Below are 461,373 nucleotides of genomic sequence, written 5' to 3' on the forward strand. Positions count from 1 at the left end.
CGACGGGGTGCGCGCCTACATCCTCGACGACCATCTGCTGCCGGTCGCCGACGGCGTCGACGGCGAGTTGTACCTCGCCGGTGCCGGGCTGGCCCGCGGCTACCTCGGCCGTGGTGAACTGACCGCCGAGCGGTTCGTCGCCGACCCGATCGCCGGCGACGGCACCCGGATGTATCGCACCGGCGACGTGGTGCGCTGGACGACCGCAGGTGTGAACGGACCGGGCGAGGCGGCGATCGAGTATCGCGGTCGGGGCGACGATCAGGTGAAGATCCGCGGGCACCGCGTCGAACTCGGCGACGTCGAGGCGGCGATGCTCGCCGATGCTGACGTCTCGGCCGCGATCGCGGTGGCGCGGGCCGGTCATCTGATCGGGTACGTGGTGCCGGCCCGGGATCGGGCACCCGAGGCCTCCGTCATCCGCGCGCGGCTACGGTCCTCACTACCCGACTACATGGTGCCCACGGTCGTGGTCGTGTGCGCGGCCTTCCCCACTCTGAGCAACGGCAAGATCGACCGTCGATCGCTACCGGAGCCGTCGTTCGATCGGGTCATCCGCACCCCGGAAACACCCGAGCAGCACCGCATCTGCGAGGCCTTCGCCGAGGTGCTCGATCTCGCCGCGGACGAGATCGGCATCGACGACGACTTCGCCGAACTCGGCGGTGACAGCATCGTCGCGATGCAACTCGTCGCACGATTGCGCGCGGAGGGCTTCGTGGTCGGCCCCCGTGACGTGATGACCCACCGCACCCCGGCCGAGCTCGCCGCACGCCTGGGTACCGCCGCGGCGGGGCAGGTCACCGACGCCGCGGCCCTGCCGCGTCTCGAGTCGGGCCCGGTCCCGGCCACCCCGATCGTGCGCTGGCTGCAGTCGGTCGCCGGATCCGATGCCCGGACCATCGCCGGATTCCATCAGTCCGCACTGCTCACCGCGCCCGTCGGACTCGACGTGGAGGCCCTCTCCGCGGCGCTGGCGGCACTCACGGCGCGGCACGCGATGCTGCGGGCACGACTCGTCGCTGACGAAAACCCCTGGCGTTTCGACATTCCCGCCGATTCGGCACCCGTTCCGGTGCGCCGGGAGACCGACCGCGATGTCATGGCGGTGGCGCAGCGGGCACGCGAGCACCTCGACCCGGAAGCCGGGGTGATGATGTCGGCGGTGTGGCTGGACTTCGGAGATGAGCCCGGACGTCTGCTCCTGCAGATCCACCACCTCGTCGTCGACGGCGTCTCCTGGCGTGTGGTCGTCCCCGAACTGATCGCCGCCTACACCCAGATCGTCGCCGGTGAGTCGGTCTCCCTCGGCCCCGTTCCGACCGGATTCGCCGGTTGGGCAACCGAACTGGTGGCAGCCGATCGCCGCGACGAACTCCCCCTGTGGCAACGGCTCACCGGCTCGGCGACCGCGACGGTGTTCTCGCGGCCACCGGCCCCGGACACCGATCGCGAGGCCCACGCCCACCGGCATCGGGTCACGGTCGACACGCCGGTCGCGCAAGCGGTGCTGGGTCCGTTGCCGGCGCGCCTGCGGGTGGGTGTCGACGACGTGTTGCTCGGCGCATTGGGTGCCGCACTACCCGCGCCAACACTGGTCGACCTCGAGGGGCACGGCCGCGAGGAGCAGGCCGTCCCCGGTGCCGATCTCACCGGCAGCGTCGGATGGTTCACCGCCGTGCATCCGGTTGTGGTCGGTGGCGGATCGGATGCCGCCGGACAGGCCCGCGCGCTGGCCGCCGCCCGCGCCGAGATCCCCGACGGGGGACTCGGTTACGGCCTGCTACGTCATGTGGCCGGAGTCGATCTGCCGACCGCGGCCATCGAATTCAACTATCTGGGCCGCTACCGGTCCTTCGAGTTCGACGGATGGGCCATGGCCCCGGAATCGGCGGAGATCGGCCCCGGCGAGCTCATGCCCGCCGCCTACGGCCTCGTCGTCAACGTGGTCACCCACGACGGACCCGACGGTCCGCAACTGAGCGCCACGTGGGTGTCGCAGCCCGGCGTGGTCGACGACGATACGGTGGCCGCACTGGCCGATCGGTGGGTTGCCGCGCTCACGACACTGACCGACAACGACCCGACCCCGACACGTGGAGAGAACTGATGGCCGCAGCCGTACGAGCAGTGCTCATCGACATCACCCCGCTACGGGTGAGCGTGCCCTTCCGACGGATCTTCGTGGCCCGGCTGATCTCCCTCGTGGGGATCGGCATGCTGCTGGTCTCGGTACCGGTCCAGGTCTACGACCTGACCGGATCGTCGATGCAGGTCGGCGCCGCCACCGCGGTCACCGGCCTCGCGACGTTCCTCGGCATGCCGCTCGGCGGTGTCCTCGCCGACCGGTTCGACCGGCGATCACTGATCCTCATCGGGCGCAGCGCGGCCGCGCTCGCCTTCGTGGGGTTGGCGGCCAACGCCTTCGGCGTCTTCGGTGAGTCCGCGGCGCTACCGGTGCTCTACGCGTTGGCGGTGACCGACGGGCTCATCGGAGCGCTGTCCATTGCCGCGCTGATGGCGGCCATCCCGACGCTCATCGACAGGAGACATCTCCCCTCGGTCGGTGCGCTCGGGGCGTTCAGTGTTCGCCTGGGATCGGCGGTCTCCCCCGGCGTCGCCGGATTCATCATCGGCGCGGCCGGCGTGCAGTGGGCCTACGTCACGGCCGCGGTGCTGGCCACCGTGGCGGTGCTCATCCTTCTCGGATTGCCGAGTCTCCCACCGGATGCCGCGATTTTCGGCGACCGATCGGAGCGCGCCTACGACGAGCCCGCCGACCGCACCCCGGACGACCCGACGACCACCGAATCCGCCCCCACCACGACACCGTCGCTCTGGCGGTTCCTGCGCACCCAGCGGGTGATCACCGCGGTGATGGCGGTGGGCACGCTGGCGATGTTCGCGCCGGGCATCGTCGCTCTGCTACCGGCGCTCGTGGCGCAGCGTTTCGACGGAAACGCCTCGATCACCGGCCTGCTGTTCGCCGCGGTGGCCACCGGCGCGATGCTGGGCGCGATCACCAGCGGCTGGCTCGGCGGACTCCGCTGGCCCGGCGTGGTGTTGCTGGCCGCGCTCACGCTGACCTTTGTGATCATGATCGCGTTCGGACTCGCGCCCTACGCGTGGCTCATGCTGGGCTTGCTCGTCGTCGTCGGGTATTTCGAGTCCATTCAGGAGGTGTTGCGCTACACCTTGATCCAGCAACACACCCCCGGTCCGCTGCTCGGGCGGGTCAATGGGATCTGGATGGCACAGGAAGTGGGCGGGGTGACGGTCGGCTCGCTGGTCGCCGGAGCATACGGAGCGATCTGGGTGGCCTCCGACGCCGTCATCTACTTCGGGTTAACGCTGCTGGTTCTGTCGCTGCTCTGCGCGGTGCTCCTGCGCTCGCTGATCCGCGTGCGCGGCGAACACCCGGCCGCGATCCCCGTGTCCTGACTTTTCGCGGTCAGCGGGTGAGCAACTCCCGCAGCTTCTTTCGGCTGACCTTGCCCACCCCGGTCTCGGGGAACGCGTCGATCACCTCGATGGCGTCGGGGAGCTTCCATTCGGCGAGGCCGGAGTTGCGGACGAAGGCGCGCAGGCCCGCCAGGGTGGGCGGGTCGTCGGTGTCGGCGGGCACCACATAGGCACAGGTGCGTTCGCCCAGGTACGTGTCGGTCGCGGCCACGACGATCGCGTCGCGGACCGACGGGTGGGCCAGTAGATGCTCCTCGACCTGTTCGGCCGAGACCTTCTCACCGCCGCGGTTGATGCGATCGGCGGCCCGGCCCCGCACCACGAGGTTGCCCTGCGCGGTCAGCTCGACGACGTCACCGGTGCGATACCACCCGTCGGCGGCGAACGACTCGGGGCTCGCGTCGCGCCAGTAGGAGCGAATCGTGTAGGGCCCCTGCGTTTCCAGGAAGCCGGGACCGTCGGTGACCGGCGCCCCGTGCTCGTCGACGAGCCGCAGCTCGTCCAGTGACGACATCGGTCTGCCCTGCGTGGAGGTGATCTGGTCGTCCGGGTCGTCGAGCCTCGTGTAGCAGACCAGACCCTCGGCCATCCCGAACACCTGCTGCAGCCGCACCCCCAGAGCGGGGCCGATCCGCCGCGCCAGCTCGTCGGGGCACCGCGCACCGCCGACCTGCACGGTCTGCAGACTCGACAGGTCCAGCGAGGTACCGGCCTCGGCGGTCTCGGTCCACAGCCGGGCCAGCGGCGGCACCAGGCCCACCATAGTGACCCGTTCGCGTGCAACGAGTTCCCAGGCGATCGATGGCGTCGGGCTCGGCGAGAGCACCACCGTCGCGCCGGCGTACAACGCACCGAGGATTCCCGGTGAACTCATCGGGAAATTGTGCGCGGCGGGCAGCACGACGAGATAGACCGTGTCCTCGTCGACACCGCAGACCTCGTTGCTGCGCCGCACGCTGTACAGGTAATCGGCAGCCGTGCGCGGAATCAGCTTGGGCACACCGGTACTGCCGCCGGAGAGCTGCAGGAAGGAGAGTTGCTCGGGATCGGCGCGGCCATGCTCGACCGGTGGCGCCCAGAGCTCCTCGAGAGTGTCGGAGTCGATGAGCAGTCGCACCGAGTCGACCTCGTCGGCGACGCGCTGCGCCAGGGCTCGGTAGTCGACGCCGCGACCGCCCGCCGGAGAGATGATGGCCACCGCTGCGGCCGACCGGGCGATGCCGACCAGCTCGGTCTCGCGGTGGGCGGGTAGCCCGAAGACGGGCAGGGCGCGTGCCCGGAACAAGGCGAACACCGCCTCGACGTAGGCCACGGAGTTCGGGATCTGCACGATCACCCGGTCGTCGGCCGCAATACCCAGGCCGACCAGTCCGGCCGCCAGCCGATCGACGCGTTCGTCCAGCTCGGCATAGGTCAGCGAGCGGTCGTCGTCGACGACGGCGATCTTCTCCGCGAAACGCGGATCAGCGGCCCGTGCGGTGAGGATGTCATCGAAGGTCTCGCCCGACCAGGTACCCGACGTGCGGTAGTTCTCGGCGAGTTCGGGGGGCCAGGGTGTCACATGCACAAGGTGAGGCTACCCTAATGCCGTGGCCATTCCCCCGATCGCTCCGTACCAGATACCCGAGGGCCCCTTCCCCGCCCGCGTGGAATGGACGTTGCAACCCGAACGTGCCGCGCTGCTGATCCACGACATGCAGCGCTACTTCATCGATGCCTACCGGCTCGACCACGAACCGATGGCCACCGCGCTGCCCAACATGATCGCGATCCGCGAAGCATGTTCGGCGGCAGGTGTTCCGGTGGTCTTCACCGCCCAGCCCGGCGATCAGCATCCGTCACGACGCGGCATCCTCTCCGACTTCTGGGGCAAGGGACTCGCCTCGGGACGCGACGAGGAGGTCATCGAGCAACTCGCGCCCCGTGACGGCGACATCTGTGTCACCAAGTGGCGATACTCCGGATTCCAGCGCACCGACCTGCGTCAACTACTCGCCCATCACGGCCGGGACCAGTTGATCGTGGTGGGCGTGTACGCGCACATGGGCTGCATGATCAGCGCCACCGATGCGTTCATGAGCGACGTCGCCCCCTTCTTCGTCGTCGACGCGATGGGCGACTTCTCCCGTGACGAGCACCGCATGGCCGCCGAGTACATCGGCAAGCGCGCCGGACGGGTCGTCCGCGCCGCGCAGGTGCTGCGCGCCGTGCAGGGAGCGGCCACAGAACACGCCTCTGGCGGTGTCGGCACGGATCGGTCCGGGGTCACGGCGTGACCGCAGGATCCACCGCCGGGGTGGCCGGGGTGGCCGGTCAGGTCGCCCTGGTGACCGGCGCCGCCGGCGGCATCGGGTCTGCCGTCGCCGGCGCCCTGAAGGCCGCCGGAGCCACCGTCATCGGATGGGATCGTCAGCCCGACACCGATGTTCGTGCCGTCGACGTGAGCGATCAGGATGCGGTGCGCGCCGCCTGGGACGAGCTCGACACCGAACACGGTCCGATCGGTGTGGTGGTCGCCGCCGCCGGGGTGATGAGCGACGACTGGGACACCTGCATGGCCGTCAACGCCGGTGGCGTCCGCAACCTCCTCGACGTGGCACTGCCCCCGATGACCGCACGTCGACGAGGGTCGGCGGTGGTCGTCTCCAGCAACGCAGCAGCCGTGCCGCGGACCGCGTTGCCTGCGTACGCGGCATCCAAGGCCGCCGCCACCTCCTACGCACGGTCACTCGGGCTGGCCGCGGCGCCCTCCGGCGTACGCGTCAACATCGTCTCCCCCGGGTCCACCGACACCCCCATGCTGCGCGGGATGTGGACCTGCGACGCCGATCGCGACGCGGTGCTCGGCGGGGACGCCGCGCACTTCCGATTGGGCATACCGCTCGGCCGGATCGCCGACCCGGCCGACATCGCCGAGACCGTCGTCTTCCTCGCCTCGGATGCGGCGCGCCACGTGACGCTGCACGACCTGCGGGTCGACGGAGGTGCGACGTTGGACATGTGACCCCGTCGCCGCGAGCAACGCCGCACCTGATGGCACCGCGCTCGCCCCACCGCTGACATCGCGACCGCTGAAATCCCCGACCTGCTGACATCCTCGACTGTCGATATCCCGACTGTCGAAGTCTCACTCCACTCCTCCTACACAACCGATTGGATTCTCGTGAAGAACACACGACCGATGCTGCGCGGCCTGGTGGTGGCCGTCGCAGTGGGCCTGATCGCCTTCCTCGGCGCCTGCTCCTCCCCCGACGACGACTCGGCGCAGAGCAGTTCGTCGTTCACCCCGGTGACCATCGATCACGAATACGGCTCGACGGAGATCACCGCCAAGCCCACCCGCGTGGTGACACTGCTCAGTGACTGGACCGATACCCTTGCGGCACTGAATATCCCGATCACCGCGGCGTTCGTCCCGAAGGGCACGCCGACGTTCTCGTGGACCCCCGCCAACAACGCACAGGTCGTCGAGGTCGCCGACCCGACCCAGGTGACCGTCGCCGAACTGGCCAAGTTCAACCCCGACCTCATCCTGGCCGGCTACCTCGGCAGCGAGGACCAGTACAACAAGCTCAAGGGGATCGCCCCGACGATCCCGGTACTGACCAAGGGCGCCACCGCCGACACCTGGGAGCAGCTGGCCACGACGGCCGGCAAGATCTTCGGCGTCGGCGATCAGGCACAGAAACTGATCGATGCCACCAATGGTGAGATCTCGACGTTCAAGTCGAACAACGCCAAGGCACAGGGCAAGACCTTCACCTTCGCGCAGGTGGGCCCGACCGGTCAGGTCGGGGCGATCAACTCCACCAAGGATGCCGCTGCGGGCCTGATCGCCCAGCTCGGCTTCACCCTGAACCCGCAGGTGGCCGCACTGCACAACGGTCAGTCCACCCGTGCGCTGATCTCGCCGGAGCGGATCGACCTGCTGAACTCGGATCTGCTGGTCGTCTATGTTCCCGGCGGCAACAACGCCGTGGTGAACCAGGTACCCGGCTGGAGCAACCTCACGGCCGTCAAGAACGGTACGGTCGTCTACCTCGACGACAAGACCCAACCCGCGTTCAGCGTGCCCAGTGCGCCGTCGGTCGGGTTCGTCATCGACACCCTGAATCCGGTGGCCGCCAAGCTCTGACCCGCGTGCGACCGACCCGCTGAAGAACACCGGCGCCGCACCTCGAAGGTGCGGCGCCGGTGTGCGTTCGGGGTGTCGGGTCAGCGGTTGTCGAAGGTCTCGATGATGCGCTGCGCGCCGAGCGCGGGGGTCAGCGTGGCCTCGCGCACCTGCTGCTCGACCTCGGCGCGCACCGACTTGACCTCGGGGGAATCGGCGAGGCGTGCCAGCACGGTCTCGCGCGCCATCTCCCACATCCACTCGATCTGCTGGCGGTTGCGTCGGGCCTCGAATTCGCCTGCGGCGAGCAGGGTCTCGCGATGACGCTCGACCGCCGCCCAATACTCGTCGACACCGGTGTTCTCCAGCGCGCTCATCGTCTGCACGGGTGGGAACCACAGTGCGTCGTGCGGATAGATCAGCCGCAGGGCGTTCTTCAGCTCGCGGGCCGCCGCGTTGGCCTCGGTGAGGTGCTTGCCGTCGGCCTTGTTGACGATGATCACGTCGGCGAGTTCGAGGACACCTTTCTTGATGCCCTGCAACGAATCCCCGGTGCGGGCCAGGGTCAGGAACGAGAACGTGTCGACCATGTTGGCCACCGCGACCTCCGACTGGCCGACGCCGACGGTCTCCACCAGCACGACGTCGAAACCTGCGGCCTCGACGAGGACGATCGACTCGCGGGTGGCCTTGGCGACCCCGCCGAGCGTGCCGGACGTCGGTGACGGCCGGATGTAGGCGCGCTTGTCCATCGACAACCGGCCCATCCGGGTCTTGTCCCCGAGGATTGACCCGCCGGTGCGCGTGGAGGACGGGTCGACGGCGAGTACCGCGACCTTGTGCCCCTGCTCGATGAGATGCAGTCCGAGTGCTTCGATCGTGGTGGACTTGCCGACCCCCGGGACGCCGGTGATGCCGACCCGAAACGACTTGCCCGAGTGCGGAGTCAGACGCAGGAGCAGCTCCTGCGCCGCGGCGCGGTGATCGGGCCGACGCGACTCGACGAGGGTGATCGCGCGGGCGAGGTCCGCGCGACGGTCGTCGAGGATGGCCTCGGCGAGCGCATCCACGTCCACCCGCCGGCGCACCGCTGCCCGTGTGCCGCTCTGGTCGGTCACTCGGAAGCGACTCCGGCGAGTTCGAGCCCGAGGTTGTCGGCGAGCTTGCCGACGAGTTCGACCGCCGAGTCGGCGATGACGGTGCCGGGCGGGAAGATCGCCGCGGCGCCTGCCTCGTAGAGCTCCTCGAAATCACCGGGCGGGATCACCCCGCCGACAACGATCATGATGTCGGGGCGGCCGACCTCCTCGAGCGCCTTGCGCAGCGCGGGCACCAACGTCAGGTGCCCGGCCGCCAGCGACGACACACCGACGACATGGACGTCATTGTCGGCGGCCTGCGTGGCGACCTCCTCGGGGGTGGCGAACAGCGGGCCCACGTCGACGTCGAAGCCGAGGTCGGCGAACGCGGTCGCGATCACCTTCTGCCCGCGATCGTGTCCGTCCTGGCCCATCTTGGCGACCAGCACGCGCGGACGCCTGCCCTCGGCCTCGGCGAACTGCTCCACGATCTCCGTGGCCGCCTCGACGCCGGTCACCGCACCCACCTCATGTCGATACACCCCGCTGATGGTCTTGATCTCTGCCTGATGGCGACCATAGACCTTTTCCAGCGCCGCGGAGATCTCACCGACGGTCGCCTGCTGCCGCGCGGCCTCGATGGCCAATGCCATCAGATTGTTCTCCATGCCGCCGTCGTCGCTGGCCGCGGCGCGTGTCAGATCTGCCAGCGCCGCCTCCACCGCCGCCGAATCCCGGCCCGCGCGAAGGCGATCGAGCTTCTCGAGTTGCTCGGTACGCACCTTGGAATTCTCGACCTTGAGGACCTCGATCTCCTCGTCGTCCTCGACGCGGTACTTGTTGACGCCGATCAGCGGCTGCTGACCGGAGTCGATCCGCGCCTGCGTGCGCGCGGCGGCCTCCTCGATCCGCAACTTCGGCAGACCCTCGTTGATCGCCTGCGTCATGCCGCCGGTCGCCTCGACCTCGGCGATGTGCTCGCGCGCCTTCTGGGCGAGCTGATGGGTCAGCCACTCGACATAGTTGCTGCCGGCCCACGGATCGATGGGGCGTGTGGTGCCCGATTCCTGCTGCAACAGCAGCTGGGTGTTGCGGGCGATGCGGGCGGAGAAATCCGTCGGCAGGGCGATCGCCTCGTCGAGGGCGTTGGTGTGCAGCGACTGGGTGTGGCCCTGGGTGGCCGCCATCGCCTCGACGCAGGTGCGGGCGACGTTGTTGAACACGTCCTGGGCGGTCAGCGACCACCCCGACGTCTGCGAATGTGTGCGCAGCGACAACGATTTCGGGTTCTTCGGGTCGAACTGGACGACGAGTTCACTCCACAGCAGACGCGCGGCGCGCAGCTTGGCGACCTCCATGAAGAAGTTCATCCCGATGCCCCAGAAGAACGAGAGCCGCGGGGCGAACTTGTCGATGTCGAGACCGGCGTCGAGACCGGCACGGATGTACTCCACACCGTCGGCGAGGGTGTAGGCCAGTTCGAGATCGGCGGTGGCCCCGGCCTCCTGGATGTGATAGCCGGAGATGGAGATCGAGTTGAACCGCGGCATCTTCTGGCTGGTGTACTCGAAGATGTTGGAGATGATCCGCATCGACGGCTTGGGCGGATAGATGTAGGTGTTGCGGACCATGAACTCCTTGAGGATGTCGTTCTGGATGGTCCCCGCCAGCTTCTCCGGCGGTACGCCCTGCTCCTCCGCGGCAACGACATAGAGCGCCAGGATGGGCAGCACCGCACCGTTCATCGTCATCGACACCGACACACTGCCGAGATCGATCCCGTCGAAGAGCTGGCGCATGTCGAGGATGGAGTCGATCGCCACGCCCGCCATGCCGACGTCACCGGCGACCCGCGGGTGGTCGGAGTCGTAGCCGCGGTGGGTGGCCAGGTCGAAGGCCACCGACAGGCCCTTCTGCCCGGCGGCCAGGTTGCGGCGGTAGAAGGCATTGGATTCCGCCGCGGTGGAGAAACCCGCGTACTGACGGATGGTCCACGGCTGGTTGACATACATCGTCGGATACGGGCCGCGGATGAACGGCGCGGCACCGGGCACCGAGTCCAACGGATACGGGTGGGCGCCGTCGGTGGTGACCGCATCGCGGTCGGCGCGGGTGTAGACCGGCGTGACGTCGATCTGCTCGGGGGTGCTCCAGGTGACCTGCTCGGTGCTGTAGCCGTGGGCGGCCGAGAGGTTCCCGATCACCTCCGCGGCTGCGTCGGCCGGTACCGCCGGCACCTCGACGGCGAGGTCGACGTCGGCGAAACTCGGTATCACGGTTGTCTGTTCGGTGTTGGTCATGCGCTGGCTCCCGAGGTGGCGGGGACGGAGGGGACGAGCCGGTCGAAGAGGTCGGTGAGGGTGGCCACCGCATCGATGCCCACACGCAGCGAGCCGTCGGGACGGTCGTCACCGGCGGGCCATTCCTTGTCCGGACCGGCGAGCAGCACCTGCGCCAGACCCGCTGCCCGTGCGGCGGCCAGCGCCGCCGGACCGTCCTCGGCGTAGCGCGCCTTGGTGCCGCACAGGACCGCGATCGGCGTGCCGGTCTCGGCGATCGTGGTTCCGATGGTCGACGCGTCGAGCGGCCCGGGATTCACCGCCTCGATCCCGCCCGCCGCGAGCAGATTCGCGACGAAGGTGGTGCGGCCGTTGTGCTCGGCCACACTGCCCAACGGCAGCAACAGGATTCGCGGACGGGTTCCGGTGTCGGCGAAATGGGCGTCGGAGCGATCCCGCAACTGCTCGAAGGCGCGGCCGACACGAGCCAGCCGTGGAGTCGAACCGACGAGGTCGGTCGTCGTGGCGGGGGCGCCAGCGATCGGCTTCTCGGCGAGATTCGGGAACTCGTTGACCCCGGTCACCGATTCGCGACGATGGGCGACCTCCACATCCCGGGTGTGCAGCGATTCGGCAACCCGCTCGGCGATCCATCCCGAATCGAGGGCGGCGCGATACCCGCCCTGCTTCTCGATGTCGCCGAAGACCGCCCACGCGTTGGCCGCGAGGTCGTCGGTGAGCGATTCGACGAACCACGATCCGCCGGCCGGGTCGAGCACGCGTCCGATGTTGGACTCCTCGAGGAGCAACAGTTGGGTGTTGCGGGCGATCCGCCGGGAGAACGCGGCTCCGGAGGTGCGCGCGTCGGCGGGCAGCGCGGCGTCGTACCGCAGGACGGTGACCTGGTCGGCACCGCCGACGCCGGCACCGAAGGCGGCGATGGTGCTGCGCAGCATGTTGACCCACGGGTCGCGCTGGCTGTACATCGAGAGATCGGTGACCGCATGGGTCAGTGCGCCACCGGAGGTCGGCGCGCCGATCACCTCGGCCACCCGGGCCCAGAGACGCCGCAGCGCACGCAGTTTCGCGATTCCGGCGAACTGATCATCGGCGACCGAGACGGCAAAGGTGATCTGCTCCAGCGCTGCTGCCGAGTCGAGTCCGGCGGCGGTGAGATCACGCAGGTGTGCCACCGCGGCCGCCACCGACAATGCCAGCTCGAGTCCGTTGTCCGCGCCGGCGGTGGCGAAGTCGGTGCCGTCGACCCGCAGGGTGCGAACCGCGGCGCCGTGTGCTTCCGCGACCTCGACCGCCAGGGCCGTGGCCGCCTCGGATGCCACCGTGGGCCGACCCGAGTATGCGGCGGTCAGCGGTGAGAGTCCGAGGGACAGCGTCGTCGCCGCGGTCGGTGCGGCGGTGTCCGCGGTCGCGGGAGCACCGTCGAGGACGGCGAGCAGGGCGCGGGCGGCCTCGATACCCGAGGCGCCGGCGTCGAGGGTGATCGGTACCAGGTCCAGATAGACCCCGGACAGTGCGGTGGCGAGGTCGTCGGCCGACAGTGCACCCCCGACCGCCAGCCACAGTCCGCTGGTCCCGTTGTTCATCGCCTCGAGGATCTCGGCGTTGACCTGTTCGGCCGCTGCCGGGTCGTCGCCGAATCGTTCGGTCACCCGCCAGCCCGTGAGGACGTCGCGGTGCGGGTCGGCACCACGGACATAGGGAAAGCCGCCGGGGACACCGGGTTCGGTGGTCTCGTCCCGGCGCGTGTAGAGCGGGCGGACGGTCAGCCCGTCCCGGGTCTGCGTGGACAGCAGCGCCTCGGGAGTGTCGGGGAGATCGTCGACCTCGACGCGTCGTGACTTGGCGAGCACTCCGGCCGCGGCCCGCGACCATGTCTCGTATGCTTCGTCGAGCGCCTGTCGGGACTGCTCGGGCTGTTCACTGTGCTCGGGCATCGTGCTGCACACACCTCCATCATGCGCTCGGTCGAGAGCGTAGTTGACCTTAGCCGATCGCTCGCTCGGTACCGCACAGTAGGCCCGTGTCGTGACGTATGCCACGTCCGTCCCGCGTGACCGTGTGGCGGATCACGCGTGACCGTGCGGCGGAACGGTCGTGATCGCGCGAGGGCCGGCCGGGCCCACGCCCTACAGTGGAGCGGTGCGTAACGATCGCGGTGGTTCCGGCGAGTCCGTGGCGCCCACCTCGCCGAGTTCGCGTCGAGAAGCGATGGGCACCGCATCGCGTCACAGCATCCGCAATGCGATCATCGGGCTTGTCGCGGTGTGCGCTGTCCTGGCCATTTCCTACCTCGCCCCCATCCCGTCGGTCGGCAGTGTGCGCGACTGGGGTGAGAACCTGGGGCCGGCGTTCGTCTGGGTCTTCTTCGGCGCCTATGTGGTGTGCACGGCACTGCCGATCCCGCGCACGATCTTCACCGTCATGTCGGGAATCTTCTTCGGTCCGGTGGTCGGCGTGATCGGTGCGATGACCTCGGCAACCCTGGCTGCCTACCTGGCGTTCCGGGTGGCACGTGGCGTCGGGCGGTCCCGCATCCAGCCCTTCCTGCAGAGGCCGGTGATGCGAGCGGTCGAGTACCGGCTGGCTGCGCGCGGCTGGCTCGCCGTCGGGTCGCTCCGGCTGATCCCGGTCTGTCCGTTCTGGCTGCTGAACTACTGCGCGGGACTCTCGTCGGTGCGCACCGGCCCCTATCTGGCCGCGAGCGTGGCGTGCATGGCCCCGGGAACGGTGGCGGTCGTACTCCTCGGTGACGCGTTGACCGGTCGGCAGAATCCGTGGTTGCTGGGTCTGAGCGCCACGTTCTTCGCCATTGGTGTCATCGGACTCATCATCGACGTGCGGACACCCCTTCGATCATCAACCCCTAAAACTTGACTTCTTCATATCAAGTCATTGTGCTTGATTATCCGAGAGCAAGTCGCCATACTTGACCGCCATGAGGGTGCGTGCGCCGCACGGCGCTGCCGCAACCGCCCTGTCGGTGGCGGGTGATCTGCTGTGTTCGTGATGACGATCGACCAGCGCCGGAGCCGGACGGATCGCGACCGGGTTCCCGACCTGCTCGCCGCCGTCGCCGACACCCCGGTGCTCCGCCCCTTCGACCGCACCGCCGGCGACGAGGTCCAGGCCGTACTCACCGACCCCGACGCCGTCGTCGCAGTCACCCTGCTGCTGGCCGACGAGGGGCACTGGAGCATCGGCATCGGCATCGGCGCCGTCGAGACACCGCTGCCGGCGCAGACCCGGGCGGGCCGGGGCGAGGCGTTCGAACAGGCACGAGCGGCGGTGGAGTCGGCCAAGGCCGCGCGGCCACCACTCGCGGTGCGCGGAGCGTCCCGGTGGGCCGAGCACGCCGACACCGCGCTGCGTCTGCTCACCGAGATCGTGACCACCCGCTCGGCCGCGGGCCGGGAAGCCGTGGCGCTGGTCCGTGGCGGTCTGCGCCAGACCGCGGCGGCCGAGGAACTCGGCATCACCCCGCAGGCCATGTCGCAGCGATTACGGGCGGCGCGCTGGGAACTGGAGTCGCCCACGCGAGAGCTCGTCGTCGATCTCCTCGCCCGGGCCGACCGACCTGCCGAGGATCGGCGATGACGGTCACCGCCATCACCCTGCTCGTCGTGATCGCCGCGCTCCCCGGTGCGGCGATGGCGGTGCACCGTCGGCTCGGCAACCGGAAGTGGCTCGACCCGGCGTCGGGCGTCATCTCGTTGCTGCTCGCCGCGGCGGCCGCACTGTGCGCCTGGTCGGGCAACGCACCGACGACCGAGGCCGTGTCCGTCATCGGATCCCTCGCGGCGGCAGCGGCCGCGGTCACCGCCGGCGGCGCGATCGTGCGATCGGTACTCATCGCCGGTGGGGTCACCACCGCCCCGGTCGGCACCACACCCCCCGCGGGCGGGCCGGCCGACCCCGAATCCGGTCCGCTGCGCGGCGGCCGGGTGATCGGCTACCTCGAACGGCTCGCCGTCGTCGGAACCCTGTTGCTCGGTTGGCCGGAAGGGCTGGCGATCATCCTCGCGGTCAAGAGTCTCGCCCGCTTTCCCGAACTACGCGCGCCGCATGCCAGCGAGCAGTTCATCATGGGCACCTTCGCCTCGGTGCTGTGGGCGTGCGGGATGGCCGGGGTGGGCCACCTCCTGGCCGTATGACGGTCCGATACGCCGGACTGGTCGGTTTCTCGAGCCCGAAATGTCAAGCGCTGAGCGGACTCTCAGCTAATTGACGGCGAAGTGCCAGATCCGGGCCGCATACTCGCGCGAGTGGGTTCGCAGACTTACGGACACGGCGTCTCCCTGCTCGACGGCTGGCTGCCGCTGACCATCGAGATCGTCGCCATCGTCCTCTTGATCCTTGTCGTCGCACGCCGGTCGCGACGATGGTGGCTGCTCTGGATTCCGGTCAGCGTCGGGGTCGGCGCACTGACGGTATGGGCCGCATACGAGTACTGGTCCTCAGAGGGTATGTCCTCCGACCCCGCGCCGCAGCTCTTGTGGTGGTGGATCGGCGCGCTGGGTGCCGCGGTGGCGCTGCTCGTCGTCGGTGCGCGACGCACCCAGTGGTGGCGCCGGGTGGCATCGCTGTTGTCGGTGATCGCCGTGCTCGCCGCGGCAGCACTCAGCGTGAACCAGTGGGTCGGCTACTTCCCGACCGTTCAGGAGGCGTGGGCACAGCTGACCGCCGGACCGTTACCCGATCAGATCGACAACTCGACACTGGCCGCCGACCGCAACACCGTGCAGACCACCGGCAAGGTGGTCTCCATCGACACCGGTTCGGCGCACAGCGATTTCACCCATCGCACCGAATACGTCTACCTGCCCCCCGCATGGTTCGCCGGCCCCACCCCGCCGACCCTTCCGGTCGTGATGATGATCAGCGGCGAATTCAACACCCCCGCCGACTGGATGCGCACCGGTCATGCCGTCCAGATCATCGACGCCTACGCGCGAGCACATCACGGACAGGCTCCGATCCTGGTCTTCCCGGATGTGGGCGGCAGCTTCAACAACGACACCGAATGCGTCAACGGTCCGCGCGGCAACGTCGCCACACATCTCACCGATGAGGTCCGTCCAGCGGTGATCTCGCAGTTCCACGCATCACCCGCCGCCGCCAACTGGGGTGTGGTCGGCTGGTCGATGGGCGGTACGTGCGCGGTGGACCTGGTGACCATGCACCCCGATGAATTCACCTCGTTCGAGGACATCGCCGGGGACGCAGCCCCCAACTCGGGCACCACGAGCCAGACGGTCAGCCGCCTCTTCGGCGGCAGCACCACGGCCTACGCCGACTTCGACCCGGCGACGGTCATGGCGCGCCACGGTCGCTACACCGGGGTCTCGGGGTGGTTCGACGAATCCTCCGGCGGCGGCTGGGGTCCCGGGGGTCCGGGACCCCACGGCGGGCAACACCCGGGACAGGGCGGCCGGGGCCAGGGACAGTGGGGTCAGGGGCATGGGGGCCAGGGTCATGGCGGTCAGGGTAAGTGGGGCGGTCAGGGCCAGGGCGGCACCGGACTCGGCGGCCGCGACGGCGGAGGGCACATCACCCCGGGGTCGGAGCTGACTGCGGCCCGAACACTGTGCGCCGACGGTGAGAAGGTCGGCATCGCCTGTTCGATCCACCTGCAATCAGGTGGTCACACATGGCAATTCGCCGAGCAGGCCTTTACCGACGCGCTGCCCACCATGGCCGCCGAGATCGGCGTCCCCGACGCCGGTCCGGTCCCGGCCACCGCGACACCGGCGCCATCGGGCACAGCGACACCGGCGCCATCCAGCACAGCGACACCGGGCACTCCGGCGGCGTCGGTGAATGCGATGTCCGCGCCCTCGACACCGCCTCCGGCGTGAGACCGCCCTCGACACCGCCTCCGGCGTGAGACCCCGCCCCGCGTGGAGCCCGGCGCCGCGGACCTACGAGCTCGACTCGGGGGTGTCGGTCGGGGCGGCCGACTCGACCGCGGGTGCCGCCGCGAATCCCGGTGCCGCATCGAGCGCGCCGGTCGGAGCGTTGGTGGACGGGGTGGTGTCGGCGGTGATGGAGCGCCGAGTGGCCGCACGCAGCGGCGCATCGGGTTCGACGGGCTGGCGGGCAACCGCCTCGGCCTCGGCGACCGCACGCGCCACCCGCGGGTCGGTGGTCATGTCGAACCAGCCCTCGGTGTCGGATTCGTCGACGTCGGCCGGGATGTCGTCGGAGGGTTCGTAGCGGAACACCCCGTCGTCGCCCTGGACGCCGAACGACTTCGCGAATCCCTGGAGGGCCGAACCGAAGTCCGTCGGCAACACCCACACCTTGCTGGCCTCGCCCTTGGCCATCTCCGGGATCTGCTGCAGGTACTGGTAGGCGAGGATCTCCGGTGTCGGCCTGCTCGCCTTGACCGCGGCGAAGGTCTTCTGGATCGCCTTGGCCTCGCCCTGCGCCTTGAGGTAGGTCGCCGCGCGGTCGCCCTGGGCGCGCAGGATGCGCGACTGCCGTTCGGCCTCGGCGGAGAGGATCGCGGCCTGCTTGGCACCCTCGGCGGACAGGATCTGGCTCTGCTTGGCACCCTCGGCGGTCTTGATCGCCGACTCGCGCTGTCCCTCCGCGGCCAGGATGGTCGCGCGCTTCTCACGGTCGGCCTTCATCTGCTTTTCCATCGATTCCTGGATCGACGGCGGCGGCATGATCGACTTGAGCTCCACGCGCGCCACGCGCAGTCCCCATCGCCCGGTCGCCTCATCGAGTACGCCGCGCAACTGGCCGTTGATCGAATCCCGGGAGGTCAACGTCTCCTCGAGGGTCATGCCACCGACCACGTTGCGCAGTGTGGTGATGGTCAGCTGTTCGACGCCGGCGATGTAGTCGTCGATCTCGTAGACCGCCGACCGCGGATTGGTGACCTGAAAGTAGACGACGGTGTCGATCGACAGGGTGAGGTTGTCCTCGGTGATCACCGGCTGCGGGGGGAAGGACACCACGCGTTCGCGGATGTCGACGCGCGCCCGGATGCGGTCGATGAACGGCACCAGCAGGGTCAACTGCCCTGACACGGTGCGGGTGTAGCGCCCCAGGCGTTCGATCACCGCTGCTTCTGCCTGCGGGATGAGGGCCACCGATTTAGCGAGGGTGACCACCACCAACACGATCACCAGGACGGCCACCACCAAGCCGATGTACTCCACGACTCTCACCCCTTCCATACGACGGCGGTCGCGCCGTCGATCTGCATCACGGTCACCTGTTCGCCCGGTTCGAAATGATCGCCGGGGGTCATCGCGCGGGCGGACCACTCCTCGCCGTCGATCTTCACCCGGCCGCGGTGTTCGTCGACGGACGCGAGGACCGTGGCGTGCTTGCCCTCGAGCGCCTCGACGTTGGTCAGCAATGCCGGTCGGGACATCAGATGCCGTTTGGCCACCGGCCGCACGAACGCCAACAACGCGACCGCCACCACTGCGAACACCACCACATCCACCCAGATGGGCGGTGAGACAAAGAAATCCACGCCCGTGGCGGCGAGCGCGCCACCACCGAGCATGAGCAGCACCAGGTCTCCGCTGACCATCTCGCCGATCAGCAGCACGATCACGGCCACCAGCCAGATCAGGGTGCTCATGCGTCCAGTCTGCCAGAATCACCATCCGGGCAGCGGCGATCCGGACCGCGCCTGACTCCCCGGAGCGATCGCCGACTCAGCCGTCGCCGTCCGCGGCCGTCACGAAGTCGATGAGTTCCTCGACCGAGCGCAACAGATCCACCTCGAGGTCACGGAAGTCGGTGACCTTCGAGAGCACCCGACGCCAGCCGTCTTGCGTTGTGCCCCAGCCCAATCGGGTGCACACACCGGTCTTCCACTCCTCCCCGCGCGGCACCGTCGGCCAGGCCCGGATGCCGACGGAGGCCGGTTTGACCGCTTCCCAGACATCGATGAACCGATGCCCACGAACGAGGACGTGCTCCCCCACCTCCGCGGTGAGACGTTCCTCCTTGGATCCCGCAACGAGGTGGTCGACCAGCACACCCGCGCGGCGATGGGCGGCAGGGCCGAAATCGGCGAGTACGGCGTCGAGGTTGTCGAGGCCGTCGAGTCCGACGACCACCACGCCCTCGGCGCGCAGATCCGATCCCCAGACGCGTTCGAGAAGAGTGGCGTCGTGCACGCCCTCGACGAAGATGCGGCTCGCCCGGGCGGTGCGGGCACGCGCCGCGGGCGCCACCCGCGATCCCGACGCGGTCCGCTGCGCCGCGACCGGGCCCCGGGTGCGCGGTCGGACCAGGGTCACCGGCGAACCGTCGATGAGGAACGCCGCGGGATGCATCACGAACACCCGCGTACGCCCGTGGCGGTCCTCGAGTCGAACCAGGTCGCCGGCATAGCTCTTCTCGAGTCCGACGACGGCGCCACAGAATCCGCTCGCCGCGTCCTCGACGACGAGGTCCCGCTCGGCGGCCACCTCGGGGGTGCGGGGCGCGGCGCGGCGCGGGGCCGCCAGTACATCTCGTCCGTAACGATCGTCGGTCACACCCGTCACGCTAACCAACTCCCGCCCCAGCCGCGGAGAGCCACGCCGGGCGCCGAGGCGTGAACCGGAAGGTATCGTGGACGACCTATGACCAGTATCGACCATGTCCTGCAACACGCCTGGCCGGCCAGCGCCCTGGGCGCGTGGTCTGCGGCGTGGATCGCCGGCCGCTGCTCCCCCGACGACGTCGTCGACACCCTCGCCGGGGCAGCCGATCTGCACATCCTCGACGATCGGACGGACACACCGGGTACGACCCCGGCCGGTGTTCTGGGAATGCTCTCCCTGCTCCGCGACGCCGGGCGCCTCTCGGTCCGACTACCCGGCGCCGGTGACCCGCAGGGCCTGCCCCCTGACGAGGCCACCACCGCGGCCCTTGCCGCCGGCGAGGTCCTACTGATCGACGACGGCCCAGCGACGCCGCTGGCACTGATCCCGACCGAACACGACGGATCGTGCCGATGGCGGGCGATGCGCTACCGATCCGAAGTGCCCAGTGGGTCCGGCGGCCTCGCCGGGGACATCGAATACGAACTGCGGCAGGCGATCTCGACGACAGCCGAGATGATCGCGAAGATGGGTGGCCGGACGGCGACGATGCCCGCCGACCTCCGCGGAACACTGCGCGCGCAGACCCACCGCCACCTCGTCGAGGTGCCTCCGCACGACGACGTGCGCGCGACGCGCATGATCGAGACCGCCGCGCAGGTGGAGTCGATCGCGATTCTCGCCGGTGAGGCCGGGGCCGGATTCGGGGCGACCGCCGCACAGTGGTCCTCCGGTGATGGGGAGCTTCGTCGGCTGGTCGGACTCGCGCATGCCGCGCGCGCCGCCGCAGTGAACCGGATCATCACCGAATTCCTCGGCACCACATGGTGATCGGCGTTCGCCGACGATACTGATCCCCGGTGAGGGTGATCGCCTGGCGTCAGCGGCGGGTCGGTCGGGCCACCGGGACACAGCAGCGGTCCCGGCAGATCGCCCCGTTGTCCCCGCACCCCATCGGCCGCTCGGCCGCCGGGGTGGTCGCGACACCGGCAAGGCTGTCGGCGACGAGGTCGGCGATCAGGGCCACGAAACGTGCGTCGGTACCGACCGTGTCGGCGCGGACGTAATCCATTCCCAGACGCCGCGCGGTGTCGGCCGCCTCGTTGTCGAGATCCCAGATCACCTCGAGATGATCGGAGATGAATCCCACCGGGTAGACGATGACCTGCGTGACGCCCTGCTCGGCCAGGGCTTCGAGATGGTCGCAGATGTCGGGGTCCAGCCAGGGCACCTGGGGCGGCCCGGACCGCGACTGCCACACCTGGTCGTGGTCGTCGAAACCCGCTGCCCGCGCGACCATCTCGGCCGCGCGAGCCACCTGACGTGAATAGAGGTGGCCGCCATCGGCGGCCGGCCCGGAGTTCGCGTCGGCGGCGCTGGGCACCGAGTGTGCCGTGCACACCAGACGCGGTGGGCGAGCTGCGGCCGGGAGGAGGCCCGCCGCACGCGTGATCGCGTCGCGACCGGCCGCCACCATGGCCGGATGGTCCCAATACTGTGGGAGTTTGCGCAGCAGCACGGGATCCGACGAGGCCGCCGCCGGCCGGCGCAGTGTCAGCTCGGTCACCGCATGCTCGATGTCCTCGTGGTATTGCCGGCAACCGGAATAGCCACCCCAGGCCGACGTCGGGAACACCAGAATCCGCCGATGACCCGCGTCGTACATCTCGGTGACGGTGTCGGCGATCATCGGATGCCAGTTGCGGTTACCGAAGAAGACCGGCAGGCCCTCGTGCCCCCGACGGTCCAGTTCGCCGCGCAACGCCTCGATCATGTCGAGATTGAGCCGGTTGATCGGCGAGACCCCACCGAAGTGCAGGTAATGCTGCGCGACTTCCTCGAGACGTTCCCTGGGCACACCGCGCCCCCGGGTGACGTTCTCCAGGAACGGGATCACGTCGTCGGGCCCGTCGGGCCCACCGAAGGACAGGAACAGTACGGAATCGAACGGCCGGCGCTCACCGGTCGGATCGAGGTCCCCGCGTTCGACCGCGACGGTCACCGACACACGCTCACTTGATGAAGTCCGCCGGGAACCAGGTGTTGTGGCTCGCGCCGCCGTCGACGTAGACGATCGATCCAGTGGTGCCCGGCAGGTAGTCGGAGAGCAGTGTGCACACACTGGTCCCCACCACGCCCGGGTCGTTGGCGTCCCAGCCGATCGGCGACGCACCGTTCCAGTACTCGTTGAGCATGTTCAGCTTCTTCGCGTCATCCGTCGCCGTACCCGAAATCGCCTTGGCGGCAAGCGTTTTGATGGGTCCGGCCGCAACAAGGTTGGACCGGATCCGCTTGGCGTAGCCGACCTCGCGCGCGACGTAACGATTCACCGACTCCAGCGCGGCCTTGGCCACCCCCATCCAGTTGTAGTCGGGCATGGCGGTTCGCGGATCGAAGTCCATGCCGACGATCGAGCCGCGCTCGTTCATCACCGGCAACACCGCGCGCGCGAGCGAGGCGTAGCTCCACGCCGAGATCTCGAAGGCCTTGGACACATCGGGGCCCGGGCCGTCGAGGAACGGCACGGCGTCGGGGCCCATCAGGGTCTTGGGGGCGAACGCGATCGAGTGCACCACTCCGTCGACGCCCTCGGGCGCCAGTTCGCCGACCTTGTCGGCCAGCGCGGCGAGCGACTCCTCGTCGGTGACGTCGAGCGGGATCGCCGCCGGCACCTCCTGCGGTAGCCGCTTGGCGATGCGGTCGATCAGCCGCAACCGCTCCGGGATCCCGGTGATGATGACCTTCGCGCCCTGTTCCTGGGCGACCTTGGCGGTGTGGAAGGCGATGGAGGCATCGGTGATGATGCCGGTGACGAGGACGGTCTTGCCGTCCAGGATTCCGCTCACGGCGAGAACTCCTCTGCTGTGCGGGGTCGGGGTAATGGGGAAAATCGATGGTGGGAGAACGGATCTGGAGGTTCTAGTGGCCCATTCCGAGGCCGCCGTCGACGTTGATCACGTTGCCGGTGACATACGACGAGTCGTCGGAGGCCAGGAACGACACCACCGCGGCGACCTCCTCGGGCTGTCCCATCCGTTTGGCCGGGATCGCCTGGTCCACCGCGGTCTTGGTGTACTCCTCGGGCAGCGCTCGGGTCATGTCGGTGTCGATGAGCCCGGGAGCGACCACGTTCGCCGTGATGTTGCGGCCACCGAGTTCGCGGGTGACCGACCGTGCGAGGCCGATCACGCCGGCCTTCGACGAGGCGTAGTTGGCCTGGCCGGGGGTACCCATCAGACCGACGACCGAGCCGAGATAGATGAACCGTCCCCACCGTTTGCGCAGCATGTCGCGGGTGGCCGCCTTGGTCACCCGGAAGGCGCCGGTCAGGTTGGCGTTGATGACCTTCTCGAAGCTCTCGACACTCATTCGCATGAGCAGCGTGTCCTCGTTGATGCCGGCATTGGAGACGACCACCTCGACGGGACCCTGATGGTCGGCGACCTCCTTGAACGCCCGATCCACCGAGTCGGTGTCGGTGACATCGCACACCACCCCGAACAACCCGTCGGGCACCCCGGATCCGCGATGGGTCACCGCGACCTTGTGCCCGTCGGCGAGGAGTCGCTTGGCGACGGCCAGACCGATTCCACGGTTGCCGCCGGTGACCAGTACCGATCGTGAGACCCGACCGGCGTCGGTCGTTTCGTTGCTATCAGCCATGCGCCAAACCTATCGGTTGGATCGGTGACACTTGCTGCCAGGTCGGCCCTGGGCGCGCACGCACACACCGACAGCTCCGGTGCACCGGCTACGGCAGGCGCTGGTTGATGACCAGCGAGCCGATGACCGCGACGATCGCGAGGATCGTGCCGGAGAGGATCCAGGGACGCGAGTTGTCGCCCTTGCGGATCTCGTAGCCGATGTCCTGCTGCAGCGACTCGTAGACCTTGTTGAGCTCATCGAGACTCGACGCGGTGAAGAACCGGCCGCCGGAGAGGTTGGCGATCTGACGCAGGGTGTCGTCGTCGACGGGCACCGGTACCTGATCTCCGTCGAGATCCACGGTGCCGGTCGCGGTACCGAAGGAAATCGTCGACACCGGGATGTTCTCCTCCTTGGCCTTGCGGGCCGCGGTGAAGGCGCCGCGCGGGTCGTCGGGGTCGTCGGGCACCGTCTGCTTGCCGTCGGAGAGCAACACGATGCGCGCCGGCGGCGCACCGGAGTCGCCGCCGAGGACGGCATTGAGCGTCTGGATCTGCTGGATGGCGGCGAAGATACCCTCGCCGGTGGCCGTCTTGTCGGCCAGTTGCAGCTTGTCGACGGCGGCCTTGGTCGCGCCGTGATCCGGTGTGGGCGTGACGAGACTGGACGCCGTCCCGGCGAACGAGATCAGGCCCAGGTTGATACCGTCGGTGAGGTCGTCGGCGAACTTCTTCGCCGCGGCCTGCGCCGCCTTGAGTCGGGTCGGCGCGACGTCGGTCGACTCCATCGAGCGAGAGACGTCCATGACCAGGATGACGGTGGCCTTGTTGCGCGGCACCTTGCGATCGGCCTGCGGACCCGCCGCGGCGACGACGAGCAGGAGCAACGCGACGATCAGCAACGCGATCGGGGCGTGCCGAGCCCACCGCGTCCATCGGCCGTCGGGCGTGGTGACCCGGTCGAGGACCTCGGTGTTGGCGAACTGCAGGGTTCGCCTGCGACGAGCCCGCAGAACATAGACGTAGCAGGCCACGACGCCGGCGACGAGCAGGGCGAGCAACAGCCACCAGGGGTTGGAGAACACTCCGCGATCACCCGACCCCGGCCGCGAGGCCGCGGCGGCGCCGGCCGACGAATTTCACGACATCGGTGAGCCAGTCCCGGTCGGTCCGCAACGACAACACCGGGCCACCGCAGCTGCGGATGGTGCGCCGAACCTTGTCCTCGTGGGCGTGTGCCGCGACCGAGAAGTCATGGCGCAGACGGTCGGTGATGGTCACCTCACGCACCTCACCGGATTCGGCGTCGGCCAACCGAACCTCACCGATCGGCGCCAATTCCATATCGCGCGGATCGAGCACCTCGACGGCGAGCAATTCGTGATGGGCCGCGATGGCGCGCAGGGATCGCTCCCAGGTGATCGGTCCGAGGAAGTCGCTGATCACCACCGCCAGGCCGCGGCGTTGCTGTGGCCGACGGAGCGCTTCGATGCCGGCATCGAGGTCTCCCCGAACGCCGGGCGCGCCACGGGTGGTGGTGGCAATCGTCTTCAGCACGTGTTGGGCGTGGACTCGTCCGGCCCGCGCCGGGATGCGGACCACCTGGTCGCCGGTCACCACGATCGCCCCGTGCCGGTTGCCGCCACCGGAGGTCAGGTGAACGATCGCAGCCGCCGCCGCGACCGCGAGATCGCGTTTGGTGCAGTTGACGGTGCCGAAATCCAGACTCGCCGAGGCGTCGACCACGAGCCAGGTCTCGAGCTCGCGGTCGGCGATCATCTGACGGACGTGCGGCTGGGTGGTGCGTGCGGTCACCGACCACTCCATGCGCCGGATGTCGTCGCCGGGCTGATAGGGGCGGGCCTCCCCAGGCTCGGAGCCGGGCCCGGGGATGAGGCCGAGGTGCTCGCCCTGCAGCACGCCGTCGAGTTTGCGCCGCACGGTGAGCTCGAGCATCTTCAGCGCCGCGGTGAGCTGCGGCTCCTCGAGCAATCCCGCACCGAGCGACGGCAGATCGCTATTGGCCGCCATAGTGCGCGGTCGCCTGGTTGGGTGCGTGCTGACCCGGCTGGGCGGTGACCTGCTGGCCGGCGCTCGGCGGCGCCCCGATCGGAGGTGCCGGCGGGTTGGGGTGGTCCTGACCCGGCTGCTGGGGTCCCGGCTGCTGGTTGGAGGGCTGCGGCTGGTTCGAGGGGTACGGGGCGGCCATCGGTTGTGCACCGACCTGCGGCAGGCCGACGGTCTGCAGGATGCGGGTGATCACCGTATCCGCGGTGACCTCGTCGGCCATCGCGTCATAGCTGAGCACCAGACGGTGCCGCAGCACGTCCGGGATGATCTCGACGATGTCCTGCGGGATGACGTAGTCGCGCCCGCGCACCAGCGCGAGTGCCCGGGCCGCGGCGACGATACCGAGGGTCGCACGCGGCGAGGCACCGTAGGACAGCCAGCTCGCGGCATCGGTCAATCCGAGTTCGGCCGGGCGCCGCGTGGCGTTGATGACGCGCACGACGTAGTCGACCAGCGCGTGGTGCACGAAGACGTTGGCGGCGGTCCGCTGCAGACGGATGGTTGCCGCGGGGTCGAGGATCTGCGACGCCTCGGGGGCGACATTGCCCATCCGATAAACGATCTCGCGTTCTTCCTCGACCGATGGATAGTCGACGAGCACCTTGAACAGGAATCGGTCCCGCTGCGCCTCGGGCAGGGGGTAGACGCCCTCGTTCTCGATCGGGTTCTGGGTGGCCATCACCAGGAACGGATCCGGCATCGGATAGGTCGTTCCGCCGATCGAGACGTGACGTTCGGCCATCACCTCGAGCAGCGCCGACTGGACCTTGGCGGGCGCGCGGTTGATCTCGTCGGCGAGTAGGAAGTTCGCGACCACGGGACCGAGCTCGGTGTCGAACTCCTCGCGTCCCTGCCGGTAGATGCGTGTGCCGATGAGGTCGGTCGGGACGAGGTCGGGGGTGAACTGCACACGGGAGAAACTGCCGCCGATCACCTTGGCGAAGGTCTCGACCGCGAGTGTCTTGGCCACACCGGGAACACCCTCGAGCAGGATGTGGCCGCGGGCGAGCAGGCCGACGAGAATGCGCTCGACGAGCTGGTCCTGACCGACGATGACCCGCTTGACCTCGTAGATCGCCCGTTCCACGAGCTTGACGTCGGCGTCACTCAGTTCGAAGCCCGCCGCGCCGGCCCCCTGCGCCGTCGACTCGACTGTGGGATGTGAGGTCAACCCTTGCTCCTGTCGTTGCTGATCCGGCGACGGACGTACCCCCGCTCTCGTCGTTGTCAGCCTAGCGGCGCCGACTGAGAACATGCCACGAAGGGCGCGGGTGCCGAGGACGCCGGTAGGTCGGATGAACGAGCGTGGCGCCCGCCGACCACCGGGTCAGAGGAGGCGGACGACGTTGGGCATCGCGCCGTCGGTACGCACCGGCGACACCTTCACCACGTCGCCCGACTGCGGTGCCTCGACCATCTTTCCGTCGCCGAGGTAGAGGGCGACGTGCTCGCTGGCGTTGGGGCCGTAGAAGATCATGTCGCCGCGCTGCATCTGCGCGAGCGGGAACTGGGGCCCCGACGTGTACTGATACCCGGTGTAGTGCGGCAGCTCGATTCCGACGCCGGCGAAGGCGTAGACCATCAGACCCGAGCAGTCGAACCCGATCTTGTTGTAGTCGCCGTAGCTGTCGGCGACGCCGCCGTCGCGGATGCCCTGGGTCGGACCGTTGGCGTCACCACCGCCCCACGCATAGGGCACGTTCAGCTGCGACAGTGCGCGGTTCACGACGATCTCGACGGCCTGCGGGCCACGCAGACCCGGGCGGACCACTCCGCCCCCACCGCCGGAGCTGCCGAACAGTTGACCGAGGCTGCCCGAACCCAGGCGCGAGCTCAGGGTGTCGCCGCCGTCGCTGCCGAGCCCCGCTCCGCCGAGGCCGAGTTCGTCGAGCAGTTCCGAATGCGGCACCTGCTGCTGGCCCACCAGCCCCGAAAGCACCTTCTGCGTCACGTCGAGGGCCAGTCGCGCCGCGGCCTCCGCGGCGACCTGCATGGCGTCGTTGTCGCCGGCCGCCTGGTTGGGAGTGACGGTGACCGGGCCGGGTTGCGCCTGACCGGGCAGATCGCGGAACAGGCCGGTCAGCAGATCCGCGGGCGCCGGGGCGTCGACCTGGGTCGGGCGCGCCGTGCCGCGCAGTTTGTCGAGTTGGGTCTGGACCGCGTTGCGCTGTTGGACCAGGGTGGCCCGTTTGCGTTGTTGGTCGGCGATCGCTCCGCGAGCCGCCGACACCGCGGCGACGGCGTCGTCCCGTCGGGTCTGGGCGCTCTGCGCCGCGTAGGCGGTCTGGCGCTTCGTCGCCTGGAGTGCCGCCACCTGGTTGGCCTGCTGATTGCGCGCCACCTGCAGGCGCCGGATGGTCTGCTGCTGGTCACGCCCGAGTTGATTGATGACGGTGACGCGGTCGAGCACCTTCTGCGGGTCCGACGACGAGAGGTACTCGGTCAACGTGCCCTCGTTACCGCCGGTGCGATAGACCGAGCGGACGAATTGGTCGAACTCACGCTGGGCGGCCTCGGTGGCCCGGGTCGCGCGGCCCAGTGACTGCTGGGCGTCGTCGGCGGCCACGGCCGCGAGCCGCTGCGCGGCGACGGCGTTCTGGTAGTCGACGACAGCGTGGTTGGCCGCCTCCTGTCGGGCGGCGACCGCGCTGTCGAGGTCGCTGAGATTCTGGTTGACCTGGGCGATCTGATTGATCAGCGCCGACACCGGGGAACTCGAGGTCGTCGGGGCGGCCCCCGCCGGCCCCATCACGGCGACCACCCCGACGGTCGCCGCGACGAGCGACGTCGCCAACGACACCCATCGGCGCGCCGCCCTGCGGCCCACTCCTGTGGTCCCTCGCCTCACTGGCACTCCCTCGCCGTCTGTCAGCGGATGTGGTCATCCGTGGCACGAACAGCGCTTGCAACCCCCGTACGGCGCACGGCGCCGACGATGCAACACGCATCACATATGACGCATTGATGGACATCTACACCACACGTGACATTGGAACCGTACGTCACATTTGCCACAGGAGAAAACGGGTAGAACGAATTACAAAGACGTGATTACCTGCGTCGATGCTGTGAACTGCTCAAAGTCCGACAGGTTGCGTTGGTATCGAATTGGCAACGGACACCGTCGCCGCGGCGTCAGCCCATCAGGTGACATCGGGGCTGCACCGCGGGACGCCACCATGAACGCGCCGAGACAGGTCGGCGACGGTGAGAACGACCTCCGAGACGGCCCTGGGAGTGCGACCTAGGAGCGATTTGTCGAGCCGGGCGCGGCAACGCCGGCCGGGTCCTTGTCGTCCGCGCCCGTCTCCGAGCCTGCCGTGCCGCGAGCGGGATCGGCTGCCGACGTCAGCGGGTCGCGGTCCCGGCGGCGCAGACTCCGGATGCGGCCGACGATCGCCCCGACGACAACCACGGCGATCAGCACGATCGTGACCAGCGTCCAGTCGACCCCGGGCTTGGTGATCGCGTCGACCATCTGCTGTGCGGCCTGCGGAGGGTTGGACAGCGTCAGATTGTCGGTGGCGTCCTCGAGATTGACCCGGCTGAATTCCGGCGAGGCGCTGCCCACCGAATTGGGGCCGAAGACCAGGACCGTCCCGCCGACGTGTTGTTGCAGTTCGGTGGCGATGTCGCGATACATCGTGAACGTGGGCATCTGCTGCTTGAGTACCACCAGGTTGATGTCATGACCATCGGCCTGGGCATGCGCCACGACCTGCTTGAGGGCGCCGATCTGCGCGGGGTCCTCGCTGTAGACATGATCGTCACGGAGGTCGGCGGCGATCGCGGTCAGGTCGACGCCACCGGGGGCGGTGGTGGCGGTGACGCCCTGGGTGTCGTAGTACGAGGCGGGCGCCGCGAGGACGGTCCGGGCGGGCGCGGCGAGTATCTGGGTGCCATCGGTGGCCGGACCAGGATTCATCGTCTCCGCTTCCTCGAACAGGGCCGGCGCACCGGTCAGGGTGGCCACCACGTTTCGCGATCATTAAATGTGAGGCGGTCGGTGGATGCTCACCGAACCCCGATCAGAACGGTACGACAGAATAAAGAAGTCGTGAGCATCCGGGGGGCCGCGTCGCACGCGCCGGGCATGGTCCTTGTTAGCAGTACGCCCGTACTGTTAGACTGGATTACGTCACCGCGGAAACCCCGCGGTCGCTGGATGAAACGTCGCTGGATGAAGCATCGAGCACGACCCCGACGCAGCCCGTCGGGTGGATGGTCAGAGTCGACGAGCCGGTCAGTTCGCCGATGAAGTACGCAGCCGTCCCGGAGACCGTCGCCCGGGACGGCACGCACACGCCGGCGCAGCCCGCCGGCCAGAGGAGAGTGGATTACACGTGAGTATCAATTCGTTCGGCGCGCGCGGCACCCTCGAGGTGGGCGACAACTCCTACGAGATCTACCGGCTCGGCGCGGTCGAGGGCACCGACAAGCTTCCCTACGCTCTCAAGGTCCTCGCCGAGAACCTGCTGCGCACCGAGGACGGCGCGAACATCACCACCGAGCACATCAACGCGATCGCCAACTGGGATCCCTCGGCGGAGCCGAGCATCGAGATCCAGTTCACCCCGGCGCGTGTGATCATGCAGGACTTCACCGGCGTCCCGTGCGTGGTCGACCTGGCGACCATGCGTGACGCCGTCAAGGAACTCGGCGGCGACCCCGACAAGGTCAACCCGCTCGCACCGGCCGAGATGGTCATCGACCATTCCGTCATCATCGAGGCCTTCGGCAACGCCCAGGCCTTCGAGCGCAACGTGGAGATCGAGTACCAGCGCAACGAGGAGCGCTACAAGTTCCTGCGCTGGGGCCAGGGCGCATTCGACGACTTCCGCGTCGTGCCGCCGGGCACCGGCATCGTGCACCAGGTCAACATCGAGCACCTCGCCCGGTCGGTCATGGTGCGCGACGGGGTCGCCTACCCCGACACCTGCATCGGCACCGACTCGCACACCACCATGGAGAACGGCCTCGGCGTCCTCGGCTGGGGCGTCGGCGGTATCGAGGCCGAGGCCGCGATGCTCGGCCAGCCGGTCTCGATGCTCATCCCCCGTGTCGTCGGATTCAAACTCACCGGTGCCGCCAAGCCCGGGGTCACCGCCACCGACGTGGTGCTGACCATCACCGACATGCTGCGCAAGCACGGCGTGGTCGGCAAGTTCGTGGAGTTCTACGGCAACGGCGTCGCCGAGGTACCGCTGGCCAACCGCGCCACCATCGGCAACATGAGCCCCGAATTCGGTTCGACCTGCGCGATCTTCCCGATCGACGGCGAGACCATCAACTACCTCAAGCTCACCGGCCGGTCCGCGGAGACCCTCGCCCTCGTCGAGGCGTATGCCAAGGAACAGGGCATGTGGCTGGAGAAGGACGCGCCGGAGGCCCAGTACTCGGAGTACATGGAGCTCGACCTGTCGACCGTCGTCCCGTCGATCGCGGGCCCCAAGCGCCCGCAGGACCGTATCGAGCTGTGGGACGCCAAGAACGCCTTCCGCAAAGACATCCACAACTACGTCGAAGAGGGCAACACCCCGCAGCTCAACGGCGTCGACGAGGCCAACGAGGAGAGCTTCCCCGCCTCGGACTCGCCGTCGACCTCCCCGGAGGCGGCCAAGCTGTCGTTCTCCGACGAGCCCGCCCACAACGCTTCCAAGGGCGCCGAGGGACGTCCGTCGAAGCCGGTGACGGTGGAGTCGGCCGAGCGCGGAACCATGATCCTCGACCACGGCATCGTCACCATCGCCTCGATCACCAGCTGCACCAACACCTCCAACCCGTCGGTGATGCTCGGAGCGGGTCTGCTCGCGAAGAAGGCCGTCGACAAGGGACTGACCTCCAAGCCGTGGGTCAAGACCTCCATGGCCCCCGGGTCGCAGGTCGTGACCGGGTACTACGACAAGGCGGGACTGTGGCCGTACCTGGAGAAGCTCGGCTTCTTCCTCGTCGGCTACGGCTGCACCACCTGCATCGGCAACTCGGGTCCGCTGCCCGAGGAGATCTCCAAGGCGATCAACGACAACGACCTCACCGCAACCGCGGTGCTCTCGGGCAACCGCAACTTCGAGGGCCGTATCAACCCCGACGTCAAGATGAACTATCTGGCGTCGCCGCCGCTGGTCATCGCCTACGCGCTGGCCGGGACGATGGACTTCGATTTCGAGTCCGATCCGCTGGGCCAGGACCAGGACGGCAATGACGTCTTCCTCGCCGACATCTGGCCGACCAACGAGGAGATCGCCGAGACCATCGCGAGTTCCATCTCGGCCGAGCAGTACGCCGAGGACTACGCCGATGTGTTCAAGGGTGACGAGCGCTGGCAGAACCTACCGACCCCGGACGGCAAGACCTTCGAGTGGGACGACGAGTCGACCTACGTGCGCAAGCCTCCCTACTTCGAGGGCATGACCCCCGAGCCGGAGCCCGTCGCCGACATCAAGGGCGCGCGCGTGCTGGCCAAGCTGGGTGATTCGGTCACCACCGACCACATCTCCCCCGCCTCGACGATCAAGCCGGGCACCCCAGCCGCGCAGTATCTCGACGAGCACGGCGTGGCACGCAAGGACTACAACTCGCTGGGCGCCCGTCGCGGCAACCACGAGGTGATGATCCGCTCGACGTTCGGCAACATCCGCCTGGCCAACCAGCTCGTGGACGTCACCGGCGGCTACACCCGCGATTTCACCCAGGAGGGTGGACCGCAGTCGTTCATCTACGACGCCGCCCAGAACTACGCGGCACAGAACACGCCGCTGGTGGTCCTCGGCGGTAAGGAGTACGGCACCGGCAGCTCGCGTGACTGGGCGGCCAAGGGTACCCGTCTGCTGGGCGTCAAGGCGGTCATCACCGAAAGTTTCGAGCGCATCCACCGCTCGAATCTGATCGGTATGGGCGTGATCCCGCTGCAGTTCCCCGAGGGCGAGTCGCACAAGTCGCTCGGGCTCGACGGCACCGAGACCTTCGACATCACCGGCATCGAGGCACTGAACTCGGGCGACACCCCGGAGACCGTGCATGTGACGGCCACCAAGGAGGACGGCACGGCGATCGAATTCGACGCCAAGGTGCGCATCGACACCCCCGGTGAGGCGGACTACTACCGCAACGGAGGCATCCTGCAGTACGTGCTGCGGAACATGATCAAGGGCTGAGGCACCCGCTCGAGAACGAGGAGCAACTCAAGTGCCCAAGGTCAGCGATGACCGACTTGCCGCGCGTCGTCGGGAGATTCTCGACGGCGCGCGGCATTGTTTCGCCGAGTACGGATACGACGGCGCCACCGTCAAGCGCATCGAGGAATCGACGGGCCTGTCCCGCGGTGCGATCTTCCATCACTTCCGTGACAAGGAAGCACTGTTCCTGGCACTGGCGTCCGAGGACGCCGAGCGAATGGCCGATGTGGCCGCCGAGCAGGGCCTCGTGCAGGTGATGCGCGATGTGCTGGCGCGTCCGCAGGATTTCGACTGGCTCGGAACACGGCTCGAGATCGCCCGAAAGTTACGGACGGACAAGAGCTTTCGTGATGCCTGGATGTCACACTCGGCGGATGTGGAGAAGGCCACGCTTGCCCGGCTCGAACGCGGGCGGGCCTCGGGCCGTCTTCGTGACGACGTGCCCGCCGAGGTGCTGGTGAAGTACCTCGACCTCGTGCTGGACGGGCTCATCACCCGGCTGGCGACCGGTCAGCCCACCGATGACCTCCACGACGTCCTCGACCTCGTCGAGGAGTCGGTCCGCGTGTCGCGGGGCGCCACCTCCGGCCCCGCCGGCAACGCGATGTGAAGTAGATCACCCACGGTCGACAAAGGTTTGCCTGTCCTAATTTTCTCGCTATCTTCACAGGATGCGTTCAGATTCTTCTTCGGCTGCGATCAGCCGCCGTTCCTTGCTGCGCGGTGCCGGGGCCGGCGCGCTCGGCGCCGCCGTGCTCGGCCCCGCGGGTCTCGGTGCCCCGTCGGGGACACCGGCATCGGCCGCGCCCGTAGCACCCGCTTCCGGCGCCACCGCGATCGTCATCGGAAGCGGTTTCGGCGGTGCGGTGGCCGCATTGCGCCTGGGTCAGGCCGGGATCACGACCACCGTGTTCGAGCGCGGTCGGCGCTGGCCGATCCGGCCCGACGGCAACACCTTCGCGACCTTCGACCGGCCCGATCGCCGGGCCGCCTGGTTCGACGACACCGCCGGAATCTCGAGCGTCGGCCGGGTACCCACCCAGCGGTATCCCGGTGTGCTCGACACCATCCGTGGCAACGGCATCGAATCGGTGCACGGCGCAGGCGTCGGCGGCGGCTCCCTGGTGTTCGGGGCGTTCACCCTGCAGCCCGACAAGGCCGATTTCGAGACCGTGTTCCCGGGCGGCACGGGCTACGACGAGCTCGCCGCCGAGTACTACCCGCGCGCCCGGAAGATGCTGAACACCTCGGGCCTGCCCGACGACATCCTCGCCCACCCGAACTACGTGGGCGCGCGTTCCTGGTTGAGAATCCTCGAACGCTACGGAATCGCACCGCAATTCGTGGAGTACGCCATCGACTGGGATCGGGTGCGTGCCGAACTCGCCGGACGCGCTAAACCCGGCGTCTCGATCGGCGACCTGTCCTACGGCGTCAACAGCGGCGCCAAGAACTCTGTCGATCACAACTATCTTCCCGCCGCCGAGCGGACCGGATTCGTGACGATCAAACCCATGCACGAGGTCTTCGAGATCCGGGAACGCTCACGGCGGCCCGGCTATATCGTGCGGGCCCGGCTGATCGACGACGCGCGGCGCACCGTCCGCATCGTCACCGCCGAAGCCGACCATCTCTTCATGGCCGCGGGCTCCTACCACACCACCTCACTGTTGGTCCGGGCCCGCGCACAGGGCACGCTCCCCCGGCTGTCGCCGAAGATCGGCAACGGTTTCGGCGGCAACGGCGACTTCCTCATCGTGCGCACCGCGCTCCGTGACCAGCACGGACCGATCCAGGGCGGTCCCGGCTATGCCCGCATCCGTGAGGACCGGCTGCCCGGTGGACCGGCCACGATGATCTATCAGGCCAGCCCCTTCCCCGCGCCCGCGGGCTCGTTGGCGACCACACACCTGATCCAGGTGCACACCGATGAGCGCGGCACCATCGACTACGACCACGCCACCGGCGCGACGCAGCTGAACTACCCGTACCCCGAGGGTTCCAGTGTCCTGGACCGCCGCGCGATCGCCTTCGCCCGGCACTTCCATCAGCGGACCGAGACGCGGTTCGGCCACCCGGCCAACGGCATCCCGATCTACGACCGGCTCTCCGGATTCGGTTCCGGCGCAACGTTCCACGGGCTCGGCGGAGTCGTCGTCGGGCAGGCCGCCGACGCCGACGGCGCAATCCGCGGCTACGACAACCTCTACGTCGTCGACGGCTCGTTCGCCCCGGGCGCGGTGGGATTGGTCAATCCGTCGTTGACCATCACCGCACTCGCCGAACGCACCATGGACCGCTTCCTGAGCACTCGCTGACACCGTGACCAGTCGATGTCGGGGCCGCAGGGTCGCCGACCACATCGTCGAGCGCATGGACGCCGAAGGGATCACCTCGATCTTCGGTGTGCACGGCGCGAACATCGAGGAGCTCTTCGACGCAGCCGTCCGCGCCGGCCGGACTCCTCCGGTGATCGCCAAACACGAGTTCGCTGCGGCGGCGATGGCCGATGGCGTCGCCCGGATCTTCGCGCGTCCCGCGGCGGTGTTCGCCACCTCCGGTGGCGGCGCACTCAATGTGGTTGCGGCGCTGGCCGAATCGTACGACAGTCGGGTGCCCGTCCTCGCCGTGATCGGCGCGCCGGCCACCTCGACCGTCGGACGCGGAGCTTTCCAGGACATGCTCGATCCCCCCGACACCATCGATCTGCGGGCCACGTTGTCCGGCGTCGCCGGAAGTGTCGGTGTCGTCGTGCGGGCCACCGAGATCGACGCCGTGCTCGACGAGGCCACGCAGACACTGCGGCGATCGCTGCCCGCGGTGATCGTGGTTCCGAAAGACGTTGCCGCCGAGCACCACCCCGACGGTGGCCCGCCGCCGCGTCGACCGGTGGAAACACCGGCTGTTCCCGACCTCACCGCGACGATCGATCGCCTGGTGGCCGATCGCGGTCGGGTGTGCATCTGGGTCGGGGACGAGGCCTCGCGTGCCGGTCTGTCGGCTCCGGTCCACACGCTCGCCGACCTGCTGGGCGCCTCGGTGGTCGTCGCCCCGGGCGGACGGGACATCGCGAGACCCGGATGTGCCGGTGTGACCGGGGTGATGGGCCATCCGTCCGCGTTGCGAGCGATCGCCGACGCGCGCACCTGCCTGGTGCTCGGCTGCCGGCTGACCCTGACCGACCGTGCCGGCCTCGACGAGCTCCTTGCCACCCGCACGGTCGTCCACCTCGGCGCCCATGCCCCGAGACTTCCCGGCACCGAGCACATCCCGTGCGGGCGTCTCGCCGAGGGCGTGTCCGACCTCGTCGAGCAGCTACGCCGTCGAATCGGTACCCGGCACGGTCCGGCCGACACTCGATTCGATCGGCGGGCCGTGGAGTTCCTCCCCGCCCTCGACCCCGGCTCTGAGCTGCCGCGGATGAGTGCGGTCGTCGATGCCGTCGGCAGGCATCTGCCCGATGACGCAGTCGTCTTCGCCGATGCCGGAAACATCGGAGCGGCTGCGGTGCACCATCTTCCGTTCGGGCGCGGGCGATTCGCGATCGCCCTCGGTATGGGCGGCATGGGTCATGCGATCGCGGCGGGCGTCGGGGTGGCAATCGCCGGCGCCGACGATGTCGGGAGTGCCCCACGCACGGTCGTCATCACCGGCGACGGATCATTCCTGATGCACGGCATGGAGATCCACACCGCAATCGAACACCGGGCACCGGTGACCTTGATCGTCGCGAACAACAATGCACACGGCATGTGCGTCACCCGGGAGCGGATCTTCTTCCCGGATACGCCGGGGCTCAACACCTTCGGTCCCACCGACATCGCCGCCGGGCTCGCGGCGATGTTTCCCGACCTGCCGGTCCGGCGGGTCACCGATCCGCGCGACCTCGACGCCACCACCCGTGACGTGCTCACCCGGCCCGGGCCCGCGTGCCTCGTCGTCGACACCGATCCCGACGAGATCCCGCCGTTTCATCCACTACGCAGAGGATTTCGATGACCACCGATCCCACGGGCGCTCTCTCCGATCTCGATCCCGCCGAACCGCTGCCCGGCGTCATCCGGGTCGAGACGCATTCGCGTGCGCAGAGCACCCCGATGCTCGTCGACCGGGTGCGGTCGGTGTATCCGCACGATCAGATCTACGGCGAGTTCTGCACCGTGCACGGTTACGTCGATGCACCGCCGCGAGAGCTGTTCGAGTGGCTCTCCGACACCCGGTCTCTGGAGGAATGGACCTACAGCACAAGGGATCTGCGCCGGACCGAGGCCGCCGAGCTGTGGGTGGGTACCGACCGGCTCAACACCGACACCGCGATCTATGTCCGCACCGTCGCCGACCCGGGAGCGATGACCGTCGACTACCACTGCGCCTGGGACCAACCCGATCACCTCTGGATGATCTATCTGATGCGGGTCGTCGACGCCCAACTCGTGCTGAACCGGCCGGGATCAGTCGTGCTGTGGACCAATTGCCGGCATCCGTTCTACGACCGCAATCCCTTCCCCGACACCGTCCCGGCCGGTCGTGAGGAGTGGGTCGGCGATCTGTGGGACATGTTCGCCGCCGGCCATCAGGTCGAACTCGACAACCTGACCGCCATCGCCGAACACCGCCATCGCATCGGCCTGCCGCTGACCCCGGACTGGATGACATCATGATCGCCGCAAACGGCCCCGGCGGACTGTGCCTGGGCGACATCGCCACCTATCGACCCGAGAACCGGGTACCGGCAGCCTATTTCGCGCAGTTCGCGCAGGACGACGAGCTCGCCGACAACGTCATGTTCCGCGCACCCGCCCACCGCCATCATGCCGGCGCCGACGAGTCCAACGCCGACATGATGATGGCCGCGGCGCAACGACTCATCGCCCGTCACGGCGCCGGCCATCTCGACGACGTCGACATCGTGGTGACCCACAGCCAACTGCCGGAGGTCCCGGTGCGCGGATGCGCGGGCGAACTGGCCCACCGTCTGGGTCTGCGCCCCACCACGGTCCTCGATGTGCACAACGGTGGTTGCGCCGCCTTCCTGCACATGATCGAGGTCGGCGGAGCGCTGCTGCGTGCCCGCGGCGGCGGCACGGCGCTGCTCGCCCTGGCCCAGAACAGTGCCGGACAGATCTTCACCCAGGAGCAGGTGCGCGCCAAGGCACAGGCCGCGATCCCCGGCGACGGCGCGGCGGTCGCGACCCTGATGCTCGGCGACGGCCCCAATCCGGTGCTGACCACGCTGTGCCGCTCGCACGGTGAGTATTCGGCGGATATGACCGCGGTGTCCGAGCCGGCCCGCAAGTACTGGGAATCGGGACCCGGGCAGATCCACGTCGGCTTCACCGAGTCCAAGATCGCCAAGGTGCTCACCCGCGGCAATCGGCTCGTCCCCGAGGTGGCGATCGATGCCGCCACGGCCATCGACGTCCGACCCCGCGATCTCGACTGGTTGATCACCAACCAACCCAACCGCATCTTCTTACGCAATTGGCGTGAGGCACTGGAACTTCCGGCCGAGCGGCATCCCGACACCTTCGACGAGTGCGGCAACCTCTTCGCCGTGGGCATCCCGATGACACTCGACGCACTGATCAATAGCGACCGCCTGCGCGACTCGGATGTCATCATGATGGCGGCCTTCGCGCACGCCGGCGATTTCGCCGCCGCGGCCGCCGTACGGTGGTCGGGCCGCTCGTGATCCGCTGCGATCTCAACGAGTCACACCTGCCGCCACCGCCCTCGGTGGTGGCGGCGATCGCCGCGGCGTCCGAGACCGTCCATCGCTACCCCGAATTCGGTGCCGACACCACACGCCGCGCGATCGCCGCGCACATCGGACTCGAGCCCACTCAGGTGAGCGTCGGGCCGGGCGCGACCGCCGTGGTCCACGCCATCCTCGCCGATGCGGTGCAGCGCGCCCGCATGCGCGGGATCTCCTCACCGGAGATCCTCACGCCCGCACCGACTTTCGACGGATTCGCACTCCTGGCCGGCATGATCGGTGTCGGCCTGCACACCACGCCGCTGCACGCCGACGGTCGACCGGATCCGGAGGCGCTGAGCACCGCGATCGGACCCGACACGGCGGCGGTGATCGTGTGCTCACCGCACAATCCGACCGGACGGACCGTCGACGCGGAGGCCTTGTCCGATCTGTTCGCCCGCATTCCGCCGTCGACCCGGGTGGTGCTCGATCAGGCGTACGTGGAGTACTGCTCGTCGCCACCCGACGTGCTCGACCTGATCTCGCGTTTCCCGGGGCTCGTGGTGGTGCGGACGTTCTCCAAGGCCTACGGTCTGGCCGGGCTGCGTGCGGGTTACGCATTCGGCGGGCGAGAGACGATGGCGGGGATCCTCAGCCGCGAGTTGCCGTTCGCGGTGAGCACCACCGCCGCCGTCGCGGTGTCGGCGGTACTCGCCGCCGACGCTGAGATCCGCGACCGGGTCCGCACCGTGCGCGCCGAACGCACCCGGGTGGCCGCGCGACTCGAGCAACTGGGCTACCCCACGCCGGCCGGTGAGGCCAACTTCATCTACGTCCCCGGCCCCGACGGACTCGCCCTCGACCACCTGCTGACCCGATCGGGTATTCAGGGCAAGGTCTGTGGCACACATGGTTTCCGGCTCACGGTGGGCGACCCCACGGCCGGCGACGCCATCGAGGCAGCACTGCGTCGCAGCGTCGCCTGATCCTCGCCGCCCGTGCGGGAGTCACCGGTCGTGTGACAACGCGGTCGACGCTGTTCGTCCCCGGGCGGGCCGCGCGACGAGGAGCCCGCCGAGGACCCCGTACCCGAGCACCATCTGCGCACCGCCGAGAACGGAACCGACGAACCCCAACGCCGACAACGGGATTCCCCACACCAGCCAGCTCTGAGCGAACAGCGTCTGCCACCGCAGAACGCCACGCCAACGGCCGGCGATCGCGACTCGAATGCCGATGATCAGCATGCCGAGCATCGACAACGGCCAGCACATGTCGAACACCGTCCAGACGGGCGATCCCTGGATGAGCCAGAACGCGTCGAGCGTGGTCGAGACCATCGCTCCGGTGAGTACGACGGCCTGCGCGGTGTATCCGATACGCGCCACCCGCGCGGTGCCACCCTTACCGGTCATCGCCCGATCGCGGTACTGCACTCGCAGCAACCCCAGCAGCGAGACCTGGAACAGCATCGCCGCGATCCCGGTGAGAACCGAGGCGACACCGAATCCGTCCACGCCGTCGAGGCACAGGAGTGCGGCTCCCCAGCTCATCGCGCCGATCACGAGGGCCGACCCGACCATCCGCACCCCACCGATCGGCGGCGGCGCGGGCTCGTCAGCGGGAGTGTCGGTTCTCCGACGGGCGGGGTCGGCGCCCGTCGACTCCTCGGATGGTGAGTTCTCGATGGTCATGGCTGTGTCCTCGGCGGATCGGGGCTCTCCGGATGACGGAGAACTCGGTGCCGACAGCATGATCGGGGGCACTGGTAAAACACTTGGAGAGCGTTCGGGCCACGGTGAACCCGGCCGGTGAGAACCCCTTGCCGCCGGGCATCCGCGATCTACCCGGTCTTCGGTGTCGTCCCGCCCACCGATGCGACACGTTCGCGGATCAGCACGGCCACCGCGGCACGATCGAGCGCGCGACCGGTCGCCATCCCCTTGTCCAGCACGTGCGCGTCGATCCGCTCGGTCATCTCCCGTCCGTACGAGGCGAGATCGATGACGTCCATCCGCTCCGGCCGATATCCGGTCACCTCACCGTGGTGGTCGGCAACCCCGAGCAGGCGGGCAGCGGCCTCGTGTTGGCCCCGGACGAACTCGACGTAGGCGAGCGTGAACACGGCCACCATCCATGACGTCAGGTCGTCGATCCGCTCGCAGGCCGCGATCATCTCGGTCAGCTTCTCCTGTGCCGGGCCGTGCACCCGGCCGCGCGCGATGTCGTTCTTGGCGCCGATCCACAACGCCGAGGCGACCAACCAGTCGTATCCGCACTCACGCCCGAGCTCGACCGCCACGGCCAGTTCGTCATCGGCCGCATCGTGGTCACCGGCGCGAAAACACGCGCTGCCGAGCGCCATTCGCGCTTCCGCGGCGATCTGTGGCAGCCCGTCGCTCGTCGCCACCGACAAGGCGCCGCGAGCCAGGGCGATGCCGGACTCGACCGCACCGGCACCACCCTGGAAGAATCCCAGGGTCACCGCGGCATCGGCGTGGGCAAGACGGTCGTCACGTCGTGTCATGTCCAGTGGCGCGTTGGACAGAGTCGCCTCAAGACGCCCCATCGAATCCAGCAGCACATCGAGATCACCTGCGAGATAGGCGATCACGAGCACACCGCACAGCGCACGCAGCCTGTCGACAACGGGAATGCCGGGGTCGTCGGCCACCGTCAGGGCCGGTCGCAGCATTCGCAGACCCTCGTCGACGCGGCCGCGACGGTACCAGTACCAGAAGATGCCACCGACGATCTGCGTGTAGGCCGCCGGATCGGCGTGGCGGCACCGTGACAGCGCCGCATGAATGTTGGGCATCTCGGCATCGAGACGACGCGTCCAGGCCAGGGTGTCGGGACCGCGCAGTCCCGCATCGACCTCCGCGCTCATCGCGCGCACCCACCGCAGGTGCGCTGCCTGCAAGGCGGCCGAGCGGGATTCATCGAGATGGTCGACGGCGAACTCGCGCAACGTCTCCAGGATGCGGTAGCGCCGCGGGTCACCGCCGACGACGGTCACCATCGAGGAGTCGATGAGCGCCTCGAGATCGCCGAGCAATCGCGCCCCGTGACCGGTCACCGCCTCGGCTGCGGCATGGTCGAACCCGCCTGCGAACACCGTCAGCGCCTCGAACAACCGGCGTTGTGAGTCATCGAGTGCACGGTAGGACCCCTCGATGGCGGCGTACATGCTCGAGTGGCGCTCGCCTGCCGCCCCCGGCAGCGCGGCTCGCGCGGTGCGCAGCAGCGCGAAGCGGTCGATCAACAGGTGGTGCAGTTGCCGCACCGACAACATCGAGGTGCGCGCGGCCGCGAGTTCGATTGCCAGGGGCAGATTGTCGAGGGCCCGGCACAGGGTGACGATGTCGGCCGGGTCCTCGGTGCGCGCGGCACGAGGGGCGCGTTCGGTGAACAGTGTTGCGGCCTCGTGCAGCGGTCCGACGACGTGGACGTGCTCACCGGGAACACCCAGCCGCACCCGGCTGGTGGCGAGCACCTGCACGCCGGGGCATGCGGTCAGCAGCGCCAAAACGAGCTTCGCGGCATCACCGGCCACATGCTCGCAGTTGTCGAGTACGAGCAGCGTCCGGCGCGTGCTCAGCAGTGAGGTGAGCACGTCGACGCCACCGCGCGCGGTGAAGCCGAGCACGCGCGTCGTGGCCTCGACGAGCGAGTCGTGATCCCGGGTGCCCGAGGCCTCGACGAACCACGGACCGTCGTGGTCGGAGCGTGCCGCGGCGACTGCCATCGCCAGCCGGGTCTTGCCGATGCCGCCCGGTCCGGTGAGCGTCACCAGTCGATCGGTTCCGAGCGCGTGCTCGACGTCGGCGAGGTCCTCGTCCCGGCCGACGAAAGAGGTGAGCGCGACCGGGACGTGACGTCCCAGACGCACGTGGGCGTCATGCTCTGCGTCGACGATGAGACCGGGATCGTGTCGCAGGATGGCATCGTGCAGGGCCACCAGCGACGGTCCGGGATCGGCGCCGACCTCGTCGGCGAGCACGTTGCGCGCAGTCCGCAGGCTCTCCAGCGCCTGCGCCTGACGCCCCGCGCGGTACTGCGTCAGCGCGAGCAGTTCCCAGCGCCTCTCCCGCAACGGATCCGCACGCAGCAGGGCCGACAGGTCGACGATGACGGATTCGTGGTCGCCGCAAGCGCTCGACGCGGCGAGGTGGTCGTCGACGGCCGCGGCCCGCACCGCCTCGAGGCGCGTGGCCTCGATCTGGGCGAACTCCCAGCCCTCGATGTCGGAGTACGCCGGTCCGTGCCATTGGGCCAGCGCCTGTGCGAGGATCTCGCGTGCCCCGGCCACCTCACCGGAAGCCGGCAGGGCGCGCCCCCGCTGCGCCTGTCCGACAAAGACATTCGCATCCACGGCGTCACGAGGGATGAGCAGTCGATAACCGCTTCCGGTACGGACGAGCACTTCCGGCGACTTCTGTGCGTGCGCCGGCTCGAGAACGCGTCGCAGCGTCGAGACATAGGCCTGCAGGGTCCCGGTGGCCGTCCGCGGCGGACTCTGATGCCACAGGTCGTCGATGATGGTCGACGCCGACACCACCTCGCCGCCCGCGATCAGCAGACGCGAGAGCAGGGCTCGCGGCAGCGGACCCCCCAACGGCACCTCGACCCCGTCCACCCGTACCGCCAGCGCGCCCAGAACACGGACCTCGAATGGCATGTGACGACGATAAACGGATCCGGGCGATTCGGACAGAATCTCACCTGCCGAGTGAGCGCTCGCTATAGCCTGGCTCACAGTTGTCATCGCCGATGAGGAGAGATCGTGTTCCCTGGAGTGTTCGCCGCCCGTACCCCCGACAAGCCCGCCGTCATCCGCCCCTCGACCGGCGAGCAGTTGACCTACCGAGAACTCGACGAGAACTCCACGCGTCTGGCCAATCATCTGGAATCGCTCGGCCTGCAGCCCGGGGATGCCATCGCCGTGGTCTCCGAGAACGACCTGCACATCTTCGAGGTGTACTGGGCGGCCCTGCGCAGCGGCATGTACATCACCGCCATCAACCATCACCTGACCGCCGAGGAGACCAACTACATCCTCACCGACTCCAATGCGCAGGTCGTCTTCGCCGGTGCGTCGGTGGCCCACGCCGTCGAACGCGCGGGTGAACTCCCTGCGCTCGCCGCGCCCGGTCATCGTCTCGTGTGGGGCGGCGACCTGCCCGGCTTCGACTCCTACGAGAAGGTCCTCGCGAGCGCGTCACCGCAACCGCGCACCGATCAGCCGCGCGGCACCGACATGCTCTACTCGTCGGGAACCACCGGGCGGCCCAAGGGAATTCAGACCCCTCTGCCGCAAGGTCAGGTCGATGAGATCCCCGACGCGTACACCGCCATCTTCGCCCCGATGTACGGCTTCGACGAGAACTCCGTCTATCTCTCCCCCGCACCGCTGTATCACGCTGCGCCACTACGTTATTGCGGCACCACCAATTCGGTCGGCGGAACCGTGGTGATCATGGACCGCTTCGATCCCGAAGAGGCCCTGCGGCTCATCGAGACCTATCACGTCACCCACAGCCAGTGGGTACCCACCATGTTCATCCGCATGCTGAAGCTGCCCGAGGAGGTCCGTTCCCGGTACGACGTCTCGAGCATGAAGGTCGCCGTTCACGCCGCCGCACCGTGCCCGGCCGAGGTCAAGCGCGCCATGATCGAGTGGTGGGGCCCGGTGATCCACGAGTACTACGCCTCCACCGAGGCGGCCGGTGCCACGTTCATCGGCCCCCAGGAGGCACTCGATCACCCGGGCTCGGTGGGTAAGCCGCTCCTCGGCGTGGTGCACATCTGTGACGAGGACGGCAACGATCTGCCCACCGGAGAGGTCGGCCTGGTCTACTTCGAGCGCGAGGAGGCCGTCTTCGAGTATCACAACGACCCGGAGAAGACCGCGCAGGCACGGCATCCCGCGCACGACAACTGGTCGACCACCGGCGACGTCGGGTACGTCGACGAGGACGGCTACCTCTACCTCACCGATCGCAAGGCGTTCATGATCATCTCCGGCGGGGTCAACATCTACCCGCAGGAGGCCGAGAACGTTCTCGTCACCCATCCCGCCGTGTTCGATGTGGGGGTGATCGGCGTCCCCGACCCGGATCTCGGCGAGGTCGCCAAGGCGTGCGTCCAGCTCGCCCCCGGGTTCTCGCCGTCCGACGAGCTCGCCGCCGAGTTGCTCGACTTCACCCGAGACAAGATCGCGGCCTACAAGGTGCCCCGCTCGGTCGACTTCGTCGACGACCTACCCCGGACGCCCACCGGCAAGCTCGTGAAAGGGATTCTCCGCAAGGCGTATTGGCCGTCGAACGTCTGACGATCGACCGTCTGACGATCGTTCGTCTGTGGATCGGTCGGGGTGACCCCGGCCGATCTCAGGCGAGTTCGATGAGTTCCTGATACTCCTCGGACCAGTGATCCTCGGTGCCGTCGGGCAGCAGGATCACGCGCTGCGGATCGAGCGCTGCGGCGGCACCTGGGTCATGGGTCACCAGGACCACGGCCCCGGTATAGCTGCGCAGGGCGTCGAGGACCTGTTCCCGCGAGATCGGGTCGAGGTTGTTGGTGGGCTCGTCGAGGAGCAACACGTTGGCCGCCGACGACACCAGTCCGGCCAGTGTCAGTCGCGTCTTTTCACCACCGGACAGGGTGCCCGCCGGCTGGTCGAGTTGAGCACCGGAGAACATGAACGCACCGAGCAGGCCACGCAGGTCCTGTTCGCCGGCGTCGGGGGCGGCGTGCCGGATGTTCTCCCACACCGACGCCCCGTCGTCGAGGGTGTCGTGTTCCTGCGCGAAATAGCCGATCTTGAGCCCGTATCCGGGTTCCAGTGAACCCCGATCGGGTGTCTCGACCCCGGCGAGCAGTTTGAGCAGGGTGGTCTTACCGGCACCGTTGAGACCGAGAATGACCACGCGGCTGCCCTTGTCGATCGCGAGATCCACCCCGGTGAAGATCTCCAGGGAGCCGTAGTTCTTGGTCAACCCCGACGCCATCAACGGCGTCTTCCCACAGGTGGCGGGGTCGGGGAAGCGGATCTTCGCCGTCCGGTCGGCCACCCGCTCCTCCTCGAGCGAGTCGAGCATGCGGTCGGCTCGTTTGAGCATGTTCTGGGCCGCGGTGGCCTTGGTCGCCTTCGCGCCGAGTTTGGCGGCCTGTGTGCGCAGCGCCGACGCCTTCTTCTCGGCGTTGGCACGTTCACGTTTGCGTCGCTGCTCGTCGGTGGCACGCGCGTCGAGGTAGCGCTTCCACCCCATGTTGTAGACGTCGGCCTCACCACGCACCGCGTCGAGGAACCACACCCGGTTCACCACGTCGGCGAGCAACTCGACGTCGTGACTGATGACGACGAGCCCACCCTCGTGGTTCTGCAGGAATCCCCGCAGCCAGGTGATCGAGTCGGCGTCGAGGTGGTTGGTCGGCTCGTCGAGCAGGAGCGTCGTATCCGACTTGCCGGCACCGTCGGAGGCGGCGAACAGGATGCGCGCCAGCTCGATTCGCCGTCGCTGGCCACCGGACAGGGTGCGCAGGGGCTGACCCAGAACGCGATCGGGCAGGCCGAGGGAATGGCAGATCCGTGCCGCCTCGGACTCGGCGACGTAACCGCCGAGCGCGGAGAACCGCTCCTCGAGTTGCCCGTACTTCACGACCGCCTTGTCGCGCACCTTGTCATCGGCGGCCTCGGCCATCAGCGCCTGCTGCTTTTCCATCTGACGCATGATCGAGTCGAGTCCGCGCGCCGAGAGCACCCGATCACGGGCGAGCACCTCGAGGTCGCCCTCCTTGGGGTCCTGCGGCAGGTACCCGATCTCGCCGCTGCGCACGACGGTGCCGGCATAGGGCTCGGTCTCCCCGGCCAGGATGCGCAGCGTCGTGGTCTTCCCGGCGCCGTTGCGTCCGACGAGCCCGATGCGGTCGCCGGGTTGGATGCGCAGCGCCGAGCCGGGCGCCGACAACAGGGTCCGGGCGCCCGCTCGGACTTCGAGGTCGGTCGCGGTGATCACGACGGTCCAGTCTAATGGCCGAGCGACATCAAGACCGCATCGCCGGGATTCGTCCACGTCAGCGACGCGGAGCGGGGGCGCGGCGACGACAGGCGACGGCCGATTGGGGACGCCGGGTTAGGGTCTACTACACTAGCTTAGGCTCACCTTAGCGGCACCGAATTCCCGTGCATTCCCGTGCGGCACGGAACCCGCGAGCCCGACCCGACCGGATTCGAGGGAGTACACCCGGTGACCTCACCCCATCCGCATGACCCCCATCCGCATGTCCACAGCATGTGCGTCGTCATCTGCTGCTACACCGACGATCGCATGGCGCTGCTGACACGCGCGATCGATGCGGTCACCTCGCAGCTGTGTCCTGCCGATCGTCTCGTGGTGGTCACCGACCACAACGACGTGCTCGGGGACCGGGTGACAACCCTGGTGCGCGACCTTCCCGCACGCATCGATGTGGTGCTCAACGGGCAGACCCGTGGCCTGTCCGGTGCGCGCAACAGCGGCTTGCGGTGCGCGACGGAGGATCTCGTGGTGTTTCTCGACGACGACGCGGTGCTGCGGCCGGGCGGTCTCGCCGAGGTGCGTCGAGCCTTCCGCGACCCGTCGATCCTCGCCATCGGCGGGCGCGTGGAGGCCGCGTGGTCGGGCACCGGCGCTCCCGGCTGGTTTCCCGACGAGTTCGGATGGGTGGTCGGCTGCGACTATCGGGGTATCGCCCCCGACGGTGCCGACATCCGCAATCCGATCGGCGCCGCGATGGCCGTCCGGCGTGCCGAGCTGGTCGAGATCGGGGGCTTCGCCGGTGAACTCGGGCGCGTCGGCGACCTGCCCGTCGGTTGCGAGGAGACCCTGATGGGCATCGAGTTGCACCGCCGGTTCACCGACGGCCGCATCGTGCGGCGCACCGGTTTCGCGGTGGACCACTCGGTCACCGAGTCCCGCGCGACTCTGCGGTACTTTCTGCGACGCTGTCTGCACGAGGGCCGGTCGAAGGCCGTGTTGCGCCGGATGGCCGGCGCGACCGACGCGTTCTCGGCGGAGACCTCCTACGTCCTGCGGACCATCCCCACCGGGGTCCTGCGTTACCTCGCTCAGCTGCTGCGCGGCGATCTCGGGGCGCTCGCGCGGGTACTCGTGATGGTGCTCGGCGTGGCGGTGACCGCAGTCGGTACGGTGTCGGCCCGGCGAGGCGGTGGCCCGGTCGTGGCCCGGCGTGACGGTGGCCCGGTGTCGGCCCGGCGAGGCGGTGGCCCGGTGTCGGCCCGGCGTGGCGGTGGCCCGGCACCGGCCACGCGGGCACCGTTCACCGGCTCCGACTTGGTGTCGGTCGTCATCCCGACGATCGGACGAGACCTCCTCGCCGGCACCGTGAAAGCGGTGCTGGCCCAGCACCATTCACCGCTCGAGGTCATCGTCGTGGACAACCGTCCGGCGTCCGGGCGGACCCGGCAGATCCTCGATGACTTCGACGATCCGCGGCTGCGGGTGGTCGACGAGTCGTTTCCGGGCATCTCCGCAGCCCGCAACGCCGGTATCGCCGCGGCTACGGGACGGATCATCGCGTTCACCGACGACGACGCCCAACCCCGCCCCGACTGGGTTTCGACGATCGTGGAAACCTTCGTGCGCGATTCCACCGGCACCATCGGTGCGGTGACCGGCCGCGTGATGGGCGTGGAATCCCTCACCGAGCTCCAGCAGATGTTCGAGGACGCCCGGGTGTTCGACAAGGGCGAAGACCTCACGGTGTGGTCGCTGCGCCCGCATCCGACTCACGTCGCGGCGGGCGTTGCCGGCGAGCACAACTTCTTCTTTCCCTACACCGCGGGCCAGTTGGGCAGCGGGAACAACCTGGCGCTCGCCGCCGAGATCCTGCCGCACACCGGGGTGTTCGACGAACGCCTCGGCACGGGCACCCCATCCCGCGGTGGTGAGGACCTCGACCTGATGCGTTCGGTCATCCTCGCCGGATGGGCGATCGCCTACCGACCCGACGCCGTGGTGACCCACTACCACCGCGACAACATGGCCGAGTTGCGCACGCAGAGTTACGGATACGGCACCGGGATGTCCGCATCGCTGACCAAGCTGGCGTTGTCCCGGCACGGCCTGGCCCTGGCCTGGCGCATTCCCGCGGGTCTGCGCGCACTGTTGGTCCCCGGTTCGGAGAATGTCTCGGCCTTCGCCCGGGAACAATGGCCCGACGAACTGCGAAGGCTCGAACGGCGCGGCTATTTCGCCGGACCAGTACTGTTCCTGCGCGGCCACCGTCGCTGCCGCGGACGGGCGATGCCCGGCACCGGCGTACGCGGCCCCGGTGCACCCCAACCCGAAGCACCCCGACCCGAGGCACTCCGACCCGAGGCACTCCCGACGGGATCGCTCGAATGACACTCACTGCAGACCGATCCGAGGCCGGCCCCGAGACCGATCGACGCTCGGTCGGGTACGGATTCCCGCCGCGGGCGGCACTGTCGGTGGCTGCGATACTCGCCGTGGTGCTGCTCCTCCTCGACGGTGCCGCCGCAGCCGACATCAACATCGCCGGTGCCGGGGTACGCGCCGCACTCGTCTTCCTCGGCGTCCTCACCCTGCCCGGCCTGCCACTGGTCATCGCGCTGCGGATTCCCGGCCGCGCATTGTCGACGGTTCTCGCCGCGGCGATCTCGTTGTCGGTCACCGTGCTCGCAGCGCAGACCACGATGATCGCCGAATGGTGGAGTCCGCTACGGACGCAGGCGATTCTGATGGTCGCCACGCTCGCGGTGTGCCTGTGGACGTGGCGCACCCTGCCCGCGGCGACCCGATCGGGCACCTGGCGGCTGGATCGCCGGACGTGGACCCGCGCCCGGGCACGCAGCCTCGTGGCGCTGCTGGGCGCGCTGGTGCTGCTCGTCGTGGCTGCCGAGTCGCTCGACGTGTTGCGGGTCGGTCGATTCGGTGTCGTCGCCGGTCTGGACGCCTATTACTTCGTCGGGCTGGCTCTGCTCGCGGTGGTGATCGTCACCGCCCTGCGCGCCCGCCGCCTCGACCCGCTGGTGCTGTCGGCCTCGACGGTGCTCGCCGTCGTCTACAACGGGATGCTCGTCGGTGCCGCCACCGGCGAGACATCGATTCCGACGTCGTTCGTCCACCGCGGTTTCATCAGCATCCTCGCCCAGGGGCACGCACTCCCCGACCAGATCGACGCGCGCTTCAGCTGGGCCGGGTTCTTCAGCATGGCCGCCCACGTCCAGACCGCGGCCAGACTACCGGATGTCACCGGCGTTCTGGTGTGGGCACCCCTGGTGTCGGGTGTGGTGATGTCCTTCGGCGTCTACGCCATCGCGATCGCAGTGACCGGCCGCGCCCGCCTGGCGTGGATGTCGGTGGTGCTCTACCACGGCTTCAACTGGTATCAGCAGGACTACTTCGCACCGCAGGCGATGGCCCTGATCGGCTACACCGCCATCCTCGCGACCCTGCTGTGGCAGCTGCGCCGGGCACCGCTCCCCGACCTGGAAGACGGCCGAATTCAGCGTGTGCTCAACGCCTTTGCGCGCACCCCGGGTCGCGTACCCGGCGTCGGCGCGGGACGCACCCTGGCCATCGAGGCGATACTCGTCGTCATCGTGGCGGCCGGCACCGTCTCCCATCAGATGACGCCCATCCTCACGATCGTGGCGTTGGCTGCATTCGCGGCGACCGGAACCACGCGCTACCGCACCCTGTGGCTGGCGGCCGGTCTGATCTTCGCCGCGTGGTTCTCCTACGGCGCCACCGACTTCTGGCTGGGTCACCTGCAGTCTCTCGTCGAGGAGGTCGGCAAGGTCGGCCAGTCGGTGGAAGCCGGGGTCGGTGATCGCCTCAGCGGTGACCCCACCTACACCCGAATGCAGTATCTGCGCATGATGGCCTCCGGCGGATTCGCTCTCGTCGGTCTTGTCGGCTGGTTCGTCTGGCGGACCAAGCGAACACGGCTGATCGCCGGTCTCCTTTGTGCTGCACCGTTTCTGCTCGTGGCACTGCAGAGTTACGGCGGCGAGATGATCATCCGATGCTTCTTGCTCGCCTCACCCGTCCTGGCGCCGTTCGTCGCCCTGACCCTTGCGTGGGCGGGCCACCGGATCTCCGTGGCCCGCCGTCGACGACCGGCGTCGCCGCGGCTGACCGTGCTGACGTCGGTGGTGTTGTGCGTTGCGGTGTTCGCCGTCGGTGTCCTGGAAACCACCAACCGCGGATTGAACACCGCGTTCGAGGCGTCCACCCGCGACGAGGTGGTGCTCACCGATGAGTTCATGGCGACGATCCCCCCGGATTCGCTGGTGATGAGTTTCAGCCACGCGCCACACTCGGTCGGCATTCGTCGCACGCTGGACCCACACGGCCCGAAGTTCGCGTTCATCGATTCCTATCCGTGTTTGAACAACATCGCACTGTGCACCGAGCAGCGCGATCCCGACTTCGTCTACATCACCAATCAGGGGATCCAGATGCTCGTACTCCAGTACGGCCAGGACCCGGCATGGCTACGACACCAGATCGACGAGGTCGTCGACACCGGACGATTCCGGGTCACGGTGAACACCCCGAGCGTGCAGATCCTGCGCAACGTCGAGAACGGACCGAGATCATGAACCTCACCATCGCCGCGTTCGTCGCCGGCGCCGTGCTGCTCGTGGTGGGCGCGGCACTTCGCGAATTCCAGGTCGCCGCATCGGGTGCGACGGGCCGGGGTCGCCTGGCACATCGGGTGACCATCCTGGTGGCCGCGTGCACCGTGGTCGCCGCCTGCCTGACCGTGCAGCGCCTCGCGGTGATGGCGCTGTGACACGGCCCCGGCGGAAACGACCAGGTTCACCACGCCCGCGGCTGCTGCCGATTGCGTTGGGCGCCACGCTGATCGCCGGCGTCGCCGCGTGCGCACCGGCATCGGGCGATCCGATGCACAACGCCGCGCAGACGAGCAACTGTGTCGGCGCCGGGGTCGACGGCGCGGGCACCGCACCGGCCGCCCAGGACAGCCGATTGTGGAAGCGCGTGTTCGTCGACTCCTTCGACCGATGTGACCTCGGCGACCGCTGGGGTACCTATTCCGGGTCGCCGGGCGGGAATCCCGTCGGCCGGTGGGATGCGTCGATGGTGCGTGTGCACGACGGCGTTCTGCGACTGTCCGGCGAGAAGACCGCGACGGGGTGGACGACCGGAGGCGTTTCCAACTATCCGGTCACCCAGACCTACGGGCGGTGGGAGGTGCGGATGCGGGCCACCGACAGCGCCGATCTCTCCTATCACATGCTGTTGTGGCCCAAGGACGAACAATGGCCACCCGAGATCGACTTCGCCGAATCCATCGCCTCCCGGCGCGATCAGATGTCGGCGTTCGTCCACTGGGTCGACGCCCGAAACGGGGACGGGGACAACAAGAAGGCCCACGCCGAGGTGAGCGGCGACTTCGGCGACTGGCACACCGTCGGCGTCGAGTGGCTGCCCGGGCTGATCCGGTACCTGCTCGACGGCCGGGTGTGGGCGGAGGTCCGTGATCCGGTGATGGTGCCGACGGTGCCGATGTGGCTCGGCTTGCAAGTCGAGGCCGGAGCGTGTGAGCGTCGCGCCGACTGGGGTATGGCACCATGCTCGCCCGACGAGCCTCGTCCAACACATGGTGAGGTCGAGATCGACTGGGTCGCGGTGTATTCACCCATCGACGACGTCGCCGCGTTCACCAGTGCCGGATATCTCACGCCGACACCGGGAGCCGTTCAGCTCGGAGCGAGCTGAGCGCGCCCCGTCACCGCGCGTGTGAGCGGCACCGCGACGAGTAGGGCCGCGGTGCCCTCGGCGATGATCATCGCCCACCCCGCGGCGATCAGCCCGTGATCGCCGATCCACGCGGCGGTCAACGACAGCATCGTCACGGCACTGATCACCTGAACCGCCAACGCCGGACCGAGCCGGCACCGCACACGGCAGATGCCGACGTAGGCCAGGCCCACCGCCGCGAGCGGGAGTGCGGTGGCACCGAGCCGCAGCAGGACGGTGCCGTGTGCGGCGTAGTCCGGTCCGGCCAGCCGCAGGAACACCGGGCCGATCACGATCAGGACCAGCGCGGCCATCGTCGCCCCGCCGACGAGAATGGCCACGAACTGCCGCGTACGACGCAGGGCCACTTGGGTATCCGGTGTCGCTAGGGCATTCGCGGCCCGCGTCGCATCGTCGGCACTCATCGCCGCCACATACGGTCCCAGCAGCATGGTCAACAGCACCAGCACCGCGCTCACCAGAGACCAGACAATCGAGAAGTACGCATTCGGATCGGCCCCGACCCGCGCGATCACCACCGGCGGCAGGATCAGCGGGGTGATCGCGCCGGCCACATAGACGCCGTAATTGCCGGCGAGAAAACGTCGTTGGGTCTGCCACGGGGGCAAGGCGGTCGGCGTGAACGCGACATCGGCGGCACGCAGACGGAGTTCACGGCGGGCGACCCACCACAGCAGAGCGGCCGCGACAGCCGCCGTCACCACCCAACTGCCGACGAGTCCGAGCCGGTCGGCGGACAGGGCGAGCACGGCCGCAGCGGCGAGTTTCGCGACCGCGTGCCCGATGTTCTTCTGGGCCGACCAGTCGGCGCGTCCCATCGCGATGCTCACGTGGTCGAGCATCGCGAACGACGACAGGACCACCACCACGATCGGGAACATCCACATCTGCGCGGCGCCGTCGAACATCTCCGACGTCGGGCCGACGATCAGGAAACCGCAGCCGAGCAGAGCGCCGCAGCTCGCGCCGATCAGCAGGCCTCGGCTCGGAAGTGTCAGGCTGCGTTCACCGGCAATCGGCAGAAACCGTTCGAGATAGGCGCCGATTCCCAGATTGCCGAACGCCGAGAGCATGGTGGCGGTGGTGATCACCGCAGCAGCGGCTCCGACCTCCGACGCCGGATACATGCGCCCGGCGAGGACCCAGTAGACCAACCCGAGAACCGCGGTTCCCAGACCCGAGACCACCAGCGCTGCAGAGCTTCTCGCGATCGTCTGACCGGTCGGCGCAGGCCCGTCGGACAGATCGGCGCGAGCGGCGATCACCCCGCGAGTTCGTCGGATGCGAGTTCGATCGCCGCACCCGCGCGCACTCCGTGACGCGTCGCCGACCGGTGCGAACGCCAGTGCTTGAATTCCTGGTTGATGGTGCGCAGCACGCGCATGCCATCGCTGTAGGCGTTGAGATTGCTGCGCCCGTGCAGTCGTGGCCCCTCGAAACTCCCGACCTCGGTGATCCGCAGACCTGCGGTCGCCAATCGAACGTTGATGACGGTTTCGATCTCGAACCCGTCACCCCATTGCGCCCGACGATATCCGGTGGGCGGCAATTCGATCTGCTCGGCGTGACGCGCCCAGAAGGCGTTGTAGCCGTAGCAGAGATCGGTGAACTTCGTGTGGAAGTAGACGTTGACGATGGTGTTGAGGGCCTTGTTGCCGATCCGGCGCAGTGCGGTGATGTCGGTGCTGCCGCCGGCGCCGACGAATCGACTGCCCTTGGCCAGGTCGGCGCCCTCGACGAGCGCCTGCACGAACAGCGAGATCTCCGCCGGATCGGTGGAGCCGTCGGCATCGATCGTCACGATGATGTCGCCGGTGCAGGCCTCGATCCCGCATGCAAGTGCATTGCCCTTGCCCGAGCGGGTCTGGGTCACGAAAGTGGCTTCGGGCCACAGTTTTCGGGCCACGGCCACGGTGTCGTCGGCCGAGTTGCCGTCGACGAAGACGATCTGATCGATGCCCTCGGGCATCCGGAAGGCCACATAGGGCAAGTTCTTGGCCTCGTTCATCGCCGGGATGATCACCGAGACGCTCGGACGGGAGCCCGACGCGTCGGAGATGGGCGAGATGTCACCATGCCCGATGGGCGAAATGTCACCGTGCCCAATGATTCCCGGTCGTGCGCTGTCCTGCATGGGTCCCCACTCGTTGCGGTTCGAACTACCTGAAGTTAGGCTTAGCGTAGACTAAAGGTTAGCCTAACCAAAGCCCGGTTCGCCGGAGTGCCGCACTTCACACCTTCTGCGCCGAATTGCGATCAATGCACAGGCTAGCCTAACCTAATTAATCGTTCCACCCAGGCCTGCCAGGAGACCCGATGAACACCTTTCCGGACGGATATCGCCGTCCACATCCCACGGGCGGCAAGGCTATTCGGCTCTCCCGCATCGCCGACCCGGTGACCATGCGGTCCCAGATCGTGCCGATGGACCATTCGGTCACCGTCGGTCCGCTGGGCCCCACGCACCACACCGAACGCATGGTCCGGCTGCTCGCCGATTCCGACTGTGATGCCGTGGTGCTCCACCGAGGTCGCGCCCAGCAGGTCACCTCGGCCGCATTCGCCACCATGGGGTTGATCGTGCACCTGTCGGCGAGCACTTCTCTCGGTCCCGATCAGGACGCGAAGGTTCTCGTCGGGGGTGTCGACGCCGCGTTGCGGATCGGCGCGGACGCGGTGAGCGTGCATGTCAACGTCGGCTCCGCGACCGAGACACGGCAACTGCAGGACTTCGCTGCCATCTCCCGAGAGTGCGACGCACTCGGGGTGCCACTGCTGGCCATGATGTACGCACGGGGTCCGGCCCTCCCGGCCCAGCCGACGGGCACGACACTGGCCCATCTCGCGGCGATCGCCACCGATCTCGGTGCCGACATGGTCAAACTCGACTACGCCGGCTCCGCTGAGGTCATGCGGGCCGTCGTCGACTCCACCCCGGCACCGATCTACGTCGCCGGCGGGCCCGGCCGCACCGACGACGAGGCCATCGAATTCGGCGCAGAGGTGCTCACCAGTGGAGTCGCCGGACTGAGCTTCGGCCGCAACATCTTCGACGCCGCCGACCCGTTCCGGGTCGCCAGCAGCCTGGCCGATCTGGTGCACCGCCGTGCGGCGACCACGGCGATGGCGCGCGCCGGAGCGGCCGCCGACGTCACCGCACTCGAATCGGCCTGAGCCGAGTTGGACAGGTTCGAGTCAGCCCGGTCCGACAACGTCCACACCCCAGCCCGACGCGCGCAGGTCGCGCGTCATCCCCGTCAGCAGAACAGGAATCCATCCGTGTCCACCACCGACATGTCCACCGCCACCGGCGACGTCGTCGTCACCGACCAGATCGTGCCCGCCGCCACCACCACCGGCGCTGCGCGTGCCACCACGCATTTCGGCTGGATCGACGTCCGGGGACTGAACTCGACGGTGCGCGACGCGGTCATCGCCGCCGCCCTCAACCAGGGGCTGGACGGAATCGTCGCCGACGACCCGCAGGTGCTGAGCGACCTACCGCCGACCGTGCGCCGAATCCTGTTCGCCGCCAACGGCGAATCCGCATCGGAGGCCGACCTCGTCCTCATCGACTCCGCGGCGCTCGATCCCGCCGACCCCACCGGCATCCCGAGCGGCGTGCACATCACCGTCTCCGATGCGCCCACCCTGGCGCAGGCGTGTGACGCGGTGCGCGTCACCCCGTGGACCGTCCTGACCTTCACCGATCCCACCAAGATCCCGCTCGAGATCGTGATCGCCGCCGCCGAGAACTCCGGCGGCAAGACGGTGACCGTGGTCCACGACATCACCGACGCCGAGATCGTGAAACTCGTCCTCGAGCACGGCTCCGACGGGCTGCTCCTCGCACCCCGGCACGCCGACGACGTCCTCGCTCTTGCGGCGATTCTGTCGCCGACCGCCGACCGCGTCGAGTTGTCCCACCTGACGATCACCGGTGTCGAACACATCGGCATGGGCGAACGCGCGTGTATCGACACGTGTTCACTGCTCGAACTGGACGAGGGCTGTCTCATCGGTTCGTTCGCCAGCGGAATGTTTCTGTCCTGCAGTGAAACCCATCCACTCCCCTATATGCCGACGCGACCGTTCCGATGGAATGCGGGCGCCGTGCACTCTTATGTCCTGACCCCCGACAACCGGACCCGATACGTCAGCGAACTGCGGGCGGGTCAGCCGATCCTCGCGGTGCGTTCGGACGGTTCGGCCCGCGAGGTGCGGATCGGGCGAGTGAAGATCGAACGTCGCCCACTGATCTCGATCACGGCGACGAGCCCGGACGGCAAGACGATCAACGTCATCGCCCAGGACGACTGGCACGTGCGCCTACTCGGCCCCGGCGGCAGCGTCAACAACGTCACCGAACTCACCCCCGGAGACGTGCTGCTGGGTTACGTCCCCACCGAAGCGCGCCACGTCGGGCTGCCCATCACCGAGTTCTGTGAAGAACGCTGAGCGCCTTGCCGATCGGTTCGCCGCGGCCGTCGCCGCCCACGCCGACCGATCCGCGCTGCGCATCGGCGACCGGTGCTGGGATTATCGCGAGCTCGACGACGAGCTGAGCCGTCTCCGGGCAACTCTCGCCGAGTTCTGTACCGATCTCGACCGGCCGGTCGCGGTCATCGTCGACGGTACGGCGGCGACCTTCCTGCCGATGCTCGCCGTGCTCTTCTCCCCGCATCCGTTGATTCCCGTCGATGCCGCCTCCCCGCGGTCACGGGTGTCGACCGTCCTCGCCGACACCGGAGCACTGCTCTGGAGCGCCGACTCCGGGACCGACACCATGTCCACAGCCGACCTCGTGCCCGGCCATCCCCGGGTGGACTGCGCGGTGCTCGCCTTCACCTCCGGTTCCACCGGCACCCCGAAGGCCGTCCGGCAGGGCGACGAGCTGTGGCTGCATCAGGCGACCGAACTCGCCCACGAACTGGGCATCGGTCCGGGAGCGATTGTCGCACAAGCACTTCCAGCCGCCTTCGGTGGTGGACTCGACATCACCGTCACCACCCTGCTCGCCGGGGCGCTGCTGTGGACCCTCGATCCGCGAATCGACGGCGTGGGTGATCTGGTGGCCTCGCTGCGCCGTGGCCGGGCACAATCGCTGCACCTGTCGCCCGCGTTGTTGCGCGCGATCCTCGACACCGACGGCGCCGGCGAGGCTCTGCGCGGTATCGACCTGGTGGCCACCTGCGGTGAGGCGCTCGATGCGGCCGAGGTCAACCGGTTGCGCGCACTGACGCCCGAGGTCACCTTCGTGAACCGATCCGGCTCCTCGGAGACCGGCAACCTCGCCTTCAACTCGTTCGCACCCGACCGGGAGCTGCCGACCGGGACACTGCCCGCGGGCCGCATCGCGGCGGGCAAACACATACGCGTGCTCGATGAGGACGGCACGCCGCTCCCGGACGGGGCTGTCGGCGCCATCGAGGTGCACTCGCCCCATCTCGCACGCGGATATCTCTGCGGCGGTGAGCTCGTCGACTTCGCGACGCACGACACCGGTGGCGGGCAGCGGCTCGCCGCAGTGCCGGTGCGCAGTCACCGGACCGGCGACGTGGGGCGGGTCGACGGTGACCGGCTCACGTTGCTCGGTCGCAGTGACGACACGGTGAAGATCCGCGGCTACCGGGTAGACATCGGCGAGGTGACCGCTGCGGCCCGCGCCGCCGACGGCGTGGGCGACGCCGTGGTCATCGCCCACAAGTCGGACGGCCGAACCGAACTCGTCGCCTACGTGGCACCGCCGCGGGCCGCCCGTGCCCCGGCTGTCGCGACGGTCCGCACCGCCATCGGCCGGGCCGTGCCGTCGTGGATGGTCCCCGCCCACATCGTCCTGCTACCCGAACTGCCCCGCACCGAGCGCGGCAAGGTCGACCGCACCGCGCTGCCCGCCCCCCGGCGACGCCCCGCCTACACGCCACCGGCCACCGGTACCGAAAAGCTCCTGGCAGCGATCTATGCCGACCTGCTCGGGATCGGGTCAGGGGGGATCGGGACGGGCGGGATCGGGGCGGATGGGATCGGGTCAGGCGGGATCGGGTCAGACGACGACTTCGTCGCGCTCGGTGGCGATTCACTGACCGCGGTGACCCTGCTGCAGCGGGTCGAGGAGACCTTCGGGGTGAGCCTGCCCCCGTCCGCACCGATCGCCGACCCGACGGTGCGAGACCTCGCCGCGCGCATCGATGCAGCCGCACCCGTGTGCGCCGACGGCGTGGTGGTCCATCTGCCGGGAACGCACGAGCCCGGCGCAACGAATGATCCCGATGGAATGCCCGCACACTCCCCGATCGTGTTCGGCTTCGCCGGGGCCGGCGAGTCGGCACTGGCCTTCGCTCCGTTGGCGCGGCGCCTGTCCGGGTATCGCCTCATCGGTCTGCACGCACACGGTCTGGAGAACCGTGGTGTTCCCGATCCGACGATCCGGCGGGCCGCGCGACGCTTCGCCCGCCAGGTGCGCCGGCTCTGTCCCCACGGTCCCTACCGATTCGTCGGGCACTCACTGGGCGGGGTGATCGCCATGGAGGTCGCGCGCGTCCTCATCGCCGACGGTGAGGTCGTCGAGCACATCGTGTGTCTCGACACGGTGCTCACCGGCCCGCTACAACGTCGTCTGCCGGTTCACCTGCCCGCCTCCACCGCCGACACCACCCACGCCGCAACCGGATCCGATGTCGTCGACGCCGAACAGGTTGCTGCAGAGCACCGTTCGACGTGGGATCTGTGGCGTACCCGGGCGGCGTTGCTGACCGCCGGATGGTGGCCGCGGCCCGCCGATGCCCAGTGGTCACTCTTCCACGAACTCGGTCGACGTTCGGCGTTGCTGCATCGGTTACACCCCTGGTCGGGCCCGGCCACGATCGTCCTCGCCGAGGACAACCCGGACCCCGGTGAGTGGTGGGAGGTGATCGCGCCGGAACACCATGGCGTGCACCGCATCAGCGGTGACCACAACGGCATCCTGCGCGCGCCGCACGTCGATGTGACCGCGGGAATCGTCGCCGATGCCCTTGCCGGGGCGCACGTATGACCCCCCGGTTCGCGGTGTACATCGTCGCGCACGACAAACCCGCGTTGTTCGCCGATCTGGTGGCCTCGCTGCACCATCCGCAGATCGACGTCTACGCCCACATCGATCGCGCCGTCGACAGTCGTCCGTTCCACGAGGCGGTAGGTGCGGCACTGCCCGAGGCGGTGCATCCGGTGCGCTTCGTCGCCGACCGCGACCGCATTCGGGTGCGCTGGGGTGGCATCAGCCTGGTGTCCGCCGGCCTACGGCTGCTCGCTTCGTCCATGGCGACCGGCCGTGTCTACCATCGTCATTCGTTGCTGTCGGGGACCGACCTGCTGCTTCGGCCGCTGCCCCAGCTGATCGACGCGTGGTCCGGGGACGTCGAATTCCTGCGCGTCGACTGCGCACTGGATTCCGGACCGCACCGCGCGACCGTCGACCGTTATCACTTTCCCGACCATCCGGGCCTGCGCCGGCTGTCCGGTCGCATTCCCCGCCCACCGGTCGAACGGCGCCTCTACCGCGGGTCCAACTGGTGGTCGCTCACCGACGAGGCGATCGGGATCATCGCCCGCACCCTTGCCGACGACCCGGGCTGGTTGCGGGATCTGCGGTTCGCCTCGTGCCCCGACGAGATCGTGTTCCACTCGATCCTCATGGGATCGGCTCGCGCATCGGCCATCGGGCAGAACTACGCCGAGTGCGTCCACGACAATTATCGGCATCCCGAGTCCGACTGCGTACACAGCGACGTGACCATCCACGGGCAGCACTACATCGACTGGACCGATCCCGCCGGCGTCTCGCCACCGGATCTCGATGTCGAGGCGCTGCGACCCGCTCTGGACGGCCCGGCCCTGTTCGCCCGCAAGGTGCCCTCGGGCTGGACGTGGCGCACCGGGCCGCTGCCCGGCCCGTCAGACAGCGACTCGACAGACAGCGACCCGACAGACACCGCTCGGCCCGCTCGGGTGCGCACGTGATCGGCCGGTTCGCCACCCGGGATCGGTTGACGATCAACGCTTCTGCCCTGATGGCCAGCTCGGTGGGTACCGGGTTGCTGGGGCTGGTGTACTGGATCGTCGCCGAGCACCACTTCCCCACCGCCGAGGTCGGTCGGGCCTCCGCCGTGATCAGCTCGGCGACCGTGCTGTCCTCACTGGCCTGTCTGTCCCTCGGCGGTGCATTTCAACGGTTCCTGCCGGTCGCGGGCGGCGCCGCCCTGCGCTACATCGTCGGCGGGTATCTGCTGACCGCGGCCACCGGTATCGTCCTCGCCATCGGATTCGTCGTCGTCGGACTCGGAGACCGAATCCTGCACAGCACCGGTGAACGAATCGCCTTCGTGGCGATGGTCGTCGTGTTCGCGCTCTACGCGTTGACCGACCCCATCCTCACCGGCCTGCGGCGCGCTCCGGCCGTGGCGGTCAAGAACATCACGCTCTCGGCGATCAAGATCGTCCCCATCATCGTTCTGGCCGGTGTGCCCTCGGCACTGGTCATCTCCGGATCCTGGGCGCTGCTGGCGGCCGTGGTCACCGCCGTCTTCGTGTTCGGTGCCTGCCGTACCGCGATCGCTCGCTGCGGCCAACGCCCGGATCTACCGGCCGGGCGCGAGTTGTTGTCGTTCCAGGGAGCGTTCTTCTTCCTGATGCTGGTGTCGTCGGTGACGCCGCTGGCGTTGCCGCTCGTCGTCGTCGCCAAGACCGACACCACCCAGAACGCCTATTTCAACCTGGCGTGGACGATGTGCTCGGCGGCCGGCATGCTGCGCGCGTCGATCGGTTCGGCGTTCATCGTCGAGGCCTCCGCGCCCGGCGCCGACCGCCCGGCCCTGCTACGGCGACTGGGCCGGATGCTCGGACTGGTCACCGGGGTGGTGGCGGCGGGACTGGCGGTCGGGGGGCCGGTCGTGCTGGTGCTCGCCGGCCGCGACTACTTCCACGCGGCAGGGCCGCTGATGGTCGTCATGGCCGTCGAATCGATCGTGGAAACCGTTGTCGTGACCTACTTCTTGATAGCCCAGCTCCAACGAAGGATGCGGTGGATGGTCACCGCGCAGGTGATCATGGTGATCACCACCGTCGGTGGTGCGTGGGTGCTGCTCGATCCGCTCGGGCTACTCGGCGTCGCGGTGGCCTCGCTGCTCGCGGCGGTGATCACCCTCGCGGTGGTGGCCCGGCCGCTGATCGTCGGGGTGCGCACGATGCTGCACGACGCACCGTCGGACACTTCTCGCACCGACGACGATCCGCGGGTCGCGACGCTCGGCGGCTTCGGCGCCGGTGTCACCGACGTCGGGCAGCCAGCGTCGCCTCGATGACGCGACGCGAACAGAAACGGGCGGACTGGACTCCCGGTTTCCGCCGGAATGCCCGCGCTGCGGCCGCCGAGGTGATCACCGCGGTCCGCAGCACCCCGGCGTCCTCGGGCCACAGCAGGTCGCCGACGACGTGATCCGGCAGGGCGCGCACACCGGTGCGGTGCGCGTGCGCCGCCGCGATCGCCAGGTGCGCCTCCCGCTGCTCGGCACTGTGCCGGTTGCTCACCTGCGACGGATGAATCCGGTACCGATAGCCCACCGATGCGACGTTGCCGATCCGTCCGAACGCCGAGAGCCGTGCGTAGAACTCGTAATCCTCGGCGTGGGTGAACTGCGGATCGAACCGCAGAGCGGCCTCCGTCACGACGTCACGGCGCATCATCACCGAAGCGCCGCACAGACTTCCGGCCAGCAGCAGCCGCTGACGGCACGCCCTGTCCGAGCGCGGCATCCGCACGCGGCCGGTCATCGATCCGAACATCTCGTAGTCGGTGCCGCAGGCGATCCCGTCGGGATGCCGGCGAAACCACCGTAATTGCGAACGCAACCGACCGGGGGCCGAGATGTCATCGGCATCCATACGCGCCAGATACCTGCCGCGGGCCTCGTCGAGACCACGGTTCAAGGCGGCCACGAGTCCCGAATTCGGTTGTCCCACCACACGTATGCGTGGTTCGTCGAGTGCGCGCAACACCTCGGCGCTGCCGTCGGTGGAGCCGTCGTCGATCACCAGGAGTTCCAGATCGTCGACGCCCTGCTCGAGAATCGACCGCGCGGCCACCTCGATGTGGTCGGCGGCGTTGTACACCGGCATCAGAACTGTCACCAGCGGCGGGTCCGCCCGCCCGGTCAGCGCCATCGCAACACCGCCGAGTAGAGGCCGGGCACGAACTTCATCAGCATCGCGAACCTCGCCTCGCGCAGATGGCGTCCGGCCCACAGGGCCGGCAGATCGTGCAGGGTGATGTCGGCGCGGACCCGACGGATCGCCGTGCGATACAACGGCGGTTCGGCCCGGCCGTGATGCGCCGACCGCATCGCGACGTGGGCCACCGACGTCAGCACCTCGCGGTAGCGGAAGCCCACGAAGTCGCGGGCCCAGTCCACCCCGCGGTCGGCGCCGCAGATCAGCTCTCGCACATCGGCTTCGACGCGGAAGAGGTCGAGCGTCGAGGGACTCAGGGCCGTCGACAACGAGCCCTCCCGATACAGATAGCGATACAGCGGCTCGGTCACGGTGGCCACCCGGTCCACCGACAATGCCAGCCGCACACTGGTCGCGACATCTTCGTAGGCCTGATCCTGTGCCCACGGGTGGGTTCCGAGGATCTCGCGGCGGAACATCTTGGTACAGGCGTACGCCTTCGCGCGGCCGCGGAGGATCTCGCGGGCATAGTGCTCTCCGGTGAGCACCTCGGCTGGTGGCGGCGCCTCGTCGATCTGCAGGACGTTGCCGTCGACGTCGACGCGCCGGGTACGGGTGACGGCGAATGCCGCGTCATGCCGCTCGATCGCGTCGACGAGGCGTTCCACGAAGTCGGGGTCGGCCTGATCGTCGCTGTCGAGGAACCAGACCAGATCGGTGTCCAGTTGCGCCAGGCCGGTGTTGCGGGCCCGCCCCAGGCCGCCGTTGCGGGGTTGGCGAATGAGCGTATGCGGACGCTCGTGCTCGGCCAGTACCCGCTGGGCCAGCGCAACCGAGTCGTCGCCGCCCCGGTCATCGACAAGTACGATCTGGTCGACGGGAAAGGTCTGCGCCAGAACCGATTCGAGGCAGCCGCGAACATAGGGCGCGCACCGGTACACAGGGATCACGACGCCGACGGTCGGCCTCACCCTCATGCACCCCTCTCCCAACCTTGCCCACACTCCGTGATGAGGATAGCCTAAGCAAATTCCCAGGTGCCGGCGGTGCCACACAGACGGCTGCCGACCCGAAGTCGATAAGGTGACTCCTGTGACCGCCACCACTTCATTTCCCGCACCCGACCTCACGGGTCGCTCCGCCCTCGTCACCGGCTCCAGCCGGGGAATCGGACTGGGCATCGCCACCGAACTGGCCCGCCGCGGAGCCGCGGTCGTCATCACCGGCCGCAAGCCCGACGCCCTCGAGGACGCCGCCCGGCAGATTCGCACCTCCGTCGCCGATGCGCGGGTCACCGCGGTGCCCGGCAACACCGGAGACCCCGCGCATCGGACGGAGGCCGTCGCGGCGGCCGTGTCGAACGGAGGAATCCACATCCTGGTCAACAACACCGGCATCGCACCGACCGCGGGACCGCTGATGGACGCCGATCTCGACGCCGTCCGAAAGACGTTCGACACCAACGTGGTTGCCGCGCTGGGCTTCGTCCAGGAGGCCTATCGGGCGGGTATGGCCGAGCACGGCGGCGCGGTGATCAACGTGGCGTCGGTGGCCGGCCTGCGATCGACCGGCGTGATCGCTGCCTACGGCGCATCCAAGGCCGCATTGATCCGGCTGACCGAGAAACTCGCCTGGGAGCTCGGACCGTCCGGGATCCGGGTCAACGCCATCGCCCCCGCCATCGTCCGGACCAAGTTCGCCGATGTGCTCATCAGCGGTGACAACGAGGCCAAGGCGATCGCGCGGTACCCGCTCGGTCGCCTCGGCGAAACCGAGGACATCGCCGCCGCAGCGGCGTTCCTGGCCGGCGACGGCTCGTCGTGGATCACCGGCGAGACCCTGCGGATCGACGGTGGCCTCCTGGCCACCGGTGCTGTGTGAATGACGCGGCGCGGGCCCGGGGAGTGAAGGTGCCGCAGTGAGGGTACCGGGGTGAGGGGGCTGGGGTGAGAGGCCGGACGGCGATCGTCGTCGGTGCGGGACCTGCCGGTCGGGCGCTGGCCCATCGGCTCGCCCATCACGGCGTACCGGTGACGCTCATCGATTCGCGCGTCGAACGACGCTGGACGGCAACGTATGCAGCGTGGACCGACGAGCTACCGGCCTGGCTCGACGACTCGGTGATCGCCGCGCGGACGGCGTCGGTGGCCGCTCATGCGATCCACCGGCGTCACATCCCGCGCGATTACAGCGTCTTCGACACGGTCGGGCTGCAGCGACGCCTGCACCTCGACGGTGTCGACGTCGTCGAGGCACGAACGCGCCACGTTGCCGCCGACCGGGTGATCACCGACGACGGCAAGGTCCATCGGGGAGCGACGGTGTTCGATTGTCGTGGCGCGGCGGCCGACGGCCCGTCGGCCCGGGCGGCCCCGCGCCAGACCGCGTTCGGCATCGTGGTCGGCCGCGACGAGGCGGCGCCGGTCCTCGACGGCGCCGAGGCGGTCCTCATGGACTGGCGAGCGCCGCGAGAAGGTCCGCCGTGGAGCCCCCGCGGAGCGGCGCCGTCGTTCCTCTACGCCGTACCCGTCGGCGACGACGCGATCCTTCTCGAGGAGACCTGCCTGATCGGCCGCCCGGCGCTGCCGGTCGCCGAACTCGCCGACCGCCTCACCACCCGCCTGGCCGGCCACGGCATCACCGGTGAGGGGGCACGGCACCGGGAGCGGGTGTCCTTCCCGGTACTCATCGCCTCGCCCACCCCGTGGCGTCTGGAGCCGCTGCGATTCGGCGCCGCAGGCGGATTCGTGAACCCGACCACCGGATACGGTGTGGCGACCGCGCTGCGTTGGGCCGATACCGCGGCACGGGCGGTCGCCGATGACGAGGACACCTCGGAGGTGTTGTGGCCGTGGCGGGCACGGCAGGTGTGGCGTCTGCGCCTGCGCGGGGCCGCCGTCCTGCTGGGTCTCGACCCCGTGCAAACCGTTCGGTTCTTCGACGCCTTTCTCGCGTTGCCGCTCGAGTCACAGCGCAGCTACCTGAGCGAACGCACCGACCTCACGGGCACCCTCGCCGCGATGCGCCGGGTGTTCGCGGCCCTCGATCAACCCACCCGCACGACCCTGGTCCGACGAACGATGCGCGGCCGCGCCTGATCGGCGCCACGGAGAGCGCGTCGCCGATTCCGCGGGACTTTGGTCCCGTGTTGCGGGTGCGGATTGAGGGCGCCCGATAACTAATGTTAGCCTCGCCTAACACCAATCCGGTGCCGGGTGTCGGCGGCAGTGCCCCGACTCGCATCTCGAAGGACATCCCATGAAGGTCTGCGTGGTCGGCGCCGGTCCGTGCGGTCTCACGACCATCAAACAACTCCTCGACGAAGGCCATGAGGTGGTCTGTTTCGAGAAGAACCCGGATGTCGGCGGAATCTGGCTGCGCGACGCCGATGGTGCGGATGCCGAGCAGATGAAGGCCTACGACACCCTGATGCTGACCATCTCGATGAAGCTGATGGCCTACTCCGATCATCCCCACGCCAGCGACGGTAGTCGTGGTGAGCGCGAGTTCTATTCGCGCGCGCAGTATTTCGACTACCTGAAGGGGTACGCCGAGCGTTTCGGTCTGTTCGAGCACATCCGTGCCGGTCATGAGGTCGTCGATGTCACCCGTGACGGCGCGACGTGGCGGGTCGATGTGCGCGACGGCGGAGACGCCGCGGGAGCCGTCCGTGCCGAGAGGTTCGACGCGGTCGCGGTGTGCTCGGGGCCGTTTGCCACACCGAATCGCGACATCGCCGAGCTCGAGGGATTCACCGGAGAGATCGTGCACTCCAGCGAGTACCGCAACAACGAACGTTTCCGCGGCAAGCGCGTCCTGATCGTCGGGCTCGCCGAGTCCGGTGCCGACATCGTGCGCGAGGTGGGCGACGTCGCCGCCGAGGCGACGCTGTCGATCCGCTCCTACAACTACCTGCTGCCCCGAATCATGAACGGCGACCGCACCACCGACCACGGAACCGTCCGGTCTCATCATCACGAGATGCTGCGCCGCTCGAGCGACGAGCCGTTCGTCCTCGACACGTTCTGGGGAACGAGCACGATCGCCAAGGCCGTGTTCCTCGCGTTCTCGGTCGTCCTCGGGGTGGTGACGACGGCGCTCGGCGCGGTCCGGGTGGCGAGCGAACGACTCGTTCCCGCCCGCCGCCGACCGAAGTCCGCACTGAATCCGATGGGCGAGCCGATGTTCCCGCCCAAACTCGACGTGAGCACCGTGCACGACGACGCGAATTTCGAACTGATCCGGACGTGGAATCGACGGTCCCATCCCGATGGCAGCTGGGCACAACGCACCATCTTCTGCAAGAACGTCAGTTTCATCCCGCACCTGGTGAGCGGCCGGGTGACACTCAACGACCGCGGGCTCTCTCACTCGGAGGGCACCACGATCACCTTCGGCGACGGCACCTCCGCCGAGTACGACACGGTGGTGCTGTGTACCGGTTTCACCAAGGAGTCGTTGTCGATCGGCGACCTGCAGGTCAAGGACGGCAACGTGCGCAACCTGTACAAGCACTTCCTGCATCCGGAGCATCAGGGCACGGTGGCCTTCATCGGCTTCGTGCGTCCGTTCTCCGGCGGGATCCCTGTGTGCGCGGAGATGCAGGCACGCTACTTCGCCCGGGTGCTCAGCGGCGCACTCACCCCGCCCGCCGACATCGACGAACGCATCGGGCGTGAGAAGGAGTGGGAGGAGTACTGGACGGCGTTGAGCCCTCGGCACACCGAAGCGATCCCGTCCCAGGTGCTCTACCTCGACGCGCTCGCGCGTGAGATCGGGTGCCTGATCCCGATGCGGATGATGCTCACCAACCCGAAGCTGTTCATCCAGTTGTGGTTCGGCAGCTTCAACCCTTCCTGTTATCGCGTGGTGGGGCCGCACAATCTCGGCGACGCCGCCCTCACCGACCTGTATTCCGAACTCGTCGACAACCGCCGCGAGATGGCGTTTCGGATGTCGATGCTGCAGTTGATGCCCACCCACGTCCATCCCGAACACATGATGTGAGTGCTCACAGGCGGGTGTCGACGGGCTCGGATTCCAGCGCCAGCACCCCGAAGACGCACTCGTGCACCTGCCAGAGCGGAGCCCCAGCCACGTGACGGGCGAGGGCCTCACGGCCCAGCCGATATTCACGCGCTGCCATCGACCGCTTGTGCCGCAGATCGCGAGACCGCAAGCGCGCCAGGTCATCGAGGTACGACGGCCCATAGACGATCCGCAGGTACTCGCGGCCGCGGACCTTGACCCCGGCCGGCGGCACGCGTCCAGCATTGTCGCGCACCGCATTGGCGTACGGTTTGACGACCATCCCCTCGCCACCCGCCGATGTCAGATCCGCCCACCACTGCTCCGCAGCCGCACACGAGCGCCGGTCATCGACGTCGACGACGCGGTGGCGGGTTCGGGTGAACAGTCCGTCGTCGGCGTCGACCAGTGTCGCGATGGTGTCAAGATGCCATGCGTGCGAACGAGACTCGAGGGTCATCTCCCCCGCCGAGCCACCCCCGCAGGCCAGCACCTCGAATGGCGCGATACGAACGTCGTCGATTTCGGCGCCCGGGTGCACATGGCCCGCGTAGGCGTCGGTGAACGCGCCGAGGTCGGCACGGCGACGCCCGAGGGCATCGAGCTCGGCGTCCACCGACAGACCGCGGGCCAGTGCGCGGGATAGTTCGTCGTGCAACATCTCGGTCTCGGCTCGGCCGGCCGCGGCGACCTCCGCGAACTCCTCCCGAACCAGACTCTCGCCCTTGATGTTCCACGGCAGCAGTTCGGCGTCGAGGATCAGCCATGTCGCGTCCAGCCGGTCGAACAACTCCGCCACCGCGGTGCGTGCCCGCGCCAGGAGCGCGTGCTCGTCGGAGCCGTCGAAGAAGGGCCGACCGGTGCGCGTGTACATGGCGCCGCTGCCACCGCGCACCCCGAAACAACGCAACGCGGTGTCCTCGTCAGCGGTGAGCACCATGATCGCGCGCGACCCCATGTGCTTCTCCTCGCACATCACGGTCGAGATGCCCTGCTCACGGAAGAACGTGAACGCGGCGCCGGGACTCTCCAGGAGATCGTCACGATCCGAGCCGATCGGACTCATCGTCGGCGGCAGGTAGCGCAACCATCGTAGGTCGACGGAGTATCGCGACATCACCTCGAGAGCGGCCGCCGCGTTCTCGGCACGAATCGACACCGGTGGCCCGTATCCGGTTCGGATGGAGCGCTTTCCGAGGACATCGGCACGGTGCAGCCGTGCGCGCACGCGGTCGTCGGCTGCGCTCTGCCCGTAGCCGAGCGGACGACCGGCGTCGAAGTACGTCGCCCGCGCCGGCACCGACACGACCTCCCGCTCCGGGTAGCGCAACGCGGTCAACGCGCCGCCGAACACGCATCCGGTGTCGATGCAGATCGTGTTGTTGACCCACGCCGCCTGCGGCACCGGGGTGTGTCCGTACACGACCTGTGCCTGCCCGCGATAGTCCCGGGTCCAGTCGATCCGCACCGGAAAACCCCAGCGGTCGGTCTCACCGGTGGTCTCACCGTAGAGCGCCGCGCTGCGAACCCGCCCCGATGTGCGTCCGTGATAACGCTCGGCGAGCCCTGCGTGCGCGACGACGAGTCGTCCGTCGTCGAGCACGAGCTGGGTGATCAGACCGTCGAGGAATTCTGTTGCCTCCAAGCGGAACTCGTCGGTCGTCTGTGCGAGCTGCGCCAGCGTCAGATCGGCACCGTGTCGCGCGCGGATCTCCGCACCACCTGCCCCGCGCCCGGTGCCCGCTCCGGCGCGGAGCAACCGCACCAGCTTCTCCTCGTGATTGCCGCGCACGCAGAGTGCGCGGCCGGCATCGACCATCGCCCGGACCACCGCGATGACCTGTGGACTGTCCGGACCACGGTCGACGAGATCGCCGACGAAGACCGCCGTACGGCCCTGCGGGTGTTCGGGGACGCCGCGGACGCGGCCGTCGTCACCCACCTCGACCACCCACTCGAGGGCGCGCAGCAGGTCGACGAGTTCGGTGGCACATCCGTGGACGTCGCCGATGATGTCGAACGGCCCGTGCAGATCGCGCTTGTCGTGGTACATGCGGGTTCGGACGACCTGGACGGCGTCGATCCCGGCGACTCCGTCGAGATGATGGACGTACCGGAACCCTTCCTTGCGCAGCACTTTTCGGCTGTTGCGGAGCAGGTTGTACTGCCGTGCGAGAACACCCTCGTCGGCGCCGGTGACCGACGCTCTCCTGGTGAGTTCGCCGCGCGGGACGTCGAGGAGGATCGCGACCGCGAAGACGTCTGCCTCGCGTGCGAGGTCGAGCAACACCCGACGATCCTCCGGACGCAGCGAGGTCGCGTCGACCACGGTCAACAGGCCACGGCGCAGACGCCGTCCGGCGACGTCGGAGAGCACCGCGAAGGCATCGGCGGTGGCCGACTGATCGGTGGGGTCGTCGGCGACCATGGCGCGCAAGGCATCCGACGACAGCACCTCAGTGGTGTCGAAGTGACGGCGAACGAAGGTGGACTTGCCGGATCCGGACACTCCCACCATGACCACCAGGCACAGGTCGGGGATTTCGAGGACGGTCATCGTGTCACCCCTTCCGGCGACGGTGTGCGATCGGTGCGGGTGAACACGGCGTACTGGGTCGGCGACCCCGCCTCGGCATCCCGGTCACCGATTCCGCCACGAACATGGGTGTAGGCGAACTCCGAGGAGACCGCGGCGCACCAGTCGGCGAACTCGGTGCGGTCGAACTCGAAACGGTGGTCGGGGTGACGCAATTCGCCGGCGGCCAACCCGTAACGGGCATTGAACTCTCGATTGGGCGTGGTCACGACGACGGTGGCCGGTGCCATGTCGTCGAACACCGAGGCCATCGCCACCGGCAGCCGCCCGCGGTCGATGTGCTCGATGACCTCCATCAGCACCACGGCGTCGTATCCGGAGCAGCGTGGATCGGCATACATCAGCGACGATTGCCAGAGCTCGACCTGCCGTACGAGCTCCAACCGTCGCGCCGCACGGTGCAGTGCATCCGCCGCGACGTCGACTCCGGCGAGTCGCGGGATCGGGGTGCGTGCCGCCAGTTCGGCCAACAGTCGCCCCTCCCCGCAACCGACATCGAGGACAGAACGTGCGCCGGATGCCGACAGGAGACCGACAACCTCCTCTGTCCTGTTGTGCGACAGACGTTTCCGTGTATCTGTGACGCCTGCGGCCGGCGCATCCGCTCCGGACACCATGATGATCGCCCGCTCGGCAAGGCCCGGCAGGTTCTTCAGATACGCGCGGGTGATGGCCGCGGCGTGGGGGTGGGCGGGCAGCCACGAGTCACCGAGCCGCGCCAACTTCTCTATCTCGGCGTCGTCGACGAAGTAGTGCTTGTCGCGGGCGAGAACCGGGACGAGAACGGCGAGATGCCGCAGGGCGTCGACGACGCGAAACGATCCGCGCACGGTGAGCACCCCGTGGTCGGAACTGCCCCACTCCGCCGGCACCAGCGCCTCGCGTGTCATCTCGACGGTCCAGCCGAGTGGCTCGAAGAGATCCTCGGCACTCAGGGTGTCGGTGGCTCTGGGGTTGTCAGGGTCTCTGGGGTTGTCAGGGCCACCGGGGCACGGGACCGCGGCGGCGCGGATGGTGAGATCCCATGTTCGGTCGACCAACTCGGGCCGCTGGTGGCAGCGTCCGGCCAGTGCGTCACCGAACACCTTGCCCAGTGCGACCACCATGCGGGTGGACGCCTCGTACGGCGCGGCGGTGACGTATCGCGATGTCCCGGAATCGCGCGTCGGACGGATACCGGTGCCGTCGACGTGCATGGCGACCCGGCACCGGTCGTCGTCGGCGATCGGGTAGAAGACGGTGGCCACGCCCTGGCTGGTCGGGAATCGCTGGACCCGATCGGGATGCTTGTGCAGCAGGTAGCCGACATCGGTCGCCGGGCTCGCCGGCCCGCCACGTACTTCCACGGTCATCAACACGCCGACCACACTATCGGTGGGGGCAAACGGTTTTGGCCGGTCAGCTGTGTCGCGACAACCGCCAGCGTTGCACCATCTCCTCGACGTCGACGGTGCGGCACACCAGATGTGAGGCCGGGCCGACGCTCGGACGCAACCGGTCCTGCTTCACCCGGGTGTTGAAGTCGGTCAGAATCGTGCGGACCAAACCTTCGTCGGCGATGCCGCGCAACGACTCCGGGAAGGTGTCGCGCTCCTTGCGCAGTTGCAGGGTGGGTGGCAGCAGTGCGGTCGAGTCGAGGTCTTCGTCGCGGATCTTCTGCTTGGCCCACCAATCGGGGTCGTCGAGTCCGGACAGGTTGAGCGGCTTACCCATTCCGGGCAGATTGTCGAACTCGCCACGCTCGGTCGCCTCGCGGATCATCTTCTCGACCCGTGACTCGTGACGCTGCGGACGCCACCGCCGTACCCGTCGGAAGTGTCCCTCGGGTCCGGTGGATGCGGGGTCGCCGCCGTCCGGTCCGGTCACCGGCCGCTAGACGGTGAACCCGAGGGCGCGCAGTTGCTCGCGGCCGTCGTCGGTGATCTTGTCCGGGCCCCACGGCGGCAGCCAGACCCAGTTGATCTCGACCTCGGTGCACAGTCCGCTGTTGACCAGTGCCCCGCGGGTCTGATCCTCGATCACATCGGTGAGCGGGCAGGCCGCCGAGGTCAGCGTCATGTCGAGTTTCGCGACGGCATCGTCGGTGATCTCGATGCCGTAGACGAGTCCGAGATCGACGACGTTGATCCCCAGTTCGGGGTCGACGACATCGCGCATGGCCTCTTCGACGTCGTCGTACTGCGGCAGCGACGTACTCGGGCCGGTCGGCGCCGGGACACCGGCTGTGGTGTCGACGTCGGCCGCGTCGGGATTGATGCTCATGCTGTCTCCGCTCCTTGCGATGCTGGTTGCGATTCGAGTGCCTCGACCGATCGTGCCAACGCGTCCTTGAACGCCAACCATCCCAGGAGGGCGCACTTGACCCGCGCCGGATACTTGCTCACCCCGGCAAAGGCAATGCCGTCGCCGATGACGTCCTCGTCGCCGTCGTCCTTGCCACGCGAGGTCATCATCGTGGAGAACGAGTCGACGGTCGCCAACGCCTGCTCGACCGGCAACCCGACGATCTGGTCGTAGAGCACCGATGTCGAGGCCTGCGAGATCGAACAGCCCTGCCCGTCGTAGGAGACGTCGGCGACGGTGGTGCCGTCGTCGCTCAGGGCGACCCGCAGGGTCACCTCGTCCCCGCAGGTCGGATTGACGTGGGCGACCTCGGCGCCGAATGGCTCGCGCAGACCACGGCCGTGCGGATGTTTGTAGTGATCGAGGATCACGTCCTGATACATCTGCTCCATGCGCATCAGGCGTTCACCCCGAAGAAGTTCTGCGCCTTGCGGATCGCTGCGGCGAGCGCATCGACCTCGTCGAGGGTGTTGTATGCGGCGAACGACGCGCGTGCGGTTGCGGCGACACCGAACCGCTTGTGCAGCGGCCACGCGCAGTGGTGACCGACACGAATGGCGACTCCCTCGTCGTCGAGGATCTGCCCGAGATCGTGGGCGTGGATTCCGTCGACGACGAACGACACCGCTCCCCCGCGGTCTGTGGTGGTGCTCGGACCGATGATGCGCAGGCCACCGATCTCGCCGAGCTGCGACAGCGCTCGCTCGACCAGTGAGTGCTCGTGTGCGGCAACAGCGTTCATGCCCAGCAGCCGGAGATAGTCGACCGCCGCGCCGAGTCCGACGACCTGTGAGGTCATCGGTACCCCGGCCTCGAACCGTTGCGGTGCGGGCGCGTACGTCGACACCTCCATCGACACGGTCTCGATCATCGAACCACCGGTCAGGAAGGGCGGCAGCGCATTCAACAGCGCCTGCTTGCCGTAGAGCACACCGACACCGGACGGTCCGAACATCTTGTGCCCGGAGAAGGCCGCGAAATCGACGTCGAGTGCGGTGAAGTCGACCGGCATGTGCGGCACCGACTGGCAGGCGTCGAGGACCACCAGCGCGCCGACCGCACGCGCCCGGCGCACCAGTTCGGCGACGTCGGCGACCGCACCGGTCACGTTGGACTGATGGGTGAACGCCACCACCTTGACGGTCTCGTCGAGGTCCAGTGAGTCCAGATCGATCCGGCCCGCATCGGCCGAATCCCCGCCGGTGACCCCGTACCACTTCAGGGTGGCACCGGTGCGTCGGCAGAGTTCTTGCCAGGGAACGAGATTCGCGTGGTGTTCGAGCTCGGTGACGACGACGGTGTCACCCTCACCGAGTGCGCGGCCACCCAGGATCGCTGCGCTGCGGTCGTCGCCGAGGGTGTAGGTCACCAGATTCAGCGCCTCGGTGGCGTTCTTGGTGAACACGATCTCGTCGGGTGCGGCGCCGACGAAACCGGCAATGGTCTCCCGTGCCGCCTCGTAGGCGTCGGTCGCCTCCTCGGCGAGCTGGTGCGCACCGCGGTGGACCGCGGCGTTGCGGGTCGTCAGGAACTCACGCTCGGCGTCGAGAACCTGCAGTGGCCGTTGCGAGGTGGCCCCGGAGTCGAGGTACACCAGCGGTTTGTCGTCGCGGACGTTGCGCGCCAGGATGGGGAAATCCGCACGCACCGCGGCGATGTCGAGGCCGGTGGTCCCGGTCTCGACGGCGTCTGCGGAGAGAGTCACGAGTGCTCCTTTCACAGACCCGGCGTCGTGCACCGGGTCAGCGGCTCGCGGCCGCCGAGGTGAAACGTACGTAGCCGTTGTCCTCGAGTTCGTCGGCGAGTTCCGGGCCCGCCGATTCGACGATGCGGCCGCCGACGAACACGTGGACGTGATCGGGCTTGATGTAGCGCAGGATTCGGGTGTAGTGCGTGATCAGCAGGATGCCACCGTTCTCGGCCTCCTTGTAGCGGTTCACGCCTTCGCTGACCACACGCAACGCGTCGACGTCGAGGCCGGAGTCGGTCTCGTCGAGGATCGCGATCTTCGGCTTGAGCAGGTCGAGCTGCAGGATCTCGTGGCGCTTCTTCTCGCCACCGGAGAAGCCCTCGTTGACACTGCGTTCGGCGAAGGACGGGTCGATCTCGAGGGCGGTCATCGCCTCCTTGGTCTCCTTGACCCAGTGGCGCAGCTTGGGTGCCTCGCCGCGCACCGCGGTCGCCGCGGTTCGCAGGAAGTTCGACATCGACACGCCGGGCACCTCGACGGGGTACTGCATCGCCAGGAACAGTCCGGCGCGCGCGCGTTCGTCGACACTCATCTCCAGGACGTCCTCACCGTCGAGGGTGATCGAACCCTGGGTCACCTGGTACTTCGGGTGCCCGGCGATGGCGTAGGACAGCGTCGACTTGCCGGATCCGTTGGGCCCCATGATCGCGTGCGTCTCGCCCGAGCTCACGGTCAGATCGACACCCTTGAGGATGTGGATGGGTTCGGCGTCGGCATCGCTCTGGGCGACGTCGACGTGCAGGTCACGGATTTCCAGTGTGCTCACGATTCATTCCTTGATGGGTGTCTGTGGGTGCGTATGGGCTGATGTCCGGTGCGAGGCTTCTGCGTCGGCCGGTCAGGCGCCGGCGATCTCGAGTTCGGCCTCGACGGCCGCCTCGAGTCGTTCGCGGAGCTCGGGAACCGCGATCTTGGCGATGATCTCGCCGAAGAATCCGCGGATGACCAGCCGTCGGGCCTGATCCTCGGGGATGCCGCGGGCCTGCAGATAGAACAGTTGCTCGTCGTCGAATCGGCCGGTGGCACTGGCGTGTCCGGCGCCGATGATCTCGCCGGTCTCGATCTCCAGGTTCGGCACCGAGTCGGCGCGTGCGCCGTCGGTGAGCACCAGGTTGCGGTTCAACTCGAAGGTGTCGGTGCCCTCGGCCTCGGGGCGGATCAGCACGTCACCGATCCACACGGTGTGTGCCTCGCGCGCACGGTCGGTCGCATCGCCTTGCAGCGCACCCTTGTACACCACGTTGGAGCGGCAGTTGGGCTGGCTGTGATCGACGAGCAGACGCTGTTCGAGGTGTTGGCCGGCGTCGGCGAAGTACAGACCCCACAATTCGACGTCGCCGCCGGGTGCGTCGTAGTGCACCACCGGCGACAGGCGAACGAGGTTGCCGCCGAGGCTGATCGCGAAATGGCGAACCGTGGCGTCACGTCCCACCCGTAGGTGGTGGGCGGCCACGTGCACGGCGTCGTCGGCCCAGTCGTGGACGTTGACGACCGTCAGTGCGGCGGAGTCACCGACGACGAACTCGACGTTCTCCGCGTACGTGCCGCTGCCCTTCTGATCGAGGACGACGACGGCACGCGCGAACGGTTCGAGGCGAATCTGCAGGTGACCGAACGCCGTCTGACCCTCGCCGGGTCCGGTGACCTCGATGGTGACCGGCTCGCCGAGCTCGACCTCTCGTCCGACCGTCACCACGGTGGCCTCGGTGAACGACGAATATGCTTGCGCGGCAATGCGATCGAAGGGAACGCCACCCTGGCCAAGACGCTCGTCGGCGCGCCCGACGCTGTCGACGGTGACCCCGTCGCCCGCGCCACTGACCGTCACGGTCGCCTCCGCGGTGCGCTCGGCGGTGCCGTCATGCAGACCGCGTAGGCGGCGGAACGGGGTGAACCGCCACGCCTCCTCGCGCGGGCTGGGTACCTCGAAGGCGTTGACGTCGAACGACGTGAACTGCTCGCCTTTGTTGACCGGTCCGGCGGAGACCACCGGCAATGTCGGATCGGCCATCAGCCGACGGCTCCTTCCATCTGGAGTTCGATGAGACGGTTCAATTCGAGCGCGTACTCCATCGGGAGTTCTTTGGCGATCGGCTCGACGAAGCCGCGGACCACCATGGCCATCGCCTCGTCCTCGGTCAGTCCGCGACTCATCAGGTAGAACAGCTGATCGTCGCTGACCTTCGACACGGTCGCCTCGTGCCCCATCGTGACATCGTCCTCGCGGATGTCGACATACGGGTAGGTGTCGCTGCGCGAAATGGTATCGACAAGCAGCGCATCGCATTTCACCGTCGACCGGCTGCCGTGCGCGCCGTTGTTGATCTTGATCAGACCGCGGTAGGAGGCGCGGCCACCGCCACGCGCGACCGACTTGGAGACGATGTTGCTCGAGGTGTTGGGCGCGAGATGCACCATCTTGGAGCCGGTGTCCTGATGTTGCCCCTCGCCGGCGAAAGCGACCGAGAGCACCTCGCCCTTGGCGTGCTCACCGGTGAGCCACACGGCCGGGTACTTCATCGTCACCTTGGACCCGATGTTGCCGTCGATCCACTCCATGGTGGCGCCGGCCTCGGCCTTGGCGCGCTTGGTGACCAGGTTGTAGACGTTGTTCGACCAGTTCTGGATGGTCGTGTAGCGGCACCGACCACCCTTCTTGACGATGATCTCGACGACAGCGGAGTGCAGCGAGTCGGTCTTGTAGATCGGTGCGGTGCACCCCTCGACGTAGTGCACGTAGGCACCCTCGTCGACGATGATCAGCGTCCGCTCGAACTGGCCCATGTTCTCGGTGTTGATCCGGAAATAGGCCTGCAGCGGGATGTCGACGTGCACACCCGGCGGGACGTAGATGAACGAGCCGCCCGACCACACCGCGGTGTTCAGCGCGGAGAACTTGTTGTCACCGGCCGGGATGACCGACCCGAAGTACTCCTGGAAGAGCTCCGGGTGCTCCTTGAGACCGGTGTCGGTGTCGAGGAAGATGACGCCCTGCGCCTCGAGATCCTCCCGGATCTGGTGATAGACCACCTCGGACTCGTACTGCGCGGCCACGCCGGCGACGAGCCGCTGCTTCTCCGCCTCGGGGATGCCGAGCCTGTCGTAGGTGTTCTTGATGTCCTCGGGCAGTTCCTCCCACGAGGTGGCCTGCTTCTCGGTCGAACGCACGAAGTACTTGATGTTGTCGAAGTCGATGCCGTCGAGTTCGGCACCCCAGCGCGGCATCGGCTTGCGATCGAAGATCTTGAGCGCCTTGAGACGCTGATCGAGCATCCACTGCGGCTCGGACTTCTTGCCCGAGATGTCGGCGACGACCGCCGGGGACAGACCACGCTGGGCGCTGGCGCCCGCGACGTCGGAGTCGGCCCAGCCGTAGCCGTACGTGCCCAACGACGCGATGGTCTCTTCCTGCGTGAGCGGCGCCGCCTTACCAACCGGGGTGGACTCGCCGGCGGTGGTGACCGTGGGATCGGTGACTGTCATCGCGAAGCCTTTCGACTCTGGGGGTGTCGAGCGGATGCGGGCTGTGCATCACTCGTCGGGGTCGTGCTGTGCTGGTGTTCTTCGGGATCCGGCTGCTGTTCTTCGGGATCCGACTGTTCGGTGGCATCCGGGGGTGGATCGGGATGCGGGAGCGGAACATGGGTGGTGCACGCGCAGTCGCCGTTGGCGATGGTCGCCAGTCGCTGCACGTGCGTGCCGAGCAGCTCAGTGAATACCGCGGTCTCCGCTTCGCACAACTCGGGGAACTCGGTGGCCACGTGCGCCACCGGGCAGTGGTGCTGACAGATCTGCATACCTGCGCCGACCTGCCGGGTGTTCGCGGCGTATCCGGCACTGGTCAGTGCCTCGGCGATCTCGGTGACGGTCCCGGCAACCGTGGACGGATCGGTCGCGGGATCGATGCCGTCGACGATGCGTTCCACCCGTTCGCGGGCGAAGTCCGCGACCGCTCCGGAACCGCCGAGGTCACGCAGCTTGCGCATCGCCGCGCCGGCGAGATCGTCGTAGGCGTGGCGGAGCTTGCCCCGGCCGACCGCGGTCAGCTGGAACCACTTCGCCGGACGTCCTCGACCGCCTCGCTGGCCGAACGCCGGGGATGCTTCCTCGACATCGCCCGCCGCGGTGAGCGCGTCGAGATGACGACGGATTCCGGCAGCGCTGATCCCGAGCCGGTCGGCGATCTCTCCTGCCGTCAACGGCCCGTCCTCCACGAGCAGGGAGATGACCGCAGCCCGCGTCTGCCCATCGGCGTGGACACCATGATGGGCGGCGTCGGGCACGGTTTCGCCCCGCACAACATCACCGCGCATGGTTTTCACAACACGAGTGTGACGTAATTGATTCCCTCGTGCCAGCAAGGGTGCCCTTAGCGCCGACCTCGCGCGCCCCGCCCCGACGCGATCGCGGCCGGTCACCCACTACAGTCGTCGTGTGTCGGAATCACCCGCGTCAGAGGCCTCGGTGCTGCGCCGAACCCTGGACTACGTCGGGTTGAGCGCACCAGCACGGCGGACCAGGCGCGATCCCGATCGCCGCGGCGATTACGGCATCACCGTGGCCAAACTCCACGACCCCGAACACGAGGTGGGTCCCCTCGACGCCGCCGAAAACCGCCGCCTACTGCGCATCAAGTTGTTCGGGGCCACCGGCACCATCCTGATGCTCGTCGGGTCGCTGGGCACCGGACAGATCCCGGTACTCCAGAACCCGGTGGCCGGGATGCGCGTGCTATCACTGCCCTCGCGCATGTGGAGTACCGCGCTGACCCTGTCGATCGGCGGCACCATCATGCTCGTCGTCGCATGGCTGTTGATCGGGCGGTTCGCGGTCGGACGTTTCAGCGTCGAGGTCCTGCACGGCCGCAGTCCGGCGCGCCGGATGACCCGCCAGCAGGCCGATCGCACCCTTCTGTTGTGGATCGCGCCGATCATCGTCGCGCCTCCCCTGCTCAGCAAGGACATCTACTCCTATCTCGCGCAATCGGCGATCGCCTACCGCGGGATGGACCCCTACACGGTCAGCCCGCTGCACGGACTCGGCGTGGGCAACGTCCTCACCAGATCGGTGCCCAACCTGTGGCGTGACACACCAGCGCCGTACGGTCCGTTCTTCATCTGGATCGGCAAGGGCATCACCGCGGTGACCGGCGACAACATCACCGCGGCGATCTTCCTGCACCGACTCGTGGCGCTGGTCGGTCTGGCGTTGATCGTGTGGGCGCTGCCGCGGCTGGCCCGGCGCTGCGGGGTCTCGCCGGTCGCCGCATTGTGGTTGGGGGCGATGAACCCGCTGGTCATCCTTCACCTGGTGGGCGGCATCCACAACGAAGCCCTCATGCTCGGACTGATGCTGGTCGGCATCGAGTTGTGCTTCCGCGCGATCTACGGTGCGCAGCGGCTACGGACGCCCGGATCGTGGCGTCCGACCGGTGCGGGGTGGCTGTTGCTCGCCGGAGCAGCAGTGATCGCGACCAGTTCACTGGTGAAGTTCACCTCCGTCCTCGCGCTCGGGTTCGTGGGGATCGCATTGGCCCAACGGTGGGGTGCATGCCTGCCCGCTTTGCGTGGGGCACCGATTCGCCAGTGGTGGGCGAGATCACGCGCCACGGTGTGGGCGTTGGCCGCCTCCGCGGGCCTGCTCGGTGCCGTGCTCGCCGTCGTGATGGTGGTCATCTGCGTGGGCACCGGCCTCGGCTTCGGCTGGACCTCGACACTGTCGACCGGAGCAGTCGTGCGGTCGTGGATGTCGATGCCGACGTTGCTGTCGGTGTCTGCCGGGCGGGTCGGGGTCTTCCTCGGGCTCGGCGACCAGACCCAGGCGATCCTCGACGTCGTCCGTCCCCTCGGACAGATCATCGCCGCGGTCTTCGTCGTCCGCTGGATGCTCGCGACGTTGGCCGGACGCCTGCACCCGCTGGGGGCGTTGGGGGTATCGATGGCGACGGTCGTCGTCTTCTTCCCCTTCGTCCAGGCCTGGTATCTGCTCTGGGCGGTCATCCCGCTCGCGGCCTGGGCGACCCGGCCGTGGTTCCGTATCGCGACCATCACCGTCTCGGCCATCATCGCGATCGTCGTGATGCCCACCAGCTCCAATACCAGCGGCGTGGTCCTCGCCCAGGGGTTGCTGGCCGGTGTGATCATGGTCGCGGTGATGACGGCACTGTTCTTCGAGGACTGGCCCCGATGGCGTCCGAGACGGCGCTGGTCGAAGCACCCGACCCCCGAACACACCGACACCGCGGCGTGATCGACGGCGTTCACGCCGATGCGAGTGCACGGGGTCGACGGTTTTTTACCTGTGCGCACGAAGGCATAGTCTGACCAGTGTGCGCAGCGCGACCTCCTCGCCGTCGAGCGACGATCCGATGACGGACCGTCACCTCGCCGGCCCGTCCCCCGAAGCGCGGGCCGTCATCGGCGTCGACGCCCCCGCCCTTCAGGTCTGCGGACTGGTCAAACGCTTCGGCGACCGGACCGCGGTCGACGGTCTCGATCTGGAACTCCCCGCAGGGTCGATCCTCGCGCTCCTCGGCCCCAACGGCGCGGGCAAGACCACCACGGTCGAGATCTGTGAGGGCTTCTTGAGCCCCGACGCGGGAACGGTCACCGTGCTCGGCCTCGATCCCCGGCACGACAACGATCAACTACGCCGGCGCGTCGGGGTGATGCTGCAGGGTGGCGGCGCCTACCCCGGCGCGCGCGCCGAGGAGATGCTACGGCTGTGCGCGTCGTATTGCGCCGACCCGATCGACCCGGACTGGCTGCTCGACGCGCTGGGTCTGCGCGATGCCGCCCGCACACCGTTTCGCCGCCTCTCCGGTGGCCAACAGCAGCGGTTGTCGTTGGCGTGCGCCATCGTCGGGCGCCCCGAACTGGTGTTCCTCGATGAGCCGACCGCAGGTCTCGACGCGCATGCCAGGCTCGTCGTGTGGGAGATCATCGACCGCCTGCGCGGCGACGGGGTGTCGGTGCTGCTGACCACCCACCTGATGGACGAGGCCGAGCACCTCGCCGATCACGTCGTCATCATCGACAGCGGTCGGGTGGTCGCGGCCGGTACGCCCGCCGATCTCACCAGCCGTGGTGCCGAGAACGAACTGCGGTTCAGCGCTCCGCGCGGACTCGACCTGGCGTTGCTGACGCTGGCGCTGCCCGAGGGGTATGTGTGCTCGGAGACCGCGCCCGGCAGCTATCTGGTCGTCGGGTCGATGACCCCACAGGTATTGGCGACGGTCACCGCGTGGTGCGCCAAGATCAATGTGCTCGCGACCGATCTGCGCGTGGAGACACGCAGCCTCGAAGACGTATTCCTGGATCTGACCGGCAGGGCGTTGCGATGACCGATTCGACAACCGTGGGATCGACCGCGGGCCCGGTGCGTTTCCCGCCGGGCACCTTCACCCCACGTGGCGGGGCGGCGCCGCTCGTGGCGATGCTCGCCGCGCAGACCCGTCTCGAACTTCGGCTGTTGTTGCGCAACGGCGAACAGCTACTCCTCACCATGTTCATCCCGATCACGTTGTTGATCGGATTGTGCCTGCTTCCCCTCGACACCGACCTCGGATCGAGCACCGCCGAACGCGCGGCGACCTTCGTCCCGGCCATCATGACCGTCGCGGTGATGTCGACGGCATTCACCGGGCAGGCCATCGCCGTCGGCTTCGACCGGCGCTACGGAGCACTCAAACGCCTTGGGGCGACCCCGATTCCGCGGTGGGGCATCATCGTCGGCAAGTCGCTGGCGGTGGTGGCCGTGGTGGTGTTGCAGTCGGTGATCATCGGCGCCATCGGCGCCGGCTTCGGCTGGCGTCCCGGCCTCGGCGGACTGGCGATCGGCGCACTCGTGATCGCCTTGGGCACCGCCGCCTTCTCGGCGATGGGCCTTCTCCTGGGCGGCACGCTGAAGGCCGAGGTGGTGCTCGCTCTCGCCAATCTGCTGTGGTTCGCGATGGTCGGCATCGGCAGCGTCGTCGTGATGCAGTCACGGATCCCCGACGCCGTGTGGTGGGTGGCCCGATGTGTGCCCTCCGGTGCGCTCACCGAAGCCCTCGAGCAGGCCACGCACGGCAGCGTCGACGCCGTGGGCATCGTGGTGCTGCTGGCGTGGGCGGCGGTCAGCGGCGCCCTCGCGGTCAGGTGGTTCCGATTCGAGTGACACCGACCCACCTGCCCACTCCCCCGACAGCCCTCACGATCCCGGGACCCCGATGACGACTTCAGAGAAGACCCCTGCGGCAGCCGACCGGCCCGCGCCCGTGGCGACGACGCGCTCCGGCCTGGCCCGTGTCCCCGGCTTCGGCCGCCCGACGATCCGTTTCGTCCATCGCTGGGCGATCGCTCTGCTGGTCGCCAATGTGGGCATCGTCGTCACGGGCGGTGCCGTCCGACTGACCGGCTCCGGGTTGGGGTGTCCCACCTGGCCGCAATGCACCGACGGCTCGTTCGTCCCGCATGAGGCGATGGGCTATCACGCGGCGATCGAATTCGGTAACCGCATGCTCACGTGGGTGCTCACCATCATCGCGATCGCCGCGGTCGTCGCGGTGTGGCGTCAAGCGTCGTCGCAGCGCCGCAACCGCGTCCTGGTGGTCCTGCTCGCGCTCGGCATCCCCTTTCAGGGTGTCGTCGGCGGCATCACCGTCCTGACCGACCTGAACCCATGGGTGGTCTCCCTGCACTTCCTGCTGTCGATGCTGTTGGTGTCGGGAGCCACGGTGCTCGTGTTCCGCACCAGCCCGTATCCACGGGAGTCCGCGGTGACGGGCATCGCCGCACGCGTCGGCCTGATCATGGCGTGGCTCGTGTACGCGGTGACGTGGATCGCGATCTATCTCGGCACCGTCGTCACCGGTTCCGGCCCGCACGCCGGCGACGTCCATGCCCACCGCAACGGCCTGACCCCGTCGCAGACGACGCAGCTCCACGCCGACTCGGTCTTCGTCCTCATCGGTGTGGCAATCGCGATCGTGGTCATCACGCGGGTCATGCGGATGCCGCAATCCCGGGCGGCCCTCACCTACGCGGGGCTGCTGGTCCTGCAGGGGATCATCGGCATGGTGCAGTACTTCACCGACCTGCCCATCCTGCTGGTGCTGCTGCACATGCTGGGCAGCGGGCTGCTGCTGATCGGAGCCACCTGGTTGGTGCTGTGGTTCCGGTTGTCGGACAGCCCATCTGGAGACCCGGTACCCCTTACCTGAGGCACTGGGCACTGGAGCCCACGCGACCTCACCGCACGAGCCAGCGCCGAATGTGCCCGATGAGTTCCTCTGTGCGTTCCAGAGGTGCGAGGTGCCCGACGCCGTCGAGCAGCGTGACGAGGACATCGCCGGGCAACGCGTCTCGAAGGCGGCCGGCCTGTTCGACCGGCAACCACGGATCGTTCACTCCCCAGCCGATCTCGACACGACATGTGACGTCCGCCAGTCGCGCACAGATCGGTTCGGTGTGGTCCTCCGACAGCTGCGCGACCTGTCGATAGAACGCAGCTTGGCCCGCCTCACCGAGCCACGGTTCGACCAGCCCGCGCACTGTGTCGTGCGGCAGATCGACGACGGCGGCACCGGCGATGTAGCGATGCACGAGCGCCTCGTGCAGATCCGCGGGAAGTTGTTGGAAAACCTCGGCGTGCTTGCCCACCAGCGCGAAGAACGCAGAGCCCCATGGGCGCAGCGTCACCGCGTCGAGCAGGTAAAGACCGCTCATCGCGACTTCGTTGAACAAATGCGCGCCGAGCGCGACCGCCCCGCCGATGTCGTGCGCGAGTACGTGGGGGCGGGACGGGTTCCAGATACGCACGAGTTCGGCGAAGCGTTGCCGTTGCGCGATCAGATCAACCGGCACCTCCGGGCTCTTGGTTGACCGACCGTAGCCGGGCATGTCCCACAGGAAGACACGATGGCGATCGGCCAATCGCCGGGCCACCGGCCACCACACCTCCGCCGACCACGGAGTACCGTGCATGCACACCACATCGGGGCCTTCCCGCCGGCTCCGAGGGGGCTCGAGGACATAGGTCGCGATGGCGGCGCCGTCGATCTCGACGATGGCGGGCGCGGGCAATGCATCGGCTGTGACAGGCATTCCCGAACCGTAGGACCTCAGGTCGACCTGAGGTCAAGGCATGATGTGGTGATGCGCATCGCCGAGGCGGCCGCACTGGTCGGCGTCGAAGTACATGTCCTGCGTCACTGGGATGACATGGGCGTCGTCGTGCCCGACCGCACCCCGGCCGGGCATCGCGAGTACAGCGCCGAGCACGTGAGCCGTCTACACGTACTACGCGCGTGCCAGCACGTCGGAATGAGCTTGCGAGAAATACGCGTCGTGCTCGATCGCGGCGCAGCCGAGCGCCGCCAGATCATCGATCGACGGATCGACGAGATCCGGGTGCAGCGCCGTCGATTGGCGGACGCGGAGTCGTTCCTCGTCCATGTCCTGGAATGTCGGCACGACCTGTTGACCCGGTGCCCGGAGTGCAGTGTCTTCGCCGGGTCGGACCCGGTCGGGCCCGAGGAAACCGGCTGAATCCCCGGTCACCCCGGCTTCCAGTCCCGGGATACCGGCTCAGAGAATGGCTTGATTACGCGGCTTGGGAAAGTGCTTTTGTCCGGCGACCCAGCCGGCCATCTTGCGATAGTGCGACGGATCGACGGTCGTCGACGACGTCAGATCGCGATCCCACTCGGCGGTCTCGACGCCGGCCACCGCATCCACGACCGCTGTGGCGGTCGCGAGGTCGGCGACCACGCGATCACCGAGGATGCCCCCCTGCTCGCCCACGAGCGTGATCCGCACGCCGGCCGCGCCGATCGGCTGCAAGACGGCCTTGGCCGACCCGCCTTCCCGGCTGACGAACTTCTCGATCGAGGACACCACGTCACGTGGTACCGACACGGTCGGGGCGTCGGCAGGGGTCTCGGAGTTCTCGGCTGCGGGCTGCTCGCTCATGGTCATCGAGCATACCGAGGTGGGGCCGCCGGGTAGACACGCGCCACCAACGCGCTCGACATGTGCCGTCGCCCGAAACTTGGCAGAGTCACTGCCATGAACGCCTCCGCCACGACCCCGCCGGCTCCCGACGAGCGCGAAAAGCTGACCTGGGAGATGAACGGCCGGGCATGCCGCGACCTCGCCCAGCAGATCGCCGACGACGGCTTCGTCCCCGACATCATCCTGGGCATCGCCCGCGGAGGCCTCATCCCGGCCGGCGCGATCGCCTATGCGCTCGACTGCAAGCTGATGATCTCGCTGAACGTGGCCTTCTACACCGGCATCGGCGAGACCCTGGCCGAACCGGTGATGCTGCCGTCACTGCTGGAGAGCAGTGGACTGCACGATCAGAAGGTGCTCGTCGTCGACGATGTCGCCGACTCCGGCAAGACCCTCGCCCTCGTCGACGACTTCTGCGAACATCAGGGCCGCGTCGCCGAGGTCCGCAACGCGGTGATCTACCAAAAGCCGCACACGATCACCACGCCCGACTACTGCTGGCGCACCACCGCCAAGTGGATCGATTTCCCGTGGTCGGTGGAACCCCCGGTCACCGGAGCCGCCGAGAAACCGTGATGATTCCGACGTCTCGGCCGGGGTGTAGAAACGACTCATGCGCGCAATTCAGGTCACTCGACACGGCGGTCCGGATGTCTTGAGCTACGGGACGGTCGACGATCCGATCCCCGCTCCCGACGAGGTTCTCGTTCGCGTCACCGCCGTCGGCGTCAACTTCATCGACACCTACCTTCGCCGTGGCCTGTACCCCTCACACCCGCCATATGTGCCCGGTACCGAGGGCGCCGGTGAGATCGTGTCGGTCGGCTCGGAGGTCTCCGATCTCGATGTCGGCACCCGTGTCTGCTGGTGCGACGCCCCGGCCAGCTACGGCGAGCTCGTGGCGGTCCGTGCCGCTCGCGCGGTGCCGATCCCCGACGGTGTCTCCGACGAGGTAGCCGGGAGTTCGTTGTTGCGTGGGCTGACTGCGCACTATCTGCTCGACGGCAGCGCGCATCCCGCCGAGGGCGACGCGATCCTGCTGCACGCAGGCGCCGGCGGCATTGGACTGATCCTCACCCAGCTGGCCAAGCGCAAGGGTCTGCGGGTCATCACAACGGTGTCCTCGGACGAGAAGGCCGAACTGTCGTCCGCGGCCGGCGCCGACCACGTGCTCCGCTACGGCGACGACCTCGTCGAGCAGGTACGAGGTCTCACCGACGGCGACGGGGTGCGGGTCACCTATGACGGGGTGGGCGCCGACACCTTCGACCAGTCGGTGGCAGCGACCGGCATCCGCGGATTCGTGGTCCTCTTCGGCGCGGCCAGCGGCCCGGTGCCACCGTTCGATCTGCAGCGTCTTAACAGCGCGGGCTCGTTGTCGGTGACCCGACCGACCCTGGCGCATTTCATCGCCGATCGCGACGAATTGGCGTGGCGCGCATCGGACTATCTCGGAGCACTCGCCGACGGCGTCGAGGTGCGCGTCGGTCAGCGGTACCGTCTCGCCGATGCCGAACAGGCTCACGCCGATCTCGAGGGCCGGCGTACCACCGGGACGTCGGTTCTCGTGCCGAACTGACGAGGTGTTTCGGCGACCTAGAAGACGTGCGTGATGACCGGGAGGTTCACGACGGCGTCGATCGCCAGTCCGCAGAACAGGATCGCCAGGTACTCGTTGGACTGCAGGAAGATCTTGAGCGGCGTGACCTCGGCACCCTGCCGGGTGTCGCGGTAGAGCTTGTGGACCCGGCTGAGGAACCAGGCGCCGGCCAGCACAGCGACCGCCGCGTAGATCCAACTCGCCGCCGGGATCAGCGCCAGTGACGCCAGCACCGTGGCCCACGTATAGAAGAGCATCTGCCGGGTCACGTGCTCGTCGGAGGCGATCACCGGGAGCATCGGCACGCCGGCCGCCTTGTAGTCCTCGCGATACCGCATGGCCAGCGCCCAGGTGTGCGGTGGCGTCCAGAAAAAGATGACGAGGAACAGCACCACCGGCTGCCAACTCAGGCTGCCGGTCACCGCCGCCCAGCCGACCAGGGTCGGCATGCAGCCCGCGGCCCCGCCCCACACGACGTTCTGCCAGGTACGCCGCTTGAGGATCATCGTGTAGACGCCGACGTAGAAGCCGATGGTCGCCGTCACCAGCAGCGCACTGAGCAGGTTCGCGGCGAAGAACAGCACCAGGAACGACGCCACCCACAACACGATCCCAAAGATCAGCGCACTGCGTGTGGCGACCGCTTTACGGGCCAGCGGCCGGCGCGCGGTGCGTCGCATCTTCTTGTCGATGTCGGCGTCGGCGACCATGTTCAGCGTGTTCGCACTGCCGGCTCCGAGCCAGCCGCCGAGCAGGGTGAACAGGATGACCGCGATGTCGACGTGGCCGCGGTTGGCCTGCAGCATGACCGGGATCGTGGCGACGAGGAGCAATTCGATGACGCGCGGCTTGGTGAGCGCGATGTAGGCCAGAACGGTGGCCCGGATGCGCTGAGGCCACGTCGCGCCGGTGTCCTCGACGACGCCGTCGGTCGGCTCTGCGACGCCGGACTCACGGGACTGGGTGTGCCGAGCGGAGGTGGATCCGCCGGGAGCGGTGCCTTCTCCGCTCACACGTTCCCCAATCCTCACGTCCACTCCTACCTGCCCGAAGGACGCGCTCAGGGCAGTTGACCGGCTCTCGAACAGCGCGCCACGGCTACTACACAGCATGGTAGACGCTGCCCCACCCGATCGAAGAATTGCGTGCGCCGAGCAGGCCGCGAGCCCGACGACGCGCCGCGATACGCGCCGCAGACAAAGGTTGCCGGGCATGGGCGGGCGGTGGCCGATTACTCTGGGAGCAGTGAGGCACCTCCGACGTCCACCACATGTGACGGCTCGCGTTCCGTCCGGCGTGGCGTCGACCCTCGAATCCCCGCTGCTCGAATCCCCGCTGCGGCGAGCGCACGCACCCCGATAGGTACAGGAGACTGCAGAACAGTGGCAGACACAGACGAGATCCGCGAACTCACCACTGCGGCCCACCCCGAGTGGTGGACCGAGGTCGATTCGCGCGCCGTGGACACCGTTCGGGTCCTCGCCGCGGATGCGGTCCAGAAGTGTGGCAGTGGCCATCCGGGCACCGCGATGAGCCTCGCCCCGTTGGCCTACCTGCTGTATCAGCGGGTGATGCGCCACGATCCGACCGACACCCATTGGGTCGGTCGCGACCGGTTCGTGTTGTCGTGCGGGCATTCCAGCCTCACCCAGTACATCCAGCTCTATCTCGGTGGCTTCGGACTGGAGCTGTCCGACATCGAGGACCTGCGCACCTGGGGATCGAAGACCCCCGGTCACCCGGAGCTGCATCACACACGTGGCGTCGAGATCACCACCGGTCCGCTCGGGCAGGGACTGGCCTCGGCGGTCGGCATGGCCTACGCCGCACGCTACGAGCGTGGCCTGTTCGACCCGGACGCCGCGGCCGGCGCCAGCCCGTTCGACCATCACATCTACGTGATCGCCTCCGACGGTGACATCGAGGAGGGCGTCACCTCCGAGGCGTCGTCGCTGGCCGGCGCGCAGGAACTCGGCAACCTGATCGTCTTCTACGACAAGAATCACATCTCCATCGAGGACGACACCCAGATCGCGCTGACCGAGGACACCGCCGCCCGCTACGAGGCCTACGGGTGGCATGTGCAGCATGTCTCCGGCGGCGAGAACGTCACCGCGATCGAGGCCGCGATCGAGACGGCCAAGCAGGTCACCGACAAGCCGTCGCTGATCGTGCTGCGCACCATCATCGGGTACCCCGCCCCGGACAAGATGAACACCGGCGCAATCCACGGGTCCGCGCTGGGCGCCGACGAGGTCGCCGCGACCAAGAAGGTCCTCGGCTTCGATCCCGACAAGAACTTCGAGGTCTCCGACGAGGTCATCGCCCACACCCGCGCGCTCACCGAGCGCGGCGCCGCCGCCCACGCGCAGTGGCAGAAGGACTTCGACGCCTGGGCTGCGGCCAACCCCGAGCGCAAGGCGCTCTTCGACCGTCTGTGGTCGCACGAACTCCCCGACGGCTGGACCGACGTGCTGCCGAGTTGGGAGCCGGGCAGCAAAGCGCTGGCCACCCGCGCCGCCTCGGGCAAGGTGCTCTCCGCGCTCGGACCGATCCTGCCCGAATTGTGGGGTGGCTCAGCCGATCTCGCGGGCTCGAACAACACCACGATGGACGATGTCGACTCGTTCGGACCGTCGTCGATCAGCACCAAGACCTGGACGGCCAACCCCTACGGCCGCACCCTGCACTTCGGTATCCGCGAGCATGCCATGGGCTCGATCCTGTCCGGGATCGTGCTGCACGGCCCCACCCGTGCCTACGGTGGCACCTTCCTGCAGTTCGCCGACTACATGCGGCCCGCGGTCCGGCTGGCGTCGCTGATGGCGATCGACCCGATCTACGTCTGGACCCACGACTCGATCGGTCTCGGCGAGGACGGTCCGACCCACCAGCCGGTCGAACACCTCGCTGCGCTGCGCACCATCCCGAACCTCGATGTGGTCCGTCCGGCCGATGCCAACGAGACCGCCCACGCCTGGCGCCACCTACTCACCCGGCGTGACCATCCGGTCGGCCTGTGCCTGACCCGTCAGGGCGTGCCGGTCCTGGAGGGCACCTCGTACGAGGGTGTCGCCGCCGGTGCGTACGTGCTGTCGGAGGCCGACGGCGAGCCGCAGGTCGTGCTGATCGGCACCGGCTCCGAGGTCCAGCTCGCCGTGGAGGCACAGAAGACCTTGGCCGACAAGGGTATCCGCGCACGTGTGGTGTCCATGCCGTGCTTCGAGTGGTTCTTCGAGCAGGACGCGGAATACCGCAATTCGGTGCTTCCGCCGTCGGTGCCGCGCGTCTCCGTCGAGGCCGGCATCGCCATGCCGTGGTACCAGGTCGTCGGCGACACCGGGGAGATCATCTCCCTCGAGCACTTCGGTGCCTCGGCCGACTACAAGGTGCTCTACGAGAAATTCGGCATCACCGCCGACGCCGTGGCCACCGCCGCGCAGCGCGTCGTCGGCGCCTGAACCCGCGCCCGAACGCCTTCCACCACAACCGAACACACCGAGATCGCGTGCCCCACAAGGACACCACGCGATGCACGCAAGGAGAGAACCGTGACCCAGAACGCCAAGCTCGCCGAATTGTCCGCCGCCGGTGTATCGGTGTGGCTGGATGACCTGTCCCGCGACCTGATCTCCTCGGGAGGTCTGCAGGAGTTCATCGACACCCGCTCGGTGGTCGGCGTGACCACCAACCCGTCGATCTTCCAGGCCGCGCTGTCGAAGGGCAACGCCTACGACGAGCAGGTCAACGAGCTCGCCGCCCGTGGCGCCGACGTCGATGCCACCATCCGCACCGTCACCACCGACGACGTCCGCAACGCGTGCGACGTCCTCGCACCGGTGTTCACCGAGTCCCACGGTGTCGACGGTCGGGTGTCGATCGAGGTCGATCCCCGACTCGCCCACGACACCGACAAGACGGTGGCCCAAGCCATCGAACTGTGGAAGATCGTCGATCGCCCGAACCTGCTGATCAAGATTCCCGCCACCAAGGCCGGGCTGCCGGCGATCACCCGGGTACTCGCCGAGGGCATCAGCGTCAACGTCACCCTGATCTTCTCCGTCGGGCGCTACCAGGGCGTGATGGACGCCTACCTGTCGGGCATCGAGGCCGCCGCGCAAGCCGGTCACGATCTCTCGACGATCCACTCGGTCGCCTCGTTCTTCGTCTCCCGCGTGGACACCGAGATCGACAAGCGTCTCGACGCCATCGGTACACCCGAGGCGACCGCGTTGAAGGGCAAGTCGGCGCTGGCCAACGCCCGGTTGGCCTACGCCGCCTACCAGGAGATCTTCGAGGTCGAGTCACGCTTCCACGGTTTGGTCGACAAGGGCGCCAATCCCCAACGGCCGCTGTGGGCCTCGACCGGCACCAAGAACGCCGACTACCCCGACACCCTCTACGTCAGCGAGCTCGTCGCGCCCAACACCGTCAACACCATGCCGGGCAAGACGATGGAGGCCTTCGCCGACCACGGCTGGGTCAACACCGACTCGATCATCGGTACCTCGGCAGCTTCGCAGGAGGTCTTCGACAAGGTCGCCGGCCTCGGCGTCGACCTCGACGATGTCTTCGTCGTCCTCGAGGACGAGGGCGTCAGCAAATTCGAGGAGGCCTGGAACGAATTGCTCGCGGCCACCGCCGAGCAACTCGACGCCGCGAAGAAGGCCTGAACACGTGCCTACCGGCGGTTCCGCGAAATGGCGTAACCCACTTCGGGATCCACGTGACAAGCGGCTGCCGCGCATCGCCGGCCCGTGCAGTCTGATCATCTTCGGCGTGACCGGTGATCTCGCGCGCAAGAAGTTGATGCCCGCGGTCTACGACCTGGCCAATCGTGGTTTGCTGCCACCGTCGTTCGCTCTCGTCGGCTTCGCCCGGCGTGATTGGGGCGACGAGGATTTCGCCACGGTGGTGCACGACGCGGTACGTCAGCATGCCCGCACCGGGTTCCGTGAGGAGGTCTGGGAGCGGCTCGCCGAGGGATTCCGCTTCGTGCAGGGATCATTCGACGACGACGAGGCGTTCGCCCGGCTCAAGTCGACGCTGGCCGATCTCGACAACAAGCGCGGAACCGACGGCAATCATGCGTTCTACCTGTCGATTCCACCCAAGGCCTTCCCGACGGTGTGTGAGCAGTTGCAGCGCAGCGGTCTGGCCGACGAACGCGATGACCACTGGCGTCGGGTGGTCATCGAGAAGCCGTTCGGCCATGATCTGCAGTCGGCGAAAGAGCTCAACGGCATTGTGAACGCCGTCTTCCCGGAGTCGTCGGTGTTCCGCATCGACCACTATCTGGGCAAGGAGACGGTCCAGAACATCCTGGCGTTGCGGTTCGCCAATCAGCTGTTCGATCCGTTGTGGAGTTCGCACTACGTCGACCACGTGCAGATCACCATGGCCGAGGACATCGGCCTCGGTGGACGCGCCGGCTACTACGACGGGATCGGTGCGGCCCGCGACGTCATCCAGAACCACCTGCTGCAGCTGATGGCACTGGTGGCGATGGAGGAGCCGATCTCCTTCGAGCCCAAGCAATTACAGGCCGAGAAGATCAAGGTGCTGTCGGCGACCCGCAACATCCTGCCGATCGAGGAGAACACCGCCCGCGGTCAATACGGCCCGGGCTGGCAGGGCAGCGAGAAGGTCCCCGGCTTGAAGGACGAGGAAGGCTTCGCGGCCGACTCGACCACCGAGACCTATGCGGCGATCGCCCTGGAGGTCGACTCGCGTCGCTGGGCCGGTGTGCCGTTCTACCTGCGGACCGGAAAGCGGTTGGGCCGCCGGGTGACCGAGATCGCCTTGGTCTTCAAGCGGGCGCCGCACCTACCGTTCGACAAGACCATGACCGAGGAGCTTTCGCAGAATGCACTGGTGATCCGGGTGCAGCCCGACGAGGGCATCACACTGCGTTTCGGGTCCAAGGTGCCGGCGTCGAGCATGGAGGTCCGCGACGTCAACATGGACTTCAGCTACGGCACGGCCTTCACCGAGGCATCACCGGAGGCCTACGAACGCCTCATCCTCGACGTGCTACTCGGTGAGCCGTCATTGTTCCCGGTGAACGACGAGGTCGAATTGGCTTGGGAGATCCTCGATCCCGTCCTCGAGAACTGGGCGGAGTCGGGTAAGCCCGACACGTACGAAGCCGGGACGTGGGGCCCGAAGTCGGCTGAGGACATGATGGCCCGGACCGGCCGCGCGTGGCGCCGACCGTGACGACCGATGTGAGAGGACCCCGATGATCATCGAGATGCCCGAGACCTCGACCAACGACGTCGCCAAGAAGATGGTCGAGATCCGCGAGTCCGGTGGTGCGATCAGCCTCGGCCGCGTGCTGACCCTCGTCGTGGTGGCCGAACACGGCGAACCCACCGAGGCGGCCGTGGAAGCGGCGATCGGCGCCAGCAGCGAACACCCCAGCCGGGTCATCGTGCTGGCGTGCGGCTCCCGAAAGGGCGCGTCGCTGCTCAACGCGCAGATCAGGGTGGGCGGTGACGCGGGCGCATCGGAGGTGGTGATCCTGTCGATGTCCGGGCCACTCGCCGATCAGCCGCACAGCGTCGTAACGCCGTTCCTGCTGCCGGACTGCCCGATCGTGGTCTGGTGGCCGGGCGCGGCACCGGAAGATCCGTCCGCCGACCCGATGGGCCGGATCGGTCGCCGACGCATCCTCGACGCCAGCAAATCCGCTCATCCCGAGAGTGTTCTCGAGCGCAGGCTGGCGACCTACTCCCCCGGCGACTCCGATCTTGCGTGGACCCAGATCACCCATTGGCGTGCGCTGCTTGCGTCGGCGATCGATCGCCCGCCGCACACACCGATCCAGTCGGTGGTGGTCACCGGGCCGGCCCAGTCCCCGGGCATCGAATTACTTGCGGGCTGGCTGTATTCGGCGCTCGGCGTACCCACCACGCGGTCGATCGGGAGTTTCGAGGTCCGCCTGCTGCGCGACCACGGCGCGACGGTCCTGTCGATCGACCAGAACGGCAACGCGGTGATCTCGGTGCCCGGCAAGCCCGATGGTCGGGTCGCGATGACCAACCGTGACCTGCCCGTGTATCTCGCCGAGGAACTGCGCCGCCTCGACACCGACGAGGTCTTCGAGCAGGCACTTCGTGGCGCCGTCGAACTCAGCCAGCAAGGACAACCGGCATGACCACCGAGACACTGGTTTTCGACGACAAGCAGATCCTGGTCGACACCGCCGCGCGGCGGTTCGTCGATCTGATCGGTGCCGCACAGCGCGCACGCGGGGTTGCGTCGGTGGTGCTGACCGGCGGTAGCAACGGCATCGCGATTCTGGCGTCCCTCGCCGCCGACAGCGGTGGTATCGACTGGTCCAAGGTCGACATCTATTGGGGCGACGACCGATTCGTCCCGACCGACGATCCGGAACGCAACTACGGACAGGCCCGGGACGCGCTGCTCGACCATGTGCCGGTCGATCCGGCTCGGGTACATCCGATGGCACCGTCGGACGGCGAGTTCGGTGACGACATCGACGCCGCGGCAGCCGATTACGCCGCCACTCTGTTGGCGAACGCGGGAGCCGATGTGTCCCCGCATTTCGATCTCCACCTGCTCGGCATGGGCGGCGAGGGACACATCAACTCCCTGTTCCCGCACACTGCCGCCACCGCAGAGACGCAGAAGACCGTTGTCGCCGTGGAGGACTCCCCCAAACCACCGCCGCGGCGGATCACCCTCACGCTGCCGGTGGTCAACCGCAGCAAGGCTGTGTGGTTTCTCGTCGCCGGTGAGGACAAAGCCCAAGCGGTCGCCGCAGCTCACGCCGGCGCCGATCCTGCCGACTGGCCCTGCGCCGGTGCCCACGGCACCGAGGAGACCGTCTGGTTCCTCGACCACGCCGCGGCCTCCACTCTCCCCGACGCCTGAACCCGTCAGGGCTGGAGCGACGTTTCCGCCGTCCGATGTCCGCCCCTTCCCCGATGGTCGAGGTGCTCGGCGCCCAGGCGCCGGGCCTCGAGACCGCCTGCGCCGGTGCTGGTTCGGCTCGACGGGTGGTGCGGACACCTGTCGGCGAGCGGGGTCTCGAGGCTCGTCGCTATCGCTCCTCGGCACCTCGACCATCGGATGGAAAGGTCCGGAGTAGAACGACGGAACATTCGCTGGCCGAAGCTTGCCCTTCCCCCGGTGGTCGAGCGCTTCCATCGCGGATGCTTGGCCGTCCCCCCGATGGTCGAGGTGTGAGCCGCGTGCGGCGAGCCTCGAGACCCTGGTGAGATGACAAGCATCGCAACCACATCGGCGCCCAATCGACGCGCTCGAAAAGAGTTGTCCACAGATTTCTGGAGCCGCGCGTTCGTCGGACCAGTTTTGTCGGTACCCCTTCGTACACTTGTTCTCATCAAGTCCGATAGCGGGAGGGGAGGTACTGGTGTCGAGTGTGTTGACGTTCACCGATCCGGATGCCGACGCCACCGCGATCACATCCATGACGCGGGATGAGCTCACCGAGACAGGCCCGGACCTGCTCCGCCAGTCCCGCAAATACGAGGCCCGGACAGTCCTGACTGCCGCCGCTCTGGCGGAGCGGGTGTTTCGTGAGCATCTGGCCGGGCGGCCCGAGACCGGTGTGTGGGGGTCGGTGGTCGAACATGCCGAGAGACTCGGCCGGGCCGAAGTGTCGTTGCAATTCAAGGTCTCCCGCAGCAAAGCCGGCAACTGGATAGCGCTGGCGGACCTCCTGGAGAAGTTCCCACTCATCCGCGCCGCCTACCTGAATGGGGAACTGTCGACGAATCGGGCCTCGATCATGGCGCGCGCCGCCCAACGTGGCGGAGACACCGACACCGACAGCACCGAGGGTGACAGCACCGATGGTGACGAGTCCGGGCTGTCGTTCGAGGAGATCGTCCTGGATTACGGGTCTCGGGCCACCACCGACCCGGTGCTATCGCAACAGCTTGACGCCGCGTTGATTTCGATGAACCCCGACAGTGTGATCGAGGACCGCGACACCATCACCGATCTGGTGGGAAACGTCACCATCACCCCCGACGTCGCCGGGCACTCCGCTCTGGATGCGGTGGTACCCGCGCACTACGGAGTATTTCTCACGACGCAGATCAACGCCCTCATTGATGAACGGACCTGCCGCAAGGACCCGCGTCGCGTGGGATCGCTGCGGGTGATCGCACTTGGGGAGATCACCGGCGTGCCCGGCGCCCGGCTCGACTGCGCATGCGGACAAGATGATTGCCCGAAACGAGGTAGCGGCACCGACAGCAACGGGTCGGCCGAAACACCCGCTGACGCCGACGCTCCCGACGTCGAGTTGGTGGAGCCGGTCGTCGAACCCGACGTCACCGACCCCCTGGATGAGCCGACCCCGGATGAGGTGCCGGTGGCGTTCGGGCGTGCCCTGGTCGTACCCGGCGCACCCGTACTGACGGTGGTCACTGACCCCGACGGTATTCTCGTACCCCGATTGCAGGGATACGGGCCCATCGACCCCGACTACGCCACCACCCTCGCCGAGATAGCGAAAACCATCCACTACCCCGAATCCGCCCGTACGGCTGGACCACTCATCCCGCAGATCTCCGACCGACCCCAAGCCCCACCAGCAGATCCGACCGGACACGGTGGTCACACCGTGCCACCACCTGGGGCATTGACGTATGCACCCAGCGCGACCTTGCGCGCTGAGGTGTTGGCGAACGATGTGTGGTGCCGATACCCGTACTGTGGGATGCCGTCACACCGGTGCGACCTCGACCACTGGCGACCCTTCAACCATGCCGACCCCGAAGCCGGAGGATGGACAGTGCTCGGTGACCTGATCCCGCTGTGTCGGGCCGATCACCAACGCAAACACCTCGCCGAGTGGCTGCCGACGCTCCTCCTGGATCGGCAGGTGGAGTGGCGGAACCGACGGACAGGGCAAGTGATTGTCACATATCCGCGGTGACAGGGTTCTGCTGTGGGGTGGAACCAGCTGTGGCTCACCGGGTATCGAGGCTCCTCGCTAGCGCTCGTCGCACCTCGACCACCAAGAAAAAGCACCTCGACCATCGGGGAAAGGCACTTCGACCACCAGGGAAAGCACCTCGACCGAGGACCTAGCCGCTGTTGCGTAGCGCGGTCGCCAAACCGTTCATCGTCAGCTGGATACCACGACGGATTCGGGCTGAATCGTCACCGGCGCGGAAGCGACGCAGAAGCTCGACCTGCAGCAGATTCAGCGGCTCGAGGTACGGGAAGCGGTTGTACACCGACCGTTTGAGCGCCGCGTTGTCGGCGAGCAGATCGTTGGTGCCGGTGATCTTCGAATACATCGCGATGGTGCGCTCGTGCTCGTCGACGATCATCCCGAAGACGGTGTCGCGCAACTGCTCATCGGGGACGAGCTGGGCGTACCGATGTGCGAGCCCCATGTCGGACTTGGCGAGAACCTGCGCCATGTTGGACATGACTGTGCGGAAGAACGGCCACTTCTCGTAGTACCGCTGCAGGGTGGCCAGGCGGACGGGGTCGTCGCCGACCCACTGCTCGAACGCGGCGCCGGTACCGTACCAACCCGGCAGCATCACGCGAGACTGCGTCCACGACAGCACCCACGGGATGGCCCGCAGATCGGAGATCTTCTCGGTCTGCTTACGCGACGCCGGACGGCTGCCGATGTTGAGTGCACCGATCTCCGACAGCGGCGTCGACGTCGTGAAGTACTCCACGAACCCCGGTGTCTCGTGCACCAGCGCGCTGTAGGCCGACCGGGCCAGCGCCGCGATCTCGTCGAGAGTGGTGTAGGCGTCCTCGGATTCGTCTCCGAGTCCCTCGACGTCGAGCAGCGACGACTCGATGGTCGCAGCGAGCAACGTCTCCAGATTGCGTTCCGCGCTGACGGGTTCGGCGTACTTCGCTGCGATGATCTCACCCTGTTCGGTGATGCGCAGCGACCCCTGGACCGCGCCCGGCGGCTGGGCCAGGATGGCGTCGTAGCTCGGTCCCCCACCACGGCCGACGGTGCCACCACGACCGTGGAAGAGCCGCAACCGGATTCCGGCCTTGGCCGCGGCCTCGACCAGATCGAGTTCACCGCGATAGAGCGCCCAGTTCGCGGCCATGTAGCCGCCGTCCTTGTTGGAATCGGAATAGCCGAGCATGACCTCCTGCATGCCCGACTGCCCGTCGACGAGGTCGCGGTACAGCGGGATGTCCAAGGCGGCCAACAGGGTTTCGGCACCCTGCTGCAGATCCTCGATGGTCTCGAACAGTGGGACGATTCGAACCGTCGAGGTGAGTTTCCCGGTGTCGCCGTCGATGTCGATCAGCCCGGCTTCTTTCAACAGGATCATGGGCTCGAGCATGTCGCTGACTGAGGTACACATGCTGATGATGTAGTTGGGCACCGACTGCGGTCCGAACCGCGCCACCGCAGCGGCGGCCGCACGGACGATGTTGAGTTCCTTGGTTGCCAACTCGGACAACTCGGCATCGGGCCGGGTGAGCGGCCGCCGGGCGGCGAGTTCATTGGTCAGGATCTCGACCCGCTCGGCCTCGTCCAGCGATCGGTAGTCCGGGTGCGCGCCGGCCCACGCCAGCAGTTCGGCGATGACGTCCTCGTGCATGTCGGAGTTCTGTCGCATGTCCAGCCCGGACAGGTGGAACCCGAAGGTGCGCACCGACTCCCGGAGTCGCAGTAGCCGGTCGTCGGCGATGATGTCGTCGTTGGCGGCGCGGAGTCCGGCATCGATGACGTCGAGGTCGGCGAGCAGTTCGTCGGCGGTCGAGTAGGCGTCGGCACCGTCGAGCAGGAACAGATCCGAGGTCTTCATCACCTCCTCACCGAACAGCCCGGTCGCGGTGGCCACCAACCGAGAACGGATGTGGCGCAATGCAAGACGGAACGGCTCGTCGGCGGCCGCGTCCTCGCGGGGCACCCCGGCAAGCCCGTAGACCGCGTCGGACGTCGTCATCAGTCGGGTCGACATGCTCAGTTCCTGCGCGAGCGCCTCGAGCTCCGACAAATGATTGCCGATCGCGGTGCGCGCCGCGAGAGTCGTTGCCATCTCCACGATCTCGTCCGTGACAAACGGGTTGCCGTCGCGGTCACCGCCGATCCACGAACCCATCCGCAGCATCGGCTCGTCGGCCAGGCCCGCGTTCGGATACGCCGACCGCAACGCGGCCCGCACCGAGGTGTTGATCTTGGGCACGACCTCGAAGAACGACGCGTCGTAATAGCGCAGACCCGAACGGATCTCGTCCTGGATGGTGAGCCGCTCGAGGCGGATCAACGCGGTCTGCCACAGCGTCAGGATCTGCCTCCGGATTCCCTCGGTGACCGCGGCCTCCTCGGCGGGGGTCAGCTCGGTCCGCGACCGGTATCGCATCAGTTCGGTGATCCGGTTCTGCGCCTCGAACACCGACCGCCGACGGGTCTCCGTGGGATGGGCGGTGATCACCGGCACCACCGTCGCGTCGGCGAGCGCATCGCCCACCTCGTCATCACCGAGACCGGCCTCGGCCAGTTTGGCGTATGTGGCGTCCAGGCTGCTGTCCTGTGGCGGATCCCCGGCCCGCACATGGATCATGCGTCGGCGTTCACGGTGGATGTCCTCGGCCAGGTTGGCCAACAGCGCGAAACTGCTGAACGCGCGGATGATCGGCATGGCGACCGCGATGTCGAGATCGACGAAGAGGTCGGCCAGCTCGTCGCGATCGATCTCGGCCCGCCTGATCTTGAATGCCGCGACCCGCGCCGACTCGACGAGGTCGAAGACCTCCGACCCGGAATGTTCGCGCACCATGTCACCGAGGATGCCGCCGAGTAGCCGGATGTCCTCACGAAGCGGTTCGGTGAGGGTGCGGCCCTCGTCGTCGACGACGATGTGGTCGACGATCGAGATGGAAGGACGCCAGTCCGGGGCACCGCGCGAAGGAGAGGTCATGGCCCCAGTATTGCGGCTGTGCGTGACGGTGGCATCTCGGGTGGGCATCTCGGTGCACAGAAAGTCCGGTACACAGAAAGCACTCGACCCGATGCGGCCGTGGCCGCACCGGGTCGAGGGAAAAATGTGTCAGGTCAGGCGGACAGCTTGATGTCGACGCCGATACCGATGATGAAGATGAACCACACCAACCCGACGAAGATCGTCAACCGGTCGAGGTTGCGCTCGACGACGCTCGAGCCGGACAGACTCGATTGCACACCGCCACCGAAGAGCGACGACAGGCCACCGCCCTTACCCCGGTGCAGCAGAACCAGGATCACCAGCAGCACACTGGTGATGATCAGGCCGATGTCCAGAACTGTTTCGAGCACGTCAGGCAGATCCTTGTCGGTTGGAATCGAGTCGCGTCCGGCCAGGGGCCCGACGACATGGTCGAGCCGGTCACTTCCACGAGCAATGCAACCGGCTCGACCAGTGTACGCGTTTGAGCGATCGCTCAGGGCAGGGGGCCGCCCGCGGCGATCGCCGACAACGTGGAGAACTCGTCGGCCTTCAGCGAGGCGCCGCCGACCAGTGCCCCGTCGACGTCGGTCTGGCCGACGATGTCGCCGACGTTCTTGGCGTTCACCGATCCGCCGTAGAGCACGCGCACCGAGGCGGCGGTCGACGCACCGGCGATCTCGGCGAGCGTGGCACGCACCGCCGCGCAGACCTCCTGCGCGTCGGCGGCACTGGCCACCCGACCGGTACCGATCGCCCAGACGGGCTCGTAGGCGATGACGACCTTCGCGATGTCCTCGGCCGACAGTCCCGCCAACGAACCCTTCAACTGCGCGACGTTGCAGGCGACGTGCTCCCCGGACTCGCGGATGTCGAGTCCCTCACCGATGCAGACGATCGGCGTCAGACCGTGCTTGAGCGCTGCCTTGGTCTTGGCGAGCACCACCTCGTCGGTCTCGGCGTGCATCGTGCGTCGCTCCGAGTGCCCGACGACGACGAAGGTGCACCCGAGCTTGGCGAGGAACGCGCCGCTGATCTCGCCGGTGTAGGCACCGGAATCGTGCGCCGACAGATCCTGGGCACCGTAGGTCAACAGCAGCTTGTCGCCATCGATGACCGTCTGCACCGAGCGGATGTCGGTGAACGGCGGGATCACCGTCACGTCGACCTTCTCGAAGTACTTCGCGGGCAAGGCAAATGCGATCTTCTGCACCAGGGCGATGGCCTCGAGATGATTGAGGTTCATCTTCCAGTTGCCCGCGATGAGGGGCTTGCGGGATCCGCTCATGACTCCAGCACCTTCAGTCCCGGCAATTCCTTGCCCTCCAGGTATTCCAGCGACGCACCGCCGCCGGTCGAGATGTGCGAGAAGTCGTCGTCAGGCAGCCCGAGCGTGCGGACCGCGGCCGCGGAGTCGCCGCCGCCCACGACGGTGAACGCACCGGCCTTGGTGGCGCCGGCGATCGCCTCGGCGACGCCCTTGGTGCCCGCGGCGAACTTCTCGAACTCGAACACGCCCGACGGCCCGTTCCAGAAGATCGTCTTGGCACCCGAGAGCAGGGCGGCGAAGCGCTGCACCGACTCCGGTCCGATGTCCAGACCCATCCATCCGTCGGGGATGGCGTCGGCCGAGACCGTTTGCGACTGCGCGTCGGCGGCGAACTTGTCGGCCACCACCACGTCGGCAGGCAGCCGGATGACGTCGCCGAATCGCTCCAGCAGGCCCTTGCAGACCTCGATCTGGTCTTCCTGGAGCAGCGAGGTGCCCACGCCATGACCCTGGGCGGCCAGGAACGTGAATGCCATACCGCCGCCGATGACCAGCGTGTCGACCTTCGGTGCCAGCGCCTCGATCACGCCGAGTTTGTCGGACACCTTGGAGCCGCCCAGCACCACGGCGTAGGGCCGCTCCGGGTCCTCGGTGAGTGCCGAGAGCACCTTGACCTCGGCCGCCACCAGCTCACCCGCGTAGTGCGGGAGGAGTTTGGCGACGTCGTACACCGAGGCCTGCTTGCGGTGCACCACCCCGAACCCGTCGGAGACGAAGGCGCCGTCGGGACCGACGAGTTCGACGAAGGCCTTGGCCAGCGCCTCACGCTCGGACTCGTCCTTGGACGTCTCGCGCGGATCGAACCGCACGTTCTCCAGCAGCAGGACATCACCGTCGGTAAGTCCCTCGGCGCGCGCGAGCGCGTCGGAGCCGACGACATCACCGGCGAGCTGGACGTTGCGGCCCAGCTCCCGACCGAGACGCTCGGCGACCGGCGCCAGTGAGTACTTCGGATCCGGCTCGCCCTTGGGGCGGCCCAGATGCGCGGTGATGATCACCTTGGCGCCGGCGTCGATGAGCGCGTTCAGCGTCGGCAGGGAGGCGAGGATTCGGCCCGGATCGGTGATCGTCGACCCGTCGAGCGGGACGTTGAAATCCGATCGAACCAACACACCGCGACCCGAAACGCCTTCGTCGAGAAGGTCTTTCAGAGTGGGTACACCCATTGCAGCATTGCTCCGTAACGGTTGGGTTCGTCAGCGACCGGTCGGTCAGAGAGACTTGCCGACCAGGCCGGACAGGTCGACGAGGCGGTTGGAGTAGCCCCACTCGTTGTCGTACCAGGAGACGGCCTTGACCTGGTTGCCGATGACCTTGGTCAGCCCGGCGTCGAACAGCGAGCTGTGCGGGTCGGTGACGATGTCGCTGGAGACGATCGGCGCGTCGTAGTACTTGAGGATGCCCTTGAGCGGACCCTCGGCGGCGGCCTTCATCGCGGCGTTGATCTCGTCGGCGGTCGCGGACTTCTCCAGGATCGCGGTGAGGTCGGTGACCGAACCGGTCGGGATCGGCACGCGCAGCGCGTAACCGTCGAGCTTGCCCTTGAGCTCAGGAAGGACCAGGCCGATGGCCTTGGCCGCGCCGGTCGAGGTGGGCACCACGTTGATGGCCGCGGCGCGGGCGCGACGCAGATCCTTGTGCGGGCCGTCCTGCAGGTTCTGGTCCTGGGTGTAGGCGTGCACGGTGGTCATCAGACCCGAGACGATGCCGAACTCGTCGTTGAGCACCTTCGCGAACGGGCCGAGGCAGTTGGTGGTGCACGAGGCGTTGGAGATGATGTTCTGGCTGCCGTCGTACTTGTCGTCGTTGACACCCATGACGATGGTGATGTCCTCACCGGAGGCCGGTGCGGAGATGATGACCTTCTTGGCGCCGGCGTCGAGGTGGCCCTTGGCCTTCTCCGCGGCGGTGAAGATACCGGTGGATTCGACGACGACGTCGACGCCGAGGTCGCCCCACGGCAACGCCGCCGGGCCTTCCTTGACCTCGAGGGCCTTGATGCGCTGGTCGCCGACGACGATGAAATCGCCGTCGAGGGAAACCTCCTGCGGCAGGCGGCCCAGGATCGAATCGAACTTCAGCAGGTGTGCCAGGGTGGCGTTGTCGGTCAGATCGTTGACGGCGACGATCTCGATGTCGGTGGTACCCAATGCTTTTTGTGCTTCGACGGCGCGGAAGAAGTTGCGGCCGATCCGGCCGAATCCGTTGACGCCTACCCGAACAGTCACTGGTGTGCTCCTTAGCGGTTGTCTCGGCACGGGGTCATCTGCCCGCACCGCTCCTGGTGGCCGATCGGCTCATGGCCAACCGGCGTCGGGTCCAGCCTAGTAGGACGCCTGATCGTGGGCAGCGCTACGGGTGCACTGGCACACCCGTACCGCCGACCGAACGATCGGGTCGGCAACCGTCGATCAGGCCTCGTCGAGCAGATCCGAGGTGACCGCCGACTCGGTGTCGGGGATGCCCTCGGCATGCGCCTTCTTGTCCGCGGTCGACAGCAGTCGGCGGATCCGGCCGGCGACGGCGTCCTTGGTCATCGGTGGATCGGCGAGCTGGCCGAGTTCCTCCAGCGAGGCCTGCCGGTGGGTGATGCGCAGATGTCCGGCGGCGGCGAGGTGGTCGGGGACCTCGTCGCCGAGGATCTCCAGTGCGCGCTCCACCCGGGCGGCGGCCGCGACCGCGGCGCGCGCCGAGCGTCGCAGGTTCGCGTCGTCGAAATTGGCGAGGCGGTTGGCCGTCGCCCGCACCTCCCGGCGCATCCGGCGTTCCTCCCAGACCAGGCGCGTGTCGTGTGCGCCCATCCGTGTCAGCAGTGCGCCGATCGCCTCACCGTCGCGGATGACGACGCGGTCGGCGCCGCGCACCTCGCGGGCCTTCGCCGACACCCCCAGTCGCCGGGCTGCCCCGACGAGTGCCAGAGCGGACTCCGGACCGGGGCAGCTGACCTCCAGCGCCGACGACCGGCCGGGCTCGGTCAGTGACCCGTGCGCCAGGAACGCACCGCGCCAGGCGGCCTCGGCGTCGGCGACACTGCCGCCGACGACCTGCGCGGGCAGCCCGCGGACGGGTCGGCCGCGCAGATCGAGCAGGCCGGTCTGCCGGGCGAGGCCCTCACCGTCGGCGGTGACCCGCACGATGTAGCGCGCCGACTTGCGCAGTCCGCCGCCGCGCAGGACATGGACCTCGGAGGTGTATCCGTACAGGTCGTGGATCTCCCGGCGCAGCCGTCGCGCCACGTTGCCCATGTCGACCTCGGCCTCGACGATCACGCGCCCGGCCACGATGTGCAGGCCTCCCGCGAACCGCAGAAGCGCCGACACCTCGGCCTTGCGCGGACTCACCTGCGTCACGGCGAGCCGACTCAATTCGTCCTTCACCGCCGCGGTCATCGCCACCGGTCCCTGTCCTCCTGTCATCGCCGGGTCCTCCTGTCATCCGCGGACCCCATGTCTGTACTCCCAGGGCGCGCCCTGGCCTCCCCTGCCCGCGCAACCACGTTGAGCCAGCCTAACGGGTCGGTTCACGCGAACACAGTTGCTTGATCAGGCCCGCAACTTTCGCCGGGTCGTGGACGTGGCGCCCGGGAACGGCGAGATCGCCGATCTCCAGGGTCGCGCCGAACATCCCGGCGGCCCGCTCGAGGTGATCGCGCTCTCGTCCGGCGGGTACCGATGACTCGTCGACCACCACATGATCGATCGCGAACGTGTCGGCGTGGGCGTGCAGCACATGCAGGTGCCGCTCCACCGAGAATCCCGGGGTCTCCCCCGGCTCCGGCGCCAGGTTCACGATCAGCACCTTGCGAGAAGTGCTGCGCTGCAACGCCTCCAGCAGGTCGGGCACCAGGACGTGCGGGATGACACTGGAGAACCACGAGCCCGGACCGAGGACCACGAGATCGGCCTCGTCGATGGCGGTGATCACCGGCTCGCACACCGGGGGCTCCGAGGGCAGGAGCCGCACCCGACGCACCTTGCCGGGGGTGGTCGCCACGGCCACCTGACCGCGGATGACCCGGGAGATACGCGGATCGGATTCCAGCCCGGAGACGTCGGCCTCGATCTCCAACGGGACCGACGACATCGGCAGCACCCGGCCGTCGACGTCGAACACACGCATCATCTCGTCGAGGGCGGCCACCGGGTCGCCGAGGACCTCGGTCAGCCCGGCCAGCAGCAGGTTGCCCACCGGATGTCCGGCGAGCGCACCGTAGCCGCCGAACCGGTGTTGCAAGGTCTCCGCCCACAACTCGTGGTGCCGCCGGTCGGCGTCCGGGTCGGGACGACCAGCCAGACCGTCGAGGGCTGCGGGCGCACACATCAACGCCGCCATCGCCATTCGCAGATCACCCGGTGGGATCACCCCGAGTTCCGAACGCAACCGGCCCGACGACCCGCCGTCGTCGGCGACGGTCACGACGGCCGTCACGTGCGGGCTCAGATAGCGCATCGCGGTGAGCGTCGCATACAAACCGTGGCCGCCGCCGAGCGCGGCGATTCGCATGGCACTCATTCGCGCCCCAGATCCCGGTGCATGACCCGCACGTCGTAGCGCGCGGCGCCCGCCTCGTCGGCGGCGACCCGCAGGCGACGCGCCAACTCCTCGGAGATCGCGACACTACGGTGCTTGCCGCCGGTGCATCCGATGCTGACGGTCATGTAGCGCTTGCCTTCTCGGAGATAGCCCTTGCCCACGACACCGATCAGTTCGGTGTAGAGATCGACGAAGCGCCCGGCGTCGTCCTGGCCGAGGACGTATTCCCGCACCGGCGCGTCGCGACCGTTGAGCTCCCGCAGATCGGCCACCCAATACGGATTCGGCAGGAACCGGACATCGGCGACGAGATCGGAGTCGATCGGTAGCCCGTACTTGAATCCGAAGGACTGCACGGCCACGCTGAGCCGCGAACTCGCGTCGTGCGGATACGAATCCTCCACCACCTCACGCAGTTTGGCGACGGTCAGCGTCGAGGTCTCCACGACGAGGTCGGCGGAATCCTTGAGGGGCGCGAGGATCACCCGCTCCCGAGCGATCCCCTCGACCAGGGTTTCGCTGCCCTGCAGCGGATGGCGACGGCGGACCTGCTCGAAGCGGCGGACCAGCACCTGATCGCTGGCGTCGAGGAACAGCAGTCGCGTCTGGGTGCCGGTGGTCGCGAGTTGTGCGCGCAGCGTGCGCAACTGCTCGCCCAGGCTCTCGTCGGAAGCGCGTAACACCATGGCCAGCCGCAGGATCGGCGGATCGCTGTCGGCGACGAGGTCGACCATCGTCGAGATCAGCGCGGGCGGCACGTTGTCGGCGACGTACCACCCGTCGTCCTCGAGCACGTTGGCCACCGTGGAGCGGCCGGCGCCGGACATGCCCGCGACGAACAGGACGACGAGTCCGTCGGTGCTCACACCGGAGGCGCCTCCTCCCGGTGCCCCGTGCGCGGGATCGCTGTCGGTCATGTCCGTGCCTCCGCTCGTGCTCATGTCCATCCCGCCGTCACATCGTGAGGGGTCTCGGCCGGTCCGGCCACCGAATCGCCGGTGGCCTGTGGCGTATCGCCGGCCAGCGCGTCGTGCACCACCCGGGCGGTCCCCGGGCCGATGCCCGGGACCGCGGCAATGTCATCGACGGTGGCCTCCCGCAACTTGGCGACGGAGCCGAAGTGGGTGACCAGCGCGGTGCGCCGGGAGCGTCCGAGCCCGGGAACGCCGTCGAGTACCGACTCGGTCATGCGTTTGCTGCGTTTGCTGCGGTGGAAGGTGATCGCGAAACGGTGCGCCTCGTCGCGCACCCGCTGCAGCAGGAACAGCGCCTCGCTGGAGCGGGGGAGGATCACCGGTTCGTCGTCACCGGGCACCCAGATCTCCTCGAGTCGCTTGGCCAGACCGATCACCGCCACGTCGGTGACGCCGAGCTCGTCGAGAACGGTCGCCGCGGCATGCACCTGCGGCGCACCACCGTCGACGACGAACAGATTCGGCGGATAGGCGAATCGTCGCGTCTTCTTGGACTCGGGGTCGGCGGCCACCTGCGCCGCCACCTGGGCGGCGACGCCGTCGGCCTGATCGGCACGATGGCGCAGGAAACGTCGGCGGGTCACCTCGGCGATCGAGCCGACGTCGTCGGAGCGGCCGTCGCCGGCCGCCTCGCGGATCGAATAGTGCCGATAATCGGACTTGCGGGGCAAGCCGTCCTCGAAGACGACGAGCGAGGCCACCACGTCGGTGCCCTGCACGTGCGAGATGTCGACGCACTCGATCCGCAGCGGGGCCTGGTCGAGTCCGAGGCCCTCCTGCAACTCGGTCAGCGCCGCCGACCGCGTCGTCAGGTCACCGGCACGGCGTAACTTGTGCTGCGTCAACGCTTCTCCGGCGTTGCGGGCGACCGTCTCGAACAACGCCTTCTTGTCGCCGCGCTGCGGTACCCGCAGACTGACGCGGCTGCCGCGCAGATCGGAGAGGAACTCGGTCAGTTCCTCGTGCTCGGCGGGAAGCGCGGGGACGAGGACCTCACGCGGCACCGACTCACCGCGTTCGCGGTCCTCGCCGACCTCGACGGTCGCGTCGAGATCGGCCTGGGCGCCGTAGAACTGTGTGAGGAACTGCCCGACCTGCTCGCCGATGTCGTCGTCGTCGGATTTCTCCACGACCCACCCGCGCTCACCGCGCACCCGACCGTCGCGGACGTGGAAGATCTGCACCGACACCTCGAGTTCGTCGCCGACCATCGCGATGACGTCGGCGTCGGTGCCGTCGCCGAGGACCACCGCCTGCTTCTCCAACGCGCGCCGCATCGCCCCCACGTCGTCGCGCAGACGCGCCGCCCGTTCGAAGTCGAGTGCTTCTGCGGCCGAGGCCATCTCACGCTCGAGACGCTTGATCATCTGGTCGGTACGGCCGGCCAGGAAGTCACAGAAATCGTTGACGATCTCGCGGTGTTCGATGGCGCTGACCCGGCCGATGCACGGCGCCGAACACTTGTCGATGTAGCCGAGCAGACACGGCCGGTCGATCTGCCCGTGCCGCTTGAACACCCCGGCCGAGCAGGTACGGGCCGGGAACACCCGGGTCAGCAGGTCGACGGTCTCCCGGATGGCCCACGCGTGCGAATACGGACCGAAATAGCGCACGCCGCGACGCCGCGGCCCGCGATAGACGAACAGCCGCGGATACTCCTCGTTGAGGGTGACCGCCAGCATCGGGTAACTCTTGTCGTCGCGATAACGGACGTTGAACCGGGGATCGAACTCCTTGATCCAGTTGTATTCCAGCTGCAGCGCCTCGACCTCGGTGCCGACGACCGTCCACTCCACCGACGCCGCGGTGGTCACCATCTGACGAGTACGCGGATGCAGCGAGGCGATGTCGGCGAAGTACGACGTCAGACGCGAGCGCAGGTTCTTGGCCTTGCCCACATAGATGACGCGGCCATGGGAATCACGGAATTTGTAGACCCCCGGATCGGTGGGGATCGTCCCGGGCGCGGGACGGTAGGTACTCGGGTCGGCCACGTGTTCCAGGCTAGTCGGCGCGGCCGACGGATCGGGATGCGTACCGGCCGGCGAGCAGACTCGCCGACGGTCGTGGCGAACCGTCGTCGACGGTCCCCGGGCCCGCGAGCTCGGCATCGATGGCTCGCCCCGCCGCGGCGAGTACCGAGACGGTGTCGGTGAGCTCACACGTCCATCCGGTGTCGGCGAAGCGCCCGGCGATGCCCGGATCCTCGTGCCAGAGCGCGGCCACCTGCGCGAAGGGGCCATCGGTACTCGTGCGACGGGTGGAGCGGACCGTGACGCCGACCCGTGATCCGGGTGCCGACGCCGCCCCGATGGTGTCGATCACCCGCCGCGCGATCTCCGGTTCCAGATAGACCAGGAGTCCTTCAGCGAGCCAGCATGTCGGCTCGTCGGTGCGCAGACCGGCCTCGATCAGGGTGGGCAACCAGTCGGTGATCAGATCCGCCTGTACGACCCGGCGTCCGGTGGTGGCGAGCAACCCGTGCTCGGCGACGAGAGCTTCCTTGACCTCGACCACCGGCGGGCGGTCCAGCTCGTAGACCACCGCCGCGGGCCCCAGGTCCAGGCGGAAGGCCCGCGCGTCGAGTCCGGACCCCAGGATGACGAACTGCTCGATCCCGTCGCGCGCGGCCGATCCGAACAGGTCGTCGAGGAACAGGGTGCGGGCGACGATCCAGTGGTACATGCCGCGACGTTCGCGACCCGCGGCGTCGGTGACCGGCGGCATCGGAAGCAGGGTGCCGTCGGGATCGGTGACAGCGGATTCGAACAATGCAACGGCCAACGGGTCGGTGAACAGCGCATCACGACGCAGCGACTCGTAGGCGCGGACATAGGCCACCCCGAGTGCGGTCTGCCCCACGGCGTCGAGATCGATCATCGCGCGTCCCCCACTCAGCCGCGACGGTAGCGCTGCTCGATCTCCCGGTAGCGTTCCATCGCCTCGATCGCGCGGGCACCGTCACCGGCCTGGATCGCCAGCACCGGGACGTGCTCGTCGGCGGGAAGCTCGAGCTGACCGCCAAAACCCTTGTCCGGGTAGTTCAGTCCACGTACCTGATCCCAGCCGAAGAGCCGCTCGGTGGCCAGATTGCGCACCGACACCCCCCGAGCGCCGACCCGAAGGCGGGGCCGGGCGAGCAACATGATGGCGCACGCCTCGACGAGGCCGATACAGATGAGCGCGGCCTGATCGGACCACCCGATGTTGTCCGGACCGGTGTTGGAGATGGTCAGCAGCAGACCGAAGGTGACGTGGATGACCACCACCACCGCCGCGGCGACGATACCGATCAGCCGCAGGCGCCGCGACCGGTACTCCATGTCCCACTCGGACGTCGACGCATCGGACACCGCGGACTCCGGTCGCGCCTCGCTCACGACGCCGCGGCCGTCGTCACCGACCCGGGATAGGCCTCGCCGCGACTCAGCGCGCGCAGGGTCAGGGCCGAGGCCAGCGCCGCCGTCGTGGCCTGAGCGCCCTTGTCCTCCTTGGACTCCGGCAATCCGGCCCGATCCAGGGCCTGCTCCTCGGTGAACGTGGTGAGCACCCCGTTGCCCACCGGGGTCGACTCGTCCAGCGACACCCGGGTCAGGCCCGCGGTGACCGCGTCACAGACGTAGTCGAAGTGCGGGGTCTCCCCCTTGATGACCACGCCGAGCGCGACCACCGCATCGTGGGTACGCGCCAACGCCTGCACGATCACCGGCAGTTCGATGGCGCCGGCCACCTGAACGATGGTCGGATCGTCGACCCCGTGCTCGGCCGCGGCCCGCACCGCACCGTCGAGCAGTGCCCGACAGATCGTCGCGTGCCACTGCGACGAGACGATCGCCAGGCGCAGTTTGCCCGCATCCCCCAACTCGAGGGTGGGTTCACCGTGTCCGCTCATAGAGGTCCTCCGCTCTCACAGATCCGCAGCTCGTGCCGGTGAGCTGCTCATGCCGGTCCGCCATCTCCAGCCGCCGAATCCAGTGTGCCGTGCGGATCCCAGTTGTCCGGACCGTCCCAGTTCTCCAGACCGTCGAGGTCGTGACCCATCCGGTCACGCTTGGTCCGCAGATACCGCAGATTCTCCTTGTTCGCCCGCACCGGCATCGGCACGCGCTCCACGATATGCAACCCGTACCCGTCGAGTCCCACCCGCTTGGCCGGATTGTTGGTGAGCAGGCGCATCGAGGTGACCCCGAGGTCGACGAGGATCTGGGCGCCCAGACCGTAGTCGCGGGAATCGGCGGGCAGACCGAGCTGCAGATTCGCATCAACGGTGTCCGACCCCGCGTCCTGCAACTGGTAGGCCTGCAACTTGTGCAGCAGACCGATGCCGCGCCCCTCGTGACCGCGCATGTAGAGCACCACACCGCGTCCCTCGGCGGCGACCATCTCCATCGCGGCATCGAGCTGCGGACCGCAATCGCAGCGCAACGAACCGAAGACGTCGCCGGTGAGGCATTCGGAATGCACCCGCACCAGCACATCACTGCCGCTGCCGTCGGCTCCGGCGAGATCACCCATCACCAGTGCCACGTGCTCGACGTCGTCGTGGATGCTGGTGTATCCGACGGCGCGGAAATCCCCGTGCCGGGTGGGGATGCGGGCATCGGCGACGCGGACCACATGCTTCTCGTGACGGCGTCGCCACGCGATCAGGTCGGCGATCGAGATCAACGCGAGATCGTGCTCGTCGGCGAAGATGCGCAGCTCGTCGGTCTGGGCCATCGACCCGACGTCCTTCTGCGACACCACCTCACAGATCACGCCCGCCGGCGCGAGACCGGCCAGCCGGGCGAGATCCACGGCCGCCTCGGTGTGCCCGGGCCGGCGCAGCACGCCACCCTCCTTGGCGCGCAACGGAACCACATGGCCCGGACGGGTGAAATCCCCCGCGGTGCTCGCCGGGTCGGCGAGCAACCGCATCGTCGTCGCCCGATCCGAGGCGCTGATCCCGGTGCCGATGCCCTCCCGCGCGTCGACGGTGACCGTGTAGGCGGTGCCGTGCTTGTCCTGGTTCATCGAATACATCGGCGGGAGTCCCAGCCGATCACAGTCGTCACCGGCCAGCGGCACACACAGGTATCCCGAGGTGTAGCGCACCATGAACGCCACGAGCTCGGGGGTGGCCTTTTCCGCGGCGAAGATCAGATCGCCCTCGTTCTCGCGATCCTCGTCGTCGACCACCACGACGGCCCGGCCGGCCGCGATGTCGGCGATCGCCCGCTCGACGGTATCCAGATGCACTGCCGCACTTGCCGATTCATTCACGGTCTCGTCGCTGACGGTCTCGCTCATCACTTCACCTCTGCTGTGCCGGACGTCGCGCCGGACGTTTTCGGGGTTCGGGTCGTCTCGGCGCGGGTCGCCTGGAGTCGTTCGACGTATTTGGCGAGGACGTCGACCTCGAGATTGACCACCGCGCCGACCGACGCCGACCCCAGGTTGGTCTCCTGCAAAGTGGTGGGGATCAACGAGATCTCGAACCAGTCGCCGTCGCTCGCTTCGCTCCCGGCGCCGATGTCACCCGGCCCGCTCGCTTCGCTCCCGGCGCCGATCGCCGAGACGGTCAGCGATACACCGTCAACGGTGATCGAGCCCTTCTCCACGAGATAGCGACTCAGACGCGGATCGACGCCGATGCGTACGACCGTCCAATTCTGGGAGGGAGTGATCGCCACGACGGTGCCGGTGCCGTCCACGTGCCCTTGTACGATGTGACCGCCGAACCGGCCGTCGGCGCGCATGGCGCGTTCGAGGTTGACCGAGCTGCCCGGTCCGAGTCGATCAAGCGAACTGCGGCGGAGGGTTTCGGCCATCACATCCACCGTGAACTGCTGGTCGTCGAATTCGACGACCGTCAGACACACGCCGTTGACCGCGATCGAATCGCCGAAGCCGGCGTCGGAGGTGACCCGTGGGCCACGAATGGTGAGTCGGGCCGCGTCGGCGAGATCATCTCGCCCGACGATGGTGCCCAGCTCCTCGACGATGCCTGTGAACACCTTCTACCTCCTGTCGAGCTCGCTCGGAGCAGACAGGACGGTGTAGGGCCGTCTTGTTCTCTCGCATCCGGACTATGACCGTCGGCTCCGGATTCACACCGGAATCTGCTGTCCCCGTCCGAGTGGACGGGCGCTCGCGGGCTCGGTGTCGCCTGTGCCACACCATCACCGCCGGTGGGGAGTTTCACCCCGCCCCGAGAACGTACGTATCGACGCTAGCACGAGGTCGCGGACCCAACCAGTACGGCGGTCCACTTACGCGGGGAGGCGAGTCCCATTGCCGCCCGGCGGCGAGCGCCGCTGCGCTAGGATTCGCCACACCCGAGTCCGATTCTCGGACCCGGTAGAAGGCGAAAGGCGACGCCAGCATGGCCGACAAGTCGACGCGGACGTCCGCCGGACCCGCAGCCCGAACACCCGGCGACATGGTCCTCGGACTCCTGAAACGCTTTTGGCTCCCGCTGATCCTGGTGATCGTCGCGATCATCTTCATCGCCCAGAACACCCAGCACGTGCAGGTGCGCTTCCTGATGTTCTCCATCAGCTCGTGGCAGTGGCTGATCCTCACCATCGTCGCGCTCGGCGGCCTGCTCGCGGGCTGGATCCTGGGCCGCAACGGCGCCCGCAAGCGCTCACGGCAGTAACCGGTCGGACACACTCCGGATCAGGACGTCGTCACCGAGTTGTTCGACGCCGGCCAGATGTAGTTCGGTCGCGTCGGCGAGCGTGATCGTCGCGGTCCGTTCGACCGCGGACGGCCCAGCACCCAGGATCTTCGGCGCCACATAGCTGTCGACCTCGTCGACCAGGTCCGCGTCGAGGAACGCACCGATGATCCCCGGACCGCCCTCCACCAGCACCCATGTCGCCTCGTGCAGCGCCGCGAGTACCTCGACCGGATCGTGGGTGCGGACATGCCGGAAACCGCCCACCGTGCTGTCACGAATCCGGGCATCGTCGGGAATCTCGCGCTCTCCCATGGCAACCCGGGTGGGTTGGTGTGCGTGTAGCGTGCCGTCGGGCAGCCGCGCGGTCAGTGCGGGGTCGTCGGCGACGACGGTCCCGGTGCCGACGATGATCGCGTCGAGTTCGGCACGCTGCCGATGTGCCCGGGCACGCGCCTGCGGCCCGGTGATCCACTGGCTCGTGCCGTCCGGTGCGGCGATGCGACCGTCGAGGGTGGACGCGACCTTCGCGGTGACCAGCGGACGTCCGAAGCGTTGGCGAAACAGCCAGCCGCGCAACGGCCCCGACCGCGCGTCGAGGGCACCGACACCGGCGATCACCTCGATTCCCGCCGCGCGCAGCCGCTCCGCGCCACCCGCCGCGGTCGGATTCGGATCGCCGACGGCGTAGACCACCCGGGCCACACCCGCCTCGATCAGCGCCTGTGCGCACGGACCGGTGCGTCCGGTGTGATTGCACGGCTCGAGGGTGACCACCGCGGTCGCGCCTTGCGCCGCATCCCCGGCGCGGCGCAGCGCCTCGATCTCGGCGTGCGCACCTCCCGGCGGCTGGGTGTGACCGCGCGCGATCTCGGTACCGTCCGGCGTCAGCAACACGGCGCCGACCGCCGGATTCGGCGAGACCCCACCGAGTGCCGCCCGCGATTCGGCGACGGCCTCACGCATCGCGGCGATCAGGACCGCCTCGTCGGGGATCATGGACGTCAGTGTGCGTGAGCCCGTGCGGCCGTTGCCTTCTCACGCAACGCCGCGACGGCGGCACCGGCGTCGGCGGGACCGTAGACCGCGGACCCGGCGACGAAGCAATCGACGCCGGCCTCGGCGGCCTCCGCGATCGTCCCGTCGTGGATGCCCCCGTCGATCTCCACGAGCAGCCGCAACTCACCGGCGTCGACGATCGTGCGGATCTCGCGCACCTTGTCGAGTACCTCGGGCATGAACTTCTGGCCGCCGAAACCCGGTTCGACGCTCATCACGAGCAGGGTGTCGAAGTCACGCAGGATCTCCAGGTACGGCTCGAGCGGGGTGCCCGGCTTGAGGGCGAGGCCGGCTTTTCCGCCCGCGGCCCGGATGTCCTTGGCGACGGCGATCGGGTCGTCGGTCGCCTCGGCGTGGAAGGTGACGTTGTAGGCACCGGCCTCGGCGTACGGCGGGGCCCAGCGACCGGGATCGTCGATCATCAGATGACAGTCGAGCGGGATGTCGGTGGCCTTGAGCAGGCTCTCCACGACCGGCAGCCCGAGGGTGAGATTGGGGACGAAGTGGGCGTCCATCACGTCCACGTGCAACCAGTCGGCGCGCGAGGGTCCCGGTCCGGAGACCGCGTCGGCCTCGGCGGCGAGGTTGGCGAAGTCGGCCGAGAGGATCGACGGGGCGATCATCGGGGCAATCGGGGAACTCATGGCAGACAACTTACGCGGCCGACCGGCACCGACGAAGTCGGGTTTGGCGCCGGTCGATCACCGCCGGTGCGACACTCGATACCATGGACGGTGAGGTCTCGAGCAACGGCATCGGCGGGTTCCCGGGCGTAGACATCGGTGGAGCCGCCGAGGCCCTGTGGCGGCGCGAACCGATCTTCCACCGCTGGGAGCGCGGCTTCTCCCGCGCCGAATTCGACCGGATGACCGATGTGGACTTCTCGGAGGTCGGCGCCTCGGGCAGCCGCTACGACCGCGAGTACGTGTGGTCGGTACTCCTCCGGCGTCATGCCACCGCCTCCTCCACCACAGCCTCCGCCGACGCCGAAGAGACCTGGCGCGTCGAGGATTTCGCGGTGCGCAGCATCGCCCCCGACACCCATCTGGTCACCTACACGCTGCACCAGGACGATCGGGTGTCGCGCCGGGCGACCATCTGGCGCCACGAGGGTGGGCACGACGACAGTGAGCGCGACGACGGTGGGCACTGGGTGGCGCTGTATCACCAGGGCACCCTGGTGCCGGACCGGTGACTCCCCCGATCGGTCACGACCCCGGATCGGTCACACCACGGTGAGGATGCGTGGTCCGTCGTCGGTGATCGCCACGGTGTGTTCGGTGTGGGCTCCGACGCGTCCGTCGGCCAGACGCAGGGTCCATCCGTCGGGGTCGACGACGAGTTCGTCGGTACCCAGACCCCACCACGGTTCGAGGGCGAGCACCATCCCCGCCTTGAGTCGCATGCCGCGGCCGGCGCGCCCGGTGTTGGCGATGTGCGGATCCTCGTGCATGGTTCGTCCCAGGCCATGTCCGCCGAAGTCGGTGTTCACGCGGTAGCCGTCGGCGTGCGCGACCGCGCCGATGGCAGCGGAGATGTCACCGAGACGGCCCTTCGGCACCGCTTTTTCGATTCCCGCGGCCAGCGCACGGCGCGTCGAATCGATGAGCGCGCTCACCTCGTCGTCGGCGGTGCCGACCTGGGTGGTCACCGCCGCATCGGCGACCCATCCGTCGATCGACACCGCGAGGTCCATGGTTAACACGTCCCCGTCGGTGAGGACGTGGTCGTGTGGAAGACCATGGAGCACAGCGTCGTTCACCGACAGACAGATCACGTTGCGGAAGGGGCCACGACCGAACGAGGGCGCGTAGTCCCAGTAGCACGACCGGGCACCCCGCGCGTCGAGCATCGTACGGGCGTGCGCCTCGAGGTCGAGCAGGTTCACGCCGGGCCGGGCCCGCCCGCCGAGCTCGTGCAGGACTTCGGCGACGAAGCGGCCGGTGACCGCGATCTTGTCGATCTCGGCCGGGGACTTCAGTTCGATCATTGCACTCCACTTCAGGTCACACCAGGGGGAACCGCACCGGTATTGTTATACCAATCGAGGCTATCATGGTTCGGTACAGTAATACCGGCTAGGATGGCTGCCATGGTGCGCGTTCCATTGACCCCCGAACAAGTCGCGGCCGGCCGCCGGCTCGGCGCTCTGCTCCGCGGCGCCCGCGCCGGACGCGACCCGGAAACGATTGCGCGAGATGCGGGTATCTCCCCGGAAACACTGCGCAAGATCGAGGTGGGCCGGATCGCCACTCCCAGCTTCGGCACCGTGGTGGCCATCTGCGACGCGCTCGGGCTGCCGGTCACCGACGCCGTCGAGGTGTGGCGGTCGGCGACGGCCGAGGACGTCGCCGTCTGATCTGTCTCGCCTGCTCCTCGGTCCGCGCGTCTCAGTCGCGTGTCAGCGCGGCGAGGAACATCGCGTCGGTGCCGTGGATGTGTGGCCACAGTTGCACGTGCGGACCGTCGCCGAGCTCGATGGCGCCGACGAGCGGCCGCGCATCGAGTTGGCGTGCGGCCGTGACCGATTCGAGCACCCCCGACACCAGGTCGGTGGTCTCCGCCGGATGCGGGGAACACGTGGAGTACAGCACCACCCCGCCGGGACGAACCAGCCGCAGCGCCTCGGTCAGCAATTCTCGTTGCAGCGCAACGAGTTCGGGAACGTCGGTCGGCTGCCTGCGCCACCGCGCCTCGGGTCGGCGGCGCAACGATCCCAGGCCGGTACACGGGGCGTCGAGCAGAATCCGGTCGAAGCCGGGCGCGAGTCCGGTGTGGGCGGTGACATCGCGCGCATCGGCCACGTGGACGTCGACCGGGAGATCGCGCACCACACCACGGATGAGGTCGGCGCGATGCTCGCTGACCTCGATGGCGTCGAGGTGCGCGTTGTCGATGTCGGCGAGCGCGCCGATCAGGGCGGCCTTGCCGCCGGGCCCGGCACACATGTCGAGCCACCGACCGCCGTCGGTGCCGATGTCGGCCACGGTCACCGCCCGCGCCACCAACTGGCTGCCCTCGTCCTGTACGCCGGCGTAGCCCTGCCGGATCGCCTCCACGTCACCGGGATCGCCGCCGGGCAGGTAGACGCAATACGGCGAGTATCTGCCGATCTCTCCCCCGCTGGTCAGCGCGAGTTCCTCGGCCGTGATGAAACCGGGCCGCGCGACGAGGTGCACCGGCGGTCGCTCGTCGTCGGCGGCGAGCGCGGCCTGCAATTGTCCGAACGACCCGCCGAGGGCGTCGTAGAACACCTCCGCGATCCACCGGGGATGCGCATACCGGAAGGCCAGGTGACCGATCAGGTCGTCGGCCATGGACGGGGCGAGCTGGTCGACCCACAGCTCCTCGTCGCGCTGGGAGACCTTGCGCAGCACCGCGTTCACGAATCCGGCGGGGCCGATGCCGGCTTCGGAACGGACCAGGTCCACCGAGGTATCGACGGCCGCGTGGGCACCGACCCGGGTGCGCAGCAGCTGGTAGGTGCCCAGCCGGAGCACGTCGAGCAGCTTGCCGTCGATCTCGTCGACCGGGCGGTTCGCGGCGGCGGCGATGACCGCGTCGAGGATGCCCTGCGCGCGTGCGGAACCGTAGGTCAGTTCGGTGGCCAGTGCGGCGTCGCGACCGCTGATGTGGCGCTCCCGCAACATCTTCGGCAGCACCAGGTTGGCGTAGGCGTCGCGCTCACGGACCGCACGCAACACGTCGCGGGCGGTCTCGCGGACCGGATCGACTGCCTTGTCCCGCACCTTCGGGTCGTTGCGGGAGCCGCGTCCCGGACCGGAACGATGGTTGCCCCGGTCGGTCCCGCGGCGGCTGGATCCGTTGCGGTCTCCGCGTGGTCTGCTCATCCGAGCACGCTCCCCTCGTCGAGGCGGGCGCCCCGCGCCCAGTCGGTTGCGGGCATCGGTTTCTTGCCGGGTGCCTGCACCGGGCCCAGACGGACCGGGGTGGTGCCCGTCCCGACGAACACGGCCTTCTTCGTCACGTATACCTCACCCGGCGCCAAGTTCCCGGGTGCAGCCGAATCCGCGATCGTGACCGGCCCGAGTTTGAGCCGGAGGTCACCGTGGGTGGTCCAGGCGCCCGGCGCCGGGGTGTGCGCGCGGATACGGCGATCGACGATGTGCGCGGGCAGTTCCCACCGCACCCGGGCGTCGTCGACCTCGACCTTCGGGGCATGGCTGACGCCGTCGGCCGGCTGCGGAACCGGGGTCAGCGCACCCGCCTCGATGCCCGACAACGTGTCGACGAGCAGACCCGCGCCGGCGTCGGCGAGACGGTCGAGGAGTTCACCGCTGGTGTCGGTGTCGCGGATGGCCTCGGTCAGCACCCCGTAGACCGGGCCGGTGTCGAGGCCCTTCTCGAGCCGGAACGTGCTGGCTCCGGTGGTGGCATCACCGGCGGCGATCGCCGCCTGGACCGGCGCCGCTCCCCGCCATGCGGGCAGCACCGAGAAATGCAGGTTGATCCAGCCGTGGGTGGGCAGCTCGAGCAGGGACGGCGGCACGAGCCCGCCGTAGGCCACGACCGCCCCGGCGTCGGGCGCCCAGCCCTGCAGCGTCTCGGCGACCTCGGGTTCACCGAGACGTCGTGGGGTGATGACCGGGATGCCGTGGGTGTCGGCGAGTTCGGCGACCGGCGCCCGGTGCACCTTGCGGCCGCGTCCCGAGACCGCATCCGGACGGGAGATGACTCCGACGACGTCGTGCTCGGAACCCTCGATGAGCCGTCGCAGCGACGGCACCGCGACCTCCGGTGTTCCTGCGAACACGATTCTCACGCCGGTTTCCTCCACTCGCTCGACCATCTCGACCCACGCACGACGTGCGCGGCGTTCATCCGATCGTAGGCGGATCGATCTGGACCCGGATCGGTCCGGTCTCGCGTTGCGCGTTGCGCCGGATGTGCGCGGCGCGCAGGGCCTCGGCCAGCCGGCGACCTTCGCGGCGGTCGGTGCGGATCAGCACCCGTTCGATCTCGTCGGGAGCGCCGTGCCCGCCCGGCCGGTCCCAGTCGGCGCTGCCCGCGGGCGGACGGACACCGTCGGGCAGCGGGACCGGGCCCAGGGTGTCGGCGCCGTCGGGCAACTCGATCTGGTCGACGAAACCGGTGACCAGCTCGGCCGGACCGTCGATCGAGGCCATCGTGACCGCGGGCGGGAAGCCGAGCTCGACGCGACGCCCGAGTTCGGTCTCGGCGAAACCGACCGGGTCCCAACGGATCAGGGCTTGTACCGGATGCAGCGTCGAGTCGGCGACGATGACCATCGTCCCGCCCTGTCGCCGTGCCCGGACCAGCGCGCCGACGGCCATCCACCGGCGCACGGCATCTTCTTCGGCGCGCAGATCGGCGCGGTCGAGCTGAGCCCAGGTGTCGAGGATGACCGCTGCCCCGTAACCGCCCGGCGCCACCGGCTCGGCCCCCGGTGTGGCCACCACCACGCGCGGGCCCGGCTCCACCTCGTCGACGACGCCGGTCCCCCCGCTGGTGACGACCGGCACGCCGGCGAAGGCCCGGCCGAGTTCTTCCGCGGTCCGTCGGGCGCCGACGGTGAGGGCGCGCACACGGGTGCCGCCGCACTCCGGGCATCGGAAGTTGGTCTCGGGACGCCCACACCACCGGCAGGACAACGATCCGTGGGCGTCCATCTGCAACGGTCCGTGGCATGCCCGGCAGCGGGCGTGTTCGCGGCAGCGGGCGCAGGCCAGCGACGGGATGTAGCCGCGCCGCGGGACACTGAACAGCACCGGCGCGTCGGCGGCCAGCGCGCGCCGCGCGGCATCGAAGGCGACCGCCGGGATACGTGCGGTGTGCGCCAACGGATCCCGCGCGACGCGGACGTCCTCGTCGTTGATGGCCTCGATCGCCGCGCCGCGTTCGCGGATGACGGCGCGGTCGGCGACGAGATCGTGCGCCCAGCCCGACGCGACGAGCGCCTGTGCCTCGGCGGTGCGCGCGTAGCCGCCAATCACCAGCCCGGCCTGCTCGTGATGGGCGCGCAGCACCGCGACCTCCCGGGGATGCGGATATGGTGCGCGCGGTTCGTTGAGGCTGTCGTCACCGTCGTCCCAGACCACGATCAGCCCGAGATCGTGCACCGGCGCGAAGATCGCGCTGCGCGTACCGAGGACGACGTCGGCTCCTCCGCGCCGTACCGCCAGCCACCGCCGGTAGCGGGCGGTCGGCCCCAGACCGGCGGCGAGGGTGACGCAGCGATCGCCCAACAGCGGCTCGCAGGCCGCCGAGAGGCGATCGAGGTCGCGTTGGTCGGGAACGACGATGACCACGCCACGACCGGCGGCGGCGGTCAGCGCGGCGAGATCGGCGAGCCGATGCGGCCAGCTCTCTCCCGGGGTGGCCTGCCATACCGCGCGCGGATTCGACGACGCCAACGACTCCAGGAACGCCGCGCCGGTGCGATAGGCCTGCCAGGCGCTGCGGTCGGGCACGACCACCTCCGTACTCGGCGTCGGGGTCGGTTGCGCCTCGGTGCGGGCGTGGCGTGGGGGCACGGCCAGGCGCAGGACATCGGACATCGTGCCCGCGTACCGGTCGGCGACGGCGCGACACACGTGGGCGATCTCGGCGGAGAGCACCGGCTCCGCGGACACGATCCGTTCGATCCAGCCCAGGCGGCCCTCATGATCGGATTCGTCGATCCGCTCCAACAGGAACCCGTCGACGAGCCGCCCGGCGAAGCGGACCCGCACCCGCACACCCGGTACCGCGTCGCCGTCCTGCTCGGTGTCGATCAGATAGTCGAAGGGCCGGTCGAGGTGGGCGAGCCCCAGCATCGGCAGGACACGGGCGATGGGTGCGGTGTGTGCACGCTCACGGGCCCCGGCGCGCTCACCACCGGCCGCCAATGCGGGGACTACAGTCCGGCGGCCGCGCGGAGCTTCTCGGCGCGGTCGGTGCGCTCCCACGGGAGGTCGACGTCGGTGCGTCCGAAGTGGCCGTAGGCGGCGGTCGGACCGTAGATCGGGCGCAGCAGATCCAGGTCGCGGATGATCGCCAGCGGACGCAGGTCGAACGTCTCGGAGATCGCTCGCCGGATGACCACCGGGTCGGTCTTCTCGGTGCCGAAGGTCTCGACGAACAAGCCCACCGGTGCGGCGCGGCCGATGGCGTAGGCGACCTGCACCTCGACGCGGTCGGCCAGGCCCGCGGCGATCGCGTTCTTGGCGACCCAACGCATCGCGTAGGCGGCGCTGCGGTCGACCTTCGACGGATCCTTGCCGGAGAAGGCGCCACCACCGTGACGTGCCATACCGCCGTAGGTGTCGACGATGATCTTGCGGCCGGTCAGCCCGGCGTCGCCCATCGGCCCACCGAGGACGAACTTGCCGGTCGGGTTCACCAGCAGCCGGTAACCGTCGGTGGTCAGACCCGGCAGATCGAGTTCGGCCAGAACCGGGTCGACGACCTGGCTCTGGATGTCGGGGGTGAGCATGTTGTCCAGGTCGATGTCGGCGGCGTGCTGGGTGGAGAGCACGACCGTGTCGAGACGGACCGGCGTGTCACCGTCGTATTCGATGGTGACCTGGGTCTTGCCGTCCGGACGCAGATACGGCAGCGCACCGGACTTGCGGACCTCGGTCAGGCGGCGCGACAGGCGATGAGCCAGGGCGATGGGCACCGGCATGTACTCGGGGGTCTCGTTGGTGGCGTAACCGAACATCAAGCCCTGGTCGCCCGCGCCCTGGGCGTCGATCTCGTCCTCGGAGATGCCGCTGCGGTTCTCGTGGGAGTTGAACACGCCGCCGGCGATGTCCGGCGACTGCGCGCCGATGGCCACGTTCACACCGCACGACGCGCCGTCGAAGCCCTTGGTCGACGAGTCGTAGCCGATGTCGAGGATCTTGCCGCGGACGATGCCCGGGATGTCGACGTAGGCGCTGGTCGTCACCTCACCGGCGACGTGTACCTGCCCGGTGGTGACCAGGGTCTCCACCGCGACGCGGGCCTTGGGGTCCTGATCGAGGATGGCGTCGAGGATCGAGTCGCTGATCGCGTCACAGATCTTGTCCGGGTGTCCCTCGGTGACGGACTCGCTGGTGAAAAGGCGGGACGCAGAGCTGGACATCGGATCCTCTCGAGGTCGTGACGGCGACGTACGGACGTCGCCGGTGATCGTAGACAAAACTACACAGGGGTCATGACGTGTGCGTGGCGGGCGTTGCGGTGCCCGATCCATCAGGCACCAGTGAGCGGACCGCGTCAAGGATCCGGCTCGCCATGAGTGTTTTGGTCCCCATCGGCAGTGCGGTCTCCTCGCCGTGCGCCGACAGCAGCCACCCGGTGTTGTCCTCGGTGCCGAAAGCCTTGCCGTTGCCCACGGCGTTGACCACCAGCAGATCGCACCCCTTGCGCTTGAGTTTCGCGCGACCGTGGTCGAGGACCCCACCCGTCTCGTCGCCGGTCTCGGCGGCGAAACCCACGATCACCGTTTCGACCGGGATGGATCCGGCGTCACGGGCCTCGACGAGTCCGCGCAGGATGTCGGGGTTGGTGGTCAACTCGACCGGAGCGGGCCCCGCGTCACCCTTCTTGATCTTGGACTCCGCGGTGGACACGGGCCGGAAGTCGGCGACCGCGGCCGCCATGATGACGACGTCGGCGTCGGCGGCGCGGCGGGTCATCTCCGCGGCCAGTTCGCGCGCGCTGTCGATCGGGACGACCTCGACGGCGGCGGGCTCGCCGGCCCCGGCGGTCGACCCGGCGACCACGGTCACCTCGGCACCGCGCTGTGCGGCCGCGCGGGCGAGTGCGAAACCTTGTTTGCCGGAGCTGTGGTTACCCAGGAAGCGGACCGGATCGAGAGGCTCGCGGGTGCCGCCGGCGCTGATCAGTACGCGTACCCCGACAAGATCGTGCGGCAGGGCGTCGGCGCGGTCGAGCAACAGCTCACCGATGAGGGCGATCTCCTGAGGCTCGGGCAGACGTCCGGGTCCGCTGTCGGTTCCGGTGAGCCGGCCCGACGCCGGCGACATGACGATGTTCCCGCGCTCCCGCAGCGTCGCGACGTTGGCCTGGGTGGCCCGGTGGCGCCACATCTCGGTGTGCATCGCCGGCACGAACAACACCGGGCACGTCGTCACCAGCAGTGAGGCGGTGAGCAGATCGTCGGCACGGCCGGTCGCGGCACGCGAGAGCAGATCAGCGGTCGCCGGGGCGATGATCACCAGGTCGGCACCCTGGCCGAGCCGTACGTGCACGACCTCGTCGACGCCGTCGAAGACCTCGGTGCTGACCGGGTTACCGGAAAGCGCCTCGAAGGTCGCGGCGCCGACGAATTCCAACGCGTTGCGCGTGGGCACGACCCGGACGTCGTGGCCGTCCTCGGTGAAATGCCGGATGAGCGAACACACCTTGTAGGCGGCGATCCCACCGCCCACCCCGATCAGGATGCGCTTGCGGCCGCGTGCTGCCGGGCCGGTCGTCGCTGCGGTCATCTGCGGACCTGCGGGGTTTCTTACTCGCCCTCGGTGTGCTCGAGCAGGTCGGAGTGGATCTCGCGCATCGCGATCGACAGCGGCTTCTCCTGCAGACCCGGCTCGACGAGCGGGCCGACGTATTCGAGGATGCCGTCGCCGAGCTGGTTGTAGTAGTCGTTGATCTGCCGGGCGCGCTTGGCGGCGTAGATGACCAGCGCGTACTTCGACGACGCGCGCTCGAGGAGGTCGTCGATCGGGGGGTTGGTGATACCCAGCGGGGTGTCGTAGGCCGGTGCGTCGGCGATCTCGGTCATCTCGAAGTTGGTCTGCGTGCTCACGCGAACTCCTGGGAGTTGTGGGGTGGAAAGTCTGTCGGGGTGGAAGTCTGCGGGGTTGGAATCTGAGGGGTTGGCATCTGGGCGGGAACCGGCGACATGGTCGCCGGCGGCGGTCAGCTCGCCGCTGATTCGGGTCCGACCAGCAAGGATACCAATTCATCGGCGGCGCGGTCGACTCGGGAGTTCACGATGACGTGATCGAACTCGTCCTGAGCAGCCATCTCGGTGCGTGCGGTGGCCAATCGGGCATCGATCGCCTCGGGCGTTTCGGTGCCGCGACCACGCAATCGTGACTCCAGTTCGTCCCAGCTCGGCGGAGCCAGGAACACCAGGTCCGCCTCCGGAAGTCGGCGTCGCACATTGCGGGCGCCGACCAGATCGACCTCGAGCAGAACCGGCACGCCGGACTCCAGCGCCTGCTCCACGGGGCGCAACGGTGTGCCCGAGCGCTGCAGCCCGCCGTGGATCTCGGCCCATTCGAGCAACTCGCCGTCGGCGATCATGCGGTCGAAGTCGGCGCGGGAGACGAAGTGGTAATCGCGTCCGTCGACCTCGCCGGGGCGGGGATCGCGGGTGGTCGCCGAGACACTGAACCACAGGTCGGGAACCAGCTCCCGAACCCTGCCGACGACCGTCGACTTGCCCACAGCAGAGGGGCCGACCAGTACCACCAGTCGGCCCCTCGTACGTGTGGGCTGGCCCATCACGCTGCTGTGTTCGTTGTGCTCGGTCAGGAGCTGAACTTCTCGAGCAACGCCTTGCGCTGACGATCGCCGAGACCGCGCAGGCGGCGCGTCGGGGCGATCTCCAGCTCGTTCATGATCTCCTGCGCCTTGACCTTGCCGACCTTCGGCAGGGCTTCGAGCAGGGCCGAGACCTTCATCTTGCCCAAGATCTCGTCATCTTCGGCATCCTTGAGCACCTGCTTGAGGTCGGTGCCACCACGCTTGAGACGCTCTTTGAGCTCGGCGCGCGCTCGGCGGGCGGCAGCAGCCTTCTCCAACGCAGCGGCGCGCTGCTCGTCTGTCAACTGGGGAAGCGCCACGGGTTCCTCCGTCTTTCGTTATCGATCTGGACTGCACCGGCACCGTGTGGTGCCCGGTGGCGTGTGGCCGCTCGTGAGCGGGTGCGGTGGGTCGCTGCGACGGATCGCCACGACCGGCACTCACCGATTTGGTGCGGCGAAAGCGACCGTACCCACGTGAGCAGGCATTTGCGAGGGCCACCCCTGCCAAGCGCCGCGTGGGCGGTGCTGTAGGTTGCCCGCGGACCGCCCGCCGGTGGGCGGGTCGATCGGGCATCACCGTACCCCATCAACCCGGATGGTTGCGACCATAACCGCAGGTGAGCGGGGTGTGTCGAGACCGACACCAGAATGCGGCGATCTCGCCGGGCGACGACCGACTCTGCCCACGGCGACAACTCTGGGACTGGTGTGACGGGTGTGGTCACGTCGAATTGCTCCGAACATTCCCCGCACGTTGCGCGTGTCGTGGGACCCGAACGGCAAACGGAGGACCGGCTCGGCGGATCGGCTCAGCGGTCTGTCGGGACCGTCGCGATCGCCACGGTCCCGCCGCCGGGGCGGGCCCGGACCGTCAGGGATCCGCCGGCGGCGGCCAGCCGAACCCGACGTGAGGCGAGCCCGAGGTGGCCGGTGGCCATCTGGGCGTCGAGTCGCTCGCCCGACACGTCGTCGTCGGTGACGCCGACACCGTCGTCCACGACGATCAGCCGCGCCTGCCCGTCGGTGTGCTCGAGCGTGAGCTCCACCCGGTGCGCGCGGGCATGTTTGACCACGTTCATGTCGCGTCGGAGGCGGCGGCGAAGGACGCGACGGTGGTGAGGGCCACCAGATCGACCAACAGCGCCAGCCACGCCCAGTACAGCGTCCGCCGGCCGGCACGTCGTGCGGGCACGATGCTGGCGACCGCCCACACCACGTAGGCGCCGACGACCGCCCAGGTCGGCACCAACAGGTGCGCGGGTGGATCGAGGGCGACGACAAGCGTCGTGAACACCGCCAGCGTCAGCCGCACCACCACCTGCACACGCAGCCCGAGCAGGGCGTGTTCGTAGAGGATGCGGTCGAGTGCCGGCTCACCGAGACCCGGTGCGGAAAACCCGCGTGGCCGCCACCGCCCGAGAGGCTCCCGACTCATTCGATGAGGTGTTGCCGCATGCCCTCGGCGACCGCGGCGGCACGATCGGAGACACCGAGCTTCTGATAGAGGTTGCCCGCGTGGGTCTTGACGGTCGACGCACCGATGTAGAGCTCGGCGGCGATCTGCGGAATGGACAGGCCTCGCGCGAAACCGTTGAGCACCTGGCTTTCTCGCTCACTGAGTGTCGGTACACCGGGAGCGGCGTGCGCCCGGATCTGGGTGACGAGACCGGCGGCGAGCTCGGGTGGCACGACCGTCTCGCCGCGCGCGACCCGTTCGACGGCTCCGACGATGGCGTCGCGGTCGGCGTCCTTCGACATGTAGCCCGCCGCACCCTCGCGCAGCGCGTCGAACACGACCACCGAATCGGTGACCGCCGAGAGCAGCAGCACCTTGGTGGAGACACCGTCCCGGGTCACCGCGTGGACGAGATCGATACCCGTCATGCCGGGCATCTGGTAGTCGACGACGGCGACGTCGGGCTGCAGTTCGCCGATCGTGGCGATCCCCGACCGCGCATCCCCGGCCTCCCCGACCACCCGGATGCGACCGCTGGCCGACAGTCCTCGCAACAGACCGTCCCGGAAGAACGGGTGATCGTCGACGACCACGACGCTGATGGTCCGGTTCATGCGGCCTCCTCGGGCGCCGGCCTCACGACAGCGCTGATTCCACCTCATCACGCGCGGCCTCGAACGACGCGCGCAACGCGCCGATGTCGGGGCCGGCGCGCAGCACCCCGCGTGAACTCGCCGGCAGCAGCCAGGCGAGGTCGGCCTCGGCGAAGACCGAACCGAGATCCTCGGCGCGTGCTCCTTGGGCGCCGAGGCCCGGGGCCAGGACGGGACCGGCGAGTGCGGTGAGATCGAGGCCGTGCGCACGGGTCGCACCGACCACCACGCCCACCGTGCCCGCGCCGTCGGTGTTGACCGCGGCGGCCGCGTCGACGATCCGCTGCCCCACCGTTCGCCCGTCGGCATCGGCCAGTTGCACCGACGCACCCTCCGGGTTGGAGGTGCGGGCGAGGACGAACACGCCCCGCCCGGCCGGGCGTGCCGCGTCGAGTGCCGGTGCGAGGGAACCGAATCCGAGGTACGGGGAGACGGTGACCGCGTCGGAGGCCAGCGGCGACGAATCGTCGAGCCACGCTCGCGCGTAGGCGGCCATCGTCGATCCGATGTCACCGCGTTTGGCGTCGGCGAGCACGAGCGCCCCGGCGTCGCGGCATCCGGCGATGACCCGTTCGAGGGTCGCCAGGCCGGCCGCGCCGAACGGCTCGAAGAACGCCACCTGCGGTTTGACGACCGCCGCCACCGACCCGAACGCCTCGATACAGATGTCGGCGAAGCGGTCCAGCCCGGCCGGGTCGGCTCCGAGTCCCCAGGATTCGAGGAGTTCGACGTGCGGGTCGATCCCCGCGCACAGCCGCCCCCGTGCGGTGACGGCGGTGCGGAAACGGGGACCGAAGCCGGTCACTTCTCGGTCCCGCCCGGCTCGTTCACCAGGGCCGCGTGGCGCCGCTGCAGCGCCTCGACACCCATCTGGTTGCCCCGCGCGGCCTCGATGCCCTGCACTGCCGCGCTGGCACCCTGCACCGTGGTGATACACGGGATTCCGGCGGCCACGGCGGCACTGCGGATCTCGTAGCCGTCGACCCGCGGGCCGGACTGGCCGTAGGGCGTGTTGATGACCATCGCCACCTCACCGGCGCGGATGGCGTCGAGGATGGTCGGCTCCCCCGGCTGTGCCTCGAAGTGCTTGCGCACCGTCTGCGACTCGATGCCGTTGCGCCGCAACACCTCTGCGGTTCCCTCGGTGGCCAGGATGGTGAATCCGAGGTCGGCGAGGTGTTTGACCGGGAACAGCAGCGCCCGCTTGTCCTTGTTGGCCACCGACACGAAGACGGCGCCGTCGGTGGGCAGCGAGCCGTAGGCGGCGGTCTGCGACTTGGCGAAGGCCCGCCCGAAATCGGCGTCGATGCCCATCACCTCACCGGTGGACTTCATCTCCGGACTGAGCAGCGAGTCGACCCCGGTGCCGTCGTGGCGGCGGAACCTGTTGAACGGCAACACCGCTTCCTTCACCGCGATCGGTGCGTGCACCGGGGCGTGGCCACCGTCGCCGTCGGCGGCGAGGATGCCCTGATCACGCAGTTCGGCGATGGAGGTGCCCAGCATGACGCGGGCACATGCCTTGGCCAGCGGTATCGCGGTGGCCTTGGAGACGAACGGCACCGTGCGGCTCGCGCGGGGGTTGGCCTCGAGCACGTAGAGGATGTCGTCCTTGAGCGCGTACTGGACGTTGAGCAGTCCGCGCACCCCGATCCCCTTGGCCAGTGCCTCGGTCGACTCGCGCACCATCTGCAGGTCCGCGCGACCGAGGGTGATCGGCGGCAGCGCGCACGCCGAGTCGCCGGAGTGGATCCCGGCCTCCTCGATGTGCTCCATGATCCCGCCGATGTAGACCTCGGTGCCGTCGCACAGCGCGTCGACGTCGATCTCCACCGCGTCCTCGAGGAACCGGTCCACCAGCACCGGGTGATCGGGGGTCAATTCGGTTGCGCGCGAGATGTAGTCGGCCAGGGACGACTCGTCGTAGACGATCTCCATGCCGCGCCCGCCGAGCACGTAGGAGGGACGCACCAGGACCGGGTAGCCGATCCGGGCGGCGGTCTCGCGTGCCTCGTCGAAGCTGGTGGCCGTCCCGAACGCCGGCGCGGGCAGTCCCGCGGCGGTCAGCACCTTGCCGAATTCGCCACGGTCCTCGGCGAGGTCGATGGCCGCGGGGCTGGTGCCGACGATGGGGACGCCCGCGGATTCGAGCCGGTCGGCCAATCCCAGCGGGGTCTGCCCGCCCAGCTGGACGATGACGCCGGCGACGGTGCCCGACTCCGATTCGGCGTGGAACACCTCGAGGACGTCCTCGAAGGTCAACGGCTCGAAGTACAGGCGATCGGCGGTGTCGTAGTCGGTCGAGACGGTCTCCGGGTTGCAGTTGACCATGACCGTCTCGTAGCCGGCCTCGCTGAGCGTGAGCGCGGCGTGCACGCACGAGTAGTCGAATTCGATGCCCTGCCCGATGCGGTTGGGTCCCGAACCCAGGATCAGGACCTTGGGCCGATCGGGCTGCGGCGCGATCTCGCTGGTCGCCGCCGGATCGAGCTCATAGGTCGAATAGTGATAGGGCGTCTTGGCCTCGAATTCGGCCGCGCACGTGTCGACGGTCTTGTAGACCGGGCGGACACCCGAGGCGTGCCGGAAGGCGCGGACCGCGTCCTCGTCGGCGAAATCCGAACGCAGCGCCGCGATCTGGCGATCGGAGAAGCCGGTCGACTTGGCCTCGCGCAGCAACTCCGCCGTCAGCTGCCCGGCGTCGCGGATCTCGGTGCCCAGCGCCGCGATCCCGCCGATCTCGGCGAGGAACCACGGGTCGATCGCGGTGGCCTCGTACAACTGCTCGACGGTGGCGCCGGCATCGAAGGCCAGCATGATGCCGTAGAGCCGGCCGTCCTTGGGGGTGCGCAACTGCTCGAGGAGCGCCTCGAGGTCCACCGTCGACGGGTCGGACCGGTTGGGCTCGGTCCAGAATCCGGCCGCCTTGGTCTCCAGCGAGCGCATCACCTTGCCCAGCGCCTCGGCGAACGACCGGCCCAGACTCATCGCCTCGCCCACCGACTTCATGGTGGTGGTCAGTGTGTCGTCGGCGCCGGGGAACTTCTCGAACGCGAACCGCGGAGCCTTGACCACGACGTAGTCGAGTGTCGGCTCGAAGCAGGCCGGAGTCTCCTTGGTGATGTCGTTGGTGATCTCGTCGAGGCTGTACCCGATCGCGAGTTTCGCGGCGATCTTGGCGATCGGGAATCCCGTCGCCTTGGAGGCCAGCGCCGAGGACCGCGAGACACGGGGATTCATCTCGATGACGACGAGACGACCGTCGGCGGGGTCCTGCGCGAACTGGATGTTGCAGCCGCCGGTGTCGACGCCGACCTCGCGCAGGATGGCGATCGAGAGATCGCGCATCTTCTGGTATTCGCGGTCGGTGAGGGTCATCGCCGGCGCCACGGTCACCGAGTCACCGGTGTGCACCCCGACCGGGTCGACGTTCTCGATGGAGCAGATGACGACCACGTTGTCGCGGTTGTCACGCATCAGCTCGAGCTCGTATTCCTTCCAGCCGAGGATCGACTCCTCGATGAGCACATTCGCCGTCGGCGATGCGGCCAGGCCACCGCCGGCGATGCGCTCGAGGTCGTTCTCGTCGTAGGCCATGCCCGATCCGAGGCCGCCCATGGTGAACGACGGCCGCACCACCACCGGATAGCCGAGTTCGGCGACGGTCTCGCGCACCTCGGCCATGGTGTGGCAGACGGCCGAGCGGGCGCTCTCGCCGCCGACCTTGGCGACGATGTCCTTGAACATCTGCCGGTCCTCGCCGCGCTGGATGGCATCGAAGTCGGCGCCGATGAGCTCGATGCCGTATTTCTCCAGCGAACCCCGATCATGCAGTGCCACAGCCGTGTTCAGCGCCGTCTGACCACCGAGGGTGGCCAGCACGGCGTCGATGGGATGCCCGGCGTCGCGTTCGGCCTCGATGACCTTCTCGACGTATTCGGCGGTGATCGGCTCGATGTAGGTGGCATCGGCGAACTCCGGGTCGGTCATGATCGTGGCCGGGTTGGAGTTCACCAGGCTCACCCGCAGGCCCTCGGCCTTGAGGACGCGGCACGCCTGGGTGCCGGAGTAGTCGAACTCGCAGGCCTGGCCGATGACGATCGGTCCAGAACCGATCACCAGGACGTGCGACAGGTCGGTGCGGCGCGGCATCAGGCCCTCGTTCCGTTGGCGCGGTCACCCTCGAGCAGGGTGACGAATTTGTCGAAGAGATACGCGGCGTCATGGGGTCCGGCCGCGGCCTCGGGATGGTATTGCACCGAAAACGCACGGCCCGAGAGCAATTCGACGCCCTCGACGGTTCCGTCGTTGGCGCAGGTGTGGCTGACGCGGGCCCGGCCGAAATCGGTGTCGAACTCCTCGCCGGCCTCCCCCTCGAGGGCGAACCCGTGGTTCTGGGAGGTGATCGACACCGTGCCGGTGGCGTGGTCGATGACCGGGATGTTGATCCCGCGGTGCCCGAAGGTCATCTTGTAGGTGGAGCGGCCCAGGGCTCGTCCGAGGATCTGGTTACCGAAGCAGATCCCGAACAGCGGCAGATCCGCTCCGAGGACCTCGCGGGTCAGTGCGACGGCGGCATCGGCGGTCGCCGGGTCGCCGGGACCGTTGGACAAGAACACCCCGTCGGGCCGGAGTTCGCGGATGGCCGCGAAGGACGTGTCGGAGGGCAACACGTGCACCGCCACGCCGCGCTGGGCGAACATCCGAGGGGTGTTGGTCTTGATACCCAGATCGATGGCGGCGACGGTCAGTCGCGCCTGCTGCGCGGGCTCGACGAGGTAGCCCCGGTCGGTGGACACCTCCCCGGCGAGGTCGGCGCCCTTCATCGACGGCTGGCTGCGCACGCGGCCGAGCATCTCCTCGGTGGAGGCGAGCGCCGGACCGGAGAACACACCGGCCCGCATCGATCCGTGATCACGCAGCACGCGCACGACGGTGCGGGTGTCGATACCCGCGATGCCGACCACACCCTGGCGGACGAGTTCCTCCTCGAGGCTCGTCGTGGCCCGCCAATTCGACACGCGCCGTGTGGGATTGCGGATCGCGTAACCGGCCACCCAGATCTTGCCGGAGTCACCGTCGATGCCGTCGCTCCCGGCGCTGCCGGTCGATTCGCCGTCCTCGGGGTTCCAACCGGTGTTGCCGATCTGCGGTGCGGTCGCGACCACGATCTGGCGGTGATAGCTCGGGTCGGTCAGCGTCTCCTGATATCCGGTCATCGCGGTGCAGAACACGGCCTCACCGAGTGTCTCGCCGGTGGCGCCGTAGGGCTGCCCGGAGAACACCTGACCGTTCTCGAGCACCAGAACCGCTGCGGTCATTGATCTTTCCCCTGTTCGCTATCGGTCAATGTCTCAGTGTGGGCCGGGGTCTCGGAATCGGCCGGTGCCGCGGAGAATTCGGCGATCCACGGCGGGTAGACGGCCTTGTCGTCGGCGCGGAAGCCGGAGTCGATCTCGGTTCCCGACGGCAGCGTCCACCGGATCACCAGCACACCGCCGCGGCCCATCACCTTTCCGGCATGGCCGTTCTCGGTCCGGATCGCGGTGATCGACGACCGCGGAATCCAGATCGTGGAGGCGCCGGCGCGCTCGATGCCGATACCGTCGGTGAACGCGGAGATGTCGGCGGCGGCGCGATCGCCGAAATCACCGACGGCGACCCGGTTCTGCCAGCTCGGGGCGAGCGTGGCGCCGAGATAGAGCCCGGAATCCGGGCCGAGGAGCGCAGCACCCGGATCGTCGGGGAAGCCCGGGATCTCGCCGATCGCCTCGGCCTGGCGTCGGCCTCGATTGCGCCAGCCCCGCAGCAACAGGGCCACCAGCGCCAGCCACGCGGCCAGGACGACGATCACGATGATCAGGTCGAGGAAGATCTCACTCATGCGCTCGCCCGCCCGTCCCGGGCGGTGACGACACCCCGTAGCAGCGTGGCGCTCACCCGCGCGGGCATCGTCATCTCCTCGTACGGCGTGTTCGACGACAGGCTGGCCAGCTCGTCACCGCGGACCACCCAGGGCGAGGACGGGTCGACCAGGGTCAGGTTGGCCGGTTCGCCGACGGCGATGGGGCGTCCCTGATCGGTGAGTCCGACGATCTGCGCGGGTCGTTCGCTCATCACCCGGGCGACCCCGCGCCAGTCCAGCAATCCGGGTTCGACCATGGTCGCCACGATGATCGGCAATGCCGTCTCGAGCCCGAGCATGCCCGGCTTGGCCTGGGCGAATTCGCAGCATTTGTCCTGCGAGGCGTGTGGCGCGTGATCGGTGGCCACGCAGTCGATGATGCCCTGGGCCAGTGCCTGCACGAGCGCTGCGGTGTCGCGGGCCTCCCGCAGCGGCGGGTTCACCTTGTTGACCGCGTCATAGGTGGCCAGGCGCTCGTCGGTGAGCAGCAGGTGGTGCGGGGTGACCTCGGCGGTGATGGAGATTCCCTGCTCCTTGGCCCAACGCACGAGCTCGACGGTGCCCTCGGTGGAGGCGTGACAGATGTGCACCCGGGCCCCGGCGTCGCGGGCCAGCAGCGCATCGCGCACAACGATCGACTCCTCGGCGGCGCGCGGCCATCCGGTCAAGCCCAGCCGTGCCGCGTTCGGTCCCTCGTGGGCGACGGCACCCTTGGTCAGTCGCGGCTCCTCGGCATGCTGGGCGATCAGCACGCCGAGTCCGGTGGCGTATTCGAGGGCGCGGCGCATGATCAGCGGGTCGTGGACGCATTTGCCGTCGTCGCTGAACATGCGCACACCCGCGACGCCGGCCGCCATCATGCCCATCTCGGCGAGTTGCTCACCGCCCAGGCCGACGGTGACCGCCCCGACCGGGTGGACGTCGACCAGACCCACGTCGCGCCCGATCCGCCAGACGCTGTCGGTGATCGTCGAGTTGTCGGCGACGGGATCGGTGTTGGCCATGGCGAACACTGCCGTGTACCCGCCGAGCGCCGCCGCCCGCGAGCCAGTGCGGATGGTCTCGGTGTCCTCCCGGCCCGGCTCCCGCAGGTGGGTGTGCAGGTCGACGAAACCCGGCAGCAGCACCGCACCGGCACCGTCGATGCGCTCGGCTCCGTCGGGCACCGTCACCGACGTCCCGATTTCGGTGATCACCCCGTCGACGACGGCCACGTCGACCGTGTCCTCGCCGTACGGCCGAACCTGTTGCAGGACAACAGTTCCGATGTTCCTCGGGGCGCTCACTGCGATACTCCTGACTGTTCGGTCCCGACGAGCAGGCGGAACAACACCGCCATCCGCACATGGACTCCGTTGCGTACCTGTTCGAGGACGGTGGCTGCGGGGGCGTCGGCGACCGAGAAGCCGATCTCCATGCCGCGCAGCATCGGTCCCGGATGCAGGATCACCGCCTTGTCACCGAGCAGTCCCAGGCGGCGCTCGGAGAGCCCGTAACGCACCGAGTACTCGCGCGCGCTGGGGAAGAAACCGCCGTTCATGCGTTCGGCCTGCACGCGCAGCATCATCACCGCATCGACGGCCGGCAGTTCGGCATCGAGGTCGCTCGACACGGTGACCGGCCAGGTGTCGACGCCCACCGGCAGCAGTGTCGGTGGCGCCACCAGCACCACCTCCGCGCCGAGGGTCGAGAGCAGATGCGCGTTGGAGCGGGCCACCCGGGAGTGCAGGACGTCGCCGACGATCGCGATGCGGCGACCGTGCAGTGAGCCGAGTCGCTGACGCAACGTCAGGGCATCGAGGAGCGCCTGCGTGGGGTGTTCGTGCATGCCGTCACCGGCGTTGATCACCGACGGGCCGATGCCGTCCTGTCCCTCGGTCCATTGCGCGATCTGTTGTGCCGCACCCGAAGCCGGATGCCGGACGATCAGCGCGTCGGCTCCGATGGCGCGCAGGGTCATCGCGGTGTCACGCAGCGACTCTCCCTTGCCGACCGAGGAACTCGACGCCGAGACGTTGATCACGTCGGCGCTCATCCATTTGCCCGCGGTCTCGAAGGACACCCGGGTGCGGGTGGAGTTCTCGTAGAAGACCGTCATGACGGTGCGCCCGCGCAGGGTCGGCAGTTTGCGGACCTCACGTCCGGCGAGCGCCTGCTCGAAGCGTTCGGCCTCGTCGAGCAACTCGGTGGCCTCGGCCGCCGACAGGCCCTCGGTCGACAGCAGGTGTCGCATCAGCGCTCCCCTGCGCCGGCCGCGCTCAACACGACCTCGTCGAGTCCGTCGTGCTCGACGAGGTGCACGGCGACGCTCTCGTCACGTGAGGTCGGAATGTTCTTGCCGACATAGTCTGCGCGCAAGGGCAATTCGCGGTGGCCGCGGTCGATGAGGACGGCGAGCTGCACCGCGTCGGGGCGGCCGAGGTCGCGCAGGGCGTCGAGGGCGGCCCGCACCGTGCGACCGGAGTAGAGGACGTCGTCGACCAGGATCACGATCGCGTGGTCGACACCGCCGGGCGGTACCACCGTCCGTTCGAGGGGGCGGTGGGGTTTGTCGCGCAGATCGTCGCGATACAAGGTGATGTCGAGGTAGCCGACGGGGATGTCGCGTCCGGCGAACTCGCCGATCTTGGCGGCCAGCCGGTCGGCGAGAGTGGTTCCGCGAGTGGGAATCCCGATGATGATGACGCGCGGGGCGTCGGGGGCGTCGAGAGCGTTCTTCTCGATCACCTGGTGTGCGACGCGGGCAATGGTCCGCGAGACGTCCCCGGCGTCGAGGAGAACTCGTCTACCTGAGGGTGCACCGTCGGTGGGCGTGACCACGCCGACCTCCTTCTCCGCCTCACGGGACGGATCGTTAAAGGATGTCTGTCGCGGCCAAGACTACACGCCGGAATCGTGTGCGCCGAACCGGACTCGGCCGGCTCGGCTCAGTGGACTCGGCCGGGCCGGCTCAGTGGTTGTCGCGGTCCGAACCCGCCGCCTGCGCGGCCCGCACCTGCGGGGCGAGGTCGGCGATCGTCTGCAGCACCCCGTTGACGAAGGCGGGCGAATCGTCGGTGGACAGTTCCTTGGCGAGTTCGACCGCCTCGTCGACCACGACGACCGGGTCGACGTCGGTGGCGTTGAACAACTCCCAGGTGGACAGGCGCAGGATCGCCCGGTCCACCGCGGGCAGACGGGCCAGGGTCCAGCCCTTCAGGTGCGAGGAGATGACCGCATCGATCTGCGCCTGGTCGACCACCAGACCGTCGATGACCCGCGCGGTGTAGGGGTGGATCTGTCCGACACTCTCGTCGGTACGGACCAGCTCCCGCCGTTCGGCGACGAGTTCGGCCGGGCTGACGGCCTTGGCTTCGGCCTCGAACAGCAGGTCGATGGCGCGGCGACGCGCCTTGTGTCGGGTTCCGGGCTGCTTCACGTGTGGGGATCTCGCTAGTTGTTGACGCGGCCGAGGTAACTGCCGTCGCGCGAGTCGACCTTCAGTTTGTCGCCGGTGTTGATGAACAGCGGAACCGCGATCTCGGCACCGGTCTCCATGGTGGCGGGCTTGGTGCCACCGGTGGAGCGGTCGCCCTGCAGGCCCGGATCGGTGTGGGTGACCTCGAGCTCGACGGTGACCGGCAGCTCGACGAACAGCGGGGTGCCGTCGTTGAGCGAGACCTGCACGGTCATGTTCTCCAACAGGAACCGGGCGCCGTCACCGACGGTTGCCGGTGCCAGCGAGTACTGCTCGTAGTCCTGGGCGTCCATGAAGACGTAGTCGGTGCCGTCGTTGTAGAGGTAGGTCATGTCACGACGGTCGACGGTCGCGGTCTCCACCTTGACCCCGGCATTGAAGGTCTTATCGACGGTCTTTCCCGACAGGATGTTCTTGATCTTGGTGCGCACGAAGGCCGGGCCCTTGCCAGGCTTGACGTGCTGGAACTCCAGGATCTGCCAGAGCTGGTCGTCCATGCGGAGCACGAGGCCGTTCTTGAAATCGGCGGTGGTCGCCATATGTGTCGTCTCTTCCTTACTTGACGTCGAGAACCGTCAGATGACGGTGAATGTCTTGTCGCTGGCGGTCAGCAGCTCCGGTTCGCCGTCGGTGACGACGAGGGTGTCCTCGATCCTGACTCCACCTCGGCCCGGGAGGTAGACCCCGGGTTCCACGGTCACCGCTGCGCCGCAAGGCAGTGTACCCGTTGCGAGCTTGCCGATTCCGGGCGCTTCATGGATCTCGAGGCCGACTCCGTGCCCGAGACCGTGCACGTAGTTCTCCGCGTGACCGGCGTCGGCGATGACCGACCGGGCCGCGGCGTCCACCCCGCGTAGGTCGGCACCCGGGTGCAGTGCCGAACGACCGGCGGCCTGCGCGGTGGCGACGAGTTCGTAGATCTCACGTTGCCACGACGCGGCGCGGCGGAGCACGAAGGTCCGGGTCATGTCGGAGTGGTAGCCGCCGAACACCGCGCCGAAGTCGATCTTCACAAAGTCGCCGTCGGCGAGCACACCGTGGGTGGGGCGATGGTGCGGAATCGCCGAGTGGGCGCCTGCGGCGACGATGGTCTCGAAGGCCACCGCGTCCGCGCCGCGCCGGAACATCTCCCACTCCAGGGCGCGGGCGACCTCTCGCTCGGTGGCTCCTGCCCGTAATCCCCCGCCTTCGATCAGTGCGGCAAGTGCCTCGTCGCCGATCCGGCAGGCCCGCCGCAACAGCGCGATCTCCCCGGCATCCTTGATCTCCCGCAAGCCCTGCACCAGGCCGGTCCGACCGACGAGTTCGACTCCGCCCGGCGCGTCCGCGCCCAGAGCCCGGTGCGCGGCGACCGTGAGCGCGTCGGCTTCGAACCCGATCCGTCGCGCCCCGGCGTCGGCGGCGACGCGGAGCAGAGCCGGTGGGCAGTCGCGGGCGATGACGGGTTCGAGATCACCGGCCTGCTCACCGACCTGGGTGAGATAGCGGCCGTCGGTGCAGATGCGATCGCCCGCCGGACCCGACGCCGAGATCAACACCGCACCGTTGGAGCCGGTGAATCCGGTCAGGTAGCGCACGTTGGTGAGATCACCGACCAGGAATGCGTCGACGGCGAGGTCACCACCACCGATCAGGTCACGCAGCCGGTCACGACGACCGGCATGGTCATGTGTGAAGGTCATGGCTTCACGGTAAGGCCTCGAGCCCGACCGTCCGCGCCGAGACGCACCCTGCGTCGAGCCGCGAACTGTGTCCAAGAGCACTGAATGCGCCAACCCTCTAGTAACGTGTTCGGCATGTTCTCTTCCTGGTTGCTGCGCGGAGTGGTCATGACCGCGGTGCACGTCGTGGCCCGAGTGGTGCTCGGACTGGCCATCATCCACGCTCCCCTGCACTCCACGGTGTGGAAGACGATCGCGGTCGCCGTGGTCGTGCTGGTGTCCCTGCTCTGGGGCGGTATCGACGGCATCGCCGACGCGCGGGCCAACCCCGACCCCGACGACTATGAGGACCTCACCGTCCGCTGGCTCAAGGCCGGCGTCTTCGCGGGTGTCGTCGCCGGTCTCATCTCCTGGATCCTGGGCAGCTTCGTCTTCGCCGGGATCGGCCAGGCCAGCCTGTGGGTCGAACTGATCGCCGGTGGCTCGTTCACCGCGCTCCTGATCTTCGTCCCCGCGTTCGTCGGCGCCGCGGTGGGTCGCTGGCTGATGCGCCGCGATCAGCGCAAGAACTCCCACGACGACGACTGGTCGGTGCACCCCGACGCGCAGCCAACCGAGCAGATCGAGCGGGTCTGACACACCTCGCCCAGTCCTCGGCCAGCGTGCGGCGATTCACTGTCGGCAGAACGGCTCGCCAGGCAACGGGTGCCGCCCGATAGTGGCGTCGAAGGGCAGATCGCGCACCAACTCGGGCCGCTCATCGTACGGATCGACCTCTGCAGGCGCGCTGCGAAGATAGTCACCCAGGTAGTCGAAGAACCAGATCTCGAAAACGCCGTCACGAGCACGTTCGTAGCCGCAGTGGGCGGCGGCCGTCACCAGATCGAAGCCGTCGTTCGGTGAGCACGCACGGAAAGCGGAGAGGAAGTCCGCGCACCGTTCGTCGGTGGCCCAGAGTTCGCGTTCGACCTCGGGGTCCTGCGCTGCGAGGTCCTGGTGCCCCCCAGACCGTTCGGCCCACCACGCGTCTTCCTCGTCCTCCGACATACCCCGCGTCGGACTCGGTGTCGGGGTGGTCCACCACACGAAAGTCGGGTCGTCCGCGCGGATCAGTCCCCACTGTCCCTGGCGCCAGTCGGCCACCGGTGATTCCAGCCGGGCGCGCGCCAGCGTCCACCCGGGTAGCGGTTCGCCGAAGTAGACGGGCGAGACGACACACTGTTCACACACCGACGCCGTCCCTCGTCATCCGGCCCGGATTCATCCAGCTCAGAGCAGGGTCGCCCCGCCCGGCGCCGCTTCTGCGGCAACCGCCGAGTACGCGGCGGCGACCAGGGAGGGGTCGGGGCCCTCGAGGCGCCCGGGTTTGGCGAGTCCGTCCAGGACGACGAAACGCATGACGCCGGAGCGGTTCTTCTTGTCACCCGCCATCGTGGTGAGCAGATCGCCGAGGGCATCGGCATCGTAGGTCGTCGGCAATCCGACGAGGGACAGGATCGCCGCGTGGCGATCGGCGGTCGCGTCGTCGAGCCGACCGGCCAGCCGCGCGAGTTCGGCGGCGAAGACCAGTCCCACCGACACCGCCGCGCCGTGGCGCCAGCGGTAGCGTTCGCGACGCTCGATGGCGTGGCCGAGCGTGTGACCGTAATTCAGGATCTCCCGCAGCGACGACTCCTTGAGGTCGGCGGATACCACGTCGGCCTTGACCTGCACCGATCGACGGATGAGCTCGGGGAGGACGTCGGCAGTCGGGTCGGTGGCCGCGACCGGGTCGGCCTCGATGATGTCGAGGATCGTCGGGTCGGCGATGAATCCGGTCTTGATGACCTCCGCCAGACCGGCGATCACCTCGTTGCCCGGTACCGTCTCGAGGGTCGCGATGTCGATGAGCACCGCATCGGGCTCGTGGAAGGCCCCCACCAGATTCTTACCGGCATCGGTGTTGATGCCCGTCTTGCCGCCGACCGCGGCGTCGACCATCGCCAACAGGGTCGTGGGGACGTGGATGACCCCGATTCCCCGCATCCACGTGGCCGCGACGAATCCGGCCAGGTCGGTGGCGGCGCCGCCACCGAGCGAGATGATCTTGTCGTTGCGTTTGAGCCCGATTCGGCCGCACACATCCCAGCAGAATGCGGCCACCGCGAGATCCTTGCCGGCCTCGGCGTCCGGAATCTCCACACGATGTGCGTCGAATCCCTTGTCGGACAGGTATTCCCGGATCTGTTCCGCGGTCTGGGCGAGCGTCGGCTGATACAGAATCGCGATCCGATCGGCACCGGCGGCGGCGTCGGCGAGTTCGCCGAGCAGACCTCGTCCGATGATCACGTCGTAGGGCGACCCCGCGTTGACGCGGATACGTACCGGCTCGGTGGTCGTCGGGTCGCTCATGTGGTCCTCTCGGGTACGAGTTCGCGGGCGATCGCGGCGATGATGACGTCGGCGACGTCCTGCGCATCACCGTCGGCCGCGTCGACCTCGATGGTCGCGACGCCGCTGTAGATCTCGGCGCGTTCGGTCAGCAGTTCACGGTAGCGAGCGGCCGGATCACCGGCGGCCAGTAGCGGCCGATCCGATCCGGAGACACGCGAGAAGCCTTCCTCCGCACCGATTTTCAGGTGAACGACTCGGTGACCGTCGAGCGCGTCACGGACCGCTTCGGTGGTCACCGCACCCCCACCGAGGGCCACCACGCCGCGGTGGTTCTCCAGGACGTCGGCGACGACGTCGCATTCGATCTGCCGGAACCGAGTGGGCCCGGCCCCGGTGAAGATCTCCGGGATGCTCTGGCCGGTGCGCGTCACGATCTCGGCGTCGGTGTCGACGAAGTCGACGCCGAGCTTGTCGGCGAGTATCCGCCCGACCGTGGACTTTCCGGCACCCATGAACCCGACGAGCACGGCGACCGGACGATCGGGGCCGCCGGTCACCGGCAGTGGTGTGCCGGTCATGAACGCGGGGGCCGGGACTCGACGTGCTTGAGGTAGCCGCGCAGATTCTCACCGGTCTCGGTGGCCGAATCGCCACCGAACTTCTCCAGCGCCGCCTGGGCGAGAACCAGCGCGACCATGGCTTCGGCCACCACACCCGCCGCCGGCACCGCGCACACATCCGAACGCTGGTGGATGGCGCTGGCCTGATCACCGGTGCTCATGTCGATGGTCGACAGGGCGCGCGGCACCGTCGAGATCGGCTTCATCGCCACCCGCACCCGCACGTCCTCACCATTGGTCATGCCGCCCTCGAGGCCACCGGCGCGGTTGGTCGACCGCAGCACGCCGTCGGGTCCGGGGACCATCTCGTCGTGTGCGGCGCTGCCACGCCGGCGCGCGGTAGCGAAACCGTCACCGACCTCGACACCCTTGATCGCCTGGATTCCCATGAGCGCACCGGCGAGCCGGGCGTCGAGACGGGTCTCCCCGCTCACGTGTGAGCCGAGCCCCACGGGCACATTCGTCGCCACGACCTCCACCACGCCACCGAGGGTGTCGCCGTCCTTCTTGGCCGCCTCGATCTCGGCGATCATCGCCGCCTCGGCGTCGGAGTCGAAGGCACGGACCGGGCTCGCGTCGATCGCCTCGAGGTCGGTGATCCGGGGCGGCGGACCGACATAGGGCTCACTCGCCCCGATGGAGATCACGTGCGAGACGATGTCGATCCCGAGCACCTGTCGCAGGAAGTTCCGGGCGACCGTGCCCGCGGCGACCCGGGCCGCGGTCTCGCGGGCACTGGCCCGCTCGAGCACCGGCCGCGCGTCGTCGAAGCCGTACTTGAGCATCCCCGAGTAGTCGGCGTGCCCGGGACGCGGACGCGTGAGCGGCGCATTGCGCGCGCTGCCGTCGAGTTCGGCGGCATCGACCGGATCGGCCGACATCACCGTCTCCCATTTGGGCCATTCGGTGTTGCCGATCTCCACCGCGATCGGCCCGCCCATCGACAGACCGTGGCGCAGACCGCCGATCACCGTCACCTTGTCGGCCTCGAACTTCATCCGGGCCCCGCGTCCGTATCCGAGACGACGACGAGCCAACTGTTCGGCGATATCCGACGAGGTGATCTCAACTCCGGCGACCATACCCTCGACGATCGCCACGAGTGCCGGGCCATGCGACTCTCCGGCTGTTATCCAGCGCAACACAAGAATCCATTGTTCCATGCGGGCCACACGCCCCGCGAACAGCCTTGACGAGGCCCGGCCGCCGACACCGGCGACCGGCGCGCGAGACTCAGCCGAGCGCCAGGACGAGGACCGCGGCAAGGATCAGCGTCGGTCCGTGCGGGCGCCGCACCGGGCCGGCACGCCGATGCCCGATCAGTACTCCCACCTGGGCGAGCGCGACCATCAGCAGCGCCGCGAGCGGGTGCGCGAGGAGTCCACCGAGGACGAACCCGAGCTTGACGTCGGCGCCACCGCACCATCGTCGGGCGAAGGCGAGCAGATAGGGACCGGACCCGGCCAGGGCCGCGATCAATACGTGCGGGACAGTCAGCCCGCTAACGAGCACCGCGAGCACGCCCGGCACCAGCAACCGATTCGGGATCCGCGCGGTGCGCCGGTCGCACTCGGCGATCACCGCGAGCCAGATCATCACCACCAGCGCCGCCGCAACCATGCCGCCAGTGTGATCGGTGGCGTCGGCGTCCTGCGTCGCCGGATGGCTCGGGGACCTACGGCTGTGAACGGTCCCGAGTCTGTGGACGCGTCAGCGGGCCGCGTCGGCTCCGGCGAACACCTCGGCCATCACCGTGCGCGGTGCCGGCAGTCCGGTGAACTGCTCGACCTGACTGAACGCCTGGTTCAGCAGCATCACCAGTCCACCGACCACCCGACCGCCCGCGGCCCGGACCGCGGCCGCAAGTGGGGTGGGCCATGGGTCGTAGATGACGTCGACCAGACGTGCGGAGCCCGACACGGCGTCGAGCACCGGCGTGGTCGCCGACGCCGGGACCGTGGAGGCGGTGACCGCGGCGTCACGGCACCGCCGGTGCAGGTCGTCGGTGCTCTCGAACTCGGCCAGCTGCACCGACATCCCGAGATCGCGCGCCAGGGTGAGCACATCGGCGGCGCGCTGGGCACTGCGGGCGACGACGGTGAGTTCGCCGATCCCGACGGCGGCGAGCGCGGCAACGGTCGGCAATGCGGTACCCCCGGCCCCGACGAGCACTGCGGTATCGGGCAGGTCACCGCCGACGGTGCTCGCGTCGACACCGATGTGCTCGAGTGCGCCGGTCATGCCGTCGATGTCGGTGCAGTCCGCACGCCAGCCGCCCGCAGTGCGCACCAGGGTGTTGGCCGACCCCACCAGGACCGCACGCTCGGTGCGCTCGTCGGCGACGGCGAGCGCGGCGAGTTTTCCCGGCATGGTGACCGAGAAACCGACCTGCTCGGCCGGTGCCGCGGCGACGACTCCCGGCAGATCCGCTGCGGTGCACTCACGCCGCGTGTAGGTCCAGTCCCCCAGCCCCAGCGCAGCGTAGGCGGCCAGGTGCAGGTCCGGGGACCGCGAATGCGACACCGGGGAGCCGAGGACCGTGGCACGACGGGCTGTGCGCCCGCCCACCGGGGCGCACAGCGGTGGACGCGCCAACAGCCGGCCGGCCTCGCCGAGCGGACCGGTCATCGGCACGTGATGAACTTGTTCTGGCATGCGGTGGCGATGTTGCGTCGATGCTGATCGAAATCGTCGGTGAACAGCGTCGTCCCCTTGGAGTCGACGGTCACGAAGTACAGCCAGTCACCGTCGGCGGGCTGCTCCATCGCCTCGACCGACGGCTCGGCCACCGCGCCGATCGGTGTCGGCGGAAGGCCCTGGCGCACATAGGTGTTCCACGGTGTATCGGCCTTGAGCGCATCGTCGTGCAGGTTCAGGTCGACGACGCTCGCGGTGTAGTTGGCGGTCGAATCGAACTCCAGCCGTTGGCCTTTGGCGAGCCGGTTCAGGATCACCCGCGCCACCTTCGGGTAGTCGTCGGGTTGCACCTCGCCCTGCAACAACGAGGCGGCGACCAACGTCTGATACGGAGTGAGCCCGGACTTGTTGTTGCTCACCAGACCCCAGCCCTCGTCCATGGCGGCGCTCCTGGTGATCAGGGTGTTCAGGATCTGCGTGGCGTTGTCGTGGGGATCGATGTCCTCCCACGTTACGGGGGCGATCAGGCCCTCGATGCGGCGATGGTCGCCGTTGAGCGCCGTCACCGACTCCTGCGCCCAGCTCGGGACACCGAGTTCGGTGATACTGGCGTTGGCGGCCGCGTCGGACAGTTGCTGCTCGGTCACCCCGAGGCGTTGTCCGTTGATCTCGACGCCGGTCTGATCGGCGATCATCGCGAAGATTCCGGGGGTGACGCGCCCCGAGGTATCGCGTTTGGTGTCCAGCGGGGTGCCGGGGGGTATGACGATGCGCCCGACGCGGTTGGTCGAGTCGGCGTCGGTGATCATCTTCACCGCCTCCGCCGCCGGGATCTGGGTGCGCAACTTGTAGTAGCCGCTGGACAGGGACGCTCCGTCGGCGGCGTCGACGAACGCCCGGACGCTGCCGACGACGTTGTCGTCGACGAGAATGCCGCCGATCTGTTTGATCGACGCGTTCGCCGGGACGTGCACGAGCACGTCGGCGGTACCCGCGGCATTCGAGTAGTCCTTGCGGGAGTCGAAGAGCCCGGCCTTGTCCGCACCCCAGTAGCCCACTCCGGCCACGAGCGCCAGCATCACGACGGCGACCACGGCCATGCCGATCCGGCGTCGGCGCCGGCGGGCGACCGCCGCCGGACGACGTTCGGGATGGTCGTCGAGGTCTGGGTGGGAGTCGTCGGGAACGGATGCAAGGACGGTGTCGTCGGCGGGAGGCGAGACGACGGGGTCGTCGGCGGGAGGCGAGACGACGGGGTCGTCGGCGAGAGGCGAGACGACGGGGTCGTCGGCGGGCTCGACCAGATCGTGCGGTTCGGTCAGATCGTGATCGACACGGGCATGAACGTCGAGAGAGTCGGTGTCGGGGTGATCGGCGACGCGCGCATCGGCCTGCGAACCCGTGAGCGTCGGTTCGGCCAGTGCGGCCAGCGCGCCCGGAGCGACACCGCTGTCCCGTCTTCGCTGCGACGACCGGTCACCGACCACCGACCGGCCCGTGGCCGCCGGGGCGGACGACACGTCTGGTTCGATCCGCTCCGGCTGCGCCCGCCGTGGTTCGGCCCGCCGTGGTTCGGTGCGCGGTGATTTGGTGCGCTGTGGTTGGGCCGGCTGCGACACCGGGATGGGAGCGGTGCCGGGATCCGACCGTTGTGCGCGCGAGCGCAGCGTCGGTTGCGGCGCCGACGGGGTCGTGTCGGCCGCGGGCCGCTGTGCGGGGGCCTGGGGTGCAGGCGTCTGGGGTGCCGATGTCTGGGGTGCGGTCCCGGGCCCGGGCAGGCGACCATCCGGTGATGCCGGCGCGGCCGGCCACGATCCCGACGGGGTGTCCGCCGTACCGGTGCGGCGGCGGCGATGCCGGGTGTGGGGTCGCCCGTCCACCGGCTGTGTGAAATAGCGCAACCGGTCGGGGTCCATGCCCTCGGCGGGGCGATCCGCTCGGTCCCGATGGCGATTCCGATGCCGTTCGTCGCTCACCGCGGTTACCCTCCCTGGTTCCGGTTCGACGGCGCGGCGGCATGAACCCCACCCGTCCCCCGACACGTGCGCATGTCGCGCATCACACTGGACCTGAACCGATCGGACCCTCCGATCGGCGGACGAAGCGACGGCGCCAACGAACTCATCGTCGCGCGTCCAGCCATCCCTGCAGGATAGCGACCGCGGCAGCCTGATCAATCACCGAGCGCGACGCCTTCGCCGACCGGCCACTCGCCCGCAACGCCTGCGCCGCGGTCACCGTGGTGAGCCGTTCGTCGACGTACTCGACGGGCACCGGGGCAATCGCGGTGGTCAGGGCGTCGCCGAACTCCCGTGCCGCGGCCACGGCCACTCCGTCGGTGTTCCGCAGCGTCTTCGGCAAACCGATGACGATCCCGACGACCTCGTACTCTGCGGCGAGTTCGGCGATCCTCGTCACATCCGACCCTCCGGACGTGTCCCGTCGGACGGTTTCGACCGGGGTCGCCAGAATCCCGTCGGGGTCGCACACCGCGACTCCGATCCGCACGCTGCCGACATCGATGCCCAGACGCCGGCCCCGCCGCGTCCGCTGGTCGTCGATCCCCGAATCCGGCATCAGTGCAGGAGCTCGGAAATCCGTCGGATCGCCGGGTCCACGCCCGCCGGATCGGATCCCGATCCCTGCGCCAGATCGGGTTTACCGCCGCCGCGGCCACCGAGGATGGGCGCGATCTCCTTCACCACATCGCCGGCCTTGAGTCCGGCCGAGCGGGCGGCCTCGGTGGTGGCGACGACGAACGGCACCTTGGCCTGCTCGGCGTCCTCACTCGGGGAGAACAGTGCGATCACCGCGGCACGATGGCTGATCCGGCCACGCAGATCCCCCGCCACCGACCGCAATCCGTTGGCATCGAGCCCGGGCAGCGTGCCCGAGACGAGCAGCGTCGACCCCACCGTCACCGCCCGATCGAGCAACGTGGCCGCCGATGCGCGAGCCGCCTCGGCACGCATTTTCTCCAGCTGCTTCTCGGCGTCGCGCAAACGCGTGACGAGTTGCTCGACGCGGGCAGGCACCTCGTCGGAGGGCACCTTCAACGACGACGCGAGACCGGCCATCAGTGCGCGTTCCTTCGACAGATGGCGGAACGAGTCCATGCCGACATAGGCCTCGACGCGGCGCACCCCGGAACCGACCGAGGACTCGCCGATGAGCGTCACCGGCCCGATCTGCGCCGACGACGCGACATGGGTGCCGCCGCACAGCTCCATCGAGAACGGGCCGCCGATCTCGACCACCCGCACCTCGTCACCGTAGTTCTCCCCGAACAGAGCCAACGCGCCCATGGCCTTCGCCTCGGCCAGACCGGTCTCGAAGGTGTTGACCCGGTAGTCGGCCTCGACGGCCTCGTTGGAGATCTCCTCGATCTGGGCGCGCTGCTCGGTCGACAGTGGTCCCGACGCGTGGAAGTCGAAGCGCAGGTATCCGGGACGATTCAACGAACCCGCCTGTGTCGCACCGGGTCCGAGGACCTGACGGAGCGCCGCATGCACCATGTGGGTACCCGAATGTCCTTGCGTGGCACCGTGGCGCCAGCTCGTGTCGACGCTCGCGAGGACCTCGTCGCCTTCGACGATCTCCCCGGCATCGACGATGACGCTGTGCAACCACACCGACTTGCCCACGCGCTGAACATCTTTGACGGTCAACCGGGCGCCGGCACCGGTGGTGATCGAGCCGGTGTCGGCCATCTGCCCACCGGACTCGGCGTACAACGGGGTGCGGTCGAGGATCACCGTCAGTTCCTGACCGGCAGCGGCACTGCGGACCCGCACGCCGTCGGCGATCAGACCCAACACACGGGCCTCGGACACGAGCTCGCCGTATCCGGTGAACTCGGTGGGTCCACGATCGAGGAACTCCCGGTACACCCCGGCGTCGGCGTGCCCGGTCTTGCGGGCGTTCGCATCGGCCTTGGCCCGCTGCTTCTGCTCGGCCATGAGTTCGGTGAAGCCGCCCTCGTCGACCGTCAACCCGGCCTCGGCGGCCATCTCGAGGGTCAGATCGATCGGGAAGCCGTAGGTGTCGTGCAGGGTGAATGCGTCACTGCCCGAGAGCGTGCCCCGGTTGGCGGCCTTGGTGGCCGCTGCGGCGTCGGCGAACAACTTCGACCCGGCGGCGAGCGTCTTGGCGAACGAGGCCTCCTCGCCGACCGCGACACTCACGATGTGGTCGCGCTTGTCGGCGAGCTCCGGGTACGACGGCGCCATCAGATCGATCGCGGCACCGATGAACGCCCCCATCGTCGGGGCGTCCGCGCCGTTGACATTCGGCCCGCTCGCTCCGCTCCCGGCGCCGTTGACATTCGGCCCGCTCGCTCCGCTCCCGGCGCCGTTGACATTCGGCCCGCTCGCTGCGCTCCCGGCGCCGAGCAACCTCGCCGAGCGCACCACGCGCCGCAGCAACCGGCGCAGCACGTAGCCGCGGCCGTCGTTGCCCGGCAGCACGCCGTCGCCGATGAGCATCGCGGCGGTGCGGGTGTGGTCGGCGATCACCCGGAACCGGACGTCGGCCTCGTGGTCGCCGGCACCGTAGGCGCGTCCGGTCACACTCGCGGCGAGGTCGATGATCGGTTTGAGTAGATCGGTTTCGTAGACGTTGTCGACACCTTGCAGCAGGCAGGCGACGCGCTCGATGCCCATACCGGTGTCGATGTTTTTCTTGGGCAGCGGGCCGAGGATCTCGTAGCCCTCCTTGCCGCCGCCCGGGCCGCGCACGTTCTGCATGAACACGAGATTCCAGATCTCGATGTAGCGGTCCTCGTCGGCCTCGGGTCCACCTTCGATCCCGTATGCCGGACCGCGGTCGTAGAAGATCTCCGAACACGGTCCGCACGGACCGGGGACGCCCATCGACCAGTAGTTGTCCTTCATGCCGCGTCGCTGGATGCGCTCGGCGGGCACGCCGATCTCGTCGCGCCAGATCGACTCTGCCTCGTCGTCGTCGAGATAGACCGTCGGCCACAGCTTTTCGGCCGGAATGCCGTATCCGCCGTCCTCGACGCTGTTGGTCAGCAGTGTCCAGGCGAAGGTGATCGCCTCGCGCTTGAAGTAGTCGCCGAAGGAGAAGTTGCCCGCCATCTGGAAGAAGGTGTTGTGACGGGTGGTGATGCCGACCTCGTCGATGTCGAGGGTGCGCACGCACTTCTGGACGCTGGTGGCTCGATCGAACGGCGGGGTCTGCTCGCCGAGGAAGTACGGCTTGAACGGCACCATCCCGGCGTTGACGAACAGCAGGTTCGGATCGTCGAGGACCAGCGAGGCGCTGGGCACCTCGGTGTGCCCGGCCTTGATGAAGTGATCCAGGAATCGCTTCCTGATGTCATGCGTCTGCACTGGGTGAGTCCTCGAAAGATCGGCGATGAGCGTATCTGCGGCTTACCAGCCTACCGTCGGCGGGACACACGCTCGCCGAGAGCGTCGGGTATCGCGGTCGTCGCCGGCGCGGGCATACTCGGCCCATGTCCGGCGAACACCACTATCGCGTCACCACCACGTGGATCGGCGACCGCGGCACCGGGACGTCCGGGTACCGCGACTACGACCGCACCGTCCGCATCCGCGTCGACGGTAAACCCGATGTGATCGGTTCGGCGGATCCGGCGTTTCGCGGCGATGCGACGCACCACAATCCGGAGGATCTGCTGCTCATCGCGATCTCGCAGTGTCACCTGCTGTCGTATCTGCACGCCTGTGTGACCCGCGGCGTCATCGTCACCGGCTACACCGACGAGGCGACCGCCGTTATGGCACAGAAGGGCAACGGCGGCCACTTCACCTCCGCCACCCTGCGCCCGACGGTCACGGTTGCCGAGGAGTCGATGGTCGCCGGCGCCCACGATGCCCACCACGACGCCCACGAGTGGTGCTTCATCGCGAACTCGGTGAACTTCCCGATCGACCACCACGCCACCGTCACCGTCGGCTGATTGCTTCCTGTCACCAGCAGTGCCAGGAACAATCCGCGCCACGCGGTCACCATGGAGTCATGACCAACGCATCGCTGCCCGTCGACCAGCTCGCGAACTTCCTTCGCTCTCGGCGTGCCGCGGTCGCGCCGGATGATCTCGGGATGGTGACGAACGGCTTCCGCCGAGTGCCGGGCCTGCGGCGAGAGGAACTCGCCGAACTGGCCGGTGTCTCACTGACGTACTACACGCGACTCGAGCAGGGTGCGGCGACCAATCCGTCGACCCAGGTGCTCGACGCACTCGCAAGAGCTCTGCGGCTCGACGACACCGAGACGAGTCATCTGTATCGGCTGGCGGGCGCGACAACGCAACCGTCGAATCATGCGCGGACCCTCCGACCGGGTTTGGCCACTCTGCTCGACGCAATGCCCGACGTCGCGGCGATGGCCCTGTCTCCAACTCAACACATCGTCGGATGGAATCGCCTGGGGCATGCCGTCTTTGCCGGACATCTCGAACCGTCGGCACCATACGGCCCGACGCCTCCGAACAAGGTCGCGATGTTGTTCAACGATCCGGCAACACGTGCGCTCCATCGCGACTGGGAGCATGAGGCGCGCCTGGCGGTGGCATCCTTGCGGTTTGTCGTCGCCCCGCTGGCGGCGCGGCCCGAGGCCATCGCACTGATTGACGAGTTATCCACAGCCAGTGAAGATTTCGCGCGCATTTGGGCGCAGCACCCGGTGCAGGCGTGTTCGAGTGGAGTGAAGTATTTCAACCACCCTGTGGCGGGTGCGCTGGAATTGCGCTACGAGATGCTGCACCTGCCCGAGGACGACGGTTACCGGCTGATCCTGATGCATGCCGTTCCCGGCTCCGCCGACGATGACGCACTGCGCATGCTCGCCAGCACCACTCACCCGGGATAGCACCGGCCCAACTCATTCGTATCCGCGCGGCCATCACCGACCGCGTGCTCATTTGTCGCGTCGTCAGCCTCTCATGGCACCACGCGTTCCCGATGGTTCAGGAGACACACATATGTCCGACCTCACCGACCAACACGTCGATCAGGTGGCCAACAAGCATCGAAGAGTGCAGTCGCACAACCACTTCCACTCCCCCACGCCTCGACACCCGGGCGCCGCTCTGGCGGCGCTGGCACTCGGCGGTTTCGGCATCGGTCTGACCGAGTTCATCATTTCCGGCCTGCTCACCGACGTCGCCGACGACCTGCGCGTCAGCGTGCCCACCGCGGGCGCACTCATCTGGTCGTATGCCCTCGCCGTAGCAGTGGGCGCCTTCACCGTCACCGCCCTTCTGAGCCGACGCCCACCCAAGTCCGCACTCCTGTTGTTGCTGGGCTTCTTCATCACAGGCAGTGTGCTCACCGCGCTGGCACCGACATTCCCGATCGCGGTACTCGGCCGTGTCCTCACCGCCATGTGCCACGGGGGCTACTTCGGAATCGGTGCCGTCCTGGCCGCCGAGCTCGTCCGCCCGGACCGCAAGGCCCGCGCCATCGCGGTGATGTTCGGCGGACTGACCCTGGCGAATGTGGTCGGCGTACCGTTCGGCACGGTGGTCGGGCAGCATTTCGGATGGCGGGCAGCGTTCTGGGTGGTCAGCATCGTTGGTGTCCTTGCCTTGCTCGCCATCCTCGCGTTGGTGCCCGCGCGGCCCGCACCACCGGCGACTTCCGGTTCGTCCTACCGCGTGCTGGCACGTCCCCAGGTGATCGCGTCGATAGTGTTGACGATGACTCTCTTCGGCGGCCTCTTTGGTGCATTCATCTACATCGAACCGCTGGTCACCCACATCAACGGCTACTCCGATGCGGCGGTGCCATGGCTGTTGGTGCTGTTCGGTGCAGGTCTGTGCGTCGGCAACGCCGTGGGTGGGTGGGGCGCCGACCGCTCACTGACCATGACGTTGCGCGTGTTGGCTGTGTCGCTCACGATCACCCTCACCGTCTACGCGCTCGTCGTGCCCTGGCCGATACCGGTCGCGATCCTGCTGTTCGTGATGGGTTTCGTCGGTTTCGCGACCAGCCCAGCACTGCAATTGCGGGTGATGCGCAGCGCCCCCGCTGCACCGACGATGGCGTCGGCGGCCAACATCGCAGCCTTCAACGTCGGCAACGCGATCGGAACCTTCCTCGGCGGACTCACCATCGGCGCGGGACTGGGCTGGGTGTCGCCGGTGTGGGTCGGCGTCGGAATGGCCACGGTGGCAACCGTGCTCACCTTCACCGTTCGGAATCCGTGAGAACCACCCCACGCCGCCGGGGCATCGCGAACGACACCACCGCGCCGACGACCACCAGCGCGACCATCGCGATCATCGCCGCGCGGTATCCGGCGTCCATGGACGTCGCGGAGGTGAAGATCGTCCCGATCACCGCGGCACCCACCGCGACCGACAACGCCTGCACGGTGTTGAACACACCCGAGGCGGCGCCGGCCCGATGCACCGGAACCTCGTCGAGCACCAGCAGACCTGCCGACCCGACGACGAGCCCGAAACCGGCGCCGGCCAGGACCAAGGCCGGCACCAACCACCAGTAGGGATCGTCGGTGCGTGCCGCGAGCATCATCGTGACCACGCCGACGGCGAATACCAGTGCGCCGCATCGCAGCACCGAGGCCCCGAACCGGGGTGCCAGCACTGTCGCCGATATGCCTGCGGCGACGAACACCGTCACCGAGAAGGGCAGCCACATCAGGCCGGTGCGTAGCACCGAGAAGCCCAGCGCCGATTGCGCGTAGAGCGACTGGACCAGGAAGAAACCGCCGGTCGGCACCATGAAGGCGGCGAATGCCGCGAGTCCGGCGGTAAACGACCGGGTGGCGAACACCGCCGGGGGCACCATCGGCTCCACACCGCGCCGCGCCGAGGCCCACTGCCGACGGCCGAACTCGGCCAGCAACCCCACCCCGAGCGCCATGCATCCGAATCCCCATGCAGGCCAGCCATGTTCGGGACCCACGGTGATCGGAACCATCAGACTCGCAAGCCCCGCGCCGAGCAGCACCGCCGACGTGACCACGATCGGGGCGGGCACCTGCGCCTTGGACTCCGGAAGGAACGCGCGAGCGGCCAGGATCGCCAGGACGGCGATCGGGACATTGATGAGGAAGATCGGCCGCCACGACATCCCCCACCAGTCACCTGCGGTGATGACGCCGCCGAGCAGCGGGCCCGCCACGGCGGCGAACCCGATCACGGAGGTGAACATCCCCATGGCGGTACCCCGCTGCGCGGGCGGATACAACACCTGGATGCAGGTGAGCACCTGCGGAACCATCAGGGCCGCGGAGAGTCCCTGAAGGAATCGGAAGGCGACCAGAGATGCCGGATCCGCGGCGAGGCCACACGCCAACGAGGCGGCACCGAAGGCGGCCAGCCCGACCACGAACATCCGGCGACGCCCGTACCGATCGCCGAGTCGCGCACCGAGCACCAGACCCGACGCATATGCCAGCGGGTACCCGGCGGCGATCCACTGCAACGCCGCCGCGGACAGCCCGAGATCGGACTGCATGGTGCGCAGCGCGACGTTGACCACGGTGGCGTCCATCAATTCCATGAACGACGCGGTCAGCAGGCACAGCAGGGCCACGGTGCGGGCGCGAGCGCTCAAGACAGGTGGGCCCTGCACTCCCCCAAAGGTTTCGGTGATCGACATCGTGGGTGTTCCTTCGGCTCGTCTCGGTGGGGAGATCCCCTGTGACGACGACGGTAGGAACCATTGCGGTCAGAACCGGTCCGCGAATCAGCGTCGCTTCGAGGTTGCCCGCCGAATGATCGATCGCAATTTGCCCACCCGCGGCCCGATTTCGCGTTCGAAGCCGTGGTCGGTCGGCTGGTAGTAGTCGACACCGACCAGCTCGTCCGGCGGATACTGTTGCGGCACAACACCATCGGGGTCATCGTGCGGATAGCGATAGCCGACGCCGCTGCCCATCTTCTTCGCGCCGGCGTAGTGGCTGTCCCGCAGATGAGGCGGTACGGCGCCGGCCTTACCGGCCTCGACGTCGGCCAGCGCGGCTCCGATCGCGCCGACGACGCCCGCCGACTTCGGTGCGGTCGCGAGATGGATGGTGGCTTGTGTCAGGGCCAGTTTCGCCTCGGGCATCCCGACCAGCGCCACCACCTGCGCGGCGGCAACAGCGGTCTGCAGGGCCATCGGGTCGGCCATCCCGATGTCCTCGCTGGCATGGATCATCAGCCGCCGCGCGATGAATCGCGGGTCCTCCCCCGCGGCGATCATCCGCGCCAGATAGTGCAGCGCGGCGTCGACGTCGGACCCTCGGATGGACTTGATGAACGCCGAGGTGACGTCGTAGTGCTGGTCGCCGTCGCGGTCGTAACGCACCGCGGCCTTGTCGATGGCCGCTTCCACGTCGGCGAGATCCACCGTCGGGATCTCGCTCGCGTCGCCCTGCGCATCGGGATCGGACCGATCCTGGGACACGACGTCGGCGGCGGCCTCCAGGGCGGTCAGGGCACGTCGGGCGTCGCCACCGGCAACGGCGACGAGGTGATCGTAGGCGGCGTCGGTCACGCGAACCGCCCCGCCGAGACCACGCTCGTCGGTGACCGCCCGGCGAAGAACCTCGCGGATGTCGTCGTCGGTCAGCGACCGCAACCGCAGCACCAGCGAGCGCGACAGCAGCGGCGAGACCACCGAGAACGACGGATTCTCCGTCGTGGCAGCCACCAGCAACACGATCCGGTTCTCGACGGCGTCGAGCAACGCGTCCTGCTGGGTCTTGGAGAAGCGATGGACCTCGTCGATGAACAGAACGGTCTGCTCGCCGTCGACGAGTCGTCGGCGGGCCACCTCGATGACCGCCCGCACCTCCTTGACCCCGGCCGACAGCGCCGACAGCGCCTCGAACCGCCCGCCTGCCGCGGTGGAGATCAGCGACGCCATGGTGGTCTTGCCGGTGCCCGGTGGGCCGTAGAGCAGCACCGACGCCGCACCGGAACCGTTGATGAGCCGACGCAACGGCGACCCCGAACCCAGCAGATGGGTCTGCCCGATGATCTCGTCGAGTGAGCGGGGCCGCATCCGGACGGCGAGCGGTGCCGAGACGCCGACGGCGGGTCCGCTGCTGGGTGACGCGGGATCGGGAGTGTCGAAAAGTCCGTTCATTCCCGCGTCAGGACAGCCAGACCCGGTGCAACGCAACGCCGATCGCGGCAGCGAAATCGGCGACGTCGGCGTTGACCGACCGCGCCGACGCGGCCAGATCCGACCACCTCGCGACGATCACGCGCGGATCGTTGGAATGCAGTGCCCAGTCGTGCGCGTGGTCGGCGGTGTCGAACTCCTGCAGACCTGCCGGGTCCGGCGATGCGACGTCGGTGTCCTCCTCGGGCAGCAGCCACACCGTCGACAGCCACGCCCACAGCAACCGGGCGACGACCAGCTTGCGCTGCAGATCGCCGTCTCGGCGCAGCGCCGGCCAGATGGTGTGCACCTCCGAACGCCACGCGTCGACCATCGCGGTCTCGAGTTGGTCGCGATGTTCGAGTGCGTGCGGGCCGAGTTGCGCCGGGAAGGTCACGAGGGCATAGGCGATGTCGAGGGTCGCGTCGCGGAATCCACCCCACTCGTAGTCCATGAACTGCACGCCGGCCTCGTTGAGCAGGATGTTCTCCGGACCCACATCCGACGGGCTGAACGCACGATGATCGCCCTCGTCGAACAGGGTGCACGCCCCCTCGAGCGCGGCGCCGACCGAGCAGCCCATCTCGACCCCGAGGTCGCCGGCTCGCGACCGGGCGATCCGGACCGCACGCCGGGCCTCCTCGCCGAGCAGGTCGCGCCCCTCGGTGCCCGAGGGCCCGCGGCGGACCAGGGCATCGAAGTCGACCTCGCCGCCGACGGTGGCCGCGTGCATGCGACCGAGCGCCTGACCCCACGCACTGACCGCGCGGGAGATCTCGACGACGTCGACACCGCCGAGCAGCGTGGTCATCGCATTGCCGCGCCCGAGGTCGGAGAGCACCATCAGCCGCACGTCCGGGTCGGAGGCGATCAACTGGGGCCCCGGTCGGGACTCGGTGGGCAGCGCCGTCGCGTACTTGTACGAGGCGATCTCGCGGTGGAACGCGTGCGGATCCTCGTCTTCGGGGAGCGCTTTGATGACGAGGGTGCGGTCCATCGACAGGGGGTTCTGGGCGACGCGTACGCGCACCACGATGGTGCGTCCGCTTCCTCCGAGATCCTCCGGTTCGGCGAGCACGACCGGCGAACCGGCTCGATGCGACAACAGGGCCTCTGCGGCACGCACCACGCTGGTGATGCGGCTTTCTGTGATGACCGTCATGGCATCCCCCACGGTACCGAATGCCACCGACAGTCGTCACCGGCCGTTGGGGATTCGTGACCGATCGGGGGACATCCGTGCACATACGCGCGGTACCGGGCCTCGCCGATCCTCACGCGGATCCGGTGTCGGCGGCGACGCCCGGCCGGGTCGGGGCCGGCGGCGCGTCGGATCCCTCGTCGAGGGGGCTGACGTCGACCGATACCTTGATCTCGCTGCGTGTGGCATCGGTGTAGATGACCCCGCGCAGCGGCGGCACATCGTCGTAGTCGCGACCCCAGGCGACGGTGACATGCCGCTCGTCGACCAGTTTGTCGTTGGTCGGATCAAAAGGCAGCCAGCGGCCGTCGGGGATCCAGACCGCCGCCCAAGCGTGGCTCGCGTCGGCACCGAAGATGCGTTCGCGCCCCGGGGGCGGGTCGGTCGCCAGATACCCCGATTCGTAGCGGCCGGCGAGCCCGACCGAACGCAGCGCGGCGATGGCCACGCGGGCGAAGTCCTGGCACACACCTTCGCGGCGGGCCATGACGGTGTCGACGCGGGTACTGATCGCCGTCGATCCCGATTTGTAGGTGAAGTCGCGGTAGATGCGGGTCGTCAGATCGGTCACCGCCTCGATGAGCGGCCGGTCCGGGGTGAACACGGTGGCCGCGTACTCGGTGACCGCCTCGGTGATCTCCGGCGGATCGAGATCGAGGGTGAACTCCGTCGCCAGCTGCGGGCCGAGGGTCGCCGGGCGGGCCTGCTCCCAGGGCGCCCGCGCCGCGGGGCTGACGATCAGGCCCGGATCGATCGGATCGACCTCGACATCGGAGATACCGGTCACCACCAGTTCGGTGTGCGGGGTGTGCACGTGGAAGTAGGTGTCGGTGTTGCCGTACACGTCGAGTCCGGTCGAACGATCGTCCGGTTCGGGTTCGACGCTGACATCGTTGCGCAACACCCGCTGATGCGGCAGGTCACGCGGGATGAGGTAGCACCGCCCGTACGACGAGGAGACCTCCGCGTCATAGGTATAGACGGTGCGGTGGGTCACCCGGTAGCGACGGGTCGTCGGCGCTTCGGGTTGGGGGCTGCTCACGTGTCACCTCTCCCGAAGCCCCAGATGGGCTGCGCCGGGCGTGGCAGCGCAAACCTGCTGCGCGCCAGCACCTCCGACAACTCGCGTGAACCCTCTCGCAGGGTGGTCATCAATTCGACGAGGTCACCGCGCCTGCCGTCGTCACCGACGGCGCCGAGATCGGCGGGATCGATACGCCGCAGTTCGGCGGTCATCTCCTCGACGAGTCGTTCGGCAGCCGCCGACCGCAAGGCGTCGGGCAGGTCGCTCAGGTCGGCGCGCATGCGGTCGAGCTGGTAGATCATCGCGCGCGGATTGGTCTCGTCGAACAGCAACAACTGCGCCACCGGGAGCAGTCGGTAGAGGCCACGGCTGCGCCTGCGGTAGATCACCGCCGACTCTCCGGCGATCAGGTAGGACTCCAACAGCGCCTGTTCGACGGCGGTCTCGTGGGGTGTTTCGAAGAGCGCCGCGGTCAGATCGGCCAGGGTGATGACCCGTTCGATCCGGCGTCCGACGTCCATGAACAGCCACGCCGCGTCGTGGACCATCGACTCGGCCTGCAACCCGACCAACCCCAGCACCCCGTGCATGATGTCCTCGTGCGTGCGGGCCAGGTCGGGTCCGAGATCCAGCGATGCGTCGCCGAAGATGCCCGCGGTGCGCGCGCCGGTGGTCTGGTCGACCTCGGCGGACCTGGCCACCTGCCGGGCCAGCGATTCCACCGCCCGTTCCATCGAGGTCAGCACCATCCAGGTACTCGTCGACATCTGATCACGCACCGCGCGGGCCGCCGCGACGAGCCGGTCCACGGCGAAGGCGACGGTGCCCGGCACCGTCGCGTCGACGGTGAGTTCGGCGATACGCATGATCGCGGCGTTGACCTGCTCGGGCGAGCGTTGCCCGTCGTCGACCAACAGGTCGGCGGTGTGCAGGTGCTCGGCGGTACCGGTGACCGTGGCCACCGCGTGCAGGAACAACGGAACCGCCGAGGTGCCCTGCATCCACGGTCGGTACTGGAAGTCCTGGCATCGTTCGCGAGCGACCTTCGTCAGGCGTGTCACCAGTTCGGTCCGCTCGCCGTAGCGGCCGAACCAGAACATGTCGGAGAGCACGCGCGGGCTCGCCGCGACGGCGGTGTCGACGTACTCGGCCGCCGACGGACGCGGCGAGCGGATCTCGATGACCTCTTCGGCCGGCTCCCCTCGGGTTTCCGAACGACGCGAGACATGACCGCCGACCTCCGGGTTGGTCACCCAGACGTCCTTGGCGGCCACGGTCTGCAGCGCGGCCCCGCCGATCCCGTCGGCCAGCACCGACCCGAGTCCGCCGGGCATCACCGCATAGGTCGGGCCCTGCGCGACGCTGAAGGCACGCACCGAGACCGGCGCGGCGCGGACCGCGCCCGGACGCCCGGTTCCCCCGGGGGTGATGGTCGGCGCCACCGAGTACGCCTCCAGCGAGCGCGCGACCCACTCCGCGCCGTGCGCGGTGATGCGGCGCGCGAGGTCGTCGCGGGTGCGCGCATCGGTGAGTGGACCGACGAACTCCTCGCCGGTGCGCACATTGGTCACCGACAGATCCGCCAGCTCGGCGAGCACCTTGGATCGCTGTAGCGCCTCACCCGCCCAGAATGTGGGGATCGACCCGAGCGCCAACTCCTCGTCGAGCAGCATCGGCGCGGCTGCCTCGAGGACGGTGTGCAGGGCCGGGTTCTCGCAGACACCGCTGCCGAGGGTGTTGACGACGGTCACCGTGCCCCGCGAGATCGCCTCGACGAGACCGGCGACGCCCAGGCGTGAGTCGGTGCGCAGGTCGAGTGGATCGCAGTACGCGGCGTCGATGCGGCGCAGCAGCACGTCGACCCGCTTGAAGCGGCCCAGCGAACGCATGTAGACCGCACCGTCACGCACCGTCAGATCGGCGCCCTCCACCAGCGGGAAGCCGAGCATCGACGCGAGATACGCCTGGTCGAACGCGGTTTCGGACATGCTGCCGGGGCTGAGCACGGCCACCGTCGGGTCGTCGACCCCGGGCGGTGCGTAGTCGAACAGCGCCAGGCGCAGCGTCCCGGCGAAGGTCGCCATGGGGCGCGGTGCGCACGACTGGAACAGTTGCGGGAAGGTCCGGGAGACCAGTCGACGGTCGACGGTCGCAAAACCGATTCCCGACGGCGCCTGCGTCCGGTCGGCGTGGGCGACGAAACGTCCGTCGGTCAGCCGAACGAGATCGATGGCATGCAGGAACAGTGCGTGCGGACCGGCGACCTCCAGGCGCGCGGCCTTGCGGACGTATCCGGGATGGGCGAAGACCATCTCCGGGGGGATCAACCCGGAGGTGATCAGTCGCTGGTCGCGATAAAGGTCGCGCAGGATCAGATCCAGCAGCATCGAGCGCTGGGTGATCGCCTTCTCCAGGGCCGTCCACTCGACGCCGTCGATGATCAGCGGGACGGCGTCCACCGACCACGGTCGGGCGACGGTCGTGCTGCCCTGCACGGCGTTGTAGACCACGCCCTCGTCCCGGGTTGCCGACGCCAGACGGGCGGCGGCGGTCCGCAACCGCTCGTCACCGCGCATGCCGTAGCCGGCCACCAGCTCGTCCCAGGCCGGACGCACCGCGCCGCCGACGTCGAGCATCTCGTCATGGTGGATGGGGCCGGCTGCGGCGCGCAGGACCCCCTCGTCGATCTGTGCGAGATCGAACAGCGCGTAGCCGTCGGAGCGATACCTGTCGAACACCGCGGGCAGTGGGCCACCCGCAGAATCGGTCACCGGAGAACTGTACGTGCCCGACGTAGGTCGAGGATCGCCGGGACCCCGGCGTCGATGGCGGCCCGGGCCAACCGTTCCCGCAACAGCCCGGTGTCGAGGGTGCCGGTGGTGTGTCCGGTGGCCTCGAACCGGCCGTTACGGCGCGATTCGGCCTCGACCGCGTTCACCGGCGGCCGCTCGTAGGCGCGCCCGCCCGGATGCACCACGTGATAGGTGGCACCGCCGACCGAGCGGCCGTTGACGGTGTCGACGAGATCGAAGGTCAGCGGGGTGTCGATGCTGATCGTCGGATGCAGCGCACTCGGCGGCTGCCAGGCCCGGAACCGGATACCCGCCACCCGCTCACCGGCCCGGCCGGTACCGCGCAGGGGAACCGGGAAACCGTTGCAGGTCAACACGTATCGATCGTCGTCGCCTCCGGCGACGCGTACCTGGACCCGCTCGATCGAGGAGTCCACATAGCGTGCGGTGCCGGTGCCGGTGGCCTCCTCGCCGAGCGTGTTCCACGGCTCGATGGCGCCCCGCAGTTCGATCTCCTGATCGCGGATCTGCACCGTCCCGAGTCGCGGGAAGCGGAACTCGGTGAACGGGTCGAGCCACGCGGTGTCGAACGGATAGCCGGCCTCGCGCAGTTCCTCGGCGACCGACGCGATGTCGGCGATGATGTAGTGCGGCAACAGGTATTTGCCGTGCAGATCGGCGCCGTGCCGGATCAGCCGCGCCCGATAGGGCTGCTCCCAGAACCAGGACACCAGCGAACGCACCAGCAGCGACTGCACCATCGCCATCCGGTGATGCGGGGGCATCTCGAATCCGCGCAATTCCAGCAGCCCGAGCCGGCCGCGCGCCGAGTCGGGACTGTAGAGCTTGTCGATGCAGAATTCGGCGCGGTGGGTGTTGCCGGTGATGTCGGTGAGCAGATGACGCAGGGCGCGGTCGGTCACCCACGGGTTCGGCGCGACGCCGACCGTCGGCGCGTGCGGCTCGCCCTTGGCGTGTTTGACCGGGACCGGTGTCTTCTCGGCGAGCCGATCGATCTCGGCGAAGGCGATCTCGAGTTCGTAGAGCGCCGATTCGCGCCCCTCGTCCGCCCGCGGCGCCTGCGAGGTTGTGCCGATGAACTTGCCGCTGAACAGATATGACAGGGCCGGATGGCGCTGCCAGTAGGTCAACATCGACACCAGCAGGTCCGGGCGGCGCAACAACGGCGAATCCGCCGGCGTGGGACCGCCGAGTGTGATGTGGTTGCCGCCGCCGGTACCGCCGTGCGAGCCGTCGAGGTCGAAGGTCTCGGTGCCCAACCGGGCTCGGCGCGCGTGATCGTAGAGCGACTCCAACAACTCCGATTGTTCGGCGAAACTCGACGTCGGCTGGATGTTGACCTCGATCACCCCCGGATCGGGGGTGACGGTCAGTGTGGTCAGACGCGGGTCGGCGGGCGGGCCGTAGCCCTCGATGACCACGGCGGTACCGGTCGCCTCGGCGGCGTCGGCGATCATCTCGATGATCGCGAGGTATTCCTCGAGCGCCGCGGTCGGGGGGATGAACACGAACAGGGTCTCACCGCGCTGTTCGGCCACCACCGCGGTACGCGGCACGAACTGCGCCGGGTCCATCTCCAGCACGGTGAAGCCCAGGTCGTCGGAGGCCTTGTCGGGCAACGCTTCATGAGGCGCCGACGGATCGGACACGAACACCGCGGGAGCCGGCCCCCACGACAGCGAGTTCAGCGGCAGCCGCAGTCCCGCCGGGGAGGTGCCCGCGGTCAGTACCAGGCGGCCGCGTCGGGTGGTCCACCGCGCGCTGTGCCAGGCGGTTTCGTCCTCGGATCGGCTCAGCGGCAACACATATGCCGTCGGGTGCACGACGTTGGCGTCGAGCCGGTCGAGCAGTTCCCGGCGCGCGGCGGTCGAGTCGGCGGGCGGTTCGAGGTCGGTCTCCGGGTCGTCGATCTCGACGGCGGCCTCGGCTCGCGCGAAGGCGCGTGCGGTGGGCGTGGTGGGGTCAGTTCCCGGGTCACCCGGTGGCAGCGCGGCGAGTTCGCGCATGCGGACCAACGGATCCTCGAAGGCCGGCATCACCTGCGACGAAGGCACGCCCAGACGGGAAGCGAAGGTCAGCAACAACTTCTGGGCGCGTTCGGCACCCTCGGCGGTGGGCACCGGGCCCGCGGTCTCGATGGCGATGGACTCGGCGGCGCGCGCGGGGCTCGACCACGGATCGGCGAGCAGCTCCGGCCGATCCCAGATCGGCTGCCCGTCGGTGCGCCACATGATCGCGATCTGCCAGCGCGGCAAGGGCTCTCCGGGATACCACTTGCCCTGGCTACGCTGGACCAGCCCGGTCGGGGCGTAGTCGCGGTGCAGGCGCTCGGCGAGGTCGGAGGCGAGCAGTCGTTTGTGCGGGCCGTCGGCGGCGGTGGTCCACTCCGGATCGGTCTGGTTGTCGATGGAGACGAAGGTCGGTTCGCCACCCATGGTGAGCCGGACGTCGTTCTCGGCCATCGTCGCGTCCACGCGGGCACCGAGTTCACAGACCCGATCCCACTGGGAGGCCGTGTAGGGCAACGTGACCCGCGGGTCCTCGTGAAATCGCGTGACCGTGTTGGAGAAGTCCAGGGTGGCGTGGCAGGGACCGGTCGATCCGGTGATGGGTGCGGCGGCACCGGGACTCGGGGTCGCCGCGAGCGGGATGTGTCCCTCCCCCGCGAACAGTCCCGATGTCGGATCCATGCCGACCCACCCGGCGCCGGGCAGATACACCTCGGTCCACGCGTGCAGGTCGGTGAAATCGGCGTCGGGGCCCGACGGTCCGTCCAGCGACCGGATGTCGGAGGTCAACTGGACGAGATAGCCGGAGACGAATCGGGCGGCGAGACCCAGTTCGCGCAGCAGCGCCACGAGCAGCCACGCCGAGTCACGGCACGATCCGATCGCACTGGACAGGGTGTACTCGGGGCTCTGCACGCCCTGCTCGAGACGCACCGTGTAGCCGACGGCCTGCTGCACCGCCTGGTTCAGCCCGACGAGGAAATCGATCACCCGGATCCTCGAGGTGGGCCGGTGCGCGGCGGCGAACTCGGCGATCGCCGGATGGACGGGCGCGCCGGCGAATTCACCCTCGGTGACCCCGACCGGCCGCAGGTAGGCCTCGAGGTCTTCTTTCAGATCCTCGGGGTAGTCGAATCCGTAGTGCTCGGCCCAATCCTCGATGAAGAAGTCGAACGGATTGATCGCGGTCAAATCGGCGAGCAGGCTGACGGTGATCGTCAACGACGTCGACGGCTCCGGGAAAACCAGTCGCGCAAGGTAATTACTGAACGCGTCCTGCTGCCAGTTGAGGAAGTGCTCACCCGGTTCGACCTTCAACGAGTAGGCCTCGATCGGCGTCCGCGAATGCGGTGCCGGCCGCAGCCGGACCACGTGCGGGAAGATCTTCACCGGCCGGTCGAAGGCGTAGCTCGTGCGATGTTCCAGCGCGACCTTGATGGTCACAGCAGCCCACCTACCTTTCACGTCACCTCGGCGCGGGTGCGGGCGCCACAGGTGTCCGTGAACCGCGGGTCCCGCCTGCGGAAAATCACATCACAGATGTGACCTGTGCGCCCGTCGTGCGATCGGGCTCACCCCGACGGCCACCCCGGATGGGCGGCCACCGGGGTCGGCGGTCAGGCCGTGGGCTCGGCCGACCCGGGAGCTGGGGCGTCGGGCCCCTTCTTCGGTGCGGGCTTGGCGTCTATACCGGACTCCTTGCGCTGCTGTGCGGTGATCGGCGCAGGAGCGTCGGTCAACGGGTCGACGCCGCCACCGGACTTGGGGAAGGCGATGACCTCACGGATGGACGACTCGCCCGCGAGCAGCGCGGTGATGCGATCCCAGCCGAAGGCGATCCCGCCGTGTGGCGGGGCGCCGTAGGCGAAGGCGTCGAGTAGGAAGCCGAACTTCTCCTGCGCCTCCTCGGGCCCGATGCCCATGATCTCGAAGACCCGTTCCTGTACGTCGCGGCGATGGATACGGATCGATCCGCCACCGATCTCGTTGCCGTTGCACACGATGTCGTAGGCGTAGGCCAGCGCCGCACCGGGATCGGATTCGAGGTGCTCCAACGATTCCGGAGTGGGTGAGGTGAAGGCGTGGTGCACAGCGGTCCAGGCTCCGGAGCCGACGGCGACGTCACCCGCGGCACTCGCCTCGTCGGCCGGCTCGAACAATGGCGCGTCGACGACCCAGGTGAAGGCCCAGTCCGCGGTCGCGGGGTCGATCGGCTCGCCCGGTGCCGGGATGAGTCCCAGCCGGGTCGCGATCTCCGAGCGCGCGGCACCGAGCAGCGCTCGCTGCGCCTTCGCGGGCCCGGCGGCGAAGAACACGCAGTCGCCCGGCGCGGCCCCGACATGTGCTGCCAAACCGTCGCGTTCGGCGTCGGAGAGGTTCTTGGCGACCGGTCCGCCGAGGGTGCCGTCGTCGTTGACGAGCACGTAGGCCAGGCCCTTGGCTCCGCGTTGCTTGGCCCACTCCTGCCAGGCGTCGAGGGTGCGTCGCGGCTGCGAGGCTCCCCCGGGCATGACGACGGCGCCGACGTACGGTGCCTGGAACACCCGGAACGGTGTCTCGGAGAAGTACTCCGTGCATTCGACGAGTTCGATGTCGAAACGCAGGTCGGGTTTGTCGCTGCCGAAACGGCGCATCGCGTCGGCGTAGGTGATGCGCGGGATCGGCGTGGTCAGCTCCACCCCGATCAGGCGCCACAACGCGACGAGGATCTCTTCGGCGAGCGCGATCACGTCGTCCTGGTCGACGAAGCTCATCTCGACGTCGAGCTGGGTGAACTCCGGCTGACGATCGGCGCGGAAGTCCTCGTCGCGGTAGCAGCGCGCGATCTGGAAGTACCGCTCCATGCCTGCGACCATCAGCAACTGTTTGAACAGCTGCGGACTCTGCGGGAGCGCGTAGAACGAACCCGGCTGCAGGCGCGCGGGCACCAGGAAGTCGCGGGCGCCCTCAGGGGTCGAGCGCGTCAGCGTCGGGGTCTCGATCTCGACGAAGTCGCGGGCGAGCAGCACCCCGCGGGCGGCGGCGTTGACCTTCGAGCGCAGCCGCAGCGCCGATCCGGGACCCTCGCGGCGCAGGTCGAGGTACCGGTGGCGTAGGCGTGTTTCCTCACCGGGGTTCTCGTCGAGCTGGAACGGCAGTGGCGCCGCCTCGTTGAGCACCTCGAGGTGCCCGGCGTTGATCTCGATCTCACCCGACGGCAGATTGGGGTTCTCGCTGCCCTCGGGGCGCACCTCGACGACACCGGTCACGGCGATGCAGTACTCGGCGCGCAGCCGGTGCGCGGCCGCGGCGACCGCCTCGTCCCGGAAGACCACCTGCACGAGTCCGGAGCTGTCACGCAGATCGATGAACACCACGCCCCCGTGATCGCGGCGGCGGGCGACCCAGCCGGCGACGGTGACGGTCTGCGTGGCATCGGCGCGGCGCAGGGAACCGGCGAGATGTGTGCGGAGCACGAAGGTCCTTCCTCAGGGGTGGAGACGTCGAGAACGGTGGGCGCGTCGGCCCGTGACAATCGTAGGCGTCCACCGCACGCAGGCGGCCACCGCCCGGGCGGTTGTCGCGCACGGCTGCGCGTCGGCGAGTCTCGAACTGTTCGACCCGATCCGGGTGGTTCGTCTCGTTACGCTGTGGCCATGACTTTTCAGGGCAGCGGGCCGCTCGACACCGGGAACGTCTCCGGCGGCGGAGGTGGCGGAGGCGGCGCCGGGCGGATCGCGCTCGGCGGCGGTGCCGGACTGATCATCACCATCGTGGCGTTGTTGTTCGGGGTCAACCCGGGAGACATCATGGGCGGCGGGACCACCGGAACCGGAAGCTCCAACTCGGCCTCGTCGTCGGTGATCGACGAGCACATCCGGTCCTGCACCGTGGAGATGGCCAATCAGGGTGACGCGATCTGCCGGATCGTGGCCACCACCAACAGTCTCGACCACGTCTGGCCGACGCTGATGTCGAACTACACGCCGCCGAAGACCACGATCTTCAGCGGATCGGTGAACACCGCGTGTGGTGCGGCGACCTCGGCGACCGGTCCGTTCTATTGTCCCGCGGACAAGACCGCCTACTTCGACCCGGATTTCTTCGACACCCTCGTCCAGATGGGTGGCAGCAACGGCGCCCTGGCGCAGGAGTACGTCGTGGCCCACGAGTACGGCCATCACGTACAGAATCTGACCGGGGCGCTGCGCAAGGGCCAGCAACTCGGTTCGCAGGGGCCGCTGTCGGGATCGGTGCGCGTCGAACTGCAGGCCGACTGTCTGGCCGGTGTGTGGGCGCACCACGCCAGTGACGAGGGATATGACAATCGGTTGCAGCAACTGACCCAGCAGGACATCGCCGGGGTCATCCAGACCGCCAAGGCCATCGGTGACGACACCATTCAGGGCGCCAACTCCAACCCGGAGGGCTGGACGCACGGGTCGGCGCAGCAGCGTGCCCGGTGGTTCACCATCGGCTATCAGGGCGGCGACCCCAAGCGCTGCGACACCTTCGCCACCAACGACCTGTGATGCCGCCCGCACGCACCAGCACCGCCGTCGACGCGATCGCCGACGCCCATCTGCGCACGATGGCCGCCGACGACCCGATCCTGGCCACCGAACTCGGGATCGATGACGCCGCGGCCGACCGACTCACCGACTTCTCCCCCGACGCGGTCGCCACCCGCGCCGACCACGCCCGGGCAACGCTGGCCGCGCTCGGCGCCGCCGAGGTGTCCGACGACGTCGACCGGGTGACCGTCGCGACAATGACGGCGTCGCTGCGCCGCGAGCTCGCCCTCGCCGATGCGGGAGAGCTGACCGGTGTCTGCAACGTCATCGCCTCTCCGCTGCAGGCGATCCGCGACATCTTCGATCTGATGGACGTCGACTCGCCGACGGGGCGGGAGACGATGGTGCGCCGGATCGCGGCGATCCCGGACGCTCTGGCCACCGCGATCGCCGGCGTCGAACAACGACGCACAGCCGGCCCGCCGTTCGCCCGCCGGCAGGTGGAACTCGTTGCCGCGCAGGCAGATCAGGCCCTCGCCGCGATCTCGGCGAACACCGGGACCATCGTCGCCGACCCCGGATTGGCCGCCGACCTCGAATCCGCCACCACCGCAGCGGGTTCGGCCCTCGCCGAGTTCGCCGCCCTCCTGCGCACCCGGGTGGCGCCCGACGCCGTCGACGACGACGCCGTCGGCCGGGATCGGTATCTGCTGCATCTGCCGCACTACCTCGGTGCCGACGCCGATCCCGAGGAGGCCTACGCCTGGGGTCTGGCCCATTTACGCGAGATCGTCGCCGAACAGCAGGCCATCGCCGCGCAGCTGGTACCCGGCGGAACGGTCGCCGATGCCCTGGCCGCACTCGATGCCGATACGCGGTATCAGATCCACGACAAGCAGGCGTTCGTCGACTGGATGCAGGCGACCTCCGACGCCGCGGTCGACGGACTGGCCGGCACCCACTTCGACATCCCGGCCCGCCTGACCCGTCTGGAATGCCGGCTCGCGCCGTCGTCGACCGGCATCATCTACTACACCCAGCCCACCGCAGACCTGAGTCGGCCGGGCCGCATGTGGTGGGCGGTTCCCCCGGGGCAGACCGTGTTTCACACGTGGCAGGAGAAGACCACCGTCTACCACGAGGGTGTGCCCGGCCATCACCTCCAGCTGGGGTCGGCGATCGTCGACGACGACCTCAACTCGTGGCGCAAACTGGCGTCGTTCACCTCCGGGCACGGCGAGGGCTGGGCGCTCTACGCCGAACGCCTGATGGCCGAACTGGGCTGGCTCGATGACCCGGGCGACCGGATGGGCATGCTGGATTCGCAGCGGCTGCGCGCGGCACGCGTCGTCGTCGACATCGGCGTGCACTGCCGATTGCGTGCCCCCGAGTCGGTGGGCGGCGGCATCTGGGACGCCGGGAAGGCCTGGACGTTTCTCACCTCGTCGGTGGCCATGGACCGCGCGGTGCTGCGCTTCGAGCTCGACCGCTACCTGGGTTGGCCCGGCCAGGCGCCGTCCTACGCACTGGGACAACGGGTCTGGGAACAGACCCGCGACGCCGCCCTCGCCGCACATCCGGGGTGGACGCTCAAGGAGTTCCACACCCGTGCGCTGGCGCTCGGTGGGGTGAGCCTGGACGTCCTCGCCGATCGGATGAGCCGGGTGGAATGAGACCGATCCGTATGACATTTCCTCCGGTTTCCGGGGGAAATGTCATACGGATCGGCGTGCGCCTTAGCCCAGCAGACCCCGCACCTCGTCGACGAGACCGTCGAGCGAGGCCCGATGCTGGTCGCCGGTTGCCAGGTTCTTGATCTCGATGGTGTGCTCGGCGAGTTCACGATCACCGAGGACGAGTGCGAGCCGTGCGCCGGACCGGTCGGCGGCCTTCATCGCACCCTTGAGACCGCGATCGCCGTAGGCGAGATCGACGCTGATCCCCGCGGCCCGCAGTGTCCCTGCGACGGATACCAATTCGGCTTTCGCGTCGGCGCCGAGCGGAACCCCGAAGACCTCGACGCGCGCGGCGTCGGCACCCGCGACGCCCTCCGCCTCGAGGGCGAGCATCGTGCGGTCGACGCCGAGCCCGAACCCGATCCCCGACAGATCCTGCTTACCGCCGATCTGCTGCATGAGGCCGTCGTAGCGTCCGCCGCCCCCGATCCCCGACTGCGCGCCCAGTCCGTCGTGGACGAATTCGAAGGTGGTCTTGGTGTAGTAGTCGAGTCCGCGCACCAGCCGCGGATTGATCTCGTAGGGCACGCCGAGCCGGTTCAGGTGGGCGAGCACCGTGTCGAAGTGCGCCCGCGCGTCATCGCTCAGATAGTCCAGCAGCAGCGGCGCGTCGGCGGTGGCGGCCTTGATCTCGGGGCGTTTGTCGTCGAGCACACGCAGCGGATTGATCTCGGCGCGTTGACGGGTCGGCTCGTCGAGGTCGAGCCCGAAGAGGAACTGCTGCAACGCTTCCCGATACCGTGGTCGGCTCTCGTCGTCGCCGAGGGAGGTGATTTCCAGTCGGAAGCCGCTGAGCCCGAGGCGTCGATAGCCCTCGTCGGCGATCGCGATGACCTCCGCGTCGAGAGCCGGATCGTCGACGCCGATGGCCTCCACGCCGACCTGCTGCAGCTGGCGATAACGACCGGTCTGCGGCTTCTCGTACCGGAAGAACGGACCCGCATAGCAGAGTTTGACCGGCAGCTGGCCACGGTCGAGGCCGTGCTGGATGACCGCGCGCATCACACCGGCGGTGCCCTCCGGGCGCAGCGTGACCGAGCGGCCACCGCGGTCGGCGAAGGTGTACATCTCCTTGCTGACGACGTCGGTGGACTCACCCACCCCGCGCGCGAACAACGCGGTGTCCTCGAAGACGGGCAACTCGATGTGGCCGTAACCGCCGCGCCGCGCCGCCTCGGTGAGCGTGTCGCGCACCTTGCGGAAGTCCGCGGAGGCCGGCGGGTAGTAGTCCGGGATACCCCGAGGTGCGGCGAAATCGTTGGTCACAGGCCCATTCGTCCCTTCTTCACGGTGCCGGCGCCCTCGGCGTCGCCGGCAAGACCGACGAGGAACGGATTGCTCGCACGTTCGGCGCCGATCGAGGTCTGCAGTCCGTGTCCGGGGAGCACCTGTGTGTCGTCGGTGCGGGTCAGCAGCCGGGCGGCGATGGAGTCGAGCAGTTGCTGGTGGTTGCCCCCGGGCAGATCGGTGCGGCCGATGGACCCGGAGAACAATACGTCACCGGAGAAACACACCGGGACGGTGTCACCGGCACCGCTCTCGTCGATCGGCACGTCGAGGGTCAGCAACACCGAGCCCTGGGTGTGACCCGGCGCGTGGTCGACGGCCAGGCACAGTCCGGCGATCTCCACCGTCTCGCCGTCGACGAAGTCGATCACCTTGTCCGGCTCCCGGAACTGCAGCGACCCGATCACCGAGGAGAGCGCGTGGCCGAGGCCGATGCCCGGGTCGGCGAGCATCGACCGGTCCTCGGGGTGGATGTAGGCCGGGATCGAGAATTCGTCGCAGAGGTCCGCCGCGGTCCACGTGTGATCGAGATGACCGTGGGTCAGCAGGACCGCCACCGGGGTGAGATCGTGCTCTGCCAGCACCTTCTTCGCCATCGGCGCCGCATCCTGTCCGGGATCGATGACGACGGCGTCGCCTCCGGGCGCCGGGGCGAGGATGTAGCAGTTGGTCTGGAACATGCCTGCGGGGAAGCCGGTGATCAGCATTGCTCCATTGTGTCTCATACGAATCCGGCGGCCTCGACCACGGTCGACTCCAGTGGCACCGCCCACGGTCGGCGTACCAGCTCGTTTGTCGACGCAGGCCTCGCCACGCCCGGCTGTGTCCTCGACCCGGTGCGGCGAGTTCACAGGAGATACTGGCACACTGCATGGGGTGTCCGGCGGGAGTCGGACGACGAGCAGAGTGCACACGACACCAAGCGCACACCGAGGAGGGGTCACAGCGTGGCGAGCAACAAGGAACCCGAGAAGCCGGGTGCCCACAACGATGCCGACAACGATGACCCGGCCACCTCGACTCCGTCGGGGCCGAACCCGAGCAAGAATCCCTCCGATTCCGCGGCCGATGGTCCGGCGACGTCCGACCGCGCGCTGACCAACGAGCAACGGCGCGAGGCCGCCAAGCGCAAGCTCGAGGACCGGCTGGAGCGCGAACGCGCCGCGGCCCGCAAACGCAAGGTCCTCATCGGTTCGGTCTCGGGTGTGGTGGTCATCGCGGTGCTCGCGACCGCCACCTACTTCATCGTCGACAAGATCCAGACCGATCGATTCAACGCCTCGCACACGACGTGCGATTACGTCGCCAAGGACAGCAACTTCAAGCAGATCCCGACGACGGTTCCCGCCGAGATCACCGATCCCGCCCAGCGCGCGCTCTATCAGGAGCAGATCGACAAGGTGAAGGCCGGCGAGTCCAAGCAGAAGACAGCGCCGATGCCCGACAAGACGCAGGCCAAGGACGGCACGTCCACGCTCACACTGACCACCACGCAGGGTGTCGTGCCGGTCGATCTCAATCGCACCGGCGCTCCGTGCAACACCGGCGCGGTCATCTCGCTCGCCGATCACGGCTACTACGACAACAGCCCGTGCCACCGGATGACGACCGCGGCCCTGAAGGTCCTGCAGTGCGGTGACCCGACCGGCACCGGTCTCGGCCAGCCCGGCTGGACGAGCCCCGACGAGCCGCCGACCGATCTCAAGCCGTCCGGTCAGGCCAACCCGATGACCGGCCAGCAGGCCGTCACCTACCCGCGCGGGACCGTCGCGATCGCCAACAGCGGTAGCGCCCAGCAGGGTGAGGCGAATTCCGGCGGGTCGGCGCAGTTCTTCATCCTCATCCAGGACGGCACCCTGCCGCCGAGTTACGCGGTGGTCGGCACCGTCGCACCCGACGGTATGAAGGTCATCGACAAGGTGTTCGCCGGTGGCGTGAATCCCGGCATCGGACCCAACCAGACGACCGGTGCCTACGAGCGCACCGCCGACGACGGCTCACCGAAGCTGCCGATCACCATCGAGACCGCCAAGGTCTCCTGACGCGTAGGTCTCGCCACGGCCCGGCCGTGGCGAGACCGATCAGGCCGTCGATTTCTCAGGCAGCCGAGGTGACGCGGTACACGTCGTAGACGCCTTCGACGTTGCGGACGATGTTCAAGACGTGTCCGAGATGCTTCGGGTCGCCCATTTCGAAGGTGAATTTGCTGATCGCGACGCGATCGCGGCTGGTGGTGACCGACGCCGAGAGGATGTTCACCCGTTCGTCGGCGAGCACCTTGGTCACGTCGGAGAGCAGGCGGTGACGGTCGAGCGCCTCGACCTGGATGGCGACGAGGAAGATCGATTCGGGCGACGGCGCCCAGGAGACGTCGATGATCCGCTCGGACTGATCACGCAAGGCGGTGGCGTTGGTGCAGTCGGTGCGGTGCACACTGATCCCACCGCCGCGCGTCACGAATCCCATGATCTCGTCACCGGGTACCGGGGTGCAGCACTTGGCGAGCTTGATCAGCACATTGTCGACGCCCTCGACGACCACCCCGGCGTCGCCGCCCTGCCGGGAACGGCTGGGCATGGTCGACGGCGTGGATCGCTCGGCGATCTGTTCGGCGGCCTCGTCGATGCCTCCGAGTGCGGCGACGAGACGGTTCACCACATGCCGAGCGGAGACGTGGTTCTCCCCGACCGCGGTGTAGAGCGCGCTGACGTCGGTGTAGCGCAGCTCCTTGGCGACCGCCGCCATCGAGTCGGCACTCATCAGCCGCTGCAGGGGCAGTCCCCCGCGGCGGACCTCCTTGGCGATGGCGTCCTTGCCCTGCTCGAGCGCCTCCTCGCGACGCTCCTTGGCGAACCATTGGCGGATCTTGGCTTTCGCGCGTGGTGAGACGACGAAGTTCTGCCAGTCCTTGCTCGGTCCGGCCGTGGGCGCCTTCGAGGTGAACACCTCGACGACCTCACCGTTCTCGAGGGTGCGTTCGAGGGCGACGAGACGACCGTTGACACGTGCGCCGATGCAGCGGTGGCCGACCTCGGTGTGTACCGCGTAGGCGAAATCGACCGGTGTCGACCCGGCGGGCAGCGTGATCACATCGCCCTTCGGGGTGAAGACGAAGATCTCCTTGACCGCGAGGTCGTAGCGCAGCGACTCGAGGAACTCCCCCGGGTCGGCGGCTTCTCGCTGCCAGTCGAGGAGCTGGCGCATCCACGCCATGTCGTCGACCTCGGCGACGTCGGACTTGCGGCCCTTGCGGTCCTTGTAGCCGCTCTCCTTGTACCGCCAGTGTGCGGCGATGCCGAACTCGGCGGTGCGATGCATGTCGTAGGTACGGATCTGCACCTCGAGGGGTTTGCCCTCGGGACCGATCACCGTGGTGTGCAGGGACTGGTAGACCCCGAACCGCGGCTGGGCGATGTAGTCCTTGAACCGGCCCGCCATCGGCTGCCACAGCGAGTGCACCACGCCCACCGCGGCATAACAGTCGCGCACCTCGTCACACAGGATGCGCATGCCGACGAGGTCGTGGATGTCGTCGAACTCGCGGCCCTTGACGATCATCTTCTGATAGATCGACCAGTAGTGTTTGGGCCGGCCCTCGACCGTCGCGGTGATCCGGGCCGAGGACAGTGCGTTGTTGATGTCGGCGCGCACCCGCGCCAGGTAGGTGTCGCGTGAGGGTGCGCGGTCGGCGACCAGCCGCACGATCTCCTCGTACCGTTTGGGGTGCAGGATCGCGAACGAGAGGTCCTCGAGCTCCCACTTGACGGTCGCCATACCGAGCCGATGAGCAAGGGGCGCAATGACTTCCAGCGTCTCGCGGGCCTTGCGGGCCTGCTTCTCCGGTGGCAGGAAGCGCATCGTGCGCATGTTGTGCAACCGGTCGGCGACCTTGATCACCAGCACGCGCGGGTCGCGGGCCATCGCGATGATCATCTTGCGGATCGTCTCGGCCTCCGCGGCGCTTCCGAGTGCGACCTTGTCGAGTTTGGTCACCCCGTCGACGAGGTGGGTGACCTCCGCCCCGAACTCCGATTCCAGTTGCTCGAGGCTGTATCCGGTGTCCTCGACGGTGTCGTGCAGGAGCGCGGCGACCAGGGTGATGGTGTCCATACCGAGGTCGGCGAGGATCGTGGCCACCGCGAGCGGATGGGTGATGTAGGGGTCACCGGACTTGCGGTTCTGCCCCTGATGACGTTCGTCGGCGACGTCGTAGGCGCGCTGCAGCAAGGCGACGTCGGCCTTCGGGTAGATCTCCCGGTGCAGGGTGACCAGCGGCTCGAGCACCGGTCGCACCGGGCTGCGGGTCGCGGTCATCCGGCGAGCGAGCCGGGCACGGACCCGCCGCGACGCCGACGAATGTTGGGGCAGCGCGTCGTTCGTGTCGCCGGCGGGCCCAGACTCGACAACCCCGGACTCGACAACCGCAGACTCGCCCGCTGCGGACTCGGCCGCTCTGGACTCGACCACTGCTGCGGAGTCCACCTCGGCGGGTCCGGCATCGGTGATCGGGCCCGCGGTACTCGGCTCGTCGGCCATCAGACCCTCCCTCGTCCTCGGCGGTGGACGCGGTGGGAGCACCGGATCGTTGCCTCACACCACCGGTCCGTCCCACCACACATGTCACAAGTCTAATCCGCGCTTTCGGGAGCACCGTCGGTCCGGCCGGAATGTGACGGGCCAGGTGTCGGGGAACCACCATGGGCTCACCGATCGCCGCGGACCCGCTTGAGCCGTGCCTTGCCGAGATTGGTGCGCACCACCCAGGCCACGTCGGGGTCCGGATCCTGTGCCAGCGCGTCGAACACCGGCAATCCGGCGTCCGGATCGGCGGCCACGGCGACGCTCCACCCATATCCCAGTCCCTTGCGCAGGGTGCGGGTGTCCGGCGCGCGCCGTCGCGCGTCCGGGACCGCGCGCAACACCTCGGTGGCTCGTCCGCACACGTCGATCGCGTGGGCGGCCATCTCGGGGGTCCGCAGCAACCTCGGTTCGCAGATCGCGGCGACAGCGGCGCGGGCGAGCAGGGGGCCGGGTCCGTCCGCCCATTCGCGTGCCACCGCGGCCATCGAGGCGGGATCGTCGTCGCCCCACCGCTGCAGCGCCATCGCCACACCCTCGCGTACCCGCCATCGCTCGTCGGCGGCGAGTTCACGCAGCCGGGCAAGACCTTTCGAGCGGTCCTCGGCCGAACACAGCAGACGTCCGATCCCGGCGGCCCCGCAGGTGGCCCGGTACTCGTCGGTGGCATCGGCGGCGTGCCAGATCGTCGTGGTGGACGCCTCCTCGACGAAGGCGGCCAGCAGGGTCAGGTTCGCCCGCGGCCCGGGCAGACCCGAATGCGCGTCCAGGTAGGCCAACCACCGCTCCGGCGCGTCACCCAAGGCGACGAGTTCGCGCCGATACTCTTCAACACCCATGTCCGCCAACGATTCTCATCGGTCGATCAATCGATGGTGACCGCGTGCACCGGAATGTCGGCGAAGCCGTCGGCGATGCGGGCCCGCCCGCCGAGCGCCGCGATCTCCATGATCACCGCGACACCCGTCACCTCGGCGCCGGCGCGACGCAGCAGTTCGGCCGCCGCCACCACGGTGCCACCGGTGGCGAGGACGTCGTCGACGAGCAGCACCCGCGATCCGGTGATGTCGATTCCGCTCGCCGGGATCTCCAGTCGCGCGCTGCCGTATTCGAGGTCGTAGTCGATCGAATACACCGGTGGCGGGAGTTTGCCGCCCTTGCGGACGGCGAGGATTCCGACGCCCAGTTCTCGCGCGACGGCCCCGCCGAGTAGGAAGCCGCGGGCGTCGATGCCCGCCACCAGGTCGACCGACCCGCAGCCGTGGGTCAGCGCGGTCACGATCGTCGACAACCCGTCGGAATCGGCCAGCACCGGCGTCAGATCCTTGAAATCGATTCCCGGCGCCGGGAAGTCGGCCACCATGCGGCCGTGCTCGGCGATCGCGGCCCGCGCCCGGGCCAGGGCGTCGCCAGTCGGGGTATCGGGGGTCGGGGTCTCACTGTCGTTGCTCACCGGCTGCGTACCCATCGGTCCATGTTCCATCCCGTTCCGTTTCGTCCCGCACCTGCGACGACGTTGGTGATCTGATCCTTCCAGCCATGCGCGCGGGGAGCAGCGAACAGTGGGATCGACGGCACCTGAGCCCACGCACCGTTCTCGATGGTCCGGACGAGCGCGAGGCGCTCGGATTCGAGATCGGTGACCGCCAGGGCGTCGATCGCATCATTGACCTGCGGGTTCGAGAAGTTCGGCAGATCGAGCGGGTCGTCTCCGCGCAGCTGATAGGCGTCTCGGGTCTCGTCCGCGGCACCCGCCGCCGCGAAGGCGGCGCCGTTGGCCACCAGCAGCGCGTCGGCCGACGAGCCGAGTGCTCCGACCCCGGTGGTGTCGGCGCCGACGTCTCTGACGGTGATCCCCGCCGGGGCACATGCGGAGGTGATGGCCGCGACCATCTCTTTCCACCGCTCGGTCGGTGCGGCATATCCGATACGCACCGTCTTGGCCGGGCGGCCACCGGTATCACCGGCCGCCTGGGCCAGCAGGTCACGGGCGCGCGGAAGATCGGGACGCGCGTACTGAGTGCCGAACTCGCCGTTCAGCGATGCGGCCAACTCGTCACCCGGCGCGAGTACCCGCATGTTCCACATCTGGGCGCCATATCCGAACTGCCGGGCGAGCGCATCGCGCGGCACACAGGAGGCGAATGCCCGTCGCACCCGGACGTCGGAGAACACCCCGCGCCCGGACAACACGAGCCCCTCGACGCCGAGTGCCTGACCGGGGGCACCGACCCGGAGTCCGGCACCGGCGGTGGCTGCGGCCGAGGTCGCGCCGGAACGCGTTTCGTCGGTGCCGGCGACGAGACCCGCGGTGACGTCGGCGACGTCGTAGTCGTCGTTCGCGATGCGTCGCGCGGCATCGCTGCCGCGCCCGAAGATCGCGATCCGTGAGGTGGCCGGCGGATCACCCCACCACTTGTCGTTGGCCACCAGCACCACGCCGCCGGATGCGGAGTAACTCGCGATCTTGTAGGGGCCGGCGGACGGGAAACGCGTGGGGTCGAGGTCTCCGGGGGCGAGATCGAAGCCGGTGTTCCAGGCCTTGGCGATACGCGCGATGGCGGTGCGGTTGCCAGTGCGGATCGGTTCGGCCACGTCGGGGACCCCGGCGGCGCGGGCCACCACCTGCGCCGGCAGTAGCGTGCCGGCGCCGAACAGTGACGCCCAGTCGGAGGGGTCGCGTCCGGCGGCGAAGGTGACGGTCGCCGACTTGTCGCCGGGCGCACAGTCGACGGAGTCGATGTCGCGGTAGCCCGCGGTGGTCGCCGGGGTGAACTGGCCGAATCGTCCGCTCATCGCCGCCCAGGCCAGCACGAGGTCGTCGCAATCCATCGCCGTGCCGTCGGAATATGTTGCGCGCGGGTTGAATTGGTACTTCAGGGTCAGCCGGTTGCCGGGCTCACGGGTGACGGTGCCGATATCGCGGTCAGGGGTGACCTGTCCGGAGTCGCCGAGATAGCTGAAGCCCGGGAGCACGCGGGTGAACGCCATCAATACGCCGTCGGCGTTGCCGTTCTCGGTGTTCGCGTTGTAGCTGCGGATGTCGGCGTCGACGACGTAGTCGATCGTCGGGGGCGCAGCGTCCCGGGAACAGCCGGCGATCAGCCCGGCACCCACCAGCAGGCTCACCACCAGGACCGCGGACCTCATCGCCGGTGTGGTCGTACCATGCCAACACCTGGATTGCCGACCTCTCGATGCCACGACTGCCGAGACTATCGCGCGCGACGCCGTTTCCCGCTCGGTGCTGTCGGGGTGTCGTCCTCGGCTACGCCCCGACCGGTCGACGCCCGCGACGGGCGGCGGCGCGGCGGTGTGCTGCCCGCGTCCGGGTCCTGGCCGGCGGCGATGGCCGCGCGACGGTCGAGCACCCGGGCGGTGTGGCGGGCGATCTCACGACGCCGTTCCTTGAGGGTCACCAACAGCGGGGTGGCGAGGAAGACCGACGAGTAGGTGCCCACCACGACGCCGACGAGCTGGATCAGCGCAAGATCCTTCAGCGTGCCGACCCCGAGCAGCCACACGGCGATGACCATCAGCGCGATGATCGGCAACACCGAGATGATCGTGGTGTTGATCGAGCGCATCAGGGTCTGGTTCACCGCGAGGTTGGCCTGCTCGGCATAGGTGCGGCGCGACGTCTGCAGCACCGACCGGGTGTTCTCCGAGACCTTGTCGAACACGACGACGGTGTCGTAGAGGGAGAAACCGAGGATCGTCAGCAGACCGATGACGGTCGCCGGGGTGACCTCGAAGCCGACCAGCGAATACACCCCGGCCGTGCAGATGATGTCGAAGAACAGGGTCGCCAGCGCGGCGATCGACATCTCCCGGTCGAAGCGCACCGCGATGTAGACGAAGACGATCACCAGGAACACGGCGAGGGCGAGCAACATCTTCTCGGTGATCTCGCGTCCCCACGTGGAACTCACCTCGGAGATGCTGACGTCGGCGGCCTTGAGTGTCGGCGCATACGCATCGGTGAGCGCGACGGTCACCGCGCGTGCCTGCTCGGCGCTGAGCGCGTCGGTACGCACCTGCACGGTTTCGCTCGACCCCGATCCGGCGGTCTGTACCGAATCCGGGGCAGTGCCGAGCGCCTTGCCGACGACGTCCTCGACGGATTGGCTGGTGATGCCCTGCGACACCGGGATCGAGATCTGCGTGCCGCCCTCGAAATCGATACCGAAAGTGAACTGGCGCACGCCGATCGAGATGATGCCGACCGCGAGGATCAGCGCGGTGACGAGGTACCACATGCGGCGTTTGCCGATGACCTCGAAGGCGCCGGTACCGGTGTAGAGGCGCGAGAGGAACGACCGGGAGGTGTCGGCGTGGAAGTTGGCGTCACTGCCGGCGATCGTCACCGTCGTCGCCGTGCTCGGCTCGTCACCCGTCGTCGTGCTGCCGGTCGATGCGCCGGTGGTCCGATTGCTGCCGGTCATTTCGCCGATCCCTTCGTCGGACCAGAGGGGGTCGAGTCGGTCGATGTAGCGCCTGTCGATGCAGTGGTCGTCGTGGACGAACTGAGGTTCGATACCCGTTCGGCCCGTGACGTTCTGCGCGCTCGCGCCACCTCGCTGACCGCCCCGAGTCCGTTGACCCGCGGCCGCGACAGGAACTCCGAGCGGCTGGCGAGCACGACGAGCGGATGCGTGACCAGGAACACGACCACGATGTCGAGGATGGTGGTCAGGCCGAGGGTGAAGGCGAAGCCGCGCACCTCACCGACGGCGAGGATGTAGATGACCGCCGCGGCCAGGAAGCTGACGGCGTTACCCGACCAGATCGTGCGTCGCGCGCTCGCCCAGCCGCGCGGGACCGCGGACCGGAAACTTCGTCCCTCACGCATCTCGTCCTTGATGCGTTCGAAGTACACGACGAACGAGTCGGCGGTCATACCGATACCGATGATCAGACCGGCGATACCGGCCAGATCCAGGGTGAACCCGATCCAGCGGCCGAGCAGCACGATGATGCCGTAGACCATCGCCAGCGACAGCAGCAGCGACGCCACGGTGAGGAAGCCGAGCATGCGGTAGTAGGCCAATGCGTAGATCAGCACCGCGATCAACCCGATCGCCCCGGCCAGGAGGCCGGCCCGCAGCGAGGACAGACCCAGCGTGGCCGAGACGGTTTCGGCGTCGGAGGTGGAGAACGACAGCGGCAACGAGCCGTACTTGAGCACGTTGGCGAGGTCGGTGGCCTCGGCTTCGGTGAACGGCGAGCCGGTGATCTGGGTGGCTCCGCTGATCGCCTGGTTGATCACCGGTGCCGACACCACGCGGGTGTCGAGGGTGAATGCGGTCTGCTTGCCGATGTTGTTGGCGGTGTACTCCGGCCAGGTCGTCGCGGCGGCACCCTTGTACTCGAGGCTGACGATCCACTCACCGGTCTGCGGGTCGGTGCCCGCGCTGGCCGATTTCACATCCCGCCCGTCGATGATCTCCGGCCCGAGCAGGTACACCGTCTTGCCGTCGGTGGAGCAGGCGACCAGATACTGCTTCGGGTCGTCGTTGCCGAGTAGGGGGTCGTTGGCGCCGTTGGCGCAGTTCATCTTCGACATGTAAGCCTGCAGCGCCTGGGTGTTGGCGCCTGCGGGAGCCTGCCGGTTCTTCTTCTCCTGGGTGATCTGCCCGGCGACCTGATCGGCGGGGAGTTCGTTGGAGTCCTCGGTGCGCGTGGTGTTGGGCGGCTGCGGCGTCGCCGGTGCCGAGGTCTCGACCGGGCGCACATACAGACGAGCGGTCTGCCCCAGCGATTTCGCCTGGGAGCCGTCCTGTCCGGGCACGGTGATGACCAGGTTGTTCCCGCTGACCACGACCTCCGAGCCGCTCACGCCGAGCCCGTTGACTCGCTGCTCGATGATCTGCTTGGCCTGGTTCAACTGATCGCGGGTCGGTGCCTGGCCGTTGTCGGTGCGGGCGGTCAACGTCACGCGGGTGCCGCCCTGCAGGTCGATGCCCAGCTTCGGTTCGGGCGAGCCGCCACCGGTGAGGAAGACGAGGAGATAGACGAGGGCCAGGAGCGCGACGAACGCCGTCAGCGGCTGCCACGGCGGGATCTCGATCGACGACGAGCGACCCGGCGGGCGTCGCCGGGTGCCCTTCTTCGATCCCCCCGCCGACCGCTTCCGGGTCGATTGGCCCGGCGCCTTCCGACCGCCGGGACCCGCCGTCCCGGTCGAATCGGCGGCAGCTCCCTTCGATTCGGCCCCACGCGAAAAACTCACGTACTCGATCTCCTTTGATGAGCGTCGACCGGCGCACCTGGGCGCACTCATCGACGCGGACTACGCGGCGCGAACAGCCCGAGGGCCCCGATCGCGCGATCGAGTGGCCACTCTACTGCCCGGCCCGCGCACAGCAGCACGCCACCGCCCCCGACGGCCCGGTGTCCATCGGGCCACGACCCTCCCCTGGTGGGCCGACGGTCGGTCGAGCGGCCTGCGGTCGGTGTCGGGGTGTGTCTACTTGTCCGAGTCGGCCGACGCGTCGCCGCCGGACTTGTCGAGATTCGGCCGATCGGTGGTCACATCGGTGGGGGTGATCGTCTCGGGCGCCTCGTCGATGGACTCGGCGTCGGCCGCGGCGAACGGCGGGGTGTAGCCGGGGTAGGTCGCGGCGGCCTCGTCGGTGGGTATCACCCGCATGACGGCCAGGCGGTTCCAGCGGGTGACCAGACCGGTCGCGATCTCGACATCGATGTACTCCGACGAGGTCGCGTCGATCACGGTGCCGAAGAGACCGCTCGACAGCTGGATACGGGTCCCGGTCTGGACGGAGTTCTGCATTTCCTGCGTCTCGGCGGCACGCTTCTTCTGCTTGCGCACCGAGAAGAACATGAAGCCGACCATGAGGACCAGCAGAAGTGGGAGAAACAGAGATTCCATCGAGGTGTCGTCGTCCTTGTCGTATCGAGATCGTCACCCGCGGCGCGACGCTGATGTCACGCTCGGCGGGTTGCCGGTGAGGGGCTCCGGCGAGTCACGCGCCCGCGACCCGTCGCCCCGGGGTGAGGACCACCGGTGACGTCGGCGCCGAGCGCACGCACTCCCTCCAGTGTGCCATGCGGGGCAAGTCCGCTCCCAACGCCGGGAATGTCGGCTTTGCGCGTATATGAGCGACGCAGAGGGCGGGCCCCTGGTCGTCGTGCTCCCCTAGATGTCGTCGAACAACGACGGGCTGCCCATCTCGCGCGGGCGGACCCCGAAGGTCGCGTTGAGAGCACCGGCGGGTGGTGTGAGCCCCAGGTGATGCCACGCCGCTGCGGTCGCCACGCGTCCTCGCGGTGTGCGTGCGACCATCCCGGCGCGCACCAGGAACGGTTCGCACACCTCCTCGACGGTCGCCGGTTCCTCGCCGACGGCCACCGCCAGTGTCGACACCCCGACCGGCCCGCCGCCGAACGCCCGGATCAACGCGTCGAGGACCGCGCGGTCGAGGCGGTCGAAACCCAGTTCGTCGACGTCGTAGACGGCCAACGCCGCGCGTGAGATGTCGACGGTGATCACCCCGTCCCCGCGGACCTCGGCGTAGTCACGAACGCGCCGCAACAACCGGTTGGCGATGCGGGGAGTGCCCCGGGAGCGGCTCGCGATCTCAGAGGCGGCGTCGGCCTGCATCTCGATGCCCAGGATTCCCGCCGACCGGCGCAGCACCCGGACCAACTCGCCCGTCTCGTAGAACTCCATGTGCGCGGTGAACCCGAAGCGGTCACGCAGCGGACCGGTCAGCGATCCGGATCGGGTGGTGGCCCCGACCAGCGTGAACGGAGCCACGTCGAGCGGAATCGAGGTCGCCCCGGGCCCCTTGCCGACGACCACGTCGACCCGGAAGTCCTCCATCGCCAGGTACAGCATCTCCTCGGCGGGCCGGGCGATCCGATGGATCTCGTCGATGAAGAGCACGTCGCCTTCGACCAGATTGGACAGCATCGCCGCGAGGTCTCCTGCGCGTTCGAGAGCGGGCCCGGAGGTGACCCGGATCGCCGCACCCATCTCGCCGGCGATGATCATCGCCAGCGACGTCTTACCCAGACCGGGCGGCCCCGACAACAGGATGTGATCGGGAGTGCTGCCACGTTTCTTGGCGCCGTGCAGCACCAGCTCGAGCTGTTCACACACCCGCGGTTGGCCGATGAACTCGGCGAGCGACCGCGGACGCAACCCGGCGTCGAAGTCCCCATCGGAACGCACCGGGGTGGCGCTGACCTCCCGCTCCTCCTCGAGTCCATCCTCGGTGAGGCGGTCGTCGGGGTTCATGCGGACTTCCCGAGCAGGGCCAGCGACCGGCGCAGCGCCATCGACGCGTCGGCGTCGGGCTCCTCGGCGAGCACCGCGGCCACCGCCTTCTCCGCCGGTGCCGCGGTGAAACCGAGTCCGACGAGCGCCTCGGCGACCTGACCGGCCACGCCGACCGGCCGCGATCCCGCACCGGTGGCGGCGTCGGCGACCGGCCGATCGACCTTGTCGCGTAGTTCGACGACGAGGCGCTCGGCCACCCGCTTCCCGATACCCGGCACGCTCGTCAGCGCCTTCACGTCGGAATCGGCCAGAGCCCGCCGTAGGGCGTCGGGTTCGAGCACCGCCAGCGTTGCCATCGCCAGCCGTGGACCGACGCCGGTGACCGTCTGCAGCAGGGCGAACAGCGCGCGGGCGTCGGGTTCGGTGAACCCGTACAGCGTCATCGAGTCCTCGCGGACGATCATCGAGGTCAGCAGCGTCATCTCGTCGCCCCGTCGCATTCGCGAGAGCGTGTCGGGGGTCGCCAGCACCCGATAACCCACCCCCGCGCAGTCGATGACGACGTGATCGAGGGCGACCTCGACCACCGGTCCGCGTACCGACGCGATCATGAGCCTGTCCCCTTCCGCCCGGCCGGTACCGTCGCCGATCGCGCCGCGGCGACCCGCTGTCGGTGCACCCGGGCCATCTGTTCGGCGCGCTGTTGAGCCTGCGCCATCCGTTCGATCATCGGTCCCCGCCAGCAATGGCAGATCGCGAGCGCAAGGGCGTCGGCGGCATCGGCCGGACGGGGTTTGGTCTGCATCCCGAGGATACGGGTCACCATGGCGGTGACCTGCGCCTTGTCTGCGCGTCCACTTCCGGTGACCGCGGCCTTCACCTCCGACGGGGTGTGAAACCGCACCGGCACGTCGCGCTGGCCTGCTGCGAGCGCGATGACCCCGCCGGCCTGCGCGGTCCCCATCGCCGTCGACACCTGGTTCTGGGCGAAGACACGCTCGATCGCCACCACATCGGGCTGGTGGATGTCGAGCCAGTGGCTGGCCGCGGTGTACACCGCCAGCAGGCGCTGGGCGAGTTCCATGTCGGTGGGTGTGCGGACCACATCGACATCGAGGGCGGTCACACTGCGACCACTCCCCGACTCGACCAGCGCGATCCCGCACCGGGTCAGCCCCGGGTCGACGCCCATCACCCGCACTCGACACTCCTCCACCGACGGCGAACAGTTGTTCGAGATTCTAGCGACGCCGACCGACAGAGGGTGGGATCGACACGGCAACCCGTGGCGAACGGATCCGGCCGAACCGTGGACAATACGGCCGTGCCCGCCTACCGCCCGATCGACCCCGAGGGCCTGGTCGTCACGTGCGCCGAGAAGTGCGCGGCGCTGCCCGGTCAGCCGGTGGTGGGAATCGACGGCGCGGTGGCGGCCCGACCCGACCAGGTCGCGCTGCGGGTCGCCGAGGTGCTGCGCTCGCGCGGCCGCGCGGCCGAGGTCGTCCGGGTCGCCGATTACGTCCGGCCGGCCTCGCTGCGGCTCGAATGGGGACCGCACGACGCCGAGGCGTTCACCACCTCGTGGTACGACTTCGCGGCGCTGCGCCGCGAGGTGCTCGACGGCCTCCGCGACCGCCAACGATGGCTACCACGGCTCTGGGATGAGCTCTCCGACAGGTCATTTCGCGATCAACGACGCGAGGCCGCCCCCGGCCAGGTGACCTTGATCGCCGGCGAGATGGTGCTGCGCGACGACCTCGACCTGGATCTGAGGATCGCGCTGCGGATGGGTCGCGCGGCACTGGAACGCAGGACGCCGGCCGACCGACGATGGACGATCGATCCGCTACTCGACCATCAACGCACCGCACCGGACCCCGACGTCGAGATCCGCTACGACCATCCGGACCGGCCGGCGCTGCGGGTTTGAGGCTGAACGATTGACGGCTGCGTAGGCGGGGCCTCAGCTGTCGAGTTCGGCGAGCACCTCGTCGCTGACGTCGACATTGCTGTACACGTTCTGGACGTCGTCGGAATCCTCGAGCGCGTCGATCAGTTTGAACACCTTGCGCGCGCCCTCGGCGTCGACGGGAACCTCCACCGACGCACGGAAGTCCGCCTCGGCCGATTCATAGTCGATGCCGGCCTCCTGCAATGCGGTTCGCACCGCGACGAGATCGGTCGGTTCGCTGACCACCTCGAACGTCTCGCCGAGGTCGTTGACCTCCTCGGCGCCGGCGTCGAGCACGGCCATCAGGATGTCGTCCTCGCTCTGACCGTTCTTCTCCAGCGTCACCACACCCCTGCGGGTGAACAGGTAGGCCACCGACCCCGGGTCGGCCATGTTTCCGCCGTTGCGGGTCATCGCGGTCCGTACCTCGCCGGCGGCGCGATTGCGGTTGTCGGTGAGGCACTCGATGAGGATGGCGACACCGTTGGGTCCGTATCCCTCGTAGGTGATGGTCTGCCAGTCGGCGCCACCGGCCTCTTCGCCGCCGCCCCGCTTGCGGGCCCGCTCGATGTTGTCGTTGGGCACCGACGACTTCTTGGCCTTCTGGATCGCGTCATAGAGAGTCGGGTTGCCTGCGGGGTCACCACCACCGGTGCGCGCGGCGACCTCGATGTTCTTGATCAGCTTGGCGAACATCTTGCCGCGCTTGGCATCGATGACGGCCTTCTTGTGCTTGGTGGTCGCCCATTTGGAATGGCCGCTCATACGCTCTTCCGATCCTTCCCGTGCACCGGAGGAGCCCCTGACGGGGAGATCCGGGCATGACTTCTGTGGAACACGTCACTACTCGTCGAACACGTCGGAGATCGATTCTACCGACGCACCACCCGCCTCAACCGCGCACCATGTCGACGAAGTGCGCGTGCACCCGCCGATCACCGGTCACCTCGGGGTGGAACGAGGTGGCCAGCACGTTGCCCTGCCGCACTGCGACGACCCTCTCGGCGGCCGGACCGCCGGGCACCCGGGCGAGTACCTCCACGTCGGCGCCGACCTTCTCCACCCAGGGCGCGCGGATGAACACCGCACGCATCGACGGTCCGCCCTCGGTGATGTGCTCGACGTCCAGGTCGGTTTCGAAGGACTCGACCTGACGGCCGAAAGCATTGCGGCGCACCGTGATATCGAGGGCATCGAGATGCCGGGCGTCGGGGCGCGTGTCGAGGATGTGGGAGGCGAGCAGGATCATCCCGGCGCACGAGCCGTAGGCGGGCATGCCCTCGGCGAGCCGCTCGCGCAGCGGTTCGTACAACTCGAAGATCCCCAGGAGTTTGCTCATCGTGGTCGACTCGCCACCGGGGATCACCAGCCCGTCGACCCGGTCGAGTTCGGTCGGGCGTCGGACTGCGGACGCCTGCGCGCCGGCACCGGTCAGCGCGGCGAGATGCTCGCGGACGTCGCCTTGGAGCGCGAGCACCCCGATCCGAGGTCGGGCGCCGCTCACCGGTTCTGCCGGGCGTGCTGATCGGCGGGCATCACGCGCCCGGTCCGGCTCAAGCCCTCTTGGGTCACCGCGGCCACCATCCGTCCGGCCCGGTCGAAGATGCGGCCCTGGGTCAGAGTGCGCCCGGCACCCGCCGACGGCGAGGTCTGGTCGTAGAGCAGCCACTCGTCGGCGCGGAAGTTTCGCATGAACCACATCGCGTGGTCGAGGGACGCCGATTGGGGTTCGACGCCGGGATGGGGCACCTTCGAGGACCCGAGCAGGGTCATGTCGCTCATGTAGGCCAACGTGCACACGTGGATCGTCTGATCATCCGGCAACGGTTTGCGGTATCGGAACCACACCCGTTGCTGGGCGACGAAGAACGGTGAGGTGACCAGTTTGTCGGCCGGAACGATGCGGATGTCGAAGTTATCCCACTCCTTGAACACCGCTTTTTCGTCGTCGCCGGCCAGGACGTGCCGGTCGGGCAGGTCCTCGGGGGCCGGTGCGGGCGGAATGGGGTCCTGATGTTCGATGCCTTCGTCGGTGGTGACGTGGAACGACGCCGACATCGTGAAGATGGCCTCGCCGTTCTGGATTCCGGTCACGCGACGGGTCACGAAGGAACGGCCGTCACGGATGCGGTCGACGAGGAAGACCGCGGGAATGTCGGGGTTGCCGGGCCGCAGGAAGTACCCGTGCAGCGAATGCACCGAGAACTCGTCGGAGACGGTCCGTGTCGCCGACACCAGCGCCTGGCCGGCAACCTGTCCACCGAAGGTGCGTTGGAGCTGACTCTCGAAGGCCCCGCCCCGATAGATGTCGGTCTCGATGCGCTCGACCCTGAGGACGTCCTCGATCTCTGCCACCCGACCAGTATCCCGTATGGGTTCCGTCGACACTCGAAAGGGCCTGCGCAGACGGCTCGCCGCGCGGACGCCGTGGGCACCGGGTGCCCGGAATTCTCACAGCTCGTCGAGACGAACCAGACCATCCTGCACTGCGCGCGCGACGAGTGCCGCCTTGGTCGGCGCGGTACGGCCGATCTCGGCGTACTTGGCGCGGATGCGGGTCAGGTGGGTGTTGACGGTGCCGAGCGAGATGAACAGCTCTTGCGCCACAGCGGGTTTCGAGTCCACCATCAGCCAGGTGCGCAGCACCTCGATCTCGCGGTTGGTCAGGCTCGGCCGGGGCAGTTCGGGAGCGGCGGCCTCCTCGACGGGTTGCGGCGCCTCGGGAACCAGGCGCATGTGCGGGCCGGCCGGCGTCGGCTGCTGACCGGGCAACGGCATCCGGCGGGCGGCGAGGCGCGCGAGCGCCTCGGTACGCCGACGGTCGGCCTCGGCGCGGCGACGAGCGGCCTGGGCGAGCTGACTGGTGGGGATGTGGGAAACGACTGCGGTCATGGTGTCCTCCTGGATTCGCGTCATGCGTTGGGCTCCGTTGCCCCGATGCAGAAGACGTTATGAGCGATCCGGCGGGAGGTCGATGGGGAGAACTCCCCTGCCCATGGGTAGAACTACCCATGGAATAAGTGCAGGTCAGAAGGGGTAAATCGGAGCCGATGGGGAGTCGCCGACACGACTACCCATGCGCCGTTCCCCGCAATGGGGGAACGGGCCCCGCACTCAGCTCGCGGCGTTGCGCGCAGCCTCGGCGTCGATCAGCGGGAGATCCTCACGCGTGACGATGCGTGAGGCGACCGCGTACTCGACCAGGCGGGCCCGACGATTGCTGGCGAGTTTGCCGCCTCCGGCGCGCATCCCGCTGACCCCGAGTTGATCGAGCTTGTCGCAGACGTTGTCGAGTTTGCGGTTGAACTTCGTCAGCGGCCACCCCAGCCGGGCGGCCGCCTTCGCCGACGACGGGATCGCGCTGGCCCCGGTGCCCTCGCGCCGCAGGATCTCTTCCGCGAGCACGACGATGAGCAATTTCTGGCTCTCGGTGAGCATCGGGACGCCCTGGGTGGTGCGACCGCCGATGAAGGACTGCTCGGTGAGCGGGCGCACCTGTGGGGCCGTGGCGTAGACGCTGAGTTCGTAGGTGGTCGGGCCGGCGGTGAACACGATCGTCGTCTCACCGAACACCAGCGGCATACGTGCACCCGGGCCGAGGGTCGCCGAGAACCCGACGTCGCCGGCCGACACGCTCGCCGAGAGGTGGGTGCCCAGGTTGGTGAGCCACCACAGCCCGTTTTCGTTGTGCAACACCAGGAATCGGCGATGCAGATAGGGGTTGTTGTCGACGGAGAGGTCGGCCTCGCGCCCGACGGTGAATCGTCGGTCGCCCATCAACGGATAGCGCTCACCGCAGTATTCGACGTAGGTCATCCCCGGGGGCACCGGAGTGCTCCCCGAATGCTCCGACCCCGGATGTCCCGGTTCAGGAATCATTCATCCGACCCCGATCACTTCTCCGGCGTGGGCTCCGCGTCGCCCCCGTCGGTTGCGGTCCCGTCGGCCACGGTCGTCTCGTCCGCTGTTGCTTCGGCGTCCTCGGCCCCTGCCTCATCGGCCCCTGCGCCGGCGGTCCCTGCGTCAGAGCCCGTTGCTCCGTCGATGGCGGTGCCGTCCACCCCAGCACCGTCCACCACAGCGCCGTCCGCATCACCGTTGACGGCGGGCATCCGGATGGTCGGAACCGATTCGTGGACCTCGACGACGATGACGGTCACGTTGTCGTGGGCACCGAGTTCGAGTGCGGCGTCGACGAGTTGGTCTGCGGCATCGACCACTCCGTCGGCGTCACCGAGGATGCGGGCGATCTCGTCGTCGGGCAGTTCCCCGGTCAAGCCGTCCGAGCACATGAGCAGGATGTCGCCCGGTAACGCGACGGTGCTGAAGTAGTCGGCGACGGGTTCGATCATGCCCGCGCCGAGCGCTCGGGTGATCACGTTGCGACGCGGATCGGTGCGGGCGTCCTCGGGAGTGAGGAACCCGGCGTCGATGAAGTCCTGGACCTGCGAGTGATCGCGGGTCAGTTGCTGCAGGGTGCCGTGCTGGAAGCGATAGGTGCGCGAATCACCGATGTTGAGGATCAGCCAATGCGGCTCCCCCTCGACGGTGACGAGCACCGCTCCGGTCGTCGTGGTTCCCGCGCGGCGCTCCGAGGAGGTCTCGATGTCGGAGATCCGGGCCTGCGCCTCGTCGAGGAGGTCGATGAGGGCCTTCTGCGTCTCGATCAGCTCGCCGGCACTCGTGGCAGCCGACAGCGTCAGCAGCGCCGCCTCACTGGCGAGTTCCCCGCTGTCGTGCCCGCCCATACCGTCGGCCAGCAGGTACTTTCCCGGCATGGCCAGAGCAGCGTCCTCGTTGGTCTCACGCACCCGGCCGACGCTGCAACGCACCGCCCACTCCAGACGCAGATCCTCCACGAAGTGGGTGCCCGAGGTCGCCTCGTCGCGGACGATGCTCACCGAATCCATGGTCAGCAGATCCTACCGGCGAGACCTCGCCGGACAGCGTCGGACCACACCGGAAAACAGCCGTTCGGTCGACGGATACTCGCGGTCAGGACGGTCACCAACCTCGTTCGGCGAGCCGGTGCGGCGCCGGGATGTCGTCGACGTTGATCCCGACCATCGCCTCACCGAGTCCGCGCGAGACCTTCGCCAGCACGTCGGGGTCGTCGTGGAAGGTCGTCGCCTGCACGATCGCGGCCGCACGCTGCGCCGGGTTGCCGGACTTGAAGATGCCCGATCCGACGAACACGCCCTCGGCGCCGAGTTGCATCATCATCGCCGCATCGGCCGGGGTCGCGATGCCACCGGCGGTGAACAAGGTGACGGGCAGCTTGCCCGCCCGCGCGACCTCGGCAACCAGCTCGTAGGGCGCCTGCAGCTCCTTGGCGGCCACATACAGCTCGTCGGTCGGCAGCGAGGTGAGCCTGCGGATCTCGTCGCGGATCTTGCGCATGTGCGTCGTCGCGTTCGAGACGTCGCCGGTGCCGGCCTCACCCTTGGACCGGATCATCGCCGCTCCCTCGGTGATACGGCGCAGCGCCTCACCGAGATTGGTGGCACCGCAGACGAACGGCACCGTGAACGCCCACTTGTCGATGTGGTTGGCGTAGTCGGCCGGGGTCAGCACCTCGGACTCGTCGACGTAGTCGACGCCGAGGCTCTGCAGGATCTGGGCCTCGACGAAGTGGCCGATACGGGCCTTGGCCATCACGGGGATCGATACCGCGGCGATGATCCCGTCGATCATGTCCGGATCACTCATCCGCGAGACGCCACCCTGGGCACGGATGTCGGCGGGCACACGCTCGAGCGCCATCACCGCGACCGCGCCGGCGTCCTCGGCGATCTTGGCCTGATCGGGGGTGACCACGTCCATGATCACGCCGCCCTTGAGCATCTCGGCCATGCCCCGCTTCACCCGCGCGGTGCCCTGTCCGGACTCGGGGGTGCCGTGGTGTCCGTTGATCGCGGACGTCGCATCAGACCCGGGGGTGGTCCCGGACTGGGGTTGGCTCACTGGAGGTCTCCTGATTCGCGGTTCTTCGAGTCTCGGCGACGGCGCAGCCCTCGGCTGCGCAGCGCGTCCCACCAGGATAGGTGAGGTGTCCGGCGCACTCGCCACACACCTCGGTTTGGCCGACTCCGCTCAGTCGGCGGTGCCGGGGGTCACCCGCTCGACGATCTCGAAATACTCGGGTCGCTGTGCGCGTCCGCCCAGGCGCAACAACCGCACCAGGAAGCGGTCGGCGAGGCTGAGGGTGTCGCGGACGGCGTCGTTGTAGAAGCGGCGGGCCATCATCACCCGGGTCTCGGCGTCGGCCAATTCGGCGATCAGTCCGGGTGGACGGACCGACGGGTCCACCCTGCTCAGCGCCGTGGACAAGGCATTCTCGGCATCCTCGCGGGAGGCGCGCGGAGCGTGCTCGGCGGTGTCGGCACAGGCGGCGAGGTGCCGTGCGGCGGTGGCGATCTCCGGATCACCGGAGTCCTCCATCCACGCGGTGAGTACCCGCACCACCACGGTTCGACGCTCCAGTGCCGCCTCCAGCGCCTGCCACGCCAGGTCGACGCGGACGTTGAGCCGGTCGAGTCGATTCGCGCGACTGTAGGCCCAGGCACCGATGATCACCAGGATCGCCACGATGATCACGACCACCACGATCGTCAACGCCGACATCTCCTCCACCCCCTCGGTTCGTGCGGCACGACGTCAGTCCGACACCACGACCGGGCCGGCACCGACGGTGACGGTCTCGTACACGCGCATGATCTGATCGGCGACCCGCGACCAGTCGTAGCGGGCCGCGCGGGCACGTGCGGCCCGCACCTGGTCGGCGCGGGCGTCGTCGTCGGCGAGTAGTTCGATCAGTCCCGACGCCAGTTCGTCGGCGGCGCCGACCGTGAACAGCCGGCCCGCCCGGCCGTCGTCGAGCACGCGCCGGAACGCGTCGAGTTTGCTGGCGATCACCGCCGCGCCGGCGGCCATGGCCTCGACGAGCACGATGCCGAAGCTCTCGCCGCCGAGGTTCGGCGCGCAGTACACCTCGGCCGAGGCCAGCGCGCGGGCCTTGGTGGCGTCGTCGACCTGACCGAGAAACACGAGGTGGTCGGCGAGATCTCCGGCGCGGCGCCGCAACGCTTTCTGGTTACCACCGCCGACCACGAGCACCCGCAGGTCGCCGAATCGCTCCACCACCGTGGGCAGTGCGCGCATGAGGATGTCGATACCCTTGCGGGGCTCGTCGTAGCGACCGAGGAACAGCACCGTACGCCCCGGCCACGGATAGCCATCGAGGGGTTCGGCGTCGGCGAACGATCTGACGTTGATGCCATTGGGGATCTCCACCGCGTCGGAACCCAGCGACTCCATCTGCCATCGTCGTGCCAGTTCACTGACCGCGATCTTGCCCGAGATGCGCTCGTGATAGGGCCGCAGCATGCCTTGGAAAGTGCTGAGCCACAACGATTTCGACGTAGATGTGTGGAATGTCGTGACGATCGGCCCGGAGGCCACCATCAGTGCCATCATCGACAGGCTCGGCGAATTGGGTTCGTGGACGTGCAACACGTCGAAGTGGTTGTCGGCGATCCAGCGACGCAGTCGTCGATATCCGTTGGGGCTGAAGTTCACCCGCGATACCGAGCCGTTGTAGGGAATGGCGAGCGCCGGGCCGCCGGAGACGACGTAGTCGGGTAGGTCGGTGTCACCGTCGGCGGGGGCGATCACGCTGACATGGTGTCCGCGTTCGATGAACACCGCGGCGAGTTCGGCGACGTGCGCCTGCACTCCGCCGGGGACGGAGAACGAGTACGGGCACACCATGCCGATCCTCATGTGCTCTCCCCGGCCCCGTGCACCCGATCACGCTGGCGCGCCGACCAGTCGGCTTCCCACAGGGGCTGCAGCATGTGCCAGTCGGCGGGGTGTGCGGCGATGTTCTCGGCGAAGGTGTCGGCGAGCGCCTGGGTCGCGGCCTCGACACCGACGGATACATCGATCTCGTTGCTGACGGTGATCTGCGAGCCGGGCGCGTCGGTGAACCAGTGGTGCACCGGCAACAAGCCGGCTCCGGTCTCGATGGCCAGCCGCGCCGACCCCGCAGGCATGCGGGTGCGTTCGCCGAAGAAGGTGACCGGGACGCCGTGGCGCGCGATGTCGCGTTCGCCGAGCAGGCACACGATTCCGCCGGCGCGAAGGCGCTCGGCCAACAGACCGAACGGTGGCTGCTCGCCGCCGGAGAGCGGAAAGATCTCGAATCCCAACGACTCCCGGTAGTCGACGAACCGACGGAACAGCGATTCCGGTTTGAGGCGTTCGGCGACGGTGGCGAAACTCCCGCGGTTCTGCACCAGCCAGACGCCCGCCATGTCCCAGTTGCCCGAGTGCGGCAGCGCCAGGACCACACCCTTGCCGCGGTCGAGAGCCGCATCGAGTCGTGCCTGATCAGGGGGTGGGACGACGACGGTCTCGGCGGTGGCCGCCAGGTCCTGCGCGGGCAGACGGAAGGCCTCGTACCAATACCGCGCATAGGAGCGCATCGCATCGGCGACGAGGTCGTCGGGGACCTGGGCGCCGGTGGTGCCGAGTACCCGGGCGAGATTGCGGCGCAACTGCTCCGGTCCGCCATTGCGGCGCCCGGCGAAGGCACCGGCCCGGTCGAAGGCGGCGCGCGCCGGTCCGTCCGGAGCATGGCGGACTCCGGCCCACCCGGCCCGATAGCCGAGGTCGGCGGCACCCGCGGACAGCCGCTCGAGTGCTGACCCCACCCTCGTCGACCCGCTCACCGGGCGTCCGCGCCGGGTTCGGTTCCGGCCCCGTCCGGCCCGTCGGAATCGGCGGCTGCCGCGGCCATCGGGATCAGTTCACGCGCGCCGGGTGACGCCGCGATCGACCACATGCGCTGACCGACGGTGATGACCGAGCCGACCGCGAGCAACCACATCGCGACATGGATGGCCCACCACAGACCCAGTCCGGTCAATCCGGCCCCGACGAGCACGATGATGAGCCGGTCGGGCCGCTCGATGAGACCGCCGTCGCCGTCGAGGCCGGCAGCTTCGGCGCGGGCCTTCGCATACGAGATGACCTGAGAGGTCACCAAACAGATCAGGGTGGCGACGAAGAGCAGCTGGTGCGGGTGGGTCCAGGCACACCACCAGGCCAGTCCGGCGAAGATCGCGCCGTCGGCGATCCGGTCGCAGGTCGCGTCGAGCACCGACCCGAAACGGGTGCCACCACCGCGGGCTCGCGCCATCGCACCGTCGAGCATGTCGAACATCACGAACAGCCAGATGACCATCGTGCCCCAGAACAACTGCCCCATCGGGAACAGCGTCAGCGCCGCGGCCACCGAGGCCACGGTGCCGATGAGCGTCATCATGTCGGGGGTGAGTCCGGTGCGCAGCAACGCCCGCCCGATGGGCAGCGTCACCTTCGACACCGACGCGCGGCCCCGGATGCTCAGCACCGATGCGCTCCTTCTCCCCGATCGAGATTCACAGCTCGCCCCGCCCCTCACCGAAGCGTTCCCACGCCTCCGCGAGGAGGTGACGGGTATCGCGCAGCAACTGCGGCATGACCTTCGCGCCGCCGACCACCGTGATGAAGTTCGCATCCCCCACCCAGCGCGGAACGATGTGCTGGTGCAGGTGTTCGGCCAACGATCCCCCCGCGGCGTAACCGAGGTTCAAACCGACGTTGAACGCGTTGGGGTTCGAGACCGACTTGATGGTGCGGATCATCCGCTGGGTGAAGGCCATCAGCTCGGCCGACTCCCCCGGCGTCAACGCCTCCAGGTCGGCGACCTGCCGATACGGCACGACCATCGTGTGCCCGGGGTTGTACGGGTACAGGTTGAGCACCGCGTACACGCGCTCACCGCGCGCGACGATCAACCCGTCCTCGTCGGTCATCGTCGGGATGTCGAGGAACGGATGCCCGGTGGACTTGGTCGCCGGCGGGTCGGCGGTGATGTAGGTCATCCGATGCGGACTCCACAACCGCTGCAACCGATCCGGATCGCCGGTGCCGCAGTCCCGGATCTGCTCGTTGGCGCTCGGCTCGTCAGCCATCGTGGTCCCCACCCGGCCCGGCGACGACGAGCTCCCTGGTCGGGGAATCGTTGCGGCGGGCGGCGATCCATTGGGCGATCGTCTCGACCGCCTGTGCCGTGGGCACCCCGTTGACCTGGGTTCCGTCACGGAAGCGGAAGCTCACCGCGCCTGCGGCGACATCGCGTTCGCCCGCGAGCAGCATGAACGGCACCTTTCCGGTGGTGTGGGTGCGGATCTTCTTCTGCATGCGGTCGTCAGAGTAGTCGACCTCCGCGCGGATTCCGCGCTTCTTGAGGTTGTCGACGACGCCCTGCAGATGATCGGCGAAGGTGTCGGCGACCGGGATGCCGACCACCTGTACCGGCGACAACCACGCCGGGAACGCACCGGCGTAGTGCTCGGTGAGTACGCCGAAGAATCGTTCGATCGAGCCGAACAACGCACGGTGGATCATCACCGGACGCTTCTTGGTGCCGTCCGGCGCGGTGTACTCGAGCTCGAAAAGCTCCGGCTCGAAGAAGTCGAGCTGCAGGGTCGACATCTGCCAGGTGCGGCCGAGTGCATCCTTGGCCTGCACCGAGATCTTCGGGCCATAAAAAGCCGCTCCGCCCGGATCCGGCACCAAGTCGAGTCCCGACGCCTCGCCGACCTCGCGCAGGGTCTCGGTTGCCTGTGCCCACAGCTCATCCGAACCGACGAACTTCTTGGGGTCCTTGGTCGACAACTCGAGATAGAAGTCGTCGAGGCCGTAGTCGGTGAGCAACTGCAGGACGAACTCCAGGGTGGTGGTCAGCTCTTCGACCACTTGCTCTTGCGTGCAATAGATGTGTGCATCGTCCTGGGTGAAGCCCCGAGCACGCGTGAGCCCGTGAATCACGCCCGATTTCTCGTACCGATAGACCGAACCGAACTCGAAGAGCCGCAACGGAAGTTCCCGATAGGAGCGACCCCGGGACCGGAAGATCAAGTTGTGCATCGGGCAGTTCATCGGCTTGACGTAATAGTCCTGCCCCGGCTTTCGGACAGTACCGTCCTCGTTGTACTCGGCATCGAGGTGCATAGGCGGGAACATGCCGTCGGCGTACCAATCGAGGTGCTTGGAGACCTCGAACAGGTGCCCCTTGGTCAGGTGTGGCGTATTGACGAACTCGTACCCCGCCGCCACGTGACGGGCCCGGGAGAGGTCCTCCATCTCCTTGCGGATGATCCCACCCTTGGGGTGAAAGACGGGCAGCCCGGAACCGAGTTCGTCGGGAAAACTGAACAGGTCCAGTTCGGCGCCGAGCTTGCGGTGATCGCGTTTCTCGGCCTCGGCGAGCATCTCCAGGTACGCGTCCTGCGCCTCTGCAGACTCCCAGGCGGTGCCGTAGATGCGCTGCAGGTCGGCGTTGTCCTGATCGCCGCGCCAGTAGGCCGCCGAGCTGCGGGTGAGCTTGAACGCCGCGATGTACTTGGTGGTCGGCACGTGCGGACCACGGCACAAATCGCACCAGATGCGTTCTCCGGTTCGGGGATTGAGGTTGTCGTAGGCGGTGAGTTCGGCGCCGCCGACCTCCATCACCTCACTGTCGGCGGCCGCGCCCTTGTCGTCGATGAGTTCGAGCTTGAACGGCTCGTTCGCCAGTTCCATCCGGGCCTCGTCCTTGGAGGCGTAGACCCGACGCGAAAACCGTTGGCCCGACTTGATGATCTGCTTCATCTTCTTCTCGAGGGCGGTGAGATCCTCGGGGGTGAACGGCTCGGCGACGTCGAAGTCGTAGTAGAAGCCGTCCTTGATGGGCGGACCGATGCCGAGTTTGGCGTCGGGGAACAGTTCCTGCACGGCCTGCGCGAGGACGTGGGCGGTCGAATGCCGGATCACGCTGCGACCGGCTTCGGTGTCGGCGGCGACGGGCTCGACGTCGGTGTCGAGTTCCGGGGTCCACGACAGATCGCGCAGGTCGCCGGCCGCGTCGCGGACGACGACGATCGCCTGCGGCCCCTTGTTGGGCAGATCGTGCTCACGCAGCGCGGTGCCCGCGGTGGTCCCAGCAGGCACACGGATCGTGGCTGGGTAACTCACCTTGAGATCGTCGGGCACGGCGAACGCTCCTCACACATGTGGCGGCACCGGTCGCCGGTGCCGCCGAATTATCGATTTCGTGGTCGATCGTATCCGCGCCGGGTACGCGGGCGTGCCGGAGGATGGGCCGCGGGTCACAGGATCGGGCTCTGGGCCCAGTCGGCGTGGACGTCGAACCATCCCGCGACCGTTCCGAACACGCCCAGCACCCACAGTGAGGCCAGCACCACCACACACGTGGCCAGCCCGAACATCCCCTGCACCGACCAGTGCCGGCGCTTCATCCACTCCAGCCAGGCGTCGTAGCGGCCGCGGGCGAAGCGCAGCAACCGATGCGCCCACTCGAACTCCGACGCGAGGATGCCCAGACCGAGGAAGACGATGAGCCAACCGGGCCCGGGGTATGGGATGGCGATGATTCCGCCGGCGAGAACGATCGCGCCAACCACGCCGACGCCGATCCGGTAGGTCAGATTCAGTCGGGGGTCGCGCCGGACGATGTAGCGGCGTTGCCGTCCCCAGATGCGAAGTCGTTCCCACGCCCGCACTGTCGGCTCCCGTCATGCTCTGGTCGATCCCGATTGTCGGTTCGATCCGTGTGATCGCCGGAGTCGTCGTCGTCCGGCGTGCCGCCAGGATACCGACCGATGTCGGGTTCGTCGTATACCGAGCGTCGGGAGAGGCCCACGACAAGCGTCACCGCAATGGTGACGAGCAGCACCGCGACGTAGGCACCCGAATAGAAGACGACGGCCGCACCGTCGTACCAATGCACGTTCGGCCAGCGCGGCATCATGAACACGCCGATCGCGATGGCGTGATCGGAACTCTGGTAGCGCCCGCTGGTCCACCAGTTGTACGACCAGGCGAACGTGGCGAGAACCAACGCGACCGGCAGTACCCACCACCACAGGCGCCGGCGGTCGGCGAGCGTGCCGCGGTAGGCCACGTCGATCACGACGATCAGCAACGGCACGAACCACACCCAGTGGTGGCCCCACGAGAACGGCGATGCCGCCGCCGCGGTCATGCCGGTGATGGTGACCGACAACAACCGCCAGCCCCGGCGATAGGCGAGGACCGCAGCGCACAGGCCCACCACCACGACCACCGCGGCGACCGGCACCCACATCCACGCGGGCGCCTCGAACACGGTCCCGCCATCGGGATACGGGTGACGGAAGGAGGTCGCACCGAAGTAGGCGAGCAACTGCGAGAGAAAACCGTTGATCGACTGGTTGGCCGGTGAATCGACGCGACCCACCCGGTCGGCCGACCCGAGGTAGGTGGTCCAGTAGTCGCGGGAGTCGCCCGGAATGACGACGAAGGCAACCGCGACGGTCACCGCGAAGCCCACGACCACCCCGATCGCGGCGCGCCAGCGACGGAGCGCGAGCAGATAGAGAACGAAGAATCCGGGGGTGAGTTTGATCCCCGCGGCGATGCCCACCCAGAAGCCCCGAACACGGGAATTCGGCCGCTTCAGGTCACAGAAGACGAGGTCGGCGAGGATCAGGAACATCAGGAACACGTTGATCTGGCCGAGCCAGATCGTCGTGCGCACCGGCTCGAGCGCGGTGACGGCGACGGCCAGCAGCACCGACAACGTCCACAGTCGCGCGTCGGCTCGGTAGCCCAGACTGCGGAATCCGAGGAGCACGGTGATCACCAGGACGACGCCGATTGCCGCCCACCACAACAGTTTTGCGCCTGCGAAACCGACGAGGGACAGCGGCGCGAAGATCACCGCGGCGAACGGCGGATAGGTGAAGTCCAGATCGGAGATCAGCGAGTGGTGATAGAGCGGCGCCGAGGTGAGCACGGTGTGCCCACCGGCGCGATAGACGCGCAGATCCACTCCGTTGTGCAGCAGGCCGTAGAAGGGATTGTGCATCGGGATGACGGTGATCTGCCAGACGAACACCGCGATGGCCGCAATTGCGGCAAGCCCGACCAGCCCCCACCCGACGGAGCGGGGTTGCCGCCCGACGAGGGTCGCGCTGCTCGGCATGGGTAACACCGTACGACGATCCTCGGTCGATCAGAGGACGGCGTGCCCGGACACGCCGACGATGTGAGCAGGTTACGTATTCAGGCGAAACGGTGGATCTCGCCGCCCGTACCGTACGGCGACCATCCGGGATCGCCTGAGGTGGCGAACCGCACCCAGGTGGCGTGCATGTCGTCGGCGATCTTCTGGTCGGGTTCGGGGCCGACGAGCGCGTGCGCCTCGTCGAGGTGATCGAAGACGAACGGGATCTCGACCGCGTGCCCGGCGCGGATGTCACCTTGCGGGCTCTCGTATCCGAACTCGTAGAGATGGGTGGAGGCGCGGTCTCCCTGAGCACTGCCGCGCACCTCGGCGAGAGTGGTGGTCGGGCCGGAGAACGCGGCCCGGCTCAGGGCCTCGCTCAGCGCGTCGCCGGCGCTGACGCCCGCGTCGAGGCGGTCCCGCAGGAACTCGGCACCACCGTCGGTCGAGCCGAGCATCGCCGCCGCCCCCTCCTCCGTGACCGCCGACGCCCCACCGGTGGCCACCATGAAGAACCGGAACTCGTCGGCGTTCCAGCCGGCCAGCAACGGCACCGAGGCGCCGGCCCCGGCCGCGATGGCGTCGACCGGCCGGGCGGTGAGCACGTCGTCGTCGATCACCGGGAACTGCGACATGATGCCGAGGCCGACCTTCACGATCGACTCGCCCCACACCTGCGGATCGGGGGCCAGCATGAGTTCAAGTGCGACCTGGGTCTGCGCCTTGAGCAGCTCGTCGCCGGAGACCTGACCGAGTGCGTCGGCGGTCGCGTCCACGCGCAGCAGCGCCGCGAGCCGGTCGGTGACCTTGCGCGCGTCGGCAGGGTCGGCGGCCGCATTACCGTTGCCGCTTTCCATGATCGCCCGTCCGAACAAACCGTCCGCGCGCGGCGAGGACAGCAGCGAGGCGACGCTCATCGCGCCGGCGGACTCGCCGAAGACGGTGATGTCGTCGGGGTCGCCGCCGAATGCGGAGATGTTCTCGCGCACCCACCGCAGCGCGGCGATCTGATCGAGCAGCCCGCGGTTCTCCGGAGCGCCCGCGACCGAGGCGAATCCCGGTGTGCCGAGCCGATAATTGATGCCGACGCAGACGACGCCGTCACGGGCGAAGGTGTCACCGGCGTACATCGTGATCCGGTTGGAGCCACGGGTGAACGCGCCCCCATGGATCCACACCATCACCGGCAGTCCGGCGCCGCCCGGGTCCGGGGTCCAGACGTTGAGGTTCAGGTAGTCGTCGCCGTCGACGATGACGTTGTCGAGCAGTGCGGCGATCGGTGCGGGGTACGGCGCCTGCGGTGCGGTCGGGCCGTAGGCGGTGGCGTCCCGAACCCCGTCCCACGACCATGGAGGCTTGGGTGCGGCAAACGCTGCGGGCCCGACCGGCGGTGCGGCGTAAGGGATTCCGAGGAATGCGGAGATCCCATCGGTGGTGCTGCCGGAGAGTGCGCCGCCGGCGATCGAGACGACGGGGGCGTGAACATCAGCGCGGGTCATACTCGCCGACGCTACGCCCATGTCCGGGGTCGGCTCGGCAGAACCGCATTCGCGATACCGATGCGCTGGTGAGTGCCCGGACGCGGCACTACGCTCCAGCAATGGACATCGAGAGGGTCTTCTCCGGAGTCGCGGTCACCCTCGAGGTGATCGGCGCGGTGGCGATGATCGCCGGGTTCGTGGTGGCGGTGGTGCTCAGCGTCCGATCGTTGCGTCGCGACGAGGGTGGTGCGACCGCATTCGCCACCCTGCGCAATACCCTCGGTTCGGCGATCCTGCTCGGCCTCGAGATCCTCGTGGCCGCCGATCTGATCCGCACCATCACGTCCAAACCGTCGATCACCGACGCCCTGATCCTCGGCATCGTGGTGCTGATCCGAACGATCCTGTCGATGTCGATCCAAATCGAGATCGAGGGCGTGTTGCCTTGGCGGCGTGCGCTTCTCACCAGTGGTGGCCAGTTGATGGGACATGCGGTCGCCGCGGATGCGCGCGCATCACGGGCGCATGCGGCGCGGGCGGATGAACCGGGGCCGTGACGAGGTGCGGCGCAGTCTCGGGTCGTGATCGTGCACCGAGCGGCGGGCGCCATGGTGACAGGCGTGCGACGCTGATCCGGTGACGACATCGGGTGACGACGCAACGCAGCAATTCCACGGGGTCCGCAGGGGCACCGTTCACGGGCTCGACGCCCACATCATCGAGACGCCGCACGCGCAGGCGGCGATTTCGGTGTTCGGCGGGCAGGTCGTGTCGTTCCGCCCCGCCGGATCGGTCGACGACGTGTTGTGGGTATCGCCGGCGCTTGCCGATCTGCCCACACCCATCCGCGGCGGAATCCCGGTCTGCTGGCCCTATTTCGCTCGCGAAGGTCAGACCGGCGACGTCCCTTCGCACGGCTACGCGCGTACCGCTCGATGGGCGATCACCGGCTCCGTGGTGACCGGGACCGGCGAGGTCGAGATATCGCTGGCACCCGAAGGACTCGATCACCTCGACCTGCGACTGTCGATGACCGTGCGGGTCGGCGCAACGCTGGAGCAGGGCATCCACACCCACAACCCGGGCACTGCTCCTGTGCGGCTCACCGAGGCGCTGCACAACTACTTTCGCGTCTCCGACGTCGCCGATGTCCGCGTCGAGGGGTTGGCCGGGCTGACCTATGCCGACAAGTTCGACGGCGGCGCGATCCATCCGCAGCACGGCGAATGGGCGTTGCCGGGTTCGCCGGCGCGCAGCGACCGCCTGTACCCGGGTGCGGGCGGCACCTATCGGATCGTCGACCCCGGCTTCGGTCGGGTCATCGAGATCCGTGGACGCGAGGCACGCACGGCCGTCGTCTGGAATCCCGGCGCCGACGTTGCCGCGGGCATGGCCGACGTCGGTCCACACTGGCGCGGGTTCGTGTGTGTCGAGACGGCCAATGCCGGCCCCGACGTCGTCGAGGTTCCCGCCGGGGCCACCCACTCCATGTGGCAGACCATCTCCGTCACGCCCGTCTCATAACTCCGGGTATCGAATCTCGTAAGTCTCAAAACTTGTTGGAACGTCGTCAGGGCCCAATAGCCGGAAGTTTTCCTCAGGAACGCGTTATCGAACCGACGATCGCCATCGTGCTCGTTCGTCTCAAATCTCACCGCGTGTCTCATCTCAGTAGCCCACCTTTTGAGATATTCTCGTCGGCATGGCCACCACCGATCCAGGAGCGCAACCCGGGATGCTCCTCGGTTACGCGCGGGAGAGTTCGGACTCCCCTGCGCTCGATGAGCAGATCGATCTGCTCATCGACAACGGCGTCGACCCAGAGCGCGTGTACTCCGACCATTCGCGCCACGACTCCCCCACCGCGCACCGGCCGGGGCTCGACGCACTGCTCGGTTATGCCCGCCCCGGTGACACCGTCGTGGTCGTCGGGATGGACCGGCTCGGACGCAGCACCCCGGAGTTGCTCTCGACCGTGCGCACCCTCGACGACCGCAGTATCGGTGTCCGCTCGATTCGCGAGCGATTGCGTACCGACGACGACGTCGGAGCGACGCTCGTCGGCGTCCTCGCCTCACTGGCCGTGGTGAACGACGAGGCCGCCCGAACACGCCAACGAACCCAACCCCGGCCGTCCCGACACAGCGGCAACTCCCCGCTCGGACGCCCCCGTGCGCTGACCGACGACCAGGTCGAACTCGCACAACGCATGCGGGACAACGGAGATCCCGTTCCGACCATCGCCACGACCCTCGGGGTCAGCCGCGCCACCCTGTACAGAACTCTCGCCGAGAAGAGGACCACCCGATGACCACCAGCAACTCCCGCGTACTCGCCTTCCCGACCGCCATTCCGCCGGAGTCGGCGATCAGCGACCCGACTCTCGACGAGGCGGCATTCCAGCGCGGATACGACGAGGCATCGGACTACCTCGCGTCCTTGCCGCGTGCCTGGGCCGCCAATCACGCGACGGCGGCGTTGGCCGCCGGCGAGATCCCTCAGATCACCCAAAGCTACGAACGTGGTTATCGCGCAGCGCTATACGGTTACAGCCGGCATCCGCGGGAATAGCTAGATCTTTTCCTGCCTGCTATTCGGCCCCAATGAACTCCTCGAGCGTGGCTTGTACCCGCGCCTGGATAGTCGCAACCTGGCTTTCGGCAGAGAGTGCACCTACGCGCGCCTTCCTCGCCTTGGCCACCTCCTCGGCGATGATCTTCGCCTGCTCGGCGGAAACGATGTGGAACTTGCGGCGGGTGAAGTGTTCGTGCACCTCTCCGGCGATCCCGCCCTCGAGAGCGAGCTTGCCGAGCAGATCCAGTCTCGCTTCCCCGGAGCCGTCACTGAAGTCGAGATCCTTCAGGTCCACCCACACGGTGTTGGGTCGAGTTGTGGATTCGAACACGTAGCGAAGGTTCGTCAAGTCGACCACCACTTGCCACAGGGTCTGCGAAGCGTCCGGCTTGCCGGGGTCCGGGATACGGGAAGGCTGGGCCGCGTTTCGAATGATGCTGAGCATCGCCCCGATCGCCAGTACCTGCGACGTCGGCTGCGGCTGGACGCCGACGTAATAGAGCGCCCGCGCGAAGCGATCCTGGGCACTACACGTGCCGGGCAAGGGGTCGTCGCCACCGAGGCCGTGGAACTTTTTCACCAGCTCCAATTGCTGGTCGTAGCTGGGGGAATTGGTCATTACCAGGTAATCGAGGCTGTGGTAGATATGCAGGGCGCCATCGATGTACTCGAAGATCGCCGAGTCGCCGGACGCATCGTCGAGAGCAAGGTGCACGGCGGGGGTGCTTCCGCCTGTGGGATCCACCACGGGCGCCACGCGGGGCCGGTTCTCCTGGGTCCACGCCACCGCCTCGCCGACGCTGGCGAAGTTGTCCAGGTAGAACTGCAGCCACACCGACATGGCCAGCTGTGGTCGCGACTCGTCGGGTGATCCGTACTCGGACTCCGCCAGCCAGAGAATGTGCCCTGCCAGTCCCTTCTCGTTGACTCCATCGGTCGAGAGGATGTCAAACACACCTGCGGTGAGGCTGCCGTATTTGGCGGTCCACTTCAACGCTCCGGTTAACCGGTCATCACGGCTGATGCCGCGGGGCAATTTCCACAGGTTGGTATGAAGGTTCTGATGAAAATCCATTGTGCGGCCGACGACGACCGATCCGTCGGCATCCGGCCACATCACACGAGTGCACATTTCCGCGTCGCTTTCCCGAGGCAGTCCCCGACGTTGACGAGTTCACCGTCACGCGCGGATTGGCGATCGAGCAGGCTGTCGGATATTCCTGATCAGAAGTGAGAGCGCCCCATCACGGTCCGTGATCGGCGCGCACTCGCCGCCACGAGATCCTTGCGCATCAATGGCTTGTTCACTTTCTCGGTGAAGGTCTCGATCAGTGGGCCTGTGAAGAACGCGGTGACCACAGTGCCCGCTCCGATCGTTCCGTGAAAGATGACCGCCAATACCACAAAGAGCAGGTCTTGAATCACGCGGACCACTCGATACGGCGTACCGGTGTGATCGACAATCATCGGTGCCACCGCATCGTAGGGCGAATTGCCCAGCGCCGACGTCATGTACAGCGACGCGCCAAAACTGAACAGAGTGATTCCGATGGCAAATGTCACCATCTTCTGCCACGCTGCCGGATTGTCGGAGAAGTAGGGATCGAGGAGCGTGGTGAACCACTGCACGAAGTAGCCGACGAGCACCATGTTGAGAATCGACCCGATCCCGATGTATTTGCGGCCCCACATCAGCATCGGGATGAACAGCACCGCGTTGCTTATCAATTGATAGGTGCCGAGATCCATCCCGATCGTGTTGGCGATCCCGATGTTGGCCGCCGTGTACGGGTCGACGCCCACCCCGCCGACACGCAGTGTCGCCGAACCCAGTCCGAGGACGGCGATACCGACCAATGACCAAAGGGTGCGCCGGATATAGAAGCCGTTCAGTAACGTGCGGTCCGCCGCGGCCATGCCAGACGATGTGGAATCGGTGTGACTGTCGCGTGATTCCGCTGGGCTGCCGGACCGATGGGGTGTGCCGTTGTCACTGTCGTCCGGACCGATCATCACCGCACCACCGCCTCATATGGTCCTCGACTCCGTCTCGCCCAAGAGTGCCACCGGAATGCACGGATAGCAGGCGATTTCTGCCAAGCCGACACCGCGCCGCCGATCGAGGTCGCCGAACCAGGCAAGTGACGCCGGCACTCCGCGAAGTCGGGCCGTCGCCGACTTCGTCGCAGCGTTCCCCTTCCGCCGCCAGTCACCGGCGCCCTTCGCCGCGGTAGTTCACGTTCAACGGGGGGATCCACGGGGCGTGCTGGCAAGCGGCGGCCCCGGCGACACCGACGCGATCAAGGCGGCGTAGGCCATCCACGACGGCGGGCAAACTCCACGGCCTTGCTGCGCCAATTGCCGTCGAGTGGGGGGTGGCGTGAGTGACGTCGAGTTCGCTGAGCAGGCCACCGCCCTGCTCGCCCGACTGGAGGACTCGACCGCCGTCCGCGCTGAATTGCGGGCGACCGGCGCAGGAGCGGCCGCAAGCGCGCACCCGTGCACGCCGTGGTGCTCTCTGACGACCGAACACCGGCACCCGAGTGTGGGATCGGCCCACCGCGCCGTTACATGCCGCGACACGCGCACACAGCACCGAAAGCGACAATGGCGGCGAGGAACAATACTCGATGAGATCCATTCGGCGACAGAGGAAACCACCGACACAGTCAAGAAGGCGACCATGACAACGACGATTCTCGACAAGGCCGAGCAACGCACGCGGCGGCGCAGAACACCTGCCCGTCATCTATACCGGCACGTTCGACCTCACTGCCGAGATCGACACCGTCCGCACGACGTTGGCGGACCTGGTCAGCTCGACGCCGAACCCTGCACAGTTCGCCCCATACGTCGATGACACCGGGCTCGTGCACGGTGGCGGGCTGGTCGGGTGCCGACGCTCCCGGAAATCAGGGAAGCTCTCGGGGAGCTCGGTAGCCGGGACCGGTGCTCTGCTGGCCAGCGGCGGGCCGCTCCCCCCGTGGCATCGAACAACACATCGAGAACACCTGGCCCGCCATCGTGTCGGTGGCGAAGTTGCTGCACCGACAGGGCGAAGTCCGACATGCCGAGGTGTGCGCTGCCCTCCAGATACCCGAGACCGGCAACGGGCATCATCTGTCGGTGATCCGGTCGGGCACGTGGCCCGCAAGAGTCACGTTGCCCGGCACCCCGACGCCGTAGTCTGTCGACGTGGGGATGTTCCCCACCGAAAGATCGGGAATGCGTTCGATCTCGGGTTGTCCACTCACGTCGCCCGCCGTCCCGGACGAACACCGCCGCCCTCCTTCGAGGCCATCGAACGGGGCGGCGGTGTTGTCTGTTCTAGGTGCCGAGGTCCGCCCAGTGTTCGGGATGCTTCACCACGTCAACGCGCACTTGATTGCCAACGTCGTTTAGCTCCAGGCAATCTCGCACCCGGTCCGGCAACCCGCGTTGCATGCAACGGCACGACCACCCAAGGGTGCGCACTGCCCGGATAATCAGCTGGAGTTTGTTGATTGCCTGGTAGATGTCGCTTGCCGTGATCCCGAGGTCGGTACTGCGTGGCACCTTGTCCACGGTCTTGATCCTGAGCGCGGATGCCGCCACTGGCTCACCCGTGTCTTCATCCACCCACCCGACCGACCATTCGGCGTGCAGTAGATCGTTGCGGAACGCGACCTGATCTGCGACGTCCCGGCGAAGTGCCTTCAGCATTCGTTGCTCATCGTCGTCGAGAGACGCGACGTGGATCGACAGCCCGAAGAATGCGTCGGCCATGGGCTTAGCCGTCATCGTCGCGAGCAAAATGTCGAGACGGGCGTCCCCAAGGACTATCCGCTCATCAACTGGAGCAAGCAGAGCGTGAATTGCGGTCCGCATGGTCGAGATCAGCTCTGAGAACACCGTGACGTACCCACCGATCGCCCGGTGAAGCTGCATCACGTCTGGGAGTTCGTTATATGGCGTCGGTCCCCGCTTGTGAAGCTCGACTTCGTGGTCGTCAGACATAGGCCACCCCTATGGAAACGAGGCGACTGGTGCACAGTTGGGGCACGTTGACCAGCAATAACGCCCTGACCTTGTGGTCCCGGCTGGGATCGAACCAGCGACCTTCCCGGTGTGAACGGGACGCTCTTCCACTGAGCCACGGGACCGTGTTTCCGGCGCTCGGGGCGCCGGTGCACGAGGCAGAAGATTACACGCCGGTGACCCGGTTGCCAAAATCGCTTCCACCGCGCGTCCCGTCCCCGATCCATCGAACCCGCACACGCACCCGCGTCCGGCCGACAACCCCACCGGCATGCACGCTCACCTCCCCGACCAGGCGATTTGGTATCTCCGTAACGTTCGGATAATGTTCTGTCCCGCATCGCGAGCACAAGGTCCACAAGATCGCTCGCGAAGCGTGCGGATGTAGCGCAGCTGGTAGCGCATCACCTTGCCAAGGTGAGGGTCGCGGGTTCGAATCCCGTCATCCGCTCGGTGCGAGTCGACTCGCCTCTGGTGGTGTGGCCGAGTGGTGAGGCAACGGCCTGCAAAGCCGTGCACACGGGTTCGATTCCCGTCGCCACCTCCACCACCAATTTCATATCCCGCGCGATTAGCTCAGTGGGAGAGCGCTTCCCTGACACGGAAGAGGTCACAAGTTCAATCCTTGTATCGCGCACCACGAGAAGCCCGCCGGAGCCCCGGCGGGTTTTTTTCGTCGTCATGACTCTTTTCGCCTGCGCATTTGGCGTATCGGCGAACGATCGAATATGGTTGCGCAGCACGTCGCGAGTGGCCTGGTCCACTCGACGAGCATGCGGATGTAGCGCAGCTGGTAGCGCATCACCTTGCCAAGGTGAGGGTCGCGGGTTCGAATCCCGTCATCCGCTCGGCGCGGGGCAACTCGCATAGGGTGGCGTGGCCGAGTGGTGAGGCAACGGCCTGCAAAGCCGTGCACACGGGTTCGATTCCCGTCGCCACCTCCACCACCAATTTCATATCCCGCGCGATTAGCTCAGTGGGAGAGCGCTTCCCTGACACGGAAGAGGTCACAAGTTCAATCCTTGTATCGCGCACCATCACCAGAACGACACGACGGCCGCTGCACCCCAGCGGCCGTTTCTTTTCACGCCTGGCCGCAAGCCGTGCACGGCCCCGGTCCTTGCCTCGCGGGCGCGCATACGATCTGATGACTCTCGAACACGGGGTGCCGGCAATCGGTCGGTTGAGATCAGACCCGTCGAACCTGCTCCAGCTCGCACTGGCGAAGGGATGGTCATGTCTGGCGCACTTCCGATCTCCGAGCACGTGGTCGTGGTGACCGGCGGCGGTCGCGGCCTCGGTGCCGAGATCGTCCGCGCTGTCGCCGGGCAGGGCGCGCGGGTCGTCATCAACTACCGCAAGAGCGCCGACGCCGCGCATGCGCTGGCCGACGAGATCGGCGATCGGGCGGTGGCAATCGCCGCCGACGTCACCGACAGAGCTGCCGTCGACTCCATGATCGAGTCCGCCACACACCATTTCGATCATCCGATCACGGCGGTGGTCGCCAATGCGCTTCCCGACTACTCGTTCAACGGCGACGCGCGATCCCACGCCGACGACCTCACCTGGGCCGAACTCGACGCGCAGTTCCGCGGCATCGTCGGCGGCGCACTGACCACCGTGCAGGCCGCTCTGCCCGGGCTGCGCGCATGCGGTGCGGGTCGTGTCGTGACCGTCGGAACGAATTTGGTGCAGAACCCGGTGGTCCCCTACCACGACTACACCGCCGCCAAGGCGGCACTGCTGGCCCTGACGCGCACGCTCTCACACGATCTCGGCCCCGACGGTATCTCGGTCAACATGGTCTCCGGCGGCCTGCTGCGCACCACCGACGCCAGCTCCGCGACGCCCGCGGAGGTCTTCGACGCCATCGCCGCTTCCACGCCGCTGCGGTCGGTGACCACACCCCGCGAGTTCGCCGACGCGGTGCTCTTCTTCCTCTCGCCATGGTCGCGTGCGGTGACCGGGCAGAACCTGGTCGTCGACGGCGGGCTCGTCAAGAACTGAACCCCACAGTGACCGACCAACCCGGCTACGACGTGCTGGCGTCGCTCTACGCCACGACGTTTCCCACGGCCTTCACCACTGCGCTCGAACGGCGCGTCGTCGAGTCCTTCATCGATACCGTGCGCAGCCGCGTCGAATACCCACGGGTCGTCGATGTCGGATGCGGAATCGGCCATGTGACAGCGCATCTCGCGGCCTCGGGTTGTCTGGTCAGCGCCGTCGACCCCAGTCCGGCTATGCTGCGGATCGCACGCGACACCCACCCGCACATCGACTTCCGGCACGGTGACGCACTCCTCGCCGACGTCGACCTGTCGGGGGTCGACGCACTGGTCGCGCGATTCAGCCTGATCCATCTCTCCCCCGACGAGGTCGGTGAGATCCTCGACTCCTGGCGTCGTCGGCTCCCACCGGACGCACTCGTCCTGGTCGCGGCGCAAAGCTCCGATGACCAAGGGACACACGAGTTCGACCACGCGGTGGCACTCGCCTGGCGCTGGCACCCCGACACGCTGGCCGGCGCGCTCGTCGACGCCGGCTTCGTCGAGCTGTGGCGCACCGTCTCCCGCCCCGGACCCGGACATCGGTTTCCGGAGGTGCACCTCGTGGTGGCAGTCCCACCCGACGGAAGCCCCTAGTCGCAGCTCGTACCGCGGTCTAGGGTTGTATGCATGATGAGCAATATGACTGCCCCCGCCTGCGACAATCCCGATTGCACCTGCGGCCCGGACTGCAAGTGCGGCGAGAACTGCACCTGCGGAAAGAAGTAGCCTGAGCAAGTCGACCCCTTGCGCGGAGAAGCCGCGCAAGGGGTTGCGTGGTGCCCGGACCCGATGGCGTTCGGTACATCTCACGCACCCGAGAGGAGAAGTCGGCCGGTGTCTGCCCAACCAGAACCCGTGACGGTGACCGTGCAACTGGTCACCGATCGCCGATTCGCCGACGAGGTGGCCGCGCTCGCCGCCGCTACCTTTCCACTGGCCTGTCCCCCACACTCGGCCCCGGTGAACATCGCCGCATTCATCCGCGACAACCTCGCCCCCGCCGACTTCGCCCGGTACATCGACGCGCCCGAGTCCGACGTGCTGCTGGCGCGAACCGACGACGACATCCCGGTCGGCTATGCCCTCGTGCATCACCGCGAACCCACCGACGCCGACGTCGCCGCCGTCATCACCGATCGACCGTCCTCGGAGGTCTCCAAGATCTACGTGCTGCCCGATCATCATGCGCGCGGTCGCACGCAGTCGCCGTCGAGGTTGTTGATGGAGACAGCAATCGAACGTGCCCGGGCTCGCGGCGCGGCGTCGATCTGGCTGGGCGTCAATCAGGAAAACGCTCGGGCGCAACGGTTTTACGCCAAGATGGGATTCACCCGTGCCGGGGTGAAGACCTTCGACCTCAATGGCAGCGTCGAACACGATTACGTGCTGAGCCGACCCGTACTGAGCCGACCCGTGCTGAGCCGACCGCTGGACGCCTGAGCCGGACCGGTCTGACGCGCTGATCGCCCGATTCGGGTCGCCGGGGTCGCGCCGGACTCTAGACTCGACCAATGTCCTCCTCTGCCGCAACAACTCCCGACCCCGACCCGGGACACGCCGATGACCGGGTCGCCGCGGGGCTGGCCGACGTTCTCCGGGAGACCACCGGTGCGGGATCGATCGAGATCGATGATCTCGTGCGTATTCCGGCAGGGGCGTCCCGGCAGACGTGGTCATTCGTCGCGACGATCGACGGCGAACCCCGACGGCTGGTCCTGCGCCTCGATCCACCGGGGGGACGCGACGCGTCGTCGCTGCTGCGCGAGGCCGCACTCATGCGCGCCGCGGGTGCCGTCGGGGTGCCCTCGCCCACGGTGATCGCCGAGGGCGTCGACCACGCCGACATCGGCGGTGATTTCGTCGTGATGAATCACATCGACGGCGCAACCATTCCGCGAAAGATTTTGCGCGACCCCGAATTCGCCGGCGCACGCGCCGCGCTCACCGGTCAGCTCGGGGCGGCGTTGGCGGCGGTGCACTCGATCGACGTCGATGCGGTTCCCGGGCTGCCCGAAGACGATCCGCTGGCCTCCTGGCGTCCCGAACTCGACGCCGCCGACCGGGTCTTTCCGACATTCGAGTTCGCACTGTCCTGGCTCGAACGCCACCGACCCCCGACCGCCGGACGCACCGTCACCCATGGCGACTTCCGTATCGGCAACGTGATCGTCGACCACAATGGGCTTGCCGCGGTTCTGGATTGGGAGCTCGCCCACATCGGCGACCCGCTCGAGGATGTCGGCTGGATGTGCGTGAAGGCCTGGCGATTCGGCGGCGCGGCAATGGTCGGCGGGCTCGGTGGCCTCGACGAGTTCATCGGCGCCTACGAGGCCGCCGGCGGAGCCCGCGTCGACCGGGACGCGCTGTTCTGGTGGCAGGTCTACGGCACGCTGCGCTGGGGCATCATCTGCCTGCACCAGACCCAACGGCACCGCACGGGGACCAGCCGGTCGGTGGAACTGGCCGCCATCGGCCGCCGGGTGTCGGAGAACGAGTGGGAGCTGTTGTCGCTCATCGGATGAGGCGAAAGACAAGCCTCCTCAGCGCAGTCCGAACTCCCAGTTCCCGCCGTTGCGGTACTCGGTGAGGATGCGCCGCCCCACCGTGGAGATGTGCACCTCGTCGGCGCCGTCGTAGATCCGCGCGAAGCGGGCGTTGCGATACATCTTGCCCAGCGGGGTGTCGTCGGTGACGCCCGCCGCCCCGTACACCTGTACGGCACGGTCGATCACGTTGTGCAGCATGTGCGCACCGAAGACCTTGACCGCCCCGATGTCCACGCGTGCCTGCTCCCCGCGGTCGATCTGCTCGGCCGCCTTGAGGGTCAGCAAACGGCTTGCCTGGATCTCGGTGTAGGAGTCGAACACGTGCTTCTGCATCAGTTGTTTGTCGGCGAGCGGTTCGCCGAAGGCGCTGCGTCCGATCAGCCTGCGGCACATGAGGTCGAAGGCCCGTTGTGCCTGACCGAGCCAGCGCATCGCGTGGAAGATGCGACCGGGCCCGAGCCTCTCCTGCGCGATGACGAAACCATTGCCGCGCTCGCCGAGCAGATTCTCCGCGGGCACCCGCACGTCGTCGTAGTCGACCTCGAAGTGATGCCCGGAGAACCCGAGAACCGGTGTGTCACGCACGATCCGGTACCGCGGATGATCGGTGGGCACGATGATCATGGAGAACGCCCGATGGCCGGGGGCGTCGGGCTCGGTACGGCACATCACGGTGGTGTAGGCGGCCTGGGCGGCGCCAGTGGTGAACCATTTGCGGCCGTTGATGACCCACTCGTCGCCGTCAAGGACCGCGGTGGTGCGCAGTCCGGTCGGGTCGGATCCGGCGACGTCGGGTTCGGTCATCCCGAAGCTCGGCGAGATCTCGCCCCGCACAAGCGGTTCGAGGTGGGCGTCACGCCACCGGGCGGACGCGTGGCGGTTGAGCATGATCGAGTCCTGCAGGGTCCAGGTCCCCAACGCCAATTGCCCGTACTCACTACGGCCCTGGACCTCGTTGACGTAAACGTAGTCGAGGAACGGCAGACCACCACCACCGATCTCGGTGGGATGCCCCAGTGCCCAGAGGTTTCGGCGTTTGGCCTCGGCGCGCAACTCGGCCATGATCGCGTCCGCGTCGGCGCCGCCCACGTCGAGTTCGGGCTCGCGCGGCTCGACGAGTTCGACCATGAACTCGTACACCTCATCGCGCAGTGGGCGTACGTGTTCGGGCACTTCGAAGGTCATGCATCTCCGATCAACGAGGGATTGTCCACGCGCAGTTTGGCTTCCACCGCAGCGCGCAGAACGGCGGGAATCCGCGGGTCCTCCGGTACGAATCGTCCTTCGCGTAGCCCCGCGACGAGTTCGGTGGCATCGGCGCATCCGAGGGTGGCGAGGTCGGCGCGGAAGCGTTGCGCCGGCTCGGCACCGGCCGCGAGTTGACGTTCGACGATGGCCAGCACGTTGCCGGCGACACGTGCGTGGAATCGGGTACTGCCCGATGTCTCTGCCATCACCTGTCCGTGCAGGAACTCCCGCACCGACTCGAGAAGCTCGGCGATGGTGGGCAGATCGTAGAAGTCGTCGGCGGACGCCGCGTCCGACGACGACTCACCGAAGGTGTCGACAGCGGCCTCGGCGTGCTCGAAATCCTTGTTCTGCAACGCCTTCGACCTCTTCCCCGTCGGTGGACCCAGGCCCTTGTCATGCTAGCCACGTCGGCGGGGTGTGGTCAACGACACACTGGAACAAAGATGAAGAAATGTTCCAATGCGGTTTCCGTCACGGCCTGTGTCGGACCCTTACTGTCACACCGCCGACTCGGCGAACCGCGACAGCGCCAACAGACGTGAGGTCGCGCGCAGGTACTTCTTGCGATAGCCACCGGCCAACATCTCGTCGGTGAAGATCTCGTCGAGCTTGGCGCCGGACACCGTCACCGGGATGTTCGCGTCGTAGAGGCGGTCGGCGAGCACCACGATGCGCAGCGCCACCGACTGGTCCTTGGCCGGATGCACGCCACTGATGCACACGAGCGAGACACCGTCGACGAGCTCCTTGTACTTCGACGGGTGCAGCTTGGCCAGGTGCGCGCACAGCTCGTCGAAGTCGTCCAGCGTCGCGCCCTCGGTCGAGTCGGCCAGCGCGGTGAGATCTTCGGTCGAGCGCGGCTCGGGTGCCGGCGGCAGGTCGCGGTGTCGGTAGTCGGGGCCGTCGACGCGGATGGTCTCGAAGATCGCAGAGAGCTTCTTGATCTCGCGCAGGAAGTCCTGCGCGGCGAATCTGCCCTCGCCGAGCTGGCCCGGCAACGTGTTCGACGTCGCGGCGATCGAGACGCCCTTGGCGGTGAGCTCGGTGAGCAGGCGCGAGACGATCATCGTGTCCCCGGGGTCATCGAGCTCGAACTCGTCGATGCACAGCACGTTCTGCTCCGAGAGGCGCTCGACGGCGTTCATGAAGCCCAGGGCGCCCACCAGGTGTGTGAGTTCGACGAACGTGGCGAACGATTTCGGCGCGGGCATGGCGTGGTAGATCGATGCCAGCAGGTGGGTCTTGCCGACGCCGAAACCGCCGTCGAGGTAGAGGCCCACCCCCTGCGAGGTCTGCTTGCGGGAGAACAACCCCTTCTTGCCGCTGCGCGACTTCTTGGCCCGCTCGACGAAGTCACGGGCCTTGGCGACCGCCTCGGCCTGTGACGGTTCGTTGGGGTCGGGGATGTAGGAGTCGAAGCTCACCGCGTCGAAGGTGGACGGCGGGACCATCTCCTCGATCAGCTGCTCGGGAGAGACCACCGGGTTCCGGTCAGACAGACGTGCCACCATGGAGGGCAGCCTAGTCACTGCCGACCATGAGGAATGATGCTCTACCAGCATAAAGCGACCCAGGTCACATCCGGAGCGCCCGACGAGGACCAGAATCTGCGCGAACTCGCGCGCTTCTACCCGTACCCCGACACGCTCGATCGCCCGTTCGTGCGCGCCAACATGGTCGCCTCCGTCGACGGCGCCTCCTCGGTACAGGGCCGTTCGGGCGGGCTCGGCGGCCCCGGCGACCGGGCGATCTTCCGCCTCCTGCGCGGGCTCGCCGACATCGTGGTGGTCGGCGCCCGCACCGCGCTGACCGAGGGATATCGGCAACCCACTCCCGACGAGGCGTTCGGGCCGATGCGCGCCGACCAGGGCCAATCGCCGGCCCCGATGCTGGCTGTGGTCAGCAATTCACTGTCGATCGACCCCGACTATCCGCCGTTGGCCGATCCCGCGACCGTGGTCCTGACCTGTTCCGACGCGCCGGCGCAGCGTCGTCGCACATTGACCGATCGTGGGGCGACGGTGGTCGACTGCGGCAGCGAGGCCGTTCATATCGGTCGGGCACTCGATCACCTCGCCGCGCTCGGGCTGCCCCGCGTGCTCTGTGAGGGCGGACCCAGCCTCCTCGGAGCGGTCGTCGCCGAGGATCTGCTCGACGAACTGTGCCTCACGACGAGCCCGACGATCGTCGCCGGCGACACCGCGCGGATTGTCACCGGTCCCGCCCTGCCCGAGCTCGCGCAGATGCGCCCGGGCCATCTCCTCTCCGACGACGACGGGTACGTCTACACCCGCTGGACCCGGGCGAGCTGACCGATTGGCTACGCTCGCCGTCATGGCCCTGGCAAGACGCGGCCCGGTGTTCCGGGGACGGTCGCACACCGCACCGGCACGAATCACACCGACGCACACCGGCAGGCCGTGGCGACGGTCCGGCGTGTCCGTCGCGGCTCTCGTGGCCGCGGTGACGATCGGCATCTCCGCGTGCGCCATCGGCCCCGATCCCGGTCCGGCCCTGGTCCCCGGCGGTGGCGGCAACGGTGGTCAGTCCGCGCCCGCATCCTCGAGTACCCCGGCGAAGGCACCGGAGCTGCGCGCCCCGGCCAACGACCTGCCGTGGCAGGATTGTGCGGCCAAGGTCTCCGGCGATTACGGCATCCCCGCACCGAACGGGCTGACCGTCCAGTGCGCCACGCTGGCCTCCCCGGTCGACCCGGACCGGTCGCAGACGACGCTCTCCCTCGCCCTGACCCGCATCACCTCGCCCAAGACGCCCGCGGACGCCGCACCCCTGGTCCTCACCTCCGGGACCGACATGCCGTCCTCGCGCGCACTGTTGCTGCTGGCCTCCGGTGCCGGCCGCAGCCTGCTCGACACACATCCGGTGGTGGCCGTGGATCGGCGCGGAATCCCGCAGAGCACTCCGTTGGACTGTCTGACCCGCGCCGATCGCGCCACCTACGCCGACAACGGCCTGACCCGCGGAGCGTCCGAGGATCGCCGCATCGGCGACCTGGCGTCGGCGGCCTCCGACGCCGCCGACGCGTGCACCGAGACCCTCGCCCCCGACCAGCTGGCCTTCGGCATCGGCGCCGCCGCCTCCGACCTGGAGACCCTGCGCAAGCGATGGAACGTTCCCCAGCTCGGTCTGATCGGCGTCGGTGAGGGCTCCGACGTCGTGATCGGCTACACCGCGCTCTACGGCGGCCGGTCGGGGCGCATCATCCTCGACACCCCCACCCCGTTCGGCGCCAACGCCCGCGACACCGCCGCCGCGGCGGCCACCGGGGTCCAAGCCGCACTCACCACCTTCACCCAACGCTGCGCCGCGCTGGGCAACGCATGCGCCCTGGGCTCGGGCGGCGCCGCCACCATCGCCGACGTCCTGACCAAGGGACGCAGCGGTGACCTCGGGGCACTCTCGGACACCCAGGCGCTCGCCGGGATCACCACCGGGCTCGCACTGGCCGCCAATTCACCCGACGGCATCGGTGGCGTCGCCTCGGCAATCGCCGCCGCCGATCGCGGCGACACCGGCGCACTGTCGGGCCTCGCCGATCAGGCACAATCCCTGCGCCTGACCGACGGCCAGATCGTCGGCGACTGCAACGACGTGTCCGGGCCGGTCAGCCAGAACGAGATCGGCGGCCTGATCACCACCTGGTCCAAGGACAATCCGCTCACCGGCACCGACGCCGCGCTGTCGCTCATGCGCTGCAACGGCTGGGCCGCGGGCGAGGCGGTGGCTCCACCGACCGGTTTCCCGGTCGCACCACTGGTCCTGGACAACCCGGGCGACCCGATCAACGGCGGCACCGGCGCCGACGCCCTCGGCGCACTGTTCACCCGCGCGTCCACCTCACCGGTGACGGTCAGTTGGAACGGTCTGGGCTATTCCGCACTCGCCCGCAGCAGCTGCGTCGCCGATGCCGTCGCCGAGTACGTCGCCTCGGCACCGCTGGGCGGCCCGTCCGAACGAGGCTGCCCGAGCTGACCCCGCCGCCGCCCCGCACCGACACCACCACCGGCCGGTCGAGACCGGCACCACGCGCGTAGTACGGTTCGCGGGTGGCCTTTCTCGACAGGTATCTCTACCCGCAGATGCCGGCTCAGCGCATCATCCCGATGGTGCTGTGGCCGATCACCCTGATGATGATCTTCCAGCGGTCGGTGATCCTCGGGGTCAACGGTGACCGCACCGACGACTTCAAGCCGGTCTACAACGCCGCCCTGGCGTTCCTGAACCGCCGGGCGGTCTACGGCGAGAACCTCAACACGGTCGATCCGCACTATCTGTATCCGCCGTCGGGAACCCTGCTGATGTCCCCGCTGGCGGTCATCGACCCGGAACGCTCGCGGTGGCTGTTCATCGCGGTCAGCGTCGTCGTGCTGATCCTGTGCGCCTACCTCATCACCCGACTGTTCGGCTTCGGCGCCACAACCTGGGTGATGCCGACCGTGCTGTTCTTCTTCTTCAGCACCGAAACCGTCGCGCACACACTGATCTTCACCAACTTCAACGCCTTCGTGCTGCTGGGCCTGCTCGGCTTCCTGATGTTGATGCTGCACCGACAGGACTGGTGGGCCGGCGTGCCCATCGGGCTGACACTGGCGGTCAAACCGGTGCTCGCTCCCCTGCTGTTGCTGCCGCTACTGGTGGGTCGATGGCGAATCCTGGTGACTGCCATCGGGATTCCGGTGGTGCTGAATCTGGTGGCGTGGCCGGTGTCGGCGGATCCGATGTCGTTCATCACGCGCACGGTGCCGTACCTCGGCGAGACCCGCGACTACTACAACAGTTCGATCGGCGGAAACGGCGCGTACTTCGGTGTCGCCGACTGGCTGGTGCTGCTCCTGCGGATCGCGTTCACGCTGATGGCGGTGTTCGCACTGTGGTTCCTTTACCGCTACTACCGCCGCACCAATGAGCTGCTCTGGCTCGCCACGTCGTCCGGGGTGTTGCTGTGCACCACCTTCCTGGTGAGCTCACTGGGCCAGGGCTACTACTCGATGCTGCTGTTCCCGCTGTTGATGACCGTGTTCATCCCGGGCTCACCGATGCGCAACTGGCCGGCCTGGCTCGGTGTCTACGGCTGCTTCACCTTCGACGCGTTCTATTCGGTGCGCTGGGATGCCCTTGGCAGACAGCTCGAATACAACAAGGTCACCTGGGGGTGGTCGCTGCTGATGATCGCGGTGTTCTGCTCGCTGCTGTTCCGATATCTGGACATGCGTCGCGACGGCGTGGCCGGTGGCTGGCGGGACTTCTCCGCGCCGGAATCGCCCGCCGACGATCAGCGCGAACAGGTCGGTGCGCCGACCCCGTCGGCAGCCCGATAGATCATCCGGCCGACCGTGCTGGCGGGCGGTGGCCGCAGCTCGTACGGTGGAATCATGACCGACACCCCCGCCCGCAAGGACGTGCAGGACCCCGCCGAACTGGCCGATCTCACCGATGACCAGTGGCGCGAGCGCCTCACCCCCGCCGAGTACCGGGTTCTGCGCCAAGCAGGTACCGAGGCGCCGTTCACCGGCGAGTACACCGACACAAAAAGTGTCGGGGTCTACCGTTGCCGGGCCTGCGGACACGAATTGTTCCGCAGCGAGCAGAAATTCGAGTCGCACTGCGGCTGGCCGTCGTTCTTCTCGCCGCTGGCCGGCGACGCGATCATCGAGCGTTCCGACGACTCGCTGGGCATGCGCCGCACCGAGGTGCTGTGCGCCAATTGCGGCAGCCACCTCGGCCACGTGTTCGCCGGCGAGGGTTATGACACCCCCACCGACCTGCGGTACTGCATCAACTCCATCAGCCTGACACTCGAACCGGAGGACGGCGGGGCCTAACGGTCCCGCCGGTCGGCGGACCGGCGCGCGATTCGGCGAGCCATGGCCTGATCGGCCGCGATCGGTGAGCGTGACAGGTGCTCGATAACGCTGTCCCGATTGCGTTCGGGCTGGTTCTGCGACATCTTGGCCTTGCCCTCCCACCGAGTGATCGACAGCTCGACCCCGACGATGGCGGACAGCTGCTTGTCGACGAACTCCGCGGGTGCATCGGTGACCGCCCACGGTTGGTCCCGTGAGCCTTCGTGCAGATCGGTCAGCGCGCACACCTGCCGGTACAGCCAGTCGCGATCGGTGTGGAATCGGAGCTGCCCGTGCGCGTGCACGGTCTCGTAATTCCAGGTCGGCACCACCCGGCCGGTCTCGGCCTTGGTGGCATACAGCGACGGTGAGATGTAGCCGTCGGACAGCGCGAAGATCGCGACGGACTCGGTCTGTGTGGCGGCCTCGCGCCAATGCGGGTTGGCCTTGGCCATGTGCCCGAGCAGCCGGGCGTTGGGCCGGTCGTAGATCAGGGGCAGTGGCGTCACGACGAGACCGGAGGCACCCACCGACACGAGCTGGGCCAGTCCGGGGTCACCGAGAAGCTCGGCGATCTCCTCGTCGGAGAGGGCGAAACCGGTTGGGACGTACATGACCTCGGACTACCGCGTTGTCAGCGCGCGCTCAGGGCAGCGCGTCGACGAGGGCGCCCGGCTGGACGCGGGGTCCGGTGAAGAACGGCGTCTCCTCACGCACGTGCATGCGGGCCTCGGTGGCGCGCAGATCGCGCATCAGATCGACGATGCGGTGCAACTCCGGTGCCTCGAAGGCGAGTAGCCATTCGTAGTCGCCGAGCGCGAACGACGCGACGGTGTTGGCGCGGACGTCCTTGTAGCCACGGGCGGCCATGCCGTGGTCGGCGAGCATCTTGCGGCGTTCCTCGTCGGGCAGCAGGTACCACTCGTAGGACCGGACGAACGGGTAGACGCAGATGTAGTTGCCCGGTTCCTCCCCGGCCAGAAAGGCCGGGACGTGACTCTTGTTGAACTCGGCCGGACGGTGCAACGCGACGTTGCTCCACACCGGATCGCTTGCCCGGCCCAGCGGGGTCTCGCGTCGGAATCGGTTGTAGGCGGCCTGCAGATCCTCGAGTTTCTCCGCGTGCCACCAGATCATGTAGTCGGCGTCGGCACGCATCCCTGACACCTCGTACACACCGCGCACGACGACGTCGGAGTCCTCGAGGGACTTGAAGAAGTCCGTCACCTCGGACTTGACCGAGTCGCGCTCGTCGCCGAGCTCACCCGGGCGCACGGCGAACACCGAGAACATCAGATAGCGGATCGTCGAATTCAGTGCGGCATAGTCCAAGCGGCTCATGCACCCCATGGTGCCACCGCGGGCGGGGCCGTCGACACCCAGGTCGGAAGGCCCGCACGACCCTCAGCCGAGAGCGGCGAGGATCACCTCGGCGGCCCGACCGGCCGTTGCGATGCAGGCCGGCACGCCGACCCCGGCGTAGGAGGAGCCGGCCAGCGCGAGTCGCGGCGGCAGCGCGGCGAGGACCCCGGCCATCCGGGCCAGGTGTCCGGGCGCGTACCGGGGCAGCCCGCCGTCCCATCGCTGCACGCGAGCCTCGAGCACGTGCGCCGAGGGGGCGGCCACTCCGGCGTCGGCACAGATCCGATCAAGATCGGTCAGCGCCCACGACCGTAGGGACTCGTCGATGCCAGGATCGTCGGCGGGATCGGCCACCGGGTCGCCGTAGCGGCCGAAGGAGGCGCGCACCGACACCGGCGCACCGTCACCGCCCACGTGCGCCCACTTCTGGGAGGACAACGTGAATGCCTTGGGACGCAGATCTTCTCCGGTGGCCACCAGCACGCCGGAGTGATCGGGCAGAGCCGTGCCCGGCGTCAACGCGATCGAGACCACCACCGACGACGCCGGCTCGACCGCCCCCAGGGTGGCGACGAGCTCACCGCCGGTCTTGGCGAGCAGACGGGCGGCCGTCCATGCGGGAACAGCGAGAACGAGGCAGTCATAGTCGGTGTCGGTTCCGGACTCGGTGCCCACCCGCCACCGATCGCCGTCGGCGTGGACGGCCACCACCTGTCGATCGGTGCGCGAGGCCGGACGCGCGGCTGCGGTGAGCGCATCGACGAGCACCCGATAGCCACCGACGAGCGTCCCGAACACCGGGCCACCGGTACCGACCGGGGTGAGCAGCCCGCCGACAGCCGCCGACAGGTTCGGCGCACCCGCGTCGAGTCGCGCGGCCAGCGCCGGGATAGCTTCGCGCACACCGATGTCGGCGGCCAACGACGAGTACACGCCACCGAGCATGGGATCGACGCTGCGCGCGACGACCGACGCGCCGAACCGGTCGGCGACGAGATCGCCGACAGCGACGTCGTCACCGGGCCGCCACGCCAGGGCGCGGTCGGGTTCGGCGGCGATGCGGGCGAGGTCGGCGGGATCGGCGAGGCCGGCCATCACCTCTGCCGTGGCCGGGATACCCATCAGGGCGGGAGCGGGCATGGGATGCAGCCGGCCGCCGGCCCAGATCGCGGGGCGGCGGGGCGTCGGCGAGACGACCCGATCGGCCAGACCGAGTTCGTCGACCAGCGCGACAGCTTCCGGCCGGCGCACGATGAACGCTTCGGCTCCGACGTCGGTGGCCTGCCCGGCGACGTCGACGGTGTGCAGCACGCCGCCGAGCCGCTCGCGCTGCTCATACAGGTCGATCGTGGCGTCCTCGCCGAGCGCACGACGCAACCGGTAGGCCGCGACCAGGCCGGAGACTCCCCCGCCGACGATCGCGACCCGCGCCGGCATCAGAGGGTGTGAATCAGCTCGACGGCGCGGGTGAGCACGTCGGGATCGGTGTCGGGAAGCACACCGTGACCGAGGTTCACGATGTGGCCGGCCGCACCCGCGGCCACGGCCCGGCGGCCGTCGTCGAGGACGCGCTGGATCTCCTGCTCGACGACGGCGGGGCCGGCGAACAGGACGGTGGGATCGAGGTTGCCCTGCACCGCCTTACCCGGCCCGACGCGGTGTACCGCCTCCTCCAGCGGGACCCGCCAGTCGACGCCGATGACGTCGGCGGGTTCGGCCATCGCCGCGAGCAACTCACCGGTGCCGACACCGAAATGGATTCGGGGAACACCGTATTCGGCGAGCTCGGCGAAGACGCGATCGACGTGCGGCGCGACGAAGGTGCGGTAGTCGGCCTCCGAGAGCGCACCGGCCCACGAGTCGAAGACCTGGACGGCGTCGACCCCGGCGTCGAGTTGCACCTGAAGGAAGGTGATCGTGATGTCGGCGAGGCGGGCCATCAGCGCATGCCACGTGTCGGGGTCGGAGCGCATGAGCGCCTTGGTGTGGACGTAGTTACGACTCGGACCACCCTCGATGAGGTAGGAGGCCAGGGTGAACGGGGCACCGGCGAAACCGATCAGTGCGGTGGTCTCGTCGAGCTGATCGAGGATCTTGGTGACCGCGCGCGCGACCGCACCCACCGCGGCCGGATCCAGACGTGGCAACGCCGCGACGTCGGCGGTGCTGCGGATCGGTGCGGCGATGACCGGGCCGGTACCGGCGACGATGTCGAGATCGACCCCCGCCGCCTTCAGCGGCACCACGATGTCGGAGAACAGGATCGCCGCGTCGACGTCATGGCGGCGGACCGGCTGCATGGTGATCTCGCAGACGAGATCCGGGTCGAAGCACGACTCGAGCATTCCGATCTCGGCGCGGATCGCCCGGTATTCGGGCAGCGATCGACCGGCCTGCCGCATGAACCAGACCGGGCGGCGGACGGGCGACTCCCCCCGTGCGGCGGCGACGAGCGGCATACGGGAGTGACTGCGGCGGGTACCTGGTGCGTGCGACATCACCGATCACTCTGCCATGCGGGGGCCCGTCGGCATCGCGCGGTCGGACGTGCTTGCCGGGCGCCCGGTGGTGACCATCACCACGGCGCGCCTCCGACGCCCGACGTGGTCTCCGTCATACCGTCGGGGGCGTGACCTCCTCCGGAGCTCCGATGGAGCCTGCTGACTTCCGCACCGCGGTCGAGTCGCTGCATTCCGCGCGCATCCGGCGCGAGATCGAGGTCGGGCCGATCCGTCCCCCGCAGCGCCTCGCCCCCTACAGCTACGCCGTCGGCGCCGAGGTGCGCCCTCCGGACTCACCCGACGACCTCGACATCGACGCCGACGGCCAGGGCAGCGCATTCGGACGGCTGATCCTGCTCTACGACCCCGACGGCCAGGACGCCTGGAACGGGACAATGCGGCTCGTCGCCTACATCCAGGCCGAGGTCGAGGCTGCACTCGCGATGGACCCGTTGCTCCCGGAGGTCGCGTGGAGTTGGTTGTCCGACGCGCTCGGCGTACCGGTCGGCCAGACAGCCTCCGACGGCAGTGTGCACGCCAGCTCCGGCGGCCGGGTGGAGGTGACCGCACTCGGCGGCACCGTCACCTCGACGACGTCGGTGCGCTATGGCGACATCGCCGGTCCCCCACGAGCTCATCAACTCGAGTTGCGCGCCTCCTGGACCGCACCCACCTCCGACGGCCTCGGCGGTCATCTGGAGGGATTCTGCGAGGTCTTGTCGTCGGCGGCGGGCCTGCCGCCGGTCGGGGTCACCGAACTCGGGTCGGCGTGAACGACGCGGACCCGACCGGAGCCGCCGAGGATCCCGAGTCGGACTCGCCGCCCGTCACCCCGCTGTTGGCACCCCGGGAGGGCGTGCCGCCGGTCCTGTCGTCCGCCGCCCACTTCGCCGATGCGGCACAACGATTGGCCGCGGGCAGCGGTCCGGTCGCACTCGACACCGAGCGGGCATCGGGCTATCGGTACTCGCAGCGGGCCTATCTGATCCAGATCCGCCGCACCGGCGCGGGCAGCTTCTTGCTCGACCCGATCGAGGAACCCGAGGCGCTGCAGCCGGTGATCGACGCACTCGCCGAACCCGAGTGGATTCTGCATGCCGCCGACCAGGACCTGCCGTGCCTGCGCGAGCTCGGATTCCGGGTCACCGCACTCTTCGACACCGAACTCGCCGGCCGATTGCTCGGGCTGACGAAGGTCAATCTGGCCGCGATGGTCGAGCAGTTCCTCGGACTCGGTTTGCAGAAGGGCCATGGGGCGGCCGATTGGTCGAAGCGCCCGCTGCCGCCGGAGTGGCTCAACTATGCCGCGCTCGACGTCGAGGTACTCGTCGAGTTACGCGATGCGATGGACGCGGCTCTCCGCGACGCCGGGAAAAGTGACTGGGCGGCTGAGGAATTCGCGTATGTACTGCGCCGTCCGCCGTCGCCGCCGCGCACCGACCGCTGGCGGCGGACCGCCAACATCCACACCGTCAAGACTGCCCGCGGGCTGGCCGCGGTCCGCGAATTGTGGTCGGCGCGTGAGGAGATCGCGCAGCGACGCGACGTCGCGCCCGGTCGGGTACTGCCGGACTCGGCGATCATCACCGCTGCCGCTGCGGCTCCCTCGACCACCGACGAGCTGACCCGCCTGCCAGTCTTCGGCGGGCCCCGGCAACGACGACAGGCCGGGATCTGGCTCTCGGCCCTGCTGCGCGCACGCGAGCTGCCCGACGCCGAACTCCCGCCACGCAAGACCCCGGCCACCGGTCCCCCGCCGATCAGCCGCTGGGATCAACGCAATCCGGAGGCCGCGGCGCGCGCGAGCACGGTCCGACCGCTGGTCAAACAGATCGCCGAGGAGCATACGCTCCCGCCGGAAAACCTGCTCACACCCGACCTGGTGCGCCAGTTGTGTTGGGAGGGAATCGATCCGCCGATCACCGAGGCTGCGGTCGACGCCCGCCTGGCGGCCGGCGACGCCCGCCTCTGGCAGCGTGCGCTGACGGTCGGCCCGATCACCGCAGCGCTGAACGAGGCCGCGTCGAGCGACTCACCGTCGTCGGACCGGAGCTGACCAGCGGGGACCGATCTCGCGTCGAAAGAACCCGTGCGACAGCGATTGTCGCCGCAGTGAGGACGGTCCCGGACACGGCCGGTCGAACGACTCCGGTTCGACCTATTCCGGCTCGGTACCGTCGACCTCACGCAGCGAACGATCCGCACGCGACGCATCGAGTCCGGTGTCGGCGAACTCGTGACGGTCGAGCCCCGGTGTCACGTGCATGCCGGAGACGGTCGCGGTGATCGAACGCGCCAGATCCTGCGCGGTCAGCCCCAGCTCGGTGAGGATCTCACCTCGTGAGGCGTGCGCGATGAATTGCTGTGGGATGCCCCGGTTCTGCACCGGAACGGTGACCTCGGCGATACCGAGCGCGGTCGCCACCGCCGACCCCACACCGCCGTGCACACCACTGTCCTCGAGGGTGACTACCAACCGGTGCCGACCGGCGATCTCGGTGATCGACGCCGGAACCGGGAGCACCCACCGGGGGTCCACGACGGTGGCCTCGATGCCCTGACTACGCAGCCGTTCGGCGGTGTCGAGGGCCAGCGAGCAGAACGCCCCGACCGCGACGATGAGGACGTCACCACCGATCGGTTCGGCCGACGGGGTGCCCCGACGCAACACGTCGACTCCGTCGTCCAGCCGCACCACAGCGCGGATATCTTCGGGCACAGCGCCTTTGGAGAATCGCAGCGCGGTGGGCGCGTCGTCGACGGCGAGCGCCTCGTCGAGTTCCTCGCGGAGCCGCACGGCATCACGCGGGGCGGCGACCCGCATCCCGGGAACCATCGCGAGCAGCGAGAGATCCCACATCCCATGATGACTCGGCCCATCGGGTCCGGTGATGCCCGACCGGTCGAGGACCAGCGTGACCGGCAGCTCGAGCAGCGCGACGTCCATGAGCAGCTGGTCGAACGCGCGGTTGAGGAAGGTGGAGTAGATCGCGACCACCGGATGCAGACCGCCGAGCGCCAGCCCGGCCGCCGAGGTCATGGCGTGCTGCTCGGCGATCCCGACGTCGAACATGCGGTCGGGGAACTTCTCGCCGAAGGGGGCCAGACCCGTCGGTCCGGGCATTGCGGCCGTGATCGCGACGACGTCCTCACGGGCGGTCCCCGCCTCGACGAGAGCCGTGGAAAACACCGACGTCCAGTCCTGCGGCGCCACGGACTTCGCCCGGCCGGTCACCGGATCGATGACACCGGTGGAGTGCATCTGGTCGGCCTCATGGTTCTCGGCGTGCGCATACCCCATGCCCTTTCGGGTGACGGTGTGCACGATCACCGGCCCGCCGAAGGAGCGAGCCCGCGTGAACGCCGATTCGAGGGCCTCCACGTCGTGGCCGTCGACCGGGCCGACGTACTTGAGACCGAGATCGGTGAACATCTCCTGCGGCGCGAGAAGGTCTTTCAGACCGCTCTTGACACCGTGCAGAACGGCGTACGCCGGGTCGCCGACCACCGGCAGCCGCTTGACCACGCGTCGGCCCTCATCGAGGACCCGCTCGTAGCCGGGCTGCAGCCGCAGACCCGACAGATGCCGGGCCAGCCCGCCGATCGTCGGCGCGTAGGACCGGCCGTTGTCGTTGACGACGATCACCACACGACGATCGGCGGCGGCGATGTTGTTGATCGCCTCCCAGCACATCCCGCCGGTCAACGCGCCGTCGCCGACCACCGCGACGACCGTCCGGTCGTCCTGCCCGGTCAGCGCGAACGATTTCGCGAGCCCGTCGGCGTAGGACAGCGCCGCCGAGGCGTGTGAGGACTCCACCCAGTCGTGCGGGCTCTCGGACCGCTCCTGATAACCGGTCAACCCGCCGCGTTGGCGGAGCGAATCGAAGCCGTCGCGGCGCCCGGTGACGATCTTGTGCACATAGCTCTGGTGGCCTGTGTCGAAGATCACGGGGTCGATGGGCGAATCGAAGACGCGGTGGATGGCCAGGGTGAGTTCGACGACACCGAGATTGGGCCCGAGGTGCCCGCCGACCGCCGACACCTTCTGGATCAGGAACTCGCGGATCTCGCCCGCCAGCGAGGTGACCTCTGCGTCCGACAGCGTCCGCAGGTCGGCTGGTGAGTTGATGCGCTCCAATTGGCCCATCTGATCCTCCATCACTGATCGTTGCACTCCCCGGTGACGTGGTGCGTACCCGGCGGGCCACCCGGCGCACCGACGGGTGCGCGCGGGAGCATGTGTGTCAGTCTACGGTCGCCGCCGGCGCACCCCGGTCCGCCGAGCGCGGCAGCGGGCGTGAGTTCGACCGCACGAGCACGGCGATCGCCTCGATGTGGTGGGTGAGCGGGAACGCGTCGAATCCGCGGATCTCGCGGACGCGATAGCCGTTCTCGGCGAACAGGCCGAGGTCACGGGCGAACCTGGCGACGTCGCAACCGACGTGCACCACCACGTCCGGACCGGCCGCGGCGAGTTGCCCGATCACGCGTGCACCGGCCCCGGTCCGCGGCGGGTCGAGCACGACGACCCCGGCGGCGGGGAGTCCGCCGATGGCTGAGGCGACCTCACCACGGTGCACCTCGATGCCGTCGTCGTCGGCGAAGGTCGCTTCGGCGGCGGCCAGTGCCGCGGCGTCGGAATCCACGACGTGCACCGCCTGCGCATGCAGGGTGTCGGTCAGTGCGGCGGCGAAGATCCCCGCGCCGCCGTACAGGTCCCAGCACGTCGCGACCGAGTCGGTGTGGCGCGCGACGAGGTCGGCGACGGTCTGCGCATACACTCCCGCGGCGGCGCGGTGACCCTGCCAGAACCCGGTCACCGGGATGTCCCAGGTGCGCTCGCCCACCCGGTGGCGCGCGGTGGGGAGTCCCTCGACCACTCGCGTCGTCCGTGCCCGCTCGTGGCGTCGCCGACGCTGCTGCGCGGCCCGCCGAGCACCACCGGCTCGACCACCGCGTCCGCGCGCGGCCGTGCTGTCGGCGGGCGCGATCTCGGTGAGGTGCCGCGAGCCGTCGTCGTCGAGCACGAGCGCGAGTTCGGCGTGCGGGGTGAACCGACCGTCGAGAGCCGTGAGGTCGCTCAGACGCGGATCGGGCTGGGCGCAGGGGTGTCCGACGACGAGGCCGGCGGAGCCGCGCCGGTGCAGACCGGCACGCCCGTGGGCATCGACGGCCATGCGTGTCCGGATTCGCCAGCCGGTCTCGGCATCGTCGAGCGCGGCGACCGTCGGCGGCCCGCCGTCGAGCGCGGACAGCGCGACGTCGGTGAACCCGCCGATCCGCCGCAGGACGTCGGTGAGGATCTCGGTCTTCAGGGTGCGCGCGTGCGCGACGGCGACATGCGCCAGATCGCAACAGCCGGCGCCGTGTGCGGCAGCGGCGCACAGCGGATCGCGTCGATGTGTCGAGGGCTCCAGTACCTCGACCACCTCGGCGACGAGGAATCCCGACTTGTCCTCGACGATGGTCGCGGTGACCAGTTCGCCCGGGATCGCGCCTCGCACGAACACGACCCGGCCGTCGTCGGCGTGGGCGATGGCGGACCCACCGTTGGCGGGCCGTCGGACGCGCAGCGTCAGCGCGTCGGAGGGGGCACTCGTCACTCGGGGCCACCGCCCAGCGCCCGGCGGGTGTCACCGGGTGCGTGGTAATCGAGGTCGGCCTTGCGGCGATCGGACGACGTGAGCTGCCATGGCACCGAGGTCACCATCACGCCGGGTTCGAACAGCAGACGGGTCTTCAACCGCAACGCCGACTGGTTGTGCAGGATCTGTTCCCACCAATGGCCCACCACGTATTCGGGGATGAACACGGTGATCACGTCGCGCGGCGATTCCCTGCGCACGCGCCGGACGTAGTCGATGATCGGTCGGGTGATCTCGCGGTAGGGCGACGCGATCACCTTGAGCGGCACCCGCAGATCGCTGTCCTCCCATTCCGAGACCAGTCGGCGGGTGTCGCGGTCGTCGACGTTGACCGTGACCGCCTCGAGCACGTCGGGGCGGGTGGCCCGGGCGAACAGCAACGCACGCTTGGTGGCCAGGTGCAGCGTCGAGACCAGCACGATCGAGTGGGTGCGGCTCGGTAGTACGGCCTCGTCATCGGCCGGGGTGCGCTCGAGTTCGCGCTGCACGGTCGCATAGTGGTGATGGATCGCCTTCATCAGCACGAACAGGATGACCATCGCCAGGATCGCGATCCATGCACCGGCGGTGAACTTGGTGATGAGCACGACCACCAGCACGGTCGCCGTCATGACCAGACCCACGGTGTTGATCACCCGCGACTGCATCATCCGGCGGCGCGCCTTCGGGTCGGTCTCGGTGCGCAACAACCGGGTCCAGTGGCGCACCATGCCGGTCTGGCTCAGCGTGAACGACACGAACACGCCGACGATGTAGAGCTGGATCAGTGAGGTCACCTCGCCGCCGAAGGCGACGACGAATGCGATCGCGGCGACCGCGAGGAACAGGATGCCGTTGCTGAAGGCCAGCCGGTCGCCTCGCGTGTGCAGCTGTCGGGGCAGGTAGCGATCCTGGGCGAGCACCGAACCGAGAACCGGGAATCCGTTGAAGGCGGTGTTGGCGGCCAGCATCAGGATCAGCGCGGTGACGGTCGCGACGAAGTAGAAACCGGCCGGGAAGGTGTCGAACACCGCGTGCGCGAGTTGGGCGATCATCGCCTTCTGCTGGTAGCCGGGGGGCGCCCCGATGAGGTCCTCCGCCGGGTTCATCACGTATTTCGCGCCGATCCGCTCGGCGAGGAAGACGATGCCCAGCAGCAGGACGATCGCGATCGACCCGAGCAGCAGCAGGGTGGTCGCCGCGTTGCGGGACTTGGGTTTCCGGAATGCGGGCACACCGTTGCTGATGGCCTCGACCCCGGTCAGCGCCGCACACCCTGAGGAGAATGCCCGCGCGATCAGGAAGACGAAGGCGATGCCCATCAGGTGGCTGTGTTCGGCCCGGATCTCGAATCCCGCGGTCTCCGAACGAATCTCGCGTCCGAGGATGAAGATCTCGGTGAATCCCCAAATGAGCATGCCGAGCACACCGATGATGAACGCATAGGTCGGAATGGCCAGCACGCTGCCCGATTCCTTGAGTCCGCGCAGGTTCACCGCGGCCAGGATGATGATCGCGGCCACACAGAACCACACGCGATGTTCGGACACGAACGGGATCGCCGACCCGATGTTCTCCGCCGCCGACGAGATCGACACCGCGACGGTCAGCACGTAGTCGACCAGCAGCGCACTGCCGACGGTCAGACCGGCCGTGGGCCCGAGGTTGACCGTGGCGACCTCGTAGTCGCCGCCACCGGAGGGATAGGCGTGCACGTTCTGCCGGTAGCTGGCGACGACCACCGCCATGACGATCGCGACCGCGATCGCCACCCACGGGGTGTAGGCCAACGCCGAGAGCCCGGCAACGGAGAGCACCAGGAAGATCTCCTGAGGCGCATAGGCGACCGACGACATCGCGTCGGAGGCGAACACGGGAAGCGCGATGCGTTTGGGTAACAGCGTGTGGCCGAGACTGTCGCTGCGAAACGGTCGTCCCAGAAGCAGGCGTTTTGTCGCAACGGGCACCTTTGACACGGTGGGCACCACGCAACACTAAGACCTCGGTCAGATGAAGGCCACCAGGACCCGCGTCACGGCAGGCCCCCTACGGGTAGGTTCATCTCTGCGTGGACCGATACCGGTCCGCGGCCGGCTCCCCGGCGACGCGTCGCCTCCCGGTGGCATGCGCCGGGAAGGAAGGATCGATTTTCTTGCGGGTAGTCATCATGGGCTGCGGCCGCGTGGGCTCGTCGTTGGCTCGCGCGATGGTCAAACGCGGCCACGAGGTCGCGATCATCGACCGCAACCCCTCGGCGTTCACCCGACTCGGCGACGAGTTCACCGGTCAGCGCATCGTCGGGGTCGGGTTCGATCGTGATGTGTTGATCAAGGCCGGGATCGAGCAGGCCGACGCCTTCGCCGCGGTGTCCTCCGGCGACAACTCCAACATCATCGCCGCGCGTGTCGCCCGTGAGACCTTCGACGTGGAGCGGGTGGTCGCGCGAATCTACGACGCCAAACGTGCCGCGGTCTATGAGCGGTTGGGCATTCCGACGGTGGCCACCGTGCCGTGGACGACCGAACGGTTCGTCTCCGCGCTCGGCGAGGTGTCCACCACCACCGAGTGGCGCGACCCGTCGGGCACCCTCGCGATCGCCCAGCTCCAGATCGACGAGTCGTGGATCGGGACGACCGTGGTGAAGTTCCAGGAACTGACCGGAGCGCGTATCTCGTTCATCAACCGGGTAGGCAATCCCGTTCTGCCGGAGGCGAAAACGGTCTTGCAGCAGGACGACGTGGTCTTTGCCGCGGTGTTGCTCGAGCGCCTCGCCGAGACCCGTACGATCGCCGCGTCGCCGATCGACGCCGACTGAGGAGTATCAGAATGAAAGTCGCCATCGCCGGGGCCGGCGCGGTCGGTCGTTCCATCGCCCGCGAACTCCTCGTCAACTCCCACGAGGTCACCCTGTTCGAGCGCAATGCCGAACACATCGACACCGACGCGGTGCCCGGCGCGCAGTGGCTGCTCGCCGACGCGTGCGAGTTGTCGAATCTGGAGTCGGCGGAGCTGCAGTCCTTCGACGTCATGATCGCGGCCACCGGCGACGACAAGGCCAATCTCGTCGTCAGCCTGCTCGCGAAGACCGAGTTCGCGGTCAATCGCGTGGTCGCGCGGGTGAATGATCCCCGCAACGAGTGGCTCTTCGGTGAGGAGTGGGGCGTCGACGTCGCCGTCTCGACGCCACGACTGCTCGCCTCTCTCGTCGAGGAAGCGGTGTCGGTCGGAGACCTGGTGCGGCTCATGACATTTCGACAGGGTCAGGCAAATCTCGTGGAGTTGACGCTGCCTGCCAACACTCCGCTGGCCGGTCGGCCGGTCCACAAGCTGAGCCTGCCGCGCGATGCGGCACTGGTGGCGATACTGCGGGGCGGCCGGGTGATCGTGCCCGAGCGCGACGACCCGATCGAGGGTGGCGACGAACTGGTGTTCATCGCGCCTGCCGAAACCGAGCCGGCGTTGCACGAGGCGATGCGCGTCCCGCAGTGACCGCTGCGGTGCCGGGCGGATCGGATCGGTGGATCTACTCTTCCTCCGAGCCGTACAGCTCGTAGTACGGGTTGTACACCACCTTGACACCGTCATGTTCGGCCAGTCGGCCTCGGACGGTGAGTTTGCGCCCGGGTTCGATGCCGGGAATGCGGTTACGTCCCAACCATTTCAGAATGACCGTGTCGGTCCCGTCGAAGAACTCGGCCTTGACCCCGCTCTTGGCGGCACGCGAACAGGTCTCCACCGCGCGCAGCTCGCCGTGCATGGTGACCTCGTCGCCTCGACAACATTCGACGGCGCGCTGGGCCCCGGTCGCCTCGGACTCGGCGGCGATCTGCTCGGCATCGGCATTGCCAAGATCTTCGGTCAAGCGCTTCGTCAGCCGCTTGAGATAACCGGCCGTCGGCATCACAACCTCCAGAAGAGACTTCGTTTCCGCTCGGAGGGCACGAGCCTGCTGGGCTGTGGTTCTCGGCCTTCTCGTCTTCCGACGCGGGTACTTTCGGCTCAGCGTAGACCCATGTCCTCACCGCATACAACGCGCGGCATGATCTGTGCATGCCCGCGAATGACAACCGAATCCACGCCCGCGGTGTGACCGGCGCCGGGAGCGATAGCGAGCGGGCCGAATGTGCCGGCGCCGGGAGCGATAGCGAGCGGGCCGAATGTGCCGGCGCCGGGAGCGATAGCGAGCGGGCCGGGTGTGGTGCCGCCGACGTCCTCATCGTGATGCCGGGAACGGGTTCGGACGCCGACTTCGTCCGTCGCGCGTTCGGTCCCGCGGCCCGTGAGATCGGTGTCGACCTGATCGCCCTCGACCCGACCGATGATCTCATCGGCGGACACCGTGATGCGTTGCGACGGTTCGCCGCCGACCATGCCCGGGTGCTGGTGGGCGGGTTCTCCATCGGTGCGGCCCTGGCGTTGGAGTGGGCGCTCGGGCCGGGGCGGGAGCGATGCGTCGGGGTGTGGGCGGCGATGCCGGCGTGGAGTGGCGAGCCGAGCACCGCATTCGCCGCGACCGGCGCGGCGATGACCGCGTCGGCGCTGCGCGCCGACGGTCTGGAGGCGACGATCGATGCGATGTCGTCGACGAGTCCGCCGTGGTTGGCGCATGAGCTGACCCGCTCGTGGCGGGCCCTGTATCCCGGACTCGTCGTCCAACTCGAGCGGGCGGCGGCGTATCGCGCACCGGACCTCGGCCGGATCGCCACCCTGTCCGCGCCTCTGGCGGTGGTCGCCGCCGACGACGACCCGCTTCATCCGTGGGCCGTCGCGCAGTCCTGGTACGACGCAGCGCCCCGCTCACGGATCGAGCGGATTCACCTGGCGCAGTGGGGTGCCGATCCGGCCGTGTTGGGGCGCGCGTGCGCGATCGGATGGCGGTCGCTGGTCGACGAGTGTGTCGAAACAGGCGAGAGTGCCGAAACCACCGACAGGTGAGCCCGCTCGGTACGGGGTGCGCGGGTGGTCAGCGCTTGCCGCGGCGACGACGGAAGCGTTGCATCGCCGAGCCCGCCGACGGCGGCACCGGGTCCTCGGCGTCGGCTGCGCTCTCGACTGCCCCACCGTCGTCGGCTGGGGGTACCTCGCGGATGACGGTCGCCTGCTCGATCTGATCGAGGGCACCGCCGGCGACGCGCTCGGTCTCGGCGGTCGGCTGCTCGGGGGGCTGTGCGGGGGTGGGGGTTTCGCCCGTCGCGTCCGCCGTGGCGAGGTTGTCGGCGGCGAGGTTGTCGGCGGCGAGGTTGTCGGCGGCGAGGTTGTCTGCGGCGGTGTTCTCGCCGGGGCCGGAGGACGCACCGGCGGCCGGGTCGTTGGCGAACATCTGCTGCTGCGCGGCGGCGACCTGCTCGGCGAGGACCGGAGGCAGGATGATCGGGAGCATCTCGCGGGGCGGCGCCGGGTCCTTGCCGCGCCGCACCACGGACTCGGCGAGGACGGCGCGCGCGAGTTGTGCGAGTGGGGCCGCGGATTCGGCCGGTCCGCTGGCAACGCATCGCACCATCCACCGGGGACCGTCGACACCGATGAACCGGTGCGCGCCGCCCGGCACCTCGGCGAGCACCTCTCGGCCCCAGTGCCCGTCCTCGACGCTGGTCGTCGCGCCTTCATCACGGAGGGAAGCCGCGAGTTCGCGCACGACCTCACGCCACAGTCCGGGAGACCGCGGCGCCGCGAAGGCGGTCACACTGATCCGGCCGTGCGGGGTCACCAGATACACGGCTTCGGGTTGGTGATCGGGCGACATCTCGACGGTGACCTGCCCGCCCTCGACGACCGGGACCAGCACCGAACCGAGATCCAGGTGCGAGTTGGCCAGTTCCTCGGCCGGGGTGTCGAGCAACTCCATGTCGTACGGGCCGCGTGCCTGGCCGACCCGCAACTCCTCGTCGCCCGAGTCCCCGGTCCCCCGCTCCTCGTCAGCCATCAGTTCGTGTCTCCCATCGCCGTTTTCACGGTTGGTACCGCGTCACCCTCGCCACTGCAGGGTAGTCCAGGACCGGGCGCACGCCTCACAGGATCGCGTGGCCGCCGCTGGACCCGTATCCGCCCGAGCCACGGCTCGTCTCGTCGAGTTCGGTGACCTCGACGAACTCGGGCAGTTCGACGCGCTGGATCACCAATTGCGCGATGCGGTCACCGCGCGAGATGTGGATGGTCTCGGTCGGATCGAGGTTGATCAGACACACCTTGATCTCGCCACGGTACCCGGCGTCGATCGTGCCGGGGGCGTTGACGATCGACAGACCGGCACGCGCGGCGAGTCCGGAGCGCGGGTGGACCAGGCCGACGGTGCCGTGCGGCAGGGCGATCGCGATACCCGTGCCCACGAGCCGGCGATGCCCGGCCGCGAGTTCGAGGTCGATGGTGGAGCACAGATCAACCCCGGCGTCACCGGGATGAGCCCGTGCGGGCAGTGCGATATCGGGGTCCAGCCGTTGGATGCGGACCGGTCCGATCGAATCGGACGAGAGCGAATCGGACGGGTCGGACCCGGTCGCAGGGGGGAATTCTGAGGCCACGGGGGAAGACTACGCTGAGGGGTGTGAGTGACCCGGAACCCCGCAGTGCCGCCGAACCCCGCAGTGCCGCCGAACCCAGCACCCACGAACCCCGTACGGAGGCTGCCGGCGAGTCCGACGCCGTGGCCCCCTCTGGTGCGGTGTCGGGGACTGCTGAGGCCGGTGCCGGCGGCGGCGATCGATACGCCGAGCGGCTGTCCGTGCCGTGGTGGTGGTGGCTGGCCGCGGTGGTGGTGACCGGTGTGGTCGGTCATGAGATCCAACTGTCGGCCCATGACTCACAGTGGGGTCTGCTCGGCTACCTCGGCGCAGCGATCGTGTGTGCGCTGGTCCTGGTGTCGATGGGGCACACCCGGATTCGCGTGACCGCCGACGGCGAGTTGCACGCCGGCAAAGCTCGGCTGCCACGGTCGGTCATCGCACGCGGGGCGTCGGTGCCGGCATCGGCGAAGAGTGCCGCCCTGGGCCGGCAGCTCGACCCCGCGGCGTTCCTCATCCATCACGCGTGGGTGAAGACGATGGTGTTGCTCGTTCTGGACGACCCGGACGACCCGACCCCGTACTGGTTGGTGTCGACGCGCAGGCCCGCAGAAGTGTTGAGTGCGTTGGGTGTTGCCGACGCAGCCGCCGGCAACGGGTGAACATCCCCACGAGCAACCGGTGACGGGATGACACCCTAGGCCCCACCACGATCCGCCCGGTGGGCGGATTCGTCGGGTGGGGTCGATCAGGCGCAGTCCACGCAGATCATGCTTGCGCCGTTCTCACGGGCCAGACGACTGCGGTGGTAGACGAGGAAACAACTGGTGCAAGTGAATTCGTCGGCCTGCTTCGGGATGACCCGAACCGAGAGTTCTTCTCCGGAGAGATCGGCGCCGGGCAGTTCGAACGACTCGGCGGTATCGCTTTCGTCGACGTCGACAGCAGCCGACTGCGCCTCACTGCGCCGTGCCTTCAGCTCCTCGAGCGAGTCCTCGTTCAGGTCCTCGGACTCCGTGCGCCGTGGGGCGTCGTAATCAGTAGCCATTGTGTGCCTTACCTGGTTGAAGGAGCGCGACCTTGGGTCGTCGGCTCGTGACCTGGACCGCTGGGGCGCTAAGTCGCCGGGATTGTCTTGCCGGCGTCACTACAACGTCATGACCGGTGTGATTCGTTACCGATCATCGACCAGACAGTTGTGATGTTGATCACAGTTGGTTGCCAGAACTCCAGCGGACTCGGGAGTGCGGGCGCCCGAAGCCTAGTGCACGGCCATCACAGAGTCAACAGTGTGTGCACGACGGATGAAACCGGCCCGACGCGGTGGCCGCCACCGCGATCCCCCACTCGGCGGCGCCTGCGTCCCGTCGCGGCGACCACCCTCTACAGTTGGGCCAGAATTCGGCGGTCGGGCCCGGCATTCATCGCCGGCGCGCCCGACCCTTCCCTGGTGAAGGAGCGCAGTTCACGGTGGTCTCGCAGATTACGACCGGCTATCCCACCGACCACAACGGTCGGCCCTACAAGCGTCGGAACGCGCGCGCGATCCTCATCCTCCTGGCCGTTCTGGTGGTGCTCGGCATCATCGCGTGGTCGGTCGCCCTGGCCGGTTCCGATTCCGACACTACGCCCACCGCCTGCAACGAGCCGACACCGGCGAGCACGTCGGCCTCGGCGACCGCCGCCGCACCACCCGCCGCGCCCGCGGGCGCGAGTGCAACCCCCTCCCGAACCGTCGTGAACCGGGATCAGATGCTGACGGTCGCACCGGCCGCGCTGTCAACCTTCCAGGTGCGCGTCCTCAACGCGTCCACCCAGCGCGGCGAGGCCCAATCGGTCTCCAACGACCTCACTGCCCAGGGGTTCACCCCCGCCAGCGACACCGCATTCGGTGACGATCCGGTCTACCCGAACCACGATCTCGATTGCGTCGCCCAGATCCGCTTCGGACCCGCCGGACAATCCGCCGCGGCGTCGGTGTGGCTGGCGATCCCGTGCGCCCAGCTGATCAACGACGGCCGTCGGGGTACTGACGTCGACGTCGCCCTCGGTGAGTACTACAAGCCGCGCGAGCAGTCGCAGGACGCGCAGGCCGCACTCGAGGCGCTGCGGTCGGCCGATCCCAAGAACCCGCAGGCCGGCGTGGATCCGGGGCTGGTGAAAGCGGTACACGCCCAACCCTGCTGAGCAACACCCATCCCGTCCGCGGGGGCGTGACGGTCCGCGGGAGTGTGACGTCCGCAGGAGCGTGTCAGTGACGGGCCGGAAGTGCCCGTCGCGCACCGAGGTCGTCGAGCAGCGCGACGAAGTCGGCGGCGATCCCGGGAGCCACCGCGATCGTCGCGTGCCCGTCGCAGGACCGCGAATCAGCCGGTGGCAGATGGACGACCGCCCCGGCCTCCGCCGCGATCAATCCGCCCGCCGCCCAATCCCAGGGACTCAGCCCGTGCTCGATGTGGGCATCGACCGCGCCACTGGCGACCATGCACAGATCGAGTGCCGCCGCGCCGATGCGTCGGAGGTCGCGTACCCGGGGCAGCAGTTGCGCCACGATCGCCCCCTGCTCCCGTCGGCGCGCCGCGTCGTATCCGAAGCCGGTGGCGACGAGGGCGAGCCCGACCTGTTCGATGTCGTTGCAGCGCAACGGCACCGTCTGACCGTCGGCGCGCAGGAACGCGCCGCCGCCCTCGGCCGCGTGATAGGTGACCCCGCGCGCGACGTCGACCACCGCGCCCGCCACCGAACGGCCGTCGACCTGCGCGGCCACCGACACCGCGTACGCCGGAATGCCGTACATGAAGTTGACGGTCCCGTCGATCGGATCGATGACCCAGCGCACCCCGGTCGGCACATCGACGGCGCCACCGGATTCCTCGCCGAGGATCTCGTCGGCCGGTCGGGCCGTGCGGAGACGATCCCGGATCAACTGCTCGGTCTCGGTGTCCGCCAACGTGACCGGGTCGGTCGGTGTCGACTTGGTCGCCACCGCGTCGACGCCGTCAGCGGCGGTCTGCGATCCCGGACCGCCGAAGAGTTCCGGGCGCCGCCTGCGCACGTGGTCGGCCGCGGCCTCGGCGATGTCGACGGCGAAGTCGGCCAGTACGGCAGGACTCTCGACTGTCACATTCGCCGACGGCACATCCTCGGGTGCGACGTTCCGGCCGACGGGATCACTGCCTTGTTGCTCCACCCGTCCATGTCAACACATCCGGCGCCGTGAACGGGCGTTCGGGCGGGCGGTGAGACCGGGCTCACCGCGCTCGCCGACACGCGCCGAGACGGTTTGCCCGTCCTCGCTGCACCACGATGCGCGCCTGGATAGCCTGGAGACGCGTCATACCCGATCAGCATCGATCCCGTATCGAGAGGACCCGCCATGACCGAGTCCGGCACGCCCGGCTCCCCCACTCCCTCCGCGAGCGCAGGAGAGCAAGCCCCGGGCGAAAAGACTTCGACGGCAACCAATCTCGCCTTCGGCGTGGACGTCGGCGGCTCCGGCATCAAGGGCGGGATCGTCGACCTCGACACGGGCGCCCTGGTGGGCGAACGCTTCAAGGTGCTCACGCCGCAGCCGGCCACCCCCGAGGCGGTCGCCGGCGGCGTCGCCGAGGTCGTCGCGCATTTCGACTGGCAGGGACCGGTCGGCATCACCCTGCCCGGGGTGATCACCGGCGGGATCATGCGCACCGCGGCCAACATCGACAAGGGCTGGATCGGCACCGACGTCTACGAGCTGTTCAGCAAGAACCTCGACGGCCGGAAGGTCTCGGTCCTCAACGACGCCGACGCCGCCGGGATGGCCGAGGACGCCTACGGGGCAGGCAAGGGTGTCAACGGCGTCGTGATGCTGCTGACCTTCGGAACCGGCATCGGGTCGGCGATCCTCAACGACGGAAAACTGGTGCCCAACACCGAACTCGGCCACCTGCAAGTGGGCAAGAAGGAAGCCGAGCACCAGGCATCGTCGAAGGTGAAGGAAGACAAGGGCTGGTCGTATGAGAAGTGGACCGAAAAGGTGTCCGAGGTCCTCAAGACCTATGAGGCGCTGTTCTGGCCACGGCTGTTCATCGTCGGCGGGGGGATCAGTCGCAAGTCGGCGAAATGGATTCCGCTGCTGACCAACTCCACCCCGGTCGAGGCCGCGGCCCTGCTCAACACCGCGGGTATCGTCGGGGCGGCCATGGCCGTCGATCAGGGTCTCCGCGTGTAGATCGTGACCTTCCAACACTGCCGTTGACCTGGCCTTTGTCACATCAGCGGGGGTGGTGTCGTTACAATGGTGCGCACCGGTGCCATGTGCGCCGCACCAAGCCCTCATCCGCGACGGCCGACGCTGCCGCGAGGACAGTCAAGTTTCGCATCCGAAAGGTTGTACGTGGCAGCCACCCAGACCCGCCAGAACGACGCAGAGGTCTCCGACCCGATCACGTCGACCGTTCCCACGGCTGACAAGGCACCCGCGAAGAAGACCGCCAAGAAGGCGGCCAAGAAGGCCACCGCTCGCAAGACCGCCAAGAAGGCTCCTGCCCGCAAGACCGCCGCGAAGAAAGCCGCCCCGAAGGCCGCCGGTGACGCCGACTCCCCGGACGACACCGATGCCGAGCCCACCTCGATCGAAGAACTCGACGGACCCGATGCCGAACTCGACGACGTCGAGATCGACGCCGACGACCTGACCGACGACGACGAGGAGGACGCCGAGGACTCCGCCGACGACGAGGAGGACGAGGAGTCCGAGGGCACGCCCGCCACCGCAGCGGCGGCCAAACCCGCCACCGCAGCGGCCAACAAGGCCGCGGCGGCCGACGACGCCAAGACCGCCGGTGACTTCGTCTGGGACGAAGAGGAATCCGAAGCCCTGCGCCAGGCCCGCAAGGACGCCGAGCTCACGGCATCGGCCGACTCGGTGCGCGCCTACCTCAAGCAGATCGGCAAGGTCGCCCTCCTCAACGCCGAGGAGGAGGTCGAACTCGCCAAGCGCATCGAGGCCGGTCTGTTCGCGACCGAGCGGCTGCGCCGGATTATGGAGTCCGGCGAGAAGATCAGCACCGCCCAGAAGCGTGATCTCAACTGGATCTCACGCGACGGCAACCGCGCGAAGAACCACCTTCTCGAGGCGAACCTGCGTCTCGTGGTGTCACTGGCCAAGCGCTACACCGGTCGCGGCATGGCCTTCCTCGACCTGATCCAGGAAGGCAACCTGGGGCTCATCCGTGCGGTCGAGAAGTTCGACTACACCAAGGGTTACAAGTTCTCGACGTACGCCACCTGGTGGATCCGGCAGGCCATCACCCGCGCCATGGCCGATCAGGCCCGTACCATCCGCATCCCGGTGCACATGGTCGAGGTCATCAACAAACTCGGTCGCATCCAGCGCGAGCTGCTCCAGGATCTGGGCCGTGAGCCCACGCCGGAGGAACTGGCCAAGGAAATGGACATCACGCCGGAGAAGGTGCTGGAGATCCAGCAGTACGCGCGTGAGCCGATCTCGTTGGATCAGACCATCGGCGATGAAGGCGATTCGCAGCTCGGCGACTTCATCGAGGACTCCGAGGCCGTCGTCGCCGTCGATGCGGTGAGCTTCACCCTGCTGCAGGACCAGCTGCAGTCGGTCCTCGAGACGCTCTCGGAGCGCGAGGCCGGCGTGGTGCGCCTGCGTTTCGGCTTGACCGACGGTCAGCCGCGCACGCTCGACGAGATCGGTCAGGTGTACGGCGTCACCCGTGAACGCATCCGCCAGATCGAGTCCAAGACGATGTCGAAGCTGCGCCACCCCAGCCGGTCCCAGGTCCTGCGCGACTACCTGGACTGACCAGGCCCCTGATTCACCTGCTGCCCCGGCCGACGGCCGGGGCAGTCGGCGTCTGCGGGGTGATTTCTCTGCTGTGTCAAGGGTTTCGGGCGCGCTGAGCCGGACGCGCCCACCGATGCCGGGGTGCGCGGGCACCAGCCCTACGATGTCGGACATGCCGCTTTCGCGTGATGTACCCGGAACACCTCTGGTGCGGCGCCGTGTCGTCGACCTGGTGCGGGTCGCGTCGATGCTGTGTCGCGTCGGGCTCCACGCCGCCTGACCCCACACCTACCTGATTCGACCACAGATCCGATTCGATTCCGATCTCTGCACCGAAAGACACTCCTGATGCGCACCATCGTCCTCATCGGCCTGGTCGGGTTTGCCGCCCAACTGGTCGACGGCAGTCTCGGCATGGCCTACGGCGTCACCACGACGACGCTGCTCCTGGCCATCGGCACCAATCCCGCCGCCGCGTCGGCAACCGTCCACCTCGCCGAGATCGGCACCACGCTGGTCTCAGGCGTCTCACATTGGCGATTCGGCAACGTCGACTGGAAAGTGGTGCGCCGCATAGCAATTCCAGGTGCAATAGGCGCGTTCCTGGGCGCGACGATCCTGTCCAATCTGTCGACCGAGGCCGCAGCGCCCGTGATGGCGGCGATCCTACTGGCCCTGGGTCTCTACATCCTCGTGCGATTCACCTTCAGTGGCATTCCCCGGCAGCACCTCGGCAAGCCGTTGCGCAAACGGTTCCTGTCCCCGCTCGGTCTGATCGCCGGATTCGTCGACGCCACCGGTGGCGGCGGATGGGGTCCGGTCGGTACGCCGGCGATCCTGGCCAGTGGACGTCTCGAACCGCGCAAGGTGATCGGTTCGATCGACACCAGTGAGTTCATCATCGCCATCGCCGCGAGCCTCGGATTCCTGTTCAGCCTGGGATCGCAGGGCATCAACTTCGCCTGGGTCGGCGCGATCCTCGTCGGTGGCGTTCTCGCGGCACCCCTCGCCGCCTGGCTGGTCCGCCACGTCCCGCCGCGTCTGCTCGGCGCCTCCGTCGGCGGGCTGATCGTGCTCACCAACGTGCGCAGTCTGCTGCGGGCCGATCTCGTCGACATCGCCCGTCCCGTGCAGACGGCGATCTACACCGTCGTGGTTCTCGCGTGGGCCGCGGCGTTCGCGTACTCGTTGCGCGAGTACCTGCGCGACCGCGAGGTGGAGTCCTCCGACGCCATCAGCTCCCTGCGCGAGGAACAGGAACGCGACACGGCGACGGGTGCGGTGGCAACCCCGGCGGGGTGATGTCGGGGTTCCCCGGATCGGTGCGCGCCTGCGGATGTGAGCTCCGTCTCGCCACCGGTAACAGCCAGTGGAACCCATGTTGCGGGCGGCGCCACCCGTGTAACGGGTGAGTGACGACACAACTCGCCGGGGCTTCGGAACAATACGAAAGCCGAAAACGTCTGACACAGTGAGGTTGGCGCATCGCCCGGATGTGCCGGCTCACGAAGGAATGGCACGAGAGGTGCCGGACCGGGACGGAGGAAACCATGCCAGACATCGCGACCACACCCCCGATCTCCCTGCCACTGACCGCATCGGACCGTTGCGATCGCTGTGGCGCCGCGGCCAAGGTGCGCGCCGTACTCCCCAACGGCGGCGAACTCCTCTTCTGCCGGCATCACTTCAACGAGCACGAGGCTCGCCTCGTGGAAATGCAGGCCACCGTGGACCAGTCGGCCGGCGAGCTCGTCTGACCGACCCACACCACGAGAGGGCCCGGCGGGATCCATCCCGCCGGGCCCTCTCGTCGTCTGTGGGCTCGTCGTCTGCGGGCTCGTCGTCTGCGGGCGCTCAGTGCCATTCGCGCAGGGCGGCGATCCGCTCACGCAGTTGATCCGCCGAGGCCATCGCGGTCGGCGGGCCCCCGAGTTTGCTGCGCAGTTCGCTGTGCACCACGCCGTGCGGTTTACCGGTGCGATGGTGGTGCATCGCAACGAGGGTGTTGAGTTCCTTGCGCAAGGCGTGCAGGTTCTCGCCGGCCGGCTTGGCCGCCGTGTCGGCAGCCGGGGTGGTGGCCGTGGCGGCCGAACGCGTCTGCACCTGGTCGGCCTGCCGCTGCCGGAGCAGAGCACGCACCTGATCGGCGTCGAGCAGCCCGGGTAGACCCAGGTAGTCCGACTCCTCGTCACTCCCGGAGAACGTCGCCGTGCCGAACGAGGAACCGTCGAAGATCACCTGATCGAGTTCGGCGTCGGCATGCAGCGATTGGAAACCCTTCTCGTCCTCGCCCGGCTCGTCCTTTTGTTTGTTGGCGTCGGTCAGCAGGGCGTCGTCGAGGCCGTCGCTGTCCCGATGTGGCTTGCCGAGCACGTGGTCGCGCTCGGCCTCCATCTGGCTGGCGAGGTTCAGCAGCACCGGCACCGACGGCAGGAACACGCTCGCGGTCTCACCGGGCCGGCGCGACCGGACGAAACGACCGATGGCCTGGGCGAAGAACAACGGTGTCGACGAACTCGTCGCATACACGCCGACGGCCAGTCGCGGAACGTCGACACCTTCGGACACCATGCGGACCGCCACCATCCACTCGTCGTCGGATTCGGCGAATTCCGCGATCCGCGACGATGCCTTCGGGTCGTCGGAGAGCACGACCGACGGCATCCTTCCGGTGATCGCCTGCAAGAGCTCGGCGTAGTCACGTGCGACGGTCTGATCGGTGGCGATGACCAGGCCACCCGCATCGGGCATGCCGCCGGACCGGATCTGTCCCAGCCGGGTGTGGGCGGCCTGCAGCACCGAGGGAATCCAGTCCCCGTGCGGGTCCAGGGCGGTCCGCCACGCACGCGCGGTGTGCTCGGCCGACAGCGGTTCGCCGAGTCGAGCGGTGAACTCCTCACCCGCACTCGTGCGCCAGCTCGCCTGACCCGAATACGCCAGGAACACCACCGGTCGCACGACGCCGTCGGCAAGGGCATCGGAGTAGCCGTAGGTGTGGTCGGCGCGCGAGCGCAACACCCCACCCTCTTCGGGTTCATAGGTGACGAACGGGATCGGCGAGTCGTCGGATCGGAACGGCGTACCGGTCAGGGCGAGTCGTCGCTCGGCGTCGTCGAAGGCCTCGCGGATCGCCTCACCCCACGACTTCGCGTCGCCGCCGTGGTGGATCTCGTCGAGAATCACCAGCGTGCGCCGGTTCTCGGTGCGCACCCGGTGCCGGGACGGGTGCGCGGCGACCTGCGCATAGGTCAGCGCAACGCCGTGATAGTCGGAGCTGGTCTGACCGGTCGCGTTGCGAAACCGGGAGTCCAGCGAGATGCCGACGCGAGCGGCGGCCTGGGCCCACTGATGCTTGAGGTGCTCAGTCGGCGTCACGACCGTGATCTGCTCCACCGTCCGGTCGTCGAGGAGTTCACGCGCCACGCGCAGACCGAAGGTCGTCTTACCCGCGCCCGGGGTCGCGACCGCCAAGAAGTCCTTCGGCCCCCGGGCGAGGTATCGGGTCAGCGCACGCCGCTGCCAGGCGCGGAGCGGGGGGCCCGAAATGGCGGCGGCGGCAACGTCTTCGGCAGCGGTCACTGGCAGCTGACTCCGGGGGTCGGTGGACGGGGAATCCGTCGGTGCTCCCGGTCGAACCCGGGCGACACAGTATCCCGGGCGATCGGCCGGCACACCGCACGGACGGGCCCATGCTACCGAGCGGTTCCGACACCCGCGTGGGCGACACGGTGTGGGGCACACGCGGGTGTCGAGGCGTTACGCACACTGCGATGTCGAGGCGCGGAGCTGCGGCCGAGGTGGGCCGAACCCGCTCAGGAGCCCGCATGCGACACGCGCACTGTGCACGCCGCGGCCATGGTGGCGCACATCACCTTGGCCGATCGTGGATGCTGTAACCATCAGCACCCGACGACGCAACCCCGCTCCGATGACTCCCGACGACGTCACGTCGTCGGGCGCACGTCGTGGCCCGGTCCCCGAGGCGACCGGACGATCGGGCGCCGATCCGGCGCCGGGCGCTCTCCTCCCCCGACCCCCTCGCGCACCGCACCCCGACCGCGGTGAGATCCCGACCGCCCCGCTACACTCGGCGCGCCGCCCGGCACCGTCGTCGGTCGAACTCGACGCACCCGACCCCAACCACCGTGCGCTCGCCGACCCGGGGCACGCCGAGACCGCCCACCCCGGCTCACCCCCACCGGGCGCCGACCCACGGACGGACAAGGAACTCGGTCGCGACGACCCGACCGTCGAACCACCCGAGACCCCGCGGCGGCCGGTGGTGCGCAACATCCCGATCCTGATCTGGCGGACGATCGTGAAGTCCTGGGACGACGGGATCGTGGGCTGGGCCGCGCAGGCCGCGTTCTGGCAGGCGCTGTCGCTGCCTCCCCTGCTCCTCGGACTGCTGGGCAGCGTCGGCTATCTCTCGGGCTGGTTCGGTCCCGACACCGTCGACGTGATCTCCGATCGCATCCTGGCGTTCGCGAACCGCACCTTCTCCCCCAATGTGGTCAACGACCTGATCAAGCCGACCGTCGACAACGTCCTGGGCCGCGGACGGGTCGGGGTCATCTCAGTCGGCTTCATCCTGTCGTTGTGGGCGGGCTCGTCGGCGGTGTCGTGCTTCGTCGCCTCGATCGTGCGGGCCCACGACCAACACGAGGTCCGAAACCCAGTGTGGCAGCGCATCTTCGCGCTGCTGCTCTATCTCGGCTTTCTCATGGTCGCGGTCCCGCTGCTCCCCCTGGTTGCCCTGGGCCCCAACTATCTCCGCGAGATCGTCCCCGAATCCTGGGATCCCATCGTCACCAACGCAATCGATTTCGGGTACTTCCCGTTCGTGGCGCTGCTGCTGATGCTGGTGCTGACCACGCTGTATCACCTGGCACTGCCCAATCCGCTGCCCTGGCATCGCCTGGTGGGCGGCGCGATCGTCGCGGGCATCGTGTTCTGGGTGGCCAGCTACTTCCTGCGTCTGTACCTGGCCGCGATCACCCGGGCCGGGTACACCTACGGCGCACTGGCCACCCCGATCGCCTTCTTGTTGTTCACGTTCTTCCTCGGATTCGCGATCGTGGTCGGCGCCGAGTTCAACGCGGCGGTCCAATCCCTGTGGCCTGCGCGGCCGGCGGTGACCGCGCAAGTCCGGGACTGGGTCCAGCACCAGACCGCCGAGGTGACCGGGCAACTCAAAACGCTGCCCGAACGCCTGTCGACCGGCCCGATCAGTCGACGCAACCGGCCGCGCGGGAATTCATCCGACGATTCGTGACCGATTCCCGATCGCGACCGCCCGCGATCAAGCGGTCATTCCTTGCGCATCCGCTTGTAGATCTTCTTGCACTTCGGGCACACGGGTGAGCCGGGCTTGGCCGATCGGGTCACCGGGAAGGTCTCCCCGCACAGGGCCACGACGTGTGTGCCCATGACCGCGCTCTCGGCGATCTTGTCCTTCTTCACATAGTGGAAGAACTTGGGCCGGTCGTCGTCACCGCGATCGGTGGCGTCGGCGTCGGGGCGTTCGTCGGTGCGGGTGTCGGTCGGTGCATCGGTGTCGATGCGTTCGTCGATGTCGGGCCGCTCAATGGTTTCGGTGGGCATGCCCACCATTGTGCGCCACCGGGGCTCGACCGGGTCACCCCTGCCGGGCCGAATCGAAACGTGACCGCGGCGCGTTTCACCAAACGGACATAACCGACAGTGCGACGGTTCGGGGAAAGTGGGACAGTGGAGTGATGGGTGAGCGCGACGACAACGGTGAGTGGTCGGGGGGCGAGTGGTCGGGGGGCGAGCGGTCCGGGGCCGAGTGGTCCGGGACGGAACGGTCGAAGGCTGATGCGTTCCTCATCACCGGCGCCCCGACGCCGTACGACGAACAACATCGCGCTCGGGTCCGCAAGTACCTGACCCTGATGGCGTTCCGCGTCCCCGCCCTGCTCATCGCCGGCATCGTGTACTCCTCGACCGGTTCGGGCTGGTGGGCACTGGCCATCATCGCGGCGTCGATCCCCCTGCCCTGGGTGGCGGTACTGATCGCCAACGACCGGCCACCCCGCAAGCGCGGGGAGATTCCGCATTACCTGTACGGATCAGATCACTCCGTCGTCGGCCCGGCTCCACTCGGCACCACTGCCCGGACGATCGATTCCACGTCCACCGAGACACCGCCCGGGACCTGAAGCGTGTTCCGCGGATTCACCGATCTCAGCAACTTCTCAGAACCACGGCCCGCGACGTAGGGATATCAGCAGGTCAGCGTGGTGACCGAAAGGTAAGGAACTCCGGCGTCGGGAACTATCGGCGTCGGTGCGGCGTTGGACCCTGCAGAATGCACTCAAGTTCAGGAGGCCGGAATGTCACGCTCCACCGTTGCTCGCTCCACCACCCCCACCACCGATTACTCCGCCGAGCCCACCACCTCCACCCGTCCTGCCATGACAGAGCAGGATCTCGACGCCCAATCGCCCGCCGCCGACCTCGTCCGGGTCTATCTCAACGGCATCGGCCGCACCGCGTTGCTCAATGCCGAGCAGGAGGTCGAGCTCGCCAAGCAGATCGAGGCGGGCCTGTACGCCAAGCATGTCCTGGCCACCCGTAAGCGTTTGAGTGCCGCCAAGAAGCGCGACCTCAACACCGTCGTCCGTGAGGGCGAGGCAGCGCGTGCCCATCTCCTCGAGGCCAACCTGCGACTGGTGGTCTCGCTGGCCAAGCGCTACACCGGTCGCGGTATGCCGTTGCTCGACCTCATCCAGGAGGGCAACCTCGGCCTGATCCGCGCCATGGAGAAGTTCGACTACGCCAAGGGATTCAAGTTCTCGACATATGCCACCTGGTGGATTCGTCAGGCCATCACCCGCGGCATGGCCGATCAGAGCCGCACCATCCGGTTGCCCGTCCATCTCGTGGAGCAGGTCAACAAGATCGCCCGCATCAAGCGCGAGCTGCATCAGCAGCTCGGCCGCGAGGCGACCGACGACGAGCTGGCCAACGAGTCGGGCATTCCCGCCGAGAAGATCGCTGATCTCCTCGACCACAGCCGCGATCCGGTGAGTCTGGACATGCCGGTCGGCAGCGACGAAGAGGCCCCGCTGGGCGACTTCATCGAGGATGCCGAGGCGACCTCGGCCGAGAACGCGGTCATCGCGGGTCTGCTGCACTCGGACGTGCGCGCCGTTCTCGCCACGCTCGACGAGCGTGAACAGCAGGTCATCCGCATGCGCTACGGCCTCGACGACGGCCAACCACGCACGCTCGACCAGATCGGCCGGATGTTCGGACTCTCCCGTGAGCGTGTCCGGCAGATCGAGCGCGAGGTGATGGGCAAGCTGCGTCAGGGCGATCGCGCCGAACGCCTGCGCGCCTACGCCAGCTGACTCGCGGCCGTCCCGGTCAGCTCATTTCGGCCTAGCTGAGCCTCCTCGGTCCGGTGTCCCTCCTCGAGGGCACCGGACCGATGCGTATCCGGGCGTTGAGGATCGCCGCGCCGTCGGGTGAGACCAGGATCGGATCACAGGTGACCTCCCGGATCTCCGGGATGTCCTCGACGAGAGTCGAAATGCGTTGCAGGATCTCAACGAGCGCGGCCTTGTCGGCGGGTCGCTCACCACGGAAGCCGTCGAGCAGCGGCGCCGAGCGAGGCGCATCGATCAGATCGGCGGCGTCCCGATCCGACAATGGCACCGCCCGGTACGCACGGTCGCCGAGAAGTTCGAAGGTGCTGCCGGACAAGCCAAATGAGATCAGCGGCCCGAACGAGGGGTCGTCGCGCATGGTGATGACCGTCCCCACCCCCTTGGGCGCCATCTTCTGCACGTGCAGGACGCCGTCGCCGGTCAGTTCGGTCAGTTCGGCGAATGCCGTCACCACCGCGGTGGGATCGGGGAGATCCAGCCGCGCACCCTCGCGGTCGAGACGCCCGCGCCAGCCCGGCGAGGTGGCCTTGACCGCCACCGGGAAACCCAGTTCGCGCGCGGCGGCGCTCGCCTCGTGCATGGTCCGGACCTCGCGGAACGCCACGACATCGATGCCGTACCAGGTCAGCAGCCGTGCCGCGGCGACCTCGTTCAGCAGCCGGCCGGCCGGCTCGTCACCGAGATCGGGTGCGCGGTCGTCGGACGAGGCGCGCTCCTCCTGCGCGGTCTCGAGGCCTGCCATCTCTTCGCGGACGAACATGCGGGCGGCTTCGGGATCGATATGGGCGGGCCGGATCACGGTCGGCTCGGGTTGGGCGCGCCACCGGGCGTACTGCCACGCGCTGGCAAGTGCGGACGCCGCGCGTTCGGGGCTGCCGTAGGACGGTATCGATCCTCGCTCGGGCAGACCGTTCGGGCCGGGACGCATGAGCCCGGGCGGGATGCCCTCGACCGCCAGGAATGTCGTCACGATGGGCTTGGCCGCATCGGCGTCGGGGGTGTTGGCCGCGGCCATCAGTGCGCGCGCGTGCCAGTCGGCGTCGACCGCCACCGGCGGCACGAACACCACGATGATCGCGTCGACCTGGTCGTCGGCCATCGCCGCGGCCACCGCCGACTCGAACTCCTCCTCCGACGCGCCGGCCCCGATGTCGACGGTGCCGATCACCTCCAGACCACCGTTGCGGGCGGTGTCGGCGGCGAGGCTGCCGAGTACCGAGGAGTTGCCGATGATCCGGGTGCGCGGCCCTCGGGGCAGCGGCTGGTAGGCGAATATCGTTGCGCAGTCGAACAATTCGGGGATGGTGTCGACCTGGATCACGCCGGCCTGCTCGAGCACCATCTGCGCGATGCGGTCGTCGAGGGTGGCCGCGGCCGACCGGGCGGCGCGCACCGCGGTGAGCGCCCCCTTGCCGGATTTGACCGCCACGATCGGCTTGGTTCGCGAGACGCGGCGCGCGATGCGCGAGAACTTCCGCGGGTTACCGAAACTCTCGAGATACAGCAGCACCACATCGGTGGCGGTGTCGGTGTCCCAGTACTGCAACAGGTCGTTGCCGGAGACGTCGGCGCGGTTACCCGCCGAGACAAAGGTCGACAAACCGATCTGCCGCCGCGCGGCGGTGTCGAGGATGGCGATGCCGAGCGCACCGGACTGGCAGAAGAAGCCGACCCGCCCGGCCGCGGGGATACGGGGTGCCAGAGTCGCATTGAGCGCGACCTGTGGGTCGTTGTTGGCGACGCCGAGGGCGTTGGGTCCGACCAAACGCATGCCGTGTTCGCGCACCTGCTCGAGCAGGCGGCGCTCACTCGCCAGACCCTCCTCACCGGCCTCACCGAACCCCGACGACACGATGACCAGGGTGCGTACGCCCTTGACGAGGCAGTCGTCGAGGACGTCGTCGACGACTGCGGCGGGCACGGCCACGACCGCGAGATCCACGGGATCCGGGATGTCGCGCACCGTCTCGTAGGCACGGATACCCCGCACCGACGGCGGGCGCTCACGGTCACGCAGACGCGGATTGCCGTGTGCCACCTGATGGCTCACCGCGCCGTGACCGGTCGCACCGCCGGCGTGCGCCCGCTCGTCGGGGTCTTCGCCGCGATGTCCGGGCCCGTTGACCGGGAACACCGGTCCGGCGAATCCGCCGGCGATGATGTTGGCCAAAAGAGCATTGCCGACCTTCTTCGGATCGGTCGATGCACCGATCACCGCCACCGACATGGGTCGCAACAGATTGGCGACGCTGCGCGCCTCGGAGGCGCGTTCGCGGGCGTTGCGCACCGACAGCAGCGCCTCGGTCGGATCGATGGTGAACTCGACGTGGACCGTCGCGCCGTCGAAGGCTCGCGAGATCTGGTAGCCGGCGTCGCGGAACACCGCGACCATGTTCGGGTTCTCGCTGAGCACCTCCGCCTCGAAACGGGTGAATCCGTTCTCCGCGGCGGCGCCGGCGAGGTGTTCGAGAAGGATCGGCCCCAGCCCGCGCCCCTGATGCGCGTCGGCGACGACGAAGGCAACCTCGGCCGACTCGGGTTTGCCGTCGGCGGCGAGTCCCTCGTAGATGCCGATCGCGATGAACTCACCACCGAGCACGGCAACCAGCGCCACCCGCTGCTGGTGATCGACCGTGGTCATACGCACCACCTCGCGCGGCGGCAGCGTCGGGGTGGGGCCGAAGTACCGCATGTAGCGGGTGCGCTCGCTCAGCCCGGCATGGAACCGGACCACGCGATCGGCGTCATCGGGGACAATCGGCCGCAGATGAACGACGCCGCCGTCCGAGGCCAGGACGTCGGCGATCCAGTGCCGCGGGTAATCCCAGGGCCCACGCGGGACCGGGCCCTCCACGGTGTGCGATCCCGCGGTCGTCTCGGCATCGGCGGCCGGCTGCCCTGCACCGTCGGAGGTGGGTTGCTCAGTCACGCGGATCCTCCGGGTCGAGTCCGTGCAGCGGGAACACCGCCTTGCGAGTGGCCATGATGGCGCGATCGGTCTGTCGCAGCGCCGACTCGTCGATACCGGGCGGTGCTTCCTGACCGGCGTCGCCGTCCCAGGCGACATAGCCGACGTCGCCGTCGTCGCTCATGGTGCCGACCGGTGCCGCCGAATACTCCGAGTAGATCGTGCCTGCCACCTCGGTGGCGGTCTCGCACCACTGCTCACCGATGGTGGTCTCGACGGGAATGTCGCGGTCGAGGACCACACCGAGGAGGTGTGTCCAACTGCGCGGCACCACGTTGACCACGCCGTATCCCCCGCCACCGACGGCGATCCACCGTCCCTCACAGTACTTTTCGGCGAGGTCACGCATCGCGATCATCGCCGCACGCTGCCCGTCGACGGTCAGTGCCAGATCGGTCAGCGGGTCGGCGCGGTGGCTGTCCGCGCCACATTGGCTGATCAGGATCTGTGGCGCGAACTCGGCGATCATCGACGGCACCACCGCATGAAAACCCCTCAGCCACAATCGATCCGGGGTATTCGGCATGAACGGGAGATTCACCGCGGTGCCGTGCGCGTCGTCCTCGCCGATCTCGGTCGGCCAACCGGTGCCGGGCCACAGGGTGGCCGGATGCTGATGGAGGGAGATGGTCATGACCCGTGGGTCGGCGACGAACTCGGCCTGCACCCCGTCACCGTGATGGGCGTCGATGTCGATGTAGGCGATGCGGTCGTAGCCGTGGTCGAGCAACCACCGGATGGCGACCGAGCAGTCGTTGTAGATGCAGAATCCCGCGGCGCGGGACCGCATGGCATGGTGCATGCCGCCGCCGATGTTGACTGCCCGGCGCACCGATCCCGACGCGACGGCCTGCGCGGCGGCGAGCGTCCCCCCGACGAGCAGACGAGCGGCTTCGTGCATGCCGTCGAAGACCGGGTTGTCGGCGTCCCCGAGCCCGAACAGCCGCGCCAGCAGCGGCCCGGACAACGACGCGGTGCCCGATCCGACGGCCCGCACCGCGTCGATGTAGTCGCGGGAGTGCACCGGGATCAGCGCGTCGTCGTCGATCTGCAGCGGGTCGGCGAGGTCGACGTCGTCGAGTACCCCGAGACTGCGCGCCAACGACATCGTCAGCGCCAGACGCACGGGGTTCATCGGATGGGAATGCGCCCATCGGTAGGACAGGAAGTCCTCACTCCAGATCACCGCTGCACTCATCGAGGACTCCACTGACTCGGCACGGATTCAGGCTAGTGGGTCCGAGGCCCGCCCGGTGCGGATCGGCGCGCGGGCGACGTTGCTCACACCGAGGACCCGATGGCGCCACGCGGATGTGCCGGGGGCCACGACGACATCGACCGATGCCGGTGCTGGTCAAGGTACCCTTGGTGACGACGAAGGGACTGCGGACAGTGAACGATCTGGTTGATACCACCGAGATGTACCTGCGGACGATCTACGACCTCGAAGAAGAGGGGATCGTCCCACTGCGTGCTCGTATCGCCGAGCGTCTCGATCAGAGCGGACCGACGGTGTCACAGACGGTGGCGCGCATGGAACGCGACGGGCTCTTGCGGGTCGCGGGCGACCGTCACCTCGAGCTGACCGACAAGGGCCGCGGTCTCGCGATCGCCGTCATGCGCAAGCATCGGTTGGCCGAGCGACTTCTCGTCGACGTCATCGGGATGCCCTGGGATCAGGTTCACGATGAGGCCTGCCGCTGGGAGCACGTGATGAGCGAGAACGTCGAACGACGCCTGCTGGCCGTTCTCGACAACCCCACCACCTCGCCGTACGGGAACCCGATCCCCGGGCTCGAGGCGCTCGGTGCGGAGGCCACGACCACCATCGACGCCGCCACCCGGCTCTCCGATCTCCCGCAGGGCGATCCGGTCGCGGTGATCGTTCGCCGCGTCGCCGAGCACGCCCAGTCCGATCGCGAGCTGATCTCCGACCTCCGCGAGGCCGGCATCGTCCCCAACGCCCGCGTGACGGTGACCTGCAGCCCGCAGCGCGTCGAGGTCGACACCCCGGGCCACGAGGGCCTGGTCCTCTCCGCGGAGATGGCGCACTCGATCTTCGTCGAGAAGGTCTGAGCGAGACTCCCTGACCGACGGCGACGCGCACCACCTCGCCGTTCGGGCGACACTGTGGGGTCACGGTTCGGCGGGCCCGGCCGGTCAGCCGACGGCACGAAGCGTGGCTCGCGGGATCACCACCCCGAGATCGGTGGCGATGCCGTAGGACTCGTCGATCATGTCCCAGAGGATCGAGGGTGTCGCACCGCCGCGCAGCGCCTGGTCGAGCAGAGTCGCCAGCTTCCACCCGGGGTCGGCCGCCAGGGCGCAGTCGAGTGCGACACCCGCGAACGCCCCCTCGCCGCCGATGTAGTGGAGATGCGCGAGAAGCGTTGCGGCGCTGGCACGCCCGGTACCGCGCAAGCGGCGCGTGAGAGTTCGCCACAGGTTTTCCGCATCGGCTCTCAGATCGGTGACCGCGCAGGCGAGTGCGGCGTCGCGGACCGGAAGCGTGGTGATCGCGCGGTGCAGCAACGTCATGGTCGCGCAGTCCGGCACGCCCGGCGCCTGCATCGCATGAAGAACGGCCCGTAGCAGTTCGGCGTTTCGCCCATCCCGGGGTTCGGTGTCACCGTGGGGTTCGATGTCACCGTGGGGTTCGATGCCAACCAGAGCCGGACGGCTCGACCGCTCGCCTCGCGGTGGTGCCAACCGCAGCTCGGTTCGCGCCGAAACCGGCTGTCCCGCAACGAATTCGGTATCAATCAGGGAATCGCCGCTCGGGGAATCGCCGCTCGGGAAGTCACAGTTCGGGGAGTCACAGTGCGGCAGCGGGGTGAGCATCGCGGCGATCTCACCGCGATCGCCGAGTATCCGACGCCCCGTCGACACCGCCTCGGCGACGGCGGTCGGCGAGGTGTAGGGATCGGCCATGGTGCCGCCGGCCGGTCGGCCGCCCACGCCGGCTGCCGTGGGGCCGGTACCGCGTCTCCAGATCAGTTGCCACGGCGCGTGCCGCTCGAAGGCAGTGACGACGAAACCCTGTGCGAGACCGCCGGATTCGGAGAGGCAATCATCGGCCAGGGAGAACACCCGGCGGTAACGCTCATCGTGGGGCGAATATCGGTCGTCGGCGATCACCGCGACCACCGGTCCCCCTCCGTGTCGGCGCACGATGTGCCCGAGACTCTCGGCGACGACGAGGAGTTCGTCGGCGGCACACCCGTCGGGCGTCAGCGACAGGTCGAAGCGCATCGCGACCCGCACACTGTTCGGGGACCGGAGGACGACGACGATCAGCGAGCGGGTCGGGATGAATCCGAGTAGCGCGGGGACCGCGCTGAGCAAGGTGGTCGCATCGATGGGCGAGGGAGGTGTGTGTGGCGTCATGCGCTGATCGTGGTCGCCGGTCCTGCCCCGTCCGCGTCGGTCGGGACCGTGCCGGACCGGCAATCCCCCGATCAACACTCGTCCACAGCCGCCGACACGAACTTCCGTCAGGACTCCGGTCTGCACGCACTCCGGTCACGCACTTTGGTCAGAAGGCAGCAGCCACCGCTGTGGTGAACAGCGCGTCGAGATCCTGGGCGGCCGTCGGGTCGATGGCGCCCGCACCGGGCCATCGGTACTGCGCGTACACGCGGACGTCGCCGCGTTGTCCGAGCAACGTCAGACTGCTCGTGGCGTCGGAATGGGTGATGTCGCCGGTGAACACGGTCCGGTGCAGGGCGGCGGTACCGACGCCGGAAGGTGCCGGCGGGGCCGGTTGGATGCGGGTCGCCACGATGCTGCCGGCCTGCTGCCCACCGGTCCGGGTCTCCGGGCATCGACCGGCCTGTGCGAGCAGTGCGGCCAGCCCGTCGTGCACGCGGGCGATCGCCGAGGTGTAGGACGTGGATCCCGCGGCCACGATCACCGAGGTGACGACGGCGCCTGCGGCCGACGGAGCCGGGGGTGCACAGTCGGCCGGGTAGGCCACGGCCGGATCGTTACCACTGACTCCGGCCAGGGCGAACGGCACCGCCGTGTCGGGAACCCGCGTAGCACCCGGGACCGGGAAGTCGGCGGGGAGTACCGCGCGAGCCGAGAGATCGGCCGCCGAATTGCCCACCGCCTGACCATCGGTCATACAGCCGGCGAGCAGCACTGCCGCACACAGTGATATACCCAGCAGCCGGGGCGTCCGACCGGGCACACGGGTATACCGGTTCAGTGATCGGGGGCGCGCTCGACCCGGGGGTCTCGGCGTCGGGGCACGCAGGGGCGTCATGGGTTCCCGCGATGGGTCGTCAGGGGAATCGTCATCATGGGGATCACTGTGCCACTCGGCGCGTGGGGTGCGGCGCACCTTCCGGCGGGAATCGCCGCCGGATGGCGATGGTTGTAGTGGCCGAGACGGTGCGAGAACCGTCTGCGATACGGCGCCGAGCTGCGGAATTGGTCTGCGGCGGCGCATATGCGAGACAATTGTGGTTCCTGCCCACGCTCACCTGGGGCGACGGGCCACATCGAGGAGGATTGACATGGACGAGCGGACCGCCGATGACGGCTCGCGCGACGATGCCTCGCGCGGTGAGGGCTCGCTGTACGAGCTGGCCTTCCCCGCGCCCGCCATGGGACGCCATGACACGGGTCCGGTACTGATCCACGCTCTCGACGGGTTCGCCGACGCAGGTCATGCGGTGGCTCTGGCGGCAGCTCATCTGCGCAACAGCCTGGAGTCCGATTTGGTGGCGACCTTCGACACCGATGAGCTGATGGATTACCGCTCCCGTCGCCCGATGGTCGATTTCAGCGGGGAGACCTTCACCGGTGTGGCGATGCCGACGCTGACCCTGCATGCCGTCCGCGACGCCAACGACCGCCCGTTCCTGCTGCTGTCCGGCTCGGAGCCGGACTTGCGGTGGGAGAAGTTCACCGAGGCCGTGCGGCGATTGGCCGACCGTTTCGGCGTCACCGACGTCGTCGGGCTCAACGCGATCCCGATGGCCGTTCCACACACCCGACCGGCCTCGATCACCGCCCACGGCAGCGATCCCGACATCCTCGGCGACCTGCCACGATGGGGTACCGCGATGAAACTGCCGGCCAGCGCCTCGATGCTGCTCGAACTGCGGCTGGGGCAGGGTGGTCGCCGGGCCTCGGGCCTGTCAGTGCACGTTCCGCATTATCTGTCGCAGACCGACTACCCCGCTGCCGCGTCGCGGCTGTTGTCGGCGGTGACGGCGATCACCGGCCTCGATCTGCCGGTCGCCGCGCTCGACACGGCCGCGGAGAAGGTTCGTGAGCAAGTCGACACCGAGGTCTCGGGCAACGCCGAGATCGAGACGGTGGTGACGGCGCTCGAGCAGCAATACGACGCATTCCAGCAGGCACAGACCGAACGGGCGTCGCTGCTGGCCACCGAGGAATCCTTGCCCAGTGGCGACGAACTCGGCGCCGAGCTCGAACGCTTCCTCGCGGACCTGCATCAGGGTGGCGACGATCAGCCGGACGACGGTAATCCGTACGGCAGCGGCGATCAGCACGGCAACGGCGACGATCCCGACGACGGCAGCGGTGGTCGGCCATTTCCGATCTGAGCCGACCCGATCCGGGCGACGCCGCCCGGATCGGCGACCCGGATGTGTCCTCACCGTCCTCTGCACCCCCGACCCCGGCCCCCCTGTCCCCCACCGCCGATGAGGACACCGCCTTCGAGGAGTTCACCAACTGGTGGGCGGGACGCGGCATCGCGTTCTACCCGCATCAGGAGGACGCCCTGCTCGAGTTGGTGTCGGGCAACAACGTCATCCTCGCCACACCGACCGGGTCGGGGAAGTCGCTGGTGGCCTCCGGCGCGATCCACTTCGCCCGCTGCCGCGGTCGGCGCGCCTTCTACACCGCCCCGATCAAGGCGCTGGTGAGCGAGAAGTTCTTCGACCTGTGCGAGCAGTTCGGCGCCGAGAATGTCGGGTTGCTGACCGGCGACGCCGCGGTCAACGCCGACGCCCCCATCATCTGCGCGACCGCCGAGATCGTCGCCAATCTCGCGCTGCGCGACGGCCCCGACAGCGACATCGGGGTGCTCGTCGCCGACGAGTTCCACTTCTACGGCGAACGCGACCGGGGCTGGGCGTGGCAGGTTCCAATCATCGAACTCCCCCACACGCAGTTCCTGCTGATGTCGGCGACGTTGGGCGATGTCACCTTCTTCGTCGACGACCTGCGCCGCCGGACCGGGCGGGACACGGTCGCCATCACCGGGACCCAGCGCCCGGTGCCGCTGGAGTACGCGTATGCGATGACGCCGATCCACGAGACCATCGAGGACCTCATCGACCGCGGCCGGGCCCCGATCTACGTCGTGCACTTCACCCAGGCCGCTGCGGTCGAGCGGGCTCAGGCACTGTTGTCGGCGCGGATCTGCGACAAGTCCGAACGCGCCGAGATCGCGGACGCCATCGGCGATTTCCGGTTCTCCACCGGGTTCGGCTCCACCCTGTCCAAGCTGTTGCGGGCCGGGATCGGGGTGCATCACGCGGGCATGCTGCCCAGATACCGGCGTCTCGTCGAACGTCTGGCCCAGCGCGGTCTCCTCAAGGTCGTGGCGGGCACCGACACACTCGGGGTCGGAATCAACGTCCCGATCCGGACCGTGCTGTTCGCCGGCCTCAGCAAGTACGACGGCACCCGGGTACGACGATTGCGGGCCAGGGAGTTCCACCAGATCGCCGGACGCGCCGGCCGCGCCGGATTCGACACGATCGGTTACGTGGTCGCCCAGGCGCCCGAACACGACGTGGAGAACGCGCGGGCGGTCGGCAAGGCCGGCGACGACCCGAAGAAACTCCGCAAGATCGTCCGCAAGAAGCCACCGGAGGGATTCGTCTCCTGGGGCGAGAAGACCTTCCTGCAACTCGCCGAGGCCCCCGACGAGCCGCTGCGCTCCCATTTCCAGATGACCACCGCGATGCTCATGGAGGTCCTCGGCCGGCCCGGTGACTGCTTCGCGGCCACACGCCACCTCCTCGAGGACAACCACGAGCCGCGCGACCGACAGCTTCGCCACATCCGGCACACCATCGCGCTCTACCGCGATCTGCGCAACGCCGGCATCGTCGTCCAACTCGACCGGCCCGACGCCGACGGCAGACACGTGGCGCTGTCGGTGGACATGCCGGAGAACTTCGCCCTGACCAATCCGTTGTCCGCGTTCGCGCTCGCCGCCTTCGAACTCCTCGACCCGGACTCGACGACCTACGCCCTCGACGTGGTCTCGATCCTCGAGTCGACACTCGAGGATCCGCGTCCGTTGTTGCTCGCGCAACGCAAACTCGCCCGCGACGCCGCGATCGCGGAGATGAAAGCCGACGGCATCGACTACGAGGAGCGGATGTCAAGGCTGGAGGAGATCACCTGGCCCCGGCCCCTTGCCGAGGAGATCGCCTACGCCTTCGACGTCTATCGGCGGGGCCATCCGTGGGTGTCGTCGTTCCCCCCGAAGCCGAAGTCGGTTCTGCGCGAGATGCTCGAACGGGCGATGACCTTCACCGAGCTGATCTCCGCCTATGGCCTCGCCCGCAGCGAGGGCATCGTGCTGCGCTATCTCTCGGACTGCTATCGCGCCCTGCGACAAGGACTTCCGCTCGCCGTGGCGACCGAGGAGATCGAGGACATCACCGATCGCGTCGGTGCGATGATCCGCGACGTCGACTCCAGCCTGCTCGACGAATGGGAAGAGCTCGCCCAGGCCGTGGCGACGACGCAGGCCTGACCGACGAACCAGGCGTGAGCGCAGCCTCTTTCAGACGGCGACCGCAGGCGCGCAGATCCGCACCGGCGCGATCTCCTCGACCAGTCCGGCGATCACCGCGGCCAGCCGCCGATACGGTTCGTCGCGGCCCGACGACGCCCGATAGACCAACCCGATCCGCCGTCCCGGGCGTGGGGCGATGAACCGCGCGATTGCCAGTTCGCCTGCCGCCGTTTCCGATTCGATCGCGGTCTCGGGGATCAACGTGACACCCAGCCCGCCCTCGACACATTGCACCGCGGTGGCCAGCGACGCCGCGCGGGTGTGCCCGAGGTCAGGCGAGACTCCGGCCAGCCGACATACCTCGAGGGCCTGATCACGCAGGCAATGCCCCTCGTCGAGCAACAGCATCGGAAGGTCGGCGAGGGTGCTCGGGTCGACGCGTTTGCGGCCTGCGAGTGCATGGCCGACGGGCAGGGCGAGCACGAAATCCTCGTCATACATCGGGATCTCGGCGATGCCGGCGGCGTCTGCGGGCAGGGCCAGGACCGCCACGTCCAGCGAGCCCTCGCGCAACGCGGTGAGCAGACGCGCGGTCTGATCCTCGACCACCCGAAGTTCGAGGTCGGGTACTCGGGCCGGCAACCCCCGCAGCATCCGCGGCAGGATGTAGGGCGCGACCGTGGGGATCACCCCGAGGCGTACCGCACCGGAGAGCGGATCGTCGGCACCGGCCGCCGCGGACAGGAAGTCGTCGGCGGCGTCGGTCACCGCGATCGCCTTGGGGAGCAGGGTCTGCCCCTCCGGCGTCAAGAAGACACGCCGGGTGGTGCGCTCGATGAGTTTACGTTCGAGACCCGCCTCCAGCGCGGCCAGCGCCTGGGATAACGACGGCTGGCTGATCCCCAATTCGGTTGCTGCCGAACCAAAGTGGCGCCTACGTGCGAGCGTGACGAAGGCTCGCAGACCGGCCAGCGACGGCTGATAAGTTTTATCGGGCATGCCTATCAGTGTAGTGCTAATCATCACGTTTCGCTTTCACCGATTCCCGAGCACAATGGTCGGTGCGAAGCATTATCGGTACTGCCGTGCCGATCCGTCCGGATCGCCGGCGCCCGCGCGACAAGAAGGAGAGATTGCACACCATGGCTCTGCTCACGATCGGCGATCAGTTCCCCGCCTACAACCTCACCGCTGTGATCGGCGGCGACCTGTCGAAGGTCGACGCCCAGCAGCCCGACGATTACTTCACCCAGATCTCCAGCGACGATCATCCCGGCAAGTGGCGGATCGTCTTCTTCTGGCCGAAGGACTTCACCTTCGTGTGCCCGACCGAGATCGCCGCCTTCGGCAAGCTCAACGACGAGTTCGCCGACCGTGACGCGCAGGTGCTCGGCGCCTCAGTGGACAACGAGTTCGTCCACTTCCAGTGGCGCGCCCAGCACGAGGACCTCAAGACCCTGCCCTTCCCGATGCTGAGCGACCTCAAGCGCGAACTGGCCACCGCGGCAGGTGTTCTCAACGCCGATGGCGTTGCCGACCGCGCCACCTTCATCGTCGATCCGAACAACGAGATCCAGTTCGTCTCGGTCACCGCGGGTTCGGTGGGTCGTAACGTCGACGAGGTGCTCCGCGTCCTCGACGCCCTGCAGTCCGACGAACTGTGCGCATGCAACTGGCGCAAGGGCGACCCCACCATCAACGCAGGCGAACTGCTGACCGCCAGCGTCTGAGAGGAGCACGCATGAGCATCGACAACCTCAAAGAAGCCCTCCCCGAGTACGCCAAGGACCTCAAGCTCAACCTCGGTTCGATCAGCCGCACCACGGCACTGAACGAGGAGCAGCTGTGGGGCACCCTGCTCGCGACCGCCGCCGCGACGCGAAATGCCAAGGTGCTGGCCGAGATCGGTGAGGAAGCCGCCGACACGCTGTCCGCGGAGGCCTACAACGCCGCCCTGGGCGCCGCGTCGATCATGGGGATGAACAACGTCTTCTACCGCGGTCGTGGATTCCTCGGCGGCAAGTACGACGACCTTCGTCCCGGTCTGCGGATGAACATCATCGGCAATCCCGGCGTCGACAAGGCCAACTTCGAGTTGTGGTCGTTCGCGGTCAGCTCGATCAACGGCTGCGAGCACTGCGTGGGCGCGCACGAGGCCACCCTGCGCGAGGCGGGCGTCGACCGCGAGGCGATCTTCGAAGCACTCAAGGTCGCCTCGATCGTGGCCGGTGTCGGCCAGGCGATCGCCACCACCGAAGTGCTCAGCGGCGTCTGATCGGCTTGTGACAGCCCCACTGTGACAGACGATGTCGGGCCCGGTGTCTGCGTGAGAGCAGGCACCGGACCCGAGTCGTCGACGGCGTGCGCGCTCCGAACTGCGCGCAGCGACGCGCGCTGAGACTCAGCTCAGTGCGTCGCCGATGCGGCTCGCGAGGTCGCCGACCTCAGCGGTGCTCATCACGAAGGCCGGGGAGATCTGCAGGGCACCCTGTCCGGCGGCGCGTCCGCTGACCCCGTGACGGCGCATGGCCGCCACCGCGTCCTGGGCACGCGCGGGATCAGCGAGCTGGACAGCGCTGACCGCTCCCAACCCGGTGCGGACCTCACTCACGGCGTCCAGATCGGCGAGCGGGCTCAGCGCCGTCGCCAGATCAGTCTCCAGACGGGTCGCCTCGGCGAGCAATCCCTCGCGTTCGATGATGTCGAGGTTGGCCATCGCCGCCGCCGCGGCACCGGCGTGACCGCCATAGGTGTAGCCGTGCCGCCACCAGACGCCGCCGGCGTAGAACGGCTCGGCGATCCGCGGCGCGACGAAGACCGCGCCCATCGGCACATACCCCGACGTCAGTCCCTTGGCGGTGGTCATCAGATCCGGCTGCAGGTCGAACCGCGACGACGCGAACCAGCTGTCGCCACCGATGCGGCCGAAACCGGTGACCACCTCGTCGGCGACGAACAGGACGTCATGGTCACGGCAGATCTGGCGCACCTCGGCGAGATAGCCCTCGGGCGGCAGATACACCCCGCCCGCACCGATGATCGGTTCGCAGAAGAAGGCGGCCACCCGATCGGCGCCGACCCGTTCGATGAGCCCGAGCAGACTCTTGGCGTCGTCCCAGCCGACCGACTCCGCGTCGGGCATGAGTTGCCCATAGCCGTCGTGGTTGGCCGGGATCCCGGCCAGCGAGGTACCCGCGACATGCATGCCGTGATAGGCCTTGGTGCGACCGACGAGCAAGGTCTTCTCCGGCTTGCCGACCTCGGTCCAATACCGACGTGCCAGTTTGGCCGCGGTGTCGACGGAATCGCTGCCGCCGGAGGTGAAGAAGATCTTGCTGCCGGGCACCGGTGCCAGCGCCGCGAGCCGATCGGCGAGGGTGTCGGTGACATCGGCGGTGAGATCACCGAACCCGGAGTAGTGGGCCAGCGTCGCCAACTGTGCACGCACCGCGTCGGCGATCTCGGTGCGCCCGTGACCGACGTTGGTGAACCACAGTCCCGCCGTGGCGTCGAGATAGGAGTTGCCCTGCGCATCCCAGATGCGCGCACCCTCGCCGCGGGTGACGACGAACGGACCGTTGGTGCTCACCGAACCCATGTCGGCGAAGCCATGCCACAGCGAACCAGCCATGGTCACCATGATGCCGGTCGGCTCCGGCCACGCGAGTCGCGGGGGCGGGCAAGAGCCGGTGCGATCCGGCCCACTCCAGCCCCACCCCATATCCTGGAAGGCATCATGTCCTCCTCCCCTGCCCGCTCCACCGCTCACCCGGAGGGCGTCGATCGTCACGAACTGCGCGAGCGCATCGCTCGGCTGAGCATCGTCGACGAGCACTCGTTGCGCCGCAGGCTGGACAAACTCGGTCTCGACAAACGCGGCGCAACTCCCTCGCCCGAACGCCTGCACGGCCTGCTCCGTGCGATCGAGGGCGCCGAGAAGCGGATCGCCGCCAGACGTGCAGCGGTCCCGGTCCTCGAATATCCACCGGAGCTTCCCGTCTCGTCGGCCCGCGACGAGATCGCCGCGGCGATCGCCGAGCATCAGGTGGTCGTCGTCGCCGGGGAGACCGGGTCGGGTAAGACCACCCAGTTACCCAAGATCTGCCTGGAACTGGGTCGTGGTGTGCGGGGAGCGATCGGGCACACGCAACCGCGCCGCATCGCGGCCAGTTCGGTGGCACGCCGGATCGCCGACGAGACGGGCACCCACATCGGTGAGGCCATCGGCTATTCCGTGCGGTTCTCCGATCGCTCCGGAGCCGACACGCTCGTCAAGGTGATGACCGACGGCATCCTGCTGCGGGAGATCTCCTCGGACCCGATGCTGCGGCACTACGACACGATCATCGTCGACGAGGCCCATGAACGCAGCCTCAACATCGACTTCATCCTCGGCTATCTGCGCCGCCTGCTGCCCCGTCGCCCCGACCTGAAGGTCATCATCACCTCGGCGACCATCGAACCCGGGCGCTTCGCACGGCATTTCGCCACCGCGGACACCGAGGTGCCGATCCTCGAGGTGTCGGGGCGCACCTATCCGGTCGAGGTGCGCTATCGCCCGCTCACGCTGCGGGAGAATCCGGACTCCGGCGACGACACCGGTGGCGGCGAGCACGCCGATCTCGACCTGTTCGAGGGGATCGACGCCGCGATCGGCGAATTGTGGGGCGCACACGGTCGGGGGGACATCCTGGTGTTCCTGCCCACCGAACGCGACATCAGAGAGGCTGCGGCGACGCTGTCGCGTCGTGTCGCCGCGGGCGCCGAGGTGGTCCCGCTGTTCGCGCGGTTGTCCATCGCCGATCAGCAGAAGGTGTTCTCGCCGTCGGACGGCCGTCGAATCGTGTTGGCCACCAACGTGGCCGAGACATCGCTGACGGTGCCGGGGATCCGGTACGTCATCGATTCGGGGACCGCGCGCATCTCCCGGTATTCGACCCGCACCAAGGTGCTCCGGCTCCCGATCGAACCCATCTCGCAGGCCAGCGCCCGCCAGCGTGCCGGGCGGTGTGGTCGCGTCGCGCCCGGCGTGTGCATCCGGCTGTACTCCGAGACCGACTTCGACGCGCGCCCCGCCTTCACCGATCCGGAGATCCTGCGCACCAACCTCGCGTCGGTGATCCTGCAGATGACGGCGCTGCGCCTCGGCGACATCGCCGACTTCCCGTTCGTGCAGCCACCCGACGCCCGCGCGATCCGCGACGGCATGGCCGTTCTGAGTGAACTCGGCGCGATCACCACCGGCGGCCAGAAGTCGCGCGGCACAGCGCGATCGGACGCCGGCACAGGGCGGTCGGACTCCGGCACAGCCCGATCGGACTCGGGCACGGCGCGGTCGGACTCGGGCACGGCGCCCCGGCTGACGCCGGTCGGCGCGACCATGGCACGCATACCGGTCGATCCGCGGATCGCCCGCATGCTCGTCGGCGCCCGCGACGAGGGATGTCTGGAGCACGTCCTGGTCATTGCTGCGGCATTGTCGTTGCCCGATGTCCGTGAGCGACCGGCCGAGCACCGGGAGGCCGCCGACGCCTCACACCGTCGCTTTGCGGTCCCGGGCTCGGATTTCCTCGCCTACCCCACCCTGTGGGCCTATCTGCAGGAGAAGCGCACGGAGCTGTCGGGCAACCAGTTCCGGCGGATGTGCGAACGAGAGTTCCTGCATTATCTGCGAATCCGGGAATGGCAGGACCTGCATCGGCAGTTGCGCGGCATCGTCACCGACCTCGACTGGGAGACACCACGCACCGAGATCGACGCCGATGCGATCCATCGCGCGATCCTTGCCGGGCTACTCGGCAACATCGCCGCCCGCAGCGCCGAGGGCCGCGAGTACACCGGAGCCCGCAACACCACGCTGATGATCTTCCCCGGCTCGTCGGTCGCCAAGAAACCGCCCTCGTTCCTCATGGCCGCCGAGATCATCGAGACGTCCCGGCTTTTCGCGCACACCGTGGCCGGGGTGGACCCGCTGTGGGTGGAACGGTTGGCCGGCGATCTGGTCAAACGCACCTACAGCGAGCCGCACTGGTCGTCGCGGCGCGGTGCGGCGATGGCCTACGAGCGCGTCACCCTCTACGGGGTCACCCTTGTCGCTCGACGCCGGGTCACCTATGGTCCGATCGAACCCGAGGTCTCCCGCGAGTTGTTCGTCCGTCATGCGCTGGTCGAGGGCGACTGGAAGACCGATCACGAGTTCTTCCACCGGAATCGGCGGTTGCTCAGCGATGCCGCCGATGTCGAGCACCGTGCCCGGCGGCGCGATGTGGTGATCTCCGAGGAGCAACTCTTCGAGTTCTACGATCAGCACATTCCCGCCGAGGTGACCTCGGCGCGGCACTTCGACTCATGGTGGAAGAAGGCGCGGTCGGCGCAACCGGATCTCCTCGACCTCACCGCGGCCGATGTGGCGGCCGACGTCGCCGTCGCCGACACCGACTATCCGGGTGTCTGGCAGCAGGGCCAGACCCGCCTGGAGTTGCGGTATCGTTTCGAGCCCGGCGCGGCCGACGACGGCGTCACCGTGGTCATCCCGAAAGATCTTCTGCCCCACGTACGCAACGCCGGCTTCGACTGGCTGGTCCCGGGGATGCGCTCGGAGTTGGCGACCGAACTCGTCAAGACCCTGCCCAAATCGCTGCGCAAGACGATGACACCGGCCCAACGTTTCGCCGATCTGGCGCTGTCACGGCTGACCCCGCGCTCGGAGCCGCTGATCCGCGGTCTGGCACGGGAGTTGTCGACCATCACCCGTCACTCGGTCTCCCCCGCCGACTTCGACCCCGACCGACTGCCGGCGCATCTGCGGATCCACTTCGCGGTCATCGACGACAAGGGCGAGATCCTCACCCGTACTTCATCGTTCGCCGAGCTCTCGGAACCGACACCCGCCGCCGCCACGCAGACGGCCACGCCGGTGTACACCACGTGGACCGACGAGGGCATCGGAACACTCCCGTCGAGCGAGTCCGCCGATGTCGCCGGCCAGACGATCACCCGATACCCGACTCTGCACGTGACCCGCCGCACCGGCCACCCCGACGGGGTCACGGTGGCCCGGGCGGCGACGACGGCCGAGGCCACCAACGCCCTGGCGGCCGGGGTGATCGTGTTGCTGGAGAACGCGTTTCCCTCACTGAGCCCGAAGGCTGCCGCCGGACTCGACCCCGCTGGTCGAATCGCGTTGAGCCAGAGCCCCTATCGGGAGTCGGCGCGGTTGTTCGGCGATTGCACACGCCGAGCGATCCGTGATCTCGTGGACGCCGACGAGCTGAGTACCGTACGTTCCCCCCAGGCGTTCGCCGCGCTCGCTCAGCGGTTGCGACCAGCGGTGACCGATGCCGCTCCGGAGTATCTGCGCCTCGCGGTCGACGTGCTGCGGGAATTGGTGGCATTGCGCGGGGTGATCGACACCTATTCGGGACAACTCGCCGCCGACGACGTCGCCGAACAGCTCGACCATCTGGTGTTCGACGGCTTCGTCGCCGCCACCCCACGTGAGCATCTGGCGCAGGTGCCCCGCTATCTCCACGCCGCGCGTGAACGGCTTGAGCATCTGCCGGCATCTGCCGCGCGGGATCGCGCCGGGATGCAGGCGCTGGATCGGGTGGTGGAGCGCTGGAATCAGCGGCTCGCGCAAGTGCCCGACGGCAGGCGGGATGCGGTCAACGACCAGGCGCACTGGCTGGTCGAGGAGTTGCGGGTCGGTCTGTTCGCGCAACGACTGGGCACGCGGTACCCGGTCTCGGAAAAGCGGGCGCTACGGACTCTGGACGGACTCGGCTGACACTGCGCCGGACGCAGGAGTGGTCCGGTCGTGGGTCAGATTGCCCTGCAGGTCGTCGATCTCGCGCTGGAAATCCTCGAGGGAATCGAAGGAGCGGTATACCGACGCGAATCGCAGGTAGGCGACCTCATCGAGGTCGCGTAAAGGTTTGAGGATCGCCAATCCGACTTCGTTGCTGGGGATCTCGGCCACCCCGGAGGCCCGGACGGTCTCCTCGACCTGCTGGGCGAGCTGCGCGAGATCGTCCTCGTCGACCTGACGGCCCTGACACGCGCGCCGGACCCCACGCATCACTTTCTCCCGGCTGAACGGCTCGGTGACGCCGTTGCGTTTGACGACGGCGAGGACGGCGGTCTCCACCGTCGAGAACCGGCGACCGCATGCACTGCAGGAGCGGCGCCGGCGGATCGCCTGCCCCTCGTCGGCAACTCGGGAGTCGATGACCTTGGTGTCATCATTCCTGCAGAACGGGCAGCGCATACACCGACAATACCGCCCCACAGCGGCGGAATTACCGTGTGATCGTCCGCCCCTGACGTCACCGGTAGGCAGGCACGAGCAGCGCCTGCCCGACCTGCAGCCCGCTGCCCGTCATCTCGTTCATCTTCGTGATCTCCTCGATGACGGCCTGCCGCGGGAGATCGGGGGCCACCCGCGCCGCGACGGAGTTCAACGACTCCCCCGCTCGCACGTGCACGACCTCGGTCGCCGTGGGCGTCGGGGTGGTCGACTGCTGGTAATCGCTGCCGGCCACGGCCACCAGCCAGACCAGCAGTGCCAGGGCGACGCCGGTGAGCACAGCCACCATCGCACCGGTCCGACGGGCGGTGAGATGCGCGGTGACACGCGGGCCGACCGGCGAGGAGCAGCGGGTACCCGCAACCAGCGGAGCGCGGCGTACACCGGGCCGGGCCGGGCCCGCATACGCCGGTCGCCTGCGTGCCGGCTCGCGCTCGAGCGTGCGCCGTTCCGGGAGACGGCGTTCCGGGAGACTGCGTTCCGGGAGACTGGGCTCCGACGACCGGTGTTCGAGCACGCGGTGTTCGACGGTCGCGCGGGCCGGCATCGATGTCCTGCGGCGGGCGGCGGTGTGGTGGGCCGTCCGACGGGACCGAACCTGCAGGTCGTCGGCGCCCGGTGTGGTGGGCAGAAGTACGGTCGGCATGGTGTCTCCCTGTCTCGATCATGCATTCGAAGAACGGATGTTCGAGTTCTACCACGAGGCTCCGACAATTTCTCGCGACACGTCGAACACATGTTTGAGGTTGCCTGTCGCCTCGGCTACCCTGGCCGGTGTTCAGCTCTCCACAGGGCCCGTCAACCAGGGCGTACTCCGGCAGGACGTGCGCACCGACCGAAAGGATGCGAACCCCATGAGTGAGAAGAAGGGCCGTTCGTCCGACCCCGAGGCGACCACCGTCACCGACTCGGACGACTCCGACGAGACCGTCGCGACCGGCCCGATCGATCCGGCGGCCGTCGAGGCCGCGCTCACCCCACGCCAGAAGGGCGTGCTCGACGTGATCCGCAAGTCCGTGCGCGAGCGGGGATATCCGCCGAGCATTCGCGAGATCGGCGACGCCGTCGGCCTGGCGTCGACCTCATCGGTCGCACACCAGCTGCGGACCCTCGAGCGCAAGGGTCTGCTCAAACGCGACCACAACCGGCCCCGTGCGGTGAACGTCCAGGACGGCGATCCCACACCCACCGACGACAATCCGAATGCGTCGAATCTCCCCACGCCGACGTTCGTGCCGGTCCTGGGGCGCATCGCGGCCGGCGGACCGATCCTGGCCGAGGAGGCCGTCGAGGACGTCTTCCCGCTGCCGCGTGAACTCGTGGGCGACGGGTCGCTGTTCCTGTTGCGCGTCGTCGGCGAGTCGATGATCGACGCGGCCATCTGCGACGGCGACTGGGTGGTCGTACGGCAGCAGAACGTCGCCGACAACGGCGACATCGTCGCAGCGATGATCGACGGCGAGGCGACGGTCAAGACCTTCAAGCGCAAGGACGGTCATGTGTGGCTGATGCCGCACAACGACCTGTTCGAGCCCATCCCCGGCGACGACGCCGCGATCCTGGGCAAGGTCGTCACGGTGATGCGCCGCATCTGAGCGGAGTCACCCGCGCCGGACCGTTCGGTCGGATCGCTCAGCCGCGCAACGCTTCGGCTGCCGCGGTACGCGCATCGGCCGGTGATGCGGTGGCCAGTGCGGCACGGGCGGCGGAGCGACACGCCTCGAGGTCGACCTCGGCGAGCTTCGCCCCCACCGCGGGCGCCGCGGCCGGGGCACTCGACAGCGAGGTGACGCCGAGTCCGACGAGAACACACGCGAGCAGCGGGTCGGCGGCGGCCTCGCCGCACACCCCCACCGGGGTCTCGCTGCGGGTGCCGGCCTCGGCGACACCGGCGATCAGCGAGAGCACGGCAGGCTGCCACGGGTCGGTGAGCCCGGCGAGTTCGGCCGACATCCGGTCGGCGGCCATCGTGTACTGCGTCAGGTCGTTGGTGCCGATCGAGACGAAGTCGACCTCGGCGAGGATGGACGGTGCGAGGATCGCCGCCGACGGGATCTCGATCATCACCCCTGCCACGAGCCCGCGGCCGCGGACCTCGGCGGCGAATTCGGCGGCTTCGGCGGCCGAGGCGATCATCGGCGCCATCACCCAGGGCGTGGTCCCGGTCTCCTGCGCGGCGCGGGCGATCGCGTCGAGTTGTCCGGCACGGATCTCGGGATGTGTCGCGGCGATCCGGTTGCCCCGTACCCCCAGTGCGGGATTCGCCTCGGTGCCGTGATCGACGAATTTCAGTGGCTTGTCCGAGCCGGCATCCAGGGTCCGGACGACGACCTTCTTGCCGTCGAAAGCCTCGATGACCTCGCGATAGAGCGCTGCCTGCTCCTGCACCGACGGCTCGTCGGCCCGATCGAGGAAGGCGAGTTCGGTGCGGAACAGACCCACCCCCTCGACGGGGTACGCCGTGGCCGCGCGCGCCGAGACGCCGTCGGCGACGTTGGCCAGGATGGCCACCTCCACGCCGTCGGCGGTGCGTCCGGGCCCGCTCCATCCCGCGATCGCCTCCGCCTCCCGGCGGCTCTGCTCCACCTCGTCCTTGGCGCGCTCCGGATCAGGTTGGACGACAACGGTTCCCGCCGTCCCATCGACGAGCACAGGTGTGCCCGCGGGTACCTCGTCGAGACCGGCGACCGCCACCACGCACGGAATCCCGAGTTGGCGGGCGATGATCGCGGTGTGACTGGTCGGGCCGCCGAGCCGGGTGGCCAGCGCGGTGATCAGTTTCGGGTCGAGGCCGGCGGTGTCGGCGGGCGCGAGGTCGTCGGCGAGGAGCACCGACGGTTCGTCGGGCACGGGGCCCCCCGGTTCGGGTTCGCCGAGCACCTCGGCCACCACCCGATCGCGGACGTCGTTGAGGTCGGTGATGCGCTCGGCCATGATCCCGCCGAGTTTGGCGAACATCGCGGCGAACTGTTCGGTGGCCGCGGCGGCCGCGGCCGGGGCCGGGGTGCCGTCGGCGATCAGCTTGGCAACCGTCCCGATCCATCCCCGATCCTCGGCGAGGCCCGCGGTGGCGATCAGGACCTCGGCGGCGGCGCCCGAGGCGTGCGATGCGCGCTCACGCAGTCGCGCGGCGACCACGGCGGCGGCATCGGCGAAGCGGGCCTTCTCGGCTTCACGGTCGGCCTCGGCCACCACGTGTGAGCCGGGATCGGCGGACGCGACGCTCACCCGCTCGCCCGGGCGGACGACCGGCCCGTAGGCCTTGCCGCCGACGACGGGCGTCCCGTGCAGCGTGGTGTCGGCATCCGACGCACTGCTCTCGGTCTGCGTGTGCTGGGGGCGAACCTGTTGATCCACGGTTCCGGCCTTTCCTCGTCCTTCAGTGATGCGGTTGTTCGGTGATGCGGTCGTTCGGTGGTGCGGGTGTTCGGTGATGCAGGTCGTACCGGTCGAGCGGTCGTTCTGTGTGATCCGACCAGGCGTCCGATGGATGTGAAACACCGGTACGTCACCACCTCTTGTGATCGAAGTTACAAGAAATCCTTGACTTGTCAACACAAACAGGCGTAAACACAGATACATCAACACCGAGTCCCACAGAAACCCACATGGGGTCGGTGGTCGGAAAGAGATCGGAGAGACGTGTACGCGGAAGAACGACAGCAGGCGATCGCCGAGCTGGTCCGCTCGAAGGGCCGTGCCTCGGTGAGCGCGCTCGCCGAGCGCTTCGAGGTCACCAGCGAGACGGTGCGACGCGATCTGGCGAGCCTGGAACGCGCCGGCCATCTGCAGCGCGTACACGGTGGCGCGGTTCGTCCCGGCCTGGTCCAGATCGTCGACGAGCAGGGCATCGGCGAGCGCGAGGCCAGCCATGCCGATCAGAAGGTGGCGATCGGCCGTGCGGCGATGCGTTTCCTGCCGCCCGACGGCGGCTCGCTCGCGCTCGACGCCGGCACCACCACCTACCAGGCCGCACTCAACATCCCCACCGACCGACGCCTGAGCGTGGTCACCAGCAGCCTGCCCCTGGCCACGCTTCTTGCCGAACATCCCAGCGCCACACTGCATCTGGTGGGCGGACGAGTCCGTAGTCTGACGCAGGCCGCGGTTGGCGCCGAGACGGTGTCCCGACTCCGGCAGTTCCGCTCGACGGTCGCCTTCATCGGCACCAACGGGGTCAGCGAGGGGCTTGGTCTGTCCACACCGGACCCCGACGAGGCGGCGGTGAAGTCGGCACTGGTGCGCTCGGCGCAACGGGTGATCGTGCTCGCCGACTCCTCGAAGATGAATCGAGAGGATTTCGCCGGTTTCGCCGATCTCGACGACGTCGATGTCCTCATCACCGACGCCGGTATCGATCCCACCTTCTCCGCGGTGCTCTCCGCGCGCGGCATCGAGGTCGTGATCGCATGATCCTCACCGTCACCGCCAACCCAAGCCTCGACCGCACCCTGGAGATCGCCGGCCCCCTCCAACGCGGCGAGGTACAACGCACCGTCGGTGTCCGCGCCGAGCCGGGCGGCAAGGGCGTCAACGTTTCCCGCGTCATCGCCGAGGCGGGCCTGACCACCCTCGCGGTCCTGCCGGCACGCAACGGCGATCCGCTGCTGACCGCGTTGGACCAGGTCGGACTCCGCCACGAGGCCCTCGCCGTGCCCGGTGAGGTGCGGTCGAACATCACCATCGCCGAACCCGACGGCACCACGACCAAGATCAACGCCTCCGGTCAATTCCTCGACGACCGTCAGGTGCGTGCGCTGACCGATCTCGTGTTGGCCCGCGCGGCCGGCGCCGACTGGGTGGCCCTATGCGGATCACTGCCACCGGGTGTTGCCGACGACTGGTATCGCGTGCTCGCCGACCAACTCATCGCGCGCGGACACCGGGTCGCCATCGACACCTCGGGCGCTCCCCTGTCGGCGGCGGTGACCGGACGCGTCGACCTGATCAAGCCCAACGAGTACGAACTCGCCGAGGTCAGCGGTGCCGATCCGGAGATCCTGCGTCGCGCCGCCACCGAGGGTGATCTGTCGCCCATCGTCTCGGCGTCGGCCGACATGGCGCACCGCATCGGCGGCGCCGTGCTGGCCACCCTCGGCGCGGCCGGCGCACTGCTGACCACCGAGTCCGGTAGCTGGTTCGCCACGCCGCCGCCGATCGTCCCGCGCAGCACCGTCGGCGCAGGCGACTCCTCGCTGGCCGGCTACCTGATCGCCGAGACCCGGGGCGCCGACGAGCCCGGACGGTTGCGCAGCGCGGTTGCCTACGGCGCCGCGGCGGCCGCACTCGCCGGCACCCAGCCTCCCCGCCCCGACCACCTCGATCCCGACCATGTCGTGATCACCGATCTCGCCGGAGCCGCCCCCACCCCATGACACACCACCCGTGACCCAGAACCAGACCTCCACCATCAACACCCCCACCAGGACAGAGCAGTAAGGAAACCCATGTCCGAGCAGATCATCACCGCAGCCACGGTGAATCTCGACGTCGACGCAGGCGACGACCCGTCGGCGGTGATCAATCACCTCGCCGAGAACCTCGGCGAAGCCGGTCGCACCAGCGAACCCGCCGACCTCGCGCGCGCCGCGCTCGCCCGAGAAGCCAAGTCGGCCACCGGCCTACCCGGCGGGATCGCCATCCCCCACGCCCGCGCCGCATCGGTGTCGCAGGCGAGCCTGGCGATGGCGCGGCTGTCGAAGAAGGTCGACTTCGGCGCCCCCGACGGTCCGGCCGACATCGTCTTCCTCATCGCCGCCCCTGAGGGCGGTGCCTCCGAGCACATGAAACTGCTCAGCTCGCTCGCTCGTGCGCTGGTGCGTCCCGACTTCGTCGCCTCGTTGCGGGCAGCGCGCACCGACGACGAGATCGTCGACCTCGTCGACGGTGCGATCAATCCGCCCGCGGCCGCCTCGAGCACCGCCGCGGCCGCGAGCACCGAGAAGGTGGCAACGCAGAAGGTGGCGACCGACAAGGTGACCACCCAGAAGTCCCCTCCGGCCGACTCGTCGACCCCGGACGCACCGACGAGCGACACGCCGATGTCGATCGTCGCGATCACCGCGTGCCCCACCGGGATCGCCCACACCTACATGGCCGCCGACGCGCTGAAGTACGCCGCCGAGCGCGCCGGTGTCGACTTCCACGTCGAGCCCCAGGGGTCCTCGGGAACCACCCCGTTCACCCCGGACGTCATCGCCGGCGCCGACGCCGTCATCTTCGCCACCGACGTCGGCGTCAAGGGCAAGAGCCGGTTCCACGGCAAGCCGGTCATCGAGTCCGGTGTCAAGCGCGCCATCAACGAGCCCGACGCGATGATCGCCGAAGCGCTTGCGGCAGCGAAGAATCCGCACGCGGCGGTGGTGCGCGCCGGCGACGGCGACAGTGCCGCCGCCGGTGCCACGGAGAAGGGCGGGCTGAGCCTGGGCAAGCAGGTTCAGCAGGCCCTGATGACCGGCGTCAGCTACATGATCCCGTTCGTCGCCGCGGGCGGTCTGCTGATCGCCCTCGGATTCCTGTTGGCCGGCTACCAGATCGCCAACAAGAACATCGACAAGACGATGAGCGACGGTGCCTACATCGCGCTGCACAACACGCTCTGGAATCTCCCGGCAGGAGGACTCGGCACCTATCTGGGGGCGGTGAGCTTCGCGATCGGCTCCCTGGCGATGGGCATGCTGGTCCCGGCGTTGGCCGGGTACATCTCGTTCGCGATCGCCGACCGGCCCGGTATCGCTCCCGGCTTCGTCGCCGGCCTGGTGTCGGTGGCCGTCGGTGCCAGTTTCATCGGCGGCCTGATCGGCGGCCTCGCGGCCGGCGTCGTCTGCCTGGCGATCTCGCGACTTCCGTTGCCGCAGTGGGCGCGTGGCCTGATGCCGGTGGTGATCATCCCGCTCTTCGGCAGCCTCGTCATCGGTGCGGTGATGTTCATGTTCCTCGGCAGGCCGCTGGCGTGGCTCACCACCGAGATGAACAACGGCCTCAGCAGCATGACCGGTGGTTCGGCGATCATCCTGGGCATCGTGTTGGGCCTGATGATGTGCTTCGACCTCGGCGGCCCGGTGAACAAGGCGGCCTATCTGTTCGCCACCACCGGCCTCGCGGTCGGCGGCTCGGCGCAGCTGGAGATCATGGCCGCGGTCATGTGTGCCGGTATGGTCCCCCCGCTGGCGATGGCCCTGGCCTCCACGGTCCTGCGTCCGCAGCTGTTCACCGAACCCGAGCGTGAGAACGGCAAGGCCGCTTGGCTTCTCGGCGCCTCGTTCATCTCCGAGGGGGCCATCCCGTTCGCCGCGACCGATCCGCTGCGGGTGATCCCGTCGATGATGGCCGGCGGTGCCCTGTCCGGCGCGCTGATCATGGCGCTCGGTGTCGAACTGCGCGCCCCGCACGGCGGTGTGTTCGTCTTCTTCGCCATGAACGCCTGGTGGTGGTTCCTCGTCGCCCTCGCCGCGGGCACCGTTCTCTCGGCGCTGTGCGTCATCGCCGCCAAGCAGTGGGGCCGCAACCGCGACCGCACCGCCGTCGCGACCACCCCGCGGGAGGCCGTCCCCGCCTGATGGCGCGGTTCGCCCACCTCGACCGACCGCCGCGGGCACAATCGAAGGTCACGCCCGCGCGCGGTCCGTCCCCCACCACCGATCCCGTCTGAATCGATCCCCGTCCCACCAGATCCATCCGAACAGGTCAAGGAGAAACCCATCATGCCCAGCACCACCGTCGCCGTCGGCTCCGCCGTCGGACTGCACGCCCGCCCCGCGACGATCATCGCCGAGGCCGCAGCCGATGCCGGCGGCCTGATCACCCTGGCCGTCGAGGGCGGCGAGCCGGTCGACGCCGGATCGGCGCTGATGATCATGACGCTCGGCGCCGAGAAGGGCACGAACGTGGTCGTGACCGCCGAGGACCCCGCCACCGTCGACGCGATCGCCAAGTTGGTCGCCACCGACCTCGACGCCGAGTGACCCGGTAACCGGACTCTGACAACGCCATCGGCCACCGACCCCAGCGGGTCGGTGGCCGATGGCGTTGTTGTCAACACATTGTCGCCAGAGGATTGCGCCAGAGGATTGTCGTCAAAGGGAGAGGACTGTCACCGAAGGACCCCGGCCGGTCAGGAACGCACCGGGACGGTTTCGAGCTGGTACGCGCGTGGGGTGCGGCCCGTCGCCTGCCGAAAAGCCGAGATGAACGCACTCGGGGTGGCCCACCCGCAGTCGTGGGCGGTCGCGGTGATCGAGCGTCCCTCGGCGAGCGCGATCATGGCCTGATACACCCGGATGTTGGTGCGCCACTGCGGATAGGTCACCCCCATCTCGTCGCGGAACAGGCGTGCCAGGGTGCGTTCGCCTGCACCGGCAACCGCCGCGAGCTCACTCAGCGGGCGAGGGACGGAGAGGTCGGCGAGCACCAGGTCGCAGGCACGCGCGAGCCGGTCGTCGCGTGGGGTGGGCAGCGAGACCGGATCCTGGGGCACGCTGCGCAGCTGATCGCGCAGCACGGCGCGGATCCGGGACAGTTCGTCGAGGCCGAGGGCATCGGTGGCGACGGCGATCACCAGTTCCCGCACCAACGGCGTCACCGAGATCACCGCGGGACCGTCTGCGTCGAGCACTCGTTCGGCTGCAGCGAAGCCCACCGTGTGAAACCGGCTGGTGCCGTGGAATCGGTGCTGGTGCCACGTCTCGGCGGGAATCCACACCGCACGATTCGACGACGCGACCCAGTGTCCGGCATCGGTGGCGACGGCGATCACCCCACGGCTGACGTAAATGAGCTGGTCATCGGTGTGCCGGTGACGCTCGACGATCTCGCCGGCCGCGCGCGAGGACGTCTGGGTCACCACCCGCTCATGCTGGCTGTTTCCCGACATTGATTGACAGAATATCGGAAGACTGCAACTGGTCGACGAACCACGATGGAACCATGAGTATCGAGAACACCGCCGTCGAGGCGATTCCACCGGGGTCACATCGACCTGCCGACTCGGGATCGGCATGGCAGCGTATGCGAATCTGGGCCACCGCCCATGCGGTCGACGACTTCTACCAGGGCCTGGTACCGGCCGCCGTACCGTTCTTCGTGCTGGAGCGGCACTACTCCTATGTGGGCGCCTCGGGTCTCGCGCTCGCCGCCACACTCGGCAGCGCACTGCCACAGGTTCTGATCGGGTTGCTGGCCGACCGCCATCGGCTGCGGTGGATGTCGCCGGTCGGGCTGGTCGTGGCCGGGTCGGGTGCCGGACTCGCGGGCCTCGCCGGCTCATATGCCCTGGTCTGGACCCTGCTGCTGATCTCCGGCTTCGGCGTGGCGATGTTCCATCCACCCGCCGGGCGCGACGCGCGGAGCGCCGCCGGCGACAGCGCGAGCGCGATGAGCCTGTTCGCCGCCGGCGGCAGCGTCGGCTTCTTCCTGGCGCCCGCCCTGGCCACCCCGGCACTCGATGCGTGGGGTGTCGGGGCAACCGCGGTGTTCATCGGCCCGGCGGTGCTGATGGGATACATCCTCTGGCGCCGTCAACGCCAGACCGCGGTACATCCCGCCGCGCGGATCGCCCACGGCGGAGTCGACCGCTGGGGCATGTTCGGCACCTTGACCGCCGTCGAAGTGGTCCGCTCGACGATCTCTTTCGGCGTCAACACCTTCATCGCGTTGTATTGGATACGACACCTCGGGGCGTCGAGTTCGATTGCGGGACTTGCCCTCACGCTGCAGTTGGTGGGCGGGGTGTTCGGCACGCTGGCCGGCGGGCGGCTCGGCGACCGGGTCGGGATGGTGCGCACCGTGCAGATCGGCAACATCACGCTGATCCCCACCTTGTTCGCCATGCTGGCGTGCGGCCATCAGATCGCGGCACTGCCCCTGGTCTTCGTGGTCGGCCTGGTGACCAACATCCCGTTCGCCGTGCTGGTGAAGCTGGGCCAGGACTATCTGCCCAACCGCCCCGGCACCGCGGCCGGTGTCACCCTGGGGCTCGCGGTCAGTGCCGGCGGTCTGTTCATGCCGTTGTTGGGGATGGTCGCCGACCGGTGGGGCACGCAGGCCGTGTTCGTCGTGCTCGGCTGCATCCCGGTTCTCGCACTCGCCCTGTCGAGCGGGTTGCGCGAACCGACACCCGCACCCGAGGCCGTCCGGACCGACCCATGATCAGCGTGACGCGGTCGGCACCGGCGACGGTCAGGACCGCGTGACCACGAGGTCGGCGAGCTGACCGGCGAAGGCCTGCGGCACCCGCACCGTCATGCGGGTGCCGTCGGCGGTGTGGTCGCTGGCGAGCACCTCACCCTCCTCGTGGATACGCGAGATCAGATCGCCCCGGGTATAGGGCACGGCGAGGGTCAGTTCGACGTCGGTCCGGCCGACGAATTCCCGTACCCGGTCAAACAGGTCCGGCAATCCCTCACCGGTGCGCGCCGAGACGAAGACCGCGTCGGGGGCCATCGCCCGCAATTCGGTCATCCGGGTGTGGTCGATTGCGTCGATCTTGTTGATCACGAGCAGTTCGGGCGGCGAGGACACCCCCTCCTCGGCGACGACCTCGTTGATCACCCGACGAACCGCGGCGATCTGCTCGGCGGGGAATTCGTCGCTGCCGTCGACGACGTGCAACAGCAGGTCGGCGTCGACGACCTCCTCGAGAGTGGAGCGGAAGGCTTCGACGAGTTGGGTCGGCAGGTGGCGGACGAAGCCGACGGTGTCGGTGAAGACCACCTCGCGGCCGTCGTCGAGCGTGGCCCGGCGGGTCGTCGGGTCGAGGGTCGCGAACAGGGCGTCCTGCACCAGCATGCCCGCGCCCGTCATCGCGTTGACCAACGACGACTTCCCGGCGTTGGTGTAGCCGGCGACCGTCAGCGACGGCACCGCGCTGCGGCTGCGGGCCGATCGCTTGGTCACGCGCGCCTTCTTCATGTCTCGGATCTCGCGCCGCAACTTGGCCATGCGCTCACGAATCCGGCGACGATCGGTCTCGATCTTGGTCTCACCGGGACCGCGCAGGCCGACGCCACCGTTGCTGCCGGCACGACCACCGGCCTGCCGTGACATCGACTCACCCCAGCCACGCAGGCGGGGCATCATGTACTCCATCTGGGCCAGCGACACCTGTGCCTTGCCCTCGCGGGAGGTGGCGTGTTGGGCGAAGATGTCGAGGATCAGCGCGGTCCGGTCGATGACCTTGACCTTGACGACCTTCTCCAGCGCGGTGAGCTGACCGGGGGTGAGCTCACCGTCGCAGATGACGGTGTCGGCGCCGGTGGCCAGCACGATCTCGCGCAGTTCCTCGGCCTTGCCGGACCCGATGTAGGTGCCGGGGTCGGGAGCGTTGCGCCGCTGGATGACGGCATCGAGAACCGCCGACCCGGCGGTCTCGGCCAGCGCGGCGAGCTCGGTCATCGCCGCGCGCGCCTGCGCCGAGGTGCCCTCGGTCCAGACACCGACCAGCACGACGCGTTCGAGCCGGAGCTGCCGGTACTCGACCTCGGTGATGTCGGTGAGCTCGGTCGACAGACCGGCCACGCGCTGCAGGGAGGCACGCTCGGACAATTGGAGTTCGCCGGTGGTCGGCTCGTCGGTGCGGTGACTCCCGGTGAAGCCCTGATCGTCGGTGAGGTCGGTGTCGTCGGTGACACCGATGTCCTCGGGGAGATCAGGGGTCGGGATGGGATATGCGGTGTGTGTCGTGTTGCTCATACGCCTCCCATGGTCGCATGCGGCAACGATGCAGCGCACACGAATATTTCGCGGCACCCGGCGGCGCCGACCGCCCGGCCGTCCCGGCGGCGCGCCCCGGTCGTGTCAGGAACCGTCCCATCCGGCGCGCAATGCACCGTCGGCGACCAGTTCCGACGGACCGCGCAGCCACGCGTCGTCGGCGAGGATGCGGACCTCGACCCGCCCGCCCGGCACGTCGATCACCAACTCCCCGACCCGCTCACCCCGATGGCGTAGCGCGGCCGCCGCGGCGGCGACCAAACCCGTTCCACAGCTTCGGGTTTCACCGACGCCACGTTCGAACACCCGCATCCGGGCGTGCAGACGTCCATCGACGGCCTCGGGGACGGTCAACAGTTCGACGTTGGCGCCGTGGGCGAAGACCTCGGGGTCGATCATGACACCCCGGGAGAAGTCGACGGCGGCCAGGCCGGCGGCATCGAGTTCGGGAACGACACAGGCCAGATGCGGATTGCCGACGTCGACCGCCACCCCGGGGTACAGATCGTCGCCGATGCGGACCGTCGAGGGTTCCCCCACGCTCGCCGGGCCCATCTGCACACTGACGTCGGCGCGCAGCCGGTCGAAGGAGTGCACGATGACCGGACGGGCACCGGCACGCGAGCCCACGGTGAATTCGTCGGTGGCCACCAGGCCCGACGCGCGCAGGTGATGGGCGAAGACGCGGACCCCGTTGCCGCACATCTCGGCGATCGAGCCGTCGGCGTTGCGATAGTCCATGAACCAGTCGTCGGGGCACACCTGATCCGGCAGGACCTCGAGCACCCCGGCCGCGACCAGCGCACCCGATCGGGCGACCCGCAACAGCCCGTCGGAGCCGATACCGCGTTGTCGATCGCACAGGGCGGCGACGAGATCGGCACTCAGTGCGATCTCGGCCGCGGGATCGGTGAGGATGACGAAGTCGTTCTGGGTGCCGTGACCCTTCACGAACGGCAGGCCACTCATCGATTCGGCGGCGGTGGTCGAGGCGCTGGTCGTCACCGGTCCAGGGTAGCCAGTGCCCGATCGGTGAGGTCGGCGGCCGCGGCGTCGAGCCACACGATCCGATGATCACGCCGGAACCAGGAACGCTGCCGGCGAACATAGCGCCGGGTGCCGATCACGGTCAGCTCGACAGCCCGGTCGAGGTCGTACTCGCCGTCGAGGGCGGCCAGTGTCTGTGCGTATCCGATCGCCCGGCGCGCGGTGCGCCCCTCACGCAGACCGTTCTCCGCCAGCCCGGCCACCTCGTCGACCAGGCCGTCGGCGAACATCGCCGCGGTGCGCGCGACGATCCGCTCGTCGAGGTCTGCGGTTTCTCGGTCGAGAGCGAGAATCCTTGTACCCCAGCGTGGTTCACCGATTTTCGGAGCCGACGCGGCGAACGGCTCACCGGTGAGCTCGACGACCTCGAGGGCCCGGACGATCCGGCGACCGTCGGTGTCGAGGATCGCTTCGGCCGCGGCGGGGTCGACCTCGGCGAGCTTGCGGTGCAGGGCGGCGACGCCGATCTGCGCCAGCATCTCCTCGTAACGCGCACGGACCTGCGGGTCGGTCGCCGGAAACTGCCAGTCGTCGAGCAACCCCTGGATGTAGAGCATCGATCCGCCGACGATCACCGGGGTCCGGCCTGCCGAGAGCAACTCCTCGATGTCGCGCGTGGCCGCGGCCTGATATCGCGCGACCGTCGCGACCTCGGTCACGTCGAGGACGTCGATCTGGTGATGGGTGATGCCACGACGCTGCACGACGGTGAGTTTCGCGGTCCCGATGTCCATTCCGCGGTACTGCTGCATCGCGTCGATATTGACGATCTCCCCGTCGAGGGCCTCGGCGAGATCGAGCGCGAGATCGGACTTGCCGACCGCCGTGGGACCCACCACCGCCACCGGAACCGGCACCGGCACCGGCAGACCACCGCCGGTCAAGATCGGTTCCGGTTCGGCGTCCAGCGTGCCACGACATACCCCACGCCGAACGGCGCAGCGGCATACAGGCATTCGGCGCGCAACCCGGCTGCGTCCAACCCGGCTGCGTCCAACCCAACTGCGTCCAACCCAACTGCGTCCAACCCAACTGCATCCAACCCAACTGCATCCAACCCGGGGGGATGCAGCTCGGCAGGGGTCACACCGGTGTGCGTACCCGCCGCACGGGCGACGGCCGCCGCGACCTGCCAGGCAACTCGTCCGCCGACACCCTCGGCGTGGCACTCCTCTACGTCGAGGCCGGCCAGAGCCGACAGATCCGCGGATTCGAGGGCGGCATCGATCCGCTGCTGCAACCGCACGGCCGATTCGCGCTCGCCGCCGCCCGGGGCCTTCGGCGACAGCGCGATCGCACCGTCCCCCACCACCAGCAGACCGACCGGTTCGGACACCGTCGACAGCGCCGCTGCGATCTCCTCCCCCACCGCCGCACACTGTTCGGGGCTCGCCGACGGGTCGAGCACCACCGGCGTCACGCGGTCGGCTCCCGCCTGCTCCCGCAGCCAGGCGGCGATCAGCATCGACAGCGGCAGTCGCGTCCGGTCAGCGCCGGTATCCGCCGACGGCGCCTCGGCGGTGGTATCCGCGGCGGGATCCAGGGTCACCGGCACGTCGACACCGAAACGCGCAAAGGTCCCGGTCGCGGCCACATCGGTGCGGCAGCGCGGCCGGTCGGTGCGGACGGTCGCGTCGGGTCCCGCGGCTTCCGGGGCGGTCGCCGTGTCGTCGGCGCCGACGGCGACCCATCGCGTGGCCGAGTCCACCAGCGCGGTCACCGCCGAGCGCGTCGCCTCGCGAACCGGCCGCGTGTCGTCGGCGTCGGGACCGGCGAGTTCGGGTACCAACAAGGGCGCACTCGGGACGAATACCGCGCAGGTGAACACCTGCTCGACGCTAGTCGACGGCGCGAGGCCACCGTGGACACCCCGGGCGGGCGTCGCCGGCCGGACCGCGCCGATCCGACGACGAGCGGGACCCATTGTTCCGCAGCCCACACGCGATGAACTCTGAGCTGCTTGAATGGACTCCAGCCCGGCGGCCTGACGCGGTCGGGGATCGAAGTGAACGGCAGCCGTGACGCGCGGCACCACGAGGCGGGAAGGGGCACCTGCACATGAGCGGACCAGACGGGACACCGGAGACCAGCGGGCACGAGGCCGGCGGTGGCGATACCGACACCAGCGCACCCACCACGGCACCGGCGGCCTCGCCCCCGGCGCCCAAACCCGGCCCTCGCCCGGGCCCGCGTCCCGGGCCGCGGCCTCGTCCCCAACCGGGACCGGCAGCGTCCGCCCCGATCCCGGTGGTCACCCCGAATCCGTTGCCGCACACAGATCCCCATCGGTTCGGGCGGATCGATGCCGACGGCGTCGTATGGCTGAAGACCTCCTCCGGCGAACGACAGATCGGATCGTGGCAAGCCGGGTCCATCGAGGACGGGCTCGAACACTTCGGGCGGCGATTCGACGATCTGGCAACCGAGGTCGAGATCCTCGAGGAACGCCTCGCCGCGCGGTCCGGCGATCCGCGCAAGGCACAGGCGGCCGCCAAGCATCTTCTGGAGACTCTCCCCGATGCCGCGGTGATCGGTGATGTCGATGCGCTCGCCGAGCGGTTGTCGGCGATCGTCGGGACCGCGGACGAGGTCGCCGACTCACTCAAGGCCGAGCGGGAGGCCACCCGCGCTGCCGCGATCGCCCGCAAGGAGGAACTGGCCGCCGAGGCCGAGACGATCGGCGCGGAGTCCACCCAGTGGAAGACGTCGGGAGACCGGTTGCGGGCGATCCTCGACGAATGGAAGTCGATCAAGGGCATCGACCGCAAGACCGACGACGTGCTGTGGAAGCGGTACGCGAAGGCGCGAGACGCGTTCAACCGCCGACGGGGCGCACATTTCGCCGAGCTCGACCGGGTACGTGCCGGCGCCAAGGCGCGCAAGGAGGAGTTGATCGCGCAGGCCGAGGAATTGTCGTCGTCGACCGACTGGGGTCCGACCTCGGCCCGCTTCCGGGAACTGCTGGGTGAGTGGAAAGCGGCGGGCCGCGCCCCCCGCGACGCCGACGAAGCACTGTGGCAGCGTTTCAAGGCCGCGCAGGACGTGTTCTTCGCCGCACGTAATGCGGTCGCCTCCGAGCGCGATGCCGAGTTCACCGCCAACGGCCAGGCGAAGCTCGAGTTGCTCGCCGCCGCCGAGGCCGCCATCGATCCCGCCGCCGACCTCGAAGCGGCGCGCCGCGAGTTCCGTGCGTTCCGCGACAAGTGGGACGAGATCGGTAAGGTCCCCCGGGAGCAGATGCACAGTCTCGAGAGCCGGGCCCGCGCCCTCGAGAAGCGGATTCGCGACGCCGAGGACGCACAATGGCAGCGCACCGACCCGGAGGCGCAGGCACGCGCCGCCCAATTCGCCGACCGCGCAGCGCAATTGGAAGAGCAGGCCCGCAAGGCCGAGGAGCGCGGCAAGGCACGTGACGCGGCCAAGCTGCGTGAGCAGGCGGCGCAGTGGCACGAGTGGGCTCAGGCCGCCCAGACCGCGATCGACGAGCTCTGAGCCCGCGTCGGGTCACCGCCGCTCAAGCGCTGGTGTCACCGCCGCTCAGGCGCCGGTGCCACCGTCGGTGGGTGGACGGAAGTCGGTCCGGCCGCGGATGCGGCGGGTCGCCTCCTCGCGTTTGGCGGCCTCGACCCGACGCTGTTCGGCGATGGCGAGGTGATAGGTGCTGCGTGCCCACACGACCCGCGCCCAGTGGAAGGTGAGCACGAAGACCGCGATCCAGCCGAGGATCAGCCCGATCCCGACGCCGGACGGCGGCTCGATCCCGCCGACGCCCGGGGTGTTGCGGGTCCACCAGGCCAGCATCCCGGCAACGCAGGCGACGGCCGATCCGCACAATGCGACCCACGCGATGATCCAGCGCCGGGTGAGCAGTGCGAGCATCGATGCGCCGATCCCGAAGATCACCAGCAGATAGACGAAGACCCGGGAGGTCACCGCCACCCGCTCGGTCACCGCATTCGCCGACATCGTCAGCACGTCGATCCCGCTGGCCGACCCGGTGTGCGGTAGCACCAGCGACACCATCGCGAGCAGCACCGCGACCGCCACGACGATGGCGCGCGCACCCGGGTCGATCTCGCCGGCCACCTTGCGTTCGGCCTTGCGCAGGTCGTTCTCGTAGGCAGCCAGGTCGGCAAGGCTCTCCGACGATCCGGACGGACGCCGGACATCGCGACCGAGGAGTTCCGAGAGCGCCTTGTCGCCCCGCAGGTTCTCGCGGCGTTCACGCGTCGCCGCGGATTCTCCGTCGGCCGCACCCGCGACGTCGTCGCCGTCGCGTCGGTCGGAGTCCTGCGGGTTCTGATCGTCGATACTCATGTCGTCCCTCACTGTCCTGCCGTCGCCATCACGCGCCCGGGATCCGCGGGACCGGCCCCACAGGCCCCGGCACCGCAGCCGTTGTCCTCCGCGACGACCGGCGCGGGACCGATGCCGGGGATACCGAGGCCGACGCCCACTGGCGGAGTCGTCGGGGTCCGGCTCTGTTCGTGCGCGTCACCGGCTCGGGTGCGCCGATGCCCGGCCACCCCGGCGTCGGCGATGAGGTGGTGCGGCGCAGCCTCGGTGACCTCGGTGGTCACGATGTCACCGGGACGGATCGCCGTGGCGCGGTCCCCGGGACGGAAATGAACCAGCCGGCCGTCCCGCGCGCGACCGGTCATGCGGTGCGAGTGCGCGCTCTTGCGGCCCTCGTCGGCGACCACGAGCAACTCGACCTCCCGGCCGATGATCGCCCGGTTCTCCGACAGACAGATCTGCTCCTGGAGTTCGATCAGGCGTCGGTACCGCTCGGAGACGACCTCCGGCGGCACCTGCTCGTCCATCGTGGCCGCGGGCGTACCCGGTCGCGGCGAGTACTGGAAGGTGAAGGCACTGGCGAAGCGGGCTTGTTCGACCACCTCGAGGGTCTGGACGAAGTCGTCCTCGGTCTCGCCGGGGAAGCCGACGATGATGTCGGTGGTGATGGCGGCGTGCGGCATCGCCGCGCGCACCTTGTCGAGGATGCCGAGGAAGCGGGTACGCCGATAGCTGCGGCGCATCGACTTCAATATCCGGTCGGACCCGGATTGCAGCGGCATGTGCAGCTGCGGGCAGACATTCGGCGTGTGGGCCATCGCCTCGATGACATCGTCGGTGAACTCCGCCGGATGGGGCGAGGTGAACCGCACGCGCTCGAGCCCGTCGATGTCGCCGCAGGCGCGCAGCAGTTCGGCGAACGCACCGCGGTTGCGCGGGGTGTCCGGGTCGGCGAAGGACATGCCGTAGGCGTTGACGTTCTGCCCGAGCAGGGTCACCTCGAGCACACCGGCGTCGACGAGGGCGCTCACCTCGGCGAGCACGTCGCCGGGCCGGCGATCGACCTCCTTGCCACGCAACGACGGCACGATGCAGAACGTGCACGTGTTGTTACATCCCACCGACACCGAAACCCAACCGGCATAGGCGGATTCGCGTTTCGCCGGCAAGGTGGAGGGAAATGCTTCGAGGGAGTCACGGATCTCGACCTGGGCGGCCTCGTTGTGGCGCGCGCGTTCGAGCAACACCGGCAACGACCCGATGTTGTGTGTGCCGAAGACGACGTCGACCCACGGCGCCCGGCCCAGCACCGCGTCCTTGTCCTTCTGCGCCAGACAACCGCCCACGGCGATCTGCATACCCGGGCGAGCGGCCTTCACCGGCGCCAGATGTGACAGATTGCCGTAGAGCTTGTTGTCGGCGTTCTCCCGGATCGCGCATGTGTTGAAGACCACAAGGTCGGCGTCGTCGTCGGAGTCGGCCCGGATGTAGCCCGCCTCCTCGAGCAACCCCGAGATGCGCTCGGAGTCGTGGACGTTCATCTGGCAGCCGTAGGTGCGGACCTGATAGCGACGCACGACGTCGTCGCCCACACCGACATTCGGCGAGGTCGCTGCGGATTCGGACAGGTCGATACTCACTCGGTCCAGAGTACGGGGCGGGGGCAAATCGGCTGTCGGGCCTCCGGGCGGGGTCACGTCGGGGTGCTTGTACGGAAAAGTGCACGTGACTACCCGTTTCCTCCTGAATCGGACACGCAGGTGTCGCATTTGCCGCGCCGTTCGGACTTGTCCCCATTAGGGTTGTGACGTATGACCGAATCCCCGAACGCGGCGCCGGGTGCGGCGACCGCCGCCGATTCACCGCCGATGATCGCCATGACGAATGTGCAGAAGCACTTCGGTGAGCTCCACGTCCTCAAGGACATCAACCTCGACGTTCCACGCGGGCAGGTCGTAGTCGTGCTCGGCCCCTCGGGATCGGGTAAATCGACCCTGTGCCGGACGATCAATCGTCTCGAACCGATCGATAGCGGCGAGATCCGCATCGAAGGTGAGTTGCTACCCGCCGAGGGTAAGGATCTCGCGCGCCTGCGCGCCGATGTCGGCATGGTCTTCCAGTCGTTCAACCTGTTCGCACACAAGACGATCCTGCAGAACGTCACACTCGCGCCGACGAAGGTCCGCAAACAGAACAAGGCCGAGGCCGAGAAGCACGCCCTCCAGCTCCTCGAGCGGGTGGGCATCGCCAGTCAGAAGGACAAGTACCCGGCGCAGCTATCCGGCGGACAGCAGCAACGCGTGGCGATCGCCCGATCCCTGGCCATGAACCCCAAGATCATGCTGTTCGACGAGCCCACCTCGGCCCTCGACCCGGAGATGGTCAACGAGGTCCTCGACGTCATGGTCTCGCTGGCCAAGGAGGGCATGACGATGCTCGTGGTCACCCACGAGATGGGCTTCGCCCGCAAGGCCGCCGACCGCGTCATCTTCATGGCCGACGGCGCGGTCGTCGAGGATTCCGACCCCGAGTCCTTCTTCGACAACCCGCAGTCCGACCGCGCCAAGGACTTCCTGTCGAAGATCCTGGGTCACTGAGATGGCCAACCCCACCAACACCCCGGGATCATCGACAAGACATATGCGACAACGTTTTCCACAGACCTCCGGTCATCGGCGACGCGGACGCTCCGCGGCCCTGGGCGCCGCGGTGCTCGTGGCCGCGGTCCTCGCCGCCTGCCTGACCGCCTGCGGCAGTTCCGAACCCCGCAATCTGCTCGACTCCATTCGCAACGGAAAAGTGGTTCTGGGCACCAAGTACGACCAGCCCGGCCTGGGTATCCGCAACCCCGACCGAAGCGTCACCGGATTCGACCCGTCGGTGTCGACCTACGTCGTCAATCACATCGCCGATCAGCTCAAGGTGGCTCATCCCGAGATCACCTGGCGCGAGACACCGTCAGCCCAGCGCGAGACGCTCATCAACAACGGTGAGGTCGACATGATCGCGGCCACCTACTCGATCAACGCCTCCCGCGCGAAGCAGGTCAGCTTCGCCGGGCCCTACCTGATCAACTATCAGGCGCTGCTCGTCCGCGAGGACGACAACTCGATCACCTCGCTCACCGATCTGAACAAGGGCAAGAAACTCTGCTCGGTCACCGGGTCGACGTCGGCGCAGAACGTCAAGGCGCAGCTACCCGGAGTGCAACTGCAGGAGTACGACTCGTACTCGTCGTGTGTGGAGGCCGTGCGTCGCGGCAAGGTCGACGCGTTGACCACCGACGAGGTCATCCTCGCCGGTTACGCCGACTTCTTCCCCGACGAGTTCAAGCTCGTCGGGATGACCTATCCCAAGGACGCGTGCGTGACCAGCAGCGGCAAGAAGGTCCTCAAGAAGCAGGGTGCGCCGTTCTCCACCGAGAACTACGGCATCGGCATGGCCAAGAACTACCCCGACGCGATCACCGCCGTGAACGAGGCGCTCGACGCCATGCTCCAGCCGGGCCCGGGCGGAGGCGAATCCGCATGGGAGGCGGCGCTGCGCAAGGCGATCGGCAATCAGTATGTCGACGAGATGATGGCCCGTGCCGCCGCGCCCGGATCGAGCTACAAGTTCCTACCCGATCCCGGACCGCAGGCCGTCGACAAGATCATCAACTCCATGTCCACCCCGTGCCCGCCGGGACTGAGCTGAGGAAGGCAGGTGAACAACCATGAATGAACTCTGGTCGGACATGGGGCCACAACTGTGGCCCGCGTTCAAGGTGACCCTGGAACTCACCTTCTGGTCGGCGCTCGGCGCGCTCATCTGGGGCATCATCCTGGCCGGGATGCGGGTCTCCCCCGTTCCGGTGATGCGCTGGTTCGGCGCCACCTACGTCAACATCGTGCGCAACACGCCGCTGACACTGATCATCATCTTCTGCTCGGTGGGCCTCTATCAGAACCTCGGTCTGGCATTGGCTCCGGACAACAACACCTTCATCGAGAACAACAACTTCCGCCTGGCGGTGCTGGCCTTCATCCTCTACACGGCCACCTTCGTCTGCGAGACACTGCGATCGGGTTTCAACACCGTCCCGATCGGGCAGGCCGAGGCCGCCCGCTCCCTGGGCCTGGGTTTCACGCAGGTCTTCGGGATCATCGTGCTGCCACAAGCGTTGCGCGCGGTGATCGGACCACTGGGCAGCGTGTTGATCGCCCTGACCAAGAACACCACGATCGCCTCGGTGATCGGGGTCGCCGAAGCCTCGCTGCTGATGAAGGAACAGATCGAGGACCACGCCAATGAGATCGTCGCGATCTTCGTGATCATCGCCATCGGCTTCATGATCATCACCCTGATCGAGGGCGCCATCTTCGGCTACCTCGCCAAGCGACTGGCGGTGAAACGATGAGCGGCGCAACAGTTCTCTACGACGCACCCGGACCGAAGGCACGGATTCGCAATGCGATCATCGCCGCGATCTTCCTCGCGGTGATCGTCGCGGTCGTCGTGTACGTGCTCGTCGTCCTCACCGACAACGATCAGCTGACCGGTGAGAAATGGAATCCCTTCGTCACCGGGACCACCTGGACGACCTACATCCTGCCGGGTCTCTGGGGAACCCTGAAAGCGGCGTTCCTGTCGATCATCTTCGCCATGATCCTCGGTTCGGTGCTCGGCATCGGCCGACTGTCCGATCACCTGTGGGTGCGGACGCTGAGCGGCTTGTTCGTCGAGATCTTCCGTGCCATCCCGGTACTGATCCTGATGATCTTCGCCTACTACCTGTTCGCCGATTACGCGGTGTTCCCCTCCTCGCAGTTGGCGTTCGCGGCGGTCGTCACGGGTCTGACCCTCTACAACGGGTCGGTGATCGCCGAAATCCTGCGTTCGGGCATCAACTCACTGCCCAAGGGACAGACCGAGGCGTCGATGGCGTTGGGACTGCGCAAGTCCCAGATGATGCGCATCGTGCTGCTGCCGCAGGCGATCACCGCGATGCTGCCCGCCCTGATCTCGCAAATGGTCATCGCACTGAAGGACTCTGCACTCGGCTACGCCATCGGCTACGTCGAGGTGGTCCGGTCGGGCATCCAGTCGGCGTCGTATTACGGCAACTACCTGCCCGCACTCGTCGTGGTGGCGGTGGTGATGATCATCATCAACTTCGGACTGTCGTCTCTGGCGACCTTCATCGAGAAGACGTTGCGCCGGGGACGCCGCAGAACCGACGTACCCCACGGTGAGGACGTGGATCTCGGCGCCATGGAGAACATGCCGAACTTCGGTCCGCGATAACGCACTCCAGGCCCGTATCGATCAGACGATGTTGCCGATCAGTATGACGTTTCGCCCGGATTCCGAGTGAAACGTCATACTGATCGAGCTGTTTCTCGGCTCGGCGCGATCAATTCACTCCGCCGAGTTCATTCCGGCCGCGCGTCGAGGTGCTCGCCGACGACGTCGATCGCCAGGGACTGCGGATACCCGCGGCGGACCAGCATGCCCACCAGTCGACGAAAGTGCTTGTCCCGCTCGGTGCGATCGGCCACCTGCTCGAGCACACGCGGAGTCAGTTTCTTGGCGACCAGACGGCCGGCCACGGCACGCTCGTCCTCGGGGTCGATGTCGGCCAACGCATTCTCGATCGTTGCCGCATCCACGCCCTTCGCCTTGAGCTCGTGACGTAGCGCCACGCGTCCGCGTCCCGAGTGGGTGTGGCGTGACCGCACCCACTCGGAGGCGAAGTCCTCATCGTCGAGCAGACCCGCGGAATCCAGGCGCCGCATCACATCGGCCACCGTGTCGGCGTCAAAGCCGCGCCGACCCAGTCGCTCCTGCATCTCGCCGCGCGACCGCGCCCGGACTCCCAGCAGTCGCAACGCCACATCCCACGCCGTGGGGCCGGTTGCGCCGCGGGAGTCGGTTGCGCCGCGGGGTTCGGTTGCGCCGGTCAGAATTCCACCGGAGCCGGAGCAACGTCATCGGCGTCGACCACCGCGCCGATGCCCAACTTCTCCTTGATCTTCTTCTCGATCTCGTCGCGGATGTCGTCGTTCTCGAGCAGGAACTTCCGGGCGTTCTCCTTGCCCTGACCGAGCTGATCACCCTCGTAGGTGAACCACGAGCCGGACTTGCGGATGAAGCCCTCGGCCACACCCATGTCGATGAGCGAGCCCTCCTTGGAGATGCCGTGTCCGTAGAGGATGTCGAACTCGGCCTGCTTGAACGGCGGTGCCACCTTGTTCTTGACGACCTTGACGCGCGTGCGGTTGCCGACGGCGTCGGTGCCGTCCTTCAGGGTCTCGATGCGACGGACGTCCAGACGCACCGACGAGTAAAACTTGAGTGCCTTACCGCCCGTGGTGGTCTCCGGTGAGCCGAACATCACGCCGATCTTCTCGCGCAGCTGGTTGATGAAGATCGCGGTGGTGTTGGAGTTGCTCAACGCCGAGGTCATCTTGCGCAGCGCCTGGCTCATCAGGCGGGCCTGCAGACCGACATGCGAATCGCCCATCTCACCCTCGATCTCGGCCTTGGGCACCAGTGCGGCAACCGAGTCGATGACGAGGATGTCGAGGGCACCGGAGCGGATCAGCATGTCGGCGATCTCCAACGCCTGCTCACCGGTGTCCGGCTGCGACACCAGCAGGGCATCGACGTCCACGCCGAGCTTGGCCGCGTAATCCGGATCGAGCGCGTGCTCGGCGTCGATGAACGCCGCGATACCGCCCTGGGCCTGTGCGTTGGCGACCGCATGCAGGGCGACGGTGGTCTTACCCGACGATTCCGGGCCGTAGATCTCGACGACGCGGCCGCGCGGGAGTCCGCCGATACCCAGCGCGACGTCGAGGGCGATCGAGCCGGTCGGGATCACCTCGATCGGCTGTCGGGTCTCTTCGCCGAGCCGCATGACCGAGCCCTTGCCGAAGTTCTTGTCGATCTGTGCGAGTGCGAGATCGAGGGCCTTCTCACGATCCTGGGGCGCTGCTGCCATGGCTGTCTCCTCGTGTCTGTGCGCCGGGGACTCCGGCGGTCATCGGGTGGGTCGTCGGTATCGGTGTGATTCGTGAAGGACGTTAGCGACGGGGTCCGACAAAACCGTTCACGTCCTCACGAGAGCTTTGGACGCACGCGGTGCCGAGTTGGTTCCACACCCCTACAGAATTGCGTGAACATGTGTTCGATGGCAAGTCCGACACGCGGGTTCCGGGCGACTTCTACCAGCGTGACTACCAGCGGTGGCGCGGCACGTCGAAGTCCCGACAGATCGCCACCCACACATCGCGCGGATCGACGCCCGCCTCGATCGCCTGCGCGCCCGTCCGTCCACCGAGTTCGGTGAGCACGTGATCGGACAGGATCGAGTCCGCCGACATCGTGCCGAACTCCTCGGTGATCAACTCGGTGAACTCGGTCAATCGCATCGCGGCACTCCCCCTTTACCCGTCCGGTACCCACCGCCGTGTCCGAGCGCATCCCCGGCGACCGACCGACGGTACACCTCGCACACCACGCGCACCGGGTCCACCACGTCCGACGCCGATGCGGCAGCCGATGCCGCGGCGCGCGCATACCCCGGATCGCCGAGCACCGCGGCGACCGCCTCGGCGATCGCGTGCCCCTCGACCGGCCGCACCAGCATGCCGCTGCCCTGTCGGGCCACCCGGTTGGCCAATTCCCACTGATCACCGCCGCCGGGAACGGTGACCACCGGTACCCCTGCCGACAACGACTTCGCCAGCATCCCGTGACCACCACCGCACACCACCACATCGGCTCGGCCCACAAGCTGATCTTGCCGTCCCAGCCCGGCGGTCACCGACAGCCCGGGCGCCCCGAACCCCTCGGCCCCTGGTGGGTCGAGCGCCGAGATGACCACGCGCACAGGATCTCTCGATGCCAGCTCGGTCAATCCGGCCAGCGTCTCGGTGAGCATGTCGGCCGCACCGATCACCGCGGTCGACGGCGCCACCACCACCACGGGGCCGGCGCCCGGCGGCGGTTCGACGATCACGTCGGTGGGCTCCCACAGAAGTGGTCCGACCAGGTGCGCCCGCGTCGGCCAGTCCGGTCGGGGGACCTCGAGCGCGGGCAGGGTCGCGATCAGTCGGGGAACGCCGGGAGGAGACTCCGCCAAACCGATCCCCCGCCGTGCGGTCGCACGCTGACGCTCACCGGCACGGACGGAGACATTGCTCGCCGTGCGCAGCGCGATGTCGCGGAGTCGACCACCGACGCCGTCACCCGGGCTCAGCCCGGCGCCGATGGGCGGCAATCCCCGCGACGGCAGGTAGAGCGGATGCGGCGACAATTCGATCGCGGGGATTCCGCACAGCTCCGCCGCCCACAACCCGCCGACGGTGATGACATCGGAGATCACCAGATCGGTTCCCCGGGCGGCGAGCACCGGTGCAAGCGCAACGGCCATGCGGGCGGCGCGCGCACCGAGCTTGGCACCGGCATCGGAATCGTCGTCGGTGGCCCGAGCGCGCAGGCCGGGTAACTCCGCGACGTCGAGTCCGCGCGAGCGCGCCACCTCGTGCCACACGGCGCCGGTCCATACCGGCGCCGAGATGTCTTGCGCTGCAAGCTTTTCCGCCAACGCAAACGCCGGGAACGCGTGTCCGGCGTCCGGACCGGCGACGATGGCGACCTTCCGGGGGGCCACCGGAGACGACGTCGGCGGCAACGGTGAGGTCAGTTGCCCGTCTGCGGCGGCTCGGTGGTCGGCTTCGTCAGTCCCGGTGCCGGCTGCGCCGCCGGGGACGCCGCTCCCCCGGTCGGCAGCGAGCCGCCGGACATGCTGGCACGAATCTGTTCGAGACGCGCATGCCCGGCCATCTGCACGCCGGCCTGCTCGACCTCGGCCATCCGGCCCTGTACCGAATTCTTCGCCAATTCGGCGGAACCGAGCGCGTTGGCATAGCGTCGCTCGATCTTCTCGCGCACCTGGTCGAGGCTCGGGGTGTTGCCCGGCACCGAGAGCTCACTCATCTGATTGAGAGAGGCGCTGACCTGCTCCTGCATCTTGGCCTGCTCGAGCTGGCTGAGCAGTTTGGAGCGTTCGGCGAGCTTCTGCTGCAAGATCATCGCGTTGCGTTCGACCGCCTGCTTGGCCTGCTGCGCGGCCTGCAGGGATTGATCATGCAGCGATTTCAGGTCCTCGACGCCCTGTTCGGCGGTGACGAGCTGAGCAGCAAAGGCCTCGGCCGCGTTGGTGTACTCCTGCGCCTTCTGCGCATCGCCTGCGGCATTGGCCTGATCGGCCAAGGTCAGCGCCTGACGGGTGTTGGCCTGCAGCCGCTCGACCTCTTCGAGTTGACGATTGAGCTTCATCTCGAGCTGACGCTGGTTGCCGATCACCGACGCCGCCTGCTGCGAGAGCGCCTGATGCTGGCGCTGCGCATCCTCGATCGCCTGCTGGATCTGGATCTTCGGGTCGGCATTCTCGTCGATCTTCGCGTTGCCGAGTGCCATCAGATAGCGCCACATCTTCACGAACGGGTTCGCCATGCTTCTCGTCAGCTCCATTCAGAACGGTTTCGCGTCGGTCTGCACACCAATCTAGCGTCTCGGTCGGCGGTGCGATGCAGTCCGGCATTCAGTTGGGGGATTACCCCGGGGATACCCGGATCTCGCGGATCGCGCACACCTCACATCGCCCGGCCACCCGGACATCGAGGGATCCACCGACATCTCACACCCGCATCGACAGTCCCGAACGCATACGCGACCGAGACGCCGGATTTCGGGGCGACAAGCGGCGCCGCCGAACGGGTGTCGTCGAACGAGGCGACGTCAGGCTGCCGCCAGCGCGGTCGCGTGTGTATGCACCTCCGGTGCCGCGATGACCACCTTGGACGCGATGCCCGCCTCACGGTCGGCACCGTCGGCCGCCTGAGCCGACGCCGTGGCATGGTCCGGACGCATGGCGGTGCCGACGTCGAGGAGCAGATCGGCGATCTCCACCTCGAGAGCGTCGCAGATGGCGGCCAGAAGTTCGCTGGATGCCTCTTTCTGACCCCGCTCGACCTCGGACAGGTAACCCAGACTCACCCGCGCATCGGTGGACACCTCACGCAGCGTCCGGCCCTGCTGGGTGCGAACGCGACGCAGGCTGTCGCCGAGCGCCTCTCGCAAAAGCATTGCCATCGGGCTTCCTCCCTGTCTGTCTCGCACATCCGAACACCGCCACCGGTGGCGATGATCCACCCGCGATGGGCCCCACATCGTGTTGGCGAACCACCACCGCGCTGTTCAACGCCCGACGGGGGTGTGTCGTTCCCGAAGGTCACGCGCGGGCAACCGTTGAACGCGCGTGTGGACGACAGTAGTCGAATTCCGTGACCGTCGCCGCGTCTCCCGCGGCGAGCCGACACGTGTCTCCGGCGCGAGCCGACACGTGGGACCCGGCCTGGGCCCGCCTTATCCGCCGGACGATGCCTGATCCGACAGCCGATGCTGATGCGCGGGCCGGCGTCGTCTCCGCGGGTCACTGGTCGTCTCCGCGGGTCAGTGTCGTTCGGGGCCCGACCCGGTGATCGGGGCGCCCTGGTGCGGTGCGGCCCCGCGGGCCCGGTGGCGCGCGGAACTGCGCAGGCGCAGCGCCTGCCACACGTAATCGAATCCGGTGGCCACCGTGATGACGACCGCCACCCACATGATGATGACCGCCAGCAGATGAAACGCCCCACTCAGCGGAAAGAGCAGCAATCCGATACCGATGGCCTGCAACAACGTCTTGAGCTTGCCGCCCCGGCTGGCGGGGATGACCCCGTGTCGCAGTACCCAGAACCGCAGCGCGGTGACGCCGAGTTCGCGGACCAGGATGATCGCGGTGATCCACCACGACAGATCCCCGAGTAGCGACAGTCCGATCAGTGCCGAACCGATCAACGCCTTGTCGGCGATGGGATCGGCGAGTTTGCCGAAGTCGGTGACCAGGTTGCGTCCACGGGCCAGGCGGCCGTCGATGTGGTCGGTGATCGCGGCGACGCCGAAGATCACCGCAGCGCCGACACGCCACCAGGTCTGGTGTCCACCATCGATGAACAGGACCACCAGGAATACCGGTACCAGGACGATCCGGAAGACGGTCAGCGCGTTGGCGATGTTGACGACCGGCACCGGGTCGACGGGATCGGTGATGTGATCGGGTCCCCGCCCGACGTCGGCGAGACCGCGTTCGTTGACCGCCCGGCGCATCCGATCGGTCATGAGACCGCATCCCGGGCGCCGGCTCCTGTACTCGGCGCCGGACGCGTGTCGTTCATTCGCACGATCACCAGGGTATCGACCGAGGCATGCTCGGCGATCGGCGGATCCGGGCGTGGACCGGCCACCCGTCACCGGTGCCCCGTCGCGGCTCCGGTCGGGAGCCTGCCTCCCGGTGACGCGCCCGGCGGCCTGGGGGCAAGATGAACGCATGAACTCCCGTGGCGAGGTCGTCGTCCGTCGTGCCCGGACCTCCGACGTTCCGCGCATCAAGGAACTCATCGACCAGTACGCCGGGCGAATCCTGTTGGAGAAGAACCTCGTCACGCTCTACGAGGCCGTGCAGGAGTTCTGGGTGGCCGAACTCGACGGGCTTGTCGTGGGTTGTGGTGCACTGCACGTACTCTGGGCCGACCTCGGTGAGGTCCGTACCGTCGCCGTCGATCAGCAGTGCTCCGGGCGGGGTATCGGCCACCGGCTCGTCGCACGACTACTCGACGTGGCGCGGGAGTTGCAACTCGCACGCGTCTTCGTGCTCACCTTCGAGACCGAGTTCTTCGGCCGACACGGGTTCCGGGAGATCGAGGGCACGCCGGTCACCCGAGAGGTGTTCGAGGAGATGTGCCGCTCCTACGACACCGGTGTCGCGGAGTTCCTCGACCTGAGCTACGTCAAGCCGAATACGCTGGGCAACACCAGGATGCTGGTCCACCTTGATGCGCCGGCCGCCGAACAATCGACATGATGAGCCGAAACCTCAACGTGTCGAACGATATTCACCAGAGCGAGGAGATTCTTTCGTGACCATTTATGCGGTGCATTACGGCTACGAGCCGGCCAAGGCGGCCACCCGCGACGCCCATCGTGCCGTCCATCGTCAATGGCTGTCGGAGGAGCACCAGGCCGGCAACGTGCTCCTCAGCGGTCCCTACCCCGACGGCTCCGGAGCATTGATCTTGATCCGGGTCGACGGCGACATCGACGCTGCCGAGGCATTCATGGCCAACGACCCGTTCAACGCACACCAGGCCGTCGACTCGGTGCGCATCGTCGAGTTCACCCAGGTGTACGGACCGTTCGACGACTGACCTCGCCACGACCGCGGGGCAGGATCGCCGGCGCCGTGACCGCGATCGGCGTGACGCTCACCGATTGCACCCTGACACTCACGCCGGACGCCGGTCTCCCCGACGCCCCACCGCAGGTACGGCGGGAATTCCTTCACACGTCGCAATGAGGCGGAAGGCGGTGCGGACCGATACCGGTCCGCACCGCACCGACCTCATCACGTCGGCGGAACCGCCTTCTGTCGACGCGAACTCACCAGGCTCGCGACCGTCGTGATCACCAGGGTGCCGACGATGATGCCCAGCGAGAGCGGGGTGGAGATCTCCGGGACCGACAGGTGCTCGCCACCGTTGATGAACGGCAGGGTGTTCTCGTGCAACGCGTGCAGCACCAGCTTGACGCCGATGAAGGCCAGGATGAACGACAGGCCGAACGACAGGTACACCAGGCGGTCGAGCAGGCCACCGAGCAGGAAGTACAGCTGACGCAGACCCATCAGCGCGAACGCGTTCGCGGTGAACACCAGGTAGGGCTGCTGGGTCAGTCCGTAGATCGCCGGGATGGAGTCGAGGGCGAAGAGGATGTCGGTGAAGCCGATGACGATGAGCACCAACAACATCGGGGTGGCCATCCGCTTGCCGGAGATCCGGGTGAACAGGCGGTCGCCGTCGTAGGTGTCCGTGGTGCGCAGGACCCGCTTGACGAACCGTTCCAGACGCGATTCGCGCTGCTCCTCGTGCTCGACCGGATCGTCGCTCTCGCGCAGCAGCTTGATCGCGGTGAAGATCAGGAACGCACCGAACAGGTAGAACACCCAGCTGTAGGCGTTGATCGCGGCAGCGCCGACGGCGATGAACAGACCACGCAGCACCAACGCCATGACGATGCCGAGCAGCAGCACCTTCTGCTGGTATTCCTTGGGCACGGCGAACTTCGACATGATGATGACGAAGACGAAGAGGTTGTCGACCGAGAGTGCCTTCTCGGTGACGTACCCGGCGAAATATTCACCGCCGTACGTCGATCCCCATTTCCACCACACGAATCCGCCGAAGATGACGGCGATCGTGATGTAGATGGCCGACCACATGCCCGATTCCTTGAGGGAGGGAGCGTGCGGTACGCGGACGTGGGCGAAGAAATCGAAGATGAACAGACCCAGGATCACCAAACACGTGATGATCCACATCGTGGTCGAGACTTGCATGAGCGATCTACCTCCAGCGCGCAGCACAAAGATGGTTGCGATGCCAGAGGTCTCTCCCGCCGTTGGACGACCGGGGATCCGGGCCTCGGTCCGAAGGTGATCGGCACCTTCGGGCTCCGCGACCGTATTGACGGACCCGCCGCGAGATGGGGATACTCCCCTCTTCGATCTGCGACCACCCTACACGATGTCCGATTCGACCGGTTCGCCTGACGACGCGACCTACGATGGCGGCCATGGCACGTCACCGGTCCCGCGCGGCCACCGTGGACGACATCCACGCCGCAGCCCGGTCGATGCCGTATGTCACCGACGCGAACGGCGATCCCGATCGCCCGGTCTATCAGGTCGGTGGCAAGAGTTTCGTGTTCTTCCGCACCCCGCGCCCGGACGCGGTCGACGAGGCCGGACACCGTTACGACGACGTCGTGGTGCTGTGGGTGCCCTCGGAAGCCGACAAACAGGCGCTCGTCCAGGACCCGAGGTCACCGTTCTTCACGACCACGCACTTCGACGGTCACCCATCGGTGCTGCTTCGGACGTCGAGGATCGGTAAGATCTCGGTCGACGAATTGACCGAGATCGTCACCGATGCCTGGCTGTCTCGGGCCTCGGCGCGACGCGCACGCGACTGGCTCGCCGCGCACGGCGACACCTGAGACCGCGACTGCCGAGACCGGCATGCCCGGGTCTACTCGGCCTCGGTGTCGCCGTCCTGCTCCCCGCCGCCGTTGATCGATGCGATCACGCCGGCCAGATCCTCCGGCTTCACCAGCACCTCGCGGGCCTTGGACCCCTCGCTCGGTCCGACGACCCCTCGGGTCTCCATCAGATCCATGAGTCGTCCGGCCTTGGCGAAACCGACACGCAATTTGCGCTGGAGCATCGACGTCGAGCCGAACTGGCTGCTGACGACCAACTCGATCGCCTGGAGCAGATCGTCGAGATCGTTGCCGATGTCGGAGTCGATGTCCTTCTTGTCGCCGGCCTTGGCTGCGGTGACGCCCTCGGTGTATTCGGGCTCGGCCTGCTCCTTGGCGTAGTCGACGACGGCACTGATCTCCTCGTCGGTGATGAACGCGCCCTGCATGCGGATCGGTTTGTTCGCCCCCATCGGCAGGAACAGCCCGTCGCCCATGCCGATGAGCTTTTCCGCGCCCGGTTGGTCGAGGATGACACGTGAGTCGGTCAGCGACGACGTCGCGAACGCCAGACGCGAGGGCACGTTGGTCTTGATCAGGCCCGTCACCACGTCCACCGACGGCCGCTGGGTGGCCAGCACCAGATGAATGCCCGCGGCGCGGGCCTTCTGGGTGATACGCACGATCGCGTCCTCGACATCGCGCGGGGCGGTCATCATCAGGTCGGCGAGTTCGTCGACGATCGCCACGATGTAGGGATACGGCTTGTACACGCGCTCGGACCCGAGTGGCGTGGTGATCTCACCGGAACGCACCTTCGCGTTGAAGTCATCGATGTGACGCACCCGGGACGCCTTCATGTCCTGGTAGCGCTGCTCCATCTCCTCCACCAGCCATGCCAACGCGGCTGCGGCCTTCTTCGGTTGGGTGATGATCGGCGTGATCAGATGCGGGATGCCCTCGTACGGGGTCAGCTCGACCATCTTCGGGTCGATGAGGATCATCCGTACCTGCTCGGGTGTGGCCCGGGTGAGCAGCGACACCAGCATCGAGTTCACGAAGCTCGACTTACCCGAACCGGTCGAGCCGGCGACCAGCAGGTGTGGCATCTTCGCCAGATTCGCGCTGACGAAGTCACCCTCGATGTCCTTGCCGAGGCCGATGACCAGCGGGTGACCGTCCTTGCGGGTCGACGGCGCGGTGAGGACGTCGGCGAGACGCACCATCTCCCGGTCGGAGTTGGGTACCTCGATACCGACCGCCGATTTACCCGGGATCGGCGCGAGAAGCCGCACATTGTCGGTGGCCACCGCGTAGGCGATGTTGCGTTGCAGGGCGGTGATCTTCTCGACCTTGACCCCCGGGCCGAGTTCGACCTCGTACCGGGTGACCGTCGGCCCACGGGTGTAACCGGTGACCGCGGCGTCGATCTTGAACTGCTCCAGAACACCGGTGACACGATCAATCATGTCCTCGTTCGAGCTGCTCCCCTGCTTGGGCGGATCGCCCTCGATCAGCAGGGCGGTCGGCGGCAGCCGATAGTCGCCGTCGGCGGGCTCGACGGTGAACGGCTCATCCGCGTCGTCGTCGACGGGGGTCGGCGGCGGGGCAGCCGGAGCCGCGGCGGGCGGCGTGGCGCGCGCGGGCTTGGTGGTATCCGAGGTCGCCCGAGCGGCGGGTCGGCTGCGCGTCCGGCGCGGCGCCGGTGGCTCGGCGAGCGGTTCGGTGACCTCGTCGACGAACGGATCGGTGGTGGCGTCGTCGCCGAATCGCTCCGTCGTCGCCGACGCGAGCACGTCGCCGGCACTGACCGGTGCCGGACGACGGGATCGTCGGGAACGCCGCGGACTCTCGGCGGCCGGGTCCGGCGGGTAATTGTCGTAGGGATCGGGCGAGTACCCCGGGTCGCCCGCGGGACGACCGCGTCGAGCGGACGACCCGCCGAACCGATCGTCGGATCCGAAGTCGTCGCGATCGTGGGCGTCGCGATCGTGGGCGTCGCGATCATGGTCGTCGGGATCATAGGGATGGGGTTCGTCGGAGTCCCACGGAAGTTCGTCGTCGTCGGTGTCCCAGTCGTCGACACCTGCGGTCAGGCCGAGATAGGTGCGCACTGCGTCGAGCACGTCACGCACCGTCCGGCCGCTGATGACCAGAACGCCAAAGGCCATGCACAACAACAGGATCGGCACCGACACCCATGCCGTCGCACCGGCGGTCAGCGGCGTGCCGACGGCAAACCCGAGGAACCCGCCGGCAGCAGAGCGGCCATCGAGATCCGTCGGCGACCCCGCCATCAGGTGGATGAGTCCCAGCAGCGGCAGCACAATGAGCAGCGCGGCACCGATGTAGCGGCCCCGACGCACCGGGTTCGGCGGGCGTCGCATCAGGACGATCGCCGCACCGACCAGCGCAACCGGGATCACGACCGCCAGGGAGCCGACGATCGCACGCATCAGCGCATTGATGAAGGCCCCGGCGGGACCGGCTGCGCCGAACCACACCCCCGCCGCGATGAGCACGGCGAGCGCCAACAACCCGAGGGCCACACCGTCGCGCCGGTGCGTGTGGCCGACACCGTCACGGGTGGTCGATGCACGGTCGCGATGTGCGCGCCGGTCGACTGCGCGTCGCCCGCCACGCGGGCCGGCGTCGAGGTCGGGGTCGTCGTACTCTGCGGCTGCGTCGTCGTCATGGGCGTCGTCGTAGTGGTCGTCGGGAAAGTCACCGTCGTGGAAGTCGCCGTCGTAGAAGTCGTCGTCGTAGAAGTCGTCGCTGCCGGCATCCCGGCTCGACGGTCCCCGCCGTCCCGAGCCCGCACGCGCGACACCGCCGACTCCGCGTGCCAGGAGTCCCCAACCGGCGCCGACGCCCTTGCCGATGCCCTTGCCCACGGCACCCACCGCACCTGCACCCGGACTGCGCCGGGAGATGTCTGCCGACGCGGCCGCACTCGACCGCGATGCCCCGCGGGATGTGCCCGACGTGCGGGTCTTGCCCGCGGTGGCGCTGCGCGTACCCGACCGGGATGACCGTGAGCTCGCCGAACTCGACTTCCCCGAACTCGACTTCCCCGACTTCCCCGACTTCGACGACGCCGCCTTGGCACTCGCGTTCTTCGACCGGGATGCCGATGTCGACGTACGTGAGCGCGTCCCCGAGGACCGTGATGCCCCCGACCGCGTGGACGAGGACCCCCCCGACGCACGGGATGCGGACGTGCGCGTGCCAGTGCTCGCTCTCGAAGCCATGCCGACAGACTAGTCGGCAATGATCACCTCAGTCACACGGGCAACACCGGCAACACCGGCGCGTGTCGAATTCGTGACCCACGACGTGGCGATTTCGCTGCCGTCGTGCTCCCGAATCCGCAAACCATCAGAACCCGCCGGCCATCAGAACCCGTGGGCCGCGGCCTTCACTTCGTCGATCCGCCCGGGGTCGCCGTCAAAGGTCACGGTCACCGGCGTCCGCCCGGTCGCGAACAGCAGCAACTCCCCGGGCGTACCGGTGACCGTCACCGGACCGCCGCTGCCACCCGAGGCGAGGTCGCTGCCGTCGGTGCCACGCAGCGTGACATGCGCCGGCATCGAGCGCAGGGTCATCTTGCTCATCGACCGCAACGGCATGCGCAGCGCGTCCTGCAGTCCGGGGTCGAGGACGCGCGGAACCCACTCGCTGTCGGGATCGGCAGCACCGCGCAGCACGTCCTCGTGGTGGATGAACATCTCGGCCAGATTCACCCACCGATCCAGTGGTCGCATCGGTGAGAAGATCGGCGGGCCGGAGGCGAGGTCGGCGAGCAGTGCGTCCCAGTCGGTGTCGGCGGCCACCAATGCCTGCACCTTCTCGGTGTACCCGGCGAGGGGTTTGATCAGGATTCCCGGTGCCGCATCGAGTCGGCGTTCCCGGACCACGAGATGCGCGGCGAGGTCGCGGGTGGTCCATCCGGCGCACAATGTCGGCGCATCCGGACCCACCTCCCGCATCGAGTCGACAAGGGCACGGCGTTCATCCTGTGCGAAGCTCACACCCCAACGCTACTGTCTGCGGTCGTCGACCGTCGCCCACCGGGCCCGACATCATGGCGACGCATGGTGTCAGCGGGCCCGGGATCAGCAGCGCGTCAGTCGCCGACGGCGAGCACCGTCGGCACGATCATCGGTCGGCGCCGATAGGTGTCGGCAACCCACCGGCCCACCGTCCGACGGATGCCCTGCGCAATGCGGTGGGTGTCGGAGACGCCCTCGGCGGCCAGCGTGTCGAGCACCTGATCGACGAGATCGGCGGCGGATTTGAGGGCGTCCGGATCGTCGGAGAAGCCGCGACCGGAGACCTCGGGGGTACTCAGCGCACGCCCGGTGGTGGAGTCGACGGCGACGGTGATCGCGATGAAACCGCCCTCTCCGAGGACGAGTCGTTCCGACAGCGTCGATTCGCCTACGTCACCGACGGACAGACCGTCGACGTAGACGTGGCCGACCGGGACCCGGCCGACGATCTGCGCCTGCCCGTCCACGAGGTCGACGACAACGCCGTCCTCGGCGAGCATGATCCGATCCGGATTCACCCCGGTCGCCTCGGCGAGCGCGGCATTCGCCCGAAGGTGACGCCACTCGCCGTGCACCGGCATCGCATTGCTCGGCCGGACCGCGTTGTAGAGATAGAGCAGCTCACCGGCCGACGCATGGCCGGAGACGTGCACCTTGGCGCTCTGCTGGGTGATGACCGTGGCGCCCAGCTTCGCGAGGCCGTTGACGACCGCGAACACCGAGTTCTCGTTGCCGGGGATGAGCGACGACGCGAGGACGACCAGGTCGGCGGATCGGATGTTGATCTGCCGGTGCTCCCCGCGGGCCATCCGCGACAGCGCCGAGAGCGGCTCGCCCTGAGATCCGGTGGAGATCAGCACCACCCGGTGGTCGGGCAGGGTCGCCGCGGTGTCCATGTCGACCTCGACACCGTCGGGCACGTGCAGATAACCGAGGTCCTGGGCGATCTGCATATTGCGGACCATCGAACGTCCGACGAAGGTGATTCGGCGGTTGTGGGTGTGTGCGACGTCGATGATCTGCTGGATGCGGTGCACGTGGCTGGCGAAGGAGGCGACGATGACCCGGCCGCGCGCCTTGCCGATGACCTGGTCGAGCACTCCCCCGATCTGCCGCTCGGGGGTGACGAATCCCGGCACCTCGGCGTTGGTGGAGTCGACGAGGAACAGATCGACGCCCTCGTCGCCGAGTCTGCTGAATCCGGCCAGGTCGGTGAGCCGGCCGTCGAGGGGCAGCTGGTCGAGCTTGATGTCACCGGTGTGCAGGGCCAGTCCGGCCGGGGTCCGGATCGCGACGGCGATCGCGTCCGGAATGGAGTGGTTGACCGCGAAGTACTCGCACTCGAAGGGACCGTGGGTGGTCCGCTCGCCCTCGCGGACCTCGATGAGCTTGGGACGCAACCGATGTTCGCGGCACTTGGCGGCGACGAGTGCCAGCGTGAACTTGGATCCGACGACGGGGATGTCGCCACGCAGCCGCAGCAGGAACGGGACCGCACCGATGTGATCCTCGTGCCCGTGGGTGAGGACGACCGCCTCGACGTCGTCCATCCGGTCCTCGATGTAGCGGAAGTCCGGGAGGATGAGGTCGACGCCCGGCTGCGCGTCCTCGGGGAACAACACCCCGCAGTCGACGATCAGCAGTTTGCCGTTGTACTCGAAGACCGTCATGTTGCGGCCGATCTCACCGATGCCGCCGAGGGCGACCACACGCAGCGCGCCCTTCGGCAGACGACGCGGCGTACCGAGTCGATCGACCGGTGCCGGCGGCGTGGAGGTACCGCGATCCCGGCCACCACCGCCTCGTGCACCTCGCGCGTTGTCACGGCGCTCGTGCCGACCGGACCGGCGGGGTTCACCCCCACCTCGGTTCTCCGCCGGCGCCGACGCGGCGTGGCGGGCCGAATCCTGCTGCGCAGCCGCGCTTTCGGACCCTCCGCCAGACGCTGAGGCCTTCGGGGGAGCCACGGCGGGCGAGGCGGGGGGCGGCGAGGCGGGGGCCGGAGAGCCGGCGGTATCGGTGGCGGGTGCGGGCTCGGGCGGTCCGGCCTGGCGTCGGGCGCTGCGGCGGCGCTGGGGGCCGGTCATCGGTTCAGCAATCCGGCCGTGCGCAGATCGGCGATGAGCGACTCGATCTGCGGAGCGTCTGCGGGTACCTGCGGCAGGCGTGGGTCCCCGACGTCGAGTCCGAGTATGCGCAACGACGCCTTGACCATGGTCACCCCTCCCAGCCGTCCCATCGCGTTGACGAGCGGGAGCATCGTGGTGTTGATCGACCTGGCGGTCTGCAGATCACCCTTCTCCACCGCGATCTGCATGTCGCGCAATCGATCTGCGACGAGATGGCCGATCACGCTGACGAAGCCGGTCGCCCCGATCGACAGCCACGGCAGGTTGAGCGCGTCCTCGCCCGAGAGGTACTCGAGGTCGGTGGAGGCGATCAACCCCGCAGCCGAATGCAGATCGCCCTTGGCATCCTTGACGCCCTTGATCCGCGGGTGCTCGGCAAGGGCGAGCATCGTCTCGTTGGCCACCGGCACCACCGAGCGGGGCGGGATGTCGTAGATCAGGACCGGCAGGCAGGTCGCATCCGCGACCGCGCGGAAGTGCGCGAGCAGACCGGCCTGCGGCGGCTTGGAGTAGTAGGGCGTGACGACGAGCAGACCATGCGCACCGGCTTTCTCCGACGCCTGCGCGAAGCGGATGCTCTCGGCGGTGTCGTAGCTGCCCGCACCCTGGGTGATGCGGGCGCGGTCCCCCACGGCGTCGAGAACGGTACGCAGCAGGTCGATCTTCTCGTCGGGTGTGGTGGTCGGCGACTCACCGGTGGTGCCACTGACCACGAGTCCGTCACAGCCCTTGCCGACCAGGTGGTCGGCGAGCTCGGCAGCCTTGTCCAGATCGAGCGCACCGTCGGGACGGAAAGGGGTGACCATCGCCACGACGTTGGTCCCGAACGGGTGCGCCTGTGGCTGCGACTCGGTTGCGCTCATGGTGGTCAAGATTACCGGGGCGCCGTGGCCGGCGGCCAATGGGCACTGCATGTCGCAGAAAGGCGCGCCACCAGCACTTTGTGGCCGCCCGTGCCGTGCTGGAGGACCTCAGCCCTCGAGCACGAACGGTGAGGTCGCGACCTCGGTGCCGTCGGCGAGCGTGCCAATCTCGAAGTCACCGAAGACCGTCGGCGCGACCTGCATCAACTGGCGCAGGCATTCGACGGCGAGCTGGCGGATCTCGACGTCGGCGTGCTCGGTGGCACGCATCCCGACGAAGTGGCGCCATGCACGGTAGTTGCCGGTGACGACGATCTTGGTCTCGGTGGCGTTGGGCAATACCGACCGCGCGGCCTGCCGGGCCTGTTTCCGACGCAGGATCGCATTGGGGACGTCGGCGAACTTGGACTCGAGAGCAGCGAGGAGTTCGGTGTAGGCGGCGCGGCTGGCGTCGGTGGCCTCGATGAACAAGCGCTCCAGCTCCGCATCGCCGCTGATGGCCGGGGGTGCCACCACGTTCGAGTCATGCTCGGGAACGAACCGCTGGGACAGTTGGGAGTACGAGAAGTGCCGATGGCGGATGAGTTCGTGGGTGCACGACCGGGAGATGCCGGTGATGTAGAAGGTCACCGTTGCGTGCTCGAGGAGCGAGAGGTGCCCGACCTCAAGGATGTGGCGCAGGTAGCCGGCATTGGTCGCGGTCCGCGGATTCGGTTTGTCCCAGCTCTGATAGCAGGCTCGACCGGCGAACTCGACCAGGGCCTCGCCGCCGTCGGCGTCGGTGGTCCAGGGCACGTCTGACGGCGCGGTGAACTCGGTGGCGGCCACCATCTGCACCCGCAACGGAACCATCTCGGACACGTCGCCTCCTCTCCACACGACTCGCGCCGTCGTCACCCCTCCCCCGGCGGGAGGAGAGCGCAGTCATCGATTCTCCCACCGGTGTCCTCGGCGATTCCGCCCACCCCATGCCGGAATCGCACCCGGCAGGCAAGGCGGGTAATACGGTGAGCAGCGGGTGAATTCTCGACGTCGCGCCGGTGTCATCGCCGCATCGACCTGCGCCGACGCGAGCACCACGCGACATCGTCCGTGGCGATATGTCGGATATGCCGCACAATGATGCCCCGTGACGCAGACCCCCGCGAACCCGACCGCCGTGAACCCGCCTGTCGCGCACCCTAACGGGCCGCTCGGGCGACGACGGCTCCTGCAGACCGGTGCCGCGCTGTGCGTGGCGAGCCCCCTCGCGGGCCCGTGGGCACCGAACGCGGCCGCCGCCCCGGTGACCACGCCGGCGGTGTCGGCAGTCTTCGCCCACGGCGTCGCCTCGGGTGATCCGCTGCCAGACCGGGTCATCCTGTGGACCCGGATCACCGCGACCGCCGATGCGGTGCCGGGTTCGGGACGCGGCGCAGGCTCGACAGTGCGGTGGGAGATCGCCCACGACGAACGATTCGCGACCGTCGCCGCGTCGGGATCGGTGGACGCCGTCGCCGAGCGCGACTTCACCGTCAAGGTCGATGCAGCAGGCCTCACGCCGGGCACCGAGTATCACTACCGGTTTCGCGTGACCTCCGGGCCGGCCACCGGGGCGGTGTCGCCGGTGGGCCGCACCCGCACCGCGCCATCACCCGACGCCGACGTGTCGCGGATGCGCTTCGGGGTGGTGTCGTGCGCGAATTGGGAGGCGGGGTACTTCGGCGCGTACCGGCATCTTCGCTCCCACCGAGACCTGCACGCCATCGTCGCCCTCGGCGACTATCTCTACGAGTACGGCACCGGCGAGTACACCGGTAAAGCCGGTGCGGTGCGCACACATTCACCTCGACACGAGATCGTCACGCTCGCCGATTACCGAGTCCGTCACGCGCAATACAAGACCGATCCGGATCTCGCGGAGCTCCATCGTGTTCTGCCGTGGATCTGCACCTGGGACGATCACGAATCCGCCAACGACGCGTGGGCCGGTGGTGCCGAGAACCACTCGCCCGACGAGGGTGCGTGGGCGACACGCAAGGCCGCCGCCGAACGCGCGTACCACGAGTGGATGCCGGTGCGCTCGGCCGCCGACGACTCGGGCACACACCTCTATCGACGGTTGCGCTTCGGTCGGCTGCTCGAACTGTCGATGCTCGACCTGCGCACCTACCGCGACCAACAGGTCTCGACGTCGTCGAATCGCATCGACGACCCGGCCCGGTCGATCACCGGGGCCGCCCAGATGCGTTGGCTCATCGACGGTCTCGCGTCCTCGTCGACGCGATGGAAGATCGTCGGCAATCCCGTGATGATCTCACCGGTGTTGCTGCCCCCGCTCGACACACGCACCACCGCCGCCCTCACCGAGTCCCTCGGGCTACCCGCCGAGGGGTTGCCCTACAACCCCGATCAGTGGGACGGCTACACCGCCGATCGCCGTCGCCTGCTCGACGCGATCCGGTCGAACAAGGTCACCAACGTGGTGTTCCTCACCGGCGACATCCACTCGTCGTGGGCGTGTGACATCCCGGTCGATGCCGCCGACTATCCGGGAAGCGGTTCGGTGGCAACCGAACTCGTCGTCACCTCGGTCACCTCCAGCAATATCGACGACATCCTCGGCGTGCCCGAGCACACCGCGGGTGCGGCCGTCTCGCCGGCACTGATGGCGGCCAACCGGCACGTCCGCTGGAACGACTTCGATGCTCACGGATACGCCGTACTGACCGTCACACCGGCTGCGGCACAGATGGACTGGTGGTTCGTCACCGACAAGGCCGATCCACGGACCGGTCGGTACCACGGCCGCTCCTACCGGGTGATGGCCGGATCGCCACGCGTGCAACCGGCCGCGGCGCCGATCAACTGAGCATCTCCCCACCACCCGGTTCGCAAACCCGAACGGGGGCGGTGGCTCAGTTGTCGAGCAGCGCAACCAGTTTGGCGTGGGTGTCCTCCCAGCCCTCGACCGCGACGGAGGTGATGCCGATGTCCTGGACGGGGCGGTCGTTGCCCCCCTCGTCGAGCCGGTCCCCGAAGAACAGGATGTCGTCGAGGCCCAGGTCGAGGATCTCCATGAGTTTGCGTGCGCCGTAGGCCTTGTCGATGCCCTTGCGGGTCACGTCCACCGATGTCGATCCGCCGCTGCGGACCTCGAGATCCGGAAGTCGTTCGGCGGCATAGGCCCGCAGCGATTCCTTCTTCGCACCGTCGGGGTCCCAGGCTTTCTTGGCGTCCACCGGCGCGGACTGTCCGAGCGCCGAGTAGGTGATCTGACTGCCGCGGTCCTCGAGGATCGGGCCCCAGGTCTCGGTCTCCCAGAGGCCGAGTTCCTTCGCGCCGGTCTCCAGGGCGTCGAGGGTGCGCTGCTTCTCGTCGTCGGTGAGGTCCTCGGCGTACACGGTCTCCCACTGGCCGTCGGAGTAGCGGACGTACTGGGTACCGCAGGTGGGCATCAGGTGCAGGTTGGCGACCTCGTCGACGCCACCGATCCGATCGAGGACCTGGGCGCGGAATTGCTCGTAGCGCCCCCCGGAGATGATGCACACCAGCGACCGTTGCAGCAGCCGCCGCAGCACCTCGACCATGACGTCGTCGAGTGGACTCTTCGACGGCGCGAGCGTGTCGTCGAGGTCGAACATCACCAGCGCATAGTCGTGATCGCCGAAGGTCACCGTCATCGTCGTGCCTCACCTCTGTTGTGTGGATGCATTTGTTGTGTGGATGTATTCGCGTGGTCGGGGCACAAGCATGTCATCGCTGACCGGCTGCCGCCATTCCGGCTCACGCGGCGGCCTCGACGATGTCGGCCGTGCGTGCGGTGGCATCGGAATGGTCGGTCAGTCGTGCCGCGAACCGGGCCGCACGATCGACGGTGTCGGGGTGCAGGACGGCGCGTAGTGCCATGGTGAGCGAATCGGCGTCGAGGTCGGCGAACCGGAGATGCCCGCCCACGCCGAGCCTGGTCACCTGCCCACCCCACATCGGCTGGTCGAACGACACCGAACAGATCAGTGTCGGTAGGCCCGCGCGCAGACTCTCGAAGGTCGTGCCGATCCCACCGTGATGCACCGCTGCCGCACATCGGGGGAAGATCAGATCGTGCGCAAGCGCACCGGTGATCATCACGTCGCCCTCGGCGACGCCGCGAGCGCCCGGATCGAGATCACTCCACCCGGCGCTGACGAGGATGCGCACGCCGAGACGTGCTGCGACCGTCCGCATCATGGCGACGGTGGCCGATGCGTCACGGATCGGCATGCTGCCGAAGCCGCAGTACACCGGCCGGCTCCCGGCGTCGATCCACTCGGTCACCTCGGCATGGTCACCGTCGAGGTCGCCGACCGCGGCACGCGTGTCGGGTTCCAGCGGAAGGAATCCCACGAGCGGTCGCCGTTGCCCCCACTCCTCGGCCAGGCCGGGCACCAGTGCGCGATCGTAGATCTGGATCTCCGGAATCCCTCGGCGAGCACACATCTGGGCGGGTATCGCCAGACTGCGGCGTAAACCCAGCTCGGTACGCAGCTCGGTCAGGTAGCGCAGGAACACGAGCCGGCGCGCGTTGTCGGCCACCAGCCATGTCGCGCGGTTGACCACTGCGGGCGGTGCCATCGTCGGTGGCAGGGCGCCGGGGAACGGATAGCTGCGGCTCGGCCGACCCGGGAATCCGTGCATCGTCACCATCGGGATGTCGAAGGCCTCGGTCACCGACGCCGCACGATCCTCGGTCAGCAGCGTCGCGACCACCACGTCGGCACCCCGACAGACCTCGATCACCTCCGTGTTCATCCGAGACGCATAGTCGGCCATCTGCGCACCGACCAGTCGCATCAATGCCAGGCTGCTGCCCGCGGCCAACGCGCGTTGCCCCTCATCGGAGGAATACAGTTGTGCCACATCGGGTCCGCAGCTCACGGCATCGAGACCGGCACGACGGGTGAAGTCGAGGAGATTCGGTGGCGCTCCGACGAGGACGTCATGTCCGCGGCGGCGCAACTCCACCCCCAGCGCCACCGCCGGCTGGACGTCTCCGCGTGTTCCCGTCAGCGGGATCGCAATCCTCATGTGACTCCTTTCGATTGCTGGGTGGATTACCCTGCAGACAATGCGACCCGACAGTGCGACGCCCGAGCCCGGCGAGCCCCACGACCGGCTGCACATCGCCATGTTCACCGACTTCCCGCCGGGATCGCTCGGTGGCATCTCGACTGCGGTGGACGACCAGCGTCGGGCACTCGAACGCCTTGGCCACCGGGTGACGGTGTTCGCGCCGGCGCCGACCGATCCGGAGGCCGCCGTGCCCACCTGGCTCGTGGCCGTCCCCGCGCCGCGGGCGCTGTCGGTCAACGGATTTCCGTTCGTCGTGCCCACCCGCGGAGTCCTCGCGGCGGTCGAGAAAGAACTGATCCGGCGTTCCCCGATCGACGTCGTGCACGTGCACACCACCTATGGGGTCGCGGTCCTCGGCGCCACACTCGGCCGTCGGCACCGAATCCCACTGGTCCAGACGATGCACAGCCGCGACGACGTGTTCGTCGAACGCACCTCCCCCGCGCCCTGGGCGTCCGCGGTGGGAATGCGAATCTTGCACCGTTGCTTCGTCTCCCCCCGCCTGTCGACCCACCGCGGAGGGGTCGCGCGGGTCGCCGAGTCCCGCACCGCGCGGCAGGTGTGGCACACGATGCTCGCGCAGGCGCGTAGCGCCGACGTGGTGATCGCACCGACCGAGCACTTCGCCGACTGTTTGCGCCGCCATGGTCTCTCGGGTGACATCCGGGTCGTCTCCGGCGGCGTCGACGACGATCTCCTGGCCACTCTGCCGAAACGGTCGACTCACGGCCATGACGATCCGCTCAGATTGTTGTGGTGCGGCCGGATCTCCGCGGAGAAGCGGCCCGCGGTGGCCGTCGAGGCGGTCGCGGCGACCCCCGAATGCACCCTCGACATTCTGGGGAGCGGCGATCAGGAGCACCACATCCGTACCCTCGTCGACGAATCGGGGCTGCGACAGCGCATTCGGCTGCTCGGGTCGACCGACCGGGCCGGAGTGCTGGCCGCGATGGCCGACGCCGACGCGTTGTTGTTCACCTCGGCCGGTTTCGACACCCAGGGACTGGTCCTGCTCGAGGCCGCCGCTGCCGGTCTCCCGGTGATCTACTGCGATCCCGACCTCGACGAGACGGTACCCACCGGCGGCGGGCTGCGCGCCGCCGATCCGTCGGCCGATTCCATCGCCGCGGCCATCGCTGCGGTGCTCGCCGACCCGGCGCGGCTCGATGCTGCACGAGAAGCGCTGTCCGACACCGCAATCCCCCAGTCCCGGATGACCCGGCAGACCGTCGGGATCTACCGGGAACTCGTTGGTGCCGAGCGACGGGGCCGAGAGTGTATGCCCGCGCGGCCCGAAGACGTCCCGAGCGCCCCCGGACGCGTACCCGGGCTCGGCCACAGCCTCGTCGCCCTGCGCCAGGGACTGCATTTCATCGTCGGTCTGGGCCGTATCGGCCCGGTGGTGCGCGTGGACCTCGGTACCCGGCCCGCCTATCTGGTCACGACTCCGGAACTGATCCGGCAGATCGGTTTTCGGACCGCGGGCGAGTTCCACCGCGCCGATCTGCAGGAGGCGATGCACGAGGCGATCCGGGAGGCCTCCAATGTTCTCAGCGGGCGACGCCACGAGGTGCGCAGGCGTCAGATGGCACCGGCGTTGCGCGCGCGTCGGCTGGCGCGGTACGCGGTCACCACGGCTGCCATCGCCGACGACTGGTCTCGCGGTCTGACCGATGAGCATCCGGTGGATCTGCGGACCGAGGCGCACGGTCTGGTGTTGCAGACCGTCACCTCGACGCTGTTCCGTGCCGACTTCGGCGCCGACGCGCTCGATCGGGTGCGTGAGACCGTGCCCTGGTTGCTCGGCGAGGTGATCATCCGCGGCGCGCTGCCCGCCCCCGTCCGCCGGATGCGGATGAGCGCGAACCGGCGTTTCGCCCGCGATTCGGCGATGCTGCGCGAGGCCATCGGCACCGTCGTTCGCCGCTACCGAAGCCAAGGCGTCGATCACGGCGACGTCCTGTCGGTTCTCGTCGGACACACCGACGAAGACACCGGAATCGGCCTGTCCGACGACGAGATCATCGACGAACTGCTGCTGATGGTGGCCGCCGGCGTCGGTTCGACGGCATCGATCCTGGCCTGGGTGTGGTACGAGGTCGCCCGCAACCCGCACGTGAGTTCCCTTGTTGCACAGGAGGTCGAACACGTCGTCGGCGAGGGCCCGGTACACCCTGACCACCTCGAACAGCTCACGTACCTGCGTCGGGTCGTGGCCGAGACACTGCGGATGTGGGGGCCGTGGATCAGCAGTCAGACCGCCGACGGGCCGGTCACCTTCGGCGACGACGACACCGGGCGTCTCACCCTGCCGGACGGTTCGACGGTGATCTACAGCCCGTACCTCGTCCTGCACGACCCACAGTTCTACACCGATCCGGAGACCTTCGACCCGGACCGATGGGAGGCGGACCGAGCCGGGCATCTCGACCGGAAAGCCGATCTCGCTTTCGGTGTGGGAGAACGCCATTGCCCGGGAAACACGTTCGCGATCTCGACCATCCTGCTGTGCTCGGCGGCACTCTACTCGCGCTGGACCGTCCGTCCGGCCGGCCGCCGCCGGGCGCGGCCGTCGACGACCGATTTCGTCGCCGCTCCCTCGCAGGTCCGGGTGCGCCTCGAGCCGAGGCGATGAGGGTGCGGTGGTCATCGGTGGGGCACCTCATCCCGTCGGGGTGGCCAGCGCCGCGCCGATCACCGCGAGGTAGACGCTCAGGACGTACACCGCGGCGGGCGCCGGCGGGTAATCCTCATGGCGCGAGCGCAGCCACACCACCGTGGCGCCGACCGGGACGACGGCGAGAACGACTGCCGCCCAACCGAAGAGGGCAGGAACTACTCCAAATCGCCACGGCGTCCAGATGGCCAGGACCGCGACGGTCGTGAGGGCGACGAAGCCCATCGAGACACCGACCGCGCCGGGGGCACCGAGCGGATTCGAGTAGTACATCTCACCGGGTCGCAGCCGGCGGGAAATCTTCCGCGCGAACTCGAACTGCAGGAATGACCCGGCCATGAGCACCGCGACCCACGCCGTCGACCATGTTGCCCCCACCTGTCCGGTGTCGACCGCCGAGCCGATCACGTACGCCGCCAACACCAGTTGCACCGGGTAGGTGACGGCGAGATTGCCGAGCACTGAGCGCCGCAACGCAGGCCACAGCGTTTCAGCGGCCCACAGACCGAGCCCGTAGGCCAGTACCGCCGCGATCGCGATCGCCGAGCCCGCACTCGCCATCCCGGACAGCACCACCACGACCGCACCGAGCACGAGCATCGCGACGCGCAGGTCGGCGGCGGTGACCGCACCGGTCACCAGCGGCCGATCAGGGTGATACACGCGGTCATAGTCGAGATCCTTCTGTTCGTCGACCATCCGCAGGAACAGCAGAACGAGTACCACGACCACCACACGCACGACGATTGCCGGCGCGGGATCCCAACGCACCCCGCTGAGCCGGGCCGCAGTCCCTTCGGCCGCGAGCACCCACAGGACCCCGAAGAGCAGATACTGCGGTTTGAACATCACCGCGGTGAACCGGGCAATGCGCACGACCGAGACCGACGACGCCCGAAGGGTTTCGGCCACCATCACGTCCCGGTCACCACACCCAGCCGGATCTCGGCACACACGGTGCCTCCCTGCTCGATCGTCACCATCACCGAGGTGGCCACTCCGGGGTCGGTCGGGTCGTGCCCGTGATCGACACGTGCGATGCACATCGCCGACCGATCGAGTTCGACGAACCGGCCGAACGAACTGCGGACCGTTGCGATCCGCACGTCGGCACCGACATGGGCAAGCGCGATCTGTCGCGCCGCCTCGAGGAGCAGGGTGCCCGGCACGTGGTCGAGTTCGTGATCGAACAATCCCGGGTGGGCGGTGTCGACGACGAGTTCGCCCCGCGTCTCGTGGCCGTCCCGCGCGCGCACCCCGACCACGACGTTGCGCGGGTCGCAGCGGCCGACGACGTGTGGATCTGCCGGCTCGGCCACGTGGACGCGCCCGCGTTCCGCACCGTCGCGCGCCCGGGCGCGCAGGGCCGACCATTGCGCGCGGGTCGTCCAGGAGAACGACCCGTCCACGGTCATCAACGGCACACCATCAGCCGAGATCGCCAGCACCATGTCGAGTCCGATCAGCCGGTCGGCGACGACATGGCGGGCACCGATGCCGACGGAGATGTCGACGTCTGCGGGCCGGGATCGCGGCCGCCACACCTCGTCGTCAACGGGTGCGTCGGCGGCGCCATTGAAGGTGCGGACCAGGAAGGCGCTGTCGAGCGGCACGTCGAAGAACTGGTGGGTCACCGCGATTGCGGCCTGCCGCGCGGTTTCCATCACCAACAACGGGTCGTGACGACCCGCCTGCGCCCCACGGTGATCCCCGAAGTAGGCGTGCATCCGCGGAAGCTGCGCACCGACGCGGAATTCGTCGTCGCCGAGATCCGGCTGTGCGCGCGACAACGACGTGACGAACACCTCCGAGACGGAACACCGATGAACGAGTTCGCGCGGAATCGTCTGACTGTGGCAGGTGGGCGCCACGGTGAGGTGGTCCGGGGCCGGTGTCATGTGCGTGGTCATCTGCACTCCCGTCGGGTGGGGTCGGATGTCATGGGCAGAACGTGGGAGCCGAGCACGATCACCGACCACGGGTCCAGGTCGATCCCGTTCGCCCAGGCGCTGCGCAGCATGTCGGCACAGACCCGGTCATCGGTGAGGTCGGGCACCGGGGTCGCAGGACATGCAGCAGCAGAACACATCTGGGTAGCACTCATCTGGGCAGCGACCCGCCCGGCGGCCACTGCCCGCCCGAACTCCCGCGCCGGTGTCTGCGAATACAGTTCCGCAGCCAACGCCGCCACCCGCTCGGCGACGCCGACACCACCGTCGATCACGTCCTGCAGGCAGGCCGCGCGTGCTGGTTCGTCGAGCATGATCGCCCATTCCCGCAACACGTCGACGGGCGTGTCGGGTGTATGCACGAGATTCAGCAGGTAGCTGCGGTGACCGAGCGCATGCCGCAGCTCACCCGGGGCACCCGCCGTCGGATCGGTGGGCCCCTTCTCCCGCGTCAGCCGCTCCGTCGCCGACTCCCCGCCGACAGCGCCCTCGAAGCCCTCGACAGCGCCCTCGGAAACGCCGACAGCGCTTCGGTCGTCGGTGACGAGCAGGACCATGGAGTCGCACATCTCGACCAGGAGGTCGGCCAGTCGGCGGCGCTCCACCGACGCCCGTGTCCACGAGGTCTGCCACAACGCCCTCGCGAGGTGGCGTCCCGACTCGACCCGCGCGGCGTGCAGAACTCGCCACCGATGTGCCGACAGCCACTCCAGCGTCGGCGCGACACCCCGGGCCACCACGGCGTCGGGTTTGAGGAGCAGTATGGAGCACCGGGTGGCGAACCAGTCTGCCTCCACGCCCATCCGATCGAGATGTTCGATCGCCTCGAGCACGTAGGTGTCGCCGAGGCGGGTCGACAGGTCGGCGCCGTCGACGCCGATCCGGGTGAGCAGATCGGCGGTCATGGGGGTCGTCGCGTGGTGTGCGCGTTCGGTCTTCAGAGTCATCGAGCACCACCGAGGCCGGCGAGAACGGTCTCCACATCGGGCAGGGGCGCACCGAGATAGCCGATGTCGAGGCAATGGTCGAGCAGCAAGCGTAGGTATTCGGGGCCGCAGTCCGGTGCCGGCCGCCCCAGAACAGTCTCGGCATTGCGAGTCGAGAAGTCCTGTCGCCGTTGGAAGTAGCTGGTGTAGAGCGAGCCCACCCGGCGGAAGTACTCGCGTTCGATCATCTCGAGTGTATCGGGATCGAAGGTGGCATCCGGGACGAAGGTGGCCACATGGAAGGAGGGATACTCGGCCAGGACGTCGGAGAGCTCCCGCAGGGTCAATGGTCGAGAACTCACCGCGTGCAGCACCTTTCCATCGAGATCGACGGCTTGGCACGCGGCGGCGGCGACGATGTCGGCGACATGATCGACCGGCGCGAGCGACAGTGTGGCGTCATAGCGCCCCGGCAGCGTGCGCAGTTTGCCCTCGACCATGAGTTTGACGACGGTGTAGAGGTTCTTGTGGTCCCGGATGGCGCCGTCGGTGCTCACGCCGGTCACGATGCCGGGCCGGACCGTCACCGCGCGAAGCCCGTCGGCACGGGCCCGTTCGACGAGCTTCTCGGCATCGAATTTGCTCTTCTCGTAACGGGTTCCGAATACCTGGCCGACGTCGAGCTCGTCCTCGGCGATCGTGCCGCCCCGCATGCCGCAGACGTATGCGGTCGACACGTGCACCAACGGGACGTCCCAGGCGCGCGCGAGGTCGACGGCATGCGCGGTGCCACCCACATTGAGTTGCGCGTAGTCCTCGTCGGCGGCATCGAAGGCGGTGGTCGCCGCGCAGTGCACGATCGTCGACACCCGACCGGCCAGCGAATCGGCCCGGGCGGCCATCGCCGGACCGAATCCGGCGAGTCGCACGTCACCGGTGATCGTGTCGGAAATGGTCACGGGTGCACCGTCGTTGGCGATCAGTGAGTCGTTGCGATGGGTCACGCCGATCACCGGCCGGCCCGCCGCCTCGAGCCTGCGACACACCTCGGTACCGACCAGGCCCGCGGCACCGGTCACCAGGATGTGATCACGCCGGCGATCATGTGACGGGGTCATCGGCCTTCTCCGATCTGTCGGCGCCGACCCGGAGACTGTGGTCGTCTCCGATCTGGCGACGGATGAGGGCTACGACGTCGCAGACCCGGCGCACGCCGGCAAGTTCGGCGGGCGGCAGGGGCGACAGGCCGAACGCTCTCTCCAGGGCGATGGTGAGCTCGATGAGCCGGACGGATTCGTATCCGAGGTCCTCGCGGAGGCGATCGGTTGCCGCCGGCGCATCCGCGGGCGGATTCGGCGCCATCGCGACCACGATCCGTCGGACCTGGCGGTCCGGGCCCGAGGTGTGCTGCTCGTCGATGCTCACCGGGCGCCACCCCCGAGCGGCGTGGACGGTGCCGGCGGGGCGTCGGCGACCGGATGTGGTTGTCCGCCTCCGCTGTTCATCAGGTCGGCGGCCTCGGCCAGCGGCAACCGAACCCCCAGGTGAGTGCCCAGACGAACCCAGTCGTAGGCGATCTCGAGGGTGCGGCGCCATTGGTCGCGGGAGTCGAAGGAGGCGGGGAAGTCACTGCCGACGAGTGCCCGGACCGCGCCGAGGAGTCCGTCGAGTACCTCGAGTTCGGCGAGTCCGTCGCCGCCGGAAGACAAGATGTCGTCGAAACGGACATGGGCGGCCCGCTCGATGACGGGGGGTATCGAGGGTTCGATCATCGGGCTCGGCAGGACCCTGCGGAGCGTGGCTGCCGGGGTGGCATCGGGAGGGAGAGGATGAACTCCCCACGCCGAGAGCACCATTCGGGCGATCATGGCGATCAGGCGATGCGCCGCAACATCGGCCACACCGCCCTGCCCGCTCTTGAGGGCGCCGACGAGATCTTCCCGCGCGTTCTCGGCGACGATGTTGGCCCAGGTGAGTTGCAGGCCGGCCGAGGCGAAACGTTCTGCGGGCAACGGCGAGAGCTCTGCAATGCCCAACCCCGGCGCGGCGACTGCCCCACCCAGTCCGACGATCGGACCGCTCATGGCCGGCGGTGGTGTGTACGGTTCGGTGGCCTCGCACATCGCCATCGCCGGCCGGATGGGCCCGGCGCCTGCCCAGTCCACTCCGACGACACCGAGTCGAAGGAACTCGGCAAGGTACTCCGCGACCGGGCCGTGCTCCGCCTGCCCGGCACGGTCACCACGGTCGCAGATCTCGGGCACCGGACGACGGAACACCATCTGCCGCCACGCTTGTGCCGCGGGATCGGAGAGCACGAAGACGTCCCGCGCGCCACGCACCACGTGCACACGCGAACCGATGGTCCACGTTGTCACCCCGGGAACACGCGCGAGCCGAAGCTGCCGCGCATCCGTCCAGTCGTTCGCGTCGATTCCGAGGTCCGCGAGCAGGTCGGTGGCAGTGACCCACCACGAACCGGTCGCGTCGGCGTCGGGCACCGACGGTGCGGTCGCGGCCGTCCACCGGTCGGTGATTTTCTCGTCGCCGATCCGATCGAGTTGCCGGGGAAGCCATTTGGTCTCCACGTAGGTTTCGCCGCGCTCGGCGCACCATGCCTTGGCTGCCTGGACGAGCGCATCACGCATCCACCCGAGCGCTTCGTCGTCGGCGCCGAGGGTCCGCAGCGTGGTGACGTGCCGCAGCACCGAGACCGTGCGGTGGCGCCACCATCGCGCCATCAGGTCGCCGAACCGGCGGTGGTCGATGATCGCCCGCAGCTCGTCGAGGTCGACGAGGGCGCTCGTGCGGATCGTGGTCGAGCGCAGGAATCGTTGACACCGGTTGAGGAGATCCTCGTCGAGCTCGCAGACGGTGCCGTCGGCCAGATGATCGGCGACCGTCTGCAAGTGGTGCCGCAGTTGGGCGAGCGAGCGGGTGCGCACCTCGAGGCGGCGCCCGTCACCGAACAGCACCGTCGGTAGCGTCGGCAATTCTTCGTCACCGCCCGCCACGACGAGGAAATCGACGTCGGAGCCCTCGTTGCCGAATCCCTCGGCCAGCGACCCCTCGAACACGATCGCACAGTTGTCGGGAACGACGACCGAATCGAGTGCGGTTTCGAGGAGTTCAGCCACACGCTGCGCGGGCAGCGTCGGAACGACCCGGTTGTCGCCGGTCTCCCGGGCGGACGCGACGGTGCCCGCAGCAGCGGCACTCGCGGTCCCGTCGACCTCATGCACCACGGCGTCGGCCATCTCACCTGCGGTGAACATCTGCCACATGTGGCGCCGGCGCGGCTTTCCACTCGAGGTGCGCCGGATCAGGCCGCGCCCTCCGGTGATGACGGTGACCGTCTGAGCGGGCCCGAGCTGCCCGCGAATGACCGTGCGGGCGTGGGAGATCCATTCTCCCGGCGCGGTCTCGGCGAACAGTGCGACGCCTCTCGACCCGGCATCGGTGATCGCCACCGCCGCCACTTTGCCCTTGGTGATCCCGCATTCCACCGCCACCGTCGATTCGACGTCCTCCATGAACACCGAGCGGCCCCGCACCTTCAGGCTCGATCCCATCCGACCGAGGACGTAGAGCTCCGAGTCGCGGAGAAAACCGGCATCACCGGTGTGGAGCACCCCGTCGACGATGCGCGTCGAACCGCCCGATGAACCGGCGAGATAGCCGCGCGCGACGGAGCCACCGCGGACCGTGACCTCACCGAGTACCCCCTCGGGCACCGGCCCGCCATCGTCATCGACGACAGCGACCTCCGAGTCGGAAATCGAACACCCCAGGCCGGCAATCCATCCCGATCCCGGATAGTCGGCGTCGACGTCGAACACCGCACACCGGCCGGTGTCGACCGTCTCCCCGAACCGAAGCGGCGAGGCCGGTCGGAGCAGGGTGATCGGTCGGTCCCGCCTCGAGGAACTGACCATCAATGTCGATTCGGCCAGTCCGTAGGCCAGGGTGATCGCTGCCGGGTCGAAGCCCTGCGGGGCGACAAGACGGCAAAAGGACTGCAGATCCGACAGTTCCACCGGCTCGGAACCGACCGCGAGGGTGCGCCATCCCGACAGGTCGAGATCGTCGATGTCCTCGGGGCGAACACGGTGGGCCAGATAGCCCAAGGAGAACGAGGGAGACGGTGTGTGGCGGGCGATCTCCATCGCGCGCAGCCAGCGCACCGGATCACGCACGAACTGGTCGGGTCGCATCAGGTACAGATCTTCCTGATTGGTGACCGTGGTGAGGAAACCACCGACCAATCCCATGTCGTGGTAGAGCGGAAGCCACGACGCCATCGGCTCATCGGCACGCCAGCACAGCAGGTCGGTGATCATCGCGGTGTTGGTCGCGAGGTTCGGCCAGGAGATCTCGACCCCGCGCGGCGTGCCGGTGGATCCGGAGGTGAACTGCAGCAGAGCGCATTCGGTCGTCGGCGCGAGATCGTCGAGCGGCGTCGCATCCGAGCCGGCGGCGCCCACCTCCATGACCGGAGCATCGAGTCCCGCCGCGGACACCGCGTCGGTCACCAGTGGCGTCAGACCCGGGGCGGTCACGACGAGCGCGGGAGCGGCCTGGGCGAGGATCGACGCGGCGTGCGCGGTGTACTCGTCGAGGTCGGCAAAGGTCGGCGGGGTGATCGGCGTGAAGACCGCGCCGCACGCCCACACCGCGTAGAACGCCGCCGCGCACGTGACATCGGTGGGCAGGATCACGCACACTCCGTCACCGGGCCGTACCGCGTGCTCGCACATGGCACCGGCGATGCGCAGCGCTCGCCCCGCGATGTCGGTGTAGGAGTGGAAGATCCAACCGCCGTCCTCATCGGCGAGGCGAATGCCCTTGTCCGGTGCGGGGTCGCGCAGCCATCCTCGGATGATCTCGGGTGCGTCACGGCCGGTTCGATCACGCATGGTCGGGGGTCCTCTCGAGTCGCGCCCCGTCCGGGGTGGCGGTGGCCGACGATGGCGGGTCGTCGGATGCGGCATCGGTCGGTTGCGGCGCGTCCGCCACGACCGTCACGGTTCCCGCGGTGCCGTCGACGCGCACCCGCATCCCGGTGCGCAGCATCGCCGTCGCGTCACGGAGTTGCACCACTGTCGGGATGCCGAGCTCGCGGGCGACGATGGCTACGTGGGTCAGCGGGCTGCCGCGTTCGATGACCAGTGCCGAGGCGGACGGCAGTGCGGCCACCCACCCGGGGTCGGTGCGATAGGCCACGAGGATCCCGCCGTCGACGCCGATCGGTTCGGTTACCACATGGGCGGTCGCCTCGGCCGATCCCGCACACGACGGTGTGCCCGCGAGCACCGATCCCGCAGGCGCAGCGGCGGTCTCGGCCACCGGTGTCCAGCCCTGCGCGGCGAGTGCCTCGTCGTCGAACCGCTGTCCGCGGGTTTCGAAGCGTTCTGGCGCGATCAGGGTCGAGTCCGCGTGGCGGGCCGCTCTGCGTGCGCACACCATGGCCGTTACATCGCCGGGTGGGCCCGATTCGTAACATTCGCGGAGTTCGGTCACGGTCAGCTCGAAGACGTCGGTGAAGTCGTCGAGCACCCCGCGCTCGGCGAGGTCGCGGCCCATCACGCGGATCAACCGTTTGACCATGCCGAAAGCCCTTGTGCGAGCGAATCGCAGACGCTCACGATGCGCGGCGCACCGGGATAGTTTGCCGCGCAGCGCGTCATATGTCCGGCGACGTAGTCCGTGCAGGTGGGCGTCGAGGTACTGCTGGGCGGACTCCGGCGGCGGACCGAGGGAACGCATGGCCGGATCCGAATGCGTGCCCGGGTCGGGAGGTGCGGCCGATTCCGCGTTGCGCGCCAGTGCGCTGCGCAGCATGACGAACACCGACGACGGATCCTCACGCAGGTCGGGGACTTCGAGCTTCAGTTCGTCGAGACTTCGGTATCCGTAGCACTGCAGGTAGTCCTCCACCGCTGCGGCGACCGCATCGTGGCCGCCTTCGTGCAGGGCACGGCGGATCGAGGCGGGGTCGGCGGTGGTGACGAGTTCTCGGACGTCGGGGTCCGCGGACACCAGGTCGGCGAGTGCGGCCATCGCCCGGGCCGGTTCGGCGGACTCGACGTCGGCGCCCGGTCCGACGACGGCGTAGAGGAACCATTCGGGCGCCCTGGGCAGAAAGATCTTGGTCAACAGATACATCGCGCCGGTCAGGGTGAGCAGGATGGCGTCGAGAACCATCAGCGGGCCCCATCGGCGAACCAGATCGCCCTCCACCTCACGGTAGGTGCGATAGGCCTGTTCACCGGTCATGGTGTCCACATCGAGGTTCTCGAAGTGGTCGTAGACGCGGTAGAACTCGGTGAGGAAGTCCTCGACGAGGTCGTCGATGTCGCGCATCCGACGGAGGTACACCGCCGTGGTGACCGCTCGCACGGCGAGCCGCCGGATCGGGTTGGCCAGGGAGTAGGGCTTGAGCGTTCGCGCCAGGTCCTTGTCGAGTGGTTGGGCGACTCCGAGCGCGGCCTCGAGGACCTTGCGGTTGAGGGCATGCCCCGGCGCGATGCCGACCATCCGGTACCAGTGAAGCAGGTTGTAATACACACGTCCGTGAAAACAGCCCAGCATCACCGGCGTCCAGGTGTCGATCTGGGCGAGTGCCGCTCGCGGCAGATGCATCGACTCGGCGTAGCCGCGGTAGACGCGACCGTAGATGTCGGCGGCGGTGGTGTAGGTCAGGGGCGAGGTGATCCCGTTGAAGCTCTCGATGATGTTGGAGTTGTCCCAGATTCGCAGATCGTCGTCGGCCACACACTCGCCCGCACCGCGGATCAGCCGGTCCGATACCGGTCTCGACGGAGGCGCGGGGGTCTTCACGGTGGTGATCGGGCGGGCCTGCAGCAACCACAGACCCGCACCGTCGAAGGCCCATTCGATGTCCTGGGGTCCACTGAGGGCCCTCTCGACCCGCTCGGCGGTCGCGACGAGTTCCCGTATCTGGCCGTCGGTCAGAACCGCGCGCCGCCGCTCGGCGTCGTCGACGACGACGCTCGCGACGCCACCACCGGGCAGCGTGACGACCCGGAAGTTCTTGTCCCCGATGGTCGTATCGCGCACCGACCCGTCGGAACCGACGATGACGGTGTCGGCGTCGACGGCGCCGGAGACGAGCCCCTCCCCGAGTCCGTACACCGCGCTGACGACCATCTCGTCACGCGCACCGGTCATCGGGTTGGCGGTGAACACGACGCCACTGGTCCACGGATCGAGCTGTCGCTGCAGCACCACGGCGATCGCACCGACGTCGTGGACCCCGCGCGCCCACCCGTAGGTGAGCACCCGCGGTGCATACGCCGACGCCCAGCAGTGACGCACCCGGAGCGAGATATCCTGTGTTCCGGTGACATTGAGGTAGGTCTCGAACTGGCCTGCGTAGGAGAGGTCGGCACCGTCCTCGGCCGCCACCGACGACCGCACCGCCACCGGTCCCCCGCCGAGCCGCGACCATGCCGCGTCGATTGCATCGTCGATGTCGCCAAGCGTCGGCGACGCCAGAATTCGCTCCCGTAGGTCTGCCGCATTCCGCTGTGCCGTGCGCTCGTCCTCGGCCGAGTTCACCAGCTCCCTCAGATCCGTGAGACCTGTTGCCGTCACATACCTTTCGAACAGATCCGCACCGAGCACCACCCACTCGGGAACGGCGACGCCGATGTCGGCCAGCCGTGCCAGCCCGCGCGCTTTCCCGCCAGGGTCTCCCGCGACACCGTGCGGACCACCCGGTCGATCCACTGCCGGACGGTCCCGTGCTGTCCGATCTGCTGCTGTCTGTTCCAATGGCTCCACACCAGCTCCTCTGTCGGGTCGGGCCTGTCGTCACCCTGTGCCGGAACGGACGGCATCGCAACCCTGCGCGACGATCCGCACCACCTCTTCGACGCTCGCCGATCACGGCCACGAGCGACGCTTTTCCGCCGTCCTCGCCGATGAGCGCGACTTGTGGTGGTTATCGGGAACCCTGTCGGGGCGTTACTTTGCGCAGTTCTGGCTTGTCAGTCGAAGAGATGACGTAGCGTGTCGGCAAGGTCGCCGCGGGAACCGATCTCGACCGACTCCATCCCGAGCCAGTCGGCCAACACCTGCAGGTCGCGTCGCAATGCCGACGCGATCTCCGAAAGATGTTGTCCTGACTCGGAAAATGCTCCCGGCACCATCAGCACCCCACGCTGCCGATCGGCCTTGAGATCGACGCGCGCCACGATCTCGTCGCCGAGCAGGTACGGGTGGACGTAATACCCGTGCACGCGTTTGTGTTCGGGAACGTAGATTTCGATTCGATAGTGAAAACCAAAGATTCGTTCGGTACGAGGCCGGAAGAACACCAGCGGATCGAACGGCGACAGAATGGCTCCCCGTTCACAATTGGCCGCGCGGACCCGGGCGGGAACCGTTGCAGCGGTGTGGAGGTACGCACCATCGCGCCACCCATCCACCGAAACCGGTTGCAGGACACCGGAGTCGATCAGGTCGGCGATGGCCGGCCGCACGTCGGCGGTCTTGAGTCGGTAGTAGTCGGCGAGGTCGGCGACTGTGGCCACACCCAGGGCCGATGCTGCACGCGTCACGAGTTCGCGGTGCGCATCGTCCCGCTCGACACGGCGGTCCACCCGATCGGCGCCGACAACCCGCTCGGCGAGGTCGTAGTGACGTCCGAAGACGTCGTCGCGGGTCGCGGCGAACTCGCCGGAGGCGAACATCGCCTCGCAGAGGTGTTTGACCTCGCCGCGGTTCCACCAGCCGCCCGCGGCCTGCGGTGCGCGCTCGATACCGAGGGCTTCCTCGATGCGCCGCGGGGTCACCGGCCCGGTCTCGGCGATCACGGCGCGTACATCGTCGGCGAGTTCACGGTTGCGTCGCATGGTGTCTCGCGTGTGACGGTAGCGTCCGTCGCGGTACTCGGCCATCCGGAACCCGAACAGCGGCCAGTCGTCGACGGGGATGAGCGCGGCCTCGTGCGCCCAGTATTCGGTCAACAACCGGCGCCCGCGGCCGGGCCGCCAGGCGGCCCGATCGAGCAGCGCCTGATCGTAGGGGCCGAGCCGGCTGAACAGCGGCAGATAGTGCGCCCGCACCGCGATGTTGACCGAATCCATCTGAAACAGCTTGGTGCGGGCCACGACTCGTTCGACCAGGCGCATGGTGACGGCCCCGGTCGGTGGCCGGTCGGCGAATCCCTGTGCCGTCAGCGCGATGCGGCGGGCCTGAGCCGTGGTGAGGACGGCGGCCACGTTACGACGTGTGCCGCACGTAGTCGACGAACCGATAGAACGTCCCGGTACTCGACTGCGCCCAGTCGGTCTCGGTCGTCGCGTGCCACCTCTCGTCGATCACCGGGGCGAACGCATCGGCACCGGTGACCAGCATGTCGATCTCGGTGACCCGCAGGTGAGTCGCGTGGTCCATCGCGGCCGTGTAGATCTCTCCGCCGCCCATCACCACCGCGTCGGCGCCGGCGAGCGCCAGCGCGTCGGCCACCGTGTGGACCACCTCGGCCCCCTCCGGGCGATAGGTCTGCGAGCGGGTGATCACGATGTTGCGCCGCCCGGGCAGTGGCCGAAAACGCTCGGGCAGTGACTCCCAGGTCTTGCGTCCCATCACGACCGCGTGCGAGCCGGTGACCTCGCGAAACCGTGCCATGTCCTCGGGCACACGCCACGGGATGGTGTTGTCACGGCCGATCGCGCCGACCCGATCCTGCGCCCAGATGAGTGTGATGCCGCCCATGAACCCAGCCTAACGGCCGCCCCCGACAACTCGTGCGGCGCAATGCGGGTGCGCACACCCGGACCACGACAGGTCAGACCGCCACCGGCGCCTTGATCCCGGGATGCGACCGGTAATCGACGACGGCGACATCGTCGAAGTCGTAGTCGAAGATCGAATCCGCCTTGCGCAACGCGAGTGTCGGGTACGGGTAGGGCTCCCGCGACAGTTGGCGGGCCACCTGCTCGACGTGGTTGTCGTAGATGTGGCAGTCGCCGCCGGTCCAGACGAATTCGCCGACGTCGAGGTCGGCCTGCTGGGCCATCATGTGGGTCAGCAGGGCGTAGGACGCGATGTTGAACGGCACGCCGAGGAACAGGTCGGCGCTGCGCTGATACAGCTGGCACGAGAGCTTGCCGTCGGCGACGTAGAACTGGAAGAACGCGTGGCAGGGCGGTAGCGCCATCTGCGGGATCTCCCCGACGTTCCAGGCCGAGACGATGTTGCGGCGCGAGTCCGGGTTGGTCCGCAGCATGTCCAGCGCGGCCGAGATCTGGTCGATGTGCTCCCCCGACGGTGTCGGCCAGCTGCGCCACTGGACTCCGTAGACGGGGCCGAGATCACCGTTGGCATCGGCCCATTCGTCCCAGATGCTGACCCCGCGGTCCTGCAGCCATCGCACGTTGGAGTCTCCCCGCAAGAACCAGAGCAACTCGTAGACGATCGACTTCAGATGCACCTTCTTGGTGGTGATCAGCGGGAATCCCGCGGCGAGGTCGTAGCGCAACTGATGGCCGAACAGGCTGCGCGTACCGGTCCCGGTGCGGTCGGCCTTCGGGGTGCCGGTGTCGAGCACCAACCGCAACAGGTCCTCGTACGGGGTGGGGATCGTGCCGGTCGGCGCGCTGCCGTGGATCGCCGTGCTCACGGGAGCCAGTGTAGGTGAACCCGGCATGGGTGAACCTGTCCCGGCGCGCCGGTCAGCTCGGCCGGACCCGCAGGATCTTGTCGTCGGTTCCGTTGTTGGTGAGCAGCAGCAACGACCCGTCGGCGGCGATCGTCGTCCCGCGCAGCCTGCCGTACTCACCGTCGAGCGCGTCGGCGGTGCGCATGACCCGCCGTCCATCGTCGGAGAGTTGCACGAGAATGAGTCGCTTGCCCTTGAGCGCGGAGATCACCAGGGCACCGTTCCACTGTCCCCAACCGGAATCGGGGAGAAAGGTGATGGCGGGCGGCGCGACCGTCGGCGCGCCCGACTTCCACACCGGACCGATCGCACCCGGTACTCGGGGGTCGGTCATCACCGCGTCCTCGTCGTTGAGGGGAAAACGCTTGTCGGGGCGGAAACCGTAGTTGCCACCGGCGGTGAGAAGGTTGAGCTCGTCGTCGACGTGCGTGCCCTGCTCGATGGAATACACGCGCCCCGCCGGACCCAGTGCGATGTTCTGGACGTTGCGATGGCCGAGGGTGAAGATCGGACTGGCGTCGGGGTTGCCGGCCGCCGGACTGCCGTCGGCGTTGATGTGCAAGACCTTGCCGCCCAACGACGATCGATCCTGGGAGACGGTCGGCAGTCCGGTGTCGCCGGTGCCGATCCAGAGAGTGCCGTCCGGGGCTGCGGTGACGCCGCACCCGGCTTCGCGTCCGGCCATCGTGAGCGGAATGCCGGACAGCACGGTGCGTTCTCGCGTCAGCGCCGACCAGTCGGGCGCCACGCGCCAGGCGACGACGCTGTTCACCTGACCGATGGTGGGCCACGGCAGAGGCGATCGGATGAGCGACGGCGGAGCGGTGATCCGGCCGGTCGGTGCGGTGACCTCCGACTGGCAGGTGTAAAGACGTCGGTTGGTGGCGAAGCCCGGATCGAGCGCCATTCCCATCAGCCCGGCCTCACCGGTGACGAACAGGGTCGACAGATCCGCCCGAACCGTGTGCGCGCGGCCGTCGGGCGCGACGGCCACGAACCTGCCGGACCGTTCGTTGGTGAGGATGGTTCTGTCCGGAGCCGCCACGACCTCCCACGGAATCCGCAGACCACCGGTGACCGTCTCGACAGCCAGATCCGGCGCGGGCACCGCCCGTGCGTCGCCGGCGACCGCGCCGGAACCCATGACGACCGCCCCAAGACACACCATCGACGTGGCCACTCGACTCAGCCACGAACCACGCAAAGTTCTCGACATGGACATTAGCTTAGGCATACCTATGCAAGGCGGTGTAGCGAGGGCCGCTCAGTCCTCCATGATCCCGGCGGCCACTGTGGCCCCGAGTTCCCAGCACGCCTGAAGCACCGCCTTGTCCGGTTTGTTCGACGCGATGACGTACTCGGCGGCCTTGGTCCAGCCCAGTCCGGCGGCGATCCGGTCGACAGCGGCTTGCGCTCCCTCGGTGCCCTCGTTGCCGTGCAGGTACAGCCCGAATGGTCGGCCTCGCGTCGAATCGAGGATCTGGTAGTACGAACCGTCGAAGGCGTGCTTGAGGGCACCCGAGATCGAGCCGAGGTTTGCCGGGCTCCCCAATACGTAGCCGTCCGCGTCGAGGAAGTCACTGGCCGACACCGACAGCGCCGCCCGGCGCACCACCTCGACTCCGGTGATGTCGGAATCGGTGGCACCGGAGACGACTGCCTCGAACATCGCCTGACAGTGCGGCGACGGGGTGTGATGCACGATCAGCAGTGTTGCCATCACGCTCGCCCGCGGTATTGCGCGACAGCACGTTTCATCATTTCCCGGGCGCGGCTCCGGTCGCCGGCGTAGTCGTAGGCGCGGGCGATGCGGTAGGTGTTGCGCCAGTCATTCGGGTCGGCCTCCCACTCCTGGCGCACCTGGGCGAACAGCGCGTCGGCGGCATCGCGTTCGATGCGGCCGGACGGTCGGCGCGGCATGTCGGAGACGTCGAGTTCACGTCCCTCCTCGGCGATCGCGCGCGCCAGCCGCTGATGCTCGATACCGGCCCGCAGGGTGGCCACGATCATCCAGATCCCCAAGAACGGCAGGATCAACACGCCGATCCCGATGCCGATGCCGGCCGCGGTCCCGCTGGTGATCAGGTCGACGCCACGCTGCCCGAGCAGCACGAAGTACACGCACATCGCGATGACGAGAAATGCGATCATCCACACGATCGGGCGGGCGTCGCGCTCGCGGGCCTTCTTGGGCCGCGCGGACGACTGTTCCGCATCCGATCGGGCCGGATCGGAACGGGACGGATCGGGGTCGGGAGCCATGAGCGGCGCCCTACAGGTCCATGAGGTCGTCGAGACCGACGGTCAGACCCGGCCGGTCACCGATGCTGCGCACGCCGAGCAGCACACCCGGGACGAACGACGTGCGATCCAGCGAGTCGTGACGGATGGTCAGGGTCTCGCCCTCCGTGCCGAGCAGGACCTCCTGGTGGGCGACGAGACCGGCGAGGCGCACCGAGTGCACGCGCACACCGTCGACCTCGGCACCGCGGGCACCGTCGAGTTCGGCGGTCGTGGCGTCGGGGCTGGGGCCGACGCCGGCGGCCGCGCGGGCCTCGGCGATCAACGACGCGGTGCGATAGGCGGTGCCCGAGGGGGCGTCGGCCTTGGCCGCGTGGTGCAGTTCGATCACCTCGACGGAGTCGTAGAAGCGGGCGGCCTGTTGGGCGAAGCGCATGCACAGAACTGCGCCGATCGCGAAGTTCGGCGCGATGAGCACCCCCACGCCGGGTGCCTCGGCCAGCCATTCGCGTACCTGCGCCAGGCGCTCGTCGGTGAAGCCGGTGGTCCCGACCACGGCGTGAATCCCGTTGCCGATGAGGAACTTCAGGTTGTCCATCACCACGTCGGGGTGGGTGAAGTCGACGACGACCTGGGTGTCGGTGTCGGTGAAGAACTCCGGGGCGTCGCCCTTGTCGACACCGACGGTGTAGGTGAGGTCGTCAGCCGCCTCGATGCCCGACACGATCGCCTTGCCGACCTTGCCGTTGGAGCCGAAAACCCCAACCCTGATGCCCTGCGCCATGTCAGCCTTTCCTCGACGGGTTGCCGCGTACGACCCGGTTGGGCCCGCGTCAAGTCTATGGGGACGGGTCGACGGGCCCGCCCGCAGGCGCCGCGCCCCGGTGGACGAGGACGTCGAATCGCCGGTGCGCCGACGGGTCAGTAGATCGGCGCGTCGCCGCGTCGGTGGTCGAACACCAGTGAGGTCGTCGTGCCCGCGACCTCTCGGCGGGCGTTGAGCATCTCCACGAAGCGACGCAGTTCCTCGGTGTCGGCGGTCGCGACGTGCAGCAGGTAATCGTCGGAGCCGGCGAGGAAGAACACGTCGATCACCTCGTCGTGGCCGGTGATCTCACCGACGAACTTCCGGATCTGACCGCGGGCATCCGACTGCAGGCTGACTGCGACCATCGCACGCAGTGGGCGACCCACCGCCGCCGGATCGACATCAGCGAAGAAGCCGCGGATCACGCCCAGATCCCGCAGTCGTCGGACGCGACCGTGGCAGGTCGATGCGGCGATTCCGACGCGCGCGGCGAGGTCGCTGTTGGTCACGCGGGCGTCGGTCTGCAGGCGCCGCAGCAATTGACGATCGACCTCGTCGAGCTGTGGCCGAACATCCTTCGGCGAGTCGGACATCAGATACCTCCTGGTCGATGGATCTTCGGCATACTGACAAGTTCAAGAATCATATTCATGTCACTTGTGTCGCTTCCGAAGTTACTTCACTCTTGAGGCTAGTTCATCGAGGAACATTCAGCCATGAGCATTCCTGGTCGACGTTCATCACCGTCGGCGCCACAGACCACCACCGTCAAGGAGAACCCGTCATGCGTATCGGCATCCCCACCGAGATCAAGAACAACGAGTACCGCGTCGCCGCCACCCCGGCCGGAGTCGCCGAGCTGACCCACCGCGGCCACGAGGTGGTCGTCGAGGCCGGCGCCGGACTCGGATCGGCGATCTTCGACAACGACTTCAAGGAGGCCGGGGCGCAGATCCTCTCGACCGCCGATCAGGTCTGGGACCAGGCCGAGATGATCCTCAAGGTCAAGGAGCCCATCGCCGCCGAATACTCGCGGATGCGCGCCGGGCAAACCCTGTTCACCTATCTGCACCTCGCCGCCAGCCGTCCGTGCACCGACGCGCTGCTCGCGTCGAAGACCACCTCGATCGCCTACGAGACCGTCCGTGCCGCCGACGGCTCGCTCCCGTTGCTGGCCCCGATGAGTGAGGTTGCGGGCCGCCTCGCCCCGCAGGTCGGCGCCTATCACCTGATGCGGTCCGAAGGTGGCCGCGGAGTCCTCATGGGCGGCGTTCCCGGAACCGAACCGGCCGACGTCGTCGTCATCGGCGGTGGGGTCAGCGGCGTCAACGCTGCGACCATCGCCATGGGCATGGGCGCCCAGGTCACCGTCTTCGATCTCGACATCACCAAGCTGCGCGCGATCGACGCACGCTTCGGGGGTCGGGTGCACACCCGTTACTCCACGTCGCTGGCCCTGGCCGAGGCGATCAAGCAGGCCGATCTGGTCATCGGCGCGGTTCTCGTCCCGGGCGCCAAGGCCCCGGTCCTGGTACCCAACAGCCTTGTCGCACAGATGAAGCCGGGCTCGGTGCTGGTCGACATCGCGATCGATCAGGGCGGCTGCTTCGAGGATTCACGCCCCACCACCCACGACGATCCGACCTTCACCGTGCACGACAGCGTCTTCTACTGCGTGGCCAACATGCCCGGCACGGTTGCGCGCACCTCGACCCAGGCCCTCACCGGCGCCACCCTGCCGTACGTGCTGCGCCTGGCCGACAAGGGGTGGGAGGCGGCCTGCCGCGACGACGCCTCGCTGGCCGCCGGACTGTCGACCCACGACGGACACCTCTTCACCCCGGAAGTCGGTGCCGCCCTGGATATCCCGGTCACCGCGAATCCGTTCGCCGCGCACTGAGGAGATCACCAGACGATCTCGGCACGCCGACGCCTGCGCTCCCTCGACGGGGCGCAGGCGCCGGCGTGAGACCAGGTGCGACCGAACGCTACTCGCGCCGCCATCTCGGTGCGGTGACATCATCGACGCCGACACTCTCCCCAGCGCGCCATTCCTTGAGCGCCTCATCGAGACGACGCCGACCCTGCCTGCGCACCACACGATTGCGGCGACGTGCGTGGTCGCCGGCGTGGCACAGAGAACACGAGCAGACGTGGACACCGCAGTAGCGCCACACCCACCGGCACGCGGTGCGGGCCGACACGGGATCGACGGGCGGACGAGCAGGCAGATCACACTCCGCGCGCGAATGGTCATGCTCGGCAAAAGCGGCGAGTTCGCCGCGATGCAGGCGGACGGCGAGCGGCGCGTGAGCATCGGTACGAGACAAGGCTGAGCCTCCAGGGGATCAACGCCCCTGCCCGCTACCCCCGGATGAGGACGAACAGGGGCAGCGGTTGCTCCTCCGCGGCCCCTGCACGCTGCCTTTCGTCACTCACCCCCACGACGATATCCGAAACCAGGGAAACCGGCTGCGTCACAGCGCCTCCAGCCCATTGGTGATCACCACAAAGCCCAGCACGATCAGCACCGTGCCGACGATCAGCGCATTGTGCCGGGTGATCAGCGCGTCGAGTCGCGCCAGTGTCGGTTCGGCGCGCTCGCCGGCAATGCTCGTGGCGATTGTCGGTGCGGCCACCGCAAGACTGCCGACAGCGACGAACACGACGATCGCCACCGCCTGAGCCCCGACGTCGGCGGTGGCCTCGGCGATCGCGGCGGCCGCCGACACCGTGATGAGCAGACTCTTCGGGTTGAGGGCCGCCAGACCGAATCCCGATGCGGCGGCCTTCGCGGCACCGATCTCCTCGATCATCGAGTACCACCCCGGGACCTCGCTCTCGGCGCCATCGGTCGTCCATGCCTTCTGCCACTTGCGGATTCCCCATCCGAGCAACGCGAGACCCGCGACCAGTCCCACGATGCCCATCGCGGGCCCCGAGCCGCCGGACAGCGAGCCGACGTCGACGATCGCGATGAGCACCACGAGCACCGCGGCGAGACCGGTCAGCCAACCGAGCAGAAAGCACCATCCGATCACGCTCGTGCGTTTGATGACCAGCGCCATGCTCACCATCACCAGGGGCAGGGAGGCCATGAGCAGGGCGACGGCGATCGGCAGGACATCCAGGACGGCGTGTGTCACCCGAGCAATCTAGCCCGGTGGCGGGCGATCAGATGCTGATCGCCACGGTGGAGGGACCTTGGTCGGGGGTGTAGCGGCGTTCGGTGATGTCGCCGCGGCCGTCGGAGGCGATCCGAACCACCGTACTGGCCCGGGTGCCGTACTCCCCCATGTCGACGAACATCGCCGACAGTGCGCGCTCGTTGTCGAGCGGAACCCCCGTGTGCGGCAGCGCGGCGTCGTCGGCGACGGTGGTGTCGTGCAGGGCGTCGAGCAGTGCTTCGGGGTCGGACGACGACGGGTCAGATGACGTCAGCGCGCCGGTCAGCTGTGCGATCCCGGACGTCACCTTCGGCCACGGCTCGTCGAGTGCCCCGTTGGACAACCCGTGGATTCCCGGCTCCACCCGCATGGCACGGGGTTCGAGATGGTTGGTGGCCCACCACATCTCGGCTCCGTCGTCGACGAGCAGATTCACCGGGGCATAGCGGTCGGCCGTCGCGACGAAGGCTGCCGCGGCGTCGGCGGCACTGTCCGCGCCGGTCACGAAGTCGACGGGCAGTCCACCACGAGAACGCTTGTCCGGCTGCGGTTGTGCGATCCCGTCACGCACATTGGTCACCGCGGCCAGCCGGTGCCCGTCGGGTGCGAGACCGAGCCAGGTGCCACCCGCCTCGAGATCGCGTCCACCGATCACCGGCAGATCGTCCCACCGGTGCGCCGCGGCGCTGCGCCGTTGATGGAACTCGTCACGGTTGGCGGCGAGGACGAGGCGATGGGACGGGTCGACCTCGAGGGCGAACAGGATCAAGCACACGATCGCCAGGCTACTGACACACACTCGCAGAACCTGTGGCGGCATTCACGACACCGGCACCGACGACACCGGCCCGCCCCCGCCGAGGCGGGAACGGGCCGGTGGGCCGATCCGATCCGACGATCAGGCGTCGGCGGAGGCCTTCTCCTCAGCCGGGGCGGCCTTGGCGTCGTCATCGACGGGGATGAGGCTGATCTTGCCGCGCTCATCGATGTCGGCGATCTCCACCTGCAACTTGGAGCCGACGTTCACCACGTCCTCGACCTTGTTGATGCGCTTGCCCTTACCGAGCTTGGAGATGTGCACGAGGCCGTCGCGGCCGGGCAGCAGCGACACGAAGGCACCGAACGCGGTGGTCTTGACCACGGTGCCCAGGAACCGCTCGCCCACCTTGGGCAGCTGCGGGTTGGCGATCGCGTTGACGCGGTCGATCGCCGCCTGCGCCGACTCACCGTCGGACGCACCGATGAACACGGTGCCGTCGTCCTCGATGGAGATGTTGGCGCCGGTCTCCTCGGTGATGGTGTTGATCGTCTTGCCCTTGGGGCCGATCAGCTCGCCGATCTTGTCCATCGGGATCTTGATGGTGGTGATCCGCGGCGCGTACGGGCTCATCTCGTCGGGCTCGTCGATCGCCTCGGCCATCACGTCGAGGATGGTCAGCCGGGCGTCCTTGGCCTGGGTCAACGCACCGGCGAGAACCTGGCTGGGGATGCCGTCGAGCTTGGTGTCGAGCTGCAGCGCGGTCACGAAGTCCTTGGTGCCCGCGACCTTGAAGTCCATGTCGCCGAAGGCATCCTCGGCGCCGAGGATGTCGGTCAGTGCGACGTAACGGGTTTCGCCGTCGATGGTGTCGGACACCAGACCCATGGCGATGCCGGCAACCGGGGCACGAAGCGGCACACCGGCATTGAGCAACGACATGGTGGAGGCGCACACCGAGCCCATCGAGGTCGAGCCGTTGGAGCTCAATGCCTCGGAGACCTGACGGATCGCGTACGGGAACTCCTCGACGCTCGGGATCACCGGCACCAGGGCACGCTCGGCGAGCGCGCCGTGACCGATCTCGCGACGCTTCGGCGAACCGACGCGACCGGTCTCACCGGTCGAGTACGGCGGGAAGTTGTAGTGGTGCATGTAGCGCTTGGAGGTCTCGGGGGTCAGCGAGTCGATCTGCTGGGCCATCTTGACCATGTCGAGGGTGGTGACGCCCAGGATCTGGGTCTCGCCGCGCTCGAACAAGGCGCTGCCGTGGGCCCGCGGGATCACCGCGACCTCGGCCGAGAGCGAGCGGATGTCGGTGATGCCGCGTCCGTCGATACGGAAGTGATCGGTCAAAATACGCTGGCGCACAAGCTTCTTGGTCACCGAGCGGAATGCCGCGCCGATTTCCTTCTCCCGGCCCTCGAACTGCTCGGCGAGCTGGGTGAGGATCTGTTCCTTGAGCTCGTCGGTCTTGTCGTCGCGCTCCTGCTTGCCGGCGATCGAGAGGACCGCAGCGAGCTTCTCGCTCGCGGCGGCCGACACGGCGTCGAAGACGTCGGACTCGTACGGCGGGAAGAGCGGGAACTGGCCGGTCTCCTTTGCGGCGGCCGCCGCGAGGGACTTCTGCGCCTCACAGAGGCGGGCGATGAACGGTTTGGCGGCCTCGAGACCCTCGGCGACGATCGCTTCGGTCGGCGCCTGCGCACCACCGGCGATGATCTCGATGACGTTCTCGGTCGCCTCGGCCTCGACCATCATGATCGCGACGTCGGCGGAATCACCCTCGCCGGAGACGATGCGACCGGCGACGACCATGTCGAACACCGCGCCCTCGAGCTGTTCGGCGGTCGGGAACGCGACCCACTGGCCTGCCTTGTTCTCCTCGGTCGGGATGAGGGCGACGCGCACGCCACCGACGGGACCGGAGAAGGGCAGCCCGGCGAGCTGCGTGGACGCCGACGCCGCGTTGATCGCGACGACGTCATAGAGATCCTTCGGATCGAGCGAGAGCACGGTGACGACGACCTGGATCTCGTTGCGCAGGCCGTCGACGAAGGACGGGCGCAGCGGGCGGTCGATCAGCCGGCAGGTCAGGATCGCGTCGGTGGACGGACGGCCCTCACGGCGGAAGAACGATCCGGGGATACGCCCGGCGGCGTACATCCGCTCCTCGACGTCGACGGTGAGCGGGAAGAAGTCGAAGTGCTCCTTGGGGTGCTTGGACGCCGCGGTGGTCGACAGGAGCATGGTCTCGTCGTCGAGATAGGCGGTCACCGAGCCGGCGGCCTGCAGGGCGAGGCGTCCGGTCTCGAAGCGGATGGTGCGGGTACCGAAGCTGCCGTTGTCGATCACGGCGGTGGCCTCGGTGATGGTTTCGTCGTAGTCGGCGAAATCCTCGGTGGTGGTCACATCGGACATGTGGGGTGTTGATCCCTTCGTTGCGGCCGCATCCGGCGGCCGTGGGTGGCCGCGATTTCCGGCGGCCTTCTCTATGCGGATAGGGGCTGCCCGCGGCGCGACGACACGGCGATCATGCTTGGCTGCACGTGTCGGTGTCCGCGTGGGCGGCAAGCCCGGAACACGCGTGGGTGAGATCGTCGGCGGGAGGTGATCGGCGCGCTCGTATGCGCACCCTTTGCTCAGACGGCCTTCGATCGAAGCGGCCGGAACCTCGTGTTCCGGCGGCCACTACCGAGGACCGATCTGACTCGTCATCACTTCCGTGGACTCGCACGTCACGGCGGCGTTCCGACGCAACCTTATCATTGACACGACAAAGTCCATCGACACGACGACCACTGACACAGCAAGAACCGGTCGCACCCGAGGGCGACCGGTTCTCGTGATGTCTGATGACCTCGACGCGACGAGGAGGTCAGCGACGCAGGCCGAGGCGCTCGATGAGCGAGCGGTAGCGCTCGATGTCGACCTTCGCGACGTACTTCAGGAGGCGACGACGGCGACCGACCAGCAACAGCAGCCCACGGCGGCTGTGGTGATCGTGCTTGTGCTCCTTGAGGTGCTCGGTGAGGTCGGTGATGCGCTTGGTCAGCAGCGCGACCTGCGCCTCGGGCGAGCCGGTATCGGTCTCGTGCAGACCGTACTGGCCGAGGATTTCTTTCTTCTCGGCAGCAGTCAGTGCCATGGAGATACTCCTGTTTCTCAGTACCGCGACAATGCCATTTCCCGACCGGGCCCACCGGGGCCGATACGGGGCGGCGCGCCACCGCGGACTGCAGCAACGCCGGTCCGCCAATTTACCAGCGGTGAACCTCAGCGCCCAAATCGCCGCGCGCTGCGCTCACTGATCGGAGGCGGCGAGAATGGCGCGCGTCTTCTCCACGTCGTCGGCCATCGCCTCGAGGAGCCCGTCGATGCTGTCGAACTGCTCCATCGGGCGGATGTGGCTGACGAAGTCGACGGCGACGTGCTGGCCGTAGAGATCGGCGCTGGTGTCGAGGACGAAGGCCTCGACGGTGCGGGTCCGCCCGGAGAAGGTGGGGTTGGTGCCCACCGACACCGCGGCCTCGTACCGCTCGCCGGGGATCACCTGGCCGACCACCGGACCGGCCCCGAGCACGGTGAACCACGCGGCATACACCCCGTCGGCCGGGATCGCCGCATGCATCGGCGGTGCGACATTGGCTGTGGGATAACCCAATTCACGCCCTCGCCCGTCTCCGCGGACCACGACTCCCTCCACCCGGTGTGGGCGGCCGAGTGCCTCCGTCGCCCGCTCGACGTCCCCGGCGGCCACACACGACCGGATGTAGGTAGAGGAGTAGGTGACGGCGTGTTCGCCGAACAATGACACCGCCTGCACCTCGAACCCGAACTTGGCGCCGAGCTCGGTGAGTTTGGCGACATCGCCGGCGGCCTTCTTGCCGAACGTGAAGTTGGCACCGACGACGACGTCGGCGGCGTGCAGGCGCTCGACGAGCACATCGTGCGCGAAGTCTTTCGGTGTGCGCGCGGCGAGTTCGGGGGTGAAGGGCATCACACAGAACACGTCGATGCCCAGTTGCTCGGCGAGCTCGGCCCGGCGCGTCAGGGTGGTCAGCTGCGGCGGATGGGTGCCCGCACGCACGACCTCGGCGGGGTGCGGGTCGAACGTCATCAGCACCGCAGGCACGCCGCGGTCTCGGGCGGCGCGCGTCGCGGCGCTGATCAACTCCGCGTGGCCGCGGTGAACGCCGTCGAAGACACCGATCGTGACCACACACCGACCCCAATCCGCGGGGACGTCCTCCAGACCTCTCCAACGCAACACGCCGACAACACTACGGCCACCGGCCGCGCCGTACCAGCACCGCCCGGACTGTGTGAACCTCCGGTGACCGATGCCCTCGAGCGTCGTGAACCCCGGGTGTCGCCACCGCAGTTCGCACTGCCGCCATGGCTGTCGACCGGGCTTCTTCGCGTCCGGGGGGATCGACACATAAGCTGAGCACCATGCCCAACAGAGGACTGTCCCCCGCCGCCGGGGACAGCGAATCGCCGCCTGCGGTGACCACGCTGTCGACCGTGACCCAGGACTATCTGAAGGTCATCTGGACCTCGCAGGAATGGGCCGATGTGAAGGTCACCACCAAATTGCTCGCCGACAAGATGGGAGTGTCGGCCTCGACCGCCTCGGAATCGATCCGCAAACTCGCCGATCAGGGCCTGGTCTCCCATGAGCGTTATGGCGCGGTCACTCTCACCGATGAGGGTCGCAACGCGGCGATCCTGATGGTGCGTCGCCACCGACTGCTCGAGACCTTCCTGGTGCGCGAACTCGGATACGGCTGGGACGAGGTGCACGACGAGGCCGAAGTCCTCGAACATGCCGTGTCCGACCGCCTGATGGCGCGCCTGGACGCCAAACTCGGTTACCCGAGCCGGGATCCGCACGGCGACCCCATCCCCTCGGTCGACGGTGCGGTGCCCACCCCGGACGCCGATTCGCTCGCCGACCTCGACGTCGGCGACTCCGGAACCATCGCCCGCATCTCCGACACCGATCCGGAGATGTTGCGCTACTTCGACCAGATGGGTGTCGCACTCGACTGCACGGTGACCGTCGTCGAGAAGCGGCCGTTCGCCGGGACCATCGCGATCAGCGTCGACGACGGCACGCCGATCGATCTCGGCGACATCGCCGCGCGGGCGATCTACCTGGTGACGGCGAGCTGACCACTGGCGCATCCGAACCCGATGCGCCGTCACACTCGGCCGACGCAGACCGGACGCGATTGCAGGTTCACCCATCGCAGGGTCAGCGCAATGTCGCCGGTCGCACCACCATCACCGAGCTGGCGCGTCTGCCCTTCTCCTCGATCAGTGCGATGGCCTGCCCGCGCGGGTCGACGCCGACGTGGATTCCCTTGAGGCCCAACGGAACAAGCCAACGTCCCTGACTGATCGACTCGGCCTCGTCGTCGTCGATGTCGCGACGCGGAAATGACAGCAACGCCGCCTGGTCGATGGTCAGTGACAACTCGGGGGTCTCGGCGAGGACGTCGAGGGTTCGGGCGTGGTCGAGGGTGAACGGCCCCACCGCGGTGCGCCGTAGAGCGGTGAGGTGACCGCCGGAGCCGAGGGCATCGCCGAGATCACGTGCCAGAGACCGGATGTAGGTGCCGGCCGAACAGTCGACCTCGACGTCGAGATCGAGGAACCCGGCCTCGCCGCCGTCGTCGTCGGGCCGCCGTATCGCCTTGATCTCGAATCGTGAGACCCTCACCGGACGCGCTGCGAGATCGAACTCGGCGCCCGTCCGGGCCAATGCATGCGCGCGTTGCCCGTCGACCTTGATCGCACTGACCTTGGCCGGAACCTGCGAGATGTCGCCGGTGAGATCGGCGACCGCACCGATGATCTGGTCATCGCCGATCTGCGACACCGTCCCGCGACTGATGATCCGGCCCTCACGGTCGTCGGTGTCGGTGGCCGCCCCGAGACGGATCGTCGCCGTGTACGACTTGGTGGTCAGCGACAACAGCCCCAGGAGCTTGGTGGCCCGTTCCACGCCGACGACGAGAACGCCGGTCGCCATCGGGTCCAGAGTGCCTGCGTGTCCGACGCGGCGCGTGTGAAAGATCTTGCGGCACCGCGACACCACGTCGTGACTGGTGATGCCGGCCGCCTTGTCGACGATGACCAGTCCGGCGTTCTCGATGGAGGCGTCGGCCATCAGAGCACCGCGATCACGGTGACGATGAGGCCACGATCGATCATCCACCGGCCGTGGAACTCCGAGAGCGGACTGCCCCCGTCGACGGTCCGGCCGTCGATCAGGATGCGAGAGGTGAAGGTGCCCATGGGGACGTCGGCACCTCGGTCCTGCTCGACGGTGATGTGCGCGTCCTCGAAACCCAGCCACCGCTGGGTCAGCGGAAACCACGCCTTGTAGGTTGCCTCCTTGGCGCAGAACAACAATCGGTCCCAGTGCAGCGTGTCGGGACGCTCGGCGAGTACCTGCCGTTCCGCGGGGAGGCTCGTGTGGTCGATGACACCGTCGGGCAAGGCGTCGTGTGGTTCGGCATCGATGCCCAGTGAGCGCACCGCCATCGCGTAGGCGACCGTCGCCGCCCGGTACCCGTCGCAGTGGGTGAGGCTACCGACCACCTGCTCCGGCCACAGCGGCATTCCGCGTTCGCCCCGCATGATCGCAACCGGCTCGATACCGAGCTGCCCCAACGCCTGACGAGCACAGTGGCGTGCGGTGGTGAATTCGCGTCGGCGCTTCTCCACGGCCCGCGAGATCAGTGACTCCTCCCCCGGTAGCGGGGTGAGATCCGGTGGGTCACCGAACGATTCCGCCGAGGCCACCCCGGTGGGCAACAACTTCTCGATCACGGTTGGTCCCTCCGGGTGTCGTTCGTCGATCGTTCGGTGCGCCGGGCGGCCTGTTCGGCGCGGCGCTGTTCGAGTCGCCGGGCGAACTCCTCGGCGCGACGCTCGTAGTCGGGCGGCAGCTCGAATCGGGCACCATGCGGTGGCAGATCCTCTTCGCGCAGACCGGGATCCGGTGCGATCTGACGCAGCAACGGTTCGGGCAGCCCGCGGCGCTTCCATTCGCGCGGGTAGCCGACCGACACCTCCTCGAACCGCACGAGGTCGTAGAAGGTGGTCCGCGGGATGTGTAGATGCCCGTACACGCAACAGGCGGCGTTGAACCGGGTGTGCCAGTCGGCGGTCTCGGTGGTTCCGCACCACAGCGCGAACTCCGGATACATCAGGGTGTCGGTCGGTTCCCGCCGCAACGGCCAATGATTGATCAGGATCGTCTGCTCGGTCGGGTCGAGCGCCTCCAGACGTGCCCGGGTGGCCGCCACGCGGGCACGCCCCCACGCGTCGCGGGTCGGGAAAGGCTCCGGGGACAGCAGGAATTCGTCCGTGGCGACCACATTGCGTTCCCGTGCCAGCGCCAATGCCGCCAAGGCGGTCGAGGTGCCCTCGGGCCGAAAGGTGTAGTCGTAGAGCAGGAACATGGGGACCACCCGTACCGGCGCAGAGCCGTCACCGGGATCGAACAGCGGATAGATGTCCTCGGGCGTCACGATCCCCATGTCCCGGCACGCTTGCACGAGATAGTCGTAGCGGGCCACCCCGAACACCTGCAGCGGATCCTTGGCCGTCGTGTAGAGCTCGTGATTGCCCGGTACCCACACGACGGTGTGGAAACGAGCGCGCAGCCGGCGCAGGGTCTCGACGATGTCATCGGTGCGTTCGGAGACGTCACCGGCCACGATCAACCAGTCGTCCGAGGTCCTCGGCCGGATCTGGTCGAGGATGTGCTCGTTGCCCCGATGTGCGACGTGCAGATCGCTGATCGCCCAGAGAGTAGCCACGAGGATCCATCGTGCCATGCGCTGTCATGTCCGGCGGCGCCCGGCACGATGCCCTTGCCTGAAGATGTCGCGGCGACGTGCCATGATGCCGACCATGAGTTATCCCTACCCTCCCGCGGTCCCCGCAGCGCCGGCGCCGGCCGTCGGTTCGCGGGTGCCCGGCGGGCGCGGCCCGTGGTGGGTGCGAGTGCTGATCAGTGCGGCGATCACCGTCCTCCTGTGGGGGCTGTCGCTGGTGATCCTCATCGTCACCGACCGCATTTTCACCGGTTCTTGGGCGAACTTCATCGCGTGGACGGTGATCTATCTACTCTTCGTCGTCATACTCGCGCTCTGGGGACGGACCGTAGTACGCGGCATACTCGGCGCCTTGATCGCCTTCGTCCTGCTGACCATCAGTCACGGGCTCGACGCACTGTTCCTCGTGAACGACTTCCACTTGTACGACTGGTACGAAACGATTGCGAACATCGGCACTCCGTTGTTCCTCATCGGAGCGATCGGTGGATGGAGTCTCGCCCGGCGCGCGACGGCCTTCGCGTGGATCGGTGTGATCCCGATGGTCGGAGTTGTGGCGGTCGCGACGTGGGTGCTCAATTATCACCTGCCGGACGTGCCGTACTCGTGGTTCGAACACCACGACTACACCCCCACGTGGTGGTGGTTCGCATACATGTCTGTTCAGGCGGCGTTCATCATCGCGGGAGTCCTCGCTGTGTGGGCGTGCGACGCCATCGGCCTCGCCGTCCGACGGAACCGACCGAACCCGCCCTCCGCGGGCCCGACCGCCGCGTGGGGAGCCCAGGGCGTCCAAGCACCGTGGCCACCCTCGTCACCGGCCACATCCGGGCAGCCATCGTGGCCTGGGCAGCAGCCTGTATGGCCCTCTCAGCCACCGCAGGCGTGGCCAGGTCCGCCACCCACTCAGCCGCCGCCCGGTACCTGATCGGCCCGGCTGCCCGCCGGTGTCGTCGCGCCCACGCGATGCCAGCGTCCCGAGGCGATCCGCAGACACACCGCGATCAGCCGGGCGATCATGAACACCACCAGCCCACTCCACACTCCGGCCAATCCCCAGTCGAAGATCAGCGACATCCAGATCAGCGGGAGGAAGCCGACGAGTGCGGCGACGAGGGTTGCCGTGCGCAAGAAGGCGGCGTCGCCGCTGCCGAGCAGTACGCCGTCGAGGGCGAACACGACGCCGGCGATCGGCAGCATCGCCACGAAGAACCACCAGGGCACCCCGATCGCGTCGAGCACCGCCGTGTCGGAGGTGAACACCTTAGGCAGCGTCGTCGCGCCCGCCGCGAACACCGCGGCCATCACCGCGGCGGCGATCACCGAGACCAGGGTCACCCGCCGGGCGACCGAGCGCGCAATGGTCACCGATCCCGCACCCAGTGCTGCCCCGACGAGGGCCTGGGCGGCGATGGCCACCGAATCGAGGAACAGCGACATGAATTCCCAGAGCTGAAGCACCAGTTGGTGTGCGGCCACCTGCGCGACACCGAATCGGGCGGCCACCGCCGCCGCGGAGATGAAACAGATCTGGAACGACAGACTGCGCACGATGAGGTCGCGGGCCATCACCAGTTGCGCTGCGATCATCGGGCGGTTCGGTGCGAAGGCCGCGAACACACTTCCCGACTCCTCGGCAGCCGAAGACCGCACGCTCACCAGTTGCTCACGCACCACGCGCGCGGCGAACAACAGCCCGGTGATCGACTGCCCGATCACGTTGGCGACGGCGCTGCCGATGATGCCGAGCCGCGGGAAAAACCACAGTCCGTGTACCAGACCGACGACGAGCACCGCCGAGATCGCCAGCCCGACAACCACATAGACGATGGGTCGACGTGTCTCCTGAACCCCGCGCATCCAGCCGTTGCCGGCCATCGACAGCAGGATGAGGGGCACACCGAACACCGCGACCCGCACCCACTGCGTCGCATCGGCGGCCACGACCGCCGACGACGACGAGGCGTCGCCCACCAGCGCCGACATCACATACGGCGCAATCGGCCACGCGACGGCGATGATCACCAGCCCCACGGCCACCGCTATCCAACTCGCCTGCACGCCCTCGGCGATCGCACCCGGACGGTCACCGGCTCCGTACCTGCGGGCCGACCGCGCGGTCGTGCCGTAGGACAAGAACGTCAGTTGGGTGCTGATGATCGACAGCACCAGAGTCGCCACGGCGAGCGCGGCCAGCTCGTCGCCACCCAGCCGACCGACCACTGCGAGATCCAACAGCAGATACAGCGGCGGTGCGATCAGTACCGCGAGAGCCGAGACGGTCAGTATGCCGACCCGACGCACTCCGGCATCGAGCGCACCGGCATCGAGCACACCGGCATCCGGGCCTGCGTCCTCTGGGTGTGCGTCCTCGGGGTGTGCGGCCTCGGGATCAGGGGCGTTGCGTTCGGTCACAGGGATCGCCGAAGGCGATCGATCACCTCGTCGGCCGTACCCGTGTCGCTGTAGCCGGAGGCGAGGCGATGTCCGCCGCCGCCATGGGTGCGGGCGATGGGGACCAGATCGACGGTGCTCTTGGAGCGCAACGACACCGTCCACTCGCCGGCGTCGATCTCCTTGAACACCGCGGCGACCTCGGCTTCGGCGGTGGTTCGGACGATGTCGATGACGCTCTCCGACTCTTCCCAGCTCATCCCGGCCAACGCCCGGTGGGTCACCACGGCATACACCAATCCCTCACCGCCACAAGCAGTTCGGTCGAGCGTTGCGGTGGCGAGAATCTCCGACACCATGCCGAGCCAGCCGAACGGATGCGTGTCGAGCAGCCGGCGACTCCAGGTCCGGGAGTCCACACCGGCGTCGATGAGCCGGGCAGCCACCCGGAACGACTCCGGGCACGCCCAGCGGAACGACCCGGTGTCGGTGGTCAGACCTGCGTACAGACAGGTTGCGATGTCCTCGTCGAGATCGACGCCGAGGTCGTCGAGTACGCGCAGGACGAGCACCGCGGTGCAGTCGGCGTGCGGATCGACGAAGTCGAGGTCGCCGAAACCGGTGTTCGACGCGTGGTGATCGATGACGATCGTGGTCTCGGCCTCGGTGAAGTGCGACTCGAGTTCACCGAGCCGCGGGCGGCTCGCGGCGTCGACCGACACCACCAACCGACTGCCTCGCAGGGCCGCCGGATCGACGAGCAACTTGTGCCCGGGCAGATCGGCGAAGGCCTCCGGGAGCGACTCCGGGCCGGGATGGGCGACCTCCACGTCCACCCCGAGCCGATCGAGCGCCAACCCGAGCGCCAACCCGCTGCCGATGGTGTCGGCGTCGGGTCGGACGTGACACAGGATGGTCACCGGACCGTTGTCGTCGGCGACCTGCCGGATGGACTGCGCGATCGCCGCACTCGAGGCTGCGGTCACGCGTGATCGCCGTCCTTGTCATCAAGCTCGGGGTCACCAAGCTCGGGGTCATCAAGCTCGGGGTCACCATGCTCGGGTTCGTCGTGACCGGGCACCCGGTAGGGATCGGCCTCACCCGCCGGCCTCGCCTCGGCGGCACGCCGCGCGACGAGTTCATCACTCGCCCGCGCTCGCGCCACCAACTCCTCCATGTGCCGCGCGGCGTCGGGAACGGTGTCGAGGACGAAGGTGAGCGTCGGGGTGAAACGCACCCCGGTGCCCGCGCCGACCTTGGACCGCAGGATTCCGGTCGCCTTCGCCAGACCGGCCGCGGCGGCCTCGTAGTCCGGCTCGGTGTCCAGGGTCTCGCCCATCACCGTGTAGAAGACCGTTGCGTCGTGCAGGTCACCGGTGACGCGCGCGTCGGTGATGGTCACATGGGCCAGCCGCGGGTCCTTGATGTCGTGCGAGATCGCCGAGGCGACGATCGACGAGATCCGCTTGGCCAGCCGTTGTGCTCGTGCCGGATCAGCCATGATTGTCCTTCCCGAAGGGATCGAAAGGCGCTCCCCTCCCGCGTGGTGCCTGGCGGCACGCTCGCGGAAGGGGAGCACTCGAGAGTGGTACGCGTCAGTCGCGCGGCTTCTCCTGGAGCTCGTAGGACTCGATGACGTCGTCGACCTTGATGTCGCTGTACGTCAGTGTGAGACCACATTCATAGCCCTCGCGAACCTCGGTCGCATCGTCCTTCTCCCGCTTGAGCGAGGCGATGGTGAGATTCTCCGCGACGACCACGTTGTCACGCAGCAGACGTGCCTTGGCGTTGCGGCGCACGATGCCCGACTGCACCAGACAGCCGGCGATGTTGCCGACCTTCGACGACTTGAAGATCGCGCGGATCTCGGCGCGGCCGAGTTCCACCTCTTCGTAGATCGGCTTGAGCATGCCCTTGAGCGCACTCTCGATCTCGTCGATCGCCTGGTAGATCACCGAGTAGTACCGGATGTCGACACCCTCGCGGTTGGCCAGCTCGGTCGCCTTGCCCTCCGCTCGGACGTTGAATCCGATGATGATCGCGTCCGAGGCCGCGGCCAGGTTCACGTTGGTCTCGGTGACACCACCGACACCGCGGTCGATGACCCGCAACGAGACCTCGTCACCCATGTCGATACCGAGCAGCGCCTCTTCGAGGGCCTCGACGGTACCGGAGTTGTCGCCCTTGAGGATCAGGTTCAGCTGGCTGGTTTCCTTCAGCGCCGAATCGAGGTCCTCGAGGCTGATCCGCTTGCGGCTGCGTGCGGCCAGCGCGTTGCGCTTGCGCGCATTGCGGCGATCGGCGATCTGACGCGCGATGCGGTCTTCTTCGACGACGAGCAGGTTGTCACCGGCACCGGGCACCGAGGTGAAGCCGATGACCTGCACCGGCCGCGACGGCAGAGCCGCCTCGATGTCGTCGCCGTGCTCGTCGACCATGCGACGCACACGACCGTAGGCGTCACCGGCAACGATCGAATCGCCGACGTGCAGCGTGCCGCGCTGAATGAGCACGGTCGCCACCGGTCCACGGCCGCGGTCGAGGTGGGCCTCGATGGCCACGCCCTGGGCGTCCATGTCGGGATTGGCACGCAGGTCGAGCGACGCGTCCGCGGTCAGCAACACCGCTTCGAGCAGTTCGTCGATGTTGGTGCCCTGCTTGGCCGAGATGTCGACGAACATCGCCTCGCCGCCGTACTCCTCGGGGATCAGGCCGTACTCGGTGAGCTGACCCCGGATCTTCTGCGGGTCGGCGCCTTCCTTGTCGATCTTGTTGACCGCCACCACGATCGGCACATCGGCCGCCTGCGCGTGGTTGATGGCCTCCACCGTCTGCGGCATGACGCCGTCGTCGGCCGCGACCACCAGGATCGCGATGTCGGTGGCCTTCGCACCGCGGGCACGCATGGCGGTGAACGCCTCGTGACCGGGGGTGTCGATGAAGGTGATCAACCGGTCGTCGCCGTTGAGGTGCGTGTTGACCTGGTAGGCACCGATGTGCTGGGTGATGCCGCCGGCCTCGCCCTCGCGGACACTGGCGTTACGGATCGTGTCGAGCAGTCGGGTCTTACCGTGATCGACGTGACCCATGACGGTCACCACCGGCGGACGCTGCTCGAGATCTTCCTCGTCGCCCTCGTCCTCGCCGTAGCTCAGGTCGAAGCTCTCGAGGAGTTCGCGGTCCTCGTCCTCGGGGCTGACCACCTGGACGGTGTAGTTCATCTCCGAGCCGAGCAGCTCGAGCGTCTCGTCGTTGACCGACTCGGTCGCGGTGACCATCTCACCGAGATTGAACAGCGCCTGGACCAGCGATGCCGGGTTGGCGTCGATCTTGTCGGCGAAGTCCGACAACGATGCGCCGCGGGCGAGCCGGATGGTCTCACCGTTGCCGCGCGGCAGCCGGACGCCACCGACGGCCGGCGCCTGCATCGAATCGTATTCCTGACGCTTCTGCCGCTTCGACTTACGGCCCTTGCGCGGGGCACCGCCGGGTCGACCGAACGCGCCTGCGGCACCGCCGCGGCCACGTCCGCCGCCACCGGGACGGCCGCGGAAGCCGCCACCACCGGCGGGAGCACCACCGGGAGCGCCGCCACCGCCGCCGCGGTATCCACCGCCACCGCCGCCGCGGTTTCCACCGGGGCCGCCGCTACGACCACCCGGACGGGCGTCGGGACGGGCGGCACGACTGGGCATCGCACCCGGATTCGGGCGCGGGGGCATGTTGCCCGGGCTCGGACGGGGACCGCCCTGACCGGGAGCCGGACGCGGTCCGCCCGGGCCGGGTCGGCCACCTTGGGCACCGGGACGACCACCGCCGGGACGGGGACCGCCCTGGCCCGGGCCGGGACGACCGGCCGGGGGTCGAGGTGCCGGCGCGGGCGCCGACGAGTACGGGTTGTTGCCGACACGCGGCGCACGGGGGCCCGGCTTCGGACCACCGGGACGCGGTCCCGGCGTCGGTCCGCCCGGCTTCTGGGCCGGTGCGGGCTGCTGTGCGGGCGGCGCGGACCGCTGGGCGGCCGCGGGTGTCGGGGCCGCCGGCTTCGGTGCAGCCGGCGTCGCCGGGGCCGCCTGTGCGGCGGCGGGCGTCGGAGCTGCGGGGGCCGGTGCCGCCGGGGCCGGGGCCGCGGCCGGCTGCGGGGCCGGACGGGTTTGCTCGGTACGGGCCGGGGCCTTCTGCTCGGCTGCCGGTGCCGGCTTGGGGCCGCCGGGCTTGGGGCCCGGACGCGGACCCGCGCCGGGCTTGGGGGCGGAACCGTTGGTGCCGGGCTTGGGCGCCGACGAACCGCCGTCTTTGTTCGGGAATGATTCGCGGAGTCGACGGGCCACCGGGGCCTCAACGGTCGACGACGCAGATTTGACGAACTCGCCCTGTTCCTTGAGTCGCTCGAGCACCTGTTTGCTCGTCACGCCCAGTTCCTTGGCCAGTTCGTGCACGCGGGCCTTGCCTGCCACTGCTCTCCTCACTTGGAGGCCGAGCGGGCTGCCCGCTACGGCCTCGGATTACGTCCGATACGTGCTCATCGTGGTGACTTCACGGTGTGCTCATGTCTTCTGCTACCTGTTCCGGCCCGGTATCGGGCCTGCTGTCGTCCGTGGTCGGTGATGGTGCTGTTGCACCGATCACGTCTGCACCGAACACTTCTACGAGGTCGTCGGGGTTCACGACGAGAAGCGACGCCCTCAATGCCGGGGCGAACGCTCGCCGCCGCACCGCGGCGGACACACAGTCCTCCCGCGGATGCAGCCACGCACCCCGTCCCGGCATGGTCTTCGCGAGATCGACCGCGATCATGGGCCCGTCGGCACCCTCTCGGGCGACGACGCGGACCAATGCGGTGATGTCGGTACGGGACCGACATCCGATGCACATCCGAATCGGACGACCCCGACGGCCATCGTCAGGTGACGAGGTCGACGGCTTTCGCTGAACCATCGCTCAGTCTAGCGCTAGTCGCCGCGACTAGGACAATCGGCTGCCGCCGGGCGTGCCCGAGCCGGCGGCTCGGGCGTCGTCGGCGTCGGATCGGATGTCGATGCGCCATCCGGTCAGCCGCGCGGCGAGCCGCGCGTTCTGTCCTTCTTTGCCGATGGCCAGCGACAACTGGTAATCCGGCACCACGACCCGCGCTGCCTTGGCGGCGAGGTCGACGACCTCGACGGAGACAACCTTCGCCGGTGACAACGCATTCCCGACGAACACCGCCGGGTCGGTGTCGAAGTCGATGATGTCGATCTTCTCCCCGGCGAGCTCACTCATCACGTTGCGGACCCGCTGGCCCATCGGCCCGATGCACGCCCCCTTGGCATTGAGCCCGCTGACGCCGGTGTGCACGGCGATCTTCGACCGGTGTCCGGCCTCTCGGGCCACCGCCACGATCTCCACCGACCCGTCCTCGATCTCCGGTACCTCCAGGGAGAAGAGCTTGCGCACGAGATTGGGATGGGTGCGCGACAGGGTGATCTGCGGTCCGCGCTGTCCGCGGCTGACGCCGACCACGTAGCACTTGATGCGGTCGCCGTGGGTGTAGGTCTCGCCGGGAACCTGCTCGGCGGACGGGATGATGCCCTCGGTGGCATTGGCCTCGTTGCCGATCTGCACCACGACCATGCCGCGGGCGTTCGCCCGGGCATCCTGCTGCACGACGCCACCGACGATCTCACCCTCGTGGGCCACGAGATCGCCGAAACTCTTCTCGTTCTCCGCGTCACGCAGCCGTTGCAGGATGACCTGCCGGGCGGTGGTCGCCGCGATACGCCCGAACCCCTCCGGGGTGTCGTCGTATTCGTGGACGACCTCACCGTGCTCGTCGAGTTCCTGGGCCATCACCCGGACGGCGCCGGTCTTGCGGTTCACGTCGATCCGCGCGTGCGGCGCGAATCCGTCGGTGTGGCGGTAGGCGGTCAACAGTGCCGTCTCGATCGCGGTGATCACCGTATCGGTCGGGATACCCTTGTCGGACTCGATCATCCGCAGCGCGTTGATGTCGATGTTCATTGCTCGTGGACTCCTATTCACTTGTCGGCGTATTCACTTGTCACATGGTCGTTCTCGATGGCCGGACCCATATGGTTCGGTGTATCCCGCAATCGGTGCACATCTCACGGTTCGGTGCGTGGCTCACAGTTCTGCGGTGCCGGGTTCACGACGCCGCGCGATCTCCTCGTCGTCGAGGCCGCACCGGGTCAGTTCGGCGACACTCGGACGCGAGAAGTCGACCTCGACGACCGCGCGGTCGACGGCGTCGAAGCGGACGGATTCCACGGCTATCCGCCCGCGGTGATTGACGACGATCTCGACGGCCTCGTCGTCGAGCGCGCCGATACGCCCGGTGATCGACGCGCCGTCGACATCTCTGATCGCGACCTTGCGTCCACGTGCCCGCCGCCAATGCCGTGGCAGGGTGAGCGGCCGGCCGACGCCCGGCGAGGTGACCTCCAGCGTGTACGGGTCGTCGGAGAGATCGTCGTGGGCGTCGAGCGTGTCGGAGATGTCGCGGGTCAACTCGCCGAGCAGGTCGAGGTCGGTGCCGGCGTCGGAATCGACGATCACCCGGATCTCGTCGGTGCCCGCGGAGGTCGAGACGATCACGTCCTCGAGGTCGAGTCCGCGATCGGTGACGAACTCACCGACGAGTTCGCGGACCCTCATCCGGTCGATGGTCACCGTGATCTCCCTCGTCTTCAGTTGTCCGGTTCACCCGTGGCGTGCAGCCCGTGCGGCTGCGCTGGCGCCCATCCATCGTAGAGGACACCTCCGGGCTCGACGAAGTGCGCACGAACGGGCGTGCCGCGACCACCGTCGGGCCACGCCCGACTGGCATCATGTGTCGGGTGAGTCTCCCGCACCCCGATGAACCGACCGGCCGGTCCGCCGGCGTATCTCGTCGAACCCTGCTGCGGGGCAGTGCCGTCGCGGGCATCGGGGTGGTCACCGTCGCCGTGGCGGCGGGGTGCGATCGCGGACCCGATCCCGCCGAGACCACCGCGCAGGCGCTGCTGCCCCTCGCACGCTCGGCGCTGGCCGACGCGGCCGCGGCGCGGGTCCTCGCCCCGCAGGTGACCGACTATTCGGCGGCCCTCGGCGTGATCGCCGAGCAGCGGGCGCAGCACGCCCAGGCGTTGCGCGAGGAGATCACACGACTCGACCAGACCCTCACCGGCCAGATCGAACCGTCCGGGACCGCCTCGTCGAGTGCCGCTGCGCCCGGCACACCCACCCAGGCGGCGAACTCGCTGGAAGGTCTGCGCTCATCTCTGAGTTCGTCGGCGAAGGCGGCGCGAGCGGCGGCCATCGCATTGTCGGGGTACTCGGCCGGTCTGGCCGGGTCCATCAGCGCCTCGACGACAACCCTCGCGGAGGTTCAGCTGGCATGAGTCCCACCACCGATTCCCTGACCGACGCCGCAGATGCCGAGAACGCGGCGATCTTCACCTACGGCGTGCTCACCGCGTTCGTCTCGGCGTCCCGACGCTCGACTGTCGACGCCAACCTCGTCGCGCACCGCGCAGCCCGCGACGCCGTCAACGATGCGATCACCAAAGCCGGTGGTACGCCTCCGGAACCGGCGGCGGGCTACACCTTGCCGCTGATGGTGAACGACCCGGTGAGTGCCGCCAAGGCGGCGCTGGCCGCCGAGGTCGACTGCACCGTCGCCTATCGCTCGGTGCTGGAGAAGGCCGATTCCGGTTCTGCCCGGACCCTCGGTGTCGACCAGCTCACCGGGTCGGCGTCACGGGCCGCGGATTGGCGAATCGCCTTGGGCAACAAGCCCACCACCGTGGCCTTCCCGGGACAGCGCTGACCGGCCGACCGGCCGACTCCGATCCGCCCGGCGCCCCTCAGCCGCGGACGGTGGCGGTGATGGCGTCGACCGCTTCGGCCACCGCCACCTCCACCGAGTCCCCGGAGAAGCGGTCGCGCACCTCGACGACCCCGTTGGCGTAGCCGCGCCCGACGACAACAACCGTTGGCATACCCAGCAATTCGGCGTCCTTGAACTTGACCCCCGGTGAGGCCTTGCGGTCGTCGAGCAGTACCTCGAGGCCCGCGGCATCGAGGTCGGCGGCCAGTGCCTGCGCACCGTCGATCGCCGCCTGATCCTTGTTCGCGATCACCAGGTGTACGTCGAACGGCGTGACCGCGCGCGGCCACCGCAGCCCCTTGTCGTCATGCCATTGTTCGGCCAGCACCGCGACGAGCCTGGACACACCGACGCCGTAGGACCCCATCGTCAGGCGCACGGGCTTGCCGTTCTCGCCGAGGACGTCGACCTCGAAGGCGTTGGTGTACTTCTGGCCGAGCTGGAAGATGTGGCCGATCTCGATGCCCTTGGCGCTCACCAGCTCACCCTTGCCGTCCGGCGACGGGTCGCCGTCACGCACCTCGGCGGCCTCGATGGTGCCGTCGGGCGTGAAGTCTCGGCCGGCCACCAATCCCACCACGTGATGGTTCGGTTCGTCGGCTCCGGTGATCCACGACGATCCGTCGCCGATGCGCGGATCGACGAGGAAGCGAACCCCGTTGGCCGCCAATCCCTTCGGCCCGATGTAGCCCTTGGTGAGGAACGGGTTGGCGGCGAAGTCGGCATCGGTGAGCAACTCGACCTCGGCGGGCTCCAGCGAGGCCTCGAGGCGCTTGAAGTCAACCTCCCGATCCCCGGGAACCCCCACACCGAGGAGTTCCCAGTCACCGCCGGGTTCGCGGACCTTGACCATCACGTTCTTGAGGGTGTCCGCGGCGGTGAACGTTCCCTCGAGAGTCGCATTGGCCCAGGCCACCAGGGTGTCGATGGTCGGGGTGTCGGGCGTCCGGTGCACCTTTGCCGGCGGCAACCCGTCGAACGGGATGGGTTGCGCCGCAGGCGTGATGACGGCCTCGACATTGGCGGCGTAGCCCGATACCGGGCATCGGACGAAGGTGTCCTCACCGACCTCGCTCTCGGCGAGGAACTCCTCGGACGCGCTGCCGCCCATCGCGCCGGAGGTGGCGGCGACGATCACATAGCGCACCCCGAGGCGGGCGAAGATCTTCTGATAGGCCTCGCGGTGGGCGTGATAGCTGGACTTGAGTCCGTCGTCGTCGAGGTCGAACGAGTAGGAGTCCTTCATCACGAACTCGCGGCCACGGAGGATCCCGGCGCGCGGCCGCTCCTCGTCGCGGTATTTGGTCTGGATCTGATACAGGATGACCGGCAGATCCTTGTAGGAGGAGTACTCCCCCTTGACCAGCTGGGTGAAGAGTTCCTCGTGGGTCGGGCCGAGCAACATGTCGGCGCCCTTGCGGTCCTTGAGGCGGAACAGCGCATCGCCGTACTCGGTCCAGCGGCCGGTCTCCTCGTAGGGATCACGCGGCAGCAACGCGGGCAGCAGGATCTCCTGGGCGCCGATGGCGTTCATCTCCTCGCGCACCACCTGCTCGACCGCCTTGAGCACCCGCAGTCCCAGCGGCAACCAGCTGTAGACGCCGGGTGCGGCTCGCCGCACGTAGCCGGCACGGACCAACAGCTTGTGGCTGGGGACCTCGGCGTCGGCCGGGTCGTCGCGCAGCGTCCGCAGGAACAGATTCGACATGCGTGTGATCACGGGTCAGAAGTCTAGTCGGGCCCGCGACCCGGTTTCCCCGGCCCGCCCGGCGCGGTCGATACAGTGTTGCGGTGCTTGTCATCCTGCCGCCCTCCGAGACGAAATCCAATGGTGGCGACGGTCCACCGCTGAACCTCGACGCCCTGTGGTTCACCGAGCTCACCCCCATCCGCAAGCGCCTCGCCGACGCACTCGTCGAGCTGTCCGCCGACCTCGACGCGAGCCGTGACGCACTCGGGTTGGGCAAGACCCAGCTCGCCGAGGTCGACCGCAACGCCGACCTGTGGCACTCGCCGACACGCCCGTCCATCGAGCGCTACACCGGTGTCCTCTACGACGCTCTCGATCACCGCGGGCTGACCCGTGCGGGCAAGGCCAAGGCCGCCGACCGGCTCGCTATCGGCTCGGCACTGTTCGGCGTCGTGCGCTCGACCGATCCGATCCCGGCCTACCGACTCTCCGGGGGCTCGAAGCTCCCCGGACTCCCGACGTTGGCGTCGGTGTGGAAACCGGAGCTCTCGCGCGCCCTCGAGACCGTCGACGACCTCGTCGTCGACCTGCGATCGGGGATTTATCAGCAACTCGGCCCGGTGTCCGGGGCGATCACCGCGACGGTGGTGACCGAGGCCGCCGATGGCAGCCGAAAAGTGGTGAGCCACTTCAACAAACACTACAAAGGCCTGATTGCCCGCGAATTGGTGCGCACACGTCGCACGGTGCGTGATGTCAATGCGCTGGCCGCGGTCCTCGCCGATGCGGGGCAACGTGTGGAGATCGCGCGAGCCGACGAGATCGTGGTGATCACGGACTAGGGCCCCACATTCGCGTTAACGTTTGCCGTGTTAACTATAGTGGCGGTCATGTCCGAGCCGATGTTCGTGTGCAATATCGATCCGCGCACCCGCGACATGCGCGACGAACCGTTCGCGCACGAGAACCTCGACGCCTTCGTGCAGCGGTGGCCCGGTGTCGACGTCGCCGTGTCCCCCGACACCGTGACCTTCGACCGGACCCCCGGTCCGGAGCGCGCGGAGACCGTCCTCGACGTGTTGACCACCGTGGGCGGGACCGCCCTCGGCGCCCATCTGCCGGTGGCGATCAGTTGCGATCGTGCCTGGTTGGGTGCCGATCATCCCCCGATGACCACCCTGGTCCTGGTTCGCGACGCCGACGAGATCCGCGACGCGTTGACGATGGACGCGGTGCATCCGGGCATCTACGACGGCCCGCGCTCGAGCCTGCGGATGGTGCGCCGTTGGTCCGACGAGCATGTCGCGACCGCGCTGGGCGGCAATGTCTTCCTCAGGATCGACGGCGAGCACGTTCACATCTGGGGCCGATGGTTCGAGACGACACCACAGATCTTCACCGGAGGCGCGCTGCACGACGCCGGTGGTGTGCGCACGTGGACCGCGCGCTGGGGTGCGCCGCCGACCGAGTTACAAGCCGGCCTGACCTACGCGGCCGACGGGTGGGTGATGCATCCCGAACTGTCGCGACTTCGCCTGGTCGGTCACGGGGTCGAACTGATCGTCACCGGACCGCAGAAGATCTCGGTGCGCCCGGCACGCTGACGACGTCCGGCTACGACTGTCTCGAACTCACGTCGTCGACGTCGAGGGTGGCGTTGGCGGCTTCCTGCGCCGCCTGCCCCTCGGCAACCTCTTCGGGGGTGAACCGCATGAACAGGACGACGACGGCCGCGACGACCGCTATCCCCGCGCAACACGCGAATCCCAGGCCGTAGCCATCAGCCTGAGCGGCGAGCTGGGTGGCGTTCATCGTTTCCACCGGCGCGGTGGTGCCCCCTTGCGAGAGCGCGCGGGAGGTGACCATCGCCCCGACCACGACGAGTCCGACGGCGCCGCCGAGATTTTGGGCGACCTGCGCGAGCGCGGTGAGCGGACCGATCTCGGTCGGCTCGACCCCGGCGATCACCGACAGGGTCAGCGGGATGACGGCGAGGCCGACGCCGAATCCGATCACCACGACCGGGATCGCGATGCTCGGGAAATAGCTGGGCATCTCGGTGGCGATCGACGACGCGTACAGGCAACCGGCGAGGATGACGGCACCACCGACGAGCACCAGCCAGCGCGGCTGGATCATCAGGGCGAGTTTGGAGGCGATCGCCGCAGCCACCCCGAGGCCCACCGCGAACGGCACCACCGCCAGACCGCTCTGGATCGGCGTGTACTTGAGGATTCCCTGCAGGTACAGCGAGATGAACACCGCCATGCACATCATGATCATGCTGGCCAGCAGGATCGCAACGAGCGCCGCGACCCGGCTGCGGTTGTCAAACAGTCGCAGCGGCAGGATCGGATTGGCCGCGCGTCGCTCCCAGACGATGAAGGCGACCAACGCCAGCCCACCCAGGATGAACGACCCGACGACGATGGGCCTGTCCCACCCGTTCGGGCCGTCGCTGACCGCGAGCACCAGCAAGGTGCAGCCCAGCGTGGCCAGTACCGCACCGGGGACGTCGAGGGGCATCCGCTCCCCCTGCGACTCGCGCAGGGCGAACAGCGCGCCCACCACCACCGCGAGTCCGATCGGGACATTGATCAAGAAGACCAGGCGCCAGGAGATCTGGGTCAGCACGCCGCCCAGGATGAGGCCGGCGACCGATCCCACACCGGTCATCGCGGCGTAGATCGCGAAGGCCTGACTACGCGGTTTCCCGGGTGCGAAGGTCGTCGCGACCAGCGCCATCGCGGTCGGTGCGGCAATGGCGGCCGAGGCCCCCTGCAGCGCTCGGCCGATGACCAGACTCTCCTCGCTCCAGGCCAACCCGCACAGCAGGGAGGTCACGGTGAACGCGGCCACGCCGAGGATGAACATCCGTTTGCGGCCGAAGGCGTCGCCGAGACGGCCACCGAGGAGCATCAGCCCACCGAAGGCCAGGACGTAGCTGGTGATGACCCAGTTGGCCGACGACTCGCTCAGGGAAAGGCTGTCGCGGATACGCGGCAGGGCAAGCGCGGCGACGGTGCCGTCGAGCACCATCAACAGTTGCATCCCCGACAGCACCAGGATCGCCAGACCGAACACCGGCCGGTACTGGTCCGACGGCGCCGTGGTGGCATCGCTCGACGCCGAGAATGTCGACATACCGGTCGACGCTACCGCCGACGGGCTCGACTATGCCAATCCCCGTTGACGTATCGCCGTCCACCAGGTGGCACATGGGCGCACCCGAACGGCGGTGTGTCAGGTGAACGCGAGCACGTCATCGGCGTCGGTGAAGCCCGCGACGTCGCCGATGACGACGATCGCCGGCGGGCGCAGCCCCTCGCTCTGCGCGGTGTCCGCGGCGTGCGCGAGATCGGTGCGGAGCACTCGCTGCGTGGGCAGCGAGCCGTTCTCGATCATCGCGACCGGCGTGTCGCCGGGGCGCCCGCCGGACAGCAGCGCCTGCGCGAACTTCTCCACCCGCTCCACCGCCATCATCAGCACGAGAGTGCCGCGCAGTCGCGCGAGCGCCGACCAATCGGTCAGCGAGTCGGGGTGATCGGGCGCCACATGGCCCGACACGATGACCACCTCGTGTGTCACACCGCGATGCGTCACCGGGATGCCCGCCGCCGAGGGCACCGAGATGGGACTGGCGATGCCCGGGACCACCGACACCGGGACCCCCGCGGCCACACACGCCTGCAATTCCTCGAAGCCGCGACCGTAGACGTAGGGGTCGCCACCCTTGAACCGCACGACGAACTTGCCCTCCTTCGCCTTGGCGACGAGGACATCGTTGATGGCTTCCTGCTTCATCGCCCGTCCGTACGGGACCTTCGCGGCGTCGATGATCTCGACCTGCGGTCCCAACGCCGCCAGCAGCTCCGGCGGTGCGAGTCGATCGGCGACGACCACGTCCGCGGCCATCAACAACCGCAATCCGCGGACCGTGATGAGGTCGGGGTCGCCCGGGCCGCCGCCCACCAGCGCCACGCCGGGCGGGTGCGGGGCTTCATCGACCTGGAGATCGCCGTCGGCCAGCGCCCGGCCGATCGCCGCGCGCAGGGCCGCCGACAACTTGTGATCACCGCCGGCGAGAACCCCGAACTGGACGTCTCGGTGCCGACCGGAGGCCGGGGTCACCGCGGTGCCGAACCGGGCGTCGTCGGCGCGCACACAGAACGTGTGCCGACGCTCCGCCTCGGCCACCACCGCGGCGTTCACCTCGGGGTCATCGGTGCAGGCCATCGCATACCAGGCACCGTCGAGGTCACCGTCGGCGTAGGCCCGCCGGTGCAGGGTGATGCCGGCGAACGATTCGACCGCCGGAGTCGGCTCGAGGGCCACCACATGGACCTCGGCCCCGCACGCCACCAGATTCGGCAGGCGTCGCTGGGCCACCGATCCCCCGCCGACCAGGACTACCTTGCGGCCCATCAGGTCCAGACCCGACAGATAGTGCGGATGGCCCGATCCGGGGTGTGCGGCTGCAGACATGAGAAGAACCGTACCGACTGCGCGCCGATCGGCAGCGCTCAGATCTCCCCGGGTACGACCGGTGTTCCACCGGGGCCGGCGGACTCGTCGTTCACCCGGTGGGATCGGTCACAGGGGGAGTTCGCCGGTTCGGCGGATGTGCGCCCAGACATCGGCCGCCGGCACACCGAGACGGTGCGCCGCCGCCTCGAGCAGCGCTCCGAGCAACACCGAACTGCAGTACTCCCCCGCCGCCGGGTCCGCTGCGTGGGCCCGGATCTCGTTCCACCACGTCGGATTGTGGCTTGCGGCGGCCTCGGCCATCGCGATGGCCGCGTCGAAGCCGTCCGGCACATCGGGCGCCGACGGCGCCGAGTCGCACGACCCGCAACACTGCCCGCAGCCATCGCCGGTGTCGGCCAACAGGTTCCTCGGGTCGTCGATCACCGTCATGCGCCGGCCCTGGCCTTGCGCTCCTCGCGTTCGAGCGCTCGTTCGCGGGCCCGTTCGAACTTCTCGACCTTGACGCTCATCTCCTGGAGGTATTCGGCGAGCTTGTCGCGATACATCTGGCCGAGCGGGCCAAAATCGTCGCGCTCGAAGATGCGCCACTTGCGCAGCACCGGCATGACCACCTCCGAAAGGTGTTGCGGGAGATCATAGATACCGCCCTTGGCGATCAGGACGGCGTTGCGTCGGAAGTTGGGCATGGTGGCGCCGGGCATCTGGAAGTTCGACACGATGCCGTAGATCGCACACATCGCCTGATCGGGGACGAGGTCGAGCGCGCCGGCGACGATGTTGCGGTAGAAGAGCATGTGCAGGTTCTCGTCGGCGGCCACGCGCTGCAGCATGCGATCGGCGATGGGGTCGCCGCAGGCCTTGCCGGTGTTGCGGTGACTCACACGTGTCGCGAGTTCCTGGAAGCTGACGTAACTGACCGCGAAGAGCATGTCGAAGCTGTGGTCGCGCTGGCCGTCGTCCTCGGGCAGCGGATTGAATCCGTGCGTCATGTGTTGCAGGCGGATCTCTTCGAGTTCAACGGGATCCACGCCTCGCGTAACGACGAGGTAGTCGCGCATCACCGTCGAATGCCGCATCTCCTCGGCGGTCCAGCGCCCCACCCAGAAGCCCCACGCGTCGTCGAGGGTGAAGTTCTCGGCGATGACCCGGTGATAGGAGGGCAGATTGTCCTCGGTGAGCAGGTTGGTGATCATCGCGGCCTTGGCGACCTCGGACAGCTTCGACTGATCGGGGTCCCAGTCGAGGCCGCCGAGCGCGGCGAAGTTGCGACCGTTGTCCCACGGAACATAATCGTGCGGATGCCAGTCCTTGGTCATCTTCATATGACGCTCGACTTCGGCCTCACAGACCGGCAGCAGTTCGCGCAGCAGGTCCGACCCGGTCATCCCGGTGTCGCTTGCGGATCCGATGAGGGTTGTCACTTCGCAGCTCCTAAGTTGGCGATTCGCGTACCCGTGGGTTCCACTCTTGCGAAACCTCACCAGTCCCACGTGAGCCGAAGGTCCCGGATGAGTGGGGACCGACGTCGCGTTCTTCGGCGTCGGGTGCGGTAATTTCGTGTCATGGCCACAGACCCGCGCCCACCCCAGGCCACCCCCGCCGCACCGACACCCGACACCCCGACCGCCGCGCGATCCGACGCCGGTCCTGAACATCCCGTGCGGGTTTTTCTCGTCGACGACCACGAGCTCGTCCGCCGCGGACTACGTGATCTGCTCGGCATCGCCGAGGACATCGAGGTGGTCGGTGAGGCGGCGACCGTGGCCGAGGCGCGGGTGGGCATCCTCGCCGCCCGACCCGACGTCGCCGTCCTCGACGTCCGGCTGCCCGATGGCAACGGTGTGGAGCTCTGTCGTGACGTGCGCGCCGCCGAACCGTCGGTGCGCTGCCTGATGCTGACCAGCTATGCCGACGACGACGCGTTGCTCGCCGCGGTGCTCGCCGGCGCATCGGGTTTCGTGCTCAAACAGATCCTCGGCCGCAACCTGGTGGCCGCGGTTCGCACCGTCGGGCGCGGCGGATCGCTGCTCGACGACCGCAGCACCGCGGCCCTGCTGGCCAAGCTCCGGGACGGAAAATCGCAGGCCGATCCGCTCGCGGAGCTGACCCATCAGGAACGTGAGGTCTTCAACCTGATCGGCGACGGTCTGACCAATCGGCAGATCGCACAGAAGATGTTCCTCGCGGAGAAGACCATCAAGAATTACGTCTCCCGCATCCTGGCCAAGCTCGACATGCAGCGCCGCACCCAGGTCGCGGTGATGGCCACCAAGATCCGCGACGGCAAGGCCTGATCGGCACGCACCCTCAGGAGGGGGTCAGGGGCACCGACCAGGTCAGCGTCGTACCGCCGTGGCCGTGGGGTGTGCCGCCCCGGGTGTCGATGTCGAAGGTCCCGTCGCACTCCTCGGCGCGACGGGTGAGGTTGGCCAGTCCGCGATAGGTGACCGACTTGTCGATGCCCACGCCGTCGTCGCTGATCTCCACCCGCAGGACGTCGTCGGCGCTGACCGACACCGAGATGTGTTCGGCACCGGAGTGTCGCAGTGCATTCGACAAACCCTCGCGCAGCACCGCGTCGATGTGCGGACCGAGTGTGTCGGGCACGATGGTGTCGACCGGGCCGACGAACTGCACACTCGGTGCGATCGGCGCGTGGGCCGACAGCTCGGAGACGATGTCGAGCACGCGTCGGCGCAGCGTCGAGGTGTCGTGGTGACCGGAGACGGTCTGCAGGTCGAAGATCGAGGTGCGGATCTGCGCGATGGTCCGATCGAGGTCGGTCATCACCTGATCGAGCCGGTTGCTGACCGAGTCGTCGACCGAGCAGGCCCCGTTCTCCCGGGCCGCCTGCAGGGTCTGCACCGACATGCCGATGGCGAACAGCCGCTGGATGACGTGATCGTGGAGGTCGCGTGCGATCCGATGGCGATCCTCGAGAACCTCGAGATCGCGCGCCATCTGTTGCTGTTCGGCGTACACGACGGCCAGGGACACGATTTCGGCCACACCGGCGAGACCCGAGATCTCCTCTTCTTCCCAGAACGGCTTGCGCTCGGAGGTGATGACCACCCACCCGAAGGTCCCCGACACCCGGTGCAGCGGCTGCAGTGTCACCCATCGCGCACCCCGCGCGGTCAGATCCGGGCCCACCTCGTCGGCGGGCAGCACCGTCATCTCCGACGAGGACGGCACCTTCAGTACGGTCGGATCGAGTCCGGCGCGGGTGGCGCCCTCCACCGCCAGTTCGCCCTCTTCGTCGGTGATCAGGTACACGTCGACGGCACCGACGAGTTCGCGCACATCCGAGCACATGCGGGACAGGGTGTCCGACAACGCGATTCCGGCGAGCGGCTCGGACCCGCGACGCACCAGGATCTGCATCCACCGGTGTCGCGTGCGGGCGCGCTCGAACAGTTGCGCGTTGTCGACGGCGATCCCGGCGGCCACCGCGAGGACCGCGACGAGTGTCTCGTCGAGTTCGGAGAACCCGCCACCGCCACGTTTCTCGGTCAGATAGATCCGACCGTAGATCGAACCGCGGATGATCACCGGGGCACCGAGGAAGGTGGTCATCGGCGGATGATGCGGCGGGAATCCCACCGACGCAGGATGTTTCGCGAGATCGGGAATCCGCAGCACATGTGGGTCGTCCATCAGCACCGCGAGCACGCCGCGACCGACCGGCAATGCCCCCATCAGCGCCCGTTGCTGCGGCGTGATCCCGGTCCACACGAATTCGCTGAGGCCGCCATCGGGGCCCCGGACACCGAGGGCGCCGTACTGGGCGTCGACCACGCCGACGGCGACCTCCACGATGCGCTGCAGCGCATGGTCGAGTTCGAGCCCCTGTCCGACGAGCAGCACCGCCTCGAGCAGATCCCGCAGGATGTCGGGGTTGTCGACGCCGTGCGACGCGAGTGCGTCGAGCGCCTTGGTCACCTCATGGGCCGGCATGGCTGCTCTCCTCTCGTCGCCGGGTGGCGATGTGCGGCGCGTGGGGCCGGGTCGCCGGAGGCACACTCGGCGAGACCCGTTGTGCTGCGCGCCGATCGGCGGCCCAAACGAACCGGAGGATCGCTCGCGGCACGGCCACCGGATGCACGTGCAGGTACGACGCGTGGACCGAGCCCGCCCCGATGCCGTCGGCGGCCGGTCGGCCCGCCCCGTCACGCCACGCCCAGGCAGGTTGCGCCGCAACGAGTTCGACGGTCGACCGATGGAATTCGTGGCCGGTGACCCGGCTGCCCGCCGGGTACAGCACCGAGTCGGCGACGGCGACCGCGTCGCGGTAGCCGAGGGCCAGGCGCGGACCGAACCGACCGACTCCGTCGATCACCCCGGCCATCGGATACCCGTCGAGTTCGCGACACAGATACAGAAGTCCGGCGCATTCGGCGTGAATCGGCCCACCGGACCGGGCGAGCGTATCGATGTCGTCGCGCAGACCTGTGTTCGACGACAGCTCCGCGGCGTGTTCCTCGGGGAACCCACCGCCGAGGACGAGGCCGGAGGTCCCCTCGGGTAGCCGATCGGTCAGTGGGTCGACGTCGACGGTCTCGGCGCCCGCGGCCCGCAGCATCTCCGTGTGTTCGGCATACCCGAAGGTGAACGCCGCGCCGGCGGCGACCGCGATGATCGGCTTGGCCGCGGGCGGATCGGTGGGGCCGGCCACCTCGGCCAGCGTGTCCTCGGGCGACCACGCCGGCGCCGACGGTGCGGTGCGGGTACGCGCGGCGGCGACGATCGCGGGGACGTCCAGACCCGCCGACACGGTCGCAGTCATCGCAGCCACCGCGGCCACCGCGTCGGCACTGCGTTCGGCGGCCGGGATGAGCCCGAGGTGACGCGAGGGCACCGTGAGGCTCGGATCACGGTGCAGCACACCGAAGACCGGGAGCCCGACGCGACGACACGCCTGTCGGAGCACCGCCTCGTGACGGGGTGAGCCGACCCGGTTGAGGATGACACCGGCGATCCGGGCCGTCGGAGAAAAGCCGAGGAAGCCGTGCAGCAGCGCGGCCAGCGACTGGCTGTGCCCGGCGGCGTCGACCACCAGGATGATCGGCGCGCCGATCAGGGCGGCGACGTGCGCGGTGGAGCCGATCCCGTTCGGGTCGCCGCCGTCGGGATCACCCGCCACGTCATCGCCACGGTCGCCATCGTGGCAACCGTGGGCACCGATGCCGGTGATCCGACCGTCGAACAGGCCCATCACGCCCTCCACGACGGCGATGTCGGCGCCTCGGGTGCCCCACGAGAACAGTGGCGCCACGAGGTCGGCGCCGACGAGGTTCGGGTCGAGGTTGCGTCCGGTCCGGCCTGCGGCCACCGCATGGTAGCCGGGGTCGATGTAGTCGGGGCCGACCTTGAACGGAGCAACGCGGTGCCCGGCCGCCCGCAGTGCCCCGATCAGGCCGGTGCTCACCGTGGTCTTGCCGCTACCCGAGGCGGGCGCGGCGATCACCACGGCGGGGATCGACGCTGGGCCGGTCACCACTCGATGCCCTTCTGCCCCTTGCGTCCGGCATCCATGGGGTGAGCGATCTTGTGCATCGCGGTGACGAGGTCGGCGGAGTCGATGAGTGCCTGCGGGGCGCGGCGACCGGTGATCACCACGTGCTGGCGGCCGGGCCGCTCCCGCAGCGCGGTCACGACGTCGTCGGTGTCGATCCATCCCCAATGCAACGGGTAGGTGAACTCGTCGAGGACGTAGAAATCGTGTTCGGCGGCGGCGAGCCGGCGCGCGATCTCCGCCCACCCCGCGCGGGCGGCCGCGGCGTGATCGTCGGCGGCATCGGTGTTGGCGCGCAGCCACGACCACCCCTGTCCCATCTTGTGCCACTCGACGGGCCCGCCCTGCCCGGTGGATTCGTGGAGCTCGCCGAGCGCGGTCAGCGCCGACTCCTCACCGACCCGCCATTTCGTGCTCTTGACGAACTGGAACACCGCCACCTTCATGCCGGCGTTCCATGCGCGCATCGCCATCCCGAATGCCGCCGTCGACTTGCCCTTGCCATCGCCGGTGTGCACGGCCAGGACCGGCATGTTCCGTCGTTGTCGGGTGGTGAGCCCGTCATCGGGTATCGCGGTGGGGACGCCTTGCGGCACGTGCCTTCTCCTTGTTCGCCGATCGAATCCGGTTGTCCGTCCAGGGTGTCACGTCCGGCGCGGCGATGTGGCCGAGCGGACGTGTGCGGCGGTGTGCGCTCAGGCTGCAGGACTGCCGATCCGCGCCGCCGATGCGGCGCCCGGGCGGCCCGATCGTCCCAGGGCCGCCAACCCCAGGTCGTCCATCGGGATCAGGTCGGCGCGCAGGTGGGCGGCGAGATCGGCGGCCAAGCCCAGCCGCACCATTCCCTGCTCGCAGTCGACGACGACGCCGTCGATCGCCTGCCGTCCGATCGACGCAGCTGCGGCACGCGCGCGTACCGCGGCATCCGGCCCGGCGGTGGCGCGCCCGTCGGTCAGGACCACGAGCAGCGGACGTCGCTGGGGTTCGATGCGGCGGCCACGGGCGATCAGCTCCTCGGCGGCCAGCAGACCCTCGGCCAGCGGGGTCCGCCCACCGGTCCGGACCGACGACAGCCGACGCACGGCGATGTCGACCGACTTGGTCGGCGGGACGACCAGTTCGGCGCGGGCACCGCGCGCGACGATCACCGCCACCCGATCCCGTCGGGTGTAGGAGTCGCGCAGCAGGTCCACACACAACTCGCTGACCACGCCGAGCCTGCGGCGAGCGGTCATCGATCCACTCAGGTCGACGACGAAGACGACGAGGTTGCTCTCCTGCCCGATCCGATGGGCACCGCGCAGGTCCTCTCGGCGCACCCGAACGCGTCCGTCCTCGGCCCCCCGGCCGGCGGCGCTGAGTACCGTGCCGAACAGGTGGACCGGTGTTTCGGCGCCGAATTCCGTTGCGGCGACGGTGTATCCGCGTCGGCTGCGCGCCGCCGAACGCCGGCCCGGCTCACCGTCGCCGATCCCGGCGACGGTGAGCCTGCGCATGCGCGGCGTGGTCGTCGAGTCGGTCGGCGCACCGAAGACACCGCCCGGCCGCGGACCCGGGGTGGGCCGACCCGAGGCGTCGGATTCGGGCTCGCCGGACGCCGAGCCGTCGGCAGCCGAATCGCTGTGAGCCGAATCGTCAGTCGGCATGGGTGATTCGGCGGGGTCGGCTGCCGCACCGTCCGGGCCGCCCCCATCCGGTCCACCTCCAACCGGACCGCCCCCGTCCGGTCCGTCGGTCGTCGGCGCATCCCCGTCCGGCCCACCGCCATCCGGCGGTTCCGGGGTGTCGTCCGGGCCCGCGGCATCGTCACCGGCCGCGAGTGCGTCGGCGAGTTCCTGATCATCCAGACCCGACTCGTCGAACGGGTTACGCCGACGCCGGTGCGGCAGTGCGAGTTCCACCGCCACGCGAACATCGTCGGCGTCGACCTCCGAGGCTCCGCGCAATGCGGCGTGGGCGGTTGCCGTGCGCGCGACCACGATGTCGCCGCGCAGTCCGTCGACCTGTAGGTGCGCGCAGATTCCGGCGATCCGTCGTAGCTGCGCGGTCGGCAGCTCCACGTCGGCGACGAGTCGGCGGGCGTGTGCGATCTGTTGTGCCAGTTCGTCTTCGGCGGCGGAGTAGGCGGCCGCGAACGCATCGGGGTCGGCGTCGAACGCCATCCGCCGACGGACGATCTCGACTCGCTCGTCCACATCGCGGCCGGCGCTCACGTCGACCGCCAGTCCGAAGCGGTCCAGCAACTGCGGACGGAGTTCGCCCTCCTCGGGGTTCATCGTGCCCACGAGGACGAAGTCGGCGGACTGGGTGTGCGAGACGCCGTCACGCTCGATCGTGACCCGACCACTCGCGGCCGCGTCGAGCAACACGTCGACGAGATGATCGGCAAGCAGATTGACCTCGTCGATGTAGAGCACTCCGCCGTCGGCGCGCGCGAGCAGCCCCGGCGTGAACTCGGCCCGGCCGTCACGGAGCACCCGCGTCAGATCCAGCGACCCGATCACCCTGTCCTCGGTGGCCCCGATCGGCAGCTCGACGACCCGACCCGCGTGATCGGTCCGCCCCTCGCCGATGAGGGGGCCGAGTCCGCGCACGATGGTGGATTTCGCGGTGCCCTTCTCCCCGCGGATCAGCACACCCCCGATGCCCGGCGAGACGGCGCTGAGGATCAGGGCCAGTTTGAGCCGGTCCTGCCCCACCACCGCGGTGAAGGGGTAGCGGGTCACCGGAGGTGACGACGGGTCTGCGGTAGCGAGGCCGGTCTCCGGGCTCACCGTTTCCGAACTCACCGTCTCGGCACTCACCGGCTGCTCCCGGCGGCCCGGATCATCGACACGTGCGGGATGCCGTCCTCGAGGTACTCGTCACTGTCGGCGCGGAAGCCGAACGCCGCGTACATCTGCGCCAGATAGGTCTGGGCCTCGATGCGGCACACATGATCGCCGACCTTTTCGAGAGCCGCCGACAACAGGCGTGCGGCCAGACCCTCGCCCCGATGCGACCGCTCGGTGCACACCCGGCCGATCCGGAATTCGGGTCGGCCGTCGGCGTCGAGCCCGTCCTGCATCAGTCGCAGCGTCGCGGCCACGGTGTCCGCGCCGGCACCGTCATCGGGTATGCACCAGAAATGTCGCGTCGACGGCTCGAGATCACGGCCGTCGAGCTCCGGATACGGACACGCCTGCTCGACGACGAACACGTCGACCCGCAATCTCAGGATGCGGTAGAGCGTGGCGGCGTCGAGGTCGGCGGCCGGGCGGGACTGCAGGCGGTAGGTACGCGGGCTCGATGACGTCATGATGTCGCCAACTATCTCAGACCGCCCTGCCTCAGACCGCCGTGGCCTCGGTCATCGCGCAGTCGTGGCCACCGGGTCGTCGCCGGTGATCAGCGGTGCGTTGCCGGTCAGCTGCAGACTCGCGCTGGTCCAGTCCCACACCTGCCGGAACAGGTCACGGTTGTCGGAGAGCTTCTGGCCGAACGACGGGATCATCTCGGTGAGCTTCGGTGTCCACGACCGGTACTCGGTCGGGAAGCACTGCTCGAGGACGTTGAGCATCGCGGGCACCGCGGTCGACGCGCCGGGCGACGCACCGAGCAGACCCGCGATAGTGCCGTCACCGGCGGCGACGACGGCAGTGCCGAATTCCAGCGAGCCGCCCGCACCCGTCTTGCGGATCACCTGGACGCGCTGCCCGGCGGTGATCAGCTCCCAGTCCGATCCGAGCGCGCGCGGGACGAACTCCTGCAGCGTCTTGACCCGATCGGCCGGGCTCGCGGCCAGTTCACTGATCAGGTATTTGAGCAGCCCGAACTCCTTGGGCGCGATGGACATCATCGGGATCAGGTTGCCCGGTTTGACCGATGCGGGCAGATCGGTGATCTTGCCGCTCTTGAGGAACTTCGGCGACCACCCCGCGTACGGGCCGAACAACAACCCCTTCTTGTGGTTGATGACGCGGGTGTCGAGGTGGGGCACCGACATCGGGGGCGCACCGACGGCCGCCTGGCCGTACACCTTGGCCTGGTGCTGGTCGATGAGATCGGGGTTGGTACAGCGGAAGAACTCACCCGAAACCGGGAACCCGCCGAATCCCTTGGCCTCGGCGATACCCGACTTCTGCAGCAGGTGCAGTGCCCCGCCGCCGGCGCCGACGAACACGAACTTCGCATGCACCGACCACTTCTCGCCGGTGCGTCGGTTCTTGAGCTTGACGATCCAGCTGCCATCGGACTGCTTGTCGAGGTTGGTCACGGCGTGGCCGAAGTGGATGTCGCCGCCCTGACTCACGAAGTTCAGCAGCTGCTGGGTCAGCGCGCCGAAGTCGACGTCGGTGCCGTCTGTGAACCAGTTGAGCGCCACCGGATCGGAGAAGTCGCGCCCGGTCGACATCAGCGGCAGCCGCTTGGTGAACTCGCTGGGATCGTCGATGAATTCCATGCCCTCGAACAGCACCTGGCTCGAGAGCCGCTCGTGGCGCTTGCGCAGGTAGTCCACACCGGCCTGGCCGTGGGTGAAGCTCACATGCGGGATGGGGTTGATGAACTCGTCGGGCGAGGTGAGGATGCCGTTGTCGACGGCGTGCGACCAGAACTGGCGGGAAACCTGGAACTGCTCGTTGATGTTGAGCGCCTTGTCGATGTTGACATCGCCGTCGGCGGTCTTGGGGGTGTAGTTCAACTCGCACAGCGCCGAGTGACCGGTACCCGCGTTGTTCCACGGGTCGCTGCTCTCCGCGGCGGCGGCGTCGAGCCGCTCGAACAGACTGATCGACCAACTGGGTTCGAGCTGGCGCAACAGTGCACCGAGCGTCGCACTCATGATGCCCGCGCCCACCAACGCCACATCCGTCTTGATCACCGTTTGAGACACCTGGACCCCAATTCACGCAGCCGGGACGACCCTCGCCCTCTCTCGTGACAGCCATTGTCCCCCATCGGCGACGCCCCGCCACAGGCACTCCGCGCAACTGTGGGCTGGGCGACATCGACGAGGACCTCCCACCAGCGGCCTAGAGTGGATTCGTGACGTCTTCCCGCGCCCGTACCGACAGCGCCGATCAGCTCACCTCACCGAAGTCCTCCATCCACAAGTCCTCCACCCAGAAGTCCACCAGCCCGAAATCCATCAACCCCGACGGCCCCGAGTGGCAGCCCGACCGGTTCCTCGATCGGTACGAGGTGGCGACCATCGCGCTCGGGCCCGATCCCGACGACGAGGATCCGATCACCGCGACGCTCGTGCGACGCCCGGCGGCCGATCGCCACGCCGAGCACGGTGCGGTGCTCTACATCCACGGGTTCACCGACTACTTCTTCCACCAGCCGCTCGCCGATCACTTCGCCGATCTCGGCTATGCGTTCTATGCGATCGATCTGCGCAAGTGCGGCCGGTCGCTCGAGTCGCACCACACGCCCCATTACGCCACCGATCTGCGGGTCTACGACGAGGAACTCGATGCGGCCGTCGACCTCATCGTCGGCGAGCTCGGTGACGACACACCGATCATCGTCGGCGCGCATTCCACTGGCGGTCTGATCGCCGCGTTGTGGCTGGATCGATTGCGGCGCAACGGCTCCGCGCGCCACCGGCGCATCGCCGGGCTGATGTTGAACAGCCCGTGGCTCGATCTGCAGGGCGAGGCACTGCTGCGCACCTATCCGGTGAGCATGCTGATCAAGGCCGTCGCTGCCGTCCGTCCGAAAACCGTCATCCCCCAAGAACTCTCGGCCGCCTACGGCGAGAGCCTGCACGACAGTGCCAACGGCGAGTGGAGTTACGACCTCGAGCGCAAGCCGATGGGCGGCTTCCCGGTCACCTTCGGCTTCCTCAACGCGGTACGCACCGGGCAGCGCCGGCTGCACCACGGCATCGACGTGGGCGTGCCGGTGCTCGTCCTGCGCTCGGACAAGACACATTTCAGCCGCACCTACTCGACGGCGGTCGATGCCGCCGACGCCGTCCTCGACGTCTCCCAGATCGCCGCGTGGAGCGGATCACTGGGCAACCGGGTGACCACCGTGCCGATCACCGATGCCCGCCACGACGTCTTCCTGTCGGTCGCGCATTCGCGCGAGCAGGCTTACCGGGAGGTCGATACCTGGCTTGCGAGGACTGTCAACGTTCCCACCACCACCACGAAAGGACGGTGACCGGCTCGTGCCCGACATCGCCACCACCGCACATGTCGATCTCGCGATCATCGGGTCGGGCAGCGGGAACTCGTTGCCCGACGAGCGATTCGCCGACCGCAGCATCGCCATCTTCGAGGAGGGTGTCTACGGCGGCACCTGTCTGAATGTCGGGTGCATCCCGACCAAGATGTTCGTCTACTCCTCCGAGGTCGCCGAGATCGCCGCGCACGGCGGCAAGTACGGCGTCGACTCGCGCGTCGCCGGGGTCGACTGGCCTGCGATCGTGTCGCGGGTGTTCGGGCGGATCGACCCGATCTCGCAGGGCGGCAAGCGCTATCGCGTGGAGGACTGCGACAACATCACGGTGTACGACGCGCATGTCGAGTTCGACGGCCGCGACGAAGCCGGCCGATACCGTCTGGTCACCGACGACGCGGTGGTGCTCGCCGACGAGGTGGTCATCGCCGCCGGGTCGCGGGCGACGATTCCCGACGTGATCGCCTCCTCCGGGGTTCACTACCACACCAACAACGACGTCATGCGCCTCGAGGAGTTGCCCCGGCGCATGATCATCCTGGGCAGCGGCTACATCGCCGCGGAGTTCGCCCACGTCTTCGGGGCGTTGGGCACCGACGTGACGATCGTCGCGCGTGGACCACGGCTACTGCGCAAACTCGACGATTCCATCTCCGAGCGATTCACCGAAATCGCCCGGGACCGTTGGGATGTACACCTCGACACCACCGTCACCGGCGCGGAGAACCTCCCCGGCGGCGGCGTGCGGGTGCATACCGCAGACGGCCCGTCGCTGGAGGCCGACGTGTTGCTGGTCGCCGTGGGCCGCGAGCCCAACGGGGATCGGCTGGGACTCGCGACGATCGGACTCGAGTTGTCCGACGACGGCCGGGTCGTCGTCGACGAGCACGGGCGCACCGACGCGGCGAAGGTCTGGGCGTTGGGCGATGTGAGCTCGCCCTATCAGCTCAAGCACGTCGCCAACCACGAAGAACGCGTCGTGCAGGCCAATCTCCTGAAGGGTTGGCAGGCAAGTGATTTGGCGTCCTTCGATCACCGTTACGTGCCCGCCGCGGTGTTCACCCACCCACAGATCGCCGCGGTCGGACTCACCGAGGCACAGGCCCGCGAGGCCGGCTGGGACGTGACCGTCAAGGTCCAGGCCTACGGCGACGTCGCGTACGGCTGGGCGATGGAGGACACCACCGGGTTCTGCAAACTGATCGCCGAACGGGGTACCGGAAAACTGTTGGGCGCCCACATCATCGGCCCGCAGGCACCCACGGTGATCCAGCCGGTGATCCAGGCGATGTCCTTCGGGCTGGGTGCAGCCGAGATGGCGCGCGGTCAGTACTGGATTCACCCGGCGATGCCCGAGGTCCTGGAGAACGCACTACTCGGCCTCGATCTGGACTGGTGACGCGGCGCTCGTGACCGGCCGAGGTCCGGGTACCGATCGGTGCCCGGCCCTCAGAACACCGCCGAGCGCAGGCTGATCTCGCTGGCGAGCTCGGCCGGTGCCTTCTGCGGAATCCAGTGGTCGATGCCGGGCAGGACACAGAACCTGAAGTCGGAGTAGGCATATCGTCCACTGCGCTCGGCCTGCTCGCGTCCCAGAGCCGCATCGCCGTCGCTCCAGACCATGGTCGTCGGGATCTCGACCGGACCGCACGCCATGTTCTTGGCGATGTCGCCGGTGAAGTTCGCCCGATACCAATTGAGTCCGGCGGTCAGAGCGCCCGGCTCCTTGAGCGGTTGGAGTTCCTCGGCGGTCACCCCCGCGCGACGCAGCAGCACGCCGTCACGGGCCAGGAGTTTCTCCTCGGCGCCGTCGGCGATGAAATCCTTGATGTAGGACGACCTCTCACGCTGGTCACTGGTGGCCAGGGAGTCCCGGGTGGCCGAGGGGTGGCCGGTGGAGACCGCGACGAAGCCGGTGAAGCGGTCGGGGTAGCGCGACGCCAGATGCCAGGCGACCAGCCCGCCCCAGTCGTGGCCGACGAGCTGTGCGTAGTGCACGTTCATCGCGTCGAGGATTCCGATGGCGTCGGCGACGAGATGGTCGATGCGGTAGGCGGCGACGTCACTCGGGCGCGCCCCTGGGCTGTAGCCACGTTGATTCGGCACGATCGTCCGCAAACCCGCCTCGTGTAGGCGTGGCACGACGGCGTCGTAACACTGTCCGTTCACCGGGAATCCGTGCAGCAGCAGCACCCACGGCCCCCGCTCGGGTCCTCCCACGGTGACGTCGAAGGTCAACTCGCCGACGTCCACCGTGCGCTGTTCAGTCTCCACCGGCTCAGCCTAGGTGATCGCCCACGTCGCGCGTGGCTCAACGCGTCCTCCGTTGGAGGGAGTGTCTGATCGTCGGCAGTCGCGGGTCGGCGCCGCACCGCACGATCTCGACGAGCGCGGCCAGGTCCAGATGAGCCGACACGAGGTCGGCGATCCGGTCGACCTGGCTGCTGCGTATCGCCTCGACGCTCAACTCGGCAGCCGGGGCGAAATCGGCTATCCCGGACCTCGCCGCCACCTCGCGGAGGAAGTCCCGGCGGAACCCGTCGGAGGCGAGAAGCCCGTGCCAGTGTGTGCCGTACGTCGCCCCGCGTCGCGCTCCCTCCGGACCCTCGGCGTCGTCGACGAGCCACCCCGTCTCTGCCGAGCGCACCACCCGTCCGTGATGAATCTCATAGCCTTCGATACGGTGCCCGGCCGCCGATCCGGACACCCGACGCACCACCTTGTCGGCGCCGAAGGCGATGTCGATGTCGAAGATCTGCAGACCGTCGACCACCGCGGGGCCCGAGACGGATTCGATCCCGTCAACGATGCGGTGCGCCAGCATCTGGAATCCACCGCAGATGGCCAGCGTCGGGCGATCTTCGGCGGCCCGGGCGATCAGCGCGGCATCGATGCCGTGCGAACGCAGCCAGGCCAGATCCGCGAGAGTCGCCCGGGTTCCCGGGAGGACGGCCAGATCGGCAGCGGCGACCGACGCCGGGTCGTCCACCCAGGTCACCTCGACGCCCGGTTCACAGGCCAGCGCCTCGACGTCGGTGGAATTGGAAATGCGCGGCAACCGGATCGCCGCGACCCGCAGGCGCGACCCGACGGCGCCGTGCACCGCGCCGACCGGGTTGGTCTCGGGCGGACCGACCCGTCGGCCGACCGGGCTCGCCAGCGAGTCCTCGGCATCGATCCACAGGTCCGGATCGAAGGGAAGCACACCGAGCGTCGGGCGTCCGGTGATCTGTCGCACCTGCTCGATCCCGGGTGCGAGAATCGCCGGATCGCCACGGAACTTGTTGATCACGTACCCGGCGATCCGCGACTGGTCGTCGGCGCCGAGGATCGCGGTGGTGCCGAACAGGTGCGCCAGCGATCCGCCGCGATCGATGTCGGTGACCAGCACGACCGGGAGGTCGGCGGCCTGTGCGAGGCCCATGTTCGCGATGTCGGTGTCGCGGAGGTTGATCTCGGCGACCGAGCCCGCCCCCTCGCAGATCACCACGTCGAATTCTTCGCGGAGGGACCGTAATTCGTCGGTCACCACCTCGAGTAGCCGGGTGCGTCGGGTGAAGTAGTCGGCGGCGCCGACATCACCGGCGGGCCGGCCACGCACGATGACATGCGACCGGCGATCACCCCCGGGTTTGAGCAGGACGGGGTTGAACCGCGTCGATGGTTCCAACCCGCAGGCGTAGGCCTGCAGTGCTTGGGCCCGGCCGATCTCGCCCCCGTCGAGGGTGACCACCGAGTTGTTCGACATGTTCTGGGCCTTGAACGGCGCGACCCGCACACCCTGGCGTGCCAGCGCCCGGCACAGACCCGCCACGAGCAGGCTCTTACCCGCATCCGAGCTGGTGCCGCCGATCAGCACGGCCCCTGCCGGCCCACTCATCCCCGGCACCCCGGTCATCGCAGTCACCCCGGTCATCGCGGTCCTTCCGGCGCCGCTGCCCGGGCGTTGGCCGCCTCGACCTCGGGGACGTGTTCCTCGGCCCATGCGCGGACCGCGGCCAACGGGACCAGCAGCGAGCGGCCGAGTTCGGTCAGCGAGTACTCGACGCGCGGCGGCTGGCCTCCGTGATCGCTGCGTGCGACGAGTCCGTCGAACTCGAGCGCTCGCAGGGTTTCGGTGAGCACCTTGGGGGTGATCCCCGCGATGTGCGCTTTGAGTGCGCTGAATCGCATCGGACCGTCGGCGAGTGCGGTGACCACGAAGACCGTCCAGCGCGCGCCGATCCGGTGCAGCACCACCCGGCTCGGGCAGGTCGGGGCCATCACGTTGTAGGCCTTGGACACCCACGCTCCCTCTCGTCGTCGGAGCCGCCGGGGGATCGCGCTGGTCGCCGACGGTTTCGTTGAAGATACCGGTATCAAATCCATACTGTGAATCGCGTCCAGCCTACCCACGTCCAAGGAGTATGTGATGAACCAATCCCTGTCCGGTACCAGTGTTCTCGTCATCGGCGGCGCCAAGCACCTCGGACTTGCGATCGCCCGGCGTGCCGACGCCGCAGGGGCCTCGGTGGTCATCGGGGCCCGCGATCTCACCGCGGCGCAGTCGGCGATCACCGACCTCGACAACGGCCGGGCAGTGGCGATCGATGTCACCGACGAGGCGTCCATCGCCGCTGCCGCGGCGGAGCTGGGCGCCGTCGACCACATCGTGTCGACCGCCGCCGCCCATCACAACGTGGCGGTCCGCGATCTCGACCACGACGCGACGGTGACCGCCTTCGAGGCCAAGGTGATCGGCCCGATGCTGGTGGCCAAGCACTTCGGGCCGAGAATGCCCGCGTCCGGCTCGATCACGCTGTTCTCCGGTGTCGCGGCGTGGAAGCCGGCACCGGGATACGCGGTGATGGGGATCACCAACGGTGCCGTCGCATTCGCCGTCAGTCACCTCGCTGTCGAACTCGCACCGGTGCGGGTCAACGCGATCTCGCCGGGCATCGTCGACTCGGGCACCTGGGACGGTATGCCCGAGTCCGATCGTGACGCGTTCTTCTCCGGTGTCGCCGAAGGCATCCCGGCGCGGCGGGTGGGAGCCGTCGACGACATCGTCGACGCCGCGCAGTGGCTGCTCACCGCGGGTTTCGTCTCCGGCGAGACCATCCACGTCGAAGGCGGTGCCCGCAGCGCATGACCGAGCCGTCGCGCGCCGCACCACGGCTGGGCGTGCGAGTCGATCAGTTGTCGGGGATGGTGAGGATCTCCGCGCCGTCCTCGGTGACGACGAGGGTGTGCTCGAACTGGGCGGTCCACTTCTTGTCGACGGTCACCACCGTCCAGCCGTCGTCCCACATCTCCCACGGCAGCCCGCCGAGGTTGATCATCGGCTCAATCGTGAACACCATGCCGGGTTCGAGGACGGTATCGACGTTCGGCTGGTCGTAGTGCAGCACGACGAGTCCGTTGTGGAAGGTCTCGCCGATACCGTGGCCGGTGAAATCGCGAACGACGGTGTAGCCGAAGCGATTCGCGTACGCCTCGATGACGCGGCCGATGACATTGAGTTCGCGTCCGGGTTTGACCGCCTTGATGGCGCGTTCGGTGGCGATGCGGGTGCGTTCGACGAGGTCGCGGGCCTCCTGGGACACGTCGCCGGCGAGGAAGGTGGCGTTGGTGTCGCCGTGCGCGCCGTCGATGTAGGCGGTGACGTCGATGTTGACGATGTCGCCGTCGGCGATGACGGTGGAGTCGGGGATGCCGTGGCAGATCACCTCGTTCAACGAGGTGCAGCACGACTTGGGAAAGTCCTTGTAGCCCAAGGTCGATGGGTAGGCGCCGTGGTCGATCATGTACTCGTGCGCGATGCGGTCGAGTTCGTCGGTGGTGACGCCCGGCGCGACAGCCTTGCCGGCCTCGGCGAGTGCGTTGGCAGCGATCTTGCTCGCCACGCGCACCTTCTCGATGACCTCGGGGGTCTGCACCCAGGGTTCATGGCCCTCGTTGACCTTCGGCTTCCACACGTACTCCGGACGTTCTATGGAGTCGGGAACGGTCCGGATCGGCGAGAGCTTGCCGGGACGCAGAGGGGCACGCACAGTCATGGCCTCCACCATAGGACGCCGGGCCGAGACGCCTCTGACCACCGGGCCCACCGCCACCGGCGCGTACGCGACTAAGGTGAGCCTGGGCAATGGCGCGGGCTCGGGCGGCGGGCGGCGCGACCACCGGAGAACGGAGACATCGGTGCGGCAGCGACATCTCACCCCCCACCGGCACCAGGACCGGACTATCACGACGACAACCCTGGTGCTCGCGGTGTTCGCGGTCGTCGGTCTACTCGTCGGGGCGTGCAGCACCGCGCCGATGGAACAGTCCTCGTCTTCCGAAGCCGCCGCATCGCATCTGCGCAACGGCCCGCAGACCGCGACGCTGCCGGGCTCGGATGTGACGCCGGTGATCACCTCTCCCACGACCACCCTGCCGGTCACCGTCGATTCCGACGGGGGCGGCAACGTCACCGTCACCGATACCAGTCGCATCATCGCCGTCGACCGCAACGGCACACTCGGCAACATCGTGTTCGCCCTCGGCCTCGGTGGCCGTGTGGTGGGCCGCGATCAGTCGACGACCTTCCCGTCCGCGGCCAAGCTCCCGGTGGTCACCGGCAACGGTCACCAGCTCAACTCCGAATCGGTGCTGGCATTGAACCCGACCGTCGTCCTCGTCGACGCCGCTACGACACCACCGCAGGCGGTCGACGCGATCCGTGCGTCGCAGATCCCGGTGGTGACGTTCAGCTCGACCCGGACCATCGCTACCACCCCCGATCTCATCCGGGCGGTGGCCGCCGCCCTCGGAGTGAAGCCGGCCGGCGAGCAGCTCGTCGGGCGCACGGAATCGGAGATCACCGCGGCCAAGGCCACGCTCCCGCACCCCACCGGCGACCCGAAGATCGCCTTCCTCTACATCCGCGGACCGCACCTGGTGCTGCTGGCCGGACCGAACTCCGGTGCCGACGATCTCGTCGCCGCCCTCGGCGGCACCGATGCGGGTACCGCCGCAGGCCTCACCGCCGAGTTCACCGCCGTGACCGCCGAGGCGCTGTTGCGCGCGAATCCCGACGTGATCCTGGTGATGACGCAGGGCGCGGACTCCGTCGGCGGTCTCGACGGGGTGCTCGCATTGCCCGGTGTCTCCGACACGAACGCCGGACGTGCCCGACGAGTGGTGCAGATGGACGAAACCGAGGTGCTGGCGTTCGGGCCCGACGTCGGCAAGGTCATCGGCGCGCTCGGGCACGCGATCTACACATGAGCACCCCGACCACCCGACGCTCCCCCATCGGTCCGTCCGGGCGGCTCTCGGGCCCGGTCGTGCTCGTCGTCCTGGTGATCGCGACGATCGCCGTCGCGATCACCTCGGCGGCCGTCGGCCAGATCCCGGTGCCGCCCGCCCAGGTACTCGGCAGTCTCGCACACCATTTCGGCCTCGACATCGGCACGATGCCCACCCACCCGCAGGGCGAGCACGCGCTGTGGGTGGTGCGGTTCCCACGAATCGTGTTGGGGCTGATCGTCGGCGCCGCCCTCGGAGCCGGCGGCTGCCTGCTGCAGGGGGTGCTCGCGAATCCGCTCGCCGAGCCCGGTGTCATCGGCGTCTCCTCGGGTGCCGCCGTCGGTGCGTGCCTGATGATCGTCATCGGCGGGGTCGGCGTCAACGGATGGGCGCTGGCCGGTGCGGCGTTCGTCGCGGCGCTGATCACCACCGCCGCGGTCTACGTGCTCTCGCTGCGGGACGGCTCGTCGTCGGCGATCATGCTGGTGCTCACCGGAATCGCGATCAACGCCTTCGCCCTCGGGATCATCTCGTATCTGACGTTCATCGCGACCACGGCGGCACGAGAACAGATCGTATTCTGGCAGTTGGGCTCGCTCGCCGGCGCGAACTGGAACGCCGTGTGGGTGACACTGCCGCTGGTGGTCGCCGGTGTCGCCGCGGCCATGCTGCTGGTGCACAAGCTCGACCTGCTGGCCCTCGGCGAGATCCAGGCGGCCTCACTGGGTGTCAACGTCGAGACCGTCCGCCGGCAGGTGGTCGTGCTGGTCGCGATCCTCACCGCGGCGGCCGTCGCCTTCACCGGCATCGTGATGTTCGTCGGGCTCGTCGTGCCACACGTGATGCGCCTCATCGTCGGACCGCGACACGCGATCCTGTTGCCGGCCAGCGTCATCGGTGGTGCGCTCGTCCTGGCCGCGGCCGACCTCGCCTCACGAACCGTTCTCGGCGGCGCCGACCTCCCGCTCGGGGTGTTCACCTCGCTGGTCGGCGGACCGGCGTTCTTCATCCTGCTGCGCCGCAGTCGTCACGCCGGGGCGGGGTGGTGACGGTGCCGCAGCCACGCAACGGATCGCAACGACATGCGGGCATCCGGGCCGAGGACATCGTCGTGACACTCGGCGGTCGCGACGTCGTCGACCACGTGTCCCTGGAGGTGACCCCCGGCGAGCTGGTGGCACTGGTCGGCCCCAACGGTTGCGGCAAATCGACTCTGCTGTCGGCATTGTCCGGCGTGCGGACCCCGCAGCACGGCACGGCGATCCTCGACGGTCACGACGTCGCACACACCTCCCACCGCGATCTGGCGCGACGCCGGTCGATGGTCACCCAGCACAATCGGGTCGACACCCCGTTCACCGTCGGCGAGGTCGTGGAGATGGGACGGTATCCGTGGCTGCGGACCCCGCACGCTGCTTGCTCGCCCGAACTCATCGCCGATGCGATCACTCGCTGCGATCTCGATTCACTTGTCCACCAACCTTTTCCGCAGCTCTCCGGCGGACAGCAGGCCCGGGTGTCATTGGCGCGGGCGTTGGCGCAGAACACACCGGTGATGATGCTCGACGAGCCGACCGCCGCACTCGACATCCGCCATCAGGAGCAGGTCCTGCAGATCCTGTGCGAGCACCGCGATTCGGGCGCCGCGATCCTGCTGGTGGTACACGACCTCAGCCTGGCCGCGGCCTACGCCGACCGTGTCGCGGTGATGAAGGACGGCCGACTCCTCGCATTCGGCCCGACCCGTGAGGTGATGACGAGCGAATTGCTCTCGGAGACCTACGATCACCCGGTCGACATCTTCGAGCGGGACGGAAGGCTCATCGTCATGCCGCTGCGGCGGTAGCGCCTCGCGCCGGGATTGTCCGCGCACGCCGGATCGCCCGGAACAGAACCGTCGCGGTCACACCCCGAAGCCGGGCGGCAGGAACGAGAAGAAGTCTCGGGTGACACCGACCGCGTTGTTCGAATCCCCTCCTCGCACAACGAGTGTCGCGAAAGCCAGATCTCCGCGATAACCGGCGAACCAGGCGTGCGAACCGCCGTCGAACTCGGCCTCACCGGTCTTGCCGTACACCTCGCCCTGACCGGCGATCGCGGTGCCGGTACCGGTGAGCACCACCTCGCGCATCATCGGCCGCAGTTGCCCGACGACGTCGGGGTTCAGCGTCGCCGACGGGCCACCGACCGTGGTCGGCCGGTCCAGGATGAGTTGGGGCACCGGCATCTTCCCGTTGTTGGCCACGGTCGCGGCGACGAGCGCCATGCTGAACGGGCTGACCAGGTCCTTGCCCTGACCGAAGCCGTCCTCGGTGCGGGCGACCAGATCGTTCTCGATGGGCACCGATCCGGTCGAGGTCGCCAGACCGGGGATGTCGAAGGTGCGGCCGATCCCCATGGCCGCCGCGGCGTGCGCCAGATCCGAGGGCCCCATCTCGCTGGCCAGTTTCGCGAAGGTGGTGTTGCAGGACTGTGCGAACGCGCGCTGAAGGGTGACCGAACCGAGCGCGAACTGATCGTAGTTGGGGATGATGCGTGGGCCGATGGTGATCTCGCCCGGGCACCCGACGATCGAATCCGGATGCACCATCGACGCGTTGAACGCCGCCGACGACGTCACCATCTTGAACGTCGACCCCGGCGGGTAGAGACCGGTCGTCGCGATCGGGCCCTGGGTGTCGGCGGCCGGGTTCTGCGCGACTGCGAGGATCCGCCCGGTGGAGGGTTGGATGACCACCATCGCGATCTGAAAGGTGTTGGTGGCGTTCACCGCTCGCTGCGCGGCGTTCTGCACCTGCCGCGACAGGCTCAGCGGCACCGCCGCCGCCGGCTCGGGCGCATGGTCGGCGAGGACGTCGGCGTCGAGACCATTGGGGTTCACGGTGACCACGCGCCATCCGGCCCGGCCGACGACCTCGTCGTCGACCACGCCGCGCACACCGTTGAGCAGCACTGGCGCGAAGGTCGGATCGGTGGGAACGAGTTCGGACTGCTCGTTGTACACCACGCCCGGGATCGCGAGTTGATCACGCAGCCGATTGAAGTCGGCCTCGGAGAGCCGCGTGATCGGATACTGCTGGCCCGAGGACGTCGACTCCTCGGCGATCCGCTGCGGATCGAGATCCGGCGCGAACGGCGCGAGAACGCTCACCAACCGGGTGACCGCATCACCGACCGGGGTTCCGGCGGTCATGGCCGCCTTGGCGTCGAAGTTGATGCCGATCACGGTGCCGTTGTCCATCACCTCCGATCCGTCGGCCTCGTTGACCGTGGCCCGCGGCGCCTCGGTGATACGCAGCGAGAGACGTTGATCGCCACCGAGATTGGGATGAATGTCGGTGGTCGTCCAGCGCACCTGCCACCCGCTGGCATCCGAGCGGATCGCCTTGACGGTGCCCGCATAGCCCCACTGCCGGCCGTGGCCGAGTTGCCAGGAATAGTTCACATCGATGTCGGCGGTGTCCTGGTCGATCGAGGCCTTGCCGGTGGTGCCCGACATCGATTCGGCCGACAACCCGGTCCATGCCGCCTGTAGTGCGGTCTGCGCCGTCTGCGGATTGTCGGTCAGCGCAGCCGCCTTGGCGGCGTCGCCGTGCGCGTAGGCATCGAGGAACGCCTGAACGGCCTGTCGGGGCCCGTCGTCGTCGGAGGAGCACGCGCTCACCGCACACAGCGCGAGCACGGCACTGATCAGCACAGCCACCACACCGGCGGCGCGACGCGTCGGAAAGTCCATCGAGTGCCGATACTAGGACCCGCACGACATCGAATACGGTTGCCACGCGGCGTGATCGCCGCCGCGTTCCACGCGCGCTGTTGCCCGGCGTGTCGGCGGTCGTCGGAGTCGGCGAGCCCGGAGTGCGAGGTCAGTCGATGAGAATCGTCGCGAAGGTCCCGACCTGGGTGAATCCGATTCGGCGGTAGGCGGCCTGGGCCGGCAGATTGAAGCTGTTGACGTACAGGCTGGGGATGCGCCCGAGCGCGGTGATCGCGGTGGCCACGGCGGCCGTTCCGGCGCCGCCGTAGCCGCGCCCCCGCATGCGCGGATCGACCCATACCCCCTGGATCTGCCCCACCGCCCGGGACATCGATCCGATCTCGGCCTTGAACACGACCTCGCCGTGCTCGAATCGGGCGAACACCCGGCGTGCGGCGATCAGCGACGCGAGCCTGCGCCGATACGACCGGCCGCCGTCCCCGGCGCACGGATCGACACCGACCTCACCGACGAACATGTCGACGGCCGCCGGCAGATATGCCTCGAGATCGTCATGGGTGACCAGCCGCACGTGCGGGTCGGGTTCGACGTGGGGCGCGCCGTGCAGCGCCATCAACGGTTGCACCGGCCGGACCTCGCGCGCCGGGCCCCAGGTGGCCCCGATACGGTCCCACAGCGTCAGGGCCAGGTCGGCGTCACCGACGATCGACGAACACACCCGGGCGCCCGCTGCCGCGCGGTCAGCGAAGTACTCCATGTCGGCGGCCGTGCCACGCAACGGGATCAGGTTGGCGCCCGAGAAACACAGGGAGGTCTCGGGACGGCCGGCGGTCCACATCTCCCCACCCAGCATCCGTGGCTCGATTCCGTGGGATTCGAACCGCGCGGCGACCATGCACATCGGGACCGGATCCGAATTGAGGACACGACCGACCGCGGGTGCATCCCGCGCCCCGAGCGGCTTGTCGCCCAGCAGCTTCAGCACCGCGCTGCTCCTTCGTCCCATGTGTTCTTGCGGTGTGAGCGTAGCCCGATATCAGTTCACCACGCGTGAGGAACTCAGGACACGGTCACGACAGGCGGCCCCGCGGGCGCACCCTCTCCAGTTTCTCCCGATTCGCCCGCAATTCGCAGCGCTTCCTCGATCAAGGTCTCGACGATCTCGGCCTCCGGCACGGTCTTGATGACCTCACCCTTGACGAAGATCTGTCCCTTGCCGTTGCCCGAGGCGACGCCGAGATCAGCCTCACGCGCCTCGCCGGGACCGTTGACGACACACCCCATCACCGCCACCCGCAGCGGCACCTCCATGCCCTCGAGCCCGGCGGTCACCGCGTCGGCGAGCTTGTAGACGTCGACCTGGGCGCGTCCGCACGACGGGCACGAGACGATCTCGAGCTTGCGGGGCCGCAGGTTCAGCGACTGCAGGATCTGGTCGCCGACCTTGACCTCTTCGGCCGGCGGCGCCGAGAGCGACACGCGGATCGTGTCACCGATGCCCTGGGAGAGCAGCGCACCGAATGCAACCGACGATTTGATGGTGCCCTGGAACGCCGGTCCGGCCTCGGTCACCCCGAGGTGCAGCGGGTAGTCGCACTGGGCGGCGAGCTGCCGGTAGGCCTCGACCATGATCACCGGGTCGTTGTGCTTCACCGAGATCTTGATGTCGCCGAAGCCGTGCTCCTCGAACAGGCCTGCCTCCCACAACGCCGACTCGACCAGCGCCTCCGGGGTGGCCTTGCCGTACTTGCTCATGATCCGCTTGTCGAGCGACCCCGCGTTGACGCCGATCCGGATCGGGATGCCGGCGTCACCGGCGGCCTTCGCGACCTCCTTGACCCGGCCGTCGAACTCCTTGATGTTGCCCGGATTGACCCGGACCGCCGCGCAGCCGGCGTCGATCGCGGCGAAGATGTACTTCGGCTGGAAGTGGATGTCGGCGATCACCGGGATCTTCGACTTCTTCGCGATGATCGGCAGCGCCTCGGCGTCCTCGTTGCGCGGGCACGCCACACGCACGATGTCGCAGCCCGATGCGGTCAACTGCGCGATCTGCTGCAGGGTCGCGTTGATGTCGTGGGTCTTGGTGGTGGTCATCGACTGCACCGAGATGGGGTGATCGCTGCCGACGCCGACCGATCCGACCTGGATCTGGCGGGTCTTGCGGCGCGGTGCGAGCACCGGTGGCGGTGCGGCGGGCATGCCGAGCCCGATCGAGATCGGGTCGGTGACCGTCGAGCCGGCCGGAGTCGGGTCAGATGCGGACATCTCGTTCTCCTGAGGAGTTCGGTGTGCGAGCGGAAACTCGCGAGGGCTGGGCGCGGGCCGGGCTGGTGGCGGCCATCAATTCGGGATCGTGATCGGGTTCACGATGTCGGCGGTGAGGGTCAGCACCATGAACGCGGCCATGACCACCACCACGGCGTAGGTCAGGGGAAGCAACTTGTAGTAGTCGATCGGTCCGCCGGGAGCTCGGCCGAACCACCGACGCACCGTGTCGCGCCCCTTCTCGTATCCGACGATGGCCATGTGTCCACCATCCAAGGGTAGTAGCGGTACGAGATTGAACAGGCCCAGGAAGAAGTTGATGCTGATCAGCAGCAGGAGGAAGGTGTCCCACAGCCCGCGTTCGGCCGCCTGTCCGCCCAGGACGGTGGCGCCGTACACGCTCACCGGGGTGTCTGCCGAGCGCTCACCACCGGTCACCGCGATCCACAGATTGTGGACCTTGGTCGGCATCGACAGCAGCGCATCCCATGTCTGATGCGCGAGTTCGGCGGTGAAGACCGCCGCACCGGGCAGGATCGTCACCGGGTTGTAGTGCTTCCACAGCGGCGGCTGCTGGAACTGGATCCCGACTTTGTTGACCGTCTGCGAGGTCACCTTTCCCGCCTTGTCGGTGACCGTGGTGGTCACCGGCTGCGGGGTCATCGTCAGGGTCACCCGGCTGCCGTCCCGCTCGACGAGCAGCTGCACCGGGCCGTTGCTCTTCTGGATGAGTGGGGTGATCGCACTCGCGGTGGTGCCGGCGACCCCGTCGACCGCGATGATCTTGTCGCCCGGGCGGATTCCGGCCGCACCGGCCGGTCCCGAACCGGTGCAGCGCGGCTCCGCCACGTTGCCGTCGGCGTCGACGGTGACCGTCGAAGTCAGGCAACTCACCTTGTCCACCGTGGTGCCGACCGCGGGCGGCGACAGGTCGGGCAGACCCCAGATCAGACCGGCCACGACGATCAACACGAAGCCGAGGATGAAGTTCTGGGCCGGGCCCGCGAACAACACCACGAGACGCTTCCACGCCTTCTGCCGGTACATCGCCCGACCCAGCTCGTCGGCGGTCAGCTCCTCGTGCGGGGTCATTCCGGCGATGTCGCAGAAGCCACCGAACGGCAGCGCCTTCACGCCGTACTCGGTCTCACCCCGCCGCGTCGACCACAGCGTCGGCCCGAACCCGACGAAATAGCGCCGTACCTTCATCCCCGTCGCCTGTGCCGCCCACATGTGCCCGCATTCGTGCCAGGCGATCGAGGCCAACAACGACAAGGCGAACAGCACGACGCCGATCGCGAATACCACTTCTCTCGACTCTCCGTTTCCTCACGCCACCGCTACTCACCCCACGGCACTTCACCCCACGGCGTGTCCTCACCGCTGCAACGTGGCCACCAACTCCGCGGCGCGGGCCCGCGCCCACGCATCAGCGCTGAAGATCTCCTCCACAGTACCCGGGGTTTTACGCCACTGATCTGCGTCGTCGAGCACACGACCGATGATCTCCACGATCCGCGGGAACGCGATGCGGCCGTCGAAGAACCCCTCCGCGGCAGCCTCGTTCGCGGCGTTGTACACCGCGGTCAGGCTGCCCCCTGCGGTTCCCGCCCGGCGGGCCAGGTCGATCGCCGGGAACACCTCGTTGTCGACCGGCTCGAACGTCCACGACGACGCCGTGGAGAAATCACACGCCGTCGACGATCCGGGCACCCGATGCGGCCAGCCCAGCGCCAGCGCGATCGGCAGCTTCATCGACGGCGGTGACGCCTTGGCGATCGTCGCACCGTCGACGAAGGTGACCATCGAGTGCACGATCGACTGCGGATGCACCGTCACATCGATGCGGTCGTAGGGCACGTCGAACAACAGATGCGCCTCGATCACCTCGAGCGCCTTGTTCACCAGGGTGGCCGAATTCAACGTGATCATCGGGCCCATCGACCAGGTCGGATGACGTCCCGCCTGCTCGGGCGTCACACCCTCGAGCCGATCGGCGGTGAACCCCCGGAACGGACCGCCCGACGCCGTCAGCACCAGTCGGCCGACCTCATCGGCGCTACCGCCACGCAAACACTGCGCGATCGCCGAATGCTCCGAATCGACCGGGACGATCTGCCCCGGTGCCGCCGCGGCCAACACCAACGCTCCCCCGGCGACCAACGACTCCTTGTTCGCCAGGGCCAGTCGCGCACCCGACCGCAACGCCGCCAGACTCGGCCGCAACCCGATCGAACCGACGACGGCATTCAACACCACGTCGGCCTCAACCGACTCGATCAGCCGGCACATCGCGTCCGGACCACCCAGGACCCCATCGCCCAACTCGGCCGCCAGTTTCTCCGCCACCGCCGCATCCGCGACGGCCACCCGGTGCGCGGGCACACCGAACTCGCGGGCCTGCCGGCCCAACAAGTCCGGATTGCCGCCCCCGGCACCGACGCCGACCACCGAGAACCACTCCGGATGCTCGGAGATCACCTCGAGGGCCTGCACCCCGATCGAACCGGTCGAACCGAGAATCAGCACACGTGTCGTCACGACGACCATTGTCGCCCACCGCGCACCACGGCAAACCGCCGCCGCTCGCTACGCTCCCGGCGCCCGTCCCACTCGGCCCGCTCGCTACGCTCCCGGCGCCTGTTCGAATTCGGCCCGCTCGCTACGCTCCCGGCGCCGGGTTCACCGCGCGCCAGTGCTCGGCGATATCGATCCGCCGAGCAACCCACACGTCGTCGTGGGCCGCGACGTGTTCAAGAAAGCGCTCGAGCGCCGCCACCCGCGCCGGCCGGCCCACCAGACGACAGTGCAATCCCACCGAGAGCATCTTCGGCGCACCCTGTTCACCCTCGCGGTAGAGCACGTCGAAGGCATCTCGCAGATGCGCGAAAAACTGTTCACCGGAAGGAAATCCGCCCGGCGACGCGAAGCGCATGTCGTTGGTGTCGAGAGTGTAGGGCACCACGAGGTGATCCACCTCGGTGCGAATCCCGTCGGTGGTCCGGCCGACCTTGACCCAGTACGGCAGATCATCGGCGTAACTGTCCGAGTCGTAGACGAAACCGCCCTGCTCCACGACGAGCGACCGCGTGTTCGGCGAATCGCGACCGGTGTACCAACCCAGCGGACGGGACCCGGTGATCTCGGTCAGCAGCTCCACGGCGGCACGCATGTGTTCGCGTTCGACGTGCTCGTCGACCATCTGATAGCTCAGCCACCGGTACCCGTGGCAGGCGATCTCGTCGCCGCGTTCGAGAAAGGCCGCCACCACCTCCGGGTTACGCGCCATCGCCTGCGCGACCGCGAAGATCGTCAGCGGCCAGCCGCGGCGCTCGAACGCCCGCAGCACCCGCCACACCCCGGCGCGGGAACCGTACTCGTAGAGCGATTCCATGCTCATGTGACGGTTCGGGAACGACTGCGCGCCGATCATCTCCGACAGGAATGTCTCGCTGCCGCGGTCGTTCTCGAGGACGTTGTTCTCGCTGCCCTCCTCGTAGTTCAGCACGAACTGCACCGCGATCTTCGCGTTCGACGGCCACTGCGGATCCGGCGGCGTGGCACCGTAACCCACCATGTCGCGGGGGTAGTCCTCGGAGCGATAGTCGGCAAGCGATCGGGTCGGCGGATGCATGGGCGCATTCTTGCACCGATCTCCGACGTCGTCCCGTCGGGCGACACCCCCGACTTTCGACGCCACGCGAGACGCGGCATGGGGAGTGAGACACGGCGCCACCGTGCCCGCTATGCTCTTCTGGAAGTACTACTACCGATCGTCAGAGACCGTTTCTGACGTGCGCAGCGAGGAGTCAACGTGGCAGGCACCGACGTGGAGCACGCGGCAAGCACCGACGTGGAGCACAGCGACGAGATCGACACCGGGTGGGTGCGCGAACCCGCTGACGCGCCCTCGGCGCGTTTCGGCTGGCACGGCGTGGCGACCCGCACGTTCTACATCGCCGGCTGGGTGGTGGTCGTGTTGCTATTCGCGATGTTCTACGGAAACCACGTCGGACACGTCGAGGACATCTGGTTGGCCGCCTTCGGCGTCATCGTCGCCGCCTTCGTGCTGCGCGGCATGCTCACGAAGAAAAAGTGGAGTTGACCGCACCATCCTGAGAACCGACAAGGCACCCCGGCGAGAACTTCTCGCCGGGGTGCGTTGTCGTGTGGGCCTTGTCGTATGGGGTTCGGCGGCTCAGCCGTCGGTTTCCTCGGCGGCGAGTTGGCCGCACGCCGCCGCGATCTCCTGGCCGCGGGTGTCGCGGACCGTGCACGACACGCCCTGAGCCCGGACCCGCCGGACGAACTCGCGCTCAACGTCTTTCGGGCTCGCATCCCACTCGGAACCGGGTGTGGGATTGAGCGGGATGAGGTTCACATGCACCAGCGACCCGAGTGCCCGATGGAGCTTCTGGCCGAGCATGTCCGCGCGCCACGGCTGATCATTGACGTCGCGGATCAGTGCGTACTCGATGGAGACACGCCGGCCGGTGGAATCGGCGTAGTACCGCGCCGCGTCGAGCACCTCGGTCACCGACCAGCGGTTGTTCACCGGAACGAGCGTGTCGCGTAACTCGTCGTCGGGCGTGTGCAACGAGACCGCGAGGGTGACCGACAGATTCTCGTCGGCAAGCCTGCGGATCGACGGGGCGAGACCGACAGTGGAGACTGTCACCGAACGCGCCGAGATCCCCAGACCGTCAGGCGCCGGCGAGGTGATCTGCCGGACCGCCGAGACCACCCGCTTGTAATTGGCGAGCGGCTCGCCCATTCCCATGAACACGACGTTCGACAGGCGCCCGGCATCACCGAACTCCCCGTCACGCAGAGCCCGCGCGGCCGCGCGCACCTGATCGACGATCTCCCCGGTCGACAGGTTTCGATCGAGTCCGCCCTGCCCGGTCGCGCAGAACGGGCACGCCATGCCGCACCCGGCCTGGCTGGAGATGCACAGCGTGTTGCGGTCGGGGTAGCGCATCAGCACGCTCTCCAGCAGCGTGCCGTCGTGCAGTCGCCACAGGGTCTTGCGGGTGCTGCCGTCGTCGCAGGAGATGTGGCGCACCGGGGTGAGCAGTTGCGGGAACAACGCGGCACCGACCTTGTCGCGCGCGCCGGCCGGAAGATCGGTCATCTCATCGACATCGGCGGTGAGCCGCCCGTAATACTGGCGTGCGAGCTGGTCGGCGCGGAATTTCGGAAGCCCGAGATCGCCGACCGCGGCGACCCTGGCCGCCTGATCGAGGTCGGCGAAGTGTGTCGGCGGACGTCCGCGTTTGGGCGCGTCGAACACGAGCGGCAAAGACGTCATGTTCCCATTGTCGCATGTCATGATGGGTGCATGAGCACACCGGATTCGTCCTCCGAGCGCCCGGCCACCGACTCGTCGACCCACGCGCGCAATCCGGCGCCGCTCGATGACTCCCACGTCGCCGCCCAGACCGCGATCGACGACGTCAAACACACTCGCACCCGCGCCACCTTCATCGGCTGGGTCGTCGGTGCGATCATCACCATCCTGCTGTTGATCTTCATCCTCGCGAACCTGGGTTCTCAGCAGATCAACTTCTTGTTCGCGAAGGTCGACCTGCCGGTCGGCGTCAGCCTGCTGATCGCGGCGATCGCCGGTGCATTGATCACCGCGATGATCGGCGGCGCGCGCACGTTCCAGCTGAACCGCGCCCTGAAGAAGGCCCGAAAGGCCAACTGACAGCGCCCGGCACACCGCCGACAGCGCCCGATCTTCCGCCGACAGCGCCCGATCTTCCGCCGACAGCGCCCGGTATTCCGCCGAGAGCGCTTCGAGGAGCGCCGCCGTCGATGTGAAGAGCGCCGTCGGCGATGTGAAGAGCGCCGTCGGCGAGATGGAGGGCGCTGTCGAGCTGGTGAGCCCGACTCAGAGCAGTGCGGTCAGCACGGCCCAGACGATGAACGCCGACGGCAACAGTGAGTCGAGCCGGTCCATGATGCCGCCGTGACCGGGCAGCAGGGTCCCCATGTCCTTGATCTCCAGATCGCGCTTGACCTGCGATTCGACGAGATCGCCCAGCGTTGCGCACACCACGAGGACCGGTCCCAGGATCACGCCGACCCACCACTGGGTGTCGAGCAGGAACATCGTGGTGCACACCGCACCCGCGGTACCCACCACCAGCGAGCCCGCCAGCCCTTCCCACGATTTCTTCGGGCTGATGGCCGGCGCCATCGGGTGTTTGCCGAACAGCACCCCCGCCGCGTAGCCGCCGACATCGGAACACACGACGACGATCATCAAGGTCGCCACGCGCGCGGCTCCGTGATCCTGATGCACCATCAGCACGCCGAAAGAAGCCAGCAGCGGCAGCCAGGCGAGTACCAACACCGATGCGGACAGATTGCGCAGATAGTTCTCGGGGGCACGAGTGATGCCCTGCGCCAACAGCTTCCACACCATGATAACGAGGACCGTGGCCGCAAACGCCACCAGGACCCCGGTTGTCCCCCATGGCCAGCTGCACCAGATGATCGCCTGACCGCCGACGAGTAGTGGCCAGAACGCCACGTCGTAGCCGCCGTCGCGCAGTCGTTTGGTGACCTCCCAGGTGGCGATCGCGAACGCCACCGACACGACGATGTACCAGACCCACGGCGCGAACAGCAGAATCAGGATGATGCTGACGCCCAGGGTCAGCCCGACCCCGATCGCGGCCGGAAGGTCACGACCGGCCCGTGACTTACGCGGCACGGCGGCATCTGCCTCGCCGGGGCGTGCGGTATCAGGAGCGGCGGACTCGGACGGGGCGGCGTCGGGGGATTCAGGGTCGCCGGGTGTGCCGCCGGTCCCCGACGATTCGTGTGACATCGTTGTCGTTTCCGCCTGTCGTCTCGACTCGTCCGTCTTGCCTCATCTCGGTCGTCGCCCCCGGTGATACTCACACCGCGGACGTCATTCACACCTCGAGAAGCTCGGATTCCTTGTGCTTGACGAGTTCTTCGACCTGCGCCACATACCCGGCAGTGGTCTTGTCGAGATCCTTCTCGGCACGGACCACGTCGTCCTCACCGGCCTCGCCGTCCTTCTGGATGCGTTTGAGTTCTTCGACCGCCTTGCGACGGACATTGCGGATGGAGACCTTGGCGTCCTCACCCTTGCCCTTGGCCTGCTTGACGAGATCCTTGCGGCGCTCCTCGGTCAGCTGCGGCACGGCCACGCGGATCAGCGTCCCGTCGTTGGTCGGGTTCACACCGAGATCGGAGTTGCGGATGGCAGTCTCGATGTCGCGCAGGGTCGACGCCTCGTACGGCTTGATCACCACCAGCCGGGGTTCCGGGGTGTTGATACTCGCGACCTGGGTGATCGGTGTCATGGCGCCGTAGTACTCGATGGCCACCTTGTTGAACATCGCGGGGTTGGCCCGTCCGGTCCGGATCGAACCCATGTCCTCACGCGCGACGCTCACCGCCTTCTCCATTTTTTCCTCGGCGTCGAGCAGCGTGTCGTCGATCATTGTGTGTTCCTGTTTCGTCGTGGCGGGTCGGGCTGGATGCGGCTCGCCGGTTCGTCGGGATCGGTGGTGGGTCTGGCCTCCGCCGATCAGGTCCTCACCAGTGTCCCGATGCGCTCTCCGGCGATGGCACGCGCGATGTTCCCACGTTCCAGCAGATTGAACACCAACATCGGCATCTTGTTGTCCATGCAGAGGCTGAAGGCGGTCGCATCGGCCACCTTCAGTTCTCGGTCGAGGACCTCGCGGTGGGTGATCTCGCGGAACAGCGTGGCATCGGGATCGACGCGGGGGTCGGCGCTGTAGACGCCGTCCACAGCCTTGGCCATCAGCACGACCTCGGCCTTGATCTCGAGCGCACGCTGCGCGGCGGTGGTGTCGGTGGAGAAGTAGGGCATGCCCATCCCGGCGCCGAAGATGACCACCCGGCCCTTCTCCAGATGTCGCTGCGCACGCAACGGGAGATACGGCTCGGCCACCTGACCCATCGTGATGGCTGTCTGCACTCGGGTGGTGATTCCCCGCTTCTCCAGGAAGTCCTGCAGCGCAAGGCAATTCATGACCGTACCGAGCATGCCCATGTAGTCCGAGCGCGCACGGTCAAGGCCGCGTTGTTGCAGTTCGGCACCACGGAAGAAGTTCCCGCCGCCGATGACCACGGCCACCTGCGCACCGGACTCGACGACCTCGGCGATCTGGTCGGCGACCGTGGCGACCACGTCGGGATCGAGGCCGACCTCTCCCCCGCCGAACATCTCGCCACCGAGCTTGAGGAGCACACGGCCGAAGCCGCTACGTTTGGACTGTCGGGTGTCGGGGGTTTCGCTCATCAACATCCTCACTCGTCGGTTCGACTCACCATCTTATGGTCCCGTCCGTCCGAATCGGAGCGCGGCGCCACCGACCGGCAGCAAAAAGACGCGCCGGACACCCTCCACCAGCCGAGCAGAACGTCGTTGTATTACCGCTGAGCAGGCACGATGAGCGTTCCGGCGAACACCTCAGCAGCCAACGGTGATGTCGATCCCGCACAGCGGCGGCAGATCGTGCATCACCGGATAGTTGCGCATCGGATCGAAACCACCCTGCCCGTCGGGTACGAACTGCGTCAACGGCGCCGCCGAATCGTCGATCCCGACACGTCGGAGGAAGGTCGCGACGATCTGTCGCGACGTGACGCCGCCCTCGCGCAGTCCGTCTTCACGGGGAGATCGCGACGCGAGCTCCACCTGGCCGATGGCGTCGATCCCGTCGCGGTGGAGTGTGTCGAGCAGGATCCCGATGTCGACACCGTCGCCGGGTGCAAACGGAATCGATGTCAACAGGTCCCGATCGGCGGCGAACTCACCGGCCAGGGGCTCGATCACCCGGACAGCTCGGGCCTCAGCGCGGCGATCAGCTGGCGGACCATCAACTCGGTGACCCGACCGCCTCCGACCGGATCGGCGTCGTCGGCGACGAGTCTGTGGCGGTAGCCCTTGACCAGCCGCAACTCGTCGACGGTGAGCAGAGGTTCGACGAGTCGCGCGACGTCCCCCGGTTCCGGTCGCGCACCGTCGAGGACCACAACGATGTCACCGGTGGCCGCAGCCACCGAGCGCCACAGGACCTCGCCCCGCCCGGGCAGGGTCGCGAGCCCCGGCAGCACCGACGGCCTGGGGACCACGCGGACGCCGGACGCCTCACACGCGCCGCCGACGCCGTCGGTGCTCACCACGACCTCATCGACCAGCCGCCCGGAGTGCGACGCGAATGCGCGGAGCACCACGTCCACCGCCGCGCCATCCCCGACGACGGGCACCACCACCGACATGGATCGGCCGGCCTTGGCTGCGACGAGGTCGTCAAGGGTGCCGGCCCGAAACGGTCGGGCGTCGTGGGGCGCGGCGAGGGGCCAGGTGTTCGATTCCCACCAGGTCGCGGCGTCCTGCCCGGTCGCGATCGTCACCTCGCGAGTGCCTGCGCGAATTGCGGCCACGCGCGGTGCAACTCGTCCTGCCAGTAGGGCCAGGCGTGCGTGCCTCCCTGATAGAAGTGGAATGTCGCCGCCACGCCCAGCTGCGTCATGCGCCGCTGCAGGGTGTGGGTGCAGGCATCGGTGGCCGTTTCGATGACCGCGCCGACGGCCAGTTGCTCGGACAGTTTGGTCGCGTCGCCGTCGATACCCGGTCCGTTCAACGTGTCGTAGCGGCCGGGCGTACCCGACCCGTTGGAGATGTAGATCGACTTGCCGCGGAATCGGTCGGCGTGGACATAGGGGTCGTTGGCCCGCCATTCGGGATCGGCGGGAGGACCCCACATATTGACCGTGTTGCCGTGGCCCCGGCCCTCGACGACCATGCGCACCGCGGCCTGCCCCACGGGGTCGCTCGTCTGCGCGCAGCCACTGAACGAGCCCAGCGCCCGATACAGGTTCGGCGCGCGCAGAGCGAGCTGGAACACCGACGTCCCGGCCATCGAGATCCCTGCGATGGCGTTGCGACCATTGCCACCTAGGTCGCCGTCGATGACGCTGGGCAGCTCGGAAGTCAGGAAGGTGGCCCATTTCTGACGGCCGAGGACCGGATCGTCGCGACGCCAATCGGTGAAGTAGCTCGCCGCACCACCCATCGGGACCACCACGTTGACGTCGTCGTCGGCGAAGAAAGTGCGGATGTCGGTCTGATCGAACCAACTGCTGCCGCCGTCGCCTCCGGCCGCGCCGTTGAGCAGGTACAGCGTCGGCGCGTGCGCACTGCGTGCGGGGATCATCCGGACGTCGATGGTGCGTCGCATCGCCGGCGAGTACACGCCCACCGCGATCTCTCGGGACGCGACGTCGTGCCGGTAGACGATGCTCGCGCCGCCCGGAGTCGCCTGTGCGGTTCCGACGGCCGACACGACGGCTGCTGCGAGAAACACGGCTAGCACAACCACAATCGGTGTGACCCTGGGCCGGCGAATGACGCGGGGGCGGGGTATGGGCGACGGCATGAGGATTCCTCCGGTGACGGGGTCCCGCTGAACCGGAGAACACGGAACCAGAGAACGCGGGGCGTCGATGAGTGGTGCCGACCTGGCGGGTCGACGCTCGGAAGTGTGCCCGATGGCGTGAACACTTGTCCACAGTTTGACCGAAGACCAACTGAGTCATCTGACCAACTGCGATCAAATACACTGTTGTGCAGTCGGTTTGGTCGAATTGATCAACTGTGACTGGTTGCCAATGCCGCGGGACGGCTGTACTGTCACCCCACAACGTGTGTGTCCTGCAGCACTTTTCGACACGCCGCCCGATACGGGCCATTGCGCGCGTCGCACGAAATCTACTTCTCGAGAATCGAGGTTGTCGTGGTCAGTTTCGGCCTCATCGACGAATGGGAGCCCCGCATCGGTCGGCTGACCAGCTGGACGATGTCACCGACCGCGGTGGCCGCGGCCACCGGCGCGCCCATCCATCCGGTCCCGCCGTCCCATCAGCAGGAGGCCTACCTTCGTGCTGCGCAACGCAATCAGTCCGCGGGCTTCCGATTCTCCCGATTGTGCCTGCAGGCCTTCGATTTCCACTCACCGCTCGACGCCGACGCGCTGACCCGCGCCATCGACGCCTTCCTACGTCGCCACGACACCTTCCGCTGTTGGTTCTCCGAGGAGCCCGATGGCTCCATCGCCCGCCACGTCGTCGACCCGGCCATCATCTCGATGACCCCCACCACACACGGGGACATGGCCTCGGCCACAGCGATTCGTGAACAGATCCAGAACGAGACACCGGGGCCGTTCTCGTGGGACTGCTTCACCTTCGGAGCGATCGAGTGGGAGGGCGGCTTCACCATGTACGGAGCGATCGATCACCTTGACACTGACGGTATTTCGCAGGCATTGACCTGTACCGAACTGATCACGCTGTACATGAACGAGGCCTTCGGACTCGACACCGGACTGCCGGAGGTGGGCAGCTACATCGAGTATTGCGAGCACGAGCGCAGCGTCTCGGCCGCCCTGACACGGCAGTCTCCGCAGGTGTGCCGTTGGGTGGAGCTCCTCGAGGCCAATGGCGGTGTGCTGCCAGGATTCCCGTTGCCACTCGGTGGCGAAAGCGAGGGCCACACACGCAGCGCACTCCTGACGATGTCGGTTTTCTCCGAAGACGAGGCGCAACGTTTCGAGGACATCTGTCGCGCACACGACTCCAACATGACCGCGGGACTGATGGCGGTGGCCGCACTGGCAAGCTACGAGTTCACCGGGTGCACAGACTATCTCGGCATGACTCCGAAGAGCACCCGGGCGCCGGGACCGGCACTGAATTCGGTTGGCTGGTTCACCAGTCTGATCCCGGTGCCGATCACCGTCGGCGCCGACGCGACGTTCACCTCGATCGTCGGCCCGGCGGCCGAAAGCTACACGGCGGGTAAGGAACTCACCGATGTGTCGTTGCATCGGGTACTCGAGTTGGTCGAGCCCGATGACGGCATCGACGTGACACCGGGGTGGTCGGTACCGATGGTGTCCTACGTCGATGTGCGCAAACTCCCCGGCGTCGACGTCTTCGACGCCATCAACGGTTGCCTGTACGGCAATCGGGGCAGCAGCGAGGAGGTGTTCATGTGGATCAACCGATTCCGCGACCAGACGTCGATGACCTTGCTGTTCCCCGACACCGAAGAGGCGCATGTGGCGCTCCCCCGATACACCGACGCACTGCGCACGATCATGGCCGCCATCGCCCGCTCCGGCGACTATCGTCCGACGGCGCTCGCGCTCACCTGATCCGGCCGATGACCGGTATCGAGCACACGAATCACCCAGCCTCCCAGAACAGTTCCGCGTGTGACGCGCCCGCCCCGGTGCCGCCGCGCGGCTCGTGGTTGGCCCTCGCCGGCGCCCTGCTCGGGGTGTTCATGCAAATGCTCGACACCACCATCGTCAACATCGCACTACCCGACCTGACGGTCGAACTCGGCGCCTCGACGGCCCAGCAGTTGTTCGTCCTGAGCGTGTACACGCTCGCGTTCGCGTGCACCCTGTTGACCGCGTCCACGCTCGGCGGTCGGTATGGGCGACGACGACTGTTCATGTCCGCACTGATCGCCTTCACCGTCGCGTCGGTCCTGTGCGGCGTCTCCCGCACCCCCACCGAACTCATCGTGTTCCGCGGCCTCCAGGGGGTCAGTGCGGCGCTGATGTCGGCACAGACCCTGGCGCTGATCACCGCACTGTTCGCCAAGCCGCTGCATCCCCGGATCTTCGGCATCTACGGCGCGGTCGCGGGGGTGGCCGCGATGCTGGGCCCGGCCATCGGCGGCGTGCTGATCAGCGCCGACATCGCCGGCTGGGGCTGGCGCACGATCTTCTTCGTCAACGTACCGATCGGCGTCGTCGGATGTCTGCTCGCCGCCGGGCGGCTCCCCCAGATGCGCGACGGTGTGCGCGGCCGGCCCGATGTCGTCGGGGTCGTGCTGTCGAGCGCCGGATTGTTCGGTCTGCTCTATCCGCTCGCCGTCGGACGCGAGCAGGGGTGGCCACCGCAGCTGTGGGCGATGTTGGCCGGCTCGGCAGTCCTGTTGCTCGCCTTTGCCTTTCACGAGCGGCGACTCACCCGAACGGGTGGCCGACCGCTGCTGCGTACCGACCTGTTCATGGCGCGCCGGTTCACCGTCGGCCTTCTGCTGTCGTTGATGTTCTTCAGCGTGTTCGCGGGGTTCTTCTTCACCGTGTCGGTGTCGACCCAGTTCGGGTTGGGGTACTCGCCGCTGCGCACCGGGATGCTGGCACTGCCGTTCGCGATCGGCGCCATCGTGGGCTCGGTGTCCTCGGGTGTGCTCGCCGAACGTCTGGGCGCATCAACGGTGTTGAACTGTGGTGCGATGGTGGTGGCCGTCGGCTTCGGATGGCTCGCGGTGACGCTGGCGCCGGACAGCGCAACCCTGTCCGTACCGGCGGTGATCGCACCGCTGCTGATCGGGGGCGCGGGTACCGGCTTGTTCGTCGCTCCCCTGCAGACCACAATCCTGGCCGACACTGCACCCGAGACGGTCGGCTCGGCATCGGGATGTGTTCCGACCGTCCAGCAGATCGGCGCGTCGATCGGCCTGGCTGTGGTCACGATGTTCTTCTTCGGCCAGGTCGCGGCCCAGTCTGCGACGGCCGTCCCGGCAGCCGGCTCGAACCTGGCCGTCTCACTCGAGACGACCTCCATCGACCCGGCCGTGCGCGGCCTCGTCGTCGACCGCTTCACGCGGTGTGCTTCCGCCCAGCTGACCTCGCCGCATCCCGATCGCCCCGCTCCCGGGTGCGCGACGCAGGGCGAGAGGTCCGGAATCGTCGGCCGACTCACCGCCCAGACCGGCCCGCAGATCCACGCCGCGAGCCGCGAGGTGGCCGCACGGACCTTCGTCGGCGCGTTTCGCTCCACGCTGTGGGTGTTGGCCACCGCTGCCGTGGTCGTGGCCGGGTTGTGTCTCGGACTGCGCCGGCCGCGGCCGGCGCGATGACGGGCCCGCGGTGACCTTGAGCCCGACATACACGATGGCCCCGACCCACCGTGGTGGATCAGGGCCCTCGCGGATGGCCTCGTGACAGGTCGGTCAGGCCTGGCCGACCTCGAAGCGGGTGAAACCCTTGACGGTCGCGCCGGCCTCGTCGAGAACGTCCTTGACGGTCTTCTTCGAGTCCTTGACGAACGGCTGGTTCACCAGGACCGCGTCCTTGAGGAAGCCCTTGAGCCGACCCTCGACGATCTTCGGCAGAGCCTGTTCGGGCTTGCCCTCGGCCTTGGCGGTCTCCTCGGCGATACGACGCTCGTCGGCCTTGACGTCCTCGGGGACCTCGTCCTCGCTGGCGTAACGGGCTTTGAGAGCGGCAACCTGCTGCGCGGCGTTGCGCGCGGCCTCGGCTGCGGCGTCGCCCTCACCGGTGTAGGACACCAGCACGCCGACGGCCGGCGGCAGATCCGACGCACGCTTGTGCAGGTAGATCGCGACGGGGCCGTCGTAGAACACGACGCGACGCAGTTCGAGCTTCTCGCCGATCTTGGCCGAGAGTGCCTGCACGGCGTCGGCGACGGTGCCGTCACCGAGCTTGGCTGCCTTGAGCTCCTCGACGTCGCTGGTCTTGGCGGCCAGCGCGGCGTCGAGCACCTGGTCGGCGAGTTCCTGGAACTCGGCGTTCTTGGCGACGAAGTCGGTCTCGGAGTTGAGCTCGATCATCGCGCCGTCCTTGGCGGCGACGAGACCCTCGGCGGTGGACCGCTCGGCACGCTTGCCGACGTCCTTGGCGCCCTTGATGCGCAGCTCCTCGACGGCCTTGTCGAAGTCGCCGTCGTTGTTCTCGAGCGCCTTCTTGCAGTCCAGCATTCCAGAGCCGGTGAGCTCGCGGAGACGCTTCACATCGGCTGCGGTGTAGTTCGCCATCGTTGGCGAGCCTCCTTAGAGAGAGTGATCGGTTACTCGGCGCGTCCCGTGGGTACGCCGGGGGTCAGGACGCCGGGGTGGCGTCGCCCTCGGCGGGCGCGGTGGCCTGGGTGAGCAGTTCCTGCTCCCACTCGGCGAGGGGTTCGCCGCTGCCGGCCTCCGGCTTGGAGTCGTCCGATGCCGCACCGGCCCGGGCCTGCACGCCCTCGGCAACCGCCGAGGCGATGACGCGGGTGAGCAGCGCGGCGCTGCGGATGGCGTCGTCGTTGCCCGGGATCGGGTAGTCGACGACGTCGGGGTCGCAGTTGGTGTCGAGGATCGCGATGACCGGGATGTTGAGCTTGCGTGCCTCACCGACAGCAATGTGCTCCTTGTTGGTGTCCACCACCCAAATGGCGGAAGGCACCTTGGCCATATCGCGGATACCACCGAGGGTCCGCTCGAGCTTGTTCTTCTCGCGGGTCAGCATCAGGATTTCTTTCTTGGTGCGACCCTCGAAGCCACCGGTCTGCTCCATGGTCTCGAGTTCCTTGAGACGCTGCAGACGCTTGTGGACGGTCTGGAAGTTGGTGAGCATGCCACCGAGCCAGCGCTGGTTGACATACGGCATGCCGACGCGGGTCGCCTCACCGGCGATCGACTCCTGCGCCTGCTTCTTGGTCCCGACGAACAGGATGGTGCCGCCGTGGGCGACGGTCTCCTTGACGAATTCGTAGGCCTTGTCGATGTAGGTCAGCGTCTGCTGCAGGTCGATGATGTAGATGCCGTTGCGGTCGGTGAAGATGAATCGCTTCATCTTCGGGTTCCAACGGCGGGTCTGATGCCCGAAGTGTGCGCCGCTGTCCAGCAGCTGCTTCATGGTCACGACAGCCATGAGGTCTCATTCCTTTGTGTCGGTTGATGCTCGGGACCGGGTGGTCCGAACCCTGGCGCCCGCATCCGCGCGGAACCCGGGGGTACCGGGACCGCCCACGCGGAAGGTTGTCGATCTCCCCCACGACGGGAGGCGATCTGGTGACGAGCGCGCGAAGTCACCCCGCCGTCGGCGAGGTGCCCGATCAGCATACGCGTACGCCCAGCACAGCTCCAAAATCCGACCTGCGCAGCTCTGCGGAATCGCGGCCGTGCAACCGTTCCGCGGAATTCGTTCGGCCCGAAGGGAGCGGATCGTCGGTGCGCTGCGTCTGATCTGTCATGACCATTCTCCTGCGCCTTCGGCGCCCCCTCGTCATCGGCGTGGTCGAACTCGCCGTCGTGGTGTCGTTGCTGATGGCGATGCCCGCGCTCGTCGGCGCACAGCCGATGTCCGCGGCGAATGTCGCCACGCCACCGGGTTCGCGGTACTCGGCGCCGCTGCCGCCCCGGCCGACGGTGGTCCGCGGGTTCGACGAACCGACCCAGCGCTGGCAGCCCGGGCACCGTGGAATCGATCTCGCCACCACCTCCGGCGCCGCGGCTCTGGCCGCGGGTGACGGGATCGTCCGCTTCGCCGGGGTCGTGGCGGGCAAACCGACGGTGTCGATTGAGCACGGCGACGGGATCATCACCACCTACGAGCCGGTGCGCGCCGGCGTGCGTCGGGGTGTCCGGGTGCATCGCGGACAGGTGATCGGGACGATCGAGGCGGGCCACCCAGGGTGTGAGGCTGCGGCGTGCCTGCATTGGGGAGCACGACGCGGAAGCGGCCGCGCCGCGGATTATCTCAACCCGCTGGCACTCCTCGGCGCAATACGGGTACGACTCAAACCGCTCGACGGGCTGCTGTCACCGTGAGCGATTCACGCGCGGGGGTGGGCCTGCCGATGAGCGGCACGCAGGCGTTCGACGCTGACGTGGGTGTAGAGCTGGGTGGTGGCGAGCGAGGAGTGGCCCAGCAGCTCCTGCACCACCCGCAGGTCGGCGCCACCCTCGAGCAGATGCGTTGCGGCGCTGTGGCGCAAGCCGTGCGGGCCCATCCGCGGTCCGTCGATCGCGGCCACGGCCGTGGCCACCACGGTCCTCGCCGTGCGCTGGTTCAGGCGTCCGCCCCGCGCACCGAGCAGCAGCGCCGCACCCGAGCCGTCGGTGGCCAGGCGGGGGCGACCGAGAGACAGCCAGGCCTGTACGGCGTGGTCGGCGGGTACCCCGAACGGAACGGTCCGCTGCTTGTCGCCCTTGCCGATCACCCGCAGGACGCGGCGACCGGTGTCGACGTCGTCGAGGTCGAGTCCGCACAACTCGCCGACGCGAATCCCGCTGCCGTAGAGCAACTCCAGGATGACCCGGTCGCGCAGGGCGATCGGGTCAACGTCGTCGCCCTCGGCGGCCAACTCACCGGTGGGCGCCGACGAGGCCGCGGACACCGCGGCCGCGGCTTGCTCGGCGGTCAGCACCGCGGGCAGGGTGCGGTGCGCCCGAGGCGCCTGCAGGCGGCTCGACGGATCACTCGCGAACAGACCTTCGCGAACGGCCCACGCACAGAAGGTCTTCGCCGAGGACACCTGACGGGCGACGGTGGTGCGGGCGGCGCCGCGACGCGTGTGTTCGGCCAGCCACGCGCGCAGAAGGCCGAGATCGATCGCCGAGATCGACGCGCCACTCGCTCCGGCAAAACTGATCAGTCCGCGAACGTCACCGGTGTAGGCGCGGATCGTGTGCTCGCTGTGCCCCTTCTCGAATCGCAAATACTCGGCGAAGTCGGCCAGCACCGTGGACCCGCGTCCGACGTCGGCGCCCGCACCGTCGACGACTCCCGGCCCATCGATGCCGTCTGCCTCGCTCATGCCCCGAGCACATCGCCCGACCGCCGATCCGGCAACCACACACGCCGTGTCGTTGCCGGATCGGTACGGCCGGACCCGATCGTGACGGGTCGAGGTGGCCTCAACGGACGAGGTTGCGCACCCGTTGTCCGAGCCCCGGCTTCTCGGAGCCTTCCTCGGTCTCGCGGAGTTCGGCCTTCCACTGCCGGAATCCCTCCTCGGTACGGCCGCGTCGCCAGTACCCGGAGATCGATGCGTTGGCCGCGCTCACCCCGCGCTCCTTGCGGACATAGGCGCGCAGGTTGTGCATGACGGCCTGCGCCTCTCCGTGGATGAACACCTGCGGCTCTCCCTCGAGCCAGGCTGTCTCCCGGACCGCGGCGACGAGCGGCGCGTTGTCACCGGCCTTGTCCTCGCCGACCTCACCTGCCCCGCCACCGCGATGCAGCCAGGTGATCTCGGCACCGGCGGGTGCGCTCAACTCGAGTTCATCGTCGGGACCGGCGACCTCGATGAAGACCTTGGCAACGGCATCGGACGGCAGTGCCTCGAGTGCCGCGGCGACGGCGGGCAGCCCCGCCTCGTCACAGGCGAGCAGGTGCCACGGTGCGGCCGGATCGGGGTGATATCCGCTTCCCGGGCCGAGGAAGTGGACGGTGGTACCAGGTTCGACACTCGCCGCCCAGGGCCCGGCGAGGCCCTCGTCGCCGTGCACGACGAAGTCGATGAGCAGTTCTCGACGCTCGGCGTCGACCTTACGCACGGTATAGGTCCGCAGCGTCGGTTGTTGTTCGGGCGGAAGCGATCTCGATGCCCGAGGGTCGAAGTCGTCGGGGAACTCCACCCCCTCGGGCATGAAGATCAGCTTGACGTACATGTCCGTCTCGGCGCGTCCGTCCTTGCCGACGGCGGGCACGAAGTCGTCGAATCCGTCGCCCCCGAGAAACAGTCGCACCATGTGCGGGGTGATCTGTTCACGCCGCAGGACCGTCATCGTGTTCACTCGCTTGGCCATGGGACCTCCTTCACCCGAACCACAGTACGCCGGGTTAGGTCAACCTAACCTGTGGGTCCGGGTGAGGACGTCAGGCCAGGCGCCACCCGCTGCCCTCCATGGCCACCAGACCACCGAGTTCCAGCACGGCAAGCGCCGCCCGGACCTCGCCGATCTCCACGCCTGCCGAGAACACCACCTCCTCGACCGTGACTGCGCCACGACCAGGCAGCGCATCGTGGACGCGCTGTTGAACCGGCGTGAGTCCATCGGTACTGCGTGGTGTTCCCCGGTCGGCGACTCCCCCGCCGTCGGGGACCGCCATCGTCCGCACGGCGGCAGCATCGGCCACGAGTGCGGCGCGTCCGTCGGCGATCAGCTCGTGACAGCCGACCGAGGTCGCCGAGGTCACCGGCCCCGGCACCGCACCGAGCGGCCGCCCGAGTTTCACCGCCCACGCGGCGGTGCTCACCGCACCCGAGCGAGCACCTGCCTCGACCACCACCACGGCGTTGGACAAGGCGGCGACGAGCCGGTTGCGGGTGAGGAATCGGTGACGGGCCGCGGTGGTGTGCGGTGGGTACTCGGAGACGATGACGCCGCGGTCGGCGATCTCGGCGAGCAGCCGGGAGTGCGCTGCGGGATAGTCGCGGTCGATGCCGCATGCGAGTACCGCCATCGTCGCGCCGCCACTGGCGAGCGCCGCGCGATGGGCCACCCCGTCGATCCCGAACGCGGCACCGGAGACGATGCCCCATCCGTGCTCGACGAGTTCCTCGGCGAGCAGGCCGGTGACGTGCTCGCCGTAGGACGAGGCGGCACGCGATCCCACGAGGGCGATCGAGGCCGCCGCGAGATCGTCCAGCCGGGCCGGGCCGCGCGCCCACAGCGCCAGCGGCATCCCTCCGTGTTCACCGGTGTCGGCGTTCGCCAGCGCCAGCAGCGAGAACCCCGGCCATTCGTCGTCGTCGGGGGTCACCAGCCGCGCACCGCATTTCTCGGCGACCGCCAGGTCCGACTCCGAGCGGTCGTCGCCGGCACGCGCCTGCGTCGCCTTGAGCACGGCCTCGTGCCCGCGCGGCACCTGCCCGCGCGCGACGGCCGCCGCGGCCTCGAGGACACCGATCTCGGCGACCAGTGCCGTCAGCGGCACACACGGCGGTTCGGCGACGCGGGCCAGATAGGCCCACGCGCGTCGTTCGGATTCGGTCGTCGTCATCGATAGCTCCCCCGATCGCGGTAGAGAAGTGCTTGGGCCACTTCGGTTTCGGTGGGCACCGTGCCCCCTGCCAGGTCGGCCAGCGTCCAGGCCAGCCGCAGCGCGCGATCTGCGCCGCGCGCGGTGAGTCGCCCCTCGCGCAGACTCAGGTCCACCGGCCGAACGACCTTGGGCGGCAGCCGGAAACGCCTGCGCAACGCCGGCCCGGGTACCTCGGCATTGGTGCGCCAACCGAATTCGCGCCACCGCTCGGCAGCGGCGCCGCGTGCAGCGGTGACCCGCGCGCGGATGTCGGCGCTCGACTCACCGGTCTCGGTGGCCAGCGCGACGTTGCCGGGCGGATCCATCCGCACCCGGATGTCGACGCGATCCATCAGCGGTCCCGACAGTTTGCCCAGATAGCGCCGTCGGACCACCGCACTACAGATGCATTGCACATCCCGCGTCGGTGCGCACGGACACGGGTTGGCGGCCAGGATCAACTGGAACCGTGCGGGATAGACGGCCACCCCGTCGCGCCGCGGCACCTTGACCACCCCCTCCTCGACCGGTTGGCGCAGGGAATCGAGGACTTTCGGACCCATCTCGGCGCACTCGTCGAGGAACAGCACCCCGCGGTGGGCCAACGACACCGCCCCCGGTCGCGCCATCCCGGTCCCGCCACCGAGCAGCGCGGTGGTCGTCGTCGTGTGATGCGGATCGATGAACGGCGGCGCACTGACCAACGGCGACCCCGGCGAAAGCACCCCCGCGATCGAATGGATCGCGGTCACCTCCAGCGACTCCTCGTCGTCCAGTGGCGGCAGGATCCCCGGCAACCGCCGCGCCAGCATCGTCTTCCCGATCCCGGGCGGCCCCGTCATCAACACGTGATGGCTTCCGGCAGCGGCGATCTCGAGCGCATGCCGCGCCTGCGCCTGGCCCACCACATCGACCATGTCGGCAACCGCGGCCACCGGCGGCGGCACCGCATTCTCATCGACCGTGTCGAGCACGAACGACCCCGCCAGCCACCGCACCACCTCCCCCAACGTGCGCGCCCCACCGACCTCGATCCCCGACACCAACGACGCCTCGGCCACCGTCGCCAACGGCACCACCGCCCGCGCAAACCCCGCATTCCGCGCCTCGATCACCGCGGGCAACACCCCGGCCACCGGCCGAATCCCGCCGTCGAGCGCCAACTCCCCCAACATCACCGTCGAGGACAACTTCACCGGCGAAACCTGGTCACGCGCAGCCAGAATCGCCACCGCGATCGCCAGATCATGCGCCGAGCCACGCTTGGGCATCGTCGCCGGCGACAGATTGACCGTCACCTTCAGATCCGGAAACGTGAACCCCGAGTTGGTGATCGCCGCCCGAATCCGATCCCGGCCCTCCCGCAACAACGCATCGACGTTACCGCCGATCGCAAACGACGGAAGCCCTTGCCCCACATTGGCCTGCACCTCGACCGGCTTGGCCTCGAACGCATTCAAACCCACCGAATGCGTGCGCCCCAACGACATACGCGCCGGCACCAGATCCTCACTCGGTGATACCGACATGATGGCGCACCTCCGCCCGCTCCATCGCCGACGGATTCGACCGATCCAATTGCACCGAGATGACGTCGAACCGAATGCCGGGCCACCACATCTTCTGCTGCGCCAACCACATCCGCGTCAACTTACGCATCCGCGCCAACTTGTCGGCCGTCACCGCAGCCACCGGGTCGGCGAAGACCCGTGACGCCCGCGTCTTGACCTCCACCACCACCAACCGACGTCCGTCGAAGGCGATCAGATCCAACTCGCCGTAACGATTACGCCAATTGCGTTCCAGGATCGTCCAACCCAACTCGGTCACGAACTCGGCCGCCCGATCCTCACCGAGCCGGGCCACCTCCGCCCGCCCCAGACGACCACCCCGGGCTCTCACAGGTTCCGCTGTCATGACGACAACGATCGCCCCTCACACCCACACCACCGACCACCACGGCCCACAACACCCCCACCACCGTGCACACGGCGAAAACTGTGGAGAAATCAGGCAGGAAAAACCCAACCACGAGGCGACGTCAGATCACGCATCGGCTCGCAGACGGCGGTCACAGCCGGGTTCAGGGCTCGTCGGGCAACCGCAGCTCGGGCTTCTCGAGTTCCTCGATGTTGACGTCCTTGAAGGTGAGCACACGCACCTGCTTGACGAACCGGGCCGGGCGGTACATGTCCCATACCCAGGCATCGCTCATGCGGAGCTCGAAGTAGACCTCGCCCTCGGCGTTACGGGGCACCAGTTCGACGGCGTTCGCGAGATAGAAGCGGCGCTCGGTCTCGACCACGTAGGTGAATTGGCCGACGATGTCCTTGTACTCGCGATACAGGGACAACTCCATCTCGGTCTCGTACTTCTCGAGATCCTCAGCGCTCATCCTGTAAGCCTATCGCGGGACGCGTGGTCGTCGGCGTCGGGCGCGACCGCGCCGACACCGGGCTCACCGGTGTCGAGCAGCCGCCGCGACGCGACGTTGCGGTAGGACATCCGGTGTTGCGCAGAAGGTCCGAGTCGGTCGAGACAGGACATGTGTAGCGCGGTGCTGTAGCCCTTGTGGACGGCGAACGAGTAGCCGGGCACCTCGCCGTCCATCGCGACCATGATGCGGTCACGGGTCACCTTCGCCAGGATGCTGGCCGCGGCGATACACGCGGCCGCACCGTCGCCGCCGATGACGGGGAGCGAGGGCACCGTCAACCCGGGCACCGGGAAGCCGTCGGAGAGTACATATCCCGGAACGACGTCGAGCCCGGCGACCGCACGGCGCATTCCCTCGATGTTGGCGACGTGAATGCCGATCCGGTCGATCTCGTGGGCCTCGATGACCACCACCGACCACGACTCGGCGTAGCGGGTGACCGCACGATAGAGCTTTTCGCGCGCCGCCTCGGTCAGCTTCTTGGAGTCGTCGAGCTCGGCCAGCGAGGCGAGCTGGGTGGGCCGCAACACGCATGCGGCGACGACCAGCGGCCCGGCACATGCGCCGCGCCCGGCTTCGTCGACTCCGGCGACCGGCCCGAGCCCGCTGCGGTGCAGGGTGAACTCGTAGGTCCGCAGAGCCGCGGCGCGACGGACCGGGAATCGTGGTGGCCACCGGCTCATCGCGTCACCCCGCAGGCCGACATCGACACGGGTGACGCCGATCGGGCGGGTACGTCGCTGATCATGGCGTGCCGCTCACTGCTGCGGGTCGACCGAGCCCACACCGCCCATCCGGGAGAACGGGTAGATGATGAACTGCGTCTTGCCGCGGATGTCGTCGACCGGGACCGTGCCATCACTGCTCGCGGTGATGTGATAGCGCGAATCCGAGGATCGGGTGCGATTGTCGCCCATCACGAACACGCTGTTCTTGGGCACGATGATCGGACCGAAATCCTTGCCCAGGCAGCTGTTGAGCTTGCCGTCATCACCGATCGCGCTCGGCGTGGCGGTGCCGTTGGCGAGATTCTGCTGCTGCAGCGCCATGTTGACGTAGGGCTCCTTGAGAGCCTTGCCGTTGACCTTCACACCGACGCCCTCGCTGTTGCGGCATTCGATGGTCTGCCCGCCCACGGCGATGATGCGCTTGACGTAGTCGTTCTCGTCCGGTGGTGCAAAGCCGAACCAGGACAACGCATCCTGCAGATGGTGCACCACCGGATTCGAGGAACGCGGCGAGACCCAGCCGTCCTCCCCCCACGAATCGGGGACCTTGAAGACGACGACGTCGCCGGGCTTGGGGTCCCCGAACGTGTAGGAGAGTTTGTCGACGAAGATCCGGTCGTTGGAGCAGCCGGTGCACCCGATGAGGGTGGGCTCCATCGACTCGGAGGGGATGACGTACTGACGACCGATGAAGGTCTGCAGAATCCAGCTGATCAGCAGGACACAGGCGACGATGATGATCGTCTCCCGCAGCAGCGAGCCCTTTTTCTTCTCGGGCTTGTCGCTCGTGGTCCGCCACGGCCGCGAGGTACGCGAACCGTCATCGTCGGAGGGATCGGCGCTGCCCGACGGATCGGTGCTGCCGCCGCCGTAGGCGCGGTCGTCCCCGGCGCCGTCGCCGTCGCGATAGGTGTCAGCCACGTCGTCAGGGTAGACGCGTCAGCGCTTTTCCTTGATCTTGGCCGCCTTGCCGCGCAGATCGCGCAGGTAGTACAGCTTCGCGCGACGCACGTCGCCGCGGGTGAGGACGTCGATCTTGGCGATGGTGGGGCTGTGCACCGGGAAGGTACGCTCCACGCCGACGCCGAAAGAGACCTTGCGGACGGTGAAGGTCTCGCGGATGCCACCGCCCTGGCGGCGGATGACGACGCCCTTGAAGACCTGGACGCGCTCCTTGCTGCCCTCGATGACCTTGACGTGGACGTCAAGGGTGTCACCGGGACCGAATACGGGGATGTCGTCGCGCAACGACTGCTTGTCGATGGTGTCCAGGATGTTCATGTGTCGTGGTCCTTATTCTGGCGTGGCGTGAACAGAGGAACCTGGCGGCCCACCCTGATCCCCGGGGATCACCCGAGGTCAGGAGTGTGGTTCGACCGGTTCGTGCTCCGAGTCATGGTGTGCGCCCGGATGGACGTCCGCTGGGGACATCGGCATCAGGCAACCCGACTATTGTGCCAGACGACCCCCGGCCCGACGAAATCGCCGGTCACGGCCCGGTGGCATCGCGCGACGACCGCGACGCGGTGGCGACCAGCGCGGCTCCGGACGCGGCGATCACCGCTCGGGAGTGCGCCGACGGAGGTGACGCGGTGGCGACCGCCAGCGGGATGGCACCGGAGTTCTGCATGTGGTGCAACAGCGCGATCTCCGGGGCACGCCCATCGCCGACGAGTTCCTCACCGGTCCGTATCGACATGCCCCGACGCAGGTAGGGCACCGGGTCGCTGGTTCCGATCACCACCATCCGACCGGTCTCCGGGTGCTCCCCCACCCCCACGGCGATCTGCACCCACGATCCGACGGCACCGGGCAGTGACGCCTGGACGGCTGCCGCCCGGCGGGCGAGCGCGTCATACTCGGCGCGCGTCAGTTCGGGAGCCTCGCCGGGCTCCGCGTCATGGTCGGATCGTGCGCCGGCCGCGACGCGCCGGACCGCCGCACCTGCACCCGCCCCCGCGCCGGCGGCGGCCGCGCCGAGTCCGGCGAAGCCGCCCATCGGCATCATCCCGCTCGTGGCGGCCGCGGCGCTGCCGGCCCGGTCGTCGGTGTGATCACCGGCGCCCGACGCCACCGGGTCGGATCGCTCGAGGGTGAGTGCCCCGGACTGTTCGGTGTATTCGTCGCCGGCTGCCGTCAGGGCCATCCGACCGGCACTGGCGGCCCGCACGGCGGGTGTGTCGTCGCCGAGCGACGCCGCGAGCGCACCGATCATCCGGTCGCGGTCGGTGATCGCCGTGACCAACTCGACACGCAGACGTGCCGTGGCGGTCAGGTCGGCGAACGCCTCGACGGTATCGGCGGCGGTGGCCATTGCTCGCGCGGTCGTGGTCAGCACGGCGTCCTCGCCGCCGACGAGGCGATCGCGTCCGTCGAGAATCGCCCGGGTGAAGCGGCCGGCCCCACCCTCGACGTCGCGAAAGGCGGTGGCGAGGTCGGCCGCGATGTGTTCGAGACGCCCACGCAGCACGGCCAGCGAGGACACGACCTCACGCATGGCCGCGTCGTCGCTGGTGGGCCAGCATCCGGGGGCGAGGCTCTCGGCCAGCGCGCGGGTGTCACCGCTCGTCGGTTGCCCGCTCATCGCACCGTCATCGCTGCCGCCCACGAGTGTCGAGCCCGCGCGCCGCGCGATCGTCGGTGTCGACGAGGTCGCGGGTGCCCGCGTCGATCAACGCCGCGTGGGCGGTGACGTCGCGGACGGCACTGGCCACCGTGCCGGCGAGTGTGCTCGCGACGTCGGCGAATCCGCTGCGGAACCGCAGCGCGCCGGGATCGTCGCCGAGTGCCGAATCGAGTTGCGCCAGTATCGATTCGAGGTCTACTCCGAGTTCGTCGAGGTGGCGGGCCGCGGTGGTCAGTGCGGCTTGCAGCGTGCCGGTGACGTCGGTGTCGACGTCGATACCGTGCGGGTCGGCGGTCATCGGGCGGACGGCTCGATGTCGGTGAGGGCCGGCGTGGCCGTCGTCGCGGCGGTGAGTAGTTGTGCGCGGTGGGTGCGCAAGGTGCCATCGGCGTCGGCGACGAGTCCGGTGATCAGCTGCGCGAGTTGCTCTCCCCGATAACGACGCATCGCCGATGGGGCGATGTCGAGTTCGATCAGCACGCCGCGCGCATCGACGGTCACCGACACCGCGCGGTCCGGGCTGGTCGCCGTGGCGGTCAGCTCGGCGACGGCCTCGGCCACCCGCTGCACCTCGCCGCGCTGCCGGTCGACCTCATCGAGCATGTCTGCCCAGCGCGCACCGATCATTCGACTGTTGCCGGAGTCCCCCACCGTCGCCTCCCCACTCACGCGGATCGGTCGATCATATCCCCCGAATCCGACATCGGCGGGGCGGGAATCCACAGGCCTGGACGGGTCAGGGATCGGGGTGATCGGCACCCGACAACAGGTCGGGGCGGCGCTCTCGGGTGCGCTGCATCGACTGCTGGTGACGCCAGGCCGCCACCTTCGCGTGGTCGCCGGAGAGCAGGACCGGTGGCACCGGAAGGTCCCGCCAGATCTCGGGCCGCGTGTAGCTGGGACCCTCGAGCAGGCCGCCGGAAAACGAATCCTCTTGGTGGGAGCGGGGATTGCCGAGGACACCGGGTATCAGCCGGACGGTGGCCTCGATCATCGCCATCGCGGCCACCTCCCCACCGATCAGCACGAAGTCGCCGAGTGAGACCTCCTCGACGCGCACGCGGCGCGCCGCATCATCGAAGACCCGCTGGTCGATGCCCTCGTAGCGTCCGCACGCGAACACCAGATGCGCATGGTTGCTCCAGCGATGAGCGGCGGACTGATCGAACGGCACACCGGCCGGGGTGGGGACGACGAGCAGCGCGTCGTCGGGGCACACCTCGTCCAGACACGGACCCCACACCTCGGGTTTCATGACCATGCCGGGTCCCCCGCCGTACGGCGAGTCGTCGACACTGCGGTGGACGTCGTGTGCCCACGCGCGTAGATCGTGCACTCCGAGCTTGATGATGCCCCGCTCGATTGCCTTGCCCAACAACGCAACCCGAAGTGGCTCGAGATACTCGGGAAAAATACTGACGACGTCTATGCGCACGCGGGCGATTCCTTGCTCACCGAGCCGGGTCCTCCGCGTCGTCGTCACTGCCGGTGTCACCGTCACCGTCGTCGATCAGGCCGGGCGGCGGGTCGATCTCGATGCCCTCGAGGGTCACCGTCGGCACGATCTCCCGGACGAACGGGATCAGAATCTCCCGATCGGCGTCGGTGCGTACGACCAGGATGTCGTTGGCCGGCAGATGCAGAACGGAATCGACGACACCCACGGCCACACCGTCGATCGTCGAGACCGCGACGCCCTCGAGTTCGTGGTCGTAGAAGGCGTCGGGGTCGTCGCCCGAATCGACCTCCGCGCTGTCGATGAGGAACAGCGTGCCACGCAGGGCATCGGCGGCCGACCGATCGGTCACCTCGGCCAGCGACAGCAACAGCCGCCCGGAATGTTCCCGGGCGGCTGTCACCGTGAAACTGCGCTCGCCTGCGCCTCGCGGCAGTCGGCCGAGCAGGGTCGTCCCGCGCGCGAACCGCTCCTGCGGCTCATCGGTGCGGACGTCGACGACGAGTTCGCCGCGAATACCGTGCGACTTGGCCACACGGCCCACCACGAGCTCCATCGGGCTCGGAGAGATCAGCGGTCGGTGTCGACGATGTCGACACGCATCCCGCGCCCACCGATACCCGAGACGAGGGTACGCAGCGCAGTCGCGGTACGGCCGTTGCGGCCGATGACCTTGCCGAGATCCTCGGGGTTCACGTGAACCTCGACCATGCGGCCACGACGACCGGTGATCAGCTCGACGCGAACGTCATCGGGGTTGGTGACGATGCCGCGGACCAGATGCTCCACCGCATCGGCGACGACAGCGCTCACGCCTGGGCCTTGTCCTCGGCGGCGGATGCGTCGTCAGCGGCCTCTGCCGGTGCGTCGTCCTTCTTGGGGGCGGCCTTCTTCTTCGGGGTGGTCGCCTCGGCGACGGGCTCGCTGTCGGCGGCGGCGAGCGCAGCGTTGAACAGGTCGAGCTTGGAGGTCTTGGGCTCGGCGACCTTCAGAGTACCCTCGGCGCCCGGGAGGCCCTTGAACTTCTGCCAGTCACCGGTCACCTTGAGGATGGCGGCCACGGGCTCGGTCGGCTGCGCGCCGACGCCGAGCCAGTACTGGGCGCGCTCGGAGTCGACCTCGATGAGGCTCGGCTCTTCCTTCGGGTGGTACTTGCCGATGGTCTCGATGGCGCGGCCGTTACGGCGGGTGCGCGCGTCGGCGACGACGATGCGGTACTGGGGGTTGCGGATCTTGCCGAGCCGCGTGAGCTTGATCTTGACAGCCATGTCTTCATCTTTCGTGTGGTCACTGCGCAATTCAGCGACCCCACCGGTTGTGGGGCCCGGTTTTGCGATCTGTCTCGGTGTGACCGTCGGGCGGTGCGTGACCGGGTCCGACGAACCAGCAGATCATTGTGCCAGACCGGGTGAGTGAGGAGAAATCGAGTGAATCCTGCCCGGCCGGGCGACCCCGCCGGAAGTGCGGACATGCGGTTATCCACCCCGCGAAAGATAACCGCATGTCCGGCTTCATGTCGGCCCGTCTCGCGCATTCGCGTCGATCGGACTCGCCCCGTGGCCGGGCCGCCCAGACGGCCCGGATGCAGTTGCGGACTGATCACGCCTGCAATGCATCTGTGACCCTACCGAACAGTAATAAAACGCACCAATGGACAACGGGTGATTTGGATCACAAATCACCCGTGCGCAGAGGCCCCAGTGACAGGTGTGATCAGACGTGGATTCCGGAGCAGACGACCGCTCGGGGATGCCGGAGTACGCCGAGATCGGAGACCGGATTCTCGTCGAAGATCAGGAAGTCGGCACGATCGCCGTCGTCGAGTAGGTCGGCACCCAGCCACCGACGCGGCTCGGTACTCGCCGCCGCGATCGCACCACGCGCACCGAGACCGATGCCGGCGAGACGTTCGACCTCGTCGACGATGCGCCCGTGTCCGACGAAACCACCGGCATCGGTACCGGCGAAGATCCTGACCCCCGCCTCGCGCGCGGCGGCAAAGGTGTCCACCGCACGGGCGTGCAGGGCGCGCATGTTGGCCGCGTACGTCGGGAACCGGTCCGCCCCGTCCGCGATACCCGGGAAATTGTCGACCTGAATCATTGTGGGCACCAAGGCAATAGAGCGCTCGACCATGGCATCGAGGTGATCGGCGGTCGCCCCGGTTCCGTGTTCGATGCAGTCGACTCCGGCGGCGATGAGGTCACCGAGCGCATCGGTACCGAAGACGTGCGCGGTGATCCGCACCCCGGCATCGTGAGCGGCACGAACCGCGGCATCGAGCTGCGCACGGGTCCACAGCGGCGCGAGATCACCGACCTCACGGTCGATCCAGTCGCCGACGATCTTGACCCAGCCGTCGCCCGCGGCCGCCTGCCGCGTCACCTCGTCGGCGAGTTCGTCGGGATCGTCGAGATCCACACCGTAATCACGCAGGTACCGTTTGGGCCGCGCGATGTGCTTGCCCGAACGGATGAACCGCGGCGCCAGCGGGTCGTCGTCGAGCGGGTGGGTGTCCAGTGGTGAGCCGACTTCCCGGATCAGTAGGGTGCCCGCTGCCACGTCCTGCCGTGCGAACGCCCGCGCCTGATCGATCGTCACCCCGAGCCCGGGGGCGATGCCGACATGATTGTGGGCGTCGACGAGCCCCGGCAGAATCCAGACATCGTCGGCAGCGGTCTGCGCGTCGGCGATCGGTTCGGTCCGGATGCGACCGGCTCGCACCCAGAACTCGACCGGTTCGTCGGTGAGCGGGTCGCGCCCCCGGTAGTGCCGCGGCCCGCCGTGGTCGATCGGGGAATACTGGACCGAGTCGCGTTCTGCTGCAACGTCTCCGGGCATCGGACAGGTTACTTCTTCTTCGGCTGCTGGAACTGGGAGATGTCGATGCCCTCGAGTCCGGGCGGGAGCTGGTCGAGTCCGGCGGGCATGTTCGACAGATCCGGGAAACCACCGGGCATCCCCGGGAAGCCACCGCGCACCTTCGGCGGCGTGGGTCCGCGGCCCTTGGTCTTGCCCTTCTTCCCCTTGCCCTTCTTGCGGTTGGTCTTGCGGCCGGGGCCCATCATCCGTCCGGACATCTGCGCCATCATCTTGCGGGCCTCGAAGAAGCGGTCGACGAGCTGATTGACCTCGCTGACGGTGACACCCGAGCCGTTGGCGATACGCAGACGCCGAGAGGCGTTGATGATCTTGGGGTTGTCCCGCTCGGCCGGCGTCATACCGCGGATGATCGCCTGTACGCGGTCGAGCTGCTTGTCGTCGACCTGCGACAAGGCGTCCTTCATCTGCCCCGCTCCGGGCAGCATGCCGAGAATGTTGCCGATCGGACCCATCTTGCGGATCATCTGCATCTGCTCGAGGAAGTCCTCGAGGGTCAGATCACCCTGGGTGATCTTGGCGGCGGCCTCTTCGGCCTGCTGGGCGTCCCAGTGTTCCTCGGCCTGCTCGATGAGCGAGAGCACATCACCCATGCCGAGGATGCGGCTGGCCATCCGGTCGGGGTGGAAGACGTCGAAGTCCTCGAGCTTCTCACCCGAAGAGGCGAACATGATCGGCTGGCCGGTCACCTCACGCACCGACAGAGCCGCGCCACCACGGGCATCGCCGTCGAGTTTGGTCAGCACCACGCCGGTGAACCCGACGCCCTCGGCGAATGCCTCGGCGGTGGTGACCGCATCCTGACCGATCATCGCGTCGACGACGAACAGCACCTCGTCGGGACGGGTCGCGTCGCGGATGTCGGAGGCCTGCTTCATCAGCTCGGCGTCGATACCGAGACGACCCGCGGTGTCGACGATGACCACATCGTGGTGCTTGGCCCGGGCCTCGGCCACACCGCCGGTCGCCACCGACACCGGGTCACCGGCGGTCACCCCGAGCGGATTGGTCCCGATCGGGGCAGCCTCACCGCTGATGCTGGTGCCCGCATGCGGCGCGAACACCGGCACGCCCGCGCGTTCACCGACGATCTTGAGCTGCGAGACCGCGCCGGGACGCTGCAGATCGCAGGCGACGAGCAGCGGGGTGTGGCCTTGCTTCTTGAGCCAGGCGCCGAGCTTGCCCGCAAGCGTCGTCTTACCGGCACCCTGCAGGCCGGCGAGCATGATCACCGTCGGCGGGGTCTTGGCGAACCGGACGCGGCGCGTCTCGCCGCCGAGGATCGCCACGAGTTCCTCGTTGACGATCTTGACGACCTGCTGGGCCGGATTCAGCGCCGCCGAGACCTCGGCACCCTTGGCGCGTTCCTTGATGCGCGCGATGAACGCACGCACCACCGGAAGCGACACGTCGGCTTCGAGCAGCGCAAGGCGGATCTCACGGCAGGTGCGGTCGATGTCGGCGTCGGAGAGGCGGCCCTTGCCGCGCAGATCCTTCAGCGCACCGGTCAACCGATCGGAGAGGGAGTCGAACATTCCACCATCTTTCCATGACCGGCTCGTGCGGCGCCCGATGCGGGTGCGCGTCGCCCGCCCACGTCGACACGGCGGGCGCCGCCCACCGCTCGATCCCGCGTGGCGTCAGCTGATGGGCACTCCCGATCGCCCGCTGCTCCCGTAGCTCGCCGGCCCCGGATCGTCGTCGGATTCGGTATGCGGACGCGGCGGCGGACAGACCGCGAGCACCGCCTCGGCCAGCTCGGCCCGGCGCTCGGGGGTGTCCTCCCCCAGCATGAGACAAAACGTATCGACGACCGTGTTGCCGAGGGTGGCGACCTTGGCCCAGCGCACCACGACGCCGGCGTGTTCGATGACGTCGCTGACCCGGCTCAACAATCCGAGCCGGTCGTCGGTGCGCAACTCCATGAGCACCCCACCGTCGAGGTCCGCCGACGTCCACAACACGCGCGACGGCGCGACCGCGAACAGTGCGGGTACCGCGTTGGCGGCGACCGTTGCGGGATCGTCGGATGCGCCCTGCGCGACCGCCACGGCCCCAGGGGTCGCGACGATCGTGCCGATCGTCGGCGTCGGCGACTCGCGTTCACGCTTGTCGAGCCGCTCGAGCACGCTGAACTTGCCGTCGACGGTCGCCATGAGCTGCTGGCGCAACAGCCCGGCTTCGGGCGGTGTCCCGAACACGGGCACCACCACGAAGCTGTTCACCGCGCGATTCTCGTAACCCTGGACCGTCGCCGACAGCGAGCGCAATCCGTTGAGCGCCAGCACGCCGGCCATCTTGGAGAGCATGCCCGGATGATCGGGGGCGACCATCAGTACGGAATAGGTGTGCAAGCCGTCCGTCGGGGTGATGCGGACCGCGAAGTCGTCGCTGCGCGCCAGCGCGATCATCTCGTCGGTCAGCGGTTCGGGGGTCGGTAATTCCTCGCCGTCGAGCAAGCGCGTCGCCCGCCGCACCAGGTCGGTGATGAGTGAGGCCTTCCAGTCACCCCACACGCCCGGGCCAGTCGCCAGCGAATCCGCCTCGGCGAGTGCCGCGAGCAGTTCGAGGAGCAATCGGTTGTGTCCGAGCTTGTCGACGACTTCCTCGGCAGTGGCCGGGTCGTCGAGGTCTCGGCGGGTGGCCACCGTCGGCAGCAACAGGTGATGCCGGACCATCTGCGACAGGATCGTCACGTCCTGCGGCCACAACCCGATCCGGTTGCCGACCTGGATGGCGAGTTCCGCACCGACGATGGAATGGTCTGCGCCGCGGCCCTTTCCGAGATCATGGATCAGAGCGCCGAGCAACAGCAGATCCGGTCGGGTGACCCGGGTCGTCATCGCGCCGGCGTTGACGGCGGTCTCGACCAGATGCCGGTCGACGGTCCACGTGTGCACCGCATCACGCGGAGGCAGGTCGCGCACCGCACCCCATTCGGGCAGGAGCCGACCCCACAGACCGGTCCGATCGAGGGCCTCGATCGGGGCGACCATGTGTGGCCCCGATCCGAGCAGCACCAGCAGATCCCCGAGCGCCTCGCTCGGCCACGGCTCGCGCAACTCCGGGGCGTAGTCGGCCAGCCGCGACAGGGTCGACGCGCTGATCGGCAGACCGGTCCGCGCCGACGACGCCGCCACCCGCAGAATCAGGCCCGGATCCTTACTGGGAATGGCGTTGCGCGCCAAGACGATTTCACCGTTGTGCTCGACGACGCCCTCATCGAGCGGCCGCCGGATCGGTGAGCGGCGCAGTTTGGCCAGACCGCGTCGTGGCAGTGCATTGCCCGCGGTCCGCAAACCGACATCGGTGGAGTACCCGATCGTGCGCGCGGCGTCACTGATGACCCGCGCGAGATCGAAACGGTCCCCGAGGCCAAGCGCCGCACCGATCTCGTCGGCATCCTGGGCACGCACCTGTTCGCGTGCTCGGCCGGCGATCCGATGCAATTCGGTACGGATGTCCAGGAGTCGGTGATAGGCGACCTGCGGCCCCGCACCGGGCGAGTCGGGCCGCAGGTTGGCCATGCCGTCGGTCAGTTGCGCGATCGACAACGCACCGAGCAACTGCACGTCGCGGAGGCCGCCGCGACCGTTCTTGAGATCCGGTTCGGCGCGATGGGCGATGTCGCCGCTGCGCCGCCACCGATCCCGGGCATGTTCGACCACCGCGGGGAAACGCGTGCGGATCTCCGAACGCCATTGCTGACGTACCCCACCGATCAGCAACGATGACAGATCCTCGTCACCGGCGATGTGTCGCGCCTCGAGCAGGCCGAGTGCGGCCGTCACGTCCTCGGAGGCCACCTGCAGCGCCTGCGGAACCGTGCGCACGCTGTGATCGAGCGCGATGTTCGCGTCCCACAACGGATACCAGAGGCCGTCGGCGACCTCCGAGACCCGCTCGGGTGACTGATCCTCGTAGAGCAGGATCAGATCGAGATCCGAATGTGGCAGCAGCTCACCGCGTCCGAGCCCGCCGACGGCGACGATCGCCAGCCCGCTACCGGGTTTGATCCCGAGTTCGGCGCCCTTGCTGGTCAACCAGAATTCGTGCAGGTCCACGAGCACCTGACGCAGGCCGGGGGCGTCGAGTCGATTGGGGCCGGACGCCTCGGTCAGCTGGCGTCGGGTTGCCGCGAGATCCGTTGCGGCAACCGGTGTCTGGGAAGGACGCGGCCCCGCGCCCGAATCATCATCGGACGCGGGGCCGTGACCAGTGCTCACGAAGGGCATCGGGCCCTCTCGCTACAGTGCGTCGGCGCCGCGCTCGCCGGTACGGACGCGCACGACCGACTCCACCGGCGAGACCCAGACCTTCCCGTCGCCGATCTTGCCGGTGCGGGCGGCCTCGACGATGACATCGACGACCTTGTCCACGGCGGCGTCGTCCACGACGACCTCGACCCGCACCTTCGGGACGAAATCGACCGAGTACTCGGCGCCCCGATAGACCTCGGTGTGGCCCTTCTGACGGCCGTAGCCCTGGACCTCACTGACGGTCATGCCCAGGATTCCGGCCTGCTCGAGACCTGCCTTGACGTCTTCGAGCGTGAACGGCTTCACGATTGCGGTGATCAGCTTCATGAGTTAACCCTCTCCAAAGGATTCGGCTGGGATTCAGCGTAGTGGTCGGCGGGTGAGGAATCACGCCAACTCATACGCCGTCTCCGCGTGTTCGGCCTCGTCGATACCGCTCTTCTCCTCGTCATCGGCGATACGCCAGCCGAGCGGCTTGAGGATGAAGGCGATGATGGTGGTCAGAACGCCTGTGAACGCGAGCGCGAACAGCGCGATCACAACCTGAACGACCAGCTGCTTGTAGTCGCCGCCCCAGAACAGGCCGGTGTCCTTGGCAAGGAATCCGATACCGATCGTGCCCCAGAGCCCGGCAACGAGGTGCACGCCGACGACATCGAGTGAGTCGTCGTAGCCGAACTTGTTCTTCAAGCCGATCGCCACCGCCGCCAGCGCACCGGCGATCACGCCGAGGATCAACGATCCCACCGGGGTGAGGTTGCCGCACGCGGGGGTGATCGCCACCAGTCCCGCGACGATGCCCGAGGCGGCACCAACGCTGGTCGCGTGCTTGTCTCGAACCCATTCCACGCCCAGCCAGCCGATCATCGCCGCTGCGGTCGCGGCGGTCGTATTGACCCACACTAGTCCGGCGGACACGTTGGCGGCCAACGCCGAACCCGAGTTGAAGCCGAACCATCCGAACCACAGAAGAGCTGCGCCGAGCATGACGAACGGAATGTTGTGCGGCCGGTAGGCAGTCTTGCCGAAGCCCACACGGGCGCCGACGATGAGCGCGAGAACCAAGCCCGCCATACCGGCGTTGATATGGACCACGGTGCCGCCGGCGAAGTCGATCGGTGCGACGTTGGCCTTGCCGTCGGTCGATCCGAACATCCACGAGGCGAAGCCCTTTTCGGCCGCGGACATGATTCCGCCGCCCCAGACCATGTGCGACAGCGGGAAGTAGACGATGGTCGACCACAGCACCGAGAACACCAGCCATGTCGAGAACTTCACACGCTCGGCCACAGCACCCGAGATGAGGGCGACGGTGATGACCGCGAAGGTCAGCTGGAAGCCGAGGAACACATACGACGGGATCGTCAAGCCGCCGGTCACGACGAGATCGGTTGCCGCACCGTCCTTCATTGGCCCGGGGATCGTGTCGGACAACTGTCCCGAACCGAACAGAGCGAAGGGGTTGGAGAAGATACCCCCGATGTCACTGTCGCCGGTGATGCCGTTGCCGAAGGCCTCCGAGAAGCCCCACAGCACATACACGACGCTCACCGTCGCGACCGAGCCGAAGGACATCATCATCATGTTCAGCACGGCCTTGCCGCGGGACAGGCCCCCGTAGAAGAACGCCAACGCAGGCGTCATCAGAAGCACCATCGACGCGCTGGCGAGCATCCAAGCGGTGTCACCCGCGTCCGGAGTTCCAAAGGCTGTGTCTGGCAGAGCCAATATCACTTGCTTACCTCCCTATACAGCGCCGACGGCTCGGCGCCTGCAAAGAGAGTGTCGGCAGTCGGTTTCAGGCGTGGTGCCCTGGCGTTTCGGATATGTGAACCGCTGACTGCTTTATATTTCGCTGACGTTAAATCCCTGGTCGCTATGCAGCGGCACGCATGATTGTGCAGCGCAAAACCCACACGTTCACACATTCGCAAGAGCCGATGAGGAGGCCCCGGATCCGTCGTGCCGGAGCCGATCGTTTGTCCGGCCTCGGTCGCGCTCAGAGGAGCGCGTCGACGAACGCCTCGGGCTCGAACGGCGCGAGATCGTCGGCACCTTCGCCGAGACCCACCAGCTTCACCGGAACACCGAGTTCCTCCTGGACGTGGAACACGATGCCGCCCTTGGCGGTACCGTCCAGCTTGGTCAGGACCACTCCGGTGATGTCGACGACCTCGGCGAACACCCGGGCCTGGGTGAGACCGTTCTGCCCCACCGTCGCGTCGAGAACCAGCAACACCTCGTCGACGGGCGCCTTCTTCTCCACGACGCGCTTGACCTTGCCCAGCTCGTCCATGAGTCCGGTCTTGGTGTGCAGGCGACCTGCGGTGTCGATCATGACCACGTCGACGCCCGAGTCGATGCCCTTCGCGACGGCGTCGAAGGCGACCGATGCCGGATCGGCCTGTTCCTTGCCGCGCACGATGTCGGCTCCCACCCGCTCCCCCCAGGTCTGGAGCTGATCGGCGGCGGCCGCGCGGAAGGTGTCGGCGGCGCCGAGCAGCACCCGTCGCCCGTCGGCGACGAGCACTCTCGCAAGCTTGCCGGTGGTGGTGGTCTTTCCGGTGCCGTTGACACCGACGACCAGGATCACGGCCGGCTTGTCGGCGTGCGGTAGGGCGCGCACGGATCGGTCCATCTCGGGGTGGAGCTGATCGACGAGAACACGCTTGAGCAGCGCCCGGGCGTCATCGGCGGTGCGTACCGGGTTGGTGGCCAGATCGGTACGCAACCGCTCCACGACGGCAGTCGTCGACGCGGTGCCGAGGTCGGCCATCACCAGGGTGTCCTCGATCTCTTCCCAGCTGTCCTCGTCGAGGTCGCCGGCGCCGAGCAACCCGAGCATGCTCTTGCCGATCGCGCCCTGCGAGCGCGACAGACGGCCGCGGAGCCGACCGAGGCGCCCCGCGGTCGGCGCGATCTCCTCGCGAGCGGGCGCCTCGGCGGCACCGGAGGCATCCGCCGGGACCGCCGGAGCGCTGTCGGCGGCAGCGGAAGCGCCGTCGGCGACATCGGGAGCGCCGTCGGCGACATCGGGAGCGCTGTCGGCGACATCGGGAGCGCTGTCGGCGGAAGCAGGAGCGCTGTCGGCGGAAGCAGGAGCGCTGTCGGCGGGTGCGGGGGCGCTGTCGGCGGTGGTGGGAGCGCTGTCGTCGGTGGTGTCGGGGAGGCTGACCTCGGAGATTCCACGCTTGACCGAGTCACGCGGGATGGAGGCGTCGTCGCCGACGGCCGGCTGGCCGTCGGTCTCGGTGCGCTCCTGCGACGGCAGCACCGGCTCGACGGTCGGCGTCGGGCCGGGTGCCGGTGGCGGCGCGGTGGCGGTACCCGCCCCGCCCTGGCTGAAACTGAAACCCGACCCGGCCTGGTACCCGCCCGATCTGTCGACCTGCGGCTTGCTGCCGTCGGCGACCTGGCGCTCGGGCTGGTCGGTGAGCGAGATCCGCCGCCGCCGGGCGAGCACGATGCCCACCACGATGAGCGCGAGGATCACGACCACCGCGACGACGATGCCGATGATGATGTCGGTGTTCACTGGTGCACTGGTCCTGTTCTCCGTCGGTCTTGCGGTCCGTCGGTCTCGCGGTCGGGGGTGTCCGTCGGGATGTGTCAGTCGGTCGCGGGATCTGGGGTCGCGGCGACCGGGACGTCGACCCCTCGCAACCGTTGGGAGATCACCGTGGTGATCCCGTCGCCGCGCATGCTGACGCCGTAGAGCGCGTCGGCGACCTGCATCGTCGGCTTCTGGTGGGTGATCACGATCAGCTGCGACCGTTCCCGCAGTTGCTCGAACAGACTGATCAGGCGTCGCAGGTTGGTGTCGTCGAGTGCCGCCTCGACCTCGTCCATCACATAGAACGGCGACGGCCGCGCACGGAAGATGGCGACCAACATGGCCACCGCGGTCAACGATTTCTCGCCGCCGGACAGCAGTGACAGCCGTTTGACCTTCTTCCCCGGTGGCCGGGCCTCGACCTCGACTCCGGTGGTGAGCATGTCGCCGGGCTCGGTGAGGACCAGACGGCCCTCTCCCCCGGGAAACAGCGTCGAAAACACCTGTGCGAATTCGCGTTCCACGTCGGCATAGGCCTCGGTGAACACCTGCAGGATGCGGGCGTCGACCTCTTCGACCACCGACATCAGGTCCTTACGGGCGGCCTTGACGTCCTCGAGCTGCGCGGAGAGGAAGGTGTAGCGCTCCTCGAGTGCGGCGAACTCCTCGAGTGCGAGGGGGTTCACCCGGCCCAACGTGTTGAGGTCTTTCTGTGCCTTCTTGGCCCGTGACTCCTGGGTGGCGCGGTCGAAGGGCATCGGCGCCGGGGCCACCACCTGATCGCCACGCGCCTTGGCGGCCTCGTACTCGGCCATCTCGAGCGCCGACGGCGGCATCGGCACGTCGGGCCCGTATTCCGCGACGAGGTCGTCGGGCGCCATCGCGAACTGCTCGAGTACCTGCTCCTCGAGTTGTTCGATCCGCAGTGTGGCCTGTGCGCGGGCCACCTCGTCACGGTGCACGGCGTCCTTGAGCGTGCTCAGCCGCTGCGAGAGGGTGTTGACGCGACTCTTGAGTTCGTCGACGGCCGCGGTGCGGGTGGCCCGCACCTGCTCGAGCTCGTCACGCCCGGCCTGCGCGGTGGCGACGGCGGCGGCCACCCGCTCGGACACCTCCGCAGCCGACGCGGCCACGGCGGCGGCGACCGTGGCGGCCTGTCGTCGTGCCTCGTTCTGACGACGCACCCGTTCGCGGGAGTCACGTTCACGCTGCGCCGCACGCCGCAGCGATTCGGAACGTCCGCGCACCGACGCGAGACGCTCTTCGGCGGTGCGCATCGTCAGCCGTGCCTCCATCTCGGCGCTGCGGGCCGCGGCCACCGCCTCGGCTGCCAGCGTGCGTTCCCCCGAATCGACCTCGCCGGTCGGTTCGTCGGTGCCCTCGCCCTGGGCGAGTGCCAGACGTTGTTCGAGTTCGTCGAGTTTCGCGGCCGTCTCGGCGCGGCCGGTCTCGACGAAGTTGCGCTGGCGGGTGAGCCGGTCGGCCTCGGCCTGCGCCGCGCGGATCTCCTGTCCGAGCCGGGCGAGATGTTCGTATGCCCCGCCCACGGCGCTGTCGGACTCGTGCAGAGCGGCGAGTGCCTGTTCGGCGGCTTCCCTGCGCTGTTGCTGTTCGGCCAACGCACCCTGCAGGGCGGCGGCGAGTTCTTCGACCCGTCGGCGGGTGGCGGCGAGATCGGTGGTCGCGGTGTCGATCGCCGACTGGACCTCCAGCGTCGACGGCAGGTGCGATGATCCGCCTTCGATGGTCGCGCGGGACACCCGGTCGCCGTCGCCGGTGACCGCGCGTACGCCGAGCGCTCCGGCCACCTCGACGGCTGCCTCGGTGGTGTCCACCAGGACGGTGTCGGCGAGGATCAGCTCGATCGCGGGCCGGATGGACGGTGCGCAGGTCACCACCGACGACGCCCACACCGCTCCGTCGGGAAGCGGGTCGGTGCGCGGCGAGGGGGCGTGGGTCAGGCCGCCGACGATCATCGACGCCCGGCCACCGTCACCGGCTTTGAGCAACTCGAGGGCGTGCAGCGCCGACGACGGATCGGCGGCGGCGATCGCATCGACCGCACCGCCGAGCGCACCGGCGATCGCGGTCTCGTAGCCGGCCTCGACGGTCAACAGCTCGGACATGGGACCGAGGAGTCCGTCGGCCACATTCTCCATCAGCCAGGCACCGCCGTCACCACGCTCGAGGCCCACCGACAGTGCCTCGATGCGCGCGGTCAACGACGCGATCCGCTGTTCGGCCTCGCGTTCCTCGGCCTGCAGCGTCGCCACGCGCTCGTTGGACAGGTTGAGCGCGCTGACACAGCGCTCGTGGTGTTCGTCGAGGCCCTTTTCCGAGGCTTCGAGCTCACCCAACGACTCGGCCACCTCGTCCTGCTGGGTTTGCGCGATCTGCGAACGCTCGACGGCGGCGGCGATGGCCTCGGTCAGACGTGTGGTCTCGGCGTCGACCGAATCGGCCTTGGTCCGCAGATTGTCGACCTGCCCTTCGAGGCGGGCGAGTCCCTCCCGCCGGTCGGCGATGGCCCGCACCGCGGCCAGGTGCGCCTGCTCGGCTGCTGCGGCAGCCCGTTCACGTTGCGCCAGTTCGTCTTTGGCACCTTCTAGGAACTCTGCGGCATTCTCCACCGCGGCCGTCATCTCTGCCTCGGTCTCCGCGGCCTCATCGGCCTGGCGTTCGAGGTCGTCGGGGTCGGGACCGCTGGACGCGGTGACCGGCTCATCGAGGTAACGGCTGCGTTCGGTGGCGACGCGGGCGGTGGCGTCGACCCGCTCGGCCAACGCCGAGAGCGTGAACCACGCCTGGCCGGCGGCCTCGGCGGCGGGCACCACTTGTGCGAGATGCTCTTCGTGGTCGGCGAGTTCACCCGATACGGCGTCGAGTTCGGCGGAGACCTCGTCCTGTTCTCGGCGGATGTTGTCCTCGACGGCGGTGTGTTCGGCCATCTCGGAGCGGCGGGTCACAAGGTCGTCGGCGGCCAGCCGCAAGCGGGCGTCGCGGAGGTCGGCCTGGATGGTCTGGGCGCGGCGTGCCACCTCGGCCTGGCGTCCGAGTGGTTTGAGCTGGCGGCGCAGTTCGGCGGTCAGGTCGGACAGACGGTCCAGGTTGGCCTGCATCGACTGCAGTTTGCGGACCGCTTTCTCCTTGCGTTTGCGGTGTTTGAGGACACCCGCGGCCTCCTCGATGAAGGCGCGGCGATCTTCCGGCCGGGACTCGAGGATGGCCGCGAGGCGCCCCTGCCCGACGATGACGTGCATTTCCCGGCCGATTCCGGAGTCCGACAGCAGTTCCTGGACGTCCATCAGTCGGCACGAGCTGCCGTTGATCTCGTATTCGCCCGCTCCGTCGCGGAACATGCGGCGGGTGATCGACACCTCGGAGTATTCGATGGGCAGCGCGCCGTCGGAGTTGTCGATCGTGAGGGTGACCTCGGCGCGGCCCAGTGGTGGCCGTCCCGAGGTGCCGGCGAAGATGACGTCCTCCATCTTCCCGCCCCGCAGCGCCTTGGCACCCTGCTCCCCCATCACCCAGGTCAGCGCGTCGACGACGTTGGACTTGCCGGACCCGTTGGGCCCGACCACACAGGTGATCCCGGGCTCGAAGCGCAGAGTGGTCGCCGACGCGAAGGACTTGAAGCCCTTGAGAGTGAGCGACTTGAGGTGCACGACGGTACAGCCTACTCATCTGGAGACGACGCGGGGCCCGCCCCCGGGCCTACTTCTCGACGAATCCGGTCACACCGGCGCGCGGGGCGTCGTAGGAGTCGACGACGAGATCCACGCGCCCCGGCGTCGCGTCGGAACGCAGGAGCGCGACGAGTGCGCGCACCGCCTCGTCCGGTCCCTGGGCCACGACGCGCACCCGACCGTCGGGTTGGTTGGCGGCGTATCCGACGAGGCCGAGTTCCAGTGCGCGGGAACGTGTCCACCAGCGGAACCCGACTCCCTGCACGTGTCCGTGGACGTAGGCGGTCAGCCGGACCGCATCATGGCCGTCCGTGCGGTCGGTGCTGTCGGCGTCGTCGGTCATGGCGTGTCGTCCAGCCTCACTCGGTGTCGATGCGCAGGCCGACCTCGGCCCCGGCCTTGATGGTGCGTCCGACGGTGCACACCGCGTCGATCGCGCGCTCGACCACGACGAGTAGGCGTTGCGCGGCCTCCGGATCGAGTTCGGACAGGTCCACTTCGAGTACCTCGTCGAGGCGCGGGTACACCTCGTTGTCCCGGTCGGCGGTGCCGCTGACCCGGATCGTCGCGTCGTAGTCGTCGCCGAGCCGTCGCGACAGCGGCCGGTCCGAGGACATGCCGGTGCACGCGGCCAATGCGATTTTCAGCAGCTCACCGGGGGTGAAGACGCCCTCGACGTCGTCGGAACCGACGAGTACCTCGGCTCCTCGCGACGAGCGACCGGTGTAGCGACGCGTTCCGGTGCGCTCCACCCACAGCTCGGTGTGCTGATGCGGCGCGGCGGCCGCGTCGCCCTTGTCGGCCGCGCCCTGCTGCTCGGCGTGATTCTCGACGGTCATCCTGACTTCGCTCCTTCGTCCATGATCCTCGTGGCACCCAACGTCGCGGGCGGGCGGATGCTTCCGCGACGCCGGCAACCGGCGGCGCGCGTCACATCCGTGGTCGGCGCTGACACTGCGGACATGAGAACGAACTGCGGTTCATGAAGTGCTCACGACGCATGATCCGTCCGCACCGCCGGCACGGCTGGCCCTCGCGACCATAGGCGTTGAGCGAACGCTCGAAGTAGCCGGACTGTCCGTTGACGTTGACGTAGAGCGCATCGAAGGAGGTGCCGCCGACCTTCAGTGCTTGCGCCATGACGTCGGTGGCCGCATCGATCAGCTCGCGAATCTTCTTGGGCGACAATGTGTCGGTGACCCTGGTGCCGTGTAGCCGGGCGAGCCACAGGGCCTCATCGGCGTAGATGTTGCCGACCCCGGAGATGATCGTCTGATCGAGCAGTGCTCGTTTGATCTCGGTGTGTCGCGCACGGATCCTCGCGACGACGGCCGAGGTGTCGAAGCCCGGGTCGAAGGGGTCGGGCGCGATGTGTGCGATCGACGCGGGCACGCGGGGTAACACTCCGTCATCCGAATCCGTTGCAGCAGATGCATTCTCGGGCATGAACGGGTCGGGTACATGCTCGTCGACGTGCCAGCCGCCGAACGTGCGCTGATCGACGAAGCGCAGCTCGTTGCCGTCGGCGAGGTGTGTGCGGATACGCAGGTGGGTGTGATCGGGTGCGCCCGCCCGTGCGATGAGCATCTGGCCGCTCATCCCGAGGTGGACGACCAGCGCGGCGTCGTCGGTGTGGTCGGCGACGTCGAGCCAGAGGTATTTGCCACGACGGCGCGCAGCGGTGACGGTCTTTCCCGCGAGCCGCGACGCGAGATCGGCGGATTCGCCCGCATGGCGGCGCACCGCTCGGGGATGGAGAACCTCGACCGCGGTGATCCGTTGCCCGACAACATGGTCGGCCAGACCCAGACGTACGGTCTCGACCTCGGGCAGTTCAGGCATCGACACCCCGGCGCGGTGTGGTCACGACGCCCCGGCGCGGTCGGTCAGGGTCTGCCAGGCCAGCGCCGCCGCCTTTTGCTCGGCTTCCTTCTTGGTCCGACCGACACCTTCTCCGACGCTCTCGCCGGCCACCACGGCGACCGCGGTGAATTCCTTGTTGTGGTCCGGGCCGGTCGAGGAGACCTGATACTGCGGGGGGCCGAAACCGTGCTCGGCGGTGAGCTCCTGAAGCGAGGTCTTCCAGTCCAGACCGGCGCCGAGATCGCCTGCACGATCGATGATCTCGTCGAAGAGGTCGCCGATGACGCGCTGCGAGACCTCGAGGCCGTGTTCGAGATAGACCGCACCGAACAATGATTCGAGACCGTCGGCGAGGATGGAGTCCTTGTCGCGACCGCCGGTGAGTTCCTCACCTCGGCCGAGGTAGAGGTAGGCGCCGAGACCGTCGCCGGAGAGGCCGCGGGCCACACCGGCGAGCGCATGCATGTTCACCACGCTTGCCCGGATCTTGGCCAGTTCACCCTCGGGCCGGTCCGGGAAACGCAGATACAGCCGTTCGGTGATGACCACGCCCAGCACCGAGTCGCCCAGGAATTCCAGGCGCTCGTTGGTCGGCAGCCCGCCGTGTTCATAGGCATAGGAGCGGTGTGTCAGGGCCAGGGTCAGCAGTTCCTCGGAGATGTCGGCGCCGAGCGCGGACAGCAACGGAGCGCACGACGCGGGTTGTTTTCCCCGGCGTCTGCCTTCGCTCACTGCGGACCCCGGGACTGTTCGGGATCGGTGCCGGACGACTCCTCATCGACATCGGCGAACTTCTGGGCGAGTGAGGCCCAGCGCGGGTCGATGATCTCGTGTCCGTGGCCGGGTTCGGCGGTGGCCATGCGCACACCGCACACGGTGCACAGACCCTCACAGTCCTCGGTGCACAACGGCGACATCGGCAGTTCGAGCGCGACCGCATCGATGATCGACTGCTCGAGGTCGATCCGGTCGTCGTCGATGCGGTGGATCTCGTCGGCGTCGGTCGTCTGCTCGGTCTCGCTGTCCGGGTAGGCGAAGAGCTCGGTCAGGAAGACGGTGACGGTTCCGTCGACGGGCTCGAGACACCTCGAACACTGGCCCTCGGTTTCACCACACACCGTGCCGCTGACGAGAACTCCCTCGCTCACCGACTCGAGCCGCAGGTCGAGATCGACCTCGGACGCGGCCGGGATACCGATCATCTCCAGTCCGAGCCGCTCGGGTGTCACGGCGGTCCGGTGTACCTCGGTCATCGTCCCCGGACGTCGTCCCAGAGAGCGGATGTCGAGCACGAAGGGATCACGGGCGCGCGCGGATGCCTCACCCGTGCTCACACCTGGGGTCACTGCGTTTTCGGCCACAGATGCACCATACGCCCGGGTCAGCGAATCCTCGAATGAGCTCGCCCGGCCCGTGTCGGCACCCGGTCGATGGACTCAGACCGCGAGCGGCGAGACGTCGTCGGCAGCCTCGGACCGGGCCCGTCCGCGTGCCTGATCGTGATCGACGCTGCGGGGATATTCGACGTAGTCGTGCATGCCCGCTCCGGTACGCAGCTGATGGCGCCCGCGGTTCACCGACCGCAGGGTGTTGGTGAGGGTCTCCTCGAACTGCGCCAGCTTCTCGTCGACGTAGACGTCGCAGTCCCCACGCAGCCGGTCGGCCTCGGCATGCGCGGCGTCGATGATGCGCTCGGCCTCGGACTTCGCTGCGGCGACGACCTCGGCCTCGGACACCAGACGCTGTTGTTCGGCGATGCCGTCGGCGACCGACTTGTCGTAGGTGTTGTTCGCGGCGTCGATGGTGCGCTGCGCCTCGGCGCGTGCCCGCCCGGTGACGGCCTCGAATTCGCGGGCCGCACTGGACGAGAGTCGTCGAGCTTCTTCGGTCGCATCCTCGACGAGGGACTTACCGTGGTTGCTCGCCTCGTCGACCATGCGATCGGCCTGCGACTTGGCATCGGCGAGGATGCGGTCGGCCTCGGCACGGGCGTGGGCGAGGACCGCCTCGGACTCGGAGTCGGCGTTGCCGATCACGGTGTCGGCGTGCGAACGCGCATCCTCGAGCATCGAGTCACGGCTGTCGAGGACGTCCTGGGCGTCGTCGAGCTCGCCCGGGATCGAGTCCTTGATGTCGTCGAGCAGTTCGAGCACATCTCCCCGAGGGACCACACATCCGGCGGTCATGGGGACACTCCGCGCTTCCTCGACGATCGCGACGAGTTCGTCGAGCGCTTCAAATACCCGGTACACAGCCACCCCAATCCGGCTCACGCCAATGGTCATCTGGTGAAACGTCTGTGACTATTGTGCCGAATGGGATGTGTGTGACTCCGGAGGTAGCAGTGATCGGCGTGTCGCATGGTGCGCCGACGAGGCCCGAACGATCAGTCGGGCACCCGGAACGATCCGAAGACGAGATCCTTGCGTAGTTCGAAGCCCAGTGATTCATAGAGGCGGATCGCCGTGACGTTCTCGGCGGCGGTGTGCAGGAACGGGATCTCACCGCGCCCGACGATCCCGTCGGCGACAGCGAGAACCAGACGCGACGCCAGCCCCCGACCCCGATGTGCCGGATCGGTGCACACGGCGCTGATCTCGGTGGCGCCGGCGGGATGCAGTCGCTCCCCTGCCATCGCGATCAAGGCGCCGCCCTGCTTGAGACCGAGATAGGTGCCCATCTCGATGGTCCGCGCCAGGAACGGCCCGGGACGGGTCCGGGCGACGAGGTCGAGCATCTCGGGTACGTCGTCGTCGGTGAGGATCACCGCTTCCGGATCCGGCCCGGGGCGGACGGCGCGGGCGATCATCTGCACGCCGGGCAATGCCATCGTCGTCGTCCACCCGGGCGGCGGCGTCGGCATCGATCCCGAGATCGGCAGTGTGCCACCGGGACCGAAGAGTTCTGCGGCGTCCGCCCAATCCGTGGGGTCGGGATCGGCAGGGAACGCCGCGAACACCGAGACGTCGCGTCGATAGCGCAGCACCCGTCCGCGCCGTTGCGCAAGATGCCGATGGTGACCGGTCAGCGACGATCGGACCGCGTCGTCGAGGACGTCCGCGCCCGATCGGGCCATCGGCGAAGCATCTGCCGTGCACTCACTCATGACTCGATGATGTCCCATCGGCACACCTCCGTGCCCATCGCGCCCTTCCCGGTTCCGGCCCGCTCCATCCCGCCCGTCTCCATCCCGCCCACGTCAGCTGTCATTGCGCGGCAGCCCGGGCGGATTGACCTGTGACGTGGGCACGGCCTCGGCGGAGAGGTTCCACGCCGCCAGCCACTTCGCGTACACACCCGTGGTGATCAGGTGGTTGATCGCGTCGGCGAGCGGCGCGACGAGTCCGTCACCCTTCTTCGTCGTTGCCGCGATCAATCCCTGCAGCGTCGACCCGGCCCCGGAGAATGTGCCGGCGACACGGGTGGCCTTGGGGGTGCCCGCGGTCTGACGGACGTGATACGAGATGCTCGGATTGGGTGCGAGGTAGGCGTCGATCTTGCCCGAGGCGAGGGCCAGGTTGATCGAGTTGGCGTCGGGGAAATAGACGACGTCGAGGGTCTTGCCCTCGGCGGCGAGCTTGTCGCGCCATTCGAGCAGTAGGCGTTCCTGGTTGGTGCCCGACCCGACGGCGACCTTCTTGCCCGCAAGGTTCTCGTAGTTGCCGTCGAAGTTCCAGGAGCTCGCCTTGAGCACCTCGAAGGCGATCTCGTCCTTCCGGTAGGTCGCGAAGTCGTATTTCTCCTTGCGCTCTTCGGTCACGGTGATGTTGGAGAATCCGACATCCGTTCGCCCGCTGTCGATTCCGACGAAGAGGTTCTCCCACGTGGCGTTGGTGATCACCGGCTTGAGTCCGAAGACGGCCGCGACGAGGCGCCCGAGGTCGGGTTCGGCGCCGGTCAGCGTGTGCTGATCGGAGCCGATGTACGCCAAGGGCGGGTATCCCGAGGGCAGTGCCCCGATCCCGATCGACAGCTCCCCGGAGTCACGCACCGCCGCAGGCAGCGCGTTGCGAATCGAATCGACCTGCGGCACAGTCAGATCGATTTGGTTGGCGGCGCCGTTGGACACTGCCCCGATGACGACGTCGCCCGGCTTTCCGGATGGTTCGGCGGCATCGGTGGAACCGCCCGAGCACGCGGTAAGCAGACCGCCGACGAGGCCGAGTGCCACGGTGACGGCACCGAGCCGTGTCGCGGCACGTCGACGAGCGCGCGTTCGAGCGGTGACGCGATCGGTGAAACGCGTTGGTGACATGGAGTTGCTCCGTTTCTGGGGTGTGACGGCAGGGAGGATGACGACGTGCCCCGGAGGGGTCGCCGACGGTGGTGGCGATCGGTGTGTGGCGATCGGTGTGTGGCGGTCAGAGCACTCGGAGCAGGAAGTCCTTGGTGCGCTGGTGAGTCGGGTGGTCGAGGACCTGCTCCGGGGTGCCCTGCTCGACGATGCGCCCGTCGTCGAGGAAGACGATGGTGTCGGCGACCTCGCGGGCGAAGCCGATCTCATGGGTCACGACGATCAAGGTCGTGCCGGTGGCGGCGAGATCACGGATCACCGCGAGGACGTCGCCCACGAGCTCGGGATCGAGGGCCGAGGTCGGCTCGTCGAAGAGCAGCACCCCGGGCTCGACGGCCAGTGCCCGGGCGATGGCGACCCGCTGTTGCTGACCACCGGAGAGCTGGCGCGGATATGCGTCGTACTTGTCCGAGAGTCCCACGCGCGCAAGGAGTGCGCGGGCAGCGCTCTCGGCGTCGCCGCGGCTGATCCGGCCGGTCGAGACCAGTGGTGCCGCGACGTTCTGGCCTGCGGTCAGGTTGGAGAACAGGTTGAACGACTGGAAGACGTAGCCGATGCGGCGTCGCTGTCGCAGGATCTCGCGTTCGGGCAATTCCCGGAGCCGGCCGCCGGTACGGCGGACGCCGATCAGTTCGCCGCCGACGCTGACGTGGCCTGCGTCGAGCCGTTCGAGATGGTTCACGGCACGGAGCAGGGTCGACTTGCCCGAGCCCGATGGTCCGAGGATGACCGTCACCTCTCCCGGGCGGATCGTGAGGTCGATGTCCTTGAGGACGTGGTGGTCGGCGTAGAAGCGGTGGGCGCCCACGATTTGCACCTCGACACCGGCCGACGTCGTGTCCGGGGTGATGGCGGCGCGCGTCATGCGGCACGCTCCCAGGGACGCAGGGCGATGCTCCGTCGAGCGCCGGCAACAGCGAACCGCAATCGCTGTATCGGCGTCGGGGGCAGGGTGCGGACCGCCCCTCGCGCGAAGTAGCGCTCGACGTAGAACTGGACGATCGAGACGGCGCTGGTGAGGATCACATACCAGACCGTCGCCACCATCAGCAGCGGGATGATGTCACCGGAGTAGGTGCTCGACTGGGTCGAGACCACGCCGAACAGATCGAGTAGCGACACGTAGTAGACCAGCGACGTCGACTTGATCAGTCCGATCAGCAGATTCACATACGACGGCACGATGGAGCGCAATGCCTGCGGCAACGTGATGCGCAGAAAGTGGTATCGCCGTGGAATGCCCAGTGCGGCAGCGGCTTCGTGTTGACCTGCATCGACCGACAGGATGCCGCCGCGCACGATCTCGGCGGCGAACGCCGCCTCGTGGATGGTGATACCGATGACGGCGATCAGGAACGGAGTCGCCAGATCTGCCTCGGAGAAATGAAACAGTCCCGGCCCGAATGGAATACCGATACTCAGACTCTGGTAGAGCGCCCCGAAGTTGAACAGGATGAGAAGCAGGACGATCAGCGGGATCGATCGAAAGAACCACACGTATCCCCAACTGACCGCCGCGAGCACGGGATTGTTCGACAGCCGCATCAGCGCCAGGACGATACCCACGGCCAGAGCGAGCACCGCACTGTACGCCGCGACCTCCAGTGTGACCCCGAGACCTTCGAGAACGACGGGGCGAAAGAACCAGTACCCGAATCGATCCCATTGGAAGAATGCATTGGTGGCCAGGCCGTGGACCAGCTGCGCGCCGACGACGAGCACGATCGCGGCGAGAATCCACCGGCCGGGATGACGCAGGGGCGCAACGCGTTCGGCGGTCGGCGGCGTGGACGTCCCCGACGACGACCGCGGGTCCCCCGACGGCGCCGGGAGAGGACCGGCACTCGTGGACGGCGATGGGGCGGACATGGCGGCACTCTCCTTCACACGGGAACGGGAACACACGCGAGGAGATGCGTGCCCGCCGCCACCCCGGGGCGCATCCCGCGGCAACCGACGACCACGACGGCACGACGACTTCTCACGAAGTCGTTGTGGCCGTGTCCATCACGCTTATCGGGATACACCCGATCCGGTCGTCACCTGGGGCACCCCACCGCGATGCGAGGGTTGCCGGTCAACCAGCCAGGGCTTGACGTTGACACTCATGACCGTCGTGCTCACGCTACTGCCGCGCGCCGCCGCGGTCAGCATTTACATTCGCCGAGGAGTGAAAGTCTCGTGGCGTCGGGTCGGGCACCACCATTCCTCGGACGCCGCGGTTGTCAGATGCTGCGTTCACCGGCCAGGATCGCCTCGAGGCGTCGGTGGATGTGCGGGGAGAGAAAGGGTGTGACGTCGCCGCCGAGCTTGGCGACTTCTTTCACCAGTGAACTCGAGACGTGTGCGTAGCGGGGATCGGTCAGCAGGAAGACGGTTTCGACGTCGGCCAGCTCACGATTCATCTGCGCCATCGGAAGCTCGTAGTCGAAGTCCACCGACGAGCGCAGGCCCTTGACGATGGAGTGGATCGCGTTCTCTCGGAGATAGTCGACGAGCAGGCCGGTCCACTGATCCACCCGCACGTTGGGCAGATCGGCGCAGTCCTCCCGGATGAGTTCGAGTCGCTCCGGGACCGAGAACAGTCCGCGCTTGTTGGGATTGACGACCACGGTGACCACCAGTTCGTCGAAACACGCGGCCGCCCGCTCGACGACGTAGCGGTGCCCACGCGTGAAGGGATCGAAGGAGCCGGGGATCACCGCGCTGGTCATACTCTGCAGAACCTACCCGCCCGCCCCGCCGGTGACTCGCGCGACCTGCACCGTGGTGTCGCCGTAGGACTTGTCGGTGACGATCTCCCAGCCGGCCGGCCAGTGTGTCGTGGCCCGTCGGCCGCGCTCGAGCACCAGCAGGCCGCCGTCGGCGAGCCAACCACCCGATCCGAGCGCCGTCAGGTCGCCGTGCACCTCGTCGTCGGTGAGCGCATAGGGCGGGTCGGAGAAGATCACATCGAAGCCGCCCGTCACATCCTCGTGGTGCACGACATCCACGCAGGCCGGGGCACCGGCGGCCAGGAACGCCGACACCGGTGCGGTGATCACCCGACCCACCTCGGCGACGCCGAGCGCCCCCAGATTGGCGGTGACGACAGCGGTGGCGCGACGACGGTTGTCGACGAACACGGCCGAGGACGCACCACGGGAGAGTGCTTCGAGGCCCAGCGCACCGGACCCGGCATAGAGGTCGAGGATCGCGGCGCCCTCCAGATCGATCCGGGCGTCGAGAATGTTGAACACCGCCTCACGCACCCGATCGGAGGTGGGCCGGGTCCCGGCGTCGGGAACCTTCAGTGGGCGTCCGCCGTGGCGGCCGGCGATGATCCGGGTCACCGGACCATTCTCCCATTGCCGATTCGGGTGGGCGGCGACCCTTGACGGGCGGCGCCGGCGGGGCGTCACCGCCGCGTGGCTGCCGGACATTTCGCCCACCCGCAGCGAGTCGTCGCAAGCTTTTGTGTCCCGCATCACATACACCGGATGAACTGGGCATTGAGGGGACATTTCCCCACCGATTTACGCAGGCAGGTGAATTCGTCGACACACGTTGTTAACGTCGAATGCGTTATGAGCCCGTCCCACACAAGAACGGCCCCATCACCCCTTCTCACTCTCGACTACCGAGTTCCCTCGGTGGCCGACGGTACCCGACTCTGGGAGATTGCCAAGGACTCCCAGGTGCTCGACGTGAATTCCAGCTACGCCTACGTGCTGTGGTGCCGAGACTTCGCCGAGACGTCCATCGTCGCCGAGGTCGACGGCCGCACTGCAGGATTCGTCACCGGATATCGGCGTCCCTCCGACCCGTCGACCCTCATGGTCTGGCAGGTCGCGGTCGACGACGCCTATCGCGGCAACGGGATCGCAGCAACGATGCTGCACCGGCTCTTCGATCGTGCCGCGCGCCGCGGGGTGGTGGCCATGCACACCACCATCAGCCCCGACAACGTTGCCTCGCAACGATTGTTCGCGTCCGTGGCGGCCGCTCGCGGACTCCGGTTCGCCCGGCGCGACCTGTTCGCCGCCGGCGACTTCCCGGACGCACACGAGCCCGAGGATCTCTACCTGCTCGAACCCGAGGTACCCGAACCCTGAGGCCGGGCAACGGGAGTCAGCTCCCGAGCGGATTCTGATCCGACCCCGCACACGGTCAAGAATGCGGCCGCTCAACACTTGTCGCTCACCCGTCTCCGAGAATCGCTGTTGCACAGCGACGGTCGCGTGCAACAGCGCTTCACTCGCCGCACCGTGGTGCGCTCCCGCGGCACCGGCACGTCGACGGATCGGCGCGTCGACGGATCGGCGGCCCCACAGATTTCCCACATTGGAGGAATAACCATGAATGACCAACCCACCGACAAGAAGACCTCCATCGACGACTCGGTCTTCACCCAACACGAATCCGAGGTCCGCAGTTACTGCCGTAGCTGGCCGACGGTGTTCGGTCAGGCCCGCGGATCGTGGCTGACCGACACCAGCGGTGATCGCTACCTGGACTTCTTCGCCGGGGCCGGTGCGCTCAACTACGGCCACAACAATCCGGTCCTCAAGTCCGCGTTGCTCGAGTACATCGAGTCCGACGGCATCACCCACGGCCTCGACATGGCCACCGTGGCCAAGGGTCGGCTGATCGAGGAGTTCACCTCCAAGATCCTCGCGCCGCGTGATCTGGACTACAAGATCCAGTTCCCCGGACCGACCGGCACCAACGCCGTCGAGTCGGCACTGAAGCTGGCCCGCAAGGTCACCGGCCGTGAATCGATCGTGAGTTTCACCAACGCCTTCCACGGTATGACCCTCGGCTCGCTGTCGGTGACCGGCAACTCGATGAAGCGCGCCGGCGCGGGAATCCCGCTCGTGCACGCGACCCCGATGCCGTTCGACAACTACCTCGGCGGGGCCGTCGAGGACTTCAGCTGGTTCGAGCGCGTGCTCGACGACTCCGGCAGCGGACTCAACCTGCCCGCGGCGGTCATCGTCGAGACCGTGCAGGGTGAGGGCGGTGTCAACGTTGCGCGTGCGGAATGGTTGCGTGCGCTCTCCGAGCTCTGCCGGCGACGCGACATCCTGCTGATCGTCGACGACGTGCAGATGGGTTGCGGCCGCACCGGTGAGTTCTTTTCCTTCGAGGAGGCCGGGATCAAGCCCGACATCGTCACGCTGTCCAAGTCGATCAGTGGATACGGGTTGCCGCTGGCACTCGTGCTCATCCGCCGCGACCTCGACGTGTGGTCGCCGGGCGAGCACAACGGCACCTTCCGCGGCAACAATCCCGCGTTCGTCACCGCGGCCAGGGCCATCGAGCACTACTGGTCCGACGATTCGCTCTCCCGTGACGTCCACATGAAGGGCCGACAGATCAACGAGGTCCTCTCCACGCTGGCCGCCCGTCACGAGGGTGTGTCGACCCGTGGCCGCGGCATGGCGCGCGGCCTGGTGTTCGCCGAGCCCGCCGACGCCGGCAAGGTGTGCGCCGCCGCCTTCGGCGCCGGTCTGCTCGCCGAGACCTCGGGCCCGTCCGACGAGGTCGTCAAACTCCTTCCGCCGCTGACTATTTCCACCGAGGATCTCGACCACGGGTTGGGAATCCTCGCCGATGCCACCGAGGAGGTGCTCGCATGATCGTCCGCACCACAGACGAGATCACCGGAACCGACCGAGACGTCGCCGACCCCAAGGGCAATTGGGTGTCCAAGCGCATCGTGCTCGGCGGCGACCGGGTCGGGTTCTCGTTTCACGAGACCACCATCAACGCCGGCAGTGTCAACGAGTTCCACTACGCCAACCACATCGAGGCCGTGTGGCTCGTCGAGGGCACCGGCACCCTGCTCGACCGGGAGACCGGCCAGACCTACCCCCTGGCGCCGGGCACGATGTATCTGCTCAACGGTCACGAGCGGCACACCGTCACCGCGGAGACGCAGATGCGCATGCTGTGCGTGTTCAATCCGCCCGTGGTCGGCACCGAGGTCCACGACGCCGACGGTGTCTATCCGCTGGTCACCGTGCCCGAACAGCCATCCGGCAAGCACGCCGAGACCGCCGACGTCTGACACGCCGGCCGTCACGGGTCGTCCACGAGTTGCCCGTGCACTCCCCTGCCACTCACCGTGTGAGCATGCGGAGTGCGCGGGCAACTCGCGTGGTGGCCCTATCCTGGATGAGGTGCGTACCCGTCTGCAGATCGGCTGGACCCCCGCCGAACCGACCCCGCTCGAGGAGCGCCTCGACGTCGCCCTCGATCGACTCTCGGCACTGCTCGACGGGGCCCGGATCACCGCCCTGACCGGCGCGGGCATCTCCACCGACTCCGGTATCCCCGACTACCGCAGTCCCGGTGCGCCGGCCCGCACACCGATGACCGTGCAGATGTTCTTGTCCTCCGCGAAATTCCGCCGCCACTATTGGGCACGGAATCACCTCGGCTGGCGTCACATGGACGCCGCGACACCCAATGCCGGCCATCATGCACTCGCCGAGCTCGGACGCCAGGGACGCCTGACCGGTGTGATCACCCAGAACGTCGACATGCTGCACACCAAGGCGCGAACCCGACGGGTGATCGAGTTGCACGGCTGTTACGGGCGGGTGCGCTGCCTGGATTGCGCGGCGATCCTGTCGCGTCACCGGCTCGCGGAGATGCTCGAGGATCTCAATCCCGGCTTCGCGGCCCGGGTGTCCGGCCGTGGTGCGATCGAGGTGGCCCCCGACGCCGACGCCGCACTGGAGGACACCGCCGATTTCGTTGTCGCACCCTGCCCGCGATGCGGCGGCATCCTCAAACCCGACATCGTCTACTTCGGCGAGAACGCTTCCAAAGATCTTGTCGCACAATCGTTCGCGATGATCGACGAGAGCGATGCGCTACTCGTCGCCGGATCGTCGCTGACCGTGATGAGCGGACTCCGGTTCGCGCGGTACGCCCACCGCACCTCCAAGACGCTGGTGGTGGTCAATCGCGGTGCCACCCGCGCGGACGACCTCGCCGATCTGAAGATCGACCACCTCTGCGGTGTCGTCCTACCTGCCCTCGCACGGTGGGGACGAGCAGACCGGGGACGGGCAGAGCGGCTTACCGAGCCCTCAGACGGGGACGAGGTCGTCGGCGTGGATCACCGGGCGCTGCAACTGTTCCGGTAGTTCCGAGGTCGAGCGACCCACCATCCGGGCGACGTCGTCGGCCGCGTAGGACGAGACCCCCCGTGCGTGCACGGAACCTGCCGCATCGACCAGTTCGACGACATCGCCCTCGGAGAACCCGCCGCGCACCCCGATCACCCCGGCCGCCAGCAGTGAGCGCCTGCGCTGCACCACCGCGGCGACCGCGCCGTCGTCGATGGCGATCTGTCCGCGCGCATCGGCGGCGTGGCGCACCCAGAAACGCCGCGACGACAGCCGGTCGGGGCGTGCGGCGAAGACCGTGCCCACCGACGCCGACCCCAACGCCTGCGCGGCCTCGGCGGCGGCCGCAAGGAGCACCGGCACCCCGCCATCGGCGGCCAGACGAGCCGCGGCCAGCTTGGACGCCATCCCACCGGTACCCAGTGCCCCACCGGAACCGGCGATCACACCGTCGAGATCCTCGGGCCCGTTGACCTCTGAAAGAAATTGTGCGACACGGCCGTCCGGTCCCGGCTTGCGGGGATCCCCGTCGTACAGACCGTCCACATCCGAGAGCAGCACCAGCGCATCGGCACCGGCGAGGTGTGCCACCAGCGCCGCGAGCCGATCGTTGTCGCCGAACCGGATCTCGTTGGTGGCCACCGTGTCGTTCTCGTTGACGACACCGACCGCCCCCAGGGAGCGCAGCCGGTCCAGCGTGCGTTGCGCGTTGGCATGATGGGCACGGTTGGAGATGTCGTCGGCGGTCAGGAGCACCTGTCCGACGGTCCGCCCGTATCGGGCGAAACTCGTACCCCACGCATGTGCCAGCGCAAGCTGTCCGACACTTGCCGCAGCCTGTTTGGTCGCGAGGTCGGTGGGACGCTTCTTGAGTCCCAGCGGGGCGATGCCCGCACCGATCGCTCCCGACGACACCACGATCACGTCCGACCCGGCCCGCATACGTGCTTCGAGTGCGTCGGTGAGCCGGTCGAGCCGAGTCATGTCGAGACCGGTACCGAGGTCGGTCAGCGCCGACGACCCGATCTTGACGACGATGCTGCGCGCGTGGGCAATCCGTTCACGCACGTCGCTCATTACTCGTCGGCCTCCGTGTCGTCGACCAGACCGCGCCGCACCCGTCGTGCCTGCTTGCGTTCGGCCGCACCCATCCGGTCGGATCGATCAAGCCGAATGTCGGTGCCGCGCCCGGTGATCGGGACGTCATCGCCCATCGGGGTGGTCGGCTCCCAGTCGAAGGTCATGTCGCCGATGGTGACCGGCGCTCCGGGCCGCGCACCGAGACGCATCAGCTCGTCCTCGACGCCGAGGCGGTTGAGGCGATCGGCGAGATAGCCGACGGCCTCGTCGTTGTCGAACTGTGTCTGCGCGATCCAGCGTTCCGGACGAGCACCGGTGACGACGAATCCACCGTCGATCGCCGGGTCCGGCGTCACCGCGAACTGCGCCTCGTCGATCGCCTTGGGGCGGATGACCGTTCGGCGGGCGGCGGGCTTGGGATGGGCTTCGCGATAGTGCGCGACCATGCGCGCGAGCGCGTTGGTCAACTCACGAAGACCTTGGTGGGTGACGGCGGAGATGCGGTACACCGGCCAACCGCGCTGTGCCAGTTCGGGTTCCACGAGATCGGCGAGATCTGCGGCATCGGGGACGTCGATCTTGTTCAGGATGACCACCCGCGGGCGCTGGGCGAGGTCACCGAGCCCATGATCGGTGTCGAGGGCCGGCTGGTATGCGGCGAGTTCGGCTTCGAGGGCGTCGATGTCGGACACCGGGTCACGCCCGGGTTCGAGGGTGGCGCAGTCGACCACATGCGCGAGAACCGCACAGCGCTCGAGATGACGCAGGAAGTCCAGACCCAGACCGCGTCCGGTGGAGGCGCCGGGGATCAGACCGGGGACGTCGGCGATGGTGAACACGTCACCGGCCGCCTGCACCACACCCAGATTGGGCTGCAGCGTGGTGAACGGGTAATCGGCGATCTTCGGTTTGGCGGCCGAGAGTACCGACACCAGTGACGATTTGCCCGCGGACGGGAACCCGACCAGCCCGACGTCGGCGACCGACTTGAGCTCCAGCACCAGGTCTCGGTGTTGACCCTCCTCGCCGAGCAGCGCGAACCCGGGCGCCTTGCGCGCCCGGGAGGCCAGGGCGGCGTTGCCGAGTCCGCCACGACCGCCCTGCGCGGCGTCGAAGGTGGTGCCCGCCCCGACGAGGTCGGCGAGGATGGTGCCCGCCGCATCGAGGACGACGGTGCCGTCGGGAACGGCGAGCACGAGGTCCTCGCCGTTCGCACCGTCGCGGTTGTCCCCCATCCCCGGTTTCCCGTTGCCCGCCTTGGCATGCGGACGGAAATGGAAATCCAGCAGGGTGTGGACCTGGGGGTCGACGACCAGGCGCACCGAGCCGCCGTTTCCGCCGTCGCCACCGTCGGGGCCGCCGAGCGGCTTGAACTTCTCCCGGTGCACCGAGGAGCAGCCGTGGCCGCCGTTACCGGCGGCGACGTGGATGGTCACCCGGTCGACGAACCGCGACATGACGTTCCTTCCTTTTCGGGCGCGACGAGGGGTCGACACCCGGTGACAACAACAACCAAACGATTACGCAACAACCAACCGTGAGAGCCAGGTGGTGAGAACAACTGTGCCAAACAACAAGGGCGGGCCGGGTGCATGATGCCCCTGCCCGCCCTGTCGAAGAGCTCTGGTGGTTCTCGCGAACCGCTCGGGTCAGGCCTGAGCGGTCTCCGGAACGATGTTCACGGTCTTGCGGCCACGCTTGGTACCGAACTCGACCGCACCCGCCGCAAGCGCGAACAGGGTGTCGTCGCCGCCACGGCCGACGTTGACGCCGGGGTGGAACTTGGTGCCGCGCTGGCGGATCAGGATCTCGCCGGCGCTGACCTGCTGGCCGCCGAAGCGCTTGACGCCGAGCCGCTGGGCGTTCGAATCGCGACCGTTGCGCGAGCTGGACGCGCCCTTCTTGTGTGCCATGTGTCAGTCCTCCTGGGGTAGCGCTGAGTCGAGAATTACTTGATACCGGTGACCTTGAGGACCGTCAGCTTCTGACGGTGACCCTGGCGCTTGTGGTAGCCGGTCTTGTTCTTGAACTTGTGGATGCGGATCTTCGGGCCCTTGACGTGCTCGACGATCTCACCGGTGACCGAGATCTTCGCGAGCTTGTCGGCGTCGGTGGTGAGCTCGGAGCCGTCGACGACCAGCGCCACCGGCAGGTTCACGGTGGTGCCCGGCGCGCTGTCGATCTTCTCGACCTTCACAATGTCGCCCTGAGCGACCTTGTACTGCTTACCGCCGGTCTTGACGATCGCGTACGTTGCCATCGAAGCTGTCCTCTTGTTCATCATCTCGGGCCGTGTCACGCAGGTGCGTCCACGGGTGTGTGGGTGTGTACATCCGGTGTGGGCCGTGCGAAACCCAGCGGCTACACCGGGATTGCATCAGATCACTCCGAAGGGCCTGCCGTGGAGGGAGTTCCCGGCCGGTGTGACCCGCCGGGAACAGTGATCCCTTCGGGACTCGGCACAGCTCGAACCCTCCGCCAGAGGCGACCAATCAAGGTTACGGGAGCCGGTCCGGTCAGGTCAAACTCGCCTCACCGGGGTCCGCCATCCCGCTTCCCTGCCTACTCGTCGGCGGGCGGACCGGCCGGACGCCCGGCAGCCCGGCGCCGCGGCCGCTGCCGGACCGCGACAGCGGTCTCGGTCGTTTCGGTGGTCGGGCCGGACGTGGTCAGGGGCTTGGCAGGAGCGTCGGCGACGACCATCGCCGTCACCTCCGACGTCGTCGTCGGCGAAGCGGCGCGACGTGCGGCGCGTCGCCTGCCCCGACGGGCCGGCGCGGGTTGCGCCGCACTCTCGGGTCCGCTCGCCGAGGTGACCTCGCCATTGGACGACGCGTGTTCGGTGGCGTCGGTCGACGAGCCGGTCTCCGGCGTCTCGGTGTCGGTTGCGGTGGTGCCGGTTCCCTGCGGTTCCGCAGCGTCTGTGTTCTCCGGCGTGTTCTGCGGCGCCTGTCGAGCGCTCACCGCAGCCTCATGACCGTCGTGCTCATGCCCCCCGGCCTCATGACCGTCATGATCCGCATGGTCCACGTGACCGTCGTGATCCTCGTCGCCGTCGTGGGCGTGCGCCGCCATCGCCCGGAACATCGGGTGTTCGGCCGGATTGTGGGCGGGTTTCTGTTGCTCGGCGGGCTGCTCGGTCTTGCGCTTGCCGCGACGAGACTTCTTCGACCCGGCGTCGGCGCGGCCCGCGTCGTCGGTCCGGACCTCCACCGGCGCGGAGTGGACGATCACGCCACGGCCGCTGCACGTGGTGCACGTTGTTGAAAACGCTTCCAGCAGACCGGTTCCCAGCCGTTTACGGGTCATCTGCACCAGGCCGAGCGAGGTCACCTCGGAGACCTGATGGCGGGTGCGGTCACGGGCCAGCGCCTCGGTGAGTCGGCGCAGTACCAGATCTCGGTTGGATTCGAGGACCATGTCGATGAAGTCGACGATGATCATGCCGCCGATGTCGCGCAGCCGCATCTGCCGCACGATCTCCTCGGCGGCCTCGAGGTTGTTACGGGTTACCGTCTCCTCGAGGTTGCCGCCGGCACCGGTGAACTTGCCGGTGTTGACGTCGACGACCGTCATCGCCTCGGTGTGCTCGATGATCAGCGTGCCGCCCGAGGGCAGCCAGACCTTGCGGTCGAGCGCCTTGGCGAGTTGCTCGTCGATGCGGTGCACCACGAAGGAATCGGGTGCATCGGCGTGCGAACGCTCGAACTTCTCGACCCGCTCGAGCAGGTCGGGCGCCACCGAGCTGACGTAGCCCTCCACGAGGTTCCACGCCTTGTCACCCTCGATGACGAGCTTGCGGAAGTCCTCGTTGAACAGGTCACGGACGACCCGCACCAGCAGGTCGGGCTCCTCGTACAGGGCCCGCGGATTCTGCGAGCCGTTGCTTTTCTTGCCGTCGGACTTCGCGTCGGAGACCGCGGATTCGATCGCCTTCCACTTGGACTCGAGACGTTCGATGTCGGCGGCGAGATCGTCGGCGCTGACACCCTCCGATGCCGTGCGGATGATCACTCCCGCATCGTCGGGGACGAGTTTGGCGAGGATCTGCTTGAGGCGCTTGCGCTCGACGTCGGGCAGCTTGCGGCTGATGCCGGTCGACGAACCGCCCGGCACATACACCAGATAGCGTCCGGCCAGCGAGATCTGCGTCGTCAGACGCGCACCCTTGTGACCCACCGGGTCCTTGCTGACCTGCACGACCACGTTGTCGCCCGGCGACAACGCCTGCTCGATCTTGCGTGACCCGCCATCGAGGCCCGCAGCATCCCAGTTGACCTCACCGGCGTACAGGACACCGTTGCGACCACGTCCGATGTCGACGAATGCGGCCTCCATGCCGGGCAGCACGTTCTGCACGCGCCCGAGGTAAATGTTGCCGACCATCGACGACGACGTCTCGGTGGTGACGAAGTGTTCGACGAGCACGCCGTCCTCGAGCACCGCGACCTGCGTGTAGTCCTCGATGGCCGCGGGATCGGCGTAGTCGGTGGTGTGCAGTGAGCTGTTGGCGCTGCGCTCGCGCACGACCATGACCCGCTCGACGGCTTCGCGGCGCGCGAGGAACTCCGACTCGCTCAGGATCGGCGGCCGACGACGACCGGCGTCACGGCCGTCGCGGCGTCGCTGACGTTTGGCCTCGAGCCGGGTCGAGCCGGAGATGCCCTGCACCTCGTCGCGTACCCGCTTGCTGCGCGGTTCGCGCTCGTGCACCACGGTGTTCGGGGGGTCGTCGGCCGCCACATCCTCGGCCTCGCCGCCGCCCTTGCGCCGACGCCGACGCCGACGCCGCTTGGAGGTCGGTACCGAGGAGTCGTTGCCATCATCGGACTCGTCATCGGTATCGGCGTCCTCCGCGGACTCCGCCGTGTCGTCACCGGCGGCGGAGTCCTCACCCCTGCGCTTCTTGTCGGCTCCGGCCTTGTCGGGTCCTGCTCGGTCGGCTCCGGACCCGTCGCCATCGGACCCGTCGGCTTTCCCGTCGCCGTCCTTCTTGCCGGACTTCTTTCCGGATTTCTTGCCCGATCCCGATTGCTGCTTGTCGGTGGACGACTTGCCGTTCGATCCGGAGTCGTCCGACGACCCCGAGGAGTCCTCGTCGCGCGACGAGACATCGGTGGAATCGGAATCATCGTCGTGCGAGCCGGAGTCGTCCGACGAGTCCGCACGGTCGCCTTGATCGCCACGACCGCGACCACGACCACGCCGGCCACGCCGACGCCTGCGGTTGCGCCCGCCCTCACCCGACTGATCGTCCTCGGAACCGTCGTCGTCGGACTGATCGTCGATGTCCGTGGCGGTGTCGTCGCGGGTCGTCGATTCGGTCTTCGCCGACTCGGTCTTCGTCGATCCCGCCTTCGTCGATTCGGGGCTCGAGGTGCGCGCCGATCGGGACGGCGCGGGGGTCGATGTGTCCGGCTGCAGGAACAAGGGCCCCGCCGCGACCTCACCGGTCGCCTTGACGGGCGAATGACTGTCGACGTCGGCCGAGGAGAACAGCATCGGCACGTCCGACCGCGGCGGCGCCGGGGCGTCATCGGCCGATTCGGGCGCAGTGGTGAGCTTGGGCGCAGCAGTGTCGAGCGCAGCGGTGTCGGGCACTTCCGACGTCGCCGCGTTGTCTGCTGGTGTCTCTTCGGCGGGGGTGTCTGCGACAAGAGACTCGGGCACGGCGGTCTCTGGTACGGCGGTCTCGGGCGCCGCCACCTGCTCTGTCGGCTCCTCCGCCGCGGCGACAGTCGGCTCCACGTGGGAGGTCTCGACCGCTGGTGTCTCAACCGCTGGTGTCTCGACCGCTGGTGTCTCGACCTCGGCGGTGTCGGCCGTCGGCGTCTGTCCCTGCGGCGCGTCCGCGACCGCGTCGTCGGCGGGCGGCTCGCTCTCCCGCACACGCTGCGCAACCGCCTGTGCCATCTCCCGCTCGACGCTCGATTGCGGGCTACGGGTGTGCCAGCCCAACTCGGCGAGGTGCGCAAGCACCTGACGACTGGTCAGGCCGAGCACTCGGGCGAGTGCGTGCACACGAAGCTTGCTGGGAAATTCTTCCACCGGATCCGACGCAGCGTTCGCGTCAGCCGGTGACCCGTTGTCGGTCACTCGTGTCTCCTCGAACCCCCGGGCGCGTCCATCCGACGCGGCCACGCGAGGGCCTCTGCTGTGTGTCCCGGCCGTCGGCCGGTGTTGTGTGGTCTGCGCGCCCCCTCGGCTCGATCGGAGCTGCGGGGCGCTCTTGCTGGGTCGATGGGTTACGGCGATCCACCCTCCACGCCATCACGAAGGCTGTGGCCTGCCGGCGGATCGCCGTCGGCGACCCACCGCGATGGGGAGGGCGGGTGGGCGGGCACATGTCCCGGTCATCTCGACCGGGACTTTCGTGCTGGTCCGACCCGTTTCCGAACGTCATCGGCGTTGCCACGGACAAAGTGTGTCCGTGATAACCCCACAAGTATCCCACACCGCGGGGCGACGCCGGCACTCATGTGCGTGCACGCGCGTCGGCCCGGGAGGTTGCGAGGGTCAGGCGTCGAGGTCGGGGAACCAGATCGCGATCTCGCGCTCGGCCGAGTCGGGCGAATCCGAGCCGTGGACGAGATTGTTCTGGGTGCTCAGCGCGAAATCCCCGCGGATGGTCCCCGGTACCGCCTTTTCGACGGGGTCGGTGCCGCCGGCGATCTGCCGCCAGGCTGCGACCGCACGCGGCCCCTCGACGACCGCGGCGACGAGCGGCGCCGAGGTGATGAACTCCAGCAGCGCCGGGAAGAACGGCTTGCCCTCGTGTTCGGCGTAGTGCCGACGGGCGAGTTCGTCGTCGACCGTCTTGAGTTCGAGCGCCACGAGCGTCAGGCCCTTGCGTTCGATGCGGGCGAGGATGTCACCCACCAGGGCGCGGGCAACACCGTCGGGCTTGATCAGTACCAGTGTCCGTTCAGTCACGAGCACACCTTATCCGCGCGCGGGTCGCGTCCCTACGGGTAGTGCCTCTATGGGCAGTACTGACCCGACACGGCGTAGAAGCCGTAATCGAACAACCCACCCGAGGTCGATCGCGGATCCACGATCACCTGTACGCATCCCTTCGGGTCGACCAGCGCACCCTTGACGGCCAGATCGAGATTCCTGGCCAGCGCCATGTTCGCCGGACGGTACTGCTCCGGAACCGGAAGAGCCGCGACCGCCTCGGCGGTCTTCATCGACGCCATCCGCTTGGTGAGGTCGTGGGTGGCGATGTATCCGAAGGAGCCGGAGGGCACCGGCATCGGCGGACCGGCATCGGGAACGTCGACGAGGAGTACCTGCGAGTCGGGGGCGGGCTGCGCCGGTGCGGGCGCCGCCGAGGACGGAGCCACCGTGGCCATGACTGCGGTACCGGCGGCGGCCGCCGCCAGGAGTGCGAGGGCGCCTTGTCTCGCGACCGACCGTGCCCGGGTCTCGTTGGTGGTGCGGTGACAGGCGCGGTCGATGATCACGCGGCTCCTTCGGGGTTGTCTGCGGTGTGGCGGTTGCGTGGCGGTGGCGGCGAAAGGCGCGTCACCACCGTAGTCATGTCGGCCGGAGTGCGGGTCGGATGACCACTGCAGGGTCGCAGCCCGATACGGGTCTCGAAGATACTCCGAGAGAAATCGCGGGCCCCGGCGCGACTTCGCGTAATTCTGCAAGAGGAGTGAGTGCGAGAACATCCCATCGAGGTCACGATTGGGCACCGATCGTCGGCCGAACGGACGACACGCCGCCCGAGCGCGCGGTCAGGCGAAGTGAACGATGCTGATCGCCCCGGCCAGCACGCAGTAGACCACGAACGGGTACAGCGTGCGGGTGTGGAACCAGCGGGCGAGAAAGGCCACGGCCGCGAGCGCCGCGACGAACGCGCAGAGCGAACCAACGAGGACCTGCCCACCGATGCCGTGTCCCTCGGGCCCGAACAGCTCAGGGATCTTCAGTAGCCCGGCGGCCAAGATGACGGGGGTGGCCAGCAGGAACGCGAATTTCGCCGCGTCCTCGTGCACCAGGCGACGCAGGAGACCACCGGAGATCGTCACCCCGGATCGCGAGATACCCGGGAGCAGCGCCAGGATCTGGCATGCGCCGATACCGACGGCCTCCCACATTGTCAGCGACGACATCGCCCGATCATTGCCCGAGGGTTGCGCGGCGTGCCGGCCCGCGGCCGTGCGTCGCCGCAGCAGTTCGGCCGTCAGCAGCACGAGACCGTTGAGGAACAAGAAGATCGACGCGGCAAGCGGGGTGGCGAACACTACCCGCAGCGGCTTCTCGGCAACCAGGCCGACGATCCCCACCGGGATCGTGCCGACGATGATCAGCCACGCCAGGCGCGCGTCGTCGCCCTCGATGGAACGGTGCCGCAGCGACGAGATGAACCCACCCACGATTCGAACCCAGTCGCGCCAATAGAACAGAACGAGCGCCACGGCTGTCGCGACGTGCAGTGCCACGACGAACGCCAGGAACGGGGTGTGCCCGGCACTGTCGGATTCGGTGACCAGCTTCTCCCAGTCTCCCCCCAGCCAGGCGGGCACCAGGATCGAATGTCCCAGGCTCGACACCGGGAACAACTCGGTCACACCTTGCAACAGACCCATCACAACGGCCTGGGGATAGGTCAGATCGCTCACCGTCGGCTCATCCTCTCGTCACCTCGACGCGCCAACAGTACCCAACGGCGGCCCACAGAACATGTTGCGCCACAGGCAATTACGGACATACCTCGCAGAACGGCCGACGCGGCGCGACGACCGTCACGAGTCGATCGGCTCCTGACCGGCCAACCGCCCCTCACGCATACGTCGGGCGACATCGGCGCGGACATAGCGGATGTAGAGCCACACGAACAGGAACAGTAGCCCGACGATGGCGATCGACCAGTGGAATACCCCACCGATGATCACCAGGATCTGCAGGCCGATGTCGATCTCGAGAGCCCGCCGCCGACCCTGCATCCCGCAGGCGAGGATCATCAGCAGCGTGACCACGCCGAGATAGATTCCCGAGATCCAGGTCAGCCCCGGTCCGATCTTCGCGACGATCGGGAAGGTGAGGACCATGACGATGACCTCGAGGACCAGCGTGCCGGCCATGACGCCGCGCAGGCCGCGCCACGGGTCGGTGGCCGGCGCGGTGAAGCCGGGATGGTCGCTCATGCGGGCTCCTTGCCGAAGAGGGTTCGCCCGGCGCCTGCGGTGACCACCGAACCGGTGATGATCACACCCGCCCCGGACACCGGCTCCCCGTCGGACTCCTCGGCCAGCGCGATGGCCGCGGCCACCGCGTCGGGCAGGAAGGGTTCGACGGTGACACGGTCCTCGCCGAAGACCTCCCGGGCGATCTCGGCCAGGTCCTCGGCATCGAGCGCACGCGGTGATCCGTTGTTGGTGACGACGACGTGATCGAGGACGGGTTCGAGTGCGGCGAGCACACCTTCGGCGTCCTTGTCCCCGAGCACGCCGATGACGCCGACGAGCCGCCGGAAATCGAATTCGTCGGTCAACGCGTGCGCGAGTGCCTCGGCGCCGTGCGGATTGTGCGCGGCGTCGACGAACACACTCGGCGCGCTGCGCACCCGCTCGAGCCGTCCCGGGCTGCTGACGGAGGCGAAACCCGCACGGACGGCGTCGATGTCGAGCTGGCGGTCGGGCCCGGCACCGAAGAACGCCTCGACCGCGGCGAGTGCGAGCGCGGCGTTGGCGGCCTGATGCTCGCCGTGCAGCGGCAGGAAAAGTTCCTCGTAGACACCACCGAGCCCCTGGATCCGCAACATCTGCCCGCCAACGGCGGTAACCGCGTCGAGGACCGCGAATTCGGAATTCTGCCGGGCCACGATCGTGCCCTTGTCCACACTCTCGCGCAGCAGCACCTCCATCACCTCCGGCTGCTGGGGGGCGATGACGGTCACCGGATCGGTCACGACGAGATCGTCCTTGGCGCGCTTGATGATCCCGGCCTTCTCCCCCGCGATCGCCGCGAGCGAGTCGCCGAGGTAGTCGGCGTGATCCATCGCGATCGGCGTGATCACGGCGACGGCACCGTCGACGACGTTGGTCGCATCCCAGCGGCCGCCCATGCCGGTCTCGACGACGGCCACGTCGATGGGTGCCTCGGCGAAGTAGGCGTAGGCGATCGCGGTGAGCACCTCGAACTTGCTCATCCGCGGGCCCTCTGCGGCTGTCGACGAGTCGTCGACCATGGTGATGTACGGCTCGAGATCGCGGTAGGTGTCGATGTAGGCGCGCGCCGAGATGGGTTGTCCGTCAACGGCTATCCGCTCGGTCACCCGTTGCAGGTGCGGGCTGGTGATGCGTCCGGTGCGCCGGTGCAACGCGACGAGCAGCGCGTCGATCATCCGGGTCACCGAGGTCTTGCCGTTGGTGCCGGCGACGTGGATCGCCGGGTAGGCATGCTGTGGCGAACCGAGCAGATCCATCAACGCCGCGATACGCGTCAGCGACGGCTCGATCTTCGTCTCCGGCCAGCGGGTGTCGAGGTCGGCCTCCACCTCGGCGAGTTCGGCGAGATCGGCCGCACTGTCGCCCGCGGTCAGCGGCGCACGATCGCGGGCGTCGACGGCGGTTTCCTCGTCGTCGGTCAGCAGGGAGGCGAGATCCATCCGGTCGGGAGCGACGTCCTCGGGCCCGAAGTCGTCGAGTCCGGGGTCGTCGGGCTCGATGTCACCCGCGTCCTCCCACCCCGCGAAATCGGCGGCGGTGAAAATCGGTTCGTCGTCGGAGCCGTCCACTGCATCATCGTGGTGTGAATCGTCGGGATCGGACCCGCGGTCGCGAGTCACGATCCGCCCAGCGATGCCAGCTTGGCGGTGAGCCGTTGCACCTCTTCACCGGCGATCTGTTGGCGCGCGCGGATCTTCTCCACGACGGCCTCCGGCGCCTTGGCAAGGAACTGCTCATTGCCCAGTTTCTCGGTGGTCTGGGCCAATTCCTTCTCGGCGGCGGCGAGATCCTTCGTGGCCCGCTTGCGCTCGGCCTCCACGTCGACAGTCCCGGACGTGTCGATCTCGACCCCGACCGTCGCCGCACTCAGTCGCACCTCGAGGTCGGCGGTCGCGGTGAACTCGGTTCCCGGCTCCTCCAGCCGGGCCAGCGCGGCCATGTACCCGGTGAGTCCGGCCAGTCCGGCGTCATCGAGGTGGGTGAACCGCACCGGAACCTTCTGTCCCGGTTTGAGCCCCTGATCGCTGCGGAAGCGTCGAACCTCGGTGACCAGCTTCTGCAGGTCCTCCACGGCGGTCGCCGCCTCGGTATCGGTCGCTCGCTCCGAGACCGTCGGCCACGACGAGATCACCAGCGACTCACCACCGGTCAGCGACGTCCACAACACCTCGGTAACGAAGGGCATCACCGGCGACAGGGCCCGCAACAACGGGTCGAGCACCGCGCCGAGGACCAGACGCGTTGTCTGCGAACGCTTCTCGTCGTTCTCGGCGAACTGCACCTTGGCCAGTTCCAGATACCAGTCGCAGAACTCGTCCCAGGCGAAGTGATAGAGAGCCTCACAGGCCTTGGAGAATTCGTACGACTCGAAGCCTGCGTCGACCGTGGCGAGCACCTCGTCGAGTCGCGACAGAATCCACCGGTCGGCGATCGTCAGATCCGCCGGAGCCGGCAGTTCGCCGACCTCGGCCCCGTTCATCAGCGCGAACTTGGTGGCGTTGAACAGCTTGGTCGCGAAGTTGCGCGAGGACTGGGCGTGGTCCTCACCGACGGAGATGTCACTGCCCGGATTCGCCCCACGCGCCAGCGTGAAACGCAGGGCGTCGGCGCCGAACCGCTCGACCCAGTCCAGCGGATCGATGCCGTTGCCCTTGGACTTGCTCATCTTACGGCCGTGCTCGTCGCGCACGAGTCCGTGCAGGAACAGATTGTGGAACGGCACCCGGCGCTCCGGTCCCAGGTCGGCGCCCACATAGGTGCCGAACATCATCATCCGCGCCACCCAGAAGAACAGGATGTCGTAACCGGTCACGAGAACCGAAGTGGGATAGAACTTCTCGAGGTCGGCGGTCTGCTCGGGCCAGCCCAGGGTCGAGAACGGCCACAGACCCGAGGAGAACCAGGTGTCGAGGACGTCGGTCTCCTGAGTGTACCCGGCGGGCGGCGCGTCGTCGGGTCCGACGCACACCACCTCGCCATCGGGGCCATACCAGATCGGGATGCGGTGACCCCACCACAGCTGACGCGAGATGCACCAGTCGTGCATGTTGTCGACCCAGCCGAACCAGCGCTGCTCCATCGAGGCCGGATGGATCACCGTCGACCCGTCGCGGACGGCGTCACCGGCGGCCTTGGCCAGTGGGTCGACCTTGACCCACCACTGCATCGACAGCCGCGGCTCGATCGGTTCACCGGTCCGCTCGGAATGTCCGACGCTGTGCAGGTAGGGCCGGATCTCCTTGACGATGCGTCCCTGCTCGGCAAGGGCCTCACGCACCTTGACCCGTGCCTCGAAGCGGTCCATGCCGTCGAATTGCGTTCCGGTGCCGAAGATCCGGGCTTCCTCATCGAGGATGGTCGGCATCGGGAGATCGTGGCGCTGGCCGATCGCGAAGTCGTTGGGGTCGTGGGCGGGGGTGATCTTGACCGCGCCACTGCCGAACTCCGGGTCCACGTAGTCGTCGGCGATGACCGGGATGGTGCGCTCGACGAACGGGTGGGCCAGTTCAGTCCCGATCAGGTGTGCATAGCGTTCGTCGTCGGGGTGCACCGCGATCGCGGTGTCACCGAGCATCGTTTCCAGGCGCGTCGTGGCCACCACGATGTGGGGCTCGGCGTCGTCGAGCGAGCCGTAGCGGAAGCTCACCAGTTCACCCTCGACGTCGGCGTAGCTGACCTCGATGTCGCTGACCGCGGTCTTGAGGACCGGCGACCAGTTCACCAGGCGTTCGGCCTGGTAGATGAGCCCGTCGTCGTACATCTTCTTGAACATCGTCTGCACCGCGCGGGACAGGCCGTCGTCCATGGTGAACCGTTCCCGGCTCCAGTCGACGCTGTCGCCGAGGCGGCGCATCTGCTCGCCGATGTTGCCGCCGATCGCGGCCTTCTCGGCCCACACGCGTTCGATGAACGCCCCACGTCCGAGGTCGTCGCGGGTCAGCCCCTCACCGGCGAGTTTGCGCTCGACCATGGTCTGCATGGCGATCGCCGCATGGTCCATTCCGGGCAGCCAGAGCACCTCGTAGCCCTGCATCCGACGGCGCCGCGAGAGCGCATCCATCAGGACGTGCTCGTAGGCGTGCCCCATGTGCAGGGAGCCGTTGACGTTGGGCGGCGGGATGACGATCGAGAACGGCGGCTTCTCACCGGCCGCGTCCGCGGTGAAATAGCCTGCGTCCACCCATCGCCGGTACAGCGCTGCCTCGTGTTCGGCGGGGTCCCAGGACTTCGGCAGCTCGCGGGAGGTATCGGGTGTGGTCACCCCCCAATCTTAGGGAACGCCGCAGACGCCCCTGCGCCCCCTGCCCCGCCGTGCTGGGTGCTCGCCGTTGCGGGTCGAGCTCACCCGTCGCTACGGCGCGAGTGCGCGCAGGCGGTGCAGGTCCTCGGGTGCGTTGACGTTGATCAGCCATGACGGGTCACTCACCGTGATCCGGCGGGTCACCAGCGCATCGAGCGCTGCGGTCATCCGTCGCTCACCGGACTCGACCAGCGCGGCCACGGTGTCCGCGGCACCGACGCGGTAGATGGCCGCCATGGGGTGGTCGCGGTCGGCATCGTGGGCAACGACGGCCTCGGTCGATTCGGTCATGGCCGCCGACAATTCGGCGACCAGTCCCGGTGCGATCATCGGCATGTCGGTGGCGCACACGAACGCCATCTCGGCGCCGTGCTCACCCGCGGTCGCCAACCCGGCGGCGAGGCCGCCGAGCGGGCCTGCCCCCTCCTGCTCGCCGGTGACCCACTGGGCCGGCGGACCACCGGTGCCATGCAATTCCTGATACGCCGGGGAGCCCGTCGGTGCGGCGACGAACACCCCACGGTCGCAGCAGCCGTTGAGGACCTCGACGATGCTTGCCAGCATCGGCTGTCCCTCCCAATCCATCGCCGCCTTGTTGTGGCCCATTCGCCGGGAGCGTCCGCCGGCCAGGACCAGTCCGGCCAGATGTCGATCGTTCGTCTGCGCTGTCATGGGTCCAGTCTGGGCGATGACCACCTCGCCTGGTGTCGAGATCGCGATACCGGTGTCGCCCAAAGGGAATTGAGCCCAACGGAATTGAACCCAGTGGAATCTGGCCCAGTGGGATCTAGCCACATACCCCGCACGCCAACGCTCCCGCCCGGGACATCCCGGACGGGAGCGTTGGTGTGAGAGGGATCGGTGTGCGTGTCAGGCGCTCTTGTCGCGCCGTTCGTCGTCGCTCTCGGCGCGCGGAACGATCGTCGGGAGCACGTTGTCGTTCACCGTCTCGGCGGTGACGACGACCTTCTCGACGTCGGTACGGCTCGGGATGTCGTACATCACCGGGAGCAGCACTTCTTCCATGATGGCGCGAAGACCACGCGCGCCGGTACCACGATGGATGGCCTGATCGGCGATCGCCTCGAGCGCGTCGGCGCTGAACTCGAGTTCGACGTTGTCCATCTCGAAGAGCTTCGTGTACTGCTTGACCAGCGCGTTCTTCGGCTCGGACAGGATCGACACGAGCGATTCCTTGTCCAGATTGGTCACCGACGCGATGATCGGCAGACGACCGATGAACTCCGGGATCAGCCCGAACTTGATGAGATCCTCGGGCATCACCTCGGCGAAGTGATCGGTGACGTCCACGTCGTTCTTGGAGGCCACCTCATTGCCGAACCCGATGCCGCGCTTGCCGATTCGCTCGGAGATCACTTTCTCCAGGCCGGCGAAGGCGCCCGCCACGATGAACAGCACGTTGGTGGTGTCGATCTGGATGAACTCCTGATGCGGATGCTTGCGACCGCCTTGCGGCGGCACCGACGCCTGCGTCCCCTCGAGGATCTTCAGCAGCGCCTGCTGCACGCCCTCACCGGACACATCGCGCGTGATCGACGGATTCTCGCTCTTGCGGGCGATCTTGTCGACCTCGTCGATGTAGATGATGCCGGTCTCGGCGCGCTTGACGTCGTAGTCGGCGGCCTGGATGAGCTTGAGGAGGATGTTCTCGACGTCTTCGCCGACGTAACCGGCTTCGGTGAGCGCCGTGGCATCGGCGATCGCGAACGGGACGTTGAGCATCTTGGCGAGCGTCTGCGCGAGGTAGGTCTTGCCGCAACCGGTCGGGCCGAGCATGAGGATGTTGGACTTCATCAGCTCGACGGTCTCACCGCCACGAGCCTCTTTTTTCTCCCCGGCCTGGATGCGCTTGTAATGGTTGTAGACGGCCACCGCGAGCGTGCGCTTGGCCGTGTCCTGACCGATCACATAGTTCTCGAGGAATTCCTTGATCTCGGCGGGCTTGGGCAGCTCGTCGAGCTTCACATCACCGTTCTCGGCGAGTTCTTCCTCGATGATCTCGTTGCACAGGTCGATGCACTCGTCGCAGATGTACACGCCGGGACCGGCGATGAGCTTTTTGACCTGCTTCTGACTCTTTCCGCAGAAGGAGCACTTCAGCAGATCGCCACCGTCTCCGATTCGTGCCATCGTGTGCTGTACCTACTTCCTCGATGTTGCCTGGCTGCCGGGGGTCGTCGCCGCCACCGGATCGGCGACGATGGGGCAGGCGCTGGCGCGGACGGTCATGACGTGCGACGAGTACCTTGCTCGAACGGGCTCGCCACGAGTGTTCGCCCTCCCGACGGTACCCGCGCACGCCCGTTACTTCGACCGCTTGGGCCAAATGTCGCGAGAATGTCGTCCGGTCGGCCGCCGGGAACCCCGACGGCTCGGCCGCACCACATCCGTGCCGGTGATGAGCTGCGGCTACTTCTTCATTGACTTCTTGCGATACTCGAACACCTCGTCCACGATCCCGTACTCCTTCGCGGCGTCGGCGGTGAGGATGTTGTCGCGATCGGTGTCCTTGCGGATCTTCTCGGCCGGCTGCCCGGTGTGCGAGGCCAGGATCTCGTCGAGACGGTTGCGGATGCGCTCGATCTCGGCGGCCTGGATCTCGAGGTCGGAGACCTGCCCCTGATAGGCGCCACCGGTACGCGGCTGGTGGATCAGGATCGTCGCGTTCGGCAGCGCCGCGCGCTTACCGGGGGTGCCGCCGGCGAGCAGGATCGCCGCCGCCGATGCCGCCTCACCGAGGCACACCGTCACGATGTCGCAGTGCACGTACTGCATCGTGTCGTAGATGGCCAGCATGTCGGGCACACTGCCACCGGGTGAGTTGATGTACATCGTGATGTCGCGGTCGGGATCCTGCGACTCGAGCACCAGCAGCTGAGCCATCACGTCATTGGCAACGGTCTGGTCGATCGGGGTACCGACGAAGACGATCCGCTCCTCGAAGAGCTTGGCGTACGGGTCGTACTGGCGCTGGCCGTTGGGCGTGTGCTCAATGAACTGCGGAAGGATGTAGCGCGCCTCGATCGCCTTCAGCGCCAGCGCCGAAGCCGGGATTCCGGCCGCCACGTCGGCGGGCAGGGCGTCGGTGGTCAGATTATGGGTCATTTCTGCTCCGTGAGGTTGGGATGCGACGAATGGTCTGTGGAGGGTCCGGCGCGTCAGTTCACCGGCACCGCACGCGTGATCACATGGTCAACCAGTCCGTATTCCTTGGCCTGCTCGGCGGTGAACCACTTGTCGCGGTCGGCGTCGGCCTCGATCTTCTCCAGCGGCTGACCACTGAACTCGGCGTTGAGCCGGTTCATCTCCTTCTTCGTCGCCGCGAACTGCTCGGCCTGGATGGCGATGTCGGCCGCGGTACCACCGATACCCGCCGACGGCTGGTGCATCATGATCCGCGAGTGCGGGAGCGCATGGCGCTTGCCCGGGGCACCCGCGGCCAGCAGGAACTGGCCCATCGACGCAGCCATCCCCATCGCATAGGTGGCCACATCGCACTCGGCGAGCTGCATGGTGTCGAAGATCGCCATGCCTGCGGTCACCGACCCACCGGGTGAATTGATGTAGAGGTGGATGTCCTTGGTCGGGTCCTCGGCGGCGAGCAGCAGGATCTGCGCGCACAGCCGGTTGGCGATGTCGTCGTCGACCTGTGTACCGAGGAAGATGATGCGCTCGCGCAGCAGTCGCTCGAACACCGAATCGGTGAGATTGAGCCCGGCGACTCCCGAGCTCATCGAAGGAGTGCGGCTCATCGAAGGGATGTCATCAGTCGGCTTGCTCACGATTCCTACCTTTACCTGTCGGTGTGGTGCCGGGTCGGGGGCAACCCGCCCGGCGTCGTGCGGGTCTGCTCGACCCGCACGCCTTGAGTTGATGCTCGTTACTTGCTTCTCGTTGTCCGGTGCCGTCTGTCACGTCGGCGGCTTCTCCGGCCTGTCCCGGAATCTGTCGGCCCCGGTGGTCGTTCCGGCGTTGTCACCGACACTAACCAATGCATCGCGTCCGGCACTCCCGGCGACGCCGTACTTCGCTCACAGCAGAACACGGCCCACGCCGGCGTGTCAGACGCGAACAGCCGGAGTCCATCGCTGGAATCCGGCTGTTCGTGATGAAGAAACTCAGGTGTCGGCGTCCTTGGCGCCCTCGACGTCATCCGCGGAGGCCGCATCGTCGGCTGCGGTTGCATCGTCGGCCTCGTCCTCACCGTAGAACTCGGCGAGGTCGATCGCGTTGCCATCGGAGTCGGTGACGCTGAACTTCCGGATAACGTCACCGAGCGCCTTGTTGCGGCGCACGTCGGCGTAGACGGCACCGAGCTGGTTGGCCTGCGTCAGTTGCTGGATGAAGTCCTGCGGCGCGATCCCGTAGCGCTGTGCGGAGAACAGGATCTGCTGGGTCAGCTCATCCTGACCGACAACGGTCTCGAGCTGATCGGCGATCGCGTCGAGCAGCAGCTCGGTGCGCACCGACTTCTCCGCGCTCTCGCGGGCCTCGGCCTCGAAGGCCTCGCGGGTGGTGCCCTGCGCCTCGAGCAGCTGGGCGAACACCGCCTCGTCGTGACCGATGCTGTGCAGTACCTGCTCGAGCTGCGCCTCGACCTGCGATTCGACGACCTTCTCCGGCAGCGGGACGTCGACCTTGGCGAGGAGTTCCTCGACCACGGCGTCGCGGATCTGGTTGGCCTGCTCGAGCTTCTTGGACTGATCGACACGCTCGGCGAGCGAGGTCCGCAGTTCGTCCACGGTGTCGAACTCGCTGGCCATCTGCGCGAACTCGTCGTCGAGCTCGGGCAGCTCACGCTCCTTGACGGAGTTGACCGTGACCGTCACCTGCGCCTCTTCCCCGGCATGGTCGCCGGCGACGAGCTTGGTGGTGAAGACCTTCGACTCGCCGGCCTTGAGTCCGACGAGGGCTTCGTCGAGTCCGTCGACGAGGTCACCGGAACCGACCTCGTGCGAGAGGCCTTCGGTGGAGGCTTCCTCGACGGCCTCGCCGTCGACACTGGCCGCCAGGTCGATGGACACCATGTCGCCATCCTGGGCGGCGCGGTCGACGCCGGCAAGGGTGCCGAAGCGGCTCCGCAGTTGCTCGATCTGCTCGTCGACGGCGTTCTCGTCGTCGACGACGGCGGGCACCTCGACCGAGAGGGTCGAGAAGTCCGGGAGCTCGAGCTCGGGACGCACGTCGACCTCGGCCGAGAAGGTGATCGTCTCGCCGTACTTGAGTTCCTCGAGATCGATCTCGGGCTGGCCGATCGCCTTGGTGTCGGTCTCGGCGACCGCCTGGCTGTACTTGCCCGGCAGCGCATCGTTGACGACCTGCGCGAGGATCGAGTCGCGTCCGACGCGGGCCTCGATCAGCTTGGCGGGCGCCTTGCCCGGACGGAATCCGGGGATACGGATCTGCTGGGCCAGGGACCGGAACGCCCGATCGAAATCGCCCGAGAGCTCCTCGAACGGTACTTCCACGTTGAGCTTCACCCGGGTGGGGCTCAGCTGCTCGACGGTGCTCTTCACGCTTCGAATGCTCCTATTTCTTGCGTTGCGGACGTCATGTGCGTCGTGGCCCGTCCTGACGGGCCAGGCCGTTGCTGTCGTTCGGTCGGTACAGAGTCGGGATGACAGGATTTGAACCTGCGACCCTCCGCTCCCAAAGCGGATGCGCTACCAAGCTGCGCCACATCCCGGCGCCCGCATCGCGGCAACGCCACCGGGGTGGGGATGCGCGGACAGGACCGACAGACGATCTTACGGGTCGCCCACCGCGAGACGAAACCCGGCCACCCGGATCGCCCTGCGCAGGATCTCCCGGATTCGCCGCACAGGGCCGATTTCGGTTCGGGCACACCGAACAGGTACAGTCTCATGCGCACCACAGCGGGTTCCGGCAACACCGGCGACCAACGCTGACGGGGCACGCGGGTGTAGCTCAATGGTAGAGCCCTAGTCTTCCAAACTAGCTACGCGGGTTCGATTCCCGTCACCCGCTCGCATCGACGAGAGCCCGGCACGAGGCATGTGCCGGGCTCTCCGCGTCTCGTGACCCACCCGGTCTCACGCCTCCCCGGTCTCGCACGTCACCGGCGGGGCTCGACGATCCCATGGTCGAAGGCGTAGACCACTGCCGCGGCGCGGTCGCGGACGCCGAGTTTGGTGAAGATCTTGCCGATGTGGCTCTTCACGGTCACCACCGAGATCACGAGTTCCGCGGCGATCTCGTCGTTGGTGAGCCCCCGACCGATGAGGCCGAGAACGGTCAGCTCCCGCGAGGTCAGACCGTCGGGGGCCGTCTGCGGCGTGGTCGGTCCGGGCGCACTGCGATAGGTGTCGAGGACGTGCGCGGTCACCGCGGGGTCGAGGACGGCCTCACCCTGCGCCACGAGCCGTACCGCCCGGATGAGTTCCTCGGCCGGCGAATCCTTGAGCACGAATCCCGCCGCACCGGCCCGCAATGCCCCGGACAGCAGTTGCTCGTCGCGGAAGGTGGTGAGAACCAGCACCGGCGGCGGCTCATGGGCTCCGCCGAGATCGTCGCGGAGGCGTCGGGTTGCCTCCACTCCCCCGACCCTGCGCATCCGGAGATCCATCACGACCACGTCGGGTCGATGCCGGACGACCATCTCGGCCACCTCGTCGCCATCGGAGCATTCGGCGACCACCTCGAAGCCGTCTCGCGGCCGCAGGATGCGTCGCAGCCCCGCCCGCACCAGGTCCTGGTCGTCGACCAGGGCAACCCGGGTCATCACAGCGGCCCGGTCACCGGTGAGCCGTCCGTTCGGGTCACCGGCACCGATACGAAAGTCGTTGGGGGAAGCCGTGTCCCGTCCGATTCTCGCGGGCCATCAGCCGCATCGACGGCGTGTGCGCCGGGGCCTGCGACCGCCACCATCGGGAAACGGGCATCCACACACCAGTGTCCGTCGACCACTCCCGCCGCGAAGGCGCCTCCGCAGTTCTCGACCCGCGAGGCCATTCCCGAGAGCCCGGAGCCGCCGAGCGCACGACGCGCGTCGGCGCTCACCGGGTTGCGGACACGCACCACGAGCGCGCTGCCGGGCTCCGGGCCCACCCGAACAGTGACGGTGCCGCGGGGTGCGTGGCGCGCAGCGTTGGACAACGATTCCTGAACGACGCGATAGACGGCCAGTCCGGTTCCGCCGGTGATCGTTTCGGCATTCCCGACGATCTCGGCGTCGAGATCGACTCCGGCCCTGCGGAATCCGTCGACAAGGTCGGCGAGATCGGCGAAACCCGGCTGCGGGGCCGACGACTCGGCGTCGGAGGTGCGTAACAGTTCGACCGTGCGTCGCGCGTCCTGCATCGTTGCGCGACCCACCTGCTCGGCGTCGACGAGGGCCTCGACGGCATCGGCGACGTCGTCGTGTTCCTGAAGCGCCCGCCGCGCGGCGGTGACGTTGAGCATCATGATGCTCAAGGAGTGCGCGAGGACGTCGTGCACCTCGCCGGCGATCTCCGCGCGATCGAGTGCCATCTGCTGCTCCTGGGCGCGTCGTTCCGCGTGCAGCAGGAGTAGCTGTTTCTGTAGCAGGTAGCCGACCACACCGCCGAAGCCGACCATGAGCACGAACAACCACGCCTGGGCGATGACCCCGGCCAGCCCGCCGCCGACCGCGGTCACCGACAGGGCGATGGTCGAGATGATCGCCTCCCGTCGGGTGGCCACCGCGGCGGTGAGGGTCGCGCACAGCGGAAGCAACAGGGTGGCGACGTCGACCTCCACGGGAACCTGCCAGAAGCACACCACTGCCGCCAGCGTGAATGCGGGCAGACCGAGAATCCACGGCTTCCAGCGGAGGATGACGGGCTGCCAGCCGCCGTACAAGCACGCGAGGTGCGGTCCCAGTGCCAGCGCCACCGCCGCCACCATCGGAATCCACTGGGTGCCGGAGAGACCGACGACCACACGCTGCACGACCGCGGCGACGGCGAGCGTGAACACCCCGAGGTCGGAGATGAGCATGTAACTCGTCGGGTAGTCGAACCCGAACATCACCAGGGCGTGCCGGTAGTGGGCCTCCAACCAGCGCATTCGCCCAGCCTATCGCCGCCGCGGCGTGTGCACATCCACCCACGGTCGGAGGTCGCCTCCACCCCGGGTAGGTCGGCAAAGATCCGCCCGCGGGGCGCTGACCAGGCAATTCGATCTCCATAGCGTGAGTGGTATCCGGATTGACCGGGTTTCATCGGACGAGGAGTACCCCATGCTGATCCTGCTGATCACCGTCGCCACCCTCATCACCCTCTTCTGGCTCCTGCACAGCCCGGATGACATGAACTTCCGTGGCCGCGAGACCGACATCGCCTATGCCGCACGAGAGAACCGCACTCGCCCGGCACACCGACCGACGCGGGTGGGTGCAGCGCTCCGCGTGACCCGGACCTCGCCGATGCCACGGCTGCTCGGTCCGACCCGACCGGCGGGGATGTGCGCATGACCGCATCGACCGGGCAGCGCCCCACGATCACCGAGCGGTGGTTCGACGCCGCCCCCGACGCGGCGTCGGGGTTGGTATCGACCTGCGCCGAGGCAGGGCCGTTGAGCGCGTCGGAAGCCGACGCCCTCTCGGCGCCGCCGATGCCCCGCAGCGCAACGGTCCGCAACGCGCTCCGGTTCGCCCGCCGTGAGGGCGACGTCGTGTTCGCCGACGCGGCGCGATGCGGCGACGTGCTCGCCTACGATCTGCCCGGCGCCCCCGGACGGTTGGTGGTGATCTCCGATCCCGCACACGTCCGCTCGGTACTGACGGCCGACCCGGCCATCGCGCCCTCGGCGACGCGGCTGTCACCGTTGCGCCCGATCGTGGGCCCCGACTCGGTGCTCACCACCGTCGCCGAGCAACACCGCAGACAACGGGCCGCGCTGCTGCCGTCTTTTCATCGCGCGTCGGTGGCGCAGTGCGCAGACGTGATCCGCCGGGCGTCGGCGGCGCATCTCGATCGCTGGCCGGCCCGTCGTCGAGTTCGGGTCGATCGCATCGCCCAGGCGATCACCCTCGACGTCATCATGGCCGTGATCTTCGGCATCCATGCCCCCGACGGCGTCCTCAGCGACGGTGTTCCCGACGCCGCAACCACCGTTGAACGACACCTCCGCGACGCCACCCGGCGCTTCCTTCGCTGGTCGTCGTCGACGGTCGGTACCGTGGCGCAATTGCTCAACGCCTCGCATCCCGAGCCCGTCGGCCTGCTCGCCCGGGGTGTTCGGCATCTGGATGCGGCGATCGCTGCGGTGATCGCCGAGCGTCGGGCCGGCCGTCACACCGCCGACGACGTGATGTCGGTGTTGCTCGCGGCGCGCGCCACCGACGGACTCCCGTTGTCCGACAGCGAGATCCGCGACGAACTCGTGTCACTGCTGCTCGCCGGTCATGAGACCACGGCCACCACGATCGCCTGGGCATTCGAACGCCTCACCCGTCACCCCGAGGTGTACGCACAGGCCCGCCGAGCCGCAGCCGAGGACGACGCCGAGTTCGTGGGCGCGGTGATCACCGAGACGATGCGATGCCGCCCGGTGATTCCGTCGGTCGCACGGGAATTGAAGCGCCCGTGGCGATTCGGCACCCATCGCGGCGAGCCCGGAGACATCGTGCTGGTGAGCACGGTGCTCCTGCACCACCGCGACGACCTCTATCCGCATCCCTTCGACTTCCGGCCGGACCGGTTCGTCGGCACTCGGACCGATCCGATGACACTGCTGCCCTTCGGCGGCGGCAACCGTCGCTGCCTCGGCGCCCATCTGGCGATGACCGAGCTCCAGATCGTCGTGCGCGACATCCTGCGAAGGGTTGAACTGGAGACCCATGACCGCCCGTCGGAACCTCCCCGCTACCGCAATGTCACGATGATCCCCGCGCGTGGTGGAACCGTCCGGGCACTTTCCGTCGACTGATCTCGCCGCAACCCGCGGCCCACGAGCATGTGATCTTCGCCACATCTCGCGTAGCCTGGGACCATGTCCTCCAGTCACGTCAAGAGTCAGCGCAAGTGCCCCTCGTGCGGGGCGAATCTCCACGTCCGCAAGGACGTCACCGAGACCACCGGCGGAAATCGGCGGGTCGACACCATGCTCGTGTGCCGTGACGAAGCCTGCTCCGAGCCGGCACGTCACCTGCACACCGAGCATCTCCAGCCCGCCTGACCCTCCGCCCGCGAACTCGCGGGTAACCCCCGTCACACCTGGTCATCCGTTCCAGTTGACACCGCATGCCACCCCGGTCAGATTGTGAAGCCTGTCGGGGGACATGACCGGTGTGGCCGTCGGCGCCACAGGTCTTCGAACCAGGAACTCGATGGGGGATTCGTGCTCTTCTCTCTCGGTGGTGGTCGCGCGCGTGCGACCACCCGCCCCAACCCGCTGTTCGGATCTCGTCGATCGAGCGTGCCGCGCACCGGGACGTCCCCGGCCGCACGGGTACGCCACCTGGCCCTCGCCGTCGTGGCGACCGCAGTGACTAGCGTGACGGTGTCGAGTGGCTGGCTCGGCGCCGGACCCGCCCACGCCGACGACGTCGCACTCCCCACCCCGTTGCCCGAC

Annotated in this window: 411 protein-coding genes, 9 tRNA genes, 1 pseudogene and 3 riboswitches (2 of these 424 running past the window's edge); of the genes and pseudogenes, 137 read left to right on the forward strand and 284 right to left on the reverse strand. The window is 68.2% G+C overall.

From position 1 onward, the window contains the following. Positions 1 to 2,110, forward strand: the end of a protein-coding gene (locus tag QNM97_RS11290; protein WP_283822795.1) for a non-ribosomal peptide synthetase. Its footprint begins 11,357 nt before the window's first position; the window shows 2,110 of its 13,467 coding nt (coding positions 11,358-13,467); its start codon lies off the left edge, out of view; the stop codon is at positions 2,108 to 2,110. Further along, a complete protein-coding gene (locus tag QNM97_RS11295; protein ID WP_283822797.1) occupies positions 2,110 to 3,441 on the forward strand; it encodes an MFS transporter in 1,332 nt (443 codons plus the stop codon). Before QNM97_RS11290 ends, QNM97_RS11295 begins: the two co-directional genes overlap by 1 nt. Positions 3,442 to 3,451: 10 nt before the next feature. Here the strand turns inward: QNM97_RS11295 and QNM97_RS11300 are convergent, their stop codons facing one another. After that, on the reverse strand, positions 3,452 to 5,029 hold the full coding sequence (locus tag QNM97_RS11300) for a (2,3-dihydroxybenzoyl)adenylate synthase (protein WP_283822798.1): 1,578 nt from the start codon (positions 5,027 to 5,029) through the stop codon (positions 3,452 to 3,454). Between the two features lie 22 nt (positions 5,030 to 5,051). Between QNM97_RS11300 and QNM97_RS11305 the strand changes: the two genes are divergently transcribed. The 3 genes from QNM97_RS11305 to QNM97_RS11315 all read left to right on the forward strand — a co-directional run bounded on the left by QNM97_RS11305 (position 5,052) and on the right by QNM97_RS11315 (position 7,597). Further along, positions 5,052 to 5,738 carry an isochorismatase family protein gene (locus QNM97_RS11305; protein WP_283822799.1) on the forward strand — a complete coding sequence of 229 codons (687 nt, stop codon included), beginning with the start codon at positions 5,052 to 5,054 and terminating at the stop codon, positions 5,736 to 5,738. Continuing rightward, positions 5,735 to 6,466, forward strand: coding sequence for an SDR family oxidoreductase (locus QNM97_RS11310; RefSeq protein WP_283822801.1), 732 nt, complete (start codon positions 5,735 to 5,737; stop codon positions 6,464 to 6,466). Before QNM97_RS11305 ends, QNM97_RS11310 begins: the two co-directional genes overlap by 4 nt. Positions 6,467 to 6,625: 159 nt before the next feature. Continuing rightward, the gene (locus QNM97_RS11315; protein WP_208791191.1) at positions 6,626 to 7,597 is read left to right on the forward strand and encodes an ABC transporter substrate-binding protein; all 972 of its coding nucleotides are present in this window, start codon (positions 6,626 to 6,628) and stop codon (positions 7,595 to 7,597) included. 80 nt (positions 7,598 to 7,677) lie between these two features. Here the strand turns inward: QNM97_RS11315 and meaB are convergent, their stop codons facing one another. The 3 genes from meaB to QNM97_RS11330 are packed head-to-tail and all read right to left on the reverse strand — an operon-like array spanning position 7,678 to position 12,889. Further along, the gene (gene meaB / locus QNM97_RS11320; protein WP_283822804.1) at positions 7,678 to 8,694 is read right to left on the reverse strand and encodes a methylmalonyl Co-A mutase-associated GTPase MeaB; all 1,017 of its coding nucleotides are present in this window, start codon (positions 8,692 to 8,694) and stop codon (positions 7,678 to 7,680) included. Continuing rightward, a complete protein-coding gene (scpA, locus tag QNM97_RS11325) occupies positions 8,691 to 10,955 on the reverse strand; it encodes a methylmalonyl-CoA mutase (protein WP_283822805.1) in 2,265 nt (754 codons plus the stop codon). Before scpA ends, meaB begins: the two co-directional genes overlap by 4 nt. Continuing rightward, positions 10,952 to 12,889: a methylmalonyl-CoA mutase family protein gene (locus tag QNM97_RS11330; protein WP_283822806.1), complete on the reverse strand. Its 1,938-nt coding sequence runs from the start codon at positions 12,887 to 12,889 to the stop codon at positions 10,952 to 10,954. Before QNM97_RS11330 ends, scpA begins: the two co-directional genes overlap by 4 nt. 205 nt (positions 12,890 to 13,094) lie before the next feature. On the opposite strand from QNM97_RS11330, the gene QNM97_RS11335 reads away from it, so the two are divergent. The 4 genes from QNM97_RS11335 to QNM97_RS11350 all read left to right on the forward strand — a co-directional run bounded on the left by QNM97_RS11335 (position 13,095) and on the right by QNM97_RS11350 (position 16,810). Next, on the forward strand, positions 13,095 to 13,829 hold the full coding sequence (locus QNM97_RS11335) for a TVP38/TMEM64 family protein (RefSeq protein ID WP_283822807.1): 735 nt from the start codon (positions 13,095 to 13,097) through the stop codon (positions 13,827 to 13,829). Positions 13,830 to 13,952: 123 nt separating this feature from the next. After that, on the forward strand, positions 13,953 to 14,549 hold the full coding sequence (locus QNM97_RS11340) for a hypothetical protein (RefSeq protein WP_283822808.1): 597 nt from the start codon (positions 13,953 to 13,955) through the stop codon (positions 14,547 to 14,549). Beyond that, positions 14,546 to 15,106 (forward strand): hypothetical protein, encoded by a 561-nt coding sequence (locus tag QNM97_RS11345; protein WP_283822809.1) that lies wholly within the window; start codon positions 14,546 to 14,548, stop codon positions 15,104 to 15,106. The genes QNM97_RS11340 and QNM97_RS11345 overlap by 4 nt, the downstream gene beginning before the upstream one ends. A gap of 111 nt (positions 15,107 to 15,217) precedes the next feature. Next, on the forward strand, positions 15,218 to 16,810 hold the full coding sequence (locus tag QNM97_RS11350; protein ID WP_283822810.1) for an alpha/beta hydrolase: 1,593 nt from the start codon (positions 15,218 to 15,220) through the stop codon (positions 16,808 to 16,810). 63 nt (positions 16,811 to 16,873) lie between these two features. On the opposite strand, the gene QNM97_RS11355 is transcribed toward QNM97_RS11350, so the two are convergent. The 3 genes from QNM97_RS11355 to QNM97_RS11365 form a co-directional block, all read right to left on the reverse strand. After that, complete coding sequence (locus QNM97_RS11355; RefSeq protein WP_283822811.1) at positions 16,874 to 18,142, reverse strand: SPFH domain-containing protein; 1,269 nt, start codon at positions 18,140 to 18,142, stop codon at positions 16,874 to 16,876. Beyond that, positions 18,130 to 18,558, reverse strand: a complete 429-nt coding sequence (locus QNM97_RS11360) for an NfeD family protein (protein WP_006370106.1) — start codon at positions 18,556 to 18,558, stop codon at positions 18,130 to 18,132. Before QNM97_RS11360 ends, QNM97_RS11355 begins: the two co-directional genes overlap by 13 nt. Before the next feature lie 76 nt (positions 18,559 to 18,634). Then, positions 18,635 to 19,474 (reverse strand): DUF3097 family protein, encoded by an 840-nt coding sequence (locus tag QNM97_RS11365; protein ID WP_283822812.1) that lies wholly within the window; start codon positions 19,472 to 19,474, stop codon positions 18,635 to 18,637. Positions 19,475 to 19,552: 78 nt separating this feature from the next. Between QNM97_RS11365 and QNM97_RS11370 the strand changes: the two genes are divergently transcribed. Then, the gene (locus tag QNM97_RS11370) at positions 19,553 to 20,344 is read left to right on the forward strand and encodes an Rv1486c family protein (RefSeq protein WP_283822813.1); all 792 of its coding nucleotides are present in this window, start codon (positions 19,553 to 19,555) and stop codon (positions 20,342 to 20,344) included. A 49-nt stretch (positions 20,345 to 20,393) separates the two neighbouring features. Here the strand turns inward: QNM97_RS11370 and QNM97_RS11375 are convergent, their stop codons facing one another. The 8 genes from QNM97_RS11375 to QNM97_RS11410 form a co-directional block, all read right to left on the reverse strand. Further along, a complete protein-coding gene (locus tag QNM97_RS11375) occupies positions 20,394 to 21,521 on the reverse strand; it encodes a ferrochelatase (protein ID WP_283822814.1) in 1,128 nt (375 codons plus the stop codon). 4 nt (positions 21,522 to 21,525) lie between these two features. Next, positions 21,526 to 22,359 carry an NADH-dependent enoyl-ACP reductase InhA gene (gene inhA, locus QNM97_RS11380; protein ID WP_283822815.1) on the reverse strand — a complete coding sequence of 278 codons (834 nt, stop codon included), beginning with the start codon at positions 22,357 to 22,359 and terminating at the stop codon, positions 21,526 to 21,528. A 73-nt stretch (positions 22,360 to 22,432) separates the two neighbouring features. Next, positions 22,433 to 23,176 carry a 3-oxoacyl-ACP reductase FabG1 gene (gene fabG1, locus QNM97_RS11385; RefSeq protein WP_208791178.1) on the reverse strand — a complete coding sequence of 248 codons (744 nt, stop codon included), beginning with the start codon at positions 23,174 to 23,176 and terminating at the stop codon, positions 22,433 to 22,435. An 88-nt stretch (positions 23,177 to 23,264) separates the two neighbouring features. Next, the gene (locus QNM97_RS11390; RefSeq protein ID WP_208791177.1) at positions 23,265 to 24,242 is read right to left on the reverse strand and encodes a VWA domain-containing protein; all 978 of its coding nucleotides are present in this window, start codon (positions 24,240 to 24,242) and stop codon (positions 23,265 to 23,267) included. Between the two features lie 7 nt (positions 24,243 to 24,249). Beyond that, entirely contained in the window at positions 24,250 to 25,188 is a 939-nt protein-coding gene (locus QNM97_RS11395; RefSeq protein WP_283822816.1) for a DUF58 domain-containing protein, read from the reverse strand. Beyond that, positions 25,175 to 26,398 carry an AAA family ATPase gene (locus QNM97_RS11400; RefSeq protein ID WP_283822817.1) on the reverse strand — a complete coding sequence of 408 codons (1,224 nt, stop codon included), beginning with the start codon at positions 26,396 to 26,398 and terminating at the stop codon, positions 25,175 to 25,177. The genes QNM97_RS11395 and QNM97_RS11400 overlap by 14 nt, the downstream gene beginning before the upstream one ends. 156 nt (positions 26,399 to 26,554) lie before the next feature. Then, complete coding sequence (locus QNM97_RS11405; RefSeq protein WP_283822818.1) at positions 26,555 to 28,075, reverse strand: NlpC/P60 family protein; 1,521 nt, start codon at positions 28,073 to 28,075, stop codon at positions 26,555 to 26,557. A 396-nt stretch (positions 28,076 to 28,471) separates the two neighbouring features. Then, positions 28,472 to 29,152, reverse strand: coding sequence for an Rv1476 family membrane protein (locus QNM97_RS11410; protein WP_502875054.1), 681 nt, complete (start codon positions 29,150 to 29,152; stop codon positions 28,472 to 28,474). Between the two features lie 418 nt (positions 29,153 to 29,570). Here QNM97_RS11410 and QNM97_RS11415 point away from each other — a divergent pair, with 418 nt between their 5' ends. From QNM97_RS11415 to QNM97_RS11445, 7 genes are all read left to right on the forward strand, one after another. Next, positions 29,571 to 32,381, forward strand: a complete 2,811-nt coding sequence (locus QNM97_RS11415; RefSeq protein WP_208791173.1) for an aconitate hydratase — start codon at positions 29,571 to 29,573, stop codon at positions 32,379 to 32,381. 31 nt (positions 32,382 to 32,412) lie between these two features. Continuing rightward, positions 32,413 to 33,012: a TetR/AcrR family transcriptional regulator gene (locus tag QNM97_RS11420; protein WP_208791172.1), complete on the forward strand. Its 600-nt coding sequence runs from the start codon at positions 32,413 to 32,415 to the stop codon at positions 33,010 to 33,012. A gap of 61 nt (positions 33,013 to 33,073) precedes the next feature. Then, on the forward strand, positions 33,074 to 34,720 hold the full coding sequence (locus QNM97_RS11425) for a GMC oxidoreductase (RefSeq protein ID WP_283822820.1): 1,647 nt from the start codon (positions 33,074 to 33,076) through the stop codon (positions 34,718 to 34,720). Between the two features lie 4 nt (positions 34,721 to 34,724). After that, entirely contained in the window at positions 34,725 to 36,401 is a 1,677-nt protein-coding gene (locus QNM97_RS11430) for a thiamine pyrophosphate-binding protein (RefSeq protein ID WP_283822821.1), read from the forward strand. Further along, positions 36,398 to 37,063: an SRPBCC family protein gene (locus tag QNM97_RS11435; RefSeq protein WP_283822822.1), complete on the forward strand. Its 666-nt coding sequence runs from the start codon at positions 36,398 to 36,400 to the stop codon at positions 37,061 to 37,063. Before QNM97_RS11430 ends, QNM97_RS11435 begins: the two co-directional genes overlap by 4 nt. Further along, entirely contained in the window at positions 37,060 to 38,094 is a 1,035-nt protein-coding gene (locus QNM97_RS11440) for a 3-oxoacyl-ACP synthase III family protein (protein WP_283822823.1), read from the forward strand. The genes QNM97_RS11435 and QNM97_RS11440 overlap by 4 nt, the downstream gene beginning before the upstream one ends. Next, on the forward strand, positions 38,091 to 39,086 hold the full coding sequence (locus QNM97_RS11445; RefSeq protein ID WP_283822824.1) for a pyridoxal phosphate-dependent aminotransferase: 996 nt from the start codon (positions 38,091 to 38,093) through the stop codon (positions 39,084 to 39,086). Before QNM97_RS11440 ends, QNM97_RS11445 begins: the two co-directional genes overlap by 4 nt. A 21-nt stretch (positions 39,087 to 39,107) precedes the next feature. Here the strand turns inward: QNM97_RS11445 and QNM97_RS11450 are convergent, their stop codons facing one another. Together QNM97_RS11450 and QNM97_RS11455 are read right to left on the reverse strand one after the other, a co-directional pair. Then, positions 39,108 to 39,794, reverse strand: a complete 687-nt coding sequence (locus QNM97_RS11450) for a hypothetical protein (RefSeq protein WP_283822825.1) — start codon at positions 39,792 to 39,794, stop codon at positions 39,108 to 39,110. Between the two features lie 149 nt (positions 39,795 to 39,943). After that, positions 39,944 to 42,781 carry an AfsR/SARP family transcriptional regulator gene (locus QNM97_RS11455; protein WP_283822826.1) on the reverse strand — a complete coding sequence of 946 codons (2,838 nt, stop codon included), beginning with the start codon at positions 42,779 to 42,781 and terminating at the stop codon, positions 39,944 to 39,946. Between the two features lie 105 nt (positions 42,782 to 42,886). On the opposite strand from QNM97_RS11455, the gene QNM97_RS11460 reads away from it, so the two are divergent. Further along, entirely contained in the window at positions 42,887 to 44,434 is a 1,548-nt protein-coding gene (locus QNM97_RS11460; protein ID WP_283822827.1) for an acyl-CoA synthetase, read from the forward strand. Between the two features lie 58 nt (positions 44,435 to 44,492). Here QNM97_RS11460 and QNM97_RS11465 read toward each other — a convergent pair whose 3' ends face one another. After that, on the reverse strand, positions 44,493 to 46,121 hold the full coding sequence (locus QNM97_RS11465) for an ABC-F family ATP-binding cassette domain-containing protein (protein WP_014359975.1): 1,629 nt from the start codon (positions 46,119 to 46,121) through the stop codon (positions 44,493 to 44,495). A gap of 231 nt (positions 46,122 to 46,352) precedes the next feature. Between QNM97_RS11465 and QNM97_RS11470 the strand changes: the two genes are divergently transcribed. The 4 genes from QNM97_RS11470 to QNM97_RS11485 are packed head-to-tail and all read left to right on the forward strand — an operon-like array spanning position 46,353 to position 51,881. Beyond that, the gene (locus QNM97_RS11470) at positions 46,353 to 48,512 is read left to right on the forward strand and encodes a glycosyltransferase (protein WP_283822828.1); all 2,160 of its coding nucleotides are present in this window, start codon (positions 46,353 to 46,355) and stop codon (positions 48,510 to 48,512) included. Further along, positions 48,509 to 50,737: a hypothetical protein gene (locus QNM97_RS11475; protein WP_283822829.1), complete on the forward strand. Its 2,229-nt coding sequence runs from the start codon at positions 48,509 to 48,511 to the stop codon at positions 50,735 to 50,737. Before QNM97_RS11470 ends, QNM97_RS11475 begins: the two co-directional genes overlap by 4 nt. Further along, the gene (locus tag QNM97_RS11480) at positions 50,734 to 50,931 is read left to right on the forward strand and encodes a hypothetical protein (protein ID WP_283822830.1); all 198 of its coding nucleotides are present in this window, start codon (positions 50,734 to 50,736) and stop codon (positions 50,929 to 50,931) included. The genes QNM97_RS11475 and QNM97_RS11480 overlap by 4 nt, the downstream gene beginning before the upstream one ends. Continuing rightward, complete coding sequence (locus QNM97_RS11485; RefSeq protein WP_283822831.1) at positions 50,928 to 51,881, forward strand: glycoside hydrolase family 16 protein; 954 nt, start codon at positions 50,928 to 50,930, stop codon at positions 51,879 to 51,881. The genes QNM97_RS11480 and QNM97_RS11485 overlap by 4 nt, the downstream gene beginning before the upstream one ends. Here QNM97_RS11485 and QNM97_RS11490 read toward each other — a convergent pair. Together QNM97_RS11490 and QNM97_RS11495 are read right to left on the reverse strand one after the other, a co-directional pair. Further along, the gene (locus QNM97_RS11490; RefSeq protein ID WP_283822832.1) at positions 51,863 to 53,188 is read right to left on the reverse strand and encodes a lipopolysaccharide biosynthesis protein; all 1,326 of its coding nucleotides are present in this window, start codon (positions 53,186 to 53,188) and stop codon (positions 51,863 to 51,865) included. The genes QNM97_RS11485 and QNM97_RS11490 overlap by 19 nt on opposite strands. Next, on the reverse strand, positions 53,185 to 54,057 hold the full coding sequence (locus tag QNM97_RS11495) for a glycosyltransferase family 2 protein (RefSeq protein WP_283822833.1): 873 nt from the start codon (positions 54,055 to 54,057) through the stop codon (positions 53,185 to 53,187). The genes QNM97_RS11490 and QNM97_RS11495 overlap by 4 nt, the downstream gene beginning before the upstream one ends. A 182-nt stretch (positions 54,058 to 54,239) precedes the next feature. Between QNM97_RS11495 and QNM97_RS11500 the strand changes: the two genes are divergently transcribed. From QNM97_RS11500 to QNM97_RS11520, 5 genes are all read left to right on the forward strand, one after another. Next, a complete protein-coding gene (locus tag QNM97_RS11500) occupies positions 54,240 to 55,097 on the forward strand; it encodes a 2-amino-3,7-dideoxy-D-threo-hept-6-ulosonate synthase (protein WP_283822834.1) in 858 nt (285 codons plus the stop codon). 120 nt (positions 55,098 to 55,217) lie between these two features. Then, positions 55,218 to 56,381, forward strand: coding sequence for a 3-dehydroquinate synthase II family protein (locus QNM97_RS11505; protein ID WP_283823172.1), 1,164 nt, complete (start codon positions 55,218 to 55,220; stop codon positions 56,379 to 56,381). Beyond that, the gene (locus tag QNM97_RS11510; RefSeq protein WP_283822835.1) at positions 56,368 to 58,956 is read left to right on the forward strand and encodes an AMP-binding protein; all 2,589 of its coding nucleotides are present in this window, start codon (positions 56,368 to 56,370) and stop codon (positions 58,954 to 58,956) included. The genes QNM97_RS11505 and QNM97_RS11510 overlap by 14 nt, the downstream gene beginning before the upstream one ends. Continuing rightward, positions 58,953 to 59,921 (forward strand): beta-1,6-N-acetylglucosaminyltransferase, encoded by a 969-nt coding sequence (locus QNM97_RS11515; protein WP_283822836.1) that lies wholly within the window; start codon positions 58,953 to 58,955, stop codon positions 59,919 to 59,921. The genes QNM97_RS11510 and QNM97_RS11515 overlap by 4 nt, the downstream gene beginning before the upstream one ends. Then, positions 59,918 to 61,261, forward strand: coding sequence for a lipopolysaccharide biosynthesis protein (locus tag QNM97_RS11520; RefSeq protein WP_283822837.1), 1,344 nt, complete (start codon positions 59,918 to 59,920; stop codon positions 61,259 to 61,261). Before QNM97_RS11515 ends, QNM97_RS11520 begins: the two co-directional genes overlap by 4 nt. On the opposite strand, the gene QNM97_RS11525 is transcribed toward QNM97_RS11520, so the two are convergent. Next, a complete protein-coding gene (locus QNM97_RS11525; protein ID WP_283822838.1) occupies positions 61,227 to 62,120 on the reverse strand; it encodes a glycosyltransferase family 2 protein in 894 nt (297 codons plus the stop codon). The genes QNM97_RS11520 and QNM97_RS11525 overlap by 35 nt on opposite strands. Then, positions 62,111 to 63,076 carry a glycosyltransferase family 2 protein gene (locus QNM97_RS11530; RefSeq protein WP_283822839.1) on the reverse strand — a complete coding sequence of 322 codons (966 nt, stop codon included), beginning with the start codon at positions 63,074 to 63,076 and terminating at the stop codon, positions 62,111 to 62,113. Before QNM97_RS11530 ends, QNM97_RS11525 begins: the two co-directional genes overlap by 10 nt. Before the next feature lie 142 nt (positions 63,077 to 63,218). Between QNM97_RS11530 and QNM97_RS11535 the strand changes: the two genes are divergently transcribed. The 3 genes from QNM97_RS11535 (at position 63,219) to QNM97_RS11545 (ending at position 67,133) form a co-directional block, all read left to right on the forward strand. Further along, positions 63,219 to 64,007, forward strand: coding sequence for an SDR family oxidoreductase (locus QNM97_RS11535; protein ID WP_283822840.1), 789 nt, complete (start codon positions 63,219 to 63,221; stop codon positions 64,005 to 64,007). 65 nt (positions 64,008 to 64,072) lie between these two features. Then, the gene (locus tag QNM97_RS11540; protein ID WP_283822841.1) at positions 64,073 to 65,224 is read left to right on the forward strand and encodes a lycopene cyclase family protein; all 1,152 of its coding nucleotides are present in this window, start codon (positions 64,073 to 64,075) and stop codon (positions 65,222 to 65,224) included. A 160-nt stretch (positions 65,225 to 65,384) separates the two neighbouring features. After that, on the forward strand, positions 65,385 to 67,133 hold the full coding sequence (locus tag QNM97_RS11545) for a flavin-containing monooxygenase (RefSeq protein ID WP_283822842.1): 1,749 nt from the start codon (positions 65,385 to 65,387) through the stop codon (positions 67,131 to 67,133). Positions 67,134 to 67,137: 4 nt separating this feature from the next. On the opposite strand, the gene QNM97_RS11550 is transcribed toward QNM97_RS11545, so the two are convergent. The 10 genes from QNM97_RS11550 to QNM97_RS11595 form a co-directional block, all read right to left on the reverse strand. Then, the gene (locus QNM97_RS11550; RefSeq protein WP_283822843.1) at positions 67,138 to 69,711 is read right to left on the reverse strand and encodes a polynucleotide kinase-phosphatase; all 2,574 of its coding nucleotides are present in this window, start codon (positions 69,709 to 69,711) and stop codon (positions 67,138 to 67,140) included. Then, positions 69,708 to 71,108: a 3' terminal RNA ribose 2'-O-methyltransferase Hen1 gene (locus QNM97_RS11555; RefSeq protein ID WP_283822844.1), complete on the reverse strand. Its 1,401-nt coding sequence runs from the start codon at positions 71,106 to 71,108 to the stop codon at positions 69,708 to 69,710. Before QNM97_RS11555 ends, QNM97_RS11550 begins: the two co-directional genes overlap by 4 nt. 40 nt (positions 71,109 to 71,148) lie before the next feature. Then, positions 71,149 to 71,616, reverse strand: a complete 468-nt coding sequence (locus tag QNM97_RS11560) for a DnaJ family domain-containing protein (RefSeq protein ID WP_283822845.1) — start codon at positions 71,614 to 71,616, stop codon at positions 71,149 to 71,151. Positions 71,617 to 71,622: 6 nt separating this feature from the next. Next, positions 71,623 to 72,012: a metal-sulfur cluster assembly factor gene (locus tag QNM97_RS11565; protein ID WP_208791149.1), complete on the reverse strand. Its 390-nt coding sequence runs from the start codon at positions 72,010 to 72,012 to the stop codon at positions 71,623 to 71,625. After that, positions 72,009 to 72,491: a Fe-S cluster assembly sulfur transfer protein SufU gene (sufU, locus tag QNM97_RS11570; protein ID WP_020171393.1), complete on the reverse strand. Its 483-nt coding sequence runs from the start codon at positions 72,489 to 72,491 to the stop codon at positions 72,009 to 72,011. Before sufU ends, QNM97_RS11565 begins: the two co-directional genes overlap by 4 nt. Beyond that, entirely contained in the window at positions 72,491 to 73,798 is a 1,308-nt protein-coding gene (locus tag QNM97_RS11575) for a cysteine desulfurase (RefSeq protein WP_283822846.1), read from the reverse strand. The genes sufU and QNM97_RS11575 overlap by 1 nt, the downstream gene beginning before the upstream one ends. A gap of 37 nt (positions 73,799 to 73,835) precedes the next feature. Continuing rightward, on the reverse strand, positions 73,836 to 74,609 hold the full coding sequence (sufC, locus tag QNM97_RS11580; protein WP_208791147.1) for a Fe-S cluster assembly ATPase SufC: 774 nt from the start codon (positions 74,607 to 74,609) through the stop codon (positions 73,836 to 73,838). A gap of 72 nt (positions 74,610 to 74,681) precedes the next feature. Continuing rightward, positions 74,682 to 75,854 carry a Fe-S cluster assembly protein SufD gene (gene sufD, locus QNM97_RS11585; protein ID WP_283822847.1) on the reverse strand — a complete coding sequence of 391 codons (1,173 nt, stop codon included), beginning with the start codon at positions 75,852 to 75,854 and terminating at the stop codon, positions 74,682 to 74,684. Then, positions 75,854 to 77,326, reverse strand: a complete 1,473-nt coding sequence (gene sufB / locus QNM97_RS11590; RefSeq protein ID WP_283822848.1) for a Fe-S cluster assembly protein SufB — start codon at positions 77,324 to 77,326, stop codon at positions 75,854 to 75,856. The genes sufD and sufB overlap by 1 nt, the downstream gene beginning before the upstream one ends. Continuing rightward, positions 77,323 to 78,156 (reverse strand): helix-turn-helix transcriptional regulator, encoded by an 834-nt coding sequence (locus tag QNM97_RS11595; protein WP_283823173.1) that lies wholly within the window; start codon positions 78,154 to 78,156, stop codon positions 77,323 to 77,325. Before QNM97_RS11595 ends, sufB begins: the two co-directional genes overlap by 4 nt. 121 nt (positions 78,157 to 78,277) lie before the next feature. Here QNM97_RS11595 and mptB point away from each other — a divergent pair, with 121 nt between their 5' ends. The 4 genes from mptB to QNM97_RS11615 all read left to right on the forward strand — a co-directional run bounded on the left by mptB (position 78,278) and on the right by QNM97_RS11615 (position 83,045). Beyond that, positions 78,278 to 80,092, forward strand: a complete 1,815-nt coding sequence (gene mptB, locus QNM97_RS11600; RefSeq protein ID WP_208791143.1) for a polyprenol phosphomannose-dependent alpha 1,6 mannosyltransferase MptB — start codon at positions 78,278 to 78,280, stop codon at positions 80,090 to 80,092. Between the two features lie 118 nt (positions 80,093 to 80,210). Continuing rightward, entirely contained in the window at positions 80,211 to 81,185 is a 975-nt protein-coding gene (locus QNM97_RS11605; RefSeq protein ID WP_283823174.1) for an ABC transporter ATP-binding protein, read from the forward strand. Next, entirely contained in the window at positions 81,182 to 82,000 is an 819-nt protein-coding gene (locus QNM97_RS11610) for an ABC transporter permease (RefSeq protein ID WP_283822851.1), read from the forward strand. The genes QNM97_RS11605 and QNM97_RS11610 overlap by 4 nt, the downstream gene beginning before the upstream one ends. 52 nt (positions 82,001 to 82,052) lie before the next feature. After that, complete coding sequence (locus QNM97_RS11615) at positions 82,053 to 83,045, forward strand: COX15/CtaA family protein (protein ID WP_283822852.1); 993 nt, start codon at positions 82,053 to 82,055, stop codon at positions 83,043 to 83,045. Positions 83,046 to 83,073: 28 nt separating this feature from the next. Here the strand turns inward: QNM97_RS11615 and QNM97_RS11620 are convergent, their stop codons facing one another. Continuing rightward, positions 83,074 to 83,928: an alpha/beta fold hydrolase gene (locus QNM97_RS11620; RefSeq protein WP_283822853.1), complete on the reverse strand. Its 855-nt coding sequence runs from the start codon at positions 83,926 to 83,928 to the stop codon at positions 83,074 to 83,076. 51 nt (positions 83,929 to 83,979) lie between these two features. On the opposite strand from QNM97_RS11620, the gene QNM97_RS11625 reads away from it, so the two are divergent. Further along, on the forward strand, positions 83,980 to 84,372 hold the full coding sequence (locus QNM97_RS11625) for a MerR family transcriptional regulator (RefSeq protein ID WP_283822854.1): 393 nt from the start codon (positions 83,980 to 83,982) through the stop codon (positions 84,370 to 84,372). A gap of 39 nt (positions 84,373 to 84,411) precedes the next feature. On the opposite strand, the gene QNM97_RS11630 is transcribed toward QNM97_RS11625, so the two are convergent. Continuing rightward, positions 84,412 to 84,801 carry a hypothetical protein gene (locus QNM97_RS11630; protein WP_283822855.1) on the reverse strand — a complete coding sequence of 130 codons (390 nt, stop codon included), beginning with the start codon at positions 84,799 to 84,801 and terminating at the stop codon, positions 84,412 to 84,414. Positions 84,802 to 84,891: 90 nt separating this feature from the next. Between QNM97_RS11630 and QNM97_RS11635 the strand changes: the two genes are divergently transcribed. Together QNM97_RS11635 and QNM97_RS11640 are read left to right on the forward strand one after the other, a co-directional pair. Further along, the gene (locus QNM97_RS11635; RefSeq protein WP_006370306.1) at positions 84,892 to 85,413 is read left to right on the forward strand and encodes a phosphoribosyltransferase; all 522 of its coding nucleotides are present in this window, start codon (positions 84,892 to 84,894) and stop codon (positions 85,411 to 85,413) included. Between the two features lie 37 nt (positions 85,414 to 85,450). Next, positions 85,451 to 86,416, forward strand: coding sequence for a quinone oxidoreductase family protein (locus tag QNM97_RS11640; protein WP_283822856.1), 966 nt, complete (start codon positions 85,451 to 85,453; stop codon positions 86,414 to 86,416). A gap of 17 nt (positions 86,417 to 86,433) precedes the next feature. Here the strand turns inward: QNM97_RS11640 and QNM97_RS11645 are convergent, their stop codons facing one another. Then, the gene (locus tag QNM97_RS11645; protein ID WP_244332975.1) at positions 86,434 to 87,324 is read right to left on the reverse strand and encodes a heme o synthase; all 891 of its coding nucleotides are present in this window, start codon (positions 87,322 to 87,324) and stop codon (positions 86,434 to 86,436) included. 495 nt (positions 87,325 to 87,819) lie between these two features. Between QNM97_RS11645 and tkt the strand changes: the two genes are divergently transcribed. From tkt to QNM97_RS11675, 6 genes are all read left to right on the forward strand, one after another. Next, entirely contained in the window at positions 87,820 to 89,898 is a 2,079-nt protein-coding gene (gene tkt, locus QNM97_RS11650; protein ID WP_283822857.1) for a transketolase, read from the forward strand. A gap of 90 nt (positions 89,899 to 89,988) precedes the next feature. Beyond that, positions 89,989 to 91,110, forward strand: a complete 1,122-nt coding sequence (tal, locus tag QNM97_RS11655; protein ID WP_283822858.1) for a transaldolase — start codon at positions 89,989 to 89,991, stop codon at positions 91,108 to 91,110. 4 nt (positions 91,111 to 91,114) lie between these two features. Then, positions 91,115 to 92,656 (forward strand): glucose-6-phosphate dehydrogenase, encoded by a 1,542-nt coding sequence (gene zwf / locus QNM97_RS11660; protein WP_283822859.1) that lies wholly within the window; start codon positions 91,115 to 91,117, stop codon positions 92,654 to 92,656. Positions 92,657 to 92,678: 22 nt separating this feature from the next. Further along, entirely contained in the window at positions 92,679 to 93,596 is a 918-nt protein-coding gene (locus QNM97_RS11665) for a glucose-6-phosphate dehydrogenase assembly protein OpcA (RefSeq protein WP_283822860.1), read from the forward strand. Continuing rightward, the gene (gene pgl / locus QNM97_RS11670) at positions 93,593 to 94,336 is read left to right on the forward strand and encodes a 6-phosphogluconolactonase (RefSeq protein WP_283822861.1); all 744 of its coding nucleotides are present in this window, start codon (positions 93,593 to 93,595) and stop codon (positions 94,334 to 94,336) included. The genes QNM97_RS11665 and pgl overlap by 4 nt, the downstream gene beginning before the upstream one ends. Before the next feature lie 502 nt (positions 94,337 to 94,838). Next, positions 94,839 to 96,374, forward strand: coding sequence for an HNH endonuclease signature motif containing protein (locus tag QNM97_RS11675; RefSeq protein WP_283822862.1), 1,536 nt, complete (start codon positions 94,839 to 94,841; stop codon positions 96,372 to 96,374). A gap of 151 nt (positions 96,375 to 96,525) precedes the next feature. On the opposite strand, the gene ppc is transcribed toward QNM97_RS11675, so the two are convergent. From ppc to QNM97_RS11745, 14 genes are all read right to left on the reverse strand, one after another. Then, on the reverse strand, positions 96,526 to 99,357 hold the full coding sequence (gene ppc, locus QNM97_RS11680; protein WP_283822863.1) for a phosphoenolpyruvate carboxylase: 2,832 nt from the start codon (positions 99,355 to 99,357) through the stop codon (positions 96,526 to 96,528). A gap of 134 nt (positions 99,358 to 99,491) precedes the next feature. Then, on the reverse strand, positions 99,492 to 99,731 hold the full coding sequence (gene secG, locus QNM97_RS11685; protein WP_006370296.1) for a preprotein translocase subunit SecG: 240 nt from the start codon (positions 99,729 to 99,731) through the stop codon (positions 99,492 to 99,494). Between the two features lie 125 nt (positions 99,732 to 99,856). Beyond that, complete coding sequence (gene tpiA / locus QNM97_RS11690) at positions 99,857 to 100,648, reverse strand: triose-phosphate isomerase (protein WP_283822864.1); 792 nt, start codon at positions 100,646 to 100,648, stop codon at positions 99,857 to 99,859. Then, positions 100,645 to 101,856 (reverse strand): phosphoglycerate kinase, encoded by a 1,212-nt coding sequence (locus QNM97_RS11695; protein ID WP_283822865.1) that lies wholly within the window; start codon positions 101,854 to 101,856, stop codon positions 100,645 to 100,647. Before QNM97_RS11695 ends, tpiA begins: the two co-directional genes overlap by 4 nt. Before the next feature lie 45 nt (positions 101,857 to 101,901). Continuing rightward, entirely contained in the window at positions 101,902 to 102,918 is a 1,017-nt protein-coding gene (gap, locus tag QNM97_RS11700) for a type I glyceraldehyde-3-phosphate dehydrogenase (protein WP_014359939.1), read from the reverse strand. A gap of 183 nt (positions 102,919 to 103,101) precedes the next feature. Beyond that, positions 103,102 to 104,079 carry a DNA-binding protein WhiA gene (gene whiA, locus QNM97_RS11705; protein ID WP_283823175.1) on the reverse strand — a complete coding sequence of 326 codons (978 nt, stop codon included), beginning with the start codon at positions 104,077 to 104,079 and terminating at the stop codon, positions 103,102 to 103,104. Positions 104,080 to 104,197: 118 nt separating this feature from the next. Next, complete coding sequence (locus QNM97_RS11710; protein WP_283822866.1) at positions 104,198 to 105,202, reverse strand: gluconeogenesis factor YvcK family protein; 1,005 nt, start codon at positions 105,200 to 105,202, stop codon at positions 104,198 to 104,200. Next, entirely contained in the window at positions 105,199 to 106,140 is a 942-nt protein-coding gene (gene rapZ / locus QNM97_RS11715; RefSeq protein WP_283822867.1) for an RNase adapter RapZ, read from the reverse strand. The genes QNM97_RS11710 and rapZ overlap by 4 nt, the downstream gene beginning before the upstream one ends. Before the next feature lie 20 nt (positions 106,141 to 106,160). After that, positions 106,161 to 108,191 (reverse strand): excinuclease ABC subunit UvrC, encoded by a 2,031-nt coding sequence (gene uvrC, locus QNM97_RS11720; protein ID WP_283822868.1) that lies wholly within the window; start codon positions 108,189 to 108,191, stop codon positions 106,161 to 106,163. A 10-nt stretch (positions 108,192 to 108,201) separates the two neighbouring features. Beyond that, complete coding sequence (locus QNM97_RS11725) at positions 108,202 to 109,077, reverse strand: SAM-dependent methyltransferase (RefSeq protein WP_283822869.1); 876 nt, start codon at positions 109,075 to 109,077, stop codon at positions 108,202 to 108,204. Between the two features lie 14 nt (positions 109,078 to 109,091). Beyond that, positions 109,092 to 109,577 (reverse strand): PH domain-containing protein, encoded by a 486-nt coding sequence (locus QNM97_RS11730; protein WP_283822870.1) that lies wholly within the window; start codon positions 109,575 to 109,577, stop codon positions 109,092 to 109,094. Continuing rightward, positions 109,574 to 110,089 carry a 6,7-dimethyl-8-ribityllumazine synthase gene (gene ribH, locus QNM97_RS11735; RefSeq protein ID WP_006370284.1) on the reverse strand — a complete coding sequence of 172 codons (516 nt, stop codon included), beginning with the start codon at positions 110,087 to 110,089 and terminating at the stop codon, positions 109,574 to 109,576. The genes QNM97_RS11730 and ribH overlap by 4 nt, the downstream gene beginning before the upstream one ends. Before the next feature lie 47 nt (positions 110,090 to 110,136). Next, complete coding sequence (locus QNM97_RS11740) at positions 110,137 to 111,486, reverse strand: bifunctional 3,4-dihydroxy-2-butanone-4-phosphate synthase/GTP cyclohydrolase II (RefSeq protein WP_283822871.1); 1,350 nt, start codon at positions 111,484 to 111,486, stop codon at positions 110,137 to 110,139. After that, on the reverse strand, positions 111,486 to 112,193 hold the full coding sequence (locus QNM97_RS11745; RefSeq protein WP_283822872.1) for a riboflavin synthase: 708 nt from the start codon (positions 112,191 to 112,193) through the stop codon (positions 111,486 to 111,488). The genes QNM97_RS11740 and QNM97_RS11745 overlap by 1 nt, the downstream gene beginning before the upstream one ends. A 51-nt stretch (positions 112,194 to 112,244) precedes the next feature. Then, positions 112,245 to 112,399: riboswitch (FMN riboswitch) on the reverse strand. A 162-nt stretch (positions 112,400 to 112,561) separates the two neighbouring features. Between QNM97_RS11745 and QNM97_RS11750 the strand changes: the two genes are divergently transcribed. After that, entirely contained in the window at positions 112,562 to 112,837 is a 276-nt protein-coding gene (locus tag QNM97_RS11750) for a lipopolysaccharide assembly protein LapA domain-containing protein (RefSeq protein ID WP_283822873.1), read from the forward strand. Here QNM97_RS11750 and ribD read toward each other — a convergent pair. Both ribD and rpe read right to left on the reverse strand, forming a co-directional pair. Next, positions 112,826 to 113,857: a bifunctional diaminohydroxyphosphoribosylaminopyrimidine deaminase/5-amino-6-(5-phosphoribosylamino)uracil reductase RibD gene (gene ribD, locus QNM97_RS11755; RefSeq protein ID WP_283822874.1), complete on the reverse strand. Its 1,032-nt coding sequence runs from the start codon at positions 113,855 to 113,857 to the stop codon at positions 112,826 to 112,828. The genes QNM97_RS11750 and ribD overlap by 12 nt on opposite strands. Before the next feature lie 5 nt (positions 113,858 to 113,862). Continuing rightward, complete coding sequence (rpe, locus tag QNM97_RS11760; RefSeq protein ID WP_208791117.1) at positions 113,863 to 114,561, reverse strand: ribulose-phosphate 3-epimerase; 699 nt, start codon at positions 114,559 to 114,561, stop codon at positions 113,863 to 113,865. 83 nt (positions 114,562 to 114,644) lie between these two features. Between rpe and QNM97_RS11765 the strand changes: the two genes are divergently transcribed. Then, positions 114,645 to 115,112 (forward strand): nuclear transport factor 2 family protein, encoded by a 468-nt coding sequence (locus tag QNM97_RS11765; protein WP_283822875.1) that lies wholly within the window; start codon positions 114,645 to 114,647, stop codon positions 115,110 to 115,112. A 30-nt stretch (positions 115,113 to 115,142) separates the two neighbouring features. Here the strand turns inward: QNM97_RS11765 and map (QNM97_RS11770) are convergent, their stop codons facing one another. After that, the gene (gene map, locus QNM97_RS11770; protein ID WP_283822876.1) at positions 115,143 to 115,907 is read right to left on the reverse strand and encodes a type I methionyl aminopeptidase; all 765 of its coding nucleotides are present in this window, start codon (positions 115,905 to 115,907) and stop codon (positions 115,143 to 115,145) included. 102 nt (positions 115,908 to 116,009) lie between these two features. Here map (QNM97_RS11770) and QNM97_RS11775 point away from each other — a divergent pair, with 102 nt between their 5' ends. Next, positions 116,010 to 116,276, forward strand: a complete 267-nt coding sequence (locus QNM97_RS11775) for a helix-turn-helix transcriptional regulator (RefSeq protein ID WP_208791115.1) — start codon at positions 116,010 to 116,012, stop codon at positions 116,274 to 116,276. A gap of 31 nt (positions 116,277 to 116,307) precedes the next feature. Here the strand turns inward: QNM97_RS11775 and QNM97_RS11780 are convergent, their stop codons facing one another. The 21 genes from QNM97_RS11780 to QNM97_RS11880 all read right to left on the reverse strand — a co-directional run bounded on the left by QNM97_RS11780 (position 116,308) and on the right by QNM97_RS11880 (position 137,575). After that, positions 116,308 to 117,768, reverse strand: a complete 1,461-nt coding sequence (locus QNM97_RS11780; protein WP_283822877.1) for an RsmB/NOP family class I SAM-dependent RNA methyltransferase — start codon at positions 117,766 to 117,768, stop codon at positions 116,308 to 116,310. After that, positions 117,765 to 118,700: a methionyl-tRNA formyltransferase gene (gene fmt, locus QNM97_RS11785; protein ID WP_283822878.1), complete on the reverse strand. Its 936-nt coding sequence runs from the start codon at positions 118,698 to 118,700 to the stop codon at positions 117,765 to 117,767. The genes QNM97_RS11780 and fmt overlap by 4 nt, the downstream gene beginning before the upstream one ends. Before the next feature lie 55 nt (positions 118,701 to 118,755). Beyond that, positions 118,756 to 120,786 carry a primosomal protein N' gene (locus QNM97_RS11790; RefSeq protein WP_502875032.1) on the reverse strand — a complete coding sequence of 677 codons (2,031 nt, stop codon included), beginning with the start codon at positions 120,784 to 120,786 and terminating at the stop codon, positions 118,756 to 118,758. 8 nt (positions 120,787 to 120,794) lie between these two features. Next, on the reverse strand, positions 120,795 to 122,006 hold the full coding sequence (gene metK / locus QNM97_RS11795; RefSeq protein ID WP_208791113.1) for a methionine adenosyltransferase: 1,212 nt from the start codon (positions 122,004 to 122,006) through the stop codon (positions 120,795 to 120,797). 70 nt (positions 122,007 to 122,076) lie between these two features. Then, positions 122,077 to 123,375 carry a bifunctional phosphopantothenoylcysteine decarboxylase/phosphopantothenate--cysteine ligase CoaBC gene (gene coaBC / locus QNM97_RS11800; protein ID WP_208791112.1) on the reverse strand — a complete coding sequence of 433 codons (1,299 nt, stop codon included), beginning with the start codon at positions 123,373 to 123,375 and terminating at the stop codon, positions 122,077 to 122,079. A 20-nt stretch (positions 123,376 to 123,395) separates the two neighbouring features. After that, a complete protein-coding gene (rpoZ, locus tag QNM97_RS11805; RefSeq protein WP_012834143.1) occupies positions 123,396 to 123,695 on the reverse strand; it encodes a DNA-directed RNA polymerase subunit omega in 300 nt (99 codons plus the stop codon). A gap of 113 nt (positions 123,696 to 123,808) precedes the next feature. After that, a complete protein-coding gene (gene gmk, locus QNM97_RS11810) occupies positions 123,809 to 124,399 on the reverse strand; it encodes a guanylate kinase (protein ID WP_208791111.1) in 591 nt (196 codons plus the stop codon). A 26-nt stretch (positions 124,400 to 124,425) separates the two neighbouring features. Further along, on the reverse strand, positions 124,426 to 124,740 hold the full coding sequence (gene mihF, locus QNM97_RS11815) for an integration host factor, actinobacterial type (protein WP_006370261.1): 315 nt from the start codon (positions 124,738 to 124,740) through the stop codon (positions 124,426 to 124,428). Positions 124,741 to 125,231: 491 nt separating this feature from the next. Then, positions 125,232 to 125,501 carry an ATP-binding protein gene (locus QNM97_RS11820; RefSeq protein ID WP_283822879.1) on the reverse strand — a complete coding sequence of 90 codons (270 nt, stop codon included), beginning with the start codon at positions 125,499 to 125,501 and terminating at the stop codon, positions 125,232 to 125,234. Further along, positions 125,498 to 125,857 carry a hypothetical protein gene (locus QNM97_RS11825; RefSeq protein WP_283822880.1) on the reverse strand — a complete coding sequence of 120 codons (360 nt, stop codon included), beginning with the start codon at positions 125,855 to 125,857 and terminating at the stop codon, positions 125,498 to 125,500. Before QNM97_RS11825 ends, QNM97_RS11820 begins: the two co-directional genes overlap by 4 nt. Then, positions 125,854 to 126,492 carry a response regulator gene (locus QNM97_RS11830; RefSeq protein ID WP_283822881.1) on the reverse strand — a complete coding sequence of 213 codons (639 nt, stop codon included), beginning with the start codon at positions 126,490 to 126,492 and terminating at the stop codon, positions 125,854 to 125,856. The genes QNM97_RS11825 and QNM97_RS11830 overlap by 4 nt, the downstream gene beginning before the upstream one ends. 22 nt (positions 126,493 to 126,514) lie before the next feature. After that, the gene (pyrF, locus tag QNM97_RS11835; RefSeq protein ID WP_283822882.1) at positions 126,515 to 127,336 is read right to left on the reverse strand and encodes an orotidine-5'-phosphate decarboxylase; all 822 of its coding nucleotides are present in this window, start codon (positions 127,334 to 127,336) and stop codon (positions 126,515 to 126,517) included. Beyond that, the gene (gene carB / locus QNM97_RS11840) at positions 127,333 to 130,683 is read right to left on the reverse strand and encodes a carbamoyl-phosphate synthase large subunit (protein WP_283822883.1); all 3,351 of its coding nucleotides are present in this window, start codon (positions 130,681 to 130,683) and stop codon (positions 127,333 to 127,335) included. The genes pyrF and carB overlap by 4 nt, the downstream gene beginning before the upstream one ends. After that, complete coding sequence (gene carA / locus QNM97_RS11845; RefSeq protein WP_283822884.1) at positions 130,683 to 131,852, reverse strand: glutamine-hydrolyzing carbamoyl-phosphate synthase small subunit; 1,170 nt, start codon at positions 131,850 to 131,852, stop codon at positions 130,683 to 130,685. Before carA ends, carB begins: the two co-directional genes overlap by 1 nt. Next, entirely contained in the window at positions 131,849 to 132,415 is a 567-nt protein-coding gene (locus QNM97_RS11850; protein WP_208791105.1) for a PH-like domain-containing protein, read from the reverse strand. Before QNM97_RS11850 ends, carA begins: the two co-directional genes overlap by 4 nt. Then, positions 132,412 to 133,722, reverse strand: coding sequence for a dihydroorotase (locus QNM97_RS11855; RefSeq protein ID WP_283822885.1), 1,311 nt, complete (start codon positions 133,720 to 133,722; stop codon positions 132,412 to 132,414). Before QNM97_RS11855 ends, QNM97_RS11850 begins: the two co-directional genes overlap by 4 nt. Then, a complete protein-coding gene (locus QNM97_RS11860; protein WP_283822887.1) occupies positions 133,719 to 134,669 on the reverse strand; it encodes an aspartate carbamoyltransferase catalytic subunit in 951 nt (316 codons plus the stop codon). Before QNM97_RS11860 ends, QNM97_RS11855 begins: the two co-directional genes overlap by 4 nt. Next, positions 134,669 to 135,256: a bifunctional pyr operon transcriptional regulator/uracil phosphoribosyltransferase PyrR gene (pyrR, locus tag QNM97_RS11865; protein WP_208791102.1), complete on the reverse strand. Its 588-nt coding sequence runs from the start codon at positions 135,254 to 135,256 to the stop codon at positions 134,669 to 134,671. The genes QNM97_RS11860 and pyrR overlap by 1 nt, the downstream gene beginning before the upstream one ends. A gap of 130 nt (positions 135,257 to 135,386) precedes the next feature. Beyond that, positions 135,387 to 135,854: a transcription antitermination factor NusB gene (gene nusB, locus QNM97_RS11870; protein WP_208791101.1), complete on the reverse strand. Its 468-nt coding sequence runs from the start codon at positions 135,852 to 135,854 to the stop codon at positions 135,387 to 135,389. A gap of 14 nt (positions 135,855 to 135,868) precedes the next feature. After that, positions 135,869 to 136,432 carry an elongation factor P gene (efp, locus tag QNM97_RS11875; RefSeq protein WP_014359916.1) on the reverse strand — a complete coding sequence of 188 codons (564 nt, stop codon included), beginning with the start codon at positions 136,430 to 136,432 and terminating at the stop codon, positions 135,869 to 135,871. A gap of 36 nt (positions 136,433 to 136,468) precedes the next feature. Continuing rightward, positions 136,469 to 137,575, reverse strand: coding sequence for a M24 family metallopeptidase (locus QNM97_RS11880; RefSeq protein ID WP_283822888.1), 1,107 nt, complete (start codon positions 137,573 to 137,575; stop codon positions 136,469 to 136,471). Positions 137,576 to 137,689: 114 nt separating this feature from the next. On the opposite strand from QNM97_RS11880, the gene QNM97_RS11885 reads away from it, so the two are divergent. Continuing rightward, positions 137,690 to 138,190 (forward strand): B-4DMT family transporter, encoded by a 501-nt coding sequence (locus tag QNM97_RS11885; RefSeq protein WP_283822889.1) that lies wholly within the window; start codon positions 137,690 to 137,692, stop codon positions 138,188 to 138,190. 36 nt (positions 138,191 to 138,226) lie between these two features. On the opposite strand, the gene QNM97_RS11890 is transcribed toward QNM97_RS11885, so the two are convergent. From QNM97_RS11890 to alaS, 9 genes are all read right to left on the reverse strand, one after another. Next, positions 138,227 to 138,784, reverse strand: coding sequence for a hypothetical protein (locus tag QNM97_RS11890; protein ID WP_283822890.1), 558 nt, complete (start codon positions 138,782 to 138,784; stop codon positions 138,227 to 138,229). A 39-nt stretch (positions 138,785 to 138,823) separates the two neighbouring features. Beyond that, positions 138,824 to 139,945 carry a 3-dehydroquinate synthase gene (gene aroB / locus QNM97_RS11895; RefSeq protein WP_208791097.1) on the reverse strand — a complete coding sequence of 374 codons (1,122 nt, stop codon included), beginning with the start codon at positions 139,943 to 139,945 and terminating at the stop codon, positions 138,824 to 138,826. Continuing rightward, positions 139,942 to 140,505 (reverse strand): shikimate kinase, encoded by a 564-nt coding sequence (locus QNM97_RS11900; RefSeq protein ID WP_208791096.1) that lies wholly within the window; start codon positions 140,503 to 140,505, stop codon positions 139,942 to 139,944. Before QNM97_RS11900 ends, aroB begins: the two co-directional genes overlap by 4 nt. Further along, complete coding sequence (gene aroC / locus QNM97_RS11905) at positions 140,502 to 141,710, reverse strand: chorismate synthase (RefSeq protein ID WP_208791095.1); 1,209 nt, start codon at positions 141,708 to 141,710, stop codon at positions 140,502 to 140,504. Before aroC ends, QNM97_RS11900 begins: the two co-directional genes overlap by 4 nt. 70 nt (positions 141,711 to 141,780) lie before the next feature. Beyond that, positions 141,781 to 142,167: a prepilin peptidase gene (locus tag QNM97_RS11910; RefSeq protein WP_283822891.1), complete on the reverse strand. Its 387-nt coding sequence runs from the start codon at positions 142,165 to 142,167 to the stop codon at positions 141,781 to 141,783. A 90-nt stretch (positions 142,168 to 142,257) separates the two neighbouring features. Further along, the gene (locus tag QNM97_RS11915) at positions 142,258 to 143,175 is read right to left on the reverse strand and encodes a shikimate dehydrogenase (RefSeq protein ID WP_502875033.1); all 918 of its coding nucleotides are present in this window, start codon (positions 143,173 to 143,175) and stop codon (positions 142,258 to 142,260) included. After that, positions 143,172 to 145,160 carry an endolytic transglycosylase MltG gene (gene mltG, locus QNM97_RS11920; protein ID WP_283822892.1) on the reverse strand — a complete coding sequence of 663 codons (1,989 nt, stop codon included), beginning with the start codon at positions 145,158 to 145,160 and terminating at the stop codon, positions 143,172 to 143,174. The genes QNM97_RS11915 and mltG overlap by 4 nt, the downstream gene beginning before the upstream one ends. Before the next feature lie 145 nt (positions 145,161 to 145,305). Continuing rightward, positions 145,306 to 145,761, reverse strand: a complete 456-nt coding sequence (gene ruvX, locus QNM97_RS11925; protein WP_283822893.1) for a Holliday junction resolvase RuvX — start codon at positions 145,759 to 145,761, stop codon at positions 145,306 to 145,308. Further along, positions 145,761 to 148,538 (reverse strand): alanine--tRNA ligase, encoded by a 2,778-nt coding sequence (gene alaS / locus QNM97_RS11930; RefSeq protein ID WP_283822894.1) that lies wholly within the window; start codon positions 148,536 to 148,538, stop codon positions 145,761 to 145,763. Before alaS ends, ruvX begins: the two co-directional genes overlap by 1 nt. Positions 148,539 to 148,663: 125 nt before the next feature. Between alaS and QNM97_RS11935 the strand changes: the two genes are divergently transcribed. From QNM97_RS11935 to QNM97_RS11945, 3 genes are all read left to right on the forward strand, one after another. Next, a complete protein-coding gene (locus tag QNM97_RS11935) occupies positions 148,664 to 149,131 on the forward strand; it encodes an OsmC family protein (protein ID WP_283822895.1) in 468 nt (155 codons plus the stop codon). Between the two features lie 59 nt (positions 149,132 to 149,190). After that, a complete protein-coding gene (locus QNM97_RS11940; protein ID WP_283822896.1) occupies positions 149,191 to 150,042 on the forward strand; it encodes a helix-turn-helix transcriptional regulator in 852 nt (283 codons plus the stop codon). Positions 150,043 to 150,154: 112 nt separating this feature from the next. Then, on the forward strand, positions 150,155 to 151,381 hold the full coding sequence (locus QNM97_RS11945; protein WP_283822897.1) for an MFS transporter: 1,227 nt from the start codon (positions 150,155 to 150,157) through the stop codon (positions 151,379 to 151,381). Here QNM97_RS11945 and QNM97_RS11950 read toward each other — a convergent pair. From QNM97_RS11950 to aspS, 7 genes are all read right to left on the reverse strand, one after another. Then, positions 151,362 to 152,801, reverse strand: a complete 1,440-nt coding sequence (locus QNM97_RS11950) for an MFS transporter (RefSeq protein WP_283822898.1) — start codon at positions 152,799 to 152,801, stop codon at positions 151,362 to 151,364. The genes QNM97_RS11945 and QNM97_RS11950 overlap by 20 nt on opposite strands. An 87-nt stretch (positions 152,802 to 152,888) precedes the next feature. Beyond that, positions 152,889 to 154,274: a replication-associated recombination protein A gene (locus QNM97_RS11955; RefSeq protein ID WP_283822899.1), complete on the reverse strand. Its 1,386-nt coding sequence runs from the start codon at positions 154,272 to 154,274 to the stop codon at positions 152,889 to 152,891. A gap of 7 nt (positions 154,275 to 154,281) precedes the next feature. Beyond that, a complete protein-coding gene (locus QNM97_RS11960; protein WP_283822900.1) occupies positions 154,282 to 155,454 on the reverse strand; it encodes a hypothetical protein in 1,173 nt (390 codons plus the stop codon). A gap of 112 nt (positions 155,455 to 155,566) precedes the next feature. Continuing rightward, positions 155,567 to 156,535: a transglutaminase family protein gene (locus QNM97_RS11965; protein WP_283822901.1), complete on the reverse strand. Its 969-nt coding sequence runs from the start codon at positions 156,533 to 156,535 to the stop codon at positions 155,567 to 155,569. Further along, positions 156,532 to 159,288, reverse strand: coding sequence for a circularly permuted type 2 ATP-grasp protein (locus QNM97_RS11970; protein ID WP_283822902.1), 2,757 nt, complete (start codon positions 159,286 to 159,288; stop codon positions 156,532 to 156,534). Before QNM97_RS11970 ends, QNM97_RS11965 begins: the two co-directional genes overlap by 4 nt. Beyond that, on the reverse strand, positions 159,285 to 162,782 hold the full coding sequence (locus QNM97_RS11975; RefSeq protein ID WP_283822903.1) for a transglutaminase family protein: 3,498 nt from the start codon (positions 162,780 to 162,782) through the stop codon (positions 159,285 to 159,287). Before QNM97_RS11975 ends, QNM97_RS11970 begins: the two co-directional genes overlap by 4 nt. Before the next feature lie 173 nt (positions 162,783 to 162,955). After that, positions 162,956 to 164,794 (reverse strand): aspartate--tRNA ligase, encoded by a 1,839-nt coding sequence (gene aspS, locus QNM97_RS11980; protein WP_283822904.1) that lies wholly within the window; start codon positions 164,792 to 164,794, stop codon positions 162,956 to 162,958. A gap of 180 nt (positions 164,795 to 164,974) precedes the next feature. On the opposite strand from aspS, the gene ypfJ reads away from it, so the two are divergent. Continuing rightward, the gene (ypfJ, locus tag QNM97_RS11985; protein ID WP_283822905.1) at positions 164,975 to 165,850 is read left to right on the forward strand and encodes a KPN_02809 family neutral zinc metallopeptidase; all 876 of its coding nucleotides are present in this window, start codon (positions 164,975 to 164,977) and stop codon (positions 165,848 to 165,850) included. Next, positions 165,850 to 167,505: pseudogene (locus QNM97_RS11990) on the forward strand (DUF885 domain-containing protein); the annotation flags it as partial. The gene ypfJ and the pseudogene QNM97_RS11990, both read left to right, overlap by 1 nt. A 63-nt stretch (positions 167,506 to 167,568) precedes the next feature. On the opposite strand, the gene hisS reads toward QNM97_RS11990, so the two are convergent. After that, positions 167,569 to 168,834, reverse strand: coding sequence for a histidine--tRNA ligase (gene hisS / locus QNM97_RS11995; RefSeq protein ID WP_283822906.1), 1,266 nt, complete (start codon positions 168,832 to 168,834; stop codon positions 167,569 to 167,571). Next, complete coding sequence (locus QNM97_RS12000) at positions 168,831 to 169,562, reverse strand: MBL fold metallo-hydrolase (RefSeq protein WP_283822907.1); 732 nt, start codon at positions 169,560 to 169,562, stop codon at positions 168,831 to 168,833. Before QNM97_RS12000 ends, hisS begins: the two co-directional genes overlap by 4 nt. Before the next feature lie 240 nt (positions 169,563 to 169,802). On the opposite strand from QNM97_RS12000, the gene QNM97_RS12005 reads away from it, so the two are divergent. Further along, complete coding sequence (locus QNM97_RS12005; RefSeq protein WP_283822908.1) at positions 169,803 to 170,897, forward strand: peptidylprolyl isomerase; 1,095 nt, start codon at positions 169,803 to 169,805, stop codon at positions 170,895 to 170,897. Between the two features lie 55 nt (positions 170,898 to 170,952). On the opposite strand, the gene QNM97_RS12010 is transcribed toward QNM97_RS12005, so the two are convergent. From QNM97_RS12010 to ruvC, 10 genes are all read right to left on the reverse strand, one after another. Further along, positions 170,953 to 173,391 (reverse strand): RelA/SpoT family protein, encoded by a 2,439-nt coding sequence (locus tag QNM97_RS12010; RefSeq protein ID WP_283822909.1) that lies wholly within the window; start codon positions 173,389 to 173,391, stop codon positions 170,953 to 170,955. Between the two features lie 167 nt (positions 173,392 to 173,558). Then, entirely contained in the window at positions 173,559 to 174,272 is a 714-nt protein-coding gene (locus QNM97_RS12015) for a HEAT repeat domain-containing protein (protein ID WP_283822910.1), read from the reverse strand. Positions 174,273 to 174,298: 26 nt separating this feature from the next. Next, a complete protein-coding gene (locus QNM97_RS12020; RefSeq protein ID WP_283822911.1) occupies positions 174,299 to 174,901 on the reverse strand; it encodes an adenine phosphoribosyltransferase in 603 nt (200 codons plus the stop codon). Beyond that, positions 174,883 to 176,583, reverse strand: a complete 1,701-nt coding sequence (locus tag QNM97_RS12025; protein ID WP_283822912.1) for an ABC transporter substrate-binding protein — start codon at positions 176,581 to 176,583, stop codon at positions 174,883 to 174,885. Before QNM97_RS12025 ends, QNM97_RS12020 begins: the two co-directional genes overlap by 19 nt. A 65-nt stretch (positions 176,584 to 176,648) precedes the next feature. Continuing rightward, positions 176,649 to 177,878 carry a protein translocase subunit SecF gene (gene secF, locus QNM97_RS12030; RefSeq protein WP_283822913.1) on the reverse strand — a complete coding sequence of 410 codons (1,230 nt, stop codon included), beginning with the start codon at positions 177,876 to 177,878 and terminating at the stop codon, positions 176,649 to 176,651. Continuing rightward, complete coding sequence (secD, locus tag QNM97_RS12035) at positions 177,875 to 179,665, reverse strand: protein translocase subunit SecD (protein ID WP_208791071.1); 1,791 nt, start codon at positions 179,663 to 179,665, stop codon at positions 177,875 to 177,877. The genes secF and secD overlap by 4 nt, the downstream gene beginning before the upstream one ends. Before the next feature lie 237 nt (positions 179,666 to 179,902). After that, positions 179,903 to 180,325 carry a preprotein translocase subunit YajC gene (gene yajC / locus QNM97_RS12040; protein WP_208791070.1) on the reverse strand — a complete coding sequence of 141 codons (423 nt, stop codon included), beginning with the start codon at positions 180,323 to 180,325 and terminating at the stop codon, positions 179,903 to 179,905. A 267-nt stretch (positions 180,326 to 180,592) separates the two neighbouring features. Continuing rightward, positions 180,593 to 181,696: a Holliday junction branch migration DNA helicase RuvB gene (gene ruvB / locus QNM97_RS12045; protein ID WP_283822914.1), complete on the reverse strand. Its 1,104-nt coding sequence runs from the start codon at positions 181,694 to 181,696 to the stop codon at positions 180,593 to 180,595. Continuing rightward, entirely contained in the window at positions 181,693 to 182,289 is a 597-nt protein-coding gene (gene ruvA / locus QNM97_RS12050) for a Holliday junction branch migration protein RuvA (RefSeq protein ID WP_283822915.1), read from the reverse strand. Before ruvA ends, ruvB begins: the two co-directional genes overlap by 4 nt. Next, the gene (gene ruvC, locus QNM97_RS12055; protein ID WP_208791067.1) at positions 182,286 to 182,879 is read right to left on the reverse strand and encodes a crossover junction endodeoxyribonuclease RuvC; all 594 of its coding nucleotides are present in this window, start codon (positions 182,877 to 182,879) and stop codon (positions 182,286 to 182,288) included. The genes ruvA and ruvC overlap by 4 nt, the downstream gene beginning before the upstream one ends. A gap of 108 nt (positions 182,880 to 182,987) precedes the next feature. Between ruvC and QNM97_RS12060 the strand changes: the two genes are divergently transcribed. Next, a complete protein-coding gene (locus tag QNM97_RS12060) occupies positions 182,988 to 183,608 on the forward strand; it encodes a nucleoside/nucleotide kinase family protein (protein WP_283822916.1) in 621 nt (206 codons plus the stop codon). A gap of 33 nt (positions 183,609 to 183,641) precedes the next feature. Here the strand turns inward: QNM97_RS12060 and QNM97_RS12065 are convergent, their stop codons facing one another. The 16 genes from QNM97_RS12065 to QNM97_RS12140 all read right to left on the reverse strand — a co-directional run bounded on the left by QNM97_RS12065 (position 183,642) and on the right by QNM97_RS12140 (position 199,223). Beyond that, complete coding sequence (locus QNM97_RS12065; protein WP_283822917.1) at positions 183,642 to 184,394, reverse strand: YebC/PmpR family DNA-binding transcriptional regulator; 753 nt, start codon at positions 184,392 to 184,394, stop codon at positions 183,642 to 183,644. A 127-nt stretch (positions 184,395 to 184,521) separates the two neighbouring features. Beyond that, positions 184,522 to 185,133, reverse strand: a complete 612-nt coding sequence (gene pdxT / locus QNM97_RS12070) for a pyridoxal 5'-phosphate synthase glutaminase subunit PdxT (protein ID WP_276113863.1) — start codon at positions 185,131 to 185,133, stop codon at positions 184,522 to 184,524. Next, entirely contained in the window at positions 185,130 to 185,984 is an 855-nt protein-coding gene (locus QNM97_RS12075) for an acyl-CoA thioesterase (RefSeq protein ID WP_079929589.1), read from the reverse strand. The genes pdxT and QNM97_RS12075 overlap by 4 nt, the downstream gene beginning before the upstream one ends. Before the next feature lie 96 nt (positions 185,985 to 186,080). Further along, positions 186,081 to 186,521, reverse strand: coding sequence for a response regulator transcription factor (locus tag QNM97_RS12080; RefSeq protein ID WP_283822918.1), 441 nt, complete (start codon positions 186,519 to 186,521; stop codon positions 186,081 to 186,083). 222 nt (positions 186,522 to 186,743) lie between these two features. After that, positions 186,744 to 187,445, reverse strand: a complete 702-nt coding sequence (locus QNM97_RS12085) for an FHA domain-containing protein (protein ID WP_283823178.1) — start codon at positions 187,443 to 187,445, stop codon at positions 186,744 to 186,746. A gap of 77 nt (positions 187,446 to 187,522) precedes the next feature. After that, entirely contained in the window at positions 187,523 to 188,539 is a 1,017-nt protein-coding gene (locus tag QNM97_RS12090; protein WP_208791062.1) for a PP2C family protein-serine/threonine phosphatase, read from the reverse strand. Between the two features lie 94 nt (positions 188,540 to 188,633). Then, complete coding sequence (pdxS, locus tag QNM97_RS12095) at positions 188,634 to 189,593, reverse strand: pyridoxal 5'-phosphate synthase lyase subunit PdxS (RefSeq protein WP_208791061.1); 960 nt, start codon at positions 189,591 to 189,593, stop codon at positions 188,634 to 188,636. Between the two features lie 129 nt (positions 189,594 to 189,722). Beyond that, positions 189,723 to 190,262: a LemA family protein gene (locus tag QNM97_RS12100; protein WP_283822919.1), complete on the reverse strand. Its 540-nt coding sequence runs from the start codon at positions 190,260 to 190,262 to the stop codon at positions 189,723 to 189,725. 24 nt (positions 190,263 to 190,286) lie between these two features. Next, positions 190,287 to 191,411: a glycosyltransferase family 4 protein gene (locus QNM97_RS12105; protein WP_208791060.1), complete on the reverse strand. Its 1,125-nt coding sequence runs from the start codon at positions 191,409 to 191,411 to the stop codon at positions 190,287 to 190,289. After that, positions 191,408 to 192,343, reverse strand: a complete 936-nt coding sequence (locus QNM97_RS12110; RefSeq protein ID WP_283822920.1) for a phosphatidylinositol mannoside acyltransferase — start codon at positions 192,341 to 192,343, stop codon at positions 191,408 to 191,410. Before QNM97_RS12110 ends, QNM97_RS12105 begins: the two co-directional genes overlap by 4 nt. A gap of 14 nt (positions 192,344 to 192,357) precedes the next feature. Next, the gene (pgsA, locus tag QNM97_RS12115) at positions 192,358 to 193,044 is read right to left on the reverse strand and encodes a phosphatidylinositol phosphate synthase (protein ID WP_208791059.1); all 687 of its coding nucleotides are present in this window, start codon (positions 193,042 to 193,044) and stop codon (positions 192,358 to 192,360) included. Positions 193,045 to 193,072: 28 nt separating this feature from the next. Further along, positions 193,073 to 193,648, reverse strand: a complete 576-nt coding sequence (locus tag QNM97_RS12120; RefSeq protein WP_283822921.1) for an ATP adenylyltransferase — start codon at positions 193,646 to 193,648, stop codon at positions 193,073 to 193,075. After that, the gene (gene thrS / locus QNM97_RS12125) at positions 193,641 to 195,710 is read right to left on the reverse strand and encodes a threonine--tRNA ligase (protein ID WP_283822922.1); all 2,070 of its coding nucleotides are present in this window, start codon (positions 195,708 to 195,710) and stop codon (positions 193,641 to 193,643) included. The genes QNM97_RS12120 and thrS overlap by 8 nt, the downstream gene beginning before the upstream one ends. A 116-nt stretch (positions 195,711 to 195,826) precedes the next feature. Continuing rightward, positions 195,827 to 196,240: a TIGR02611 family protein gene (locus tag QNM97_RS12130; RefSeq protein ID WP_283822923.1), complete on the reverse strand. Its 414-nt coding sequence runs from the start codon at positions 196,238 to 196,240 to the stop codon at positions 195,827 to 195,829. Further along, on the reverse strand, positions 196,168 to 197,703 hold the full coding sequence (locus QNM97_RS12135) for a glycosyltransferase 87 family protein (RefSeq protein ID WP_283822924.1): 1,536 nt from the start codon (positions 197,701 to 197,703) through the stop codon (positions 196,168 to 196,170). The genes QNM97_RS12130 and QNM97_RS12135 overlap by 73 nt, the downstream gene beginning before the upstream one ends. A gap of 80 nt (positions 197,704 to 197,783) precedes the next feature. Then, positions 197,784 to 199,223 (reverse strand): carboxylesterase/lipase family protein, encoded by a 1,440-nt coding sequence (locus QNM97_RS12140; RefSeq protein ID WP_283822925.1) that lies wholly within the window; start codon positions 199,221 to 199,223, stop codon positions 197,784 to 197,786. 101 nt (positions 199,224 to 199,324) lie between these two features. Here QNM97_RS12140 and QNM97_RS12145 point away from each other — a divergent pair, with 101 nt between their 5' ends. The 4 genes from QNM97_RS12145 to QNM97_RS12160 all read left to right on the forward strand — a co-directional run bounded on the left by QNM97_RS12145 (position 199,325) and on the right by QNM97_RS12160 (position 201,776). Further along, a complete protein-coding gene (locus tag QNM97_RS12145; protein ID WP_283822926.1) occupies positions 199,325 to 199,762 on the forward strand; it encodes a DUF1622 domain-containing protein in 438 nt (145 codons plus the stop codon). A 79-nt stretch (positions 199,763 to 199,841) separates the two neighbouring features. Continuing rightward, positions 199,842 to 200,729: a D-hexose-6-phosphate mutarotase gene (locus tag QNM97_RS12150; RefSeq protein ID WP_283822927.1), complete on the forward strand. Its 888-nt coding sequence runs from the start codon at positions 199,842 to 199,844 to the stop codon at positions 200,727 to 200,729. 178 nt (positions 200,730 to 200,907) lie between these two features. Further along, entirely contained in the window at positions 200,908 to 201,516 is a 609-nt protein-coding gene (locus QNM97_RS12155; protein ID WP_283822928.1) for a recombinase family protein, read from the forward strand. Next, positions 201,513 to 201,776 carry a hypothetical protein gene (locus QNM97_RS12160; RefSeq protein WP_283822929.1) on the forward strand — a complete coding sequence of 88 codons (264 nt, stop codon included), beginning with the start codon at positions 201,513 to 201,515 and terminating at the stop codon, positions 201,774 to 201,776. The genes QNM97_RS12155 and QNM97_RS12160 overlap by 4 nt, the downstream gene beginning before the upstream one ends. A 19-nt stretch (positions 201,777 to 201,795) precedes the next feature. Here the strand turns inward: QNM97_RS12160 and QNM97_RS12165 are convergent, their stop codons facing one another. The 5 genes from QNM97_RS12165 to QNM97_RS12185 all read right to left on the reverse strand — a co-directional run bounded on the left by QNM97_RS12165 (position 201,796) and on the right by QNM97_RS12185 (position 205,921). Then, positions 201,796 to 202,911 (reverse strand): linear amide C-N hydrolase, encoded by a 1,116-nt coding sequence (locus QNM97_RS12165; protein ID WP_283822930.1) that lies wholly within the window; start codon positions 202,909 to 202,911, stop codon positions 201,796 to 201,798. A gap of 92 nt (positions 202,912 to 203,003) precedes the next feature. Next, positions 203,004 to 203,696 carry a YczE/YyaS/YitT family protein gene (locus QNM97_RS12170; RefSeq protein ID WP_283822931.1) on the reverse strand — a complete coding sequence of 231 codons (693 nt, stop codon included), beginning with the start codon at positions 203,694 to 203,696 and terminating at the stop codon, positions 203,004 to 203,006. 1,199 nt (positions 203,697 to 204,895) lie between these two features. Next, a complete protein-coding gene (locus QNM97_RS12175) occupies positions 204,896 to 205,033 on the reverse strand; it encodes a hypothetical protein (RefSeq protein ID WP_283822932.1) in 138 nt (45 codons plus the stop codon). A 73-nt stretch (positions 205,034 to 205,106) separates the two neighbouring features. Then, complete coding sequence (locus QNM97_RS12180) at positions 205,107 to 205,775, reverse strand: hypothetical protein (protein ID WP_283822933.1); 669 nt, start codon at positions 205,773 to 205,775, stop codon at positions 205,107 to 205,109. Positions 205,776 to 205,849: 74 nt separating this feature from the next. After that, positions 205,850 to 205,921 (reverse strand) — tRNA-Val (locus QNM97_RS12185). Positions 205,922 to 206,174: 253 nt separating this feature from the next. Between QNM97_RS12185 and QNM97_RS12190 the strand changes: the two genes are divergently transcribed. The 10 genes from QNM97_RS12190 to QNM97_RS12235 all read left to right on the forward strand — a co-directional run bounded on the left by QNM97_RS12190 (position 206,175) and on the right by QNM97_RS12235 (position 210,372). Continuing rightward, positions 206,175 to 206,247: transfer RNA gene (locus tag QNM97_RS12190), tRNA-Gly, on the forward strand. A gap of 22 nt (positions 206,248 to 206,269) precedes the next feature. Further along, positions 206,270 to 206,343, forward strand: a tRNA-Cys gene (locus QNM97_RS12195). Positions 206,344 to 206,361: 18 nt separating this feature from the next. Next, positions 206,362 to 206,436: transfer RNA gene (locus QNM97_RS12200), tRNA-Val, on the forward strand. Between the two features lie 135 nt (positions 206,437 to 206,571). Then, a tRNA-Gly gene (locus tag QNM97_RS12205) sits at positions 206,572 to 206,644 on the forward strand. A 22-nt stretch (positions 206,645 to 206,666) separates the two neighbouring features. Then, a tRNA-Cys gene (locus QNM97_RS12210) sits at positions 206,667 to 206,740 on the forward strand. Between the two features lie 18 nt (positions 206,741 to 206,758). After that, positions 206,759 to 206,833: transfer RNA gene (locus QNM97_RS12215), tRNA-Val, on the forward strand. A gap of 114 nt (positions 206,834 to 206,947) precedes the next feature. Continuing rightward, positions 206,948 to 207,044: riboswitch (TPP riboswitch) on the forward strand. Further along, positions 207,033 to 207,806: a 3-oxoacyl-ACP reductase gene (locus QNM97_RS12220; RefSeq protein ID WP_283822934.1), complete on the forward strand. Its 774-nt coding sequence runs from the start codon at positions 207,033 to 207,035 to the stop codon at positions 207,804 to 207,806. It overlaps the preceding riboswitch by 12 nt. Before the next feature lie 8 nt (positions 207,807 to 207,814). Beyond that, positions 207,815 to 208,444 (forward strand): class I SAM-dependent methyltransferase, encoded by a 630-nt coding sequence (locus QNM97_RS12225; RefSeq protein ID WP_283822935.1) that lies wholly within the window; start codon positions 207,815 to 207,817, stop codon positions 208,442 to 208,444. Positions 208,445 to 208,705: 261 nt separating this feature from the next. Beyond that, positions 208,706 to 209,290, forward strand: coding sequence for a GNAT family N-acetyltransferase (locus QNM97_RS12230; protein ID WP_283823179.1), 585 nt, complete (start codon positions 208,706 to 208,708; stop codon positions 209,288 to 209,290). Between the two features lie 71 nt (positions 209,291 to 209,361). Then, positions 209,362 to 210,372 (forward strand): phosphotransferase family protein, encoded by a 1,011-nt coding sequence (locus QNM97_RS12235; protein WP_283822936.1) that lies wholly within the window; start codon positions 209,362 to 209,364, stop codon positions 210,370 to 210,372. Between the two features lie 18 nt (positions 210,373 to 210,390). Here the strand turns inward: QNM97_RS12235 and QNM97_RS12240 are convergent, their stop codons facing one another. The 3 genes from QNM97_RS12240 to zapE all read right to left on the reverse strand — a co-directional run bounded on the left by QNM97_RS12240 (position 210,391) and on the right by zapE (position 213,158). Next, complete coding sequence (locus QNM97_RS12240; protein WP_283822937.1) at positions 210,391 to 211,581, reverse strand: acyl-CoA dehydrogenase family protein; 1,191 nt, start codon at positions 211,579 to 211,581, stop codon at positions 210,391 to 210,393. After that, positions 211,578 to 212,000 carry a DUF6285 domain-containing protein gene (locus QNM97_RS12245; protein WP_283822938.1) on the reverse strand — a complete coding sequence of 141 codons (423 nt, stop codon included), beginning with the start codon at positions 211,998 to 212,000 and terminating at the stop codon, positions 211,578 to 211,580. Before QNM97_RS12245 ends, QNM97_RS12240 begins: the two co-directional genes overlap by 4 nt. 144 nt (positions 212,001 to 212,144) lie before the next feature. Then, positions 212,145 to 213,158, reverse strand: a complete 1,014-nt coding sequence (zapE, locus tag QNM97_RS12250; RefSeq protein ID WP_283822939.1) for a cell division protein ZapE — start codon at positions 213,156 to 213,158, stop codon at positions 212,145 to 212,147. A gap of 36 nt (positions 213,159 to 213,194) precedes the next feature. Here zapE and QNM97_RS12255 point away from each other — a divergent pair, with 36 nt between their 5' ends. The 4 genes from QNM97_RS12255 to msrB all read left to right on the forward strand — a co-directional run bounded on the left by QNM97_RS12255 (position 213,195) and on the right by msrB (position 217,490). Continuing rightward, entirely contained in the window at positions 213,195 to 213,959 is a 765-nt protein-coding gene (locus tag QNM97_RS12255; protein ID WP_283822940.1) for a pyrimidine reductase family protein, read from the forward strand. A 22-nt stretch (positions 213,960 to 213,981) separates the two neighbouring features. Beyond that, positions 213,982 to 215,640 (forward strand): alpha/beta hydrolase, encoded by a 1,659-nt coding sequence (locus QNM97_RS12260; protein ID WP_283822941.1) that lies wholly within the window; start codon positions 213,982 to 213,984, stop codon positions 215,638 to 215,640. 74 nt (positions 215,641 to 215,714) lie between these two features. Further along, complete coding sequence (locus QNM97_RS12265; protein ID WP_283822942.1) at positions 215,715 to 216,986, forward strand: glycosyltransferase family 87 protein; 1,272 nt, start codon at positions 215,715 to 215,717, stop codon at positions 216,984 to 216,986. Positions 216,987 to 217,040: 54 nt separating this feature from the next. Beyond that, positions 217,041 to 217,490, forward strand: a complete 450-nt coding sequence (msrB, locus tag QNM97_RS12270) for a peptide-methionine (R)-S-oxide reductase MsrB (protein ID WP_208791038.1) — start codon at positions 217,041 to 217,043, stop codon at positions 217,488 to 217,490. Here msrB and QNM97_RS12275 read toward each other — a convergent pair. From QNM97_RS12275 to hemE, 4 genes are all read right to left on the reverse strand, one after another. Then, positions 217,487 to 218,125: an FMN-binding negative transcriptional regulator gene (locus QNM97_RS12275; protein WP_208791037.1), complete on the reverse strand. Its 639-nt coding sequence runs from the start codon at positions 218,123 to 218,125 to the stop codon at positions 217,487 to 217,489. The genes msrB and QNM97_RS12275 overlap by 4 nt on opposite strands. Before the next feature lie 31 nt (positions 218,126 to 218,156). Continuing rightward, positions 218,157 to 218,852, reverse strand: a complete 696-nt coding sequence (gene hemQ, locus QNM97_RS12280) for a hydrogen peroxide-dependent heme synthase (protein ID WP_283822943.1) — start codon at positions 218,850 to 218,852, stop codon at positions 218,157 to 218,159. A 63-nt stretch (positions 218,853 to 218,915) separates the two neighbouring features. Next, positions 218,916 to 220,310 (reverse strand): FAD-dependent oxidoreductase, encoded by a 1,395-nt coding sequence (locus QNM97_RS12285; protein WP_283822944.1) that lies wholly within the window; start codon positions 220,308 to 220,310, stop codon positions 218,916 to 218,918. Beyond that, entirely contained in the window at positions 220,310 to 221,371 is a 1,062-nt protein-coding gene (hemE, locus tag QNM97_RS12290) for a uroporphyrinogen decarboxylase (protein WP_283822945.1), read from the reverse strand. The genes QNM97_RS12285 and hemE overlap by 1 nt, the downstream gene beginning before the upstream one ends. A 131-nt stretch (positions 221,372 to 221,502) precedes the next feature. On the opposite strand from hemE, the gene QNM97_RS12295 reads away from it, so the two are divergent. Together QNM97_RS12295 and QNM97_RS12300 are read left to right on the forward strand one after the other, a co-directional pair. Further along, positions 221,503 to 222,147 carry a DUF3000 domain-containing protein gene (locus QNM97_RS12295; protein WP_014359855.1) on the forward strand — a complete coding sequence of 215 codons (645 nt, stop codon included), beginning with the start codon at positions 221,503 to 221,505 and terminating at the stop codon, positions 222,145 to 222,147. After that, positions 222,144 to 223,430, forward strand: coding sequence for an HRDC domain-containing protein (locus QNM97_RS12300; RefSeq protein WP_283822947.1), 1,287 nt, complete (start codon positions 222,144 to 222,146; stop codon positions 223,428 to 223,430). Before QNM97_RS12295 ends, QNM97_RS12300 begins: the two co-directional genes overlap by 4 nt. 102 nt (positions 223,431 to 223,532) lie before the next feature. Here the strand turns inward: QNM97_RS12300 and dxs are convergent, their stop codons facing one another. The 3 genes from dxs to QNM97_RS12315 all read right to left on the reverse strand — a co-directional run bounded on the left by dxs (position 223,533) and on the right by QNM97_RS12315 (position 228,986). Further along, positions 223,533 to 225,524, reverse strand: a complete 1,992-nt coding sequence (gene dxs, locus QNM97_RS12305; protein ID WP_208791032.1) for a 1-deoxy-D-xylulose-5-phosphate synthase — start codon at positions 225,522 to 225,524, stop codon at positions 223,533 to 223,535. A gap of 97 nt (positions 225,525 to 225,621) precedes the next feature. Next, positions 225,622 to 226,980, reverse strand: coding sequence for a class I SAM-dependent RNA methyltransferase (locus QNM97_RS12310; RefSeq protein WP_283822948.1), 1,359 nt, complete (start codon positions 226,978 to 226,980; stop codon positions 225,622 to 225,624). Beyond that, a complete protein-coding gene (locus QNM97_RS12315; RefSeq protein WP_208791030.1) occupies positions 226,977 to 228,986 on the reverse strand; it encodes an APC family permease in 2,010 nt (669 codons plus the stop codon). The genes QNM97_RS12310 and QNM97_RS12315 overlap by 4 nt, the downstream gene beginning before the upstream one ends. A 167-nt stretch (positions 228,987 to 229,153) precedes the next feature. On the opposite strand from QNM97_RS12315, the gene QNM97_RS12320 reads away from it, so the two are divergent. Next, positions 229,154 to 229,816, forward strand: a complete 663-nt coding sequence (locus QNM97_RS12320) for a potassium channel family protein (RefSeq protein WP_283822949.1) — start codon at positions 229,154 to 229,156, stop codon at positions 229,814 to 229,816. An 11-nt stretch (positions 229,817 to 229,827) separates the two neighbouring features. Beyond that, complete coding sequence (locus QNM97_RS12325; RefSeq protein ID WP_208791028.1) at positions 229,828 to 230,490, forward strand: potassium channel family protein; 663 nt, start codon at positions 229,828 to 229,830, stop codon at positions 230,488 to 230,490. A gap of 34 nt (positions 230,491 to 230,524) precedes the next feature. Here the strand turns inward: QNM97_RS12325 and QNM97_RS12330 are convergent, their stop codons facing one another. Beyond that, the gene (locus QNM97_RS12330; RefSeq protein WP_208791027.1) at positions 230,525 to 230,902 is read right to left on the reverse strand and encodes an OB-fold nucleic acid binding domain-containing protein; all 378 of its coding nucleotides are present in this window, start codon (positions 230,900 to 230,902) and stop codon (positions 230,525 to 230,527) included. A 149-nt stretch (positions 230,903 to 231,051) separates the two neighbouring features. Here QNM97_RS12330 and QNM97_RS12335 point away from each other — a divergent pair, with 149 nt between their 5' ends. Continuing rightward, positions 231,052 to 231,936: an alpha/beta fold hydrolase gene (locus QNM97_RS12335; RefSeq protein WP_283822950.1), complete on the forward strand. Its 885-nt coding sequence runs from the start codon at positions 231,052 to 231,054 to the stop codon at positions 231,934 to 231,936. 28 nt (positions 231,937 to 231,964) lie between these two features. On the opposite strand, the gene QNM97_RS12340 is transcribed toward QNM97_RS12335, so the two are convergent. Together QNM97_RS12340 and dut are read right to left on the reverse strand one after the other, a co-directional pair. After that, on the reverse strand, positions 231,965 to 232,924 hold the full coding sequence (locus QNM97_RS12340; RefSeq protein ID WP_283822951.1) for a DUF3710 domain-containing protein: 960 nt from the start codon (positions 232,922 to 232,924) through the stop codon (positions 231,965 to 231,967). Between the two features lie 85 nt (positions 232,925 to 233,009). Continuing rightward, positions 233,010 to 233,456 carry a dUTP diphosphatase gene (gene dut / locus QNM97_RS12345; RefSeq protein WP_283823180.1) on the reverse strand — a complete coding sequence of 149 codons (447 nt, stop codon included), beginning with the start codon at positions 233,454 to 233,456 and terminating at the stop codon, positions 233,010 to 233,012. 86 nt (positions 233,457 to 233,542) lie between these two features. On the opposite strand from dut, the gene QNM97_RS12350 reads away from it, so the two are divergent. After that, positions 233,543 to 234,160, forward strand: a complete 618-nt coding sequence (locus tag QNM97_RS12350) for a DUF3093 domain-containing protein (RefSeq protein WP_502875034.1) — start codon at positions 233,543 to 233,545, stop codon at positions 234,158 to 234,160. 86 nt (positions 234,161 to 234,246) lie between these two features. Here the strand turns inward: QNM97_RS12350 and QNM97_RS12355 are convergent, their stop codons facing one another. Beyond that, a complete protein-coding gene (locus QNM97_RS12355; protein WP_014359847.1) occupies positions 234,247 to 234,546 on the reverse strand; it encodes a DUF4193 domain-containing protein in 300 nt (99 codons plus the stop codon). Positions 234,547 to 234,968: 422 nt separating this feature from the next. Between QNM97_RS12355 and cei the strand changes: the two genes are divergently transcribed. Next, entirely contained in the window at positions 234,969 to 235,685 is a 717-nt protein-coding gene (cei, locus tag QNM97_RS12360; RefSeq protein WP_208791023.1) for an envelope integrity protein Cei, read from the forward strand. Between the two features lie 64 nt (positions 235,686 to 235,749). Here cei and QNM97_RS12365 read toward each other — a convergent pair whose 3' ends face one another. Next, positions 235,750 to 236,688, reverse strand: coding sequence for an inositol monophosphatase family protein (locus QNM97_RS12365; RefSeq protein ID WP_283822952.1), 939 nt, complete (start codon positions 236,686 to 236,688; stop codon positions 235,750 to 235,752). A 186-nt stretch (positions 236,689 to 236,874) separates the two neighbouring features. Between QNM97_RS12365 and ppgK the strand changes: the two genes are divergently transcribed. The 4 genes from ppgK to QNM97_RS12385 all read left to right on the forward strand — a co-directional run bounded on the left by ppgK (position 236,875) and on the right by QNM97_RS12385 (position 241,049). Further along, complete coding sequence (gene ppgK, locus QNM97_RS12370) at positions 236,875 to 237,708, forward strand: polyphosphate--glucose phosphotransferase (protein WP_283822953.1); 834 nt, start codon at positions 236,875 to 236,877, stop codon at positions 237,706 to 237,708. A gap of 165 nt (positions 237,709 to 237,873) precedes the next feature. Further along, complete coding sequence (locus tag QNM97_RS12375) at positions 237,874 to 239,310, forward strand: RNA polymerase sigma factor (RefSeq protein ID WP_502875035.1); 1,437 nt, start codon at positions 237,874 to 237,876, stop codon at positions 239,308 to 239,310. 330 nt (positions 239,311 to 239,640) lie between these two features. Beyond that, positions 239,641 to 240,594: a sulfite exporter TauE/SafE family protein gene (locus tag QNM97_RS12380; RefSeq protein ID WP_283822955.1), complete on the forward strand. Its 954-nt coding sequence runs from the start codon at positions 239,641 to 239,643 to the stop codon at positions 240,592 to 240,594. Positions 240,595 to 240,842: 248 nt separating this feature from the next. Beyond that, positions 240,843 to 241,049, forward strand: a complete 207-nt coding sequence (locus tag QNM97_RS12385) for a DUF7455 domain-containing protein (protein WP_014359844.1) — start codon at positions 240,843 to 240,845, stop codon at positions 241,047 to 241,049. Positions 241,050 to 241,146: 97 nt separating this feature from the next. Here QNM97_RS12385 and QNM97_RS12390 read toward each other — a convergent pair whose 3' ends face one another. Next, complete coding sequence (locus QNM97_RS12390; RefSeq protein WP_283822956.1) at positions 241,147 to 242,871, reverse strand: DEAD/DEAH box helicase; 1,725 nt, start codon at positions 242,869 to 242,871, stop codon at positions 241,147 to 241,149. A 349-nt stretch (positions 242,872 to 243,220) separates the two neighbouring features. Between QNM97_RS12390 and QNM97_RS12395 the strand changes: the two genes are divergently transcribed. Continuing rightward, positions 243,221 to 244,567 (forward strand): YihY/virulence factor BrkB family protein, encoded by a 1,347-nt coding sequence (locus QNM97_RS12395; protein WP_283822957.1) that lies wholly within the window; start codon positions 243,221 to 243,223, stop codon positions 244,565 to 244,567. Positions 244,568 to 244,602: 35 nt separating this feature from the next. On the opposite strand, the gene QNM97_RS12400 is transcribed toward QNM97_RS12395, so the two are convergent. Further along, on the reverse strand, positions 244,603 to 244,896 hold the full coding sequence (locus QNM97_RS12400) for a DUF3039 domain-containing protein (protein WP_208791019.1): 294 nt from the start codon (positions 244,894 to 244,896) through the stop codon (positions 244,603 to 244,605). Between the two features lie 134 nt (positions 244,897 to 245,030). Here QNM97_RS12400 and QNM97_RS12405 point away from each other — a divergent pair, with 134 nt between their 5' ends. Together QNM97_RS12405 and QNM97_RS12410 are read left to right on the forward strand one after the other, a co-directional pair. Then, positions 245,031 to 245,474 (forward strand): DUF3099 domain-containing protein, encoded by a 444-nt coding sequence (locus tag QNM97_RS12405; protein WP_283822959.1) that lies wholly within the window; start codon positions 245,031 to 245,033, stop codon positions 245,472 to 245,474. Positions 245,475 to 245,729: 255 nt separating this feature from the next. After that, on the forward strand, positions 245,730 to 246,668 hold the full coding sequence (locus QNM97_RS12410; RefSeq protein ID WP_231386991.1) for a sigma-70 family RNA polymerase sigma factor: 939 nt from the start codon (positions 245,730 to 245,732) through the stop codon (positions 246,666 to 246,668). 31 nt (positions 246,669 to 246,699) lie between these two features. Here the strand turns inward: QNM97_RS12410 and QNM97_RS12415 are convergent, their stop codons facing one another. Together QNM97_RS12415 and QNM97_RS12420 are read right to left on the reverse strand one after the other, a co-directional pair. Further along, positions 246,700 to 249,636, reverse strand: coding sequence for a bifunctional acetate--CoA ligase family protein/GNAT family N-acetyltransferase (locus QNM97_RS12415; protein ID WP_502875036.1), 2,937 nt, complete (start codon positions 249,634 to 249,636; stop codon positions 246,700 to 246,702). Next, positions 249,629 to 250,873: an acetoin utilization protein AcuC gene (locus tag QNM97_RS12420; protein ID WP_208791016.1), complete on the reverse strand. Its 1,245-nt coding sequence runs from the start codon at positions 250,871 to 250,873 to the stop codon at positions 249,629 to 249,631. The genes QNM97_RS12415 and QNM97_RS12420 overlap by 8 nt, the downstream gene beginning before the upstream one ends. 194 nt (positions 250,874 to 251,067) lie before the next feature. Here QNM97_RS12420 and QNM97_RS12425 point away from each other — a divergent pair, with 194 nt between their 5' ends. Then, positions 251,068 to 251,751 carry an iron-dependent transcriptional repressor DtxR gene (locus QNM97_RS12425; RefSeq protein ID WP_208796141.1) on the forward strand — a complete coding sequence of 228 codons (684 nt, stop codon included), beginning with the start codon at positions 251,068 to 251,070 and terminating at the stop codon, positions 251,749 to 251,751. Between the two features lie 84 nt (positions 251,752 to 251,835). Here QNM97_RS12425 and QNM97_RS12430 read toward each other — a convergent pair whose 3' ends face one another. Both QNM97_RS12430 and QNM97_RS12435 read right to left on the reverse strand, forming a co-directional pair. Continuing rightward, positions 251,836 to 253,062: a DUF4192 domain-containing protein gene (locus QNM97_RS12430; RefSeq protein ID WP_283822960.1), complete on the reverse strand. Its 1,227-nt coding sequence runs from the start codon at positions 253,060 to 253,062 to the stop codon at positions 251,836 to 251,838. Between the two features lie 148 nt (positions 253,063 to 253,210). After that, positions 253,211 to 253,801 carry a hypothetical protein gene (locus tag QNM97_RS12435; protein WP_283822961.1) on the reverse strand — a complete coding sequence of 197 codons (591 nt, stop codon included), beginning with the start codon at positions 253,799 to 253,801 and terminating at the stop codon, positions 253,211 to 253,213. A gap of 394 nt (positions 253,802 to 254,195) precedes the next feature. Here QNM97_RS12435 and QNM97_RS12440 point away from each other — a divergent pair, with 394 nt between their 5' ends. Together QNM97_RS12440 and QNM97_RS12445 are read left to right on the forward strand one after the other, a co-directional pair. Beyond that, positions 254,196 to 255,254 (forward strand): PAC2 family protein, encoded by a 1,059-nt coding sequence (locus QNM97_RS12440; protein ID WP_283822962.1) that lies wholly within the window; start codon positions 254,196 to 254,198, stop codon positions 255,252 to 255,254. A 44-nt stretch (positions 255,255 to 255,298) separates the two neighbouring features. Then, positions 255,299 to 257,428, forward strand: a complete 2,130-nt coding sequence (locus tag QNM97_RS12445; RefSeq protein ID WP_283822963.1) for a DEAD/DEAH box helicase — start codon at positions 255,299 to 255,301, stop codon at positions 257,426 to 257,428. Between the two features lie 30 nt (positions 257,429 to 257,458). Here QNM97_RS12445 and QNM97_RS12450 read toward each other — a convergent pair whose 3' ends face one another. After that, a complete protein-coding gene (locus QNM97_RS12450; RefSeq protein WP_283822964.1) occupies positions 257,459 to 258,409 on the reverse strand; it encodes a hydrogen peroxide-inducible genes activator in 951 nt (316 codons plus the stop codon). 143 nt (positions 258,410 to 258,552) lie between these two features. Between QNM97_RS12450 and QNM97_RS12455 the strand changes: the two genes are divergently transcribed. Beyond that, positions 258,553 to 259,140, forward strand: a complete 588-nt coding sequence (locus tag QNM97_RS12455; RefSeq protein ID WP_283822965.1) for a peroxiredoxin — start codon at positions 258,553 to 258,555, stop codon at positions 259,138 to 259,140. Positions 259,141 to 259,151: 11 nt separating this feature from the next. Then, a complete protein-coding gene (locus tag QNM97_RS12460) occupies positions 259,152 to 259,685 on the forward strand; it encodes an alkyl hydroperoxide reductase (RefSeq protein ID WP_006371162.1) in 534 nt (177 codons plus the stop codon). A gap of 126 nt (positions 259,686 to 259,811) precedes the next feature. Here the strand turns inward: QNM97_RS12460 and QNM97_RS12465 are convergent, their stop codons facing one another. Continuing rightward, positions 259,812 to 261,041, reverse strand: a complete 1,230-nt coding sequence (locus tag QNM97_RS12465) for an aminotransferase family protein (protein ID WP_208791011.1) — start codon at positions 261,039 to 261,041, stop codon at positions 259,812 to 259,814. A gap of 105 nt (positions 261,042 to 261,146) precedes the next feature. Here QNM97_RS12465 and hrpA point away from each other — a divergent pair, with 105 nt between their 5' ends. Beyond that, positions 261,147 to 265,196: an ATP-dependent RNA helicase HrpA gene (gene hrpA, locus QNM97_RS12470; RefSeq protein WP_283822966.1), complete on the forward strand. Its 4,050-nt coding sequence runs from the start codon at positions 261,147 to 261,149 to the stop codon at positions 265,194 to 265,196. Here the strand turns inward: hrpA and nrdR are convergent. Beyond that, positions 265,170 to 265,676: a transcriptional regulator NrdR gene (gene nrdR, locus QNM97_RS12475; protein WP_208791009.1), complete on the reverse strand. Its 507-nt coding sequence runs from the start codon at positions 265,674 to 265,676 to the stop codon at positions 265,170 to 265,172. The two genes, hrpA and nrdR, sit on opposite strands and share 27 nt — an antisense overlap. Positions 265,677 to 265,734: 58 nt before the next feature. Continuing rightward, positions 265,735 to 266,361, reverse strand: coding sequence for a LysM peptidoglycan-binding domain-containing protein (locus QNM97_RS12480; protein WP_283822967.1), 627 nt, complete (start codon positions 266,359 to 266,361; stop codon positions 265,735 to 265,737). Positions 266,362 to 266,569: 208 nt separating this feature from the next. Between QNM97_RS12480 and lexA the strand changes: the two genes are divergently transcribed. Continuing rightward, on the forward strand, positions 266,570 to 267,310 hold the full coding sequence (lexA, locus tag QNM97_RS12485; protein WP_208791007.1) for a transcriptional repressor LexA: 741 nt from the start codon (positions 266,570 to 266,572) through the stop codon (positions 267,308 to 267,310). Positions 267,311 to 267,347: 37 nt separating this feature from the next. Here the strand turns inward: lexA and QNM97_RS12490 are convergent, their stop codons facing one another. After that, on the reverse strand, positions 267,348 to 269,072 hold the full coding sequence (locus tag QNM97_RS12490; RefSeq protein ID WP_283822968.1) for a putative PEP-binding protein: 1,725 nt from the start codon (positions 269,070 to 269,072) through the stop codon (positions 267,348 to 267,350). Between the two features lie 285 nt (positions 269,073 to 269,357). Between QNM97_RS12490 and QNM97_RS12495 the strand changes: the two genes are divergently transcribed. The 4 genes from QNM97_RS12495 to QNM97_RS12510 all read left to right on the forward strand — a co-directional run bounded on the left by QNM97_RS12495 (position 269,358) and on the right by QNM97_RS12510 (position 273,679). Next, positions 269,358 to 270,128 carry a DeoR/GlpR family DNA-binding transcription regulator gene (locus QNM97_RS12495; protein WP_208791005.1) on the forward strand — a complete coding sequence of 257 codons (771 nt, stop codon included), beginning with the start codon at positions 269,358 to 269,360 and terminating at the stop codon, positions 270,126 to 270,128. Further along, a complete protein-coding gene (locus QNM97_RS12500; RefSeq protein ID WP_283822969.1) occupies positions 270,125 to 271,090 on the forward strand; it encodes a 1-phosphofructokinase family hexose kinase in 966 nt (321 codons plus the stop codon). Before QNM97_RS12495 ends, QNM97_RS12500 begins: the two co-directional genes overlap by 4 nt. A 72-nt stretch (positions 271,091 to 271,162) precedes the next feature. Then, the gene (locus tag QNM97_RS12505) at positions 271,163 to 273,274 is read left to right on the forward strand and encodes a PTS fructose transporter subunit IIABC (protein WP_283822970.1); all 2,112 of its coding nucleotides are present in this window, start codon (positions 271,163 to 271,165) and stop codon (positions 273,272 to 273,274) included. Between the two features lie 144 nt (positions 273,275 to 273,418). Beyond that, positions 273,419 to 273,679 carry an HPr family phosphocarrier protein gene (locus tag QNM97_RS12510; RefSeq protein WP_006371172.1) on the forward strand — a complete coding sequence of 87 codons (261 nt, stop codon included), beginning with the start codon at positions 273,419 to 273,421 and terminating at the stop codon, positions 273,677 to 273,679. 149 nt (positions 273,680 to 273,828) lie between these two features. Here the strand turns inward: QNM97_RS12510 and QNM97_RS12515 are convergent, their stop codons facing one another. Beyond that, positions 273,829 to 274,587, reverse strand: a complete 759-nt coding sequence (locus QNM97_RS12515) for an AraC family transcriptional regulator (protein ID WP_283822971.1) — start codon at positions 274,585 to 274,587, stop codon at positions 273,829 to 273,831. Between the two features lie 134 nt (positions 274,588 to 274,721). Between QNM97_RS12515 and QNM97_RS12520 the strand changes: the two genes are divergently transcribed. Continuing rightward, entirely contained in the window at positions 274,722 to 275,861 is a 1,140-nt protein-coding gene (locus QNM97_RS12520; RefSeq protein ID WP_283823183.1) for an MFS transporter, read from the forward strand. Positions 275,862 to 275,891: 30 nt separating this feature from the next. Here the strand turns inward: QNM97_RS12520 and hflX are convergent, their stop codons facing one another. The 4 genes from hflX to QNM97_RS12540 all read right to left on the reverse strand — a co-directional run bounded on the left by hflX (position 275,892) and on the right by QNM97_RS12540 (position 280,395). After that, positions 275,892 to 277,403 (reverse strand): GTPase HflX, encoded by a 1,512-nt coding sequence (hflX, locus tag QNM97_RS12525; protein WP_283822972.1) that lies wholly within the window; start codon positions 277,401 to 277,403, stop codon positions 275,892 to 275,894. A gap of 105 nt (positions 277,404 to 277,508) precedes the next feature. Continuing rightward, entirely contained in the window at positions 277,509 to 278,429 is a 921-nt protein-coding gene (gene dapF, locus QNM97_RS12530; RefSeq protein WP_283822973.1) for a diaminopimelate epimerase, read from the reverse strand. Then, entirely contained in the window at positions 278,426 to 279,355 is a 930-nt protein-coding gene (miaA, locus tag QNM97_RS12535) for a tRNA (adenosine(37)-N6)-dimethylallyltransferase MiaA (RefSeq protein ID WP_283822974.1), read from the reverse strand. Before miaA ends, dapF begins: the two co-directional genes overlap by 4 nt. Further along, positions 279,352 to 280,395: a class III extradiol ring-cleavage dioxygenase family protein gene (locus tag QNM97_RS12540; protein ID WP_283822975.1), complete on the reverse strand. Its 1,044-nt coding sequence runs from the start codon at positions 280,393 to 280,395 to the stop codon at positions 279,352 to 279,354. The genes miaA and QNM97_RS12540 overlap by 4 nt, the downstream gene beginning before the upstream one ends. Positions 280,396 to 280,529: 134 nt before the next feature. Between QNM97_RS12540 and QNM97_RS12545 the strand changes: the two genes are divergently transcribed. Further along, positions 280,530 to 281,963 carry a DUF349 domain-containing protein gene (locus tag QNM97_RS12545; RefSeq protein ID WP_283822976.1) on the forward strand — a complete coding sequence of 478 codons (1,434 nt, stop codon included), beginning with the start codon at positions 280,530 to 280,532 and terminating at the stop codon, positions 281,961 to 281,963. 45 nt (positions 281,964 to 282,008) lie between these two features. On the opposite strand, the gene QNM97_RS12550 is transcribed toward QNM97_RS12545, so the two are convergent. Continuing rightward, on the reverse strand, positions 282,009 to 282,788 hold the full coding sequence (locus QNM97_RS12550; protein WP_283822977.1) for an Rv2732c family membrane protein: 780 nt from the start codon (positions 282,786 to 282,788) through the stop codon (positions 282,009 to 282,011). Positions 282,789 to 282,796: 8 nt separating this feature from the next. Beyond that, entirely contained in the window at positions 282,797 to 284,407 is a 1,611-nt protein-coding gene (gene miaB, locus QNM97_RS12555; protein WP_502875037.1) for a tRNA (N6-isopentenyl adenosine(37)-C2)-methylthiotransferase MiaB, read from the reverse strand. 228 nt (positions 284,408 to 284,635) lie between these two features. Between miaB and gluA the strand changes: the two genes are divergently transcribed. From gluA to QNM97_RS12575, 4 genes are read left to right on the forward strand one after another with little or no spacing between them, the layout of a single operon-like run. Further along, positions 284,636 to 285,364: a glutamate ABC transporter ATP-binding protein GluA gene (gene gluA / locus QNM97_RS12560; protein WP_014359817.1), complete on the forward strand. Its 729-nt coding sequence runs from the start codon at positions 284,636 to 284,638 to the stop codon at positions 285,362 to 285,364. A gap of 43 nt (positions 285,365 to 285,407) precedes the next feature. Beyond that, positions 285,408 to 286,463, forward strand: a complete 1,056-nt coding sequence (locus QNM97_RS12565; protein ID WP_283822978.1) for a glutamate ABC transporter substrate-binding protein — start codon at positions 285,408 to 285,410, stop codon at positions 286,461 to 286,463. A gap of 19 nt (positions 286,464 to 286,482) precedes the next feature. After that, positions 286,483 to 287,166: an amino acid ABC transporter permease gene (locus QNM97_RS12570; protein ID WP_283822979.1), complete on the forward strand. Its 684-nt coding sequence runs from the start codon at positions 286,483 to 286,485 to the stop codon at positions 287,164 to 287,166. Further along, a complete protein-coding gene (locus tag QNM97_RS12575) occupies positions 287,163 to 288,053 on the forward strand; it encodes an amino acid ABC transporter permease (RefSeq protein ID WP_283822980.1) in 891 nt (296 codons plus the stop codon). The genes QNM97_RS12570 and QNM97_RS12575 overlap by 4 nt, the downstream gene beginning before the upstream one ends. A gap of 128 nt (positions 288,054 to 288,181) precedes the next feature. Here the strand turns inward: QNM97_RS12575 and QNM97_RS12580 are convergent, their stop codons facing one another. The 7 genes from QNM97_RS12580 to pgsA (QNM97_RS12610) form a co-directional block, all read right to left on the reverse strand. Continuing rightward, on the reverse strand, positions 288,182 to 288,715 hold the full coding sequence (locus QNM97_RS12580; protein ID WP_283823185.1) for a regulatory protein RecX: 534 nt from the start codon (positions 288,713 to 288,715) through the stop codon (positions 288,182 to 288,184). Further along, on the reverse strand, positions 288,709 to 289,752 hold the full coding sequence (recA, locus tag QNM97_RS12585; RefSeq protein WP_123925014.1) for a recombinase RecA: 1,044 nt from the start codon (positions 289,750 to 289,752) through the stop codon (positions 288,709 to 288,711). Before recA ends, QNM97_RS12580 begins: the two co-directional genes overlap by 7 nt. 235 nt (positions 289,753 to 289,987) lie before the next feature. Further along, positions 289,988 to 290,182: a DUF3046 domain-containing protein gene (locus QNM97_RS12590; RefSeq protein WP_006371417.1), complete on the reverse strand. Its 195-nt coding sequence runs from the start codon at positions 290,180 to 290,182 to the stop codon at positions 289,988 to 289,990. Further along, the gene (locus QNM97_RS12595) at positions 290,173 to 291,426 is read right to left on the reverse strand and encodes a glycosyltransferase (RefSeq protein WP_283822981.1); all 1,254 of its coding nucleotides are present in this window, start codon (positions 291,424 to 291,426) and stop codon (positions 290,173 to 290,175) included. Before QNM97_RS12595 ends, QNM97_RS12590 begins: the two co-directional genes overlap by 10 nt. Positions 291,427 to 291,455: 29 nt before the next feature. After that, positions 291,456 to 292,271: a PspA/IM30 family protein gene (locus QNM97_RS12600; RefSeq protein WP_006371415.1), complete on the reverse strand. Its 816-nt coding sequence runs from the start codon at positions 292,269 to 292,271 to the stop codon at positions 291,456 to 291,458. 285 nt (positions 292,272 to 292,556) lie between these two features. Continuing rightward, positions 292,557 to 292,910: a helix-turn-helix domain-containing protein gene (locus QNM97_RS12605; RefSeq protein WP_283822982.1), complete on the reverse strand. Its 354-nt coding sequence runs from the start codon at positions 292,908 to 292,910 to the stop codon at positions 292,557 to 292,559. Between the two features lie 360 nt (positions 292,911 to 293,270). Continuing rightward, positions 293,271 to 293,975, reverse strand: coding sequence for a CDP-diacylglycerol--glycerol-3-phosphate 3-phosphatidyltransferase (gene pgsA, locus QNM97_RS12610; RefSeq protein ID WP_283822983.1), 705 nt, complete (start codon positions 293,973 to 293,975; stop codon positions 293,271 to 293,273). Between the two features lie 208 nt (positions 293,976 to 294,183). On the opposite strand from pgsA (QNM97_RS12610), the gene QNM97_RS12615 reads away from it, so the two are divergent. Then, positions 294,184 to 294,717: an amino-acid N-acetyltransferase gene (locus tag QNM97_RS12615; RefSeq protein ID WP_283822984.1), complete on the forward strand. Its 534-nt coding sequence runs from the start codon at positions 294,184 to 294,186 to the stop codon at positions 294,715 to 294,717. Positions 294,718 to 294,772: 55 nt separating this feature from the next. Then, the gene (locus QNM97_RS12620; RefSeq protein WP_283822985.1) at positions 294,773 to 295,060 is read left to right on the forward strand and encodes a YciI family protein; all 288 of its coding nucleotides are present in this window, start codon (positions 294,773 to 294,775) and stop codon (positions 295,058 to 295,060) included. Between the two features lie 197 nt (positions 295,061 to 295,257). Here QNM97_RS12620 and QNM97_RS12625 read toward each other — a convergent pair whose 3' ends face one another. Continuing rightward, a complete protein-coding gene (locus QNM97_RS12625; RefSeq protein ID WP_208790989.1) occupies positions 295,258 to 296,247 on the reverse strand; it encodes a TerC family protein in 990 nt (329 codons plus the stop codon). 227 nt (positions 296,248 to 296,474) lie between these two features. On the opposite strand from QNM97_RS12625, the gene QNM97_RS12630 reads away from it, so the two are divergent. Beyond that, positions 296,475 to 296,906, forward strand: coding sequence for an MmcQ/YjbR family DNA-binding protein (locus QNM97_RS12630; RefSeq protein WP_283822986.1), 432 nt, complete (start codon positions 296,475 to 296,477; stop codon positions 296,904 to 296,906). A gap of 32 nt (positions 296,907 to 296,938) precedes the next feature. Here QNM97_RS12630 and QNM97_RS12635 read toward each other — a convergent pair whose 3' ends face one another. Next, complete coding sequence (locus tag QNM97_RS12635) at positions 296,939 to 299,791, reverse strand: FtsK/SpoIIIE family DNA translocase (RefSeq protein ID WP_283822987.1); 2,853 nt, start codon at positions 299,789 to 299,791, stop codon at positions 296,939 to 296,941. Between QNM97_RS12635 and QNM97_RS12640 the strand changes: the two genes are divergently transcribed. Beyond that, the gene (locus QNM97_RS12640) at positions 299,769 to 300,152 is read left to right on the forward strand and encodes a hypothetical protein (RefSeq protein ID WP_283822988.1); all 384 of its coding nucleotides are present in this window, start codon (positions 299,769 to 299,771) and stop codon (positions 300,150 to 300,152) included. The genes QNM97_RS12635 and QNM97_RS12640 overlap by 23 nt on opposite strands. 131 nt (positions 300,153 to 300,283) lie before the next feature. On the opposite strand, the gene QNM97_RS12645 is transcribed toward QNM97_RS12640, so the two are convergent. From QNM97_RS12645 to thyX, 4 genes are all read right to left on the reverse strand, one after another. Then, positions 300,284 to 300,919 carry a TIGR03085 family metal-binding protein gene (locus QNM97_RS12645; protein ID WP_283822989.1) on the reverse strand — a complete coding sequence of 212 codons (636 nt, stop codon included), beginning with the start codon at positions 300,917 to 300,919 and terminating at the stop codon, positions 300,284 to 300,286. 95 nt (positions 300,920 to 301,014) lie between these two features. After that, on the reverse strand, positions 301,015 to 303,027 hold the full coding sequence (locus QNM97_RS12650; protein WP_283822990.1) for a ribonuclease J: 2,013 nt from the start codon (positions 303,025 to 303,027) through the stop codon (positions 301,015 to 301,017). Next, positions 303,024 to 303,932 carry a 4-hydroxy-tetrahydrodipicolinate synthase gene (gene dapA, locus QNM97_RS12655; protein WP_283822991.1) on the reverse strand — a complete coding sequence of 303 codons (909 nt, stop codon included), beginning with the start codon at positions 303,930 to 303,932 and terminating at the stop codon, positions 303,024 to 303,026. The genes QNM97_RS12650 and dapA overlap by 4 nt, the downstream gene beginning before the upstream one ends. Positions 303,933 to 304,040: 108 nt before the next feature. Further along, the gene (thyX, locus tag QNM97_RS12660; protein WP_283822992.1) at positions 304,041 to 304,793 is read right to left on the reverse strand and encodes an FAD-dependent thymidylate synthase; all 753 of its coding nucleotides are present in this window, start codon (positions 304,791 to 304,793) and stop codon (positions 304,041 to 304,043) included. A 268-nt stretch (positions 304,794 to 305,061) separates the two neighbouring features. On the opposite strand from thyX, the gene QNM97_RS12665 reads away from it, so the two are divergent. Beyond that, the gene (locus QNM97_RS12665; protein WP_283822993.1) at positions 305,062 to 306,783 is read left to right on the forward strand and encodes an alkaline phosphatase D family protein; all 1,722 of its coding nucleotides are present in this window, start codon (positions 305,062 to 305,064) and stop codon (positions 306,781 to 306,783) included. A gap of 46 nt (positions 306,784 to 306,829) precedes the next feature. On the opposite strand, the gene QNM97_RS12670 is transcribed toward QNM97_RS12665, so the two are convergent. Together QNM97_RS12670 and QNM97_RS12675 are read right to left on the reverse strand one after the other, a co-directional pair. Beyond that, on the reverse strand, positions 306,830 to 307,594 hold the full coding sequence (locus QNM97_RS12670; RefSeq protein WP_283822994.1) for an HAD-IIB family hydrolase: 765 nt from the start codon (positions 307,592 to 307,594) through the stop codon (positions 306,830 to 306,832). 103 nt (positions 307,595 to 307,697) lie between these two features. Next, complete coding sequence (locus tag QNM97_RS12675) at positions 307,698 to 308,978, reverse strand: glycosyltransferase (protein ID WP_283822995.1); 1,281 nt, start codon at positions 308,976 to 308,978, stop codon at positions 307,698 to 307,700. A gap of 40 nt (positions 308,979 to 309,018) precedes the next feature. On the opposite strand from QNM97_RS12675, the gene QNM97_RS12680 reads away from it, so the two are divergent. Beyond that, positions 309,019 to 311,658 (forward strand): cytochrome P450, encoded by a 2,640-nt coding sequence (locus QNM97_RS12680; RefSeq protein WP_283822996.1) that lies wholly within the window; start codon positions 309,019 to 309,021, stop codon positions 311,656 to 311,658. Between the two features lie 27 nt (positions 311,659 to 311,685). On the opposite strand, the gene QNM97_RS12685 is transcribed toward QNM97_RS12680, so the two are convergent. The 15 genes from QNM97_RS12685 to QNM97_RS12755 all read right to left on the reverse strand — a co-directional run bounded on the left by QNM97_RS12685 (position 311,686) and on the right by QNM97_RS12755 (position 328,907). Further along, on the reverse strand, positions 311,686 to 312,615 hold the full coding sequence (locus QNM97_RS12685) for a hypothetical protein (protein WP_283822997.1): 930 nt from the start codon (positions 312,613 to 312,615) through the stop codon (positions 311,686 to 311,688). Then, the gene (locus QNM97_RS12690; RefSeq protein WP_283822998.1) at positions 312,615 to 313,610 is read right to left on the reverse strand and encodes a ScbA/BarX family gamma-butyrolactone biosynthesis protein; all 996 of its coding nucleotides are present in this window, start codon (positions 313,608 to 313,610) and stop codon (positions 312,615 to 312,617) included. The genes QNM97_RS12685 and QNM97_RS12690 overlap by 1 nt, the downstream gene beginning before the upstream one ends. Next, positions 313,607 to 314,596, reverse strand: coding sequence for a nucleoside-diphosphate kinase (locus tag QNM97_RS12695; RefSeq protein WP_283822999.1), 990 nt, complete (start codon positions 314,594 to 314,596; stop codon positions 313,607 to 313,609). Before QNM97_RS12695 ends, QNM97_RS12690 begins: the two co-directional genes overlap by 4 nt. Then, entirely contained in the window at positions 314,593 to 315,693 is a 1,101-nt protein-coding gene (locus tag QNM97_RS12700; RefSeq protein ID WP_283823001.1) for an SDR family oxidoreductase, read from the reverse strand. The genes QNM97_RS12695 and QNM97_RS12700 overlap by 4 nt, the downstream gene beginning before the upstream one ends. Then, on the reverse strand, positions 315,677 to 316,000 hold the full coding sequence (locus QNM97_RS12705) for an acyl carrier protein (protein ID WP_283823002.1): 324 nt from the start codon (positions 315,998 to 316,000) through the stop codon (positions 315,677 to 315,679). The genes QNM97_RS12700 and QNM97_RS12705 overlap by 17 nt, the downstream gene beginning before the upstream one ends. Beyond that, on the reverse strand, positions 315,997 to 319,491 hold the full coding sequence (locus QNM97_RS12710; protein ID WP_283823003.1) for an AMP-binding protein: 3,495 nt from the start codon (positions 319,489 to 319,491) through the stop codon (positions 315,997 to 315,999). The genes QNM97_RS12705 and QNM97_RS12710 overlap by 4 nt, the downstream gene beginning before the upstream one ends. Next, positions 319,484 to 322,327: a phosphoenolpyruvate synthase gene (locus QNM97_RS12715; RefSeq protein WP_283823004.1), complete on the reverse strand. Its 2,844-nt coding sequence runs from the start codon at positions 322,325 to 322,327 to the stop codon at positions 319,484 to 319,486. Before QNM97_RS12715 ends, QNM97_RS12710 begins: the two co-directional genes overlap by 8 nt. A 260-nt stretch (positions 322,328 to 322,587) precedes the next feature. Further along, positions 322,588 to 323,823: a winged helix-turn-helix domain-containing protein gene (locus QNM97_RS12720; protein WP_283823005.1), complete on the reverse strand. Its 1,236-nt coding sequence runs from the start codon at positions 323,821 to 323,823 to the stop codon at positions 322,588 to 322,590. Between the two features lies 1 nt (position 323,824). After that, positions 323,825 to 324,319, reverse strand: a complete 495-nt coding sequence (locus QNM97_RS12725; protein WP_208790973.1) for a dihydrofolate reductase — start codon at positions 324,317 to 324,319, stop codon at positions 323,825 to 323,827. 73 nt (positions 324,320 to 324,392) lie between these two features. After that, a complete protein-coding gene (locus tag QNM97_RS12730; protein WP_502875038.1) occupies positions 324,393 to 325,253 on the reverse strand; it encodes a thymidylate synthase in 861 nt (286 codons plus the stop codon). Between the two features lie 25 nt (positions 325,254 to 325,278). Then, positions 325,279 to 326,481, reverse strand: a complete 1,203-nt coding sequence (locus tag QNM97_RS12735; RefSeq protein ID WP_349632355.1) for a PQQ-dependent sugar dehydrogenase — start codon at positions 326,479 to 326,481, stop codon at positions 325,279 to 325,281. A gap of 48 nt (positions 326,482 to 326,529) precedes the next feature. Then, positions 326,530 to 326,985 carry a flavodoxin family protein gene (locus QNM97_RS12740; protein ID WP_283823007.1) on the reverse strand — a complete coding sequence of 152 codons (456 nt, stop codon included), beginning with the start codon at positions 326,983 to 326,985 and terminating at the stop codon, positions 326,530 to 326,532. Then, on the reverse strand, positions 326,985 to 327,527 hold the full coding sequence (locus QNM97_RS12745) for a hypothetical protein (protein ID WP_283823008.1): 543 nt from the start codon (positions 327,525 to 327,527) through the stop codon (positions 326,985 to 326,987). The genes QNM97_RS12740 and QNM97_RS12745 overlap by 1 nt, the downstream gene beginning before the upstream one ends. 10 nt (positions 327,528 to 327,537) lie before the next feature. Then, complete coding sequence (gene dapB, locus QNM97_RS12750; protein WP_283823009.1) at positions 327,538 to 328,290, reverse strand: 4-hydroxy-tetrahydrodipicolinate reductase; 753 nt, start codon at positions 328,288 to 328,290, stop codon at positions 327,538 to 327,540. Positions 328,291 to 328,427: 137 nt separating this feature from the next. After that, the gene (locus QNM97_RS12755; protein ID WP_283823010.1) at positions 328,428 to 328,907 is read right to left on the reverse strand and encodes an Lrp/AsnC family transcriptional regulator; all 480 of its coding nucleotides are present in this window, start codon (positions 328,905 to 328,907) and stop codon (positions 328,428 to 328,430) included. A gap of 191 nt (positions 328,908 to 329,098) precedes the next feature. On the opposite strand from QNM97_RS12755, the gene ald reads away from it, so the two are divergent. Continuing rightward, a complete protein-coding gene (gene ald, locus QNM97_RS12760; RefSeq protein ID WP_283823011.1) occupies positions 329,099 to 330,214 on the forward strand; it encodes an alanine dehydrogenase in 1,116 nt (371 codons plus the stop codon). Positions 330,215 to 330,791: 577 nt separating this feature from the next. On the opposite strand, the gene QNM97_RS12765 is transcribed toward ald, so the two are convergent. The 5 genes from QNM97_RS12765 to QNM97_RS12785 form a co-directional block, all read right to left on the reverse strand. Then, on the reverse strand, positions 330,792 to 331,460 hold the full coding sequence (locus QNM97_RS12765) for a GAP family protein (RefSeq protein WP_283823012.1): 669 nt from the start codon (positions 331,458 to 331,460) through the stop codon (positions 330,792 to 330,794). A 28-nt stretch (positions 331,461 to 331,488) separates the two neighbouring features. Then, positions 331,489 to 332,256, reverse strand: coding sequence for an NRDE family protein (locus QNM97_RS12770; RefSeq protein ID WP_283823187.1), 768 nt, complete (start codon positions 332,254 to 332,256; stop codon positions 331,489 to 331,491). A gap of 123 nt (positions 332,257 to 332,379) precedes the next feature. After that, on the reverse strand, positions 332,380 to 334,659 hold the full coding sequence (locus QNM97_RS12775) for a polyribonucleotide nucleotidyltransferase (RefSeq protein WP_208790949.1): 2,280 nt from the start codon (positions 334,657 to 334,659) through the stop codon (positions 332,380 to 332,382). Between the two features lie 457 nt (positions 334,660 to 335,116). Next, a complete protein-coding gene (rpsO, locus tag QNM97_RS12780; protein ID WP_006371375.1) occupies positions 335,117 to 335,386 on the reverse strand; it encodes a 30S ribosomal protein S15 in 270 nt (89 codons plus the stop codon). Between the two features lie 156 nt (positions 335,387 to 335,542). Then, a complete protein-coding gene (locus tag QNM97_RS12785) occupies positions 335,543 to 336,511 on the reverse strand; it encodes a bifunctional riboflavin kinase/FAD synthetase (protein ID WP_208790947.1) in 969 nt (322 codons plus the stop codon). 182 nt (positions 336,512 to 336,693) lie between these two features. Here QNM97_RS12785 and QNM97_RS12790 point away from each other — a divergent pair, with 182 nt between their 5' ends. Further along, positions 336,694 to 337,416, forward strand: a complete 723-nt coding sequence (locus tag QNM97_RS12790) for a metal-dependent transcriptional regulator (RefSeq protein WP_283823013.1) — start codon at positions 336,694 to 336,696, stop codon at positions 337,414 to 337,416. A gap of 82 nt (positions 337,417 to 337,498) precedes the next feature. Here the strand turns inward: QNM97_RS12790 and truB are convergent, their stop codons facing one another. Genes truB through QNM97_RS12805 form a run of 3 tightly spaced genes read right to left on the reverse strand, consistent with a single transcriptional unit; the run spans position 337,499 to position 340,076 of the window. After that, a complete protein-coding gene (truB, locus tag QNM97_RS12795) occupies positions 337,499 to 338,416 on the reverse strand; it encodes a tRNA pseudouridine(55) synthase TruB (protein WP_283823015.1) in 918 nt (305 codons plus the stop codon). After that, a complete protein-coding gene (locus tag QNM97_RS12800; protein ID WP_208790945.1) occupies positions 338,416 to 339,081 on the reverse strand; it encodes a 4'-phosphopantetheinyl transferase family protein in 666 nt (221 codons plus the stop codon). Before QNM97_RS12800 ends, truB begins: the two co-directional genes overlap by 1 nt. Then, a complete protein-coding gene (locus QNM97_RS12805) occupies positions 339,078 to 340,076 on the reverse strand; it encodes a metallophosphoesterase (RefSeq protein WP_283823016.1) in 999 nt (332 codons plus the stop codon). The genes QNM97_RS12800 and QNM97_RS12805 overlap by 4 nt, the downstream gene beginning before the upstream one ends. 94 nt (positions 340,077 to 340,170) lie before the next feature. On the opposite strand from QNM97_RS12805, the gene QNM97_RS12810 reads away from it, so the two are divergent. After that, positions 340,171 to 341,022 carry a hypothetical protein gene (locus tag QNM97_RS12810; RefSeq protein WP_283823017.1) on the forward strand — a complete coding sequence of 284 codons (852 nt, stop codon included), beginning with the start codon at positions 340,171 to 340,173 and terminating at the stop codon, positions 341,020 to 341,022. Here QNM97_RS12810 and QNM97_RS12815 read toward each other — a convergent pair. The 7 genes from QNM97_RS12815 to rimP form a co-directional block, all read right to left on the reverse strand. Further along, positions 341,001 to 342,509 (reverse strand): MATE family efflux transporter, encoded by a 1,509-nt coding sequence (locus QNM97_RS12815; protein WP_283823018.1) that lies wholly within the window; start codon positions 342,507 to 342,509, stop codon positions 341,001 to 341,003. The two genes, QNM97_RS12810 and QNM97_RS12815, sit on opposite strands and share 22 nt — an antisense overlap. Then, complete coding sequence (locus QNM97_RS12820) at positions 342,506 to 343,474, reverse strand: DHH family phosphoesterase (protein ID WP_283823019.1); 969 nt, start codon at positions 343,472 to 343,474, stop codon at positions 342,506 to 342,508. The genes QNM97_RS12815 and QNM97_RS12820 overlap by 4 nt, the downstream gene beginning before the upstream one ends. Beyond that, entirely contained in the window at positions 343,471 to 343,989 is a 519-nt protein-coding gene (gene rbfA / locus QNM97_RS12825; RefSeq protein ID WP_283823020.1) for a 30S ribosome-binding factor RbfA, read from the reverse strand. Before rbfA ends, QNM97_RS12820 begins: the two co-directional genes overlap by 4 nt. 94 nt (positions 343,990 to 344,083) lie before the next feature. Continuing rightward, positions 344,084 to 346,945, reverse strand: coding sequence for a translation initiation factor IF-2 (gene infB, locus QNM97_RS12830; RefSeq protein WP_283823021.1), 2,862 nt, complete (start codon positions 346,943 to 346,945; stop codon positions 344,084 to 344,086). A gap of 79 nt (positions 346,946 to 347,024) precedes the next feature. After that, complete coding sequence (locus QNM97_RS12835) at positions 347,025 to 347,426, reverse strand: YlxR family protein (protein ID WP_283823022.1); 402 nt, start codon at positions 347,424 to 347,426, stop codon at positions 347,025 to 347,027. 27 nt (positions 347,427 to 347,453) lie between these two features. Beyond that, on the reverse strand, positions 347,454 to 348,488 hold the full coding sequence (gene nusA, locus QNM97_RS12840) for a transcription termination factor NusA (RefSeq protein WP_208790937.1): 1,035 nt from the start codon (positions 348,486 to 348,488) through the stop codon (positions 347,454 to 347,456). Positions 348,489 to 348,611: 123 nt separating this feature from the next. Then, a complete protein-coding gene (gene rimP / locus QNM97_RS12845) occupies positions 348,612 to 349,157 on the reverse strand; it encodes a ribosome maturation factor RimP (RefSeq protein ID WP_208790936.1) in 546 nt (181 codons plus the stop codon). 158 nt (positions 349,158 to 349,315) lie between these two features. Here rimP and QNM97_RS12850 point away from each other — a divergent pair, with 158 nt between their 5' ends. Together QNM97_RS12850 and QNM97_RS12855 are read left to right on the forward strand one after the other, a co-directional pair. Continuing rightward, positions 349,316 to 349,867 (forward strand): hypothetical protein, encoded by a 552-nt coding sequence (locus tag QNM97_RS12850; RefSeq protein ID WP_283823023.1) that lies wholly within the window; start codon positions 349,316 to 349,318, stop codon positions 349,865 to 349,867. Beyond that, positions 349,864 to 350,295, forward strand: coding sequence for a ferritin-like domain-containing protein (locus tag QNM97_RS12855; protein ID WP_283823024.1), 432 nt, complete (start codon positions 349,864 to 349,866; stop codon positions 350,293 to 350,295). The genes QNM97_RS12850 and QNM97_RS12855 overlap by 4 nt, the downstream gene beginning before the upstream one ends. Before the next feature lie 37 nt (positions 350,296 to 350,332). On the opposite strand, the gene QNM97_RS12860 is transcribed toward QNM97_RS12855, so the two are convergent. Continuing rightward, entirely contained in the window at positions 350,333 to 352,063 is a 1,731-nt protein-coding gene (locus QNM97_RS12860) for a proline--tRNA ligase (RefSeq protein ID WP_283823188.1), read from the reverse strand. An 83-nt stretch (positions 352,064 to 352,146) separates the two neighbouring features. Between QNM97_RS12860 and yaaA the strand changes: the two genes are divergently transcribed. Both yaaA and QNM97_RS12870 read left to right on the forward strand, forming a co-directional pair. Beyond that, entirely contained in the window at positions 352,147 to 352,887 is a 741-nt protein-coding gene (gene yaaA / locus QNM97_RS12865; protein WP_283823026.1) for a peroxide stress protein YaaA, read from the forward strand. A gap of 48 nt (positions 352,888 to 352,935) precedes the next feature. After that, positions 352,936 to 353,649 carry a hypothetical protein gene (locus QNM97_RS12870; protein ID WP_283823027.1) on the forward strand — a complete coding sequence of 238 codons (714 nt, stop codon included), beginning with the start codon at positions 352,936 to 352,938 and terminating at the stop codon, positions 353,647 to 353,649. 10 nt (positions 353,650 to 353,659) lie between these two features. Here the strand turns inward: QNM97_RS12870 and QNM97_RS12875 are convergent, their stop codons facing one another. The 4 genes from QNM97_RS12875 to QNM97_RS12890 all read right to left on the reverse strand — a co-directional run bounded on the left by QNM97_RS12875 (position 353,660) and on the right by QNM97_RS12890 (position 357,954). Next, on the reverse strand, positions 353,660 to 355,189 hold the full coding sequence (locus tag QNM97_RS12875) for a DHA2 family efflux MFS transporter permease subunit (protein WP_283823028.1): 1,530 nt from the start codon (positions 355,187 to 355,189) through the stop codon (positions 353,660 to 353,662). Positions 355,190 to 355,288: 99 nt separating this feature from the next. Then, complete coding sequence (gene cobA, locus QNM97_RS12880; RefSeq protein WP_283823029.1) at positions 355,289 to 356,530, reverse strand: uroporphyrinogen-III C-methyltransferase; 1,242 nt, start codon at positions 356,528 to 356,530, stop codon at positions 355,289 to 355,291. 108 nt (positions 356,531 to 356,638) lie between these two features. After that, positions 356,639 to 356,962, reverse strand: a complete 324-nt coding sequence (locus QNM97_RS12885; RefSeq protein WP_283823030.1) for a hypothetical protein — start codon at positions 356,960 to 356,962, stop codon at positions 356,639 to 356,641. Beyond that, positions 356,959 to 357,954 carry an acyl-ACP desaturase gene (locus QNM97_RS12890; protein WP_208790928.1) on the reverse strand — a complete coding sequence of 332 codons (996 nt, stop codon included), beginning with the start codon at positions 357,952 to 357,954 and terminating at the stop codon, positions 356,959 to 356,961. The genes QNM97_RS12885 and QNM97_RS12890 overlap by 4 nt, the downstream gene beginning before the upstream one ends. Positions 357,955 to 358,095: 141 nt before the next feature. On the opposite strand from QNM97_RS12890, the gene QNM97_RS12895 reads away from it, so the two are divergent. Beyond that, complete coding sequence (locus QNM97_RS12895; RefSeq protein WP_283823031.1) at positions 358,096 to 358,827, forward strand: response regulator; 732 nt, start codon at positions 358,096 to 358,098, stop codon at positions 358,825 to 358,827. A 13-nt stretch (positions 358,828 to 358,840) separates the two neighbouring features. Here QNM97_RS12895 and QNM97_RS12900 read toward each other — a convergent pair whose 3' ends face one another. The 6 genes from QNM97_RS12900 to mqo form a co-directional block, all read right to left on the reverse strand. Beyond that, a complete protein-coding gene (locus QNM97_RS12900; protein ID WP_283823032.1) occupies positions 358,841 to 360,490 on the reverse strand; it encodes a GAF domain-containing sensor histidine kinase in 1,650 nt (549 codons plus the stop codon). Beyond that, a complete protein-coding gene (locus tag QNM97_RS12905) occupies positions 360,477 to 362,033 on the reverse strand; it encodes a cobyrinic acid a,c-diamide synthase CobB (RefSeq protein ID WP_283823033.1) in 1,557 nt (518 codons plus the stop codon). The genes QNM97_RS12900 and QNM97_RS12905 overlap by 14 nt, the downstream gene beginning before the upstream one ends. Next, complete coding sequence (gene cobO / locus QNM97_RS12910; RefSeq protein ID WP_283823034.1) at positions 362,027 to 362,644, reverse strand: cob(I)yrinic acid a,c-diamide adenosyltransferase; 618 nt, start codon at positions 362,642 to 362,644, stop codon at positions 362,027 to 362,029. The genes QNM97_RS12905 and cobO overlap by 7 nt, the downstream gene beginning before the upstream one ends. 99 nt (positions 362,645 to 362,743) lie before the next feature. Next, positions 362,744 to 364,837 carry a VWA domain-containing protein gene (locus QNM97_RS12915; protein WP_502875055.1) on the reverse strand — a complete coding sequence of 698 codons (2,094 nt, stop codon included), beginning with the start codon at positions 364,835 to 364,837 and terminating at the stop codon, positions 362,744 to 362,746. Between the two features lie 11 nt (positions 364,838 to 364,848). After that, positions 364,849 to 365,346, reverse strand: coding sequence for a GNAT family N-acetyltransferase (locus QNM97_RS12920; protein ID WP_283823035.1), 498 nt, complete (start codon positions 365,344 to 365,346; stop codon positions 364,849 to 364,851). A 51-nt stretch (positions 365,347 to 365,397) separates the two neighbouring features. After that, positions 365,398 to 366,921 (reverse strand): malate dehydrogenase (quinone), encoded by a 1,524-nt coding sequence (mqo, locus tag QNM97_RS12925; RefSeq protein WP_283823036.1) that lies wholly within the window; start codon positions 366,919 to 366,921, stop codon positions 365,398 to 365,400. Positions 366,922 to 367,073: 152 nt separating this feature from the next. On the opposite strand from mqo, the gene QNM97_RS12930 reads away from it, so the two are divergent. Together QNM97_RS12930 and QNM97_RS12935 are read left to right on the forward strand one after the other, a co-directional pair. Then, a complete protein-coding gene (locus QNM97_RS12930; RefSeq protein WP_283823037.1) occupies positions 367,074 to 368,201 on the forward strand; it encodes an alpha/beta hydrolase in 1,128 nt (375 codons plus the stop codon). Positions 368,202 to 368,208: 7 nt separating this feature from the next. Continuing rightward, a complete protein-coding gene (locus tag QNM97_RS12935; protein ID WP_502875039.1) occupies positions 368,209 to 369,618 on the forward strand; it encodes a mycothione reductase in 1,410 nt (469 codons plus the stop codon). 50 nt (positions 369,619 to 369,668) lie between these two features. On the opposite strand, the gene QNM97_RS12940 is transcribed toward QNM97_RS12935, so the two are convergent. Genes QNM97_RS12940 through QNM97_RS12950 form a run of 3 tightly spaced genes read right to left on the reverse strand, consistent with a single transcriptional unit; the run spans position 369,669 to position 372,503 of the window. Beyond that, a complete protein-coding gene (locus QNM97_RS12940) occupies positions 369,669 to 370,472 on the reverse strand; it encodes an alpha/beta fold hydrolase (protein ID WP_283823191.1) in 804 nt (267 codons plus the stop codon). Positions 370,473 to 370,530: 58 nt separating this feature from the next. Next, on the reverse strand, positions 370,531 to 372,117 hold the full coding sequence (locus tag QNM97_RS12945) for a cobyric acid synthase (protein WP_283823192.1): 1,587 nt from the start codon (positions 372,115 to 372,117) through the stop codon (positions 370,531 to 370,533). A gap of 14 nt (positions 372,118 to 372,131) precedes the next feature. Continuing rightward, positions 372,132 to 372,503, reverse strand: a complete 372-nt coding sequence (locus QNM97_RS12950; protein ID WP_502875040.1) for a winged helix-turn-helix transcriptional regulator — start codon at positions 372,501 to 372,503, stop codon at positions 372,132 to 372,134. 127 nt (positions 372,504 to 372,630) lie between these two features. On the opposite strand from QNM97_RS12950, the gene QNM97_RS12955 reads away from it, so the two are divergent. After that, positions 372,631 to 373,350 (forward strand): SDR family oxidoreductase, encoded by a 720-nt coding sequence (locus tag QNM97_RS12955; RefSeq protein WP_283823038.1) that lies wholly within the window; start codon positions 372,631 to 372,633, stop codon positions 373,348 to 373,350. Positions 373,351 to 373,393: 43 nt separating this feature from the next. Here QNM97_RS12955 and map (QNM97_RS12960) read toward each other — a convergent pair whose 3' ends face one another. Next, entirely contained in the window at positions 373,394 to 374,257 is an 864-nt protein-coding gene (gene map, locus QNM97_RS12960; RefSeq protein WP_283823039.1) for a type I methionyl aminopeptidase, read from the reverse strand. A 142-nt stretch (positions 374,258 to 374,399) separates the two neighbouring features. Here map (QNM97_RS12960) and QNM97_RS12965 point away from each other — a divergent pair, with 142 nt between their 5' ends. From QNM97_RS12965 to QNM97_RS12975, 3 genes are read left to right on the forward strand one after another with little or no spacing between them, the layout of a single operon-like run. Continuing rightward, positions 374,400 to 375,470 carry a heme/hemin ABC transporter substrate-binding protein gene (locus tag QNM97_RS12965; protein WP_283823040.1) on the forward strand — a complete coding sequence of 357 codons (1,071 nt, stop codon included), beginning with the start codon at positions 374,400 to 374,402 and terminating at the stop codon, positions 375,468 to 375,470. After that, positions 375,467 to 376,540, forward strand: a complete 1,074-nt coding sequence (locus QNM97_RS12970) for a FecCD family ABC transporter permease (protein ID WP_283823041.1) — start codon at positions 375,467 to 375,469, stop codon at positions 376,538 to 376,540. The genes QNM97_RS12965 and QNM97_RS12970 overlap by 4 nt, the downstream gene beginning before the upstream one ends. Next, positions 376,534 to 377,337 (forward strand): heme ABC transporter ATP-binding protein, encoded by an 804-nt coding sequence (locus tag QNM97_RS12975; protein WP_502875041.1) that lies wholly within the window; start codon positions 376,534 to 376,536, stop codon positions 377,335 to 377,337. Before QNM97_RS12970 ends, QNM97_RS12975 begins: the two co-directional genes overlap by 7 nt. A gap of 57 nt (positions 377,338 to 377,394) precedes the next feature. Here QNM97_RS12975 and QNM97_RS12980 read toward each other — a convergent pair whose 3' ends face one another. The 6 genes from QNM97_RS12980 to puuE form a co-directional block, all read right to left on the reverse strand. Beyond that, entirely contained in the window at positions 377,395 to 379,227 is a 1,833-nt protein-coding gene (locus QNM97_RS12980; protein WP_283823043.1) for a penicillin-binding transpeptidase domain-containing protein, read from the reverse strand. A 130-nt stretch (positions 379,228 to 379,357) separates the two neighbouring features. Then, positions 379,358 to 380,194, reverse strand: a complete 837-nt coding sequence (locus QNM97_RS12985; RefSeq protein WP_283823044.1) for a GNAT family N-acetyltransferase — start codon at positions 380,192 to 380,194, stop codon at positions 379,358 to 379,360. Positions 380,195 to 380,268: 74 nt separating this feature from the next. After that, positions 380,269 to 381,477 (reverse strand): flavodoxin-dependent (E)-4-hydroxy-3-methylbut-2-enyl-diphosphate synthase, encoded by a 1,209-nt coding sequence (gene ispG / locus QNM97_RS12990; protein WP_283823045.1) that lies wholly within the window; start codon positions 381,475 to 381,477, stop codon positions 380,269 to 380,271. 75 nt (positions 381,478 to 381,552) lie between these two features. Continuing rightward, positions 381,553 to 382,785, reverse strand: a complete 1,233-nt coding sequence (locus QNM97_RS12995; RefSeq protein ID WP_283823046.1) for a M50 family metallopeptidase — start codon at positions 382,783 to 382,785, stop codon at positions 381,553 to 381,555. 69 nt (positions 382,786 to 382,854) lie between these two features. Then, positions 382,855 to 384,027, reverse strand: coding sequence for a 1-deoxy-D-xylulose-5-phosphate reductoisomerase (gene dxr, locus QNM97_RS13000; protein WP_283823047.1), 1,173 nt, complete (start codon positions 384,025 to 384,027; stop codon positions 382,855 to 382,857). A gap of 112 nt (positions 384,028 to 384,139) precedes the next feature. Continuing rightward, a complete protein-coding gene (gene puuE / locus QNM97_RS13005; protein ID WP_283823048.1) occupies positions 384,140 to 385,111 on the reverse strand; it encodes an allantoinase PuuE in 972 nt (323 codons plus the stop codon). Positions 385,112 to 385,291: 180 nt separating this feature from the next. Between puuE and QNM97_RS13010 the strand changes: the two genes are divergently transcribed. Continuing rightward, positions 385,292 to 385,582 (forward strand): DUF2631 domain-containing protein, encoded by a 291-nt coding sequence (locus QNM97_RS13010; RefSeq protein ID WP_208790909.1) that lies wholly within the window; start codon positions 385,292 to 385,294, stop codon positions 385,580 to 385,582. 93 nt (positions 385,583 to 385,675) lie between these two features. Here the strand turns inward: QNM97_RS13010 and rlmN are convergent, their stop codons facing one another. After that, positions 385,676 to 386,788 carry a dual-specificity RNA methyltransferase RlmN gene (gene rlmN / locus QNM97_RS13015; RefSeq protein WP_283823049.1) on the reverse strand — a complete coding sequence of 371 codons (1,113 nt, stop codon included), beginning with the start codon at positions 386,786 to 386,788 and terminating at the stop codon, positions 385,676 to 385,678. Between the two features lie 30 nt (positions 386,789 to 386,818). Here rlmN and QNM97_RS13020 point away from each other — a divergent pair, with 30 nt between their 5' ends. Continuing rightward, a complete protein-coding gene (locus QNM97_RS13020) occupies positions 386,819 to 387,187 on the forward strand; it encodes a LapA family protein (RefSeq protein WP_208790907.1) in 369 nt (122 codons plus the stop codon). Positions 387,188 to 387,373: 186 nt separating this feature from the next. Here QNM97_RS13020 and QNM97_RS13025 read toward each other — a convergent pair whose 3' ends face one another. The 6 genes from QNM97_RS13025 to QNM97_RS13050 all read right to left on the reverse strand — a co-directional run bounded on the left by QNM97_RS13025 (position 387,374) and on the right by QNM97_RS13050 (position 391,934). Next, entirely contained in the window at positions 387,374 to 388,318 is a 945-nt protein-coding gene (locus QNM97_RS13025) for a phosphatidate cytidylyltransferase (RefSeq protein WP_208790906.1), read from the reverse strand. 88 nt (positions 388,319 to 388,406) lie between these two features. After that, the gene (gene frr, locus QNM97_RS13030) at positions 388,407 to 388,964 is read right to left on the reverse strand and encodes a ribosome recycling factor (protein WP_283823050.1); all 558 of its coding nucleotides are present in this window, start codon (positions 388,962 to 388,964) and stop codon (positions 388,407 to 388,409) included. An 86-nt stretch (positions 388,965 to 389,050) separates the two neighbouring features. Continuing rightward, entirely contained in the window at positions 389,051 to 389,791 is a 741-nt protein-coding gene (pyrH, locus tag QNM97_RS13035; protein ID WP_283823051.1) for a UMP kinase, read from the reverse strand. Positions 389,792 to 389,962: 171 nt separating this feature from the next. After that, positions 389,963 to 390,328, reverse strand: a complete 366-nt coding sequence (locus tag QNM97_RS13040) for a glycosyltransferase family protein (protein ID WP_283823052.1) — start codon at positions 390,326 to 390,328, stop codon at positions 389,963 to 389,965. Continuing rightward, the gene (locus QNM97_RS13045; protein ID WP_283823053.1) at positions 390,325 to 390,909 is read right to left on the reverse strand and encodes a glycosyltransferase family protein; all 585 of its coding nucleotides are present in this window, start codon (positions 390,907 to 390,909) and stop codon (positions 390,325 to 390,327) included. The genes QNM97_RS13040 and QNM97_RS13045 overlap by 4 nt, the downstream gene beginning before the upstream one ends. Then, positions 390,906 to 391,934 (reverse strand): alpha/beta hydrolase, encoded by a 1,029-nt coding sequence (locus QNM97_RS13050; RefSeq protein ID WP_283823054.1) that lies wholly within the window; start codon positions 391,932 to 391,934, stop codon positions 390,906 to 390,908. Before QNM97_RS13050 ends, QNM97_RS13045 begins: the two co-directional genes overlap by 4 nt. A gap of 357 nt (positions 391,935 to 392,291) precedes the next feature. On the opposite strand from QNM97_RS13050, the gene QNM97_RS13055 reads away from it, so the two are divergent. Both QNM97_RS13055 and QNM97_RS13060 read left to right on the forward strand, forming a co-directional pair. After that, the gene (locus tag QNM97_RS13055) at positions 392,292 to 393,713 is read left to right on the forward strand and encodes a condensation domain-containing protein (protein ID WP_283823055.1); all 1,422 of its coding nucleotides are present in this window, start codon (positions 392,292 to 392,294) and stop codon (positions 393,711 to 393,713) included. 8 nt (positions 393,714 to 393,721) lie between these two features. Beyond that, positions 393,722 to 395,437, forward strand: a complete 1,716-nt coding sequence (locus QNM97_RS13060; RefSeq protein ID WP_283823056.1) for an MFS transporter — start codon at positions 393,722 to 393,724, stop codon at positions 395,435 to 395,437. A gap of 93 nt (positions 395,438 to 395,530) precedes the next feature. Here the strand turns inward: QNM97_RS13060 and tsf are convergent, their stop codons facing one another. Both tsf and rpsB read right to left on the reverse strand, forming a co-directional pair. Next, a complete protein-coding gene (tsf, locus tag QNM97_RS13065; RefSeq protein ID WP_208790899.1) occupies positions 395,531 to 396,355 on the reverse strand; it encodes a translation elongation factor Ts in 825 nt (274 codons plus the stop codon). A 64-nt stretch (positions 396,356 to 396,419) separates the two neighbouring features. Further along, positions 396,420 to 397,229 carry a 30S ribosomal protein S2 gene (gene rpsB / locus QNM97_RS13070; protein ID WP_006371318.1) on the reverse strand — a complete coding sequence of 270 codons (810 nt, stop codon included), beginning with the start codon at positions 397,227 to 397,229 and terminating at the stop codon, positions 396,420 to 396,422. A 320-nt stretch (positions 397,230 to 397,549) separates the two neighbouring features. Between rpsB and QNM97_RS13075 the strand changes: the two genes are divergently transcribed. After that, entirely contained in the window at positions 397,550 to 398,128 is a 579-nt protein-coding gene (locus QNM97_RS13075; protein WP_283823057.1) for a M23 family metallopeptidase, read from the forward strand. A 5-nt stretch (positions 398,129 to 398,133) separates the two neighbouring features. Here QNM97_RS13075 and QNM97_RS13080 read toward each other — a convergent pair whose 3' ends face one another. From QNM97_RS13080 to rsmD, 35 genes are all read right to left on the reverse strand, one after another. Further along, on the reverse strand, positions 398,134 to 399,117 hold the full coding sequence (locus QNM97_RS13080; RefSeq protein ID WP_283823058.1) for a tyrosine recombinase XerC: 984 nt from the start codon (positions 399,115 to 399,117) through the stop codon (positions 398,134 to 398,136). 100 nt (positions 399,118 to 399,217) lie between these two features. Next, positions 399,218 to 400,111, reverse strand: a complete 894-nt coding sequence (locus tag QNM97_RS13085; protein ID WP_283823059.1) for a siderophore-interacting protein — start codon at positions 400,109 to 400,111, stop codon at positions 399,218 to 399,220. Between the two features lie 70 nt (positions 400,112 to 400,181). Next, a complete protein-coding gene (dprA, locus tag QNM97_RS13090; protein ID WP_283823060.1) occupies positions 400,182 to 401,309 on the reverse strand; it encodes a DNA-processing protein DprA in 1,128 nt (375 codons plus the stop codon). After that, positions 401,306 to 402,820 (reverse strand): YifB family Mg chelatase-like AAA ATPase, encoded by a 1,515-nt coding sequence (locus QNM97_RS13095; protein WP_283823194.1) that lies wholly within the window; start codon positions 402,818 to 402,820, stop codon positions 401,306 to 401,308. Before QNM97_RS13095 ends, dprA begins: the two co-directional genes overlap by 4 nt. A 19-nt stretch (positions 402,821 to 402,839) precedes the next feature. Then, positions 402,840 to 403,247, reverse strand: a complete 408-nt coding sequence (locus tag QNM97_RS13100; protein ID WP_283823061.1) for a YraN family protein — start codon at positions 403,245 to 403,247, stop codon at positions 402,840 to 402,842. 166 nt (positions 403,248 to 403,413) lie between these two features. Continuing rightward, positions 403,414 to 403,725: a DUF2469 domain-containing protein gene (locus QNM97_RS13105; RefSeq protein WP_006371311.1), complete on the reverse strand. Its 312-nt coding sequence runs from the start codon at positions 403,723 to 403,725 to the stop codon at positions 403,414 to 403,416. After that, entirely contained in the window at positions 403,722 to 404,450 is a 729-nt protein-coding gene (locus tag QNM97_RS13110; protein WP_208790894.1) for a ribonuclease HII, read from the reverse strand. Before QNM97_RS13110 ends, QNM97_RS13105 begins: the two co-directional genes overlap by 4 nt. A gap of 75 nt (positions 404,451 to 404,525) precedes the next feature. Beyond that, on the reverse strand, positions 404,526 to 405,416 hold the full coding sequence (gene lepB / locus QNM97_RS13115; RefSeq protein ID WP_283818922.1) for a signal peptidase I: 891 nt from the start codon (positions 405,414 to 405,416) through the stop codon (positions 404,526 to 404,528). 18 nt (positions 405,417 to 405,434) lie between these two features. Further along, positions 405,435 to 405,776 (reverse strand): 50S ribosomal protein L19, encoded by a 342-nt coding sequence (gene rplS, locus QNM97_RS13120; RefSeq protein ID WP_208790892.1) that lies wholly within the window; start codon positions 405,774 to 405,776, stop codon positions 405,435 to 405,437. Positions 405,777 to 405,984: 208 nt separating this feature from the next. Further along, complete coding sequence (locus tag QNM97_RS13125; RefSeq protein ID WP_283818923.1) at positions 405,985 to 407,079, reverse strand: hypothetical protein; 1,095 nt, start codon at positions 407,077 to 407,079, stop codon at positions 405,985 to 405,987. Positions 407,080 to 407,086: 7 nt separating this feature from the next. After that, positions 407,087 to 407,419, reverse strand: a complete 333-nt coding sequence (locus QNM97_RS13130) for a hypothetical protein (protein ID WP_283818924.1) — start codon at positions 407,417 to 407,419, stop codon at positions 407,087 to 407,089. Continuing rightward, complete coding sequence (locus tag QNM97_RS13135) at positions 407,416 to 407,790, reverse strand: YbaB/EbfC family nucleoid-associated protein (RefSeq protein ID WP_283818925.1); 375 nt, start codon at positions 407,788 to 407,790, stop codon at positions 407,416 to 407,418. The genes QNM97_RS13130 and QNM97_RS13135 overlap by 4 nt, the downstream gene beginning before the upstream one ends. Positions 407,791 to 407,857: 67 nt before the next feature. After that, a complete protein-coding gene (gene trmD, locus QNM97_RS13140; protein WP_283818926.1) occupies positions 407,858 to 408,556 on the reverse strand; it encodes a tRNA (guanosine(37)-N1)-methyltransferase TrmD in 699 nt (232 codons plus the stop codon). Positions 408,557 to 408,572: 16 nt separating this feature from the next. Next, positions 408,573 to 409,133, reverse strand: a complete 561-nt coding sequence (gene rimM, locus QNM97_RS13145; RefSeq protein WP_283818927.1) for a ribosome maturation factor RimM — start codon at positions 409,131 to 409,133, stop codon at positions 408,573 to 408,575. A 14-nt stretch (positions 409,134 to 409,147) separates the two neighbouring features. Beyond that, positions 409,148 to 409,390: an RNA-binding protein gene (locus QNM97_RS13150; protein WP_208790887.1), complete on the reverse strand. Its 243-nt coding sequence runs from the start codon at positions 409,388 to 409,390 to the stop codon at positions 409,148 to 409,150. Next, positions 409,387 to 409,845, reverse strand: a complete 459-nt coding sequence (rpsP, locus tag QNM97_RS13155) for a 30S ribosomal protein S16 (RefSeq protein WP_208790886.1) — start codon at positions 409,843 to 409,845, stop codon at positions 409,387 to 409,389. The genes QNM97_RS13150 and rpsP overlap by 4 nt, the downstream gene beginning before the upstream one ends. A gap of 445 nt (positions 409,846 to 410,290) precedes the next feature. Then, a complete protein-coding gene (locus QNM97_RS13160) occupies positions 410,291 to 411,418 on the reverse strand; it encodes an amidohydrolase family protein (protein ID WP_283818928.1) in 1,128 nt (375 codons plus the stop codon). 8 nt (positions 411,419 to 411,426) lie between these two features. Next, positions 411,427 to 412,992, reverse strand: a complete 1,566-nt coding sequence (gene ffh / locus QNM97_RS13165; RefSeq protein ID WP_208790884.1) for a signal recognition particle protein — start codon at positions 412,990 to 412,992, stop codon at positions 411,427 to 411,429. Between the two features lie 105 nt (positions 412,993 to 413,097). After that, positions 413,098 to 415,692 (reverse strand): [protein-PII] uridylyltransferase, encoded by a 2,595-nt coding sequence (locus QNM97_RS13170; protein WP_283818929.1) that lies wholly within the window; start codon positions 415,690 to 415,692, stop codon positions 413,098 to 413,100. 12 nt (positions 415,693 to 415,704) lie between these two features. Beyond that, on the reverse strand, positions 415,705 to 416,043 hold the full coding sequence (locus QNM97_RS13175; protein ID WP_005176661.1) for a P-II family nitrogen regulator: 339 nt from the start codon (positions 416,041 to 416,043) through the stop codon (positions 415,705 to 415,707). 60 nt (positions 416,044 to 416,103) lie between these two features. After that, on the reverse strand, positions 416,104 to 417,450 hold the full coding sequence (locus QNM97_RS13180; RefSeq protein ID WP_208790882.1) for an ammonium transporter: 1,347 nt from the start codon (positions 417,448 to 417,450) through the stop codon (positions 416,104 to 416,106). A 265-nt stretch (positions 417,451 to 417,715) separates the two neighbouring features. After that, positions 417,716 to 419,251 carry a signal recognition particle-docking protein FtsY gene (gene ftsY / locus QNM97_RS13185; protein ID WP_283818930.1) on the reverse strand — a complete coding sequence of 512 codons (1,536 nt, stop codon included), beginning with the start codon at positions 419,249 to 419,251 and terminating at the stop codon, positions 417,716 to 417,718. Positions 419,252 to 419,325: 74 nt separating this feature from the next. After that, positions 419,326 to 422,937 (reverse strand): chromosome segregation protein SMC, encoded by a 3,612-nt coding sequence (gene smc, locus QNM97_RS13190; protein WP_283818931.1) that lies wholly within the window; start codon positions 422,935 to 422,937, stop codon positions 419,326 to 419,328. A gap of 49 nt (positions 422,938 to 422,986) precedes the next feature. After that, positions 422,987 to 423,301, reverse strand: a complete 315-nt coding sequence (locus tag QNM97_RS13195) for an acylphosphatase (RefSeq protein WP_283818932.1) — start codon at positions 423,299 to 423,301, stop codon at positions 422,987 to 422,989. A gap of 16 nt (positions 423,302 to 423,317) precedes the next feature. Continuing rightward, the gene (locus QNM97_RS13200) at positions 423,318 to 423,797 is read right to left on the reverse strand and encodes an OsmC family protein (protein ID WP_244331953.1); all 480 of its coding nucleotides are present in this window, start codon (positions 423,795 to 423,797) and stop codon (positions 423,318 to 423,320) included. A 91-nt stretch (positions 423,798 to 423,888) separates the two neighbouring features. After that, positions 423,889 to 424,800: a bifunctional DNA-formamidopyrimidine glycosylase/DNA-(apurinic or apyrimidinic site) lyase gene (mutM, locus tag QNM97_RS13205; protein ID WP_283818933.1), complete on the reverse strand. Its 912-nt coding sequence runs from the start codon at positions 424,798 to 424,800 to the stop codon at positions 423,889 to 423,891. Between the two features lie 21 nt (positions 424,801 to 424,821). Beyond that, positions 424,822 to 425,553: a ribonuclease III gene (rnc, locus tag QNM97_RS13210; RefSeq protein ID WP_283818934.1), complete on the reverse strand. Its 732-nt coding sequence runs from the start codon at positions 425,551 to 425,553 to the stop codon at positions 424,822 to 424,824. Beyond that, positions 425,550 to 426,182 carry a YceD family protein gene (locus QNM97_RS13215; RefSeq protein WP_208790876.1) on the reverse strand — a complete coding sequence of 211 codons (633 nt, stop codon included), beginning with the start codon at positions 426,180 to 426,182 and terminating at the stop codon, positions 425,550 to 425,552. The genes rnc and QNM97_RS13215 overlap by 4 nt, the downstream gene beginning before the upstream one ends. A 75-nt stretch (positions 426,183 to 426,257) precedes the next feature. Next, positions 426,258 to 427,073, reverse strand: a complete 816-nt coding sequence (locus QNM97_RS13220) for a DivIVA domain-containing protein (RefSeq protein ID WP_208796114.1) — start codon at positions 427,071 to 427,073, stop codon at positions 426,258 to 426,260. A 134-nt stretch (positions 427,074 to 427,207) separates the two neighbouring features. Then, positions 427,208 to 427,927 (reverse strand): GNAT family N-acetyltransferase, encoded by a 720-nt coding sequence (locus QNM97_RS13225; protein WP_283818935.1) that lies wholly within the window; start codon positions 427,925 to 427,927, stop codon positions 427,208 to 427,210. 93 nt (positions 427,928 to 428,020) lie between these two features. Beyond that, positions 428,021 to 429,076, reverse strand: a complete 1,056-nt coding sequence (locus QNM97_RS13230; protein WP_283818936.1) for an ABC transporter substrate-binding protein — start codon at positions 429,074 to 429,076, stop codon at positions 428,021 to 428,023. Positions 429,077 to 429,182: 106 nt separating this feature from the next. Continuing rightward, positions 429,183 to 429,980 (reverse strand): amino acid ABC transporter ATP-binding protein, encoded by a 798-nt coding sequence (locus tag QNM97_RS13235; RefSeq protein ID WP_283818937.1) that lies wholly within the window; start codon positions 429,978 to 429,980, stop codon positions 429,183 to 429,185. Beyond that, a complete protein-coding gene (locus tag QNM97_RS13240) occupies positions 429,977 to 430,984 on the reverse strand; it encodes an amino acid ABC transporter permease (RefSeq protein WP_283818938.1) in 1,008 nt (335 codons plus the stop codon). Before QNM97_RS13240 ends, QNM97_RS13235 begins: the two co-directional genes overlap by 4 nt. Positions 430,985 to 431,119: 135 nt before the next feature. After that, positions 431,120 to 431,228, reverse strand: a riboswitch (SAM riboswitch). A gap of 112 nt (positions 431,229 to 431,340) precedes the next feature. Further along, positions 431,341 to 431,829 (reverse strand): pantetheine-phosphate adenylyltransferase, encoded by a 489-nt coding sequence (coaD, locus tag QNM97_RS13245; RefSeq protein ID WP_208790871.1) that lies wholly within the window; start codon positions 431,827 to 431,829, stop codon positions 431,341 to 431,343. A gap of 12 nt (positions 431,830 to 431,841) precedes the next feature. Beyond that, positions 431,842 to 432,447: a 16S rRNA (guanine(966)-N(2))-methyltransferase RsmD gene (rsmD, locus tag QNM97_RS13250; protein WP_283818939.1), complete on the reverse strand. Its 606-nt coding sequence runs from the start codon at positions 432,445 to 432,447 to the stop codon at positions 431,842 to 431,844. Positions 432,448 to 432,681: 234 nt separating this feature from the next. Between rsmD and ectA the strand changes: the two genes are divergently transcribed. The 4 genes from ectA (at position 432,682) to QNM97_RS13270 (ending at position 436,254) form a co-directional block, all read left to right on the forward strand. Then, a complete protein-coding gene (ectA, locus tag QNM97_RS13255) occupies positions 432,682 to 433,209 on the forward strand; it encodes a diaminobutyrate acetyltransferase (RefSeq protein ID WP_283818940.1) in 528 nt (175 codons plus the stop codon). A gap of 243 nt (positions 433,210 to 433,452) precedes the next feature. Beyond that, a complete protein-coding gene (ectB, locus tag QNM97_RS13260; protein WP_283818941.1) occupies positions 433,453 to 434,736 on the forward strand; it encodes a diaminobutyrate--2-oxoglutarate transaminase in 1,284 nt (427 codons plus the stop codon). Next, positions 434,733 to 435,167 carry an ectoine synthase gene (locus QNM97_RS13265; protein ID WP_208790868.1) on the forward strand — a complete coding sequence of 145 codons (435 nt, stop codon included), beginning with the start codon at positions 434,733 to 434,735 and terminating at the stop codon, positions 435,165 to 435,167. The genes ectB and QNM97_RS13265 overlap by 4 nt, the downstream gene beginning before the upstream one ends. 112 nt (positions 435,168 to 435,279) lie before the next feature. Beyond that, on the forward strand, positions 435,280 to 436,254 hold the full coding sequence (locus QNM97_RS13270) for a Sir2 family NAD-dependent protein deacetylase (RefSeq protein WP_283818942.1): 975 nt from the start codon (positions 435,280 to 435,282) through the stop codon (positions 436,252 to 436,254). On the opposite strand, the gene proB is transcribed toward QNM97_RS13270, so the two are convergent. The 17 genes from proB to QNM97_RS13355 form a co-directional block, all read right to left on the reverse strand. Further along, positions 436,198 to 437,313, reverse strand: coding sequence for a glutamate 5-kinase (gene proB / locus QNM97_RS13275; RefSeq protein WP_208790866.1), 1,116 nt, complete (start codon positions 437,311 to 437,313; stop codon positions 436,198 to 436,200). The two genes, QNM97_RS13270 and proB, sit on opposite strands and share 57 nt — an antisense overlap. After that, positions 437,313 to 438,773: a GTPase ObgE gene (gene obgE / locus QNM97_RS13280; RefSeq protein ID WP_283818943.1), complete on the reverse strand. Its 1,461-nt coding sequence runs from the start codon at positions 438,771 to 438,773 to the stop codon at positions 437,313 to 437,315. The genes proB and obgE overlap by 1 nt, the downstream gene beginning before the upstream one ends. Positions 438,774 to 438,965: 192 nt before the next feature. Further along, positions 438,966 to 439,229 (reverse strand): 50S ribosomal protein L27, encoded by a 264-nt coding sequence (gene rpmA, locus QNM97_RS13285; RefSeq protein WP_208790864.1) that lies wholly within the window; start codon positions 439,227 to 439,229, stop codon positions 438,966 to 438,968. A 35-nt stretch (positions 439,230 to 439,264) separates the two neighbouring features. Then, positions 439,265 to 439,576, reverse strand: a complete 312-nt coding sequence (gene rplU, locus QNM97_RS13290) for a 50S ribosomal protein L21 (RefSeq protein WP_208790863.1) — start codon at positions 439,574 to 439,576, stop codon at positions 439,265 to 439,267. A gap of 302 nt (positions 439,577 to 439,878) precedes the next feature. Continuing rightward, positions 439,879 to 443,412, reverse strand: coding sequence for a translation initiation factor IF-2 N-terminal domain-containing protein (locus QNM97_RS13295; protein WP_283818944.1), 3,534 nt, complete (start codon positions 443,410 to 443,412; stop codon positions 439,879 to 439,881). Positions 443,413 to 443,832: 420 nt separating this feature from the next. After that, complete coding sequence (gene ndk, locus QNM97_RS13300; protein ID WP_208790861.1) at positions 443,833 to 444,249, reverse strand: nucleoside-diphosphate kinase; 417 nt, start codon at positions 444,247 to 444,249, stop codon at positions 443,833 to 443,835. Positions 444,250 to 444,296: 47 nt separating this feature from the next. Next, the gene (locus QNM97_RS13305) at positions 444,297 to 444,782 is read right to left on the reverse strand and encodes a hypothetical protein (RefSeq protein ID WP_208790860.1); all 486 of its coding nucleotides are present in this window, start codon (positions 444,780 to 444,782) and stop codon (positions 444,297 to 444,299) included. 276 nt (positions 444,783 to 445,058) lie between these two features. After that, positions 445,059 to 445,946, reverse strand: coding sequence for an undecaprenyl-diphosphate phosphatase (locus QNM97_RS13310; protein WP_208790859.1), 888 nt, complete (start codon positions 445,944 to 445,946; stop codon positions 445,059 to 445,061). A 123-nt stretch (positions 445,947 to 446,069) separates the two neighbouring features. Continuing rightward, the gene (locus QNM97_RS13315; RefSeq protein ID WP_208790858.1) at positions 446,070 to 446,471 is read right to left on the reverse strand and encodes a DUF4233 domain-containing protein; all 402 of its coding nucleotides are present in this window, start codon (positions 446,469 to 446,471) and stop codon (positions 446,070 to 446,072) included. Continuing rightward, the gene (gene folC, locus QNM97_RS13320; protein ID WP_283823195.1) at positions 446,468 to 447,934 is read right to left on the reverse strand and encodes a bifunctional tetrahydrofolate synthase/dihydrofolate synthase; all 1,467 of its coding nucleotides are present in this window, start codon (positions 447,932 to 447,934) and stop codon (positions 446,468 to 446,470) included. Before folC ends, QNM97_RS13315 begins: the two co-directional genes overlap by 4 nt. A 176-nt stretch (positions 447,935 to 448,110) precedes the next feature. Next, a complete protein-coding gene (locus tag QNM97_RS13325) occupies positions 448,111 to 450,756 on the reverse strand; it encodes a valine--tRNA ligase (RefSeq protein WP_283818945.1) in 2,646 nt (881 codons plus the stop codon). 90 nt (positions 450,757 to 450,846) lie between these two features. Then, positions 450,847 to 451,467, reverse strand: a complete 621-nt coding sequence (mobA, locus tag QNM97_RS13330) for a molybdenum cofactor guanylyltransferase (RefSeq protein ID WP_283818946.1) — start codon at positions 451,465 to 451,467, stop codon at positions 450,847 to 450,849. A 198-nt stretch (positions 451,468 to 451,665) separates the two neighbouring features. Further along, positions 451,666 to 452,946, reverse strand: coding sequence for an ATP-dependent Clp protease ATP-binding subunit ClpX (gene clpX / locus QNM97_RS13335; RefSeq protein WP_006371265.1), 1,281 nt, complete (start codon positions 452,944 to 452,946; stop codon positions 451,666 to 451,668). A 279-nt stretch (positions 452,947 to 453,225) separates the two neighbouring features. Then, entirely contained in the window at positions 453,226 to 453,921 is a 696-nt protein-coding gene (locus QNM97_RS13340; protein WP_006371264.1) for an ATP-dependent Clp protease proteolytic subunit, read from the reverse strand. Between the two features lie 53 nt (positions 453,922 to 453,974). Then, on the reverse strand, positions 453,975 to 454,550 hold the full coding sequence (locus tag QNM97_RS13345; protein WP_280118988.1) for an ATP-dependent Clp protease proteolytic subunit: 576 nt from the start codon (positions 454,548 to 454,550) through the stop codon (positions 453,975 to 453,977). Positions 454,551 to 454,934: 384 nt separating this feature from the next. Further along, positions 454,935 to 456,332 (reverse strand): trigger factor, encoded by a 1,398-nt coding sequence (gene tig / locus QNM97_RS13350; RefSeq protein WP_283818947.1) that lies wholly within the window; start codon positions 456,330 to 456,332, stop codon positions 454,935 to 454,937. Between the two features lie 96 nt (positions 456,333 to 456,428). Next, positions 456,429 to 456,502: transfer RNA gene (locus QNM97_RS13355), tRNA-Pro, on the reverse strand. Positions 456,503 to 456,733: 231 nt separating this feature from the next. Here QNM97_RS13355 and QNM97_RS13360 point away from each other — a divergent pair. Beyond that, a tRNA-Gly gene (locus tag QNM97_RS13360) sits at positions 456,734 to 456,804 on the forward strand. An 88-nt stretch (positions 456,805 to 456,892) separates the two neighbouring features. On the opposite strand, the gene QNM97_RS13365 is transcribed toward QNM97_RS13360, so the two are convergent. Both QNM97_RS13365 and QNM97_RS13370 read right to left on the reverse strand, forming a co-directional pair. Beyond that, complete coding sequence (locus QNM97_RS13365; protein ID WP_283818948.1) at positions 456,893 to 457,558, reverse strand: response regulator transcription factor; 666 nt, start codon at positions 457,556 to 457,558, stop codon at positions 456,893 to 456,895. Then, a complete protein-coding gene (locus tag QNM97_RS13370) occupies positions 457,558 to 458,865 on the reverse strand; it encodes a sensor histidine kinase (RefSeq protein ID WP_283818949.1) in 1,308 nt (435 codons plus the stop codon). The genes QNM97_RS13365 and QNM97_RS13370 overlap by 1 nt, the downstream gene beginning before the upstream one ends. 172 nt (positions 458,866 to 459,037) lie before the next feature. On the opposite strand from QNM97_RS13370, the gene QNM97_RS13375 reads away from it, so the two are divergent. The 4 genes from QNM97_RS13375 to QNM97_RS13390 form a co-directional block, all read left to right on the forward strand. After that, positions 459,038 to 459,271, forward strand: a complete 234-nt coding sequence (locus tag QNM97_RS13375) for a hypothetical protein (RefSeq protein WP_283818951.1) — start codon at positions 459,038 to 459,040, stop codon at positions 459,269 to 459,271. After that, positions 459,268 to 460,728 (forward strand): cytochrome P450, encoded by a 1,461-nt coding sequence (locus QNM97_RS13380; RefSeq protein WP_283818952.1) that lies wholly within the window; start codon positions 459,268 to 459,270, stop codon positions 460,726 to 460,728. Before QNM97_RS13375 ends, QNM97_RS13380 begins: the two co-directional genes overlap by 4 nt. Positions 460,729 to 460,791: 63 nt before the next feature. After that, on the forward strand, positions 460,792 to 460,977 hold the full coding sequence (locus tag QNM97_RS13385; protein ID WP_035734553.1) for a hypothetical protein: 186 nt from the start codon (positions 460,792 to 460,794) through the stop codon (positions 460,975 to 460,977). 282 nt (positions 460,978 to 461,259) lie between these two features. Then, on the forward strand, positions 461,260 to 461,373 hold the start of the coding sequence (locus tag QNM97_RS13390) for a lipase family protein (RefSeq protein WP_502875056.1). The gene runs 1,101 nt beyond the window's last position; the window shows 114 of its 1,215 coding nt (coding positions 1-114); the start codon lies at positions 461,260 to 461,262; the stop codon falls past the right edge of the window.

Source organism: Gordonia sp. L191 (assembly GCF_030077625.1).
GTDB lineage: Bacteria > Actinomycetota > Actinomycetes > Mycobacteriales > Mycobacteriaceae > Gordonia > Gordonia polyisoprenivorans_A.

What these genes read in the sequence shown, in the direction of transcription:
- QNM97_RS11295 (WP_283822797.1), top strand. Translation starts at nt 2,110, where the DNA reads ATGGCCGCAGCCGTACGAGCAGTGCTCATCGACATCACCCCGCTACGG.
- scpA (WP_283822805.1), bottom strand. Translation starts at nt 10,955, where the DNA reads ATGACCAACACCGAACAGACAACCGTGATACCGAGTTTCGCCGACGTC.
- QNM97_RS11330 (WP_283822806.1), bottom strand. Translation starts at nt 12,889, where the DNA reads ATGCCCGAGCACAGTGAACAGCCCGAGCAGTCCCGACAGGCGCTCGAC.
- QNM97_RS11345 (WP_283822809.1), top strand. Translation starts at nt 14,546, where the DNA reads ATGACGGTCACCGCCATCACCCTGCTCGTCGTGATCGCCGCGCTCCCC.
- QNM97_RS11355 (WP_283822811.1), bottom strand. Translation starts at nt 18,142, where the DNA reads ATGGAAGGGGTGAGAGTCGTGGAGTACATCGGCTTGGTGGTGGCCGTC.
- QNM97_RS11360 (WP_006370106.1), bottom strand. Translation starts at nt 18,558, where the DNA reads ATGAGCACCCTGATCTGGCTGGTGGCCGTGATCGTGCTGCTGATCGGC.
- QNM97_RS11370 (WP_283822813.1), top strand. Translation starts at nt 19,553, where the DNA reads ATGACCAGTATCGACCATGTCCTGCAACACGCCTGGCCGGCCAGCGCC.
- fabG1 (WP_208791178.1), bottom strand. Translation starts at nt 23,176, where the DNA reads ATGGCTGATAGCAACGAAACGACCGACGCCGGTCGGGTCTCACGATCG.
- QNM97_RS11395 (WP_283822816.1), bottom strand. Translation starts at nt 25,188, where the DNA reads ATGGCGGCCAATAGCGATCTGCCGTCGCTCGGTGCGGGATTGCTCGAG.
- QNM97_RS11410 (WP_502875054.1), bottom strand. Translation starts at nt 29,152, where the DNA reads ATGAATCCTGGTCCGGCCACCGATGGCACCCAGATACTCGCCGCGCCC.
- QNM97_RS11425 (WP_283822820.1), top strand. Translation starts at nt 33,074, where the DNA reads ATGCGTTCAGATTCTTCTTCGGCTGCGATCAGCCGCCGTTCCTTGCTG.
- QNM97_RS11435 (WP_283822822.1), top strand. Translation starts at nt 36,398, where the DNA reads ATGACCACCGATCCCACGGGCGCTCTCTCCGATCTCGATCCCGCCGAA.
- QNM97_RS11440 (WP_283822823.1), top strand. Translation starts at nt 37,060, where the DNA reads ATGATCGCCGCAAACGGCCCCGGCGGACTGTGCCTGGGCGACATCGCC.
- QNM97_RS11450 (WP_283822825.1), bottom strand. Translation starts at nt 39,794, where the DNA reads ATGACCATCGAGAACTCACCATCCGAGGAGTCGACGGGCGCCGACCCC.
- QNM97_RS11455 (WP_283822826.1), bottom strand. Translation starts at nt 42,781, where the DNA reads ATGCCATTCGAGGTCCGTGTTCTGGGCGCGCTGGCGGTACGGGTGGAC.
- QNM97_RS11475 (WP_283822829.1), top strand. Translation starts at nt 48,509, where the DNA reads ATGACACTCACTGCAGACCGATCCGAGGCCGGCCCCGAGACCGATCGA.
- QNM97_RS11480 (WP_283822830.1), top strand. Translation starts at nt 50,734, where the DNA reads ATGAACCTCACCATCGCCGCGTTCGTCGCCGGCGCCGTGCTGCTCGTG.
- QNM97_RS11495 (WP_283822833.1), bottom strand. Translation starts at nt 54,057, where the DNA reads ATGCAGGACAGCGCACGACCGGGAATCATTGGGCACGGTGACATTTCG.
- QNM97_RS11500 (WP_283822834.1), top strand. Translation starts at nt 54,240, where the DNA reads ATGAACACCTTTCCGGACGGATATCGCCGTCCACATCCCACGGGCGGC.
- QNM97_RS11505 (WP_283823172.1), top strand. Translation starts at nt 55,218, where the DNA reads ATGTCCACCGCCACCGGCGACGTCGTCGTCACCGACCAGATCGTGCCC.
- QNM97_RS11515 (WP_283822836.1), top strand. Translation starts at nt 58,953, where the DNA reads ATGACCCCCCGGTTCGCGGTGTACATCGTCGCGCACGACAAACCCGCG.
- QNM97_RS11525 (WP_283822838.1), bottom strand. Translation starts at nt 62,120, where the DNA reads ATGGCGCTGACCGGGCGGGCGGACCCGCCGCTGGTGACAGTTCTGATG.
- QNM97_RS11545 (WP_283822842.1), top strand. Translation starts at nt 65,385, where the DNA reads ATGAAGGTCTGCGTGGTCGGCGCCGGTCCGTGCGGTCTCACGACCATC.
- QNM97_RS11550 (WP_283822843.1), bottom strand. Translation starts at nt 69,711, where the DNA reads ATGACCGTCCTCGAAATCCCCGACCTGTGCCTGGTGGTCATGGTGGGA.
- QNM97_RS11565 (WP_208791149.1), bottom strand. Translation starts at nt 72,012, where the DNA reads ATGAGCATCAATCCCGACGCGGCCGACGTCGACACCACAGCCGGTGTC.
- sufU (WP_020171393.1), bottom strand. Translation starts at nt 72,491, where the DNA reads ATGCGCATGGAGCAGATGTATCAGGACGTGATCCTCGATCACTACAAA.
- sufD (WP_283822847.1), bottom strand. Translation starts at nt 75,854, where the DNA reads ATGGCCGATCCGACATTGCCGGTGGTCTCCGCCGGACCGGTCAACAAA.
- sufB (WP_283822848.1), bottom strand. Translation starts at nt 77,326, where the DNA reads ATGACAGTCACCGATCCCACGGTCACCACCGCCGGCGAGTCCACCCCG.
- QNM97_RS11595 (WP_283823173.1), bottom strand. Translation starts at nt 78,156, where the DNA reads ATGCGCGGTGATGTTGTGCGGGGCGAAACCGTGCCCGACGCCGCCCAT.
- QNM97_RS11605 (WP_283823174.1), top strand. Translation starts at nt 80,211, where the DNA reads ATGACGGACCGTCACCTCGCCGGCCCGTCCCCCGAAGCGCGGGCCGTC.
- QNM97_RS11610 (WP_283822851.1), top strand. Translation starts at nt 81,182, where the DNA reads ATGACCGATTCGACAACCGTGGGATCGACCGCGGGCCCGGTGCGTTTC.
- QNM97_RS11615 (WP_283822852.1), top strand. Translation starts at nt 82,053, where the DNA reads ATGACGACTTCAGAGAAGACCCCTGCGGCAGCCGACCGGCCCGCGCCC.
- QNM97_RS11620 (WP_283822853.1), bottom strand. Translation starts at nt 83,928, where the DNA reads ATGCCTGTCACAGCCGATGCATTGCCCGCGCCCGCCATCGTCGAGATC.
- QNM97_RS11625 (WP_283822854.1), top strand. Translation starts at nt 83,980, where the DNA reads ATGCGCATCGCCGAGGCGGCCGCACTGGTCGGCGTCGAAGTACATGTC.
- QNM97_RS11630 (WP_283822855.1), bottom strand. Translation starts at nt 84,801, where the DNA reads ATGACCATGAGCGAGCAGCCCGCAGCCGAGAACTCCGAGACCCCTGCC.
- QNM97_RS11635 (WP_006370306.1), top strand. Translation starts at nt 84,892, where the DNA reads ATGAACGCCTCCGCCACGACCCCGCCGGCTCCCGACGAGCGCGAAAAG.
- QNM97_RS11640 (WP_283822856.1), top strand. Translation starts at nt 85,451, where the DNA reads ATGCGCGCAATTCAGGTCACTCGACACGGCGGTCCGGATGTCTTGAGC.
- QNM97_RS11665 (WP_283822860.1), top strand. Translation starts at nt 92,679, where the DNA reads ATGATCATCGAGATGCCCGAGACCTCGACCAACGACGTCGCCAAGAAG.
- pgl (WP_283822861.1), top strand. Translation starts at nt 93,593, where the DNA reads ATGACCACCGAGACACTGGTTTTCGACGACAAGCAGATCCTGGTCGAC.
- ppc (WP_283822863.1), bottom strand. Translation starts at nt 99,357, where the DNA reads ATGACCTCTCCTTCGCGCGGTGCCCCGGACTGGCGTCCTTCCATCTCG.
- tpiA (WP_283822864.1), bottom strand. Translation starts at nt 100,648, where the DNA reads ATGAGCGGATCCCGCAAGCCCCTCATCGCGGGCAACTGGAAGATGAAC.
- QNM97_RS11695 (WP_283822865.1), bottom strand. Translation starts at nt 101,856, where the DNA reads ATGGGTGTACCCACTCTGAAAGACCTTCTCGACGAAGGCGTTTCGGGT.
- whiA (WP_283823175.1), bottom strand. Translation starts at nt 104,079, where the DNA reads ATGACCGCGGCGGTGAAGGACGAATTGAGTCGGCTCGCCGTGACGCAG.
- QNM97_RS11710 (WP_283822866.1), bottom strand. Translation starts at nt 105,202, where the DNA reads ATGAGTGCCATGCGAATCGCCGCGCTCGGCGGCGGCCACGGTTTGTAT.
- rapZ (WP_283822867.1), bottom strand. Translation starts at nt 106,140, where the DNA reads ATGACCGACAGCGATCCCGCGCACGGGGCACCGGGAGGAGGCGCCTCC.
- QNM97_RS11725 (WP_283822869.1), bottom strand. Translation starts at nt 109,077, where the DNA reads ATGATCGATCTCGACGCCGTGGGGCAGACCGCACTCGGGGTGGCCTAT.
- ribH (WP_006370284.1), bottom strand. Translation starts at nt 110,089, where the DNA reads ATGAGCGGACACGGTGAACCCACCCTCGAGTTGGGGGATGCGGGCAAA.
- QNM97_RS11740 (WP_283822871.1), bottom strand. Translation starts at nt 111,486, where the DNA reads ATGAGCGAGACCGTCAGCGACGAGACCGTGAATGAATCGGCAAGTGCG.
- QNM97_RS11750 (WP_283822873.1), top strand. Translation starts at nt 112,562, where the DNA reads ATGGCCGACAAGTCGACGCGGACGTCCGCCGGACCCGCAGCCCGAACA.
- ribD (WP_283822874.1), bottom strand. Translation starts at nt 113,857, where the DNA reads ATGATCCCCGACGAGGCGGTCCTGATCGCCGCGATGCGTGAGGCCGTC.
- rpe (WP_208791117.1), bottom strand. Translation starts at nt 114,561, where the DNA reads ATGAGTTCCCCGATTGCCCCGATGATCGCCCCGTCGATCCTCTCGGCC.
- QNM97_RS11765 (WP_283822875.1), top strand. Translation starts at nt 114,645, where the DNA reads ATGGACGGTGAGGTCTCGAGCAACGGCATCGGCGGGTTCCCGGGCGTA.
- map (WP_283822876.1), bottom strand. Translation starts at nt 115,907, where the DNA reads ATGATCGAACTGAAGTCCCCGGCCGAGATCGACAAGATCGCGGTCACC.
- QNM97_RS11775 (WP_208791115.1), top strand. Translation starts at nt 116,010, where the DNA reads ATGGTGCGCGTTCCATTGACCCCCGAACAAGTCGCGGCCGGCCGCCGG.
- QNM97_RS11780 (WP_283822877.1), bottom strand. Translation starts at nt 117,768, where the DNA reads ATGAGCAGACCACGCGGAGACCGCAACGGATCCAGCCGCCGCGGGACC.
- metK (WP_208791113.1), bottom strand. Translation starts at nt 122,006, where the DNA reads ATGTCCAGCTCTGCGTCCCGCCTTTTCACCAGCGAGTCCGTCACCGAG.
- coaBC (WP_208791112.1), bottom strand. Translation starts at nt 123,375, where the DNA reads ATGACCGCAGCGACGACCGGCCCGGCAGCACGCGGCCGCAAGCGCATC.
- gmk (WP_208791111.1), bottom strand. Translation starts at nt 124,399, where the DNA reads ATGGGCCAGCCCACACGTACGAGGGGCCGACTGGTGGTACTGGTCGGC.
- QNM97_RS11820 (WP_283822879.1), bottom strand. Translation starts at nt 125,501, where the DNA reads ATGAACGTGGTCAAACATGCCCGCGCGCACCGGGTGGAGCTCACGCTC.
- QNM97_RS11825 (WP_283822880.1), bottom strand. Translation starts at nt 125,857, where the DNA reads ATGAGTCGGGAGCCTCTCGGGCGGTGGCGGCCACGCGGGTTTTCCGCA.
- QNM97_RS11830 (WP_283822881.1), bottom strand. Translation starts at nt 126,492, where the DNA reads ATGAACCGGACCATCAGCGTCGTGGTCGTCGACGATCACCCGTTCTTC.
- carB (WP_283822883.1), bottom strand. Translation starts at nt 130,683, where the DNA reads ATGCCGCGCCGCACCGACCTGTCGCACGTCCTGGTGATCGGTTCTGGA.
- carA (WP_283822884.1), bottom strand. Translation starts at nt 131,852, where the DNA reads ATGACCGCAGCGGTTCTGGTGCTCGAGAACGGTCAGGTGTTCTCCGGG.
- QNM97_RS11850 (WP_208791105.1), bottom strand. Translation starts at nt 132,415, where the DNA reads ATGAGTGAGATCTTCCTCGACCTGATCATCGTGATCGTCGTCCTGGCC.
- QNM97_RS11860 (WP_283822887.1), bottom strand. Translation starts at nt 134,669, where the DNA reads ATGCGACACCTGCTGTCGACCGAGGGCCTGTCGGCGGCCGAGGCCACC.
- efp (WP_014359916.1), bottom strand. Translation starts at nt 136,432, where the DNA reads ATGGCGACCACCGCCGATTTCAAGAACGGCCTCGTGCTCCGCATGGAC.
- QNM97_RS11880 (WP_283822888.1), bottom strand. Translation starts at nt 137,575, where the DNA reads ATGACCTTCACACATGACCATGCCGGTCGTCGTGACCGGCTGCGTGAC.
- QNM97_RS11885 (WP_283822889.1), top strand. Translation starts at nt 137,690, where the DNA reads ATGTTCTCTTCCTGGTTGCTGCGCGGAGTGGTCATGACCGCGGTGCAC.
- aroB (WP_208791097.1), bottom strand. Translation starts at nt 139,945, where the DNA reads ATGAGCGACCCGACGACCACCGAGCCGGTACGTATCCGCGTCAACGCG.
- QNM97_RS11900 (WP_208791096.1), bottom strand. Translation starts at nt 140,505, where the DNA reads ATGACCGGCACACCACTGCCGGTGACCGGCGGCCCCGATCGTCCGGTC.
- aroC (WP_208791095.1), bottom strand. Translation starts at nt 141,710, where the DNA reads ATGGAACAATGGATTCTTGTGTTGCGCTGGATAACAGCCGGAGAGTCG.
- QNM97_RS11910 (WP_283822891.1), bottom strand. Translation starts at nt 142,167, where the DNA reads ATGGTTGCGGCGGCGCTGGTGGTGATGATCTGGCTCGCGGTGATCGCC.
- QNM97_RS11915 (WP_502875033.1), bottom strand. Translation starts at nt 143,175, where the DNA reads ATGACCGGTCCGCTCGGCGAGGCCGGCCGGCTGTTGGCGCGTCCACCG.
- ruvX (WP_283822893.1), bottom strand. Translation starts at nt 145,761, where the DNA reads ATGCCGGATTCGGGGATCGACGACCAGCGGACGCGGCGGGGCCGGCGT.
- QNM97_RS11935 (WP_283822895.1), top strand. Translation starts at nt 148,664, where the DNA reads ATGTCCGGCGAACACCACTATCGCGTCACCACCACGTGGATCGGCGAC.
- QNM97_RS11940 (WP_283822896.1), top strand. Translation starts at nt 149,191, where the DNA reads ATGACCAACGCATCGCTGCCCGTCGACCAGCTCGCGAACTTCCTTCGC.
- QNM97_RS11945 (WP_283822897.1), top strand. Translation starts at nt 150,155, where the DNA reads ATGTCCGACCTCACCGACCAACACGTCGATCAGGTGGCCAACAAGCAT.
- QNM97_RS11950 (WP_283822898.1), bottom strand. Translation starts at nt 152,801, where the DNA reads ATGTCGATCACCGAAACCTTTGGGGGAGTGCAGGGCCCACCTGTCTTG.
- QNM97_RS11955 (WP_283822899.1), bottom strand. Translation starts at nt 154,274, where the DNA reads ATGAACGGACTTTTCGACACTCCCGATCCCGCGTCACCCAGCAGCGGA.
- QNM97_RS11960 (WP_283822900.1), bottom strand. Translation starts at nt 155,454, where the DNA reads ATGACGGTCATCACAGAAAGCCGCATCACCAGCGTGGTGCGTGCCGCA.
- ypfJ (WP_283822905.1), top strand. Translation starts at nt 164,975, where the DNA reads ATGACTTTTCAGGGCAGCGGGCCGCTCGACACCGGGAACGTCTCCGGC.
- QNM97_RS12000 (WP_283822907.1), bottom strand. Translation starts at nt 169,562, where the DNA reads ATGCTGATCACCGGCTTCCCCGCAGGCATGTTCCAGACCAACTGCTAC.
- QNM97_RS12010 (WP_283822909.1), bottom strand. Translation starts at nt 173,391, where the DNA reads ATGGCCGACGAGCCGAGTACCGCGGGCCCGATCACCGATGCCGGACCC.
- QNM97_RS12015 (WP_283822910.1), bottom strand. Translation starts at nt 174,272, where the DNA reads ATGGGTGTTGAAGAGTATCGGCGCGAACTCGTCGCCTTGGGTGACGCG.
- QNM97_RS12020 (WP_283822911.1), bottom strand. Translation starts at nt 174,901, where the DNA reads ATGGGTACGCAGCCGGTGAGCAACGACAGTGAGACCCCGACCCCCGAT.
- QNM97_RS12025 (WP_283822912.1), bottom strand. Translation starts at nt 176,583, where the DNA reads ATGAGGTCCGCGGTCCTGGTGGTGAGCCTGCTGGTGGGTGCCGGGCTG.
- secF (WP_283822913.1), bottom strand. Translation starts at nt 177,878, where the DNA reads ATGACCGGCAGCAATCGGACCACCGGCGCATCGACCGGCAGCACGACG.
- yajC (WP_208791070.1), bottom strand. Translation starts at nt 180,325, where the DNA reads ATGGAATCTCTGTTTCTCCCACTTCTGCTGGTCCTCATGGTCGGCTTC.
- ruvB (WP_283822914.1), bottom strand. Translation starts at nt 181,696, where the DNA reads ATGAACCCCGACGACCGCCTCACCGAGGATGGACTCGAGGAGGAGCGG.
- ruvA (WP_283822915.1), bottom strand. Translation starts at nt 182,289, where the DNA reads ATGATCGCGTCGGTACGCGGACCGGTGGTCGAGGTCGCCCTCGATCAC.
- QNM97_RS12065 (WP_283822917.1), bottom strand. Translation starts at nt 184,394, where the DNA reads ATGAGCGGCCATTCCAAATGGGCGACCACCAAGCACAAGAAGGCCGTC.
- QNM97_RS12080 (WP_283822918.1), bottom strand. Translation starts at nt 186,521, where the DNA reads ATGACCGCAGTCGTTTCCCACATCCCCACCAGTCAGCTCGCCCAGGCC.
- QNM97_RS12085 (WP_283823178.1), bottom strand. Translation starts at nt 187,445, where the DNA reads ATGACCTACGTCGAATACTGCGGTGAGCGCTATCCGTTGATGGGCGAC.
- QNM97_RS12090 (WP_208791062.1), bottom strand. Translation starts at nt 188,539, where the DNA reads ATGGATTCGGTGAGCATCGTCCGCGACGAGGCGACCTCGGGCACCCAC.
- QNM97_RS12105 (WP_208791060.1), bottom strand. Translation starts at nt 191,411, where the DNA reads ATGAGGATCGGCATGGTGTGCCCGTACTCGTTCTCCGTCCCCGGCGGA.
- QNM97_RS12120 (WP_283822921.1), bottom strand. Translation starts at nt 193,648, where the DNA reads ATGGCTGACGAGCCGAGCGCCAACGAGCAGATCCGGGACTGCGGCACC.
- QNM97_RS12135 (WP_283822924.1), bottom strand. Translation starts at nt 197,703, where the DNA reads ATGCCGAGCAGCGCGACCCTCGTCGGGCGGCAACCCCGCTCCGTCGGG.
- QNM97_RS12140 (WP_283822925.1), bottom strand. Translation starts at nt 199,223, where the DNA reads ATGACCCGCGCTGATGTTCACGCCCCCGTCGTCTCGATCGCCGGCGGC.
- QNM97_RS12145 (WP_283822926.1), top strand. Translation starts at nt 199,325, where the DNA reads ATGGACATCGAGAGGGTCTTCTCCGGAGTCGCGGTCACCCTCGAGGTG.
- QNM97_RS12155 (WP_283822928.1), top strand. Translation starts at nt 200,908, where the DNA reads ATGGCCACCACCGATCCAGGAGCGCAACCCGGGATGCTCCTCGGTTAC.
- QNM97_RS12160 (WP_283822929.1), top strand. Translation starts at nt 201,513, where the DNA reads ATGACCACCAGCAACTCCCGCGTACTCGCCTTCCCGACCGCCATTCCG.
- QNM97_RS12165 (WP_283822930.1), bottom strand. Translation starts at nt 202,911, where the DNA reads ATGTGCACTCGTGTGATGTGGCCGGATGCCGACGGATCGGTCGTCGTC.
- QNM97_RS12170 (WP_283822931.1), bottom strand. Translation starts at nt 203,696, where the DNA reads ATGGCCGCGGCGGACCGCACGTTACTGAACGGCTTCTATATCCGGCGC.
- QNM97_RS12180 (WP_283822933.1), bottom strand. Translation starts at nt 205,775, where the DNA reads ATGTCTGACGACCACGAAGTCGAGCTTCACAAGCGGGGACCGACGCCA.
- QNM97_RS12220 (WP_283822934.1), top strand. Translation starts at nt 207,033, where the DNA reads ATGTCTGGCGCACTTCCGATCTCCGAGCACGTGGTCGTGGTGACCGGC.
- QNM97_RS12235 (WP_283822936.1), top strand. Translation starts at nt 209,362, where the DNA reads ATGTCCTCCTCTGCCGCAACAACTCCCGACCCCGACCCGGGACACGCC.
- QNM97_RS12240 (WP_283822937.1), bottom strand. Translation starts at nt 211,581, where the DNA reads ATGACCTTCGAAGTGCCCGAACACGTACGCCCACTGCGCGATGAGGTG.
- zapE (WP_283822939.1), bottom strand. Translation starts at nt 213,158, where the DNA reads ATGGTGGCACGTCTGTCTGACCGGAACCCGGTGGTCTCTCCCGAGCAG.
- QNM97_RS12255 (WP_283822940.1), top strand. Translation starts at nt 213,195, where the DNA reads ATGCTCTACCAGCATAAAGCGACCCAGGTCACATCCGGAGCGCCCGAC.
- QNM97_RS12260 (WP_283822941.1), top strand. Translation starts at nt 213,982, where the DNA reads ATGGCCCTGGCAAGACGCGGCCCGGTGTTCCGGGGACGGTCGCACACC.
- msrB (WP_208791038.1), top strand. Translation starts at nt 217,041, where the DNA reads ATGACCGACACCCCCGCCCGCAAGGACGTGCAGGACCCCGCCGAACTG.
- QNM97_RS12275 (WP_208791037.1), bottom strand. Translation starts at nt 218,125, where the DNA reads ATGTACGTCCCAACCGGTTTCGCCCTCTCCGACGAGGAGATCGCCGAG.
- hemQ (WP_283822943.1), bottom strand. Translation starts at nt 218,852, where the DNA reads ATGAGCCGCTTGGACTATGCCGCACTGAATTCGACGATCCGCTATCTG.
- QNM97_RS12285 (WP_283822944.1), bottom strand. Translation starts at nt 220,310, where the DNA reads ATGCCGGCGCGGGTCGCGATCGTCGGCGGGGGAGTCTCCGGCCTGGTC.
- hemE (WP_283822945.1), bottom strand. Translation starts at nt 221,371, where the DNA reads ATGTCGCACGCACCAGGTACCCGCCGCAGTCACTCCCGTATGCCGCTC.
- dxs (WP_208791032.1), bottom strand. Translation starts at nt 225,524, where the DNA reads ATGGGCCAATTGGAGCGCATCAACTCACCAGCCGACCTGCGGACGCTG.
- QNM97_RS12325 (WP_208791028.1), top strand. Translation starts at nt 229,828, where the DNA reads ATGAAAGTCGCCATCGCCGGGGCCGGCGCGGTCGGTCGTTCCATCGCC.
- QNM97_RS12330 (WP_208791027.1), bottom strand. Translation starts at nt 230,902, where the DNA reads ATGCCGACGGCCGGTTATCTCAAGCGGCTGACGAAGCGCTTGACCGAA.
- QNM97_RS12335 (WP_283822950.1), top strand. Translation starts at nt 231,052, where the DNA reads ATGCCCGCGAATGACAACCGAATCCACGCCCGCGGTGTGACCGGCGCC.
- QNM97_RS12340 (WP_283822951.1), bottom strand. Translation starts at nt 232,924, where the DNA reads ATGGCTGACGAGGAGCGGGGGACCGGGGACTCGGGCGACGAGGAGTTG.
- QNM97_RS12355 (WP_014359847.1), bottom strand. Translation starts at nt 234,546, where the DNA reads ATGGCTACTGATTACGACGCCCCACGGCGCACGGAGTCCGAGGACCTG.
- ppgK (WP_283822953.1), top strand. Translation starts at nt 236,875, where the DNA reads ATGACCGAGTCCGGCACGCCCGGCTCCCCCACTCCCTCCGCGAGCGCA.
- QNM97_RS12380 (WP_283822955.1), top strand. Translation starts at nt 239,641, where the DNA reads ATGCGCACCATCGTCCTCATCGGCCTGGTCGGGTTTGCCGCCCAACTG.
- QNM97_RS12385 (WP_014359844.1), top strand. Translation starts at nt 240,843, where the DNA reads ATGCCAGACATCGCGACCACACCCCCGATCTCCCTGCCACTGACCGCA.
- QNM97_RS12395 (WP_283822957.1), top strand. Translation starts at nt 243,221, where the DNA reads ATGACTCCCGACGACGTCACGTCGTCGGGCGCACGTCGTGGCCCGGTC.
- QNM97_RS12400 (WP_208791019.1), bottom strand. Translation starts at nt 244,896, where the DNA reads ATGCCCACCGAAACCATTGAGCGGCCCGACATCGACGAACGCATCGAC.
- QNM97_RS12405 (WP_283822959.1), top strand. Translation starts at nt 245,031, where the DNA reads ATGGGTGAGCGCGACGACAACGGTGAGTGGTCGGGGGGCGAGTGGTCG.
- QNM97_RS12410 (WP_231386991.1), top strand. Translation starts at nt 245,730, where the DNA reads ATGACAGAGCAGGATCTCGACGCCCAATCGCCCGCCGCCGACCTCGTC.
- QNM97_RS12420 (WP_208791016.1), bottom strand. Translation starts at nt 250,873, where the DNA reads ATGAGTGCAGCGGTGATCTGGAGTGAGGACTTCCTGTCCTACCGATGG.
- QNM97_RS12430 (WP_283822960.1), bottom strand. Translation starts at nt 253,062, where the DNA reads ATGACGCCACACACACCTCCCTCGCCCATCGATGCGACCACCTTGCTC.
- QNM97_RS12435 (WP_283822961.1), bottom strand. Translation starts at nt 253,801, where the DNA reads ATGACCGATGGTCAGGCGGTGGGCAATTCGGCGGCCGATCTCTCGGCT.
- QNM97_RS12440 (WP_283822962.1), top strand. Translation starts at nt 254,196, where the DNA reads ATGGACGAGCGGACCGCCGATGACGGCTCGCGCGACGATGCCTCGCGC.
- QNM97_RS12450 (WP_283822964.1), bottom strand. Translation starts at nt 258,409, where the DNA reads ATGCCCGATAAAACTTATCAGCCGTCGCTGGCCGGTCTGCGAGCCTTC.
- QNM97_RS12455 (WP_283822965.1), top strand. Translation starts at nt 258,553, where the DNA reads ATGGCTCTGCTCACGATCGGCGATCAGTTCCCCGCCTACAACCTCACC.
- QNM97_RS12460 (WP_006371162.1), top strand. Translation starts at nt 259,152, where the DNA reads ATGAGCATCGACAACCTCAAAGAAGCCCTCCCCGAGTACGCCAAGGAC.
- QNM97_RS12465 (WP_208791011.1), bottom strand. Translation starts at nt 261,041, where the DNA reads ATGGCTGGTTCGCTGTGGCATGGCTTCGCCGACATGGGTTCGGTGAGC.
- hrpA (WP_283822966.1), top strand. Translation starts at nt 261,147, where the DNA reads ATGTCCTCCTCCCCTGCCCGCTCCACCGCTCACCCGGAGGGCGTCGAT.
- nrdR (WP_208791009.1), bottom strand. Translation starts at nt 265,676, where the DNA reads ATGCGCTGCCCGTTCTGCAGGAATGATGACACCAAGGTCATCGACTCC.
- QNM97_RS12480 (WP_283822967.1), bottom strand. Translation starts at nt 266,361, where the DNA reads ATGCCGACCGTACTTCTGCCCACCACACCGGGCGCCGACGACCTGCAG.
- lexA (WP_208791007.1), top strand. Translation starts at nt 266,570, where the DNA reads ATGAGTGAGAAGAAGGGCCGTTCGTCCGACCCCGAGGCGACCACCGTC.
- QNM97_RS12500 (WP_283822969.1), top strand. Translation starts at nt 270,125, where the DNA reads ATGATCCTCACCGTCACCGCCAACCCAAGCCTCGACCGCACCCTGGAG.
- QNM97_RS12505 (WP_283822970.1), top strand. Translation starts at nt 271,163, where the DNA reads ATGTCCGAGCAGATCATCACCGCAGCCACGGTGAATCTCGACGTCGAC.
- QNM97_RS12510 (WP_006371172.1), top strand. Translation starts at nt 273,419, where the DNA reads ATGCCCAGCACCACCGTCGCCGTCGGCTCCGCCGTCGGACTGCACGCC.
- QNM97_RS12515 (WP_283822971.1), bottom strand. Translation starts at nt 274,587, where the DNA reads ATGTCGGGAAACAGCCAGCATGAGCGGGTGGTGACCCAGACGTCCTCG.
- QNM97_RS12520 (WP_283823183.1), top strand. Translation starts at nt 274,722, where the DNA reads ATGCGAATCTGGGCCACCGCCCATGCGGTCGACGACTTCTACCAGGGC.
- hflX (WP_283822972.1), bottom strand. Translation starts at nt 277,403, where the DNA reads ATGAGCAACACGACACACACCGCATATCCCATCCCGACCCCTGATCTC.
- QNM97_RS12540 (WP_283822975.1), bottom strand. Translation starts at nt 280,395, where the DNA reads ATGGGTCCCGCTCGTCGTCGGATCGGCGCGGTCCGGCCGGCGACGCCC.
- QNM97_RS12545 (WP_283822976.1), top strand. Translation starts at nt 280,530, where the DNA reads ATGAGCGGACCAGACGGGACACCGGAGACCAGCGGGCACGAGGCCGGC.
- QNM97_RS12550 (WP_283822977.1), bottom strand. Translation starts at nt 282,788, where the DNA reads ATGAGTATCGACGATCAGAACCCGCAGGACTCCGACCGACGCGACGGC.
- gluA (WP_014359817.1), top strand. Translation starts at nt 284,636, where the DNA reads ATGATCGCCATGACGAATGTGCAGAAGCACTTCGGTGAGCTCCACGTC.
- QNM97_RS12565 (WP_283822978.1), top strand. Translation starts at nt 285,408, where the DNA reads ATGCGACAACGTTTTCCACAGACCTCCGGTCATCGGCGACGCGGACGC.
- QNM97_RS12570 (WP_283822979.1), top strand. Translation starts at nt 286,483, where the DNA reads ATGAATGAACTCTGGTCGGACATGGGGCCACAACTGTGGCCCGCGTTC.
- QNM97_RS12575 (WP_283822980.1), top strand. Translation starts at nt 287,163, where the DNA reads ATGAGCGGCGCAACAGTTCTCTACGACGCACCCGGACCGAAGGCACGG.
- recA (WP_123925014.1), bottom strand. Translation starts at nt 289,752, where the DNA reads ATGGCAGCAGCGCCCCAGGATCGTGAGAAGGCCCTCGATCTCGCACTC.
- QNM97_RS12590 (WP_006371417.1), bottom strand. Translation starts at nt 290,182, where the DNA reads ATGCGATTGACCGAGTTCACCGAGTTGATCACCGAGGAGTTCGGCACG.
- QNM97_RS12600 (WP_006371415.1), bottom strand. Translation starts at nt 292,271, where the DNA reads ATGGCGAACCCGTTCGTGAAGATGTGGCGCTATCTGATGGCACTCGGC.
- QNM97_RS12605 (WP_283822982.1), bottom strand. Translation starts at nt 292,910, where the DNA reads ATGGCAATGCTTTTGCGAGAGGCGCTCGGCGACAGCCTGCGTCGCGTT.
- pgsA (WP_283822983.1), bottom strand. Translation starts at nt 293,975, where the DNA reads ATGACCGATCGGATGCGCCGGGCGGTCAACGAACGCGGTCTCGCCGAC.
- QNM97_RS12615 (WP_283822984.1), top strand. Translation starts at nt 294,184, where the DNA reads ATGAACTCCCGTGGCGAGGTCGTCGTCCGTCGTGCCCGGACCTCCGAC.
- QNM97_RS12625 (WP_208790989.1), bottom strand. Translation starts at nt 296,247, where the DNA reads ATGCAAGTCTCGACCACGATGTGGATCATCACGTGTTTGGTGATCCTG.
- QNM97_RS12630 (WP_283822986.1), top strand. Translation starts at nt 296,475, where the DNA reads ATGGCGGCCATGGCACGTCACCGGTCCCGCGCGGCCACCGTGGACGAC.
- QNM97_RS12640 (WP_283822988.1), top strand. Translation starts at nt 299,769, where the DNA reads ATGCCCTTGCCCACGGCACCCACCGCACCTGCACCCGGACTGCGCCGG.
- QNM97_RS12650 (WP_283822990.1), bottom strand. Translation starts at nt 303,027, where the DNA reads ATGACCGGCCCCCAGCGCCGCCGCAGCGCCCGACGCCAGGCCGGACCG.
- dapA (WP_283822991.1), bottom strand. Translation starts at nt 303,932, where the DNA reads ATGAGCGCAACCGAGTCGCAGCCACAGGCGCACCCGTTCGGGACCAAC.
- QNM97_RS12670 (WP_283822994.1), bottom strand. Translation starts at nt 307,594, where the DNA reads ATGACGGTGACCTTCGGCGATCACGACTATGCGCTGGTGATGTTCGAC.
- QNM97_RS12675 (WP_283822995.1), bottom strand. Translation starts at nt 308,978, where the DNA reads ATGAGGATTGCGATCCCGCTGACGGGAACACGCGGAGACGTCCAGCCG.
- QNM97_RS12680 (WP_283822996.1), top strand. Translation starts at nt 309,019, where the DNA reads ATGCGACCCGACAGTGCGACGCCCGAGCCCGGCGAGCCCCACGACCGG.
- QNM97_RS12685 (WP_283822997.1), bottom strand. Translation starts at nt 312,615, where the DNA reads ATGGTGGCCGAAACCCTTCGGGCGTCGTCGGTCTCGGTCGTGCGCATT.
- QNM97_RS12690 (WP_283822998.1), bottom strand. Translation starts at nt 313,610, where the DNA reads ATGACCACGCACATGACACCGGCCCCGGACCACCTCACCGTGGCGCCC.
- QNM97_RS12695 (WP_283822999.1), bottom strand. Translation starts at nt 314,596, where the DNA reads ATGACTCTGAAGACCGAACGCGCACACCACGCGACGACCCCCATGACC.
- QNM97_RS12700 (WP_283823001.1), bottom strand. Translation starts at nt 315,693, where the DNA reads ATGACCCCGTCACATGATCGCCGGCGTGATCACATCCTGGTGACCGGT.
- QNM97_RS12710 (WP_283823003.1), bottom strand. Translation starts at nt 319,491, where the DNA reads ATGCGTGATCGAACCGGCCGTGACGCACCCGAGATCATCCGAGGATGG.
- QNM97_RS12725 (WP_208790973.1), bottom strand. Translation starts at nt 324,319, where the DNA reads ATGGGCGGCATCACACTCATCTGGGCGCAGGATCGGGTCGGCGCGATC.
- QNM97_RS12730 (WP_502875038.1), bottom strand. Translation starts at nt 325,253, where the DNA reads ATGCCGGGTTCACCTACACTGGCTCCCGTGAGCACGGCGATCCACGGC.
- QNM97_RS12735 (WP_349632355.1), bottom strand. Translation starts at nt 326,481, where the DNA reads ATGTCGAGAACTTTGCGTGGTTCGTGGCTGAGTCGAGTGGCCACGTCG.
- QNM97_RS12740 (WP_283823007.1), bottom strand. Translation starts at nt 326,985, where the DNA reads ATGGCAACACTGCTGATCGTGCATCACACCCCGTCGCCGCACTGTCAG.
- QNM97_RS12745 (WP_283823008.1), bottom strand. Translation starts at nt 327,527, where the DNA reads ATGGCTCCCGACCCCGATCCGTCCCGTTCCGATCCGGCCCGATCGGAT.
- dapB (WP_283823009.1), bottom strand. Translation starts at nt 328,290, where the DNA reads ATGGCGCAGGGCATCAGGGTTGGGGTTTTCGGCTCCAACGGCAAGGTC.
- QNM97_RS12755 (WP_283823010.1), bottom strand. Translation starts at nt 328,907, where the DNA reads ATGTCCGACTCGCCGAAGGATGTTCGGCCACAGCTCGACGAGGTCGAT.
- ald (WP_283823011.1), top strand. Translation starts at nt 329,099, where the DNA reads ATGCGTATCGGCATCCCCACCGAGATCAAGAACAACGAGTACCGCGTC.
- QNM97_RS12775 (WP_208790949.1), bottom strand. Translation starts at nt 334,659, where the DNA reads ATGTCCGATGTGACCACCACCGAGGATTTCGCCGACTACGACGAAACC.
- rpsO (WP_006371375.1), bottom strand. Translation starts at nt 335,386, where the DNA reads ATGGCACTGACTGCTGCCGAGAAGAAAGAAATCCTCGGCCAGTACGGT.
- QNM97_RS12790 (WP_283823013.1), top strand. Translation starts at nt 336,694, where the DNA reads ATGCCCAACAGAGGACTGTCCCCCGCCGCCGGGGACAGCGAATCGCCG.
- truB (WP_283823015.1), bottom strand. Translation starts at nt 338,416, where the DNA reads ATGGCCGACGCCTCCATCGAGAACGCCGGACTGGTCATCGTCGACAAG.
- QNM97_RS12810 (WP_283823017.1), top strand. Translation starts at nt 340,171, where the DNA reads ATGAGTTATCCCTACCCTCCCGCGGTCCCCGCAGCGCCGGCGCCGGCC.
- rbfA (WP_283823020.1), bottom strand. Translation starts at nt 343,989, where the DNA reads ATGGCTGATCCGGCACGAGCACAACGGCTGGCCAAGCGGATCTCGTCG.
- QNM97_RS12835 (WP_283823022.1), bottom strand. Translation starts at nt 347,426, where the DNA reads ATGGTTCAGCGAAAGCCGTCGACCTCGTCACCTGACGATGGCCGTCGG.
- nusA (WP_208790937.1), bottom strand. Translation starts at nt 348,488, where the DNA reads ATGAACATCGACATCAACGCGCTGCGGATGATCGAGTCCGACAAGGGT.
- QNM97_RS12850 (WP_283823023.1), top strand. Translation starts at nt 349,316, where the DNA reads ATGTGTCGGGTGAGTCTCCCGCACCCCGATGAACCGACCGGCCGGTCC.
- QNM97_RS12855 (WP_283823024.1), top strand. Translation starts at nt 349,864, where the DNA reads ATGAGTCCCACCACCGATTCCCTGACCGACGCCGCAGATGCCGAGAAC.
- QNM97_RS12860 (WP_283823188.1), bottom strand. Translation starts at nt 352,063, where the DNA reads ATGTCGAATCTGTTCCTGCGGACGCTGCGCGACGACCCGGCCGACGCC.
- QNM97_RS12870 (WP_283823027.1), top strand. Translation starts at nt 352,936, where the DNA reads ATGTCCGAGCCGATGTTCGTGTGCAATATCGATCCGCGCACCCGCGAC.
- QNM97_RS12875 (WP_283823028.1), bottom strand. Translation starts at nt 355,189, where the DNA reads ATGTCGACATTCTCGGCGTCGAGCGATGCCACCACGGCGCCGTCGGAC.
- cobA (WP_283823029.1), bottom strand. Translation starts at nt 356,530, where the DNA reads ATGTCTGCAGCCGCACACCCCGGATCGGGCCATCCGCACTATCTGTCG.
- QNM97_RS12885 (WP_283823030.1), bottom strand. Translation starts at nt 356,962, where the DNA reads ATGACGGTGATCGACGACCCGAGGAACCTGTTGGCCGACACCGGCGAT.
- QNM97_RS12895 (WP_283823031.1), top strand. Translation starts at nt 358,096, where the DNA reads ATGGCCACAGACCCGCGCCCACCCCAGGCCACCCCCGCCGCACCGACA.
- QNM97_RS12900 (WP_283823032.1), bottom strand. Translation starts at nt 360,490, where the DNA reads ATGCCGGCCCATGAGGTGACCAAGGCGCTCGACGCACTCGCGTCGCAC.
- QNM97_RS12920 (WP_283823035.1), bottom strand. Translation starts at nt 365,346, where the DNA reads ATGACGTCATCGAGCCCGCGTACCTACCGCCTGCAGTCCCGCCCGGCC.
- QNM97_RS12945 (WP_283823192.1), bottom strand. Translation starts at nt 372,117, where the DNA reads ATGACCGGGGTGCCGGGGATGAGTGGGCCGGCAGGGGCCGTGCTGATC.
- QNM97_RS12955 (WP_283823038.1), top strand. Translation starts at nt 372,631, where the DNA reads ATGAACCAATCCCTGTCCGGTACCAGTGTTCTCGTCATCGGCGGCGCC.
- map (WP_283823039.1), bottom strand. Translation starts at nt 374,257, where the DNA reads ATGACTGTGCGTGCCCCTCTGCGTCCCGGCAAGCTCTCGCCGATCCGG.
- QNM97_RS12970 (WP_283823041.1), top strand. Translation starts at nt 375,467, where the DNA reads ATGAGCACCCCGACCACCCGACGCTCCCCCATCGGTCCGTCCGGGCGG.
- QNM97_RS12980 (WP_283823043.1), bottom strand. Translation starts at nt 379,227, where the DNA reads ATGGACTTTCCGACGCGTCGCGCCGCCGGTGTGGTGGCTGTGCTGATC.
- ispG (WP_283823045.1), bottom strand. Translation starts at nt 381,477, where the DNA reads ATGTCCGCATCTGACCCGACTCCGGCCGGCTCGACGGTCACCGACCCG.
- dxr (WP_283823047.1), bottom strand. Translation starts at nt 384,027, where the DNA reads ATGGTCGTCGTGACGACACGTGTGCTGATTCTCGGTTCGACCGGTTCG.
- puuE (WP_283823048.1), bottom strand. Translation starts at nt 385,111, where the DNA reads ATGCATCCGCCGACCCGATCGCTTGCCGACTATCGCTCCGAGGACTAC.
- rlmN (WP_283823049.1), bottom strand. Translation starts at nt 386,788, where the DNA reads ATGACGTCTTTGCCGCTCGTGTTCGACGCGCCCAAACGCGGACGTCCG.
- QNM97_RS13020 (WP_208790907.1), top strand. Translation starts at nt 386,819, where the DNA reads ATGAGCACACCGGATTCGTCCTCCGAGCGCCCGGCCACCGACTCGTCG.
- QNM97_RS13025 (WP_208790906.1), bottom strand. Translation starts at nt 388,318, where the DNA reads ATGTCACACGAATCGTCGGGGACCGGCGGCACACCCGGCGACCCTGAA.
- frr (WP_283823050.1), bottom strand. Translation starts at nt 388,964, where the DNA reads ATGATCGACGACACGCTGCTCGACGCCGAGGAAAAAATGGAGAAGGCG.
- pyrH (WP_283823051.1), bottom strand. Translation starts at nt 389,791, where the DNA reads ATGAGCGAAACCCCCGACACCCGACAGTCCAAACGTAGCGGCTTCGGC.
- QNM97_RS13050 (WP_283823054.1), bottom strand. Translation starts at nt 391,934, where the DNA reads ATGCCGTCGCCCATACCCCGCCCCCGCGTCATTCGCCGGCCCAGGGTC.
- QNM97_RS13060 (WP_283823056.1), top strand. Translation starts at nt 393,722, where the DNA reads ATGACCGGTATCGAGCACACGAATCACCCAGCCTCCCAGAACAGTTCC.
- tsf (WP_208790899.1), bottom strand. Translation starts at nt 396,355, where the DNA reads ATGGCGAACTACACCGCAGCCGATGTGAAGCGTCTCCGCGAGCTCACC.
- rpsB (WP_006371318.1), bottom strand. Translation starts at nt 397,229, where the DNA reads ATGGCTGTCGTGACCATGAAGCAGCTGCTGGACAGCGGCGCACACTTC.
- QNM97_RS13075 (WP_283823057.1), top strand. Translation starts at nt 397,550, where the DNA reads ATGACCATTCTCCTGCGCCTTCGGCGCCCCCTCGTCATCGGCGTGGTC.
- QNM97_RS13080 (WP_283823058.1), bottom strand. Translation starts at nt 399,117, where the DNA reads ATGAGCGAGGCAGACGGCATCGATGGGCCGGGAGTCGTCGACGGTGCG.
- QNM97_RS13085 (WP_283823059.1), bottom strand. Translation starts at nt 400,111, where the DNA reads ATGGCCAAGCGAGTGAACACGATGACGGTCCTGCGGCGTGAACAGATC.
- dprA (WP_283823060.1), bottom strand. Translation starts at nt 401,309, where the DNA reads ATGACGACGACCGAATCCGAACGACGCGCGTGGGCCTATCTGGCCCGC.
- QNM97_RS13095 (WP_283823194.1), bottom strand. Translation starts at nt 402,820, where the DNA reads ATGTCGTTGGGGCGCACGCATTCGGTGGGTTTGAATGCGTTCGAGGCC.
- QNM97_RS13100 (WP_283823061.1), bottom strand. Translation starts at nt 403,247, where the DNA reads ATGACAGCGGAACCTGTGAGAGCCCGGGGTGGTCGTCTGGGGCGGGCG.
- QNM97_RS13105 (WP_006371311.1), bottom strand. Translation starts at nt 403,725, where the DNA reads ATGAGCGCTGAGGATCTCGAGAAGTACGAGACCGAGATGGAGTTGTCC.
- QNM97_RS13110 (WP_208790894.1), bottom strand. Translation starts at nt 404,450, where the DNA reads ATGAGCCGGTGGCCACCACGATTCCCGGTCCGTCGCGCCGCGGCTCTG.
- rplS (WP_208790892.1), bottom strand. Translation starts at nt 405,776, where the DNA reads ATGAACATCCTGGACACCATCGACAAGCAGTCGTTGCGCGACGACATC.
- QNM97_RS13125 (WP_283818923.1), bottom strand. Translation starts at nt 407,079, where the DNA reads ATGAGCGGGCAACCGACGAGCGGTGACACCCGCGCGCTGGCCGAGAGC.
- QNM97_RS13130 (WP_283818924.1), bottom strand. Translation starts at nt 407,419, where the DNA reads ATGACCGCCGACCCGCACGGTATCGACGTCGACACCGACGTCACCGGC.
- rimM (WP_283818927.1), bottom strand. Translation starts at nt 409,133, where the DNA reads ATGGAGCTCGTGGTGGGCCGTGTGGCCAAGTCGCACGGTATTCGCGGC.
- rpsP (WP_208790886.1), bottom strand. Translation starts at nt 409,845, where the DNA reads ATGGCTGTCAAGATCAAGCTCACGCGGCTCGGCAAGATCCGCAACCCC.
- QNM97_RS13160 (WP_283818928.1), bottom strand. Translation starts at nt 411,418, where the DNA reads ATGCCCGGAGACGTTGCAGCAGAACGCGACTCGGTCCAGTATTCCCCG.
- ffh (WP_208790884.1), bottom strand. Translation starts at nt 412,992, where the DNA reads ATGTTCGACTCCCTCTCCGATCGGTTGACCGGTGCGCTGAAGGATCTG.
- QNM97_RS13170 (WP_283818929.1), bottom strand. Translation starts at nt 415,692, where the DNA reads ATGCCCTTCGTGAGCACTGGTCACGGCCCCGCGTCCGATGATGATTCG.
- QNM97_RS13175 (WP_005176661.1), bottom strand. Translation starts at nt 416,043, where the DNA reads ATGAAGCTGATCACCGCAATCGTGAAGCCGTTCACGCTCGAAGACGTC.
- QNM97_RS13195 (WP_283818932.1), bottom strand. Translation starts at nt 423,301, where the DNA reads ATGACCGACGACGCCGACAGCACCGACCGCACGGACGGCCATGATGCG.
- QNM97_RS13200 (WP_244331953.1), bottom strand. Translation starts at nt 423,797, where the DNA reads ATGACCGTCGAGAATCACGCCGAGCAGCAGGGCGCGGCCGACAAGGGC.
- mutM (WP_283818933.1), bottom strand. Translation starts at nt 424,800, where the DNA reads ATGCCTGAACTGCCCGAGGTCGAGACCGTACGTCTGGGTCTGGCCGAC.
- QNM97_RS13225 (WP_283818935.1), bottom strand. Translation starts at nt 427,927, where the DNA reads ATGAGTGAGTGCACGGCAGATGCTTCGCCGATGGCCCGATCGGGCGCG.
- QNM97_RS13230 (WP_283818936.1), bottom strand. Translation starts at nt 429,076, where the DNA reads ATGTCACCAACGCGTTTCACCGATCGCGTCACCGCTCGAACGCGCGCT.
- QNM97_RS13235 (WP_283818937.1), bottom strand. Translation starts at nt 429,980, where the DNA reads ATGACGCGCGCCGCCATCACCCCGGACACGACGTCGGCCGGTGTCGAG.
- QNM97_RS13240 (WP_283818938.1), bottom strand. Translation starts at nt 430,984, where the DNA reads ATGTCCGCCCCATCGCCGTCCACGAGTGCCGGTCCTCTCCCGGCGCCG.
- coaD (WP_208790871.1), bottom strand. Translation starts at nt 431,829, where the DNA reads ATGACCAGCGCGGTGATCCCCGGCTCCTTCGATCCCTTCACGCGTGGG.
- ectA (WP_283818940.1), top strand. Translation starts at nt 432,682, where the DNA reads ATGAGCCCGTCCCACACAAGAACGGCCCCATCACCCCTTCTCACTCTC.
- ectB (WP_283818941.1), top strand. Translation starts at nt 433,453, where the DNA reads ATGAATGACCAACCCACCGACAAGAAGACCTCCATCGACGACTCGGTC.
- QNM97_RS13265 (WP_208790868.1), top strand. Translation starts at nt 434,733, where the DNA reads ATGATCGTCCGCACCACAGACGAGATCACCGGAACCGACCGAGACGTC.
- proB (WP_208790866.1), bottom strand. Translation starts at nt 437,313, where the DNA reads ATGAGCGACGTGCGTGAACGGATTGCCCACGCGCGCAGCATCGTCGTC.
- obgE (WP_283818943.1), bottom strand. Translation starts at nt 438,773, where the DNA reads ATGTCGCGGTTCGTCGACCGGGTGACCATCCACGTCGCCGCCGGTAAC.
- rpmA (WP_208790864.1), bottom strand. Translation starts at nt 439,229, where the DNA reads ATGGCACACAAGAAGGGCGCGTCCAGCTCGCGCAACGGTCGCGATTCG.
- rplU (WP_208790863.1), bottom strand. Translation starts at nt 439,576, where the DNA reads ATGGCAACGTACGCGATCGTCAAGACCGGCGGTAAGCAGTACAAGGTC.
- QNM97_RS13315 (WP_208790858.1), bottom strand. Translation starts at nt 446,471, where the DNA reads ATGAGCGACCATCCCGGCTTCACCGCGCCGGCCACCGACCCGTGGCGC.
- folC (WP_283823195.1), bottom strand. Translation starts at nt 447,934, where the DNA reads ATGGATCTCGCCTCCCTGCTGACCGACGACGAGGAAACCGCCGTCGAC.
- mobA (WP_283818946.1), bottom strand. Translation starts at nt 451,467, where the DNA reads ATGACAGCGCAGACGAACGATCGACATCTGGCCGGACTGGTCCTGGCC.
- clpX (WP_006371265.1), bottom strand. Translation starts at nt 452,946, where the DNA reads ATGGCACGAATCGGAGACGGTGGCGATCTGCTGAAGTGCTCCTTCTGC.
- QNM97_RS13340 (WP_006371264.1), bottom strand. Translation starts at nt 453,921, where the DNA reads ATGACCCATAATCTGACCACCGACGCCCTGCCCGCCGACGTGGCGGCC.
- QNM97_RS13345 (WP_280118988.1), bottom strand. Translation starts at nt 454,550, where the DNA reads ATGAGCTCGGGAGTCGCCGGGCTCAATCTCACCGATTCGGTGTTCGAG.
- QNM97_RS13365 (WP_283818948.1), bottom strand. Translation starts at nt 457,558, where the DNA reads ATGACCCGGGTTGCCCTGGTCGACGACCAGGACCTGGTGCGGGCGGGG.
- QNM97_RS13370 (WP_283818949.1), bottom strand. Translation starts at nt 458,865, where the DNA reads ATGCGCTGGTTGGAGGCCCACTACCGGCACGCCCTGGTGATGTTCGGG.
- QNM97_RS13375 (WP_283818951.1), top strand. Translation starts at nt 459,038, where the DNA reads ATGCTGATCCTGCTGATCACCGTCGCCACCCTCATCACCCTCTTCTGG.
- QNM97_RS13380 (WP_283818952.1), top strand. Translation starts at nt 459,268, where the DNA reads ATGACCGCATCGACCGGGCAGCGCCCCACGATCACCGAGCGGTGGTTC.
- QNM97_RS13385 (WP_035734553.1), top strand. Translation starts at nt 460,792, where the DNA reads ATGTCCTCCAGTCACGTCAAGAGTCAGCGCAAGTGCCCCTCGTGCGGG.